This is a genomic window from Paenibacillus pectinilyticus, assembly GCF_001700435.1.
Taxonomy (GTDB): domain Bacteria; phylum Bacillota; class Bacilli; order Paenibacillales; family NBRC-103111; genus Paenibacillus_E; species Paenibacillus_E pectinilyticus.
This window is the reverse complement of the sequence record NZ_LYPC01000027.1, coordinates 789776-1251148: the sequence shown is the minus strand read 5'-3', so window position 1 is coordinate 1251148 and position 461373 is coordinate 789776. Positions and strand designations below refer to the sequence as shown.

At 45.0% G+C, this 461373-nt stretch carries 425 protein-coding genes, 1 tRNA gene, 7 pseudogenes, 1 riboswitch and 1 other annotated feature (2 of these 435 only partly in view); of the genes and pseudogenes, 75 read left to right on the top strand and 358 right to left on the bottom strand.

Features of this window, described 5'->3' with window-relative positions:
* The 20 genes from A8709_RS27210 to A8709_RS27115 form a co-directional block, all read right to left on the bottom strand.
* Positions 1–2142 carry the 5' portion of a GH116 family glycosyl-hydrolase gene (locus tag A8709_RS27210; protein WP_208607746.1) on the bottom strand. 483 nt of this gene lie to the left of the window's left edge, so 2142 of the gene's 2625 nt are visible here — the first part of the coding sequence; the start codon lies at positions 2140–2142; the stop codon falls past the left edge of the window.
* Between the two features lie 614 nt (positions 2143–2756).
* Positions 2757–5435 (bottom strand): DUF2961 domain-containing protein, encoded by a 2679-nt coding sequence (locus A8709_RS27205; protein ID WP_167357182.1) that lies wholly within the window; start codon positions 5433–5435, stop codon positions 2757–2759.
* A 15-nt stretch (positions 5436–5450) separates the two neighbouring features.
* The gene (locus tag A8709_RS27200) at positions 5451–7880 is read right to left on the bottom strand and encodes a DUF2961 domain-containing protein (RefSeq protein WP_065857031.1); all 2430 of its coding nucleotides are present in this window, start codon (positions 7878–7880) and stop codon (positions 5451–5453) included.
* Between the two features lie 32 nt (positions 7881–7912).
* The gene (locus A8709_RS27195; RefSeq protein WP_065857029.1) at positions 7913–8737 is read right to left on the bottom strand and encodes a carbohydrate ABC transporter permease; all 825 of its coding nucleotides are present in this window, start codon (positions 8735–8737) and stop codon (positions 7913–7915) included.
* A 17-nt stretch (positions 8738–8754) separates the two neighbouring features.
* Positions 8755–9663, bottom strand: a complete 909-nt coding sequence (locus A8709_RS27190) for a carbohydrate ABC transporter permease (protein ID WP_065857028.1) — start codon at positions 9661–9663, stop codon at positions 8755–8757.
* Positions 9664–9767: 104 nt separating this feature from the next.
* Entirely contained in the window at positions 9768–11165 is a 1398-nt protein-coding gene (locus tag A8709_RS27185) for an extracellular solute-binding protein (RefSeq protein ID WP_065857026.1), read from the bottom strand.
* Between the two features lie 53 nt (positions 11166–11218).
* The gene (locus A8709_RS27180; RefSeq protein WP_065857024.1) at positions 11219–12322 is read right to left on the bottom strand and encodes a glycoside hydrolase family 172 protein; all 1104 of its coding nucleotides are present in this window, start codon (positions 12320–12322) and stop codon (positions 11219–11221) included.
* Between the two features lie 260 nt (positions 12323–12582).
* The gene (locus A8709_RS27175) at positions 12583–13872 is read right to left on the bottom strand and encodes an ABC transporter substrate-binding protein (RefSeq protein ID WP_065857022.1); all 1290 of its coding nucleotides are present in this window, start codon (positions 13870–13872) and stop codon (positions 12583–12585) included.
* Between the two features lie 2 nt (positions 13873–13874).
* Entirely contained in the window at positions 13875–15491 is a 1617-nt protein-coding gene (locus A8709_RS27170) for a response regulator transcription factor (protein WP_065857020.1), read from the bottom strand.
* Positions 15488–17251, bottom strand: a complete 1764-nt coding sequence (locus A8709_RS27165; protein ID WP_084225486.1) for a sensor histidine kinase — start codon at positions 17249–17251, stop codon at positions 15488–15490. The genes A8709_RS27170 and A8709_RS27165 overlap by 4 nt, the downstream gene beginning before the upstream one ends.
* 119 nt (positions 17252–17370) lie before the next feature.
* Complete coding sequence (locus A8709_RS27160; RefSeq protein ID WP_065857016.1) at positions 17371–20766, bottom strand: RICIN domain-containing protein; 3396 nt, start codon at positions 20764–20766, stop codon at positions 17371–17373.
* Positions 20767–21019: 253 nt separating this feature from the next.
* Positions 21020–22432 carry a group II intron reverse transcriptase/maturase gene (ltrA, locus tag A8709_RS27155; RefSeq protein ID WP_065857014.1) on the bottom strand — a complete coding sequence of 471 codons (1413 nt, stop codon included), beginning with the start codon at positions 22430–22432 and terminating at the stop codon, positions 21020–21022.
* Between the two features lie 600 nt (positions 22433–23032).
* Positions 23033–24124: a glycoside hydrolase family 172 protein gene (locus A8709_RS27150; RefSeq protein ID WP_065857012.1), complete on the bottom strand. Its 1092-nt coding sequence runs from the start codon at positions 24122–24124 to the stop codon at positions 23033–23035.
* Positions 24125–24153: 29 nt separating this feature from the next.
* Positions 24154–24972, bottom strand: a complete 819-nt coding sequence (locus tag A8709_RS27145; RefSeq protein ID WP_065857417.1) for a carbohydrate ABC transporter permease — start codon at positions 24970–24972, stop codon at positions 24154–24156.
* A gap of 28 nt (positions 24973–25000) precedes the next feature.
* A complete protein-coding gene (locus tag A8709_RS27140; protein WP_084225482.1) occupies positions 25001–25888 on the bottom strand; it encodes a carbohydrate ABC transporter permease in 888 nt (295 codons plus the stop codon).
* A gap of 78 nt (positions 25889–25966) precedes the next feature.
* The gene (locus tag A8709_RS27135; protein WP_065857010.1) at positions 25967–27322 is read right to left on the bottom strand and encodes an ABC transporter substrate-binding protein; all 1356 of its coding nucleotides are present in this window, start codon (positions 27320–27322) and stop codon (positions 25967–25969) included.
* Between the two features lie 190 nt (positions 27323–27512).
* Positions 27513–29099: a response regulator transcription factor gene (locus A8709_RS27130; RefSeq protein ID WP_065857008.1), complete on the bottom strand. Its 1587-nt coding sequence runs from the start codon at positions 29097–29099 to the stop codon at positions 27513–27515.
* Positions 29077–30828 carry a sensor histidine kinase gene (locus A8709_RS27125; RefSeq protein ID WP_065857007.1) on the bottom strand — a complete coding sequence of 584 codons (1752 nt, stop codon included), beginning with the start codon at positions 30826–30828 and terminating at the stop codon, positions 29077–29079. The genes A8709_RS27130 and A8709_RS27125 overlap by 23 nt, the downstream gene beginning before the upstream one ends.
* A gap of 346 nt (positions 30829–31174) precedes the next feature.
* The gene (locus tag A8709_RS27120) at positions 31175–32677 is read right to left on the bottom strand and encodes a UxaA family hydrolase (protein WP_065857005.1); all 1503 of its coding nucleotides are present in this window, start codon (positions 32675–32677) and stop codon (positions 31175–31177) included.
* Positions 32674–34167, bottom strand: a complete 1494-nt coding sequence (locus A8709_RS27115) for a tagaturonate reductase (RefSeq protein ID WP_084225538.1) — start codon at positions 34165–34167, stop codon at positions 32674–32676. Before A8709_RS27115 ends, A8709_RS27120 begins: the two co-directional genes overlap by 4 nt.
* A gap of 167 nt (positions 34168–34334) precedes the next feature.
* Between A8709_RS27115 and A8709_RS27110 the strand changes: the two genes are divergently transcribed.
* Positions 34335–35195 carry an AraC family transcriptional regulator gene (locus A8709_RS27110; protein ID WP_065857001.1) on the top strand — a complete coding sequence of 287 codons (861 nt, stop codon included), beginning with the start codon at positions 34335–34337 and terminating at the stop codon, positions 35193–35195.
* A 121-nt stretch (positions 35196–35316) separates the two neighbouring features.
* Here A8709_RS27110 and A8709_RS35525 read toward each other — a convergent pair whose 3' ends face one another.
* From A8709_RS35525 to A8709_RS26950, 34 genes and pseudogenes are all read right to left on the bottom strand, one after another.
* A complete protein-coding gene (locus tag A8709_RS35525) occupies positions 35317–35445 on the bottom strand; it encodes a hypothetical protein (protein ID WP_279615898.1) in 129 nt (42 codons plus the stop codon).
* A gap of 73 nt (positions 35446–35518) precedes the next feature.
* A complete protein-coding gene (locus A8709_RS27105; protein WP_065856999.1) occupies positions 35519–36481 on the bottom strand; it encodes an aldo/keto reductase in 963 nt (320 codons plus the stop codon).
* 12 nt (positions 36482–36493) lie between these two features.
* Positions 36494–37384 (bottom strand): alpha/beta hydrolase, encoded by an 891-nt coding sequence (locus A8709_RS27100; RefSeq protein WP_065856997.1) that lies wholly within the window; start codon positions 37382–37384, stop codon positions 36494–36496.
* A gap of 1098 nt (positions 37385–38482) precedes the next feature.
* A pseudogene (locus A8709_RS33845) lies at positions 38483–38975 on the bottom strand (ABC transporter ATP-binding protein); the annotation flags it as partial.
* Positions 38976–39282: 307 nt separating this feature from the next.
* A pseudogene (locus tag A8709_RS35285) lies at positions 39283–39527 on the bottom strand (IS5/IS1182 family transposase); the annotation flags it as partial.
* A gap of 179 nt (positions 39528–39706) precedes the next feature.
* On the bottom strand, positions 39707–40003 hold the full coding sequence (locus A8709_RS27090) for a hypothetical protein (RefSeq protein WP_065856994.1): 297 nt from the start codon (positions 40001–40003) through the stop codon (positions 39707–39709).
* A gap of 370 nt (positions 40004–40373) precedes the next feature.
* Complete coding sequence (locus A8709_RS27085; protein ID WP_065856992.1) at positions 40374–40619, bottom strand: hypothetical protein; 246 nt, start codon at positions 40617–40619, stop codon at positions 40374–40376.
* A gap of 393 nt (positions 40620–41012) precedes the next feature.
* Entirely contained in the window at positions 41013–41954 is a 942-nt protein-coding gene (locus A8709_RS27075; RefSeq protein ID WP_065856988.1) for a hypothetical protein, read from the bottom strand.
* 127 nt (positions 41955–42081) lie between these two features.
* Entirely contained in the window at positions 42082–42525 is a 444-nt protein-coding gene (locus A8709_RS27070) for a TnsA endonuclease N-terminal domain-containing protein (RefSeq protein ID WP_167357181.1), read from the bottom strand.
* 370 nt (positions 42526–42895) lie between these two features.
* Positions 42896–43417, bottom strand: a pseudogene (gene sigK, locus A8709_RS27065) (RNA polymerase sporulation sigma factor SigK); the annotation flags it as partial.
* Positions 43418–43726: 309 nt separating this feature from the next.
* A pseudogene (locus A8709_RS35280) lies at positions 43727–43905 on the bottom strand (RNA polymerase subunit sigma-70); the annotation flags it as partial.
* Positions 43906–43929: 24 nt separating this feature from the next.
* A complete protein-coding gene (locus tag A8709_RS27060; protein ID WP_167357180.1) occupies positions 43930–47766 on the bottom strand; it encodes a galactose-binding domain-containing protein in 3837 nt (1278 codons plus the stop codon).
* Positions 47767–47905: 139 nt separating this feature from the next.
* The gene (locus A8709_RS27055) at positions 47906–49033 is read right to left on the bottom strand and encodes a sialidase family protein (RefSeq protein WP_065856981.1); all 1128 of its coding nucleotides are present in this window, start codon (positions 49031–49033) and stop codon (positions 47906–47908) included.
* Between the two features lie 109 nt (positions 49034–49142).
* Positions 49143–50072: a dihydrodipicolinate synthase family protein gene (locus A8709_RS27050; protein WP_065856979.1), complete on the bottom strand. Its 930-nt coding sequence runs from the start codon at positions 50070–50072 to the stop codon at positions 49143–49145.
* Positions 50069–50560 carry a NanQ anomerase/TabA/YiaL family protein gene (locus A8709_RS27045; protein WP_065856977.1) on the bottom strand — a complete coding sequence of 164 codons (492 nt, stop codon included), beginning with the start codon at positions 50558–50560 and terminating at the stop codon, positions 50069–50071. Before A8709_RS27045 ends, A8709_RS27050 begins: the two co-directional genes overlap by 4 nt.
* Before the next feature lie 20 nt (positions 50561–50580).
* Complete coding sequence (locus tag A8709_RS27040) at positions 50581–51531, bottom strand: D-2-hydroxyacid dehydrogenase (protein ID WP_065856975.1); 951 nt, start codon at positions 51529–51531, stop codon at positions 50581–50583.
* A 22-nt stretch (positions 51532–51553) separates the two neighbouring features.
* Complete coding sequence (locus A8709_RS27035) at positions 51554–52717, bottom strand: mandelate racemase/muconate lactonizing enzyme family protein (RefSeq protein ID WP_065856973.1); 1164 nt, start codon at positions 52715–52717, stop codon at positions 51554–51556.
* 3 nt (positions 52718–52720) lie between these two features.
* Positions 52721–53644: a dihydrodipicolinate synthase family protein gene (locus A8709_RS27030; RefSeq protein ID WP_065856971.1), complete on the bottom strand. Its 924-nt coding sequence runs from the start codon at positions 53642–53644 to the stop codon at positions 52721–52723.
* 97 nt (positions 53645–53741) lie between these two features.
* Positions 53742–54623 carry a carbohydrate ABC transporter permease gene (locus tag A8709_RS27025; RefSeq protein WP_065856969.1) on the bottom strand — a complete coding sequence of 294 codons (882 nt, stop codon included), beginning with the start codon at positions 54621–54623 and terminating at the stop codon, positions 53742–53744.
* Between the two features lie 12 nt (positions 54624–54635).
* Positions 54636–55598, bottom strand: coding sequence for an ABC transporter permease (locus tag A8709_RS27020; protein WP_065856967.1), 963 nt, complete (start codon positions 55596–55598; stop codon positions 54636–54638).
* 71 nt (positions 55599–55669) lie between these two features.
* Entirely contained in the window at positions 55670–57235 is a 1566-nt protein-coding gene (locus A8709_RS27015; protein WP_167357179.1) for a type 2 periplasmic-binding domain-containing protein, read from the bottom strand.
* A 213-nt stretch (positions 57236–57448) separates the two neighbouring features.
* Entirely contained in the window at positions 57449–59770 is a 2322-nt protein-coding gene (locus A8709_RS27010; RefSeq protein WP_065856965.1) for a helix-turn-helix domain-containing protein, read from the bottom strand.
* A gap of 133 nt (positions 59771–59903) precedes the next feature.
* Positions 59904–60408 (bottom strand): annotated as a pseudogene (gene sigK, locus A8709_RS27005) (RNA polymerase sporulation sigma factor SigK); the annotation flags it as partial.
* Between the two features lie 120 nt (positions 60409–60528).
* Positions 60529–61395, bottom strand: coding sequence for an MBL fold metallo-hydrolase (locus A8709_RS27000; RefSeq protein ID WP_065856962.1), 867 nt, complete (start codon positions 61393–61395; stop codon positions 60529–60531).
* A 26-nt stretch (positions 61396–61421) separates the two neighbouring features.
* Positions 61422–62633, bottom strand: a complete 1212-nt coding sequence (locus A8709_RS26995; RefSeq protein WP_065856960.1) for an MFS transporter — start codon at positions 62631–62633, stop codon at positions 61422–61424.
* Positions 62634–62820: 187 nt separating this feature from the next.
* A complete protein-coding gene (locus A8709_RS26990; RefSeq protein ID WP_065856958.1) occupies positions 62821–63459 on the bottom strand; it encodes a bifunctional 4-hydroxy-2-oxoglutarate aldolase/2-dehydro-3-deoxy-phosphogluconate aldolase in 639 nt (212 codons plus the stop codon).
* 4 nt (positions 63460–63463) lie between these two features.
* Entirely contained in the window at positions 63464–64612 is a 1149-nt protein-coding gene (dgoD, locus tag A8709_RS26985) for a galactonate dehydratase (RefSeq protein WP_065856956.1), read from the bottom strand.
* Between the two features lie 57 nt (positions 64613–64669).
* On the bottom strand, positions 64670–64969 hold the full coding sequence (locus A8709_RS26980; protein WP_065856955.1) for a hypothetical protein: 300 nt from the start codon (positions 64967–64969) through the stop codon (positions 64670–64672).
* A gap of 23 nt (positions 64970–64992) precedes the next feature.
* Positions 64993–68004 (bottom strand): glycoside hydrolase family 2 TIM barrel-domain containing protein, encoded by a 3012-nt coding sequence (locus A8709_RS26975; protein ID WP_065856952.1) that lies wholly within the window; start codon positions 68002–68004, stop codon positions 64993–64995.
* A gap of 26 nt (positions 68005–68030) precedes the next feature.
* A complete protein-coding gene (locus A8709_RS26970) occupies positions 68031–69656 on the bottom strand; it encodes a sulfatase family protein (protein ID WP_084225470.1) in 1626 nt (541 codons plus the stop codon).
* Between the two features lie 63 nt (positions 69657–69719).
* Positions 69720–71270, bottom strand: coding sequence for an ABC transporter substrate-binding protein (locus A8709_RS26965; protein WP_065856950.1), 1551 nt, complete (start codon positions 71268–71270; stop codon positions 69720–69722).
* Between the two features lie 19 nt (positions 71271–71289).
* Entirely contained in the window at positions 71290–72126 is an 837-nt protein-coding gene (locus tag A8709_RS26960) for a carbohydrate ABC transporter permease (protein WP_065856949.1), read from the bottom strand.
* Positions 72123–73076, bottom strand: coding sequence for a carbohydrate ABC transporter permease (locus A8709_RS26955; RefSeq protein WP_084225468.1), 954 nt, complete (start codon positions 73074–73076; stop codon positions 72123–72125). Before A8709_RS26955 ends, A8709_RS26960 begins: the two co-directional genes overlap by 4 nt.
* A 126-nt stretch (positions 73077–73202) precedes the next feature.
* Positions 73203–74237 carry a response regulator transcription factor gene (locus tag A8709_RS26950; protein ID WP_065856947.1) on the bottom strand — a complete coding sequence of 345 codons (1035 nt, stop codon included), beginning with the start codon at positions 74235–74237 and terminating at the stop codon, positions 73203–73205.
* Positions 74238–74287: 50 nt separating this feature from the next.
* Between A8709_RS26950 and A8709_RS26945 the strand changes: the two genes are divergently transcribed.
* From A8709_RS26945 to A8709_RS26935, 3 genes are all read left to right on the top strand, one after another.
* Positions 74288–76066: a cache domain-containing sensor histidine kinase gene (locus A8709_RS26945; protein WP_208607745.1), complete on the top strand. Its 1779-nt coding sequence runs from the start codon at positions 74288–74290 to the stop codon at positions 76064–76066.
* 245 nt (positions 76067–76311) lie between these two features.
* Positions 76312–77853 (top strand): IS21 family transposase, encoded by a 1542-nt coding sequence (istA, locus tag A8709_RS26940; RefSeq protein ID WP_065856943.1) that lies wholly within the window; start codon positions 76312–76314, stop codon positions 77851–77853.
* Positions 77854–77855: 2 nt separating this feature from the next.
* Entirely contained in the window at positions 77856–78335 is a 480-nt protein-coding gene (locus A8709_RS26935) for an ATP-binding protein (protein ID WP_065856942.1), read from the top strand.
* A gap of 291 nt (positions 78336–78626) precedes the next feature.
* Here A8709_RS26935 and A8709_RS34980 read toward each other — a convergent pair whose 3' ends face one another.
* From A8709_RS34980 to A8709_RS26915, 6 genes and pseudogenes are all read right to left on the bottom strand, one after another.
* The gene (locus tag A8709_RS34980; protein ID WP_065856940.1) at positions 78627–78830 is read right to left on the bottom strand and encodes a hypothetical protein; all 204 of its coding nucleotides are present in this window, start codon (positions 78828–78830) and stop codon (positions 78627–78629) included.
* The gene (locus A8709_RS34975) at positions 78817–78957 is read right to left on the bottom strand and encodes a hypothetical protein (protein WP_208607744.1); all 141 of its coding nucleotides are present in this window, start codon (positions 78955–78957) and stop codon (positions 78817–78819) included. The genes A8709_RS34980 and A8709_RS34975 overlap by 14 nt, the downstream gene beginning before the upstream one ends.
* Before the next feature lie 94 nt (positions 78958–79051).
* Positions 79052–79579, bottom strand: a pseudogene (gene sigK, locus A8709_RS26925) (RNA polymerase sporulation sigma factor SigK); the annotation flags it as partial.
* Positions 79575–80378, bottom strand: coding sequence for a hypothetical protein (locus A8709_RS34765; protein WP_167357150.1), 804 nt, complete (start codon positions 80376–80378; stop codon positions 79575–79577). The gene A8709_RS34765 and the pseudogene sigK (A8709_RS26925), both read right to left, overlap by 5 nt.
* Before the next feature lie 15 nt (positions 80379–80393).
* Positions 80394–82151: a TniQ family protein gene (locus tag A8709_RS26920; protein ID WP_065856937.1), complete on the bottom strand. Its 1758-nt coding sequence runs from the start codon at positions 82149–82151 to the stop codon at positions 80394–80396.
* Positions 82148–82474, bottom strand: a complete 327-nt coding sequence (locus A8709_RS26915; protein WP_065856935.1) for a hypothetical protein — start codon at positions 82472–82474, stop codon at positions 82148–82150. The genes A8709_RS26920 and A8709_RS26915 overlap by 4 nt, the downstream gene beginning before the upstream one ends.
* A 150-nt stretch (positions 82475–82624) precedes the next feature.
* Between A8709_RS26915 and A8709_RS26910 the strand changes: the two genes are divergently transcribed.
* Positions 82625–82960, top strand: coding sequence for a helix-turn-helix domain-containing protein (locus A8709_RS26910; RefSeq protein WP_065856933.1), 336 nt, complete (start codon positions 82625–82627; stop codon positions 82958–82960).
* A gap of 30 nt (positions 82961–82990) precedes the next feature.
* Here the strand turns inward: A8709_RS26910 and A8709_RS26905 are convergent, their stop codons facing one another.
* The 16 genes and pseudogenes from A8709_RS26905 to A8709_RS26855 form a co-directional block, all read right to left on the bottom strand.
* The gene (locus A8709_RS26905; protein WP_065856931.1) at positions 82991–84961 is read right to left on the bottom strand and encodes a TniQ family protein; all 1971 of its coding nucleotides are present in this window, start codon (positions 84959–84961) and stop codon (positions 82991–82993) included.
* 9 nt (positions 84962–84970) lie between these two features.
* The gene (locus tag A8709_RS26900; RefSeq protein ID WP_065856929.1) at positions 84971–85906 is read right to left on the bottom strand and encodes a TniB family NTP-binding protein; all 936 of its coding nucleotides are present in this window, start codon (positions 85904–85906) and stop codon (positions 84971–84973) included.
* A gap of 51 nt (positions 85907–85957) precedes the next feature.
* Positions 85958–87988 carry a Mu transposase C-terminal domain-containing protein gene (locus tag A8709_RS26895; RefSeq protein WP_167357177.1) on the bottom strand — a complete coding sequence of 677 codons (2031 nt, stop codon included), beginning with the start codon at positions 87986–87988 and terminating at the stop codon, positions 85958–85960.
* A 46-nt stretch (positions 87989–88034) separates the two neighbouring features.
* Positions 88035–88799 (bottom strand): PDDEXK family nuclease, encoded by a 765-nt coding sequence (locus A8709_RS26890; protein ID WP_065856924.1) that lies wholly within the window; start codon positions 88797–88799, stop codon positions 88035–88037.
* 224 nt (positions 88800–89023) lie between these two features.
* Positions 89024–89092: pseudogene (locus tag A8709_RS34230) on the bottom strand (single-stranded DNA-binding protein); the annotation flags it as partial.
* On the bottom strand, positions 89082–89732 hold the full coding sequence (locus A8709_RS26885) for a hypothetical protein (protein ID WP_065856922.1): 651 nt from the start codon (positions 89730–89732) through the stop codon (positions 89082–89084). The pseudogene A8709_RS34230 and the gene A8709_RS26885, both read right to left, overlap by 11 nt.
* Positions 89733–89735: 3 nt before the next feature.
* A complete protein-coding gene (locus tag A8709_RS26880; protein WP_065856920.1) occupies positions 89736–90308 on the bottom strand; it encodes a host-nuclease inhibitor Gam family protein in 573 nt (190 codons plus the stop codon).
* Positions 90308–90535 carry a hypothetical protein gene (locus A8709_RS26875; RefSeq protein ID WP_065856918.1) on the bottom strand — a complete coding sequence of 76 codons (228 nt, stop codon included), beginning with the start codon at positions 90533–90535 and terminating at the stop codon, positions 90308–90310. The genes A8709_RS26880 and A8709_RS26875 overlap by 1 nt, the downstream gene beginning before the upstream one ends.
* Before the next feature lie 48 nt (positions 90536–90583).
* Positions 90584–90751 (bottom strand): hypothetical protein, encoded by a 168-nt coding sequence (locus A8709_RS34760; protein ID WP_167357176.1) that lies wholly within the window; start codon positions 90749–90751, stop codon positions 90584–90586.
* A gap of 95 nt (positions 90752–90846) precedes the next feature.
* Positions 90847–90975: a hypothetical protein gene (locus A8709_RS35520; protein ID WP_279615897.1), complete on the bottom strand. Its 129-nt coding sequence runs from the start codon at positions 90973–90975 to the stop codon at positions 90847–90849.
* Positions 90976–91037: 62 nt separating this feature from the next.
* Positions 91038–91193, bottom strand: coding sequence for a hypothetical protein (locus A8709_RS34755; protein ID WP_167357175.1), 156 nt, complete (start codon positions 91191–91193; stop codon positions 91038–91040).
* A gap of 168 nt (positions 91194–91361) precedes the next feature.
* Positions 91362–91601, bottom strand: coding sequence for a hypothetical protein (locus A8709_RS26870; RefSeq protein WP_065856916.1), 240 nt, complete (start codon positions 91599–91601; stop codon positions 91362–91364).
* On the bottom strand, positions 91598–91807 hold the full coding sequence (locus tag A8709_RS26865) for a hypothetical protein (protein ID WP_065856914.1): 210 nt from the start codon (positions 91805–91807) through the stop codon (positions 91598–91600). Before A8709_RS26865 ends, A8709_RS26870 begins: the two co-directional genes overlap by 4 nt.
* Complete coding sequence (locus tag A8709_RS26860; RefSeq protein ID WP_065856912.1) at positions 91804–91995, bottom strand: hypothetical protein; 192 nt, start codon at positions 91993–91995, stop codon at positions 91804–91806. Before A8709_RS26860 ends, A8709_RS26865 begins: the two co-directional genes overlap by 4 nt.
* Positions 91996–92089: 94 nt before the next feature.
* Positions 92090–92212 (bottom strand): hypothetical protein, encoded by a 123-nt coding sequence (locus tag A8709_RS35515; RefSeq protein ID WP_279615896.1) that lies wholly within the window; start codon positions 92210–92212, stop codon positions 92090–92092.
* Positions 92213–92225: 13 nt separating this feature from the next.
* Positions 92226–92468 (bottom strand): helix-turn-helix transcriptional regulator, encoded by a 243-nt coding sequence (locus A8709_RS26855; protein WP_065856910.1) that lies wholly within the window; start codon positions 92466–92468, stop codon positions 92226–92228.
* 145 nt (positions 92469–92613) lie between these two features.
* On the opposite strand from A8709_RS26855, the gene A8709_RS26850 reads away from it, so the two are divergent.
* A complete protein-coding gene (locus A8709_RS26850; RefSeq protein ID WP_065856908.1) occupies positions 92614–93021 on the top strand; it encodes a helix-turn-helix domain-containing protein in 408 nt (135 codons plus the stop codon).
* Positions 93022–93385: 364 nt separating this feature from the next.
* Here A8709_RS26850 and A8709_RS26845 read toward each other — a convergent pair whose 3' ends face one another.
* The 4 genes from A8709_RS26845 to A8709_RS26830 all read right to left on the bottom strand — a co-directional run bounded on the left by A8709_RS26845 (position 93386) and on the right by A8709_RS26830 (position 95677).
* On the bottom strand, positions 93386–93700 hold the full coding sequence (locus A8709_RS26845; RefSeq protein WP_065856907.1) for a LytTR family transcriptional regulator DNA-binding domain-containing protein: 315 nt from the start codon (positions 93698–93700) through the stop codon (positions 93386–93388).
* Positions 93701–93829: 129 nt separating this feature from the next.
* Positions 93830–94450 carry a hypothetical protein gene (locus A8709_RS26840; RefSeq protein ID WP_065856905.1) on the bottom strand — a complete coding sequence of 207 codons (621 nt, stop codon included), beginning with the start codon at positions 94448–94450 and terminating at the stop codon, positions 93830–93832.
* 10 nt (positions 94451–94460) lie between these two features.
* A complete protein-coding gene (locus A8709_RS26835; RefSeq protein WP_065856903.1) occupies positions 94461–95258 on the bottom strand; it encodes an ORF6C domain-containing protein in 798 nt (265 codons plus the stop codon).
* Positions 95259–95407: 149 nt separating this feature from the next.
* A complete protein-coding gene (locus A8709_RS26830; protein WP_065856901.1) occupies positions 95408–95677 on the bottom strand; it encodes a helix-turn-helix domain-containing protein in 270 nt (89 codons plus the stop codon).
* A gap of 192 nt (positions 95678–95869) precedes the next feature.
* Between A8709_RS26830 and A8709_RS26825 the strand changes: the two genes are divergently transcribed.
* Together A8709_RS26825 and A8709_RS26820 are read left to right on the top strand one after the other, a co-directional pair.
* Positions 95870–96586, top strand: a complete 717-nt coding sequence (locus A8709_RS26825) for a helix-turn-helix domain-containing protein (protein WP_065856899.1) — start codon at positions 95870–95872, stop codon at positions 96584–96586.
* 39 nt (positions 96587–96625) lie between these two features.
* Positions 96626–98086 (top strand): recombinase family protein, encoded by a 1461-nt coding sequence (locus A8709_RS26820; protein WP_065856897.1) that lies wholly within the window; start codon positions 96626–96628, stop codon positions 98084–98086.
* 25 nt (positions 98087–98111) lie between these two features.
* On the opposite strand, the gene A8709_RS26815 is transcribed toward A8709_RS26820, so the two are convergent.
* The 25 genes from A8709_RS26815 to A8709_RS26700 form a co-directional block, all read right to left on the bottom strand.
* Positions 98112–98185: transfer RNA gene (locus tag A8709_RS26815), tRNA-Pro, on the bottom strand.
* A gap of 212 nt (positions 98186–98397) precedes the next feature.
* The gene (locus tag A8709_RS26810; protein ID WP_036741983.1) at positions 98398–98670 is read right to left on the bottom strand and encodes an HU family DNA-binding protein; all 273 of its coding nucleotides are present in this window, start codon (positions 98668–98670) and stop codon (positions 98398–98400) included.
* 247 nt (positions 98671–98917) lie between these two features.
* The gene (gene spoIVA / locus A8709_RS26805) at positions 98918–100396 is read right to left on the bottom strand and encodes a stage IV sporulation protein A (RefSeq protein WP_056614411.1); all 1479 of its coding nucleotides are present in this window, start codon (positions 100394–100396) and stop codon (positions 98918–98920) included.
* A gap of 245 nt (positions 100397–100641) precedes the next feature.
* The gene (locus A8709_RS26800) at positions 100642–101382 is read right to left on the bottom strand and encodes a hypothetical protein (RefSeq protein WP_065857407.1); all 741 of its coding nucleotides are present in this window, start codon (positions 101380–101382) and stop codon (positions 100642–100644) included.
* A gap of 30 nt (positions 101383–101412) precedes the next feature.
* Positions 101413–101760 (bottom strand): 2Fe-2S iron-sulfur cluster-binding protein, encoded by a 348-nt coding sequence (locus tag A8709_RS26795; RefSeq protein WP_065856895.1) that lies wholly within the window; start codon positions 101758–101760, stop codon positions 101413–101415.
* A gap of 33 nt (positions 101761–101793) precedes the next feature.
* The gene (locus A8709_RS26790) at positions 101794–102384 is read right to left on the bottom strand and encodes a nucleotidyltransferase domain-containing protein (RefSeq protein WP_425262355.1); all 591 of its coding nucleotides are present in this window, start codon (positions 102382–102384) and stop codon (positions 101794–101796) included.
* A gap of 25 nt (positions 102385–102409) precedes the next feature.
* On the bottom strand, positions 102410–102703 hold the full coding sequence (locus A8709_RS26785; protein WP_065856891.1) for a 2Fe-2S iron-sulfur cluster-binding protein: 294 nt from the start codon (positions 102701–102703) through the stop codon (positions 102410–102412).
* Positions 102704–102724: 21 nt separating this feature from the next.
* On the bottom strand, positions 102725–102886 hold the full coding sequence (locus tag A8709_RS33830; protein ID WP_279615901.1) for a DUF2768 family protein: 162 nt from the start codon (positions 102884–102886) through the stop codon (positions 102725–102727).
* Between the two features lie 120 nt (positions 102887–103006).
* Positions 103007–103273 (bottom strand): stage VI sporulation protein F, encoded by a 267-nt coding sequence (locus tag A8709_RS26780; protein WP_065857405.1) that lies wholly within the window; start codon positions 103271–103273, stop codon positions 103007–103009.
* A gap of 114 nt (positions 103274–103387) precedes the next feature.
* On the bottom strand, positions 103388–104413 hold the full coding sequence (locus A8709_RS26775) for an NAD(P)H-dependent glycerol-3-phosphate dehydrogenase (RefSeq protein WP_065856889.1): 1026 nt from the start codon (positions 104411–104413) through the stop codon (positions 103388–103390).
* A 41-nt stretch (positions 104414–104454) separates the two neighbouring features.
* A complete protein-coding gene (gene plsY, locus A8709_RS26770; protein ID WP_065856887.1) occupies positions 104455–105057 on the bottom strand; it encodes a glycerol-3-phosphate 1-O-acyltransferase PlsY in 603 nt (200 codons plus the stop codon).
* A 13-nt stretch (positions 105058–105070) separates the two neighbouring features.
* Positions 105071–106396, bottom strand: coding sequence for a ribosome biogenesis GTPase Der (gene der, locus A8709_RS26765; RefSeq protein ID WP_065856886.1), 1326 nt, complete (start codon positions 106394–106396; stop codon positions 105071–105073).
* 129 nt (positions 106397–106525) lie between these two features.
* Positions 106526–106705 carry a capping complex subunit for YIEGIA gene (locus A8709_RS26760; protein WP_065856884.1) on the bottom strand — a complete coding sequence of 60 codons (180 nt, stop codon included), beginning with the start codon at positions 106703–106705 and terminating at the stop codon, positions 106526–106528.
* A 19-nt stretch (positions 106706–106724) separates the two neighbouring features.
* Entirely contained in the window at positions 106725–107624 is a 900-nt protein-coding gene (locus tag A8709_RS26755) for a YIEGIA family protein (RefSeq protein ID WP_065856882.1), read from the bottom strand.
* 5 nt (positions 107625–107629) lie between these two features.
* A complete protein-coding gene (locus A8709_RS26750; protein WP_141692658.1) occupies positions 107630–108115 on the bottom strand; it encodes a YphA family membrane protein in 486 nt (161 codons plus the stop codon).
* Positions 108116–108377: 262 nt separating this feature from the next.
* Positions 108378–109436, bottom strand: a complete 1059-nt coding sequence (gene fni / locus A8709_RS26745) for a type 2 isopentenyl-diphosphate Delta-isomerase (RefSeq protein WP_065856877.1) — start codon at positions 109434–109436, stop codon at positions 108378–108380.
* A 32-nt stretch (positions 109437–109468) separates the two neighbouring features.
* On the bottom strand, positions 109469–110782 hold the full coding sequence (gene rpsA, locus A8709_RS26740; RefSeq protein WP_065856876.1) for a 30S ribosomal protein S1: 1314 nt from the start codon (positions 110780–110782) through the stop codon (positions 109469–109471).
* A gap of 152 nt (positions 110783–110934) precedes the next feature.
* Positions 110935–111516, bottom strand: coding sequence for a lysophospholipid acyltransferase family protein (locus tag A8709_RS26735; protein ID WP_065856874.1), 582 nt, complete (start codon positions 111514–111516; stop codon positions 110935–110937).
* A gap of 2 nt (positions 111517–111518) precedes the next feature.
* Positions 111519–112202, bottom strand: a complete 684-nt coding sequence (gene cmk, locus A8709_RS26730) for a (d)CMP kinase (protein WP_065856872.1) — start codon at positions 112200–112202, stop codon at positions 111519–111521.
* Between the two features lie 139 nt (positions 112203–112341).
* Entirely contained in the window at positions 112342–112599 is a 258-nt protein-coding gene (locus A8709_RS26725; protein ID WP_141692657.1) for a hypothetical protein, read from the bottom strand.
* 33 nt (positions 112600–112632) lie between these two features.
* Positions 112633–113295, bottom strand: a complete 663-nt coding sequence (locus tag A8709_RS26720) for a flagellar brake protein (RefSeq protein WP_341833443.1) — start codon at positions 113293–113295, stop codon at positions 112633–112635.
* 89 nt (positions 113296–113384) lie between these two features.
* On the bottom strand, positions 113385–114758 hold the full coding sequence (gene ypeB / locus A8709_RS26715; RefSeq protein WP_065856868.1) for a germination protein YpeB: 1374 nt from the start codon (positions 114756–114758) through the stop codon (positions 113385–113387).
* Between the two features lie 329 nt (positions 114759–115087).
* Positions 115088–115783 carry a glutamic-type intramembrane protease PrsW gene (gene prsW, locus A8709_RS26710; RefSeq protein WP_065856866.1) on the bottom strand — a complete coding sequence of 232 codons (696 nt, stop codon included), beginning with the start codon at positions 115781–115783 and terminating at the stop codon, positions 115088–115090.
* A gap of 182 nt (positions 115784–115965) precedes the next feature.
* Positions 115966–116571 carry a genetic competence negative regulator gene (locus tag A8709_RS26705; protein ID WP_065856864.1) on the bottom strand — a complete coding sequence of 202 codons (606 nt, stop codon included), beginning with the start codon at positions 116569–116571 and terminating at the stop codon, positions 115966–115968.
* A 250-nt stretch (positions 116572–116821) separates the two neighbouring features.
* Entirely contained in the window at positions 116822–117133 is a 312-nt protein-coding gene (locus A8709_RS26700) for a hypothetical protein (protein WP_065856863.1), read from the bottom strand.
* Positions 117134–117308: 175 nt separating this feature from the next.
* Here A8709_RS26700 and A8709_RS26695 point away from each other — a divergent pair, with 175 nt between their 5' ends.
* Positions 117309–118154, top strand: coding sequence for a polysaccharide deacetylase family protein (locus tag A8709_RS26695; protein WP_065856861.1), 846 nt, complete (start codon positions 117309–117311; stop codon positions 118152–118154).
* A 59-nt stretch (positions 118155–118213) separates the two neighbouring features.
* On the opposite strand, the gene A8709_RS26690 is transcribed toward A8709_RS26695, so the two are convergent.
* Positions 118214–118420 (bottom strand): YccF domain-containing protein, encoded by a 207-nt coding sequence (locus tag A8709_RS26690; protein WP_065856859.1) that lies wholly within the window; start codon positions 118418–118420, stop codon positions 118214–118216.
* Complete coding sequence (locus tag A8709_RS26685) at positions 118417–119025, bottom strand: CPBP family intramembrane glutamic endopeptidase (RefSeq protein WP_084225454.1); 609 nt, start codon at positions 119023–119025, stop codon at positions 118417–118419. Before A8709_RS26685 ends, A8709_RS26690 begins: the two co-directional genes overlap by 4 nt.
* Positions 119026–119116: 91 nt before the next feature.
* Between A8709_RS26685 and A8709_RS26680 the strand changes: the two genes are divergently transcribed.
* Positions 119117–120037 carry a hypothetical protein gene (locus tag A8709_RS26680; protein ID WP_065856855.1) on the top strand — a complete coding sequence of 307 codons (921 nt, stop codon included), beginning with the start codon at positions 119117–119119 and terminating at the stop codon, positions 120035–120037.
* Positions 120038–120092: 55 nt separating this feature from the next.
* On the opposite strand, the gene A8709_RS26675 is transcribed toward A8709_RS26680, so the two are convergent.
* Positions 120093–120416, bottom strand: coding sequence for a rhodanese-like domain-containing protein (locus A8709_RS26675; protein WP_065856853.1), 324 nt, complete (start codon positions 120414–120416; stop codon positions 120093–120095).
* A gap of 239 nt (positions 120417–120655) precedes the next feature.
* Positions 120656–120888: a binding site (T-box leader), on the top strand.
* A gap of 71 nt (positions 120889–120959) precedes the next feature.
* On the opposite strand from A8709_RS26675, the gene serA reads away from it, so the two are divergent.
* Entirely contained in the window at positions 120960–122540 is a 1581-nt protein-coding gene (serA, locus tag A8709_RS26670) for a phosphoglycerate dehydrogenase (RefSeq protein ID WP_065856851.1), read from the top strand.
* A gap of 123 nt (positions 122541–122663) precedes the next feature.
* Here serA and A8709_RS26665 read toward each other — a convergent pair whose 3' ends face one another.
* The 10 genes from A8709_RS26665 to A8709_RS26620 form a co-directional block, all read right to left on the bottom strand.
* The gene (locus A8709_RS26665; RefSeq protein ID WP_065856849.1) at positions 122664–124550 is read right to left on the bottom strand and encodes a HAMP domain-containing sensor histidine kinase; all 1887 of its coding nucleotides are present in this window, start codon (positions 124548–124550) and stop codon (positions 122664–122666) included.
* Positions 124551–125264 carry a response regulator transcription factor gene (locus A8709_RS26660; RefSeq protein ID WP_065856847.1) on the bottom strand — a complete coding sequence of 238 codons (714 nt, stop codon included), beginning with the start codon at positions 125262–125264 and terminating at the stop codon, positions 124551–124553. It lies immediately after the preceding gene.
* Between the two features lie 37 nt (positions 125265–125301).
* Positions 125302–126561: a cytochrome c biogenesis protein CcsA gene (gene ccsA, locus A8709_RS26655; RefSeq protein WP_065856845.1), complete on the bottom strand. Its 1260-nt coding sequence runs from the start codon at positions 126559–126561 to the stop codon at positions 125302–125304.
* Complete coding sequence (gene resB / locus A8709_RS26650) at positions 126558–128219, bottom strand: cytochrome c biogenesis protein ResB (protein WP_065856843.1); 1662 nt, start codon at positions 128217–128219, stop codon at positions 126558–126560. The genes ccsA and resB overlap by 4 nt, the downstream gene beginning before the upstream one ends.
* Positions 128220–128267: 48 nt before the next feature.
* The gene (locus tag A8709_RS26645) at positions 128268–128801 is read right to left on the bottom strand and encodes a redoxin domain-containing protein (protein ID WP_065856841.1); all 534 of its coding nucleotides are present in this window, start codon (positions 128799–128801) and stop codon (positions 128268–128270) included.
* Between the two features lie 83 nt (positions 128802–128884).
* Positions 128885–129631 carry a pseudouridine synthase gene (locus A8709_RS26640; protein ID WP_065856839.1) on the bottom strand — a complete coding sequence of 249 codons (747 nt, stop codon included), beginning with the start codon at positions 129629–129631 and terminating at the stop codon, positions 128885–128887.
* A 103-nt stretch (positions 129632–129734) separates the two neighbouring features.
* Complete coding sequence (locus tag A8709_RS26635) at positions 129735–130268, bottom strand: spore maturation protein (RefSeq protein WP_065856837.1); 534 nt, start codon at positions 130266–130268, stop codon at positions 129735–129737.
* A gap of 6 nt (positions 130269–130274) precedes the next feature.
* Positions 130275–130874: a nucleoside recognition domain-containing protein gene (locus A8709_RS26630; RefSeq protein ID WP_065856835.1), complete on the bottom strand. Its 600-nt coding sequence runs from the start codon at positions 130872–130874 to the stop codon at positions 130275–130277.
* Positions 130875–130914: 40 nt separating this feature from the next.
* Positions 130915–132108 (bottom strand): D-alanyl-D-alanine carboxypeptidase family protein, encoded by a 1194-nt coding sequence (locus A8709_RS26625; RefSeq protein WP_065856832.1) that lies wholly within the window; start codon positions 132106–132108, stop codon positions 130915–130917.
* A gap of 191 nt (positions 132109–132299) precedes the next feature.
* A complete protein-coding gene (locus A8709_RS26620) occupies positions 132300–133058 on the bottom strand; it encodes an SDR family oxidoreductase (RefSeq protein ID WP_065856830.1) in 759 nt (252 codons plus the stop codon).
* A 186-nt stretch (positions 133059–133244) separates the two neighbouring features.
* On the opposite strand from A8709_RS26620, the gene A8709_RS26615 reads away from it, so the two are divergent.
* Positions 133245–133856: a TetR/AcrR family transcriptional regulator gene (locus A8709_RS26615; RefSeq protein ID WP_065856828.1), complete on the top strand. Its 612-nt coding sequence runs from the start codon at positions 133245–133247 to the stop codon at positions 133854–133856.
* A gap of 58 nt (positions 133857–133914) precedes the next feature.
* Here the strand turns inward: A8709_RS26615 and ytfJ are convergent, their stop codons facing one another.
* From ytfJ to A8709_RS26545, 14 genes are all read right to left on the bottom strand, one after another.
* A complete protein-coding gene (gene ytfJ, locus A8709_RS26610; protein ID WP_065856826.1) occupies positions 133915–134406 on the bottom strand; it encodes a GerW family sporulation protein in 492 nt (163 codons plus the stop codon).
* 126 nt (positions 134407–134532) lie between these two features.
* Positions 134533–135237: a DUF2953 domain-containing protein gene (locus A8709_RS26605; RefSeq protein WP_065856824.1), complete on the bottom strand. Its 705-nt coding sequence runs from the start codon at positions 135235–135237 to the stop codon at positions 134533–134535.
* 120 nt (positions 135238–135357) lie between these two features.
* Positions 135358–135963 (bottom strand): SMC-Scp complex subunit ScpB, encoded by a 606-nt coding sequence (gene scpB / locus A8709_RS26600; protein WP_084225452.1) that lies wholly within the window; start codon positions 135961–135963, stop codon positions 135358–135360.
* Positions 135947–136738, bottom strand: a complete 792-nt coding sequence (locus A8709_RS26595; protein ID WP_065856820.1) for a segregation and condensation protein A — start codon at positions 136736–136738, stop codon at positions 135947–135949. The genes scpB and A8709_RS26595 overlap by 17 nt, the downstream gene beginning before the upstream one ends.
* A gap of 16 nt (positions 136739–136754) precedes the next feature.
* Entirely contained in the window at positions 136755–137399 is a 645-nt protein-coding gene (locus tag A8709_RS26590; RefSeq protein WP_065856818.1) for a site-2 protease family protein, read from the bottom strand.
* On the bottom strand, positions 137399–137869 hold the full coding sequence (ribH, locus tag A8709_RS26585) for a 6,7-dimethyl-8-ribityllumazine synthase (RefSeq protein WP_065856815.1): 471 nt from the start codon (positions 137867–137869) through the stop codon (positions 137399–137401). Before ribH ends, A8709_RS26590 begins: the two co-directional genes overlap by 1 nt.
* 76 nt (positions 137870–137945) lie before the next feature.
* Positions 137946–139175: a bifunctional 3,4-dihydroxy-2-butanone-4-phosphate synthase/GTP cyclohydrolase II gene (locus A8709_RS26580; RefSeq protein WP_065856813.1), complete on the bottom strand. Its 1230-nt coding sequence runs from the start codon at positions 139173–139175 to the stop codon at positions 137946–137948.
* A 19-nt stretch (positions 139176–139194) separates the two neighbouring features.
* A complete protein-coding gene (gene ribE, locus A8709_RS26575) occupies positions 139195–139866 on the bottom strand; it encodes a riboflavin synthase (protein WP_065856812.1) in 672 nt (223 codons plus the stop codon).
* 16 nt (positions 139867–139882) lie between these two features.
* Complete coding sequence (gene ribD / locus A8709_RS26570) at positions 139883–140989, bottom strand: bifunctional diaminohydroxyphosphoribosylaminopyrimidine deaminase/5-amino-6-(5-phosphoribosylamino)uracil reductase RibD (RefSeq protein ID WP_208607743.1); 1107 nt, start codon at positions 140987–140989, stop codon at positions 139883–139885.
* Between the two features lie 235 nt (positions 140990–141224).
* Positions 141225–141405: riboswitch (FMN riboswitch) on the bottom strand.
* 231 nt (positions 141406–141636) lie between these two features.
* Positions 141637–142068 carry a peptidylprolyl isomerase gene (locus tag A8709_RS26565; protein ID WP_065856810.1) on the bottom strand — a complete coding sequence of 144 codons (432 nt, stop codon included), beginning with the start codon at positions 142066–142068 and terminating at the stop codon, positions 141637–141639.
* 117 nt (positions 142069–142185) lie between these two features.
* Complete coding sequence (lysA, locus tag A8709_RS26560) at positions 142186–143517, bottom strand: diaminopimelate decarboxylase (RefSeq protein ID WP_065856809.1); 1332 nt, start codon at positions 143515–143517, stop codon at positions 142186–142188.
* Positions 143518–143677: 160 nt separating this feature from the next.
* Entirely contained in the window at positions 143678–145321 is a 1644-nt protein-coding gene (locus A8709_RS26555) for a spore germination protein (protein WP_065856807.1), read from the bottom strand.
* 24 nt (positions 145322–145345) lie between these two features.
* Entirely contained in the window at positions 145346–145756 is a 411-nt protein-coding gene (locus A8709_RS26550; RefSeq protein ID WP_065857400.1) for a stage V sporulation protein AB, read from the bottom strand.
* Positions 145757–145764: 8 nt separating this feature from the next.
* Positions 145765–146394, bottom strand: a complete 630-nt coding sequence (locus tag A8709_RS26545; protein ID WP_425262351.1) for a stage V sporulation protein AA — start codon at positions 146392–146394, stop codon at positions 145765–145767.
* Positions 146395–146589: 195 nt separating this feature from the next.
* Between A8709_RS26545 and A8709_RS26540 the strand changes: the two genes are divergently transcribed.
* Positions 146590–146802 (top strand): DUF378 domain-containing protein, encoded by a 213-nt coding sequence (locus tag A8709_RS26540; RefSeq protein ID WP_065856803.1) that lies wholly within the window; start codon positions 146590–146592, stop codon positions 146800–146802.
* A gap of 142 nt (positions 146803–146944) precedes the next feature.
* Here A8709_RS26540 and sigF read toward each other — a convergent pair whose 3' ends face one another.
* From sigF to A8709_RS26455, 17 genes are all read right to left on the bottom strand, one after another.
* Entirely contained in the window at positions 146945–147700 is a 756-nt protein-coding gene (gene sigF / locus A8709_RS26535) for an RNA polymerase sporulation sigma factor SigF (protein ID WP_028554229.1), read from the bottom strand.
* 11 nt (positions 147701–147711) lie between these two features.
* Positions 147712–148158 carry an anti-sigma F factor gene (gene spoIIAB / locus A8709_RS26530; protein ID WP_065856801.1) on the bottom strand — a complete coding sequence of 149 codons (447 nt, stop codon included), beginning with the start codon at positions 148156–148158 and terminating at the stop codon, positions 147712–147714.
* Positions 148155–148508, bottom strand: a complete 354-nt coding sequence (gene spoIIAA / locus A8709_RS26525) for an anti-sigma F factor antagonist (protein ID WP_065856799.1) — start codon at positions 148506–148508, stop codon at positions 148155–148157. Before spoIIAA ends, spoIIAB begins: the two co-directional genes overlap by 4 nt.
* 152 nt (positions 148509–148660) lie before the next feature.
* Entirely contained in the window at positions 148661–149836 is a 1176-nt protein-coding gene (locus tag A8709_RS26520) for a D-alanyl-D-alanine carboxypeptidase family protein (protein ID WP_065856797.1), read from the bottom strand.
* Between the two features lie 170 nt (positions 149837–150006).
* The gene (locus A8709_RS26515; protein WP_065856796.1) at positions 150007–151308 is read right to left on the bottom strand and encodes a pyrimidine-nucleoside phosphorylase; all 1302 of its coding nucleotides are present in this window, start codon (positions 151306–151308) and stop codon (positions 150007–150009) included.
* 89 nt (positions 151309–151397) lie between these two features.
* Complete coding sequence (locus A8709_RS26510; protein ID WP_065856794.1) at positions 151398–151781, bottom strand: cupredoxin domain-containing protein; 384 nt, start codon at positions 151779–151781, stop codon at positions 151398–151400.
* Positions 151782–151928: 147 nt separating this feature from the next.
* Positions 151929–152369, bottom strand: coding sequence for a hypothetical protein (locus A8709_RS26505; RefSeq protein ID WP_065856792.1), 441 nt, complete (start codon positions 152367–152369; stop codon positions 151929–151931).
* Positions 152370–152522: 153 nt separating this feature from the next.
* A complete protein-coding gene (locus A8709_RS26500) occupies positions 152523–153377 on the bottom strand; it encodes a purine-nucleoside phosphorylase (protein ID WP_065856790.1) in 855 nt (284 codons plus the stop codon).
* A 17-nt stretch (positions 153378–153394) separates the two neighbouring features.
* Positions 153395–154222: a purine-nucleoside phosphorylase gene (locus tag A8709_RS26495; protein WP_065856788.1), complete on the bottom strand. Its 828-nt coding sequence runs from the start codon at positions 154220–154222 to the stop codon at positions 153395–153397.
* Between the two features lie 34 nt (positions 154223–154256).
* A complete protein-coding gene (gene deoB / locus A8709_RS26490) occupies positions 154257–155432 on the bottom strand; it encodes a phosphopentomutase (protein ID WP_065856785.1) in 1176 nt (391 codons plus the stop codon).
* Between the two features lie 114 nt (positions 155433–155546).
* A complete protein-coding gene (gene xerD / locus A8709_RS26485; protein WP_065856783.1) occupies positions 155547–156443 on the bottom strand; it encodes a site-specific tyrosine recombinase XerD in 897 nt (298 codons plus the stop codon).
* Between the two features lie 86 nt (positions 156444–156529).
* A complete protein-coding gene (locus tag A8709_RS26480; RefSeq protein WP_065856781.1) occupies positions 156530–156766 on the bottom strand; it encodes a DUF4227 family protein in 237 nt (78 codons plus the stop codon).
* A 57-nt stretch (positions 156767–156823) separates the two neighbouring features.
* Positions 156824–157981 (bottom strand): alanine dehydrogenase, encoded by a 1158-nt coding sequence (ald, locus tag A8709_RS26475; RefSeq protein WP_065856779.1) that lies wholly within the window; start codon positions 157979–157981, stop codon positions 156824–156826.
* A gap of 155 nt (positions 157982–158136) precedes the next feature.
* Positions 158137–158607, bottom strand: coding sequence for a ferric iron uptake transcriptional regulator (gene fur / locus A8709_RS26470; protein ID WP_065856777.1), 471 nt, complete (start codon positions 158605–158607; stop codon positions 158137–158139).
* Between the two features lie 105 nt (positions 158608–158712).
* Positions 158713–159336 carry a stage II sporulation protein M gene (gene spoIIM / locus A8709_RS26465; RefSeq protein ID WP_065857398.1) on the bottom strand — a complete coding sequence of 208 codons (624 nt, stop codon included), beginning with the start codon at positions 159334–159336 and terminating at the stop codon, positions 158713–158715.
* An 84-nt stretch (positions 159337–159420) separates the two neighbouring features.
* Positions 159421–160602, bottom strand: coding sequence for an endonuclease Q family protein (locus A8709_RS26460; RefSeq protein ID WP_065856775.1), 1182 nt, complete (start codon positions 160600–160602; stop codon positions 159421–159423).
* The gene (locus A8709_RS26455) at positions 160603–161157 is read right to left on the bottom strand and encodes an NUDIX hydrolase (protein WP_065856773.1); all 555 of its coding nucleotides are present in this window, start codon (positions 161155–161157) and stop codon (positions 160603–160605) included.
* A gap of 94 nt (positions 161158–161251) precedes the next feature.
* On the opposite strand from A8709_RS26455, the gene mciZ reads away from it, so the two are divergent.
* The gene (gene mciZ / locus A8709_RS26450) at positions 161252–161494 is read left to right on the top strand and encodes a Z-ring formation inhibitor MciZ (protein ID WP_065856771.1); all 243 of its coding nucleotides are present in this window, start codon (positions 161252–161254) and stop codon (positions 161492–161494) included.
* Positions 161495–161541: 47 nt separating this feature from the next.
* Here mciZ and A8709_RS26445 read toward each other — a convergent pair whose 3' ends face one another.
* The gene (locus A8709_RS26445) at positions 161542–162672 is read right to left on the bottom strand and encodes a M20/M25/M40 family metallo-hydrolase (protein ID WP_065856769.1); all 1131 of its coding nucleotides are present in this window, start codon (positions 162670–162672) and stop codon (positions 161542–161544) included.
* Between A8709_RS26445 and prli42 the strand changes: the two genes are divergently transcribed.
* Positions 162638–162847 (top strand): stressosome-associated protein Prli42, encoded by a 210-nt coding sequence (gene prli42, locus A8709_RS35510; protein WP_341833442.1) that lies wholly within the window; start codon positions 162638–162640, stop codon positions 162845–162847. The two genes, A8709_RS26445 and prli42, sit on opposite strands and share 35 nt — an antisense overlap.
* Before the next feature lie 6 nt (positions 162848–162853).
* Here the strand turns inward: prli42 and A8709_RS26440 are convergent, their stop codons facing one another.
* The 4 genes from A8709_RS26440 to lpdA form a co-directional block, all read right to left on the bottom strand.
* Positions 162854–164191 (bottom strand): dihydrolipoamide acetyltransferase family protein, encoded by a 1338-nt coding sequence (locus A8709_RS26440; protein WP_065856767.1) that lies wholly within the window; start codon positions 164189–164191, stop codon positions 162854–162856.
* 53 nt (positions 164192–164244) lie between these two features.
* Positions 164245–165225, bottom strand: coding sequence for an alpha-ketoacid dehydrogenase subunit beta (locus A8709_RS26435; protein WP_065856766.1), 981 nt, complete (start codon positions 165223–165225; stop codon positions 164245–164247).
* A 2-nt stretch (positions 165226–165227) separates the two neighbouring features.
* Positions 165228–166238, bottom strand: coding sequence for a thiamine pyrophosphate-dependent dehydrogenase E1 component subunit alpha (locus tag A8709_RS26430; RefSeq protein WP_065856764.1), 1011 nt, complete (start codon positions 166236–166238; stop codon positions 165228–165230).
* A gap of 121 nt (positions 166239–166359) precedes the next feature.
* On the bottom strand, positions 166360–167784 hold the full coding sequence (gene lpdA / locus A8709_RS26425) for a dihydrolipoyl dehydrogenase (RefSeq protein WP_065856762.1): 1425 nt from the start codon (positions 167782–167784) through the stop codon (positions 166360–166362).
* 263 nt (positions 167785–168047) lie between these two features.
* Here lpdA and A8709_RS26420 point away from each other — a divergent pair, with 263 nt between their 5' ends.
* Complete coding sequence (locus tag A8709_RS26420; protein ID WP_065856760.1) at positions 168048–168311, top strand: DUF2627 domain-containing protein; 264 nt, start codon at positions 168048–168050, stop codon at positions 168309–168311.
* A gap of 42 nt (positions 168312–168353) precedes the next feature.
* On the opposite strand, the gene steA is transcribed toward A8709_RS26420, so the two are convergent.
* Positions 168354–169511 carry a putative cytokinetic ring protein SteA gene (gene steA, locus A8709_RS26415; RefSeq protein ID WP_065856758.1) on the bottom strand — a complete coding sequence of 386 codons (1158 nt, stop codon included), beginning with the start codon at positions 169509–169511 and terminating at the stop codon, positions 168354–168356.
* A 131-nt stretch (positions 169512–169642) separates the two neighbouring features.
* Between steA and A8709_RS26410 the strand changes: the two genes are divergently transcribed.
* Positions 169643–169828, top strand: coding sequence for a hypothetical protein (locus tag A8709_RS26410; protein WP_065856756.1), 186 nt, complete (start codon positions 169643–169645; stop codon positions 169826–169828).
* A 74-nt stretch (positions 169829–169902) separates the two neighbouring features.
* Here A8709_RS26410 and A8709_RS26405 read toward each other — a convergent pair whose 3' ends face one another.
* Complete coding sequence (locus A8709_RS26405; protein WP_065856754.1) at positions 169903–170082, bottom strand: hypothetical protein; 180 nt, start codon at positions 170080–170082, stop codon at positions 169903–169905.
* 308 nt (positions 170083–170390) lie between these two features.
* A complete protein-coding gene (locus A8709_RS26400) occupies positions 170391–170642 on the bottom strand; it encodes a hypothetical protein (protein ID WP_065856752.1) in 252 nt (83 codons plus the stop codon).
* 148 nt (positions 170643–170790) lie between these two features.
* Between A8709_RS26400 and A8709_RS26395 the strand changes: the two genes are divergently transcribed.
* A complete protein-coding gene (locus A8709_RS26395) occupies positions 170791–171057 on the top strand; it encodes a hypothetical protein (RefSeq protein ID WP_065856750.1) in 267 nt (88 codons plus the stop codon).
* 97 nt (positions 171058–171154) lie between these two features.
* Here the strand turns inward: A8709_RS26395 and A8709_RS26390 are convergent, their stop codons facing one another.
* The 3 genes from A8709_RS26390 to A8709_RS26380 all read right to left on the bottom strand — a co-directional run bounded on the left by A8709_RS26390 (position 171155) and on the right by A8709_RS26380 (position 172851).
* Complete coding sequence (locus A8709_RS26390) at positions 171155–171394, bottom strand: hypothetical protein (RefSeq protein WP_065856748.1); 240 nt, start codon at positions 171392–171394, stop codon at positions 171155–171157.
* Between the two features lie 9 nt (positions 171395–171403).
* Positions 171404–171817: a hypothetical protein gene (locus tag A8709_RS26385; protein ID WP_065856746.1), complete on the bottom strand. Its 414-nt coding sequence runs from the start codon at positions 171815–171817 to the stop codon at positions 171404–171406.
* A 95-nt stretch (positions 171818–171912) separates the two neighbouring features.
* Entirely contained in the window at positions 171913–172851 is a 939-nt protein-coding gene (locus A8709_RS26380; protein WP_425262354.1) for an MBL fold metallo-hydrolase, read from the bottom strand.
* A 414-nt stretch (positions 172852–173265) separates the two neighbouring features.
* Between A8709_RS26380 and A8709_RS34225 the strand changes: the two genes are divergently transcribed.
* Positions 173266–173361 (top strand): YjcZ family sporulation protein, encoded by a 96-nt coding sequence (locus tag A8709_RS34225; protein WP_141692656.1) that lies wholly within the window; start codon positions 173266–173268, stop codon positions 173359–173361.
* A 145-nt stretch (positions 173362–173506) separates the two neighbouring features.
* Here the strand turns inward: A8709_RS34225 and spo0A are convergent, their stop codons facing one another.
* From spo0A to A8709_RS26250, 26 genes are all read right to left on the bottom strand, one after another.
* On the bottom strand, positions 173507–174304 hold the full coding sequence (gene spo0A, locus A8709_RS26375; RefSeq protein WP_065856742.1) for a sporulation transcription factor Spo0A: 798 nt from the start codon (positions 174302–174304) through the stop codon (positions 173507–173509).
* A gap of 233 nt (positions 174305–174537) precedes the next feature.
* Positions 174538–175878: a SpoIVB peptidase gene (gene spoIVB, locus A8709_RS26370; protein WP_065856739.1), complete on the bottom strand. Its 1341-nt coding sequence runs from the start codon at positions 175876–175878 to the stop codon at positions 174538–174540.
* Positions 175879–175996: 118 nt separating this feature from the next.
* Positions 175997–177724 carry a DNA repair protein RecN gene (gene recN / locus A8709_RS26365; protein ID WP_065856737.1) on the bottom strand — a complete coding sequence of 576 codons (1728 nt, stop codon included), beginning with the start codon at positions 177722–177724 and terminating at the stop codon, positions 175997–175999.
* Between the two features lie 15 nt (positions 177725–177739).
* A complete protein-coding gene (gene ahrC, locus A8709_RS26360; protein ID WP_065856735.1) occupies positions 177740–178189 on the bottom strand; it encodes a transcriptional regulator AhrC/ArgR in 450 nt (149 codons plus the stop codon).
* 2 nt (positions 178190–178191) lie between these two features.
* A complete protein-coding gene (locus tag A8709_RS26355; RefSeq protein ID WP_065856733.1) occupies positions 178192–178644 on the bottom strand; it encodes a hypothetical protein in 453 nt (150 codons plus the stop codon).
* Positions 178645–178784: 140 nt separating this feature from the next.
* Complete coding sequence (locus A8709_RS26350; RefSeq protein WP_065856731.1) at positions 178785–179615, bottom strand: TlyA family RNA methyltransferase; 831 nt, start codon at positions 179613–179615, stop codon at positions 178785–178787.
* 38 nt (positions 179616–179653) lie between these two features.
* A complete protein-coding gene (gene dxs, locus A8709_RS26345) occupies positions 179654–181540 on the bottom strand; it encodes a 1-deoxy-D-xylulose-5-phosphate synthase (RefSeq protein WP_065856729.1) in 1887 nt (628 codons plus the stop codon).
* 120 nt (positions 181541–181660) lie between these two features.
* Positions 181661–182518: a polyprenyl synthetase family protein gene (locus tag A8709_RS26340; RefSeq protein ID WP_065857396.1), complete on the bottom strand. Its 858-nt coding sequence runs from the start codon at positions 182516–182518 to the stop codon at positions 181661–181663.
* Positions 182519–182570: 52 nt separating this feature from the next.
* Positions 182571–182822, bottom strand: coding sequence for an exodeoxyribonuclease VII small subunit (xseB, locus tag A8709_RS26335; protein ID WP_065856727.1), 252 nt, complete (start codon positions 182820–182822; stop codon positions 182571–182573).
* The gene (gene xseA, locus A8709_RS26330; RefSeq protein WP_065856725.1) at positions 182809–184179 is read right to left on the bottom strand and encodes an exodeoxyribonuclease VII large subunit; all 1371 of its coding nucleotides are present in this window, start codon (positions 184177–184179) and stop codon (positions 182809–182811) included. The genes xseB and xseA overlap by 14 nt, the downstream gene beginning before the upstream one ends.
* Positions 184180–184187: 8 nt before the next feature.
* Entirely contained in the window at positions 184188–185054 is an 867-nt protein-coding gene (folD, locus tag A8709_RS26325) for a bifunctional methylenetetrahydrofolate dehydrogenase/methenyltetrahydrofolate cyclohydrolase FolD (RefSeq protein WP_065856723.1), read from the bottom strand.
* A gap of 57 nt (positions 185055–185111) precedes the next feature.
* A complete protein-coding gene (gene nusB, locus A8709_RS26320) occupies positions 185112–185573 on the bottom strand; it encodes a transcription antitermination factor NusB (protein WP_065856721.1) in 462 nt (153 codons plus the stop codon).
* Between the two features lie 86 nt (positions 185574–185659).
* A complete protein-coding gene (locus A8709_RS26315) occupies positions 185660–185887 on the bottom strand; it encodes a DUF2273 domain-containing protein (RefSeq protein ID WP_065856719.1) in 228 nt (75 codons plus the stop codon).
* A gap of 14 nt (positions 185888–185901) precedes the next feature.
* The gene (gene amaP / locus A8709_RS26310; RefSeq protein ID WP_065856717.1) at positions 185902–186462 is read right to left on the bottom strand and encodes an alkaline shock response membrane anchor protein AmaP; all 561 of its coding nucleotides are present in this window, start codon (positions 186460–186462) and stop codon (positions 185902–185904) included.
* An 86-nt stretch (positions 186463–186548) separates the two neighbouring features.
* On the bottom strand, positions 186549–186962 hold the full coding sequence (locus A8709_RS26305; protein WP_065856715.1) for an Asp23/Gls24 family envelope stress response protein: 414 nt from the start codon (positions 186960–186962) through the stop codon (positions 186549–186551).
* Positions 186963–187155: 193 nt separating this feature from the next.
* Positions 187156–188514 (bottom strand): acetyl-CoA carboxylase biotin carboxylase subunit, encoded by a 1359-nt coding sequence (gene accC, locus A8709_RS26300; RefSeq protein ID WP_065856713.1) that lies wholly within the window; start codon positions 188512–188514, stop codon positions 187156–187158.
* A gap of 66 nt (positions 188515–188580) precedes the next feature.
* Entirely contained in the window at positions 188581–189072 is a 492-nt protein-coding gene (accB, locus tag A8709_RS26295; RefSeq protein WP_065856711.1) for an acetyl-CoA carboxylase biotin carboxyl carrier protein, read from the bottom strand.
* Positions 189073–189228: 156 nt separating this feature from the next.
* Positions 189229–189972, bottom strand: a complete 744-nt coding sequence (locus A8709_RS26290; RefSeq protein ID WP_065856710.1) for a SpoIIIAH-like family protein — start codon at positions 189970–189972, stop codon at positions 189229–189231.
* 40 nt (positions 189973–190012) lie between these two features.
* Entirely contained in the window at positions 190013–190651 is a 639-nt protein-coding gene (gene spoIIIAG / locus A8709_RS26285) for a stage III sporulation protein AG (RefSeq protein WP_065856708.1), read from the bottom strand.
* A gap of 16 nt (positions 190652–190667) precedes the next feature.
* Positions 190668–191399 (bottom strand): stage III sporulation protein AF, encoded by a 732-nt coding sequence (gene spoIIIAF, locus A8709_RS26280; protein ID WP_065856705.1) that lies wholly within the window; start codon positions 191397–191399, stop codon positions 190668–190670.
* A gap of 13 nt (positions 191400–191412) precedes the next feature.
* Positions 191413–192612, bottom strand: a complete 1200-nt coding sequence (gene spoIIIAE / locus A8709_RS26275; protein WP_065856703.1) for a stage III sporulation protein AE — start codon at positions 192610–192612, stop codon at positions 191413–191415.
* 25 nt (positions 192613–192637) lie between these two features.
* Complete coding sequence (spoIIIAD, locus tag A8709_RS26270) at positions 192638–193027, bottom strand: stage III sporulation protein AD (protein ID WP_065856701.1); 390 nt, start codon at positions 193025–193027, stop codon at positions 192638–192640.
* A 10-nt stretch (positions 193028–193037) separates the two neighbouring features.
* A complete protein-coding gene (spoIIIAC, locus tag A8709_RS26265; protein WP_056614718.1) occupies positions 193038–193241 on the bottom strand; it encodes a stage III sporulation protein AC in 204 nt (67 codons plus the stop codon).
* A 76-nt stretch (positions 193242–193317) separates the two neighbouring features.
* Positions 193318–193842 (bottom strand): stage III sporulation protein SpoIIIAB, encoded by a 525-nt coding sequence (spoIIIAB, locus tag A8709_RS26260; RefSeq protein WP_341833441.1) that lies wholly within the window; start codon positions 193840–193842, stop codon positions 193318–193320.
* A complete protein-coding gene (spoIIIAA, locus tag A8709_RS26255) occupies positions 193839–194825 on the bottom strand; it encodes a stage III sporulation protein AA (protein ID WP_065856697.1) in 987 nt (328 codons plus the stop codon). Before spoIIIAA ends, spoIIIAB begins: the two co-directional genes overlap by 4 nt.
* Before the next feature lie 72 nt (positions 194826–194897).
* Positions 194898–195161: a YqhV family protein gene (locus A8709_RS26250; RefSeq protein ID WP_065856695.1), complete on the bottom strand. Its 264-nt coding sequence runs from the start codon at positions 195159–195161 to the stop codon at positions 194898–194900.
* A gap of 342 nt (positions 195162–195503) precedes the next feature.
* Here A8709_RS26250 and comA point away from each other — a divergent pair, with 342 nt between their 5' ends.
* The 3 genes from comA to A8709_RS26235 all read left to right on the top strand — a co-directional run bounded on the left by comA (position 195504) and on the right by A8709_RS26235 (position 197574).
* Positions 195504–196307 (top strand): phosphosulfolactate synthase, encoded by an 804-nt coding sequence (gene comA / locus A8709_RS26245; RefSeq protein WP_065856693.1) that lies wholly within the window; start codon positions 195504–195506, stop codon positions 196305–196307.
* Between the two features lie 3 nt (positions 196308–196310).
* Positions 196311–197030, top strand: a complete 720-nt coding sequence (locus tag A8709_RS26240; RefSeq protein WP_065856691.1) for a 2-phosphosulfolactate phosphatase — start codon at positions 196311–196313, stop codon at positions 197028–197030.
* A gap of 76 nt (positions 197031–197106) precedes the next feature.
* A complete protein-coding gene (locus A8709_RS26235; protein ID WP_065856689.1) occupies positions 197107–197574 on the top strand; it encodes a DUF441 domain-containing protein in 468 nt (155 codons plus the stop codon).
* A 9-nt stretch (positions 197575–197583) separates the two neighbouring features.
* On the opposite strand, the gene A8709_RS26230 is transcribed toward A8709_RS26235, so the two are convergent.
* The 5 genes from A8709_RS26230 to A8709_RS26210 all read right to left on the bottom strand — a co-directional run bounded on the left by A8709_RS26230 (position 197584) and on the right by A8709_RS26210 (position 201740).
* Positions 197584–198840, bottom strand: coding sequence for an aspartate kinase (locus tag A8709_RS26230; RefSeq protein ID WP_065856687.1), 1257 nt, complete (start codon positions 198838–198840; stop codon positions 197584–197586).
* A 134-nt stretch (positions 198841–198974) separates the two neighbouring features.
* Positions 198975–199538, bottom strand: a complete 564-nt coding sequence (efp, locus tag A8709_RS26225; protein WP_065856685.1) for an elongation factor P — start codon at positions 199536–199538, stop codon at positions 198975–198977.
* 15 nt (positions 199539–199553) lie between these two features.
* Positions 199554–200627 (bottom strand): M24 family metallopeptidase, encoded by a 1074-nt coding sequence (locus A8709_RS26220; protein ID WP_065856683.1) that lies wholly within the window; start codon positions 200625–200627, stop codon positions 199554–199556.
* A gap of 60 nt (positions 200628–200687) precedes the next feature.
* Positions 200688–201119 carry a type II 3-dehydroquinate dehydratase gene (aroQ, locus tag A8709_RS26215; RefSeq protein ID WP_065856681.1) on the bottom strand — a complete coding sequence of 144 codons (432 nt, stop codon included), beginning with the start codon at positions 201117–201119 and terminating at the stop codon, positions 200688–200690.
* A gap of 78 nt (positions 201120–201197) precedes the next feature.
* The gene (locus A8709_RS26210; RefSeq protein WP_244163319.1) at positions 201198–201740 is read right to left on the bottom strand and encodes a YqhR family membrane protein; all 543 of its coding nucleotides are present in this window, start codon (positions 201738–201740) and stop codon (positions 201198–201200) included.
* A gap of 147 nt (positions 201741–201887) precedes the next feature.
* Here A8709_RS26210 and A8709_RS26205 point away from each other — a divergent pair, with 147 nt between their 5' ends.
* Both A8709_RS26205 and A8709_RS26200 read left to right on the top strand, forming a co-directional pair.
* Complete coding sequence (locus tag A8709_RS26205; RefSeq protein WP_065857394.1) at positions 201888–202778, top strand: DUF1385 domain-containing protein; 891 nt, start codon at positions 201888–201890, stop codon at positions 202776–202778.
* The gene (locus tag A8709_RS26200) at positions 202775–203035 is read left to right on the top strand and encodes a hypothetical protein (protein ID WP_065856677.1); all 261 of its coding nucleotides are present in this window, start codon (positions 202775–202777) and stop codon (positions 203033–203035) included. Before A8709_RS26205 ends, A8709_RS26200 begins: the two co-directional genes overlap by 4 nt.
* On the opposite strand, the gene A8709_RS26195 is transcribed toward A8709_RS26200, so the two are convergent.
* Together A8709_RS26195 and mntR are read right to left on the bottom strand one after the other, a co-directional pair.
* A complete protein-coding gene (locus A8709_RS26195; RefSeq protein WP_065856675.1) occupies positions 203032–204006 on the bottom strand; it encodes a patatin-like phospholipase family protein in 975 nt (324 codons plus the stop codon). The genes A8709_RS26200 and A8709_RS26195 overlap by 4 nt on opposite strands.
* 133 nt (positions 204007–204139) lie before the next feature.
* Positions 204140–204565 (bottom strand): transcriptional regulator MntR, encoded by a 426-nt coding sequence (gene mntR, locus A8709_RS26190; RefSeq protein ID WP_065856673.1) that lies wholly within the window; start codon positions 204563–204565, stop codon positions 204140–204142.
* 158 nt (positions 204566–204723) lie between these two features.
* Between mntR and splB the strand changes: the two genes are divergently transcribed.
* A complete protein-coding gene (gene splB, locus A8709_RS26185; protein ID WP_065856671.1) occupies positions 204724–205785 on the top strand; it encodes a spore photoproduct lyase in 1062 nt (353 codons plus the stop codon).
* On the opposite strand, the gene A8709_RS26180 is transcribed toward splB, so the two are convergent.
* The 8 genes from A8709_RS26180 to A8709_RS26150 form a co-directional block, all read right to left on the bottom strand.
* Entirely contained in the window at positions 205782–206495 is a 714-nt protein-coding gene (locus A8709_RS26180; RefSeq protein WP_065856670.1) for a cytochrome c biogenesis CcdA family protein, read from the bottom strand. The genes splB and A8709_RS26180 overlap by 4 nt on opposite strands.
* Positions 206496–206499: 4 nt before the next feature.
* Positions 206500–207300 carry a metal ABC transporter permease gene (locus A8709_RS26175; RefSeq protein WP_065856668.1) on the bottom strand — a complete coding sequence of 267 codons (801 nt, stop codon included), beginning with the start codon at positions 207298–207300 and terminating at the stop codon, positions 206500–206502.
* 12 nt (positions 207301–207312) lie between these two features.
* A complete protein-coding gene (locus A8709_RS26170) occupies positions 207313–208092 on the bottom strand; it encodes a metal ABC transporter ATP-binding protein (protein ID WP_065856666.1) in 780 nt (259 codons plus the stop codon).
* A gap of 37 nt (positions 208093–208129) precedes the next feature.
* Positions 208130–209044: a metal ABC transporter substrate-binding protein gene (locus A8709_RS26165; RefSeq protein ID WP_065856664.1), complete on the bottom strand. Its 915-nt coding sequence runs from the start codon at positions 209042–209044 to the stop codon at positions 208130–208132.
* Between the two features lie 146 nt (positions 209045–209190).
* Positions 209191–209598, bottom strand: a complete 408-nt coding sequence (locus tag A8709_RS26160; protein ID WP_065856662.1) for a hypothetical protein — start codon at positions 209596–209598, stop codon at positions 209191–209193.
* Positions 209599–209715: 117 nt separating this feature from the next.
* Complete coding sequence (gene metG, locus A8709_RS26155) at positions 209716–211719, bottom strand: methionine--tRNA ligase (protein WP_084225451.1); 2004 nt, start codon at positions 211717–211719, stop codon at positions 209716–209718.
* 395 nt (positions 211720–212114) lie between these two features.
* Entirely contained in the window at positions 212115–212339 is a 225-nt protein-coding gene (gene yidD, locus A8709_RS33825) for a membrane protein insertion efficiency factor YidD (RefSeq protein ID WP_084225450.1), read from the bottom strand.
* A gap of 104 nt (positions 212340–212443) precedes the next feature.
* Entirely contained in the window at positions 212444–213118 is a 675-nt protein-coding gene (locus A8709_RS26150) for a transposase (RefSeq protein ID WP_065856658.1), read from the bottom strand.
* Positions 213119–214313: 1195 nt separating this feature from the next.
* On the opposite strand from A8709_RS26150, the gene A8709_RS26145 reads away from it, so the two are divergent.
* The 3 genes from A8709_RS26145 to A8709_RS26135 all read left to right on the top strand — a co-directional run bounded on the left by A8709_RS26145 (position 214314) and on the right by A8709_RS26135 (position 217568).
* Positions 214314–214955 (top strand): DsbA family oxidoreductase, encoded by a 642-nt coding sequence (locus tag A8709_RS26145; protein ID WP_065856656.1) that lies wholly within the window; start codon positions 214314–214316, stop codon positions 214953–214955.
* 81 nt (positions 214956–215036) lie between these two features.
* Positions 215037–217130 carry an LTA synthase family protein gene (locus A8709_RS26140; protein ID WP_065856655.1) on the top strand — a complete coding sequence of 698 codons (2094 nt, stop codon included), beginning with the start codon at positions 215037–215039 and terminating at the stop codon, positions 217128–217130.
* Positions 217131–217187: 57 nt separating this feature from the next.
* A complete protein-coding gene (locus tag A8709_RS26135) occupies positions 217188–217568 on the top strand; it encodes a YmaF family protein (protein ID WP_167357172.1) in 381 nt (126 codons plus the stop codon).
* Between the two features lie 2 nt (positions 217569–217570).
* On the opposite strand, the gene A8709_RS26130 is transcribed toward A8709_RS26135, so the two are convergent.
* Together A8709_RS26130 and A8709_RS26125 are read right to left on the bottom strand one after the other, a co-directional pair.
* Positions 217571–218548, bottom strand: a complete 978-nt coding sequence (locus A8709_RS26130) for an aldose 1-epimerase (protein WP_065856651.1) — start codon at positions 218546–218548, stop codon at positions 217571–217573.
* Positions 218549–218565: 17 nt separating this feature from the next.
* On the bottom strand, positions 218566–219495 hold the full coding sequence (locus tag A8709_RS26125; protein WP_065856649.1) for a CPBP family intramembrane glutamic endopeptidase: 930 nt from the start codon (positions 219493–219495) through the stop codon (positions 218566–218568).
* 147 nt (positions 219496–219642) lie between these two features.
* Here A8709_RS26125 and A8709_RS26120 point away from each other — a divergent pair, with 147 nt between their 5' ends.
* Together A8709_RS26120 and A8709_RS26115 are read left to right on the top strand one after the other, a co-directional pair.
* A complete protein-coding gene (locus tag A8709_RS26120; RefSeq protein WP_065856647.1) occupies positions 219643–220998 on the top strand; it encodes a sensor histidine kinase in 1356 nt (451 codons plus the stop codon).
* 27 nt (positions 220999–221025) lie between these two features.
* Positions 221026–221784, top strand: coding sequence for a response regulator transcription factor (locus A8709_RS26115; protein WP_065856645.1), 759 nt, complete (start codon positions 221026–221028; stop codon positions 221782–221784).
* On the opposite strand, the gene A8709_RS26110 is transcribed toward A8709_RS26115, so the two are convergent.
* Positions 221781–222647: a YitT family protein gene (locus A8709_RS26110; protein WP_065857392.1), complete on the bottom strand. Its 867-nt coding sequence runs from the start codon at positions 222645–222647 to the stop codon at positions 221781–221783. The genes A8709_RS26115 and A8709_RS26110 overlap by 4 nt on opposite strands.
* A gap of 209 nt (positions 222648–222856) precedes the next feature.
* On the opposite strand from A8709_RS26110, the gene A8709_RS26105 reads away from it, so the two are divergent.
* A complete protein-coding gene (locus tag A8709_RS26105; protein WP_084225443.1) occupies positions 222857–224968 on the top strand; it encodes an LTA synthase family protein in 2112 nt (703 codons plus the stop codon).
* Positions 224969–225117: 149 nt separating this feature from the next.
* Here the strand turns inward: A8709_RS26105 and A8709_RS26100 are convergent, their stop codons facing one another.
* Together A8709_RS26100 and A8709_RS26095 are read right to left on the bottom strand one after the other, a co-directional pair.
* Positions 225118–226137, bottom strand: a complete 1020-nt coding sequence (locus A8709_RS26100; RefSeq protein ID WP_065856644.1) for a Gfo/Idh/MocA family protein — start codon at positions 226135–226137, stop codon at positions 225118–225120.
* A gap of 34 nt (positions 226138–226171) precedes the next feature.
* Complete coding sequence (locus tag A8709_RS26095; RefSeq protein WP_065856642.1) at positions 226172–226942, bottom strand: sugar phosphate isomerase/epimerase family protein; 771 nt, start codon at positions 226940–226942, stop codon at positions 226172–226174.
* Positions 226943–227111: 169 nt separating this feature from the next.
* On the opposite strand from A8709_RS26095, the gene A8709_RS26090 reads away from it, so the two are divergent.
* Both A8709_RS26090 and A8709_RS26085 read left to right on the top strand, forming a co-directional pair.
* A complete protein-coding gene (locus tag A8709_RS26090) occupies positions 227112–227873 on the top strand; it encodes an AraC family transcriptional regulator (RefSeq protein WP_341833440.1) in 762 nt (253 codons plus the stop codon).
* 195 nt (positions 227874–228068) lie between these two features.
* Positions 228069–228296, top strand: coding sequence for a hypothetical protein (locus A8709_RS26085; RefSeq protein WP_028554145.1), 228 nt, complete (start codon positions 228069–228071; stop codon positions 228294–228296).
* 44 nt (positions 228297–228340) lie between these two features.
* Here the strand turns inward: A8709_RS26085 and A8709_RS26080 are convergent, their stop codons facing one another.
* From A8709_RS26080 to A8709_RS25995, 18 genes are all read right to left on the bottom strand, one after another.
* The gene (locus A8709_RS26080; RefSeq protein WP_065856638.1) at positions 228341–228853 is read right to left on the bottom strand and encodes a DinB family protein; all 513 of its coding nucleotides are present in this window, start codon (positions 228851–228853) and stop codon (positions 228341–228343) included.
* Between the two features lie 353 nt (positions 228854–229206).
* Positions 229207–231402 carry an alpha-galactosidase gene (locus A8709_RS26075; protein WP_065856635.1) on the bottom strand — a complete coding sequence of 732 codons (2196 nt, stop codon included), beginning with the start codon at positions 231400–231402 and terminating at the stop codon, positions 229207–229209.
* Positions 231403–231559: 157 nt separating this feature from the next.
* Complete coding sequence (locus A8709_RS26070) at positions 231560–231847, bottom strand: ferredoxin family protein (RefSeq protein WP_028554142.1); 288 nt, start codon at positions 231845–231847, stop codon at positions 231560–231562.
* On the bottom strand, positions 231844–233154 hold the full coding sequence (locus tag A8709_RS26065) for an FAD-dependent oxidoreductase (RefSeq protein ID WP_065856634.1): 1311 nt from the start codon (positions 233152–233154) through the stop codon (positions 231844–231846). The genes A8709_RS26070 and A8709_RS26065 overlap by 4 nt, the downstream gene beginning before the upstream one ends.
* Positions 233151–234296: an electron transfer flavoprotein subunit alpha/FixB family protein gene (locus tag A8709_RS26060; RefSeq protein WP_065856632.1), complete on the bottom strand. Its 1146-nt coding sequence runs from the start codon at positions 234294–234296 to the stop codon at positions 233151–233153. The genes A8709_RS26065 and A8709_RS26060 overlap by 4 nt, the downstream gene beginning before the upstream one ends.
* 24 nt (positions 234297–234320) lie before the next feature.
* Positions 234321–235154 (bottom strand): electron transfer flavoprotein subunit beta/FixA family protein, encoded by an 834-nt coding sequence (locus tag A8709_RS26055; protein ID WP_065856629.1) that lies wholly within the window; start codon positions 235152–235154, stop codon positions 234321–234323.
* Positions 235155–236078: 924 nt separating this feature from the next.
* The gene (locus A8709_RS26050) at positions 236079–237401 is read right to left on the bottom strand and encodes an LLM class flavin-dependent oxidoreductase (protein ID WP_065856627.1); all 1323 of its coding nucleotides are present in this window, start codon (positions 237399–237401) and stop codon (positions 236079–236081) included.
* Positions 237402–237417: 16 nt separating this feature from the next.
* On the bottom strand, positions 237418–237948 hold the full coding sequence (locus A8709_RS26045) for a GNAT family N-acetyltransferase (protein WP_065856625.1): 531 nt from the start codon (positions 237946–237948) through the stop codon (positions 237418–237420).
* A 13-nt stretch (positions 237949–237961) separates the two neighbouring features.
* Positions 237962–238438 (bottom strand): DinB family protein, encoded by a 477-nt coding sequence (locus A8709_RS26040; RefSeq protein ID WP_065856623.1) that lies wholly within the window; start codon positions 238436–238438, stop codon positions 237962–237964.
* Positions 238435–239622, bottom strand: a complete 1188-nt coding sequence (locus A8709_RS26035; RefSeq protein WP_065856621.1) for a M20 peptidase aminoacylase family protein — start codon at positions 239620–239622, stop codon at positions 238435–238437. The genes A8709_RS26040 and A8709_RS26035 overlap by 4 nt, the downstream gene beginning before the upstream one ends.
* A gap of 18 nt (positions 239623–239640) precedes the next feature.
* Positions 239641–240651 (bottom strand): LLM class flavin-dependent oxidoreductase, encoded by a 1011-nt coding sequence (locus A8709_RS26030; RefSeq protein ID WP_065856619.1) that lies wholly within the window; start codon positions 240649–240651, stop codon positions 239641–239643.
* A 34-nt stretch (positions 240652–240685) separates the two neighbouring features.
* A complete protein-coding gene (locus A8709_RS26025) occupies positions 240686–241438 on the bottom strand; it encodes an amino acid ABC transporter ATP-binding protein (RefSeq protein ID WP_065856617.1) in 753 nt (250 codons plus the stop codon).
* Complete coding sequence (locus A8709_RS26020) at positions 241435–242145, bottom strand: amino acid ABC transporter permease (RefSeq protein ID WP_065856615.1); 711 nt, start codon at positions 242143–242145, stop codon at positions 241435–241437. The genes A8709_RS26025 and A8709_RS26020 overlap by 4 nt, the downstream gene beginning before the upstream one ends.
* Positions 242142–242918 (bottom strand): amino acid ABC transporter permease, encoded by a 777-nt coding sequence (locus A8709_RS26015; protein ID WP_065856613.1) that lies wholly within the window; start codon positions 242916–242918, stop codon positions 242142–242144. The genes A8709_RS26020 and A8709_RS26015 overlap by 4 nt, the downstream gene beginning before the upstream one ends.
* Before the next feature lie 39 nt (positions 242919–242957).
* Positions 242958–243839: a transporter substrate-binding domain-containing protein gene (locus A8709_RS26010; RefSeq protein ID WP_065856611.1), complete on the bottom strand. Its 882-nt coding sequence runs from the start codon at positions 243837–243839 to the stop codon at positions 242958–242960.
* Between the two features lie 137 nt (positions 243840–243976).
* The gene (locus A8709_RS26005) at positions 243977–244873 is read right to left on the bottom strand and encodes a LysR family transcriptional regulator (RefSeq protein ID WP_065856608.1); all 897 of its coding nucleotides are present in this window, start codon (positions 244871–244873) and stop codon (positions 243977–243979) included.
* Positions 244874–245071: 198 nt separating this feature from the next.
* Complete coding sequence (locus A8709_RS26000; protein WP_065856606.1) at positions 245072–246742, bottom strand: DUF4091 domain-containing protein; 1671 nt, start codon at positions 246740–246742, stop codon at positions 245072–245074.
* Between the two features lie 41 nt (positions 246743–246783).
* Positions 246784–247917: a Gfo/Idh/MocA family protein gene (locus A8709_RS25995; RefSeq protein WP_065856604.1), complete on the bottom strand. Its 1134-nt coding sequence runs from the start codon at positions 247915–247917 to the stop codon at positions 246784–246786.
* Positions 247918–248062: 145 nt separating this feature from the next.
* Here A8709_RS25995 and A8709_RS25990 point away from each other — a divergent pair, with 145 nt between their 5' ends.
* Positions 248063–248959 (top strand): AraC family transcriptional regulator, encoded by an 897-nt coding sequence (locus tag A8709_RS25990; protein WP_065856602.1) that lies wholly within the window; start codon positions 248063–248065, stop codon positions 248957–248959.
* Positions 248960–249343: 384 nt separating this feature from the next.
* On the opposite strand, the gene A8709_RS25985 is transcribed toward A8709_RS25990, so the two are convergent.
* From A8709_RS25985 to A8709_RS25945, 9 genes are all read right to left on the bottom strand, one after another.
* A complete protein-coding gene (locus A8709_RS25985) occupies positions 249344–249763 on the bottom strand; it encodes a GNAT family N-acetyltransferase (protein WP_341833439.1) in 420 nt (139 codons plus the stop codon).
* A 133-nt stretch (positions 249764–249896) separates the two neighbouring features.
* Positions 249897–251513 (bottom strand): beta-galactosidase, encoded by a 1617-nt coding sequence (locus A8709_RS25980; RefSeq protein WP_065856599.1) that lies wholly within the window; start codon positions 251511–251513, stop codon positions 249897–249899.
* 29 nt (positions 251514–251542) lie between these two features.
* Complete coding sequence (locus A8709_RS25975; protein WP_065856597.1) at positions 251543–253540, bottom strand: beta-galactosidase; 1998 nt, start codon at positions 253538–253540, stop codon at positions 251543–251545.
* Between the two features lie 50 nt (positions 253541–253590).
* On the bottom strand, positions 253591–255168 hold the full coding sequence (locus A8709_RS25970) for a response regulator (RefSeq protein ID WP_065856595.1): 1578 nt from the start codon (positions 255166–255168) through the stop codon (positions 253591–253593).
* Entirely contained in the window at positions 255161–256942 is a 1782-nt protein-coding gene (locus tag A8709_RS25965; protein ID WP_065856592.1) for a sensor histidine kinase, read from the bottom strand. Before A8709_RS25965 ends, A8709_RS25970 begins: the two co-directional genes overlap by 8 nt.
* A 149-nt stretch (positions 256943–257091) precedes the next feature.
* A complete protein-coding gene (locus tag A8709_RS25960; RefSeq protein ID WP_065856590.1) occupies positions 257092–258816 on the bottom strand; it encodes an extracellular solute-binding protein in 1725 nt (574 codons plus the stop codon).
* 82 nt (positions 258817–258898) lie between these two features.
* Positions 258899–259789: a carbohydrate ABC transporter permease gene (locus A8709_RS25955; RefSeq protein WP_065856588.1), complete on the bottom strand. Its 891-nt coding sequence runs from the start codon at positions 259787–259789 to the stop codon at positions 258899–258901.
* Between the two features lie 43 nt (positions 259790–259832).
* Positions 259833–260798 carry an ABC transporter permease gene (locus tag A8709_RS25950; protein WP_065856586.1) on the bottom strand — a complete coding sequence of 322 codons (966 nt, stop codon included), beginning with the start codon at positions 260796–260798 and terminating at the stop codon, positions 259833–259835.
* A 206-nt stretch (positions 260799–261004) separates the two neighbouring features.
* Positions 261005–262330: an MFS transporter gene (locus A8709_RS25945; protein WP_065856584.1), complete on the bottom strand. Its 1326-nt coding sequence runs from the start codon at positions 262328–262330 to the stop codon at positions 261005–261007.
* A gap of 189 nt (positions 262331–262519) precedes the next feature.
* Between A8709_RS25945 and A8709_RS25940 the strand changes: the two genes are divergently transcribed.
* From A8709_RS25940 to A8709_RS25925, 4 genes are all read left to right on the top strand, one after another.
* A complete protein-coding gene (locus A8709_RS25940) occupies positions 262520–263284 on the top strand; it encodes a sulfite exporter TauE/SafE family protein (protein ID WP_065856582.1) in 765 nt (254 codons plus the stop codon).
* Between the two features lie 231 nt (positions 263285–263515).
* Entirely contained in the window at positions 263516–263917 is a 402-nt protein-coding gene (panD, locus tag A8709_RS25935) for an aspartate 1-decarboxylase (protein WP_065856580.1), read from the top strand.
* Positions 263910–264659, top strand: coding sequence for a YheC/YheD family protein (locus A8709_RS25930; protein ID WP_065856578.1), 750 nt, complete (start codon positions 263910–263912; stop codon positions 264657–264659). The genes panD and A8709_RS25930 overlap by 8 nt, the downstream gene beginning before the upstream one ends.
* Positions 264660–264690: 31 nt before the next feature.
* Entirely contained in the window at positions 264691–265932 is a 1242-nt protein-coding gene (locus A8709_RS25925; RefSeq protein ID WP_065856576.1) for a threonine synthase, read from the top strand.
* 132 nt (positions 265933–266064) lie between these two features.
* Here the strand turns inward: A8709_RS25925 and A8709_RS25920 are convergent, their stop codons facing one another.
* From A8709_RS25920 to A8709_RS25900, 5 genes are all read right to left on the bottom strand, one after another.
* Positions 266065–266697 (bottom strand): hypothetical protein, encoded by a 633-nt coding sequence (locus A8709_RS25920; RefSeq protein WP_065856574.1) that lies wholly within the window; start codon positions 266695–266697, stop codon positions 266065–266067.
* Positions 266698–266807: 110 nt separating this feature from the next.
* The gene (locus A8709_RS25915; RefSeq protein WP_065856572.1) at positions 266808–267674 is read right to left on the bottom strand and encodes a DMT family transporter; all 867 of its coding nucleotides are present in this window, start codon (positions 267672–267674) and stop codon (positions 266808–266810) included.
* Positions 267675–267713: 39 nt separating this feature from the next.
* Positions 267714–269930, bottom strand: a complete 2217-nt coding sequence (locus A8709_RS25910; RefSeq protein ID WP_065856569.1) for a GDYXXLXY domain-containing protein — start codon at positions 269928–269930, stop codon at positions 267714–267716.
* A gap of 98 nt (positions 269931–270028) precedes the next feature.
* Positions 270029–271849: an ABC transporter ATP-binding protein gene (locus A8709_RS25905; protein WP_084225437.1), complete on the bottom strand. Its 1821-nt coding sequence runs from the start codon at positions 271847–271849 to the stop codon at positions 270029–270031.
* A complete protein-coding gene (locus A8709_RS25900) occupies positions 271833–273587 on the bottom strand; it encodes an ABC transporter ATP-binding protein (RefSeq protein WP_244163318.1) in 1755 nt (584 codons plus the stop codon). Before A8709_RS25900 ends, A8709_RS25905 begins: the two co-directional genes overlap by 17 nt.
* Before the next feature lie 139 nt (positions 273588–273726).
* Between A8709_RS25900 and A8709_RS25895 the strand changes: the two genes are divergently transcribed.
* Together A8709_RS25895 and A8709_RS25890 are read left to right on the top strand one after the other, a co-directional pair.
* Positions 273727–273933, top strand: coding sequence for a YrzA family protein (locus A8709_RS25895; RefSeq protein WP_065856566.1), 207 nt, complete (start codon positions 273727–273729; stop codon positions 273931–273933).
* Between the two features lies 1 nt (position 273934).
* Positions 273935–274852 carry an AraC family transcriptional regulator gene (locus A8709_RS25890; protein ID WP_065856565.1) on the top strand — a complete coding sequence of 306 codons (918 nt, stop codon included), beginning with the start codon at positions 273935–273937 and terminating at the stop codon, positions 274850–274852.
* Between the two features lie 17 nt (positions 274853–274869).
* Here A8709_RS25890 and A8709_RS25885 read toward each other — a convergent pair whose 3' ends face one another.
* The 15 genes from A8709_RS25885 to A8709_RS25815 all read right to left on the bottom strand — a co-directional run bounded on the left by A8709_RS25885 (position 274870) and on the right by A8709_RS25815 (position 292580).
* Positions 274870–275829, bottom strand: a complete 960-nt coding sequence (locus A8709_RS25885; RefSeq protein ID WP_065856563.1) for an acetylxylan esterase — start codon at positions 275827–275829, stop codon at positions 274870–274872.
* A 24-nt stretch (positions 275830–275853) separates the two neighbouring features.
* Positions 275854–277509 (bottom strand): hypothetical protein, encoded by a 1656-nt coding sequence (locus A8709_RS25880; protein WP_065856561.1) that lies wholly within the window; start codon positions 277507–277509, stop codon positions 275854–275856.
* Between the two features lie 1265 nt (positions 277510–278774).
* Positions 278775–279890 (bottom strand): alanine dehydrogenase, encoded by a 1116-nt coding sequence (gene ald, locus A8709_RS25875; protein ID WP_065856559.1) that lies wholly within the window; start codon positions 279888–279890, stop codon positions 278775–278777.
* 124 nt (positions 279891–280014) lie between these two features.
* Positions 280015–281640: a PucR family transcriptional regulator gene (locus A8709_RS25870; protein ID WP_065856557.1), complete on the bottom strand. Its 1626-nt coding sequence runs from the start codon at positions 281638–281640 to the stop codon at positions 280015–280017.
* Between the two features lie 241 nt (positions 281641–281881).
* On the bottom strand, positions 281882–283024 hold the full coding sequence (locus tag A8709_RS25865) for a DUF2264 domain-containing protein (RefSeq protein WP_065857386.1): 1143 nt from the start codon (positions 283022–283024) through the stop codon (positions 281882–281884).
* A 7-nt stretch (positions 283025–283031) separates the two neighbouring features.
* The gene (locus A8709_RS25860; RefSeq protein ID WP_065856555.1) at positions 283032–284153 is read right to left on the bottom strand and encodes a glycoside hydrolase family 88 protein; all 1122 of its coding nucleotides are present in this window, start codon (positions 284151–284153) and stop codon (positions 283032–283034) included.
* A gap of 475 nt (positions 284154–284628) precedes the next feature.
* Positions 284629–285411, bottom strand: coding sequence for an SDR family NAD(P)-dependent oxidoreductase (locus A8709_RS25855; protein WP_065856553.1), 783 nt, complete (start codon positions 285409–285411; stop codon positions 284629–284631).
* Positions 285412–285585: 174 nt separating this feature from the next.
* Positions 285586–286671, bottom strand: a complete 1086-nt coding sequence (locus tag A8709_RS25850) for a Gfo/Idh/MocA family protein (RefSeq protein WP_065856551.1) — start codon at positions 286669–286671, stop codon at positions 285586–285588.
* A gap of 177 nt (positions 286672–286848) precedes the next feature.
* Positions 286849–287514 carry a hypothetical protein gene (locus A8709_RS25845; RefSeq protein WP_065856549.1) on the bottom strand — a complete coding sequence of 222 codons (666 nt, stop codon included), beginning with the start codon at positions 287512–287514 and terminating at the stop codon, positions 286849–286851.
* Between the two features lie 96 nt (positions 287515–287610).
* Positions 287611–288576, bottom strand: a complete 966-nt coding sequence (gene glpX, locus A8709_RS25840) for a class II fructose-bisphosphatase (RefSeq protein WP_065856547.1) — start codon at positions 288574–288576, stop codon at positions 287611–287613.
* Between the two features lie 45 nt (positions 288577–288621).
* Entirely contained in the window at positions 288622–289425 is an 804-nt protein-coding gene (locus tag A8709_RS25835; protein WP_065856545.1) for a pyruvate, water dikinase regulatory protein, read from the bottom strand.
* A gap of 16 nt (positions 289426–289441) precedes the next feature.
* On the bottom strand, positions 289442–290077 hold the full coding sequence (locus tag A8709_RS25830; RefSeq protein ID WP_065856543.1) for a helix-turn-helix transcriptional regulator: 636 nt from the start codon (positions 290075–290077) through the stop codon (positions 289442–289444).
* A 221-nt stretch (positions 290078–290298) separates the two neighbouring features.
* Positions 290299–290841, bottom strand: coding sequence for a chromate transporter (locus A8709_RS25825; RefSeq protein WP_065856541.1), 543 nt, complete (start codon positions 290839–290841; stop codon positions 290299–290301).
* A 16-nt stretch (positions 290842–290857) separates the two neighbouring features.
* Positions 290858–291502 (bottom strand): chromate transporter, encoded by a 645-nt coding sequence (locus tag A8709_RS25820; protein WP_084225435.1) that lies wholly within the window; start codon positions 291500–291502, stop codon positions 290858–290860.
* Positions 291503–291656: 154 nt separating this feature from the next.
* Positions 291657–292580, bottom strand: a complete 924-nt coding sequence (locus A8709_RS25815; RefSeq protein WP_065856539.1) for a DMT family transporter — start codon at positions 292578–292580, stop codon at positions 291657–291659.
* Between the two features lie 140 nt (positions 292581–292720).
* On the opposite strand from A8709_RS25815, the gene A8709_RS25810 reads away from it, so the two are divergent.
* From A8709_RS25810 to A8709_RS25800, 3 genes are read left to right on the top strand one after another with little or no spacing between them, the layout of a single operon-like run.
* Complete coding sequence (locus tag A8709_RS25810; RefSeq protein ID WP_065856537.1) at positions 292721–294112, top strand: spore germination protein; 1392 nt, start codon at positions 292721–292723, stop codon at positions 294110–294112.
* Positions 294113–294125: 13 nt separating this feature from the next.
* On the top strand, positions 294126–295226 hold the full coding sequence (locus A8709_RS25805; protein WP_065856535.1) for a GerAB/ArcD/ProY family transporter: 1101 nt from the start codon (positions 294126–294128) through the stop codon (positions 295224–295226).
* Entirely contained in the window at positions 295219–296340 is a 1122-nt protein-coding gene (locus A8709_RS25800; RefSeq protein ID WP_065856533.1) for a Ger(x)C family spore germination protein, read from the top strand. Before A8709_RS25805 ends, A8709_RS25800 begins: the two co-directional genes overlap by 8 nt.
* Here the strand turns inward: A8709_RS25800 and A8709_RS25795 are convergent.
* From A8709_RS25795 to lacZ, 10 genes are all read right to left on the bottom strand, one after another.
* A complete protein-coding gene (locus A8709_RS25795) occupies positions 296337–296840 on the bottom strand; it encodes a hypothetical protein (protein ID WP_084225433.1) in 504 nt (167 codons plus the stop codon). The two genes, A8709_RS25800 and A8709_RS25795, sit on opposite strands and share 4 nt — an antisense overlap.
* Positions 296841–296943: 103 nt before the next feature.
* Positions 296944–298398 (bottom strand): catalase KatA, encoded by a 1455-nt coding sequence (katA, locus tag A8709_RS25790; RefSeq protein ID WP_065856531.1) that lies wholly within the window; start codon positions 298396–298398, stop codon positions 296944–296946.
* A gap of 133 nt (positions 298399–298531) precedes the next feature.
* Complete coding sequence (locus A8709_RS25785) at positions 298532–300082, bottom strand: DUF3502 domain-containing protein (RefSeq protein WP_084225431.1); 1551 nt, start codon at positions 300080–300082, stop codon at positions 298532–298534.
* Between the two features lie 118 nt (positions 300083–300200).
* On the bottom strand, positions 300201–301100 hold the full coding sequence (locus tag A8709_RS25780) for a carbohydrate ABC transporter permease (RefSeq protein WP_065856528.1): 900 nt from the start codon (positions 301098–301100) through the stop codon (positions 300201–300203).
* A gap of 21 nt (positions 301101–301121) precedes the next feature.
* Entirely contained in the window at positions 301122–302066 is a 945-nt protein-coding gene (locus A8709_RS25775) for an ABC transporter permease (RefSeq protein WP_065856526.1), read from the bottom strand.
* Positions 302067–302257: 191 nt separating this feature from the next.
* Positions 302258–304603 (bottom strand): AraC family transcriptional regulator, encoded by a 2346-nt coding sequence (locus tag A8709_RS25770; RefSeq protein WP_141692654.1) that lies wholly within the window; start codon positions 304601–304603, stop codon positions 302258–302260.
* A gap of 21 nt (positions 304604–304624) precedes the next feature.
* Positions 304625–306703: a right-handed parallel beta-helix repeat-containing protein gene (locus tag A8709_RS25765; RefSeq protein WP_065856521.1), complete on the bottom strand. Its 2079-nt coding sequence runs from the start codon at positions 306701–306703 to the stop codon at positions 304625–304627.
* A gap of 73 nt (positions 306704–306776) precedes the next feature.
* The gene (locus A8709_RS25760) at positions 306777–306995 is read right to left on the bottom strand and encodes a DNA-directed RNA polymerase subunit alpha C-terminal domain-containing protein (protein ID WP_065856519.1); all 219 of its coding nucleotides are present in this window, start codon (positions 306993–306995) and stop codon (positions 306777–306779) included.
* Between the two features lie 174 nt (positions 306996–307169).
* On the bottom strand, positions 307170–308051 hold the full coding sequence (locus tag A8709_RS25755) for an NAD(P)-dependent oxidoreductase (protein WP_065856517.1): 882 nt from the start codon (positions 308049–308051) through the stop codon (positions 307170–307172).
* 447 nt (positions 308052–308498) lie between these two features.
* The gene (gene lacZ / locus A8709_RS25750) at positions 308499–311645 is read right to left on the bottom strand and encodes a beta-galactosidase, LacZ type (protein ID WP_065856515.1); all 3147 of its coding nucleotides are present in this window, start codon (positions 311643–311645) and stop codon (positions 308499–308501) included.
* A gap of 134 nt (positions 311646–311779) precedes the next feature.
* Between lacZ and A8709_RS25745 the strand changes: the two genes are divergently transcribed.
* Entirely contained in the window at positions 311780–312616 is an 837-nt protein-coding gene (locus A8709_RS25745; RefSeq protein WP_065856513.1) for an AraC family transcriptional regulator, read from the top strand.
* 486 nt (positions 312617–313102) lie between these two features.
* Here A8709_RS25745 and A8709_RS25740 read toward each other — a convergent pair whose 3' ends face one another.
* From A8709_RS25740 to A8709_RS25715, 6 genes are all read right to left on the bottom strand, one after another.
* Positions 313103–313393, bottom strand: coding sequence for a hypothetical protein (locus A8709_RS25740; RefSeq protein ID WP_141692653.1), 291 nt, complete (start codon positions 313391–313393; stop codon positions 313103–313105).
* A 149-nt stretch (positions 313394–313542) separates the two neighbouring features.
* On the bottom strand, positions 313543–314415 hold the full coding sequence (locus A8709_RS25735; RefSeq protein WP_065856510.1) for a sugar phosphate isomerase/epimerase family protein: 873 nt from the start codon (positions 314413–314415) through the stop codon (positions 313543–313545).
* A gap of 31 nt (positions 314416–314446) precedes the next feature.
* Positions 314447–315307 carry a sugar phosphate isomerase/epimerase family protein gene (locus tag A8709_RS25730; RefSeq protein ID WP_065856508.1) on the bottom strand — a complete coding sequence of 287 codons (861 nt, stop codon included), beginning with the start codon at positions 315305–315307 and terminating at the stop codon, positions 314447–314449.
* A 33-nt stretch (positions 315308–315340) separates the two neighbouring features.
* On the bottom strand, positions 315341–316399 hold the full coding sequence (locus tag A8709_RS25725; protein WP_141692683.1) for a Gfo/Idh/MocA family protein: 1059 nt from the start codon (positions 316397–316399) through the stop codon (positions 315341–315343).
* A gap of 167 nt (positions 316400–316566) precedes the next feature.
* The gene (locus tag A8709_RS25720; RefSeq protein ID WP_065856504.1) at positions 316567–317541 is read right to left on the bottom strand and encodes a quinone oxidoreductase family protein; all 975 of its coding nucleotides are present in this window, start codon (positions 317539–317541) and stop codon (positions 316567–316569) included.
* A gap of 136 nt (positions 317542–317677) precedes the next feature.
* Complete coding sequence (locus A8709_RS25715) at positions 317678–319324, bottom strand: putative bifunctional diguanylate cyclase/phosphodiesterase (RefSeq protein WP_065856502.1); 1647 nt, start codon at positions 319322–319324, stop codon at positions 317678–317680.
* A gap of 237 nt (positions 319325–319561) precedes the next feature.
* Between A8709_RS25715 and A8709_RS25710 the strand changes: the two genes are divergently transcribed.
* From A8709_RS25710 to A8709_RS25695, 4 genes are all read left to right on the top strand, one after another.
* Positions 319562–320326: a phytanoyl-CoA dioxygenase family protein gene (locus A8709_RS25710; protein WP_065856500.1), complete on the top strand. Its 765-nt coding sequence runs from the start codon at positions 319562–319564 to the stop codon at positions 320324–320326.
* Between the two features lie 97 nt (positions 320327–320423).
* Entirely contained in the window at positions 320424–321254 is an 831-nt protein-coding gene (locus A8709_RS25705) for an AraC family transcriptional regulator (protein WP_065856498.1), read from the top strand.
* A gap of 159 nt (positions 321255–321413) precedes the next feature.
* Positions 321414–322097, top strand: a complete 684-nt coding sequence (locus A8709_RS25700; protein ID WP_065856497.1) for a PDDEXK family nuclease — start codon at positions 321414–321416, stop codon at positions 322095–322097.
* 217 nt (positions 322098–322314) lie between these two features.
* Positions 322315–322632 (top strand): hypothetical protein, encoded by a 318-nt coding sequence (locus A8709_RS25695; protein WP_141692652.1) that lies wholly within the window; start codon positions 322315–322317, stop codon positions 322630–322632.
* 14 nt (positions 322633–322646) lie between these two features.
* Here the strand turns inward: A8709_RS25695 and A8709_RS25690 are convergent, their stop codons facing one another.
* Complete coding sequence (locus A8709_RS25690) at positions 322647–324473, bottom strand: heparinase II/III domain-containing protein (RefSeq protein ID WP_065856492.1); 1827 nt, start codon at positions 324471–324473, stop codon at positions 322647–322649.
* A 191-nt stretch (positions 324474–324664) separates the two neighbouring features.
* On the bottom strand, positions 324665–325297 hold the full coding sequence (locus A8709_RS25685; protein WP_065856491.1) for an SGNH/GDSL hydrolase family protein: 633 nt from the start codon (positions 325295–325297) through the stop codon (positions 324665–324667).
* Between the two features lie 255 nt (positions 325298–325552).
* On the opposite strand from A8709_RS25685, the gene A8709_RS25680 reads away from it, so the two are divergent.
* From A8709_RS25680 to A8709_RS25660, 5 genes are read left to right on the top strand one after another with little or no spacing between them, the layout of a single operon-like run.
* Positions 325553–327082, top strand: a complete 1530-nt coding sequence (locus tag A8709_RS25680; protein ID WP_065856489.1) for a spore germination protein — start codon at positions 325553–325555, stop codon at positions 327080–327082.
* Positions 327066–328154: a GerAB/ArcD/ProY family transporter gene (locus A8709_RS25675; protein WP_167357170.1), complete on the top strand. Its 1089-nt coding sequence runs from the start codon at positions 327066–327068 to the stop codon at positions 328152–328154. The genes A8709_RS25680 and A8709_RS25675 overlap by 17 nt, the downstream gene beginning before the upstream one ends.
* Entirely contained in the window at positions 328151–329365 is a 1215-nt protein-coding gene (locus A8709_RS25670; RefSeq protein ID WP_065856486.1) for a Ger(x)C family spore germination protein, read from the top strand. Before A8709_RS25675 ends, A8709_RS25670 begins: the two co-directional genes overlap by 4 nt.
* Complete coding sequence (locus A8709_RS25665; RefSeq protein ID WP_065856484.1) at positions 329362–329589, top strand: hypothetical protein; 228 nt, start codon at positions 329362–329364, stop codon at positions 329587–329589. Before A8709_RS25670 ends, A8709_RS25665 begins: the two co-directional genes overlap by 4 nt.
* 12 nt (positions 329590–329601) lie before the next feature.
* The gene (locus A8709_RS25660) at positions 329602–330705 is read left to right on the top strand and encodes a GerAB/ArcD/ProY family transporter (protein ID WP_065856482.1); all 1104 of its coding nucleotides are present in this window, start codon (positions 329602–329604) and stop codon (positions 330703–330705) included.
* 20 nt (positions 330706–330725) lie between these two features.
* Here A8709_RS25660 and A8709_RS33820 read toward each other — a convergent pair whose 3' ends face one another.
* The 12 genes from A8709_RS33820 to A8709_RS25605 all read right to left on the bottom strand — a co-directional run bounded on the left by A8709_RS33820 (position 330726) and on the right by A8709_RS25605 (position 345209).
* Positions 330726–330893 (bottom strand): aspartyl-phosphate phosphatase Spo0E family protein, encoded by a 168-nt coding sequence (locus A8709_RS33820; protein ID WP_084225427.1) that lies wholly within the window; start codon positions 330891–330893, stop codon positions 330726–330728.
* Between the two features lie 127 nt (positions 330894–331020).
* On the bottom strand, positions 331021–331818 hold the full coding sequence (locus A8709_RS25655; protein ID WP_065856480.1) for a polysaccharide deacetylase family protein: 798 nt from the start codon (positions 331816–331818) through the stop codon (positions 331021–331023).
* Positions 331819–331893: 75 nt separating this feature from the next.
* Complete coding sequence (locus tag A8709_RS25650; protein WP_065856478.1) at positions 331894–332961, bottom strand: dihydrodipicolinate synthase family protein; 1068 nt, start codon at positions 332959–332961, stop codon at positions 331894–331896.
* Positions 332962–332963: 2 nt separating this feature from the next.
* Positions 332964–333980, bottom strand: coding sequence for an NAD-dependent epimerase/dehydratase family protein (locus A8709_RS25645; protein ID WP_065856476.1), 1017 nt, complete (start codon positions 333978–333980; stop codon positions 332964–332966).
* Positions 333981–334154: 174 nt separating this feature from the next.
* A complete protein-coding gene (locus tag A8709_RS25640; RefSeq protein ID WP_065856474.1) occupies positions 334155–335507 on the bottom strand; it encodes a GGDEF domain-containing protein in 1353 nt (450 codons plus the stop codon).
* 188 nt (positions 335508–335695) lie between these two features.
* Positions 335696–336244 carry a hypothetical protein gene (locus A8709_RS25635; RefSeq protein ID WP_065856472.1) on the bottom strand — a complete coding sequence of 183 codons (549 nt, stop codon included), beginning with the start codon at positions 336242–336244 and terminating at the stop codon, positions 335696–335698.
* A gap of 215 nt (positions 336245–336459) precedes the next feature.
* Complete coding sequence (locus A8709_RS25630) at positions 336460–337794, bottom strand: redoxin domain-containing protein (RefSeq protein ID WP_065856470.1); 1335 nt, start codon at positions 337792–337794, stop codon at positions 336460–336462.
* A gap of 197 nt (positions 337795–337991) precedes the next feature.
* Entirely contained in the window at positions 337992–340238 is a 2247-nt protein-coding gene (locus tag A8709_RS34970) for a YyaL domain-containing protein (protein ID WP_065856468.1), read from the bottom strand.
* A gap of 18 nt (positions 340239–340256) precedes the next feature.
* Entirely contained in the window at positions 340257–341165 is a 909-nt protein-coding gene (locus tag A8709_RS25620) for a fumarylacetoacetate hydrolase family protein (RefSeq protein ID WP_065856466.1), read from the bottom strand.
* 65 nt (positions 341166–341230) lie between these two features.
* Positions 341231–342004 (bottom strand): SDR family NAD(P)-dependent oxidoreductase, encoded by a 774-nt coding sequence (locus tag A8709_RS25615; RefSeq protein ID WP_065856464.1) that lies wholly within the window; start codon positions 342002–342004, stop codon positions 341231–341233.
* A 147-nt stretch (positions 342005–342151) separates the two neighbouring features.
* Positions 342152–342901: an IclR family transcriptional regulator gene (locus tag A8709_RS25610; protein ID WP_065856461.1), complete on the bottom strand. Its 750-nt coding sequence runs from the start codon at positions 342899–342901 to the stop codon at positions 342152–342154.
* 241 nt (positions 342902–343142) lie between these two features.
* On the bottom strand, positions 343143–345209 hold the full coding sequence (locus A8709_RS25605; RefSeq protein ID WP_244163317.1) for an acyltransferase family protein: 2067 nt from the start codon (positions 345207–345209) through the stop codon (positions 343143–343145).
* A gap of 213 nt (positions 345210–345422) precedes the next feature.
* Here A8709_RS25605 and A8709_RS25600 point away from each other — a divergent pair, with 213 nt between their 5' ends.
* Positions 345423–345725: a MazG-like family protein gene (locus A8709_RS25600; protein WP_065856459.1), complete on the top strand. Its 303-nt coding sequence runs from the start codon at positions 345423–345425 to the stop codon at positions 345723–345725.
* A 132-nt stretch (positions 345726–345857) separates the two neighbouring features.
* Positions 345858–346058: a PspC domain-containing protein gene (locus tag A8709_RS25595; RefSeq protein WP_065856457.1), complete on the top strand. Its 201-nt coding sequence runs from the start codon at positions 345858–345860 to the stop codon at positions 346056–346058.
* Positions 346059–346120: 62 nt separating this feature from the next.
* Here A8709_RS25595 and A8709_RS25590 read toward each other — a convergent pair whose 3' ends face one another.
* From A8709_RS25590 to A8709_RS25560, 7 genes are all read right to left on the bottom strand, one after another.
* Positions 346121–346477 carry a response regulator gene (locus tag A8709_RS25590; RefSeq protein WP_065856455.1) on the bottom strand — a complete coding sequence of 119 codons (357 nt, stop codon included), beginning with the start codon at positions 346475–346477 and terminating at the stop codon, positions 346121–346123.
* A gap of 161 nt (positions 346478–346638) precedes the next feature.
* The gene (locus tag A8709_RS25585) at positions 346639–348852 is read right to left on the bottom strand and encodes a hypothetical protein (protein ID WP_065856453.1); all 2214 of its coding nucleotides are present in this window, start codon (positions 348850–348852) and stop codon (positions 346639–346641) included.
* A 242-nt stretch (positions 348853–349094) separates the two neighbouring features.
* The gene (locus A8709_RS25580; RefSeq protein ID WP_244163315.1) at positions 349095–349934 is read right to left on the bottom strand and encodes a carbohydrate ABC transporter permease; all 840 of its coding nucleotides are present in this window, start codon (positions 349932–349934) and stop codon (positions 349095–349097) included.
* Between the two features lie 32 nt (positions 349935–349966).
* The gene (locus A8709_RS25575) at positions 349967–350926 is read right to left on the bottom strand and encodes a carbohydrate ABC transporter permease (protein ID WP_084225532.1); all 960 of its coding nucleotides are present in this window, start codon (positions 350924–350926) and stop codon (positions 349967–349969) included.
* A 104-nt stretch (positions 350927–351030) separates the two neighbouring features.
* Complete coding sequence (locus A8709_RS25570; RefSeq protein WP_065856449.1) at positions 351031–352377, bottom strand: ABC transporter substrate-binding protein; 1347 nt, start codon at positions 352375–352377, stop codon at positions 351031–351033.
* A 113-nt stretch (positions 352378–352490) separates the two neighbouring features.
* Complete coding sequence (locus tag A8709_RS25565) at positions 352491–354104, bottom strand: response regulator transcription factor (RefSeq protein ID WP_065856447.1); 1614 nt, start codon at positions 354102–354104, stop codon at positions 352491–352493.
* A gap of 2 nt (positions 354105–354106) precedes the next feature.
* On the bottom strand, positions 354107–355849 hold the full coding sequence (locus A8709_RS25560) for a cache domain-containing sensor histidine kinase (protein ID WP_167357169.1): 1743 nt from the start codon (positions 355847–355849) through the stop codon (positions 354107–354109).
* Between the two features lie 308 nt (positions 355850–356157).
* Here A8709_RS25560 and A8709_RS25555 point away from each other — a divergent pair, with 308 nt between their 5' ends.
* Positions 356158–358320, top strand: coding sequence for a carbohydrate-binding protein (locus tag A8709_RS25555; protein ID WP_065856444.1), 2163 nt, complete (start codon positions 356158–356160; stop codon positions 358318–358320).
* A 70-nt stretch (positions 358321–358390) separates the two neighbouring features.
* Here the strand turns inward: A8709_RS25555 and A8709_RS25550 are convergent, their stop codons facing one another.
* The 13 genes from A8709_RS25550 to A8709_RS25490 all read right to left on the bottom strand — a co-directional run bounded on the left by A8709_RS25550 (position 358391) and on the right by A8709_RS25490 (position 370496).
* Positions 358391–359638, bottom strand: coding sequence for a DUF4153 domain-containing protein (locus A8709_RS25550; protein WP_065856442.1), 1248 nt, complete (start codon positions 359636–359638; stop codon positions 358391–358393).
* A 12-nt stretch (positions 359639–359650) separates the two neighbouring features.
* Positions 359651–359860 carry a helix-turn-helix domain-containing protein gene (locus tag A8709_RS25545; protein WP_065856440.1) on the bottom strand — a complete coding sequence of 70 codons (210 nt, stop codon included), beginning with the start codon at positions 359858–359860 and terminating at the stop codon, positions 359651–359653.
* A 10-nt stretch (positions 359861–359870) separates the two neighbouring features.
* The gene (locus tag A8709_RS25540; RefSeq protein ID WP_065856438.1) at positions 359871–360353 is read right to left on the bottom strand and encodes a DUF2975 domain-containing protein; all 483 of its coding nucleotides are present in this window, start codon (positions 360351–360353) and stop codon (positions 359871–359873) included.
* 210 nt (positions 360354–360563) lie between these two features.
* Complete coding sequence (locus A8709_RS25535) at positions 360564–361112, bottom strand: GNAT family N-acetyltransferase (RefSeq protein ID WP_065856436.1); 549 nt, start codon at positions 361110–361112, stop codon at positions 360564–360566.
* Positions 361113–361166: 54 nt separating this feature from the next.
* Positions 361167–361703, bottom strand: a complete 537-nt coding sequence (locus A8709_RS25530) for a hypothetical protein (RefSeq protein WP_065856434.1) — start codon at positions 361701–361703, stop codon at positions 361167–361169.
* A gap of 21 nt (positions 361704–361724) precedes the next feature.
* A complete protein-coding gene (locus tag A8709_RS25525; RefSeq protein ID WP_065856432.1) occupies positions 361725–362948 on the bottom strand; it encodes a CapA family protein in 1224 nt (407 codons plus the stop codon).
* Between the two features lie 56 nt (positions 362949–363004).
* Entirely contained in the window at positions 363005–363799 is a 795-nt protein-coding gene (locus A8709_RS25520; protein ID WP_065856430.1) for a Nif3-like dinuclear metal center hexameric protein, read from the bottom strand.
* A 188-nt stretch (positions 363800–363987) separates the two neighbouring features.
* Positions 363988–365334: a polysaccharide deacetylase family protein gene (locus tag A8709_RS25515; protein WP_065856428.1), complete on the bottom strand. Its 1347-nt coding sequence runs from the start codon at positions 365332–365334 to the stop codon at positions 363988–363990.
* A 17-nt stretch (positions 365335–365351) separates the two neighbouring features.
* Positions 365352–366470: an MGDG synthase family glycosyltransferase gene (locus A8709_RS25510; protein ID WP_065856426.1), complete on the bottom strand. Its 1119-nt coding sequence runs from the start codon at positions 366468–366470 to the stop codon at positions 365352–365354.
* Between the two features lie 160 nt (positions 366471–366630).
* Positions 366631–368052, bottom strand: a complete 1422-nt coding sequence (locus A8709_RS25505) for a HAMP domain-containing sensor histidine kinase (RefSeq protein ID WP_065856424.1) — start codon at positions 368050–368052, stop codon at positions 366631–366633.
* Positions 368049–368723: a response regulator transcription factor gene (locus A8709_RS25500; RefSeq protein ID WP_065856422.1), complete on the bottom strand. Its 675-nt coding sequence runs from the start codon at positions 368721–368723 to the stop codon at positions 368049–368051. The genes A8709_RS25505 and A8709_RS25500 overlap by 4 nt, the downstream gene beginning before the upstream one ends.
* A gap of 271 nt (positions 368724–368994) precedes the next feature.
* Entirely contained in the window at positions 368995–369747 is a 753-nt protein-coding gene (locus A8709_RS25495; protein WP_065856420.1) for an ABC transporter permease, read from the bottom strand.
* The gene (locus tag A8709_RS25490) at positions 369744–370496 is read right to left on the bottom strand and encodes an ABC transporter ATP-binding protein (RefSeq protein ID WP_065856418.1); all 753 of its coding nucleotides are present in this window, start codon (positions 370494–370496) and stop codon (positions 369744–369746) included. Before A8709_RS25490 ends, A8709_RS25495 begins: the two co-directional genes overlap by 4 nt.
* A 91-nt stretch (positions 370497–370587) precedes the next feature.
* Here A8709_RS25490 and A8709_RS25485 point away from each other — a divergent pair, with 91 nt between their 5' ends.
* On the top strand, positions 370588–371247 hold the full coding sequence (locus A8709_RS25485; protein ID WP_065856416.1) for a phosphatase PAP2 family protein: 660 nt from the start codon (positions 370588–370590) through the stop codon (positions 371245–371247).
* 30 nt (positions 371248–371277) lie between these two features.
* On the opposite strand, the gene A8709_RS25480 is transcribed toward A8709_RS25485, so the two are convergent.
* The 3 genes from A8709_RS25480 to A8709_RS25470 are packed head-to-tail and all read right to left on the bottom strand — an operon-like array spanning position 371278 to position 373790.
* Positions 371278–371904: a DedA family protein gene (locus tag A8709_RS25480; protein ID WP_065856414.1), complete on the bottom strand. Its 627-nt coding sequence runs from the start codon at positions 371902–371904 to the stop codon at positions 371278–371280.
* 22 nt (positions 371905–371926) lie between these two features.
* Complete coding sequence (locus A8709_RS25475) at positions 371927–372874, bottom strand: ABC transporter permease (RefSeq protein ID WP_065856412.1); 948 nt, start codon at positions 372872–372874, stop codon at positions 371927–371929.
* On the bottom strand, positions 372867–373790 hold the full coding sequence (locus tag A8709_RS25470) for an ABC transporter ATP-binding protein (protein WP_425262350.1): 924 nt from the start codon (positions 373788–373790) through the stop codon (positions 372867–372869). Before A8709_RS25470 ends, A8709_RS25475 begins: the two co-directional genes overlap by 8 nt.
* A gap of 191 nt (positions 373791–373981) precedes the next feature.
* Between A8709_RS25470 and A8709_RS25465 the strand changes: the two genes are divergently transcribed.
* The 3 genes from A8709_RS25465 to A8709_RS25455 all read left to right on the top strand — a co-directional run bounded on the left by A8709_RS25465 (position 373982) and on the right by A8709_RS25455 (position 377228).
* Positions 373982–375088 (top strand): glycosyltransferase family 4 protein, encoded by a 1107-nt coding sequence (locus A8709_RS25465; RefSeq protein WP_065856408.1) that lies wholly within the window; start codon positions 373982–373984, stop codon positions 375086–375088.
* Positions 375089–375153: 65 nt separating this feature from the next.
* Positions 375154–375852 (top strand): response regulator transcription factor, encoded by a 699-nt coding sequence (locus A8709_RS25460; protein ID WP_065856406.1) that lies wholly within the window; start codon positions 375154–375156, stop codon positions 375850–375852.
* A gap of 5 nt (positions 375853–375857) precedes the next feature.
* Positions 375858–377228 (top strand): HAMP domain-containing sensor histidine kinase, encoded by a 1371-nt coding sequence (locus tag A8709_RS25455; protein WP_065856404.1) that lies wholly within the window; start codon positions 375858–375860, stop codon positions 377226–377228.
* 17 nt (positions 377229–377245) lie between these two features.
* Here the strand turns inward: A8709_RS25455 and A8709_RS25450 are convergent, their stop codons facing one another.
* The 3 genes from A8709_RS25450 to A8709_RS25440 all read right to left on the bottom strand — a co-directional run bounded on the left by A8709_RS25450 (position 377246) and on the right by A8709_RS25440 (position 380395).
* On the bottom strand, positions 377246–378325 hold the full coding sequence (locus A8709_RS25450) for a YheC/YheD family protein (protein ID WP_167357167.1): 1080 nt from the start codon (positions 378323–378325) through the stop codon (positions 377246–377248).
* A gap of 119 nt (positions 378326–378444) precedes the next feature.
* On the bottom strand, positions 378445–379416 hold the full coding sequence (locus A8709_RS25445; protein WP_244163313.1) for a glycosyltransferase family 4 protein: 972 nt from the start codon (positions 379414–379416) through the stop codon (positions 378445–378447).
* A 172-nt stretch (positions 379417–379588) separates the two neighbouring features.
* Positions 379589–380395, bottom strand: coding sequence for a COG4705 family protein (locus A8709_RS25440; protein WP_065856398.1), 807 nt, complete (start codon positions 380393–380395; stop codon positions 379589–379591).
* A gap of 259 nt (positions 380396–380654) precedes the next feature.
* Here A8709_RS25440 and A8709_RS25435 point away from each other — a divergent pair, with 259 nt between their 5' ends.
* The gene (locus A8709_RS25435) at positions 380655–381167 is read left to right on the top strand and encodes a C40 family peptidase (RefSeq protein WP_065857374.1); all 513 of its coding nucleotides are present in this window, start codon (positions 380655–380657) and stop codon (positions 381165–381167) included.
* A gap of 74 nt (positions 381168–381241) precedes the next feature.
* On the opposite strand, the gene A8709_RS34740 is transcribed toward A8709_RS25435, so the two are convergent.
* The 7 genes from A8709_RS34740 to A8709_RS25405 form a co-directional block, all read right to left on the bottom strand.
* Entirely contained in the window at positions 381242–381412 is a 171-nt protein-coding gene (locus A8709_RS34740) for a hypothetical protein (RefSeq protein ID WP_167357166.1), read from the bottom strand.
* Positions 381413–381456: 44 nt separating this feature from the next.
* A complete protein-coding gene (locus A8709_RS25430) occupies positions 381457–382143 on the bottom strand; it encodes a response regulator transcription factor (protein ID WP_065856396.1) in 687 nt (228 codons plus the stop codon).
* On the bottom strand, positions 382140–383618 hold the full coding sequence (locus A8709_RS25425; RefSeq protein WP_065856394.1) for a sensor histidine kinase: 1479 nt from the start codon (positions 383616–383618) through the stop codon (positions 382140–382142). Before A8709_RS25425 ends, A8709_RS25430 begins: the two co-directional genes overlap by 4 nt.
* Before the next feature lie 16 nt (positions 383619–383634).
* Positions 383635–384381 (bottom strand): ABC transporter permease subunit, encoded by a 747-nt coding sequence (locus A8709_RS25420; protein WP_065856392.1) that lies wholly within the window; start codon positions 384379–384381, stop codon positions 383635–383637.
* Complete coding sequence (locus tag A8709_RS25415; RefSeq protein WP_065856390.1) at positions 384374–385117, bottom strand: ABC transporter ATP-binding protein; 744 nt, start codon at positions 385115–385117, stop codon at positions 384374–384376. The genes A8709_RS25420 and A8709_RS25415 overlap by 8 nt, the downstream gene beginning before the upstream one ends.
* 78 nt (positions 385118–385195) lie before the next feature.
* The gene (locus A8709_RS25410) at positions 385196–386122 is read right to left on the bottom strand and encodes a hypothetical protein (RefSeq protein ID WP_065856388.1); all 927 of its coding nucleotides are present in this window, start codon (positions 386120–386122) and stop codon (positions 385196–385198) included.
* Positions 386123–386285: 163 nt separating this feature from the next.
* Positions 386286–386885, bottom strand: a complete 600-nt coding sequence (locus A8709_RS25405; RefSeq protein WP_244163312.1) for an undecaprenyl-diphosphatase — start codon at positions 386883–386885, stop codon at positions 386286–386288.
* Between the two features lie 245 nt (positions 386886–387130).
* Here A8709_RS25405 and A8709_RS25400 point away from each other — a divergent pair, with 245 nt between their 5' ends.
* Entirely contained in the window at positions 387131–387892 is a 762-nt protein-coding gene (locus tag A8709_RS25400) for a YheC/YheD family protein (RefSeq protein WP_065856386.1), read from the top strand.
* 317 nt (positions 387893–388209) lie between these two features.
* On the opposite strand, the gene A8709_RS25390 is transcribed toward A8709_RS25400, so the two are convergent.
* Positions 388210–389517, bottom strand: coding sequence for a bifunctional DedA family/phosphatase PAP2 family protein (locus tag A8709_RS25390; RefSeq protein WP_065856382.1), 1308 nt, complete (start codon positions 389515–389517; stop codon positions 388210–388212).
* A gap of 246 nt (positions 389518–389763) precedes the next feature.
* Between A8709_RS25390 and A8709_RS25385 the strand changes: the two genes are divergently transcribed.
* On the top strand, positions 389764–390495 hold the full coding sequence (locus A8709_RS25385) for a YheC/YheD family protein (protein ID WP_065857370.1): 732 nt from the start codon (positions 389764–389766) through the stop codon (positions 390493–390495).
* Positions 390496–390551: 56 nt separating this feature from the next.
* Here the strand turns inward: A8709_RS25385 and A8709_RS25380 are convergent, their stop codons facing one another.
* From A8709_RS25380 to A8709_RS25370, 3 genes are all read right to left on the bottom strand, one after another.
* Complete coding sequence (locus tag A8709_RS25380; RefSeq protein WP_065856380.1) at positions 390552–391757, bottom strand: EfeM/EfeO family lipoprotein; 1206 nt, start codon at positions 391755–391757, stop codon at positions 390552–390554.
* Between the two features lie 237 nt (positions 391758–391994).
* A complete protein-coding gene (locus tag A8709_RS25375) occupies positions 391995–392654 on the bottom strand; it encodes a TVP38/TMEM64 family protein (protein WP_065856378.1) in 660 nt (219 codons plus the stop codon).
* Between the two features lie 10 nt (positions 392655–392664).
* Positions 392665–393759, bottom strand: coding sequence for an MGDG synthase family glycosyltransferase (locus tag A8709_RS25370; RefSeq protein ID WP_065856377.1), 1095 nt, complete (start codon positions 393757–393759; stop codon positions 392665–392667).
* Between the two features lie 220 nt (positions 393760–393979).
* On the opposite strand from A8709_RS25370, the gene A8709_RS25365 reads away from it, so the two are divergent.
* Positions 393980–395188: a COG4705 family protein gene (locus A8709_RS25365; protein ID WP_065856375.1), complete on the top strand. Its 1209-nt coding sequence runs from the start codon at positions 393980–393982 to the stop codon at positions 395186–395188.
* Positions 395189–395284: 96 nt separating this feature from the next.
* On the opposite strand, the gene A8709_RS25360 is transcribed toward A8709_RS25365, so the two are convergent.
* From A8709_RS25360 to A8709_RS25345, 4 genes are all read right to left on the bottom strand, one after another.
* Positions 395285–395494: an alpha/beta-type small acid-soluble spore protein gene (locus A8709_RS25360; protein WP_065856373.1), complete on the bottom strand. Its 210-nt coding sequence runs from the start codon at positions 395492–395494 to the stop codon at positions 395285–395287.
* Between the two features lie 101 nt (positions 395495–395595).
* On the bottom strand, positions 395596–396354 hold the full coding sequence (locus tag A8709_RS25355) for a VOC family protein (RefSeq protein ID WP_065856371.1): 759 nt from the start codon (positions 396352–396354) through the stop codon (positions 395596–395598).
* Positions 396355–396437: 83 nt separating this feature from the next.
* Complete coding sequence (locus tag A8709_RS25350) at positions 396438–397460, bottom strand: Gfo/Idh/MocA family protein (protein WP_065856369.1); 1023 nt, start codon at positions 397458–397460, stop codon at positions 396438–396440.
* Positions 397461–397566: 106 nt separating this feature from the next.
* Positions 397567–398499 carry an AraC family transcriptional regulator gene (locus tag A8709_RS25345; RefSeq protein ID WP_141692651.1) on the bottom strand — a complete coding sequence of 311 codons (933 nt, stop codon included), beginning with the start codon at positions 398497–398499 and terminating at the stop codon, positions 397567–397569.
* 69 nt (positions 398500–398568) lie between these two features.
* Here A8709_RS25345 and A8709_RS25340 point away from each other — a divergent pair, with 69 nt between their 5' ends.
* Positions 398569–399351: a phytanoyl-CoA dioxygenase family protein gene (locus A8709_RS25340; protein ID WP_065856367.1), complete on the top strand. Its 783-nt coding sequence runs from the start codon at positions 398569–398571 to the stop codon at positions 399349–399351.
* 107 nt (positions 399352–399458) lie between these two features.
* On the opposite strand, the gene A8709_RS25335 is transcribed toward A8709_RS25340, so the two are convergent.
* From A8709_RS25335 to A8709_RS25260, 16 genes are all read right to left on the bottom strand, one after another.
* A complete protein-coding gene (locus A8709_RS25335; RefSeq protein WP_065856365.1) occupies positions 399459–400292 on the bottom strand; it encodes a PhnE/PtxC family ABC transporter permease in 834 nt (277 codons plus the stop codon).
* On the bottom strand, positions 400292–401077 hold the full coding sequence (locus A8709_RS25330; protein WP_065856363.1) for a PhnE/PtxC family ABC transporter permease: 786 nt from the start codon (positions 401075–401077) through the stop codon (positions 400292–400294). The genes A8709_RS25335 and A8709_RS25330 overlap by 1 nt, the downstream gene beginning before the upstream one ends.
* A complete protein-coding gene (phnC, locus tag A8709_RS25325) occupies positions 401067–401855 on the bottom strand; it encodes a phosphonate ABC transporter ATP-binding protein (protein WP_065856361.1) in 789 nt (262 codons plus the stop codon). Before phnC ends, A8709_RS25330 begins: the two co-directional genes overlap by 11 nt.
* A 66-nt stretch (positions 401856–401921) precedes the next feature.
* Positions 401922–402980 carry a phosphate/phosphite/phosphonate ABC transporter substrate-binding protein gene (locus A8709_RS25320; RefSeq protein WP_065856359.1) on the bottom strand — a complete coding sequence of 353 codons (1059 nt, stop codon included), beginning with the start codon at positions 402978–402980 and terminating at the stop codon, positions 401922–401924.
* A gap of 83 nt (positions 402981–403063) precedes the next feature.
* On the bottom strand, positions 403064–403792 hold the full coding sequence (locus A8709_RS25315) for a phosphonate C-P lyase system protein PhnL (RefSeq protein WP_065856357.1): 729 nt from the start codon (positions 403790–403792) through the stop codon (positions 403064–403066).
* Between the two features lie 13 nt (positions 403793–403805).
* Entirely contained in the window at positions 403806–404987 is a 1182-nt protein-coding gene (phnM, locus tag A8709_RS25310; protein WP_065856355.1) for a phosphonate metabolism protein PhnM, read from the bottom strand.
* Between the two features lie 27 nt (positions 404988–405014).
* On the bottom strand, positions 405015–405860 hold the full coding sequence (locus A8709_RS25305) for an ATP-binding cassette domain-containing protein (RefSeq protein ID WP_065856353.1): 846 nt from the start codon (positions 405858–405860) through the stop codon (positions 405015–405017).
* 14 nt (positions 405861–405874) lie between these two features.
* On the bottom strand, positions 405875–406717 hold the full coding sequence (locus A8709_RS25300; RefSeq protein ID WP_065856351.1) for an alpha-D-ribose 1-methylphosphonate 5-phosphate C-P-lyase PhnJ: 843 nt from the start codon (positions 406715–406717) through the stop codon (positions 405875–405877).
* A gap of 5 nt (positions 406718–406722) precedes the next feature.
* A complete protein-coding gene (locus tag A8709_RS25295) occupies positions 406723–407844 on the bottom strand; it encodes a carbon-phosphorus lyase complex subunit PhnI (RefSeq protein ID WP_065856349.1) in 1122 nt (373 codons plus the stop codon).
* Positions 407844–408440, bottom strand: a complete 597-nt coding sequence (gene phnH, locus A8709_RS25290; RefSeq protein ID WP_065856347.1) for a phosphonate C-P lyase system protein PhnH — start codon at positions 408438–408440, stop codon at positions 407844–407846. The genes A8709_RS25295 and phnH overlap by 1 nt, the downstream gene beginning before the upstream one ends.
* Before the next feature lie 15 nt (positions 408441–408455).
* The gene (phnG, locus tag A8709_RS25285; RefSeq protein ID WP_065856345.1) at positions 408456–408881 is read right to left on the bottom strand and encodes a phosphonate C-P lyase system protein PhnG; all 426 of its coding nucleotides are present in this window, start codon (positions 408879–408881) and stop codon (positions 408456–408458) included.
* A 91-nt stretch (positions 408882–408972) separates the two neighbouring features.
* Positions 408973–409674 carry a GntR family transcriptional regulator gene (locus A8709_RS25280; protein WP_065856344.1) on the bottom strand — a complete coding sequence of 234 codons (702 nt, stop codon included), beginning with the start codon at positions 409672–409674 and terminating at the stop codon, positions 408973–408975.
* A gap of 23 nt (positions 409675–409697) precedes the next feature.
* Complete coding sequence (locus A8709_RS25275) at positions 409698–410330, bottom strand: DapH/DapD/GlmU-related protein (protein ID WP_065856342.1); 633 nt, start codon at positions 410328–410330, stop codon at positions 409698–409700.
* Positions 410327–411208, bottom strand: a complete 882-nt coding sequence (locus A8709_RS25270; RefSeq protein ID WP_065856340.1) for a PHP domain-containing protein — start codon at positions 411206–411208, stop codon at positions 410327–410329. Before A8709_RS25270 ends, A8709_RS25275 begins: the two co-directional genes overlap by 4 nt.
* Positions 411209–411441: 233 nt before the next feature.
* Positions 411442–413487 carry a Tat pathway signal sequence domain protein gene (locus A8709_RS25265; RefSeq protein ID WP_208607742.1) on the bottom strand — a complete coding sequence of 682 codons (2046 nt, stop codon included), beginning with the start codon at positions 413485–413487 and terminating at the stop codon, positions 411442–411444.
* Positions 413488–413503: 16 nt separating this feature from the next.
* On the bottom strand, positions 413504–414961 hold the full coding sequence (locus A8709_RS25260) for an MFS transporter (protein ID WP_065856338.1): 1458 nt from the start codon (positions 414959–414961) through the stop codon (positions 413504–413506).
* A gap of 198 nt (positions 414962–415159) precedes the next feature.
* Between A8709_RS25260 and A8709_RS25255 the strand changes: the two genes are divergently transcribed.
* A complete protein-coding gene (locus A8709_RS25255) occupies positions 415160–416314 on the top strand; it encodes a helix-turn-helix domain-containing protein (RefSeq protein ID WP_167357164.1) in 1155 nt (384 codons plus the stop codon).
* A 70-nt stretch (positions 416315–416384) separates the two neighbouring features.
* On the opposite strand, the gene A8709_RS25250 is transcribed toward A8709_RS25255, so the two are convergent.
* The 3 genes from A8709_RS25250 to A8709_RS25240 are packed head-to-tail and all read right to left on the bottom strand — an operon-like array spanning position 416385 to position 420900.
* A complete protein-coding gene (locus A8709_RS25250; RefSeq protein WP_065857364.1) occupies positions 416385–418214 on the bottom strand; it encodes a cache domain-containing sensor histidine kinase in 1830 nt (609 codons plus the stop codon).
* A 39-nt stretch (positions 418215–418253) separates the two neighbouring features.
* Complete coding sequence (locus A8709_RS25245) at positions 418254–419759, bottom strand: extracellular solute-binding protein (RefSeq protein WP_065856334.1); 1506 nt, start codon at positions 419757–419759, stop codon at positions 418254–418256.
* Positions 419760–419796: 37 nt separating this feature from the next.
* Entirely contained in the window at positions 419797–420900 is a 1104-nt protein-coding gene (locus A8709_RS25240) for an SGNH/GDSL hydrolase family protein (RefSeq protein WP_065856333.1), read from the bottom strand.
* A 234-nt stretch (positions 420901–421134) separates the two neighbouring features.
* On the opposite strand from A8709_RS25240, the gene A8709_RS25235 reads away from it, so the two are divergent.
* From A8709_RS25235 to A8709_RS25225, 3 genes are all read left to right on the top strand, one after another.
* Entirely contained in the window at positions 421135–422733 is a 1599-nt protein-coding gene (locus A8709_RS25235; protein ID WP_244163311.1) for an FAD-dependent oxidoreductase, read from the top strand.
* Positions 422734–422765: 32 nt separating this feature from the next.
* Positions 422766–423824 (top strand): Gfo/Idh/MocA family protein, encoded by a 1059-nt coding sequence (locus tag A8709_RS25230; RefSeq protein WP_065856331.1) that lies wholly within the window; start codon positions 422766–422768, stop codon positions 423822–423824.
* A 96-nt stretch (positions 423825–423920) separates the two neighbouring features.
* Complete coding sequence (locus A8709_RS25225) at positions 423921–427079, top strand: Ig-like domain-containing protein (RefSeq protein ID WP_065856329.1); 3159 nt, start codon at positions 423921–423923, stop codon at positions 427077–427079.
* Positions 427080–427231: 152 nt separating this feature from the next.
* Here the strand turns inward: A8709_RS25225 and A8709_RS25220 are convergent, their stop codons facing one another.
* From A8709_RS25220 to A8709_RS25200, 5 genes are all read right to left on the bottom strand, one after another.
* On the bottom strand, positions 427232–428068 hold the full coding sequence (locus tag A8709_RS25220; protein WP_065856327.1) for a Gfo/Idh/MocA family oxidoreductase: 837 nt from the start codon (positions 428066–428068) through the stop codon (positions 427232–427234).
* Between the two features lie 64 nt (positions 428069–428132).
* Entirely contained in the window at positions 428133–429665 is a 1533-nt protein-coding gene (locus tag A8709_RS25215) for an extracellular solute-binding protein (protein ID WP_065856325.1), read from the bottom strand.
* A 110-nt stretch (positions 429666–429775) separates the two neighbouring features.
* Positions 429776–430696, bottom strand: coding sequence for a carbohydrate ABC transporter permease (locus A8709_RS25210; RefSeq protein WP_065856323.1), 921 nt, complete (start codon positions 430694–430696; stop codon positions 429776–429778).
* A gap of 24 nt (positions 430697–430720) precedes the next feature.
* The gene (locus A8709_RS25205) at positions 430721–431659 is read right to left on the bottom strand and encodes an ABC transporter permease (RefSeq protein WP_141692680.1); all 939 of its coding nucleotides are present in this window, start codon (positions 431657–431659) and stop codon (positions 430721–430723) included.
* A gap of 202 nt (positions 431660–431861) precedes the next feature.
* A complete protein-coding gene (locus A8709_RS25200) occupies positions 431862–433460 on the bottom strand; it encodes a response regulator transcription factor (RefSeq protein WP_065856321.1) in 1599 nt (532 codons plus the stop codon).
* A 238-nt stretch (positions 433461–433698) separates the two neighbouring features.
* On the opposite strand from A8709_RS25200, the gene A8709_RS25195 reads away from it, so the two are divergent.
* The gene (locus tag A8709_RS25195; RefSeq protein ID WP_065856319.1) at positions 433699–434745 is read left to right on the top strand and encodes an S-layer homology domain-containing protein; all 1047 of its coding nucleotides are present in this window, start codon (positions 433699–433701) and stop codon (positions 434743–434745) included.
* Positions 434746–434861: 116 nt separating this feature from the next.
* Here A8709_RS25195 and A8709_RS25190 read toward each other — a convergent pair whose 3' ends face one another.
* Positions 434862–435593 (bottom strand): glycerophosphodiester phosphodiesterase, encoded by a 732-nt coding sequence (locus tag A8709_RS25190; protein WP_065856317.1) that lies wholly within the window; start codon positions 435591–435593, stop codon positions 434862–434864.
* A gap of 310 nt (positions 435594–435903) precedes the next feature.
* Here A8709_RS25190 and A8709_RS25185 point away from each other — a divergent pair, with 310 nt between their 5' ends.
* The 4 genes from A8709_RS25185 (at position 435904) to A8709_RS25170 (ending at position 440617) form a co-directional block, all read left to right on the top strand.
* Positions 435904–436767: a carbohydrate ABC transporter permease gene (locus tag A8709_RS25185; RefSeq protein ID WP_065857358.1), complete on the top strand. Its 864-nt coding sequence runs from the start codon at positions 435904–435906 to the stop codon at positions 436765–436767.
* Positions 436764–437585, top strand: a complete 822-nt coding sequence (locus A8709_RS25180) for a carbohydrate ABC transporter permease (RefSeq protein ID WP_065856315.1) — start codon at positions 436764–436766, stop codon at positions 437583–437585. Before A8709_RS25185 ends, A8709_RS25180 begins: the two co-directional genes overlap by 4 nt.
* Positions 437586–437677: 92 nt before the next feature.
* Positions 437678–439069 carry an ABC transporter substrate-binding protein gene (locus tag A8709_RS25175; RefSeq protein WP_065856313.1) on the top strand — a complete coding sequence of 464 codons (1392 nt, stop codon included), beginning with the start codon at positions 437678–437680 and terminating at the stop codon, positions 439067–439069.
* Positions 439070–439294: 225 nt separating this feature from the next.
* Positions 439295–440617, top strand: a complete 1323-nt coding sequence (locus tag A8709_RS25170; protein ID WP_065856312.1) for a family 43 glycosylhydrolase — start codon at positions 439295–439297, stop codon at positions 440615–440617.
* Between the two features lie 101 nt (positions 440618–440718).
* Here A8709_RS25170 and A8709_RS25165 read toward each other — a convergent pair whose 3' ends face one another.
* The 8 genes from A8709_RS25165 to A8709_RS25130 form a co-directional block, all read right to left on the bottom strand.
* Positions 440719–441552, bottom strand: a complete 834-nt coding sequence (locus A8709_RS25165) for an NAD-dependent epimerase/dehydratase family protein (RefSeq protein ID WP_065856310.1) — start codon at positions 441550–441552, stop codon at positions 440719–440721.
* Between the two features lie 27 nt (positions 441553–441579).
* Positions 441580–442803, bottom strand: a complete 1224-nt coding sequence (locus A8709_RS25160) for an enolase C-terminal domain-like protein (protein WP_065856308.1) — start codon at positions 442801–442803, stop codon at positions 441580–441582.
* A 223-nt stretch (positions 442804–443026) separates the two neighbouring features.
* A complete protein-coding gene (locus tag A8709_RS35505; protein ID WP_065856306.1) occupies positions 443027–448927 on the bottom strand; it encodes an S-layer homology domain-containing protein in 5901 nt (1966 codons plus the stop codon).
* Between the two features lie 83 nt (positions 448928–449010).
* The gene (locus tag A8709_RS25150) at positions 449011–450582 is read right to left on the bottom strand and encodes an extracellular solute-binding protein (RefSeq protein WP_065856304.1); all 1572 of its coding nucleotides are present in this window, start codon (positions 450580–450582) and stop codon (positions 449011–449013) included.
* A gap of 79 nt (positions 450583–450661) precedes the next feature.
* Positions 450662–451546 carry a carbohydrate ABC transporter permease gene (locus A8709_RS25145; RefSeq protein ID WP_065856302.1) on the bottom strand — a complete coding sequence of 295 codons (885 nt, stop codon included), beginning with the start codon at positions 451544–451546 and terminating at the stop codon, positions 450662–450664.
* Positions 451547–451576: 30 nt separating this feature from the next.
* Positions 451577–452545: an ABC transporter permease gene (locus tag A8709_RS25140; protein ID WP_341833438.1), complete on the bottom strand. Its 969-nt coding sequence runs from the start codon at positions 452543–452545 to the stop codon at positions 451577–451579.
* Between the two features lie 214 nt (positions 452546–452759).
* Positions 452760–454538 carry a cache domain-containing sensor histidine kinase gene (locus A8709_RS25135; RefSeq protein ID WP_141692650.1) on the bottom strand — a complete coding sequence of 593 codons (1779 nt, stop codon included), beginning with the start codon at positions 454536–454538 and terminating at the stop codon, positions 452760–452762.
* The gene (locus tag A8709_RS25130) at positions 454531–456165 is read right to left on the bottom strand and encodes a response regulator (protein ID WP_065856298.1); all 1635 of its coding nucleotides are present in this window, start codon (positions 456163–456165) and stop codon (positions 454531–454533) included. Before A8709_RS25130 ends, A8709_RS25135 begins: the two co-directional genes overlap by 8 nt.
* A 251-nt stretch (positions 456166–456416) precedes the next feature.
* Here A8709_RS25130 and A8709_RS25125 point away from each other — a divergent pair, with 251 nt between their 5' ends.
* A complete protein-coding gene (locus A8709_RS25125) occupies positions 456417–459143 on the top strand; it encodes an alpha-mannosidase (protein ID WP_065857354.1) in 2727 nt (908 codons plus the stop codon).
* Between the two features lie 307 nt (positions 459144–459450).
* Here A8709_RS25125 and A8709_RS25120 read toward each other — a convergent pair whose 3' ends face one another.
* Positions 459451–461373, bottom strand: the 3' portion of a protein-coding gene (locus A8709_RS25120) for an exosporium glycoprotein BclB-related protein (protein ID WP_065857352.1). It continues 516 nt past the right edge of the window; only the last 1923 of its 2439 coding nucleotides appear in the window; the start codon falls outside the window, past its right edge — the gene reads right to left on this strand; its stop codon occupies positions 459451–459453.

Sequence of the window (461373 nt, the reverse complement as noted above, 5' to 3'; positions counted from 1 at the left end):
CTGATACTCGTAACCGTTCTGGGTTTCGTCCTGGTATGGAATCGGGATTTTCGGACTGTTATTCTTGGGCCAAGTGGCGATGACGAGTCCCTTATCGTCGTTCACCGCATAAATGCGGCATGCATTGACATAATTCCGAAAGCACTCTACGAAATTATTCTTAAACAAATTCGATAAAGCCGTCTTAACTTGATCCTTTTCGAATACATAACCTAGTCCTACAATGTGCGCAAACCACTGCCCGATGACCTGATCGATTTCGCAGCCTTCGGCAATTTGATATTTCATTTCCTGAGTTTCTTCATTCCAATAAGTTTGTTCAGCCTCAAATTTCTCAAGCAGCGTTCTATCTTTCAAATTCACGGATTGATGGTAATATTCGCCGTTAAATAAATGTTTGTTCGCCCAATCGGAACCGCTTTTGCACAGTTTCAGATACTCCTCCTGTTTATCCCGTTCGCCCAAATGCCCCGCCATCTCCGCCGCGGCTTTCAGGGCAGTCAGATAATAGCCAGTTAACCAGGAGTTCGGACCGAACAATTCCATGTCTAACGTATGGTGCTGCCGGCCTTCCATCACACCGTCTTTATCCAGATCCCACAAATCCTCATTCGTCGCATCCCAAGCATATTCCAAAGAACTTTTCACCTTCGGCCAAACCAATTTCAGCCATTCCGTATCTCCGGAAATTTTCCATTCCCGATATGTCTTAATAATGCCGCCCATTTGTCCGTCCGCAGCAGCCCTGTGGTGATTTTCCTTAATCGTCCTTTCTACAGGCAGAAATAATCGGAATGTCATTTTCCCGTTGCTGTGCAAGGCATATTTGAAATCCACTTCCCGCATACCTCTTGCGAGGGCCGGGAATAAAAAAGCCGTAGCCTGCTCATAGTTCCAAACGTGCGTACACGAACCTTCACAAGATCCCTCATGCGCGTGAACTCCTTCAAAACCGTAGAGAGTGCCGTCGGTCAGGCGTACGCAGGTAGCTGTTTTCAAAACGGAAATGGTGCTGGAGATCGCGTCGATGACTACATCGGGAAGCGTCGAACGGAATAACAATTCTTTAAATGCCATCGTATCCGAATAGAGCTGGTTATGGTTCTCCCATACATAACGTGCCGAAGCCGTCGAATCTTGGAACAAGGTGGCATAATAATTTTTCCATACTGGGTTAGGGTTGAGAGTCCCTTCCGGTGTAATCCCCGGATTCCAAAAATTTTCAAAATTAGGGTAACTCCAGGTGATCATAAAGCGAAAGACACCCGTCTCTCCCGGAGCAAGCTTTTGATGTGCGCTTAATAGACAAACGTCCTTCAAGTTGTTCGTGGAAGTATTGTCGCGCGTCGTTTCATAATAGCGCTCCTTGAACCTACCTGGTGCGGAAAACTCCTTCCAGAACACCGTCAGATTGTCAAACCAGCCTCCCCGATACCAATAGCTTTGATAGCTCACATCCGGGTTATCCGTACTGAGTGTCATGTCTCCGAATTCGGGAGCATCTTCCTTATAGGCTTTGGAATACAGATTCATCCCTTTAAAGGAACCGAAATCACGATATTCATTTATCGCACCTTTTGCAGCCGGATTGGTTAGATTGCCAACTACGCTGATATCCAGAGCTACATCGGATTGGTTGGTGACCTCATAGGCCAATATTGCTGCAGGAATCGAGGAATCTTTATCGTTTAACGGAATAAACGGATTATATGCAGTTAATTTCACATCCAACGGAACACTCTCGTCCTCGAACTGAATTTCGGCAAAAGGAAATTCCCCTTTGAAAGAGGTCGAAGTAAAATGGGTAAATCCGGCCATGCTTTCTCTCGCGACCCCGAAACCGAAGCCCTGAAAGTTTTCACTTCCTGAACCAGTGTAAGGAGGATGCAAATCCCCATTTAATATTTTCGACACTTTAACAGTACCGTTATGTTCTGCTTTGATCGCAAAGAACGAAAATCCGTTGTAGCTGTTTTTATTGGGTCTGTTAAAGATCTCCCAATCGAAGAGTCTGCCGTTTCCGGCAAGGCCAATGGAACCTGAACCGATTCCGCCGAGCGGAAATGAGATTTCGTTTGTATAGCTTCCCTTGCGGACGAAATCTTTGTTCATGCCGTATAATTGTTCTTTTGAATAACTCATATGTCTGTTCCTCCCAGTATACAGTTATGTTTACTCACATGTTCTTGCCCGATCTCCGTATTTCAACTTTGACAGATGGTGAGAGGCCGTAAGAAAATTACGGAGTAGACCATTGGCGTAAAAGGGTAGCGGGGACAGCGCCTGCAATCACTAGGTTTCCAGGCTATAAATGCTAAGGTATGATCGTACAGTAGATCTCCACGTCCGCTCTTAGGATTTCCCTCCCCTGTCACGCTGGGTCAATGTCTATACTCCTTCGTTCACCTCGTCGGAATATCCGGTTACATTTTATTGCCTCCGGCTGTTATGCCTTCCACGAGGTATTTTTGTCCGAAAATATACAATATAAGCGGTACCACCCATGTTGATGTGACCCCAGCCAAAATAGAGGATAAATTTCCTGAACCGAACACCCCGTTAAATACCGTCATGCCGATCGGCCGATCGGCAGTGTCATTTTTTCAAATGTATTAAGAAAAATCAGCGGGCGGAAGAAATCGTTCCAGGTTAGGAAATCTCATTGATAAAAGGCCGCTCCTTCACAAAACGTTTGTCTATTCGAAATAATTTTTCACGATCGTATGACACGTTCACTTAAGTCCTTATTTCAATCATCAATGATGGTCAATGATCTGAAACGACTCAAAGTCTGCTGCCATCTCCTTGCCGGCGTTCGTCCAAGCAAATACTCCAACCCGAGGAGCGTTCAAGCTTGCACTGAAGAACGTACCAGCCCTGGTAAAGTGGATTCCGTTGGTTGAATAATAAGCGGAATATTGATGTCCAAGTTTGGTTAACCGCAAATACAAGGTTTGACTGGCAACGTTGTCTGGAACGGACTGATCTTCAGTTGTCTTGCCAACCTCCTTGGTAAAGACAAAATGGCTGATTCCGTCACTGCTCATTCTGCCTATCTTGACGTAATTGTCATCATCCTGATAGATGATGACTCCCGCCTGCTGATAATTACTGTCTAGCGGACTTGGGAACGTCAATTTGCTGACGATAGAGAAATCCTGTTCCGGCGCATTGCGCAGGAGGATGTTCTTTGCATTATTCGAGTCGTAAAACAGCTCGCCTTGCTGCCCGATGATCCTGACAATTCCAGTGTCAGGAAATAATTTGTATTTGGAAGAATCTTCTCGGACCCACGACCAAAGTGGGGGTTTTACTTCATTGGCAAAATGCTTTGGCGCAGCAGCTTTGCTTGCCGGCCCTTGAGGATCCGCTTCTGGCGTATGCGCAGGATGCAAGCGGGCCAGTAAAGATTGCAGAATCCCTACCTTGGGAAGATCGAGCGAATAGGCTTTGTATCCATACTCGGACCAAGACGTATTCTTTGCCACATTGACGATCTTAACATGAAGTTCCTTCTTGTTCGCCGTATAGGCCATGGGAATCATGAAGTCATCGTCTCGCCACAGATGGTAAACATTGCTGCCTGCATGATACCATGTACCGACAGGAACGCCATCGATGGAAACGGTAGCTTCACTGTTTGGCATCGTTTGATCAAATGTCCTTCTAAGAATGACCCCATGGTTATGGGGGTCCACTTTGAGCGTGAGTTCGCTGCTCCCCGTGTAAGAACGGCCGGGTAGCGTTACGACCCTATCTTCCTCGCTGCCTTCATAGGTACCGCTTCGAGTATCTTGCGAAGTTTGATCTGTGAGTTGGTAGGCATGACTCTGTTCACTGCTCGAATTGCCAATGTCCAGACTATCGGTAAGCTTCGTTTCCATATTGGCATTGTAGTAGTACACAAGAGAAGAGACCTCAACATTCGCATCATTCGTAGTCGTCTCGGACGGATTGTTGCCATTCAGATCAGCACCATGCTCCAAACCGAATGTGATCCCGTTACGGAATGGTATGGGATCGTTGATAAAGAATCGGTAAGCCGCCGTAAGGTCTTGCTCCCCTTCTTTATGAGCACCATTGCCATGAAAGGGCAGCGTAAAAGTTCCGTTGATGAAATATCCGCCGCCATTATAAAGATCCTCCGTACCGGTCCCCATCCATACGGGAGAACGGCTCCCGTCGATATAGATTCTTTCGTCCCCTTCCAGGTATCTTCGATCTGTATCGCCAGCGAACGATTGAATGATACCCACCACATGACCAATGCCTTGAGAATCAAGAACGGTATAATCGCTTCCATCTCCGGATTTAGGGTGAAGATCGGTAAACGCAGCGTGCAAATAGCCAACTTTATCCATAGAATCCGTAAAAGGGGTGTACTCTGTTGTAAACTTAACTGCTTTCGTTTCCATTTCCCTGAAAGAGACCAGATCAATCTGAGCCGATCGCTTGAATGGGGCTGGAAGGTACAAGTACAAGTCTCCGTTCTCATTTATACCCGCGGGAAGGGATCGAACGTTTTGAATACCGAATTGCCCCATAGCGAATACAGAACCAAGCGGAGCATAAAAACTAGGATTCTTCTCCCCGTCATAACGAATTCGCAACCATAGTTTGTTTAAGACATCCGCGCTGGCTTTCCGCTCTTCAATCACCTCGGGGATGTTCAGCTTTATGGACTGGATCGTTGCTGGACCGCGAAGATCGGCTAATCGAATTGTGGCACCGCCAGAGAGGTTAACCGTTTTCTCAGCAACGTTTCCCTTGGATTCATACGGCGTGCTTCCGGTCTTCTTCACTAAGTCGTCATAACTTTGATTGATATCGTGTTCAGGCCACGAAGCAATAGACGTACCAGGACTGAATGTATCATATCCGACCTGGTAGAAGAAGTCTTTGCCCACTGGCGTTGCCGTAATCTTCAAGCCTTTGGCAAAGGGGATCGTTACATAACAGAAATTGCCTCCGCTGGATACAGAACCGTCTCCTGTCAAATGCTCAAGAAAAGGCGGCGTAGATCCATTAAACATATCTCTCATCTTGATCTTTAAGCGTGGAGATGATTCCCCGTCAAAGTAAAATTGAAAATAGGTTTGATCTATATCCCATGCGCCAGCGAACCATAATCGGTTTACTTTTCCCGGGCCCTTAACGTCTAGCATAACCTGATCATGATGGTCATCCGTATAAAGGAAGTTGCTTTGGTCCCATCCGTCATTGTTGCCCCCCGCACGGTCATAGCTTGACTGAAGGGCGGAGAATACGTTGGGCCGCAGGTAGGCTAGCTTATTATAATTCTCAGATGCATCAAAGGTATAAGACTCATTTGTTCCGATCGTTTCGTGTTGTTCTCTATGAAGCGCGGCCCAAGCGAAACTCGCGGCAAGCACTAGTAACATTAATACGGAAAACACTTTATAATATCTCTTCAACATGACTTCTCCTTGCTATCTCGGTTCATGGACGATGAGGCGCAATGAATCGAACTTGGCCTCCGCTTCCATCCGTTTATTCGGCCTGATAAATACCTCTGCTATCATTGCCTTAAAATCCGCTTGGACGAATGTACCAACCCGCGTAAATTTGTTTCCGTTCGTGGAATAGAAGGCAGTAAAATAATTGCCGATTCTTGTAAATCGAAGATAGAGCGCTGTCTCAGCAGCATTGTCTGGAAGCTTTTGCACCTCGCATTGACTGCCTAACCACTTGGACAGCTCAAACCGGCTATTACCCTGTTCATTGATTCGGCAGAGCTCGATGGAACCTCCATCATTATCCTCCCGAAGGACCACTCCTCCAGCCAGAACATCTGTGTCACACTGCGGCTCCGGCAGCACAAACTGGCAAATAAAGGTGAAATCTCCATCGGGCAACGTTGGTGTAAATGGAATCTCCTGTCCGAATGAAGCCGTCGATGAATCCATTGCAGTTAGTGGACGGTTTGCAGATACACGCTTCCCGATAGAATATGCTTCATAGGCAAATTCCGACCAATGATGGTCTTTGTCCATAAGCTCCAGCTTGATTCGAATCTCCTCCTTGCCCATTGTAAGCTCAGAGGAAATTAGGAAGTCATCATCTCTCCACACATGCCATGGATTGCTGCCAGCTCGATACCAGATTCCTGCTAAAACACCATCAACATAAACAGCCGCTCGACCATTTTGTTCAGCTTGGTCAAAGGTACGGCGCACCACAACCCCTTCATTGGCTGGACATAGACGTAAAACAAACTCACAGGATCCTGACCATTTGCAGCCCCAATCGGAGATGACGACATCTTCTTCGTTACCCTCATAGGTTCCGTTAAGCGACCCGCGCCACAACTCGCCACTGTTCTGATAAGAATGTGTCCGTTCGCTGTTAGGACTTCCAATCACCAATCTGTCAGATAAGTGCATGCAGGGCTCTGGTGTATGATAGTAAAATACAAGCGACTGCACGTCCACATTTGCATTGTTGGTTCCGGTTACCTCCGGTGCATCCCAGTTCAAGTCTGAACCGTGCTCAATCATGAAAAGAACCCGGCTGCGAAACGGTATGGGATCGTTGATGAAGAACCGATACGCCGTCGTCTTGTCCAGCTCATCTTCGATATGCACAGGATTTCCATGAAACGGCAGGGTGAAAGGACCATGAATGAAGTAGCCGCCTCCGCCGTATAGATCCTCTGTTCCCGTACCGATCCACACAGGTGTTCGGCTGTCATCGATATAGATCCTCTCGTCGCCTTCTAGGTATCTTCGCTCTTTGTCCCCCGCAAACGACTGAACAATGCCAACTACATGACCCATCCCTTGGACATCGAGCACCGTGTAATCACTGCCGTCTCCCGCTCGAGGCTCAAGATCGGAGTAGCAGGTACGCAAATAGCCTAATCCATCCAACGAGTCCTCAATTGGCTCGCAGGTAAGCACATAACGGATTTCGGGGATATCCTTCTCTCCTGCATTTACCAACTCCACCCGAGCCGATCGACGGAACGGTGCGGGCAGGTTTAAATACAAATCACCATTGTCATCTATGCCAGCCGTAGGGGTTTGTACAAGTCCCAACCCGAATTGCCCCATCCCGAATAACGAGCCAATCGGAGCATGAATGCTTGGGTCCTCTTCCTCATCCCAATAAATCTTCAGCCATACCCGGTTTAGCGTATCCATACCTCGGTCATCTTGAGAAACAAGCTCCGGAATTGACAGACGAATGGCATTCAAGCTAGCGGGACCTTCCAATTGGGCAACGATGGATGCCGTTTTTCCAGGCAAGCAGACACTTCCCGAAAGCAATGCGTTCGAGTTCGACTGTCCAGAGGATGAAAGTTCATTATTCTTTTGCAGCCAGCTTACCCAACTAGAGTTGACATCCTCATGCGGCCACGTGGTTACTGGTACCTCTGGAGCAAACAGCTCGTAACCGACATGATAAAAAAAGTCCTTGCCTACCGGGACGGCAGTTATTTTCAGCCCTTTGGAGAACGTCAGCGTGACATAGCAGAAGTTGCCCCCACTAGACACCTGTGCATCGCCAACTAGAGGTTTCAAGAAAGGCGGCGTGTTTCCACTGAACAACTCCCCGAACGGAACGCTGATTCTCGGTTCTGACTCGCCGTCAAAGTAAAAATGGATACGGCTTTGGGCATGATCCCACGCGCCTGCAAACCACAGACGGTTCAGCTTGCCAGCGCCCTTCACATCCAACATAACCTTTTCCCCGTTAGGATCTGTATAGAGAAATTGACCTTCACCCCAGCCGTCATTGTTTCCTCCCATCCGATCATGACTGGATTGTTGAGCAGCGAACGCATACGGTCGTAGGCGTGGCAAATTTTGATTAACCTCGTACGCGTCAAGAGGAGCAGTATACTTTTTTCCTTCCATGGCGATTACCTCTCTTTTCGTGAACCTTATCTTTATTTAAGACCTGAAATTTTGATTCCTTGTATGATATGACGTTGGAAAATAAAGAATAAAATGATCGGCGGCAGAGCCACGACCGTGGCGCCGGCCATCAACAATGACCACTCCGTTTTATGCAACGAACTGAAACTGGCGAGCAGCTGCTGTACCTGAAATAGCCGCTCGTCGGAAACGGTCATGACAGGCCAAATAAAATTGTTCCAGTAGCCCAGAAAAGCGGCGATTCCGACAATGGTGAAAGGTCCTTTCGAAAGAGGCAGAAACAGGTAGTAGTAGATTTGGTACCGGTTTGCACCGTCGATCAGAGCAGCCTCTTCCAATGCTTTTGGTGTATTGAGATAAAATTGACGAAGGAAAAAGATATGGATTGCCTGAGCGACACCAGGAATGATAAGTACCGTCAATGTGTTGAGAATACCGAGTTTACTGACTATTACAAATTGAGGCACCAGGACGGCGATAGCAGGAATAAACATCGTCACAATCATGTACGACCAGATCAGCTTCTTAAAGCGGAACTCTAGCCTCGCAAAAGCATAGGCTGCCGTGGAATTTACGCATAAACATAGAAAAGTGGAGATGATCGCACCTAGAAAGGTCATAAACAGGGAAATAGTAAAATGATTGTCAGTCAATATCGATTTATAATTTTCCAATAGCCAATGGGTTGGCAGCAGCTTGACCGGGGTTGACAGCACTTCGTCTTCCGATTTAAAGCCGGCGAGAAACATCCAGACCAAAGGAAATAAGGCAACGGCTCCAGCTAATAAACCAATTGCGGACATGAGCCATTGTGCAAAGCTTCGTTGATGTGCCATTCTCTTTCACCCCCGTCTTAATCTAATGATTGCTGAGAATTAATCAATTTAAAGATCACTATCGAGATAGTTCCAAGCAAAACAAACATAATTAAAGCGGCAGCAATCGCTTGCCCTAGGAAAGGATCATGTCGGAAATGGTTAAAAATATACAGGGGCGGGGTCGTGGTCAGACTTAACGGTCCCCCTTCAGTTACTAAAAATGGAATATTAAATTCTTGCATTGCGGTGTTAATCGACGTAATTAGCAGATATATAAACACATTCCTCATAGAAGGAATGGTGATATTCCACATTTTCACCCAAGCGTTGGCTCCATCCATATCTGCCGCCTCATAATATTCGAGCGGAATGTCATTCAAGCCTGCCAACATAATGAGTGTGGTTGTGCCAAGCCATAACCAGATCCCCGGGATCGCAATACTCCACATGGCTGTCTTCGTATCGTTGATCCATGCTACAGGATCCAGACCCACGATACCGATCAAATAATTGAGTACTCCGCCTTGATAGGAATAGATGAACATAAAGATTACAGATGCTATAATACCGGAAATAACAGTAGGCACATAAATAGCAGACTTTGCAAAGCTTGAGGATCTTTTCCCCATTTTCTTTACAATAATTGCCAATAAAAAAGCTAGTATAAACATAGCAGGCACAACATCAACGGCAAATTTCAATCCAGCGACCAACGATTGCGTAAAAAACGGATCCGTCAAAATGATATAGTAATTACGGAATCCTACATAGGCCGATTTCTTATACAGGTTTAAATCCTGAACACTGATGTTAGCAGCATATAAAATAGGAATAATGACAAACACCGTTAACAGGGCGAATGCGGGTAAAAGGAACACATAAGCTTCGTTGTTCATTTTAGGTGCCCTTGTACGGTTTCGTTGTTGTACCACCTCGACTGCCATCGAAATCCTCCCCTAATCAAATCTTAATGTCCAGGACATTTGGAAGAGATAAGGCTGAGGTCGCATGTCCCTCAACCTTATCTCTCAAAAATTCGAGTTTTTAGTTACTTAATGGCCTGCGCCGCCACATTATTCTTGGCAATAAAGTCGTTGATTTGTTTATCAGCTTGCTCGAACGACTGCTGTGGATCCATATTCTTCAACAGGACACGGTTAATTGCCTGACCGACTGCGAGTGAGGGATCCCATGGGAACAACGGCTCATTAACCGCGTATTGCACGATTTTCTCAGAGATCACTTTGCGGTATGGGTCGTTTGCGGCAGCCGGATCTTGATTGATCGCTTGATCTACCGATTTCCATGGCGAGAACTTTGTATAGCCTCCGCGTTTGAAGTAATCTGCCAATACGTTAGGATCGCGGGCAAACATCCATGTGAGGAAGTCCGCATCTTCTTTAGGATGCTTCGAGTTGGCATCAATGACGACGGACCATCCACCAAGCGATGCGGTTGGTTTCTTGTAATCGCCGTCTTCAGTTGGGAAGAAGGATACACCGATATTTTTCATTTGATCCGGGTAGTCATTCTTCAATTGTCCAATCGTCCAAGAACCGCCCATTGTCATGGCAACTTTGGCTTGTGCAAACGGTTTTTCCGCAGAATAGCCTTCAATGGTTTGCGCCGGTGCAATCTTGGCATCAAAGACGGATTTAAAGAAATTGGCCAGCTTGACATGACCTGCATCTGTAACGTTCGCCTTCGACCAATCATCGGAAATCGCCAGATGGCCGCTAAGCTGAGCCTGCATCCCCCAGGTTGTCCATGACAAGTCGCCTTCGTTCGTAGGCATATTAATGCCAAACACACCGCCCTTAGTTAGCTTCTTGCCATCTTCGATAAGTTGCGCCCACGTAGTAGGAGGAGATTCGGGATCTAAACCAGCTTGCTGGAATAGATCTTTCCTATACAGCAGCAGGGCAGAAGGCTCCACGAACTTCGGGAAGCCCCAATGCTTGCCATTCAGGAAGGCATATTGCTTACCATTAGGCGTCAAATCGTCCCAAACCTTCGGATCGACAAGATCGTCCAGCGGCTTAATGGTTCCCTTTAGCATATTCTGTGCAATACCGGATAGAGGCGTATTCCAAATTTCTGGTGCAGTTCCAGCAGCCTGTGCCGCTTTCAATTTTTGATCCCATGCATCGCCTGGTACAAAAGTAATATCAACTTCTACCTTGTCTTGGGATTTGTTGTATTCACCTATCCATTTCGTCCACCAATCCTGATCCCATTTTTCCTGTACAGTGTGCCAGAAAACCAGTTTCTGCTTCCCTGCTGCCGGAGCCGCACTTGGAGCAGCCGTATCGGCCGGCTTTGGAGTGGTAGAACTGGTTGCACTTGTTCCACTCGTGGAACTGCTACATCCGCTCAGAACAACGCCTGCGGACATAACGACAGCGAGCGATAGGTATAGCGGTTTTTTTAATTGTAAAACTTTCATCTCTTTTTCCTCCCTGATTTCGTTTTATAAAAAGGGGGTCCCTTCTTACCGAATTAGAAAATCTCAAGCTCCCTCGAGCTCTGAATAGGCGGCAGCGTTTGCTCGCCCAGCGTTTGATACCAAAATGCAACGGTAGCAATATCATCTTGCCTTACTGCATATTCCGAGCCGGTTACTCTCCAACCCAAATCCTGAATCGTCACCTTGAGATCTTGTTCGAAGCGGATTGGATCCGTTACGTGCCACCGGTACATGGCGAACCGTTGTTGATGCGCATACAATCCATCCGACTGATCGACATGATACATGCCCATGTAGGGAGTGGAGTACGTCATGTAACGGCCGTCGACTTCCCAATCGTAGGAGCCGCCAAAATAATCCTCGGTACCGGTACCGCAAATCGTCGGAAACGCTTCGTCCCCGTCGATAAAGAATTTGACTTCCCCCTCACCCCACCAATTGCCAGGGCCGTTCAAACCAATCGTCAAAGCCGTCCCTACATAGTGGCCTTTACCCGAAATTTTCGGCAGTATCACATGATCTTGCATATACGGTACAGGGTTGGTTCGGTAGAAATAAGCATGGAAATAAGCCGCATCGTCTGGAACATCCGTAAGAATATAGTTGATATGATAATAGCTAACCATGTCTTGCGAGTCCCTGTTTTCTAAGGTAATTCGGCAATGCTGACGAAACGGCATTTCCCAGAAGCAATTCATGCCCTTGTTTGGATTTACAACTACTGGCAAGGAATTAAGCGGAGCAAACGGCCCCTTGAACGGCTCACGAATATTTGACCAGCCGTAAGCAAAGAAATCAGACAGCGGGCATTCTACGGACGGATGCTCGCTATGGTCCCAATAAATACGTAAGATGGAACGCCGGCTGATCACTCCGCCGAACCACATGCTCTGAACCGCTCCGGGTCCGTCGATCGCTGCGAGTGTGAATTCTTCTCCTGAACGAATGACGACGCTTGGGGAAATTTTCCACCCCTGACCTAATTCGGTTGCACAGTGCGCCCCCGTTCCCTCGGTTGCCATTGCGCCTGCACCCTTCGCACCGGTGAAATTTTCCGGTGATATGCATCGACTCTTGGCATTGGATAGCCTCCACAAATTCCCCATATTCACGCCTAGACCATTAAAAGTGTTCATGTTTTTCTCTCCGTCTTATGATTTTTCTGTTTTACAATTATTATTGTATGCCCTTTCATAAAGATGAACCATGAACGATTCCTGTCGATTCATGCCATTTGCGTATTACATTTAACCCAGCCGATCGCCTGTCCCAGAGGTTGATGTCCTTTTTTACGTTTTTAATGCCATTTTTTTAGATTGTACATAAAGACCTCAACGCAAAAACCGCCGAGCAGACTTGAGCACGGCGGTTCAATTACTATTTTCAACTTTGTCGTTCACAGAGAACTAGGATAAGTGTTTATGTAGCTTTCCAGCTTCTGATTGGAAGTTTTTACAATTTGATCTATCGGCATTTCCGTTTTATAAAAAGCTTGTTGAATCATCTCCGCTACAATATTCGCCATTTGGGGGGTGATGCGCAGCTCCGGTCTTTCTGTGCCCAGCATACGTTCTACAAATTCTTTGCGAAGCCCCTTTTCAAAGATTGGCTTAGCCTTCTCTAGAACCGATCGTCGAACCGGAAAAGCAAACTTCACTTGAGTACCCCATTCCACACTGTGTTTGATGTCGTCATTAGCGAATGCCCAGACGGCAAATTTGGCCGCATCTTCGGCATAGGAACTATTGGCGTTCGCAACGATTTTCCACCCCCCCGCTACGGTTGTAGGTTTTCCGCCCGGAGGCAGAGGAATCGGTACAACACCGATGTTCTTATTCGGGAACTGTTCCTCGATCGTTCTAATTGCCCAGCTGCCGCAGATTTGCATCGCCGTTTCTTCTTTCCCCAAGATCGCGATCTCTCCGGAATCCAAACTCAGCTTTTGGTTAATGGCGCCGGATCGCATAAGACTTCTATAATATTCCAGTGCCTTACGGGTTCCATCGGAATCCAGCGCCGAATGCTTATGATTGCCGGTCATGACGTCACCCCCGGCTGACCAGAGGAAGGGGGAAAACATGAACACCTCGAACCCCGTGGCTCCGACATCGAACGTGAGGCCTGCCCGATGATCCGTTTTTGTCGCTACCGCATCGCTCAGGAGCTCGTCCCATGTTCGCGGGGGAGTCAGGCCCTTGGCGTCAAATACATCCTTATCGTAGAATAAGCCAAGCAGATCCTGTTCGTAAGGAATTCCATAGATTTTGTCATCGATGGTTGTTGCATCCAGCGAATGCGGTAGAAAGTCGCCCAGAACATCTTGTGACAAATAAGGTGTCAAGTCCTTTAGAATGTTGACTTTGGAATATTGAAGAATGTTGGATGGTGCCACCAGAAAAATATCCGGTCCCTCTCCCGCCGCGAACGCGGATATGAGCCCCGTTGTTCCGTAATCGCTCCAAGAAAGGGACTTCATCGTAATGTGTACCGTGTGGTCCACTTGGTCCGAATATTCCTGAGCGATTCTCGAAAAAAACTTCTGCTCTGGGGAGTCCGCATTATAGAACGTCCAGAATGTGAGTTCCTTTACTGGCACTTGGGACTGGATTACATTCGAATCCGATGTTTGCGGTTGGTCTTGACATCCTGTGAGCCCGCAAGCAAGGCAAACACTGACCAGCCACATGATTAACCTTCTTCCACGACGAATAGCGGCCCCCCCCTTAACGATAACTTGTAATCGGACAGCGTCATGCCCATAATTCGTTTGAATACCTTAATAAAATAATTAGGATTGGGGTAACCGACTGCGGCCGCGATCTCTTCGGTCCCAATCTCTGTAAACCGGATCAGCTCCAAAGCCTTGCTGATTCTCACCCTGGCGAGGTAATCGGTAAAATGGCAGCCTAGCTCTGCCTGAAATTTTTGACTGAAATATCCTTCGCTGAAATTGACCTGGCTCGCCACTTCCTCAAGCTTAAGCGGGTCACTGTAATGGGTGTCTATGTACGTCAATGCTTGTCGCACCCAGGGCATTTGAAGGAAGCGAACTGCTTCGTATCGATGCTTCACTATTTTCTGCGCAATATCGTGAAGCTCGACTATCGACTCTGGATCTTCCGACAATTCAAACTCCGGTGCTTGGACCTTAACCTGATCCTCCCGATGGTAAGCTCCCTCAAACTTGATCTGGATCTGTTCCAAAATTCGATTCACTGTACTTCGATAAAGTCTAACCACGTCACTAGGAAGAACCTTCGCGGAGAATGACTCATGACTTGATTTGAGCCAATGGAATACGCCTTCCAGGTCAAGTACCGCTAGAAATTGACGAACTGTTTTCTGGATTTGTACCCACTCCTGTTCCGTAAAGGCCTGCAACTCAGGCTCGATATCTGTTATATAAATGCCTGCTCCTCTATAGAAAGAATGCAGCAACGCCTGGATCGCACTTTTTCTAAAATCGGTAAGAGTGGTTGCGAACGACGAAATCGTGCTGATTCCGATGACCGCATCGATGTTAAGATTGTAGGCTAGCGCTTCTCGAAATTTGGAAGCCAGATGAAACAAGAATGGGGCCTGCTCCGATTGATCTTGCGTAGGCGTCAGAAGCACCAGTCCGTGAAGCTGGTCCCCGTCGACACCAATATAATCGAAGCCCTTTGACCTCTCCATGATGTCTTCGGCCAGTACGGTCAGAGCCCTCCACTCCGAAGGTTTGTACCCACCCTTTCGGGGGATCGGTTTGACAACAAACCAGGCTGCCCGCGTCCCCTGCTTCCCCCACTTTTCGTTCAGGATCGGATAGTTTCTGGCAAACATCGATTCCTTCCTTACCTGGATACCGCGAATAAACCTTGTACTCTCCAATAGCTCCTGTTTCTCATTCTGCTCTTTGTATGCTTTGGAAACATAGGGACTTTCGGATTCGTCATCCTGGTAGGTCAAATTATTCAAAATGCGGATCAATTCCATGGGTTCCAATTCATGCTTGGGAATGTAATCCTGCACGCCGAGTTGTATTGACTTCCGCAAATAGCTAAATTCCTCATAGCTGCTTAGGATCAGTATATTCATCGTTTTATTCACGCTTCGGACATGACGGATTAGTTCAAGACCGTCCATCTCCGGCATCCGAATATCTGTCAAGAGGATATCGGGCATATGGCGATTCATGGCTTCCCATGCTTCTACTCCGCTCTTATAGGCACCAATGAGCCGATAGCCTTGATCTTCCCAATTGATGATGGACTGTAATCCGACTCTGACCAGAGCTTCGTCATCCACAATGACCACAGTTTTCATAAGCGACTCTCCTCTCGTTCCCCTTCTGAAATGATCGGCAATACGACTGTCACACGGGTTCCCGCCTGAAGCTTGCTGTCCAGCAGGAGGCCGTAATCGTTTCCATAGAGCAATCGAATGCGGTCATGGATGTTTCGCAGCCCTATTTTCTCAGAGCTCTCGCTTCTTAGCTCCGCATTTAAGCTATCCAGATCGGTTTCGGACATGCCAATTCCATTATCCGCAATCTCGATATGAAGCTTTTGATTTTGCACAAAGGCATGCAATCCGATCTCTCCCATTTGCCCGGCGGACGATAATCCGTGAATCAGAGAGTTCTCTATGAGAGGCTGCACGATAAATTTCAACAGACGCAGCTTGTACAGCTCCGTCTCGACCTGGACCGAAAACGTAAAGTTCTGATAACGAACTTTCTGAATGGCTACATAATCTCTCAGAACGGCTAATTCTTCTCCCAACTCTACAAGCTGGTTCGTATTACGAAGCGAATAGGTGAGCAGCTTGATCAACGAATCGACCATTTCTTTAATATTGTCTTGCTGCTGAATCATCGCCATCCACCGAATGGAATTCAGCGTATTATAGAGAAAATGAGGCGATAGCTGGTTCTGAAGCAGCTTAATTTCCGCTTCCCTCTTCAGCGTCTGGTTCTTCACCACCTCATCAATGAGATGATGAATTTCAAACATCACGGAAATAAAGGTGTCGTTCAACTCCCGGATTTCCACGGCGCCTGGAAACTTTTGAAGCTCCTCGGGCTTAGTCCCTTTTATTCCTAGCCTCATGTTCACCAGCAGTTTGCGGACGGGAATAATGACATCGATGCCGAACCAGTAGGTGACGAATAATTCGATCGAGACGCATATCAGCGAAATCCAGATGGCCATGAGGCTCATCCGGCGAATGATGACATAGGTTTCTCTCAAAGGAAGTACGGCCGATATGGTCCATTTATTATGTTTCAGCAGGGTTGTAATTCGAAGCGGACGCTCCGAGTCACTGACAAGATGAATTCCATTATCCGATAATATCGCTTGATTCACTCCGATAAGCTGAATGGAGGCACCTTGCCCCAAGTTGGTGTCGTTGAACAAATCGCTTACCATTTGGGTATCGATCGCAATATAAAGCTTGGCAATTTCCTGCAAATCATAATTGCGAATGCTGCGCGCCAAAATAAAGACTGGGTTGTAAATGGGGAGAGCATCAGGTCCAAACCACACGTTCTTTCCCCCCGCGTCCGAGATCATTTTGAACAACGGCACATTCGATTCAGTTGAGCCAAGCGGATCCTCATTTCCGAATTTATAGCGGTTTTGAGGAGTGAGAATAACGCATGCGCGAACATATTGACGCTCTTCACCGGAGAAAAACAGATTCATGCGGTCCATGATTTGTTGGGTAAGGTTGACTTGTTCATATCGATCCTTTGGCTTCTCCATAAGAAGTCTTTGCAGCTCGGGATCGTTAAACATTTGTTTGCTTATTGTTTCATACTTGGAGAGTTCCAGGTCGATCTTCTCGCCGATGTATTGTAAAGCCTGCTGCGAATAATTGGAAACCGTTTCCCTGTTCGAACGGTTATAAGCGTCGGCAAAATAATAAAAGCCAATGACGACTGGCAGCACAATAAGCGGGGTGAACAACAGAATTAATTTCGAAGGGAGCCTCCACCGTCTCCATTGAAAGCGTTTGTAAGAAATCGGCCAGATATATATCTCTCCTTCTCTTGCATCGGTGTTTACAAGATGCGCTATCATGAATAAATTATAAACCGTTTAAGTTAGGCCTACAAGCTTCGTCTATTAGCAGTAAGGAAGAGACCGTCGAGGTTCCCCCTGACAGTCTCTTCCCTTGTTCTCAAGCAGTTTTGATTACGTTATACCTGAATAAGTTTCCACAATTGTGCCGAAGTGCCGTTGGAAGTGTACTGCTGCACAGTGCCGCCGTCTGCCGTAGACGCATTAGCGACATCCAACACCTTCCCGCTGTTCAAATTCACAACCCGGAAGTAGCCGTTCCCCGCATATTCTAACTTCCACTTCTGTGCTGCCGATCCGCTCCACGTATATTGTTGAATTCCCGCTCCGTCAGCCGTAGACCCGTTGACCACATCAAGCACAAGATTACTGCACTGTGCGGTCAAGCTAAAGGTACCGTTGCCTTGGTCATCGATTTTCCATCTTTGTGCAGCTCCACCATTATCCATATATTGCTGAACCTTTGTGCCTGGGGCCGTCGATGCCGTGTACACATCCAATGCTTTGCCGCTGTTGCCATTGATCAGTTTGTAGGTAAGCCCGGATTTAACGGTAGGGACAAGTCTCCACAATTGAGCTGGTGACCCATTACTCGAATATTGTTGCACGGTGCCCCCATCGGCCGTGGATCCGTTGGCAACATCGAGTGCCTTCCCGCTGTTCGTGTTGATAAGCTGGTAGTATCCATTACCAACGTTGATAATATTCCACTTCTGAGCTGCGCTTCCGTTCCATGTATATTGCTGCACACCTGCTCCATCGGATGTTGAACCATTGACCACATCAAGGACAAGATTACTGCACTCCGCAGTTAAGCTGTAAGCACCATTGCCTTGGTCGTCAATTTTCCAGCGTTGAGCTGAACCTCCGTTATCCATGTACTGTTGAACTTTAGTTCCTGGCGCAGTTGATGCTGTATAGACATCCAGCGCTTTGCCGCTATTCTCGTTGATCAGCTTGTAAGAAGCCCCGGATACGATCGGAGTAGAGAATTGGTCGCCAAATGTAAACAGCTGCGCGTCAGAGCCATTATAATCATATTGCTGAATGTTCGTTATCGTCGTAGATGCGTTCGGGATATCGATGACTTTGTTGCTAATTTTGGAGCGAATGCTGTAATAGTGGTTCCCTCGATCCTCCAGCTTCCATAATTGGGAATCCGCTCCGCTCCAGTTGTATTGCTGAATTTGGGCACCGTTTGCTGTAGATCCATTCACGACATCAAGAACGAGACCGCTGTTCGCGTTTACGATAGCATAGTACCCATTCTGGGCATCGACCAATCTCCAGATTTGCTCATTGTTTGCATTAACCGGATTTTGATTGACGAGCGCTCCGGCTCCTGTCGACGCACCGGTCACATTCAGTGCATATCTGCTATTTTTATTCGTAATCAAATACGGATCTCCGGATATGACAATCGGTTGGACAGCCGTTTGATCTACCATGGAGTAAGCTTCATATTTAAATTCATTCCAATCAACCTGGGAAGAAACGAATTGGACTTTCACCGTGATCTGGCTCTTGCCCGCTGTGGCAGAGGATGGAATGGCGAAATCGGTATCGGCGACTGTATAGGTTACATTCTTCTCTGGCGTATACCATCGACCTACATAGGTGTTATCTACATAAACGTCCGCCATTTGTTTACCGACATCCGCTCCGTACGTTTTTCGAAGCAGTACCCCCTGATTGGAGGAATTTATCGCCATTTGGAACTGACTATATCCTGTGAATGCGCGTACACTGCCAACATAGGGCACTTTATCCATATGTCCATAGAAGAACCGCCCTGTGGCACTGCCACTCCAGGTTTGAGAGTTAATGGTATAACTATGTCCCGATTCGCTTGTGGAATCACCGATGTTTAGCGTATCTGTCAGACTCAGCTTGCTTACCGGCTTATAATAATAGAATGCCAATATCTTATAATCTGCCGCTATCGGTCCGTAGTACCCGCTGGAATGCGCCCCGCCTCCATGTTCAATCGTAAAGCGAAGATGGCTACGGAAATTGATGGCTTCACCAAGAAACATTCTCCACATCGATACACTAACCGTTCCGGGGAGGTCCTCCCTCGATGCAAATCCGGCAAATGGGGAAGAATAGTAACCGTAACCGCCACAGCACCAGCTGGTTGGGGTTGCAACCCCAAAGTAACCGGCTCCATTAAAGAAGTCTTCTGTTCCGGTACCGATGATTTGCGGTCGTTTGCTGCCATCGATATAGATTCTTGGATCGCCTTCTTCTCCAGTCGGTTCCGTTCCCGGGTTCGTGATATTATGCTGAAGTCCAACTAACTTCCCAGAACCTTCTACATCCAAGACGGTGACGTCAAATGGGTCTGATAAGGAAACGTGAGGCGTACTGTATTTTGTTTTAAAATAACCTACGTTGGCAAATGAGTCGGTAAATGCTTTATGATCAATTTCGAACCCGATTCCATTCACAGGTGTGATACTCTTATTGTATAGTTCCACCTTAGCATGCGACTGGAAGGGCATAGGGTAATACATATAAAGTTTGTTTGTAGCATCTACTCCGTAAGCCAAACCTCGGATGGTATGCTGAACGCCCTTATCGCCGATTCCAAAGAACGATCCAATTGGAGCATCGACACTCGGCGTATTTTCGTTATCCCAATAAATCCTAATCCAAGTGTTATTTAGCACCATTTTGCCAAAGCTGTTGGAGCTGTCGCCGGGCACACCGGGAACCGTTAATTTAATAGCAGACAGGGAACGCGCTCCATTGATGTCAAGCAAAGTTTGGACAGCGCTTGCACCCAGATTGGCCGTTCCTGTAACAACCGTATTTCCTGAAGTGGACTTTGGATCGGTTCCCACGTTATTCAACATGTTCCTAACCGCTGAACTGTCTTCACTGCCAGTCCAGGTTGATACCGAAGTTCCGGGAGTGAACCTGTGATAATCGACATGCCAGAATAAGCCAGGTTGATTCGGATCTGTATTGGTCGAATTCCCGGTTATGGTCACTTTTATTGCCTGGCTGAACGGAATGGGCAAATACGAAACGAACCCGCCTGCATTATGGGTGTTATCCGTCGTAATAGGCGAAAGCAGCGCACCATAGGAGCCTGAAAAAAAATTTCTAAAGGTTGTATTAATGCTTGGAGTTGTTGAGTTATTCAAATAAACTTTAATGTAGTTCGTATCTTGATCAACGGAGCCCGTAAACCAGATTTTATTGAGTTCTCCCGGGCCTTTAATATCGGCCATGACATACTCGCCATTAGTATCTTGATACAGGAAGTTTTTGGAGTAAAAGCCATCATTATTATCCCCGTTGGTCGCGTATGATGAAACTTCACCGCTATAACTATCGGTATTCAAGTAAGGCAATCGATCGAATTGCGACATCTGTGACAAGCCGTAAGGTTCGCTCATGGCGGATGCAGTCCCCGGCACAAGTAGGTTTAGCATTGAACCTGCAATTAATGTAACTAATAACACCATCCTTACAAAATAGCTTTTCCTTTTCCATCTCAAACTCATTAATTTTTCCCTCCGCTTTCTAAATTAGAATTAGTAATGGGTTCCATTACTTCCCTTAATTATACCGGGAGTAAATCCCAATTATCCATGCACGATTTGCGGGACGTGATGCCAAATTTGTAGGTGAATCAACGGATCGCCGTTACCTGTGGAAACCTTCTAACACGCGATCGGGTAGGAGGCTACCCATTAATTGAGTAGCCGACCTCCCACACCACCGTACGTACCGTTCGGTATACGGCGGTTCCTTAGTTCACGCTGTGACTTGTCGATAATAGTCAGAAAAGAAAAGGAATCCTAGGCTTTTTATGGTATTGTTTCCGAGGGATTTATCGAGGATTGGGCTTTTGGATGTTCTCCAATAGCTCTTTCTTGTGTTTGCAAACTCCCATGCTTTCTGTAGCTGTACTCCGAGTGTTTGTAGCTTGTTAAACCTAGTTCTAACCCGTTTCCATTGCTTCCAGTAGATCATGCGAATCCGCCTTCTCATCCATTCATCCGTTATTTGGAGAAGTTTCTTCATGTCTGCTATTTTAAAGTAGTTTACCCATCCCATAATATAACGTTTCAGGGTTTCTGCTCGTGCCTCATTTCCCATTCCATTGCTTCTTGACGTAAGCGCCTTTATTTTCGCTTTCATCTTAGCTGTGGATTTCGGGTGTATTCTGACTCTTGCTTTCCCTCTGTTTCGGTAGAATGAAAACCCAAGAAATTTGATCCCTTTCGCCTCATCTACTGTTGTTTTCTCTCGATTCACTTTGAGAAATAGTTTCTTCGTGATAAAAGGTAGTATGTTCTCTAGTGCCCGCTCGGCACTTCTTCTACTTTTACAAAAGATGAGGAGATCGTCCGCGTAGCGTACGAATTTATGTCCTCTTTTCTCTAACTCTTTATCTAATTCATTCAGCATGATGTTGCTAAGAATTGGACTTAAGTTACCACCTTGCGGTACGCCGACTTCCGTTTCCTCAAAGCGTTGCTTCACAATAACTCCTGATTTCAGGTATTTATGTATGAGTGAAATGACTCGCCCATCCTCAATGGTTCTCGATAGTACCTCGACGAGCTTACTTTGATTCACCGTATCGAAGTATTTCTCTAAGTCCATATCCACTACATATTTGTATCCTTCATCTATATGGCTTTGGCTTTTCCTAATTGCATCGTGTGCACTTCTCTTGGGGCGAAAGCCATAGCTGTTTTCTGAGAACTGTTTCTCGTAGATTGGCGTGAGCACCTGAGCGATTGCTTGTTGAACAACTCGATCTACCACGTTTGGAATGCCAAGATTTCTTTTCTTTCCGTTCTCTTTCGGTATTTCTACCCTTCGAACGGGACTTGGACGGTATTTTCCATCCAGAATGGATTGTTTGAGCGCCTCTCCGTTTTCTTTAAGATATTGTAGAAGTTCCTCTACTTTCATCCCATCGATTCCATGAGATCCCTTGTTTGCTTTGACCTTTTTGAACGCTTGGTTCAAGTTTTCTCTGCTCACAATCTGCTCAAGTAATTCATCCTTCGACTCGTTTGCGTTGGTGTTGTTGTTTTCAGTTATCCATACAGAACTGTGCACTCCCGCATATCCTTCGTGTTCCGCACTATCTTTCTGCATGGAGCCTTCCCATGGAAGTTGGCTGCCCTTTTTTCCTGTTTTAGTAACTTTCATTAACTTAACACCTCCTAAGGTTCGGCCCTTCCCTTCTGTCGTCTATCTACGTCAGGTACTATGGCTTCTGCTGACTTCTCATGGCAAATCTTGTTTCAACCGTGATTCCAAATGATTTCCTCACGTCCATGAGATCTCCCACGGTAAGACGATTCACTTTCCTTCCATGTACCCGCATCATCTACATAGGTATGTCCGTGTAGTTTATTGGACTTCATTTTGTTTGGCAAATTCGTCCCATATCCTATGCCTTATGGTGTTCGTGTTCCTCGGGTCGGAATTTTGCCTCCAGCTTCCTTCAGATTCCACCTCGCGGTGGACACCCTTGCTCTTGGCTAGTGGTTGGCAACTACAAGCCCCCACAGCGGACTTTCACCGCCTAGTTAATCGCCATGCGTGGCGCACCACAAAGAGAGCCATCCGGCATCGGATGGCTCCTTTACTAATTAATCTGTCTATATTGTAACAGCACAATATGCCATTGCTCACTTCCAGAGCAACTCCATACCGAACCGGTCAGTTTTGGGACTGGATGGAATAGCCGTGGCTTGATTCACTGATGTGGACTGCTGCGCATATTCCGAACAGCCGTGCAATTAGTTATATAATCTCAAGCTCGTCCTTGGTTTGCAGCTTCGGAAGCGGCGTGGAAGACAGTTCTTGATACCAAAAAGCAACAGTAGCGATATCATCTTGACGAGGCAAATACTGCTTCCCGGTTACCCGCCATCCCAAATCCTGGATCGTTACCGACAGATCCTGTTCAAAACGGACAGGGTCAACAATATGCCAGCGGTACATTGCAAATTTCTGCTGGTGCGCGTACAGTTCATTTGATTGAACCACATGGTACATGCCCATATAAGGAGTTGAGTAGGTCACGTATTTGCCATCCACTTCCCAATCATACGAACCACCAAAATAATCCTCCGTACCCGTGCCGCATATTGTTGGGAACTTCTCATCACCATCGATGAAAAACTTCACTTCACCTTCTCCCCACCAATTTCCCGCTCCATTTAGCCCAGCAGTCATCGCCGTACCCACATAGTGTCCTTTTCCTGTCATCTTGGGTAAAATAACATGATCCTGCATATAAGGGACCGGATTTGTTCTATTGAAATACGCATGGAAGTAGGCGGCGTTATCAGGAATACTCATCAACGTATAATTCATGTGGTAGTAACAGACCATTTCCTTCGTATCCCTGTTTTCCAAGGTGGCACGGCAGTGCTTGCGAAACGGCATTTCCCAGAAACAATTCATTCCCCGATTCGGATTGACTACCACTGGCAGCGAGTTCAACTGTGCAAAAGGGCCTTTAAATGCATCTGATACATTCGACCAACCATAGGCAAAAAAATCGGACAACGGGCATTCCACGGAAGGATGCTCCTGATGATCCCAGTAAAATCTTAAGATATAATTTCTTGAAATAACGCCCCCGAACCACATACTTTGTATGGCTCCGGGTCCGTCTATACTGGCGAGTGTAAATTCTTGCCCTGGCTGAATAACGACACTGGGGGAAACTTTCCAACCTTGCCCAAATCCCTCTGCGGGAATAGCACCCGTTCCTTCGGTTGCCATACCTCCCTTGCCTTTTTCACCGCTGAAGTTTTCGGGAGAAATGCAACGGCTTTTTGCATCGGATAACAAGGATAATTGATTTAAACCTAAAAATGAATTCATTTGAAATGCCCCTTTTCATAGTCATTTTATTAGTCTTTGATACCAGTCATTTTAATACCTTCCACCAAATACCGTTGGAAGAAAATAAATAGCACAATCACTGGAAGTGATGCCACCACGGATGCGGCAAGAATTAAATTCCATTCTACAGCATGCTCACCTTTGAAATTGGCGATAGCCACCTGGATCACCCAAAACTTCCTGCCGGGAGTTACAATAAGGGGCCATAAATAATTGTTCCAGTTCCCTATAAAATACATGGCTGCCAGAGTCGATAAGATGGGTTTGGATAATGGCAGGGCAATCGATCTATAAATTCTAAACAGCGAAGCTCCGTCGACCTTTGCTGCTTCCTCAAGCTCAGTTGGAATGCCCAGTAAAAATTGGTTAAGCAAGAAGATACCAAACGCACTGGGAATCGATGGCAATATGACCCCAAGCAAGTTATTTGTTAATCCCAAGGAACGCACCGTTATAAACAGCGGAATCATAATGACGGAGAATGGGATCATCATCGTACTTAATATGAGTAAAAAAATAAATTTCCTCCCTGGAAACCGAAGTCTGGCAAGCGCAAAGGCAGACATGGAATGGATAAGTAAGGAAATGACGGTGACGGAAACCGAGATGATGGAAGAGTTCAGTACAAACACTTGAAACTTCTGTTTCGTGAATATATCCAAATAATTACTAAATGTAATCGTATCCGGAATCAACCTTAAATCGAATATTTGTGTAACGGGTTTCAATGACGAAATAATCATAATATATATCGGGAAAATAAACATAACTGCAAGCAGCGCACCCACACAAATCCATATATATTGACTTAGCTTATTGTTTCTCATCCGAACTTCACCATCCCAAATCATCTATCTATGAATCCTTATCAGCCGTTATTTTTAGCTGCACAAGCGTTAACCCCATAATAATGACAAATAACGCAAACGCCGCTGATGTGGCAAAGCCAAGCTGGTTAATTTGGAACGCATGCTGGTAAATGTAATATACCGTTACCATTGTAGAGTTGGCAGGTCCCCCACCGGTCATGACCTTAATTTGGTCGAACACTTGGAAAGAACCAATCATTGTAGATAAGATAATAAAGACATTCGTGTTTTTTAGTAATGGAAACGTGATCGAGAAAAATTTCCGGACGGAGCTCGCTCCATCTATTTCTGCCGCTTCATAATAACTGATTGGAATATCATTCAAGGACGCCAGGAAGATGATCATATTAAAACCAACTACCTGCCAGATCCCGACAACAGCAACCGAATAAATGGCTTGTGTAATGGAAACTAAAAACTTTTGATTCCCAATCCCAATTGCATGCAATATCCCATTTATGTACCCGTGCATAGGATCATACATAAACGACCAGACTAACGAACCAATAACGAGCGAAATCGCATAGGGAAGAAAGAAGGAGGTTCGAAATACTTTTTGTGTAAAACCGTGCAACGATTTTACCAGCACAGCAAGCAACAAAGCTATAATAAAAATTGCCGGAACGAAAAAGAGTGCATATTTAGCCGTAATCCATAGGGATTGCCAAAACTCGCTGTCCTTTACTAAATGAACATAATTATCAAAACCGTTAAACGTCATCTTGCTTAGTCCGTTCCACTCGTGCAAACTCACGTAGAAGGCATAGATCATAGGCCAAAAAATAAAAATGGCCATAATGACAAGATTTGGCAACAGCATGGTGTAAGCCGTTACGATCTCATTTTTACTTTGTTTACTTAACATGTTTTCCATTTCCCATCACCCGACCTTCTGTAAATTAGTAAGGCTTTTAATCTTTGCGATTAAAAGCCTTACTTTAATTACATACGATTACATAGTACCTTTAAAGTCTTTCAAGAAAGCTTCCAATTTCGTGTTTGCTTCTTTTACAATGTCCTCGACACTCATATCTGTCTTGTACATTGCTTTCTGAATCATATCAATCAAAATCTTGGATACCTCAGGTGTGATACGCATTTCTGCTTTTTCAGTACCTAAGATATTGTCAGTAAAGTCTTTTCTCAGCCCTTTATCAAAGACTGGTTTTGCTTGTGCCAAGACAGATTGTCTAACAGGGAAAGCGAATTTAACCTGAGAATCCCAAGCAACAGAACGAGCTGGATCACTGCTAGCAAATAACCAAGCAGCAAATTTCGCCGCATCCTCCGCATTTTTACTTTGAGCGCTTGCCACGACCTTCCAGCCTCCAGCTACCGTTGCCTTTTTACCACCGGCTGGAATAGGAATCGGAACGACGCCAATTTTCTTATCCGCATATTTGGATTCAAGGTTGCCCATAACCCAACTGCCGTCAACCTGCATAGCTGTTTCACCTTCAGCTATGATACCGATATCATCAGCACCTCTGCTCGGCTTCTGATTCACTAAACCGGATTGCATCAAATCTCTCCAGAACTTCAACGCTTTAATAACGCCTTCTGAATCAAGCGCGGAGTGTTTGCGATCCGCCGTGAAGACATCTGCTCCGGTCGTCCAAAGGAAAGGCGAGAACATAAACACTTCAAAGTCAGACGCTTTTACTTCAAACGTAATCCCGGCCTTTTTGTCGGTCTTTAATTTGGTGGCCGCAGCTTTGAGTTCATCCCAAGTTGTCGGAGGTTTTAGACCGTTTTTATCAAACAAATCTTTGTCGTAATACAGGCCAATCAAATCCGACTCGTAAGGAATTCCATAAATTTTGCTATCAACTGTGGTCACATCGAAGGCAGTTGGCGAGAAATCTTTTTTCGCTTCAGGAGATATGTAAGGCGTTAAGTCTTTCAGTATACCTGCATTATAGTACTTCATCATATTAGGCGGAGCTACTAGGAAATTGTCCGGGCCTTCTCCAGCAGCGAACGCAGAAATCAGTTTGGAACCAATGTAATCATCAAATGGTACGGACTCCACGGTAATTTTTACGCTCTTATCCACCGTATCCGTATATTGTTGTCCCATTTGTTGGAACCACTTTTGTTCCGGATCTGTGTCCTTATAATGCGTCCAAAATTTCAGTTCCTTTTGCTTGACGGGAGTAGCGGTTTTACCATTTTTGGTGTCAGTCGCACCTGGTGAAGCTGTTGCAGTGCCTTTAGTTGTACCTCCGGTTGAGTTCGAACAAGCGGACAGTGCTACAAGACTTGTAGCAAGTGTCAATACCGTCATAATCTGCATTTTTCTTCTCATTGCTGGTCGCCCCTTACCTTTAAGTTTTTTTTAGCGCTTTCAAAACCTTGATTCTTGTTGCTTCTTGGTTACAGTCTTATTGTATCGCCCAATGAGCTCCCGAACCATGAACGAATCTCGGTAGTTTGATGCTGTATTTCATGCGGTTAACAACTTCTCAGGCTTTTGATCTTGAATATGATGCCATTTTTTATCGTTTACGTTCCAAATATTCCGACAACGTTTTTCCCGTAACTTTCTTAAATACTTTCGTAAAATAATTCGCATTCGGATATCCCACTTGCGCTGCAATCTCCTCCGTTCCTAAATCCTTCTGCTTATACAATTCTATGGCTTTCCTAATTCGAATTTGTGCTAAGTAATCTGAGAAGTGCTGACCCGTTTCCTGATAAAATTTTTGGCTAAAATAGCTGCCGCTAAAATGAACTTTCTCTGCCATGTCATCGAGTCTGAGTGATTCGCCATAATGAATATTCATGTAATTAATTGTTTCCTCAACCCAAGGACTTCTGTCTTGTAGCTTATGTATGGCTGACAAGCACGCCATCATTAGCTTCTGTGTTACTGCAACAACGTCTTGCCAGCTTAATCGGAAATCCAATACTTCCATTTCAACCGTAAACGAGCTTAGCTGTTCTTCAGCCTTGTGATAATACTCGGGATATCTGAATTGCAGCTGCTCCACAATCGCATAATAAAAAATCCGGCATAGACGTATGGCGTCTTGAGGTAGGATTTGCATGATCTGTGAAGTTAAATGCTTGCCCATCCATTGGCACAGACCTTCTACATCAAGGTTAATGACAAAGGGCTGAACCGCTTTCCGGTAAAGCATCCACTCCTCTTCCGTTAGTTCTCGTAACTCATATGCCTTATCTTCCACATAGACGCCAGGCCCGTGATAAAAACCTTGCAATAGCATGAGTTCTGCTTCTTTTCTTAACTTAGATAAAGAAGTCGTAAGTAAAGAAATTTGACTTCCTCCGATTATAATCTCAATATTAAGATTGTGACGCACGGATTCTTTTAGTTCCGAAGTTAATTGACGATACTGTTGATCTCGCATGTCTTGACCCTCGGTAATGAAAACACCATGAAGCTCTAACCCATCTATGCCGATAAACTGTAAACCATTAAGACGTCCCATAATATCCGTTATTAGTACAGACAGCGCTTTCAACTCGGACTCCAAATAGGGCCTTTCCCTCTGCACAGGCATCATGACGATCCATGCCAGCCTGTCCCCGCTGCTTTTCCACTTTTCCGATAGGAGTAGATACCGTCCCAAATAGACCAAATCCTTGTTAACTTGGATGCCACTAATTTGCCGAGTACTTGCTAATAACTCTTGTTTCTCATTCATCTCGGATAGATGCTCTGATTCAAATCCTGAATTCCTTGGCTGCTTGGTATATGGAAGATTATCCAAAATGTTGAGCAGTTCATCCGGATCCATTCTGAGCTTTTGTATGTAATCCTGGACCCCCAGCTGAATAGACTTACGCAAGTATTCAAACTCCTCGTAGCTGCTCAGAATAAGGATATTCATTTCTATGTTGCTGCTTCGTATTTCACTGATCAGCTCTAATCCATCCATCTCCGGCATGCGGATATCGGTTAAAAGGATATCTGGTGCCTGAATCCTTATAGCTTCTAGAGCCTCCTGGCCATTCTTATAGGCACCCAACAACTGGTAACCCTTCGCGTTCCAATCAATTATGGATTGCAACCCTACACGAACTAGTGCCTCATCATCAACGATCATTACCGTTCTCATAGCTAAAATCACGCTCCTCTATTGTCGAAATTAAAGGTAGGTATAAATTCACAGATGTCCCCTTTTTATATTCGCTGCTGATTTTGATTCCAAATCTTTCTCCAAAGTGTAAGCGCACTCTCTCATGGATGTTGGTTAATCCAATGTGCTTGGATTCTCTCATCCCGCTTTTTTGCTTTAAGTTACTTTGGAGATTCTCTAATGTATCCTCATCCATTCCGATGCCGTTATCCATGACCTGAATGAGAAGAACGTCCGAGTCCCTCCTTACTTTTAAATGGATGATGCCTGTCCAATTAATTGAGGATAAGCCGTGCAAAAGCGCGTTCTCTATAAGCGGCTGTATAAGAAACTTTAATGTATATACGGATTCCAGCCCTTCCTCAATCTCTGTTGCAAATATAAAATCCTGATATCGAACCTTTTGAATTTTGGCATAGTCCTTCAACACATCGATTTCCTCTCCGATCGTGACCAATTCATCCGTGTTTCTAATGGAATACGATAGCAGCTTTGTTAGTGAATCCACCATTTCTTTGATATTATCTTGTTTCTGAATTAATGCCATCCATCGAATGGAATTCAATGTGTTGTATAGAAAGTGCGGGGAGATTTGATTTTGTAAGAGCTTGATTTCGGCTTCTCTTTTTTTTGCTTGGTTCTTTACTACTTCCCCGATGAGATTATATATTTCATACATTAAAGAAATGTAGGTATCGTTAAGCTCTATGATTTCCCTTGCCCCTCTAAATTTTATTAAAGAGGAAGGATTTCTGCCTTTAATCCCCAGTCTCATGTTTTGCATAAGTTTTTTAATCGGCAATATAACATCGATAACAATGAAATAAGTCGCCAATAGTGCCATGGCTATACAGATTAAGGTTATTAACACAGCCAGTTGGGTCATCTTGCTAATGGTTGTGTATAATTCATCCAAAGGAAGCGATGCAGCTAGCGACCATTCATTATGTATAAGAGCATTTTCTATGATTATAGGTTTTCTACCTTGACCAAATTCAGGCTTATTGTTACTTACAATGATTTGCTTATGGCTGTCATTTTCCGAAATAATTTGAATGGCTGCTTCTTTACTTAGTTTACTCTCATTAAAAATATCCTGGAGCAACTTCGCATCAATGACCATGTACATTTTCCCAATTTCTTTAAGGTCAAAATTACGGATACTGCGTGCTAAGCGGAATGCGGTGAAGGTCTTTGATATGCTTTGAAATTGTAAAGGGGGGAACCATTCAACACTCCCACCATTATTTGAAATCGTACTCAGAAATTCCGGCTGCTGATCCTTGTAATCTGCTTCCTCTCCATATACATAATGACCAATAGGCGTTAAAAAAACGATGGCTCGAATATATTTACGATCAGAAGTTGTAACTAAAATATCAAGCCGATTGTTGAGTTGATTTTTGTGATTCATGATTTCGTACTGCGTCTTAGGAGCCTGGGTTAATAGCTGTTGTAATTCGGGGTCATCAAATATTTGACGGCTGACTGTTTCATAGTGGGACAATTGCGAATCAATTTTTTCAGACATGTATTGAATAACAGATTGCGAGTAGGTTGTAGCGGTATTGCGATTTGATGTATTGTAGGCAGAAGTAAAAAAATAAAATCCTAACATGGTAGGGAATACGATAAGGGGAATGTACAAAAATATCAACTTGGTCTGAAGCCGCCATCTACGCCATGATAAAAGTTTTAGTCTTTTCATTTAGTTTGCTCCTTCATCGTTGAACATTGTCAATGCCGTACTGCAATATTACTCTACTAGGTAATATTTAGTCTATGAGAGGATACAATTAACGACGCTGCAGTCAAATATATCAAAGTAACTGAGCACACCATTTGTTTACTCACGTATTTAGATAAAAGTATTATAATTTGCACTAATATAAACTGATTATTCCTTTCCCTGAAAAGACAACGAGCCACCTTATGAGGCGGCTCGTTTGAAAATATCTTATTCAATAGGAGAAGCTTGATTTTATGGAGTAAAAGTCATAAGTGCAACTCGTCCTGCTTTTTCAAATGTCAGACTGTTTGCCTTTTAAGATACTTCATAAAGTCACTCCGTCCTTGAAAATAGCAATTTCCTTAAACCCATTTTTCTCATTATGCGTTCGCATCTCGCCAGAAGCGATTGCGATCATCGATTCCCACATTTCATCTACAAGTTGCTCCATGCTATGGCCTTCTAGAAGCCGGCCGGAATTAAAGTCGATCCAATTTCTTTTACGCTGAGCGAGCTCCGAGTTTGTTGAAATTTTAACGGTGGGCACAGGGCCTCCGAACGGCGTTCCTCTCCCCGTCGTGAAAAGTACGATGTGTGCACCTGCAGCAGTAAGAGCTGTAACAGAAACCAGATCATTCCCCGGTGCTTCAAGCAAATTCAACCCTGTCTTGACGACTCTTTCACCATATGGAACCACATCCGTGACAAGAGAATGGCCTCCCTTTTGGGTGCAGCCCAGCGACTTTTCCTCCAACGTGCTAATACCGCCGGATTTATTACCAGGCGATGGATTCTCATAGATGACTTGGTTGTGCCGTATGTAATATTGTTTAAAATCGTTGATTAAAGCGACAATCCTGCCGAATACATCTTCATCCGAGGCCCGTTTCATCAGTATCGTCTCCGCGCCAAACATTTCGGGCACTTCCGTGAGAATGGCGGTTCCTCCTGCCTCAATGAGTCGGTCTGAGACCCCTCCGACAAGCGGATTCGCCGTTATTCCGGAATAACCATCAGATCCCCCACATTTCAGACCAATCTTGATTTTCGATACGGGGAGCGGCTTTCTGGTGAATGTAGAGGCAAAGTTAACCAGCTCTCCGATCAGTTTTAAGCCTTCCTCTATTTCATCCTCCGCATCCTGCGACCTTAGAAATTTAACCCGTTTAGGGTCATAGACTCCGATTGCATCCTTGAACAAATCGATCTGATTGTTCTCGCACCCCAGCCCGACGACTAGCACACCAGCGGCATTCGGATGGCCAACGAGAGAGGCCAGCAGCTTTTGCGTAAATTTGAGGTCGTCACCGAGCTGCGAGCATCCAAACGGATGGGCGAAGTGATAAATCCCATCTATCCCGTGGTCCCCGAACCGTACGTTACCTTTTTGGGCCAAACGTTCACATGTCTTGTTAATGCAGCCGACGGTATTTATGATCCAAATTTCATTGCGTATACCGACATCTCCATTTGGTCGCTCATACCCCATAAACGTACGGATCGCATCTGCCGGATTGAGAGATGATTTTAAATCTTCCGTAGGCTCATAGCTGTAATTCATGATACCGTCCAATCCGGTTCTTAAATTATGCGTATGCACCCATGTACCCGGCGCGATATCGATAGAGGCTTTGCCAATAGAATAACCGAATTTTAGCACGTCCTGGCCTGCAGGGAAATAGTCTGTTGCAACTTTGTGACCTTGCGAGACATCCTCCTTGAGAATCAATGAAGAGCCATCCTCCAATGTCAATTTCTGTCCCACCGATAACGGAGCAAGCGCTATAATAACCTGATCGTTTGGCGATAATCGTACCCAAAATTTCACCCTTCATCTCCACCTTCCACTTTTATCCACCAATTCCATATCGAATCTGCAAAGCCGTTCCATTCTTCAAGGTTTATGCCCCATACCGTTTTTAGTGCCAATAGCTCTTTTATAGTAATTTGTAAATCCTCACGATTTCTTTTTGCATTCGTCCAGATTTCTGCGATCCGCATCAATGATTCCGTGTCGTCTCGAACGACGTATGTTCCTCCTTGAAAGTCTCGCCCTTCAAACTGACCATTCACCTGAGCGATATCATAATATCGTAGCAAGCCGGCCATCCCAGCGACGAGTTCTTCCGGAATCTGAAGTCCAAGATCAGCATAATGGCTGAGTGATGGAAGCAACCTGACTTTAAACTTAGATAAACTGTTCATGCCGATATCCGTAAGTCTGTGATGGATGAACGGATTGCTAAATCTTTCGAACACAGTGTCTGCATATGCATTCATTTCCTCTACTGAGTAGGGAAGGGTAGGTATGATTTCGAAGCGAACCATCGTCTTGACTGCCTGTCCTAAAACCTGATGCTCCATCATTTCCCGAACATGCTCAATACCATGAAGAATGCCGATTGGCGCCATCCACGTATGAGCAGCATTGAGGATACGCACTTTTCGTTGCTGATACGGTCGCAAATCGTTTGTCCAGTGCACGTTTAATCCGGCTTTTTGTAGCGGGAGCTGTTCATCTAATGACTCTTCCCCTTGGATGGCCCACAGATGATAGGGTTCCGCCGTCGTCAGCAGCCGATCCGTATACGACCATTCTGAAAACCATGCTTGTGCTTGCTCTTCCTCAGGGTAACCGGTTACAATCCGATCAACCAGCGTGTTCAAGAATCGGTTGTCCCGCGTCAGCCATGCCCGAAAATCTTCTGGAAATCCCCAATCCAAGCTGTATTGAATAACAATATCGCGAAGCGTTTGCCCATTATTTTCTAACAACTCGCATGGGAGGAAGATTAATCCTTTATCTGCAGCACCGCCAAACGAAAGATACCTACGATACAACAAGTAAGCCATTTTTCCCGGAAAGGATGCAATTGGGCTGTCTGTCAGCTGTTCCTGCTTGTATGTAATTCCAGCTTCCGTCGTATTGGAGATGACAAATCTTAAGCAGTCGCTTTCCGCCAAGGCGATAAACCGATTCCAATCTTCATAAGGATCGATTACCTGAGAAATAATAGATACTACGCTTTGGCGTTCTACTGGCATACCGTTCTCCAGTCCCCGAATGACAAGCGTATAGATCCCGTCTTGAGCAGCCAGCTCTTCTATTTTAGCCTTGCCGGTAGCTCTAGGCTGAGTTACAGCGACGCTTCCATGAAACATCCCTTGCTCTCGGCTTACATGAAGCATCCAGTCTGCAAAACCTCTCAAAAAATTTCCTTCTCCAATTTGAAGAACGGTGACCGGGCTTGCTACGACGTCGTCAAACCCGCGTTTCTGTTCCCCACATAATAAGTTAGCGTTTAATCGCTCTGCCATCATAGCTTGTAAAACTCACCTGCATTTTCTCCGAATATTTTCATTCTTTCTCGCATGATTTTATTTTACTCTAAAAAAAAGAAATTAAAATATCATTTCATTGCTTATTTATATCCGATTTTGATATATTTCAAGAAAGCACAACCAACTTACAGGAGGCCATATGCATGCTGCCGATTCGCAAGCCATTTTTTCTGGATCCAATCTTTCCGTTCGAAATGGTTTATAAAGGTCTTCGATATTCGGAAAGTGAGTTGCCAGACCATTTGCACGACTTATATGAAGTGGTGTACGTTCACAAGGGTAAAGGAATGTTTTTTATCGACGATGCCCTCTATGAAAAAAAACAGGGGGATTTATTCCTCATTCCTGGCAACACTGTTCACCGCGCATTTCCATCCGCCAATGATCCAATTGTTTCAACAGCCATATTTTTCGCACCAACGTTATTGCAAGCAGACTCACTTGGTGATGGATACGAATTATTTAGGTGCTTTGAGATTGCCCGGAAAAAGAAACATTATCAAATCAATCTTTCCAAGCAGGTCCGCCTTGCGATTGAAACTGCCATTAATGCGATGAAACGTGAAATAAATGCAAAAGATTACGGCTACCGTCATGCTCTGCGTCTACACTTGCAACACATGTTGCTTGTTTTAAGCAGACATCCTTTCCATATAGAAACATCGTCCAACCTAAAAGGGATCGGCCCTCAGTGGCTCCGAAATGCTTTACAAGACATTGATTGTGACCCAATTGGTTGCAGCGGACTCTCGGAATTGTCCGGAAAAGCATGTGTAAGCCCCAGCCACTTCGCCCGCGTCTTTAAGCAACTGACTGGCATGCATGTGACTGACTATGTGAATGCTAAACGACTTGCGCGCGCCAAAGATTTACTTCAATCGACCGATGACAACGTTGAAACCATAGCGCTGGCCTGCGGCTTCCAAGGAATGCGCCATTTTTATCAAATTTTTAAAAAGCTAACGGGTTTAACTCCGAGAGCTTACCGTCTTCAAATGAAATAGAAATGCAATAAAAACTGAGGCTACGTGCCCACTATGAACAAACGCTCGGCAACGAAGAAAAACCTGAGGCTTTGCCTCAGGTAGCTTTGTGTAACATTAACCACTTAAAATTCATCTACGGTTATTGTGGATTTTTCTTCCAATACTCGCCGTCATCTCCCCAGTCCGGCGTTTCAGCAACATATTCTTTCGTCTTATCCGATGTGCGATAAAAACCTACCCCCTGTACCCTTCCTACGTCAGCGAACAATTAACGAATGACGGGATATAGTGGCGCGTTTTTCTTTGGAAGATCATTTAGTTGACATTTCTATTAACATTCCTTATGTAAGTGACCTGACCACATGAGGATCTAGTACGAGCTGGCCAGCCTTTAGAACTTCTGAGAGTTGTGATAATTGACTGCTCCACACGATGGGAATCGTGACGAAATCAGGTTGTGATGTGAGCCATGAAAGGGAAAGAGTTGTTATACTATGTCCTGTTTCTTGTGATAATCGTTTTAATTTTTCAAAACGTGCTTGATTTGTATCATTCTCATACGCAGTATGCAAGGAAGAATGTAAGGCTTCGAGTCCAAACTGCTCCCATTTGCTAAAAAAACCCTTTGCCTGTGCTGTGTAAGGAATGACTGTCAATTTCGACTCACAATGGAAGCTGTACATGTCCTCATCCATGCTATAGGAAGTCGAATCCGGAATTCCTTCTGGATTAACTTTTGCAAAACTCCACATGGGTTGGTTCGCAATAAAACCTGTTAAATTGTTTTCCTTCGCATATGTTAGCGCTTCACGCATCCTCTTCGTACTCCAGTTGGAAAATCCGTAATATCGAATTTTATCGCTTAGACGGAGAAACTCCAACGTTTCAAAAATGTCGGATAACGGTCTAGATGGATCATCCCGATGGAGCCAGTAAATAGGGATAGTTCCCAGACCCAAAGCTAGAAGACTACGCTCACAATCTTGTGTAATTTCTTTACGAGACAATCGTGGGGTTTCTATGGCTGACCATGCTGGATGGGCTCCTTTAGTGGCTACAACGATGGTATCTCGATAACCTCGATCCGCCAGCCATTTCCCTATGATTTGCTCACTTACTCCTTCCCCTCCAGGTTCCCAAATTGCATAAGCCCTTGCTGTGTCAATAAAATTACCACCACTGTCCACAAACTGGTCCAAAATTCGAAAAGAATCCTTTTCACTCACAGCCGTTCCGATAAGTGCAGTCCCAAGGCAAAGGGCAGAAACTCTAAGTTCAGTCTTAGGTAGATTTCTGTAATGCATAACAACTATCCCTCACTTCAAATGTTTGTCTAAAAAATTCAAAACCTTTTCAATGTTTTCTGGTGTCTCAAACTGCGAATCGGCATGTCCCGCATTGTCCAATAGCTCTAGAAAGACCATCTCTGAACCTAGGACGGCTTCCAATTTGTTGGCGAACTCCACTGATTGTAATCTTGGAATTATGATATCATCCCAGCCATGCTGAATGAACACTGGAGGACAATTTGGAGTAATGTACGTCTCCGGATTATGCTTTGCAACTTGCTCTGGGATCAAAGTAATTTGCTGCCCCATCAATTCTGACTCATACGAATCGGCTGAGTTATGGTTTTCACCCATTATCCCAATGTCTAAAAACTGTTGGTCCATCGTTAGGAAGTTAATAGGTGCGTACCACACTATTGCAGCTTGAACCCGGTCTGACACACCAATGTGACTACTATTTGGATTTTTAAATTCAGCTGCATCACCAGAAGTAGCGCATAATGCAGACAATGACCCACCTGCTGATCCTCCCCAAGTTGCAATTTTGTCCGGATTTAGTGAAAATGCTGCGGCATTCGTCCGAACAAATCTAATCGCGGCTTTTACATCTTCAACATCGGCCGGGAAAATTGCTTCCCCACTAAGTCGATAGTTAACGGATACCACCGCGTAATCTCGCTCCAAACCATGAAGTGCAGATAAACAGTCAGTTCCTCGACTATCACCAAAGGCAAACGCCCCTCCATGAATAGATACTATGACCGGAAAAGGCCCCTCCCCGTCTGGGAGATAAATATCCAGTGTTTGTCTTGTAGAAACAGTTGCATAAGGAATATCTAAAAACTTCCTTTGAAAGTAGTTTAAGTTTACCTTGCGACCGTCTGACTCTGTTTCGATGTAACGCTTAATTTTACCCATTTCAATGGACTCCCTTGATATTTTATTTCCGTGAAGGTCAAAAAGATAATATGCTTGAGTCCTACATCAATCGCCCTTTAGGGGTCGTGGTTGGGTAATAAACCATGACTTGTCTATTGTGTAATGTGTTCACCTTCACCCGCTTCAACACTCATTGCAGTCAAGCATCCCCCGTACAGTCGTAAGTGATGTTTGGATGCTCGTCCAAAATAAGATTCCCTTTATCATTTGACTTTCAAAAACAGTTCCATGCTCCGGTCATATGACAGTCTCCAATAATATTCGCATTAAGAAAACCGGATATTCATGAATACAAGTGAAGCCAACGATATCATGGATTTAATACAATTACTGTCTTCGGGTGTGGGTTTGTCTAATTCACTTGGAAAAATTCGTTATTTGTTTAGCGGCGGATTTTAACAAGGGTTACAACTTTTCTTTTACTTTTACTTTTACTTTTACTTTTACTTTTATTTTTACTTTTACTTTTATTTTTCATTTCCTTTCCATTTTACATCAAAACCCAGCCCTTCGCGATACTTGCCATACGTTAGAATATCATTTCGATTTTATCAATTACTGCGACATCATAATCTTAATGCGAACACAGGATAAGTTAGAAATGGATCTTCGTTTTCGCTATCAATGTGGACTCCCTCTTGATCGTGGGGCTCCGTCGATTCTCCGTTAAGCCAGGTCTTTGCAAATACTCATGTAGCGTAACATAACCAAGAAGAATCTTCGAAAATTTGGTCCAGCGCGCTGCCCAGAGGGAAAGATTTTAGACGGCGGTCAGTTGCCAGCGATAGCACGGTCTTGCATGCCCTGTTCATTTCACGATACCTTATACTATTCCCCGTCGGGTAAACCGCAATTTCCTAACCTGCTTGTCCAACAAAGCTACCTTGATTAGTATCTACAAACTTTCGATATATGCAAACGAAGCAAAGCTTTCAAAACCACTCCAACATTTTGCGCACCATAAAAATAAACCAGTACAACCCATCTATTATGGTGTCCTGGATTTATTCTTCTAACACTCTACAGCAAACGTCCATCCCGGATCCTTACGACCTGCTTCGCCTGCTGGGCTACCTACCGATCATATGTAATCACAAAAATCGTCCTACCCTGATCATTCAATCTCGTAAAAATGTCCATAATTTCCATACCTTGCTTTGAATCCAGCGCCCCCGTCGGCTCATCCGCCAAGATAATCGTTGGATCTCCAGCCAAAGTTCTCGTTATCGCCACACGTTGCTGCTGCCCGCCGGATAATGTCAAAAGGCATATGCTTCACTCGGTCCATTAAATTCACTTCTTCCAACGCTTTCATTACCAAGGCTCTCGTTCCCTCTTCGTCATCCCCCGATAAATCAGTGTCAACTCCACATTTTCATAGGCACTTAACTTTGGAAGCAAATTGAAGCTCTGAAAGATGAACCGATTTTCTGATTTCGTGTCTTCATCAGCTGGGCGTCCTTCATGCAATGAATCTGCTTCCCTTCAAGGAATACTGACCCTGGACCTGTACGTCCAAACAGCCGATAATGTTTATTAGTGTTGACTTGCCAGATCCCGAAGGTCCCATGATGGCCACGTATTCGCCCTAAACTATGTTCAGTGAAATGTCATCAAGGGCGCGGATTGTCTCCCCGCCCATATAGTAAAACTTACTTAGGTGTTCTATTTGGATTAAGGCTGTGAAAGCGTATAAGACGCCAAATGCAGCTTGCGTCTTGAGTGAAATTCAAACAGCCCCCATCTAGAGATACAGATCAGAAAAAGGTATTCCAAAGAGCCCTCCGTTATATAAGGGAGGGCAGATAGTTCTTGTTATTTCGAGAAAATGTCTTCGATTCCTGAAATACCAATTACGAAATTGCGTCTCATTAGTAGAAGCTATCCCATTGCATAGATTCGATCCATGCATAGCCGCCAATAAGGCTAGCCGCGATCTTCCCGCCAAACTCCACACTGCCTCCGCTTTTCCGCGAACAATGGGGCGTACGTGCGGTTGCTCGATGCTTACGATGCGATCAGCGATCGCATGCTTCTTTTGATCTGCCATCTCGCCTTGCTGACGGTATAGCTCGGAGATGACCAGAATTTTATGGTATTGCCATTTGCTGAGTAATCTGAGTGGCGTATGCAGCTCGAGCTGTAAGCTGTGCCAGCTGCTGTCGCTGCAACCAGCCGACGCGATCATGCTAGATTGAACGTAGATGGAGACCGAACTCTTTTTCAGCCTCCAAACTTGTTAAGCTCGAAAAGAAGGGAATGCCAATTAAGTCTGGCATTCCCTTTCATCTACCTTCGATTTTATTGGGCAACGGCACGCAGGTTATCGAACTGTAGCGTTCCGTTAAAACCGAATATGCCGAACTGACCCGAATGATATGTGGAGTCACTTCCTGTGAACATCAAGACACCATCTAGGTAACAATTGAACGATCCACCAACAGCCTCAACCTTGAGATTATAGACCTTATCCAGACTCACGGTAACGGGGTCGGATTTGATTTCAGAATAAGGCCTTTTCGCCAGTTTCAGTACACCGCCACGATCAACCGAGTCCAAGATCAAATCGTACCCGGTTACTCCGCCTGTTGTATTCATCCGGAAGCTGATTCCCGCAGCTTAAGCCTCCAACCAGTTTGACATTGCCTGAATATACAAAATCGCTTCCTGACACATTTTTCAAATTATACGTATCACTGGCAGGAGCTACGTCCTGTGCAACTGTATCCGCATTGCTCCAATTTCCCCCGATTGGCGTCTGGCTATGTTCAACTTTAATGTTGATTTTTGATTAGAAGATAACCGCCTTCCTGAAAAGGTGGTTATCTAACAGCAATTTATTCTGTATTACCACCAGGTGAAAACAAAAAAATCCTCATCCTGAAAGAAGGGATGAGGATTTTGTGTAGTCTTTCGTTTCCCATTATTTAAGAAACGCCACCAAATAATATGATAAAAATGGCTGAGCTTAAATTTGGTTAATTTCATGAATTTGATAAAGTTTGGGTTTTTGTTCTCCTGGTATGTTCTTAAAAAATGCTTCTGCTTTCTCTTTTGTTTCCCAAACTGCTGTAATAACAGTTGTCCCATTTTCACCCTCAGAAATAATGTTCATTTTCATACCATCAGGTAATTTTCCTCCTGACGTTTTTTCCGCCATTTCCTTAAATTGCTGATAATTAAATGGTACAGTAGCTTGAGCAAAAAAAGCCATGATTATCGCCTCCGATATTTTTCATCCAAACTATTATATATTGATGCCACCACAAAATTCAAATCGCTGACTAAAATGTATTTTCCCAACAGATTTATAATGCTTCTTGTGTTATATGGGAGAATGTTATAGATGCGGTGCTATCCTGCCATTTCAATTAGAGAATGTCGAAAGCTGAAGTTTTTGGTTCGTCTCATTCACAGTAAAAAGGCAAGAAGTGACCAGCATATTCTTTTTATTAGATGCAGTATTCTCATGTTCCTTGTTGTCGATATATCGAAACCAAGCCCAATAATGTTGCAAATACTTGGTGGCAACGCCATTAAAGCGATCAATCCAACGTTTCAAACGACTATGGTAGCACCAACTAAATATCTGAAACAGCATTCATCTTTAAAATAAACAATCAGGGGTTGCGCCAACATTCCCGCGGCAAAACCGATAAAAATGGGTAAAAAATTTAATTCTCACCCATTCTAAAAAAGAAAGTCCATCCACGGTTATGTAGTGGATGGACCTATTGGAGATGGGGTCTGAGTCAGCTGCTCCATTATTCACGATATACCTAATATCATCTGCCTCCATTAAAGGATTTTCCTTATTTATCTTCGCAAGTTTAGGCAGGGCAATCGTATTTTCCTTTTTCTTTCTTGTGCTTGTTTGCTTTTGCTTCAAAATTAGATCTGCTAATTGTTCATACATGGAGCCAATTTCCCCCATGCCGTTACTAGCATTATACACAGTTTTAGAAAGGTGCTCAGCTTTCTCAATATCAACCATCTTACTTGCAAATTGTATGAGATCCGTCAGTATTTCATCCTTTCTATTCAATTGAATAGCACGTTCATGATCTTTTGCGAGTTCACCGTGCACATAAACTCTATGATTGACTTCTTTTAAATAATCGTTAAATTCCGTCCAATCATGTTTTACATCCTCATGCTCAATTAACGCGGCTGTGTCACCTCTTCTTATTCTTTCAAATAATGGTTGCAACAATCTCAAACTGCGATTCGCGACAGCATGAATTAAACCAAGGGTAATAACTTCCGATCCCCCTTGTAGAATGGCTTGGCATTGAACGTGCATGAATAATTTCACAGTAATATCAGGGATACCCATACTATGGTAATACATCGCTTTCTTTAATTCTTCGGTAAGCTCTGTCTTTGTGAGCGTGTACTGCAGATCCCATAGAGCCTTGATAAGTTGTTCCCACTCATCACTATCTTCTAACATCCGATCAGTAATGTTTTCAGTGAAAGAATCGGGAATTCCTCGTCTGGAATTAGCTAAAAATTTGTTGAATAAATAGAGCGACTTAAACGTACCCATAACGATAATTGGAACCCCGATTGTATTCGTAAGTTCTGTAATGATTCTTCACAAGATTCATAGGTAAATGTGAAGATAGAATAATTCCCCAATCGATGCCTTGCTCTTTAAAAAAGGTTTTCTCAATTTAAAAAAGTTCTAAGGTTCTTGGGGTTAATTTATCTGGAGGCTTAACTGTTCTTACAACATCTTTCAATCCCTTCTCTGTCTCAATTGTGATCATAACATCGGTCGTTGCATGAACTGGTTCACCATCGAGATGTGCATGCTTAATATTCAACTGCTCAGCAATTTCGATACTCCGTTCAATCGGTGTAAGTGGGTATTGTTCTCTTATATCGACGACAGTATCTGGCCAGGTTAATACCATGAGATAGCGACATTCTTCTTTAGAAAGAATGTGGTGAATTCTACCAGTTTTCCACCCCAATTCCCTAATAAGATATCCTTCAGAAGGTGCTTTATTGTCACTTGCTTGAATGAAGGGCTCATAATCTTTTCCGTACCCTTGACCTCTACCATCCTTAAGTCTATTCAACTGTGTTTTAAGTATCGCGCGGCCTCTGTTCATCATAATACCCCCTAAAATAAAATATGCGTTCACCCAATGGAGTGCAGCCGGGCCTTCAAACATAAAATGGCGGCCCCAGGATGAGCCTGAGAACGCCATTTTTCATTTAGAATCCGGTATATTGCTTTGCATTTTAGAAGGATATTATACCAGATGCTTAAGCAGCCCCGATGCAGCTCCTAAAGTATTCATTGTTTAAATACAGAATGTTATTCCAATGTCACTATAAGGCGATCATTTTCAGGAGATATGGCATGCTGTTTACTTCCAAGGCGGCCATTATCGATTTTGTAATGATTAAATTGCCGTAAGGGGCCGTGATCCTAACCTTCTTGGTTAGGTGACTATTAGAACATTGCCCTGATAGTACTCACCGCTTCGCCTTATAGAACTCATGATACAGTTTCATCAGCGCCCGCTTCTCAATCCGCGACACATAGCTCCGACTAATCCCCAGCTCCTTCGCAATCTCCCGCTGCGTCCGCTCCTCACCGCCGAGTTCTAGCCCAAACCGGCCGACGACAACCTCTTTTTCCCGGTCATCCAAAATATCCAAATTCTTATAGATCTTACTCTTCTCGATCTTCAGCTGCACCGCATCTACAACATCGTCTGCTTCGCTGCCGAGAATGTCGATCAGCGTGATCTCGTTCCCCTCTTTATCTGTTCCGATCGGGTCATGCAAGGAAACATCTTTACGCGTCTTTTTCAATGAGCGCAAATGCATCAAGATCTCATTCTCGATACAACGCGCGGCGAACGTCGCCAGTTTTGTCCCTTTGTTCGGAGAGAAAGATTCGATCGCTTTGATCAATCCGATCGTCCCGATCGAGATCAAATCTAATAAATCTTCTCCTGTATTGTCGAATTTTTTGAGGATGTGAACACGAAGCTAGGTAAATGATCAAAGTATAACGAGTTCACCAACTTCAACAGAGCTTCAATTCATTTAATTCTTCGTGGTACAACCACCATTGTTCGATTTCCAAACAGACCAAAGTTGGAGTGATAAAAGGATAACTGACAACTAAAAAACTTCGATTTTTGAACGAGTTTATTAAGAAGTCCCTATTTCTTATTCAGAGCTCCGTAATCCAGATAGCTGACGGAGCTCTGACGCATAGTCCGCCAATTACTGCCGCATCAGGTTGGAACAGATCCAGCGCAACCGCCTTCAGGTATGCCTATGCTTTTACTAAGATACATTCTTATAAATCTTTGATTTCTCAATCTTGAGCTGGACCGCGTCCACCACGTCATCTGCCTCGCTGCGGAGGATATCAATCAGCGTAAATTCATCCCCCTCTTATCCGTTCCTATCTGATCATGGAAGGATACATCTTTCCGCGATTTCTTCAGCGAGCGAAGCTGCGATACCACATTAAACAAGAAATCGCTACTGGTTTAGTACACTTCCAGTTCCCAGATCATGTAGCTATTGTTGTAGCTGTTCGGATTTTTGGCTGTCATGTTTACTCGAACATAACGAGCGTTGACCGAGGTGAACTTGCAATCGTTGTAATTATCTGCGGCACTCGAAATGGTATAAACGGGCGTCCAGTTGACATTATCTGTTGAAACTTCAATGGTTGCCGATTGTGCGCTATTCAAGTCCTTCCAATTAATGATAGCTCTGCTTATGGATTGCGTTGATCCTAGATCTACTTTTAACCAGTTTGTGTTGCTCGTGTCGCTCTTCCAGTAGAAGTCGCGGTGATTATAGCCATCGACAGCGGACGAGGCTGTCTTGGTTGTGTCAGGTGTGGAAGAAGCAGTAGCCGTCTTGTTATATGCTTTGTCGGAAGAACGTTGATTCATGGTAATAGCAGAACTCTCATATACCGTCAAGTAGTAAGGTGCGGAGGTGACATTTCCTGCCGAACCAATCACCTTGGCTGTTATTACATACGAGCTAGCATAAGTATCGCTGCTATTGACAGATGTCGTTAGGGAATAGTTGTAAGGGGCGGTCGTGTCTGAGCCAAGCAGGACGCCATCCTTGTAAAATTCGACTTGTGTAATGCTGCCAGAGTATCCCGAGACATCTGTTTTAAAGGTGACACTGCTGCCGCTATAGAAGAGATCCTCCATGGAGTTCGTTAACTTAATTGCGGTAATAGGAGCAGCGAAAGATAAATTACTTACATTGCTATTGGCCACAATACCCGCTTGTGAAGCATTAGTAATTAACGTGGAACCATTCGTGTAAGTCAGATTCTCGAATGTTATATTCTGCATGTTGTAGGTTGGACTATATCCCCGAATAACGCCTCCAGTAACATTGGCTATACTGTCATTGACCGCTACATTCTTGAAGTATATATTGTTGACTTTTGAAGATCTTGTTGGTATTCCCCAACCTGTACTAGGGTAATCCAGATTGTTATACATAATGAGTTGTTCGACGCCGTCCTCAAGACGTATGTTATCGTACATAATATTTTTTAACTGTCTGTCTTCCTCTCCACTAAACCAGAAGGCTCCCCTTTTTCCGTCAATTTTTCCAAGTCGTATGATATCGATATTTTGCAAAAGAACATCATAGGTATCCCAGAAGTATGATCGGGAAGCACCGGGTCCACCGCCCCAATTTCCATTCCACACGACGCTATTTTTAACGATAGCATGTCTGCTTTGGGAGAAGTTAACGAAATCATCGTTATTTCTTACAAAGCAATCATCGACAGTGATATTAAAAGCAGAGGCATTAATGAAATCTGTCTCTCCATGCCATGAGATGTCTTTAACATTCGTGACAGTTACATTCACGGCGCCGTAAAACTGTGCCATTTTATAAGGAGAATCGATTATTGTGATGCCTTCTAGTGTCATTCCATTGACGCCCGATGCAGCAATCATACCTTGTTTATTAGCGGGATCTAGATGACCGCCGTATAGAATTCCTCGGCCTTTGATTGCAATATTGCTTGCTGCTGTACCGGAATAAACGGTATTAGTGCTTCCTGCTGTGTCATGTGTATCTCCCGGGAAGAAGGTTCCTTTTACGATTGCTCCGCCGGCTATATACACAGTCTTATTCGATGGAATATCGACATCCGTTCCAATATCGTACACACCTGGTGCGTAATAAATGACATTCGGGTCTGATGGACTGGGCACATTCGTCTCACTGGCATCGGCAAAAAGAAAGAGTGGGTTAGCCCGACCGTTAATTTCAACCGACAGTTTCTTTGGCGATGACAGTGAGAAACTAATCTTATTGCCGCTAACCGTTGGTGTAATCGCGTCTGATTTCGGTCTTACCGTAACGCTATTGATTGTGCCATTATAAAAGATGTCTACGTTGATTGGACCGCTTGAGGCGAAATTGGCGAAGGAAGCGCTCTGGATATCGCTTTCGTACTCAGATGCTGTTGATGGTATGTCATTTTTTGTCATGTAAACGAAAGGTTTTTTGCCATTCACCACAACGGAATAATAATCAGAGGGGAATAAATTCTCGAATCCGACCAAGCTTGTGGGTGCACTATACGTAGTAACACTGCTGGAAGGAAATGAAATTTTGACATTATCGACATAGAACGTCCCTGTATTGACAACAAACGTGTTAATCACAATTCGGTCAATAAGAGAGACATTCGATATAGTTTGAAGGCCAGTTTTCACCAGCACATTGTTAATATACAAGTCAAATGTATCCGAATTCGCATCGGCTACAATTTTGAAAGCATAGAATGTGCCAGCTGTATAAGATTGAAGGTCCACAGTACCAGTAATATCTGTATAACGAATCTTGCCATTAGCGTCAAGTCGGATTTGAGCGGCGCTTGCGCCTGTACTGTCTTGAAGCGTAACTGCAATCCCCTGGTTAAGTTGCTCGGCACGCAAGCTGAATTCAGCTGTAATCATATTTTGTGCTGTAAAGGTTTTAGTCATTTTCACGGAGCTGGTCGTGCTTGTGTCTAGTAACTGTACACTTTTGTCCGTAGAGCTTGGGATGTTCTGAACAGTTATCGTACCGCCGGTTTGGTCTAACGTCCATCCTGACATCGTGCCGCTATTGAAATCATCGTTAGACAATTCAGTGGAACTGCTGCCATCGGTTGAAACTTTGACATTATCGACATAGAACGTTCCTGTATTACTAACAAACGTGTTAATCACAATTCGGTCAATGACAGCGACATTCGATATAGTCTGAAGGTCATTTTTCACGAGAACATTGTTAATATATACGTCGAAGCTATCCGAATTGACATCGGCTACAATTTTGAAATCATAGAATGTGCCAGTTGTATATGATTGAAGGTCCATTGTACCAGTAATATCCGTATAGCGAATCTTGCCATTCGCGTCAAGTCGGATTTGAGCGGCGCTTGCGCCAGTGCTGTCTTGGAGTGTAGCTGCAATCCCCTGGTTAAGTTGCTCGGCACGCAAGCTGAATTCAGCTGTAATCATGTTTTGTGCTGTAAAGGTTTTAGTCATTTTCACGGAGCTGGTCGTGCTTGTGTCTAGTAACTGTACACTTTTGTCCGTAGAGCTTGGGATGTTCTGAACAGTTATCGTACCGCCGGTTTGGTCTAACGTCCATCCTGGCATCGTGCCGCTATTGAAGTCATCATTAGACAATTCAGTGGAACTGCTGCCATCGGTTGAAACTTTGACATTATCGACATAGAACGTTCCTGTACCGCTAACAAACGTGTTAATCACAATTCGGTCAATGAGAGCGACATTCAATATAGTCTGACGGTCAGTTTTCACGAGTACATTGTTAATATACACGTCGAAGTTATCCGAATTCGCATCGGCAACAATTTTGAAATCATAGAATGTATCAGTTGTATAAGATTGAAGGTCCACAGTACCAGTAATATCCGTATAGCGAATCTTGCCATTAGCGTCAAGTCGGATTTGAGCGGCGCTTGCGCCTGTACTGTCTTGAAGTGTAGCTGCAATTCCCTGGTTAAGTTGCTCGGCGCGCAAGCTGAATTCAGCTGTAATCATGTAATTTTGTGCTGTAAAGATTTTAGTCATTGATACGGGGCTGGTTGCGCTTGTATCGATTAACCGTACACTTTTATCCGTAGAGCTTGGGATGTTCTGGACAGTTATCGTGCCACCGCTTTGATCTAACGTCCATCCTGGCATCGTGCCGCTATTGAAGTCATCATTAGTCAATACAGTCGAAGCGCTTACGGGGTGGGGCGAGGCGATTACGGCTGCTAGACTGAAACAGAAAATAAGCATTGCGAGTAACTGTAAATACTTTTTTGCCATCATTCTTATTCCTCCTTTTGTGTAACACTCTATAAACAAAGAGCGCCTCAATCTTCATCCAGTGATGAATTAACGTGAGACGCCCTGTTGTTTCGTTTGCGTAGCTATTTGCTAGTCATTATATTGGCTTTGTTGTCGTCTATGCCATCCTTCCATCAGTCAACCAAGCTAAATTAAAGGTTGCAACTGCCAAATACTTTGTAAAGGCATTTTCACCATCCACCCAGTCACGTTCGTATAAACAGAAGATGGTTTTACGATCCGGACTGATGGCTAGGTCTGAGTATCCTGAAAATTCTTCAAGCATTTTACTGTATGCCCAGGTTACACCTTCATCTAGACTTAATCGTACTGTCAAATATTTTCGAGACTGAGACCCCCAAAGAAATTTCTGCTCACTGCCATGCCAATCCCTCTCTATGATGTCGCCTTCTCCATCGAATGCACAATTACTGAATAAAATACCGCTGAACCCTTGAATTTCCGGAAATGCAATTCGAAGTAAATGACCCTCGCATATGGGATCTGGCAACTGTTCGTCGTATTTTACATCCCCCCATGTGGCGCCGCCATCATGGCTGATTACAACTCCACGTCTCCTATTGGGAGATTCATGCCGAAAGTTCATCATCACGCTTCCATCAGATAGTTCTACAACGGTTGCTTCACTTGGATTTACCAAACCATCCTCATTCCATATAATGGAGCCCCTTTGCCAGGTTAGACCGTTGTCATCACTGTAAATACTAGACAGTACGGAGGGACGGTGAATTTGGCCACCATTGGACATCCATATAGAAACAACTAGCCTCCCGCTGCGCAACTGGATACTATGCCCGCATCCGTTCCCGATGACGTTCCAATTATACTCCGTCCGGAATTTCTCAAATACCTCTGTAATTTCCGTAGGTTCCGTCCACGTTCCCCCTTCGTCCTCACTTCGAATCAAGAAGCATTGTGCATAGTTTCGGTGCCACATAAAGTAAATCGTGTCACTATGTTTTCCTACAATCATCGTAGCGTTGTGAAAGGTTTCAGTCGAGGTTCCCTCAACCAGTATGATTCGATCACTCCATGATTGACCATTGTCTGTACTGCGGCGTAAAATAATATCCTGCTTCGTCCAATCCCCTACGCCCATTCTCGCCTCATAATGAGCAAGTACCGTGCCGAGACGTGTTGCAACAATTCCAGGAATCCGATACATCTGATATCCTTCCGTACCGTATTGCTCCAGGTTTAACTTTGTTAAGAATGATTCCAACATATTTGACTAACCTCCTGCGTGCTTTTATTAATCATCCAGCCTATTCAATCAGCTAACTTTAACCTCTAATCGTGACGCTATATGCTTTAAAATCGAATTCTCAAGTTGATCAAATAAACATTTCAGGTATAAGCTCTCTGGCGATCGGTCTCAGCCGATCCGCTTCCGAAGCAGGAATCCACCTGTATGGCCAGCGCAACCTTGTACCTACTTCCGCCCAGCCGCCAATGGCAGATAGTAGCTTATCACAAGCCGCATTGCAGTAACCTTGAACAGTAATGTAGGGAGTTATGTTTTCAGTCATGAATTGAACGATCCGCTTTTCTTGTTCGAGTGCCCCCGGAAGATCCGTTTTCATGCGCTCATACCAGCGCTGAGCACCCAGTGGGCTAAGACAAGCCACATTAGAATATGCCCCATGCGCTCCCCGAGCATAACCCGAAGCTAGGAAATGCCCCGGTACGAAGATCGATATTCCCTTCGCGTGGGTATTCATGGCTTTATACCAATCGTCATTACCACCGGCAACCTTGATGCCTACGATATTCGGAATCTCTGCCCGAATTCGAGCGTAAAGTTCTGGCGGAACAATTCGCTTAGCATGAGGCGGATTGTAGAGCACGATCCCGACTGGAGCAGCCGCTTCGGCGAATCTCTTCAAACAGTCTATTACCTCTTCATCCTTCAATGGAAACCAATCGGACAAAATAATTTGGATGGCGCTCGGATGCCACTGCACAGCTTGTTTAATTCGGACGAGCGAAAGCTGTGGGCTCATTTGGCTTGCGCCTACTTGGAAGGGCATTCCTGCTTTTTCACAAGCTGCAGCCAGCATCTCATTCACACGAACAAACTCATCTTCAGACTGCGTATAAAACTCTCCAGCAGTCCCATTCGAATAGATCCCGTCTACACCTGCACCGATCAAATAATCAATCTCCTCTTGCAGCTTTCCAAAATGGATGGAATCATCCTCATTAATAGGTAGCAGCAATGTTGCATAATTACCAACGATCTCTTCAGAACTAAGTGATCTCATGCGTCCATTCCTTCAGAGGGAATAAACAGACTTTCATGAATTTTAACAACTAATTTAACATAATTCCCCTCTCCTGTATGGCTGCAGCCTGAGCGGTGTACTTCACCTGGCCAGAACACAGTAAACATACCAGATTCGAGAATGAAACGCTGTTCATTAGCTATTTCATCGAATAAAGCGTAGTCCTTTTCCACCAGCATGTCCTCAACTTGATGATGCTCTTCAGAGGCAGGTGCATACCCAAAACCTTCTGCACCCTCCAAAATAATATGAATATCGGCATGTTTAGCATGACATTCGCCAAGGCGATTTCCCCAAACTTCGGTCTTTCCCTCTGCTCGAAAAACGAACATCTTTTGATCTACAATGTCGATTCGGCCATCCATCCGATCCACATTCAAGCCTAACGTAAAATCAATGGCATTACGTATGACATCACCATATTGGTTTCTATTCGCATCCCAATGTTTTACTGAATCAAGTATCATAATCCTCTTTACTCCCCCGATTACAATCTAATTGGATTTACATACGGTTTGTCATCTCTGAAATTGTAAGCATTCGCGATAAAGAGGTCACACATGCGATCAAACTCCCGAACGGAGCGTCCTCCCGAATGCGGCATAATGATCACATTATGCAATGACCACAGAGGACTTTCTGCTGGCAGCGGCTCCACGGCAAACACGTCCAACCCCGCACCACTCAAATGGTTGGTGGCAAGTGCATTGTATAGTGCTGATTCATCTACGATGCTGCCACGCGCTAGATTATAGAAATAAGCTCCCGGTTTCATTGCAGCAAATATATCTGCATCAAATAGCTGATCGGTGCCGTTTCCACCTGGGAGAATTAACACAATATGATCGGCAAGACCTATCACTTTCTTCAAGTCATGAACGCCATATACTTCCTTAATAAATGAATGCTGCTCTTCCGTATTACGCCGAACCCCAATGACATTCATACCGAGTCCTAAGCAGCGCCTAGCGATTTCTGTACCAATATCCCCGATTCCGACGATAAGGGCTGTTGTTCCGTAAACTTCATCGTAGGTTTCCGCGCGCTGCCAAAGTCTCTCCCCCATATCCCTTACATGCTGGGGAATCCTCCTTGTTAACCCCATCATCATCGCCACGAATTGCTCTGCTACGGCAATCGACATGACACCTTTAGCGTTGCAGTAGGTAAATGTCGGCTTGCTGCTCCAGTTTCTGCCGAGATAGCCGTCATAACCCACGCTGCCACTCTGGAGCAACTTGAGGTTGCTGGCAAAGACATGATCTGCTTTGGGCCAGCCTACAGCGATGTCCGACCGAGACAAAGCCGGAACATAGATATCGTCCGAAGCAGCCTCATCGATGCGTTCCCACGTGGCCCAACCCGATAGCGCTTCTCCAATTCGTTTCATATGCAAATCCGAAAATGCGTTCACAGCTATTAATGCATGTGGCCTCATCTCAAGAGTCCTCCCTTCAAATTTAACCGAGCGGCACCCGATATACCGAACCAGGTATGTAAGGATATTTTTCTTCCAGATCTTCCGGCAAATGAACACCCAATCCCGGCAATGTTGGCGCTTGAATGCATCCATTTTCAAATTTCAATGGCTCAATCATCATTTCATTTCTAAGTGGATTCGGCACATTCGAGAGTTCAAGAATCGTGCAGTTCCGCGATGCGAATGCCGCATGAAAGTTGCCCATAATCCCAACTCCGCCGCACCACGCATGCACAGCAATGGGAATGAATTTACGCTCACACATTTGGGCGATCCTACGGAAAGAGGCTAAACCGCCAATGACTGCGGCATCTGGTTGGAAAAGGTCTAGCGCCTCCGCCTTCAGATAAGCTTCTGCTTCCACTAAACTAGTTACTGTCTCTCCTCCGGCGACTGGTACATTCGTTTGACGACGAATTTCTGCAAAGCCTTCGTAATTGGTTACTTCCGCCGGTTCTTCAATCCAGAGAAGATTGTAAGCCTCGAGCCTGCGTGAAACTTCAATTGCCGTTTTCACCGGCCATGGATATTTAGCAAGTCCTTGGCACGCATCAACAGCAAGCCCCACTTCTGCCCCTAACACACTGCGGCAAAAAGCCACCTTTTCCTCAATCGCATCCAGGTCTTTCAGCAAATTAATTCGAATTTTTACCGCACCATAACCTTGATTGACGTAACCAAGCATTTCTTCTTCTAGTTCTGAAAACGGCTTATTATTCCCACCACTGGCGTAAGCTTTGATCTGGTTATGCACTTTTCCGCCTAATAGCTCGTAAACGGGTACCCCAAGTGCTTTGCCTTTTAAATCCCATAAAGCCATTTCCATTCCACTAAGGAATGCCTGTGTAATGCCCATCCGTCCCATATAATAATTAGCAACACGTGCCCGATCAATCAGCTCAAGGATGGAGAATGGATTTTGCCCAATCCAATCATGGGCCATTTGCTCGATGTGTGCCTTTGCTGCCTCTGGCGCATAAACGCCCGCATAGGTCTCACCAAGCCCATACATTCCTTCATCCGTCTCCACTTTCACAAAGACAGCAGGACGATAGCCCGTTTGCAAGCACAATACACGCTCCGCATCATCTGGTGTCGCATAGGGAGCACTAACAAGAATTGGTTTGACTGCTGTTATTTTCATCGCTTAAGCCTCCTGTTTAACCCCTTCTTGAATGTCCAAGAACGCAAATTGCTCAGCGAATGTTCTTATACTTTGGCGCTGTTCAGCAGTGAGTTGCTGAATAGGTTTGCGCGGTGCTCCAACCTCAAAGCCCTGTAGACGAAGAATTTCCCGCTCAAATGCGATAAAATCATACTTTATTAGCTCTGCAATAACTTCATTCACTTCAAATTGAATAGCCCGCGAACTAGTCAAATCGCCCTGTTGAAATGCCTTGTACAGTTCAACGAATTTACCGGGCATAATATTGTACGTGCTGCCGATTGCTCCGCAACAACCCATAGCCAGCCCTGCCAATAGGGCTTCATCTGGACCGTTGAATACGAGGAAATCAGGACCGCATGCTGCCATCAGCTGTTGAAGCTCGAAAGTGTTCGTAGATGTGAACTTCACCCCAATAATGTTTGGTTCTTGGGCTAGTTCTGCATAGAAAGCAGCAGTAGCATTTACTCCCGTCATAGCTGGAAAATGATACATGATTAGTGGAATATCAGCTGCACGTGCGATATCCAGATAATGCTCCTTCACTTGCTCCAAACCATGCTTATAATAAAATGGTGCGACAGCTGATACAGCTGCAGCTCCTACATCAGCGGCATGCCGCGTCAATTCCACACAAGTTGCTGTATCCATGGCGCCGATATGTGTGATCACCGGCACTTCCCCTTTAACCTCATCAAGTGCAAGCTCAAGAAAAGCTTTTCGCTCTGAAATCGTTTGCAAAAAACCTTCACCTGTGGAGCCGCTCAAATAAAATCCACCTACTCCTTTCTTTAACAAATGTCTAACAAGTTGTCTGGTAACAGGCTCATTCAATTGTCCAGAAGCTGTGTAAGGCGTAATTAATGCAGGAATAATGCCTTGCATGAGATTGGTTTGGTTCGACATATGGTTCCCTCTTTCAACTATAATCTTATTAGTTATAACTTGATCTTCACTAACGCTATTCCCCTGAACACCACTAATAGTGCTGTTTATTTTGTTCTTACCCCTTCACTGCACCAATCATGGCGCCTTTAACAAAATACTTTTGAATAAATGGGTACACACACACAATTGGTAGCGTGGAAATTACTATCATGGCTGCTTTTAGCGTTTCCACGGGAGGAAGGCGACCGTTTGTGAATTTCTGAGGTTCATCATCGAGTGTGCTCGTAGACAATATATTGTTTAGGACGACTTGAATCGGGAACTTATGATTGTCCTTAATGTACAAGACAGCATCAAACCAAGAGTTCCAGTGAGCAACTGCGTAGAACAAACCGACGGTAACAATAGACGGCATGGAAAGCGGCACAATCAGCTTCCACAAGATTACGAAAGGCGAAGCGCCATCCATAAAGGCCGATTCTTCTAGCTCCTGCGGGATGGCAAGGAAGAACGTACGTATGATAAAGAAGTTAAAGGCGCTAATTAGTCCCGGAATAATCATAACCCAGAAGGAATTCCTTAACCCAATATTCGTAATAAGCAAATAGCTAGGAATTAACCCACCATGGAAAATCATTGTAAAAAAAACAAACATTGCTATCCCGTTACGAAAGGGCATGCCCCGCTTGGCCAGACCATAAGCAAGCAAAATAGTAAAAAACAGATTGCACGCTGTTCCAACAACAACTCGCAAGATCGTAACCATATACGCGCTGTAAACGTGGGAACCATGACGCAGCAGTATTTTATAAGCATACAGATCAAAGTGCTCAGGAATCAGAATGAACATACCTCTCCGAAATCGTTCCTCTTCACTAACGATCGATGTCGAAATCAAGTTAATAAACGGAGCGATGAAGCTTATACTGAGCAGAATAAGAATGGTATAGTTAACAATCGTGAACCAATCCACCCGACGGCGGCGAACGTGCGGCATCTATGCCACCTCCTAGAAAAGTGATTCCTGCTGCATTTTTTTCGCAGTAAAATTGGCGGCAAGTATGAGGATGAGTGAAATTATGTTTTTAAACAATCCAACCGCCGTTGCATAAGAATAATGTGTTGCTCCAATGCCTTCCCGATAAACATAGGTATCGATAATATCAGAAACCCTATACACTGGAGGAGAATACAAGAGGTAAATTTGCTCAAAACCTGCATTCAGCAACCCGCCAACATTGAAAATCAGCAGCAGTACCATAATTGGAACAATGCCTGGAAGGGTGACATGCCACATTTTTCGCCAGCGGCCAGCCCCATCCATCTCCGCTGCTTCGTATAACTGCGGGTCAATTCCTGCAATAGCCGCCAAGTAAAGGATGCTGCCCCAGCCGATACTTTGCCAAATATGGCTGCTTACCAGAACGGAGCGAAAATAATTTTCATTTCCCATGAAATAAATAGAATCAAAACCAAGTGATTTCAGAATGACGTTGATAAAACCAACCTCGGTTGACAGCAAGTTTACCAGAATACCTGCAACAATTACCATGGAAAGAAAATGTGGTAAATAAGATAACGTTTGGACTACACGCTTGAACAATCCATGACTAACTTCATTCAACATAAGCGCCAGAACTATCGATGCCGGGAAAGCCCACAAAAGCTTATATAAACTGATTAGAAGCGTGTTCTCCATGACATTCCAAAAGTAGACCGAATCCATGAACTGTTGAAAGAAACGAAATCCAACCCACGGACCATGAAGTAAATCACCGATAACGTTGTATGGGGAAACATCTTTAAACGCAATCGCAATTCCGAGCATGGGAACATAGTGAAAAATGAGAAAGTATAGAACGCCCGGAAGTACAAGCAAGTAGTAATGCCTATAAATGAGCATCGTCTTCCACAAACTGCGTGTCCGAGTACTTATTTCTGTCTGTTTGCGCTGCAGTACGATTTCACTCATGATTATCCCTCCTCCTATGGATCAAAGGGAAATGGGATTCAACTCTCCCCCATTCCCCCTTTCTTCTGATTTTATTTGCTTGCGTTGTACTGTTTTGTATACTCGTCAGTGAGCTTGTCGATGCCTGCTTTTTTCAGTTCATCCTGGAATTTATCCCAATCGGACAACGGTCTTGCGCCCATAATGAACTTAATCGGTTCTTCACCCGTTAGACGGTCAATGTCACCTTTGGTTGGTACAGCATCGCTTATAGCTTTGTTGTTGTAAATCATCGTTTTGTCAGGACGCTCCTTACCAAAATCCGCAACATTTACGTATACAAAATTTTTGAGATATTCGTTATGCTTTTTGGTGCTCGCATCCGTAGATACTGTTTTGTTTTCCCAGTTCGCGACAGCCGCCCAGCGGAGCTCACCGATATAACCTGCTGAAATGTCTTTCACAAGCACCGCATATGTACCCGCTTGCTCATCCACCCATTTCCAATCACGATCTTTGATTCCAAAGTAAGAAGTTAAATAGTTGTCTTGACTTTTAAACTCCCAATCAATAAAACGAATGACGGCTTCAACATTTTTGGATTGTTTCGGTACGACAAATGCTTGATCGGCATACGCAGTCACCGTGTCTAACTTACCTTTTGGTCCAGTCAACCAATATGGGGTATAATCGATACCCGCTTTAGGTCCTGCAATTAGAGTTGCTCGTGAGTACCATCCAGTCCATATGCCAAGACGATTTGTCTTAAATAAATCTTCAGGATTAAATGTGCCAAATGCTTCTTTGTAAATATAGCCTTTGTTGTACCAGTCAGCCATCTTGGCGATCAAATCTTTATATCCCGGATTAACCTCAATCGGTTTGATCTTTTTATCTACAGGGTCGAGCCAGTTATTGGCTCCTTGATCAACAAAACCGCCAGCGAATTCTTGTTTCAATTGACCCATACCACCATCCATGCCAAGAACGATGGTGTCGTCTTTGCCGTTGCCATCTGGATCTTTGTCCTTAAAGGCTTGCATAATTTTCTCAAGATCTTCAAGTGTCTTCGGTTCAGGCAGATTCAGCTTGGTCAGCCAATCCTTACGGATCCAAACCGGGTATAAGTTAGCTGGAGCAGTTTTCGGTATGCCCCAAATGTTCCCTTTACTATCGGTTACTTCCTTCCACATTTCGGCAGGAAGCGATTTCTTGATATTTTGACCGTATTTGTCAAGCGCTGCATTAATCGGCTGGATGGCTCCTTGCCCTGCAAGACTCGTCCATGATGCTGCGTTGAACAGATCAAAATTATCTTGAGACGCAAGCATCGCATTAAGCTTGTCAAGGCCTGGCTGTCCTTTTGGCGCCATGATGACATTAGGAGTTACTCCCGTTTCTTTCGCCACAAGACTTTGCATCTCTTTCAGTTTATCAGGGTTACTGCCTTGCGGGTATGTCTGCTCTAACCCGTTGTTCATATAGATGTTGATCGATGCAGCTTTCGGCGCCTCGGATGGTGAGGTTGTTGCCGTTGTTGCTGTTGCGGTTGTCGAAGCGGCAGGCGTCACCTCTACTTTATTGCTACTGCAGCCCGCGAAAATGCTTGCAACTAATACGAAAGAAAATGTGATCGATACGGATTTTTTCATGTTCATCCTGTCTTTATCCTCCCTTTTCTTCATGTTTATTTTTCCCTTACACCTTTACCATACAATCTTTGAAAGCGTTTCACTATCTGCTTTTTTTCGAAATCGATACATATCATTTTGACATTGCTGAGATATGTCAAATATTTATGTACTCTTATAATCGTTGTATTATATCAAAAAAGCGAGGACCGGAAGGAACGGCCATCGCTTGCAAGTTGGTTATGATGACGATTGTTTTATCAGTTTTTTGTACTCGCCCGGTGTCATTCCAACGCTTTCCTTAAATATGCGAATAAAGTAATACGAGTTGTTGTAGCCGATCTGCTCTGCGATTTGCTGAATTTGCAATTCGGTTTGCGCCAACATCTGCTTGCTTCGCTCGATCCGAAGCTCCTTGATGTATTCGCTGAAGTTCTGACCGGTTTCCTGTTTGAATAGCCGGCTTATGTAAGCTGAATTCAATCCAAGCTGAGTAGCGAGTACACTCAGCGAAACATCGCTAACAATTTGTTGATTGATAAGTTCCATTAACCGTGAGATATGACTATTATCATCATTGTTTAGCTGCCCAGCAACGGCTTGGCACTCGCTTGCCACAAATTCCAGCAGCCAGTTCTTCATATCAGGTATGGTACTGCGCTTCAGGAAAGCGGTGTACACATTGTTTTCCCCTTGATTGTGAACCACAGGATTAATCCCCATGCGAATTAATTCTTCCAGCAGACCTGACAGGAAGTGAACAAGCAAGGACTGATATTGTTCAAAAGGCAAATGGCGAACCTCAAGTTCCTTTATAAAATCATTTACTGATTTGGCAGCTCCATCCGAATCCGCCAACTTCACAAAGCGATAAACAAGATCCGCCTTTTCTTTTGGATAAGTAAAATGATTGGTTACGGGAAGTGCGACTTCATCAATGCAAATGAAAGAACCTCCACCAAGCATCCGCCGGTATTCCAAAGCTTCCTTCGCTTCTAAATAGGCTTGCGGAAGTTGTGCAATTGAATGGACGTATCGGCTGACGCCTATGCTGCATAATGTACCCGAAGATAACCATTTATTATGTAAATCACGAAAAAATGCAGTCATTTTCTCGCTGAATTCTTCTTCCAATTGAACAATGACTGCAAGCCGCAATGTGTTGACCTCAACGTATTCGTAAGACTTTTCCATGCAACCAGATGCTTCAATAGAAGATTTTAGTTCGAGCATTTTCACAGCTTCTTCAAAGGGATTTTCAATGACTATTGAAGCGCCATTGCCATGTTCGATAACTTGTTCCTGTTCAATGAGCAGAAGCAAGCATCCCCCAGTTGTCATCTTAATCCCGAGTGAATTAAGCCTCTCCTTAAGCTGTTCCAGCGTTTGGTTCTGACCACGAAGCAAAGAAAGTTTAAAATGCTCCCGATACATCGGCAAAGCATCATTAAGTTTGCTAATCAGCTCTTGCCTCTCAAGGATGGTGGAGTGCATAAGTCTGCCAATCCATTGAAGTTCATCACTCGTGCTCTGTGAAGCATTCACTTCTTGAAGTCCCGCACGTAATGTGCTGGACAGCTTCAATATCGGCTGATATAACTTAGATGTTGAGAAATAAACGATAATGAGCATAAGCATAATGAGTATCACTGCTGTCAATATAACCGTCCGCATAATAGCATTTGTTCCTCGTAACACTTGATTATAATCACTCGTATATACAAACGTCCATGGCAATTCGGATGAGTGAATGGATGTAACTACTTGCTTTGTACCATCTATATTCATGACAGAGGAGGAAATATTAACTTTGCTAGGTTTCGCTGGAGCAGACCAAATTTGAAAAAGTTTCTGCTGCTGGTCAGTCATTATAATTTGGTTATCCCCGTCAACCACGTAGTAATGATCGGCCGAATCGAGCTTCTTAAGTGCTTTGTTGAATAAGTAATCGGCATCGATATTTATAGCAAACGCATTGTGGGCGAACGACGTGCGAATAACGATGGTCATGATTTTCTTTTGCTGAAAGCCCTTCTGAAGCGTTCGAGTTCCCAATACCCGGACTGACATCGGACTTAGGGAATCAACCTCAGACTGCCACGCATTATCGGTAAACGCTTCCAAGTTTTTTTGTACAAGCGGACTGGATGCTTCGAAATCCAGCACTTGGTTCCGAACACTATCATAGAAGTAGACCGATTCAATAAAATCGTTGTTCACGCGAAACGACTCCATATAACGAAGCGATTCTTCCTTCATCCGCCAGTAATTGTAGTAATTCACCTGGTCGTGAGTGATATCTTGCTCCGTATACGCTTCGTATTTTTCACTATCCGTGTAGGATTGAAAGATCTGCATGGAGGGGCTGAACAACAGTTGCCTGCTCGTATTTTCCACTTGATGAAACATGAGCTCCACTGCACTAACCGTTTGAGCAAGCAGCTTCTCGTTGCCAGCCATAGTTTCGGTTTTGAATTTGGAAGTTACGGAATAGTAGGATACAACATTTGCTACTAATATGGGAAGTAACCCCACCATACCAATTACAATCAACAAACGCATAAAAAACTTTTTGGAGCGTATTGCTGTCCTCCATTTTGCTACCACCTGCTTACCCCCAATCACTCTCTTCAAAACAAGTATACCATGAGATGTAAGCGCTTTTCGACCAAAAATAATATATCAAAATAAACGGCTACGCCGTCCAGGTTTTGAGAATCTTATAAAACTCATGATACAGCTTCATCAGCGCCCGCTTCTCGATACGCGATACGTAGGAGCGGCTAATCCCCAGCTCCTTCGCGATCTCCCGCTGCGTCCGCTCCTCGCCACCAAGTTCCAACCCGAACCTTCCGACAACAACTTCTTTCTCTCGGTCGTCTAATATCTCCAGATTGCGATATATCTTGCTCTTCTCAATTTTCAATTGCACCGCATCCACGACATCGTCCGTTTCGTTGCCGAGGATATCGATCAACGTAATCTCGTTCCCCCTCTTTGTCCGTTCCGATCGGGTCGTGCAAGGATACATCCTTGCGTGTTTTCTTCAACGAACGCAGATGCATCAAGATCTCATTCTCAATACAACGTGCTGCAAAAGTCGCCAGCTTGGTCCCTTTGTTTGGGGAGAAGGATTCGATAGCTTTGATCAGGCCGATCGTCCCAATGGAGATCAAATCCTCCAAATCTTCCCCCGTATTGAAGGTAACTCAACTAATTTTATTCATTTTATGGGAATTAAATTCACTTAATTTATCTACGAAGGCAGCCATTCTTCATTTAGAATGAGCCTAAGACACCAAATTACATTGATTTTCTAATTATTTTAAATATATCAATCGCTCTCCAGCCGACATCATATGAAATTTCTGCCCGGGATAGTTGTGAAACAAATAGTCGACGAAGTACGAAGGGTTATCACGATTTTTAGAAAACATATCGAAATGAATGGGAACAAGAAGATCCGTACCGATCTCAACGCCGAAATCCGCTGCTTCACGGAAGTTCATGTTGCCTACAATCCCCCTTGAGGTTCTGGCATAATCCCCTCCGTTAATCGGTAGCAATGTTACGTGAGGTTGAAATTTTGTGGCCTGCTCGATCAGATCAGGTGTGACAACGGTATCTCCGGTATGGAAAATTCTTACCCCGTTAATATCAATAAAGAAACCCAAATAATACGCATGACCTTCCTGATCCATCTCATATTCGGTATGTGCTCCCGCTACAGGAGTAATAGTTACTCCATTGAACGAAATTACTTGCTGTTGCTTGGCAGGTATGATTCGCTTTACATCCAGTTCTATCTCATGCAGCATATGCACATGTGAGGCCGGAGCGACAAATTTCGTCTCTGGATGCGCCTGAGAAACACCTTTGATCGTCGTCAAATCCATGTGGTCGCCATGAAAATGCGTGATCAGTACCGTGTTTACATCCAGCTCCTGTGGAGAAAGTGGGGGCGGAATTTCTCGCTTAAATTCGGTATCTGGGTCTTCCAATTCAATAGAAAAGGTTAAATATGGATCTACACAAATAATTTCCTCAAAGATGCCTCCTTTTATCAGTACTCCAGCTTGACCCAAACTCCATACAGCTACTCCGCCTTCAGGAACTATTGTTCTTTGAATTTCTTTCAACAACGAATCTCCTGAGTTGTAAATAGGTCTTAAGCGTTCTTTCACCATTCGTTACACTCCCCTTTGCTTACAAGTCAAGATTGTATTCGTCTTCGGCACATGATCATGACCCCCATGCTCACGAGTAAACCAATCGCGATGAAGATGAAGGGAATTCCCGGGCCCATTTCGTAAAACCACCCCCCCAATAGACCTGCAGGGGAAGTAAACAGCATAACGCATAAGGAGAATAAAGCGTAAAATTTGGCTCTTTCGTTATCACTAACTATGTTTGATAGATAAGCTTCCAGAAAGGGAACGATTAGTAAAGTTCCAATTGCATTCAGCATGGCTAGTACTATCATCATGAATAAGTTTTGAGCCGGGGAAACAAGAAGAAGTACATAGGATAAAGCCGTGACGGCAAGACCGATTACAATGTAAACAAACATTTTTCTCTGATTCAACCGAGGGATGACCCAAATAAGCGCGGCTAGCATAGTAATCGAAGATATGGCTGGGAACCAAGCAATTGACGGGGTGCTAAATTTTAAAGTATCCAACATATAGAGAGATACAAAGGTATTTTTAATAATAATTTGAATATTAAACAGCACATACACGAACATGATTGGCAGAACTGATCGGTTACGAAATAATACCCCTGCCGCCGACAAATACTGCTTTGCGATCGTCCGCAGGTCTTCTTTGCTAGATTCATTCATCCTCGCAACACTTGTTTCTGTGTCATACAAAAAATAATGCCTTGCAATAATCATCGCAGTTGTACTTATAAAAAAAATTGCATACATAAGCCGAACCGAAGTAATTAGGTTGTAATGAGCAATCAATATGGCAGCTAGAGGAGCGAATACTCCTCCGGCTGCACCGGTAAATTGCAGAATGGAAAACACTTTGGACCGAACCGTTACAGGAGTATCTTCGATTAACAGGCAATAGAAGGCCGTGGACGGAATTTTGACTAAACTGTTAATGAGCGCCGCAATGGCAAAATACCAAAAATTATTGGACACAATCCAAATGAGCGCAGGAATGCTCCAACATAATAAATCAAACAATAACAAAGCTTTCTTTCTTCCCAAACGGTCTGTAAGGTAACCGCTGAGCAGCGATGTTAGCACTTGAAGAGTTGAGCTAAGTGTAGCAATCAGGCCGATTTGCGAATTGCTCAGACCAAATTCAAGCATATATACCGAAGCATAAGTGATGACCATATTATACGGAATGAGGAACATCGGCTCGAATAGTAAACAGAACCGAGCGTTTCCTTTGATCTGCCTAAACACATGAACACCTTCATTTCATCGGATACGGATACGGATACGGACTTAGGTTATTCCTGTCACAGCCATCCAAATCTATCACAGCATGCTCGACCAGTATCCCACAGATTAATAGCTACGCACGAGCGCTACGAATATCAAATATACTTTTTTGGTACGGGAGTAAGTTTGTTGACAGGTTCTAGAAAGATTAATCTTGAACCGCAGACACAAGGCGTTTCGCTTTTTCAGTAATTGCTTTGAAATCCCCTGCTGCAACAAAACTCTTGTCGATCAAACTACCTCCAACGCCAAGTCCTATCGCACCTGCCTCCAAATAGGCTCTGGCATTGGATTCATGAATACCACCGACAGCAATCATATTGATCTGATCCAGTGGAGCGCGAATTTCCTGTATATATTTAGGTCCAAATGACGATATAGGAAAAAGTTTCACGAATGGTGCACCAAGTCGTACGGCGATCATGATTTCTGATGGTGTTAATACGCCAGGAATAGACGGTATGCCAAGCTGAATGGCTGTGCGAATCATCTCTTCGTCGAGGTTAGGAGCGAGCAGGAAGCGACTTCCCGCCTCAACCGCTGCCCACGCCATTGCTCCATCCAGCACTGTACCTGCTCCAATCATCATTTTCGTTCCAAATTGATCATTCATCGCACGTATGCTCTGCAAAGCGTCCGGGGAATTCATCGTCACTTCGACAATACGAATGCCCCCTTCGTACAGCGCTTCGAAAAGTGGAGCCATCAACTGCTGCGGAATCCCTCGGATGATCGCAATCAGCTTTTCTTGCTGAATGTGATGCAAAAACTGTTGGTTAGATGTCATGTGTCTACCATTCCGCAACGGTACCATCCTCTTGGCGCCACACAGGATTTTTCCAATTATGACCAACTTTGGCGAGTTTTCTGACCTTCTCTTCATTAATTTCGATGCCCAGTCCGGGACCATTCAAGTTTTCCACAAAACCATTTTTGTAATCAAATACATTCGGATCGGTTAAATAGTCTAGAATATCATTTCCTTGATTATAGTGGATACCCAAGCTTTGCTCTTGGATAAAAGCGTTCGGCGAGCATATGTCTACATGCAAGCAGGATGCAAGAGCAATCGGCCCCAGTGGGCAATGCGGTGCCAACGCTACATCATAAGCTTCTGCCATCGCAGCGATTTTACGTGTCTCAAGAATACCCCCAGCATGTGAGACATCCGGTTGGATAATGTCAACGATCCCTTGGGCTAAAATCTCTTTAAACCCCCAGCGCGTGTACATTCTCTCCCCCGTAGCAATTGGCGTAGAAATATATTTAGCTATTTCTTTAAGAGCTTCATTATTTTCTGGCAAAACGGGCTCTTCAATGAACATTAAACGGTATTGTTCCAATTCTTTGGCCAGAACTTTGGCCATCGATTTGTGTACACGTCCGTGAAAGTCGACGCCGATGCCAAAATCTTTGCCGCATGCTTGGCGAACAGCGGCAACGCGTGCAGATGTTTCTTCAACCTTGGCGAATGAATCAATATAGTGCATCTCCTCGGTTCCATTCATCTTCACTGCTGTAAACCCTTGACCTTGCTTCTCTTTTGCAGCAGCGCCTACATCGTCGGGCCTGTCACCGCCAACCCATGCGTACACACGGGTCCGGTCTCGGCAAGCTCCTCCAAGCAAATCATAAATCGGAGCATTATAATATTTTCCTTTAATGTCCCAAAGCGCCTGTTCAATGCCAGAGATTGCACTTGTCAGAATAGGACCACCACGGTAAAATCCACCTCTATACATAACCTGCCACAAGTCTTCGATGCGCATCGGGTCTTGGCCGATTACATATTCTTTCAACTCTTCGACAGCAGCTTGAACAGTATCTGCCTTGCCTTCGACAATCGGTTCTCCCCAGCCGACTATCCCTTCATCCGTCTCTACTTTGAGGAACAGCCATCTTGGTGGCACTTTAAAACTTTCAAGACTACGAATCTTCATATCAAAATTGCACCTTCCAATTTCAATTAATTTACCCAATTTTTTTACGGTATTGACTTAGAAAATCGATACTGTTCTGTGAATAATGTTTTCTCGATTGCCATTAGGATCGATGGCTATAAGATCGACATCATAATCACCGGGTGGCGCTTCATAGGGGACAGGAAGCGTCAATTTAAATTCACCGTCGCTTGTTTTTCTAAACTTCTCGTATACGGCAAGGACCGGCACTGAAAGTATAACGGAATGTACTGTGCTGTTTGTACGCTTATCGGTTGCGATCAGTTCAACTATATCTCCGGCAGAATAACTGTTCTTCACACCTTCAACTGATATATAGCTAGTTAAGTTCTCCATGGGTTCCTCCTGCATTTCGCGTTCTACTCATCTTCTTTAAATATTGGGGTAATTTCAATCTCAAACTCCAACTCGGTTTCACTCAACCTATATTGTGGTAGCAGTTCCGGACCGCAGGAATTCGATCCGACACCACTCATTTTGTAATCCAGGTGGACGACCGTCTCCGGACGTTTAAGTCTAGGCAGTTCATAGTTATGGGTCGCCGCGGTTAAGTCCTCCGGTAGATAATGGAGCGCATTGAAGGAAAACGGGTTTGATGCTGTAAACTTCAATCCCATCCCGAGTTCATTAGAAACAATTGCCCATTCTGTGCCGTATCTTGATCCGGTTTCCTGTGGCATAATATAATTTTCAGGCATGTCGTCCACTTTCAATAAATACTTCCCTTTCTTCACGCTGAGACGCTTATCCACATAGCTTTCATGCGGACCATAGCCGAAATACTCGACTTCCTCTGTCCCTTTCGGCATGATCAGTTGCAGGCCGAAACGTGGTAAAAAGGGAAGCTTTTCTCTGACAGAAGCCCGGGTTTGCAACATAATCTTTCCGTCCCCATCTACCTGCCAAAGTGCCGTACCGCGGATAATTGGCCGCTTGATATAACCGCCGAGTGAATATTGAACTTCAATTGCTACCGAGCTTTCTGTCTGCTTGACGACCTTTGAACCGTAAATATGCATTTTGCATCGATCGTAACCCTCTTGCATCCACCTAATTTTGACATTCCTGTCATTATCGATTGGAGCTCGCCATATCGTAAAAATCGGTGAGGTTGTGATAAAGTTGACTCCTTGTTTCGATATTTGAACGAAACTTCCCTCATACATATCGAAAACGTGACGGAAGTTAAACCCATTAATAACAAGACATTCCCCTTGCTGCTCTACGCGGACAGGGAGCATTGACCTTAACGAAGAGCCCTCGTTCACTGCAGCCGGCAATTCAAACTGTTCGAATGTGATTTCGTGACCAGCCTCCGCCCAGCGAAAATCCCGATACGTCTGGCATGTTATCGTGACATAGTAACGCCCGCTCGTCTCCGGCCATGAGTAAGGCAAATGGATGCTTTCTGCTTGATGTGGAGCCGTAGTCAAGCGCAAATAATCCCCTTGTTCAACGGTGCATCCGTCCTTTTCCAGCTTCCAACTAATAACGACTCCGGAAAGATCGATGAAATCGTACAGATTGGTAATGCGGAAGGTTCCACTAGCCAAATCCTCAGCCTCGATTTTGATTGGAGCTATCGCCTTCTTCAGTTCCAGCAATCCCTTATGCGGCACCCGATCCGGACTAACCAGACCATCAATACAGAAATTCCCATCGTTCGGCTTGTCGCCAAAATCGCCTCCATACGCGAAATATTCCGTACCATCCGCAGTTTTAGTTCTGATGCCGTGGTCAGACCACTCCCAAACGCAGCCTCCCATAAGCTTAGGATATTTATAAATCACGTCCCAATAATCCTTCAGATCACCAGGCCCGTTCCCCATGGCATGGCTGTATTCGCAAAGAAACATCGGCTTGCTGGTGCTCGGGTCATTAGCGTACTCTTCGATGTATGAAGGAGAGGAATACATCCTCCCTTCCACGTCGATAAGTTCCGTATCCGAGCTGCCATGATATCTAGGATCGACACCTTCGTAATGAACTGGCCGAGATGCATCTCTGGCTTTCGTCCATCTGGCCATTGCCATATGGTTAACATCATAGCCGGATTCATTGCCCATCGACCACATCACGATCGAAGCATGATTTTTGTCCCGCTCCACCATTCGAATTGCCCGTTCAACGAATGCAGCTTCCCAAGCTGGATTTTTTGTGAGCATATGGTAATCACCTGCATGGTATACACCATGGCATTCCAGATCGGCCTCATCAATTACATAGAACCCGTACTCATCGCATAAATCGAGAAACCGAGGATCGTTAGGATAATGAGAGGTCCGAATCGTATTGACGTTATGCTGCTTCATCAAATTAAGATCAGTAATCATATGGTTTAATGGGATCGTCTGCCCAAGCAGCGGATGGGAGTCATGTCGGTTGACGCCTTTTAATTTAACAGGCTGCCCGTTTATGAGAAATACGCCTTCTTGAATCTCCACTTTTCGGAAGCCTACCTGAAACAGCAATACCTCATCGTCGTTGAGGAGATATAGACGATATAAATACGGATGTTCTGCATTCCAAAGTTGCGGTTTATTTATCTCTAGAGTTAAAGTTCCGTTTCCGTCAATCTCAGCATTACTCTCGCATACGATCTGATTTTGCCGGTCCCTTAATTCCGCTCTAACCAGAGATGCCCCCGTCATCTTCACCTCGCAGCGGACAACAGCTTTTCCGTAATCTCCTGCAAGTTCCTGACGGTTAAACACGTCCTGAATATGGACTGGGTTGCGCGCCAGCATATAAACGTCTCGGAATATGCCAGAGAATCTCCATAGATCCTGATCCTCGATATAAGTACCATCACACCACTTTAGAACCATGACGGCTATACGATTCTTGCCGTTGCGCACGAAAGAGGAAATATTGAATTCCGCCGGAACTCGGCTGCCCTGGCTATAACCTACGAATCCACCGTTGATCCACAAATAGAAGCAGGAGTTAACGCCTTCAAAAACGATGTACTTATCCTTATTGGTCCATTCTTCAGAAACGTTAAACTCTCTGACATACAGCCCTGCCGGATTTTCATTCGGCACAAAGGGAGGATCGCATGGGAACGGATAGTTAACATTCGTATAGTGACATTGATCATACCCGTTTACCTGCCAACAGGAAGGTACAATTAAGTTATCCCAATGATCGACGTCCGCTGCTTCCGAATAAAATCCGTCTTCAACCTGCTTAACGTTGGTATGATATTGGAATTTCCAGCTTCCGTTTAACGTTTGGTAGAATGGCGAATGTCCCCGTTTTCTACTTGATGCCGCTCCAGCATGTGCATAAGGAATATAATAAGTTCTCGGAGTCTCTCTGTTTACCTGAAGTATATTTAAATTTTCCCAATATTTAGCGACGTTAATCATCTTAAGCTCCCCTACCTGTTATGGATTTACGTACATGTGAACTTCACTTGGGCCTCTTTACTGCAGTGATAGCCTATTCTTACCGCTTTCGCTCTCACCAGAGTATGACTTTTGGGCAGAACGATCGGTGAAGTATACAGACACCAATGCGGATGTTCGTCACTGTCGAATGTATAAGCAATCGAGGCGCCTTGCGTTCCGCAGTATAACATGAGCACAGCAGGAGCTTTAAGTTCATAATCACCGCCCACTGGTACATCCTCCGTACCTGGCAATCCTTCAGCGATTGGAACGAACTGCACTTCTGCCGTAATTGGTTGAATGCCGCCTGGCCACATCCTATTCGCGATAATTGATTCCGGAATATCCCCCATATCCCCTACGCCTGATCGCCATGAATCCAAGTCATCGCTTAAACGGGCTAGTATAGTACTATAATTCGGATCTTGAGCCAAATTAGTAATTTCATGCGGATCATTCTCACAGTCATATAGTTCCTCAGGCGGCCTGCAGCCTTCAATTAGAGTCTTCTGAAGCGAGTTAAGCTCACCTAGAGCATAAAGACGCCATACCTCTTGCATCATTCCATGATGGTGTCCGTACGGGACCCAATCGAAATAAGGCTTCTCCATGTAATAATTACGAATGTACTTATAGCGTGAATCGCGGATTGAGCGAACCATATCATATCCTTCGTCGTGCCGGTCTCTTGCCGCAAACACGTACTTTCTCGGAGCCGCATGAACCGAATTTACTGACAGAAATGCTTGCCCCTGCATATGCTTAGGAACCGGCACACCTGCAAGTTGCAATACAGTCGGTCCCAGATCAATCATGCTCACTAATTGCTCATTCGTCGTTCCAGGCTCAATGCGACCAGGCCAGCGAACAATGAGCGGCACTCGAGTACCAGAATCATACAACCATCGTTTGTGGCGTGGAAGCCCTTCTCCGTGATCGCTCCATATAATTACAACGGTATTGTCCTTCAGTCCGTCTTCTTCCAACTCCCGCAGCAGTCTACCTACCCCTCTATCATTCAACTCCAAGTTGTCGTAATGCAGCGCAAGCACCTGACGGCTCTTCGCTGTATCAGGCAAATAGGGTGGCAGTGTCACGTCATCAGGGTTTGTTATCAATGTTTGAAATGGGCGCCACATGCCGCTTTCGTGTGTTGCCATTAAGTTGAATACGGCGAAGAAGGGTTGGTCTTTGCCCCGATTTCTCCAATGCGCCGTATGTCCGTTATCATCCCATGAGGTGAACGGCGCTTCGAATTGGTAATCGGTCTTGTAATTATTTGTGCAGTAATATCCATTCGCCCTTAAATACTCGGTAAAAGGCTTTACATACGGAGGAGGAACGACCTCATAGGGCGTAGGCGTATGTATCGTGTGTTCGGGAGCGGATGTACGGTGATGATGCGCACCGATAGATGTCGCGTACATGCCGGTAATAACGGCCGCCCGGCTCGGCGAACATACCCCTGCCGTTGAGAAGGCATTGGAGTACCGCATCCCTTCTGCCGCCAAACGGTCAAGGTTTGGTGTGCGGGCCACTTTGTCTCCATAACATCCGAATCTCGGACTTGTATCCTCAAGAGAAATCCAGAGTATATTCGGTTGGCTTCGTTGATTTAATGGCAGTCCCATTTTGTCCCTCCTTCATTGTGGAAGAAAAAAGGGAAACCCTCTTGCGGTTTCCCTTTTTCCCGCTTAGTTCTTTTTCAACCCTGCATATAGCGTACTATCATAGGGTTTAAGCGGCGTCCAGTTTTCAAAAGAGTAATCGCTCGGAACAATCTTCTTGCCGGACGAATTTACCTTGGTAATAACATCGCCTAATGCCTTGTTATATTGTCCAGCCAAAGTATCAAGGCCAGACTGCAGATCTTTAATTTGTCCAGCTAGATAGCCAGTTACAACATCCGAAAGCACAGTTTTTGGTAATTGTCCGTTTAGCTCTGTCTGTACGTCAATTGCGGACGCATTACGTGAGAACGGCTGAGGAACAAGAACGAACATATCGTTTTGAAGCTTCTCCACATTGTCGAACAGAGGATTGTTTTCAGCCTTGTACTTTTGGTTAATATCTGGAATTGGTGAATACTCAATACCTTTCTGAATCAGCTTCGGATAGAAATTGTCTGTCATAAATTCCAAGAATGCCTTTACTTCCGCTGGATGCTTCGTACTGTTGCTAACATAGAGAGTCGCTGGCAAATTGCCGTTGTAATCCCTGTACTGCTGCTTTCCGTCTTTGGTCGGAATAGGAGCCGAGTCGAAATCCGTAAACTTCTGAGTGTTTACAAAGTTGTTAACTTGCCAACTTCCGTTGAGGAAGAATGCAGCCTTGCCGCTGGCAAATAAGCTTGCAGCTTGGAATTCGTCACTTAACAGGCTGTTCGGATGCAGCAGCTTATCGTTATTGAGCTTTTGGAAGAATTGAACGGTTTCCACGATACCATTCGAATTCTGCTCATATTTTCCTGTCTTATAATTAAATTGATTGGAAGGCGCAACATCCGGAGAAATGGCTGTTGCGATTTGACCGGTTACTCCCGTAGTCACATAGGCGGATTTAAACCCGACGACAAGTCCGTAAGCTTGACCTTGTGTCGCCTGCTTAACCTTCTGACTAACGGTTACCAATTCGTCCCATGTTTTAGGAACGTCTTTAACGGTTAGTCCTGCTTGCTGCAAAACGCTTTTATTATAGTACATGACATACCCAGGACGGCGAGGGGTGTACAGCGGATACGTATAAATATGGTTATTCATGGTGCTAGTGCCTTCAGCCCAAGTGCCGGGATCAAATCTTTTTTTCACATCAGCGTTGATGACATCATCTAATTGACGTATCAGCCCCATACTAACTAATTGAGGGAACGTGCTATAATTTCCATTAGGGAAAATGTCGGGCAATTGCGCTCCTGCAATGGCTGTCTGCATTTGAGCAGTCATTTCTGCCGGAGGAACATCTACGAGATTAACGGTAATACTCGGATTTTTCGAATGAAACGCTGTTGCTGTCTCTGTGAACGAATCTTTTAATTCTGGCCAACGGTTCCACATCGTAATCGTAACCGGAGCAGAGCTCGTTGGTGCAGCTGTAACCGCTCCGCCGCTTGGTTTCGGGCTTCCTGTCGACGCTATTTCACTGCTTCCACTCGTTCCGGAACACCCTGTAAGCCATCCAACCATCATAATCATCGCTGTCAGTGCAGCTGTCTTTTTAACGTTAGTACCATTAATCTGCATTTTCATCCAATACCGCCTCCTCAAATTATCCCTTGATCGATCCCGAAATCCCTTCGATAAAAAAACGCTGGAACATAATAAACACAAGCATAATTGGAATGATGGAAATCGTCGCCGCTGCAGTCATGCCTGTCCAGTCCACCGAATTCTCGGCAACAAACGAGGTCATACCGACGGCCAACGTGCGCAATTCCGGTTTACTTAGGGTGAATACAAGCGGAACAAAGTAAGAATTCCACGTCCATATAAATTGCATGATGGCTGTTGTAGCAATAATTGGCTTGGATAGCGGAAGCATCACCTGCACGAAGGTTCGGATAAAGCCCCCCCCATCAATTTGCACAGATTCTTCCATATCTTTCGGCAAACTACTGAAATAAGAAGCAAACAATAAAATGAATACGACGTGAGCACCCGACGCCTCAGCTAAGATGACGCCGTATCTTGAATTAAGAAGGCCCAAACCTTTAATAATATAAAAGATGGGCAGAATCGTATATCCTTTCGGAATAAACATCGTCGCCGTAATGACCCCCAGCAACAGTTTTCTTCCTGGAAATGCTACTCTCCCGATCGCATAGCCCATTAAAGAGCACAGCACAACCACAATAACAACTGTAGACACGGTAACAATGACCGAGTTTAAGAAATATTGCGAGAAGTGAACTTGGTTCCAAGCCCGCGAATAGTTTTCCCACTGTACTTTATCGGGCAGAAGCTTCAATCCTGCGTTTCCGAATTCAAGGTTGGTTTTAAGTGAAGAGAATACCATCCAGATGAAGGGATATACCCATACAGCTCCAAAACCGAGAAGCAGCACATGGAATAGCAACGAGGTGTACCGATTACCAACTGACTTCATCCCCTCAACCCTCCATCTATTTGTCTCGTTGCGGAGGATTTTGTGAAATTCGAACGTGCTAGGCGGACTAGTAATCCCAATATCAACGATATTAGAAATACAGCAATGCCGAACAGTACGCCGGCCGCCGAGGCATAGCCGATCCGTGGTATTCCTCCGGAAGCAAACGCATAGTTGTAAATATACAAATCAACCATCTCCGTTTTAAAGTACGGCCCTCCACCGGTAAGTGTTTTTACTAGATCGAACACGTGCAGGCTGTTGACTACGGAGAGCAGCAAAATGACTGTACCGATCGGAACTAATAGTGGCAACACGATATACCGAAGTGTCGTCATAAATCCAGCACCATCCACTTTAGCCGCATCGTACAGTTCCGGCTGAATCGTCTGCAAACCAGCGAGCCAGTACACCATCATCATGCCGAAAAACTTCCACGCCCCTACCAGAATGAGTACTAGCATTGCCGTACCAGGCTGGAGCAGCCAAGGAATCGGCTCCTTCACAAGATGAAGCGCTAGCAGAACATCATTAACAAGTGCGTTCTCATTTCCAAAAATATTTTGCATGACGATACCGATAACAGCTGTAGTAGCTACCACCGGCAAAAAATACAAAGTACGGTAAAATACTCTCCCCCGCAAAAATGTCTGATTTAACAAAATAGCCATCAGCAATGTAAGCGGCATCAAAATAATGATGACCCCTGCCATATACTCAAACGAATTTCGAAAAGCCTGCCAAAACTGTTTTTCGAGAAGCAAACTGTGAAAATTGCTGAACCCTACATATTTTTTTAAAGGGCCAATTCCACTCCAATCGTAAAATGAATACACATAGCTCATGACGATCGGGTAAAGAGTAAACAAAGCAATAAACAGAGTCTGCGGGAAAATAAACACATAAGCCCATCTTATTCTGCTACTTTCCTGCCGTGATCGTTTGTTCAATGGGACACTCTCCTTGCCAATCCTTCTAGAAGTTAACGTGTTTACGGTGGCCACCGCTCACTTATATTGTAATTTGTAACCGCTATCTTTTTAAAGTGGAGTTATTTAGTGACGACCATGATTAATTTAGTTTCCATCGTTTTTACTGCGGTGACGCTTACGAAATTCGTTAGGTGTCACGCCGTATTTCTTCTTAAACTGCTTTGTAAAAAATTGCTCATCGCCATAACCGGACTCTTTGCATATCTCCTGTACCTTCAACTCTGTTTCCAAGAGCCTCTGGCAGGCCGTCTTGAGTTTACGAACAATAAGCGCGTCGACGAAGGAAATGCCCTGATGTATCTTATAATATTTGCTTAACGTAATGGGATGAATCTCTAAGCGCTCAGCAACCCAACCTAAGCTAAGATGGGTAAGCGATTCGGTTTCCAACAATCTATGCGCATCGGCTATCGTTGCCGCAATTCCTCTTCCGGACAGTTTGTAGGAACCCTCTTCAAACCAGTGGTTTCGTACGCTTAAATAAAATTCACAGAATTGTTCTCTGGAATTAAAACTAGGAGATGGATCTTCTTCTGAACAGTCGACGATCGACACTCCGCCGACTACATCATCGTCGAAAGAAAGAATCTCCTTCGCTGCTTTACCTGTATCTTTCATGTTGCGCAGAACGACCGTTTTCGATACACTCGAGTTACACCAAAGAGCAGGAGAGTGGAAATGAATATTTCTTAGATCCACGAAAGAACGCTTCAACTCCGAAATGATTTCATTCCAGTCGTTCGTCATTTGTCCATAAAGTCTTTGTTCGGCTTTTTGAATCACAGCGAACAATTCGTCCTCGTCCACAGGTTTTAGTAAATAGTCGGATATTTCCAGACGAATCGCTTGGCGTGCATACTCAAAATCATTGTAACCGGATACAAAGACAGATTGCGTCATGGGCAGATCTCGTTTCAAACATTGCACGAGCTCTAGGCCGCTCATGGTAGGCATATGTATATCCAGAAGCACCAAATCTGGACGCTGTTGCAGCACAAATTCCAAGGCCTGTTTGCCGAATCCAGCATCCAGAACTTCCAGATCCATGTCTAGCCCCTTGCATTTTCGAATGATACTTTCTCTAACTTCCTGTTCGTCATCGACAACACAAATTTTCATTGTGATACACCTCTTAGCCGCAGATGGGGGACTTTTCAAATATGAGACAGATGAAACTAAAAACTAAAATTTTTCTTGTTCTAATTGCTTTCTCAATCCTGCCCGTTTTACTGACGAGCACTGGACTGCTCTCCATCATGTTCCGAGCTAGTACGGGCTATTCGGGCCTTATTACCGACTACCTCAGTCAATTTGTCGCAAGTGATATCGAGCGCTTTACTGATCAGATTAACCAGTCCCTTGAAAAAATTAGCGTAGACTATAGTCTTCAACAGTATATCGATGTGCCTCTAGAAAACACAACCGACCAAGCCTATTATTTACTGGCGATTCGACCGCTCACCGAGTATTTTTTACGGACTAATCCCGATGTTGCAAGCGTTCTCTATTTAGATCAGCTAGGCAAAATGGATGAAGAATCGTTGAGCCGCTCAGGTTATTGGGGCATCGACTTTAAATCTGACAGTGTGTATAAGCAGGTTTTTCTACAGAACGAAAAGCTTATGATTCCTCCTCATTTAACTCAATATAACTTATCAGGAAGAGATGATGTTTTTTCATATGTTTTTCCGGTTGCAAATATGAAATCCCGGCAAAATCAGGCATGGCTAGTAGCAGAAATCCAAACGAGCCGATTTATGCAAATTCTACATCAATATTCGACCGGCGACAAAGGCATTTTTTTCTTGTATGACCCGAAATCAAAGACTGTTTTTCCTAATGACAAGTACCCATTGCCCCAACGGCAGTTTGAAGAGTTTATTCAAGCCAACGTTTCTACTGCAGGACTCGAAGAGCGGACCTCAGCTCAAGTCGTAAAGATTGGCCAATCGTCCTTTGAATTCACACTGACCTCATTACCAACAATGGGCTGGAAACTCGTTTGTCTCGCACCAATGGAAGAAATATCCCATGGGTTACAATACAGTAGGATACTAATTTGGCTAATTTCGTTCATAAGCCTGCTAATTGCTTGGACAATGGCCTATCCTTTCATGAGCAGATTACTGCGGCCACTGACTCTTTTGCGCAGAGCCATGATTCGCACTCGTCCTGGTTCCTATCAGAAGGTAACGTTGTCGACAGGCAGAGATGAAATCAGCTACGTATTGGAAACTTACAATCATATGATTGATGATTTAAAGCTGAAGGAAGAAGAAATTACCGAGAGCCGGATGCGGGAAAAAGAAAAGGAAGTTCTTCAACTTCAGGCTCAGGTGAATCCGCATTTCTTCTTTAACGTACTGGAGACGATGTCCTCTTTCGCTGCTAAAAATCAAGGCGATGCCGTTGCGGCGATGATTAAATCGATCGGCCGCATGATGCGGTATAATATCCGTCAGGACGGAGGATGGGCCGCTCTGCATGAAGAGATCAAATATATTGGGGAGTTTTTGGATATTCATTCATACCGAATGGGCAAAAAAGTCCCTACCACCATCGTAGTGGACAAAGCTGTTGAGAATGTCCCTATTTTAAAATTGAGTATCCAACCTTTTGTCGAGAATGCGTTGAAATATGCTTGGCACCCCGAGGACGAACAGTTCCGTTTGAAAATCCAATGTAAATTGCAGGATTCCCAACTTCACGTTCTCATTGTCAACAACGGGATGCCGATGCCTGAGGAAGTACTACGAATCTTAAGGGAAACGATATCCGGACAAGCTACTGACAATCCTGACTTTTTCCGGGGGCATATTGGAATCATCAACGTGTACCGTCGTCTTTCACTAGCCTACGGGCAAGCATTCCAACTTACGATTAGCGCCCCACCAGAAGGCGGAACTGAAGTTAACATACGAATTGACTTCACAAATAATGTTGGGTAACAATTAAGTTTTGAAGTGCAAAAGGCCAGCAAATTTAAGGGTTTGCTGGCCTTCCTTATTGAATTCGATATAAATATGAATACTCCGGAGCAAATTGAGCCATCGTTCCGGTGAGTGAGATCCACCTCTCCGGCATTTTTGAGCCACCCTTCCGGCGGTGAGAGCCACCACTTCAACCTCCTGTTAGAATGATCTCTATGCGTTGTCGAAAGACTAGCGCAAATCATTCGTGAGGAGGTCATACAATGACCCAATATCGTGAAATCCTGCGGCTTCATAGTCAAGGGATCAGTCAGCGTAACATCGCTGTCAGTTGCGCCTGCTCGCGCAACACTGTTTCCAAAATCATTCAACGAGCAGAAGAACTTGGAATAGCGTGGCCGTTAGAGAAAGATCTATCGGATGGCGAACTTCGTCAGCGCCTATTTGCAGAAGTAGAAAAGCAACCCAATCGTAAGCATCCGGACTACGAATACGTTCATAGGGAGATGGCCAAGAGCGGCGTAACGCTTAGCTTGCTTTGGAATGAGTATTGCGAGAACTGCCGGTCGAGCCATGAGATCCCGCTTATGTATTCGCAGTTTTGCCACCACTATCAGCAGTACACCTTGAAGTCAAACGCAACTATGCGTATTCAGCGAAAGCCTGGCGAACAACTTGAAGTGGATTGGGCCGGGCAAACCGCGTCCATCATTGACCGCGAGACTGGCGAGATTGTTACAATGTATGTCTTTGTAGGAGTCCTCGCCTACAGTCAGTACGCTTATGTGGAAGCATTTGCTTCTCAAGATCAGGAGAGCTGGATTACCGCCCATATCCATATGTATCAATTCTTCGGCGGGTCCACCCGTGTACTCATACCGGACAACCTGAAGACCGGCGTGGACAAGGCATTGGGGCATTCTCCCGTGATCAACAAGATCTATCACGAGATGGCCGAGCATTACAACACCGCCGTAATACCCGCACGTGTCCGTAAACCCAAGGACAAGCCTAATGTTGAGGGAGCCGTCGGCGTGGTCTCCACATGGATTCTAGCCGCACTGCGTAAACAACAGTGTTTTAGTGCTGCCGAATTAAATCAGGCCATTCGGGAGAAGCTTGACGTCCTAAATGCAAAGCCATTTCAGAAAAAAGAAGGGAGCAGGCGCAGTGAGTTTATTACGGAAGAAAAACCGTTTCTACTCTCCTTGCCTGCTACCCCATATGAGCTGGCGACTTGGAAGACCGCCACTGTCCAATTCAATTATCATATAAGCGTAGAGAAAATGCACTACTCAATCCCCTATGAATATATAAAGCATCAGGTAGATATCCGAATGACTCGGGGCGTAATTGAGGTTTTCTACAACAATAACCGAGTATGCTCCCACCCGAGGCTCCATGGAAAACCAGGGCAGTACAGCACCATAGAAGATCACATGCCGGAAAACCATAAGAAGTTCATCCAATGGAACGCGAATCGCTTTATCTCTTGGGCGCAAAGTGTTGGTACGCATACCGCCGTTGCAGTCCAAGCGATCCTCGCTTCCCACAAGGTAGAGCAGCAGGGCTATAGAAGCTGTATGGCACTCCTGAAACTTGCCGACAAGTACGGTGTTGTTCGTCTCGAAGCAGCTTGCGCAAAAGCGTTATCCTACACACCAAGGCCGAACTTCCAGAGCATCAAAACGATATTGACTACTGGTCAGGATCGGCTAGAAACTCCCCAGGAAACGAGCGAACCATCACCCTCTTCTGAAAACCACGGATTCATACGTGGTGCAGATTATTACGGGAGGGGTTAACCATGGCGCACGAACCTACCTTACGCAAACTACATGAAATGCGCCTCGCGGCAATGGCGGATTCCTACCAGAATCAATTGTTAGATCCAAACTTCCAAGCCCTGTCGTTTGAAGAACGCTTTGGACTACTCGTGGATATGGAGTGGTCCCGACGTAAGAACAACCGGCTTTCCTCGTTGATCCGAAAGGCAGATTTCCAGCAAAGGAAAACCTACAAGAAGATTCCCTTATTGATCTTAGACGAATGGCTGCTTGTCTCGTTAAAAGAGAGCGAAGCCCGGGATCTGCTAGAGATCGTGGAGGCCCGCCATCAAAAAGGCTCTACCATATTCTGCTCTCAGTTCGCTCCTGCCGGATGGCATGGAAAGATCGGTGAAAGTACATTAGCAGATGCTATTCTTGATCGAATCGTGCATTCATCCTACACAATCACGATCGAAGGCATGGACTCCATGCGTAAACGCAAAGGACTTATAAACTAACCATTCATATTTTTAAACGGGGGCTGCCGTATACTGGTGGCTCCTTCTTCCGGAAGGGTGGCTCATTTTCCCCAGAGGACTGGCTCACTTATCACCGGAATGGTGGCTCTATTACATCGAAATATTCAAAATATAAGTTTTGTTTTTCTTGACCATTAAAAGTCATCATTCCTCCTCACTACTAGGGTAGAATAGTCCTCCCTTACTGATTGGAGAAAGAAGAATGCCCATGAACACAAAAAGAGAACCCCCACCTATATCCCACGGAGTCCGGGCCTTCACTATCTTAATCTAAACACTCTCCAACAACCGCCCATCCCGCCCGCGCGCAATCGCAACCCGCTGCTGTTGCCCGCGGACAATTCCGAAGGCAGATGCATCCTGCGATCCACCAAATACACGGTTTTTCCAAAGCTTTAAAACAAGCGGATCACGTTCTTTCCCCGTCATCCGCCGATAAATCAAAGGCAATTCCACATTCTCATATGCACTCAATCGGGGAAGCCATGATCGCGACAAATTCCCCTTGTTCAATTTCCAAAGATACATCATCCAAAGCGCGAATCGTTTCCCCGCCCATCACATACTGCTTACGGACATGATCATTTTGAATTAAGCTCATTCTGTTCGCCTCCATTTTGCGATCCCAAGATCCCTAACAATGAAGAATGCGACTATACGAAACGTGTTGAAAAAGGCAGCTAAACCCGACTCTCCTACCGCTTCGCCTTATAAAACTCATGATACAGCTTCATCAACGCCCTTTTCTCAATCCGCGACACATAGCTGCGGCTAATCCCCAACTCCTTCGCAATCTCCCGCTGCGTCCGCTCCTCGCCACCGAGCTCGAGCCCGAACCGGCCGACAACGACCTCCTTCTCGCGGTCATCCAAAATATCCAAGTTCTTGTAGATCTTACTCTTCTCGATCTTCAACTGCACCGCATCCACCACATCGTCTGCTTCGCTGCCGAGGATGTCAATCAGCGTGATCTCGTTCCCCTCTTTGTCCGTTCCGATGGGGTCATGAAGGGACACATCTTTCCGTGTCTTCTTCAGCGAACGTAGATGCATCAAGATCTCGTTCTCGATACACCGCGCCGCGAACGTCGCCAGCTTCGTCCCTTTGTTCGGGGAGAAGGATTCGATCGCTTTGATCAATCCGATGGTGCCAATCGAGATCAAATCTTCCAAATCTTCTCCTGTATTGTCGAATTTTTTGAGGTTGTGAGCAACTTTACTAAGTTAATTTTGACAACCCTTCTAACCTAGAGTGCCAATACAATCTTTTTCTTTGTTCTTTTTCTAAAGTTATCAAAAAGTACTTTCTTTGGATATCAGTAATCTTCCTGGTTTTATTCAGCTCCGATATCTTTAAGATACCTCTTGCAGTAAACTCGACTATTCTCTGTAGATCCACAACAGCACACTTTAGAAGTGTCTCCTTACTTAATAGTTCAACCGCATCTTTAGCCATGTAACAAGCTGGAGTTTCTAATAATGAAAGGGTTCCCATCTCAAAAGCTATTGGAGAAAACCACCCACATGATTTAACTGCCAAGTTTCTTCTATTATCCCAAGCCGTCCTTAGCAACTCTGCTTCTTTAAAAGTTTTTTTCCATAGTCCTACTTTTTTAGATAAAGGTAATTCAATAATATATTCCGAGAAAGCATTTTGTTTAAAACCATTTATCTTACCATATTTATTTGGTGAATATCGTATGTACTTCACTACACTAACTTGAATTGGTTTTAGGATTTGAAGCTCCTCGGCGGATAATAAGTTACTATCTAATTGGGAAATGAACGGCAGGATTCCTAAATCATAAAGAAGCTCATTCAACTCCAAATGATCGTACTCATAGACTTTATTCGAAATAAATTCCCCAATAACACCATGCTCTCTCCAGAACATCCGCTTATTGTTTAGTAAATCCTGCTCATTACGAATAAAGCTTTTTAACAACTTGAGCTTCTCCTCTTCAAGCTTAAGTTTCGCATATGAACCCTCAATAATGAACTTTTTCATCTCTTCTAAACTCAAGTTTTTCTGATCCCTTCAAATATCATTCGAAGCTATATTCTCAGTTGACTTGTTTATGTATAATCTAATCCTTTGAACCGTCGCTTCTTTGAAGTAATATCTTTTCCTCCCATCCTTCATATGTAAAATATAATCAGCTGGAATGCTTTGCTCCTTCAGAATCTTCCATAACCTTTTCTCTCCTATTTTCAAAATCTTCATAACATCATTAAAGAATAATCCTTTTTCGTTCTGCCGTTTCTTTTTCATCGTATCCAAACAACATTTAAGTTCACTTAAATCATAATAATTATCTGCTAAAGTTCCTTCTTGATTTAACCGATAAGCTGTAAGTTGCCCCGAGAGTGTGAAATCGATAATATGAACAATCGTTAAGGAATTTACGGAATACTTTATTAGCACATCATGAAATTTAATTAATGTTGGCTTTAATTCCGATGCAATTTCCCCGCAACAATTGAGAAGCAGCTGCTGAACTTCTTGAACTCTGTACACAATCATTGGAGATTTCCCAACTTGAATCGGAGTTAAATAACCGGCATCAACAATTTTTTGTACTGAATCTGGAGTTACTCCTAAGATTAGTCCAACTTCTTTTTTTGATATTAGAGATTGTCTGTTACTCAGATAGCCTTCGAGAGTAGAATTCTCAACTAAATATCTTTGCTGCCCATTTGTCATCTCTATCTCAATGTTTATTTCATTAAAATCATTTAACTCATGTAGCTTTTCATAAGCAATACCAGTGCTTTGCCTTACCTCTTCTCTACGAACTTTTTTTCTTTTTGCTAATAGCAATGGATTTTTCTTAAATACTGAAAAATCTTTTCTTACACGGCCTTTATCAATTTGATCAATAAAATATGAGTTATAGGCCTCCTGAACCCAAATAAAATTAATATCATTAAAAATATTCTCAAAAGCTCTTAGACGATCATATCGTTTAGTCCCTTTATTGCTAGATGTAAATTCATCAAGCACGATATAAAAATGCTTGGGAAAATCTGCGTACATCCAATAGACATTAGCTAATGCATTAGCTAATTGTTCCCCTCGTTTCTCACCATTTGCGCGGTTATGATAAAAAGATAGCTTATTAGATGTCATCAAGACATAATCTCTTGCATCTATAAGTAAATGGAAACTATGGAAAGCTAATTGGAAAAACTGATTTAAATTATTATTGCTTACTACTGGATATTCCTTATCCCAAAAACCATTTATTATTTGATTCTGAGACTCAACAAATATAAAATTCTTCACTACATTAGATTCGGTTTTTTTAAATTCAAATGAACATGACTGACACCTTCGATCCATAAAAGCAGCCATACTAATAAAGTTGTAACAACGAGTACATTGATCTACCAACATCACTTGATGTTCATGACATAAATGAAAGGTTGTAAAACTCCAAATAGTTCGGTGGTAATAGTTTTCATTAATACAAACTGGGCAAAACTTTATTTTATTTCTCATGATGATTTTGGAATATAATTCCAATCCTAAATGTTCTTTTAAACAATATCCATTAGAAAATCCGAAATAATCTACTTCTTTGTTAATAAGGTAACAGAGTCTACTTACACACTCTGTATTGAAGTCGTTATTTTGTGATTGATAAATGGATAAATCAAGAAACTTGTTAAACCAAGAGATTGTTGAGAAATGATTTTTTTTAGACAATCGATAAAGAAAACCTGAGATGCTTTCTTTGTCTAAAATCGCTGGTCGAACGGGTAATTTGAAATCTCGACTTCTATCTTTTCTCATTTTCTTCTCTTTTTTCTTGTCTTCAATTGTTGTTTGAGTGATCTAATAGTTTCCTGATAACTTTTTATGCTCTGTTCATACATCATTGTATTTTCATTAATTTTGTAGGCAATGGTTAAGCCACCATCTCTTAATAAAACTAAAATGTAGTCAGAGTCATATCTATCTACAAAAATTGGAATCTTCCTTAATGTTCCTGCTGTTCTTAAATACCACTGCTCTCTAATTGCGATACTACAAGAGTAAATAATCCCATGAAACATAATCCCATTTTCAGTTACATCTGCTTGTTCAAGTGGAAATAAATCGTACAATTCTTCCACAGTAAAGCACCTCCTAGTAATCTATTAGTACTATTATTACCGAATACTAGAGTTATAATACGTATACATATTATAATAATTATAATACTATTTTCAGTCACATGTTTGACTTAGATTCAGTTGTCTACACTTCAGATAGAGGTGTGGCTGATGTCTGAAACAACTTTAAAATTAATTGGTGACCGAATCCGTGACTTAAGGAAGCAAAGAGGTCTTTCACAAGAACAATTGGCTGAATTAGCTAATTTTCACTACACTTATATTGGTGGGGTAGAACGTGCTGAAAAAAACATCACGATTCTTAATCTCATCAAAATAGCGAATGCATTAAATGTGGGACTTTATGATTTATTTGAATATACGAAACTAAAAAAACGTGCTAAAAGTAAATCCGATGATTTGGAACAGATTGTAAACCTTCTTCTATCATTGAATACTGGTGATGTTAAAAAGGTAAAAAACATACTGATAGAAATGTTTGATTAACATTAAAGGCGACCAGTGAATGGTCGCCCTTTATGTTATCTTCCACTTTAAAACAAAGCTTTCCCACTGTTCAATTTTTGGTTTTACATTTAATAATTCTTCTACTTCTTTTATTGATATACTGCCACTTAATAAAGCGTCTTTAATTTGGTTTACGATTGACATTAATCCATTAATTCTCATATATTTCTTTCGAATACCACATTTCTCTGATATTGATTCAAGTGAGATTCTTATACCAGATTTATATAATTCACAAAGTGTTGAGAGATATCTATTAAGTCGATCACATTTACGGTGCTTTTGGTTATTGTTTATTAATTCTTCTTTCATTTTGAAGTACCAATCCATTAGATTCGGCACATTACTTATCAACCATTTTTTCCCTTTTCCGACAAACTGAAAAAAAGATAAATCAGCAGCATCTTGATGGAATTTACTCCTTTCTTCAAAATAAGCTTTTGCTAATTTCCATATTTCTGCTTTTTGTATTCTTTCGACTTCTGTTTCGGCTTTATGTACTTTTTTCCTTTTTTTTATTTCCCTTAATCCTTCAACTTTAACTTCACGATTCTGTGTAAAATATGCTTCATGCAAAAATAATTGCACACTTGAGTGAAAATAGTAAAAGTAATACTCTACTTGATTCCAGCCAAAGTTTTTTCTTGCATACACGATTTTCGAACCATTAATTTTTGATAAAATTTCAAAAAATTTAACTGGTTCTTTCTCAATTTGAAATGTTGCATATTTCAACTTAATTTTTCCAACTAATAATTCATGGTAAAGCAAGTATCCGACAATTCTATACACCATAAACCTGTCTGTTTTTAGTGTTTCCGCGACTTTACTAATTCCCGCACCTGAATTTAACATTGGTAAGGATATGTCAAATGCAGTATGTATAAACCTTTCAATTTCTACCCAATCATTAGATTGATTGTAGCCATATTTTAGTGAGCAGTACATACAAATATGTGGAAGCTTAAATTTTTCATTCTGAAATTTAATACTACCACTGTTATAATTTAAAGGTAATAATCCTATTTTCTGCTCGAATGAAGGACACCAAGGAACCAAACATGTCCCTATCTGTACTTGCTCCTTACCTTCCTTAAAAATGCTTCTAACATACGATTCTGGTACCTCAATTTCATAAAGAGTTTCAATATCAATATCTCTACTTCTAACGATTCTCAATATCCTAGGTAAAGTTACCATATATTTTTTGGATCGTTTATTATCATCTTTGATGTATGCAATTAATCCCGAGATCTCATCAGAAGTCAAATTCATTCTGCCGCGATGTATGGTCGATTCTTTATTTTGAGCTAGAAATAATAATTTTGTTGCAATATAACGTCCTTTACCCATAATTTCACTATACTCGGAATGGATGAAGGGAGTATTCAACATGTATTTCCATTGGCGATGTATGACCTCTTGAGCTTGAATTTCGTTATTATTAGTACATAACTCAGGCTGTACACATAAAGAGTTCATGCAATTTGTGCATTTGCCAAATGAAAGTAAGTCATTTACATAAGGAAGAGCATGATTACATGTCAGACAAGAATCTTGTAAATATACTTGATGCTTCTCACATATGTGAATTTCTTTCACTTGCCAGATCAGATCATACCTATTGTTCATAGCAACGCATTTCGGACAATATCTGCGCTTCTTATACTCCAGGCTATTACCCAGAAACCACCACTCGGATTGTTCACTTCTCTCTTGTATTGATTCTAATAATGTAAAAAAGGATGCTGAGCGTATTTGCTCGGCATCTATATTTAAGAGAGCACATATTTTTTCAATATCAAAATATGATGACAAGTAAAAATCAATCCTGCATAAATTTCTGATATTACCGTCACCAAACCACTTCCATACTTCTTTTACTGTAGTTCTATACGACTTAGCAACTCGCAGCAGGAATGAGGTTAAGGTTTCACCAGGAAACAATTTTGGCCTAATACTTAATTTTCGATAAGTCATTTGATCAACTCAACCTTCTAGTATTTTCTTAATATCTTCATCTGCGAATTCTCCAATTACATTTTTTTGTGCCTGGTCTAGAATATCCCCATCAATTAATTGAAGTTTAGAGAAATCTGAAAAACCATCCTCCATTGCTCCTATTAATTCAAATGCTTCAATAATTATGGGCTTTATCCATCCAACCAATCCCCTTGTTAATTCAAAAAGAAAAGGGGCAAATGCTCCTTCTGGGTTTGACCAATTTAATGCAAACTCAGATGGTAACTCTAACTGCTGCTCTAATTCGCCTAAAAACGAAAGAAAAGATGAGTTACACGAAGTAAAGGGACTAAGGACCGTTTTGGGATATCTTCGAAGATGCTGTGTATTCAAGGTCCGCAACTGTTCGATTTCAAATGTTCCAATACAAACTAAACATACACCGGCTGAATTTGCTATATCTTTAATATTCTCCATTACCGCTCTTCGTTGAACGAATGTAGATGCTAATAAATAATCCATTTCATCAATACCTAACATTTCTACACCCAAAGCTTTCATTAGACTAAAAGCTTGGTTTTTTACCGTATCTACATCCTGTTGTGATACTGGGAAGTCAGGATCAATACTTTTTAATATATTGTTATAAAATCCTTTATATGTAAAAGGTACGGGTAACTTCATGTATAGCACAGGCCGCGTATCGATTTCTGTTCCTACTTCATCTATTTTTGTAACAATCGGATTTCGACGTAAATATTTTAGCATTAGCTGCGTTTTTCCAGCACCAGGCTTACCTTCAATAAAAAGATGAATAGGTGAATCGTCGCTTTCCGATCCCATTCGTTTAAGCCATCTATTTCTATCCAATCGTTTCCAAATACGAACTACTTCCGGATGCTCAACATACATGTTCAAAACGCGTTCTTGAAAACTTTTTAAGCCACTCTCATTCTCTTCCATTAGTAAACGCTCCTTCTCATTTTTTAACTTCGTTGACATTTCAAAATTCTACTATCCATTCTTTTTCTTTTCGTTATTCAGATTAGCAAGTAACTGTTGCCTTCTACTTAATGGTAGCTCTGGGGTATCAATACGTGACGATGGTAAATTTACAGTAAGATTTAACCCAGCATTTAATGCCAATCTTCTTATCGGCATATTAGTCTTAACCATGGCTTCATATTTTGCTGCCAACAGCTCTTTGCCTTTAACAATATTGGCCGATCCCGGGATTTGCTGTTTGGTTATTTCACCTTTTTCAATAAGAAGTTTCCTTATGATCTGGAATAGTTTCCTACTCATTCCGGAAATCTCATCTGCAGGTGGATATATTGATGGTACTTCAATATAAGACTTTGATTCTGGATCTAATAAATAAATCCTAGATATATCCTCAATATCAAATTTAATCTTGCAATTATTTTTTCTCTTATTACTTATAAATCTAGCTGTTTCAGGTGAAGCATATTTCACATTTTCTTCCCGTATTCCATCGTTTCTATAAGACTTCATAGTTGAAGGAAGCAATTGTATTTTATAGTATGGCTCATCCTCTTCTTTAATAAATGGAGGATAACCCATAATTTCTATCGCCTGATAATATCTTGCACACGGTGTATTACATTCCAACGGAAGTCCTTTATGAACATCATGGTGGTAGATATCAGTAATATAGTGTACAAGTAGTTCACGGAGATTGTTTAAGGTCAAAATTGCGTCTTCTGCCGCTGCTTTACGATCATTGTTATCATCATTTCTCTTATAACGAAAACCAAGTAAATCCTCCAAGAACTCTTGATTTATTGTTCTAAAGTATCTCTCGATGATTCCGCCATATCGAGGTGTAGCGATCGGCCGATAACGAACTTCTGAATGTAGCACATCTTCAATCATGCTCTTAACATAATTACTAGTAAAATCAGAACCGTTATCCATGAGAAAAACTGTCGGTATACCATGAAAATCCCAATCATTTATAGTTCCATACTTCTCCTTTGTCCTTTTCATACAGATCCCATTAAAAATACAATTCATTACTTTATGCCCTGATGGATCATGCAAAGATAAATCCATTCCCCAAATCTTTCTGGTATAGACGTCAACTGCAAGAGTAAGCCATGGCTCCCCGACATCATATCCAGTATTTTCATCAATAACAGTAATAGGTAATTTTACATGGTCAATCTCTATTACTTGTAGGGGGGCTTTTGCAAAGCTTTGATTTGCATTAGAGTTCACAATTTTGGGATCTGTATTCCCATCGCCATGTGCTAATTTCTCAAGAACATATGGATTGATACGGTTAACTATCTTGTAAACTGTATCGTAATCTAAAGATTCTATCTTTGCATTAATGCACATTATTTCTATATTCACATGAAGTTTTGCTACATTTTTTCTTCTTTTACCTAAATAGTAGTTCTCAATAGCTACCTTAAGAATCGGTATGTACTCTTCACCCAAACGAACATAAATAGTGTCTAGCACTAACTCTTTTTTCTTTGGATGGCAGAGTTCAAGTGGTAAATCATCAATTCTTACATGAGTGTTCATATGAGCTTTAGATACTAAGCCTTCAATCCCATGATTTTCTCTTTGACTTTCGCTCTTTAAATAGTCAGCTAAATATCTTTCTAGTTGCCGAGTAGATTTACCACAATCCTTATTTTCTGATATCCGCTCAATCAATGTTTTTTTATTTATTGATTGAACAGTCTCACCATCTTTAAGATACTTTTTATAATTCTCACTGAAAGCAATTGCTGCATACATATCACCGCTCTTCGCATTTTCCCAAGTTAGAATTGGTTTTATCCAACTTAATTTTTTAAATGCTAATTCTCTTCTCTTATCTGGTAACGCATCTACGAGAGACCTTTGATTGGACTCTGCTTTAGAGATCTGTTTATCGATCCGTTTATGACTATCGGAGATTAGTTCAAAGCTATCATCATTAATTAAGGAGTAATAATTTACTTTGCTTATTTTTCTCTCCCCATCTTCTTTGAATATAAGAATATTGGGAGGTTCGATGTTATGCACGATAAATTTTGATCCACACCACATGAAGGTATCATCAATTCTAAGACTACATAGACGCAACAAATGTATCACCTTCCAAATGAAAATAAGTAATTAAATCTTTAGATAGATCTCCAAGCTCCAGAACACTACAAATATTTACAGGAATAAAAATATCAGTGCGTAAGTCTCCTCTAAATATGAGGTGATAAATAATTGGTAGGATATCTCGATGATCTATTTTTGCACTAAAACTTTTTGCTAAATGCTCAACAGTTGGATTTTTTAGATATAACATTTTATTCAAAATTTCTGGAATCCAAGCATCGTAATATTCTCGCGGCTTCATATAGTTCATTAAGAGAATAAGATTCGATTGAACTTTTGAAGGTATGAGTTTAGGATGTACAACTGAGTAACACCATCCATGCTCTTGTGCGTATTTAGAGGAGGCTTGAAACAAGTGGGGTTTTTGCTCAATAAAATTATTTCCTCCTTTGACTTGAAACAGGTGAGGACGGTAGGTTTGACGGAACACCAAAGTATCAGGAACATGTTTTTTCTCTACAAGTGCATATTGAGCATTCAATTCCGTATAAGTTACTTCTACTGGTTGCGCATAGTACCTAACTGTAAGCGGATCAATCTCAAGTAAGTAATAAAACAAGCACTCTCCCCAAAACGACTCATATCCAATACTTCGATTCATCTTTCGACTAGGAATCGAACCAATTATGTGTTCATGATTCCTGCTTCCTTTGTTATTTACTTTTCGTTTAGGAAAGTACAATGCATCTTCTTGAGCCCAACACTTCTTACTTTTCCAATCCAATTAATTTCCTCCTTGAAAGCGACATTTTATCGTCAAGTTTGAATTTCAACCACTACCCTCAGTTATTCCACTAAATGAAAAAGTTTAAACCTAAGATAAATCAATCATAATAAGCAAAAAAGCCTGAACCACGTGGGTTTAGGCTTTTAAAAGCACGACATTTCATGTTACAAGTGCACGACAATTGATCATCCAACTACCGACATTTCTATTTACAGTTAACAGCCTGCCGGAGTGTAACGAAGCTCACCATCTTTCGTTAGTCTCCCAATCAAAATTGATCTATTTAGCATTAGCTTTTTGCTCCTCTACGCGTTTATTTAGTGCTGTCGCAAGAATTTCTTCCATGTGCTTGAAGTTGTGTCCCTTACCTTGCTGTCCCTTAATCCACTCTTCAATTCCTTCTAAGCTGCCTTTGTATGTCTGATACTTATTTTTAAGCGTCTGCGGAGGTATGTCCGTCTTGACCTCTTTCGACTTATCCGTTTTATCCTCTTGTGCAGAGTATTTAGTTCGATCGTTCGCATAATACACATCAGCTGCAAATCCGAGAGATTTACACGCCACGCTGATTGCATCTGTGTACGCCATTTTGAAGCACTCATCGCTTGTGAATAGTCCACTACTCTCTTTTGCGATGAACGAGCTACCACCCATACCCTGTATGGCTGCAGACCATTCGCCATCTACCTTGATGTACAGGTTGATATCTACGAAACATACAATTTGATCATGAGATCCTTGTTCCAACCGCTTATCTACAATCTCGATTTTCCAGCCGATACCACATATTCCGAACATTTCAGTGAGCTTTTTAAGACGCCACATTGGGTTGATATCCGACATTCCTTTTAAGCGTCCGCCTTTGATTTCTTTCAAAGCGTCTTGCGGCACAGCTCGAACTTGCTCATAAATCTTCATGTTCTCATTCACGGGTTATACCTCCGAAAGTTTTATATCAAGCGTCTCGGGCACGTATTCAACTATAATTCCATCAACAGCTTGTCCGTTTTCATCGAACACACGGCCATCATCGTGTGCTTTGAACAACTTCTTGATCTCTGTTTTAACCGGTTCTTCCTTAGTCCGGACAAGATCAACCAAGCCAGCCGTTTTCAGGTAATTAATCAATGTGGCATCGTTGTAATTCCATTTAGGTTGCTGTTTTCGGTAACCGATCGTACCGTATGGCGTTTTCAAACTCTTGAAGTCTGGATCTGCATCACGTTTATTCAGGGCATACTCGCTAATTAGGCTGCGGAAAAAGTCCTCTGAATCCTGAAGTTTGCCAACTTCCTGCTTGCGAAACCCTTCTAAACGCTGTATTTCGTTGTCAATTGAATCGTTTAACTCACGCTTTTTAACGTCGATAGCAATCATTTTGCGAAGAGCCCAGTTAAGTGAGTTAAGATCCACGATGCGGAATCTCTCTCTAACCGATTCGTCCATCTGGTGAAGATCTTCCATCATTTCAAGTTCATTCGCATATAAAGGATTAAGGATGGCCATTATTGCTCACGCTCCATTTCGTCGATTATCTCTTGCGCTTCTTCCAGTTCGTCTTCTAGTTCTTGAATCCGATCTAATGCTTGATCAATAACACTGATCGCATCGTCAAGACCGCTTTCAACGAAATCTCCAATGATGTCGAATTTATTTGACCAACTAGTGTACCGATTTTGTAGATCTTGCTTCATAGCCTCTAACTCGTTAAACAACGTTCTCAACTTATCCATGCATATATCCCCCGATAATGTGATATAATAAGAACCAACTTGATATTACTAATTTCCCTGAACGGCCACTGTTACAGCAGTGGTCATTCTCCGTTTAAGCGCTTCTAATTCCCGGCATATAGCTGTCCAGGTTACTCTTTCCTCGCTACCAAGCGGTGACTCCATCGCTCTTAATTGGTACCAACGTAACTTTGCAAACACGTCTGCTTCACTCATTTTCCTCACCTCCCTCTATAGAAGGTGAGGTTATATCGTCATATCCTCTGCGCCGCTTACGTGGCAGTTCATGCTCGTGTAGGAACTCCTCTTGCTCATCGTTCACTCGCAATCACCGCCGCAACCCGGCACTCCGCAGATTTCACATGCGTGTACCTCATCGCATTCCAATCCACATGAATCGCAATATCTGATATTCTGGTGTACCGCATATCTGTTGTCATAAGGGAATGCGATTTTCAATCCATCCTGTACAGTCATATTGCAGCAAGTACTGACAATATTATTAGGCAACTTCCTCAGCCTCCTTCCTGCGTTCCAGTTCACGATCGATCATCTTGAGCTCCATCTTGGAAGCATCTAAGATAATTTCCTGACGCCGATCCTTTAACGCTTCGTTACTCCAACCTTTGAAGTGGTTTTCTAGCCAGTGGTCGTTCATGCTACTCCTCCTTTATTTTTTCGTGATTCGCTCCACAGTTTAAGCAGTTGTAAGGCTTTCCGCCAATGTGTGAAAATTCGCATACGCCACAGGTGAACAATGCTCCTGATTTTGTAAATAGGTAGTCATTACTTGCATCTGAGTAATGTCTCTGGAATGACAATGTATTCATGCGCTCACCCTCTCTACCGCAGTATGTAACTCCGCATTCAACTTCAATTGCTCATGAATCACGACAACTTCCGCTTGATAAGCTGGGCCGTATAGTTCTAGATGCCATTGTTCCATCGTGATCACGCGAATCACCTGTAGCCCTGCATACTTGGCGCGCCTCCATACGCTTGCTTCTTCATCATCAATGTAGGAGATGTTGCGATTGTCAGCTGTTTGAGCGATAAAGTCGGTCATCCAGCAATCCTCCTCTTAATCGTGATCGGCTGCGGCTTGGCTTTAAGTGCTTTGTTCTCTTTCACCAGTGCTTTGAGTACGTACAAGAGATCCTTAGACGTGTATTTAGGGAAGTCGTGCATATAGTCATCCATGTCACTTTCATCGCGTATGGCGTACTCTAAGGCTTCTATTTCCTGATCAGCTAGTTCAAGTAGCGTTTTCATTTCTTCCTCATCCCCTCCAATGTAATCTGATCAATATGGTTCAGTAGCTTCTTCATCCCGATCGCTACCAGCACCGCTGTTTCATTGCCTGACTTCAGCATTTCCAACGTGGCTTTCCGTATTTCTGTTAATTCTTCACCAGTTAACCGCTGCGGTTCGTGTTGGTTGAGGTAGCTCTGTAGGTTCATGGTGCCTCCAAGTTAACAGTAGTAAACATTTCTGATTACTATAATGTGGCTGTGTGGTATATTACTTTACGTGATTAATATTTATTGGAAAATTTTAGGCACCTTGTTTCGGTAAATCAGCAGCCTTAGCTTCTTCTTTAGCTTTTTTTACATTGGAGAGTATTTGCGATAGGTGGATGTGATTTTTTTTGAGCGTTTCTGTAAGTACGATTGTCATAGTAGTCATCTCCTTAGGCAGTTTTATTTTGATAACTTTTGCAAGCGTTATTGATAAAAAAAATATCATCAAACTCTACATTAAGTGCTTCTGCAATGTCTTTCGCAATCTTGGGACCAGGATTTCTTTTTCCGTTTAAAACTTGGTGCGCATAAACTTCTGAGATATTGATCTCTCTACCTAAACCGCGCTGAGTAAAACCTTTTTTTAGAAGCAACTCATTTAGTAATGCAATATCCTTTACTGAAATCTTCATATCTTCACATCCTTTCTGCTTGCAAGTGTTATCTTGCTGTTGTTATCAATATATACCACAAAGATAGCAATTGCAAGCACTATTTTAAAATTAATATAGTTACTTGCTTACATTTGTATATAATTACTAGTAGAGGTGATTGCAATTGGAATCAAAGGATTTTGGAGAATACATTAGAAAATTAAGAAATGATAGAAAGCTCACAATACGACAATTAGAATTATACTCACAGGTGTCCAACGCTTATATTTCGCAATTAGAAAGCGGTAAACGCGGAGTTCCTTCTCCAGAAATACTCAAGAAACTTGCTAAACCTTTGGGAGTCGAGCATGAAGAACTTATGATTGCAGCTGGGCACATACATAAAAATGAAAAAGGCCTGAGTGTCGCGGAGGAACCATCGACATACCAGACCTTTATTACTACCAACTATGATGAATTATTAAATAAGATTTCAAAAGAATTTGGATTAGATCTAAAACAAGAGGAAGACCAAAATAAGTTGCTGGATGCACTACATATTGTAATTAAGATTCACGGGGCGCTGAAGTAAGCACTCCTATAACTCTTTTGTAAAAATCTCTTGGATCAGTGTCTTCTAGACCTTTGATTCCAGAGATTTTTTCCTTCAATTCTATAAACAATTGGTCAACTTCCTCATTTTTGTCGTCCATAGTATCCCCCGCTCGCTTCGATGTTTTGAACAAAACATTGTGTTTTGAATTACAAAACAACTCTTTGACACAACTATAACAGAACTTATGTTCGCATTCAAGGCGTCGATCGGCCAACTTCCGGCTACGGTAAGCCCTGAAATTTATCAATTCTGATTTGTTAGACAAATGGTAACATGACATGGAATGAAATGTTGTCGTATTTTGTCGACATGCTATATACCGTTGATGTAACGTGATCGGTCATTTCGGACTGTTATCCAACAAATACTTACGGATTTCTTTTACTCGCCTGCGAGATATTGGATATTTCACGCCGGCATAGTGAACTTCACCGTCAGCATACTTCTCGATGATCTTGAGATTCGTTATTTTGTTCTTGTCGATCTGCATGAAGCCGAGTGGGCCGTAGATCATGACATGTTCCTTCACTGTCCTGGGACGCCTGAATTCACCGTGCAGCGTTCGGTAAATGACTGTCGGTCTGTGAACCTCGATGCAGATGATATCTGTTTCCTCAATATCGTAAACTTGATTGTCGTGTCCTATTACGTACATGTTCCCCTCCTCAGAGGGGCATAGCGTCCTGATGCATTATGGTATATAATGGGAGCAGGGCTACGCCCTGAATGGTTGTCCACCTTCTACGCTCGCCAAAGGTTAGGAAGGTGGACAGATTTAAATTATTTATTCCTCTTCATCCTCGTTAATTTGAATGAAAGTAATATTTGGAAATAACTCCGTAGTTTTTTCTCTCATTTTTATTATTGCCTCTGGATCACTCATAACCTTTTCAATAATAGCTTCTGTAAGATGCCAACTTAATGGTTCATTTCCTACTTTAGAAATAAACATCGTCATTAGAGTCTTGTTTCGATCAGCCCACATTTTCCAAGATTCAAAGTCAATAGAAAATGCACTTCTAAGTTCGTGTTCTTCAAAGTACATTCCAGTATCGTCAATTAGACTAGCTAGTTCTAGGACAATGTTTGCATTATTTTTAATGCGATCCTCATATTCTAATAAATATGAGCTCAGCTCAATATAATCATCCTGCTCATAGTACGGATCATTTATTTCTTTTCTTGTTTTCTCTATTCGCTTCATGATGCGCCTGTTTTCATCGGATATTTCATCAAGGATTCGTGATTGCAATTTAATTGTAACCATGTATTGTAACCAAGAGGATTTCATTATTTCTTTGGAAGCTTCACACTCTTTGGCATCGATAAATTTTCGCAGAATACTTTTACTGATTTTCTGCAACACATTATGCTTGTTCGTGATTTTTTGGTAGTATCCAGTCATATAGTTCCTCCTAGTTAGTTCCCTCTTTTAGTTTTGGAAACCATCCAGAAACAAATTCCATCGCACGATCGAAATCTACTCTTTTTATTTTGTCGTATTTAGGTACATTAAAGTGGACTTTTAATGCACGGAATAAGGATTGAAAGTGAGTTTCATATCCCATTGATTTAAGTTTCCCAATGCGACTAAACACTGCATTCTGAATATCTGCCTTTTGATGATCGTCAACAAAAACTTCATTTACTACAACCAGTGTCAAGTGATTCACAGATTGCTGCAACTCATTGTTTTTATGAATAATTTCAGTGTTTTGGTTTTCCAATATTCTGTTTTGTGCCTCCAGAGCATTCTGCCTTTGTTCAACTTGAATCATGAATTGAAGCTGTGGACTTAAAGATTCGAATTCAGCTTGTGTCTTCTTTTCTTGTTTATCGAGTAGCATGTCTCTCAGGACAACTGCAACGGAGCTATCTTCTAACAGCATTCCGACTCGTAATACGCTTCTTCGTGTAAATAAAGTAAGGCGCCCCGCATTCCTTTTTATCTGACAAAAAGACTTCATGTCCTTTAGTTCTTTTCCAACAATCGTTTTCATTCCATCAGATTCTAATTCTTCTTTTCTTCTTACCGATACTTTTCTGATAACATCAACGCTAACTTCATAAAAATTTGAAACCATTTCAATGGTTAGGTGAATATCGTCTTCCAACATCTCTAGACGCTTAATTTTATCGAGTATCTCTACACGCTCAATTAATGATTCTCTCAAGGATTTGCTCTCCATCAACACATTGCTGTTATTTAACATTTAAATTCCTCCTAATATTGGTCATCCTAATTTTGGAGGCAATTTCCCATTTACAGGTGTAAGTTATGTATGTGATAATCTATGAAGAAATGGGCTATTGCCTTTACTGCAAACCACTTTGACTTCTTGGCGGGAGAGAAAGTGGTTTTTTACTGTGCAATTGCAATGCCTTCTAACAAGTCATTAGGAATCTTTTCAATGTAAGCAGCCCTCCTAAACTCAATAGAATCAATTTCTAAAATTTTTGCGATTGCTTCATTTAAGTCATCTGTAGCAGGTGGTTTGCTTCCGCTTCTTAGCTTTGAAATATAAGTAGATGTAATATGCATTCCAAACCTTTCGTAAACCAGTTGAGCAGCTTTGTTTAATGTATATCCCTTTTTTTCGAGACCGTCCTTCAACATGATTTGGTATCTCATTCAATCACCTCCTGTAATTCGTGAATCCATGGTCACTACCAGTGACATTTAAGTCACTACTTGGACGTGACCTAAATTTACCACGGTGTGACCATATAGTCAATACTTTTTTGTGACTTTTTGGTCTCTTCGTTGAATTTATAGTCAACAATAGTTATGATGTTGACTATAAGCCATATCGGAGTTGATAAAATGGGTTACGCGGAATTATTATCAGATTATATTGAAAAAAGTGGACTTAGTTTAGGTGAAATAGCTATTCGGTTAAAAGGCAAAGAGATAAAAATTGATAGATCTTATATAAGTAAGTTGAAAAATGGCACTAAGCCACCTGCGTCGGAGGATGTTTCTAGAGCCATTGCTGAAGTCACTGGTGGTGATCCGGATGAATTAATATTGACTGGATATTTAGAGAAGGCACCTGAAGAAGTTAAAAAAATCGTACAGGATAACGAGACTTTCAAAATTTTTCTCGATGAACTATTAGAGAGATACATGGCAGTCCCAGTACCTGTTGAAATTGCCCTTAAGTTGAAAGAGGGTATTGGCGACTACATGTTCAATATTGATGAAAACGGCGAGTATTATCATTCTAAGGAATATATTGAAGAAGCTCTTGAATCCTCAACTATAGAGCTAAAACTCAACTTATATAAAGACCTAACTGACAATGGGAAACGACTATACAAAAGACGTGTTTTCCATGAGGGGGCATTTATAGAGGGGATAAATATTGAGTTTGATGATACTAAATTACAAAAATTAAATATTGGTAGAGATTCGCAGGTTTTAATACGTAATGGCGAACCGGATATTCTTACCGATGAAGAATCTGAGTTTTTGAAAGATAGCCTCGACTCATTCAGAAGACAAAAAGAAAAATGGGAAACCAAGCATGAAATAAAGTAAAATAAGCCCATAAGGGCTTTTTTTATTAGGAGGAGCATCATGGTAAGAGAACTTCCCACAATGAAACTACGCGCTGCCATATACTGCCGCGTATCGACAGACGAACAAGCGAGACATGGATTCTCTTTAGAAGCTCAACAAGAGTCCTGTATGCGGTATATTAAAGACTTCGGCCACGATCTATTCAAAATATACGTAGATGATGGGTACTCAGCCAAGAACATGAACCGTCCTGCGCTTCAGGAGATGCTTGAGGACATTCGCAATAAGCGAATCGACATAATCATCATATGGCGGCTGGACAGGCTCACACGGCGGGCCCTAGACGGTCTGCGCATGGTTGATGAGCTGTTCACTAAGTTTGGCGTATCATTTGCCACGATTACCGAACGTCATGACCTTACAACCGCACAAGGACGTTGGATGTTCACTGTAAGCCTTGCAAACGCCCAAAATGAGCGTGAATTAATCGGTGAGCGTGTTAGCTTCGGACAAGCTAAAAAGGCCTCTACAGGGCGCAGAGTGTCCCTAGGACCTATATACGGGTATGACAATGTTACCGGGAAACTTGTGGTTAATGAAAATGAGGCGAAGATTGTCCAACAAATATTCAATTGGTACGTTTACAAGGGATGGGGATATGGAAGGATCGCTTCCCAGCTTAATTCCGATGAAGTACCTGCTAAAAAAACACAGTGGGTCGATAGCACGATCAAAGGTATCCTTGGCAACATCACTTACATAGGTAAGAATGCTTGGACTCCTAAGAATTCCGAAACAATAATTACTGAAGGCGAGCATGTCCCAATACTTGAAGAAGACATTTTCACACTCGCACAAGAGCGTTTAAAACGCCGTGGGGCGATGGAAATGTCACGAAGCAGCTACCACTTCCCTTTTAGCTCAATTGTTAAATGCGGGGTTTGTGGTGCGTCATATCACGCCAATAAGACAAAGAAGGACAAAGACAATTTTTCATATGCAAATTATAGGTGCGCCAATCGAAAGCCTGGTAAATGTAAACAACCGGACATTTCCGAAATTAAGTTGTCAAAATTATTCTTTGACTACTTCAATAACCTTACTATCGAAGCTGAAGAATACACGCCACCATTAACTGAAGACGATATTAAAAAAGTGAAAAAAGAAACTACCCGCATTGAAAGAGAAATTAAGAAGCTTGAGAATCGAAAAAACAATTTGCTCGATGACTTAGGGGATAAAATTATTACGCGAGAAGAGTATCGAGGTAAGGTCGAAGATATTAACAGTAAGTTAGCTAAGCTTCAGGAGGAAATGAATATTATCGAACCTCCAGAAGCAGCGGCAGCTAGTCAATCTCCTGAAGAAATAATTGGGTTTGTTAAAAACCTTGAAGCAGACTGGAAGTTCATGAAAAACGAAGATCGAAAATTTCTTGTCCAAATGATCTTTAAGCGAATTGTCATAACAAATGAATCTGACTGGAAAATAAAAGAAGTGGTCCCAGCTGCTGAATAGCTGAGCCACTTCTTTTTTGTATAGATCGGATATGCCGGATTTGAACCGACGACCTCCATCACCCCAAGATGGCGCGCTACCAAGCTGCGCTAATACCCGACAAACCCCTTAGTTTAGTACGTCACATCAGGCTGCGCCATACCCCGCCATTCCCCGTTTATAGCCAAAATTTACTGATTCACTTTTGTAATTATAGTAGGAGATTTTTAAATTGTAAAGGCATTTTCCAACCAAACAAATAAAGCCGTACCTACATGAAGAGGTAACGGCTTTATAATTATGTAACGTTCAATCCTATGTATAAATACAAATTATTGAATGCCATCTTTCAGTGCTTTACCAGGTTTGAAAGCTGGGATTTTGCTTGCTGCGATATCGATTTCTTCACCTGTCTGCGGATTACGTCCTTTACGAGCAGAACGTTCACGAACTTCGAAGTTACCAAATCCAACGAGTTGCACTTTATCTCCACCTTGCAAAGCTTCAGAAATTGCATCAAAAACTGCATCTACTGCTTTTGTTGCGTCTTTCTTGGAAAGCTCAGAAGTTTCAGCAACCTTATTGATCAATTCAGATTTATTCATGCCATTCACCTCCCCCCAAGATTTCTCACTTCCGTTACTTCCTGTTTTCACCGTTTTTCCAGAATTTATACATGAACACCAGAAAAATCGTTGATTTTCTAAGCAAAATGAACTTTTGAAAGCAGACGAATAAATTCATAGTAATACACTCAGGGTGCAATTTCAAGTATCTATTTCCATTTTATGTGGGACTTTCTCCTATGAAACGACAAAAAACACTCCTAAGAGTGTTTTTGCCCGCAATTTCTTACAATATGATGGCGATTAAGCCGCCAGAGCCTTCGTTAATAATCCGGCCGAGCGTTTCTTGCAGCTTGTATCTCGCATTATCCGGCATCTGTGCAAGCTTGCCTTGAATACCTTCTCGCACAATGGAGTGCAGCGATCTTCCGAAAATATCAGACTCCCAGATTTTGAGCGGGTTATCCTCAAAATCTTGCATCAAATAGCGCACGAGCTCTTCACTTTGCTTCTCGGTACCGATAATCGGTGAGAATTCCGATTCAACGTCTACTCGAATCATATGAATAGAAGGTGCTGTAGCCCTCAAACGAACACCGAATCTAGAGCCCTGACGAATCAGCTCAGGCTCATCAAGCGCCATCTCCGCTAGCGTTGGAGGCGCTATCCCGTAGCCCGTCGTTTTGACCATTTCCAGCGCTTCCGCAAATTGATCATACTCCCGCTTCGCATGTGTGAAATCCTGCATCAGTTGGAGCAAATGATCCTTCCCGCGAATTTCTACACCAACGACTTCAACGAGAATGCGATCGTAAAGTTCATCAGGGGCGAACAGATCAATCTCTGCCACACCTTGCCCCATATTCAGTCCTGCCAACGCAGCTTTGTCGATAAACTCATATTCAGCAAATTGACTAACAACACGATCGACATCACGTAAGCGCCTGATATCTTGAACCGTATCGCGAACGGATGCTTCGAACTGTGTGCGCAGCCAATGATTTTCATCCAAAACCATAACCCAGCTAGGCAAGTTCACATTGACTTCATGTACAGGGAACTCATACAACACTTCACGCAGCACAGAGACCATTTCTTCTTCCCCGGCGCTTGCTACGCTCATCGTCACGACAGGCACATCGTAACGGCTTTGCAGCTCGCTGCGCAGCTCGAGGGCCGGCTCACTGTTAGGCTTTTGCGAGTTAATGATCACAATGAACGGTTTCCCGACTTCTTTGAGCTCATTGATTACTCTTTCCTCAGCAAGCACATAGGACGAGCGCGGGATATCGGAAATCGTGCCATCCGTCGTCACAACGACACCTAACGTGGAATGTTCCTGAATGACTTTCCGTGTTCCGATTTCAGCCGCTTCTTGGAAAGGAATCGGCTCATCAAACCAAGGTGTATTAATCATCCGAGGTCCGTTCTCGTCTTCATAGCCTTTGGCGCCATCGACTGCATACCCGACACAATCAACAAGGCGAACATTTACGTTCAGCCCTTCGGCCACAGAAATTTGAACCGCCGTATTCGGTACGAATTTCGGCTCCGTTGTCATAATCGTGCGGCCAGCAGCGCTCTGCGGGAGTTCATCGGTAGCCCGGATCCTATCCGCTTCGCTTTGAATGTTCGGCAGCACTACAGATTCCACAAAACGCTTTATAAAGGTCGATTTCCCTGTGCGGACTGCTCCGACAACCCCCAGGTAAATGTCCCCTCCCGTTCGTTCTGCAATGTCCTTAAAGATATCCACTTTCTCCAAGAGAATCCCTCCTACAGTTTGGTCGTCAACTGACGCTAGTGACGGTAACAATTGACTACTCGTACATTCATTTGGACTAGTAAAAATATATGTACTTTCGATAGAAATATGATAGATGCGTTTCAACTTTTTTTCGCTCATATTTTATGAAGCACATACCGCTTTCGAAAGAATATATGATCTACGGAGAGCGCTTATTCTATAAAAACAAAAAAAACCTCTTACAGAATTGTAAGAGGTTACGTTTATGGCTGATTTTGCGGCATCGGCTGGTTGTTCAGCCATTTATATGAAACGCTGCGGATCGGTACGAAATAGGATTTCTCTACGAGAATCTGCCGTAAATCTTGCTCTGGCTTTAGCGAGTTTCCTAAGGCATTATTCTGAATAAACGTGTTGATGTCCATGGCGTAGTCAATGGCCACCTCACCTGTTTGCTTATTCAGAATGTACCTGATCACATTTTTCCGATCATACACAGACTTAATATTAGGCTCTTTCAGATCTAGCGGTTTGAAATCCACATATGCGAAATCATCATTAATGGAGACACCTTGCGGCACATTGCCACCATGTTTAGCGATATAATCATTCACTTTCTTTTGCACATCATCTACGCTTTGATAGGCGGATAAATCCATTAATTTAACGGTTGGTTTCGTTTCCGCATCAACAAGTACATAGATAAAGATGCCTCCACTCTCAAACGCGTTAGCTGGAACGGAGCTAAGTAGATTCGTCTTTTTTAATTTAGCAAAATCAATGACATATTTCTCATAGAGTGGTGTTGTCATCTCGCTATTTTTGATCGGAAGCACGCCTGTTTTCTCATGGTAGGTATCAATAGCTTGTTGAACAACGGTGATAAACTCAGCCGGGTTGATTTGATTCTCTTTCCGCAGCTCTTGCGGGTAAGCACATCCTGTTAGCAAAATAACCAAGACGAGAGCCAGTAGCGCGCTTCTACCTTGGATCAGACTTCGCATTATTTTCACAATCCAACCATCCTATCATCACTAAATAAAATCATCGTCCTCCGCCTGTCTTGCAAGCTGAGCACGTATTGCTGCCTTTAAAGGATCTTCGGGTATCGTCACTTCAACTGTACCCATGACTCGCGCTTGACAGGCTAGGCGAATGCCTTCATCCGCTTGAGAACCCAGTTTCAAACGTTCATTCGTATTCAAGGGCGCAAGACCGCTTTGATCTGTCACCTTAACTTTGCACATCAAACAAGCCGCTTTCGCACCGCAACGTGTACGGATATGAACCTTCGCTTTGTTTCCAGCATCCAGCAAGGTTGTACCTGGTCTTACTTTAATTTTCTTATTATCCGGCCAAAAATGTACGTCAAATACACTCATTATCGTCACCTTTTCATTGGACAAGGGTATCGTTTACCGCTGCCAATCTAGCAATTCCTTTAACTTCTCCTGAAAATCAAGTCCCCACTGATTCCGAATCAGCAGATCCTCTAAGGCAGGCATATGAACGTCAGGTTGACCTTGCATCGTACGGAGAATCGGTTCGTACCGATCAGGACGATTACGAAGGACATTAAAGAGAAACTCATGTGCAAGCGGCATCAGATGAACCATACGATCCTCGACAATCGCAGTGTTTGGGTGATGATCCCATAAGTATTCAATCTCTATTTGGTACAAAGAAGCATGTGCGCTGACTTTAAAATCACCAACAATCTCAACAGTATGACCGTCGATATGATAATGACTCAAAATCGAAGCGTAAATGGGTGTTTCGCTATAGGTAGGCGAGTCAATTGCGTAAGGCTGTAACAGCGCATGGACGGCATGAACGTCCTTCTGATCGATATAAATATCCAAATCTCTTGGATTTCTTCCAATATCAACGTTGTGCAGCAGCAGACCACAGCTTCCACCAATCAGCCAGCGTACCTCATGTGCTTGCTGTAACCGCGAATGTATAGTCGAAATCGACGGGAGTAGAGGCTCCAGCAGTTTCATCATGCCCACACCTTTCCCACCGAAAATTTTAGAAATAAGGCTTGTGTGTAACTGAAATGGGTCCGACATGCTTCACGATGCACTGGCAAGCTAAGCGATATCCTTGTTCGAGCTCTTCAGGCTCCAAACGATCTTCTTCCGCTTCAGATGGCTCTGACAACAGCTCACGACCTACAGCGACATAACAGCGGCATCTTGCGCAAGTTCCCCGCGTACAAGAAAATCCCCAATCTACATCAGCTTTGAGAGCATGATCTAGCAGGGTTAAGCCTGTTTCCGGAACAAGTTGTTTCTGGGTTTTGCGTGTTTTCAGTTCTAACATGGTGTATGCCCCTCCAATCCGTTAAAACAAAGAAGATAACATAAATAGTAAAATGGGAATAAACATTAAAAAAGCAATGAACGATAATACGCCCCGCAGCCATCCATTTGATCTTGATCGTGCATACGAGATTAGAAATGATGCGGCAACCATCAGTCCCATGGCTACAAATGAGGCCCACATTTTGTCTAAAGGTGACATTGGATAAACTCCTTATGTAAAAATCGTTAAAATGAAACACATGTAAGTATAGCACAAAACAAAAAAAAAGCATAAAGGGGATGCGAATCCCCTTCATACTTTCTATTTTTTACCCATCATCATGCTCATTAATTGCTGCATGTTATTGGTATCTAGTTTGCTGCTTTTAACCGCTTGAACGATATCGTTAATCGTTTCTTCGGATACTTTCACGTTAACTAAACCCGAAACCTGTTTAATGAGCGCTCGTAATTGTACTTCGCTCTGCATAGTAGAAGGTTTCACACCACTTGCTATCTTCTCAATATCTTTAGCTGTTACGGATTTACCTGTCTTCTTCTTGACTGCATTCAATACGTCCTTCGACATATCTTTATTCGCCAATTGTGCCGCCTCCCTATACCTATGCTGATGACTAGTGCTGATAAGGTATAGTATGAAAACGGGGAAGATCTGGTGTAGGCTATTTCTGTACAAATGTTATTAGTGCGTCAATGGAAGCTCTTCCATCTCATGCGTTCGAACACGTCCCATTAGATCTCTAGCAGCCAGCTGTGGTGACTTGCTTTCAAACAGGACATTATGTAACTCATTCGTAATTGGCATCATAACATCGAAACGTCGAGCAAGGTCATAAGCGGCCTTCGTTGTCTTCACGCCTTCTACAACCATCCCCATCTCTTTGAGAACATCATCCAAGAGCATCCCTTTGGCTAACATATTCCCAGCTCGCCAGTTTCGACTATGTTTACTCGTACAAGTGGCGATCAAGTCACCAATTCCGGCTAAGCCGGCAAATGTTAAAGGGTTCGCCCCCATCGCTGTACCTAAACGAGTAATTTCTGCGAGTCCTCGCGTAACCAATGCTGCTTTGGCATTATCGCCAAAATCCAAGCCATCCGTAAGACCTGCGCCAAGACCAATGATATTCTTGAGCGCGCCTCCTACTTCAACACCTGTCACATCCGGATTCGTATACACACGGAAATAGCTAGTAATAAGCAGATCCTGTGCAGCCTCTGCGGCTTGGATGTCCTGGGCAGCTACAACGACAGTTGTCGGCATCTGACAAATAACTTCTTCCGCATGACTTGGACCAGATAGAACGACAAATCGGCTCGCATCCATCTCCGGCAGTTCATCAGCTAGAACTTCTGTCATTCGCTTCAATGTCCCCGTTTCAAAGCCCTTGGTTGCATGTATGATCAGCGCATCCTTTTTCAGAAAAGGGCGCATACGAGAAGCGACTTCTCGCATGCCTGAAGAAGGAACCACCATAATTATGGCATCCGCATCCTGTACCGCATCTTGCAACGAATTGGTTGCGATGATGGACGGTGACAGAGAAACATCTTTGAGAAAGCGGCTATTCGTGTGTTTATCATTGATTTCTAGCACTTGTTCTTCGTTGCGCGACCATAGAAGGACATCCTTCCCATTATCCGCTAATACGGAAGCAAGTGCCGTCCCCCAACTTCCAGCTACAAGGACCGATACTTTTTGTTTCACGGTTTCCCCTCCTAAGTGTAGTTGTTATTCGAAACCATTCACTAGGCTCTTTTTTGTCCCAGCTTATTTTCTTTGCCTTGAATGAGCTTAACAATGTTCGTACGATGACGTATAAAAGCAAACGCACAAAGCAAGATTGAGATCCACAGAATTGGTACAGGTCGGTCCATCCCCCAGATGAGAAAAGGTAAGAGAGCAGTAAGAATGAGGGAACCGAGCGATACGAATCGAGTAACCGCGATGATAACAATAGCCGTTAAGCCAGCGATCAATGTTGGTAAGAAGCAAAGTGTAGCCATTACACCAATCGTTGTGGCAATTCCTTTACCCCCACGGAAGCCAAAGAACACCGGCCAGTTATGCCCTACAATGGCAGCTAAGCCACACAGCACACGAATCCACATGTGGTCAGGCCCTGACGCCGCCCACGTCCCTAGCAGCACCGCTGCGACGCCTTTGAAGCCATCCAGCAATAGGACAAGGATGGCTGGCCCTTTCCCAAGAACGCGGAGCGTATTCGTCGCTCCAGCGTTCCCACTGCCATGCTTCCGAATATCGATTCCCTTGAACCATTTTCCGAATAAATAACTAAAGCTTATAGATCCTAGTAAATAGCTCACTACAATGGTTACTATCGAAAGCAATGTGCAACATCTCCTATTCTTTGTCCGAAGTTTTTCTGCGGCTCAAGATGCGAATGGGCGTTCCTTCAAAGCCGAAGGCAGCACGGATCTTATTATCCAAATAACGCTCGTACGAGAAATGCATGAGCTCAGGCTCATTCACGAACAGTACGAATACTGGCGGCTTAACGGCCACTTGTGTGACATAGTTAATCCGCAGACGTTTCCCTTTATCCGTTGGTGGCGGGTTATACGCTACTGCATCGGACACAACATCATTCAGTAGATTTGTTTGAACACGAAGCGCATGATTCTCAGCCACTTGAACGATTACCGGCAGTAATTTGTGCAGACGCTGCGTCGTTTTGGCAGATACGAATACAATCGGAGCATAGCTCAAGAACAAGAAATGATCACGGATCGTCGTTGTGAAATGCTGCATCGTTTTATCATCTTTCTCGACGATATCCCATTTGTTAACGACAATAACGATCGCTTTACCTGCTTCATGCGCGTATCCTGCAATGTGCTTATCTTGCTCAATAATACCTTCTTGACCGTCAATGACAACCAATACGACATCTGCACGTTCGATCGCTTTCATCGCACGCATAACACTGTATTTTTCCGTGTTCTCATAAACCTTGCCACGCTTACGCATACCAGCAGTATCGATAATGACAAACTTCTGACCATCACGTTCAAAAGGCGTATCGATCGCATCGCGTGTTGTACCAGCCACATCGCTTACGATAACTCGCTCTTCACCCAGAATCGCGTTCGTCATGGAGGATTTGCCTACGTTTGGACGTCCGATAAGCGCAAATTTAACAACTTCATCGCCGTATTCGTCATCTGTTTTATCCGGGAATAAATTACAAACAACTTCAAGCAAATCGCCAATCCCAATACCGTGTGAGCCGGAAATTCCTACAGGGTCCCCGAAGCCAAGGGAATAGAATTCATAAATATCATCTTGACGAGCTAAATTATCCACTTTATTAACTGCAAGTACGATCGGTTTCTTCGAACGGAATAATAGCTGTGCCACTTCTTCATCGGAAGGGGTAACACCCGCTTTGGCATCTACCATGAAAACGATAACATCGGCTTCTTCGATCGCAAGCTCCGCTTGTACACGAACCGATTTCAAAATCACGTCTTCGCCGTCAATTTCTATACCGCCTGTATCAATGACGCTGAATGATGTATTCAACCATTCACCTACACCATATAGACGATCCCGTGTTACACCTGGTCTATCTTCTACAATCGCCATGCGATCGCCTACGATTCGATTGAAAATGGTGGACTTACCGACATTTGGTCGGCCTACAATTGCAAGGACAGGTCTAGCCAATTTACACTCACTCCTTCGGATTCCATGTACATACATGGAAAATTACGCAACTTACATCATAACAAAAAAGACAAGGCTTGGCTAATCTCTTTTGCAAATCCAGTCAAAACAAGCTCTTTGTACACAAATTTAGGTATGTTTCACCAAAATCATCGTACCATTTTTCAAATCATGTGCATTTGCATCTAAAATTTTTTCTAGCGTGAATGCCGTCTGCTGCAGCTCCGTTTCCTTCTCAACAACAAAGATCGGAGCACCGCCAGCAATACGATCCTTCGTTAAGGTAACAATCGCAAGGATTTGTGACATAAATGGTGTTCTCCTCCTTCTATTTATTCACACCAGCCTCAGATGGCATACGTACCGCACTTTCAAGAACAGGCACGCGATGAAGCGCTGTGAGCGTTTTCTCTCTATCATCTTCTTGTAAAAGGAGGAGAAGTCCGATCGTGCCTGAATCCATGTCCAGCTTTGCCATAGGCCGCAAGGAAGGCTCTCCCTCATCCCGATAAACACCGAATAAGGTTGACATGTCATACATAATTGCTTGTCGCTGGCCAACATGGGAAATCGTTACGCGCGCGTTGCGATTTTTGGGCTTAATGAGAAAGCCTTGACCATATTTCATTATTTTATCGCGACTATCAACTAATCCAACATTCATAATATAAATGGAGTCAACCGATACATCAGGCCCGTCCATTCGAATTTCTGCGGGTACAATATCTGCAATGTCCCCTAATTTATTGCCTGATTTGAAAAAGTTAGCGATCCAAATCGATAGCAAACCAGCCAAAACACCCCAATACCAAGCAAATAGAATGCTAAATAAGGAGGCCATAAACGCCGTCAAGATAACAAGATAGTTGCGTCCCTCGAATACCATGGCAATACCTTCAATGTATGCCGCGCCTCTGGGTACTAATTCTAATTCATCTACTTTCGTTAAGCTTTGTCTTTCCATATTACGTACATCTCGGAATTGTTGCGCAGCAAGTGATAGGAATGTGACAGCCGTATAATTTTTCTCCAACAACGCTGGAACAGCTACGGCCCCAAGCCCGGCAGCGATTACGCCAAGCGATACATGAATAATTTTACCATGCGGATAGGTCGGATATTGTCTATAATCCGTTCGCAACATGTTGAGCCGCGAGACAATTCCGAAAATGACGCCTACTACAATGCCAATCGTATATCGATGCGTATGTAACCAAGTTATATCCATTACCCTCATCTGTCCCCCTTACGATCGATCCAATATCTCAAGACGTTGCGACAGCTGCTATACACAGCCTGCAAGATGATGGTCACAGTTCTTGCAGTAAAGATCGATAACCACCATTGATCTTGAAAATCAGCGAACCCTAGCTCATGGTACCCATTTATTTCATGGATGCCTGCTTGATACATATCGCCAAGCAGATATCCGATCGATATTGCTGCGATCTGTTCCCACGCATTGCGCTGAAGCACAACGGCCACTACGGCAAGCAGGAGTGCCGACTGCCACTGCGCATTTCGTACGATGAGGATAGGATCCATCTCCAGCAATTGTTGAAATAAGAAGTGGAGCGACCCCATCAGAAGACCTATAGAGAGCAGATGAATCTTATGTATAAAACCTTGAGTGACAAACAAAATACTGAATGCAATTGTAAGAACAACCAGGTATACAAGTTGGATACGGACGTCCTGAATCGTTATAACTATTCTCATTCCAACCAGCCATGAGACAAAAAAAAGAAGCATTGCCTTGTGCGATATACTTCTGACGTACAGCTCCTTCCATCCACTAGCCAGTAAGATAAGCGTGATGCAAAGGAGAATAAGCGACAAATAACCGGGATTCATAATCTAACCACCTAGCTTGCGCTGCAAGTGATGACATAATCTCATCGACAAGCCTGCGGATCTTCAGGCCCCTCTTCTATGTGGAAGAAGAGAGAACTGCCTGATCCTTAGTATGGCAATATTTTGATTATTTACTCCGATTCATTCGTGCTGCATATGAAGTTATGTCAATGCCTCTTGTCTGACACCATTCAGCGGTTTCTCCCATGATGACAACAGGGCATTGCGTTAAAGCTTGAACCGATGGTGCACCTAGTGCAGTCATAATGAGAATAAGTCCTTGATGCAGCTCATCTGCAAAAGAATGTAGGGCATCTACGCCATCTGTACGCAGTACTCTGAGAAACGAGCCAGCCATACCGACAGCCGAAGCACCTAATGTTAAGGCTTTTGCAGCCTCTAAAGCGTTCGTAATACCGCCAGACGCAATCACAGAGCCCCATGGGTAAACGGATAGGGCTTCAAGTAAGGTAATACTTGTTGGTGTACCCCAATCGTTCAACCAAGCTAATGATGACGGTCGTCTTGCATTCTCAATCGCAGCAAAATTCGTGCCGCCTGAGCCCCCGACATCGAGAACTTGCACACCGACTTCCTGCAATTGTTTCGCATTATCACGTGAAATGCCGAAGCCTACTTCCTTTACGATAACTGGCACTGGGGATTGACGAACAATCGATTCAATCCGTCCTAACATACCAATGAAGCTGCGATCGCCTTCCGGCATGATCAACTCTTGCATCACATTCAAATGAATTTGAAGCGCATTCGCTTCTATCATATCAATGGCACGAAGCGCTTGCTCTGTGGAGGCTTCACTTCCCAAATTAGCGAAGATAACCCCATTCGGATTCTCGCGTCGTACGATTTGATAACTGGGTGCCACTTCGCTATTCTTAATAGCCGACATCTGGGAGCCGACTGCCATGGGCATACCTTTCTCCCTGGCGAGTATCGCCAATTCGCGATTTATGCTTTCTGTTTCCTGAGCGCCGCCTGTCATTGCATTAATTAAAATCGGCGAACTCATAATGAGATCGCCGATTGTCGTTGTTAAAGCAATATGATCCGTCGAAGTCTCAGGCAGACAGTTATGCACAAGCTTGATATCCGACAGCCCTTGCTGACGGGATTGACCAAGCTCCAGCGCGTAATGGACATGCTCCATTTTGCGTGAGATGCGCATTTCCTTTGCCCTCCTAGAAATTGGACTTCTTCTTATTTTTTGAATTTCGCTAGTTTATCTCCAAAACGCTCGCCAAGTGTCATAGACAAACCTTGGTTGCTTAGGGAAACATTTTCGTTACCAGCAATTTCTTTTTGGTGGCTAGCAGCGTTACCACGGTCACGATCACCGCGTGGTTGTCTTTCTCTGTCCGGTTTGCCTGCAGATGACGGAGCAGCTGCACCTGCTGGAGCTTCAGGAGCATCTTCTGTGTCCTTGATGCTCAAGCTAACGCGTTTCTCAGCCAAGTTGATTTCCAAGATTTTCACTTGTACTTCTTGACCTTCTTTCAGTACTTCGTGAGGTGTACCGATGTGACGGTGTGCGATTTGAGAAATATGCACAAGACCTTCTACACCAGGAGCTACTTCAACGAATGCGCCGAATGCTGCAAGACGTTTAACCGTACCCGTTACGATATCGCCAGCTTTGAAATCACGCTCAACATTTGACCAAGGGCCATCTTGTGTAGCTTTGATGCTCAAGCTGATTTTATCATTGGACGGATCCAATTTTAGGATTTGAACTTTAACTTTGTCGCCTTCTTTAACAACATCAGATGCTTGTTCTACATGGTGCCAAGCAAGCTCGGAGATGTGAACAAGTCCATCAATACCACCGATATCGATAAACGCACCGAATTGTGTCAAACGTTGAACAGTACCGTCAAGTACTTGACCAACTTGAAGACCTTCGATGATTTTCTTTTTGTTAACTTCAAATTCTTCATCCAAAATATCTTTTTGGGAAAGAATGACTTTGTTTTTCTCGCGATCGATTTCTTTTACACGAAGACGCAAAGTGCGGCCTTTGTAAGCGGAGAAATCTTCAACGAATTGACGCTCAACCATGGATGCTGGTACGAATCCACGTACGCCGATATCAACAACAAGTCCACCTTTAACAACTTCAGCTACAGTAGCTTCAATGATTTCTTTGCTCTCTAGCTGACCTTGCAATGTTTCCCAAGCTTTCTCATTGTCAACAACACGTTTGGACAATACCAATGTTTCTTTCGCATCGTTAATAGAAACGATTTTCAATTCTACTTCTTGACCAAGCTCAACAGCCCCAGCAGCATCGCTTAAGCTAACAGATGAAAGCTCACGAACTGGAATGACACCATCGTATTTGTAACCGATATCTACGAAAGCTTGATCAGCGTCTACTTTAACGATTTTGCCTTTAACTGTAGCGCCTTTCTTTAGCACAGCAACATTGTTAAGTGCGTGCTCTGCTTCTGCTTGTGATACGGCTGTTTCTTGAGCTTCTTGTGATTGATCTTGAACTTTTACTTCATCTGACATGGGATTATCCTCCTCTATTTACAACCAACAAAAAAATAATTTATAAGTCACAAAGCAGCAGGCTAGCTCCTACTCTGTTTCAAACACAACAATAAGTTCCAAATGCATTAAGGTTAGTATAATTCCAAGCTTTCATTTCCATACATACTTGATTAAGCTTTGCTTGTAACCATATGTAATCGGCGAATTTCTTTCATAATCGCTTCTGTAGCCTGCTCCAGATCTTCTGAACTTCCTCCTGCAAAAGCGCTCATATCCATCGGTGCCCCATAGACAATCGTCATACGGCGAAATAGTGAATAGGTACCCACAATAGCGACTGGCACTACCGTAGCTCCTGATTTCAATGCAAGACTGGCTGCACCCTTCTTGCCCATTCCTCCTGCATTACTTCGAGATCCTTCTGGGAAAACACCAAGCATATTACCATCGCGAAGTAATTGAACAGCTAGTCGAATAGACTCTCTGCTGACTCCTCCCCTTTTAACAGGAAAAGCGCCTACTTTCGAAATGATGGAACCGAGAACTGGGATATCAAACAGCTCAGCCTTGGCCATAAAATGAACTTTCCTCCGAAGAGGTGTTCCCAAGAATGGCGGATCCAAGAGACTTGTATGATTACCGCACAGAACAACTGCTCCCTGTGAAGGAACATTCTCCATTCCTATTGCCCGCATTCGGAAAAATACTGTAAACATAAATCGAAATAAGGCTCTTCCGATGCGATACAGCATCTTTATTTGCCACCTCCGACTTTGTCCTTGCAAAGTCCAAGGATTTCGTCCACCACTTCATCAATCGTCATCGACGTGCTGTCCATTAGCACAGCATCGTGCGCCCTGCGCAGCGGCGAAATCTCCCTCGCCTCATCGAACTGATCACGTCTAGCGATATCCTGCTCCAATTCATCCAGTGTCAGCGTATTCGAACCGCTGTCTTGTAATTCCTTGAACCTTCGATCTGCACGTTCTTTCACGCTTGCCGTTAGGAAAACTTTGATTTCTGCATCCGGCATAACATGTGTGCCGATGTCACGGCCATCCATGACTACGCCTTTGGAAACGGTCATTTGCTTCTGCATCGCAACTAACAAATGACGAACAGCACCGTAGCTGGCAATTTGCGATACATGTGTCGTAACGTCCGATGAACGAATCGCTTTCGTCACATCAACACCATCCACGATAACCTGTTGTCCTTCCGCTCCAGGAATGAGCTCAATCTGCATGCGATTGGCTAACGCAGCCACTTCTGTTTCTTGCTCAGGCAGCAGCCCTTCTTGCTGTACTTTCCACGTTACTGCTCGATACATGGCTCCTGTATCCACATAAATAAACCCAAGCGCACCGGCGACTAACCGTGCAATGGTGCTTTTACCGGCTCCAGCAGGACCATCTATGGCAATATTGAACTTATCCAAGCTGCTGTTCCTCCTAACAATACTTCACTGTACCTTACGTACAAAAAAGCAGGCACTTGCCTGCTAATTACTAGAAATTATACCACACAACATGGTCATATGCAAAACTTGGGTTCGTATTTACCGATCTTTCACGTACTTATGATCGTTCTCTATCGGAATGTTGAGGCACCATATACGGTTGTCCTTCAAGGGGTTCAACACGGGTAAAATGCTTGCGGATATAAGCGTTTTGAAGCAAAGCTTGTACACAAACAAGCAAAATAATTACGACTAAAATAGCTCGAATGATCACTTTCTCAACCTTTGTTGAAAATCGAATAAATAATTGCTCATACGCTTCACTCTTCGGATCTTTCGACATCCGATCACACTCCTGCCAGCATGCAATATGCATAGCAGTATACCCCTAGTGCTGCCTTCTCAATCCTTACCTTTTGCGAAAATCCATCTGTCTCTCAAAACAAAACCGGATTAGCTTCTGCCGTTCACGGTCCGCGATATCAGCGAATCGAATCATCACAAGTTGTTTGCCTGTTTCCATTGCTTTGACACGAACCACTTCACCTGTGAATGGAATATGCTCGATTACGCCATTCTTAAATGGTGCAAGGACCCAACACGAAACTATCGCGTTCAAACTAACTGGGATGTGTCCATCGCAAATAAAAGAAATACCGCCGCCGCCAACATCCTCTGTTACGCCAATAAATTGAATTTGATCATTCAGTTTCACTGCGATTTCAAGTTCTGCCAAAACTCGCAGGAAGTTTCTACGTTGAACCTGAGTAATTGCACTCAGTTCAGGTAAGCGCAATTCAACCAGGCGAATTACATCTTCATTAAAAGCCGTCACTTCCGTTGTGAAATAGTGCTTCACACCGCCCTGTCCTAAGAAATGCGCACTAATTTCATCGCCTTGATACAGCTTCTTCAGACGGCCTGTCTTCTCATTAAGCGGGATTTCAATGATGATTGCTTTCTCGGTTACATCCGCAATCCTCGATTTGTACTCAATTTTGGATTCTTCATCATCAATACTATTCATCTGCATATGTAATATCTGGTTGACCTTAGGAAGCAATTTCCGCACCTCCGCGAAGTATTATGCATTAATTATACCATGCCTGCACCATTAAGATAGAAAAAAAAGAAGCAGGATAAATTCCTGCTTCTTTCTGACTATGTTTTGCTTTTCGCAGCTGCTTCAAGCTGGTCCTGACGAATCGTCTCGATCTTCTCTTCCGTGCCTACATCGGCATTCACATAGATCCGGTAGATATTATTATTCAGCGTGCCGATAAATTCATGGCAGAGCACTTCCTCATCCAGATCATTCTTAATGACGGCGAGGGATTCACTCGTCACTTTCATCTTGGAATTTAGCTGTTTACGTGCGTCTGCCACTGTGATTTTCGGTTGTCCGATTTCACGCTTTTTCTGTGAATAAATATAATCTGTGGCCTGAAGGCCAGTCACTTCCAGCGTATCTAGAGCAACCTTAACGGTCACTTGCACCGGATAGATGGTGACATTCTTTTCTTTTTTAGCAAAATGGATGGTCGCCATGTTCTGATATTGATCATAGCTTATCGCGCTCAAATCCTTATATTCATGCGCGTCCAGAAATTCATTCGCAATATCGCGCGCTTGACGCAGATTGAATTTGGCCGACGGCACATCGCGGGTTTTCATAAAGTAAATGAGATGACCGCCCTTTTTCGTATAGTCCAATTGGGTATCGTTCTTCGTGGAATCCGCGCTTGGAACGACCACACTAAAGCTTTGAAATTCAGGAGCTTTGCCGCCATTCTCAACAACTTTGACTCCGTTTGAATCTTTGACACCCAAGAATTCCAAGGCTTTCTTTTTAATTTGATCTGCGGTCATATCATTACCGGATAGCATTTTTACATCATTTTTAGAGAAAACATTTAAACTCCCTGTTCCCCAATTCAATTCTTCATACGCGCCAACCTTTTTGTCTACAATCGAGAACCCATCAATAATGGAATTATCATGCATTTCGTTCTCGGAAATTAAAGCTGATTCAACATCCATCCAGCGCAAGTTATTCGCAATAACTTTATCCTGCACCCCGCGTATTTCTTTGGTAATGTCAGCAGAATGCGTATACAGCGTATTTAGAGTCTTCATTTCAGCTTCTGTCAAAGGCTGTTTCGTCATGTCACGAACGGACATACGGTAAGAGAAATTAGCCATATTGGCCAAGAAATCCTCCGTTTTATTAAAAGGCAATAACATCAGGGGCAATTGCGTGATATCGCTTTGTGCTTGACTTGTTAGGCGCCAAACATTCACCAAGCCTTTCCGATAGGATGGCTCCGACGTTTCATTTACTGCAAGCGTGTTTCCCAGCTCGGTATGTAGCTTATCCATGTGAAAGGATAGATCATGAAACGCGCGTTGATACTGATTTTCAGCTTTAATCAGAATCGTGTTCTTCTCTTGATGTTCCAAATACCCCCACACCGAAGAGCCAATTAACGCTAGCAATAGAAATGGAAACATGACAATACTTAATCTTTTGTACACACAATTGCTCCTTTCATACCCAATCTTGCGATTAGTTTTTACGCGAGGAGACAGGTTTATACAATAACAACAAAAAGAGGCCTATTCGAAAGAATGGCCTCTTGCTAACTCTCAGTCTCTATTTCAAAATCATGCTCATTGCTGCATATACATTGGCGGAATCCTGTTTCAATTTTGTCCTTTTCCTTCTTACCTCTGAGAACAAATTTCTCTCCGCATATCCGACATCGGATCTTCACTTTCACTCGCATTGTTGCTGACATGTATACCCTCCCGGTCACTCAATACCTTCTATTGAGTTCGCATATATACAGTCATTATGACCCAATCTATCCCATTTTAATCTTCTCATCCACAGTAACAACACGTAAAGGAGAATGCGCATTAGCCCGATCTACCCGCCATATGGAGCGAATCCACAAAAACGTCATAAGCGGAATCATAATCCAAATCCAACCCGTTTTGAAAATGAGCAGGATATAATCAAATGCGCCGTGCCACACGATCGGCAGCAGCAACGACATCCATAAGTATCTGTTTTGCTTCTGAGGGACGAATTTGGCCTTACCCATGTAATATCCCATCATGACCCCAAACAAAGCATGCCCGGAAACAGGCAACAACGCTCGAAGCATCAATGCTGAAAAGGAAGAAGCGTGTAAGAAGGCGTAAATAATGTTCTCCAACGTTGCAAAACCAAGACTGACAGCTACCGCATATACGATACCATCGTAAGGTTCATCGAAAGCCTCGTGTCTGAAAATCAAGTGATACAGCACCAGCCATTTCAGAAACTCTTCGATGCCGCCAGAGAGAAAAAAGGAGGTCATGAAGGTACTCTCACCAAATTGCTGGATAAAAGCATTCTGAAGCACCATGGTCGGATACACGAGCAATACACCGAAAACGAACATACGAATAACTAAATGAATCGGTTCCGTTTCGTAGCGATCCTTCAAGTAAAAATACGCGAGCAATGAGAGTCCTGGGGCTACAGCTGCCAACAAGATCGGCACAATATGCAATTTCCAGTTCCCCCTTTTCATTCATTTACGTAACTCTAGTATAAACGTTATTCACTTACATTTCTATGTGTAACATTGGATACTTGGTTACCGAAAGAAGAAAAGCAAAACAAGCACCTCAAAAACGATTGTTTTTGGAGATGCTTGTTTCATTCAATGACAGAAGGACATGCGTCCTTTGTTTATTTGAAATGGCGGCAGAGTACTTTCACAGCATCGTCAGCAATAATCGTCTTGCCGTATTCTTCAAGAACAGCTTGGGTTACGGAAGCCGCTTCGCCGAACTCAGATAATACCGCGATTAACGCTTGATACTTCGTTTCCTCGAGTTCAACAGGCTCCAGCTGTAAAATATATTTCCCTTTATACGAATAAAGGGTACCGCCTTCCATTAGAAGGGGATTAATTACTTTGGACACACGCACCAGGTCTTCAAAATCTCGGAATGCATAAGAGATTAAATCGCTTTGTTCAAGCGTTACTTCCATTTCGTACACTTCTTCAGCCTCATGATCATCATATGCATCCGAATTTGCATACAAATCAAGCTTACCTCTGGTTACAATAACAACCATTCCTTGTGCTGGCAGCGCGAATACCTCAACAGCAAGTGGGCCGGATGGGTCGAATCCGAGCTCAGAATATGCTTGATCCATCATTTCACTGAATAATTCGTGTACTTTGGGAATTTCTCTCCACATATCGTCTTTTTGAATTCCGCGTTCAGTTAAGTCATCGAAGGTTAGGAAAATCCGTATCTTATCCTGACTTAAGCGTTCTATTTTCATGATAGGATCCTCCTTTGAGCTCTCCGTAAGGAAAGCTTGCATCGAAAGCATGGTCACCTTATTTCATTCAGAATATGTTAGAAAAATAAAAAGGTGAACCATTTGACAAAGAAATGGACATGCATCCATCTATTGTTTTCACCTATCATGTTAACATTAAATCTTTGCAATTGCACGCTATAGTTATGTATAAAAAGAAAAAGCACAGCCGGCCCCGTGGGTATGCCAGACTGCGCAGAGAGATACTTGATTATTGAATTGTTGAGGCCGTAGCTTTATTATCCTGCAAAATTTCATTCACAGTAGCCTTTAAATGCGGGTCTTCTTTCACAATTTTCTCTACTTGATTCAAGCCAGTTGAACTCGTTGACGAGAAATTTCTACTCATCGAATCGCCAAAAGATTTGTTACTGAACGAGTCTTTGGCTTTGTCTACAACCTTCCCCATCGACTCACTTGATGAGCTAAATGCGGAGAATAACATGGATTTACTTTTACGATTGAGATAAATAACAGCCGCCGCCCCCGCAATACCACCGAGCATAAATGTACCTAATTTCATTGGATCTCCCTCCATGATAAGTAGTATGAATCCTTCCTAGGTTGTGCGAGTTTAGAAGTCGACATACGTGAAGATGGAAGGAAAACATAGGAGAATTGGCATCTGCGAAATGTATGAGATAATGTGGTACTATAAGTGATGACCATAAAGCAAGGATCTGAGGAGAAGACGAATCATGAATAAGAAAGCAAGCACACTCATCGTGACAGTTATGCTTCTATTAGCTGCCTGTTCGGCCAATCAAACAGAAACGAGTCCAGCTTCTACAACAACATCAACACCCGCAGTTCAAGCAACTACAAGCCCGAGTCCAACGGCTTCACCAACAATGGCGCCAACACCAACACCGACTCCTACTGCTCCCGTGCAGGAGATTGTTGCGAAGACTTATCACTTGAATAAGAATTACGATATCGTTCCCAATGATCCCAATGGCAACAAAAAAGTTGTCCTTCTCACCTTCGATGACGGCCCCAAAGATCAGACGATGAATCAATCCCTTATCGATACCCTGAAAAAGCACAAGGCCAAAGCGATCTTCTTCATGAACGGCTACCGGATCAAGCAAAAGCCTGAGCTCGTTAAACTCGTATTTGATAGCGGCAATCCCATCGGCAATCATGCTTGGGACCATGATAATTTAAAAGATATGACCAATGAAAAAATTGATCAACAAGTCGATGATAACCAAAAAATAATCAAAGAATTAACCGGTCAGGCTCCGCAGTTTTTCCGTCCTCCGTTCGGTTCCGGCAATGATTATTTAAAAACGAAAATTAAAAATAATAAAATGCTGTATATGACTTGGTCCAATGGTTCTTTGGATTGGGAAATGACGAATGCAAAAAATGATCCAAATAAAGTCGTTGAGAATGTCTTGCAGCAACTGCACTTCGGCAGCAATATTCTGATGCATGAGCTTCCGTGGACGGTGAGCATCCTAGATACCCTCCTGACGAAGCTTGAGGAAAAAGGCTATACTTTTGTTGACCCGAATGCCATTGAGCTTGAGATGAGATGAAATAAGAGCCATAGGTCTCCACACAAAATTGTGGTTACCTATGGCTCATTTTTATTATCCTATAGCTTGGAATATTTAATTCCCCAAATTGTTAGACTCACCACTAGCGCAATAAACAACCAAAGTAACGTCATATAGAAAAGGTTCGTCCACCGTCCTTGCTCAGATGGATGAACCGCTCTACGCGGCGGCAAATAGGTCTCATCCTCCTGCTTCTCTTCCAAAACTGGATTCGACCGAGAGGCTGCTCTTTCTCCTACACTCATGAAACTTGATCTTCCTCCTTGCTGAATCTAAGTATGCACCCCATCACCATATCAATCATAAAGTGGGCAATTATCGGTGTCCATAGGCTTCCCGTATGAAGGTAAATCCAACCTAAGCCATAGCTAATACTGAAAACCATACCGGTCATGAGCCAATGCTGAAGGTAGCGTACATGAATCGCTGCAAACAAAATGCTTGTCCAGTAAGGCCCCCAGGCATGTTGAATCGCTCCGCGGAATAGAACTTCTTCACATATTGCCACGATAAAAGAAAGCAGCGCAATATGCCAAAGGGCCCTATTTCCAAAAATCATTTGATTGATACCGCCGTCATCGGCGACTTCCTTAGGTACCCATCTTGAAATAAGTAAGTCTACTCCTAGAACACCGATTGCAAATAGACAACCCCAAATGGGTACTTGCCAACCCCCTTGAAACTTGAACAAGGAAATAAAATTTGAATTGCTCTGAAAAAACAAGATGATAATTCCGATAATAAGCGTAAGCAGTTGAGTCATGTAAAGATTTAGTAATAAAGTCCTGTCATTTAATTGATTGATATCGACTTTCCCAATACGAAGGTTCTTAAAATCGAATTTTTTCAAAGAAAGCCGCCTCATTTCCTCAAATTATTCCTTTTTAGAGCTGTTTCACCTATACTAGAACAAATAAAAGAGACAACAAGGAGCTAGATTTATGGAGAAGCGTCTTACCCGCACGGATTATTTATTTGCCCTCATGTTCATCTTTATGCTGGTCTGTATCCTTGGAGCTTTTTTCTATGGCTTGCGACTAGGTCAAACGAAATCAGATCAGAAATATGATAAAATTCTACATGCTGATCAGGCTGTTACACCTGCGATTGGCGCTTATGATCAACAAGTATTGGTGTCATATTACCATACCATCTTTTTACCCTTTAGGGAATTTCAGAATAAATGGTTTGAATTGATGAGTCAAATTGAGATGGGTAATGCCACTGTGGACGCCTCCGCGGTGTTGAAAGAGCTTTACAAAATCGCAGATGAGAAATATGGCATACTAAAAAGTAAAAATATGCCCGACACATCACCCTTATTGGTACAGTCGCACCAAGGTTATCTCAAAAGCCTGAAGCTGTTCGCTGATTCATTAAACAGCTATCAAGCCAAAGCCAATGGTCAAAGTCATGCACAACTGATTGACGCCATTCAAAAAGATCCTTACTTTCTTGAGGCCAAGACACAAGCATTAACCGCGCAAAAAAATTATTTCGATTCCATTCTAGCTTGGGATGGTACGCTTGATCCCGATATCGAGTATTTCGATCCGAATAATAATGCCAACCTTGATCAATGGCGAGCTATGAATTTAAACGTAAAAAATGTATACATAACCGCTAAATTATTGAAGAACAAAGCATTTTCACCGTTTTACCCGCAGGATTTAACAATTCGGATCGATGAATTCATTGCTTCTGGACAAGCCAAGAAATTAAACGTGAACGACGTGAATCAAACCATGGAATTATTACTAAGCACAAATGCTGTTCGAACAGGTGATTTCGTTAAAGGGAAGTCCAAATGGTATACCAATGAAAACCTTCCACAACTTCCATTCTTCTCTGATGTGAATTAAGCAAAAAAAGCTGAAGGCCGGGTCATTCAATGACCTTGTCCTCAGCTTTTTGCGTTTAGTCGTATTGCACGCCGCGGAACATCGCAATAGCAGCCATTCCACCGTCCACATTAATGACACGGTCAAATCCATTTTCTTTTAAAAATTCAGCAACCCGAAGACTGCGTACCCCATGGGCACAAACAAGATAAATATCAGCATCCTCTGGCAGTTCACCCATCCGATGAGGAATTTGTCCCATAGGTATTAATTTGGCTTCTTCCATATGATAATAATCCCATTCGTGCTGTTCTCTTACATCAATGATAACGCTATTTCCTAGCGTTTGCTGATCCACGCCTTGAAGAAAAATTTGCGGATAAATGTGATTAATTTCCATTATTGTACACGCTCCTACATCCTTTAGTTAAGAACTATACTTTCACTGTACCATACACGAAAAAGAGGCTCAAATATTAACAATATGTGATTGCTTTCTTAACATTCTTGCTTTAAAATAAACGAAAAGCTTCTGAATGATTGTCAATCCGAACATTCATGACGGTAAAGTGAAAAATCGTTCGACAAGTATTGACACGATTTCGAACGCATGGTAATCTATTAAAAATTCTATATCACAGTACAGCGTTGACGGAGCCAAGCAAGTAAAGTAGCTTTCAGAGAGCCGATGGCAGGTGCGAATCGGTAGCGAACATATTGCGGAGCACTCCAGAGTTATTGCATTGAAGCTTAGTAGATGCAATCGGATTAGGAACACGTTACAGTTCCAGGTCGCAAGACCAAATGAGGCTATCCATGCGAATGGGCAGCGAACTAGGGTGGTACCACGAAAGCAATCTCTCGTCCCTTTGGCTACAGGCTAACTGTCTGTGTCCGAGGGTTGGGAGTTTTTTTATGTTCAAATCTAAGGAGGAAACGAATTATGTACAAAGTTCTAGTATCCGATCCAATTAGTGACATGGGAATTCAAATGCTTTATGATGCAGCTGATGTTGAAGTGGTTAAGCAATCTGGTCTATCCGAAGACGAACTTATCGCGATCATTGGTGAGTACGATGCCCTACTAGTTCGTAGCCAAACAAAGGTAACTGAGAAAATCATGAATGCCGGCACAAAGTTGAAAGTTATTGGCCGCGCCGGTGTTGGTGTCGACAATATTGATTTGGAAGCAGCAACAAAACGCGGAATCATCGTCATCAACGCACCTGATGGTAATACCATCGCAACTTGCGAGCTTACCTTCGCAATGATGATGGCAACTGCACGTATGATTCCTCAAGCCTACAAGAAAACAGTTGGCGGAGAATGGGATCGTAAATTCATCGGTGTTGAGCTTCGTAACAAAACACTCGGTATCCTCGGAATGGGACGTATCGGAAGTGAAGTTGCGAAACGTGCGAAAGTATTCGGTATGGAAGTTATCGGGTATGACCCGTTCCTAACGGAAGAGCGCGCTGAGAAAATGGGAGTTAAGCTTGGTACAGTTAACGAAATTGCAGCACAAGCGGACTTCATTACCGTTCATACGCCACTTACGCCCGAAACACGTCACCTGATTTCCAAAACACAATTCGAATTAATGAAGCCAGGCATTCGCCTTATCAACTGTGCACGCGGCGGCATTATCGACGAACTTGCTTTAGTTGAAGCTATTGATCAAGGTATCGTAGCTGGAGCTGCATTCGACGTATTCGAAGTGGAACCGCCAGCGAAAGATCATCCTTTCTTAACGAATCCTAAAGTGATCGTAACGCCTCACCTTGGCGCATCAACGATTGAAGCACAAGAAAACGTAGCGATCGACGTATCCGAGGAAGTGCTTCATATTCTTCGTAACGAACCGTTCAAAAACGCGGTCAACATGCCTCCAGTTCCTGCAGATGTATTGAACAAACTACAACCATACTTCGGTCTTGGTGAAAAAATCGGATCTGTACTTGGTCAAATCGCCCAAGGTGCCGTATCTGAAATCGTAGTCAACTATGCAGGTGACCTCATGGATGTTGATACGAGCCCATTAACACGTTATATTGTCAAAGGGATTTTCCAAAATCAACTTGAATCCATCAATATCATCAATGCGATGCACCTTGCTAAATCACGCGGTGTAAACATCGTGGTACAGAGTTCAAACGCATCAAATAGCTTCACAAACTTAGTAACCGTTACGGTTAAAACGAAGCAAGAAGAAAAAACACTTGCTGGTACGTTGCTTGCTGGCTTCGGCGAACGTATCGTTCGTATTGATCAATACCCGGTTGACTTCGCTGCTGAAGGTAACTTATTGTTGATTTCCCACAACGATAAACCAGGTATCATCGGACGCGTTGGAACACTGCTAGGCAGCAATCAAGTCAATATCGCGACGATGCAGGTTGGTCGTAAAGTGATCGGCGGTTCTGCAATCATGGTACTGACGATTGATAAACCAGCGCCTGCTGAAGTATTGGCTGAACTTACAAAACAAGATGAAATCGTGAATGTTCGTGCCCTTACGCTCTAATAAGCACAAAATGTTTCACGAACAACAAGATTTTATCTGAATATTCTACAATAAAAAGGCGAAATCAGAGTGTCAACTCAGATTTCGCCTTTTTTATGTGTCGAAATTCGCACAATTTTCTGTTTATTTGTGTTCGCACGGCAACCAAATCGTAAATGCACTTCCTTGGCCCCATGTACTTACGACAGATACCGTACCATGGTGGGAATCTATAATATTTTTGACAATGGCAAGTCCAAGCCCCGTCCCACCAGAGGATCCGCGTGTACGGGCTTTGTCTGCCTTGTAGAAGCGTTCAAAGATGAAAGGCAGGTCTTCGGCAGGAATCCCCTGCCCTTCATCCACAATCTCAATGCGGACCGCTGGCCGGTCCTTATAGCGGCCCAGCTCAGCCTTCAAGGCTATACTCGCCCCCGCGGGCGTATGCCTGAAGGCATTGTCGAGCAGGTTCGTCAGCACCTGCTCCAACCGATCCTCATCCGCCCGAAGCAGGATGAGGGGCTCTTCAGGCAGCATCACGCTTAGCGCGATGCCGCGCTCTTTGGCCAGCACCGCGAATTTGCGGTGCATACGTCTCACCAGGGAGTCGAGCTCGACTTCCCTGAAGCTTAGCTCGAGATGGCCGGCTTCCATCCGCGCCAGATCGAGCAGGTCACGGACGAGGCGCCCCATGCGGAGCGACTCGTCGTGGATGACCTGCACGAGCTCCACGCGCTCCTCCGGCGTGGAGGGAATATCATCGAGCAGGGCTTCACTATAGCCCTGCAGCATCGAGATCGGCGTCCGCAGCTCATGCGAGACGTTCGCCACGAAATCTTTGCGCAGCTTATCTAGACGTTCCTCCTCCGTGACATCACGGAGAACGGCCACAGCGCCGCGCACTTGATCGCGTGAGTACAGCGGCGTCATCGCCACGGACCACACGCCATTTTGCACATGAAGCTTGGTAGCGGCTTCTGATGACTCATCGACGACCGCTTCGAAGAGGGGAATCAAGGGCACTGGAATCGGGCTCGAGTACGGGTTACTAAAGCTTGTAAGCCCCCAATCACCTAGTGACGTATCCGGCTTAGGATAGCGCCTAGGCTCCCCATCGTCATCCGACCACTCGATAGTGCTCCACTCTTTCACAATTTTCTCCCCTTGCGGGTTGCTAAGCATGACAGACCCATTCACATCAAGCGTGATGACCGCATCCGTCATACTGCGCAGAATGCTCGATAAGTGCTCCTTCTCTTGACTAAGGGCATTGATGCTTTCCTGCATTTTATCTCCCATATGATTAAACGTCTTGGCGAGTTCACCAATCTCATCCTTGGAAAGGATCGGCACACGCTTACCATACTCACCCATCGTGATGAAATCCGCCGCTTTCTTCAGCTGCTGCAGCGGTCTTGTAATCCGTGAGAATAGGAAGAAGGCGAAAAAGGTTGTCATGAGGAAGCCAACAATCGATACGTAGATGAATAACCTAAGCATATAAGATTGTGTCGCTTCTAACGATTGCAAAGATTGGTATAACAATGTTGCACCAACGATGCCACCTTCCAAATTGTAAAGTGGAACGGCTACAACAAGATATTCTGTCCCCGTATCGAATCGACCGGTGCCTGTTTTATTCACTTGCTTATCTAAGCGTTGACCTTGGAATACAGGCTTTAATTCATCTGCTGTGTAGAAATCCGACACGTGGAAGTTAGGCAGATCACTCCCCTTCGTCGTGGGTATTGCCATTTCTTTCATATCTGTAGAAATCACTAACATTCTTGAATCCTGAAAACTAAGCAGCTCATTGCTTAATTGGTAGAACTGCTCGTTGTACATATGCTCCGTGGCTTCCTCTGAGAATTTGGCCGCCATTAATTTCATGTTATCTGTCTGCGATGTTGCCTGCGAGAAATAATTTTCCATATAATTGACAAGAAAAAAACCTAGTATGAGCAAAACAACCCCAACTAGGCCAATAATCGTCAACCAAAGCTTACCGACGACACTTCTGAAAATAAACACTTATTTAGGCACCTCTAGCTTGTAGCCTACACCCCATACCGTCGTAATCATCGCAGCAGCATCCGGGGATACTTTGTTTAATTTTTCACGAAGACGTTTCACATGTGTATCAACCGTACGTAAATCACCGAAAAACTCATAGTTCCATACATCCTTCAGCAGTTCCTCGCGTGAGAAAACCTTATCCGGCGAAACAGCCAAGTAATGCAGCAATTCATATTCCTTCGGCGTTAAGGCCACTTCTTGACCACCGGCTGTAACGCGATGTGCGTCATGCTCAATGATCAAGTTCGGGAACACAATGTTGTTGCTGGAGCTGGCATCTTTGGATAAATATGCTGTTGCCGAAGAACGACGAAGAATTGCTTTCACGCGATAAATAACTTCACGAGGCGAGAACGGCTTCACCACATAATCATCCGCCCCCACTTCAAATCCGCTGACACGATTCGTTTCTTCGCCTTTCGCAGTCAACATGATGACCGGTGTGGACTTCACTTGACGAAGCCGCGCACATACTTCAATGCCATCAATGCCTGGCAACATGACGTCAAGCAAGACGAGATCGAAGTCAGTTTCAGTCGCCATACGCAGCGCAGATTCCCCATCTTCAGCTTCTTCTATCAAATAGCCCTCTTTCTCCAAATACATTCGGAGCAAGCGGCGAATACGTTCTTCATCATCGACAACAAGAATACTTGGCTTCAATTCCATAAAGCGTCACATTCCTCTCTACAGTTCGAATTTGATATTAAACTCCGGCATAGGAGTGAAGTCCAGCAATAACTAAGTTTACACCGACTAACGTAAACATAACCACGATAAAGCCGATTACTGTTAACCAAGCGGATTTCTTACCTTGCCAACCTTTGGATAGACGAAGATGCAGGAACACGGCGTAGAACAACCATGTGATCAAAGCCCATACTTCTTTCGGATCCCATCCCCAGAATCGGCCCCAAGCCTCTTGCGCCCAAATCATGGCAAATATCAGTGCACCTAAGGTGAAAATTGGATACCCGATCGCAATGGCACGGTAACTGATCTCATCCAGATCCTCCGGATCCATTCCTTTGACAATTGGTCCAATTGCCGCCCCGATTGGCTTACGGGCAACAAGGCGTGCAAGTCCGTACAAGATAAGACCGCCTAGAATGGACCAAATGACTGTATTCAACTTCCGTCCAGCACTTGCACCTTCCATCCATGATGGAGCTGAGAATAGCGGCTCTGACATGCCTAGGAAAGGTTTCATACTATCAACCTTCATGCCGTGCGGACCAACAAATGGCGGCAAGACATACGTTTCAGTCGTATGGTTCGTTTCCTGAACCCCTTGTGTATTCGTCACGATGGCATCTTTGGAAAACACGGCTTTATATCCAGATCCATTGAATGTGAAAATCGATGCGATAAAGGCGACTAGCATGAAAATGAAGAACAGTGTTAGTTCGACACCTCTTTGTTCACGTTTATCAACCTTCGTCTTGCCTTTGTAATCTACTGCGCGAAGTAAGTACATTAACCCGCCGGCAAAACCAACACCGAAGAATGCTTCTCCAGTTGCGGCTGTCGTGACGTGAATTTTAAGCCAATAGCTTTGCAACGCAGGAATTAACGGCTGTACTTCACTTGGAAAAACAGAGGCATAAGCAATAATGATAAAGCCGATCGGTAAAGCGAAAACACCTAGAACTGGTGTACGATAAATGAGATATACGACCAAGAACGCACACATGATCATCATCCCTAAAAAGGTCATGAATTCATACATATTGGAAGTAGGAATATGACCTCCTTCTGTCCATCTTGTGAAGAAGAATGTCACATGGCATGCAAAGCCGGCGACTGAGGTCAGGAACGCTACAAAGCCCCATTGCTTCGTATGCTGCTCTGGATCTCGATTGCTCCATCTTTTACCTGTAATCGAGAGGACGAACAGAAAGAATGCGAGCAAATATACGAAAAATGCAATAAGTAAAAAGGTACTGCTGACAGAGTTTACATTCACCCCTGGTTGCCTCCATTTGCTAATATTTTCGGTGAAACGTCGAAGCCATTCTTATTTAATGCTGCAGCCACTTCATTACGAAGGCCAAAGTAGTTCTTGTTGGTATGCCCGCCAAGCGTTAGCTTGCCAGCATCAATGCGAATCCATATCCGGCGGTGCTGCCAATAGAAGCCCATAATGACACCGATCATAAAGATCGCGGCGCCAACCCAGATATACGGCATTGCCTTATCCACACGAATGTTCAGATACGTCGTATAGTTCGCGAATTGAACGCCTTCCATCGAGCCTACAGCAATCTTCAACTTCTGGCTGATTGCACCGTTGATCGTATCCTGCGAGAAAGTTTCTTTATCAATTTGCCGTGGGAAATACAGATACGGTTCACCTTTGTCTGCAAGTCCTGGGCCTGTAATACTAAAAATAAAAGCAGGTGCTTTTGGATCATTCGATTTCGAGATCGGTTGACCATTCTCTAACCCGAACTCCGGGAAAAATCCTTTCAACGTAAGCTTATAAGGCCCAACTTGGTAGGAATCCTTCGGATTATTCATCGGTAAATCAAAACTGCCGTAGCTCTCACCTGTAACCGGATTACTCAGCGTTGGTTTAACTGAAATCAGAAGCGGTGTCGCTTTGTAATCAAACTGGTAGGCTTGAAGTCCTTTATAATCCAACGGATGATTCACTGTAATATCGGATTTATCCACTTCTTCCAATACAGGCGCACCAGACGTGTCATCGCAATTCGCCGTGCAATGATATAAGACCGCTTGTGTCTCATACGTCTTGGGAACGATTTGCCCTTTTGCCTTAATGCTTTCAGGAAGATCCTTATCATCATAAAGGGTCAAGGTAAATTTCTCGTTTTTAATAAAATAGGACGTATGTGGAATTGGCTTGGTTTCACCTTCCAGGATGCCCATGTACTGATCCATGTGCCAACCAGGAATGCTGCGCATCAGCACGCCGATCAAGAAAATAATGAGTCCAATGTGATTAATATAGGGACCCCAGCGGCTAAAGCGATATTTCTCAGCAAGCAACGCTGAACCATCTGTATGTACGCGATAATTTTTTTTGCGCAGAAGTGCGCCTAACTGATTCGTCCAGGCAACCTCATCGGTATTTGCTGGCAGATCAGCGACAAGTGTCACATTTTGCCTCACGAGAAAATTAAGATGCTTGCGAATTTGTTGCTTGCTTAATGCCCGATAAAGCGGTAACACACGGTCTAAGCTGCAAATAACGAGCGAAGTCCCGATCATGAATAATAACGTAATGAACCACCAGGAGCTAAAGGTGTGTGATAAGCCAAGCGTGTAATAAATTTTTCCCAATGTACCGTAATTATCGGCATAATATTGGGAAGGTTCCATATCCAGAAAGGTATTCTCTTGTGGAAAAATCGTTCCTACAGCGGAAGCAAGCAGTGTGATAAAAATAATCCATACCGCTATTTTGACCGAGGAGAAGAAGTTCCAGACTTTATCAAGCAGAGATGGATTCGTTTTCTGGGAGCGCCGAGCCATCCCGTCATAGCGCATCTCCAAAATATCTCTGCCATCAGCATCAATTAGCGGATTGCCACATGATTCACACAGGGTAGTGCCTGTGGGGTTCTGATGCCCGCAATCGCATTTGGTATTGTAGAACATGATGACCTCCTAAAAAACGTTGCGCACGCAGGCAAGTACGATTGTCGATTACGATTTGGTAACCAAGTTAGCTAATGTTGTATCAATGAAAGATTCTTCCATCTGACCAATCTTCTTCACAGCAATCTTGCCATCTGCGCCAATAAAGAATGTGGTCGGGTAATCCATCACCCCATACGTTTTGCGCACCACTTCGTTCGCATCTAGCAGAACTGGCATATTGAGCTTGTATTGGTCCATGAAGCCTTGCACCGTTACTTTATTCTTATCCACATTGACTTCTAAGAAGACAACGCCCTGAGCCTTATACTTATCATACATTTTCTGCAGATCAGGCATTTCTTCTTTACAGGGTGGACAAAACGTACCCCAGAAATTCACTAGAACCGGTTTCCCTTTGTACTCAGATAGTTCATGTGTCTTACCATCTAGACCGATCAAAGAGAAGTTCGTCGCTTTGTCACCTTCTTGTGGATATTTCTTGCTGGCTGATGCTGACAAATTGGTAATAATCGTAAACACGCCAATAATAAGCACGATTGTAAATATCCCAATCTGTACCCACTTCTTATTACGACCCATTGTTAATCACCTTCGCTTTTTCGACAATGTTAGTATTTTCATATCGAATTATACCCTTATTATAACGAAAAGAAGGCCAATTCTTATTGGCCTTTTTGAACGTTATGTGTCCTTAGAGCTTCGTTCCTAAGCTCTTCAACCTCTTTCGGCGTCAAGTGACGATACTTTGCTCTTGGCAGACCCGTTAAGAAGATTGGACCGAATTTAATCCGCTTTAATTTGATAACAGGAAATGAAATCGCCTCAAACATCCGTCTGACTTGGCGGTTCCTTCCTTCATAGATCGTGATCTGAATGATGGACTCATTCTTCTCCATGTTCACGTCCGCATACTCAACCTCAGCAGGAGCTGTCATCCCGTCTTCTAATTGTATGCCCATTTTTAGCTTGTCTAATAACGTGCCGTGCGGAACCCCTTTAACTGTCGCTTGATACGTCTTAGGAACATGGTGCTTCGGATGCGTGAGCAGATGTGCAAATTCACCATCATTCGTAAGCAGAAGCAGGCCTTCTGTATCATAATCCAAACGACCCACAGGGTAAACTCTTTCACGAATGCCCGGTAGGAAGTCTGTAACAACTTTACGCCCCTCTGGATCTGTTGCACTTGTGATGACACCTTTGGGCTTATTTAAAATGACATAGATCTTCTTCTGCTGACCTATCGCACGTCCATCTACCCTAATTTCATCTTCTTCTGTATTCACTTTCACACCCAGCGTTGTGACGACTTCACCGTTCACTTGCACGCGTCCCGCTGTGATGATTTCTTCACATTTCCGGCGGGATGCGATACCCGCTTCGGCCAATACTTTTTGCAGTCTTTCCATTATCCGCTTTCACCTCACGTTAATGATAACGGAGTTAGGTGTAAATCTCAAGCGGCAACCCAGATTAGCTGACAGAAGGTGACAAATTAATGACGATTTCACATTAAGAGAATACCAAATAGCAAATAACGAGCGAAGCAATGAATCCAACTGCATCCGAAATGAGACCGACCTTGAGCGCATAACCTGCTTTTCGAATACCGATAGCGCCAAAATAAACAGTTATCACATACAGGGTCGTATCTGTACTCCCTTGTACGGTTGATGCGATACGTCCGATCATGGAATCAGGTCCGAATTGCTCAATGAGATCAGTTGTAAAAGCCAATGAACCCGCACCCGTTATCGGGCGCAATATGGCCAAAGGCAGCACTTCTGTCGGCACGCCGATACTTTCAAAGAAAGGCCGCATCCAGCCGATTAGCATGTCCATCGCACCTGAGGCTCGAAACACCGAGATCGCAACCATCATGCCGACGAGATGCGGAATAATTTTGATCGCTGTATCAAAGCCTTCCTTCGCTCCCTCTACAAAGGATTCATAGACGGGAACTTTCCGATAGGCCGCGTATAAAGGGATGAAAACAATCATTATTGGAATTGCCCAGGCCGAAATGAGGGAAACGAGTGCGTACATGCAGGATCATCCTTTCAGCGGCGGAATGGGTGACCGCGACCTTCGATACCATCGATCCACGAAAATAGCAGCGGTCGTGGAAATCATCGTTGCGATGAGTGTTGTTCCTACAATTTCAGCCGGATTCATGGAATTAAAATTCATCCGTATTGCAATAAGAGTAGTCGGAATGAGCGTGATACTCGAGGTATTGAGCGCTAGGAGCGTGCACATGGCGGTACTCGCCTCATCTTTATTGGCGTTCAATTTCTGCAGTTCTTGCATGGCTTTAATCCCCATCGGGGTTGCAGCGTTCCCTAAACCTAGAATATTGGCACTCATATTCGACATGATATAGCCAAGCGCAGGATGATTCTTCGGGATACTTGGAAAAAGAAATCTGACCGCTGGCTGCAGGAGTTTGGCAAGCTTGGCTAAAATACCCGCATCTTCAGCAATTCGCATCATTCCCATCCAGAACACCAACACACTGATTAGGCCAAAACAAACCGTAACCCCATTCTTCGCGCCATCAAACGCCGCTTTCGTAACTGATTCCACATCACCATTGATCGCTGCAACGACAAAACCAATGACGATAAAAAATAACCATATCCAATTTACCATAGGTTAGCTCTCCTTCATTAGACCGCATACAACTCCTTGCTTAATCCGCCCACATGGAACCTGAAATGCTAAATAACCCCTGAACAAGCATTCTGCATATGTACCCATACCTTGTTAATAAGGTTTCCTTATATGGCGCACTTGGCTGAAAAGAAAACGTCGCTTGCGTAGGTGCCTGTAAAAGTGGATTCGTTTTATCGTAGATGGGAATTGTTTGGATCGCCTTGTTTTGCAAAAATATTTGTAACGACCCACGCTCAGCCAATCGATACGCCGTCGAAGTTGGGTCTACTAGGTTGACTTTATGTGTCAAGCCCGCCGCTTCCCCCTCGGCAAGTGGGTAACTGAATGTACGACTGGCTACCCATGGCGTCCCCTCAATGAGATCGCCTTTTTTCACCAGCGTCTGCAATGGGAAATTCTTAAAGCCATACTGCAGCATCCTGGCATGGTCCGCCCAGTCATCGCCATCATTCAACGTAACCGCGACAAGCTGCTGACCGTCACGCGTTGCGGAAGATACTAAGCAGCGTTTAGCCAACTTCGTATAACCCGTTTTCACGCCATCTGCGCCATCGAACATGGAGAGCATCTTGTTTTTATTCAACCAGGAGTAATCCCATGGCTCATTCGGATTCGGAACTTTCTTCAGCTTCGTAGATACAATATCGGCGAACACACTATTTTTCAAAGCATATGCCGTTAGCTTGGCCATGTCATTGGGACTAGAGCGATGTCCTTCCCCTTCATCCAGCCCAGAAGGATTCGTAAAATGGGAGTGGTCCATGCCTAGACTCTTCGCTTTCTCATTCATCAAGTAGACGAAACCTTCGACGCTGCCTCCAATATGCTCAGCGATGGCGGTAGCTGCATCATTACCAGAACGCATCATGAGGCCATAGAGCATGTCTTGAAGCCTCATCTCTTCCCCCAATTTCAAATAAATCGAGGAGCCTTCTTTACCAAAAGCATTCTTGCTCACTTTGACCATGCTATTCAAGTCACCTTGCTCAATCGCAATAATGGCTGTCATGATCTTTGTTAAACTGGCTATACGCATAGGCGTGTCCCCTTTTTCACTATAAAGGATACGCCCTGACTCCACATCAACAAGGGAAGCGCCCACGGCATTCGTATGAATCCCAGGCGGTGCAGCCTCTACCTGGGTCCAAGGTGCAACTAGAATTCCAAGTAAGGCACAGCATAATAGGACGAACTGGGCTTTGGTTTTCATCGGTTTCGTTATCCCCCTACATATACGAACTTGTACACTTCCGAGCTCTTCCAACTGACAAAACTTTGTACAAGTATATGCATGTGGACGAGGGATATGTCCGGGAAGAAGCACAAAAAAAGGCTATCTCTTAGGTCATAAAACCTTTGAGATAGCCCCATCACATTTAATTGTCCAATCTAGGCGAAATCTTAGTATGCTGTCCAGCCAGCATCTGCTGTTACAACTGTACCATTTACGAAACTTGAATCATCCGAAGCCAAGAACAACGCAACTTTCGCGATTTCTTCCGGCTCACCTGCACGTGGATTCAACCCCATACCTACCATCGCTCTTTCCATACCAAATGGATTCGGAGCTGTGATGGTTGTTCCTATGTTCGTGCTCACACCACCAGGTGCGATGGCATTACAGCGAATTCCCAGATTCGCATATTGGAACCCAACATTCTTTGTAAATCCAACAACAGCATGTTTGGAAGCCGTATAAGCTGCACCCGCTCTGGAACCATTCAAGCCGCCTGCGGAAGCAATGTTAACGATGACTCCGCTTTTTCGCTCAGTGAAGATCGGAAGAACTTTACGTGTTGTGCGCATTACTCCTGTTGTGTTAATAGCGAAAACGCGATCCCACAGCTCATCTGTCAAATCGCCAGCTGGAACAAAGTTATCCATAATCCCTGCATTATTTATTAAAATATCCACCGTGCCGAATTCTGACACGGCCGTATCAATCAGTTGTTGAACATCTTCTTCTTTGGCAACGTTCGCCGCAATCGCGATGGCTTTCCCACCCTTGGATTCAATACCTGCTACAACCGTTTGAGCTCCTTCAACACGAAGATCAGAAACGACAACCTGTGCACCTTCAGCAGCGAACAACTCTGCGATTGCTTTTCCCATACCTGACGCAGCGCCAGTAACAATTGCAACTTTTCCAGATAGTTTCATGTATAAAGCCTCCAGTAGTGAATTATTTAAGTACGTGTCCATCCTTGCAAATTGCCTATAGAACTTCTTTCACTTGAAGTATAATAAAGTAGCAAACGTGTTACAATCAGTAAAAAGCTGTCGTTTGTTAGCTAACGAACAATATGCTCGGTTTTGTACACTATCGTCAAAAAGGAATGGATCGGTATGCCCGAAATTGAAAAGAAAATAGATCGTCGAATCGTGAGAAGCAAAATAGCCCTAAGCGAAGCGCTGCTTGCACTTATGGCCCAGAAGTCTTTTACAGCTATTTCGATCACCGAAATCGTCGAATATGCGAATTATAATCGAGGAACTTTCTATGCCAATTATGAAAGTAAAGAAGATTTACTAAATGAAATTATTACCAATTTGACTCAGAAGTTCATACAGTCCTTTCGGGCTCCTTATGAAAAAGTTGAAGTGTTTCGCATTAATGAACTGCCAGCGAATGCAGTCATGATTTTTGAACATTTTTTCCAGAATTCTTCCATGTATGCCGTGCTTTCGCAAAGTGATGTGCTTCCCAAATTAAAAGAGAGCATGTTTACTGCATTAAAAAAAATCACACAAGAAGAATTAATCTATTCAGAAAAAGATCATGAGATAGATCAAGAACTACTTGCTATCTATTCCATTCATGCTTTGCTCGGTCTTATTTTCCATTGGATTGAAAGTGAATTCAAATATTCGCCTTCCTATATGCAAGAGCAATTGATTAAAATCATCAATTGGCATCCTACTGTTGCTAAAACCGCGTTGAGAAGCTCCGGTAAGTGATCGAGACCATCGCATAGAAAAAGCTGTCCTCAAAGGACAGCTCATAATGACCAAATGACTACACGATAAAATTCTGATTCTCAACGTTGGTAACATTCGTTCCCACACTAGTTGTAGCCGCAGGAGCCTTCGCTGACATCCCTTTGATCATACTTTGGATCTTGTCTACGACCTGCGGTGCAGAATCGATTAGACGCTCCAAGATATGCGTTTGGTTGTCTAACGGAACGACCTTGACGCCATTTTTACCGACGACGAGGAAGGCAATTGGTGTAATAGATACCCCACCGCCGCTACCACCACCGAAGGGAAGGGCAACTTTGGCATTAATCGCATCTCCGCGGTTAACTCCGCCTTCGATTTCGATTTCCGAGTCTGTCACAAACTCACTGCCGCCTGCGGCGAAACCAAAGCCGACTTTGGAAATCGGCATGATGACACTGCCGTCTGGCGTTTCGACCGGGTCACCGACAATCGTGTTTACGTCGACCATTTCTTTTATATTTTCCATGGCGACTTTCATGAGGCCTTGAATCGGGTGTTCGGACATCTTCATATTCCTCCTTAGCGTTTTTCGCCCTGCGAACTGCATCGAAAGCTCAAGCACTCTAACATAAAAAAGAACTATCATGGTTCACTTCTAGAGTGCCCTTAGAGGCATGGGGTTATGTACTACTCAAGAGGCGGGTTTAAATCTGGCTCTTGCTTTCATCGCAAATTGAATCCATGTGCGAATACCGCCTTTTACTTTGGCTGCTCGGAGCAGAAGTCGAACACCAGCAACAACGGCATACCAAACACGGATGCGTCCTGCAAAGCGGAACTCGGTTGCAAATTGCTTCTCATTATATTGCGGAATCACATCAATCCGCGGCTTCGCGATGAGTTTGACGTATCGGATTGAGAATCCTAAGAGTGATGACTTAATTCCCCAAACAGCCCCTGTCGTAATCGCCGTTTCAGGTGCATCCCCTACGCCCACGCGTGTAATCCATTTCAGTTCTGTACACTCCACTTTGGCAAGGGATTGTTTCATCCAACCATATAAATTCAAGGTATGTACAAGTACATCTTTGGCTTGTTTATAAAAGGAGATAACCTTATCTTTGGTAATATGGTCTCGGGATACATCCTTCAATTCAGAGCTGAACTTGCCTACCGTTTCTGATTTAATCATAATCCCCTGGGCAAAACCTTTAAACTGAATTATCGGGATAACATAGCGATAGCGCACCAGCCCAAATAGGGCACGCAGTTCTACCGAAAGTGTATCGTTATCCTTCACACGAGAAAAGTAAAACTCACCTCGCATATAGCTATACAGGACAACGACAACAGCGATAATGACGATCATTACGGCCAATCCAACCCACAACAACATCCACGCCTCCTCAGCCAAAAAAAACTCCACCTGCAAGAGTAATTCTTCTCGCAGGTGGAGTTAGTATGACCTTTAAAAGGAAATCAAATGCATGTTTGGATAGAGATCGAACACGTGAATTTACTCGCCATGTTCATCGCTGACATCTTCCAATGTTAATTGCTTCTGATCTCCGCCAAGGCGATCGAATAACATTCGCGTTTCTTCTTCCAAATCGAAATTACCTTGAAAGTTTGCAGAATCTGGCAGCTCTTGAATCGAACTAAGCCCGAAATACTCTAGGAATTGCTTGGAAGTTCCATAAAGGATCGGTCTGCCTACCGCATCGGCACGTCCAACCTCGGTAATGAGATCTTTGCTTGTTAAAGTAGCAAGAGCGCGATCGCATTTGACGCCGCGGATCTCCTCGATCTCTACACGTGTGATTGGCTGCTTATATGCCACAATAGATAATGTCTCTAATGCTGCTTGCGAAAGTGATGAGCGTGAAGGCGAATAGGCAAGACGCTCAAAATAAGGCGCATGCTCCGCTAAAGTCGTAAGTTGATACGAGCCGGCTACCTCCACGATTTGAACACCGCGTCCCTTACGCTTGAAATCTGTTCTCATATCCTTCAACAAATCTTTGATCACATAGGCATCAAGCTCCATCACTTCTGCAATCTGTTTGATATCCAGTCCTTCGTCGCCAGAGGCAAAGAGAAGTCCTTCAATAATTGATTTCATCTGTTGGAAGTTGAGTGTCAAAGTCAGTTCCCTCCTCTTTGGCTTGAATGACGATATCATCAAACAGCTGATTCTGATAGCATACGATTTTTTTCATTTTCATTAATTCCAAAATGGCTAGAAACGTCACGACAATCTCTTCTCTTGTCATTTCGTAGTCAAATAACCGTGAAAATAACAGCTTGCCGCCTCTTATTTTAAGCAAATCAACAACTTCGCGAATCCGCTCCTTCACAGATATTTCATCGCGGCGGATCCGGGCAACAACATTGCGATTCGCTAACTTACGCAGGGTGCGTTGAAAAGCAAAAAGTAAATCAGCTACATCCAGACCTTCTACGGGGTTCTCTTGAACCACATGCAGATAAGGTGTCAAATCTTCCGGTTCACGTGTATAAACGAGGCTGCGCTCCACTTCTTTATCACGAAGCATGTCAGCGATTGACTTATACTTCCGGTACTCAATCAGCTTCGCAACAAGCTCAGCACGCGGGTCTAGCGAGTCATCCATATCATCAAAATATTCGTCAAATTCAATCACAGGCGGCTTGGGTAAGAGCATCTTGCTTTTGATTGATAGCAAAGTTGCGGCCATGACTAGAAATTCACTCGTAATATCGAGTTCCAGCTCTTGCATAGCTTGTACGTACTCAAGGTATTGATCTGTAATTTCTTTGATCGGAATATTGTAAATGTCGAGTTCATTCTTATCAATTAGATGGAGCAATAGATCAAGGGGGCCTTCAAACGCTTCTAATTTATACGTAACCTTCATGTCGTTCTTCCCCTTGTCATAGTGAATAAATATGCATAATTACTTGTACAGCGTAAGGATAAATATGACTTAATGCCCTTTGCCCAATGGGCGTAACCAATAAAACGATTACAAGAATGAGTGCTTTTTTCTCCTGTTGTTTAAACCATGCTTGCTTGGCTGGAGAGACTAGACCTTTCCAAATAAACCATCCATCAAGCGGGTATAGCGGTAATAAGTGAATGAAGCCAATCATGACGTTAACGATGACACAATACTGCAAATAGACACGCCATTCTGCAATGGCGATGGATTCCGATCCCGTACCCAGTATACTAGGCAAGAAGAAATAGAGCCACCAGAAAAATAAAGCAAGTACCATATTCGTTAAGGGACCCGCCAAATAAACGAGCGTCTGCGAAAGTTTTCTTTTATGTGCTGGAAAACGATCGGGATTCACCGGCATGTTCTTCGACCAGCCATATGGCCCAAAAATAATCATCGCCAACCCCAAGGCATCTATATGTGCCAAGGGGTTCAGCGATAATCGTTTGCCATCGCGGGCTGTACGATCTCCAAGCAGCCAAGCGACTCCTGCATGTGCTGTATCATGCAGAGTCATAGCGATTAGAAATGCGAACAGCCGCGGCAGCAGTGATTCCAAATGATAATAAGACAGCATTAAGAAGTGAATTGCTTCGTCAAATTCGCCATCTCAATCGCAGTTACGGCAGCTTCCCATCCTTTGTTGCCTGCTTTCGTTCCTGCGCGTTCAACCGCTTGTTCAATGGAGTCCGTCGTCAATACACCAAAAATCGTAGGTACGCCTGTTTTCAAGTTAATCGCAGAAACGCCCTTCGCTACTTCACTGCACACATAATCAAAATGCGGCGTTGAACCACGAATAACAGCACCAAGGGTGATAACCGCATCGTATTTACCGCTCTCTGCCATTTTTTGCGCGATTAGTGGTAGTTCGAAAGCGCCTGGAACCCATGCGATGTCAATTTCATTTTCGAGGACACCGTGACGTTTAAGAGCGTCTTGTGCACCGCCAAGTAGTTTGGATGTAATGAACTCATTGAAACGTCCAACGACGATCCCATATTTCAAGTTTTGTGAAATTAAATGTCCTTCGTAAATCGTTGCCATGGTAAGAATCTCCCTTTCTGATGAAGCCTATTGGTTTGGATGTTGATGGTAATTCGAAGTTCAAGTTCTACTATTGTTAAATGCCTTTGCCTACATCGATAAAATTCAGCATATGGCCGAGCTTCTGTTGCTTGGTTTGTAAATAGCTAAGGTTATCTTTCTTGCTATCCATTTGAATCGGAACGCGTTCATCCACCTCAAGTCCATAACCTTCAAGACCTTTGATTTTACGTGGATTATTCGTCAGAAGGCGGAGCTTCGTGATGCCAAGGTCTTTCAGAATTTGAGCACCGATGCCGTAATCCCGAAGATCTGGAGCAAATCCAAGCTTAATATTCGCTTCTACCGTGTCAAATCCCTGCTCTTGAAGGACATAGGCCTTCAATTTGTTGATTAAACCGATACCGCGACCTTCCTGTCGCATATATAATAATACACCATTGCCCTCTTCATCAATCTGTTTTAATGCCGCATCCAGCTGAGGACCGCAATCGCAGCGATGAGAATGGAACACATCCCCAGTTAAACACTCGGAATGCACACGTACTAAGGTTGGTTTGGAAGGATCGATGGTTCCCTTAACTAAAGCAACATGTTCTTTATCATCAAGCTGATTCGTGTAGGCAATCGCTTTGAAGGTGCCGAAATCCGTTGGCAAATCCACTTCCACTTCGCGCTTCACTAGATTCTCTTGTTGGTTTCTAAACTGTATCAAATCCTGAATCGTAATGATGCGCAGATCATGCTTAGCGGCGATTTCCATGAGATCAGGAACACGAGCCATTGTACCATCTTCTTTGATAACCTCACAAATCACACCCGCTGGATAGGAATCACACAACAGTGCCAAATCAATGGCAGCCTCGGTATGTCCAGCTCTGCGGAGCACGCCGCCTTTCTTCGCGATCAACGGGAACACATGACCGGGTCTACGGAAATCCTGAGGTTTCGTCGTTGGATCAATCAAGCCTTGAATCGTTCTAGAGCGCTCATAGGCGGAAATCCCAGTACTTGTGTCTGTATGATCGACGGATACCGTGAAAGCTGTGCCATGAAAATCCGTATTCCGCGCTACCATTGGAGGTAAATCAAGTTCTTTCGCTCTGTCCTCCGTGATCGGTGTGCAGACAAGCCCGCGTCCTTCTTTAATCATGAAGTTGATGACTTCGGGCGTTGTTTTATCAGCAAGGGCGATAAAATCCCCCTCATTTTCACGATCCTCATCGTCCACGACAATAATCACTTTACCTAATTTCAGATCCGTAAGGGCCTCTTCAATCGTATTGAATCGAATAGGTTGTGTCATATTCACCTCTCCTAACTACTTACATAAAGCCATTATCCGCTAAAAAGCTAGCCGTTAACGTGCTTTTCTTAGGCTCCCCGCGGTGGGAAGTCTCGGATGGTCCAAATTTAAGCAATCGTTCCATATATTTTCCCAAAACATCGCATTCGATGTTGACCGTGTCTCCAGCTTTTTTATCATAAAGAACAGTCTGTGCCAGGGTGTGCGGGATGATGGAAACCGATACATCCTGATCTGTAACATCGACAACCGTCAGGCTTATTCCATCGATCGTAATCGAACCACCTGCAATAATATAGCGGAATATATGCGGATTCTCCGGTGCGAACCTGTACACAACAGCGTTCTCTTCCGGAATGCGAGAAAGGATCACTGCTGTTGCATCCACATGCCCTTGCACGATATGGCCGCCGAAGCGACCATTCGCTGCCATAGCCCGCTCCAAGTTCACACGTGTGCCGGATTGCAGCTTGCGAAGATTGGTCTTACGGTACGTTTCGGGCATCACATCAACAGAGAAGGAATCACTATCATAAGCAATGACCGTGAGACACACCCCATTCACCGAGATACTGTCCCCTAGATGGACATCTTCGAGTATTTTTCTGGCGCCAATGGTAAGAACCATGGCTTGCCCTCCACTATGAATGCGGCGCATGTGGCCGATTTCTTCAACAATGCCGGTAAACATGCCACTCCTCCATTCTCTAGCTCTTATACATCGGATAGCCGGTTATGCACACATCCGGTCCGAATTGCTCGACGCTCATTCTGTCGAGCGTAATGGCATCATCCATCTTCGCGAAGCCGTCGAAGTGGATGTTCACTGGTGCTGCTGCACCGCCGATAATTTTCGGCGCGAACATCAGCACCAGCTTATCAATCAGGCGCCGCTCCAGCATGGCGCCGTTCAACCGGCCTCCACCCTCGAGGAGGATGGAGCCGATCTCGCGCTCGCCCAGCTGCTGCATGGCGAGCGTCAGGTCCACCTGCGGGCCGTCCCCGCAGGTGAGGACCGTGATGCCGCGCGCTTCCAGCGCGGCACGCCGCTCTGCGGGCGCCTGTGTGCTCGCGAGCAGGATCGTCGGCTGACAATCCTGCTCGGTGAGCACGCGGGCGCCTAGCGGGACTCGCAGAAGCGAGTCCGCGATGATGCGCACCGGCTGCACAGCCGGCAGGTCGCCTCGCGTGCTCAAAAGCGGATCGTCGGCGATGACGGTCTGTACGCCGACGAGGATACCCTGGTGCTGGTGACGCAGGGTATGTACGTAGCCACGCGAGTCTGGGGATGTAATCCACTTGCTGTCGCCGGTTTTGGATGCGATGCGGCCATCCAGCGTGCTCGCGGTCTTCATCGTCACGAACGGCATCCGCGTGACGATGAATTTGTTGAAGGCTTCGTTCAGCTTCGTGGATTCCTCACCGAGCACACCAACACTGACGTCCAATCCATGCGCACGCAGCTTGGCAATTCCAGTCCCTGCCACTAACGGATTCGGATCCGTTGTAGCTACAACGACACGTTGTACTCCCGCTTCGATGAGCCGATCGCTGCATGGCGGCGTTTTGCCATAATGACTGCATGGCTCCAAGGTCACATAAGCGGTGCTTCCCTTGGCCTCCTCGCCTGCCATTTGCAAAGCAAGAACCTCTGCATGCCCATGACCACGTTTCAAGTGGGCACCCATACCAACAATACGGCCCTCTTTCACGAGGACACATCCTACAACAGGATTAATGCCGGTTTGACCTAGCGCACTCTCTGCCATTTGGAGCGCAAGCTTCATATAAGCCTCGTCGTTCAATAACAGCATGGATGTTCACCGCCTTCTGAATCCAGTCCTTGATATTTCATGCAAAAAAGCCCCTTCCGTGTTCGGATGGGGGCCAGAGATTGTTTAGATAACACGAATAAGCTTCAGCTACGCTGCCTGTTGCATTTTTGATCAAATCAAACAACACCGACGTGGTTGCCTTTAGGAAGACAGACCTGCCGAATTTTTGTAAGTGTGAAAAAATGAACAAGCATGCCAGCGAATTGGCATTCGCATTTTCCTTCTCCCATCCAGACTATACTGTCGGTCCCGGAGTTACACCAGGTCAACCGTAGCGAAGCTGTTGTCAGGTACCGCTAGCTTCACAACGGGTCACGGACTGATCGCACCCATGTACACGTACATGCGTACGAATCACCGCCGGTGTGGAATTTCACCACGCCCCGAAGGTTTTGCATACTAGTAAAGAGTGACATAACTATTTCGTAGTTACTCATTTCTTTATTACACAAAAATTTATCATTCACGCCATGAAAATGCAAGGCCTTTTTTCATTTTTATATGGAAATTCTGATCGGAAAGGTTGGATATTGAGCATTCATGGGCAATTAGCGTTGAATTTTAACACATAGGTACAACGACAAAAACTGCTCAGACCGAAGTCCGAGCAGTTCTATAAGTTGAAATTATACTTCTACAACTTCTACTTTTTCCATTTTGTCTTTGCCTTTGAAAGCATCAACAAGCTCCATACCTTTGGATACTTTACCGAACACCGTGTGTCCGCCATCCAAATGCGGTTGTGGTTGGTAAGCGATATAGAATTGGCTTCCACCTGTGTTACGGCCCGCATGCGCCATAGCTAGGGATCCACGCTCATGTTTGTTCGGGTTGATTTCACAGTTGATTTGGTAGCCAGGGCCGCCAGTTCCTGTTCCAGTTGGGCAACCACCTTGTGCTACGAATCCTGGAATAACGCGGTGAAAAACAAGACCGTTGTAGAAACCGGAGTTTGCTAGTTTTTCAAAGTTAGCGACAGTATTCGGTGCATCGTTCTCAAATAGATCGATAAGAACCTCTCCGCCACCTGCTAGTGTAATTTTTGCTTGTTTTGCCATGTGTGGTTCACTCCTTTAGGAAATAATATCTTATTCTACTATGAATGACGTCATTACACAAACGGAAGAAGGACCCGAGTGAGCTAGGGCCCTCCTTCCGTATCATATTCAACGAATTTATACCGTTTTGCTAACTTGTTTCATTCTAGCTGGGATGACATCATTCCCAACGATTTGTTCAAATGATTCACGATTTACAACAAGGTCGCTATGTCCGTCTTGGACGAAAACAACACCAGGTCTGCGAATACGGTTGTAGTTACTCGCCATCGAGTAGTTATAAGCGCCTGTACTCGATACGGCTAGAATATCACCCGATGCCACTTTTGGCAGGTTCACATCAAAGATTAGCATATCGCCGCTTTCGCAGCATTTGCCCGCGATGGAGACAATCTCCTCAGGCTGTTCTGTCGCCCGATTAGCAAGACCTGCCTCGTACACTGCTTGATACAACGCTGGACGCGGATTGTCAGTCATCCCGCCATCTACTGCGACATATTTACGCACGCCCGGTATTTCCTTCGTTGTACCGACCGTGTAAAGCGTCGTGCCCGCATCGCCTACGATGCTGCGTCCAGGTTCAACCCAAATTTCAGGAAGCGGATATCCGTTGCTGCCGAAATTCGTTTTGATGGCATCCGTAATCGCCTTAACGTACACAGCAACTGGAAGTGGTGTATCTTCACTCACATAGCGAATACCGAAGCCGCCGCCAAGGTTAATCACCTTGAAAGTGACACCTAATTCCGTACGCACTTGGATCGCGAATCCCGCCATTTTCTCCGCTGCCATACGGAAACCTTCTACTTCGAAAATTTGAGATCCGATATGCGAATGAATCCCTAATAACTCAACGTGTGAAAGCTCCGAAGCCTCTTGAATCGCACGGAAAGCGGAGCCATTCCCTAAATCGAAGCCGAATTTGGAATCCGTTTGCCCTGTGGAAATATACTCATGCGTATGCGCCTCAACACCTGGCGTAATGCGAAGTAAAATTTTCACTTTTTGCCGTTTATCCGCGGCAATCGCGTTAAGCATTTGAAGTTCAATAAAGTTATCCACAACGAAACAGCCGATCTTAGCGTCAATTGCCATTTCAATCTCTGAAATCGTTTTGTTGTTACCATGGAAATGTATACGTTCTGCTGGGAAGCCAGCTTGAAGTGCCGTATATAACTCACCATCAGACACGACGTCTAAGGACATTCCTTCTTCTTCTACAATTCGGCACATCGCCATCACACAAAATGCTTTACTTGCATATGCGACTTGAAATTTCAAGCCGGATGCTGTAAAAGCTTCCACAAACTCACGGCAGCGTTGACGCACAAGAGCCTCATCAAAGACGTATAAAGGTGTGCCATATTCGGCAACTAATTTCGTAGTATCAACACCGCCAATTTCGAGGTGGCCTTGGTCATTTATTTTACTGGTACCATGTAAGTACATAGCTATAGTTTCCCCTCTCTACTTGAACCTTCCCTTTGCCAATTTCCGCTAAAGAGGTTGCGCACATTACTAATAAAAGTACCATAGAGCACGCGTATTTGACAATACATGCGCCTAGAACAACCAAAAAAGGGCAGGAGTAATCCAGCCCTTTAATGATCTATGTTTTGGGTTGTCGTGTACCATCGATCGGTTTTGTAATACTAAGCCTTGTCTTGTTCGATAGAACGGGTCTGCGAAGGATGATAGAGAAAAAGCTTTTGGCATTAAATGGTATAAATGGCCACATATAGGGAGCGGTGTACGATTTGCGTGTGGTCAGGAAGATGAGCCATAATGTCGAACCGACCACGAAGCCCGTCACGCCGAAGATGGACGTCACGATGAGCAGTGCAAGCCTTGTTATTCGATTCGCTAAGCCTAATTCATAGCTCGGTGTTGCAAACATCCCAATGGAGGCGAGTGCCAAATACAAAATAACCTCATTGATGAACAGCCCGGTCTTAACCGCGATATCCCCAACTAGGATTGCAGCCACCAAGCCCATCGCAGTCGCAAGCGGTGTGGGGGTATGAACAGCAGCCATACGCATGAGATCAATCCCGATATCAGCGATCAGGAATTGAATCAGCAGCGGTAAATGACCTTCCTTCTGTGGTCCGAGAAATTCTAGTCCCGCCGGCTTTAGCGAAGGCTCCATCACCATCAGATACCAAAGCGGCAATAGAAATATAGACATCAGAATTCCCACAAAGCGGACCCATCTGAGATAGGTACCGATAAAAGGGGTATTCCGGTACTCCTCCGCATGCTGCACATGGTGGAAGAACGTCGTTGGCAAGATCATGACACTAGGCGACGTATCTACAAACACACAGACATGTCCTTCTAACAAATGGGCAGATACAACGTCAGGTCGTTCGGAATATCTCACCATCGGATATGGATTCCAGCCTTTATTAACCATGACTTCCTCCAACTGCTTTTCACCTAATGGGAGGCCGTCAATTTCAACTTCCTTTATCTTATCTTTAATGTCTTGAACAAGGGCTGCGTCCGCAATATCGTTAATATACCCCACGCACACATCAGTCTTTGTTCGTTTACCGATTTGCATAATTTCAAGTTTAAACCGCTCATCGCGAATTCGGCGTCTAACAAGGGTGACATTCATTAAGAGTGTCTCTACAAAACCATCGCGAGAGCCCCTAACGACACGTTCCAAATCAGGCTCTGCAATCGATCGTGCTGGAAAAGTTTTCGCATCAACAGCGATAGCCGTTGTCTCACCTTCAATGAAGAACGCTGTCCCGCCCATTAAAACTTGTCCCACAATCTCGGACATTTTTTTATAATGTTTCACTTGAATATGCGGAATGAGCTTCTCAATGAAAGTTTCCAACGTATGGTGTGAGACCGCTTCTTTATCGGCATAGGAAAGCCGCGTAATGATATCCGTTAGAACGGTATCCTTAGCGAAACCATTGCAGTAGAAGATGCCAACTCGCTTAGAGCCGAATACCATCTCCCTAAGTATAAGATCAAAACTACGGTTTAAGCCTACCCGTTCTTCCAAAACACGTTGAATTTCACGCAGACTCTTCGGTATATCCTCCTGAACCTTCAGTTTTTTCTCTTCAGCGGTCATGTTGGTAATGGGATTATAGGGGGAGAGATTACCTTCCGCATCTATGGCGAGTTTCTCATCTTGACCGTCTTTCGCTGCCTGCTTGCCTTGTTCATCCTCAGTTGCCGTAGAGTCGTTATCATCACCACGATGTCCATTTCTAACAATAAATTTCACTGGTGCGCCTCCTTCTTCCACCCGTTAATAAAATAACCATTCAAATAACGAGCCAAATACTTTCCCGAAAATCATGGCCATTAACAAAACAACCCTATAGGAATCCATTCCTATTCGTTTGGCCAAAATGGGCAGTACATTGACGATTTCTGTTAGTGCCGCTGCAAGCATGCCTACAAAGCAACCAGCGAACAAGCCAAAGAGAGCCGCTCCTGTGGGAAATAGATGCATATGCATATCACTGAAATCCACCCACGTGAAAACTAAAGAACCAAGTACAACCGCAGCCTCATAGGCATGGATTTTGGAGAAAGAGCGTGTGATCTGGGCTAATCTAGGTATGATATCGAGCACTACGAGAAAGGCAACCATGCCACTGCCAACTGTAATGCCGCCAGCTAAGCCGATAAACGCAGCTAAGAACGATTCCCCCATGAATGTAATCACTTCGCGTCGCCTTCTTCGTGAATTTTGGCGTACTCTTCCGTGATTACAAAATGATTAACATTTTCTTGATACATAAACATCTCAACTTCTAAAGGGCTTGGTTCTTCATTGAATTTCTTTTTGAACAAGTGATTAAAGAACAAGACCATCCCTACACCAATTCCAATTGAATATGGGATTTGCAATATGAGCGGATGCTCCACCCGCTTTCCTGTCATCAATTCATAAATACGTTGATGCACAGCGAGCATCGAAACATCTGCATGAAAGTTCATAATCGCCAGTCCCGAACCAATGAAGAGAAGTAACCACACAATCCCGATCAAGAGTGGGCTCGCTTTGCGATTATCTGTGTATATTTCAAGTAAGACATGCGGTTCGCCAAAATGTTCAACCTGAAGCTCTGGAAACAGCCCTTTCACTTTTCGGATGATCAGCAGCATATCAATGAGCACGCGATTTCCATCAGCTTGTTGAGGTTGATGAATGATCAATTCGTTCAAAGCTGGTTCATATTCATCATCTACAAATAATTTGGCAATATCGCGCAATCTCACAATGTGCCCTTTACGCACACGAGCTTTGCGACGTAGTCGTATGTACAACAGCTTGTTCACGGCCTCCACCATGGCTCACTCCTTTCAGAGCTTTACGCTATCAATCCTTCAAGAAATCATCCATGTATAGGAGTAGTATGCAAAATCTTTCCTTCGCATAATCAAGTCATCCATTGGTAAATTCTCCATGCATAAATGTGGAATTGGCATGGCATGTTAAGTAAGGAATACAGATTACTTATTCCATAAAAAGAAGGTGATAACATGGCAAAATTCGCGCTAACACTGGTCATCATCGGTGCGTTGAATTGGCTTCTAGTTGGGCTTTTCGAATGGGATTTAGTTTCAGCAATACTGGGCGGAGATTCACACCGTGAATCCTCAGCCATAAGCCGCGTCGTTTATACCCTCGTTGGTTTATGCGGGATTATCTGCGTGAGATTCTATTCCGTCAGCAATCGGTATACCGCACGCTAACCTAAGCTCAGTTCACAAGAAGAAAGCCGCTCATCGCCCATTCTGCCATGGGGTATTAGCGGCTCTATATGTGTACACGCAAACAAACCGTACTCCTGATAGAGCACGGCTTGTTCGGGTTAAGCACAATCGCTTTATGCTTTTATTGGGCAATCTGATCTTTAATGGACTGCAATATTTTCTTTTCTAACCTCGAAACCTGCACTTGAGATATCCCTAACCGGCTTGCGACTTCAGACTGGGTCTGGTCTCGGAAGTAGCGAAGATAGACAATGAGACGTTCACGCTCAGAGAGCGTTCCTATGGCCTCATTCAGGGCCAGTTTCTCAAACCATTTTTCCCCGGATTCATCCGAAATTTGGTCCATCAATGTAATTGGATCCCCATCGTTCTCGAACACGGTCTCATGAATGGACGAAAGCGGTTTATTCGCTTCTTGGGCGAAAACTACCTCCTCCGGCGTAATCATGAGTTCTTCAGCCACTTCTTTGATCGTAGGAAGTCTGCCCAAACGCTTAGACAGTTCATCCTTCGTTTTGCGAATCTTATTCGCCAGCTCCTTCAATGAACGGCTTACTTTGAGCGTACCGTCATCACGCAGGAAGCGTTGGATTTCTCCAATAATCATAGGTACTGCATAGGTTGAGAACTTTACATCATACGAGAGATCGAATTTATCAACGGACTTCAGCAGTCCGATGCATCCGATCTGGAACAGATCTTCGGCTTCGTATCCTCGGTTCAAAAAGCGCTGAACCACTGACCACACCAAACGGATATTGCAGCTGACAAGTGTTTCTCTGGCTAGTCCATCTCCGGATTGGCTGAGGGCGATTAACCGTTTGACTTCCGAATCGTCTAAATAACTATGAGAAGCATGCTTCAGATCAACATCCATAGATCCTACCCCTAATTGTATAAAGCTTTTTTAGATTCAATTCGCTTCAACATGTTTATTTTCGTTCCGATTCCGACGGCTGTCACAACTTCCACTTCGTCCATGAAATTTTCCATAATTGTAAAGCCCATTCCTGAACGCTCTAGCTCTGGCTTGGATGTGTAGAGAGGCTCTTTCGCTTGCTCTAAATCCGCAATCCCTTCGCCTTTATCTTCAATCGTTAAACGAATCGTGTCATCATCGATTTCAGCTGAAATGGTGATGACACCATCCGTTTGATTGTTATATCCATGTATAATCGAATTCGTTACGGCTTCCGATACCACCGTTTTGATATCCGTTAATTCATCTAACGTAGGGTCAAGCTGTGATACGAATGCGGCAACAGCTACACGTGCAAATCCTTCATTTTCAGAACGGCTAGCGAATTGAAGTGTCATAAAGTTACGTTCACTCATAAGGCAACCTCCAGACTGGACATTGCATTACGTTCGTTATCCTGAATCGATACGATCTTGAACATACCTGAGAGCTCAAATAGTCGATAGACGGCTGGTGACACATCACAAACAACCATTTTGCCGCCCTTGCTCGTAATTTGCTTATAGCGACCGAGAATAACACCGAGACCTGAGCTGTCCATAAAGGAGAGATCCTTTAAACTAAGAATCAGGTGGTGCGTTTGCTCTTTCGCAATCGCATCCTCCATCCTCGCCTTCACGCTATCCGCTGCATGATGATCCAACTCACCTTTTAGTCTAACAATTAGCGCTTTTCTGCCTTGCTCAAACTCAATTTGCAGGCTCACTAGGTTCACTCCTTCCCTGTCATGAACACTAGTTTCTACACCTGAGTTGGGATTTCCTGCCCCCCGACAAAACTAGAAGAAAACCGCTAAAAGTAGGCAAAATAATCGATTTCACCGTTCCTAAAGGCACTACGAGCAAGCGCTTTTCGTCATTAATCTGTGTGGAACAGACTCGACGTTGTCCGCTTAAACAGCTTCCACCAAGAAGCTTTATCAACAGCAACTGGCGACTCTAACGGGTACTCCGCAAGGACATTGTCACCGTTATACACCGTGATTTTACCTATCGATTGACCTTGGGCAACAGGTGCTCTCAGGTTCGGTTCGAGCTGCAGTTCATGTCGGATATTTGCCGTATCCGTGCCTTTTTTCATTAAAATGCTGTAGTTTTGTTTGGCAACTAAAGGTACAGTCGATACTTGACCTTTATTTATCGTGAAATTCCCTAAGCTGTCCCCTGTTTTGAACAATGGATAATTCGTGTATTGTGCAAAAGCATAATCAAACAACTTGGTTACTTCTGCATTCCGTGTTTTCGTATTCGGTTCTCCTAAAACGACGGCCACAACTCGTAAATTATCCCGTTTCGCTGTCGCAGATAAGCAGAATTTCGCTTCGCTTGTGTAACCCGTTTTCAAGCCATCTGCCCCGCTATAGAAACGGACAAGCTTGTTCGTATTGACGAGCCAGAAAGGCTTCGGAGAATCTTTACGCAAATAATCCTGATACGCGCCGGTAAAATTCGTAATCCCTTCGTGCTTCAGCAGCTCTCGAGACATAATCGCGATATCATTCGCTGTTGTATAGTGATTGGCAACGGGCAGTCCGTTACAGTTGGAGAAATGGGTGTTTTTCATCCCTAGTTGCCCTGCGCGTTCATTCATCATAGCAACAAAATTTTCTTCTGATCCGGCAATTTTCTCAGCCATTGCCACAGAAGCATCGTTCCCAGAGGCCATCGCGATCCCTTTGAGCATTTCTTGGACGGTCATTTGCTCGCCAGGCTCAAGGAAAATTTGCGAGCCTCCCATCGAAGCCGCGTACTCGCTGACGCCTACTTTTTCATCCATTTTGAGGCTGCCTTTGTCGATCGCTTCCATGATGAGTAGCATGGTCATGATTTTCGTAATACTCGCGGGTGGAAGTTTAACATCTTTATTCTTTTCCGCGATCACCGTACCCGTATCCGCATCCATAAGAACAGCTGATTGTGCATTAGGTGTTAAATCCACCGGTTGCGACTTCGTTTCCGCCGCATATATCGATGGCAGAACAAGCATCACACCTAGTTGTAAACAAATGAAACTGATTAGCCCTTTTTTTCGCATAGCAATTGTACCCCTCCTGTGATGTATGAAGTGAAAGTTTTGGCATCTTTGCAGCATGAATGACTGCTAATCAGTGTTGACAATTCTCCTCTAAATTATTCCAACTTGATGAAAATAAGCAAAACGAAAAAAAGCACCTTCCCTAAGGAAAGTGCTCTCCACTCGTTCTTTTATACGATGACATCATAAATGAGTTTTTTCGGTGCTGGTTGTGTGTCTGTGATTTGGTAAGCATCTCGGATCATCGCTTCAACCTCAGCTACATCCACCCGATTCGCATGAATCGTACAGATTGAATCCCCAACCTCTACGGCATCCCCGATTTTCTTATTTAACGTCAATCCGACAGCATAGTCGATATGATCTTCTTTCTTCGCCCGTCCCGCTCCTAAAAGCATAGCTGCAAAACCGATATTTTCCGCTTGGATCTCATTGATGAATCCGGCATGTGTCGCATTCACTTCCATATGATAAGCAGCTGTCGGCAGAAGCTCTTGTTGATCCACTACACGCTCGTCTCCACCTTGGCTGGCGATAAAACGTTTCAAGGTATCTAACGCCTTCCCCTTCGTAATAATGTCACGAACAGCCTCCTGCGCCTCCTCAAAGGTGCTGTACACCTGACCTAGCATAGCCATGTAGGCCGCCACTGAAATGGCGACTTCGGTCAAATCTTTGTCACCTACACCCCGTAATACCTCAATCGATTCACGAATTTCATTCGCATTCCCGATTTCGCGGCCAAGCGGCTGATCCATATCGGTTATCATGGCAATGGTTTTACGATTCAAACGCGTACCGATATCGACCATCGTACGAGCAAGAACTCTAGCATCTTCTACTGTTTTCATGAAGGCTCCTGAGCCAATTTTCACATCGAGGACGATCGCTTCTGCTCCTGAGGCAATTTTCTTGCTCATGATGGAGCTAGCAATCAATGGAATCGAATCCACGGTTGCTGTTACATCGCGTAGAGCATACATTTTCTTATCCGCAGGAGCCAAGTTCCCGCTTTGGCCCACAATCGCAATTTTATTCGTATTCACCGCATTAATGAAAGCTTCCTTCGATAATTCGATTTGAAATCCAGGAATTGACTCCAGTTTATCTAACGTGCCACCTGTATGTCCAAGTCCTCTTCCAGACATTTTGGCCACTGGAATCCCAAGGGAAGCTACAACAGGCCCTACGATGAGGCTAACCTTATCTCCAACGCCGCCTGTTGAGTGTTTATCTACCTTAACTCCTGCAATAGCTGATAAATCAATCATTTCTCCTGAGCCCGCCATGGCTAATGTAAGAAACGAGGTTTCTTCATCTGTCATGCCATTGAGGAAAGTCGCCATCAAAAATGCTGACATTTGATAATCAGGCACGTTGCCAGCCGTATATTCTGTGATGATAAAAGAGATCTCTTGCTCTGTAAGGGCATCTCCGACGCGCTTCTTATGAATCAAATCCACCATTCTCATGCGAATACCTCCTATGTTCCTATATGAATTATGTCTAGATGTAAATTGAAAAAAGGGAGCTAGGCAGCCCCCTCTTTGATTGCTTATTGTTATTCTACTACTAATTTCGTTTTCATTGTAGCATGTCCTTCTCCGCAAGGAAGGATGCAATGAATTTCATATGTACCCGGTTTGTCGAAAGTGACTTCTTTGGAAGGATTATCTTTATCAAGTTTAATATCCAACCCAACGATTTCAATCTCGTGGACGCCTTCTTTCAATTGCAAGGATACTTTCGTTGATTGTCCGCTTTTCACTTTGTACTCCGTTTGATCAAATTGCCAGTTCGATGCAACTACTTTCAACTGTGGCAGTTTACTCGCGGCAGCCGCTGCTGCTTGTGCATCTTGGCGATCAGAAATATCTTGAAAGAGGACTCCCAGTCCCAATGCGCCCGCAAGTATAAATAGTACAAAGAAAATCCACTTTTGCATGCAATATCCCCCTCATCGTGTGTTCACTTCATCTATTCTACCTAACAACAGAGAATAATCCCATATCTAGTACGTGGCAAAACTTTGACTATTTCGTGACAGAATTGTGAACTGACCTCCATCTTATATTACCCATTCACAAATAAATTACACCCGTGTCCATCGATCCCCTATTTGGAAGCCGCGTGAAGTTCCCTGTGGCCTCGCTTCAAATTGTGGAGCAGGAAGAACGGTTGCTTTCTCATTCAATTGTTTGATATCTCGGCTAATTCGCGTGGAGCAAGCGGCACATAATTTATGTTCTCGAATTGGCTCCGAACACGAAGCGCAAGGATAATTCAAATTTGGATAATCAGAAAGGAGCAGCTTACCTGCCTTCACCCAACCATGTAATTGTATCGGTGAAATACCTGTTGCCTCACAGAGCTGCTCGTTCGTTGAACGATAGTTCCTGCGAAGAAAATCCAGGCTATGTTTGAATTGGTCATCCAGGCTTGTACTGCACTTGGAGCATTGATTACGTAAATTTCTTTGAAACACTTTCCCGCAGCGCGGGCAATTGGCTACCATAAGTTGAGGAACTGCCATGTTTCCAACACATCCTTGTTTGGATAGGTCATTTGCCGTGCAAATCACCTTCGAATATAGTCTTTATGAACTATATTCTAACATGTGCCCCTCATCATGAATAGGTCTTAAGTCTCTCAAATACATTAAAATTCAATCAAATTCCATGCCAATTTATCCCAATCGCACTTCACGAACAAAAGCTTTCACGAGTGCAATGAATTTAGGCTTCGTCCGATTAGCAACTGCGACAACCTGTTCATGCGTTAATGGTTCTAGTTCTTCCCCGATTGCCATGTCAGTGATACAGGAAATTCCGAGTACTTTAAGGCCAGCATGACGCGCCGCGATAACCTCTCCCACCGTCGACATGCCAATGGCGTCCCCGCCGATACGTGCAAGCATCGTTAGTTCAGCAGGTGTACAGTACGTAGGGCCTGTAATCCCAGCGTAGACGCCTTCCTGCAGCTTCAGTGGAACACCGTCTTCACCTATGACTGTAGAAGCTAATTCACGCGCAAGTGCACGATATTCGCGGTTATAGGCTTCCGACATATCTGGGAACCGAACACCGAGCTCCGCATGATTAGGTCCGATTAGCGGATTATCCCCCGTCATATTCAAATGATCACTAATTAACATCAGATCTCCTGCCTGAAACTCGCGATTCATCCCGCCGCATGCGTTTGTCATGACAACAGCTTCTACACCGATCGCTTTCATCACGTAGACGGGGAATACAACTTTTTTCATATCATAGCCTTCATAGTAATGAAAGCGGCCCTGCATGACGATGACTTGCTTACCTTCCAACGTCCCTGCAACAAAGCGGCCTTCATGCCCCGCTACCGTTGATACCGGAAAGTGAGGTACCTCACTATAATCGATAGCAATCGGCTGTTCAACTTGATTCGCCATATCGCCTAGACCTGAACCCAAGACGAGTCCAATGGATGGTGAAACGCCACCTAAACGTGATTGGATGAAGCTCGCTGCTTCATTGATTTTTTGTATGTAAGTTAATTCCATGATGATCTCCTTTTCGCTTATAGCGCTTCAATAATGCCAAGAACAAGCTTCAAAAACTTCGGTTTTACTTTTTCCGTCGTTTCCATCACTTCTGCGTGAGATAGCGGTTGATCGAGAATCCCTGATGCCATATTGGAGATGCAAGAGAATCCTAGCACTTCAATCCCAGCGTGACGGGCAACGATAACTTCAGGAACGGTCGACATCCCAACTGAATCACCGCCAAGTGTGCGGAACATGCGAATTTCAGCAGGCGTTTCATAATTTGGTCCCAGAAGACCTACATACACACCTTCTTGTAGTTTAAAATCTTGCGTAGCCGCGACATCGTGAGCCAATTTACGCAGACGTTTGCTATAAGCTTCCGACATATCGGGGAATCGTACACCAAGAGCAGCGTCATTCGGCCCGATCAATGGATTGCGGAATGTCATGTTCAGATGATCGCTGATAACCATGAGATCGCCAACCTGGAAATTCTCATTGATTCCGCCAGCAGCATTTGTAACGATCAGGGTTTCGACCCCAAGCTCTTTCATCACACGTACGGGGAATGAAACGGTTTCGGCACCATAGCCCTCATAGGCATGGAAACGCCCTTTCATCACGAGCACTTGTTTGCCTTTAATTGTCCCTACAACAAGTTCTCCTGCATGTCCCTCTACCGTTGATACCGGAAAATGAGGAATACGCGAATAATCAATCACGATCGGTTGTTCGATCAAATCCGCTAGAACCCCTAGACCTGAACCCAGAATAAGGCCGATTTGCGGTGTCATGTTGGTTTCTTTTTTGATAAAAGCTGCTGCTGCTTGAATGTCTTGCATCAACGATGTACTTGACATGGGTAATGCCCCCTTAACTAATTATAGGATGGATTTATTTCAAAAGATGGAGAAAACTTTCGCCATTCTTAGTTGGCTCCAGGCCGAAGTTATCCGCAATGGTTGCACCCAAATCGGCAAAGGTTCCCCGGATTCCCACGGATTCCGTGTTCTCGAAGCTCGGGCTGTAGAGCAAGACAGGCACGTATTCACGTGTATGGTCCGTCCCAGCATGAACAGGATCATTCCCGTGATCCGCTGTAAGAATGAGCAGATCCTTCGGACCTAAACCAGCTTTGAGCTGTGGCAGATAAGCATCAAATTCCTCCAGTGCACGTCCGTAGCCCTCTGGATCACGTCGATGCCCATATAAGGAATCGAAATCAACAAGGTTCGTGAAAGCTAGGCCCTTAAACGAAGTTCCCAGCACTTCAATCGTCTTCTGGATGCCATCTAGATTGCTTTTCGTTGATGTTGCTTGCGTAACACCTTCGCCGTCAAAGATATCATTGATTTTACCGATTGCAATGACATCCCAGCCTGCGTCCTTCAAATGATTCATCACCGTTGGCTCTGGCGGCTTTACCGCATAATCATGACGGTTCGGCGTCCGTTTGAAAGCGCCAGGCGTGCCTAGGTAAGGCCTAGCAATAACACGGCCCACAGCAAATTCATCCTGCATGGTTAATCGTCTAGCAATTTCGCAAGCTCGGTATAGTTCTTCTAATGGAATAATTTCTTCATGTGCTGCGAGTTGAAACACGCTGTCCGCAGAGGTATAGACGATCCAAGCCCCTGTTTTCATTTGTTCTTCGCCTAGCTCATCTAATATTTCGGTGCCTGAGGCCGGTTTATTCCCAATGACCTTACGGCCCGTCTCCTGCTCAAATTGTGAAATTAGTGCTTCTGGAAATCCATCTGGAAATACCTTGAAAGGTGTTGAAATACGAAGTCCCATCAATTCCCAATGTCCTGTCATGGTATCCTTGCCCACAGAAACCTCAGCCATTTTGCCATAGTAACCTTCGGGTGTATCCACTGCTGGAACCCCTTGGATATCCGCAATATTACCTAATCCCATTTGTTGCAAATGGGGTAGTGCGAAGCCGCTCACTTTTTCCGCAATATGACCTAGTGTATGAGCCCCTAAGTCGCCAAATTGTTCGGCATCCGGCAATTCACCGATACCTACACTATCCAATACGATTAAACTAATTCGTTCAAAACGCACTGATATCCCTCCAAATCAATCCCTATTGTTTATGATATCCACCCTTTATTATCCCACTTCCACCTCGTGAATGCAAAACAGCAGCCATTCCAGATGGAATTGCTGCCGTTATTCTTACAAATGAGCTCTAGGATGAGCAAGTTGATAGACATCCTTCATCTTAAGCTTCGTCACCTGGACGTAAAGCTGCGTTGAAGAAATATCGGAGTGCCCGAGCATTTCCTGCACGGATCGTAAATCAGCACCATTCTCAATTAAATGAGCAGCAAAGGAATGCCTAAGCGTATGCGGTGTAATCTCGTTCGTGATTTCCGTTTCTGCCGCATATCGCTTCATAATTTTCCAGAAGCCTTGCCTCGTCATCCTCGTCCCCAAATGTCCGATGAAGAGTGCATCCTCATCGATGGATCGTTTCAAAAGTTTCGCCCGATAAGTCTGCACATAGGCAGCTAAGATTCGGATAGCGATTCCGCTTATCGGTATCATTCGCTCCTTCTCTGCCTTGCCAACACAACGGATAAACCCCATCTCAAGGTTAACATCCGAGATGTTCAAAGAAACAAGCTCTGACACCCGAATACCCGTTGCATAGAGCAGCTCCAGCATGGCTTTATCACGGGCGCCATTCACTTGTTCTGACTGCGGGGCTTCCAGCAGCTTCTCGACTTCCAGTACACTGAGTACTTTGGGTACTCGTTTTTCCAATTTCGGTACTTCAATGAATACAGAGGGGTCCGAATCTAACTGTCTTTCTTTCACCATATATTGATAAAAAGAGCGTAAGGAAACGCGAATGCGTGATAGTGTTGCTGAAGCTCGTCCTAGTGCTTTGAGCTGAGAGAGATAGCCTGTTAAATGTGTTCTCCCTGAGTCACGCCAGCTCGTAATTCCTTCCGACTCGAGAAAGGCAACAAATTGAAGGAGATCTCGTTCGTAGGATTCGAGTGTATTCCGTGAAAGTCCCCGTTCAGTCGTCAGAAATCGGATGAAGGATTGTATCTCACTCGTCATTATGTCAGTCTCTCCCTCGTCAATCTGCTAATAGGTTCAACATATAGCATTCCACGATGGCCTGACATACTCCTTTATTTTTCGCTTTATTCACCATACCAATAAAACAAGCGCAATCGCTCACTGATGGAATTCGAGTCAAACGAGACATGCTCTGTTTGTCCGAAAACCTTAACAGAATGACCAGTTGGCGCTTTGTATTTGTTCACAGGCTGAATCCAGTCCGACACAACCATCATGACTTGATATAAAATAATGGTCAAAGCCATAAATACGAACACGTATTGTAAGCGTACAATTAGCTTGCGATATGAGAATATCATAGCCCGTCCTCATTTCTATTCCATTCTTAGGAAAAGAATATGAGGCTCGGCCTATGGTTATGACAGATCCGTTAATTTCGTATAGGGAAGTCCTAACGCTTCTGCAACGGCTGGATGGGTCACACTGCCCTTATACGTGTTCACACCTAGTTGCAAGGTATAATTGTCAGTCATCGCTTGTGTGAATCCTTTATTAGCGAGCTCTAGCGCAAAAGGTAATGTGACATTCGTTAATGCTAGCGTTGACGTGCGAGGTACAGCACCTGGCATATTGGCTACCGCATAATGCAAGACACCGAATTTCTCATAGGTTGGATCACTATGTGTCGTAACGCGATCAATCGTTTCGATCGATCCCCCTTGATCGACCGCGACATCCACTATGACGGCTCCAGGCTTCATGCTCTGAACCATCGCAGCTGTCACCAAGCGTGGAGCTCGCGCCCCAGGGATCAGCACAGCGCCAATGAGCAGATCAGCTTTCTGCACCGCACTGGCAATGTTATACGGGTTCGACATCAGCGTTCGCAAGTGTCCGCCAAAAATATCATCCAAGGCGCGCATCCGATCGGCGCTGCGTTCAATGATGACCACATTGGCACCGAGGCCAAGTGCCATTTTGGCAGCATTGGTTCCCACGATACCCCCGCCAAGAATAATGACATCCGCTGGTGGCACGCCAGGAACACCTCCGAGCAGAATTCCCCGTCCCCCATAAAACTTTTCTAAATAATGAGCACCAATTTGCACAGACATCCGCCCTGCCACTTCACTCATTGGGGTCAATAGCGGAAGTGATCCATTGGGGAGTTGGATTGTTTCATAAGCAATCCCTGTAACTTTCTTCTCAAGCAGATGTGCCGCCAAGTCTCCAGCTGCTGCTAAATGTAAATAAGTGAATAGAATTTGTCCCTCTTTGAAGTAGGCATACTCCTCAGGCAAAGGTTCTTTCACCTTCATGATCATATCACTTTGCGCCCATACATCAGCCGCACTTCCAACGATGGTTGCACCTTCTTGTTTATAATCCTCATCGAAGAAACCGCTGCCCGTACCCGCTCCAGCTTCAACAAGCACACGATGATCATTCAATAGCAGCATGCCTGCACCGCCAGGGGTTAAGGCTACACGATTCTCATTGTTTTTGATTTCTTTCGGAACACCAACGATTAGGGATTGTTTCGTCACGATCGCCACCTTCTTCCTTTGGTTCATTCGTCTATAATGTACCCAAGCTCCCCTGCCAAATATGTGAGTTCACATAAAGCTCTATCTATGGTTAGTGTATGAGGCAAACACAAAAATGCCTGTATGCACGTGGTGTGCAAACAGGCATTTTCATCATATGAACAGCTTCCTTAGGAATGCTGTTAGTGGGATTTGTCCAATGAGGCCGGTTTCCCTCGTTCGGTACAGCGATAGCATATACCTTGAAAATCAAGTCGATGATCGAGTACTTGAAAATTAAATTCTGTCTCTAACCGTTCTTCGAAAGGTCCAAGCCAATCCTCCATGATTTCATCTACGGCTCCGCATTGCACGCAGATCAAATGATGGTGATGGTGACGTGAATTGTCGTCACGCAAGTCGTAACGGGCAACGCCGTCGCCGAAATTCATTTTTTCTAAGACGTGCAGCTCACTCAGAAGCTCTAAAGTACGGTAAACCGTAGCTAAACCGATTTCGGGCGCTTTATCCTTCACAAGCATAAACACATCTTCGGCACTGAGATGATCTTGTTCATTTTCTAAAAGTACGCGCACTGTTGCTTCCCGTTGAGGTGTAAGCTTGTACCCTTGGGATTGCAGTTGCTGTTTAATTTTCTCAATCCTTGTTTCCATATGCCTCCCCCTCAGAAAGGTGGGCATCCTAGCCCATTTTTAGCCACTCTTTTCATTATAGGGGGAGCGAACTTACAAAGTCAAACAGAAACATTATTCACACAATTACCCATAAACCCCCACCAGCATTGGCGTTACCCATTTCATCATGTATTGGGAGAAGTAACCTTCTAATAAAGCCGCTGCTAATAGAAATCCGCCCATGGCTAAGGTGATCGTTGTATATCTCATGAAAGGCTGGTACATATTACCATTCCGACTCATAATTCGATGTTTAATCATATACAACGAGAATGACATGGCAGCCACACTGCAGAAAAGAATAGCCGGAATGACAATTAAATTCTGAGGAACAACGGCAACGAGAGCGAACAGCATCCCCTTCCACGACATTTGGCCCACTAGATAGCCGACCGTGAAACCAATAAGCACACCTTTGAGGAAATCCAACACTAAGATTAAAGGAAGACCAATGATAGACAATCCAAACAACCAGATCAACAAGATCCACTTCATATGCATGCCAAAAGCTTGTGTAAACGATTGCTGACTATCCATCACGACACCATCGTTAATTTCATGAAAAAAGCTGCCTAAATGACGGCTCATCTCCGTCCTTTGTTCCAACGACAGGGCATTCACCATCACAGCACCGAAAACGACACCAATAACAAAGAGCACAGAGACGAATATAAATAACGGCAAATTATCCTTCATATATTGTTTCATCGTTAAGTTTCGATTCACACTCGCCGCTCCCTTCTCATGTAGTACAACCTCTACAAAGACAAGCTTATGAGCGAGCGCTTCAAACTATGAATGATTTTTCACTTTACCGTACTTTCCGCCGCCGCCAACCTCCAGAGTTAATGCGCCTTCTCGTGCTTTCACAAGGTATGACGTGATCTCTTCCCCAATGACCGCTGTGAGCGCCTCAGGTGTTGCGCGATGCAAGACATTCATCTCCGTTCCGAAATGGCTTAGAAGCAGCTCCAGCTTCTTAGGACCTAATCCAGGGATATATTCGAGCGGTATCTGAAAATGATAAGGCGGGCGATGAGCTGGCTGATACGATTGCTCACGGTCTGCGATTGCCATAATCCGATCCATGACTCCTCGAACAATTTTGGGACTGCCACAATTCACACAGCGCTCTACACCTGTTTCTTCCTCATCCAGCACCGCTTCACAGATGCTGCAATAGGTCCGATGATATTTCCCTAACCGTGAGTTCAGACCATAGTTCGCCGTAACCCCGCGTCCTTCTTGACGCTGCAGCGCAAGAACCAACTCACTGAAGGTCGGCGCAGCCATCCGTATTTGATTATATTCACGGCCGATCTTGGCCAGCGAATGCGCATCAGAGTTCGTCACGTAAGTAAACTCATCTAATTCCGATATGTAGCCCGCCATCTCTGAATCTGCGCTTAGACCAAGCTCTACAGCTGGGATCTGTGCTGCATCCAACAGATCGTTCATATGCCTTGTTGCGCTCCCGTACACGCTCTTGTGCGGAGTGAAAATATGGGCAGGGATCAGAATCCCTCCCCTGCCCAGCACCTCATCTTGCAGCGTACGTGCAGGCACATAAATGCGCTGCGAGCTCAGCTCCACATTTTTCATATGACGGCTCATCCAGGTTGTAAAGTCACGCATGACCTGTAAATTCGGCATATAGGCCAATAGATGAGCAGGCCCCATTCCGGGGTCTCTGACCTCAATTTCGCTGCCCAGAATAATGGATGTATCCCCATAGCGAATGCCGCCGCCGTCAAGCTCCACCATGTCGCCACGATCCAAATACGTCATGATCTCATCCTGCACAGAGGGGGAATGGGTATCGATGATGGAGATCATCTCCATCCCTTTGCGATTCGCCGCCTCGTGCGCAATATTGAAAAATGTGAGGTTGTTAGCAGCGCTGATTTTGACCGCTTGCCCCTTCTCCGTTCGACCAATGTGAATATGGAGATCCACATAATAATCCTTCAGCATCTAAATTTGCCCAGTTAGTAGATACAATCGCCACGCATAGATGGCCATGATGGTCTTCGCATCGCTAATACGCCCATCGTTCATGTATTGCTGCGCTTGCTCCAGCGTAATCGCTTCGCAATCGAGGAACTCGTCCTCATCCGGATTCGCCGTCCCCTTCACCAGATCCTCGGCGATATACATGTGGATAATCTCATTCGCAAACCCTGGCGAAGTATAAAAGGAACTCACCAACCGGATGTTATCCGTCCGATACCCTGTCTCTTCCTCCAATTCGCGTAACGCGGCTTTCAAGGGCTCTTCCCCACTATCAAGCTTACCTGCTGGAATTTCGACCTGACTCTTCTCCAGCGGCTTACGGTACTGCTCAACAACGATCATTCTATCTCCCAGCAGCGGGATTACAGCGACAGCACCAGGATGCTTCACGATCTCACGGGATGCTGTGCCACCATTAGGTAACGTAACCTGATCGACCTGTAAGGAAATCATTTTACCCTTGAAAATCATTTCACTGCTTGTTGTAATTTCTTCGAATTTCTTATGATCTGTCATTCTAGCACCTCATCCTATTCATTTGGTCTAACTTGTCCACTTCTTGCATATCGTTCATTATATCAAATATTTTCCTGAAAAGAGGGACTCGATTATGAAGAGCTATGTGAGCGAAAAGCAAATTCGACTAGTGGGAAAAGCATGGGAAATCAAACATCTCCTTAGTCAAATGCTTCAACAGGCTGGTCCCCATGTGACGGTAGCCGATTATCTTTCAGGTCCCCACGCGCCTAGCAGATTAAACGTCAACTCTGTTACAGGCCGTATTATCCCGTTTCCCGTCTATAAGCCTACGTTTTTTATTCGGATGGCTCTCTATAAAATGAAAACCGATTAGCCGCGCCATCAGGCGGACGAATCGGTTTTTCTTCATGTTCCGTGGTTTTACACCTTCGCTGCTTCCTTCACGAGCGCAACGACGAGCTCAGCAGTTTTGACAAGATCGCTAATTGCGATGCGTTCTTTGACCGTATGTATGTCTAAATAACCAACGGCCAAATTCACAGTAGGAATGCCCATACCGTTGAAAATATTAGCGTCACTACCTCCACCAGAATGGAAGGTTTTCGCTGTTAAACCAATCGTGCTCATTGCCCGAGATGTCAATTGCACAATTGGCGCTGAATCATCGTGCATATAGGACGCGTAAACGATATCAGCGTTGAATTCACACGTGGTGCCTGCTTCTGCTGCCGCTGATTCACAAGCTTTTTGCATCGCTTCAATCTGCGCTTCCAGCTTATGCTGAACAATACTGCGCGCTTCTGCTTCCATCTTCACTTTGTCGCATACCACATTAAGCGGGCCAACGCCAGAAAAGCTGCCAATATTCGCAGTCGTCTCATTATCAATTCTGCCCAAAGACATCCGTGAAACGGCTTTGCTAGCCACTTGGATGGCTGAGATGCCATCTTCCGGATTCACACCCGCATGTGCTGTTTTGCCATGGAAAATGATTTCAATTTCCGCACGTCCTGGTGCTGCTGTTGCAATGGCACCAAGATTACCGTTGGAATCTAGCGCGAAGCCATATTCTGCTTCCATACTGCTGCGCTCCATCGCACGTGCGCCCTTCAAGCCGCTTTCTTCCCCAGCGGTAATGACGAACTGGATGCGACCATGCGGAATGTTCTGCTCCTTCAAGACTTGAATACCTTCAAGCATCGCGGCAATCCCAGCTTTATCATCGCTTCCAAGAATTGTCGTGCCATCGCTTCGAATGTAACCATCTTCACCGATTTGCGGCTTGATGCCATTGCCAGGCGCTACTGTGTCCATGTGGCAAGTGAAGAAAATGGTAGGAATCGCAGGATTTGCATCTGTCGCTTCCAAGGTGCAGATTAAGTTTCCTGCGCCGTGACCGCTTTTGGCCATCGAATCGTCTTCGACAACTTTCAAGCCCAGGCTGCTAAATTTTTCTTTGAGTACAACACAAATCTCTTGTTCAAATCTAGTCTCACTATCCACTTGCACGAGCGAAATGAACTCTTTGACTAAACGTTCTTGTTCAATCATGTACTTTCCTCCGATACACACTTTGAGTTACAATAAAGCAGTACAAGCTTTCGAAAAAGGAGTGAATCACGTGCTACAGAATAAGAAAATTTTCAAAGTTGTTATCTACATTATGCTCATCGTGATGTTGTTATCCAGCCTATTGTTTACAGCCGGTTTATTTTTTAGCTCTTAAGCGCATTTAGTAAATTTTAGTATCCGCGTTGTAGCTTTCTAAATTTTCTTTTACTCTTTGCAAAAACCTGCCACAGATGACACCATCGAGAATCCGATGATCGAGTGATAAACAAAGGTTAACCATGGAACGCACCGCTATCATATCTTGAATCACAACAGGCCTCTTCACGATCGATTCAAACGACACAATCGCCGCTTGCGGGTAGTTAATGATTGGGTTGGAGAGAATCGAACCGAAGGAGCCTGTATTATTTACGGTAAACGTACCACCAACCATATCGTTTAGCGATAGTTTCCCCGCACGTGTCTTCTTCGATAACTCATCGATTTCCCTAGCTAAACCTGCGATATTTTTTTGATCAGCCTTTTTGATTACGGGTGTCATGACGGAATCTTCCGTCCCGACGGACAAGGAAATATTAATATCGCGCTTCACGATAATTTTATCAACAGCCCAAACTGAGTTAATAATTGGATAGTCTTTGATTGCGTTGACGACAGCCTTCAGCATAAACGCCAAATATGTTAAGTTAATGCCCTCACGGCGCATGAACTCGTCCTTCACCTTGTTACGTAAAACAACGAGATTCGTCACGTCTACTTCGATCATCGTCCATGCATGCGGGATTTCCGTCACGCTTTGGCGCATCTTCGTGGCAATCGCATTGCGCATTGGCGTTACATCAATGAAATGTTCATTCTGCGCATCATAATTGTGACCTTCCGCTTCGCTCAGCGGTGTTTGTGGACTTGATGACAAATGAATGCCCGAGCTGCGAACAAGCTGGCTTGCCGTCTCTTCAACCGCTGGTGTGACTGCTTGTGCAGCTACAGCTGGTGCTGCCGCTTGGACAGCCGCTGGAGTCGCGTTAGCGCCGCCAGAAGCGATGAAGGTCTCGACATCCTTGCGGGTAATACGACCGCCAAGTCCTGTTCCTGCCACGCGCGCCAAATCTACACGGTTATCTTGTGCAAGCCGATGTACCGCTGGTGAGAAGCGTCCGCGCATGCTTTGATCGGACTCTTCCGATGGTGCAGCACTTGCAAGCTGCGTATCTGCCGCGGAAGCTGTGTTCACCGAAGAGCCTGCAGGCTCTTCAATGACACAGATCGCTTCGCCAACAGCAGCGGTTTCGCCGTCGCCAACAATAATTTTGATCAGCTTACCCTCAATCGGGCTCGGCATTTCTGTATTTACTTTCTCCGTGAACATCTCACAGAGAACGTCATATTGTTCAATATAATCGCCTGGCTTCTTGAGCCATTTGCCGATTGTAGCCGAAACGAGACTCTCCGCCAAATGCGGAACCGTTACCTCGGTAAGGCGGCCGGTTTGGTTCATAGGTGGTACCTCCTAATGTCGGGAAAGATCATGGATAATGACGAACATACGGACTAGAATAGCGCAAGTTGACGCATAGCATCCTTCAGCTTATCTGCATTCAGAAGGAAGAACTTCTCCATCGGTGGATTGCTTCCTACCGCAGGAACGTCAGGTCCGCACAATCTTGCGATTGGCGCATCCAATTCAAATAACAATTCTTCCGCGATAATGGCCGATACTTCCGCACCGACACCGCCAGTTTTGTTATCTTCATGCGTGATCAGCACCTTGCCTGTTTTTCTCGCAGCTTCTAGAATCGCATCGCGATCAAGCGGCTGTAAGGTACGCAGATCAAGCACGTGAGCGGAAATACCTTCTTTGGCCAATTCCTCAGCAGCTTGCAGCACGTAATTCACAACCATCCCATAAGCAATGACCGTAATGTCTGTCCCTTGTCGTTTCACATCCGCTTTACCGATCGGAACGATATAATCCTCATCTGGAACATCGGCAGACAGGGCTAAGTAGCATTTCTTATGTTCAAAATAAAGGACAGGGTCAGCGTCACGGATCGCCGCTTTCAACAAGCCCTTCGCATCATACGGATTGGATGGGGCTACGATCTTCAGACCAGGCGTGCCGAAAAACACGGACTCCGGGCACTGCGAGTGATACAAAGCTCCTGCGCCAGTTGCACCATACGGTGCACGGATGACGATCGGGCAGCTCCAGTCATTATTCGAGCGATAGCGAATCTTCGCTGCTTCGCTTAGAATTTGATTCGTGGCCGGGAAGATGAAATCGGCAAATTGGATCTCTGCGATCGGCTTCATGCCATACATCGCCGCGCCGATGGCTACACCGACGATTGCCGACTCTGCCAGAGGCGTGTCCAACACGCGCTCTTCGCCAAACACATCGCGAAGCCCTTTGGTCGTGTTAAGAACGCCGCCTTTCCCTACGTCCTCACCAAGGACGAATACGTTCTCGTCGAGCTGCATTTCCTCCTGCATCGCAGAGCGGATTGCTTCCAAATACGTAATAACAGCCATCTTTATTTGCCATCTCCTTCCGCATAGACATGAAGAAGCGTATCTTCCGGCTTCGGATAAGGGGCAAGATCTGCATACTTCGTCGCTTCATTGATTTCTTGCTTCTGACGCTCTTGCAGCGCTGCGTCTTGCTCTTCGCTCCAGAGTTCACAAGCGATAAGGTACTCTTTGAATTTTAAAATGCCGTCTTTCTGGCGATTTTCTTCGACTTCTTCTTTCGTCCGGTACAACATGTCATCATCCGATGTGGAATGTGGCATAAGGCGGTAAGACATCATCTCGATCAATGTTGGACCTTCACCGCGGACTGCTCTTTCTCTCGCTTCTTTGGTTACACGGTACATTTCAAGGACATCGCTGCCGTCGACTTGCACGCCTGGGAAACCGTAACCGATCGCACGATCAGCGATTTTGCCCGACACTTGCTTATGTAGGGGAACCGAAATTGCGTACTGATTATTTTCACATACGAAAATAACTGGCAGCTTATGAACACCTGCGAAATTACAGCCTTCGTGGAAATCTCCCTGATTACTGGAGCCTTCGCCGAAAGAAACGAACGTAACGAAATCTTGTTTTTTCATTTTGGCAGCAAGCGCAAATCCTGTTGCGTGCGGCACTTGCGTAGTAACTGGAGAAGATCCCGTTACGATATGATTTTTCTTATCACCGAAATGACCCGCCATTTGTCGGCCACCGCTGTTCACATCTTCAGCTTTACAGAAAACAGCCAGCATAAGGTCTTTAACGGTCATTCCGACGGATAGCACGAATGCATAATCTCGATAGTAGGGTAAGAAATAATCCTTATGTGCTTGCATAGCGAAAGCCATACCAACTTGCCCCGCATATTGCCCCATTCCCGATACATGGAAAGGAATTTTACCTGCGCGTTGTAACATGAAAGCACGCTCATCATATTTAGCAGTAAGACTCATAACCGTATACATACGTACGGCCTCATCATCCGATAATCCTAAACTTCTATGCTTATATAGCTGACCAATGGACATGGAGTTTGCCTCCTTAGTGGGATTAGTTGACCGAATAAACTTAATACCTGGTCCTAGTACTTGACTCTATAAGCTTATTATAAACCCAAACGTTTATGATTACAATTTTTATCGGGTAAATTTATCCGTTAATTGCAATTCCATCAACAGCCAGCATCGCTTCACCCAAAGCTTCTGAAAGCGTCGGATGCGGGTGGATTGTTTGTCCCACTTCCCACGGTGTCGCATTGAGAAGCTGAGCTAGCGCAGCCTCTGTAATACTGTTCGTTACTTGCGGACCAATCATGTGAACCCCAAGAATATCATTGGTGTCTTTATCGGCAATGACTTTAACAAAACCATCGGAGTCCCCATAGACCAGTGCTTTCCCGATGCCTTTGAAACTAAATTTACCAACTTTCACTTGGTGACCTTGATCCATTGCCTGCTGCTGGGTCCAACCGACACTAGCTATCTCAGGTCTTGTATACGTGCACTTGGATACGAGATGCGTCTTAAGCTCGTCAGGTTGATGGCCAGCAATATGCTCGGCCGCAACAATGCCTTCATGGCCTGCCATATGCGCCAGCATTAATCCTCCAATGACATCACCAACCGCGTAAATGTGCGATTCCGTTGTTTGCATGAAGCGATTAACGCGAATAACACCCTTATCGATTTTGATATCCGTGTTCTCAAGCCCCATACCTTCAACATTGGCTACCCGGCCAACAGAGACAAGAACCCGCTCCGCAGAAAGCTCCTGCAACTCGCCACCCTTGTCCACCTGCAGTGTAACCCCACCATCTGTCACCTTCACAGATTCAGCTAGCACCTTCGCACCTGTTTCTAATTTAATGCCGCGTTTCTTAAATAGACGCTCCAGCTCTTTCGAGACATCCGCATCTTCTAAATTAACTAGACGTTTATCGACTTCAACGATGGTCACATTGACTCCAAAATCGCTCAGCATCGAAGCCCACTCTACGCCGATCACACCACCGCCAACGATAATAATCGACTTAGGCAGCGTCTCCATGCGCAGGGCATCTTCGCTAGTTAGAATCGATTTCCCATCGATTTCTAGTCCTGGCAAGCTGCGGGGCCTGGATCCCGTCGCAATGATCAGATTACTCGAAAGCAATGTTTCAATATCACCGTCTTCTTTCTCAACAGAAACAGCACCACTTCGCGGCGAGAAGATCGAAGGTCCGATAATTCGTCCATTTCCGTGGTGTATCGTTATCTTATTTTTTTTCATTAAAAACTGAAGACCTTGATGTAATTGCTCTACAATTTGATCTTTACGCCCCAAAACTCGTTCGAAGTTCAACGTAACCGATTCCGCTGAAATGCCATAATCATCGCTATGCTTCATAGAAGCATACACTTCTGCGCTGCGCAGCAAAGCCTTACTTGGGATACAGCCTTGGTGCAAGCAGGTGCCCCCCATCTTGTCTCTCTCGACGATAGCGACAGACTTGCCAAGCTGTGCAGCTTTAATTGCAGCGGTATATCCGCCAATTCCTCCACCTAGTACAACGACATCATATCTATGTTCACTCATGAATGTTTTCCTCCCTATGAAACCTTTTACTCGTCATATGTATACGCATATCTCTATTATATTACCCTTTTTTGGGATGGAAGTCATAGTCTTATTTGTGAATTAGACACACTCGCAGATTCAGAGTATGATGTAGAATAAACGGCTGCATCGCCATTAGGGGCTCTTACGTTTACCCAAACACATAGCCGTATTATCATTGTGAAACATATCCATTCTTATATTTATAGAAAAAGATGTTTCACGTCACATAAGGAGTCGTTATGAAAGCACCCTTCTATCGTTTCGTTGCTATTCTCATTCTTGTTATTCCTGGTTTAACCGCTACGTATGGATTTCTCGCGATGAAGGACGCATTTTTCGCTCAATTCAATACGGATACGAATACCGGCATGCTGTGGGGAAAATTTTTCTTAGGTCTGATTTTATTCGTACTGGGCGTAGCCTTTATTGGCGGATGGACCTTCTTCCGCGATCGTAAGCGCAATTACCTTGCGCCAAGATTCAAACCTAAACGCACCAAATAGACCGGACGCTGCGTCCGGTCCTTTTATTTTAAGATACATCATTCACTCCACACCAACGAGTTTCCAGACCACGTGAGCTGCTCTTTTCAATACCCAATGCAACTGAAACATACTCAGCGCTACGAATATACAAGATAAAACGATGGTTGAAATCCCCTCGCGCGCCCACAGACTTGGCTTTACATCCAGGGCACATAAGCTTTTGATATCTACGAGACGTGCTCCAATTTTCATGCGCACTAGCAGCGCACTCCCCATGTCCTTACTTCCTTTCGCCAGAAAATCACGCAGATGCGCATCCACACCAACCGTAATAAGCCATTCTCCGCCTTTCTCATAAGCAAGTAACAAGGCTGCATCTTCACTATTCCCGAAGCAAGGCAACATATGATAGGCATAGGCGTCCAAAGATGGATTCATGTTGCCACCCGGTTCAGAGGGTATCGTGTGGATAATGATTTCCGCTCCGCATGTCAAAAAACGACTCGACACGTAATCCACATCACTCACCACGATGATATCTGGCGTATAGCCGTTGGCTAATAGGGTATCTGCACCTTGACCAACTCCAATCAGAATTGGATTAAAGGTACTAATCACCTTCTTAGCACCTAGTAAGTCCTTCTTATGCCCTGTTCCGCTCGCAACGATAACCACATGTCTGCCTTCAAATGATGTACGCAGGACGATGTCAGGCATCGGCGCCATGACGGCCTGTTTTTCACGCATGGCGAAAGTTAACGTGTCTTCCACAAACGGTTCCCATCTCTTAGATGCATGCTCATTCGCAGTCTGCTGAGCCACTAACCAATCTTCTCGCGTGAACAATCGACAAGCCACAGACTGCCCTGACACTTGTATGTACGATGAATAAATAGCGACTTCTTGATCTTGCAAGCTGACCGGCATGTGAAGCGCGTCATCCAACTCCCAGATCGGAATATGCTGCTGCAGAAGCAATAACGGACCCTGAGTTGGATAAACACCACTCATCGCACGAGTGCAATGAAGGACACCCTTTACCTTACGATTCAAGAGTTCTTGCGCTTGTTCCTCATCAAGATCTCCGTAGGGCAATACGACGATGCGGTTTGGAGGAAGATGTTGAAACGATTCCTGCTCACTTGCAGCGATATAGATTTTCCCTTTGCAGACCGGATTCCCCTTTGTGGTAAATAAGGATAGGGATGACCAATTCATCGATAGACACCTGACTTTCTTAACGTCATCTCATGGTCTACCTAATTTGCCCGATCCCACAAAATTCTATGTATATTTTAACCCTTGGATGGCAAGTATTGGTTTATATTCGAAGAAAGGAGAAATCATCCATGGAGCTAAACATGAGCGCTGATGAAGTGTTAGGCCACATTGTGCAGCTTCACAGCACAGGAGAATCACTAGCTAAAAAGAATGTGAAGAAGCTGCATCCTGAACTAATGAAGAATGCCTTGTATTACTACCCAAGTTGGGAACACGCGTTACAAAAGACAGGAGTAAGCCCCATTGTTCACTAAACATACATAGGTTTTGCGCTGCTGCTCCTCAGGCTGATATCTGGGGAGCTGTTTTTATAATTCACCGCATTTCGCTACTCCTCAATAACTTCCCACTCCACCTGTACCATCCGGTCAACCCACGTTCTGATTTTTACTTCAATCGCTTGCTCAATTTCTTCGTCCGTCATCTCTCCAAGCTTATGCTCAGCAATTTCTAGCACTTCCTTCTTTAGCATTTCGCCGCCAATTCCGAGCTGAATTTGTATCCGCAAATGAACCACCCTTTATTTGTTATAAATAAACTTTCCATTGTATATAACCCTCAAACTCGTCTAAAATAAAGAAGAAAATAACCTATGAAATGAGGATGCAGCATGGCACGATCCCAAGCACAAAAGATGCGTCAGCGATGCTTACGCGAAGGAAAACTCGACCCGACCATGAATCGCTTAAACTGGCACGGCGTTAGACCGATCACCAAAAAGACACCTACTCTGGCCGAGCAGCAAATCAAACAACTTCATAAGCACAAATCAAGGAATTTGACCCACTCACATGGCGATGATTCCTTTTGTTTTGCTTATTCATCCCCTTCACGAATGGTAATCCCCTGCTGGGCTGCATAATGCATCATTTCCGCCTTCTCCGACGGCCGGAAATTGTACTTACAATCGAACCCATTAAAGAACAACTGCCAACTCGCAACAACGCCATCCTCATCTATTTCCAACTCCGCTACATACAAGGAATCAGGCTCATCCTCAAATTGAAGACCGATGTGAAGAAGCGTCTTTTCCTCGGTTATTTCCTGTTCACAATAGTCCATGATCACGTCTGAAAGTCCTCCTATTGAATTAAATCTTTTTTATTTATATAATATACTAATGCAACCGAGCTAACAAAGATAAGAGCATGCTAATTTATGATTTTGTGAAGTAGAAGGTAGCTTTTACGGAGCAAACTCTCAGGAGGAAATAAATATGGCCTACGATCCGCAGGTAGTTGATGCAACAATAGTAAGTGATAATAAAAAGAATGGTCTTTTCGAAGTCGTTGTTTCGTTGAAAGACCGTAACAAATGTCGTCTTTTCTTCGAAAGAGACGCTGAAACAGGAATCGGTCGCGTAACGGATTTGAACCGTCTGATGAAAGAACCTTGCCCGATCTGCCGTAAAGATTATCTTTGCAATTGCCTTGATCGTTACAAATTCTCTATTGCTGATCAAGCGATGACGTTCATTAAATAAACGTAACTAACATGACGAACCCCCTTAGCCAGCCGGCTAAGGGGGTTCATTGTTGTATGATGTACAAAGGAGCATTCCACCTGAATGTCCTTAACCTTTATTCATAGATAGCTCGGTAGAGCCCTTGCAGCAAGCTTTGGTAGTTCTTCGGATCATAGGTGATCTCTGCAAAAGAAACATGAATCACTTTATTACTGGTTCTAACAATAAAGAAACTCGCTTCTGTCTGCTCGGGATCAATATACGTATAACATTCCAACTGTGTGCTTCCCGTTTGATTGCGAAGAAAAGCTGTCGCTTCCTCACTGATGTTTGCGAATTTAGGCAGATCGCCCACCCCTTATCATCACGTTGTCTTCTTTCTTTTCAAGGCAAGATATCCCCCGATGAGAGCTACAGGCACGATCGCTACAAAGCCAATCCACTCATACCACAAGGGCACACCATCGTTGGTGAGTATCGAATCAAAGCCAATACCAGCCCCAATAACCCCGATAATCGCTGCATTGAATAGTTCCCCGCGTTTAGCAACCTTCGCCGTTAGAAAGCCTCCTAGGAATGTCCAGAACAAGCCGAGCACTAATAAGAAAATCATAAGAGCTGCGTTAGAATATATGGCACTAACGTCCTGTTCCGTAGAGTTTGCAAAAAATAAACTGCCAATCAACCCTGATGATAACAACGTTCCGATATTATCAACGGCAAGTCCTAGCACAACGGCTATGAAATGAAATTTACGTACACTTTTTTGTTCGGACATCAACTTATCTACACTCCTGATCACTTCTGTCTATTAACCTCATTTATAATACCATGTGAAGAGCCATGTAGCCAGTTCAACTCCTCCTTATCCTTTCATCCTTGTACCCACCACTTTGCTTTCGGGTAGCTCATCACATCTGCCCCCTTCAAGGTGATGGTTTGTCCAATTGGCGGTGTCACCATCGTGACGCCGTTCGCCTCAGCAACCTTCGCGGCGCGTGCAACGGGCTCAAACCAATCATGCATGGCTAACGTGAAAGCCCCCCAATGGATAGGGAACATGACTTTCCCTCTAACATCCATGTGTGCTTGTACCGATTCTTCTGGCATCAAATGAATATCAGCCCAGCGTTGATCGTACTGCCCGCATTCGATGAGCGTGAGATCGAAAGGTCCATATTTCTCGCCAATTTGCTTAAAATGAGGTGTATACCCGCTGTCACCGCTGAAGAAGACGCTGGACTGCTTTCCTTTGATCACCCACGAGCACCAAAGGGTCGCCCCGCGATCGTTTATGCTGCGTCCCGAGAAATGGTTCGCCGGGGTACAGGCAAGCTCCAGCCCTTCAAAAGTGAGCTCCTCCCACCAATCATGCTCTTCAATTTGGCCGGCAGGAATACCCCAGCGAATCAAATGGGAGCCCACACCGAGCGGCACAATGAACCTATTCACTTTGTGTTTGATTTTCATAATGGAGCCATAGTCCAGATGATCATAATGATCATGGGATAATATCACCGCATCAATGTGCGGAAGCTGTTCCAACTCGAATGGCAATCCGCCGCTGTATCTGTTTTTGCCCATCCAAGGAAACGGCGAAGGTGCTCGGCCGAACATTGGATCAAGCAGCAACGTCTTCCCGTCCATCGTAAGCAGGCTAGCTGAGTGTCCAAACCATGTCACCGTTGTGTCCGAGCTCTTCACGAATTGCGGCACTTCCATCGGCAGTGGCTTAGCTGGACGCCGATGCGGGCTTCCTTTGAGCATATCACGCAAAATACCGAGCGTGGTGGCAAAGCCCATATTCATCATCGCTGGAAATGGATTATCAAACTTACCGATCGCATATTGCGGAGATTTAGCATAAGCACGAGCTACTTCCTTGGAAGGTTTCCGCCCAAATACAGGATACACCTTCATAAAAATGAGAACCACAACGATGACAACCACAATAATCCCAAGCGTCAGTAACATCTTAATTGCCTCCATGCTGTCTATAATTCATTTGCTCTAACGGGTCAATTCATTTATTTAATGAGTAGACTACGTGTAATAACGTAATAACCTCCCGCAAGGTTCCAACAATTCTTGCGACCTTTTCGAATTCAACATTAATTTCTGCGAAGGGGGACACTAGCACAATCAGCCAATTTGCCCAAACATTCCGCGGAAAAAGTCATAAGCTATCTCGAAACACAAACCAAATCCCCTTGGAGGTTGATACTCATGAGTTGTGGAACTGGCGTAGGGTATAATTCTTCAGCAGCTATCTTGGTACTTTTCATTTTGTTGGTAATTATCACTAGTGCTTTTGTTTGGTAATTAAGTAAATAAACGGATACAGAGAGGCTGCCTAGTCCTTCTAGGTAGTCTCTCTGCTTTTTCATGCTCACATACCGCTGAAGCAAAAAAAAGAACGCTCAGCCAGAGCGTTCTTGGTCAACCATGTATAAAGAGACTAACTGTCTCAAGAAACCTTATGTTCGATACGTAATTTGTCAGCAACCATCGCGATGAACTCGGAGTTCGTCGGTTTGGATTTGGAGATATTGATTGTGTATCCAAAAATAAAGGAGATGCTGTCGATGTTACCGCGCGTCCAAGCGACTTCAATCGCGTGACGGATGGCACGTTCAACGCGGCTCGGCGTTGTTTTGTATTTCTCAGCGATAGCCGGATACAAGGTTTTCGTAATTGCACCCAGAATCTCAATATTGTTGTACACCATCGTAATGGCTTCCCGTAAGTATTGATATCCTTTAATATGCGCAGGTACGCCAATTTCATGGATGATACTCGTGATATTCGCATCCAAGTTTTTACCTTTGGGCATATGAACAACATTGGCACGCGGCGATGAGGATGTCGTCGTTACCGTCGAAGCATTGCCAGCAAGCTGACGGATACGATTCGTAAGTGTTTCCATATCAAAAGGCTTCAGTATGTAATAGGAGGCTCCAAGCTGCACGGCTTTTTGTGTAATATTTTCTTGACCGAAGGCAGTAAGCATAATAATCTTCGGCTGGGAAGGCAGATTCATTTCACGCATTTTCTCCAAAACGCCAAGGCCATCAAGATGAGGCATGATAATATCTAAAATAAGAACATCGGGTAGCTCACGTTGCTGTTCCAGAAAACGAAGGACTTCGTTACCATTGTACGCAACGCCCACAATTTCCATATCCTCTTGCTCACCAATGAACTCTGATAATAAATGGGTAAATTCGCGATTATCGTCTGCAAGTAACACCTGAATTTTTTGCAACTGAATATCCTCCTTTAGCTACTGTAACAAGTTAGTGTTTTCTCTCTTAAGTAAACTATTCGACAGCTCTATTTAAAATCCTTCTGTCGAATATTATTTTTCTTTTCATTTCTTTAACTTTCTTATATAATATAATATTTATCTTCTGTTTCCAACATTTTTCGACATGAAGACAGGTAAGTCGCTATTCCCGTGTAGAATGAGGCAAAAATGAAACAAAGAACTAAAGGCTTCTAGCTAGCCTTTAGTTCTTTGCCAGTGTCTCCCGTTGTGGGACGAAGGATAATACCGGAATCCTGCAGCATCCATTCGATAAAACAGCCATAGCCGCTTGTCGGATCATTCACGAAGACGTGAGTAACCGCACCGATCAATTTGCCGTTTTGAATAATGGGACTGCCGCTCATACCTTGTACGATACCACCTGTTTTATCTAATAAACGCGGGTCCGTGATTTTGATAACCATACCTTTGGTAGCGGGAACATCTTGTCTTGATACATGGACAACCTCGATATCGAACTTTTCCACCTTTTGCCCTTCGAGCACCGTATAGATTTGGGCCGGACCTTCCTTCACTTCTTCTGCGAAGGCGACAGGGATAGCCTCTTTATCTAAACTATGATCGGGTGCGCCATACATTTTGCCGAATATACCAAATGCTGTGTTTCGTTCAATATTGCCAATCACTTTGCTGTCTTTGTATAGCGTAGCGTGCTTCTCACCTGGATCTCCTCCACGACTCTTGGAAATCGAAGTTACATTCGAATACACAATGTCGCCATCGCCAACAATAATAGGTGTCTGTGTGTCCATATCCGTGATGACATGCCCGAGAGCCCCGTAGACGCCTTGATCCGGTGCGTAGAAGGTCAATGTGCCAACCCCTGCAGCAGAATCCCTAATATAGAGCCCTAAGCGGTAAGACTTATCTACAACGTCATACACAGGCTGCAGCTTGACTACGATTTCTTGATTATTCCGCAGAATTTGCAGGACCAGAGGATTTTTGCTCTCACCAGATTTGGCTACAAGCTCCGCTACCTTGCTCACATCCTTGGAATCCTTGCCATTGATTTTGGTAATTAAATCTCCGACTTGAATTTTGGCCTCTTCCCCAGGTGAAACTTTTTGCTCTGAGGCAACAGTAACCAAGTGATGGCCTACGACCAAGATACCGGCTGATTTAATTTTCACACCAATGGTCTGGCCTCCTGGGATTACTTTGAGATCAGGTACGACATTCACTTTAACAGTCTTGATGGGAATGGCTCCGAACAGCTTCAGCTTCATTTCCGTTTGTCCTGAATGATCGGATTGAAGAGAAATAGGTTCGTTCAAATTAACTTGAAATGAGTGCTTGGCGTTGCCGTTTACCTTCACAATATCCGTATCTTTGACCGTTACCTGGGCACTGACCGGCATCGTTAACTGAAGCTGCTTCCCTTGTCCGCTGAATAAGCGGAGTTCTTGTGGAAAGGAGGCAAAGCTCTGAAAAGGCTGGGAACTACTTACCAAGCATACGAAGAAGACGAGCAAGAGTCCGAACAATCTTTTTCTTTTGTTGGATTGCACTATCAACACGCTCCTTCACAATTCCTTGAGCCCTGACGAATAAACTCGTCAATTGCGTACCTATAAGTTAACCCCAGTCCCCTTCTTTTATAACTGTAAATGATGACTATCTATACTTTCATACCCTTGCTTTCTTATTTTTTGCCATGGTAAGCATTTCTCCTGCGTGATGCAGCGTGGTCTCTGTTACTTCTACGCCGCCAAGCATCCGTGCGAGCTCCTCAATTCGGCCAGCATCTGGCATATCCTGAACCCGAGTATAGGTACGTTCCTGATCCACTTCTTTTCGAATAAAGAAATGAACATCAGCGAAGCTGGCAACCTGCGGTAAATGAGTAATCGAGAACACTTGACAGCTTTGTGAGAGGACGGACATTTTCTCCGCAATTGCTTGCGCCGCGCGGCCGCTTACCCCCGTATCAACCTCATCGAAGACTAAGACCGGGATTTGATCAATCCGTGCAAAAATGGCTTTCATGGCGAGCATGATCCGAGAAAGCTCTCCGCCTGAAGCGATTTTGCTTAACCCGCGCAGCGGTTCACCTGGATTCGGAGCCATTAGGAACTCCACTTGATCGATGCCCTGCCGGGAAAAGCGAACCTTATTCCCATCCACTTCGATACCGCGATCGTCGATAATATGAGCAATCTGAACGCGAAATTGCGTCCGTTCCATCTGCAAATCACGCAATTCATGCTCGATCTGTGCGGATAGATCACTCGCAATTCCCTTTCGCAGGTTAGACAAATCCAACGCCTGAATGCCCATCTGTTTCTCAGCAAGAATAAGCTTGTCCTCTAATTTACGAATAATTTCATCTTTATTTTCAATCGTATCGACTTCATTCTTGATCTTCTCCAGATAGCTCAGTATCTCTTTTATATTCTCTCCATATTTTCGGCGAAGAGACGTGATCGCGTCTAATCTTTGTTCAATGAAGTCCAGCCGAGAGGAATTAAACTCAATCCCATCGCGATAATCCCTGATCTGATACGCCGCATCCTCCAACTGATAAAACGCAGATTGTGCCTGCTCTAGAAGCGGCCCCAAATTCGTAGGATCTAACTGCACAATATCCTGAAGGCGCGATACCGCTTTACCTGTCGCATCTAGTCCTCGATTCGTAGCATACAGGAAGTCATAAGCCTCCGAGGAGCTTTGATACAGTTTCTCGGCATTCGCCAGCTTCCGCTTCTCTTCTGCCAGCGTCTCATCTTCACCGATTTTCAGCTTAGCCGACGATATTTCATCAATTTGAAAACGATACAAATCTAACATTTGCAGCGCTTGCTTACTCGTCTCTTGAAGGTCATTCAATTCCTTCTGCAGCTTCATGTAGTGATCATAACTTGTCTGATAGGCAGCTTTGGCCGACTCAATCTCCGCAGCTCCGAATAAATCAAGGGAATGGATGTGTTCTTCCACACGAAGCAGCGATTGATGTTCATGCTGACCATGAATATTGACGAGCCATTCACCAGTTTGGCGCAGCATCGTCATATTGACCAGCTGACCGTTGATCCGGCTTGAGCTTTTTCCCGTTGCAGTGATTTCTCGTCGAATGATTAAATGCTCACTAGGATCTGCCGTAATGCCTAGCTCTGTAAGCGTATGCCAAACTGGGTGTGCCGGGGGCAACTCGAACATCGCTTCAATTTCCGCTTTATCTGCGCCATAACGCACTAACTCCGAAGAACCTCTCCCGCCAACAATCAGTGTTAAAGCATCTATGATGATCGATTTTCCTGCGCCCGTTTCCCCTGTCAATACATGAAAACCGGACTTAAACCGAATATGAACATGTTCAATAACAGCTAAATTTCGAATTGAAAGCTCTGTAAGCATGAATGCCTCCTGAAATTATGATAATAAGGACATGACTTCATTCACAAAAGTTAAGCTATTCTCTTTCCCGCGGCAAATAACAAGGATGGTATCATCCCCGCAAATCGTACCCATCACACCGTTCCACTCCAAATTATCAATCAATGCGCAAATCGTGTTCGCAGTGCCAGGTAAACATTTCATAACAACCAAATTATCCGTATAATCGATACTCACAAAATGGTCACTTAACGCCCTGCGCAGCCGCTGCATCGGATTGAACCGCTGATCCGCCGGCATTGAGTATTTATATCGACCATCATCTAAAGGAACCTTGATCAGGTGCAATTCTTTGATATCTCTGGAAACGGTCGCTTGAGTGACATGAAACCCAGCCGCACGAAGCGCTTCAACCAGTTCATCCTGTGTTTCAATCTCATGATTCGTAATGATTTCTCTGATTTTTACATGCCGTTGACCCTTCATCCTTACACCTCTATGTGAAAAATGATTTTTTTGATTTTGTTCGCTGCGATATCGACATAAAGGATGCCCTGCGCCTCCGGATACATGAGGGTGTAGGGCAGCAGCATATCCCGTACAGCGCTCCCTGTCATCTCCAGCGGCTTGCGATCTCTAGCCACTTTAACAAGATACACATCGTCTTCTTTTTGCACAAAATAATCAATAAATAAACGACTCTCCAGCTGTTCTCTTTCGTTAATGGTCATGGTGATGGGGATCTTGGTCTTCCCCGCAAGAACATCGAAGCCTTCGGCTTCTAGAAGCTCTACAACGTCATCCTCGGGGATATCTATCTGCCTTGGAAATGTACTATGGCGGCGTGCAGAACCACCTGACCACCTCTGGAATCGCCAAATAATGATGACAATGATACCGATTAGGATTAACAAAATGACTTTCACATCGCCTTGTTCCATGTCCCTCACCTCGCCATAGTATTCGCGAAATCGGCTGGAAAATCCTTTATTCCTGTGCAAGGATAACGACAAAGCTGTCCATAGCCCTAATTTGAAAAAACCCATCTCAGGGCCGCAAAAGGCGTTCTCAAAGATGAGTTTTATTTTCCATGTAATTTCTGTGAATCCTTGACTGTTGCTGCTATAAGGTCTTTCATGGTAGATGGTGCGGCAATCGAATCCTCTGCATCATTGCTCGACCAATAGGCCAGAAATTCAATATTGCCCTCGCCGCCAGTGATAGGTGAAAAAGTTAGTCCTTTCAAACGGAAACCGAGTTCTTCAGCAAAGCTCAGCACGGTTGTCAGAACATCGATATGTACATCGGTATCCCGAACAACACCAGATTTACCAACTTTCTCTCTGCCCGCTTCGAATTGCGGCTTAATAAGCGCCACAACATGACCTTGATGGTCTAAGATCTCCTTCAACGGCGGCAAAATAATCCGAAGTGAAATGAAAGAAACATCAATACTGGCAAATGTGGGTCTTGGGCCATTCAAATCCTCTAATTTCGTGTAGCGGAAATTCGTTCTTTCCATGACATGAACACGTTCATCATTGCGCAATGACCAGTCCAATTGGTTATAGCCGACATCAACGGCATAGACAGATGCAGCGCCATTTTGGAGCGCACAATCCGTAAAACCACCAGTTGAAGCTCCGATATCCAGCATCACAGCACCTTGAAGATCAATTTCAAATAGCTTTAATGCCTTCTCTAGCTTAAGCCCGCCACGGCTGACGTAAGGATGTAAGGCACCTTTCACTTTCAGCACGGCTTTCCGGCTAATTTTCATACCTGCTTTATCAACAGGCTCTTCATCTGCAAAAACAAGGCCTGCCATAATGGCGGCCTTTGCTTTTTCTCTGCTTTCGAAATACCCCTGCTCTAGCAACAGTAAGTCTAATCGTTCTTTATCCGATGACATATATGGTGTGTTACTCCTATTCAAATCATTTACTAGACCTAAGCGCGTTGGGCTTTCCGTGGCACTAGCTTCTTCACTTCTGCAACTAGGTTAAGAGCGGTTAGCCCAACCTCTTCCCGCTGCTGCGGCACACTGCCATGCTCAACGAAGTAATCCTGAATCCCCATTGGCTGTACATGCAAGCCGTACACTCGCTTCTCTGCGTAGAATTCCAGCACCGCACTTCCGAATCCACCTTGGATTGAACCTTCTTCCATCGTGAAGATCGGAATTGATTCGGTCGCCAGTTGAAGCAGGTAAGCTTCGTCCATTGGCTTCACGAATCGTGCATTCACAACACGCAGCTTGATGCCTTCTTGAGCCAACTGTGAGGCAGCCTCTTCAGCAATCTGGACCATAGGTCCAACAGCTAGGACAGCGGCATAATCACCGTCACACACGGTTTCCCAGGTACCGATTGGTATCGCTTTGGGAACGTCAGTCGTACTGGCTCCAGTTCCATTAATTCGCGGATAGCGGTAAGCAATCGGGCCGTCGTTGTATTCCAGCGCCGTTTGCATCATATCGCGCAATTCTTTCTCATCCTTAGGCATCATCAACACCATGTTCGGGATGGAACGAAGGAACGATATATCATACACCCCTTGATGTGTTTCGCCATCTGGACCAACGAAACCAGCACGGTCGATTGCAAAAGTGACATTTAATTTAGGGCGGCAAATATCATGAACCACTTGATCATAGGCTCGCTGCAAGAACGTGGAGTAGACGGCAAATACCGGTTTCAGACCTTCACTTGCCATACCTGCACACAACGTAGCCGCATGCTGCTCTGCAATACCAACATCGATCATCCGATCTGGGAACTGCTGAGCAAATTTCATTAAACCAGATCCGCCTGGCATCGCAGGAGTAATAGCTACGACTCGAGGATCCTTCTCGGCAAGCTCAATAAGGGTATCCCCAAATACTTGTGTATACATCGGCGGCCCTGACGATTTGAGAACCTGACCTGACTCCATCTTATAGGGTCCAAGACCATGCCAAGTATGCGAGTCATTCTCTGCTGGCTTATACCCTTTACCTTTGGTCGTGACGACATGCACAAGAACAGGACCTGCTACTTTCTCAGCCTGTTTCAGCGTTTCCATGAGAACTTGTAGATTATGGCCGTCAACAGGTCCGATATATGTAAACCCAAGCTCTTCAAACCATACACCGTTCAGTACAAAATATTTAAGACTATCCTTCAGCTTCTCCGCGGTTTTGGCCAGCGTTCCGCCGATGGCAGGAATTTTCTTCAGGAAATGTTCAACTTCTTCTTTGGCTTTCAGATAATGACGATCGGAACGAATTTTGCTTAAATAATTATGAAGAGCACCTACGTTAGGCGCGATAGACATTTCGTTGTCATTCAGAATGACGGTAATATTCTTCTTCTCGTGTCCAATATGATTCATGGCTTCCAGCGCCATGCCGCCTGTAAGTGCACCATCTCCAATGATGGCAATAACTTTATTATGTTCACCCTTGAGATCACGTGCCATCGCCATACCCATAGCAGCAGACAGAGAGGTACTGCTGTGTCCAGCTTCCCATACGTCATGCTCGCTTTCGGAGCGCTTAATGAATCCGCAGAGACCCTTGTATTTACGTAATGTATCAAACTGGTCTTTGCGACCCGTTAGAATTTTGTGCACATACGCTTGATGACCCACATCAAAAATCAGTTTATCATACGGGCTGTGAAACAGGGTGTGTAAAGCAATTGTGAGTTCAACCACGCCTAAATTCGGGGCCAGATGTCCACCCGTAACAGAAAGCTTTTCAATTAGAAATTGTCGGATTTCTCCAGCCAACTCCTCAAGCTCCGTCAAGGATAACCGCTTCAAATCCGCAGGCCGATTGATTTGTTCGAGCAGCACGCTTGTTTCCTCACTTTCAATGTGAAAATACTGAGATACGATTTCACAATTATATCATAGTTTTATGTTTTACGTGTAATCCTGCGTTCCGACTCGGCAGATATTCATCACGCAGGGGGACTAATGATCCCTTTTCAACAAATAATCTGCAATCTGAAGCAAACGCTCTGGGTTCGGAATGCTGGATCTGAGCAGTGCTTCTTTCGCTTGATTGGTCAGTTCTAGAACCTTCTGTTCGGAGGCTTCCATACCGATGAAATAAGGGAATGTCACCTTCTGCTGTTTCACATCGCTATTCACTGGCTTACCCAGCTTCGTCTCATCACCAATCAGATCCAAAATATCATCTTGAATCTGAAAAGCTAGGCCCAACGCATGCCCATATTCACTTAGCGCTTCTAACTGCGCTTCTGTTGCCCCAGCAATATGTCCGCCTGCTCGCAAAGAGAAGACAATGAGATCACTTGTTTTGTGCGTATGAATGTAAGTGAGCTCCTCTAATTTCGTGAGACCTTGCTCACCCAGCATATCTGCAGCTTGACCGCCGACCATCCCGCGTGCGCCTGCAAGAACAGAAAGCTCTTCCGTAATCGCTAGCACACGCTCTGCTGGAACTCCGAACTTCTTGTGGGCCTGGGCAACACTAAAGAAGGCATGGGTAAGCAGCGCGTCGCCAGCTAGTATCGCCATCGCCTCGCCATATACTTTATGGTTCGTTAATTTCCCTCTGCGGTAATCGTCGTTATCCATCGCTGGCAGATCATCATGAACCAACGAGTAGGTGTGGACCATTTCAATGGCCATCGCGACGGGCATCGTTGCTTCCAGCGATCCACCCAGCACTTCAGCTGCTGCAATCACCATAATGGGACGTAGACGTTTGCCCCCTGCCATCAGGGAATAATCCATGGACTCACGAAGGGACGCAGGAACGTCCCAATTCGCAGGCAGTGACTGGCGCAAAGCGTCTTCAATCATTTGGGCATGAGAAGCGATATATGTATGAATGTCAGATGTTGTGTTATTCAAACTAATTCCCCTTATCTTCCAAGACAGGCTGGAAAGGCTTCCTTGTTACTCCAGCTTCCCCTTCAACCAGCATCTCAATTTTCTTCTCCACTTGCTCTAGCTTTACGCCGCATAGGTGGGAGAGTCTTACGCCTTCTTGATATAGTTCAATGGCTTTCTCCAATGGTACATCGCCGCTTTCCAGCTGACTTACGATCCGTTCTAGCTGTTCAATCGCCGTTTCAAAGCTAACTTCTGTTTCACTTGTTGACATCAATGTTCGCCTCCATCCCCGAAACTTGACATTGTATTTGGCCATCCTTTAAGCGAATCTTTAAGCGATCCCCGATCTTAACTTGGGAGACCGAACGGATGAGTTGCTTCTCGTCTTCCTCATAAGCAAGGCTGTAGCCCCGCTGCATCACCTTCAGCGGGCTGAGGGCGTCCAGATGACGGACGCCGGACTGCCACTCCTGCTTCTTCGTACGCAGAAGGGTCTGCATGGCCGTGAGCATCTGGCGTTTGGAAGTGTCCAAACGCTGCCTTGCCATCACGGCCTGCTCGGTCGGATTGAAGCTGGATAAGCGCCGCTCCAGCTTCAATCTCCGCTGTGCGAGCTCCGTTAGGCGCTGACGCATGCGGTAACCGAGCTGCTCCGCCAGCCGGTCGAGACGCTCCGCAGGCTGCATCAGCAGCTGCCTGCGAGGGTTCGTCAGGAACGGCGAGCGCTTCGCGCGCTCGAGCCGTTCCTGCTTGCGGCGCAGCTGCTGTAGCAGCCCGTAATGCAGGCGCTGTGCCTGCTGCGAAAGCTGCTGCTTCAGCTCGAGGTGATGCGGCACCGCGAGCTCGGCCGCCGCCGTAGGCGTCGGCGCTCTCAGATCGGCGACGAAGTCGGCGATCGTGAAATCCGTCTCATGGCCGACGGCCGAGATGATCGGGATCACGGAGGCTGCGATAGCCCGTGCAACGATTTCCTCGTTGAAGGCCCACAGCTCTTCCAGTGAGCCGCCGCCGCGGCCCACAATGAGCACGTCGGCTTCCCCGAGCCGGTTCATCGCTTCGATCGCTTTAACGATCGAAGGCGCCGCCTGTGTACCCTGTACGAGCACAGGGTACAGGTAGATCGGGATCGACGGGAAGCGCCGCTGCAGCGTGATGATGACATCTCGAATGGCAGCACCCGTCGGGGACGTGATTACGCCGATGGCCCGAGGAAACTTCGGAATCGGTTTCTTGCGCTCTGGCACGAATAAACCTTCACCTTCAAGCTTCTTCTTCAGCTGTTCGAACGCCAGATACAAGCTGCCAATCCCATCAGGCTGCATCGCCGTTACGTAGAATTGATAAGCGCCGTCTCTTTCATAAACAGAAATATTCCCGCGAGCAATTACTTTCGTGCCCTCTTTCGGGATGAAACCCAGCTTCTGATTATGGGAAGCAAACATAATGCTTTTCAGTCGTCCGTCTGCATCCTTTAACGTAAAATACATATGGCCGCTAGAATGATGTGTGAAGTTCGAGATCTCGCCTCGCACCCACACATCCTGAAGACGATTGTCTCCTTCCAGTAATAGCTTAATGTAACGATTTAAATCTTTAACCGATAAAATCTTCGTTTCATTTCTCGCCATAAGAGGGTCTATACGCTAACATTCGCACGTGCTGCGCGGCTTGCCGCATCCACGGTATTGCGAAGTAGCATTGTAATTGTCATAGGACCTACACAGCCAGGAACAGGCGTAATCGCACTTGCCACTTCTTTCACCGCTTCAAAATCAACATCACCCGTTAATTTGCCATCTGCAGGGCGATTCATCCCAACATCAATCACAACTGCGCCTGGTTTAACATGATTCGCCTTGATTAAGTGAGCTTTACCAACAGCAACAACGAGAATGTCGGCTTGTTTCGTGATTTCTTCCATATTCGGTGTGCGGGAATGAACGACAGATACTGTAGCATGTTCACGCAACAATAACATGGCCATTGGTTTACCAACGATATTACTTCTGCCAACAACAACGGCGTGCTTACCTGCAATCTCAACGCCAGTCCGCTTCAGAATTTCAATAACACCATGTGGTGTACAAGGCTTCATTCCATCTTTCCCAATCATGAGATTACCCACATTGATCGGGTGGAAACAATCCACATCTTTGGCAGGATCAATTTCATCAACAACGGCTTCTTCATTGATATGTTTTGGCAGTGGTGATTGAACCAGAATGCCATTGATACGACTATTGGAATTGAATCCATGAATGAGTGCGATTAATTCTTCTTGCGTTGTCTGTTCGGGCAGCGTGTGCACCTCTGAGTAGATGCCAACGTCATCACAGGCTTTCGCTTTATTTCTTACATATACTTGCGAAGCAGCATCGTCTCCCACAATAACTACAACAAGACCAGGTTGGTTGCCTTGCGCTGTAAGCGTCGCAACGTCCAATTTGATTTCCTCACGAATAGAGCTTACGAGTTCTTTCCCATTAATAACTTGTGCTGACATGTTATTTCCCCCTTAGCCTTTTAAGCAAAACATGATATGGAATGGCATCACTATCTATTATTGTGTGCGTAGCACTTTTTCTTTGAGTTCATCGATTTCCTTGATCATCTTCCCAAGTACACCATTTACGAATTTGCCTGACTCCTCGGTGCCATAATGCTTGGCCAAATCAATTGCTTCATTCACCACGACCTTAGGCGGAACATCGTCCCGATACAGCATCTCATAAGCGCCTAGGCGCAGCACTTCCCGATCAATACGAGATAGTCTGTCCATAGCCCAGCCTTTCAGGTACTCTTCCAACAAATCATCGATGTTTACTTTGTTCTTGTACGTACCTTCAACCAGCTCAATAATGTATACCGGATCTATCTTATCCCCCGAAAAATCCAATTGGGCTTCATTATCATGCTCAGCTTCATGAATCGCGATCTGGACAGCTTCCTGAGGCGTTGCCTCATTCATCTGGATTTGGTATAAGCTTTGTACAGCAATTTCACGTGCAATTCTGCGTTTCATTCTGTTCCTCCTAAAAACTCTTTCTCCTAGTATACGTCAAATTGAAGCCAATCCAAACAAAAAAATCCATGGTTGCACCAGGGATTTTAGCGAAACATTCTCCATTTTTGTGTGAGATAGCGCCAAATGTCTTCCAGCATCACGAAACGTTCCTTGCGATCAAGCTTATTCCCCACATAAAAACCTACAAATACGATAAATGCAAATATGAGCATGTCCCAGAAACCAAAAAATAAATAAATGAAACCGAAGAAAATACCGGCTGCGACTCCGATCACTTTGCCCCTATGGAACTCCCATAGTTCATTCCACATTTGTGGATTCACCTCTATTCGACTCGGCTTTTAAACGTTGGGGCGGATTGCACTATGTTCGCTACGAATACGGTTACGGAAGCTACAGGAATACCGGTAATATCTTCTATGTAACTTTTCACTGTACCTTGCATGTCTTCAGTTAACTCTGGAATCGAGCTTTCCCCATCTACAATCGTACGAATTGTGATTTCAAGTCCGGCTTGATTCACTCTCACTCGAGCTCGCAGATCCTTAGCGCCTTTGGTGCGGCCCGCAGCTTTCAGAGATAGATTCTCAACGGTCTCCATCGAAATTCGAATATCACCGAAATCGGTGCGTTGGTCAATCGAAGGTGCCTGTGAACGACCACGGCGAAGCGTTACGATCAGAAAACGCACGGAAATCAGCGCCATAATCAAACTGATGATGATCGCTGTATAGGCGTAACTTTTCTCGTAATAGAAATGACTAAGCGTTTGACTGGCTTGATCGAGAGGGATCCAGCTGGAAGCTGTGAACAATACAACGATCGATGCAACGAAAATAATCAGGCTATAGAAAAGCAGCAAGAGCCTGTCCACAATTTTACCCACTACGCTTGTCCCCTTCCTCAGTTAAAGGAAACCCCCTGCAAACCTGTAGGGGGTTTCAATTGATCCATATAGCTCAGCTATACCGCCTATTTCACACGATTGGCAGTCGCTGGTTCTTCGTCAACCGGTTTATCCGCCTGTTTAAAATGAACATCATGAATATGGACGTTGACTTCAACGACATGTAAACCTGTCATCGATTCAATGGCCGTCTTCACATTGTTCTGAATATCACTGGCAACTTCGGGAATCCGATTTCCATATTCAATAATGATGGAGACGTCAATGGCAGCTTCACGTTGTCCGACCTCTACCTTTACGCCTTTGGACAAATTCTTGCGTCCAAGCAATTCAGCAATGCCGCCAGCTAATCCGCCACTCATCCCCGCTACACCTTGCACTTCCACCGTTGCCAAACCGGCAATGATTTCGATAACCTCGGGGGCAATCTGGATGCTGCCCATGTCTGTCTTGACGTAATCCGGAGCGATTGTGCTCATTGTGGCACCTCCTAAAAATTTTGCGCCAGCAAAACTGGCTTTGAAGCATAAACTTGAATGTGTGGAGCAACATTGCTTTATAAAATTAAGCTAATAAAGTTTTGCGCCAGCAAAAACTGGCTTCGATATGAATGGGATAAGCCATCTTAATTTATTAGTATAACATTTTGCCAAAAATATGACAAATGATTGTCTACGAATCGGAATCGTTCACATCATGTTCTTCCAAGAATTTAATATCGTGGTCACCCTTGATAAATTTCTTGTGTTCCAGAAGCTTCAAATGGAAAGGAATCGTCGTGTTCACTCCGTCTACCGCAAACTCGTTAAGAGCACGTTTCATACGGTTAATAGCTTCTTCACGTGTGCTTCCCCAAACGATCAGCTTCGCGATCATAGAATCATAGTGAGGCGGAATGGTATATCCAGGATATACCGCACTGTCTACACGCACACCAAATCCACCTGGCGGCAAGTAGAATTTCACTTGACCTGCGGATGGCATGAAGTTCCGATTCGGATCTTCCGCATTCACACGGCATTCAATCGCCCAACCATTGATTCGGACATCTTCTTGACGGAAAGATAACGGATTGCCTTCAGCAACACGAATCATTTCTTGAATGATGTCGATGCCCGTAATCATTTCGGTTACCGGATGTTCAACCTGGATGCGCGTGTTCATTTCCATAAAGTAAAAATTACCGTCTGGCCCCAACAAGAATTCAAGCGTACCCGCTCCGGAGTAATTCACGGCTTTCGCTGCACGAACGGCCGCTTGCCCCATCGCAGTACGTGTTTCTTCCGTTAGAATCGGACAAGGCGCTTCTTCAACCAGCTTCTGTCTGCGACGCTGTACGGAACAATCACGTTCACCTAAATGAACAACGTTACCGTGCTTGTCAGCAAGAATTTGGATCTCAACATGCTTCATGCCAGTTAAATATTTCTCCAAGTAAATACCTGCGTTACCGAAGGCATTCTGAGCTTCTTGCTGTGCAGCCGTGATTTGTTGAACGAGCGTTTCTTCGTTCTCAGCAATCCGGATGCCCTTACCGCCCCCGCCTGCTGTCGCTTTGATAATGATCGGATAGCCGATATCACGCGCAATGACAACCGCATCATCAATATCCTCCACGAGTCCATCTGAACCTGGGATAATCGGAACTCTGGCTTCTTTCATTGTTTGCTTCGCAACCGCTTTATCCCCCATACGGGAGATCGCGTCCGGTGAAGGTCCAATGAACGTAATATTGCAGCTTTCGCAAATTTCAGCGAAATCCGCATTCTCAGCCAAGAATCCATATCCTGGATGAATGGCGTCACATTCTGTCAGCGTAGCAACGCTCATTAAGTTCGTGAAGTTCAAATAGCTATCTTTGGAAGCTGTGGGTCCGATACAATAGGCTTCATCAGCAAGTCGAACGTGCAAAGCCTCACGATCTGCTTCTGAATAAACAGCAACCGTATAGATACCAAGCTCGCGGCATGCTCGAATAATACGAACAGCGATTTCGCCACGGTTTGCAATTAATATTTTTTGAAATTTCATGATTTGCCCTCCTAAGAGCTGTTCGTGAGAAAAGCTTGTGCTGTCAGCACAAGCTTGCAGACACAATTACTCCGGTCTAACTAAAAATAATGGTTGTCCGTACTCAACAAGCTGTCCGTTCTCAACGAGAATCTCTACGATTTCGCCTTTCACTTCAGCTTCGATTTCGTTCATCAATTTCATCGCTTCAACAATACAAACAACAGTCTTATCCGTTACCTTGGATCCCACGCTCACGAATGGAGCTGAGCCAGGGGAAGCTGACTGATAGAAAGTGCCTACCATCGGTGATACGATCTTATGTAAAGACGAGTCCTCTTGCTTAGCTTGTCCATTAGCATTTACTGGGGCTTCGAGCGCAGCAGGTGCCGTGTTGGCGTAGCTCGCTTGAGCAATTGGAGCATATGAGTGTTGTACTGGAGCAGATACATAAACAGGCTCCGTTTTATTCGGTTTACGAATGGAAAGGCGTGCACCTTCATTTTCAATTTCAAGCTCTTGTAAAGAGGATTGATCGACGAGTTTAATTAACTCTTTGATTTCACTCAATTTAAACATTCAAGTCACTCCTTTAGACGTTGGTGAACCAAGAAAAATGCGTTTTCATACCCGCAACGTATGTATTATACCCATAAATGCACGAAATGGAAAGAGTCCAGTTTATCCGGACCCTTCCCACCACCATTTTGAGCAGCGATTCCTTACCTGTTTTCCTTATGGACGTACGTATTGGATCTTGATGTTTTCTGGCGCTGCTCCAAGCTCTTTCACGACCATATCCACAATGGAAACACCTTGGCTTTTTTCTAATTTATCGCTTTGAACCGTAACTTTCCACTTGTTACCATCTTGGTTGATGATCGCTTGCGGGAAATCTTGAACGAGCATATCTTGTAGATTTTCGATTTTATCTTGAAGATCCGTCAACGCATTCAAATCATTCGTTGCTTTAGCAATCGCTTCTGGTGTTTTCTTGTTATCCAAAATAATCGTCATGAGATCTGTGGAAGCTTTGCTGAAATAATCATTTTGTTTGACTTGTTCATTCGTGAAATAGTCGCTTGCTGAAGTTGTTTTGGATTGCTCTTCCACTTGTTTTAGAACTTGGTCATCTGTTTTGGCCGGCGTTGTTTTGGATGTATCTTTTGTCGTCGTTTTGGAGCTGTCTTGTGTCGTTGTCGCTTTTGTATCTGTTTTTGTAGAAGTTTGCGGCGTAGTTGCTTTCGTGTCGGTTTTTGCGCCTGTGTTTGTGCCCGTTGTCGCTTTCACATCTGTAGTATTTCCAGTCGCTGGATCCACTTGACTCATATCAATTTTCACTTCCTGCGATTGTGAAGCCGTAGTTGTTGTAGCCAGATCCAGTTTGTTGACATCCTCTGTGAATAGATAGTATGCCGAGAGCACCACCATTAAGCTAAGCATCGATACGAGCCAAATTGTTTGTCTTTTTGCGTTCATTGTTTATTCCTCCTTATAATGGTTGGATAATTTCTTAGTATTATTCCCCTGTCTTACGCGGCAAAATAGAAATTTTACTCGCTTGAACATCCATTCCTCGCTCAACGGCTTCCATAATCATTTTCTTCACCGTGAGATTCTCCGCGCCTTTTGCAACAACGATGACACCTCTAATTTTGGGTTTAATGTATTTGAGCACAAGCGGTTTCTGGTCGCCAGAAACTTGATAGATGACGACTTCACCGCTCCGCGTTACCTGGGATATATTGCGTGTTGCTCCACCATTGTCGCGTTCTGTCGTCATGTTTTGAGTATCGTTGTAGTTTTTGTCGACGGTCATTTCCTCCGTAGATTCAATGGTAACGAGAACTTCCACCTCGCCGACACCAACAATTTTCTGCAAGATACTCTTCAATTGGTCTCCGTAGGCTTGTTCATAGTCATGAAAACTTGAGTTTTCTTTGGATGAACTGCCTGCAAAGGTTTCATTTGCCGCTGGGGGAGATGCTCTGCCTGTACCAATGGGATCCAGATCTTTTACATTTATAAATGCGTTTATGATCATTAGCGCAACTCCTAAGAGTCCAACCATGATGATCCAAAGCAACGTATTTTTACGTTTTGGCCCACCCGGTCCGCCGCCGAATTTTTGCTCCATCCATTGCAGCAGTGTTCCCATCGATTCACCTCGCTATCTATCCTTTGCGTCCATTTACTCCAATCTCAATTTGTGCAGGATCTACCAGCCAATTCCGTACGATAGTTTGTTTGATTCGATCCAGTTCTTGTCCGGTTGGCATTGATTCACTAGGCGTTTGAGCTCCGCCCTGCGCGATTACCTCGTGAGCTTGCCCGTTCGAAGCAGCACCAATTTTGATTGGTTCCACGGGTTTTACAGGCTCCATCACTGCGATACTTTTGGTCGATGGTGCTGGTTGTTGCTTGGCTTCTATATCATCAAGGGAGACCTTCACATGCGTGATAGTGGGTTTCCCGTTATTGTCCAGTTGCACTTGAACGAATACCTCTTTGATTGGCCATTCGGTTTGCTTCTGCATGTCTTCTTTGATGAGACCAGCCAATTGCGTTTGAACTAATTGCTGCGTCTTCTTGGTATCGGCATCTTGTATCTTCTGGGCATCCCTCTTAATGGCATCTAAAGACTTCATTTGCGATGAGCTTCCTATACTGCTAGCTAGCATCGATTTCTCATTTTGCGACTTTTCCGCTTGTGTAAGCAGCTGATCCATGTTCCAGTTCTTTTGGAACAGCTGAAGTACAGGCGTAAGCAGTGTCAGTAAGATAAAAAGACTCAAAACCGTCTTCACATACCGCTGCATCGTATTACTTGGGAGAAGAAGATCAACAAACGTCGCGAGCATAATGACCATAATGACGGTTTTCAGCCATCCTGCTAACCAATCCATCGCTGGGCTCCTTTCACCTCATCATGACGGAGACATTACTCATGGTGATCATGATCGTTAGGGCGAGAAAAAACATTAAACTCACGGCTGCTAAGGCAGCGAATACATAGATGAGGCTTTTACCAATGGTCTGCAGGCAAGCAATGATAGGACTATCGCCTAGGGGCTGCATCAACGCCGCCGAAAGGTTATAAATGAATGCTAGCGTCAAAATCTTAATCGCAGGAAAGGCGCACAACATGACGAGAATCACAACACCGACAAGGCCTATGGCATTTTTAACAAGTAAGGATGCCCCAATCACGGTTTCTGTCGCGTCCGAGAACAATCGCCCAACAACGGGTACGAAATTCCCGGTTATGTACTTAGCGGTACGAATTGCAACCCCATCTCTTACCGCGCCTGCGCTTCCTTGAATGGAAATGACACCAAGAAAGACGGTTACGAATACGCCTAGCATGCTTAAACTCACTGTTCTAAGGAGATTAGCTAATTGTGTGACTTTGAATTTATCGCTAAGTGAGCTAACGATGTGCAGAACAGCCGAGAAAAACAAGAGCGGGAAGACGAACACATAAATGGCTGTTCCTACCGAGTGAATCATGAACACGATCAACGGATGCAGGATAGCCACCGAGGTGACATTGCCCATGGAAGCAAGCAACGTAAGCAATAATGGCATGATGGCGATCATGAATTGGATCATGGAGGATATCGCTGTTTTGGCATACCCAATGGCGACACTAAAACTATTGATCGCAATGATGATGAGCACCATATAGGTGATCGTATAGCCAAGTTTGCTTACCGTGTTACGCTCAAATGAGCTCTGCAGCGTCTCCAGAATCATGCTAAATACCGTCAGAATGACAATGGAAGCTAGCAATTTGCCATTGATGATGATTTCGTGAAAGACATAACTCAGTAGACCTTTGAAAATGCTTTTCATGCTAATGCCCTTTGTACCTAGGAGAAGTTCCATGAAGGACGGCGGCTTACTTTCTGGAAAATATCCCCCATAATCCTTCATTAGCTTATCCCAATATTGTTCGACCGGCTCTGTATTCAAATGGCTTGCCTGTTCTTTGATAATGGTGTCTGTAGGCGATTCTGCTGTTAAGGAGCCCGATAAGCCGAGCCATAAGCCCATCGTAAGAACGAATAATAAGATCCACCGGTTGTTCAGCTTCTGGTGCGAATAGAGTAGATGCATGCTTGTCACTCCTTAGGTGAATCTGCTACGCAGGGAGTAGTTTAACTACGGTTTCTATGATGACGGTAATGATCGGAATGGCCATCACCATGATAAGTACTTTTCCTGAAAGCTCGATTTTGGAGGCGATTGAATCTTGGCCTGCATCCCGCACAATCTGTGCGCCAAACTCGGCGATGTAAGCCACGCCTATGATTTTCAGGATCGTTTTGAGAAAAACGATGTTCACGTTCGACTTTACCGCTAAATCCTCGATGACTTGGATGACCGATGAAATTTTGCCTATTAGGAATAGAAAGATCACGATCCCGGTAAAAGCGGCTAACAGAAATGCGAACATTGGCTTTTGTTCCTTGATGATCAGCGACAGTATCGTTACGATGAGCCCTAGTCCTACGATCTGGATGATTTCCATCAGGACCACCTCATTGGAATAGGAAAATAGTTTTAATTTCTTTAAACAAATTATCCAGCATACTGACGACCATAAAGAGCACGACCACGAATCCGATGACCGTGACCCAGTGTGCCATATCCTCTTTTCCCATCTGCTTCAGGACCGAATGTATCATGGCGATAATGATTCCGATGCCGGCAATTTGGAAAATGGCATTCACATCTACGTTCATTCTTGGCACCTCACTCTGCCCACAAAATAAACAGCTACGCCGTCCTCTGAGGACGAGTGCGTTTATCCAAAAAATACTAATAAATTAAAATCACGAGTAAAGCACCAATGAGAACACCAAGGCTTTTCCACATTTTCTCGTAGCGCAGCTGCTCGTCTCTCGCGTCTTTCTCTTCCGATTGAAGCTGCGAGCTCGCAAGACGCAAGTGTTTAATTTGATCACTTTGATCCGAAAGCCCCAGAATAGGACCCAATTGCAGGATCACCTCTTGCTCAGACTGCCGCATGGATGTTCGGCCCCACACTTCTTTGACGGTCATCTGCCAAAGATCTCTGGTCGATTCACCATGACTGCTCAGCAGTCGTTCTGACATCAAACGGAATAAAGAAGACAGTGGGTCCGCAACTTGCTTACTTAGGGAAGCGAACGCTTCAGGCAGAGGCGTTAGCGCGTAAGCAATTTCAGTCTCCATTCGTCCCAGTGCATTGATGAGTCCGCGAATTTGCTTAGGACGCCTAACGTAGTGAGCTGCCTGAAGGAAACCGTACATCGAAGCTGCACCAAAAATCAGAACTCCTCCAACAAATTTCAGCATGATCATCGTCCTTTGCGTTCGTCATACAATGCCATGTTCTTTCCCTCATGATCTAAGATGCGAAAGGAAGCATGAGCCCCTTTTCTTCGCTGCAAGACGACATATTTCATGAATACCCCATCTTCCATCAACTGCTTGAGAACCGGCCTTCTTCGTACATCTTCGTAATTCATGCCATGGGCCGTCGCAAGCACCCGAATCCCCGTGTGTACAGCCTCGTGAATCGCGTCTGCATCTTCTTCTCGGCCGATCTCGTCAACGACGAGAACCTCTGGAGAAAGAGAACGGATCATCATCATCATGCCTTCCGCTTTTGGACATCCATCAAGCACATCTGTCCGCGGCCCTAAGTCAAATCGCGGGACACCTTTCACAGAGGCAGCTAACTCGGATCGTTCATCCACGATCCCGACCTTCTTTCCTGACAGTGAACCATGGCCATGCCCCCATTCCCCTCGGCTGATGAGTCTAGCCAAATCGCGAACGAGCGTAGTCTTTCCCTGCTGAGGCGGGGAAATAATAAGCGTATGATGAATATTTCCCAGGAGTGGATCCACTAAATACGGCAGAATATCCTGTCCGACGCCTTGCATTTCGCGCGCGATCCGAATGTTAAAGGAACTTACGTCACGAATTTGCTTCACATGTCCTTGATCAAGGATGGTGCGACCAGCCAGTCCCACACGATGACCGCCAGATACGGTGATATACCCTCTTCGAAGTTCTTCCTCGTACGTATACAGGGAATGATTCGTGAGAATTTCGAGCAGTATTGAACAATCTTGACGAGTGGGCTTGTAAGCCAAGGTTTCTTCGGTGATCATTTGCCCGCGTTCACTAATGAAGGCATAGCGGTCTGCCCAGCTGATTTCAAGGGGGCGTGACTCTCTCACCCTAATCTCTTCCACTAGTGCTTGTACGTTTGGCGGAAGCTCGCTAAGCATCAATCGGATGTTCTGAGGCAACAGGTGCGTTATACTCGCTAGCATGGGGAGACAGCCCTCCAAGTTGTCCAGTCTTCTATATTCATTTCTATGCTTACTAGAAAGAAATATGACCGATTACTTTTTAATAATCCCAATAAACAGACAACTAACCCCTGCAATGATCCACAGCATCTTGCCATATGATAGTTTCTCCGCTATGCCTACTAAACCAATAGTAGTGGTAGTTAATAGTACTAGAGGGCCTACTAGCGCAAGTGCCGAATTGACTAGCAGCGCTTTCTCAACGGTCGCCAATCGCAGCATAATAATGGCAGCAATAATCTCGAGACTCCCAGACATCATTCGCAGCGAAGCCATCGTAAGTACGATTTTGTTCATTCTTTCTATTACCTCCCTTCAAAAAGTAATTGCTCTTTTGAACAATTTCCAAGTTACCTTGCGTAGCAATGCTATAAGAACTGGAAGAGCGACTTTTGTAAAACTGATCCAACTGATGACTCTTGCAAGGAAAGTAACAGTTTTACAATGGAGTCCTGGAAGTCTTATAACATTGCGGAGCACTCGAATGTAACTTAGGAGTAGTTCAACGGCAGCACACTCTTTTTTACACTACCTTATGCAAGCTCGTCTCATTTTAGGCATACTGGGCACCACCATTTGCGGTTATGCATATGCTGTTCTCATAATTGATCCTTCGAAGGACAGTGAGGAGAAATACCGATGGAAGTAACCTCTCAATTAAAATGGAACCCCGTTCTAGCCGACCCTACAGGCACGCGGCAAATGAAACCGAGAACATTGGGTAAAACGATGGTGATGGATAAAGGACTCGGCATGCTTGCCTTCCACGATTTACTCCACACCTCAAGCAGCCATGTCGATATGATCAAGCTTGGTTTTGGTACATCACCGCTCTATCCCCAAGATGTGTTGCGAAATAAAATAAGCCTGGCCAAAGAGAATGACATTCTCATTTATCCAGGCGGAACATTTCTAGAAGTGGCTGTGCGCCAACAAGCCATCGATTCTTTTTTTGACATGATAATTGCGCTAGGATTTAACGGTGTAGAAATTTCTGACGGTACCATTCAAATGGATCGCCGGCTGCGGAATGAGCTGATCTCCAGAGGGCTGGATGAAGGATTAGAAGTTGTAACCGAGTATGGTAAAAAGGGTTGGGGATCTTCGATTGAATTAGCCGAATTAATAGAAACCGTGTTGATTGATTCCGAATTAGGTGCATCACTCGTCACCATAGAGGCTCGCGAGTCAGGGATGGGTGTTGGAATTTTCGATGGAAATGGGAAATGCAAAGATGATGAACTGCAAAGTGTCCTCGCAGCCATCCGCGGCGATCAATTGTTGTGGGAGGCCCCTTTGAAAAGTCAGCAGGTTCATTTAATAACCACGCTGGGGCCTGATATTCATTTGGGCAATATTTCACCAGATGAAATAATCGCATTAGAAGCATTGCGGAGAGGACTTCGTTCTGACACGTTGGTCTTAGGTTCGAGAAAGGATTAGCACATGCATATCGAAGTGATCGCCAACATCGGCGAAGCTAGGAGTGACGAGTTTCTTCATAAAACCGTCATCGTCGTTGATGTTTTACGTGCGACAAGCACAATCATTACAGCACTGATGAACGGCAGCAAGGGCGTCGTCCCTGTTGATACAGTAAACAAAGCGAAGGAATTAGCTCGTGAAGGCGATTTGCTCGGGGGAGAACGCTTTTGCAAGAAAATACCTGGCTTTGATTTTGGCAATTCACCACTTGAGTATACAAGTGCAGCGCTGCAAGGAAAACGTATCATTCTCACGACCACAAATGGGACTAGAGGGATTCAAAAAGCGATCAAAGCAGACTCCGTGCTTGCTGGAGCCCTTATGAACGGCCGAGCCGCAGCTGCGGCTGCCATCGACCTTAAACGAGACACAGTGATTCTATGCGCGGGTACACAGGATGTCTTCTCGTTGGAGGACGGCCTCTGCGCCGGCCTCATTCTCGAGGAAATCGCCATTCAACTTGGCGAGAGCCAAATGATGACGAATGACTTCGGGTTAGCTATGCGCGGCTGTTATCTAGACGCCAAGGATCACTTATTTGAAACCATTCTAGCTTGCAGTAATGGTAAAAAAATGAAAAAATCCGGCTTCCTCGCGGACGTCGAACTTTGTTCACAAATCAATATCTCTCATTGTGTTCCGGTGTTGGAAGTCGATCAAATGGTGCCATTTCAACGCTAGCTCCTTCGTTCCGTTCTAAATACAAGCCCTTCTCATAAACTTAGATGGACGACGCTGAGGACGAGGGGTTATGAAAATGAATGGGGATATGCTCTTAGTAATTCTTATCATTATTGGACTTGTAGGCCGTTCTCCAATTATTACGACGGCGGCTTGTCTGTTACTTGCCATTAAACTAATCGGTCTAGATCGCTATTTCCCTACGTTGGAGCGAAGAGGACTGGAGTTAGGCTTGCTCTTCCTTACAATTGGTGTATTGATTCCTTTTGCCAGTGATCGTATCACCATGAAAGACATTCTCTCTGTCTTTACGACTTGGCCTGGCATCATCGCATTACTAGGCGGAGCCATTGCTACCTATATGAACGGAAAAGGTTTGGAGTTACTAAAAGTAGACCCACAATTAATTGTGGGTCTTGTCATTGGTTCTATATTTGGTATTTTGTTTATGCGCGGTATCCCTGTTGGGCCTTTAATGGCCGCCGGCATTACCGCTTTTTTATTAAAGCTGGCCTACTTCATTGCGGACAAAATCCACCATTAAGCAGGTTGCTTATCTGCGATCTTCTGGGCCGCCAACAAAAACTTGATCGGCTGTGTCCAAGCCGTATGCTGTGTGTAAAGCACGGATTACGTCAGTCAGGTTCGTATTGTCAATGACACAGGACATTTTGATTTCGGATGTGCTTACCAAGGAGATTGTGATGCCAAGATCCGAAATGACTTTGAACATGGTCGCTGCAACACCTGGTGAGCTAACCATGCCCGCGCCTACGATGGATACTTTCACAAGATTCACTTCGGAAGTCACTTCACGGAAGCCAACTTCGCCACGAATTTGTTCAATCACATCGAGTGCTTTCTCACGATCCGCTAACGTTGTCGTGAAAGAGAAATCAGCAGATCCATTGATGACACCGCTTTGCACGATAATATCAACGTCGATTTGCACTTCAGCCAGTGCGAGGAATACCTTCGCTAGTTGACCTGGCTTCTCAGGAACACCCAGAATACTAATTCTTGCCACATTTTTGTCATAAGCGATGCCACGAACGACGATTCCTTGCTCCATCACTGCTTCCTCCTTCACGTTGGTGCCTTCATTATAATTAAAGCTTGAACGGACCACTAAGGTCACATTGTAGTTTTTGGCGTACTCAACCGCTCTTGGATGAAGTACAGCTGCTCCAAGATTCGCAAGCTCAAGCATTTCATCATAGGAAATCTCAGCAAGCTTTCTTGCTACTTTCACAATACGTGGGTCGGTGGAATAAATGCCATCGACATCGGTATAAATTTCACAGAGATCCGCTTTAATCGCTGCTGCAAGCGCAACAGCTGTTGTATCGGATCCACCGCGGCCTAATGTCGTAATCTCACCAGCTTCCGTCATACCTTGGAAACCAGCAACGATCACTACATTCCCTTGCTCAATTGCATGCAATACGCGGTGAGGCTGAATATCAGTAATTCTAGCTTTACCATGTACAGGCTCTGTAAAAATGCCACTCTGCCATCCGGTGTACGAAACCGCTTGTTCACCTAGATTATGTATGGCCATCGATAAAAGGGCAACGGAAACTTGCTCACCCGTCGTTAACAACATATCCATTTCACGAGCCGGTGGGGCTCCATCGTAAATTTGTTTGGACAAGTCGATTAAATCATCCGTTGTATCACCCATCGCAGACACGACAACAACACAGCTGTGTCCAGCCTGTTTACGCTCTACGATTCTTTTTGCAACTCGCTTCATTCGCTCCGCATCACCGACAGAGCTACCGCCAAATTTCATCACTATAAGAGACAAAGCTGACCCACTCCTAACGCATACTAGTGCATAACAATTCAATATTATAGCATATAAACCGCGTGCTGTGGTAAGAAATCCGTATAAAACGAAAAAAGCCTTTCCGACCCAAGGAGTCAGAAAGGCTTAACTGTTTAGTTGCTCGCGCGTGAAAGGTATTTACCATCATCTGAATCAATGGAAAGAATATCGCCTTCGTTGATGAAAAGCGGCACCATCACATTAAGTCCTGTTTCCACTTTCGCATTTTTCAAAGCGCCTTGTGATGTGTTGCCCTTAACGCTTGGCTCTGTTTCGACAACTTTCAACTCAACGCTCTTCGGAAGGTTAATCCCAAGAATTTCACCTTGATAGCTCATGATCTTGATGTTCATGTTTTCTTTCAGGAAGTTCAATTCCCATTTCAATTGTTCGTGGGAAAGAGAGATCTGATCGAAAGTCTCTGTATCCATGAACGTGTACTCGTCACCAGCAGCATACAGGTATTGCATTTCGCGGTTTTCGATGTGAGCACGTCCTACGTTCTCACCAGCGCGGAATGTACGCTCAACGGTATTACCGTTGCGCAGGTTCTTCAGCTTGGAGCGCACGAATGCAGCACCTTTACCTGGTTTAACGTGTTGGAAATCTAGAACTGTGAAAATATCATGCTCAACTTCAATCGTAAGACCTGTTTTAAAATCGTTAACTGATATCACTTGTGAATCCCTCCGCTAGTCAATAATAAGAAAATCTTTGGTAGAATGTGTAAGTATTTTAATGCCGGTCTCAGTAATTACTACGTCATCCTCAATTCGAACTCCGCCAAAATCAGGGAGATAAATACCAGGCTCAACGGTAACAACCATACCAGGAGTTAAAATCATATCTTCGGTTTTGGACAAGCGTGGAGATTCGTGAACTTCCATCCCTAACCCATGTCCGGTACCGTGACCGAAATAATCGCCATAGCCATACTTCACGATAATATCTCGCGTGAATGCATCGCCTTCTCTGCCCGTAATCCCAGGCTTGAGGTTAGCCAAACAGTTCAACTGTGCTTCCAAGACAATATCATAAATTTCGCGATGCTTGTCTGTTGGCTTACCTAGCATAACCGTTCTGGTGATATCTGAGCAATAACCATTATAATACGCTCCGAAATCCAATTTGACAAATTCGTTTAATTGGAGAACACGGTCACTGGCTTTACCGTGAGGTAAAGCGGAACGTTCACCGGAAGCAACAATCGTTTCGAATGAAGTCGAAGTACCGCCATTCTTGCGAATGAACACCTCGATTTCAAGTGCGATGTCCTTTTCTTTGACACCAGGCTTGATGAAATTAAGAATATGCGAGAAAGTTTGATCAGCCAAATCAGCCGCTTCCTGCATAACTTGTAATTCCGCCTCATCCTTCACCATACGAATCAATTCAACAACTCGTGAGGTTGGCACGAATTCGATGCCAGGCAGACCTTGTTGATAGCTCAAGAAGTCACCATAGGAGACGTCGCTTTGTTCGAATCCAAGCTTCGTAATACCCTGCGCCTGCAATAGCTCGCTTACGGTTTCAATCGCCTTCGCTTTATGCTCAACCACTTCAAATAACTTAGCTTGCTGCGGCGCTTGCGTCATATAACGGAAGTCCGTTAATAAAATGGCACGATCTAGCGTAATTAGCACATAGCCAGAAGAACCAGTAAACCCAGATACATATGTACGGTTATATGCGTTCGTGATGAGTAGTGCCGGTAAATTCTGCTGTTGCATAGCCACGCGAAGACGTTCAATACGTTTCTCCTGCATCCAAATCACCATTCCTTCTTAAAGTTATGCTTTAGCAAAACGATCTTCGTAAGTATTTGCTTACAGATGGGGTAGTAAAGCTCGTAAACCAAGCGCATAGCCATCCGCGCCAAATCCACAAATTTGACCAATTACGACAGGCGCGATGACCGAATGATGACGAAATTCCTCACGTTTATGAATATTCGAAATATGAACCTCTACCGTTGGTAATTGAACCGTGGATAGCGCATCGCGAATGGCATAGCTGTAATGGGTAAAAGCGCCGGGATTAATAAGAATGCCGTCCTTTGTCCCATAGGCTTCGTGAATTTTATCAATAATCTCGCCTTCGTGGTTCGATTGGAAGCTTTCCAGCTCGATCGATAATTCCGCTCCAAGCTCTTGTAAACCCTCAAGAATAGTAGAGAGTGTCACTGTTCCATACACACCAGGTTCACGCACGCCGAGCATATTCAAATTCGGACCATTCAAAACCAGAACCCTTTTCAATTGGACATCCTCCCGAAACAACGATCATTGGCCATAGCTGATTATAGCTAATTAACCTCTGATATTTTACCATAACTTTCATGACTTGGGTATAGCCTGAATCGTTCTTACATTGGTATATTCGATAGCTATGGAATACCCCACGAACATTCCCCATACGAGAAATAAACAAAAATCACTTATAATGGTGTTGAGCTCCAGCTGATTGATCCAATAAAACATACCTGTCATAGGCCCGACAAGTAAATACAGAATTGCCCACCAGAACGCGCCGTATCCTAAGCCCCACATAGGACTTCTTAGCTTCCACATGGTAAACATGTAAAGGCATGACGCGAATATGGAGAAGATGGTAAAGCAAGCCCACCCCGTAAATAACCCTAGCCATGTATTAAAGAAGTCATGCTTGAAAAATGGCTCTGCCATAAACCCGATCCCGATTGTGGTGAACTTAAAATAATTTTCAATAATTTTGATGGCCCCCCAGATCAAGCCAGCAAAAAATCCGATATATAGCACAAAAACCCAGCGATTAGTCACTTTTTTCTCCGCGGTATGCGCACTTGTCATCCGATCTCTTCCTTTCTCTACCGTAAAGCTTGTCTTTTCATTGGCAATCATAGTATGTTCTGTCGCAATCGGTAGCATTCAACCCTTGAATCCGTTACAATAAGAAAGTAAATAACCGAATTCGAGAAAGATGAGAAGGTGAATCTTGTGGCAGAACAAAACAGTATATACGGAGGACAAGCCGTCATTGAAGGCGTCATGTTCGCAGGAAGAAATGTGCATGTAACCGCTGTGCGTAAAAAAGATGGTTCCCTTGATTTTTTAGAAGTACCAAAGAAAGTGATTCCTTGGGTTCAGGCACTTAAGAAAATCCCTTTCATTCGCGGGATTGTAGGTATTATTGAGTCTAGTGCCAAAGGTGCTCAGCACCTTAATTTCTCGGCTGAGTCGTTTGCAGAGCAAGAAGGCGAAGACGACACAACCAAGAAAGAAGAAAAACAAGGTATTTTCTCCAACATATCAATGGTTCTCGGCGTCGCAGTCGTCGGTGTCATTTCATTTCTGTTCGGGAAATTTATTTTCACCTTAGTTCCTGCTATTATTGAACAGTTTTTGTTTCAAAATGTATTTAGCAATCAAATTCTTCATAATCTTATAGAAGGTGTCATCAAAATCATTTTGCTGGTGGGCTATATTTATTTCATTTCACTCACGCCCATGATTCGCAGATTGTTTCAATACCATGGGGCAGAGCATAAAGTCATCAGCGCCTATGAAGCGGGTATGGACTTAACGGTAAGTAATGTACAGAAATTCAATACGCTTCATTATCGTTGCGGCAGTAGTTTTATCGTGTTTACGGTGTTAGTCGGGATCGTGATGTATTCGTTCCTTCACTATGACGGGTACGTCGAGCGTATTGTTCAACGTTTAATTTTATTACCTCTAGTCATCGGCGTTTCTTATGAAGTTTTGCGTTTCACCAATTCACTTCGTGAAGTACCTGTTCTTCGTTATTTAGGCTATCCAGGACTGTGGTTACAATTGCTAACGACCAAAGAACCGGAAGACAGACAAGTCGAGGTGTCCATCGCATCCTTTAACCGCATGCTTGAAGCGGAAAAACGAATTATGGAGGGACGGGAATGAGAAGAAGGTTTTCTCCGATTGAGATTGCCATAGGAATATTAATTGCCATAGGCTTGATCGTTAGTTTACGAGCATTATTCATTCCTATTCTTGTGCTGGGGACCATTTTTCTACTTTACAAATACCCCCCTTCCCGTTGGAAAAAGCCTTCAAATGGCCGGGGATCTGTAAGAGGTAAGACCACCAAAAATGCTAAGTTTCGTGTCATTAATGGAACCAAAGACGCGGATAAAGATGATTTTCCAAAATACCATTAAGTAACCTTCGCCGGTGGTCGCATGACGAATTTCTCATAATTTTCTTCATAGACACTGGCTGACCAGCTCTTGAAGTAAGCTTTGGAAGCCAGGAAGCCTGATTCATACAGCGACATGCTTAATTCTTTGGAAATATTAAATTGCGTATTGCCAACGCCTAACGTTGGGATTTTGACCGTTCGGAATCGATTCTTCTGCTCGATGTATCTCTCATCATGCGCACTTAGCATCGTACTAAAGAGAGCTTCAAGCATCGTAATCGGGCCTCGAATCGTATGAGTTGGTGTATCGCTTTTACCGACGAGTTGAAAGCCAATGACGGGAATAAGCTTCTCTCTCGGCATCTCCTTATCAAACACCCAAAGTGGAAAGTTGCTTAGCAACCCGCCATCAACGATATAATTAAACTGCTCTGAGAATGGCTTAGCCTTCTCGGAGCTTTTTATATTACGCCGAATTCGAACCGGATCGAAGAAATAGGGTATGCTTGTGCTCATTCGCACAGCTTTGGCAATTGACAATTTGCTCGGATCCATCCCGTACTGGGCAATATCGTTGGGCAATACCAGCAGTTTGCCTTGGGTGATATCCGAAGCAATAATTCGTAAATGATTCGGTTGCAAATCACCAAACGTGCGGATCCCTTTGGCCGCTAGTTGTTGATTGACCCAATGCTCCAGAGCTTCGCCAGAATAAAGACCTTTCTTAATCAGTAAACGCGCCGCGGGTCCAATGATCTTCATGTTATAGATTGGAGAACGTTGCATAAACGATTTGAAAGGCGCTCTGAGAATTAGTTCTCGCATTTCATGCCCGGTATATCCCGCGGCCAAAAAAGCCGCTACAATCGAACCAGAGCTTGTACCCGCGACCTCGTGAAAGGTGTATCCCTCATCTTGGGCTGCGCTAACCCCTCCAGCCAATGCAATCCCTTTTACCCCGCCGCCTTCAAACACACCATTTATTTTCATAAACTGCCCCCCTTCCTGCACGTACGCCACTTCGCAGGGCTTCATAGGTATGTATGCTGGGGGAGTTTGTTTCTATTCCTATGGTCTTACTGAGCAAAAAAAAAAGACAGAGCACCGAAAATCGGTCTCTGCCCTAGCTCTCTGATTCTAACTCTTTACGTACATTCATAAGTTCGTCTGCGCGACTCGGGTCTCTGCGGAAATATTCCAATAAAGTTTCAATACAGGTAATGGAGTCCCAGCTCAAATGGTGTTCTATGCCTTCGACATCCTTATATATATTGTCCTCATGGACACCAATCGTCGTCAGAAAGTTTTCAAGCAGCTCATGCCGATCCATTAACCGCTTGCCCATCTTCTTGCCCTTGGGCGTTAGGATTAAACCGCGATATTTTTCATAGATTAAATAGTTGTCTTTATCTAATTTTTGAATCATTTTAGTCACGGAAGAGGGATGCACTTCAAGCCCTTCAGCAATGTCGGAAACACGAGCGTAGCCTTTCTCATCAATAAGCTTGTATATTCTCTCCAAATAATCTTCCATACTTGGCGTAGCCATTGCTTTATTTCCCCCTGCTGTACGAATTTCTTGCTTTTACTGCTTTCCTATCATAATCCATCAACCCAGATGCGGTCAAATCTCCCATGATTCCTTAAGCCCTCACTTTGGCACAATAAAATAATAGATTATCATCACGTAATGTTAAGGAGGCTCTTATGTCAACTGAATTACTTTCAAGGCCTGTACCCAGCACGACAGTCTTCGTGCCTGAGCTCGTATATTTTGAACCAGATTCATTGAATTATCCCAAAGGCCAGCAAATTTATAAGTGGGCGCAGCAAGAAGGCTTTGAGATTCATATGACAACCTCTCACAATCAAATCCGTGATTTACCTGGTGAAACAGAGTTGGATAAATATCGGATTGCCAAAAGAACCCTCGTTGTCGGAATCCGAAAAACGTTGAAATTCGAAACGTCCAAGCCTTCCGCCGAATATGCGATCCCGATTGCTACGGGCTGTATGGGGCATTGCCATTACTGTTATTTACAAACCACAATGGGAGCCAAGCCTTACATTCGTGTCTATGTGAACATCGACGATATTCTAGGCGCTGCCCAGCGTTACATTGCCGAACGTGAACCCGAGATTACACGCTTCGAAGCGGCTTGTACTTCTGATCCGGTCGGACTGGAACATATCTCCGGTTCGCTGAAACAATTAATCGAGTTCATGGGTGAGCAAGAGCATGGCCGTTTGCGGTTTGTAACGAAGTACCATCACGTGGAACCCTTATTGGATGCCAAACATAACAAACATACCCGCTTCCGTTTCAGTGTAAATGCGGATTATGTGATCAAAAATTTCGAACCCGGCACCTCACGATTTCACGAGAGGATCGAAGCGGCAGGCAAAGTAGCCAAGGCGGGATATCCGCTTGGCTTTATCATTGCTCCAATCATTTGGCATGAGGGTTGGGAAGACGGTTATGCTACGTTGCTGGAGAAGCTCCACAATGCGCTTCCACCTGAAGCAACGCAAGATTTAACATTCGAAATGATTCAGCATCGTTTCACGAAAACGGCTAAAAACATCATTGAAAAGCGTTATCCCAAAACGAAGCTCGAAATGGATGAAGAAAAACGCAAATACAAATGGGGCAAGTATGGGAAAGGTAAGTATGTCTATAAAGATGACCAAGCGACCGCGTTGAGGGAATTCATTACGGAACGTATTTTCGAGAAATTCCCTCAAGCCAAAATCGAATATTTCACTTAAAATTTCAAGAAATCCGGCGTTATCGTGTTCAGCCAAAGCGTGATCTGAGTCATTTTACCCGTGTAGAGTAAAATCGCAATCACAATCATCAATCCTCCGCCAATTTTCATGATGGAGCTTGAATACCGTAGGATCCATTTGGTTGAACCGATAAAAAAGGAAAGAACGAAGAAGGGAATCGCAAAGCCTAACGAGTAAGAAGTCGTAAGTTTGAACCAAGTCCCAGGTTCTGTGGCTGCTAATGCAAGGATTGCTGACAAGATAGGTCCCACACATGGGGACCAGCCTGCCGCGAAGCCCATGCCGACAAAAATAGAGCCCACATAGCCTGCTGGGCGAAATTTAATGTTCAATTTACGCTCTTTCATGAGCCATTGCGGCTGGAAGATGCCGAGTAAGAATAATCCCATTACAAAAATTAAAAGTGCGGCGATTTGTCTGAGCAAGTCGCGGTAGTCAATAAAGAAATTACCTAAGAAGCCAGCCGTTAATCCTAAAGCATAAAAAATGATGGAAAAACCAACGATGAAGCTTAACGTATGCAGCATGGTTTGACGTCGAACTTGCGCTGATGTTCTTCCCGATTTCAGTTCACTTACCGAAATCCCTGTTATGTAGGATAGAAATGATGGGTATAAAGGCAAACAGCAAGGTGAAATGAATGAAGCGATTCCCGCCCAGAGGGCGATCCATAAATTGACAGAATCCATGATTTTATATCCTCAATCCTCTTTTTAAAATAATCCCGATCAAGATAGCGATAAGGCTAAGCACAACTGTTCCACCCGGTGCCAAATCCCAGATCCCCGCAACCACTAAGCCGACAATAACCGCAATTTCCGAGAACAGAATCGCCAAGAAGACCGAATGTTTAAAGCTGCGAGCAATTAACAAGCTGCATGCGACTGGAATTGTTAACAGAGATGATACTAACAAGGCACCAACAATTTTGATAGCAACAGAAATCACTAACGCAGTCAGCATCGTAATCATCATATTATAAAACTTCAAAGGAAGTCCACTTACACTCGCTGCGTCCTCATCAAAAAACATAAGAAAAAATTCTTTGAAATGAAATGCGATGACGCCAATGACAAGTACACAAACGATTAGAACCACCCATAAGTCTGTGGAATCCAATGTATAAATACTTCCGAATAGATAACTCATGACGTTCATATTGAACCCTTTGCCCAATGTGAAAAGCAGCGTAGCGAGAGCAACTCCCCCAGACATAATAATAGCTATGGAGAGCTCTGCATAGGTCTTATAGGCCTTACGCAAACGTTCTATGGCAAAAGAAGCGAGCAAGGCAAATACGAGCCCTACGCCGAGCGGATATACGTTAATCAAGAATCCAAGCGCGACACCTGCAATCGACACATGTGCGAGCGTATCCCCAATCATCGATAACCGACGCAAAACAAGAAAAACGCCCATCAATGGCGCTGTTAGCCCGATCAATATCCCACCAATTAATGCACGCTGAAAAAAGTACTCTGTAAAAATGTCCAAAATCCCCGCTCCTTACTGAACTCCGATCATCTCTCGAATTTGGCCTAGCGAGTGTGTTAAATTCGTCTCACGGCAATCTTCGGGATCATGGGTATGTTTGACATAAAACTTAATGCCGCCGCTAACCTGCTGTGGCTCTGTTCCTAGATAGGACTGAATCATATCCATATCATGTGAAACCATAATAAAAGTCATATGATGATGTTGGTGCATATGTTTGATCATTCGGAAGAAACCGATCTGCGTTTCGGCATCGATGCCGACTGTTGGCTCATCTAAAATGAGCAACTCCGGGTTGTTGACGATCGCGCGCGCTAAGAACGCGCGTTGCTGTTGTCCCCCCGAAAGCTGGCCAATACGGCGATCAGCAAGATCCTCGATGCGCATCGCTAGCATCGCGTCTTCTGCTTTTTGCAGTTCGGCTTTGGACAACCGGCGATACACCTTCTTTTTGGTGTACATGCCTGAGAGCACGATTTCCCTAACCGTAGCAGGGAACAAAGGATTGAAGGCATTTTTTTGCGGGACGTAGCCAATACGCTCCCAGTCTTTGAATTGACTCAACGGCCGATCAAACAATCGGATCTCACCGCTAGTAGGCTTCAGTAAGCCTACTAGCATTTTGAGCAGCGTCGTTTTGCCCGCACCGTTCGAACCAATGACTCCAACAAAATCACGTTCGAGTATATCAAATTGGAGGTTATGAATGACCGCTTTATTCTCATACGAAAATGAAATATCATCGATCGATATGATCTTCTGATGGCACAATATGTTATTAATAGTCTCCATCCTCTTACCCCTGACTTTCAGAAATGGTCTTTCACTTCTATTGTAACGCGAGAACCAGATTTTTTAAATTTTTGTCCATAATCGTAATATAGTTTTCACCGGCATCTTCTTGAGCCTTAGACAATCCCTCAAGCGGATTCAATACTAACGTGTCTACTTTAGCATCTTTGGCTAAGGTCTTAGCCAATTTATCCGATACCAATTCTTCAAAGAAAATATACTTTAACTGATGGTCTTTAATGAATGTATTTATTTTCTTTAAGTCCTGCGCCGTTGGCTCTGCATCGGGAGATAGCCCCATAATCGACATCTGAGTCAAGCCATAGTCTCTACATAGATATGCAAAAGCATGGTGAGATACTGCAATTTCTTTTTTGCTCGTCTGAGAAAGTTCTTTTTTGTAACGGGCATCCAAATCCGCTAATTGAGAAGCATAGTTCTGATAGTTTTGCTCGAAAGCATCTTTATGGGCGGGATCAGCTGCAATTAAGGCCGTTTTAATATTATTAGCCATTTTCTCTGCATTTAACGGGCTAAGCCACGCATGAGGGTCAAATTCTTCTTTATTATCATCTGTGGTAATTAAATCTGCCCCTTGACTAGCTTCAACAACACGTAGGGTTGATTTGCTAGATAGACTTCCTAAAAAATCTTTAACCCAACCTTCAAAGCCAGCACCTTGATAGACAAATACTTCCGCTCCCGACATGTTCTTAATATCTCTACTTTTCGGTGACCAGTCGTGTGGTTCAACCCCAGCTGGTACGAGATTAATCACATTTACATAGTCGCCACCAATTTGCTTTGTAAAATCATATAAGGGATAAAAGCTAGTAACCACATTCACTTTGCCATCTACGAGTCCCGGCTTCGAACTTGCACAGCCACTGAGAAATAGAGCAGCAATCATCATTAAACCTATGTACATAAAACGCTTAGCATGTCTATTCATCGATCACACACCAACTTTAATCGTAATTTTTTTTATTAACGTTTTTGATTATACGAGTAGACCAATTCGAAGTCAATATATCTATGGATAAAATCCAAAAAAGCCAGCTGCAAATTTCACAGCTTGGCCATTTGTTTTTGGAACTTCTATTCACTGGAGTCATCTGATTTTCCTTCACTAGAACCACCAGAATCTTCAGACCCAGAAGAATCTTTAGATCCTTCTTTACTTTTGCTGCCTTTGGAATCTTGCGTGTCTTTCTTTTCTTCATCCGCCTTCGTTTCTTTATCGTTTTCTTCTTTTAGCTTTTTGTAGCGTTCTTCCGACTCTTTGAAAAGCTTAACTTCCTGTTCTTGCTGGTATTTGAGAACTTCATTGTACATCTGATATTGTTTTTTTAATTCTTGATCAATCACACTTTCTTTATCTTTGGACTCTGCTTCTTTCTTAGCCTCTTCCTTTTTCTTCGCTCCCCCACCGAACAACGAACAAGCCGTCAAAGTGAGGATCAATATCGAAATGGCTATTACTTTTACTAATCGCTGTAGAAACATCGCACTCACTCCGTGGTTAGTTTCCTTTATCTTGCCCCATGTTAGCGAAAATACCCCCCAACGTCAAAACCCCATCCCTGGAAAAATTCCGGAATGGGGTCTGTTGATTTGACGTTATTATTTCACGATTGCACCGTTCGGCATGGAATCCGGAACCGTTGCAAGTGTCAACTGATCGCCATGTGAAGCGGCGAGAATCATACCTTGCGACAGCTCGCCGCGCAGCTTGGCAGGCTTCAAATTCGTGACGCAAATCACTTTGCGTCCTACTAAGTCGGCTGGCGTATAAAACTTCGCTATGCCCGAAACGACCTGACGCTGCTCGTAGCCAAGATCCAGCTGCAGCTTAAGAAGTTTATCGGCACCTTTGACTGGCTCAGCCGATATGACTTGCGCGACGCGGAGCTCCACTTTGCCGAAATCGTCGATACCGATTTCTTCTTTGGGCTCCGGCACGGGCACTGCTTCAGCAGCGACCTTCGCAGGTGTCGCTGCCCCTTGTGGCTCGTCGGCGCTAGTTGCCGCGCCACCGCTCATCGCCTCGACGATGTAGGCGACTTCTGCAGCCACGTCGAGCCTCGGGAACATTGGCTCGCCCTTTTGCACCTTTGTGCCCGAAGGGAGGTGCCCGAAGGATTGTACGCTTTCCCATGCAGTCAAGCGAGGCAGGTCTTCAGCAGCTAAGCCTAGCTGTGTCCAGATCAGTTCCGGCGTCTTCGTCAAGAATGGACGAAGCAGAACGGATGAAATGCGCTGGGACTCTGCCAGCACGTACATCACAGAGCCTAACGTCTCGCGTTTGGCTTCATCTTTTACCATCGACCATGGTTGTGTTTCATCGATGTATTTATTCGTACGGCTAATCAGTTGCCATACCGCGGAAAGTGCAATGGAAAACTCCATTTTCTCCATCGCTTCTTCATATTTCGCAACAGTTGTACTCACCGTCTCCAAGAGACTCTCGTCAAACTCGGTAGCGCCAGGAATATATGAAGGAATGGCTCCTGCGAAATATTTATCAATCATCACAATGGTACGGTTCAATAGATTGCCCAAATCATTTGCAAGGTCATGGTTCACACGCTCAACGAAGCTCTCAGGCGTAAAGGTGCCATCTGCTCCAAAAGGAACTTCACGCATGAGGTAATAACGCAAAGCATCAAGGCCATATCTGTCAATGAGTGTAACCGGATCAACTACATTCCCTTTAGATTTGGACATTTTGCCGTCTTTCATGAGCAGCCAACCGTGTGCAAATACTTTACGAGGCAATGGTAAATCTAGCGCCATCAACATAATTGGCCAATAAATTGTATGGAAACGTACAATTTCTTTGCTCATTAAATGAACATCCGCTGGCCAATACTTTTTGAAAATCGTTTCATCGTCGGATCCATACCCAAGAGCCGTAATGTAATTCGAAAGTGCATCAATCCACACATAAATGACATGCTTAGGATCTCCTGGAACCTTAATTCCCCAATCAAATGTTGTTCTGGACACGGCCAAATCTTCAAGCCCCGGTTTAATAAAGTTATTCAACATTTCATTTTTACGAGATTCTGGTTGGATAAACTCAGGGTTTTCCTCGTAATATTGCACAAGACGATCCGCATACTTGCTCATCTTGAAGAAGTAAGTTTGTTCCTTCATTTTCTCAACAGGACGCCCGCAATCTGGACATTTCCCATCTACTAACTTACTCTCAAGGAAAAAAGATTCATCCGGAATACAATACCATCCTTCATATTCACCTAAGTAAATATCTCCTTGATCTAGCAGACGTTGAAAAATCTTAGAAACTGCATCCTTATGACGCTCTTCCGTCGTCCGAATAAAATCATCATAAGAAATATCCAACTTCGCCCATAGTTCTTTGATGCCTGAAACAATCGTGTCTACGAATTCCTGTGGTGTCGTTCCTTTTTCTTGGGCTTTGCGCTCGATCTTTTGCCCATGTTCATCTGTACCTGTTAAATATCTAACATCAAAGCCCTGCAGCCTTTTGTAGCGCGCCATCGCGTCTCCAGCCACAGTAGAGTAAGCGTGCCCAATATGCAGCTTATCACTAGGATAATAAATCGGAGTTGTAATATAAAACGTCTTTGATTGTTCGGACATCATTCGTTCCTCCAATAGGGAATAGTAGAAAACACAAAAAACCCTCATCCATCTTGGGACGAGAGCTGAACTCACGCGGTACCACCCAGGTTCCCCCGCCTTTCACAAGCTCGGGGCTCAGTAAGTCTATAACGACTTGCCCATTAACGCTGGGACACGAGACCAGCTTACTCTTCGCCATGTTTGCACCTGCGCACAAACAAAGTGAAAAGCTTGAAGGTCTATTCTCCGGGACCATATTCCAAACATTCTCCTATACCGGCTTTCACCTGTCCCGGCTCTCTGTTCATAGGCATCCGATTGTACTTATCCGTTCATCGAAATCAACAATATCATCTTTAAGCACAATATATCGAAAAAAATAGTCGCATGTCAAGCAGACGGATCGTTATCAACTAATTTATCCGCTTTGCCGGTACATGATCCACGCCACCGGGATGAAAAGGATGACATTTACAAATTCGTTTCACAGAAAGCCATGAGCCTTTCATTGGCCCGTGTACTTCTAAAGCCTCTAACGCATATTGCGAACACGTAGGATAGAAACGGCAAGTTGGTGGCTTCAGTGGCGAAATAAACCTCCGATAAAAATGGATAGGTGCTTGAAGAGCCCTTTTCATCAGCAACCTCCCTTGTACAATTCATCAATAGTAACGTAAAACTCTTACTATCCATCTTGCCTGAAAATGAACATCAGGTCAAATAGTACAAGTGAAGTCCTTATTCACAGTTGGAAGCACTTCAAAAACTTCCTGTATAAATGTATAGATACAAAATATCTCAAAGGACTGCGCAAGCAAAATAACCTATCAAAACCCGCGAAAGTCTCAGAAAATAGATTACTTAAATACGTCCGGCATTCTTTCGAGGACATATCCTTGATCCCGCTGCTAGTATCTAGCATATCAATTTCTGCATTCAAAGGTGTTCTTCTAAACTCCCTTTTAACTGTTGATTTAACGGGACCTTCTTTCTGTTTCCGCGCTTCAGCGTAGGATTTTTTCAATTTCTTAAAAGCTTTCAGCCTACTTTCTTCGACTTTAAAGACTAAACAAATTTTCTGAAGCATAAGCTTTGCACTTCTATAATTAATATGTAATAGTTCCGATAACCCGTAAGCTGTAATTTCTGATCCACGCTCAAATAACATCGTTAATGCCCGAAACCAAGTTAATAAAGGAAGTTTAGAGTTATGAATAATCGTGCCCGCTGTAAGGGAAACTTGCATCCTGCATTCTTTGCATTCCAGCAATCTACGTGTACGAATTCGGAAAGCTTCATGATGATCACAGCGAGGACAATGAAAACCTTGAGCCCAGCGCAAATTCATCAAAAAATCTTCACAAGCCTCTTCTGTTAGACATTTAGACGCATCGATAGCGATGGATTCAAATTTCATTTCCTCTCTCCTCAACCAGAACTTATGTTCTATTCAATTATACCAAACAAGTGTTCCTTTGTATACAAAAATTTAAAATTTACCATTTTCCTCCTATCCTCTGAGAGCCATCTATTTAAAAGGAGAAATTCTGTTGTATCTACAAGGAGTTGTTTAGGTGTTATCTGGGGTGCCTGGGGGTCTAGGTTGTTTGGGTTGTTTGGGTTAACTGGGTTGTCTCTGTTGTCTGGATTCTCTGAGTTCTCCGGGTTGCCTGCGTTGTCTGCGTTGTCTGGGTTCTCTGGGTTCTGTTCTCTGGGTTCTGTTCTCTGGGTTCTGTTCTCTGGGTTCTGTTCTCTGGGTTCTGTTCTCTGGGTTCTCTGGGTTCTCTGGGTTCTCTCGGTTCTCTGTTCTCTGGGTTCTCTGGGTTCTCTGGTTGTCTGGGTTGTTTGTATGTTATTTATTAGAATTCATATCATCTTCATACATGAGAACTATACTTGTTTGTAGTTGAGTCAGATGACTATTCTTGCATATAGCTCAGAAAATAATAATAAATAAACCATCTAGCTACCATGAGGCAAAGGGCAATTTGTGAACTTTACCAGTGTAGTACAAGCAAGATACCTTCTATAAAAGGAAGTCGAACTCATTTCAATCAATTATTGAAATATTTCGCATTCTATTATTGTATATACCTCAGAATTAAGAGCTTATCCAAGGGCCCCTTGCTATTGTGTGAAGTGAAGGGAATACACATATGAGTAGCAGAGGTTAATAGATGAAGTGATGCATGACTCGAGTTTGGGTACCGTTGTGAGAAATTAGGCGCTTATAACGCTCGAGGTAAAGTGATAAAGGGTGCTTGGATGGAATCCGGAGTTGGGTTAAGTATTGTTGCATACTACAAGTTGTACATGGTTGACCTACCGGAAACTCAAGTCCTTAGTTGAAGTCTTGAATTGATATAGACTGAGAGGTACAGTTTTTTTGTATAATTTCTACGGATCGTGAGTTACGATCCAAGCGTACTGGGAAGTAATGAAGGCTAGTTCTGTAGGCTCAAGTACGTGTTCGAGTTTACGTAATAAAAGCCGCACTACTTTTTAGTGACAACGCGCAGGTTTGCGATATAATGTTGGATGGAGAGCATTTATAGATTTTATTAATTGGGAAGTAGCAAGGGTTACTATATATTAAAAGGGGTTCCTTCGTGATGATAATTGAGATATTTCAAGATCTAGTATGTCCGTGGTGTCGCATCGGCAAGAAGAATTTGATGGATGCCTTGAATGATTTTACAACAGAGCCTGTAGAGGTCCACTATCGCGCTTATCAGCTTGATCCTTCGACACCTGTGGAAGGTGAGCCTTTTGAAGCGCTGATGCGAAATAAGTTTCGTGCGGATGAAAGCAAGCTACAAGGCATGCTGCAGCAAGTTACGCAGGCTGGACAGGCCTCGGGATTGCATTTTGATTTTGCTCGAGTTGAGCGAATGCCGAATACGTTAAAGGCTCACCAGCTCATTGCCATTGCACCGGAAACAATCAAAAAACAGCTAGTTGATAGCTTATTTAAAGGCTATTTTGAAGACGGGAAAGATATTGGTAATGTCGGGGTTTTACTTGATTTTGCGGAAGAGCTCGGAATGGATCGTGATCAAACACAGAATCTTCTAGACACAAAGCAAGGCTTAGAGCAGGTCGAGGATGATCTGTCTTTTGCTAGTCAGGCTGGCGTTACTGGTGTTCCTTTTTTCGTCATTAACCGGAAATATGCGTTAACAGGCGCTCAACCGGCAGCTACGTTTCTGCAAGCACTTCAGCAAATTAGTGCGGAAGGTCATGACGAAGCTTGAACGAACTTGAATTGAAGCCCGGCACTTCTTCATAAGGGAGAATGTCGGGTTTTAATAAGATGATAAATAGGAGTTTGACGAATGACTACTTTACTCAAAGCTTTAAAGCACCTACCCACCCGTGTGATGATTGTAATTCTTCCGTTTGTTTTGATGTGCATGGTGGAATATTTGGATCGAGGCTCTTACAAAGAGTTTCACCATTGGTTTGCCGATCACCCGTTAGCCATGTTGCTCGCTTACTTCGTTGTTGGAACTTTGTACTTGTTTCTCATTGCCGTCACAGGTCGAAGCCGCATTTCCTTCTGGATCCTCTGCGTCATTCTACTGCCACTCGGTGCAATTAGCGGTAGTAAATTGAAGGCGATCGGTTCGCCATATTATCCATGGGATCTCTATTTTAACAATCAACTTATGGAATACAAGAAATTTCTCCGCGGTTATTTGAACAGCAGCATAATCGTTTATACCGCACTTTTTCTAATTATAGTTGCTTGTCTGTTTCACCTTATCTTAAGGAAGCGGAAGCTACGATTTAACTGGATTGAGCGTAGTGTCTATGGGGTCATTGCTATTGTAATGGCAACTAGCTTGTATCTGGATAAGCCCATTTCATTCACAAATTTATATGGGATGTACACGGTTCCTTGGGACCAAACAATCACCTATGATGATAATGGGTACTTGTACTCCTCAGTTCAGATGCTTAATTATCTTAACGTCGCTAAGCCAGATGGATACAGTAAAAAAGCAATTACCACCCTTTTGAATCAGATTCCTGATAAGCCTGCAGCTAGTAATAAAAAGCCGAATATTATCGTGATGCTAGGCGAATCTTTTTTTGATGCAACTGAGATGAAAAATGTTACTTTCAGCCGCGATCCTATCCCTCATTTGCATGAATTGCAGAAGAAATTTACGAGTGGCAAGATGTTATCTCCGCAATTTGGTGGGAGTACTGCCAACGTTGAATTTGAGGTTCTGTCGGGGAATTCGATGCGCTTTTTCGGGAAATCGCCTGACAAAATTATCCCGTACATCGAATATATGAATCATGGTGTAGATTCTTTAGCAAGTATTACGACCCGCCAAGGGTATACGGCTACGGCAATTAATCCTTTTTTCAGCTACTTCTTCGATAGCAGGAAGGTGTACAAGCATTTCGGATTTTCACATTTTATCTCAAGTGAATATTTCCCAAATGATTTCTCTGGTCCGAACTATGCCGACCATGCGGTCGTGAACAAGATTATCGAGGAAACTGAGAAAAGTCCTGGCCCTGACTTTGTTTTTGCCAATACGATGGAAAATCATCACCCTTATGGTCCTAATAAGTTCAGTAAAAATACGATTGAAGTCACTGGGGATATTTCTGCTGAGTCTAAAAGTATTCTGGAAACTTACGCCCAGGGAATCACGGCTACGGATCAAGCACTTCAGTCTCTTGTGGATTATTACACAAAAAAAGCGGAACCTACGATTATCTTATTTTTCGGTGATCATTTCCCTTTCTTTGAAGATGATTATAAAGTGTATCGCGATGCCAAGTATGTGCTTCCCAATGATCCTGATTTGTATGTGAAGACACATTCTACGCCATTTTTGATCTGGAACAACTTCTTACCAGCCGATCAAGAGCAGTTGAATCTGACATCGAGTCCTTCTTTCTTAGGCCCTTTGTTACTTCATGAGGCTGGTGTAAAGGGCAGTTATTACACGGACTATTTGTATGAGTTGTCCAAAAAAATACCGGTTATTCCTCCTCAAGATATGTGGTCGAAGTACAATATTAAGGAAAGCGATCTGACTGGCTATGAGAAGATGCAGTATGACAACCTTTTTGGCGGACGCTATGGCTATGAGGCAAAAGGGTACAAAGATACCATCGTTCAACCTTCCTATTTACTCGGATATGGTGATCCGGTGATCTCTAAGGTTGCACTTGCTGACAATAAGATTTTGGTCACAGGCACTCCGTTCTTCTCCTCTTGTAATGTGTACATTGATGGGAATGAATTCAAATCGAATTTCGATGGCAAGGATACGCTTTATGTTGATCTAGCTGCAAATCCAAAGCTTGAACCAGGAAAAACGCATCAGATCGAAGTGCGTGTATATGATGATAAAAAGATGAAAATCGGGCAATCCAACCTTTATCCGATGCCTTCGTCATGACAAAAGCCCCCTATGAATAGGATGAAACATATCCTACACTTAGGGGGCTTTTGTGTGGTGAATTTCGTTCCACCAGCTCATGTTCATTTCTTCACAACGACTACCTCGGAAGAATTAGGTCATCATCATTTATTACGACTTTACACCTTCAGTGCAAATGGAACCTCTTATGATGCGCATGTGCATCATTACCAAGGAATTACCGGCATTAAATACGGGCATTATCACGCTTATTACGGAATTACTGGACCGCCTATTTCCCTTGCCAATGGCTCACATATCCATTTACTCACTGGTATCGTCGATCTCAATCTCTATAATACAAGCCGAAGCGGTGCTCTAGTTAAATCCGCTAATACGGAAGGTCTTATCGTCGAGCTGCACCAGCATACGTACCAAGGATACTCAACCACAGGCTTCGGCTATGAGCCTTGGTAACTCTATAGATTCTCAATGTGAATTGACCAATTGAATGTAAACGTAGCCCCTGATTCTAATCCTTGGGCTCCTGAGATTTCAGGTTTGAATGGCTCATTAAATACATTCATGATACTGGTGTATGGCTCCAATGAAACGGCTTGGGTCCATGGCGCTGTAAAAAGCACATGAATAGGGAATTTATCCCCCATATCGTAAATTAGCTTCGTGCCGCGTGCTTCATAATGGATCTCGCACGTTTGCGGCCCTGGCTCGATGCTCAGCATTTGCGAGCCGCCAGGATACCCAGGCAGCGCGGTGACTCGCGTGCCTTCTTGTAAGGCCGCTGTGAGCGCCGAAGGGGCAGGAACATCCGCCGCATACCCTGCCGCGGTGAGCGGCCATTCTGCCGCCGCGGGAATCTTCACGCTCACGCGGTCTGCTTCGCCTTCCGCGAACGCGAAGTACGGGTGAAATCCAAGCGACAGCGGCATCGTATCGCCGCCACGGTTGGCAATTTCACCGCTGAGCGACAACGTACCGTCTTTCAGACGGTACGTGAAGCGGAAGCAAGCGGCGTGTGGGAAATACGCCAGCATGTCCGGTGTCTCCGCGATGTCAAACTCCGCGGAGACATAAGCCCCGCCTGCCGCATCTGCGCCGCTGGCGACGACCTTCCACGGCCGCTCGCGCAGCTGGCCGTGGGCATGGTCAGGCTCCCGATTCGCCGGGAGCCGGTATTCGCGGCCATCGAAGGTGAAGGCCGCATTACGAACGCGCCCCGGCGAGAACAGAATGGGCACGCCGTAACGCGAAGAATTGACGCGAAGCTCAGCCAATTCGGCTGGCTTCGCGATGTAGCTGTGGTTCCGCACATCGAAGCGGAACAGGTGCAAGCCGACGGCCGGAATAATTTCGGCCACGGCTTGAGCTTGATGGTCGACGAGTCTCAGCGTGGACTCGCCCTCCCATTCACTATGTACAATCTCATATTGACTCAACTGTGATGCCTCCTTCGTTAGTAGATCTCTCTGTTGAATTTGCCTTGTGCTGGGCTAACTCTTTCAAATCTAATTCGTGTTTGATAATAGTTATAAATCATTATGATACCAAGTACAAGCACAAAGCTGGTTACCAGACTTCCCTCCGCCCCGAATGCGCCACCTGACACAACAGTTGTCCCCTGTGTTTCCGTTGTCATAACTGACGCCATAGGGATACCTGAAACGTCAAAGCCAAGTACACACCCTTGCAGGAAGTTCCATGACAAATGGAGACCAATTGGCATCCATAGGCTTCCCGAAGCTTCACGGCATATACCAAACAAGAGGCCTGCTAACAGCAAATTTATTAACGGCAGCGGTGAATTCCACATGCCAGGATTGAAGCTATGCAGCAGAGCAAAAACTAGCGTAGAAATACCAATCGCTGCTTTGGCACCGAATTGATGCTTCGCAAGTCCTTGCAAATAACCCCGCGCAAAGAGTTCTTCATTCAGCGCCACACCAATGAAAAGCAGAAAGCTCCCTCCGATTTGGTACCCTTTATCCACACTCCATTGCACATTCACAATATGTATGCCGCCTAGCAGCCATATACACGCGCTGCTCAATAGGATCAATACAGCGCCTAGTCCCAAGCCAATTACGAGCTGACGGCCAATAGGGCCGCTATGAAGGCCAAGTGACCATCCTTTCCTTCGTTCAAATATATAAAAAGCCAGATACACTCCACTTATAAACCCAAGGATTTGGGCCCACAATGCCGCTTTAATAAAAAAGGGATCTTTGGCAACAGCATCCATACTTACGATCAATTCAGGATGAAGCTTCAACGCCATAACCGCAGCTGCAATTGATAGAATTACCGTTATCACAATGATGAAAATGATGGCCACCAGCACTTTACCAATTAGCTTGAAGATCGGGATTGTCTTCCTATCGCTCATTTCGATACTTCTTCACTCCTCTCTTAAACAACGTATTCGAGAAATTACACCTAAATCCTGCCAGTTACGTATGACAATCCTCTTGTGCAAACGATCATGCCATGCCACAATAAGACTATCAAAAGGACCGTTCTATCGGAGGAAAGCATGCTTTTTGTCCTAATTGCTCTATGGATCATCGCCCTAGGTCTACTCATTGTCGACCCTGGCTCGCGTACGATGCGCTGGATGAGCGCAATTGCTTTTACAGGCGGGGCCGGAGCCTTAGCAGCCGTCATATCGGCAGACATTATCCCCTATTTTGATCATTCGGCAGCTTCAACGTCTCTTCACAACCTAGCTTTCCGTGTCATGAGTATCTGTTCATTACTCTCTTACTATGGATTACCTTATTCATTCGCGATGCTCGCATTAGCTTACCAAACATCGTGGCAACAACGGTTCATACGAACATGGCTACCATTTGCAATGCTATTGCCTCTACTTATAAGTTTCTTAATTTCTCCTCCTTACACGGAGGATATGCCGATCGATTTCCCTGTTGTCGCTTCATGGGCTTTCCCTTATATTTTCATTGGAGCTCTTCTGATTATATTTAAAAAAGAACATTTACCCGCGATGAAACGCACCCATTTCTTCACGTGTCTCGCACTACTTCCGCCAATTCTAAGTGTAGGCGTTCTCAATTATGTCATGCCTAGCTTTGGGTTTTATCGTTTATGGATTTATCATGTTTGGATTCTCGCTTTTGTGGTGCCTTTTTTTATATTTACTTTTTTCAAATATGGTTTTATGGGGATCCGGCTGCTCATCGAGCGACGCAAGCTAGATTCAACGCTACGTGCGATTACGTCTGGTACAGCGATCCTCAACCACGCTATCAAAAATGATGTAGGGAAAATGCGCTTATTTTTAGAAAAAATGAAGCAGCATGCTATAGACACTCAGCAAATGGAGCTCATTCAAGACATTCATGTCGTGATGAACGCCTCCTCACACATTCGTGACATGATTAGCCGTGTACACGAGCAAACACAGGAGCTTCCGCTTCGTCTTTCTGAGGTGTATGTCCAACAACTTATTGCGGATGTCTTAGAACCACTCGAAGTATCCTTACAGTCCATTCATGTAAGTCAACAGCTTCCGGACAATCTCACACTCTCGCTTGATCACTTGCAGGTCACAGAAACCTTAACGAACATCGTGATGAATGCCATTGAAGCGATGCCGGGTGGCGGAGAGCTGACCATCAAAGCTTTTACAAGCAAGAAAAATATCGTGCTTGAAATCAAGGATACCGGTATGGGTATGGAGAAATCCGTCCTACGGCAAGCTATGGAACCCTTTTACACAACCAAAAGCGGCAAAACCAACAACTTTGGTCTCGGTCTTGCTTATTGTTATAGTGTGATGAAAAAACACGGGGGCAGCTTGGAAATGAGTAGTGAACCAGGCATTGGAACGCGTGTTTACCTTACATTTCCGGGACCACGGAAAAACTAGAGATAGAGATTGAGGGGAATATACGTGATGGAATCTATTCGCATATGCATTGTAGAAGACGATCTCGATTGGCTGCGCGGCCTCACCGATTATCTGAACCGTCAAGTCGATCTGACTGTCGTGGATAGCCGTTCAACGGCTATAGAGGCGCGTGAATTGTTTATGACGACAGCGCCTGCTGCAGATGTAGTGTTGATGGATATCATGCTGCAAGATGAACCAGCCGGTATTGGACTCGTGGAGCAAGCCTTCCTATCGTGGGGCGCTAAAGTGATCATGCTTACCTCCATGGAGGAGAAAGACTTTATATTCCGCTCCTTTCAGGCAGGGGCAATCGACTATCAGATCAAATCGCGATTCGAAGAACTGCCTGCTATCATTCGCGCGGTACATGCGCGCCAATCCTCGATCAACGCCGCGGTCGCTGAACAAATGCGCGAGGAATTCCGCAGACTCAAGCGGCTGGAGCAGCAATTCAAGATGAAAGAGGTGCGTGATCTCATCACACCGACTGAGCTTCAAGTCCTAGATATGATTGATCAAGGACATACGCAAACGGAGATTGCGAATCGTTTCTTTATCTCATTGCGCACGGTCAAAATACATGTGGGCCACATTTTGAAAAAACTCGGAAGTCCAAGCAGCAAAGACGCTGCTCAACAGTTAAGAAACCTCGGATTTTTTGAACGAGGCTCAGGGTCAGGTTTGGGAGCTAATCTTTTAAACACGGACAAAGAAAAAAGAAACGATAGTGATAACGATAAAAAAAGTGAGAAATCCAATTAATGGATATCTCGCTTTTTAAATCTTCCACCCTTGACATCATGGATATTACCCACCGCAAGAAAGGCTTTAGGGTCCAGCTCATCCACGATGGATTTGAGCTTCGCTTCTTCGAGCCTCGTAATGACGCAGAAGATCACTTTTTTATTATCCCCAGAGAAGCCGCCTTCGCCCTCTAGATACGTTACGCCACGCCCTAAGCGATCTAGGATAGCTTCCCCAATCTGTCTGAAGCTGTCACTAATAATCCATACGGATTTCGATTCGTCGAAGCCTTCAATCGTGACATCAATCATTTTATAAGCAATGAAATAGGCAATTAACGAATACATTGCACGATCCCATGTGTAGACAAAACCTGCACTTCCAAGAATAAATAAGTTGAAAAACATCACGATTTCGCCGACGGAAAATGGAATTTTTTTGGAAACGAGTATCGCAATAATCTCCGTTCCGTCCAAAGAACCTCCAAACCGGATGACCATCCCAACACCAATCCCAAGGATTATGCCTCCGAATACCGCAGCTAGCAAGGGATCATTGGTCAGCTCCTTCACAGGGTGCAACAACGCAGTTCCAGCAGACATGACTAAAATAGCGAATAGCGTAGATAAGGCGAACGTTTTACCAATCAATTTATATCCGATAAATAAGAACGGAATATTTAATAAGGTCAAGAATACCCCAATTTGCACATGTGACAAATAGGATAAAATAATCGAAATTCCTGTTATGCCCCCGTCAATAATGCGATTTGGGACCAAGAAGATTTCTAACCCAACTGACATCAGTACGGCTCCAATGAATAAGAACAATCCTCGTCGAAAGAAAGCACTTTTGGTCATTTTCCGATGTTGAAGATGCATTGCTGCTTCTCTTTTTAGTTGCATTTGTTCCTTAGCCATATGAGAGTCCCCCCTACCATTTCTTCTCTTTATAAATATTCTTGATATATCCACCTTTTTCCTGCCTGCGATCTATTTTTTCATAGAGATACCATCGAATAATGTCGAAAGGCATGATATAATATCTGATGATCCAGGTCTTTTACAATATCTTTATACAGGAGTAATTTATGAAACAACACATTGAGCGATTGTTAGTATTAATCCGGCGTAGACTGCCTATCCTGCTACTTGCTATCATCCCTGTACTTATCATGGAAATTCTAAGCCGCGGGAACTATTTGGACCCGTTGACATGGAGTTATAAGCATGTACTTGAATTGCTTTTCAACGAATGGATCGTCGTAAGTCTTCTGTTATTTTTCATCGCTATTATCGGGCGAACAAGAATTGCCTACTGGGTAATCTCTGCATTTCTCATCATTCTTGCCCTTATTAGCGGCGTCAAGCTCAAAATTTTAGGCGTACCTTTAACACCCTGGGACCTTGTTGTAGCGGGTGAAGCGTCTGATATGGTCAAATATGTGACCAACATCCTGACATTCAATGTGCTTTCCGTTATTATTTTATTCCTTGCGGGGAGTTACCTCCTACTGTACCGTACAACCATGTTTATTAAAAAAGTGAACTTAAAAGAACGAGGAATTCTTGCTGGAATCGCAATTGTCATGTTTTTGGCTGTTTACACCGATCTACCGCTGCCTGTTCAGAAATGGTTCGGTATTGAAGCCGCTGTATGGAATCAAGCTCAAAACACAAACACAAATGGCTACGCGCTTGCCACCGTTCTAAATACGAGAGCTATGTTTTCGGACAAACGCGATGGCTATGATGATAAAGCCGTTGAGGCTATTGTGAATTCGTCTCCGAAACCACCGGTTAAAGCTGGCGATACGACACCGATTAAACCGAATGTTATTGTCATTTTAAGCGAAGCTTTCTGGGATCCGACCGTTATTCCAGGTGCGAAGTTCAGTAAAGATCCGATCCCTTTCTTCCATCAACTTCAGAAGTCTGGAACCAGTGGAACGATGTTGTCCCCGCAATACGGCGGCGGTACAGCTAATGTGGAATTCGAAGTACTTACAGGTAATTCGATGCGCTTCTTACCGCAAGGGTCTGTAGCTTATAATCAGTATATTTCAAATGAAGTTGATTCCTTAGCCAGTATTTATGCGCGTCAGGGCTATACTTCTACGGCGATTAGTCCGTTTTATAACTGGTATTTCAACAGTAACAAAATTTATCAGGATTTCGGTTTCTCGAAATACATTCCAATTGAATATTTTAAACCTAATTACTCCGGTCCCTATATTGCAGACAGCGAAGTTGCTGCTAACATTATTCGTACAACGGAGCAAAGCCCAGGCTCTGATTTCGTGTTCGCGAATACTATGGAAAATCATTTCCATTACTATCCAGGCAAGTTCCCGAAGAACACGTTTGATGTAACAGGCGACTTCTCCCCTTCCTCTGTTGGGATGCTAGAAACGCTTGCGCAAGGAATCAACGGTTCAGATCGCATGCTGCAAGAATTAGTTGAATACTACCAGAAAAAAGGCGAGCCTACGATTATTGCCTTCTGGGGAGATCATTTACCTGCTCTTGGTGATGATTATGCTACATATATTGATACCAAATATATTAGCGGCAAAGATGATCCTGATTTCTTGAAAAAAATGTACAGCGTACCGCTCGTCGTGTGGAACAATTTCGACACCACACATAAAGATAATTTGAATATTAGCCCTTCTTTCCTAGGACCTTATTTAATTGAATTATCGAAGCAACAAGGAAATTACTATACGAACTTCTTAAGCGCATTAGCCAAAAAGTATCCGATCATTCCTCCTAAAGATCATTTCCAAGAAATGAACATTAAAGAGGAGGATCTGAAGGATTACGAAACATTACAATATGATATTCTTTTCGGAGATCGTCACGCGTATAAGAATTATTTAACTCCTATCATCGATCCTAAATATAGGCTAGGCTATGGTCCGATTACCTTGGATAGCGTCAAGTCAGATTCGCAAGATATTTCTGGACGCACCAGCTTGACTCTAACTGTGCATGGCACCAATCTTCCACCTTTAGGTTATGTCACTTTAAATGGTAAAGCCGTTCCTACGACGTGGATAGATGATCATACCGCTACAGCTTTGGTTGAAGGTAATCTGCTCAAAACAGGACTTTGGGACATTCAATTCACTGTAAAAGACTCCAAAGAAACGATTCTAGGCAAATCCAACTCGGTTTCCATTGATATTGGCGGCCGTTAATAGGTAAATCAATAGCCCCTTATTCTCTCCATAGGATAAGGGGTTATTTGTTGTCATGCTTACTTACAGTTTCTAATACGTAGCCACTCGGTCACACGCAAAAACAGCTCATCCCTCAGGGATGAGCTGTTTCTATAATATCTTAAACCTTACAGGTTAATGATTTTACCAGTTGCTTCGGATTCGAATGCAGCAAGAATGACTTTCAATGCGTTGTAACCTTCTTCACCAGAAATACGAGGAGGTTGATTATTCACAAGGCAAGAAATGAATTCGTCAATAACACCACTAGATGTTTGTTTTTCATTCGTTGCTACTTGACCCACTTTATAACGTTCTACCGTACCGTCACGAAGCTCCACGATAACTTGATCGTTTGGATCCGTATCGATTTTCATAACGCCATTCTCGCACCATAGAACTGTGGAGTTGTCTTGGCCTTTGTAATATGTCCAGCTCGCCACTAGTGAACCTGTAGCACCGCTTTTCATGCGAAGCAAGCAAGTTGCGTTATCGTCAATATCTGTTCCTTCTTTGTGAAGCGTCCCTACGAATGCTGCTACTTGAGCAACTTCGTCAGCCAGCAACCAACGGATCAAGTCAGACTTGTGTACGCCAAGATCGCCCATTGCGCCCATAAGAGCTTCTTCTTTACGGAAGAACCAGCTCTCACGACCGTCTACGCTCCAACCTTCTGGACCTGGATGACCAAAAGATGTGCGGAACGTAAGGACTTTCCCAAGTTTTCCTGTTTCCAAGATTTCTTTCGCTTTTACGTGAGGAGGCATCAAACGTTGGTTGTGACCTACCATTAAGAAAACGCCATTTTTCTTAGCAGCTTCAATCATCGCCTCGGACTCAGCAGCTGTCGTAGCCATAGGCTTCTCAACTAGCACATGAGCGCCAGCGTTTGCCGCGGCAATAGAAATTTCAGCGTGCAGATAGTTCGGTGTACATACGCTAACAGCATCAACTTTCTCAGCTTTCAACATATCAACGTAGTTGCTGTAAGCTTTACCGCCATGAAGCTGTGCGTAGTGCTCCGCTCTTTCGATGATCGGATCTACGAATGCAACAAGTTCTACATTTGAATTTGTTGCGTATTCCGGGATATGTCTATGTTTCGAAATGGAACCACAGCCAATGACGGCTACTTTAATTTTACTCATGTGATAAATGCTCCTTCAATTATAAAATAATAAATTAATTATGAACGTTTAGGTAATGCTCTTTCACCCAGTTGAAGCTGTTTTCAATGCTTGTTAAAGGCGGTTTCTGGCAGTTATCTTGTTCAACAACAAGCCATTCAACACCAGCTTGCTCAGCTGCAACAATCACTTTATCTAAAGGAACATCGCCAAGACCCAATTCCAACGTAACTAGCTTGCCCTCAGCATCCTTAGTGAAATCTTTGAAATGAAGTAATGGAAGACGACCTGCGTATTTCGCAATGTAAGCAAGCGGATCTTGCCCTGCATATTGAACCCAACAAACGTCCATTTCAACTTTGATAGCATCATTGTTTGCATACATCGCATCGAATACAAACTCGTCTTCCACTTTGTAATGGAATTCGAAATCGTGGTTGTGATAAAGGAATTGAAGTCCTTGTTTTTGCGTCTCTTCTGCAAGTTTCTGACATTCTGCAATAAGAGCTTTCCATTGGTCAACGGATTCACGCTCTTCTGCACCTACATAAGGGCAAATGGCGTATGTAGCGCCGATTGTTTTCAAGTAGTCGATTTCACCTTGAAAATTATCACGGAAATTTTGCAAACTAACGTGACTTCCGAATGCTTTCAAGCCAAGCTCGTCTAAAAGTCCTTTAAGCTGTTCAGCAGGCATACCAAAATAGCCAGCGAACTCTACGCCTTCATATCCTAACTTCGCCACATGACGAAGCGTACCTTCCATATCACGTGCCATATCATCTCTTAATGTGTACAATTGAAGACCAATTCCTAAACGTCCCATTTGTTCTCCTCTTTTCTCATAGTGAAATCGAAAATGTATTTATGGCATTAGTATAAACGAGCATAGCCTATTATGACCATTCACGATATAATTAAAACATATCTTATTTGGCTACGAAAGGCGAAACTTCATGGATGCAGAGCTAATAACTTGTGGGTATTCTTTTCATATGGATCCGTTTTATGTCAGCACAAAATCGGGACTCCCGTCTTATCTTTTTCGATTACAAACGGAGGGAACCTGTGAGGCCCTCGTAGACGGCCGTATGATCCCGATTGAAGCCGGACACTTACTCTTATTCAAAGCCGGCGATCCTTACGAGCTGCGCATTGAAAGAGAGGACACAGCAGCGGATCAGAAAATTGCTAGCGGTGATTATTACTTATTTTGTAAAGGAGCTTGGATCGACGCCTGGTGGAAACGCAGTACCAAACCAACTTGTATGCGCATTGATCTCGATCCTCGATTAATCTCCTTATGGCGCCAGTTAACACTAGAGAAGCGCCGCATGGAGGAGGAGAATGTTGAGCTGAGCGGCTACCTCCTTCAAGCATTATGCCTCTCCCTAGAACGCGCCGCGACGGAAACCGTCTCCTTACAAGGGCGACCGTTCACAGGAACTAGGATGAAACGATTTATAGAAGCCCATGCAACCGCAGCGTTCAAAATTGAAGATGTCGCGGATCATGTTGGACTTAGTATCTCCCGCGCTGTGCATCTCTTCAAAGAATATTTTGGTAAAACGATGATTCAATATGCGACAGAGGTACGTCTATCCAGCGCTGTTGAGCGTATGCACGATAGTTCTATGTCTTTGGAACAAATTGCCCTAAGCTGCGGATTTGGTTCCTATCCTTACTTTCATCGCGCATTTAAACAACGCTTTGGCACAACACCCAAGACGTATCGCCAAAACATGCAAGACGCTTAATTGCAGGGATTTCACACAATATTCAATTTTTCTGCCAAGAGTATGAAACATTTTCTCTACCTAAATCGTATTATCTATATATGAACATACATAGCAATCTCGTATTTGTCTTAAAATTGTAAAACTATTTTAAGGTTCTATTAATAATATTCCGATATGCTATTACTATATCCAATTCTTAGGATGGTGGAACTGATGAAAATGTTTATTACGATTCATAACAAACCCGTACCGGTCTACTCCGATGAGAAAAATAAAAAAAAGTTCAACTTACTCAAATCTGCGCTTGAAGCGAAAGTAACAAAGGGCAGAGCAACACTTAAGAAATGTTTAGATTCGATCATCTCCATCGAGATCGTAGGCTGTGAAGCGATTCTTCATTCTTTGAATGAACGGGACTCGCTAGCTCTATCACTCTATTAAAAAAGGCGTGAAATCCTTTTGGGATTTCACGCCTTTTTTCTCATTTATAAGTATTTCTGTTCCACAATGTTTAAGTGATGCTGAGCATGTCCTGCTATCACATAAGCAATCGCGCGGGCAGAAATGGCATATGTATTCGCCGTCCCTTTCCGTGTCCATGCCTCCGTTGAAATGGTAGGTAAAAGTGCGAGAGTAGCCTTGCGGACAGCTTGGAAATCTTGAAGCAGAGCCTCCATAGCAACTTCGTCGAAGGTGGTATTCGCGATGAACAGGTCCTGATCGAAGCCTGGTAAGTCCGTGGTATCGCCACGGGCAATGCGAAGCAATCTGTAACTCATAATCCGCTCTGTATCAGTGATATGAGCCAATACTTCTTTCAGACTCCACTTTCGAGGAGCATAACGAGAGAGCGCTTGTTCTTCACTCAATTGTGAAAATACAGCCACTATGGCTTTTTCTTGACTGTTCAAAAAAGCGACATAATCCCCATCGGGAACCAACCCGATATACCCCGTATAATAGGACGAAAATTCTTCATTGCCTGGACGCTGTAACATGTTCGACAAGTCTCCCTTCCTCTAAAACGAAAATGGTTTGAATTTCTCTATCATATCGTAAAAAAAGCCAAAAATGAACCATTGTTTAATAAAAAGTACCTATCGCTCGCAAGAAGCAATCTTCTGTGGTATCTACAAGAGTTGTGTGAGAGAGTTGGATATAGTATGAGGCTAGACAATAAAAAATAGCAGCTTGTCAGGTGTAGATTTATTTTGAATTGTTGTAGATGTTGTAGATACAACAGAATTGATGTTCCTCCAATGGAGCGAGCCTTAACTTGGCGGGAGTGCTGGGTTGAACAGTAACAAAAAGCCCAACTTTTCTGCAAAAGAAAAGTTGGGCTTTTTGACGTTTATTGTGGCTTGGCCTCAAGCAGCCAAATTTTGCTTTCGAAGTCGCTATGCAGACCAGCGACGGATAAACCGGCGTACAACAGGTGGTCGCCGGCGAACGTGCCTTCGGACCCTTCGATTTGATAATCGAAGTCAGGGTTGAGTCCTTTGAGCCGCAGTGTCTTAAGCGGCGCATATGGCTGAGCAAGGACGCGGATGAAGACGACCATCGCTTGCGTCTTGTCTTCGGAGACGATCATCCAAGCCGTATCATTCCCTTCGAACGGGCTCAACAGGCGATACATATCGCCGAACTGAACTAACGGTCGAATTTTCTTATAATCGGCAACCTGCGCTTTGACGATTTCTTTTTCTTCATCGGTGAACTTCGTGAGATCCAGCTCATAGCCGAAGTTGCCAGACATCGCAACATGACCGCGCGTTTCGAGCGATGTTGTACGATGAACTTGGTGGTTAGGCACCGCAGATACATGGGAGCCCATAGAGCTAACAGGGTACACGATGCTAGTACCGTATTGGATTTTCAGACGGCAGACGGCATCGGTGTTGTCACTTGTCCACGTTTGCGGCATGTAGTGCAACATACCTGGATCAAACCGTCCACCGCCGCCGGAACAGCTTTCGAACAAAATATGCGGATATTCGGACGTGATCTTCTCCAAAACGTCATACAACCCAAGGATATAGCGATGTGCCGTTTCTCTTTGGCGCTCAGACGGTAATGAAGCAGATCCAATCTCTGTCATGTTCCGATTCATATCCCATTTCACATAGGTAATCGGAGCACTGCTTAGTATGTTTCGCAGCATGCCCATTACGCCTTCACGCACATCTTCACGGGAGAAATCTAAAATGAGCTGTCCACGACCTTCTGTGCGACGACGATCCGGTACATGCAGGCACCAATCCGGGTGATTGCGATACAGGTCGCTCTCGGGCGACACCATCTCTGGTTCAAACCACAGACCAAATTCAAGTCCTAGGTTATTCACTCGCTCTACCAAATCTTCAATGCCGCCAGGCAGTTTTACCTTATCGACAACCCAGTCACCTAGAGACGTTGTGTCATCATTTCTTTTGCCAAACCATCCATCATCCAGTACGAATAGTTCAATGCCAAGCTCTTTGCCGGCACGAGCAATGCTTTCGATTTTATCCGCGTTAAAATTGAAATACGTCGCTTCCCAGTTGTTGACCAACACAGGACGCACTTGATCACGATACTCACCACGGCAAAGTCTCGTACGGTACAGACGATGGTAGGCTCTGGACATCTCGCCAAGCCCATTGCTGGAGTAAACCATCACGACTTCTGGCGTTTGGAATTGCTGACCTGGCTCTAACAGCCAGCTGAAATCAAAGGGATTAATCCCCATATAAACACGAGCCGTTGCAAAAGGATCCACTTCCGCGTGAGCCGCGAAATTCCCACTGTACACGAGGTTGAATCCGTACACATCACCATGATCCTCGTTAGCCTCTTTGGACAACAGGGCAACGAATGGGTTATGGGAATGGCTGCTTGAACCGCGGCGGCTTTCTACCGTCAATTTGCCTGGGGCCAATGCTCTTCTTTCGATGTGTCGCTCACGCGCCCAACTGCCGGATAGTTGTAAAAGGTCCCAATCCGCATGGGCATAGTCGAGGCTCATACTTAAAGCACGAAGAAGTTTCAGATCTGCTGAACCTTCATTGATAAAGCGAACGGAACGGGTAATTGCCGCGTGATTGGCGAAAATCGTATAAGAAAGTATGGCACGCAAGCCAGCTAGCTTGTCCACGAGTTCAATTTCCAGGGTTTCCGCTTCGTGATCGGCTTCTACATACGTAGATGGTAAGCCTTCAAGCCCTGGCTTTCCTTGCACGATGCGGTGCTTGTCATAGACAAGTTCTGTAATCGTCGAACCATTCGGAAGTGCCACTTGGTAAGCTGGCTCGCGGAAATCACTTGTCCCATAAGCAGGAAATTCCTGAGGTAGGGTATCCAGTGAAAACACACGGTTTTTCGTATCCGGATTCGGTGAAAAAGACGCTCTTTCGGTATATTGAATAATCGAACCAAGTTGACCAGATCTTATTGGACGGCCCCAATATGCGTGGGCAAGATACGTAGAGTGCACGATCTGGAGCACATAGCTCATATGCTTGTTTTGTAAATGAAAAATACCTTGTGTTGGTTCAAATGAAATCGACATTTAAAATCCCTCCTATCGTCTATTATCTTATCCCAAGAGACAAGAAACTATGGAGATTATGCACCTACATATGGAGGAATGTCGTTTTTTAAGCAAAAAATAGAGCCTAGCCTTTATATTGAAGGCCTCGGCTCTATTCATTTATTAGCGGATTCATTTAGCCGTACTTGTATGTCATGCCATGGCCGCCCTTCGGGTACACCCAATCGATGTTATAGGAAGGACACGCAATCCGGCAAGTGCCGCATTCAATACAATTTTCAAACGCGACTGTCGTAATTTTGAGCTTCTTTTCCCACTCGTAAACATCCGAAGGACAGAAATAATTGCAGTCTTTCGTCACACAATTTAAACAAGTTTGTTTATCTTTGATCACGAGGTGGGATTTATCATCGCATTTATAACGAATGGTAAATAATTTATCTGAAATATCACTTTGGCTCATCCGTTCATCGCCCTCCATCCCTTATAGCCTAGCTTCATCAGGTTAACCGTACCGCCTGCGGCGTTTTTGATTAGCTTCATGGCCATTTTTTGTTTTTCGGCTTTCGTAATTCCATCAACGAGGAACATGTTGTACGCTGCTTCATTCACAGCCCGCGGCAGCCGATCGAATAAGAGACCTGGATCCTGTTCCTTCAGGAATTGGTGCATACCTTTGTATTTCTGTAAGTCTTTGTGCACAAAGGAATCACGAATTTTATTATCGTAGCTATGCATCGTCGGAGCTGAGAAATCCCCGCGTGCTTTCGCTTCGATAATCGCTTCCCCGGCCAAGCGGCCTGAGGTCATCGCCAGATTCGTCCCCTCCCTGTGGACAAAATTAACTAATTGCGCCGCATCGCCGCAGACGCACCAGCCATCGCCAGATAAGGTAGGCATCGAATGAAAACCGCCCTCTGGAATCAGATGGCCAGAGTACTCCTTGGTTTCTCCGCCTTGAATCAGTTTACGAATCATCGGATGCTGCTTAACGGCATCGAGTACAGCATAAGGCTTCACCTTTTTATCTCGCAAATGGTTCACCATAACGCCGACGCCTAAAGAGATCGTTTCTTTGTTCGTGTAGAGGAAGCCCATGCCTGCCATCCCGAGCGAAGTTTCGCCCATAAATTCAATGGTGACCCCTTCGTCACCCTCGAGCCCGAAGCGGTCCTCGATTTTTTCACGGGGCAGCGCTATTACTTCTTTTACTGCCAAAGATACCTCATCCGGCATCCATTCCTTATGAATCCCCATCGCTTTACCGAGCAATGAGTTCACGCCATCAGCAATGACGACAACATCCGCATACAAATCGCCGTCATCGCGGTCAGTACGTACGCCCACAACCTTGTTCCCTTCGCGTATTACATCCAGTGCAACCGTCTCGTAAATCGGAATCGCGCCAGCTGCGACGGCTTTTTCGGCAAACCATTGATCGAATTTGACACGTAATCCTGTGAAGCAATTGTAGGGCTCTTTGTACGCCTCATTACGATGACCGAAGGTGACCATTGATTCCTTGCCCATCATCCATATTCGTTGTTCAACTATATAGCGCTCCATCGGGAAATTCTTTTCTTTCCAAAATTCAGGAACAAGTTCCTCGATTTGCTTGCGATAGAGGACGCCTCCGAAAATATTTTTCGCACCTGGAAACTCTCCTCTTTCAAGCAGAACGACAGATAACCCTGCTCTCGCCATGGTGAGTGCCGCTGCTGCCCCAGCAGGTCCTCCGCCAACGACGATAGCGTCGAATTTTTCGTTCATTTTGCTTCACTCCTCTCTCGTGCTTCGATTGCCTCTGTTGCCGTTGGCTGGGTAGATGAAGAGGCATCAGCCACTGATGACGGATGAATGCCAAAAAGCGTGCGGCGCTTCCTAAATTCTTCTGTGATGGCAGGGACGATTTTGAATAGATCCCCCACCAGTCCATAGTGGGCAAATTGAAAAATAGGCGCCTTCTCATCCTTGTTGATGGCGACGACAACATCGGCATGACTCATACCGACGGTATGTTGCACCGCGCCAGAGATGCCGATGGCGAAGTAAAGCTTCGGCCGCACCGTGGCGCCCGTCTGACCCACCTGATGCTCGTGGCTGATCCAGCCGGCATCCACGGCAGCGCGGGACGCGCCAACGACACCGCCGAGCGCATCCGCTAGCTCAGCTAGCAGCTTGAAAGCATCGGGCCCGCCTAGTCCGCGGCCCCCAGCTACAATAATCTCGCATTCTTCGAGATTAAGCTTGCCGGTTTCGCGCAGGAAGTCAAGCACCTGCGCGTCAATCTCTTCCTCCCGCATCGTCGCGGTCATGGGGATGATCTCGCCTTGGCGCGCCGTGTCCTTTGGCAGCGCCTGAAACACGCCGGCACGCGCTGTTGCCATCTGCGGCCGGTATTGTTTACAGAGGATGGTGGCCATCATCTTCTCGGAAAAAGCCGGCCGGCTGGCCAGCAGCAGCCGCGAAGGCGGCGGCTCCACGTCGAGCTGCGTCGTGTCGGCCGTCAGCCCTGTTGGCAGGTGCGTCGCGATCGCGCCTGCCAGATCGCGGCCCGTCGCAGTCGCGCCGAACAACACAATCTCAGGCTTCGCATCCTCGATAAGCTTCAAGCAGACCCGGCTGTACGGCCGGGTTCTGTAATCGCGAAGCTCGGGGGCTTCGCAGAGATACACCCGGTCCGCGCCGTACTGCACGGCTTCATCGGCGAGATGTGCGACATTCTCGCCGATAACGAGCGCCATGAGCGGCGCTTCCAGCTTGGCAGCTAATTTTTTGCCTTCGCCAAGCAGCTGCCAGGATACCTTTTTCGCAATACCTTCACGCTGCTCAACAACGATCAAAACCCCGCGATACGCCGACCAATCCGGCATGGACGCTTCTGTTTGTTCCGTCGATTCCTCTTTTGCCATCGTGTCATCCTCCGTTCCTCTCTATCAAGCCCAATCCAATACCGTTTGCATGTCCTTCGTCAATAGCTGGTCAGCTAGCTGCGCAGCCCCTGCTTCTGGACTATCACATGTAATCATTTGTGTCTTCACCGCTTTGATTTCGGGTACCCATGTTTTGGCCACAATCGTTGGCGAGCCCTTAAGGCCAATCTTCGCCCGCTCCAGATCCGGAAAATCAGCCGTCGTCCATACCGTAGGCTTATATCGGGCTGCTCGAATCATTCCGGGAAGTGAGGCACGTCTTACTTTATTCAACTCTTTAAGTGCAGTTATCAGTACCGGCATGCTTGTCTCAACAACTTCAATGCCATCCTCTAGCAACCTATGAACTCGCACTTTGCGGTTTTCTTCATCCACTTTCACAACTTGATTCACATACGTAAGCTGTTCTAAATCCAATCGGCAAGCCACACCTGGACCAACTTGTCCCGTGTCACCATCTAGCGTCTGTTTTCCGCAAAATACGATATCCACAGGCCCCCATGTTTCCGCAATTTTGCGAATCGTTCGCGCGACAACATAAGACGTTGCTAATGTGTCGGCACCAGCAAAACCACGATCTGTCACCAATACCGCATCATCAGCGCCTAGGGAAATACATTCCTTGAGCCCTTTTTCAGCGGGAGGCGGCCCCATCGTAACAACCGTGATGCGCGCACCTTGCTCATCCTTAATGCGAAGCGCCTCTTCCAAGCCATGCATATCATAGAAATTCACAATACTGGGGACACCTTGACGAATGAGCGTATTATTCTTGGGATCAATGCGAATTTCTCTAGAGTCCGGTACTTGTTTGATACAAACAACGATATGCAGCATCTCTGCACCCTCCTATTCTTGCGGGGAACTAGCTTGCATCATCTAACCTTAAAACGTTGCAACCTTCTTGGCATCGCGCAGTTGTGACTTGTGATGTGTCTGTTATTTGTTGTCACCTTTCAGCAATCTCTGTCTGATAGCCTGTCATCATTGTGAAATTTGTCACGTAAATGTCGATACGAAATCGCTTTCAGAGCTTTTAATGAAATGTCGTCGAACAAGTAGAAAGAAAAGAATCTAACACAGTATATGCAACAGGTTGCGGAACTTGACTAAACCTGTGAAATTTGAAGTGTCACTGGCCGTGTATGCCGAAATTCAGATTGACGTGCGAACCAACTTTTACTTCGATCATAGTAAGCTCGATTTGTGCCCCTACTCCTACTCCACCTTATTTATGCTCCGTTTCCGGGTCTAGCTTTTTCCGACTGACTGTCTCGTAAGAACACATTTTCTGTTATATCTACAAGTATTGAAAAAAGAGTTGTGAAAAGCACTGCGTACACCTGCATTCGAATAGCTATTAATTACTATTGTAGATACAACAGAATTTTGTTTTTCAAGGTGGGAAGGCGGTTGGAGTTGGGGTTTGGGTTGGGGTTGGGGTTGGCTTTGCTCTTGGCTTTGGTCTTGGCTTTGGTCTTGGCTTTGGTCTTGGCTTTGATCTTAGCGTTGGTCTTGGCGTTGCCGTTGGGCTTGATCTTGGGCTTGCGGTTGCGGTTGCGGGTGGGTTCGGCTTGTTCTTGATCTTGGGGCTGAGGTTCGGGTTCAGGTCGGAACCCCTAACAAAAATAAAAACTGTCCGAGGCGACTTAAGCACCTCTAGACAGTTAAATGCAATCAATATAATTTACCATAGGTTAACACCACGGTAATGCCGTGATTATCTTGTGTTGCCTGGTCTAACAACAAGTACTCCTCAGCCTATACATTTACCTTTGTATATCGATTCGCTGGAATCGGTATCCCCAAATTCCCACGAAGTGTATCCGCTTCGTACTCCGTCCGATACAGCCCACGCTCTTGCAGAATCGGCACAACGAGGTCAACGAAGTCATCTAATCCTTTAGGCAGGGCAGCTGCGATGATAAAGCCGTCTGCGGCATTTTCTTCGAACCAAGCTTGCACGCGATCCGCGACATATTCTGGGGTACCCGTGAATTCATTGCGCGGTGTAGCGACATTCAAAGCGACTTGGCGCAGCGTTAGGTTTTTTTCCTTGGCGGTTTGCTTAATTCTGTCCGTACCACTGCGGAAGCTGTTGCTGCCGAAATCGCCTAAATCCGGGAACGGCTCATCCAGCGGGTATTGGGAGAAGTCGTGGTGCTCGAAGAAACGGCCAAGATACTCCAGTGCCTTGTCAATCGTCACCAATGCAGCGACTTCTTGATATTTACGCTCTGCTTCTTCTTCGGTCACACCGATAATCGGGGCGATGCCCGGTAATATGACAACTTCGTCCGGATTGCGGCCTTCGGAGGCGGCTCTCTTTTTAAGATCAGCATAATAGACTTTCGCTTCTTCGATCGACTCATGTCCTGCAAAAATCGCATCCGCCACTTTCGCTGCAAACGCCCGGCCATCCTCAGATGCGCCTGCCTGGAAAATCACGGGTTGACCCTGTCTCGAACGCGCAATGTTCAACGGACCTTGAACAGAGAAATATTCACCTTTGTGGTTCAAGGTATGCAGCTTGCTTGGGTCAAAGAAGACGCCGCTCTCTTTATCCCGAACAAACGCATCATCTTCCCAAGAATCCCACAGCCCGCGTGTCACTTCCAAATACTCATTCGCGATGCGATAACGCTCAGGGTGTGTAGGATGTTCCGCTTTGCTATAGTTTTTCGCTGAGCCTTCCAGCGGGGACGTCACAACGTTCCAACCGGAACGCCCGTCACTGATCTTATCGATAGAGGCAAATTGCCGAGCCACTGTGAAAGGTTCACTGTACGAAGTCGATAATGTGCCTACAAGACCAATATGGGAAGTGACCGAAGCCAACGCGGAAAGGATGGTAATCGGCTCAAAACGATTCAAGAAATGCGGAATCGATTTCTCTGTAATATAAAGTCCGTCTGCGATAAATACCAAATCGAATTTACCTGATTCTGCTTTCTGTGCCTGCTGTTTATAAAAGCCAAAATTCACACTGGCATCCGTAATTGCCTCTGGGTGTCTCCAACCCGATACATTACCACCAACACCATGAATAATGGCGCCTAATTTTATTTGTTTTTGCTTAGCCATAGTTATCTCCGTCCTTTCACAATATCGCAGCGGTTTGTAATTGCAATTTATAGCTTTTCACGAGGATCTCGCCTTTTTGAATGTCTTTGTCAAACGCACGTTCAAAGCCGAGTCGTTCATAGAGTTTGACCGCCGACTCCATCATATCTGATGTATGCAAATGCAACGTGGTCGCTCCAAGTTCAATAGCACGCTTGATGTTTTCTTTAATAAGCAATGTAGCAATCCCACGTCCTCTAGCGCTCGGTGATACAGCTAACAGGCGGAGAATGGGAGAATGTATACCGAGTTCCGGCGCACCATAGGCGGTTTCAGAAGATTGAAACAAGAGTGAGCTTCCGATGATTTCACCATCAATTTCGGCAATAATCCGAGCAATTGGTGTGTCACTATCAACAGATGCGACTATATTTTCCTTATATTGATCCCAGCCCTCTGGAGGCAGCACAGCACGATATTGACCATAGGCGTCTTCCAGAACTTTGCGAATCGCATCGCGATCTCCATCATTCGCTTCTCGAATAAGAACAACTTTATCATCCGACATACGAAATTCCTCCCTATACTCGCGCTTCTAAAGCTTGCTTAATCCTTGCAATTTGCCCCAAATGGTTCTGAACATGTGCGACAAAAGACTGAACAACATCCCTTAGGGTGAGTGTTTGGCCTTTGAAATTCACACCTGTTTTGTCCCAATCTTCCGCTGACAATCGCTCAAACAAGGCATGGTTATATACTAATAATGAATGAAAAAGAACTAAGATATCGGAAGCTAAGCCCTCGTTGGCTTTGGCGCTGCTAACCCATGGATCTTGATCGAACGCTGGTAATTGAGCCGATGCCCCAGAAATAATAGCGCGAATTCGGAATGAGACGACGATATTATGATCGGCTAGATGAGATAAAACCTCGGTTACACTCCATTTATCTGATGCAGGTTTCCAACTCAATTGACCATCGTTCAGTCCTTGAATTGCTTCCTGCAGTTGTTGATGCGTATACAAATAGGCGGATAAATCAGGAATCGTTGAACTCATGTCGATACCTCCAGTGGGTGGTTGGATGATAGCTCTTGTAAGGCTTTTTCGGCTAAAACGGCAAAATAGTGCGCACTGACCGGTAACGCTCGTTCATCAATATCAAAAGCGGGATGATGCCATTCTTGCGGGCCTGATGTGCCCATGAATACGAAAACACCAGGTATTTTCTTTTGATAATAAGCGAAATCCTCTCCTGCTGGAGATGGCACGGGTGTTATCACTTGCAGACCTGCTTGCTCAGCAGCCTCAACAGCCAATTGCGCTAGTGCCTCATCATTGAACACGGATGGCGGCCCTTTAATCCATCGAAGTGAAGCTTTTGTCGCATAGGCAGCGGCTACACCGTGCACCACTTGCTCAAATCTTTTGATAATAAGCGTTCTAACACTTTCATCGAAAGTCCGCACGGTACCATCCAAGATGGCTTTATCCGGAATAACATTCCAAGCTGTACCACTGTGAATCCTTGTCACACTTATGACCGCGCTCTGCAAGGAGCTGATGTTGCGACTCACGATCGACTGAAGTGCGGTCACGATGTGTGCCCCTGTTACAATCGGGTCAATTCCCGCTTCTGGAACGGCTGCATGTGTACCCAGTCCTTCAACCTCGATCACAAAGCCGTCCGCAGCTGCCATCAAAGGACCGGCTTTGATGCCTATTGTCCCCACTGGGAGATCAGGTTTGTTGTGCATGCCATAAATCGCGCGCACCCCTTCAAGTGCGCCGCTTTGAATGACTTGCTCCGCGCCCTGCGCTTTCTCCTCAGCCGGTTGAAAAATGAATCGAACCGTTCCCTTCAGCTCTTTTTCCTGCTGCTTGAGCAGGATGGCTGCCCCGAGGACGGCGGCTGTATGGAAATCATGCCCGCAAGCATGCATCTTGCCTGCAACCTGCGACGCATAGGGAAGACCCGTCTCTTCTTGAATCGGCAGTGCATCGATATCTGCACGAATCGCAATGATTGGCCCCCCCTGTAAGCCGCCTACTTCGGCAATAAGGCCTGTTTTCAGCTGAAAATCAGCGATACGAATACCCGCTTCTGTCAGCCAACCACGAATAGCAGCAGTCGTTTGAATCTCCTCATGCGATAATTCAGGATGCTGATGCAACTGACGCCGGATGTGCACTAGCTTCTGAGCTAACTCCGGCAGCGTCCCTTCCAATGGTGTTGTACTCATCCTTACTCCTCCTTGCCTCTATACCAATGATTCTGCGAATGCTTCACTTAACAGCTCAAAGGAGCGCAGACGTTTGCTAAAATCTTTCACAGATGTTGTTACGATAAATTCATCAATGCTATATTTTTGCTGGAGTTCAAGCAGTTTCTGACGTACTGTTTCTTTGGTCCCGCGTGTAATTTCAGCTTGCTTCTCTTCAACCGTAAACTTAGCCTGCGTTTGGCGGCCGTACTCTTCGGCTTGTTCCAGCGTGCCTACAGTTAACGTCTTACCATTTTCCAAATGGATTTTGACATTCTTATATTCGCCTGCAAGCTCGTTTGCCTCTTCCTCTGAATCCGCAACGATTAAGGAAAGTGCGAGAAGCAACTGAGGTCGAGTCCCTTTATCCGAATTAAAATGTGCGTGATACGCTTCGAAAGCCGCTTCAGCAATTGATTGATCGCCATTAATGAATTGGGCAAATACGTAAGGCAAACCGGATTCCGCTGCCGATTGCGCACTCGCGCTGCTTGCTCCGAGGACATAAATGTCTACAGGTGTTGGCGGAATAGGTGAAACGCGCAGGCCTTTCAATGGATGCTCGGCATGCAGGTCATTTCGTACAAATTGCTGCAGATCATTTAATTTTTCTGCCAATGTGGCAGCTTCTGTTATACCTTGCTGTAAAGCTTTGGTTGAGCGTGGAAGTCCACCAGGCGCACGGCCTATACCCAGATCAACTCTGCCTGGCGCCAGTGTAGCAAGTACATTAAAGTTCTCCGCCACCTTATAGGGGCTGTAATGTTGGAGCATAATACCGCCAGAGCCAATGCGTATGCGCTCGGTTTTAGCTAGTAGATGTGAGATTAAAACCTCTGGCGAAGATCCCGCTACCTGCTCGGAATCATGATGCTCTGACACCCAGAATCGGTGATAATCCAATGATTCGGCTTTCTGCACAAGTTCAACTGTATGCTGAAATGCATCGTAAGCTGTCTCTCCTGGAAAAACGACACTTTGATCCAAAATACTCAGTTTTATCCCCATGTCCCTACACTCCATTTCGTTTCATGACTTCCTGCTATATGTTGTAACTCCACTCGGGCGTAATACGCTTGAGAAATTGCTTTGTCCGTTCTTCTTTGGCATTGCCGAAAATCTCCCTCGGATTGCCTTCTTCGACGATCACACCTTCATCCATAAACACCACATGATTAGCGACTTCACGGGCAAAACCCATTTCATGGGTAACAATTATCATCGTGATGCCTTCTTTGGCAATCTTCTGAATCACATCCAGGACTTCACCAACAAGTTCAGGATCTAAAGCTGAAGTCGGTTCATCGAATAAGATGACTTCTGGATTCAAGGCTAGTGCTCGTGCAATACCCACACGCTGCTGTTGTCCGCCGGAGAGTTGACTCGGATAAGCATCCAGCTTACTCGCTAAACCAACTTTTTCAAGCACCTTGACACTAATGTCTCTCGCTTTCTCTTTGGACTGCTTCTGAACAATGACGAGTCCTTCCATGACATTTTCCAGTACGGTTTTATGTTTGAAAAGATTGTAATGCTGAAACACCATCGCTGTTTTCTGACGTAGCGTATGGATCTCATCTTTGGTAGGACGCTTATAATTCACCGTGAATTTGCCTATCGTCACCTCGCCGTTATTTGGCTTCTCCAAATAATTCATGCAGCGCAGGAGGGTTGTTTTCCCGGAACCGCTGGGGCCAAGAATACAAACGACTTCCCCTTTTTGCACTGTCAGGTTAATCCCCTTCAGTACCTCGTTCTTTCCGAACGATTTCGTGATATTCGTCATTTGAATCATGATACGCCACCTCGGTTATACAGATTGATTCGTTTCTCTAGTAAGCCTGTTGCTCGTTCGATCAGGAAGGTAATTCCCCAGAAAAGCAGCGCGGCCGCGATATAAGCTTCGAAAAATTTCCAGTTCGTTGTAGCAACAATTTGTGCCTTTGCATTAATTTCGACAACCGATACGGTGAAAGCCAGTGTCGACCCATGCAGCATGCCGATTAGGGTATTGGATAAGTTCGGTAAACTCACGGCGAGTGCTTGTGGCAAAATGATGCGGCGCAGCGCTTGTGGCGTGGTCATTCCGATGGAGTAAGCCGCTTCAATCTGACCGCGATTAATGGCGACAATCCCCGATCGCACAACCTCTGACAGGTACGCACCTGCTGTGATTGAGAAAGAAAGAAAGGCAAAACCAATCATCGGAATCGAGACAGCGCGGAAGCTCCAGCCCATCGCAACGGAAATGCCATCAATGATCATCGGCAAACCGAAATAAATGAGCAACAGATGCATGAGCATCGGTGTACCTCGAACAAAAGTCACGTAAGCCGTCGCGAGATAATGAATGTAAGGCACTCGATATAGTCGGATTAAAGCTACGGATGCCCCTATCAAGAATCCGAAAAAGACGGAAACAACGGTAATCAACAGTGTGTTAGGCAGTGCGGACAGCAATTGCACAAAGGCCGTCCATATGAAACCAGGATCGATACTCATGCTTGAAAGCCCCCTTTATCCGGCTGGGTGGACCATATTCCTTTGAACCAGCGGCGTGAGAGTGGTTGACGTTCTTCGGTCACAAGCGGTTGCTCGTGCTGAAGCAGTCGTTTCTCCACATACATAAAGAGCTTCTCTAGTCCAAAACAGATGATGAAGTAAATGATTGAAAGCGAAATATAGGTTTCCATAAAATGCTGGGTTGCCGCGCCAAGCGTCTGTGCTTTCCCCATCAACTCCATCGCTCCTAGAGAGAAGGCGAGTGATGTATCTTTCAAATTCGCTATGAGCAAGTTTGTAAAATTCGGAAGTGAAATGGCTAATGCTTGCGGCATAATGATTCGTGTAAAAGCTTGATAACCTGTCATGCCAACGGAATACGCAGCCTCCACCTGACCTTTATCGACTGCTTTAACTGCTGCACGAATGACTTCCGAGATGTAAGCACCCGAATGGAGTGCAAAGGTAAGAATAACAAAGGTTAATACAGGTGCTTTTGACACATCCACATGTATCGTCTTCAATATTTCAGGAAGCCCGTAATAGATGAGGAACAGCTGGATCAGGATCGGTGTTCCACGAAAAAAGGAGACATAGATTTGTGATAACCTTTGCACCACCGGTATTTGGTAGAGCCGGGGGAGCGCGATGAGAAATCCAAAGACGATCCCCAGCAACATCGAACAAGCAACAATGAATAGCGAGATATGAATGTAACTCAGTAATTTTGGTAAGAAATCAAATACATAGGTGATATCGAATTGGTTGGCCATGATGGCGATCTCACCTCTCTTAGAGTCATAGAATAGAAACTATTTCGCGTCGTCTTTTTTCGTGAAGTCTCCGCCCAACCACTGTGTGCTTAACTTCGAAAGTGTTCCATCGGCTTTGATAGCCTTCAACGCCACGTCGATTTTATCGGCCAGCTCTTGCCCGTCTTTATCGTTTTTGCGGAATAAGAAGCGTACTTCTGCCTCATCAATAATCGGCCCAACTGCTGTTAATTTGCTTTGTGGATCAAGCAACGGAAGTAAGAAATCTGCGCCAAGCGCCCCATCCGCACGCCCGGTTGTCAGCTGATTCACTAGATCGTTCGCAGCGCCGCTTTGATAAACAATTTTGATCGCATTGTCGTGCGTTTTATTGTAGTTCTCCAACAATGTCGCTTCTGCGCTCGTTGCCGTTGTTAAAGCCTTTTTACCTTTTAGATCATCGATCGATTTCACGGTTGTGTTATCTTTGGCAACAATGACCTTCGTTTTCCAATACGCATAAGGCTCGTTGTTGAACAGGTATTTCTCTTCACGCTCTTTGTTCTTCTCAATTTCATGAGCAACGAAGTCGATCTTGTTTGTTTCTAAGCTAAGAAGCAGGTTAGCGAAATCCATTGTTTTAAACTCAAATTCATATTCAGGCAATCGTTTATCTAGCTCTTTCACCAATTCAATGTCATACCCGGTTAATTTACCGTCTTTGTCAAGGAAAGCCACGTTCGGAAACTGTGTGCCTGTGCCTACGACAATTTTTTTAACTTTCACGGGTGCTGTTGTTGCCGCTGCACTTGCGACTGGTGCTTTCGTGCTATCTGCAGCAGCCTTAGGGGATGCATTCGTTGTCTCGCTTTTGGAACCGCATCCTGCTACTACCAAAGCTAAAGCTACTGTTGTTACTGCAAGTGTTGTGAATTGTTTCATTGTGAACCCCTCCATTGTTTTGTATGTTTTAATCCTTATAATTCCTACTTGTTTTGTATGAATTATAGCTATGCATTTAATTTATCATCCTAATCCGAAACTGGATAATAGAGTTTTTCTATATAGATATCAAGAAATCAAATTTGATCTTGAATCGATTGGGCGATCCCTTTACATAAATCTAAAGCATGATTGAACCATAAGCCGTTCTCTCCGTTCAGGGCAATCATGTTTGTTTGTAGTGAAATGCCGGAAACTTCTTGAAAATGGATAGGAAACAACTTCTTTTCTTTAACTTCTTGTTCGACACACAGACTGGGCAGAAAAGCAATGCCAACTCGGCTCAACACTAATTTCTTCGCTGTTTCGAGCGTGTCGGTCTGAAATTCAATATTCGGCGGCTGGCTCATGCTGGCAAATAAGCGATGAATTCGCATCCAGTCGAGGGATCCGCATTCGAAGAAAACGAGTGGATACTCACCAATCTCATCAATAGACAGCGAGTCTTTTCCAATAAAGGGATGCCCCTCGTATACATAGAGTCGAATAGGATCTTCATACGCCTTGGCCGAGAGCAAATTCGGATGACTGATATTGCGAACAAAGCCTACATCTAACTCGCGGCTCAATACTTTGTTAATAATTTCTTCTGAGGGAGCTGTTGTCAGCTTATACTTCACATCTGGATACTTCTGTTTAAGCTTTGGAATGATGGTAGGCATGATGTAGTTGGAAACTGATACCGTACACCCCACACGCAACTCGTTCGGCAGAGTTCGTTTTTGCTTCAATTCAATTTTACTTTTCTGAAAAGTTTGCAGCAGTTGCTGGGCATAAGGGAGAAACTTCTTCCCCTCATCTGTCAGTGAAATCTGTTTCCCGACCCGCTCGAACAAACGGCTGTCCAGCTCCCTTTCAAGGGATTGTATGCGTGCTGTAACGGAAGGTTGAGATAAAAAGAGGATTTCTGCTGCTTTGTTAAAGCTGCCATAATGAATCACATAAACGAATGCTTCGATATTCTCAATGTTCACAAGATCACCCCATTTAAAGACCATATAATTAAAACTTATAATTCCGATAAACTAACTTGGTTTAAGGTTGTTATAACTATAAATCAACTCCCAGTAAGTGTCAACAACAAAAAATAAGCCGTCTCCCTTTAGATAGGCGACAGCTTATTTCGGGGTATTTACTCGTTTCCAAGTTCGTTGGAAGGTGCTTATTACTAATCAACTACAGGCTGCAATCGCCTCATTAATTCGCTCTCTCACATCCAGCATCCACGCGGTACTATGCGGATAGACCGAGAATGTTAACGGTTCTGCTAAGCCTTCTTCTATCAAGGCAACTGTTCTTTCCTTGCCGATGAACGACTCCAACAGTTGCAGGGCACGCATGTCCTGCAGCGCTTCATAGAATACTTCGAGACGAATCGATTCGATGGGCCCCTCTTCGCCTGGATAAACCAGAAAGCTATCGCCAGAAGGGAACGCGTGTAAGGCATCTGTCACTTTGAACGGATCAAGCTGTTTCACCGCATACTGGGCGTAATAAAAGTTATAACCCCAATGAAGGAAGCCTTGGATACCAAACTTATACAGCTGAAGACCGATCACACGATTTCGGGCTGAAGGCATGTTGAAGAAACGATTGGATACATCCTTGTACTGAGCACAACAATAGTACGTCCATAGATCAGGTATTCCCGCTTCTAAGAAAGGACCGATATGATCATTAGACGGAATCGGTTTTTGAACAATCCCCTGTTCATAGTACGAAATCTCTGTCAACGCATCGATGATCGGATAGTCAGGAGGAAGCAGTTTCTTAACTAGATCGCTCGCGTTCTTGTACGTCTCCAAATGCTCCTGTAAGGGCTCATCTGACACATGGAAATAGGTGCAGGAGGCGATGCCCAGTTTACGAAGAACGCGATCAAGATCAGGGAGAAGTTGTCCAAGGAAATTCGCATACGCTTCACCCGAAGCATCGGTATCCCAGCCAAATATTCGCTGCTCTTCACCTTGATAAGTAGCCATAATCTTGGGCGTATGTTTGGCTCCCCATTGGGTAAATAAATGGGAGATTTCGAAGTATTCGACTCCCTTGCTTTGGCAAAGCGCAACCCATCTCTCCAGCTTCCTATAGTCAAAATGATATACCCTATCCCCCTCGATGCTGCCATCTTCAATTTCAACACCGATTAGTTGCACGGTTGGCCGCTCTCCACCAATGGCCGTATCAAGCGGCGGTGTGAAAATCGGAGTTAGTATCATATTGATGCCATGTTTGACTGCTGTCTCGATAAACGCTCCGATTAGCCGCCAATGTTCTTCACTAAACACATCCACCTGGTAATACGTCGCGATGCAATCCGTGTGAAACCATTCCGTATGGAGCAGTTTCTGCTTCGGAAGCGCTGCTGCAAGCACCGTAAGCTCTAGCACTTCTTCGCCTAGCGGCTCCCCTTCATCAGAGGTCAGCATCACCTTCAGCGCATAGGACCCAGCGGGAACTCTAGCATTCAGTTCTACGTTGATCCATAAGGAACGCCATTGACCTGGTAGCGCTGTTACCCCCATCTCATCAAGAGGATACAAGGGATCTGGGTACAAGCCCGGCCCTGTGCGAAGTACCTGCGCATCATGATCTGCATAGCATGGCATTTCGGAAGGCACCAGACCAACGGTTCGGATTGTAAAAGGAAGTCCAAGCGTCGACACGACATCTACCGCTATGTTTTTCAACAACTTGTTGGACGTATAAGCAACTTGAAAAGCAAATTGCTCTCCTCTTAAAGCTGTTGCATGTGTGTAAGGCGCTTCAAGCGGAGCCTCATCTGCAAAAACTTTGGATAAGGAGCTTAAACATCGGGTTTGAAATATAAGTTGAGAACTCATTCATCGCATCTCCTTTCTGTGTCGTCTTGTAGTTATTTTCTCTATGTCCAGACCAAATCTTGAAACGTACCCGTTTGTGCGGACTCCTGTGCTTTCATACACATCAAAGCGCTCAACAATCCATCATCAAGCGTAGAAATGGAACTCGCTTTCCCCTTCATGATCTCGATGAAATTACGCGCCAGTTTCTCGTCGCCGCCAAAATGATTACTTCCAGCTGCAAGGTCATACGTTTCGACACGAGCGGTATGGTGCATATATACTTTCACTTGTCCGCTATAGAAATCAAATTCAACTGTCCCTTTATACCCCATGAAACGCGCACCACGAGCAGCGGCGCCCTTGCGGATAAAGAAATTCTGAGAGTATGACATGTGCATACCGCTTTTATATCGGAAAAGAGCGCTTCCAGAATCCTCATTCCCTGTATCCTCCGCATAGCAGCAATATTGCCAGCTCGGGTCAGTATCATCTGTAAACGTAACGGTACTCTCTAAGCACGTTCGATTATCTTCACAATCCACACATTTGAGCCCAGCAGATTTATTGCCCTTGAATATTTGCTTAGAGGTCATCGCAGCTACATTGATCGGATTCTGTCCCAGCACAAATTGGATATAGTCAAAATCATGCGTTGCCTTTTGCAGGAAAAGCCCGCCAGTGACTTCCTCATCACGATACCAATCTTGAAAATAAACACGGCCGTATGGCACATTATTAATCGCTTGCACGTGCTCAACCGTACCTATTTTACCAGACTGAATGATTTCCTTGACCAGCTCCACAATGGACGTCGCCCTTAACGGGAAGGAAACCACAACAGGAGACGCTGCTGCTTCATAGCCCTGTTTTAAACGAAGCAGATCTTCATAATTGGTGGCTACCGGCTTTTCCAGATAGAGCGGAAGATGATGCTTAAATACCTTCAATCCCATTGTCGTATGTAGATTACAGCGCGTGCCGATCATGGCACCATCTAATTGCTCAGATGCTAGCATCTGTTCTGGCGTTTCATAATAGGTGATATCCTTCCAGCCTCGCTCATCCAACTGAGCTTTAATCTCATCCTTACGTACATCTACAATCGCTGTTATCCGGCAGTCCGCATCTGCCTTCAGTACTTCACTAATGACGTTCCCAATCCTCTTGCCATAGCCAATCACACCTATTTTCATGCTTGCTCCCCCTCAACTTAATGCTACCTTGATTATAAAAGATGGCCCTCCCCTTTTCTTTGTCATGAAAGACGATTTTTTTGTAATTTATGGTGTGATATGATAGTCCATATGGCTAGCATCGAACTAAGCAGGAGTGACTCCTATGGGAATTAACACATCAAGCGCTACCGAATATAAGCGGACACATTTGATGATGAGTCTGGTTATCAATACTGTCATTACCATGCACTACTTCGAGTTTGGGAAGGACTATGCGTTCAACGGTGAGAAGCATGACTTCTGGGAATTTCTCTACGTGGATCGTGGCGAGGTCGAGGTTCAGGCCGATGATAATCGCTATCTGCTCAAGCAGGGATCGATTATTTTCCATAAACCCAATGAATTTCATAGCTTCTATGCGACCAAAGGGAAAGCTCCCAATTTAATTGTCATGACATTTGACTGTCATTCGAAAGCGATGCAGTTTTTTGAAAATAAGCTTCTCTATCTGGAGGATGAAGAACGCAATCTGCTTGCGCAGATCGTAAGGGAAGGTCAGCAGGCTTTTGAATTCCCTTTCGGTCACCCGCTTGTGAGGCGCCCTGATGCGCCTGTGGGGAGTGAGCAAATGCTGCAAAGCTATTTAGAAATCCTCTTGCTTCGCTTGCTCCGCAAATCTTCGTCAGGTGAGGCGGATACATCCTTATCTACAGGGGCAAAAGAAAAATCAGTTCACGATTTGACGACCAAAGTCATTGCTTATATGGTGGAAAATATCGATGCACAACTCACTTTGAACGATATTAGTCAATTATTCTGTGTGGGTAAATCGCAGCTCAAGGATCTCTTCAAAAAGCATACTCGCTATACGGTGATGGAGTATTTCGCGAAATTAAAAATTGATCAGGCCAAGGTCCTAATTCGAGAAGAAGATTACAATTTCACAGAGATCTCAAGGCGGCTCGGTTTCAGTTCGGTTCACTATTTCTCCAAAGCTTTTAAGAAAGCCACGCTGATGAGTCCTTCGGAGTATGCACGCACGGTGAAGTCACGTATGTAGAAGCAGTGCTGACAGCTCTCTCTATCCGCAGATAGGTGGTTTTACCCATAAGTAAGCTAATCTTGCTTATTTCTCCCCAATCTCAGGATTCTCATCTGATAGGACCACAGAAAGTGCTTATTCATCGCTACTTACAGTATTTTCCGGTCCTTCAAAGCCAATAAGCACTTCTACCTTGCTTAAGCCTGTTCTCGCCTAGGATTTCAGACATATAAGCACTTCTCGTTGCCTTATTGCCTGAGCTATCACCTAAGATGCAGCTAATCCTACGCGAGATGATGGTCGCTCGCTTGGCGAATAATCCTCACCCGCAGATTCGAAACAACAAAATCCCGCACGCTGCTGATTGGCAGACATGCGGGATTTTCTACTAGCAGAAGCGAATTAATCTTCGTCTTCCTCAACCTCATAGGTACACTGGAATCGTTCCACGCCAGGGTACTTCTCACCCAGGCTGCGAATCACGAAACCTACATTGCGGTAAAATTGCACCGCATCCTCATCCGTTTCAACCGTGATGCGAGTCGGCTGCATATCTTCGATGATTTCCAGCAGCATGCCGCGACCGAAACCTACGCCTCTGCTCTCTGGGTCAACCGCCAGATGATTCAGTGTCATCTCCTGCTTCTCATTCATCACAAAGCCGATAATTCCGACAAGGATACCTTCTGACTCATAGGCGAACAACCATGCGTCTTCATCCTCTTCATACTTGCTTAGTGCATATTGTAAGCTATCCTCGTCAGGAAAAACGCTATAGCTAAGTAATTCCTGAATTTCGCCTTCGTTAAGACGGGACTTCACGTTCAGTAACACGTCGTTTCACTTCTTTCTTTAATCGGTTATCTCCCCATAATCTACTAATCGGAGCACGCTGTCAACTTGCTTATCCAGAATGAAAAAACCTGCAGCACAATGCCGCAGGTCTTGCCACGTGCTATTCCTCACAAACTCGCTCAAGGACTTCTCGCCATTGCTCTAGCGTGCTGTCTCTGCTGATGAGCCATGCTTTCCCCTTACCCGCTGCTTGCGCAAGCACGATTGGTTGCGATATGTCTAAAGCGTCTGTGACAAAGTTATTATGCTGCCAGTCAAATAAAGCGCTGAACAGCTTTGGCACTGCAGTTAGAAACACATTCGCATCGTTCTTGCGGAATATATCGGTCGTGACGATAAGCTTGCCGCCACCGCGTACATAAGAAATCAGCATCTCTTCCAGCAACTCATCGTATAGGATGTGAAGAGGGACAATCAGCAGTTCATAGTCTTTGATCTGTTGGGGCGTGTAGACAACATCGACCTGTTTGCCAAGCTCGAACAACGGTCGGTAAACCGTATCCACGACATAGGTGGCATAAGGCAGTCGATCGCTAACCGAAATCTGATAGCTCCATGAGCTGTCAAAATGATAGTACAACCCGACTGTTGCATCAGCAACCGGCGGCTTCACGGTTTTCCGCTCGGCAACCCCCTGCGTATAGCGCTGAACGACGCCGTAATTGAACGAGGGTTCACCCGTCAGGGTGAGCAATTCTTTGCTGCCCTTCCCCTGTTCTTGGCCCCAGGGGAACGGCTTCATTTTGAACAAGAAAAACTTCTCACAGCCCCGCTCCTCGATGATTCGCATATCCCGCTCCAGCTGCCCTGCACCTGAACCGTACTCCATCATCCAGAATGGCTTGGAGAGGACACTGCGGCTGGCATCCGAATAGAAAGCAATCTCATGCGGCTTATCGCTGTAGATGTCCATCCCGACCACATCTAAAGTCGCAAACATGTCGACCCAATTGATGTTATCGCCCCAACAGAACATGAACCCATTCGTTGTAATCGGACGCTCTCCGATCCAATGGCGAAGCGCGCGTTCCTGCATACGCGCAAACTGGACGAGACCCTGCGAAGAGAATCTAGCAAACTCTAGCTCCAGACTAGGATGCGGCCACATCATCACATCACTCTGAATGGGAGCTGGCAGTGGTATTTGTGCCCAGTTCTGATAATGCTGAGACCAGAACACCGTACCCCATGTGTCATTCAAATGTGCGATTGTCTCATATTTATCAGCCAAATAGTGATGGAAAGCTTTCTTCGCGCAATCCCCATAATCATATTTGGTCTCACCGCCAAATTCATTATCCAATTGCCAAGCGACAACATTCGGATGCTGACCATAACGCTCTGCCATCAAGCCAACAATCCGTATCGCATATGTTATATAGTTAGGCGAATAATATGACCGATGCTGGCGCGCGCCGAAGCCTACGGTTTTGCCACTTTTATGTACGGGCAGCACATCGGGATACTGCTCAACCAACCAGATCGGCGGACAGGCTGTCGGCGTGCACAGCACGACACCGATCCCATAATCAGCCGCCAACGCTATCGCCTGGTCTAACCACGCCCAGTTATATACACCATCTGCTGGCTCCATGGTCGACCAAGCGAATTCAGCAATTCGGATATAGGGAATTCCTGCTTGTTGCAGCTTTTTATAGTCAATCGGCCATTGCTCAGATGTCTCATGTTCGGGGTAATAGGCTACGCCTATCTCCATATTCCTTCCCTCCAATGCGGGCTTGCCCACTACTTGTTCTGACTCAAAATCATGACGCCATTTCCCTCAAGTTTAGTCTCTTCGTGAAGCTCTTGCTCTGATAACAGATCGAAGAAACGGGAATGTAACTGAACTTGCGCAGCTTCGATCCGATGATTAATAACGAACATGTAGGCTTGATCCCCTTGCTTCCGTGTAACAATTTCAACCCCTTCCGGGACCTCAACGTCTAGCGTCTGCACCAATCCAGCATCCCGACAGATGAGATGGAGAACCTCTTCTCGCAGCTCCTTATCCATCTCGGTTCCTATATAATAAGCCTTGCCTAGACCATATACATGACTTGTCACAGCAGGGCAGCCCGCAAAATAGTCGTCTGTAAAGGTAGCTACAGCTTCGGCACCGCGCATCTCTATCACATCGAACCACGTTCCTCCTCGATAGATAGTCTCGCTTCCATCCATGCGAATCGCGCGATACTCTTCCTTACCCAGGACACCATATTCCTCTACGGTGATCCCCAAAAGCTCTGCGAATTTCCCTGGTAGTGTTAGCGCTTCCATTCGATTATGCCAGTCCTTTGCTCCCGCGCGATAATCCAAAACAAGCGTGCCCCCATCATGTACAAATTTGTACACTTTGGCTACAATTTCTTCGTTCGTCATGATGAAATTTGGCATAATCAGCATCCGATACTTCGAGAAATCAGCATCAGGTGAAATCACATCCGTGCCCAATTGCTGCTCAAATAAATAATGATAGTAGTTCGTAAAATGCCCCATATACGTATAGTCCATAATGTGAGGCTGAATTTCGAATACCCATTCATTGTCATAAGAGCGAATCATCGCAACCTGATCTTCGTTCTTCGTGCCTTCTAATAGCGGCCAAATTCTAGCAAGTTCAGTTCCAACCTGCTGCACCTCTCTGTACTTTCTGCCAGCTTTCCCATCATGTGCCAAAATCCCATGCCAGTATTGTTCGGCTCCGAACAAGCAGCCTCGCCAGCGGAAATACAAAATTCCATCTGCTCCATGTGCGATCGACTGGTAGGTCCATCTGCGCAGCTCCTGCGGCTTCGGCGTCGGAAACATAATGTTTCCGCCAGGCTGGCCACTCTGATGCTCCATCACCCAGAAGTTCTGCCCCTTCAATCCTCGCGTCATATCATGCTGCATGGCTGCAAGCGCGGGATCCACTTCTTTGGTAAACATCAGATTCGGATAATTATCCCATGATACGATATCCAACTCCGCGGATAAATCGAATGCATCGATTTCATTAAATGCGCCCATCATATTGTGCGTAATGGTTGAATGAGGTGCATACTTTCTGATCAAATCGGTCTGGAACTTCTGGAACTTACACACAGCATCCGAAGCAAACCTTCTATAATCCAGCACCAGCCCTGGGTTATGAAGCGGGAACACGGTATAGGCTGGGACGATGATCTGCTCCCATTCATTGTAGATTTGGCTCCAGAAAACGGTCCCCCAGCAAGCATTCAGATGGTCAATATCTTGATATTTATCTTTCAGCCATAGCTGAAATTGAGTTCTGCACTGATCACAATAGCAACGTGTCGTATCATTACAGCCGAATTCATTATCAATTTGCCAAGCGACCACACGCGGGTCGTTGCCGTATCGCTCAGCCATTTTTCCAACGATGGTTGAAATGTAAGGCAAGTAGGCTTCATTGTTGTAACAGTAATGTCGGCGGTTCCCATACCCCCGGACATCACCGTACATGTCTCGCATATAAAGATCAGGATGCTGATCCATTAACCATTTCGGCGGCGTAGCTGTTGGGGTACCCAGGATGACCTGAATGCCTTCCTTTGCCAGAATGCCGATAATACGATCTAACCATGAGAAATCGAAGCTTCCCTCATAACGTTCCATACGCGACCAAGCGAACTCCCCGATCCGAACGATGTTAATGCCGGCTTCCCTCATCATCCAAGCGTCGGTTTCCCACCGCTCCTCCGGCCAATGTTCTGGATAATAACAAACACCAAAATACATGTTACGCCTCCTGTCTGCTAATCCCATCTGAGCCTATTCGGATCCATCTATTAAACCGAAGCCCTAAATTCACCAGCACTGACACCGGTGTACGTTTTGAATCTTTTATAAAACCAATCCAGCTCACCAAAGCCAACCTCTTGCGCGATTTCGTACACCTTCTTATCCGTAAACAGTAACAATTCTTTGGCCCGTTCCATCCGTAACTGCAGAATGTACTCATTGAAAGACACGTTCGCATTAGCTTTAAACAGCTTCCCTAGGTAGTGGGGATTCATATAGACCTGTTGCGCGACGCTGCGCAAGCTAATCGGTGTGTGATACTGTTCATGCACGAGTTTCTTCACGGTATCGAATACTTTATTGGGCTGTTGATCCTTCATCCGAAGCAATAGTTCTACAACAGCTAAGCACTTGTCTGCTGTAAATTGATAAAGATCATCACTTGTTTTACTGCGCATAACGAGTTCGTAATCGCCTAGTTTATTATCAAATAAGAGGGTATGACTTCCCCCTGCCTCTTTCACTAATTGAAATAATTGAAGAAGTATTTCTAGTACGTAGACCTTCATCTCACTAGCTTGCAAATGCCCTGACTTGAAACCATCTCTTACTTGCTGCAGCGCATGGCGAACTTGTTCGGGCTGCAACGTTTTGATTGCATCGATGATGTTCACTTCCAACGATCGACGAAGATCAGCTTGTGTCACATCTTCATTTCGGCTTGCAGGGTTAGACAGTATCGTGTTACTTCCTCGCAAAAACTTCCCATCCAGCGCTTCTTCAGCAGCAGCAAACGATTCTGGTACGTCTTCCTGAGCCGTTACGAGATGTCCGACGCCAATGCTGACGGTTTCTTTGGCAAATTGACGGATCGATGCGGCTAGCTTTTCCGCCATCGAGGTAAAGTACGCCTCGCCGCTGAGGTCATCTACAGATTGAGTAAGCAGTACAGTAAATCGTTCCTCCGACTCTTCAAACACATAGCCGGAAGTTCCGCAGATTTCCTCCATGATGTTACGAATTGCAAATCGTTTCAGCGCCATCTCCTGATCGGTCCAATGCGTATGGAGCGAATGGATGAAATCCATTTCAACCAGTAAGCAGCAGCATGCCTGCCACTGAACAGAGACGCCCAGGAGCTTTGTCTGCTCCTCAAATTCCTGTTTTTTCACCTGTCCATGCACCCAACGTTTAAGAAATTGATCCTTGAGTGCAGATACGCCTAGATTCAGCTGTTTATTCGTCTTATATTGCAGATCTAAGTTCTCACGAACCTTTAGCAATACCGCGACCAAATCTTCCTCATCGACAGGCTTTAACAGATAGTCCTGAACCCCTAGCTTCAGCCCTTGTCTGGCATATTCGAAGTCATCATAGCCGGTTAGAATGACAACTGCAGCATCCGAGAACTTCCTCAGCTCGCTTATGAACGTCAAACCGCCCATAATGGGCATACGAATATCCGTGATGACGAGTGAATAGTAGTGATTTCGCATCATATCTAGCGCTTGCTGGCCATCCTCGGCTTCCCCTTTGATCTCAAAACCATAACGCTGCCAATCCAGTAAATAGGTTAAGGATGCTCGTGCGATCGGCTCATCTTCTACAATTAATACGTCATACATCGCTATCACCTCTTGGGAATGGCTGCTCGGGAATGATCATGGTGACCTTGGTTCCCAGACCTTCTTCACTTTCAACGATTAAACCATACGCCTCACCATATAAATCACGCAGTCGCCGATGTACATTCTGCAAGCCGATATGTGCATCGCGCGATAAGGCGCTATCTTCTTGCATCCATCGATGGATTTCAGCCAAACGTTCCTCTTGTATGCCAAGTCCATCATCCTGAACCGTAAGATGAATACTTCCGTCGATCATTTCGCCTCTAATCTGAATCTGCGATCTAGCCTTTTTGAGCTCAATCCCATGTGTAATCGCATTCTCAACCAGGGGCTGCAAGCATAGTTTCGGAATCGTCATGCCTTTCATTTCTTCAGGAATTTGAATATCATACTCGAATTTATCCACATATCGGTACGTTTGCAGCTGCAAATAAATTTCAATAAACTCGATTTCTTCCGTTAAACGGATGAACTGTCCGCCACTTTTCAGCATCATCCGAAACGATTTTGCCAGCAGTCCCACCACGTGAGCATTCTCCCGATCACCAGCAATTAACAATTTGCCACGAATCGTATTCAAAATATTAAATAAGAAATGTGGCTTTATCTGAGCCTGAAGCGCGTAAAGTTCCACCTCTTTCGTACGAAACGCCTGCTCCTGCCGATCAATCTCCGATTGATAGCGTTCGTTAACGAGCTGCCCAAGCCTTTTAACCATCACATTAAAAATCTGTCCTAGCTGTGCGACTTCATCTTTGCCTTTGACATCAATAAAACTCTGGAAATTGTCCTTATGTACACGTCTCATCTTGGTCGACAGCTCCGTAAATCGGCGCGTCAGTCCCATGGAGAAAGCAAAGATCAGCGCAGCCGAAATCACACAAGCTCCGATGAACAAAACGAACGATAAGGACTTGAGCTGGTTGATCTTGGGCATAAGCTCAGTAACAGGAATGAGTGTAATGACCTTCATCCCTTTGACTACATTTCGGGAATTAAGCGTTTGGTAGAGAACCTCATAGGTCTCCTTGCCCACTTTATATTGGAGCTTTCCTTCATCTGACGATTGAATTTGTTGAGAGAACGGAAGTTCATCCAACCGCTTAACCGGGTTCGCATCTGAGCTATCTACAAGAACAACGCCGTCAGGCATCGTAAATATGAAGCGCTTTCCTTTGCTTTCCTCATGGATCAAATCATTCAGCACACTGACGTTTACCTCAATAGAGACGACAATGGGCGAATTCGGATCTTCTTTATTCAATCTTTTGCGTAAACTAAACACCCGTTCCACCGGGAATTCATTTAGATAGGAGGCGGTCCAGTAAGCCCCGAAAGGACTTTTAATAACAGCCTGATACCAATCGCTCGTCTTTACTTCACTATCAAGTAAATGAAAGTTGGCAAAAACAAACGAAGGATTATCTGTGTAGATGATGAGGTGAGACACATTTTGAGTAATTTTCATCGCAGAGTCTAAGGGCTCATAATTCGCAAAATATTCATCGTACGCATCACGCAAATCCGGGAAATGCTTCATAAGCATATTTTGGAGCGACGTGTTCAAATATAAGGTATTGGCAATATCCTCATAAGAGCTCAGTTTATGATCCAAATTCACACGAACCTGAGCAAGCGAAAGATTGGCATTTTCAATAATACTGTCAAAAACGAGATCACTGCTCCGTTTCACCAAGACGTAGGTGAGAGATCCGAGTAAAACCAACATTATGAGTAAATGCGTAACGATGAGCTTCGTGCGGATTTTCATGTTCATGGTCCCCTGCCGTGTCTCGATTAGGTCTGGTCTTCTCACCTACTAGAATAATTCTCTATCGTACTGTTTTCCCCTTTATACCAAAGGAAACTCCTTATCTCAGGGGCAAGATAAGGAGTTTCCTGCAGATTGACACACCTTACTTATTTCCCAAGCTGCTTATGGTAGCTCGTATTAAAATCAGCCCATAGTTTCGTAAAGTCAGCTTCGTATGCGGCCAAACCATCTTTTGAAATCGTATCCGTCATCAGCTTCCAGTTATTTTCAAACTCAGCTGAATCTTTGGACATCACCACTTTAGGAACCAGCTTACGCCAATCTCCACTAATTTTCTGTTGTGGTACTTTCGTGCTGTCTGGCGGGGTCAACTGCCATAAATAGCCAGGTACCTTCTCGACTGGAGGTAGGAAGTCAGCCCATACTTTCTTGCCGTACTTCGCCAATACGTCCTTCGTCATGTCATCATAGTTCGCTACAACCGAATCAACCGTCACTGGATTGGCATAATCGCCATCCCCTAGCTTCGTACCATTACCAAGCGAGAACCAGTCGCCTGCTGTACCGCTGCTCACGCTCTTCAGACCTGATTTGTACGCATAGTCTGGATCGGACGCAACCTTGCTGATTTTTTCTTTCGTTTCTTGACGTTTGCCATTCACAACGGCGTAATCGGAGCCTTCAATGCCCCAGTGTGTCAAAATCTGCCCTTCATCCGAGAATAAATAGTCGATGAATTGAATGATGCGCTCTGGGTTCTTCGCGTTTTTCGTAATCACCCACTGACCTGTACCTGCACCCGTTGGTGTGATGGTGTTATTGTGATCTACGGTACCGTCTTTGAAATAGATCGGAATATGAGCGTAAGCGCGTTCAGGTTTGCCTGCAGCACGTAAAGATTTCTCGGTGTCGCCAACTACCCATGCTGGTGCGAACGCAGCCAGTACACGACCTTGCGCCATTTTGGCTCTCATTCCATCCAAATTCAAGGAGAAGGTTTCTTTATCCAGCAAGTTATTCGTGTAAAGCTTATTCAAAAATGCGTCGTAGGTTTTCGCATCATCCGTGAGCGGATTGTATGTCACTTTGCCATCGCTGCCAATACGGAAGTTACCGTGATCCGGCAAGCCTGCTGCGAACGTAATCGGGTTATTGAATTGCGCATCCATAATCCAATCCGCCATGGCTGCTGAATAACCAATGGTTTCTTTTCCATCAATTTTCGGATGATTTTTTACATAATTACTGATGATATCGAATAACTGATCTAACGTTTTAATTTGCGGATAGCCCGCTTCCTTCAACACATCATACTGAACAATAAAGTTCGGTGAAGCATCAGGCGAAGCCTCTTTGTTCAAAAGAACACTGGAAATCGAATCAATTTTCCCATCTTCGGATTTCAAGAGATTGTAATACTCACCATACTTTTCTTTGATATGCGGTCCGTATTTATCAATCAAATCATTCAATGGAATAATCGCGCCAGCATCCTTATACTTCTTGATATGTACAGGATCTAATGGAATAATATCTGGATAATCGCCGCCTGCCAGCCAAATATCCCATTTCTGCTTCTCATCGCCAACGATTAAGTCGTATTTCAGAGAGACGCCTGTTTTCTCGGTTAGCTTCTTACTGACGGGGTTATCCCATGTGATCTTGTTATCTGCTGTACTCATAGAGAAGGTAATAGGGGTAACATTTGGTTTTTCTGAAGCGGCAGCCGTTGCTGTGCTTTCAGCCGATGTTGCTTTCGGCGATGCGGATTCCGACGTCGTCGTGGAAGACGTGCATCCGGAGAATGTGATTGCGGCCATGCAGCTTACAGAAAGCAGCATGAACTGACGGGCCCTTTTCTTTTGTAACATATGACACCCTCTCACTTTAACATAGTTATATATCCGCGGAATTTAGATTCCGTCTGATATTATGGTTAGGCAATACGTCCTCTTACTCTTTCATCGCCGCGATCGTCATTCCTTTAACGAAGTATTTCTGAAGGAACGGATAGACGAAAAGTATCGGCAGCGTGACAACGATAGTTAATGCTGCACGAATCGATTGCGGGCTTAGCTTCGCTACGTTATTAGCCCCGATCTGTGCGGTTGTCGTTGCTGATTGTGAAACCGATTGCAGTAATACCTTCATTAGCTCATACTGCATCAGGCTGAGTCCCTGATCTCTACTTGTGTACAAGTAGTTATCGAACCATGAGTTCCAATGCTGCACCCCGACAAACAACGTAATCGTCGCAATGACAGGTAAACTAATCGGAATAATGACGAGGAACAAGGTTTGAAATTCATTAGCGCCATCGATTCGGGTTGATTCCACAACCCCCTCAGGCAGTTGCTCGAAATAGCTGCGCATGATGATGACATTATAGACACTAACAAGAACAGGCAGAATGTACACCCAGAAGTGATTCATTAAACCTAGATTCTTAATCAGCAGATACGTTGGAATCAAGCCGCCATTCACATACAGCGTGAGGACGAAGAACACATTGAATGATTTGCGGAAAATGAACTCCTTGCGGCTTAGCGCAAATGCAATCATTGCGGTACAGACAACGCCAAGCAGCGTGCCTACGACCGTTCTCGTAATGGAAATGACGACGGCCATATAGAGATTTTTATTACTGAAGACATACTCATAATTGAAGGTGGAAAATTTCCGCGGAAACCAGGTGACGCCTCCCTTGATCAAATCCAATGGTTCATTAAATGAAATCGCCAGCAGATGGATGAACGGGAAAATCGTGCAAAATCCTAGAACCGCCAAGAAGACATAATTGAAAATGGAAAAGAGGTAATCACTGAATGTGCGGTGCCGAAGCATGGACAACCCTCCAACAGATGAACGACTTGCGCGCCATCTTTTTCTAGAACAATCGGCTACCTTCACTTTTTCTGGCTAAAAAGTTTACAGATAAGACCAGTACAATCGATACCACCGATTTGAACATACTAATGGCGACACCGTAAGAGAAATCACCAATTTCCGTCGAATAACGCAGCGCATATAAATCAAGGACTTCCGAATGGCCGATGACAACAGGATTCCCGAGCAAATATTGAGATTCGAATCCGCCCTGAATCGTCCATCCCAATGAGATGATAAGCAATAGGAAAGCTGTAGGCAAAATACCTGGCAGTGATACATAACGCATCTTCTGAAAGCGGCTTGCCCCGTCTACATCAGCAGCCTCATAATGTTCGGGGTTTAAGCTCGCGAGTACAGCTAAGTAGATGATGGTGCTCCATCCTAATTCTTTCCATAAATTCGCTGCTGTCTGAATGTACCAGAACATCCCCTCGTTTGCCATGAAATAAATGGGAGAATCAATGATTCCCAGCTTCATCAAGAAGGCATTCACCACACCGCTGTCAGGTGACAAGAACGTGATGATAATGTTGGCGATAACGACCCAAGATACAAAATGCGGAATGTACGTAATCGTTTGAATTGTTCTTTTGAATGCGGTTACACGAACCTCATTTAGCAACAACGCCAGTATAATCGCACCTACGAATCCTGTAAGCAGATTCAAGATGGCCATAACCAAGGTGTTGCGAAGAACAAAGTAGAAATCTTTGTCTTGAAAAAGCTGATGAAAATTGTCTAATCCAACAAAAGGACTGTGCCACACGCCAAGACCCAACTTATACTTCTGAAACGCCATGATCCAACCCCAGAGCGGACCATAAGCAAAGATCAAGGACCAGATAATAAAGGGGACCGTCATGATTAATAAATATCTTTGCAAATACAGTGTGCGCCCTAACGATCGGCGCCGAACTTGGGAACCACCTATCGCCGACTGCGGCTTTGTCATTATTTTTCCCATTGCGACCTCCTTCCTTACCTCTTTATTATGCGGCGGAAGGGCAGCGTGAACAACCTGAGAAACCTCAGTTGACGACCTTAGAAACGAGAGTAGTTACAGGAGACCTCCTCATCGTGGGGTTCCGTGGAATAGAAAAAGCTGCCCGATATCATCGGACAGCTTGCGTTTCCAGTAAGGCTATTTTGCAAAGTTAGGTACCTGAACTCTTATTCCGACAATTGCTCTTTCTTCCCAGCACGAATGGCGAAAGGTACCGCAAAAGCAATAATACTGGCCAACAGCCCATACACAAACATCTTGTGGATTCCCTCGTAGAAGATGTCACTCTGCGTGACGATCGCTCCCATGACAGTGACGCTAACCGCGGTACCAATATTCCTTGCAAAGAGCTGCAAAGAGGTTGAAATGCCTTTTTGATGCGCCTCCACCAGTTGTTGAGCTCCAATCGTTGATACCGTAAATAAAAGTCCGAATGAGAGCCCCAGCATGGTTAAGGCCCCGAATATGTAGCCAAACGACGTGCCTTCACGGATAAAGAAGAGCAGCACTGCGGTAACCACGAGTAACGAATGACCTGCTATCAGGAGTGGCTTATAGCCAAATCGCAACACCCACTTCCCGCTTGGGACGGCAACAACCATCCACCCGATGGAGGTGCTGAGTAACGCAATGCCGCTGACGAACAGCGAATGGCCTTGATTTTGCAGGAAGAGCGGAATAAAGCTTGACGTGCCGAAGAGCGCTGCGCAGCTGAGAAAGGATCCACCGATCATTAACGCCACTGGCCGATTTCGCATCAAGTTTAGAGGCACAATCGGGGCAGCATGCCCTTTTTCATAGAGGAAGAAAATGATAAGGAGAATCACGCCAATAGCCTCGTAAATAAACGTATAAGAATGAACTACGGTTGTCAGCAGGAGTGACGAAATCCCACAGGCGAACAAGAGCGCCCCCCAGTAATCAATCACGGCTTTTTTCGGTTGATACACTTCTTTATACGGTAATAAGGCAAGAAGTGAGATGAGGCAGATGGGAATGTTCACGAAGAAAATCCACCGCCAGCTCAAGTACGTCACGAAAAATGTGCCTAATGTCGGTGCCAAGATGGCAGATAATCCCCACATCCCTGTAAAAAACGCTTGCACCTTTCCACGCTGTTCCACCGGATAAATATCTCCGGCAATAATGGATGGGAATGGCATCATCACCCCTGCGCCAATTCCCTGAATCGCACGAAAAATAATTAATTGCAGCATGCTATGGGATAAGCCGCAAAGGACAGAGCCGCCTAGAAACAGTACAATGCCCGTGGCAAATATGCGCTTACGGCCAAATAGATCCGAAATTCGTCCAGCGAGTGGGGCAAGTACGGTAGAAAGCACCATATACGAGGTGAAAACCCAGGCGTATAAACTGTTTCCACCAATGTCATCCACTATGATCGGCATCGTCGTATTGGCTATTGTCGTATCCATAGACGCCACTAACATAGCCAGCACAATGCTGACCATAACGGTCGTACGATTACGCATGATTGATCCTCCCAGAGATGACTTTAACACATCTTTTTATTGTACCTGTTTACGCCTTTCTTGAAAACCAACTACACAGATCAGTGATATCGGACTTGCCATGAAAAATTCTCTTTACAATCCCCTTTCACGCGACTACAATTAATCCCATGAGTTTAGTGGGTATAAGCGAAAAGAGGACATGACAACATGACTTTAAGTATTATTTTAATGGGCGTTATCGTAGGTTTTTTGGTTGGAATGACAGGCGTCGGGGGAGCATCCTTGCTAACTCCCATCTTAATTCTAATTGGTATTCATCCATCCATTGCTGTAGGAACAGACCTTCTTTATAACTCCATTACGAAGCTCTTTGGTACCATTCAGCACTGGCGGCAGAAAACAATTGACTTTAAGCTTGTCAAAATGCTTGCTCTCGGCAGTCTTCCAGGCGTCATCGTCGCTGTCGTGTTATTGAAAGTATTTAACTCCTTTTATAGTAACCAAGAAGTCATCATCAAGCATGCGTTAGGCTACGTATTGATACTGGTCGCGTTTGCTACGATGTTTAAGGTTTTCTTCGGACACCGAATGAAAGAGAACCGTTGGCAGCTGAAGTCTTTAGAGGAAAAGCGTTGGTTAACGATTACCATCGGTGCCGTACTTGGCTTTATCGTTGGACTTACCTCCATTGGTTCCGGTTCGCTGTATGCGATTGCCATGCTCTACTTCTTCCGCATGATGCCCGCCACACTCGTTGGAACCGATATCGCACATGCCTTTCTACTCGCTTCAACCGCAGGTATCCTTCATGCCAGCATGGGGAACGTCAATTATACACTCGTCGTTAATTTGCTCATCGGATCGATACCCGGTGTACTCATCGGGAGCATGCTCGCTACGAAAGCACCTACGAATGTACTTCGAACCATCATTGCTAGTTTAGTATTAATTAGCGGCCTTAAATTAATTTAATGATCATGCAGGGCCCTGGGCTCTGCTTTTTTTGTTTCGTGGACAAGTTCCAATTAGGTCCAATGGACCATTGATTTCGGAAGCCATCGTTTCCCGGGAAATAATGAAAGATTTTTCATGGTAAACAATGCCCGTTTTTCTCCAGAAATGGGCCACTGCCTACACCCCGATCAGCCTTTCTCTCATACGCTGTGAAGAACACCATGTGATGATAAAGGAGCGCTACTGCACATGCAGCGACTAATGTGTAAAGGAAAGATTCATCGTGCGACTGTAACGGAAGCCGATTTGGATTATGTAGGCAGCATTACCATTGATGGATTACTGATGCGCAAAGCGAATATTTTCCCCTATGAAATGGTCCAAGTAACAAGTCTGCGCAATGCAACTCGTTGGAAAACATATGCTATACCTGCACCTGAAGGTTGTGGGAAAATTGGACTAAACGGCCCTCCAGCCCATCTGTTCTCACCCGGTGACCTTGTCATCATACTCAGTATGGGGCTTATGAACGAAGATGAAATTGCCCAACTTAAACCGCAAGTCGTCTTCGTGGATGAACATAACCAACTACTCCAAGTTGAAGAACATGACCTCGTGATCCAAAAGCAAGAAGAGAAAGCGTATGAGTAGTCTTTCCACAAGTAAATGGACCAAACATAAAATACTGCATAGATCTGAGAAACTGCGGGCCCATTTGCCCGAAACAGACTGGTTAAGCGTAAATTCCTTCTGGCGTATGCTGAACAAGCACGGGCAAGTCATCATTAAACCCACTGGCAGTTATGGGGGCAATGGTGTCATCCGGATTAAAACGGTGGATAGCTCCACCTACGAAATTCAGGATGGTGCCCGTATTCGTTCCTATTCAGGGCAAGCCGAAGTTACGGCTTTTATCAAAAAGAAAATCAGTAAAAATTATATTGTGCAACAACGAATCTCCCTTGCCGCGATGAATGGACGCCCCTTTGACCTGCGTGTAATGGTTCAGCGCCATCCTTCTTCCAACTGGCAAGTAACAGGCAAGCTCGCCAAAGTGGCCGGCAGGGGCTTTATTGTAACGAACATCCGCCGCAGCCGAGGGAAAGTCGTCCCTGTTGAGAAGGCCATTCTACACTCCGAATTGCAGCATCTTTCCACCTCAGAACTCCTGACGAGACTGAATACCGTCGCATTGCGAACGGCCGCTAAGTTAGGGCCTAGCTATCGTTGGGTGAAGACGATGGGCATTGATATGGCTTTTGATAAACAAGGGCATATTTGGATCATTGAAGTAAATTTCGCACCCATGCTTGAGTTATTCTTACGTTTACCGAATAAAACCGCTTTTCATACGATGAAAACATTTCATGCACGCAGGAAATCCCCCAAGTGATGCCTGCTGCACATGCTGAGGAGGCCCAAAAATGAAACAATGGGGGCTATATTGCTCACGATGTTCTGCAAGGCTGCCCTTCCGCTATCAAGACATGAAATGCGAATGCGGCGGCACGTTATTGGTTGAGTATGATCTCGAGCTCGTTGCCCGAACACTAACGAAGGAATCTTTGAAGCAGCGCTATTCCTCCATGTGGCGCTATAGGGAATTACTTCCAGTTGAAGATTCCGCCAGTATCGTCTCATTGGGAGAAGGTTGGACACCACTGCTTCGCATGCCGAAATGGGAGAATAAACTCTCTCTGAAGCGGCTTTGGATCAAAAGAGAGGAACAGAATCCAACCGGCAGCTTTAAATCCAGAGGATTTTCCGTCGCGGTTTCGTTATTGAAAGAGGCTGGCGTTACGAAGGCTGCTGTGCCATCTAACGGCAATGCGGCAGGCGCTTTAGCTGCCTATGCAGGCAGAGCAGGCATTCAGGCTTTCGTCTTTATCCCGATGGACTGCCCCTCCCTCATCGTGGATGAGTGTCCATTATATGGCGCTACGACCATTCTCGTCGACGGCTTTATTCATGACGCAGCGGCGATCATCGAAGCTGGGCGTGATGAGCAAGGCTGGGTAAATGTCGGTACCTTGAAAGAACCGGGGCGCGTCGAAGGTAAAAAAACGATGGGACTCGAGCTCGCCGAGCAGCTAGGTTGGACTTTTCCTGACGTGATCATTTATCCAACAGGCGGCGGTTCCGGCATTATTGGCATGTGGAAAGCGTTCATGGAGTTGAAAAGCATGGGCTTCATCCAAGGGGATATGCCACGATTTGTTTGTGTGCAAGAGGAAGGATGTCAGCCCATCGTGGATGGCGTTCACCCGGTTTCTACAGCGACTAGTGATGATTCCGGAGATGACCTGCCACTCCTTGATGGTAAAATCATCCCCAATCCAACGGGCATGCGGGTGCCGAATCCGCCGGATTTGCCGTTGCTGCTTTCGATCGTGCAGCAAAGCGGCGGAACCGCGATCGCCGTTTCCAAAAAGCAAATCGCGGACGCGATCCTCAGCTTAGGCGCTGATGGCATCTCCTCGTCGCCAGAAGGCGCTGCAACATGGGCAGCTATGCTTGTCCTCAGTGACACTGGCTGGCTGCGCGCTAGCGACTCTGTCGTGCTCTTCAACACGTCCCATGCGATGAAATACGCGAAGCTCGGGACAAGTGCGGCCATTCCTATCATACGGACCTATGATGATTATATGATTTATCGGAGCTTGTGAGGTATCTCGAGCCTAGCGCTCGGCGAATGCAAAAAAGGAGCTAACCACGTTTACGTGGCTTTGCTCCTTTTTCCATTCAAACTGACCATCGTTGCGTTCAAGACAGCCACTTAGATCTATTTATCCAACTAATTATTGTTGACCTAAATTATTTTCCTCATATAAGCGATACATCGCTTGGATTAACGGTTCCGCAGGATCGCGATTTAATAAGTATAACGTCATTAAATATTGCAATGGCAGTGCACAGGTGTTGTTTCCATCTTCAACAGCTACGAAGCCCGCTTCGAGAACAGGACCATGTTCCTCATGCAATTCAAGATCTACATAGATCTTCTGATCCGGGAACTCTTCACGAACCGTTGCCGCACAATAAGGCACAATGTGCTTGTCTAATAAAGCTTTAGCTTCATCTTCGGATTGCGGCGGATTCGGAAGAAGATGACTCTCTTCACTTCTCAGCAAATCAACGAAGAACGAGGACAACCAAAGTCCTGCATTTGGATTCGTTTGGAAGTTACGCATAATTTCATTCAAGAAAAATCCGCATGCTGTGGACTTCTCATCTTTTTTAAGTGTAAAAGCAAACATCGGGCCATACGTTGGATTGTTACCAATTTGACCATCGACTTCATATTCAGGGAATTGTTCTTTCACTACTTCTTGTACATGCTGAAACCATGTAATGATGATTTGGGCCTGCTCACGCTCTTGATCTTGCTCGGTCTCTTGCGATGTTTGTGTTTCGATATCTTTGTCTGTCATTGTCGTTAAAGCCTCCTGAATCATTCATAATGGCACGAATAATCTTATTGTAACGCATTTACGCCAGATCAGAAAGTAGTTGATGTAATTTTACAAGACAAAGTCTAAATTTAGGATGCTACGAGCTTCATCATCAAGATGCCCATCATCGCAATCGCAAGACCGGATTGTTCCATTTTGGAGAATTTATCCTTCAAAACAAAGCGCGTATAGAGCAACACGATCAAAACATTAAGCGCCACTACCGCTGACACAAGACCCGTTTTTCCTGCTGCGAACCCATGAATAATAAGTACCATACCAACTACGTTCGTGATGCCAATGACCATGCCGAAGAGGAATGTCTTCCGTTCGGTCCAGGAATTACCCGCCGCGCGTTGCGGAGATCCCTTTTTCTTATCTCTCCACCACCATAAGGCAAAACACACCGTACCGGTCGTAAACATGAAAAACAACGTAGGGAACAGACTCGCATGAACAAGGGTTGTCCATTTGCTAGATAAGTCGTTGCCTGCAAATAAGAAGAGTGCGATTACGCCCCAACCCGCCCCTTGCAAATTACCCCAAGTAATATCATTCGAGTAGCGAACGAACAAAATCCCGATCACAATGACAACAAAGGCAAACAGTTGAAACAAGTTCAACCGCTCACCCCAGAGGATATACGCAAATAACACGACAACAACAGATGGTAATCCTGTCAAAATAGCAACCAACGAGGCTTTGCCAACTGCGAAACCCTTGAACATGCTAGCGTTCGCCCCGAAAGAAAATAATCCCATTTGAACGCCGATTAAAGCAGATACTTTCCATTCTGGCTGTGAAATTAATGCACAGGCTAAGCTGACTAGCGCCCCCATCGCGAACGTACCGCAAAGCAGTACATTGCGATTTAAGGCTTGCTGACTAGTCCAATGATAGAGAATACCCCGCAAGCCAAAACTCACTGCTGCGAGGACCGAAAATAAAAGCCACATGATGTTACATACCTCATTCTTTCTCTTAAGATGCTGATGTTATTGATCGGTTAAACGAACTAAGATGGCATCACCGCTGGCGGATACTTTCACTTCTGCAAACTTCGCATTATGTTCGTAGTCTCTTCCTGTCCCTTCGGGGACGAAAAACGTTTCGATGCCATAGTCAATACCTTCATAGCCTGCTTTATTGCCATTCAAGCGTACCTCATCCGTTGCAAGCGACTCTCCCTCGTGATACTCACGAAGAAACTCATAGACACCCGTCGTGCCTTTCGGTGCAAGAACGACGGCTATCTTCCCTTTCGCTGTGCGCTCATCCAAGTTATCATGAAAGATTGGCGGCTCTGAAATTGTGTAACGCAAACGCACATAGTCACCTTGAATAAGCGATCGAGGATCTAGCGGCTGCAGCTGCAGCTTAATCAGCTTACCATGACTGAGTAGATACTCGCTTTTGCCAATTTGAAGAAGCATGGCGCCTACTTGCAATAGGACTAAAAGGGCGATAATCCAACGATTCCGACCATATCCCAATGGCTGGACCGATGCGTCCGGCTGGAGTCCCTTCTTTTTTTCAAACCAAATCGTAAACCCAAGTATCAATAGTCCGATGATTGCGAAGCTAATGGATTTATGCAGAAGCTTCCAAGCTACATCATAATATTTGTATACGAGGAAAGCGATCCAGAAACTCATCGACCATGCGTACATCCAACGTATCTGGAGATGCCTGCTCAGTAGAATACCTGCAAATACCAAGAGGAAAAAAAGGACATTCGTGACATAGTACCAGCCTGATTCTATGATAAAAGTTAAAGAGAATAGGGTCAACAGGAATGACGGATAGCTGCTGTACAAGATGGGCTCTCGAAAGTCTTGCTGCCGAATCAGTCTTCCACCTGCGAACAAGAGGAAGAGCAAGCCAGATAGGATGCTAAGTACAGTGACACCACTATTCACCCAATCGAATAAGACGAACGCAACAAGGATGACCGAGGCTAGGTAAAATAAGATCCGTGTAACCAAGCCTTTCAAATATACGAAGGCTGCGACGGTTAAAACCAGGAAGAGGAGCAGCATCGACGATTTACCTGTTCCCACTGATGCGCCTGTCCCCAGCATCAGACCACTGATGAGGATCGTAAACCTTGCTAAACTATTCAATCTTTTTGCAATGAGCATGCCGATGACGGAAAGCAAGCCATACCCAATGAAAATATTGGGATCATCGAACCCAAATACGAGCGTAAATAAACCAATTAATGTGACACTGCCAAGTAAAGAACCAATAATAATAACGGATATCGACAGCACACGAACGATCCATTTGGAGAAATCGCCATGCTTAGGTGCCGCATCTGAAGTCGTAGGTTCCACGTCAGTGCTACGATCTTCTAGCTCCAATTTCGGTTGCCAAGCGCGAACATAGTTCATGAACATCACATTGGCTCCGATGAACACGATAATGAACAACAAGCTAACGATAAAAAATAATTCGTTATGATACGAAATGATCACTTCAATGTACTTCACGATTATCGCCGCCGATACCCATAGACCTGCAAACAACAGATACATTTTATTCTGCGTTCTATGTGCATACAGGATGGCTAAGGCAAGAACAGCAATGAGAGGCAGATTCATCCACAACCCGAATTTCTCAAAAGTATGCGAAAACGATACGATGAGGAAAATACCTATTGTGACTTGAAATGACACCCATTTGAGAAATGGCGAATAGATACGGCCTTTCTCGAAGAGTACGAACAACGTGGTATTCACGATGGCTAAACCTAGCCATATAGCGATCGTAGCGCCTTCGGATTCCGAATAATCTCCCCATTTTGGGAAGAAAAATAGTCCGTACGTGAGATGTCCCAGCAGATAACTTAGCACATAATAGGGCTGCCACTTGGTTAAGATCGCATACAGAATTGCTGGCAGGAACCATACCAGAAACAGGCTGTAGCTGTCTGCATGGGAGTTGTACGTTTGACCGATTAGGCCAATACCAAACCCAAAGGATATACAGCTTGCAAACAAGCTTAATTTACTCAGAAAGTCTCTTCCCACTTGACGTGAAAGCCAAACAGATAGACCATAGAACCCTAGGATGAGCACAAATATCGGAATAAACTTCTCTAACCGGTTCAACTTCTCCCAATTGGAAGCAAAGAAGTAACCGATCGCAGTTAAAAGAGCACTAGCCCCCAATACATACCCCAATTGGATCATGACTTGGTTGGATTTCATGCTGTTCTCCCCCTCTCGACTTACTTCTTATTGTACAGGAGATCACGCTTTTGAGAAGTACTATCTATTCCTAGTACCTGATCATTAGCCTACGGAAATCAACCTATGGAAGACATTGTACTCCCATCCACCGCGTCATGCGCCATACTTCCTTGGGAATGATGATATAGCTGCTCATAAAAGCCCTGTAAGGCAAGTAATTCTGCATGTGTACCCTCTTCGACGATTTCACCTTGACTCATCACGATAATCCGATCGGCGTGCATGATTGTGGAGATCCGGTGTGCAATCACGATGGTCGTTCGGCCTTCGGCCACCACGCTGAGCGCTGTCTGAATCAATTGCTCGGTCTGTGAATCTAGATTAGCAGTCGCTTCGTCAAGAATGAGAACCTTAGGCTGAAATACAATGATCCGCGCAAAAGAAATCAATTGCCGCTCGCCCGCAGACAACCCGCTCCCTCTCTCCGAGATGCGTGTGTCATAGCCATCCTTCATCCTCGCGATGAGCGCATCTGCACCCACCAAGCGGCATGCATCGATGACAGCCTCACGAGAAATGGCTGGGTCGAACATCCGAACATTTTCAAAAATGCTGCCCGCATATAAATATGGTTCTTGTTGAACCAAGCCAACAGCACGGTGAAGATCGACCTGTGAAATGTCTCGAATATCAACGCCATCAATCTGAATGCTGCCCTCCAGGACATCATAGAAGCGGCACAGCAAGCTAATCAAAGAACTTTTTCCGGCCCCCGTGGTACCCACGATGCCAATCATTTCGCCAGGCGCAATATGCAGCTCCAGATCATCGATGACAGGCGTATCCTTCTGATAACCAAAATGAACATGATTGAAATGAATGTCCCCTTTAACGTCTTTCAACGGAATCAGCTGCGAAGCTTCTTTATCCATAACCTCCGGTTTCACTGAAAAAACATTCCAAATCCGACTCATCGATACCGTTGTCGATTGCAGCGTATTCCATTGTTGGGTAATATTATTGATCGGCTGAAAAAACTGTCTAATGTACGTAATGAAGGCATAGAGCACACCAAACTCAATCGCCTTATCGAAGACGGCAATACCGCCGATCCAGGTTATGAACGCAACCGATAAGTTGCCTAAGATGTCAAAAGAACGGTTAAATAACACATTCGTCCGAATTTCTCTCAAATTCGCTTTGAAATACCCTGTATTCTTATCCGCGAAGCGATTCATTTGCTCTTTCTCTTGGTGGAACGCTTGAATGAGATGCATACCCGATAAATTTTCGGCTGTGAATGCCACCATTTGAGAAAGCATCGAACGTGAGAGTTGGTAGGTTTTGCGCATATAACGACGGAAACTCACCGCAATCAGTACAATGATGGGAATAACAATCATACTGTACATCGTTAAGGTAGGGTCCAAGTGATACATTAACACAATAATGAAAATCAAGGTCATACTATCTCGAACTAAACTGAGCAGCACTTGCGTAAAAAATTGGTTTAGTGTCTCCGTATCGCTGGATACATGGGTAATCAGACTGCCGCTCGGCGTTTTGTCATAGTAGGACATCGACTGTCTAAAAATATGTTGGAATAGATCCTTGCGAATTTTGGCCACGATGCTCTGACCTGCGAATTGCAGCAGATTATTTTGTAAATAGCTAAAAAACATACTGCTAATGGACAATAAGCCATAGAGCAGGCAGATCATGATCAGGGCATGAAAGTCATTTTTCCCGATCATCAAATTATCATCAATAGCGATTTTCACTAAATAGGGCTGAAACAAATCCGCCGCGATGCCGAGCAAAGCACAGACGACAACAGCCAAGAAGGTCCATCTGTGCGGCTTCGCGTAGGCGGCCAATGATCGAAATGATTCCTGCGTCTTCTTGCGATCTAGCGGTGTTTTATTCGGCTTGGACATCGTCGCCGCCTCCTTCCTGTATCGCATAAAGCTCGGCATATAAGCCTTCTTGGGTGAGCAGTTGCTCATGCGTGCCCCGCTGAACAATGCGCCCTTCATGCAGCACGATTATTTCATCGGTATGCTTCAAGGCCGAGATGCGATGAGCAATCCAGATTGTCGTCTTATTCGATCGCTCTTCACGAATCGCATCGATAATGTGCTTCTCTGTCACAGAATCGACGGCACTGACACTGTCATCGAGGATCATCAAAGGGGAATCCTTAATGATTCCCCTTGCCAAGCTCGTACGTTGGCGCTGCCCTCCCGATAAAGTGACGCCACGTTCACCGAGCTTCGTCTCAAACTTTTCTGGGAACGAGATGATGCTATTCAAAATTTGAGCTTTGTTCGCAGCGTGCTCTACTTTCTCTAGGGAAGATTCTCTTTGGAAGAAGGCAATATTATCGCGAATTGACGTCGAGAACAGGAACCCTTCCTGCGGCACGTAGGCGATTTGATTCCGCAAGCTTTCTAGCGTCACGTCACGGATATCACTATCGCCGATCCAAACCGTGCCCTCCGGGGGATCATAGATCCGCAGCATGATTTTCATCAGTGTAGATTTACCGCTTCCTGTTTTGCCAATAATCCCAATGGATTTTCCCGGCTCAATGGTCAGTGAAATATCATGAAGCACTTCATCTTCATCATCCGGATAGGAGAACGACAGATGCTCAATGCGAATCTCCTCTTGATCCAGATGTGTAGGCTGAGCAAGCTCATGCTGCTTAATTTCCGATTCCAGCGTCAACAGCTCGTTGATTCGATCTAAGGACGCGCGCGAACGCTGCATCGTATTAATCACACGACCAATTTGCTGCAACGGGTTCACCATCATCCGAATGTAGAGCGTCAATTCAACGAAATTCCCAATGGTAATCTGTCCATGAATCGTCAAATAGCCTCCAAACGCAATCGCAATAATGAGCGATAACGCACCCAGAAACGGAATTAACGCTTCAAATAGCGAGGATAGCCGAACAAGTTTCAGCTGATTATCACGTATGTTATCAACCGTTTCACTGAATCTGCTCATCATGATCGGTTCTACGGCGAATTTCTTGGCAACGCGAATCCCGCCGAATTGCTCCTCAGCCGACTCTGTCATCTTTCCTAACGCTTCTTGGACCTTCAAGGATCGATTCTTGATGACAGGCTGAAACTTAACCGAAAACACCGGAATCAATAGCAACGGAATGACACTGATAAAAATAACGTATAACGGTATGGCACTTAGCAGCATCGTGACGATTACGGCGCCAATAAGGATTACCGAGTTAACGATCTGGTTAATGCCCATCGAGATGGATTCACGAACGACAGTGACATCATTCATCACATAACTCAGCAGTTTTCCAACACCATTTTTCGAATAAAACGTAGCTCCTAGATGGGTAAAATGGTCAAACAACCGGTTTCTCGTTTCAAACTCGAACCGTCGGCCGTTTCGCATGATCATATATTGACCAATTGCGACTAATACGCCGTATGTAACGCCGATCAGCAATAGCTGTACACTGTATTCAACAATTAAGCTTTTGCTCAGGCCACCCAATTTCAATTGGTCCGTAAATTTCCCAAGCAGCTTCGGGTAATACGATTGAACAATATTCCCTACCGAAATAGACAGTGCGGCGATCACATACAACGGCCATTTCTTCAATAAGAAATCAACTAGTAACCGTGTAGGCTTCAAAACAACATCACTTCCCATTCAAGTTTGATTTGCATTTCCCAGTATACGCCTATTCAGGTATACTTCCTATATCAGATATTGACGTTATACTTAGATAAACCGTCAACAATTTACATCAATTTTCAGGAGGCGAATCCGCATGGACTTTCTATTAGATCGGATTGAGAATAAAATCGAGTTTTTTCAAGCTTACGATATGAAAACGCTTGAAGTGAAAATTAACGACCAAATTGATAATAATAAAGCGCTCATGCTAGATGTTTATGCGATTCAGCATCATATCGTTTTTGATCCGAATGCGGGTAAAATGCTATATAGTGCTGTTGTTCATTTCAAAGTAAAATAGGATGACCATCAAACGCAGCATTATGGAATCGGGCGGCCATCTGTATTTCGTTCCTGAGTTGCCCCTCTATGTAAATCGAGTACATGAATCTTTCGATATGCAGCAGCATACCCATGATTTCATTGAAATCAGCTATGTCGCTGAGGGAAGCGGCTCCCATTATATCGAGAACTCTTCGATGAAAGTAGCCAAAGGTGATCTCTTTTTTCTACCAGTAGGCGTCTCGCATGTATTCCGCCCTTCCACTACGAATCAGAAGAACCCTTTGATCGTCTATAATTGTATTTTTACCCACGCATGGATGGAAGACCTGTTAAAGCATTCTTATTTGATGGGCGAGCGTGAGCTTTCGCAGCTATTCGCACCAACTGCTGAACGGGCTGAAAGCACAGCATGGCTTTCCTTTCAAGAGAAGAACGGCGAATTCCAGCCGCTTTTTGAACGCTTACATTTTGAATATAAGGCGCGTCGTGTTGGCTTTATTACCGTCATGCAAGCCTGTGTCGCACAGTTACTCGTCTATATGCACCGCGCACATATTGAATCTCACGTCGAAGTAACGGATACGAGTCTGCAAGGATTAGAAAGTTTGCTCACGTATATCCGGATGAATTGCAGCAGTTCCATCACATTGAAAGAAGCAGCCGTCAAACTCTCATTAAGCGAACGACAGCTTCAACGACAAATGACCAAGCTAACGGGCATGAGTTTTACAGCTTTTGTACAGCATGCTCGGTTGGACGTTTGTTGTCATTATTTACGAGAAACGACAGAAAAAATTAGCAGTATTGCTGCGCTTATCGGGTACCACGATGTGAAATTCTTCAATGAGCTGTTCAAAAAAATGATCGGTGTCACCCCAAGACAATATCGGGCGCAGCACGCAGAGCGGAAAAAACCACTTTCATCGCAAGGATGAGAGTGGTTTTTCGTATGTTAGAGATCAAGCATAAATTGAAGCGTCAAATCACCGAAGCCAGGTAACCCTTCATGACCGTAATCAGGGAAAATTTCTAGCTTTTTGTTCGCTTTGATTTTGTTATATGCGGCAAATTGGGTGGATGGCGGACAAACCGTATCCATGAGCCCAACCCCCATCATCACTTCGCCTTGGATGCGATCAGCCAAGTATTGGATATCAATATAGCCCAATTTTGTGAAATATTCATCCTCGCGTTTGTGCTGTGGATCGTGGCGACGGAAGAAATCTTTCAGCTCTTGATACGCATCTTTGGCCAAATCCATATCCCAAACACGTCTGTAATCACTTAGGAATGGATAGACGGGTGCTAACTTCTTAATACGTGGCTCTAACGCTGCACAGGCAATCGTCAAAGCACCGCCTTGGGAGCCGCCCATTGCACCAACACGTGCAGGGTCAACTTCGGGCATATTCATGGCAATACCTGCTAATTGTGCAGTATCCAAGAAAATATCGCGGAATAACAGCTGATCTGGGTGATCGTCCAAACCGCGAACGATATGACCTCGTAGTGTCGTCCCTTTGACACCGCCAACATCTTCTGACAATCCGCCTTGACCGCGGCAATCCATGGAGAAGAAGGAATAGCCAAGCGCAACATAAGGAAGCTTATCCTGCCAATCCCCTGAACTTCCTGAATAGCCGTGGAATTGAACGATCGCAGGATGTGACTCAGTCGCATGCTTTGGACGCAAATATTTGGCGTACACACGCGCACCTTTTACACCTGTGAAGTACAGATCGAAACACTCGGCATAAGGCACTTGAAATTCACTCGGACGAAGCTCAATTTGTGGATCTACGGCTTTCATTTCAGCAATTGCGCGGTCCCAATACGCCGTAAAGTCTTCGGGACGTGGATTAATGCCGTCGTACGTAAGAAGCTTTTCTAATGGATAATCAATAGCTGGCATAGGTGCATCCTCTTTTCTAAAGTGTTAAGCGACCGTATACGAAGACCAATCAATCGGAATCTCATTGATAAGTCTACTAATTTCTTGATTAGGGCCACTTGCTAGCAACAACGTTTGCTGACTCAAGGATGTATAGGAAATTTCGTTGTTTGGTACATATTGGGGTTGCTTGCTCTTCATTCGGTCTGCAAAATGGTGAACGTCGCTGATGCCATATGAGGCTGCCATAACTTGATCGACGCACTCAACGACAACGGCATTCGCTCTGCCTCGGCTAGTGACAAAAATACGGTCGTCCAGCACCTCTCTGTCATACGCCTGTTGTATGTAGACTGCCATGTATACTTCGCCAACTCGTCCAAACAATCCATGAGGCTCTTCTACCCACTCGCCTAGAGGTAAACATCCCTTGATGTAGGCAGGTTGATCATCCGGAATCGCATAGGAAGCCATAATCACATTCTCATGAAAAAGCACTTCTGTGTATTCGCTTTGATGACGTAAATCTCCTTCTGGCTGCTCTACATCCGGATGAAAAAAATAAGCATGATTCACGCCCTCTTGGGTCGTATCTAACGGGAATGCAACATCCCAGCGATGTTGTTCATTATCAAACTCTCGGATTCGCTCCCACATGCCACCCATTGCGAAGCTTTCCGTGAGGTAGACATAGCTATGTAGAAAGTCTTTCTCATGCACAGCTGTTCCAATTTGTTTCGGAATCTGCCGTTTGATTTCGACCGGCTCTGCACGGTGTAACGCCTTTTGTCTACTTGCAAGCGGTGCTTCATACACAAGAAAGCCGGCATATTCCGTTCTAGGCATGTGATCCGGCAACTGGAAGTCTCCGAATTGTACATAGTCATGCAGCACGTTGGTATCCTTAGGCATATCATGTGGCCAAATGCGGGCATGCGGGCCTACCCATGCACCTCCCAGATAGAACGTTGCCCGTTCGTTCCACAGATAATCCAACATGCGGGATAGCTCGTGACGGATTTCTCCATCTTCAATAAGCTGCCACGCGCAGGTAAAAGCCTGTACCCAATGCCAGAACCACGGCAATCCGCCGTATTCCGTCATCCCATGCTCCTTGATCCGAGCGAGTGTAAGACGCAGGCTTTCGTACCCATCAGCAACCAAAGCCTCGTCCCCGTATCGTTGCCCGAAAATTAGCTTGGCTGCGGTATATTTGGCTTCATGATGACCAAAATAGGTGACTGGCTTCCTGTAAAAGTTGCTGTTGTAAATATGGCGAATGCTCGTCTCGAATGCCTCGCGAAGGGCATCACTTAACTGCTCCTGATATCGCTGAGCAAAGTACACCATCAAGCTCCCCATTAGCTCAACAGGGAGTGTATTCTTAGACGCCTCTTGCGGCGTTGGTCTTAAATTAAGCGGCCAGTGACCATAGGTCTCACTCGCTGGGTTCTGGTCCTGAATCTCCAGCAAATGATGGAAAATGCGCTCTGCTTTATCTTTTGCAGCTGTGCGGTCGCCTTCAAAAGTGATGGCTGAATCAACAGAAGCGGCGAATAAATACGATGCATAGTAGAAATTATCACGAACATCGCCTTCAAACAGAAAGCCATTACTCATAATGGGTTGCGCATAAGCCGCTGTGGCAATTCGTGTTATGATCTCATCTTGTCGTTGTTGAATGGAAGTCAAAATTGTCATCTCCTATTGGAAAGCTTGATCTAGCGTTATTGTCGTGCTTGGAAAGCGGGTGGATAGGATGGATAAGCGGGATGAATAAAATGGTAAAGTGAATAGTTTAAGTCGAAATAATAAGGGTCATTACTTGTAATGATAAAAAGACATACCGTGTATGCTAGAGGACATTAGTTGAAACGTTTCACTTTTACAATTTTATATGCTATTAAATGAAGCGTCAATGCGAAGTTACGGCTGCTAGTTATGCGATAAATAAGTGGCTGTTACAGCTGCAATAATTGTTGCAAGGCACGTCAATTTCAAAAAGAAGAGGATGTGTGGTTCGCGTAGACCTTGGTTCTCACTTGTATGTCGATTTTTTCGACTTATTCCCTTGCGCAGGCCTCAGGTCTATCCTGTATGTCGATTTTTTCTGCTTATTCGCTTGCGCAGACCCAGTTCCGCCATCTCACTGCTGCGGAGTCAAGTTTTACTCGAGTTAATCGGGTTTCCCGGCTATCTCACCTCCGCAGGACACTATTCTACTCAAGTTACCCGGGTTTCCCGACTATCTCACCTCCGCGAGCCCCGATTCTTCTCGAGTTAATCGGGTTTCCCGGCTATCTCACCTCCGCAGGACACTATTCTACTCAAGTTACCCGGGTTTCCCGACTATCTCACCTCCGCGGGCCCCGATTCTACTCAAGTTAATCGGGTTTCCCGGCTATCTCACCTCCGCGAGCCTAGATTCTACTCGAGTTATTCGGGTTTCCCGGCTATCTCAGCACTGCGGGACCCTATTCCACTCAAGTTACCCGGGTTACCCGACTATCTCTCTGCCGCGGGCCCCGATTCTTCTCAAGTTACCCGGATTTTCCCTCTATCTCACCGCCGCTTGCCCCGTTTCTACTCGTGTTATCAGCTTTCCCGACTATCTCTCTGCCGCGGGCTCCGATTCTACACAAGTTACCCGGGTTTCCCGACTATCTCACCTCCGCGAGCCTCGATTCTACTCGAGTTATTCGGGTTTTCCGGCTATCTCACTGCTACGGGCCCCGATTCTACTCGAATTAATCGGGTTTTCCGGCTATCTCTCTGCCGCTGGCCCCTATTCTACACGAGTTAATCGGGTTTCCCGGCTATCTCACCTCCGCGAGCCCCGATTCTACTCGTGTTAGCCGGATTTTCCCTCTATCTCCCCCCATTTCCTTCATCCACCATTAACCCCATAAAAAAAGACCATCCCACAGGTAATATTACCTGTGAAACAGCCTAATCTTAGCAGTCTCCTATTGGATCAATGAATAAATATCCGTATGCGTATATCCATTTGCTTCGGCAACTGCTTGATAGGTCACATGACCTGCAGCCACATTGATGCCTTTGGCAATGGCTTTGTTCTCAAGGGCTGCGCGAGCGAAGCCTTTACTTGCAATTTGAAGACCGTAGGTAGTTGTTACATTCGTCAACGCCAATGTGGAAGTGCGTGCCACTGCGCCCGGCATATTAGCCACTGCATAGTGGATAACGCCATGTTTCACGTAGGTCGGCTGATCATGCGTTGTGATGCGGTCGATCGTCTCGATGGATCCGCCTTGATCAATGGCAACGTCAATGATCACACTGCCTGGACTCATCGTCATCACCATGTCCTCCGTCACGAGACGAGGTGCACGTGCACCAGGGATGAGCACAGCGCCGATAACCAAATCCGCGTTACGCACAACTTCCGCGATGTTATAAGGGGTGGACATGATCGTTTTCACACGTCCCTGAAATTGATCATCCAGTTGACGAAGTCGATCTGCGTTCAAGTCAACGATGGTCACGTCCGCACCGAGGCCAACGGCCATTTTCGCTGCGTTGGCCCCGACGATGCCGCCGCCGATTACAGCAACTTTACCTGGCTCAACGCCAGGCACGCCGCCAAGAAGGATACCTTTGCCCCCATGAGCTTTCTCCAAGAAATGCGCACCGATCTGGACAGACATGCGGCCCGCCACTTCACTCATCGGCGTTAATAACGGAAGTCTTCCATTGTCGAGTTGAATCGTTTCATAAGCGATGGCGGTTACCTTTTGACTGACCAAAGCATGTGTCAATTCAGCCTCTGGTGCAAGGTGTAAATACGTGTACAAAATCAAGCCTTCATGAAAATAACCATATTCCTCTGGAAGTGGTTCTTTGACTTTGACTACCATATCAGCGGACCATACTTCAGCTGCGGTGGCAACAATTGTCGCACCTGCGGCCTCATAGTCCTCATCCCTAAACCCAATGCTATAGCCTGCTAATGTTTCAATTCGCACGTCATGCCCAGCTTTTTTGTATGAAAGCACTGAGCTCGGTGTCATGCCTACGCGAAACTCATTATTTTTAATTTCCTTCGGAACCCCAATAATCATGCGGCATCAACCTCTCTCTGGAGGACCCCATCCTTACAAGATCACTCTCTACTTGACTCCAAGTATAAGAGAGATTCATGCGCGTTCCATTAGACATTTTGTCAAAAAATGACCCCAATTCTTCTCACAATTTCTTCTCCGGATACAACAATTGGTAAGCCCGAATTCCGACTTGCAACGCCAATCGCTTCTCCGGTTGCATATAATCAGCACCTAGCAGCTCTTCAATTTTATCCAAACGATAGTAAAGGGATTGCCGCACGATAAAAAGCTGCCCTGCAGCCATTTGCTTCGAACCGTCATGATCGAGGAATACTTTGAGTGTACGCAGGAGCTCGCTTCCTTTGGACTCATCGTGGTCAATAATGGGACCCAGATACGTTCGAATGAACGATTGCAGAATCTTTTTATCCGAAATATGAAAAAGGAGCTCAAACACACCCAACTCATCATAGAACATGACTTTCTTGTGAGGCAGTGTAGCCGTCAATGACAGCGCTTGAAGCGCTTCTTGATAGCTGCGATGGGCTTGCATGAAGCTTTGGTTAGGCTGTCCAACGCCGATTTTTAAGCGGATATTCTCGTCTGCTTTCATGTCCTGAAGGGACCCGAACACGTGCTGCAAACGCTCCTTCGCCGATTTCTTTGGCGCTTTATCGAACGCAACGACAACAAGTCGGTTATGCTTTAACGTAATTAAAGGGTGAAACAGCTGCCCCTCAAAAATCGCCCTAACCGCAAGCGATAGATGCAAGCCTACCGACTCAATTCCCTCCTCTTCCGTGGAAGGTTCCCCCTCTTGTTCCTCTTCAAATTCAATCAAGATGACTTGATACGGGAGTGCGTTCAGCCGCTTAAATTCAGCTCCAATCAGCACTTTTATCTGCTCTTCATCATGAATGCGCATATGAAGCAGATCATCAACCCAGAGCGTCTGCGAATACAATTTGCGCTCTTCCATATATCGTTTGCGCAGCAAATCCTGTGCGATGGAGAGCGAGGCTGAGTCCAAAATCAAATACTCGTATTCCAGCGGCTTCCGATCCAGCACGAGTAAGAGGTGGGCCCAGGTTTTGCCCATAGCTCCCACGGGTTGAACGATAACGGTTTGACTCCCCACCTCTTCCACATAAGGTACTGTTCCTTGTCGTAGTACGGACAGCCACTGCGCCGACTCCTTCTTACCGATGGCAGGTATGAATTTGGGCTGTGCATCCCCAGGCACATAGATAACTTGTGCTTTGGTACTGCTGTGCAAGAGCGCAAGCACATGCGAGACACCTTGCGAAGATAAGGTCATGCGGTGAAATTCACGCGATATTTTCTCCAAATCCTGAAGAACTTGATGGTGCTGATTAATGATATACGAATGAATATCCTGCGTAATCTCAATAAATCTCACGGCTTCTGGGAAAATAATGAGCGGCAAATCATGGGCTTCAGCCGCATCCATCCACGTTTGCGGGACTGAGCTTAAATAATGTCCCATCTCGATGCAGAGACAGGATACCTGTCTAAGAATTAACTGGTCCAGGTAGGTTAAGAACAATTGCGTATCATTTTTGAAAGCAGCACCCGTGGTTAGGATCATTTCTCCGCCTTGCAAAAGCTGTTCAAACTGGCTCACTTCGATAATATGAACCCAGCGTACCAGCCGACCAAGTCCGAGTTTACCAGCCGCGATATAGGCGTGTTGAAAGGAGGGGCGTTTCAAAACCTCTTCAACGGTTAGTTGATAGTGTTGGTTCACGGACAGTCACTTCTCTCTATTTGCTTGGATCTCGTGTTCCCTTTAATAGTTATCCACAATTTATAGTTGAGAGTATTTGTGGATAGTTACTCAATCAGAGGGAACTGCACCTAATGGCTGAAAACGAGTTATTTACCCCTAAGTTTACACGAAAGTTGGGGTGCTGCAAAAGCAAAAAGGCCTTAGTCCAATGAAATTCAGGACCAAGGCCGTTAAATCAATTTATTGTAGTAATAATCAACTAATACAGCGCCGAGTCGATGGCAACTTTCTGGCCTGACCACACCTGCTGTGTGGTCCACGGTGCATCGGCATCTTGCCAGAACGCATCGTCTGCCGCCAAGCCCAGTGGAAGAAAGACAGCTGAACATAAATATAAGCTGCCTGTCGAGATATAAGGCTCCCCAAGCTCTGGTTGGTGCCCACAGAGCCCAATTCTCAGCCAGCCACCTTCATCGAAGGTGCCGGGAGCTTCAATCAACCTGCGGATTACGGCCGTTAGTGCACCGCGTACCTGCGCTGGCGTAACGCCCGTTGGCAGCTCACGTCGCAAAGCCGTTTGAGCCAGCGATTGAAACGCGCCGAAGCGGTACGCGAGGGAACGGCCTATCGCCGGGAACGTTCCTTCTGGCGAGATCGAGCGCTCTTGAACAGTTGCGTAACGCTGAGCACGTTTTAGGATGTTGGAGCGCATTTTACCCCAATCCTCGTAATGCTCCTGAACATGCTCAATGATGTCGACCAACATCGGCTGAATGACAAAGCTGTTGTAATAATCAGCATGGTATTCAACGCCGTCGCCGTACATCCCATCGCCAAGATACCACTGTTCATGCTGCTTCAAAGCAAAGTCAACACGCATATGATCCCAGTCCTCGCCCATCACACCGAGCGCTGTTTCTGTCATCGCCGCGAAGAGAAGCCAGTTATTGAAGCCAGGTTTGCGGGTACGTGAAGTTTTCATTGCAGTTGCAAGATTCACTTGGACCTTAGCATCCAGGTTATGCCACAACGTGTTTGGTGCACGCAAAATCGCGTGTGCCAAGAATGCCGTATCTACAATCGGCTGCATTCCTTCCGCGAAATTCAAGAAATCCGGCGAATCTGGGTCTGTAGCCGCATCCATCGCCTCACGGACTAACTTACCGTACGCAACGCGAAGCTTCTCTTCTTCGGCGTCCTGTGCAGGCTGCTCCAGCCACGGCGCAATCCCTACAAGCGTACGCGCGAAGGCTTCAAGATGCGTGAATTGACGCTGCTCTTCTTTTTTACATTCGACAGGCATTGTCGCACGTAATTTTCTTGCTGCTAGTGCTCGGAGCACAGGCTCTGCTATACGAAGCATGGTCTGCACCCAGTAGGCACGATCATTTTCAGTTGCCATTTGCGAGTTATTCATACCAATATCCCTTGAACCCTTTCTCTAAACGTAATAGTGCTTCTAAGTAGTAATAGTCGCCCCAAATCACATAATCATCCGGCGCCGCACCGCCGCGAACACTATAGGATCCACGCTCTAAGAAACCTTGAGCATCCGGTTTACCGATCGTCGCATAAGATTTCACCAATCCTGCCATCGAGCGTTGAACACCATTTTCTAGGTAGGCACGATCTGGATCATCTGCAGCCAAATGCTCCAATATTTCCAAAGCCCCTGCAGATGCAATCGCTGATGCTGAGCTGTCTCGTTTCGTCTCCGCGTTGACAGGCGCATCGAAATCCCAATAGACCACATCATCTTGTGGTAACCGATCAAAGAAATAACGTGCTAAGCGTTTGGCCGTTTCTAAGTAAAGTGGATTTTTCGTATAGTGATACGAAAGCGCAAAGCCATAAATTCCCCATGCTTGTCCACGTGTCCACGTCGAACCATCTTGATATCCTTGATGCGTGCCGCCATGTAACGGCTCACCTGTTTCTTGATCGAAATAGAACGTATGGTAAGAGGAATCATCCCCACGTACCAAATAGCGTCGCGATAAATCCGCATGAATAACGGCAACCTCTTTATATTTAGTATCCCCTGTTTGCTCGTATGCCCAATACAATAATGGAAGATTTAACAAACAATCGATAATAATGCGTCCACCATTGTGCTCATCGCCTTCTGGTCCCCAAGCTTGAATATATTGCCCCTTCGGTCTCCAACGCTTCATCAACACATCTGCAGCTTGCAGTGTTAGTTGCTTTGCGTTTTCATCTTTTTCAAGAATCCACTGTGCCTTGGACGACAACGAATATAAGAACCCTATATCATGATGATCTAAAGATACGTGGTTTTCAAGTCTTTGCTTAAAACTTGCCACCGTTTTCTGAGCCGCTTCTTGGAACACTTTGTCCCCGCTATATTGATAGCTGAGCCACAGAATACCTGACCAGAAACCGTCTGTCCAATCTGTATTCGGATTCAAATGATAAATATCGTTTTCACTGACATGAGGGAACAGATCCCCAAAACGCTCAATATTGACTTTCGTTTTCTCTAAAGCATCCTCAATCGCTTGTTTCCACATGTGAGCATCTCCCCGTATCATCCAATTTAATAGGAAATCCTTCGACCTAGTTAAACGTTTAACATTCTACTTCAGATTAAATTGAAACGTTTAACCTGTCAAGTAAAATTAACGATCGGGCACTCATCCAAAGTAGGAAACGTGTATGTAGAAAATAAATTTTATATTTTAAAAAAAAGACTCATCTTTTCAAAAAAAAATAAAACCATCCTCGACTTTCTTACGTAATACTATCCATGCATGACATTCTTTCAGGGTTAGGGAGGTTTCTTGCTTATGACAATGACATTTGCTTTTCACCAAAACACTTCAATTCGGGACGCTATCTCTATGGTAGTCTGGTATCTGAGAAAGAAGCGTAGAGCGTAAGACGGACCGTTTCCCTATGAATCATAGTTAAATGAACAAAGCCCATGGCTTTCCAACTGCGGAGAGTCATGGGCTTTGTTCTGTTTTTCTAAAAATACACTGCTTCTTACAGCGCGGCGCTTTTGCCGCCATCAATATTCACGGAAGTACCTGTCACATAGGAGGCAGCATCTGATGATAAAAAGGTAATGACATTCGCCGCTTCCTCTGCATTGCCGATCCGGCCAAGCGGAATATCATGCTTCGGATCATGGGCGAATTCTTCCCACGTCAGCTCTGGTGCAACCCTTTTCCAAACCTTCTCAATCTGGTCACTGCGAAGCGTTCCGATACACACCGTATTCACGCGGATACCCGCTGAACCCAGATCCTTGCTCATGGCATTGGTCAAAGCCAGTCCAGCTGCTCGGCTGACCGAGGTTGGGAGGGATGATGCGGGTGGTGTTTTGGCCGCGGAAGTCGTAATATTCACAATCGAGCCGCCGCCTGCTTCGCGCATATGAGGAATGGCAAAACGTGAGCAATGAATCGCCCCGAACAATTTCAACTCCAAATCATTGCGCCATACATCAGTCCCTACTTGCTCAAACGGCGCAGCAGCAGAAGTACCCGCATTATTCACAAGAATATGCAAGCCGCCGAAATGACTCACTGTTTCTTCAATCGCACGTTGACAATCGGCTTCTGACGTAACATCCGCTTGAATCATCAGGACGTCACCTTCTGTCAAATCCTCGATCTGGAAAACGGCTTCTTGCAGCTGCTCAGCATTGCGCGCGAGAATCGCCACTTTTGCCCCCTCACGGGACATCGCGATGGCCGTTGCAAGCCCGATACCTTTACTGCCTCCTGTGATTAACGCAACTTTATTCTGTAAACCAAGTTCCATGATGATCGCTTCCTTCCTAGCTAATGGCATAAGTCCAACCTACCTTCAAGCATACGCCATTTCCCCTGTTTGTTTCAAATTTCATTGCGAACTAGGCGAACATAAAAAAACCATCAGATCAACTGATCCTGACGGTCATTTTCATTATCTTTTGATTCTGCGGGCACTTGCTGTCTACTCGCTCAAATAAACAGCCTTCCCGGTACGCGCAGACTCGTAAATGGCTTCAAGAATTTGCGACAATACATATGCTTGTTCAGGTGTCACGACTGGCTCTAAGTCTTGATCAATCGCATTGATCCACGTACGCATTTCCAGATCTGCATCACTTTCTTTGGCCCCATCATAGAAGGCTACGCCCCCCGCTTTCAAATCCACCTCTGTTGTGAATAAGCGGCTATGTTTCTCGCCATTGATGCGCAATCCGCCTTTCATGTCGGCTCCACCTTCTGTACCGCTTAGGGAGCATTTCGCTTCGTCGACTTCGAGCGTATTTAAAGCCCAGCTGGATTCGAGCATAATGGTCGCACCATTTTCCATCACGATCATCCCGAATGCTGAGTCTTCCACTGTGAATTTAGAAGGATCCCATGGACCCCAAGCGTTGGCAGCGTTTTCCTTTTGGGACAATTCGTGATAAGAAGTTCCCAAAACAACCTTTGGTTTGTAATTATCCATCATCCAAAGCGTAAGATCGAGTGCGTGAGTACCAATATCAATCAACGGGCCTCCACCTTGCTTCTCTTCATCGAGGAAAACGCCCCAAGTCGGAACAGCACGACGGCGAATCGCATGTGCTTTCGCAAAATAAATATGACCAAGCTCACCCTCTGCACATACACGTTTCAAATGTTGGCTGTCCGCGCGGAAACGGTTGTTGTAGCCGATTGTCAGCTTTTTGCCTGTGCGCTTCGCTGTTTCCATCATGCGTTTGGCATCTTCAGCTGTTTTGGCCATCGGCTTCTCGCACATGACATGCTTGCCTGCTTCAAGCGCAGCAATCGAAATTTCAGCGTGTGAAATATTCGGTGTTAATACATGAACGATATCGATCGTTGCATCTTGCAGAACTTCTTTATAATCCTCGCAAACAAGTGCGCCTTCACTACCATATTTCACTGCAGCTGCTTCTGCTTTCTCTAGAACGATATCACAGAAAGCGACGATTTCCACATTCGCAAGCTTACTTAAACTCGGCAAATGTTTCCCGTTCGCGATTCCACCACAACCTATAATTCCAATTCGATAAATACGTGACATGTGAAGACCTCCAGTGGGTTTATAACTTCCATTTGCGTATCTGATATACTGAAAACTGTCCTAAATGTAGCATAGGAAAACGCTTATTTTAAGTCTAACTTTCGGACAATCATACTCAGAAATTACGACATGAGAAAAACCAGGAGCAATTCGCCCCTGGCTCCAATCCTGCCATCTTTAGCTGCCGCCGGCTCGCCTTTGAGCATCCTCCAAATAACTTCGATAGAGGGGCTCATTCGGTTGATCACGTGTCAGATCTTCATAATAACGTGCGACTTTTTGAAAATAGTACGCGTGCACATCTGTGGTAGGCACCAGTCTGTGAGGCTCCCAACGATACGTTTCGACCCGGAACGCCTGACCTTGCTCTTGGACCCAAAGTGCAATCTCACATAGTCCATCTTGCCCATTTCGTGTCGGCATATCTTCAATCTCGAGATGACTGTACGTTGTCCCTGGCGGAATCACACGCTGGAATCCGTTCTGTGTCCATTGAATAATATCCAATTCAGCTGCGGGTTCGTCTGTCTTTTGCCATCCGATAAGTACGTCCCAACCTTCCTTGCGTGACACCGGCGCTGCTGCAAAATCCCTCACGGCCAGTTGCTTACCTGTTGAAGCAGATCCGATCGGAAACCAATTACCGGAGTACTCCTTCAACGAAAATAAATATTGATTCCCCAAATATCTATACAAGGCTGTTATTTCAGGGAATCCATCCCCATCCACATCGGCATACAGAATCGCCGCGGGATCTCCTTGCTGCTGCAATACGACGATCTCAGCCTCCTGAGGTATGCAGCTGCGGACGACGGAAAGGAAATCAATCGATGACAAGCTCATGGTTATCCCTCTTTTCACATCTTCTCAATGAAGTATATGCAAAGGGGGACTTGGCACATGTATAGCTTTCTGATGGATGAAAAGGTGGCGAACAACTTATGCGCTGCCGCGCCTTTCCTCGTGTAACTGATGAACACATTGGATGAAACGTACCGTTTGGGTCTGGGCTCTCATGACGACGGAATGTGTTTGAGCACGACCGCCCCAGTCATATTTGACACCACTTAAGAAATCCCCAGAGGTCACGCCCGTTGCCGCGAAAATAATGTCAGCATCGCCTACAAGCTCCCGCATGCCTAGTACTTTACTGGGATCCATGATACCCATTTCCTGACAGCGCTGATGCTCCTCCTCATTCTCCGGAAGGAGTCTGCCTTGCAGCTCGCCACCCATACACCGGAGGGCTGCCGCCGCTAATACGCCTTCAGGCGCTCCGCCTGAGCCCACGTGCAGATCGATCCCCGTCTCGGGGAAAGCAACCGCCATCGCACCTGCGACATCTCCGTCGCTGAGCAGATAGATTTTGACACCTAATGCACGCAGCAGCATGATTTGGTCCGCGTGCCGATTACGGTCGAGAATCGAGACAGTGAGCTCAGAGATTTTCTTTTGCAGCAAAGAAGCCGCTTTACGAATGGTAACCTCGAGTGAATCATCCAGACTGAGCTTACCTGCCAAACGCGGACCTACCGCCAACTTCGCCATATACATATCTGGTGCATGAAGAAGATTCCCCTTCTCGGCAATCGCCACGACGGAGAGCGCGTTATTCCTGCCACTCGCCACGATATCCGTTCCTTCAAGCGGGTCAACAGCCACATCGAATTCAGGACCTGTACCGCTTCCTACTTCTTCCCCGATGTACAGCATGGGCGCTTCATCCATCTCGCCTTCACCAATCACCACCGTACCGCGAAAGGGAACCGTGCTAAACACCTCACGCATGGCCGAAGTCGCTGCACCATCTGCGCTATTCTTATTCCCTTTCCCTGTCCAGCTTGCTGATGCTATGGCAGCGGCTTCAGTTACCCGCACGATCTCCAATGACAAATCTCTGATCATGAGTGATTCACCCTTTCGATTTAGGTCTGATGCATTATTGATGCGTTAAGCTCTTTCCGCCAAAATGATACCCGCTGTTTCCTCAATGGCCTTCTCACTCACATCAATGACCGAACAACCCAGTTCCTTGTACAGCCGCTTGGCAAAAGCTAATTCTTCCTCTACGCGCTCATGTGTTGCATATTTTGCTCCAAAAGGAAGCCCCACGGCTTTCAGCCGTTCCGTACGAATACCAATAAGCTTATCTGCGCTCATCGTGAGTCCAACCAGCTTTTTAGGATCAAGCTCATAGAGAATGGCAGGTGGTTTAACCTCAGGAACAAGCGGATAGTTCGATACTTTATAGCCTTTATGGGCTAAGTAGATACTAAGAGGTGTTTTGGACGTACGCGATGGTCCGATCAGGACAATGTGTGCTTGCTTCATGGTACTTGGATCCTTGCCGTCATCACTTTTAACAGTGAATTCCACCGCTTCAACTCGTTGATAGTATTGCTCATCCAATTGATAGAGCAGTCCGACTTTTCTTTTGGGCGAATCCTTAAAGGTATCAATGAACGCTTGCATCATCGGCCCCATAATGTCAATCGCATTTACATTGTTTCGTATTGCTTCCTGACGCATCATTTCCCTGAGCTCAGGCAATACAAGGGTGTAGGCAATAAAACCTTTCACACGGGAAGCTTCTTCTACAATGGCGCGCACTTCATCTTCTGTTCGGATGGAACCATAACGTTTCACTTGAACTTGACTAGCGTTAAATTGCCTTATTGTGGCTTGAACTACTGTATTTGCCGTTTCTCCTACCGAATCCGAACACACGAAAATGGTATGCAGCTTATCTCCCATGCAAACTCCCCCTGATTTACGTTCCCAGCGCTACATCCAGCAGCAATTTGGTCATTGTTGTTTTCGTAATTCGGCCGACCACTTCAAGGCCTTCCTTGCCTTCGATCGACTTAATGACAGGTAAACTGTCGACTTCGTGATGAATCATTTTGCGTGCTGCGTCCAGCACACTATCTTCTGGCTGAACGGTAATGATGTTCGGTTGCCTCGTCATGACAAGCGAAACCGGCATTGCCGTCGCTGTTGCATGTCCAAGCGTCACCTTCAGTAAGTCCTTACGTGAGACGACCCCAGCAAGCGTACCTTCCATATTGACGATCATCAGACTGCCCACATTTTCGAGAAAAAGAGTAACGACGGCGTCGCTCACTGTAACGGTTTCCCTTAGTACGACAGGGATGCTCATGACATCCTTCACTTTCCTTGTTTCGATCCCCTTGAAAGGAGTGTGTGTGTCGAGAGCGGCCGTACCTAGGAAATAACCGACCTTGGGCTTGGCATCAATGTGTCCTAGCATAACTAAAACAGCCAAATCCGACCGTATTGTCGGTCGACTAATCCCCAATAGTTCAGCGATTCGTTCGCCCGCAATTGGCGCATGTTTACCGACGAGATCAATAATTTCTAACTGGCGGGCTGTTAGCTCGATGATGTTTCCCTCCTAAAGCAGTTAATTACGACTATATAGTGTGTTCTATTAGTTATATATTGTATATTATATATCAATTTCAAGAAATATAAAGTTGTTTATTGCCTATAAAAGAAAAATTTATCACCTATTAGGTGGAGAATTTGTAAAAACCCCGTTCTCTTGTGGAGAGAATGGGGTTTGGTGTAATCATGAGATTGCTCACTGGAACTGCTGTAACCTTGTTATAGAAAAAAAACAATCCCCACCATTCCCGCAAATACGATAATGAGAAAAGGGTGCAGCTTGTATTTCACGATTCCTAGAAAAGCACCTATGGTGATCAGTAACGTTGCAACTTGCCTCCAAGTGATACCCCTCTGTACGTTCTCAAAAGAAGATAAGCCAAAATGAAGTGCAGCATAGATGATAAATCCCGTTACAACGGGCTTTAGGCCATAGAAAGACGATTGGAACCATGTTTTGGAATGCCACCGAAATAAAAAAGCTGCTAAAGTGATGATTAAAATTAATGAGGGTAAAACCATGCCTAATGTGGCCATGATGGCACCTGGAATCCCCGCTGATTCATAACCAATGAGTGTGGCACAATTCGTAGCAATCGGTCCTGGGCTCGTGCCAGCAAGTGAAATCACATGATTAAATTCATCTGATGTCAGCCACTGAGGCTTCTCTACCTGCCGTTGAATGACGGGAATCATGGCGTAACCGCCGCCGAAAGAAACAAGACCGATTTTTAAAAAAGTTAGAAATAACGAGATTAGCATCCGAGCACCTCATTCCTCATATCCCATCCGCCATATAATACTCAGCGGTCTTGTTGTCCGAGCTCTCGGAAATTGCTTTTTCTTTATGTGAAAGGGGATTTTTCCAGCCCCATTTTTGCTTGAAATAGACGACAATGACGCCCGTTACTAAGCCTAGAGCAATCAACAAGACAGGTGATACGGTGATATACATCATTACCGCGACAGTTCCGACAGCTGTAAGGAAGGTCATGCCATCGAAGATTGACGTCTTTGCCATTTTATACGCTGCAGCCGCTATCAGTCCTACAATCGCTGCATGGATGCCATCCATGAACGCTTCCATTTTGGGATAATGCTCCAGCCACGAATAGGTCAAGCTCAGCAGAAGCACGATCAGAAAGGTAGGCAATGTAATCCCGATAACAGCTGCGACGGCTCCTGGAATTCCAGCAAGTTGATATCCAACTAGCGCAGACAGATTCACGCCGACGCCGCCTGGCGCCGCACCTGAAACAGCAACCACCTCTGCCATTTCCTCGTCAGTGATCCAGTGTTTCGCCACAACAACCTCACGTTGAATAGCAGGCAGCATCGCATACCCTCCGCCGAATGTGAGCGGACTGATGCGAAGAAAAGTCCCGAAAATGCGAAACAGTTTACGAATGGTATCCATGCTCATGATGATCGACCTCCTCTGAACTTAATTCTATTTTGAACTAAAGTTAGAGAGGTGTCCAATCAATTATACTAATATGTTCGCGAAAAACCGCTTATAATCTGGGTGATATGCCTTGAGGCACGCTCTTCCATCTAATAACAACACGCCATTTAATTTATTTTGAAATAAAGATAGGCATTTGTTTCACTTGTTTCTTCATCGCCATGTTCGTCAAGTACACACCTAACACAATGGAAGCTGCCCCAAGCAAATGATACAACTGTAAGGATTCGCCTGTAAACGTCGTAGCAAAGATCGCACTGAACAATGGGATAAAGTTAAGAAAACCTGCACAGCGCTGAGGTCCAGCGAGTTCAATCGCTTTATTCCAACTCAGAAAGGCTACAATCGATGCAAAAATACCAACATACAGAAGCCCGCTTACTAACGCCCCGCTCCATACCACCTGAGGTGCCTTGACCCACCACTCGATCAATGAACTAGGAATCAACACGACAAGCGCAACCGTTACTTGCACTAGCAAAAAGGGACTGGCGGGAAAACGGCCTGCCATCTTTTTCATCCCAACGGAATATAACGCCCAACACAGAATAGCGATCAACATGAAGAGATCACCCTTATTTACAGATAACCGAAGCAGTGCTTGTAGATTTCCCTGGCTAATAATCCAACATACGCCTAGCATCGAGACTGCAATACCAGGCAGGGCCCACCAAGCAAGCCTCTCCTTTAACACAAACCAGGTGATCAACACAACAAAAATAGGTGTCGCTGCATTCATTAAGGCAGCATTAATGGAACCGGTGAATTGAACAGCAACATACGTTAACGAGTTAAATCCCGCAACGCCGGTAAGAGAAAGAAATACGACCATTTTCCAGTGCGCGAGGAATTCATGACGGAGTTTCCAGGCAACCTTACCGAATAGGGGGACCAAACATAGGAATGCAATACCCCAGCGGCAAGTAGCCAATGTAATAGGCGGAATATGCAGCACAAGCGCTTTACCTGCCACGAAATTACCACCCCAAATGCAAGTGGCAAGAATTAATAATAAGTAAGGTGATTTTTTTAACATATCTGAGCTCCTTATGCCTGCAAAATGACTTCAACGTGGACAATGTTTGGGTTCGAATAGCCGTTTGGAAAAAGATGCATACTAAGGCTTGGAAAAAATCTGCAAATTAGCATGCGTTTAGACAGAAAGGATTCGGAGAAATGACAACAAATCAAGGGATACTTGTATCTACCTTGGAGATGCTTAAAGGTTGCGCGGATCTCACGCATCAACATTTCCCTCTCCAGCAGTTTGATCTTGTTTATTTTGACTATTTCGTTGGTACCGATATCCTTGATCGAGAAATTATTGCGCCTCTAACTGCTAAAGAGCCGAATCATGTTGCACTCTTAAGTCGGTCATTCTTTAAGCCTAAGTTAGATGTTAGCGAAATTGTTGACGGTATTTTGAGTGGAAAAATTGCTGTTTTTTATAACAACCGTGCCTATTTGTACGATGCTTATGCGCCTGAAATCCGCTCTATTCAAAATTCGGAAACAGAGAGTGTCATAAATGGGCCCATGGACTCGTTTAATGAGTCACTTGCTACGAATTTATCTCTCATTCGCAGACGAATCAAGAATCCCAGTCTGAAGGTCGTCAACTTTACGATTGGCACTAAGACGAAGACCCCATTTGCCTTGCTCTATATGGAAGGTATTGCTGACGCATCGCAACTACAACAATTAAGCGACATGATTGATAATTTGGATATCCCAGCTGTCTACGATACGAATACGCTAGTCCAATATTTAGGCATCAACAAGTTTACCATCTTTCCCCAGATCTTAACAACCGTCCGTCCTGACTTGATTTCTGATAAGCTCATCAACGGCAAGTTGGTGGGGCTGCTCGATGGAAGTCCAGTAGCTTTCAGCGCACCTACAGGCTTCATAGAGTTTTTCTCTTCACCCGATGATTATTATTTATCATGGGCTACTGCTTCTTTAATACGATTATTGCGGCTACTCGCTTTATTCATCACTTTGTGCTTCACAGCTTTCTATGTTTCGCTTGTTACTTATCACTACGAAATGATTCCAGCGACACTTATTCTTAATTTAATGGAGTCTCGGGATAAAGTACCCTTTTCACCTTTGTTTGAGGCTCTTCTCATGGAATTGACCATTGAATTCCTGCGAGAAGCAGGCGCTAGATTACCATCCAAAATAGGATCAACGATTGGTACTGTTGGCGGGATTGTGATCGGGCAAGCCGCTGTTCAAGCAGGCGTTACGAGTAATATTCTCATTATCTCTGTCGCGATTTCAGCAATCGCTTCGTTTGTCATACCGAGCTATATCATGAGTTCGTCCATCCGGTTTATGCGCTTCAGCATTATCATCATGGCTGGTCTCTTAGGGAATTTCGGGATCATGATTGCCATTGGTTTTATCTGTATTCAACTATCCGGCTATCAAACGCTCGGGCACCCTTTCCTACTTCCTTTCTCGCCTACGAAGCCCTATCGGATGCTGGATCAGGTTATCCGGATCCCTGTCTATCTTTTGCAGCGGCTAAATAAGAAAAAACCTTCCAATTCCAACGAATAAAGGAGAACCGTTCATGCAAAAAAAGCTCCCTTTCTTTCAGACGACTTTTTTGGCTGTCTACGCACAATCTGGCGTAACTGCGTTTACACTACCGCGAATTTTGGCTGAACGCATGGGAACCAATGGCTGGGCAGCTCTACTGATTTGTTGCCTAGTCGCCTCCGCCAATCTCCTTCTCATTTCGCTTGTTTACCGCTCCAGCAAAGGGAAATCTATCTTCGAAATTGCAGGAGCTTCTATACCTCGGATCATTCTGATTCCCTTTTTCACCCTTGTAGTTTTACTTTGGGCTATTTTGGGCAGCTTGGTTGGAAAAGAATATATCCTGATCGTCTCTACGATCTCACTCCAATCGGTCCCCCCATTTGTGTTATATCTCTTATTTGAAATCCTCATTTTTCTACTTATTTCCAAAGGAATCCTAAGTATCTCCTACTCCGCCACACTCGTATTTTTCTTACTTCTATGGAGTTATTTCCTATTGTTTTATACATTCGATGAATTCAGCCTAGCTCGTATGACGACCTTTTTATTTAAAGAAGTCGATCATTCTGTTTACGGCTGGATTGAGATCTATATTGCCTTTCTTGGCTATGAGCTAGTCTTACTGTTATTTCCGCATGTTAATGAAAAAACGCATGTGATGCGAGCCTTTCAGATTGCAAATCTCATCACAACGTTAACTTACCTCGCGATTTCATTCATCGCCTTCGGGTTCTTTAGCCTTCATCAGCTTCAGCATTTGAAATATCCTATGCTTAATATGTTGTCCTATCTAAATTTGCCTTTTGTAAGAAGAATCGATGATTTCTTATTTAATCTCATTCTATTTCGTGTGCTCCTCACCAATGCATTCTATGGATGGGCAGCATTCCAAACACTGAAATGGCTGTTACCCAAATCCAAAAGAACGCCTTTACAAATTACTCTTCCTTATTTCATCTTAGCCATACTAGCTGCTGTAGCCCTATTTGCATTCCCAATCACTTTAGAAGGCAATGAGACGTGGCTTAATCGATTAGGTTATGGAGAAATGGCCGTAGCTTTCTTTTTGCCCATACTATTATTAATTTGTTTAAAATTGAATAAAAATAGAGGTGAAAACTATGCGTAAAAGCACTTTTCTCATTCTACTGTGCCTGTTGACCGGTTGTTCTGTTCAACAGCAAATTGATAAAGTGGGAATGACCGACACTGTCGCTATCGATGCAGCTTATGATAGTAAAGGCAACCCTTCCGAAACCGAAATGTCTGTAGCCGCTTCAATCCCCAAGGCAGGCGGACTACAAGGACGTACAGTCGAAATTGTGCAAACTACAGCTTCCTCCCCCAAAGAAGCTCGTGCTATTTTCACTCGTAAAAGTGACAAAGCTCTGGTGATCGGACAACTGAGATGCCTGTTAATTGGGAAAGAATTAGCGAAGCAAGGTATTTTTAGGCTCCTTGACTCCTATAGACGAGATTCAGCGGTTGGCGAGCGCCTCAAAATCGTCATCGTGAGTGGTAATTCCGTAGACCTTCTAACCAAAAAATATCCACAACATGGCTTGATCGGAACTAAAATCAATCTTATGCTGGAACAACAATTTAAAACGCATGAGGCACCCAACATCACCTTGTATAGCTTTGTTCGTGACTATTATGATGATAGTGTTGATCCCGTTGTCCCTTTGATTATGATTAAAAAGGATGATGTAGAGATGGATGGAATTGCCCTAATGAAAAAGGATCGTTACGTTGGTAAAATTCCTTCCGATCAAGCCGTATTTTTCGAAATGCTTCACAAAAATGCCGATAACGGGACAATTCACATCGATTTCATTGAGCATTCCACTGGAAAGAAGGAATCTGCTTTAATTAGCGCGATAGATAGTAAACGAATGGTACAAGTTCTCTCAGCTAATGAGGATGATGAGCATCTTAAAATCAACATTCTTGTCAAACTCGACGGCATTATTCTAGAGTATTCGGGTATGAAGACCTTCTCAGAGAAGGAAGAGCGCCTTGCTCTAAATGAAGATTTGTCGAAAGCGATCCAAACACAATTAGAAGCTATTATTCGACTTGTACAGCGAACTGGGGCAGATAACCTAGGAATAGGTACCTATGTCCAAAATCAAGTAAGCTATGGTAAATGGAAATCATTACATTGGGACGATATTTATCCTCATGCAAATATTCAAGTGAATGTCGAAACGCAAATACGTGATTATGGAATGATTCGTTAAAGATCGTCCTCTAGAAACTGAACCTCACAGAAGCAGCCGAGAGGAATCATTTCGCGCAAATAGCGCATCATCTTTCCTTTCTCCTGCTCATCCATCCGTTCTAGGGCATCAAAATCAAAATGAATGATACTATTGATGACGTCATAGTGCTTAAAATGTAACCGTCCGTAAGGAAATTGCCGATTGATCGCGGCAAGAATGCCATATTGATTTAAATTTGAACGCAGAGCCGTTTGAACAATATCAGCAGGTACCTCCTGTAGTAAGGGGACTTTATCTGCACGGACTGCGTTATAAGCCTTTACGTTGAAAGCGACATAAGGGTACAAGTAAGCGTTTGCATACTTCTCGACCTGCTGCTGATCTTGCTTGGATAACTGCAAATCCCCCGTCCATGCATAGATCGTCGCCCGATATTTCACTGATGTGTGTATCCGGATGTACCTTAAATGGGGAAAGCGAGCTTTCACTAGCTGTTCCGATAATAGCCTTGTTCCCACCAAGATCACCTCTTTCGATAAGGCCAATGTGCTACTAGTATATGCGGGAAAACAAAAACAGCCATCCTTTTGCTTCGAAAAGGTAGCTGTTTTTGTCCTTCATTTATTCAGGAATAGATAGCCCCAGTCCTGCCGCAACACGTGTGCCATATTCAGGATCAGCCTTATAGAAGTGTCCGATCTGTCTGAGCTTGATGGCATCCTGTTCAACAGGCTTCATGGCCCCAACGATCGTTTGAACTAAACGCTCGCGCTCGTCTTCGCTGAGCAGGCGATAAAGATCACCTGGCTGCGTGTAATGATCATGATGATCATAGACTACACTGTCTGCGGAGCCTGATACTTCGAACGCTGCCGGTTTATACGCAGGTGTCTCTGAAGGTCCGCCCGCGCTGTTCGGCTCATAATACACAGAACCGCCGCCATTATCATCCGCACGCATCTGGCCATCGCGCTGATACGTGTTGACTTCACTTCGCGGCCGATTGATCGGCAACGCTTGATGGTTCGCTCCCACGCGGTAGCGGTGCGCATCGCCGTAGGCGAATAGGCGGCCTTGCAGCATTTTATCCGGCGACGCTTCGATCCCAGGCACGAATGTCCCCGGTGAGAAGGTCGCCTGCTCAACCTCCGCAAAATAATTCTCCGGGTTGCGATTCAGCACCATGCGTCCAAGCTCAATTAACGGGTAGTCCTTCTGCGACCAGACCTTCGTCACATCGAACGGATCGAATCGATATGTATTCGCGTCTTCCAGCGGCATGATCTGCACACACAGTTTCCAAGCGGGGAAGTCCCCCTTCTTGATCGCCTCGAACAGATCCTCCGTATGATAGTCCGGGTTATCTGCGGCCAGTTGTGCTGCGACAGACGGAGCCAAATTCTGAACGCCTTGCTCTGTTTTGAAATGATACTTCACCCAGGACGCTTGACCTTCTGCGTTCACCCATTTGAACGTATGCGAGCCAAACCCATGCATATGCCGCAGGGTTGCAGGAATCCCGCGGTCCGACATCAGGATCGTAACTTGATGCAACGACTCCGGAGATAGAGACCAGAAATCCCAGACCGCATTTGGATTTTTCAAATGTGTTTGCGGATGCCGCTTTTGCGTGTGAATGAAGTCCGGGAATTTAATCGCATCGCGTATGAAAAAGACTGGCGTATTGTTGCCTACGAGGTCATAGTTACCTTCATCGGTATAAAATTTCACCGCAAAGCCGCGCGGATCGCGAACTGTATCTGACGAGCCGTTCTCACCGGCTACCGTCGAAAACCTTACGAATAGCGGCGTTTGTTTGCCCACCTCCGACAGGAAGCTTGCCTTCGTAAACGCTGTCAAATCTTGCGTCACTTCGAAATAACCATGTGCGCCAGCGCCCTTGGCATGCACAACACGCTCAGGCACCCTTTCGCGGTTGAAATGTGCTAATTTTTCCAACAAATGTACATCTTGGATCAAAGTTGGCCCACGCGCACCCGCAGTTTGGGAATTTTGGTTATCCCCAACAGGTGCTCCCCAGCTTGTCGTTAGCTTGCTTTTATCATCCGTACTCATCGTGATTCACCCACCTCATTTCATCTTACCCTCATTCCACTATATTCAGGGACTTGGCCTGATATGATTGGAACGCATGAAGGCTGCCCCATAAGGTCAACGACCTCACGGGACAGCCTCGATGTTCCTATGCTTACAAGCCCTTTGCCTTCAAAAACGCCTGCCACTGTTTCGTTGTTTCCGCATCAATCTTGTCTTGACCCGCTGCTTTCAGCTTGTCGATGTACTTCTGCAATTGATCCGCAGGATCGACCGCACCCGTTTCCAGTGCTACTTGGAACTCGTTATCGACGGCGGTTACGTTAGCTACCTCAGATTTGATGGAGTCTCTATTCACATCAAAGCCGTAAGAAACTGGAACCATTGCGCTTTCGTTCAGCTTAATCGTTTTATCCCATACATCAGCTGTTTGAGCACCTTTCAAATACGCGTTGAATTGGTTACCGAAAACCCAGTCCACATTCGGTGCATAGCCAGAATCTTTGATCGGTTCAATATATTTGTCATCTTTCTTCGTATAATGTTTGCCTTCAATCCCATTGGAAATCAGATTGTATAACACTTTATCTGTGTTAAGCAGGTTGATAAACATAAGGGCGCGTTCTGGATTTTTGGAGGTTTTGCTAATCACCTGCATCGCACTCGCAACCCCAGTGAAATATGAATCAGATATCGGCACGTAAATAACAGCATTGTTCCCGTTATTAGCCATTTCATCTACTTCGCCGCCTGGTTTGGTTGTAAACTCAAGGCTGACAGCCACTTTCCCCTTTTTCTTAAGGTCAGTAATATTTTTCAAAAGAGGAGCATCCTCGTTGATATAGCCCGCTTTGGACCAGTTGTGCATCGTCGTGAAGAAGTCCTTTTTATTCTGAAGCTGTTGAATTTTCGTGATGGACGTGTACGTTTTATCATCTTTTTTGTAGGCGACAGCAAGGCCATCCGCAGCGACCAGATTCGGATCTGTGTAGAGGCCCCATGAGTTCTGAGCCATTCCGAAAGGAATAACATCCTTTTCATTATCTTTGATCGATTTCAAGAAAGGCTCAAGGTCTTTGTACGTTTTAATCGAATTAACATCTAGTTTGTATTTATCTGCGTACTGCTTTTGGATCACAAGGCTTTTTGTTTTGGCAGCAATTTGGTATACAGGGAAGCCGTATACTTTCCCATCGGTCGCTTTCATATCCGGCCAGAATTTATCAGGGATATTCTTACGCGCTTCAGAGGCATATTTGTTAATCATCGTGTCGGTTAATTCTAGCAGCGCACCTTTATCAATGTTCGGTTGATAGCTAAGCAGCCAATATTTCGAACCCCAGGCCACATCGAAGGCTTCGCCTGATGCCATGATTGTATTCAATTTCGGATCATATTCATCAAATGAAAGCGGCTTCAAATCGACCGTAGCATTGATTTTACTTTTCACATATTTATTGATTTCATCATTGACGAGAGCTTGATCTTTCCCAGGCGGATTACTTGGGTAATAAAATGTCAATTTGACTTCAGGTAATGTACTAGGTGCAGGCGTAGCTGGCGTTGCCGACGTTGATGCTGCAGGTGTCGTTGCCGCCGGTGATGTTGTTTCACTTGCCTTATCCGACGTACAACCTGCTAATACGGTAAGACTCGTAATCATAATGGCTACACTGCTCAGGTACGATTTTTTAATTTTTTTCAACCTTCACACCTCCATAATATTTACCCCTATTACTATCAGAACATGACTTGATTATGAACTAACGTAGAAACAATCAGGGCAATGCACACCTCACCTCCTCTCATCATACGTTCTTGACTTAACTCTTTAAAGAGCCAACCGTAATGCCTTTGACAAAGTATTTTTGGAAAAATGGAAATAACACCATCATCGGCCCCCCTGCAATCATGGCCATCGCCATCCGTACAGATAAGGTCGGGAAGTTCGCAAATTGTAATTTGCTTGCCGCCTCGGCCAAAGGGGAATTCGCTAGAAACTCAATTTGCGAAAGAATACGCACAAGCAGCAGCTGCAAAGGCACATATTTATCATTATCAATAAACAGCAGTGCATTAAACCAATCATTCCAGTAAGCAAATGAGATGAAAAGTCCAAGTGTCGCAAGCGCTGGTGTAGAAAGCGGCATGACAATGCGTAAGAATATGCGAAACTCACTAGAACCGTCAATTTTGGCAGATTCAATGATTTCCATCGAGATTTTATCAAAAAAACTTTTCATAATGATGATATTGAATGGATTCATCAACAACGGAATGATCAGTGCGAGCGCTGAATTTTTCAAATGGAGATATTGGGTCATAAGAATGTAAAACGGAATTGTGCCCCCATTGAACAACAAAGTGAAAGCAATATAAAACGTAATAGGACGATGATAGCGGAAATCTCGACGTGACATGGGATATGCCGTCATAGCAGTTAAGAGCAGTGAAAGCACCGTTCCTATTACCGTAATACAGATCGTAACCACATAGGATCTTAGCCAGATGTCTGGCGATTTTAACACGATCCGGTACGCTTCCAGGCTAATTTCCTTCGGTATAAAGCGATACCCATATTCAATTAAGCTATGTTCGGACGTCAGAGAGACCGCAATAACAAGGATAAAAGGAATGATCATGAATACACATACAATCGTAAAAAACACATGAATCAACCAATTTGAGTCTGGCTTTACTGGTTTGGCTAAGGCAAGTTCCATAGGGCTCCTCCCACTTCCCATTTAAAATAACGCATTCTCTTTATCAATTCGCCGTACGGCAAAGTTGGCTGTCACTATCGTAATTAACCCTACAACCGATTGCAGAAAGCCTACAGCTGCTCCGGAATTAATGTCCCCAAGCTTCGCAAGTGCGCGATACACATACGTATCAATAACATCCGTGGTAGCTTGATTAGCTCCCACATTATTCGGTACGAAGTAATGGAGTCCGAAATCGCCCCTGAAAATATTTCCCAAACCTAGAATGAACACAATAATAATTAAAGGTTTCATGAGAGGCAGTGTAATACGGAAGATCATTTGCAGACGAGAAGCTCCGTCTAATTTGGCAGCTTCATAATAATCACTATTGATCCCAACCATGCCCGCATAATAAATTAATGTGGAGAATCCAACGCCTTTCCATACGGCAACGATGGGCAGAATGAAGATCCAAGGTGTCGTTTCTAAGTACCATTTATGTGGTGATAGCCCGATGGTTTGGAGGAAGCTATTGAGATACCCACTTTTGTGCTCTAAGAAGGCATACGTAATGTATCCAACAAGAACAAGTGAGATGAAATAGGGAAGAAATAATGTCGTTTGATAAATCTTCACCATCCGCCCGCTAACCTCGTTCAATAGAAGCGCTAGAATGAGAGCAGTCAGCGTCCCAAGGAAGATATAGGACATGTTGTACAATAACGTGTTGCGAATAATCCGAAACGCATCTTGCGATTTAAATAGAAATTCGAAATTTTTGAAACCAACCCACTTGCTCCCCAGAATCCCTTGATCATATCGGAAATACTTAAAGGCTAAGATTAGACCGATCATCGGTAAGTACTTAATGACCAGTTCAAACAATACCCCAGGGGCTGCCAGCAGCAGCAATTCCCGATTCTTTCGTAAGTGTTTGAACTCCTGCATGAGACCTCGTTTTTTAATAGGTTTTGATTTCGTCATTGCGCTCCTCCTCCATAACCGTATCTTGCCATAAGTCACTGCGTCTACATAGCGTAAGATGTGCGAAATCATGTACAATCCACGTGTACAATGTTAGAATTACTCTCTTTTTACCTCTAAAAGACAGAAAAACCGCCCTCCTTTCACCAAATGGTGGTCGAAGTGGCGGCTTGGCATACAAATGTCACAGCTTATGAAATTGATTTTTTCATGCGATATTCCTTCGGCGTGCTTCCGAACTTGGCCTTGAACAACCTGAAAAAATAGCTTGGATTGGCATATCCGCATTTCTCCATAATATCCAGCACCGTGTGATCCCCGTTCTCCAGTAACAGCTGCGCCTGCTTTAAGCGGATTTCGTTGATATATTCCGTGAGGGTCAATTGGTAGCTATCCTTAAAAAGCTTCCCTAAGTAAGCGGACGACAGCTTCACTGTTGAGGCAATGCTTTGTTGACTAAGGTTGATATCCGCGTATTTCTGACCTATCAATTCTTTGACCGTCTCCAAGATCATGTCATTCCGTTCCACATTGGATGGCTTCTGCCCTTCACAAATCTGAGCACACAAGGCCAACAGAGACAAGTACATCTCCTCTAAAGTCTCCTTCTCCTGGGGAATATGATGGATATAGTCGACATTGAAGCTCATCTTGGTCACACGATTTTCCATAATTTCAACGACCGTATACTTGATAACCCAAGTCAAATTAGTCACAGCGCGATGGATATCATGATAATGGAAGGTGGCAAAAAGGGAAAAAGCTTTCTCCAGTTCAATCCCCGCCTCCGTCATTAAACCTTTCTTCAAGCTCTCTGACAGTTTACGCTCGATCACTTCTGGAATGGACACTCGTTTATTCGCCGAATTTTCTTGGATCATTTCACTAGTTATGATCGACTTGTAGCCGTAAATAAGCTTGTATAAACTGATCTGCAGCGCTTCTGAGTAAGCCGAAGACAGGTGTGTCACCTGAGAAATACGGTCACTGATCCCGCAGGAAAGACTCAGTCCATAGAAATCTTGCATGGTGTTTTGAATGTCACTGATAATGGCAGGAATATCCGCACCCTGTGCGTTTGCAGCATCGTCTGGCAAGGATACGATTAGTACCACATGGTCGCCCCAAACCTCAACGGCTTCACATGGATACCTCTTCGACATCATTTCCTGCGCAATATTCGTGATCGCGAAGCTGTGCATTTTTTTCAAAGACACTTCGGTCTGTCTGCTATACGCCTCGAAATGATCTAAGCGTAGTACACAAACTAGAAGCTCGGAAGGATACGCAATGTTTAACTCATGTTTCTTAATTAGCGCGATCATATCCTGATGCGAAAAAAGTTGACCGTCTGTTATAAACTTTCGAATATAATATTTATTTACGATGTGCTCCGAACTGATTTCCTGCAACGTATCGGATAATTTCAAATAGTTCTCACTCATCGCATGAAGCTCATCACCTTCCGTAGCTCTGGAAGGCCGCTCGCGCGGGTGTTGGAACCGGATACGATGAAGCATATCTTCAATAGGGTGATACAATTTGTAGGATAACCAGACCGATATCCCAATCGCGATGAGCAGCATGATGCCAGAGACCACAAGAGATTTCACACGTGTTTGGGTGACATCTTGCATTAACTTGTCATAGGACTGCAGGTAGAGAATCGTCCAATTCGGAATTGGATTGGCCAAATAGGTGATCATGCTCTTCTTGCCTTCCACATCACCAATGACGAAGCCGGAAGGCTCACTCGTTTCACGCTTATGCGCAGTGATATAGTTGTGGATAGCAGCCTGCGTCTGCTCATTCGCATATGTCGGGTTGAGCAAAGAGGAATATAAGTGCCCCTTCGGATCAGCCATAAGAATATCGCCTTGAGACGGACTTCCTGTATCATTCATCTTCTTCAGGCTATCGAAAACCCAGTCGGACTTGATATAGAAAATAATGGCCGATTCTCCAGCCGAAAATGGCTTTAAGGAGTCGGTCACCACGAAAGCGAACGTATCAATTTGACCGTCATCACGTTCAAGACTAACAGGAATTAATCTTGAAGTTTCGTGCTTTTGTGAAGGATCCAACAGCCAATTTTGAATTTTCTTCTTCGTCACACCGCCATCTAGAAGGAAGTTACTCGTTGTTCCGTAAATCTCACCTTGTGAATGATTATACACGACCATCGAGTGTAAAAAGGAAGAACTTTCCATAATACTCGACATACGCTGATACCCGCGAATGAGATCCATTTTCGGTAAATTTTCATCAAACATCAGCGGAATTAATAAATTATCCTTCATGACAAAATTAGATAAGTGCGTAATTATCTCATTCATATACGAAAAATTGTACTGCATCTGCGTGAGCACCTTGAGGTTGGATTCCTCTTGAATCCGCTTCACCGATTTCTCCAAGAGGTACGTATTGGCAAACGAAGAAGCCAACAGAACAATCACCATCGACAGCATAATGGAGCTCAGTACGCGCTGCAAATATTTCTTGGATTTATAAAAGCCAAATCCTTTCAAATGAACCAAGCCCCCCTTGATTCCGACGCTTTACTGTGGTCCTGCCAGACGGTCTTCTATATCCACCCAACCTAGTGTATAGGCCGGCGAATCCGGTTGAAGACGATACCGCCCATCCGCCATACGAACCAATTGGGGATCCGCGACGAGGGTATGTTCATCAAACTTCCCTCCCAATAAGGAGCGCCAAGCCTGCCAATCATACACATGCCGATCTAAACAATCTGGCTCAGTTGACGCGAGAGGCAGCTCCCCTGCAACCTCACACAATCGGCCTTCGCGCCAATACAAATTGTAATTCGCCTCGGAGAACTTATCATCCCGCCAATTAACGAAATAGTACATATAACCGGAATTAGAAATGACATTCCCGATGACACGAACATCCTTATTCTCTTCACCAGCCATTTCTTGCGTGCCGATCGCAGCTATCGCATCCGGATTATCAACGATTAAATTTCCTTGAATCAGATTTCCAATCCCTTTGGAGAAAATAAGCATCCAGAGCTTGCCTTCCCCCGTGCTATATAAATGAGTTAACACATTCTGTGTGATTGTAAAATAGTCCGAGGCATCGTCTAAATAAATACCGAAGCCAAAGGAGAAATGAATACCGCTGTCATGTAAGCGGTTACCATGAATGGTGTTTAAGGTCCCCACACCCCATGACTCAATCATACCGCCATCCTGACTATCGATCATCACGTTCGAAATATCGTTATAGGCAATGCGATTTCCCCTCGTATGAAGGAACTCCCAGTGGTTATCCCACGTAACCGTGATTCCATACAACGTATCTGGCATAACCTTGTGTCTCAGCCCTTTGAGTGATATCCCATAGCGCGGCATATACGAAATCTGATTATGAGCAATCTCGTTATGTCCGCTTTGATACAGTAAAATCCCGCAGCCATGTCCAATCAACTCGCCACCATGCGCAATGACATTATTCGTGATCTTGTGCTCTTTGTTCGTATAGGAAGCGCTCGCCGAAGTGAATGAGCCTTGAAGGGGGGAGTAGCCGGAAGCACATATCCCCATATATCCCATATGTAGGATCTGATTGCTATGTATCCAGATACGCTGGGTATGCTGGTCTAAAAAGATGCCGCAGCTGCCTGAATTCAAGATGGCACAATGCGAAATCGTGATATCCGCAGCATGTTGGAGATACACCAAGCCTTCACGATGCTCATCGCGTTCCACATTGCTCAAGCCGTCATCTTCCTGAATCATCCGATATTCCGCCCAGAAGTCCGTGCAGGACAACTGGAATCCATGTAGGTTGAGATGCTGAATAGGCTTATCGTGATCGTTTCCTCTCAGTTCAATAAGCCTCGTCATCATGGGTATAATTATCTCTTGTTGGTTAGGCATTCTGTTCTTGGGCCAATAATAAAGCCAACCTTCCTGCTGGTCCAAGTGAAACTGGCCTGGTGCTTGTAGAAAGTCGAGGGAACCTTGGAAGAAATAGCGTGAGCCGGCACCAATATCCCATATGGACGGTTGACGGAATTTCACATATCTAGCTTCTACATCATGCGACGCTATGGCTTGCACTTCCGAGAACCAGTTCCATTCCCCGCGGCCAGGCCAAATGTAAACTTGAGCCTCGGAGAGATCACTTCCCTCAGGGATGTCATCTTCACGATACGAAATGCCTTCCTTGAATGATGCTTCTTCCGACTCTCCATCAACTTGATAATAGCCTGTTGCTGGTAATCTAGCTTTAGCTACACGTTGACCATCTGCATACAACGTATGGAACACACTTCCCGTTCCTATGTAAGCTCGCCAAATCTCGCCTTGATAAGGCTCCCAGTCCGTAACAGGTTTACCACCAACAATATGCACGACTTCGTCTGGGACGTTCCGATACGTAACTTGAAACCCATCCCGGCCCGAATCGCGCTCATCGAGTTGCCAAGTGACGTCAGTATAATAGGTACCGCCATACACATTCACATAAATATCTTGCTTCATCCCTTGTTGGATGCATGCACGTACCATCATCTGAGCTTTTGTTATCGTTAAAAAAGGTGCTTCCTTGCTGCCATCGTGAGCATCATTCCCTGTTGTCGCTACATAGAATTGGGTCGCAACTAGCATGAGCCTACTCCTTTATTCATAATGATAACCTTATTTATGACTGAGGTCATTCATTTAGACCACAATCCGTGGATCATGAATTCGTTGCGAAGGACAATCCTTTCGCTTCCAGTTCATGGCGAATCATTTCAATGGCTTTGGGCCCCATACCATGCAATTTCTTGAGCTCAGGCTCCGTGATCTTGGTCAAATCATGGAGGCATGCAATCCCTGCTCCTGATAGAGCTCGCTTTGCTGGATTTGACAATTTAGGAAGATCTGATTGCTGCTCCTCTAGCTTATTCGTTGACATGATCCCATCCTCCTTCTCTGTTTTATCATCTGTCTGCTAAAAAAATTCACAACATCTGGCTGCGCATACAACTTCGGCGAATGGCTCATCGCCTCCAGCATCGGCGCATGTGCGCCTTGCTGCCTTGCGGACCCACGAACGGATTCGTGAGGTCCGAGGCAACCATAAACACATCTACTTATTGATTAATTTATACAATGCTTGGGTACCACTTTCCTCTTCGCCCATCGCAGCTAATTGTTCGTATAGGGATTTGGCTAAGGTTAGTCCTGGCAGCTCCACACCCATTTCATCTGCGGACTGAAGGGCAATCTTCATATCTTTGATGAAATGCTTCACATAAAAGCCAGGTGCAAAATTATCCGCGATCATCCGAGGACCAAGATTGCTTAAGGACCAGCTTCCGGCTGCGCCCGTTTCAATACTTTTTAGCACTGTAGTTGGGTCAAGTCCTGCTTTCTTCGCGTACACGAGCGCTTCCACCACGCCCATCATGTTGCTGGCTATAGCGATTTGGTTGCACATCTTGGTGTGCTGACCTGCACCTGCCTCGCCTTGATGCACAATATTTGTACCCATGTATTGGAAAAGGGGCAGCATCCGCTCAAACACTTCACTTGAGCCGCCAACCATGATGGATAAGCGCGCCTCGCGCGCGCCAATATCACCGCCTGATACAGGAGCATCGAGCGCGAATAATTGACGCGTAAGCCCCTCTTCATAGATGCGCTTCGCTAAGGATGGACTCGACGTAGTCAAATCGATTAAATAACTGCCAGGTTGAGCCATCGCCAGAATCCCATTTTCGCCAAAATAAATCTCCTCAACATCGCTTGGGAAACCAACCATGGTCATAATCACTTGGCACTGTTGCGCTAAAGCCCCAGGGGATTCCTGCCACTTCGCACCGGTGTCTAATAAGTCCTGCGCTTTTTCTTTGGTTCGTGTATATACGTGAACTTCATACCCCGCTTTTAGGTAATGGCCTGCCATGCTTTTGCCCATTACACCAGTTCCTATGAGTCCAATAATTGGTTTTACCGTATTCTCTGTCATGTAAATATCCACCTTTCATCCAAATCCAGGATGCCTTTTCTTGTTGTTTTTAATCTTCTTTAAACTTATCACCCCCGCTTCATCTGGTCAAACCGAGTTGAGTGATTGTGCTAACCCATATCGCAGGGATAGGCACGTTTACCTTGCTTATTTAGTCACAAGGTGGGGTAACTGAGGCGATAAGACCACAGCATGTGCTTATTTGCTGACAAACTGGTTATTCCTCTGGATTTATGGACAATAAGCACACTCGCCTTGTTTAATGACATTCTCACAGGGGCAATTGGGTAAATAAGAAACCGGTGTGGGCTTATCCTTATCATGAACGTGTAGAAACGGGTTCGGCTGGAACGAGGTAAGTCATGTCATGTGAATTTTCGGAACGTAAATTCATTCCCAAAAGGCTGTGCCCACTGGGCACAGCCTCTCTTACTTACAATTCTTTACTTACAAACCTTTAAACGTGAATCCATACGCATACGTACGATTCGCAAACAGTGTAAACTCCGGATGCGTTCTTGCACCCCAGCTATCGTCACCGCCAACGCCCATCTGCTTGTAGTTTACGCGCAGCACTACTTTGTCACTGACTGGCAGCTTGTAGGGATGATCGTGCGCTTCTAATTCCGAAGGGGAATACGGCAGCGCATTGAGTTCGACCGTTGGCAAGCCGGCAATGCGAAGTCCGCGTCCCGCGGCATTCGTAAGCGATGCCCAGCGAACATCCGTTTTGTTCCCACATTCCTGCGGACGCAGGTACGGTACGAACTGTTCCTCGACCGTGCCGCTATGCAGTGCTAGTTTAGCGCCAGTATTGCGATCCCAGTGGTTTTCGTGCGGCCCGCGGCCATACCACGTTAAGTTCGCGAAGGAAGCGTCCAGTTCGAACATCACGCCAACCTCAGGAATTTCAGGCAGTTTCTCCCCTGGCGTCAGCTGCATGCCGACTTCCACTTCTCCACAAGTGGACACGGTATACACCAGTTGAACCTCAGATGCAGGCTGTGTCGCAAGTACATAACGAACACGAACCTCTGCGCGTCCAGCATCCAGTGTTTTGGTGCTCAGTGAAAGCAACTTGCGTCCGCGACCTGCCTCTTGCCAAGGCGCACAACGAATAGGATGCTGATTCCCGCGATCATTATCCGTATACGCGCGCCAGAAATTCGGCACGGGTCCCGTTTGGAACAATTCTACGCCTTCATACTGATAAGAGATCAAATCGCCTGTCGACGCATCGAATCCAAGTGCAAAATGTTCCCCTTGCAGCGTGAGCGAATCTTCACCATGAACAACTAGCACAGCCGCTTCCGTTGAAAGGGCTGCAGCTGATTCTTTCTCAGCTTCCCAATTTCGTGTTGTCAGTGCTAATTCATAGCTTACAGGAAGGATAAATTGCTCCCATGCAATTTCATGTCCTTTCGCTCCCCAAATCGTGTCTTCCTGCAGTACCAAACTGAGTGTCAACACGAATTCATCGGTCGGGAATTGGCTTTCCGCTGAAGGAAGTGTCAACTCAACGGTTGTTGTTTCACCTGGCGCAACCGCAAAGGAACTCACGCCACTCTCGACTTGGACACCATTCTTGGCAATCGTCCATGACCAATCGTAGGCATTCAAATTCGTGAATAAGAACTGATTCGTCACACTGATTTGGCCTTTGGCTGCATCAACCGCTTCAAACTTTACGTTCTGATAGCACTTCTTCACTTCATGCAGCTTAGGCGAAACGGAACGGTCCGCGAAAATCAAACCATTACCGCAAAAGTTGCCATCATTCGGCGTGTCGCCAAAATCACCGCCATAGGCGTGATACGAGATGCCATCAGGCGTCGTTGTGCGAATCGATTGGTCGATCCAATCCCAAATGAATCCCCCCTGGAGAACTGGGTATTGATCAAAAAGTTCCCAATATTTAAAGAGGTTGCCGCAGGAATTCCCCATTGCATGGCTATATTCACACAGGATAAACGGCTTCTTCGGCTTATTTTTCGCGTATTCTTCGATTTTTTCAATTTTGGAATACATATGACTTTCGATATCTGATGCTCTATCCGATTCACGCCAGTGGAATATACCTTCATAATGAACCACACGAGATGGATCAGCCTCACGCAAAAAGTCATGCATCAGCAGGAAATTGTCTCCGCCGAATGACTCATTGCCAAGTGACCAGATCACGATTGCAGGATGATTCTTATCTCTTTGCAGCATGGAGTTCGCACGATCCAGCACCGCTCCTGTCCATTCAGGTCGGCTTCCTGGTACCGTTTCGCCAAGCTCTTCTTGCATATAGCTCCAAGCACCATGCGTTTCCAGATTCGTTTCATCAATCACATATAATCCATACTCATCACAAAGCTCATACCACTTTGGATGATTCGGATAATGGGAGGTCCGAACAGCGTTAATATTATATTGTTTCATAAGCAAAATATCAGCAATCATACTTCCCGCATCAACCGAACGACCGCGGTCCCGATCAAACTCATGACGATTCACACCTTTGAACACGATGACTTCGCCATTGATTTTCATCAAACCATCTTCGATCTCAAATTTGCGGAAGCCCACTTTACAGCTTTCTGTCTCCAGAAGCGTGCCTTCCTCATTTAACAAACGAAGTACGAGTATATACAGATTCGGACTTTCCGCACTCCATTTAGTAGGTTGATCGATGTGAGCAGACAGCACCACTTCTTGCTTCTCCACACCATTTGTTTGGACACCAATACGAAGCGGCTCTGCCCAAAGGGCTTGCTGCTCGCCATCGTACAACATCGCTTCCACTTGATGAACGCCTTGACTTTGCCCATCATAATTCGTAATGGTTGCTTGAATGGAGAGCTCCGCATCTTGGCATGCGCTATCTAGATTCGTGTTTACCTTAAAATCAGCGATATGCGCCACTGGCGTCGTGTATAGATATACATCGCGGAAAATCCCGCTCAACCGCCAGAAATCCTGGTCTTCCAACCAGCTGGCATCGCTCCAGCGATATACTTCTACCGCAAGTTTGTTCTCACCCTCGATCAAATAAGGCGTAATATCAAAATCCGCAGGCGTAAACGAATCCTGGCTAAATCCGACCAGATCGCCATTCACCCACACATAGAAGGCAGATTCCACACCTTGAAAGCTGATATACACGGGCTGCCCATTCCAACCTTCCGGTACTGAAAAGCTGCGAACATAGGAACCGACTGGGTTATAGGTAACAGGTGCAAAAGGAGGTTTAAGGTCCTCGTGACCAACCCACGGATAAATAATATTCGTATACTGCGGGAAATCGAAACCTTGGAGCTGCCAATGCGAAGGAACAGCCATATCCGCCCAAGCGCTGCAATCGTAACCATTTGTATAGAAATCAACAGGGCGTGTATTCGCATTTTCCGCAAAATGAAACTTCCATGTACCATTTAAATTTTGATAAAATGCTGAGGCTTCCCGGACACCCGCGAGCGCTTCTGCTTCCGTATGGTATGGCATCAGGGTCGCATGCGCTGCTACGCGATTCAGTTGGAAAATTTCCGGGTTATTATTCCACTCTGGGTAACCGTTTGCAGGAGCTGTGTATACAAATTTGTTCGCCATGTATGTTATTCCTCACTTTGTGTTTATAGGATATGAATCACCATGCTTTCCTTATTGTACAAGACAAATTTTTCTTTTAAAATATAAAATACACCGCTTCCTATATTAAAAAATGAAAGAGATGATCGATTTCCATGGCAACGGATTATAGAAAGTTTTTCGTGATCACAGAAGCCGATCGGAAGCTCCCCCTCATTTTAGAGACGATTGGTTATGAGGTTCAACAGCAACATTATATCCGTGAAGAAGGATATCCTTGCTTTCATTGGCTGCAAACCATTGCCGGTAGCGGCGAAATCATTCTCGATAGCGGGCCGGTTAAGCTAGGAGAACGACAAGGAATGCTGCTAGCAGCAGGTGTGCCTCATTCCTATTCTGTACCTGAGCCTCTGTGGTCCACATGGTATTTAACCTTTGATGGCGCGCTTGCCGCTTCCATTGTTCACGCTTTGGACATCCCCCTCTCGACGCCAATGAGTTGGGGCTCTGAAACACCACTGGCTGATATTCATGATTACTATTATGACAAATATCGCGATAGTCACGATTTCACAGGCACGAATGGTTCCTTAGAAATCTATCAATTCCTAACTCTGCTGAAAAAACATGGCATCGTGAACAAAAGTGCCTCCTTCTCGCAAAGTCATGAACGACTCTTACCGTTGCTGCTCGAGCTCGAACACTGCTATGGCGATGCGCATGTTGGCCTTGCTTGGATGGCCGTGCAGCTTGGTGTCTCCGCGCAGCATGTGAACACCTTGTTCCGGCGAGCTTTCGGCCTCTCTCCGTATCAATACCTGCTCCAGCTGCGCTTGCAGAAGTCCAAAGAAATCCTAATCGCGCAGCCTGATCTAACGGTTAAACATATCGCGGAGACAACGGGCTTTCTCGATGCGTCGCATTTTATCTCTACCTTCCGTAAAGCCGTCGGTCAAACTCCGGATGTGTTCAGACAACCTTATTTGAAGTGACTGTGCAGGTTTCGGTTCTTTCAGGTACCGGTGTTGTTCACGAGATAGTCGGGGAATCCGGTTATCTCGACTCCCATTTCCACTATTGATCACAAATTAATCGGGTTTTCCGTCTAACTGGAGTCCCATTGCTACTTTTGATCACGAGTTGATCGGGTTTTCCGTCTAACTGGAGTCCCATTGCTACTTTTGATCACGAGTTGATCGGGTTTCCCGTCTAACTGGAGTCACTTTACCACTTTTGGTCACGAGTTGATCGGGTATCCCGTCTAACTGGAGTCACATTGCCACTGTTGATCACTAACTAGTCGATTCTATCGACTTACACTCTCCGACTGGCCCCGCTTCTCTCCTACATGTCGATTCTATTGACTTATCACGTTCTATGAACAACTCACTGAGCCACAAATCCACAGCAAGCACAAAAAAACCGCCAAAGGCGGTTAAAGGTTAAACGTTAAAGGTAATCCCCATTTTCATAGGAGATTAATGATTAGGAACAAATTCCCTATGCACTTCCAACAACTTTTGCACGAAAATCTCAAAGTCTCGCAAACTCGACGAAAATTTGAAATCGGTTACACCAGTATGAAAATCAATAACCGTTAGGGCAATACGATTTAAAGGATATTCTGGGATGGGCTCAGAGGCAAGAGTTATATTCTTGAAAGGATAAATGGATGTTTCACCGTAGAAACGAAGCACTGTTAAATGATCATCTCTTAACTCCAACGAAATCTGTTGTTCCGAATCCGTGAAACTCTTCAGTGTACTCATCATAGCTCAATCCTCCTCTTGTCCTCTATTTTACTCCCTTTCCGGGAGATTAAGAAGCCCAATTTACAAAGATTGTTAATAGCCTATGCTGCTAATTACGCAAAAAAAACCTCGCCAAAGCGAGGTTTCCACATTAATTTCTTCCACATTTATTTAAACGTGTTGATAAAAGCAATCGCACTAGCAATGTCTGCCTCCGGCTGCTCCCCAACTTCGCGTTCAATCGTCAGATAGCCTTTGTACCCAATATCCTGCAACGCTTGGAAATAACGCCCGAAATCCACGTGACCTTCGCCAAGTGCAAGCTCACGATACGAACTCCCTGAAGTCGCCGCCTCAGCAATATCCTCATGTGACATCGGCTTAAAGCCAAGCGAACCGTATACTTCACGCGGGTCTACTTGACGAAGTCGAATGCCGTCCTTCACATGCGTGTGCACGATGTAATCTTTCAGCGTATAGACACCCTGAACAGGATCATCGCCTGTCACCATGACCATATTCGCTGGGTCGAAGTTCACCGAGACACCTTTGGTGGATAGGTTATCAAGGAAGCTTTTCAAGTGAGCCGACGTCTCCGGCCCTGTTTCTACCGCGAAATAAGCGCCTAAGCTGCTCGCATATACACCTAGTTCCTCACACGCTTGCAGCATCGTTTCGTAAATCGCGCTGCCGCGATCCTCAGGCACGACGCCAATGTGCGTCGTTACCACATTGGATCCCAGTTCAACAGCAAGATCAAGAATACGCTTGGATTTTTCAATTTTCTCCGCATTCACAGTCTGATCTTGAAAGCCATGTCCACCCAAATCACCGCACAGCGCTGAAATTTGCAGATCCAACGAAGCGATGTAAGCACGAAGTTCTTTACGCGCTTGCGGCGTTAGATTAGCGGGATCCATCTCACCGGAAACCGCATATATTTGCACACCATCTGCGCCAAGTTCCTTTGATTTCTTAAGGCCGTCACGCAGTCCAAGACGTAAGCTATCTACCATAATGCCGATTGGATTGATGATCATTCTTTGAACACTCCTTATCGTAAATGAACACTTAGTTAATTTCGTTCCAAAGTCTTCTAATATTTTGCAAACCAATTAAAGTGCCCGTCTTGCACTCTTCCATACCTTCAAATTCCAAGGAAATGTAACCGTCATAGCCAGAGCTTTTGATCACACGCAAAACTTCACGAACATCCACATCGCCATGACCTACAATCGATCCGCGCAAATAGGTCCCATGCGAAGAACGAAACCAGCCTTCACCTGGATTTTGATACGATGGGCGAATATAGAAATCCTTCACATGGACAATAGAAGCAAAAGGAAGGTTATTCGTGACTGCACTGGCGGAATCCTCGTCAACACACACGAAATTCCCGATATCCAGCGTTGTGCGGAAATTAGCACGATCAACAGCATGAATTAAAGCTTGTACGCGATCGCTATGCTGAATGAAGAAGCCATGATTCTCGACACTGGTCACAATGCCATATTGACTCGCATAATCAGCAATTTGGCGGCAAGCTTCAGCTAGGCGTTCCAGGTTCGCGTTGAAGTTACGAATCGAGAGATCATCACTGCGAGCTACGTCATGACGCATGAGTTTTACACCTAACCTAGCAGCTAGGTCTACTTCTCCTTTGACTCGCTCAATCTCCTTGAGATAATCTTCTTCGGATTCGGTTAAGAAATTGGCTCCGATCGCATAATTAGAAATATCAATACCTCGAGCCTCCGCTTTCTCACGAATCTCATCCGCAAGCGCCAAGTTACCCGGTAAATCATACCCCAATGGCACAATCTCCACATGTTCTCCACCTTGATCTGCAATCCAATCAATGACGTCCATGATCGACATTTCTCCAGACTTCAACGCCTGGTACAAGCTATATGTGCTAACGCCTAGCTTCATATTCGTTCCTCCTCATCTTCGGGTACATGCGAACTATAATCTAATTTCTTGTCCTTTAGCTGCTGATTCATAGATCCCACAAAGGATTTTCATCATTTCAAGACCGTCTTCCACCGGACTAATCGGGGTTTGGCCTGTTTGACAGCAGGACACGAAATGGTTGATTTCATTTTGAAAAGCGCTATTAATCTCGATGGACTTGTTATTAATTTGAGGTGTCACATTCGTGATGGTGTCCAGAACTTCCGTTACGAATACAATTTCAGGCTCCAGCTCAACGCCGCCTTTATCCCCATAAAGCTTGACAGCGATTTCATCCTTCTTAGCATGGAGTGTGAAACTAACGTCCACCATGAGCGAAGCACCATTCTCAAACCGGATCAGCACATTCGCCAAATCCTCAACCGTATTGCGTTCCGCATCATAATCGGCGGCTTGATAGAAGGATAAGTTTTTCACATTTTTCCGATTACCCAGTTTATTATATGTGTGTCCGCTCACCGCAACCGGTTTCGGTTTACCCATCAAATACCAACAGACATCAATGACATGGACACCAATATCAATCAAAGGTCCACCGCCAGAGCGCTCCACATCAGAGAACCAACCACCCGGATTGCCTAAACGACGGAGACAGGACGCCTTCGCATAATAGATCTCACCCAATTGACCATTATCGATAAAATGCTTCACCAACTGTGCATTCGTATCATATCTACGCACAAATCCAACCTGTAGAATTTTCCCGGTCTCACGAACCGCATCTTGGATGCGCTGAGCCTCTTCTACGGTTTTGCACAACGGCTTCTCTACCAAAACATGCTTGCCAGCAAACAATGCAGCTATTGCGATCTCCGCATGCGTATTGTTCCACGTACAAATGCTAACGGCATCAATGTCCGAATTGGCTAGCAGCTCTTTGTAATCCGTATAAATGTGAGCTATATCATATTTCTCGGCTTTCGCCGCTGCACGTTCACGATTAAGGTCACAGACAGCAACAATGACGGCTTCTTCTGATTTGGTATAGGACGCAAAGTGCAAATCTGAGATGGAACCTGCCCCGATTACACCAATTCTTACTTTGTTTATGCTCATTGCGATTCACGCCTCCTTCTAATATCTACCTATTAAAGTTATCACGCTTTGGGCATGGGGTGAATACATAGAATAAGCATATCCATGGACTATATGTTCAAAATGACACGCAGAAAGAAAGCGGCTACCCTTGCTTCAATCTAGGGTAAGCCGCTTTCTGCTTAAGGAATTAATAAAATTTTACCCATACTTCGTCTACTTTCTAATAATCGGTGAGCTTCCGCGCCGTCCTTCAATGAGAATGTCGTCATCCCATCCAATTTCAGGCTTCCGTTTCGAAGGGCTTCAAACAAATCATTAGCACGCTGAATCCGATTCTCCAAGCTGGTTACATGATTCCATAGATCGCCGCCTGTTAATGTTTTGGAGCTATCCATCAGCATTCTTGGATCCACGGGAGCTGGATCTCCCCCTGCCATGCCGTAGAAAACGACCGTTCCTTTCGTGCGGATGGCTGCAAAACTGTCCATGAGCGTTGCACCTACCGAATCGTAGGCGACCTGAGCACCTTCTTTATCTTGTGACCAATGTTTCACGCTATACACCCAATCCGAGGAATAGAGGATGACTTCATCTGCGCCAGCCTGCAGTGCGACTTGCTTTTTTGACTCGGATGAGGTCAAACCGATCACCCTAGCTCCTTTACTTTTGCAAAGTTGGATCAAAAGTTGCCCCACACCGCCTGCCGCGGCATGGATTAGGACGTCATCTCCAGCCTGAACACGATAGCTGTCGTTCACCAAATAATGCGCCGTCATGCCTTGCAATAAAAGGCCTGCCGCATGCTCGAAAGAGAGGTCCGCCGGCAGCGGAATCGCCCTGTCCACAGGAACAGCGACTAGCTCTGCGTTTGCATATGGCACATCCGCAAAGGCGATCCGATCCCCTATTTGAATATGCTGGATATGAGCTGGTACCCACTCGACGATGCCCGCGCCTTCGTAGCCAAGAATAAACGGCGGTTTCCCCGCCAAATGATAGTTGCCTTTGCGGCGATACACGTCTGCGAAATTCAGACCGATCGCTTTCGTCCTAATAAGCAGCTGATTCCCATCTACTTCTACGACGGGGTCAGGAATTTCCTTATATGTGAGAACTTCGGGACCCCCGAATTGTTCAAAAGTTAAAGCTTTCATTTGCTACCTCCTGCGAGTAATTGACCAGTGTAATTTTATCATATTCGCTTTAAGAAACAAAAAAAGTGCCGCCATTACGCCAAAAAGCGTACAGCGACACAAGATCTTCTAGACTGTTCATTGATAAGAAAAGCAGCTAAGCATCTGCCCATTCAATCGACGAGGGTAATTCCATGAGCGGAACGGGCTTATTAATGTAATACCCTTGAATCCCCCAACATTGCATCTCCGCTAAAAGATGAAAGTGTTCCTTGGTTTCAATACCTTCAGCGACCACTTGCAAATGAAGTGCTTGCGCCATAGCAAGGATAGCTGCAATCAAAGGCACATTGCCGTCTCGAATGAAATTGCGATCCATTTTCAACTTATCGAGCGGCAGCAGTGTTAACATACTTAAGGAGGAATAGCCGGTTCCAAAATCATCCAATGCGATGGTAAACCCGGCTTCTCGCAGCTTGCGAAGAATAAGCTGTACCTCTTGCAAAGAGTGCAGCGTCGTGCTTTCCGTTATTTCTAATTCCATCGCAGACGGATGTACATCCTCTTCCTTCAAGATTTGCAGCACCTCAGCAACGAATCGGTCGTCATGCAGCTGAATGCGTGAAATGTTTACGGATATTTTGAAAAGAGGACCGTACCTCGTCTTTAGTTGATGCCAATCTTTGCAAGCCTGACGAATTACCCAATAGCCAATCGGCACAATAAGCCCAGTCTCTTCAGCAACTGGAATAAAATCATTCGGCTGCATTATCCCGCCATGGGTCCAAAACCATCGCAGAAGTGCTTCGGCACCTACAGCCTTCCCGGAAGCTGGATGGTATATAAGCTGATAGTGTAACCGTAACTCATCTTTCTCAATCGCTTTCGAAAGGGCAAGTTCATGAATGAAGTTCTCCACGTGATCGTAGCGGGACGTCGCTTCGAATAAGTGATAACGCTTACGACCAGCTCCTTTGGCTGTGTAAAGTGCAATGTCCGCATGTTTCAAAAGAAGTTGAATTGTCTCATTATGTTTTCGCTCTGCAATCCCGATGCTCACGTTCACACTCACAGCATGTTCATCCACCTGAAAAGGCTCATGGAACAGCTGGCTAAGCTTCTCCGCTGTCTCTTCCACACGATCATCAGATCTCGTATCCACCACGACAAATTCATCACCGCCCAGGCGAATCAGTGAGTAGCGACTTTCCCCAAAAACTTCAATCAGGCGGCACGCCACTTCAACGAGCACCGAATCTCCAGCCTGATGGCCGAAGGTATCGTTAATTTTTTTGAAATAATCCAAATCCAATAAATAAATCGTCGAAGGCTCTACCACATGTTCTAATAAATATCTGCGATTAAAAAGGTTGCAAAGATCATCTTGGTACGCGTAATGATATAAGGTATTCTCATGCTTTTTCCGCTCTGTAATATCCCGTGTGACGGAAAAAATAAAGCTGACATTACCGCAATCGTCCAAAATTGGTGTGAGAATACTTTCCCCGCTTGACGTTCCATTGGGTAAAATAAAGCCATCCTCATAACGAATCGTCCTTCGTTCATGTACGACTCTCGCATATTTCTTATATAAATAATCTGCCATCTGGCTGGAGTTCGCTTGAAAAAAGGTTAGCCCCACCTGCTCCATTGAAATACCACTAAATTGGGTCGCCGCACGGTTCACATAATAATACGTAATTTCGGTTCCCGTCACGCTCATGATGTAGATGGAATCTTCAATATCATCCAGCATTTTCTGTAATAATGTCATATCTAGTCTTGGATTTGCAGGAATTGTCATACGTTATGACTCCTTTATTCGATTCACCTAACGTTCATGCCCCAAAGGGCCGTCATACTGGTTCGACACGCTCCATCATTTCCCCTTCATTTTTCGTGATAGGGCCTTTCGAATGTATGATGCAAATGAGCGTTTTGTGCTAATCATAATCGATTTCGTTCCTTATGAGGCGTGGTTGTAACCTTTACAATAAGAGTATGCAAAGATAAAAGTTAGCTATTCAGGGAGGTTACACACATGATAACCAAAGGAAGCCCATTCTCGCTCAAGCAATATGTTAACGAAGGGTATAGTGGTCCGATGCAAGGGCTCTCACTCGAAGAATCTGAGATGTATTTCAATCGCTTCTTCGATGTGATCGGTCAGAATAAATTTAATCCTGGTCCTACTAAAATGAACTTATCCGCTTGGCATCAGAATCATCTATGGGCCTATACGCTTGCTACGCACCCTAGCATTGTAACTGCCATGAAGCAAGTTCTAGGTGAGAACTTGGTGTTATGGGCTATGCATTTCTGGTACAAAGAGCCTAACAATGACAAATTCATTCCTTGGCATCAGGATATTAACTATTGGCCGATGGAGCCTGCCATCAACGCGACTGCATGGGTGAGCTTAGGCTGGTCCATTCGTGAGAATGGTTGCCTGCGCGTCATCCCTGGCACGCACCAATCCATCGTTGCACATGTCGCAACGGAGACTGATAAGAGTGCCTTCGATAAAGGACTCCCTGCCGAGTCGATCGACGAAGCCTTAGCCATCGACTTGGAAATGTCGCCAGGCCAGATCGCTTTTTTTAACGAAGCCACTTTCCATGGCTCTGAAAATAATAAATCGAACATCCCTCGCGTCGCCTTCTCGGTTCGGTATACAACGCCTGAGGTCAAATTCTTGATTGACGAATGGGGCGGCGATACAACGCGAATTCGCACTTTCCTCGTGCAGGGTGAGGATGCGTTTAATCGCAACGAAGAGATTAAGGGGGTCGTGCCTAAGGGGTAAAGATGCGTAGGTCCCCTCCTGATCATCTCTCGTTTTTGCCAACAAGAACATGGTAGAATAAGAGACATACAACGCGTCGCAGGGGGAGGGCTGCTCATTGAACTCTTTGCAATTGATGATTGAAGCTTTAGAGGTTCGGTTTCTGCATGTTACACAGTATGGACTAGACTTTAGATGGCAGGAAAAAGCGCGAACCCTGCGACACTGCGTATTATGGTACGTGCACAAAGGCAGCTTCCACCTTGATATTGACCAATCCAGCTATCACTGTAAGGAAGGTCATCTTGTTATCCTGCCTGCACAAAGTGTGATTAGCTTTCGCGCTATCTCAACGGAACTACAGCTTACGAGTATTAATTTCGATGCCAAAATTCCTCTGGTTAGCAATCGGAGCTGGGTACAGTTATTACATGTCCCGCTCCTGCATGAGGGCAGAGAGATAGCTGTCGAACCGTTGATTCAAGAAATGCTTCAGCTTGAACGTGAGGCGCTGCCATTGATTCATCTCTTACAGCAATCTACGTTGCTTCGCATTCTCTATGCCTTGCTGCACAAATATAATTCAGAGGATCCCAGCTCCAGCTATTCACACTTGGACAACCGGATCCACACCATCATCCACTTTCTTCACGCGCATCCGCAGCATATGCCTGAAATCAAGGAACTCGCTGAGCTCGTCCAACTCAGTGATTCCCATTTGCGCAAGTTATTCATCAAACAAACGGGGCAAGCTCCACTCCATTTCGTCCATAGCATCAAAATCGAACAAGCCAAAAAACTCCTCACCACCAGCGAGAAGCCTATTTCTCAGATTGCTTACGAGCTTGGCGTCGAGAATCCGAACTATTTCTCTCGGTTGTTTAAGAGCAAGACAGGACTGACCCCACTGTTATATCGACAGCAGTTTGGGTTGTGGTTGAATGAGTAGGATGTGGGGTTCCCCCGATAAATTAAATTGTAAAACATAAGCTAACTATGATATTATTCCCATAAATAAATCGGTAGTGAAGCACACACCGCTTTCTCAAGTCAGCAATTGCTGAAACTGGGAGGCGGTTAATTTATTTTATAGGAGGTATCGTAGTTAGTGGATGAATTTCAACTCGCGCATTATGCTTTTATAGCTAAGCATTTAGCTAAAAGAGAAGGCCAACGTTTGAAAAGGTTAAAAGAGGGCCATGGGTATGCTGAAACGAGTTTTCTTCGCTATATTTGGTGGAAAGCCTTCGGAAATTTCGATGACTTACATCCTGAGTATGAAATCAAAGATTTTCGTGATGGTACAAGGTTTTTAGACTTTGCTTATATTCGTCACTCCCTTAAAATTGCTATTGAAATTGATGGATTTGGTCCTCACTATACCGAAATCACGCGAGCACAGTTCTCAGATCAACTGATTCGTCAAAATCATCTTGTACTAGATGGTTGGAAAGTTTTTAGATTTTCATTGGATGATGTGAAAAATCGCCCTCGCATGTGTGAACAAATCCTCCAGCAGTGTATTGGGAAATATTTTGGCGATTTTTTTAGCCAAGATCATTCTATGTCGTACATAGAGAGAGAGATTATTCGTTTAGCTAACTCTATCGAAAAACCAATTAGACCAGTGGACATCCAGAAATCGTTCCAATTTGGACAAGGTAAATCTCAACGCATTTTAAAAGCGATGTGCGCAAAAGCATTCTTGAAGCCTGCTGGGCAAGGAACATCGCGTATTCGCAGCTATTCCGTTAATCAAACCCTTGTTTTAGCTAGCTGGGAAAAATCCTAATTAACGAATTTAGAAACAGGAAGTCCCCTAATTCAAAAATTAGGGGACAAGCTTAGGCTCGGATTCCGAGCCTTTCCGCTGGCGGCGACTGGCTTTGGATCGGGTTCCGAGCCTATACGCTGCCGGGGACTGGCTTTGGATCGGATTCCGAGCCTATCCGCTGGCAGCGACTTGCTTTGGCTCGGGTTCCGAGCCTACCCACTGGCGGCGACTGGCTTTGGCTCGGATTCCGAGCCTTTACGCTGGCGGCGACTTCCTTGGGCTCGGGTTCCGAGCCTATCCACCGGCGGCGACTGGCTTTGGGTCGGATTCCGAGCCTATCAGCTGGCAGCGACTGGCTTGGGCTCGGGTTCCGAGCCTATCCACCGGCGGCGACTGGCTTTGGCTCGGGTTCCGAGCCTATCCACCGGCAGCGACTGGCTTGGGCTCGGGTTCCGAGCCTATCCACTGGCTGCGACTGGCTTTAGCTCGGATTCCGAGCCTTTCCGCTGGCAGCGACTGGCTTTGGATCGGATTCCGAGCCTTTCCACCATAATGAATCGTCCCCGCTCAGCCCAACTCCAAAGTAACTACAATCCTCGCCTGCGCTCCGACCTCTGCCGCAGTTAGATCAATCAAGTAGACAGTCTCCGTGCCGCCCTCGTGATTCTCATGCTGGGCCGTTTGGATGGAAGCTGTCAGCTGATTGGCATCATAACGAAGCAATTGGCTGCGACGTTCATCTTCTCTACTCACAAGCCTAATCTCACCATCTCGCGAGATAACCGGTTGATGCAATGTGACGAAATGCTCCGTCACAGCTGCTCCAGACTCGCGGAACTCGAAATTGTCCGTGATGGTCAGCTGACCCCGCTGCTTATCGAGATCAAACTCCCGCTCCAGCTTCACAAGTGATGGCACCGCGTATGCTTGAGTTAAATCTAGCTTGAACAAGTCCTGCTCATCTGTGCTGTCAGCAGCCAGTACCTGAGCGTGGTGCGTAATGCCTTCAGCCTGGTGACTGCCGTTAATGATCGGCACACTGTGGCCCCCTGAGCTATTGCATAGAATGCTGTATCGCTCTTCTCCAAAGTACTGTTTGGTGTAGAGTCCCGCTCCCAAATCTTCGAACCATCTCACATCATCAACGATCCAGATGAAATGACCAAGATCGTTATGATTATGAGGCTCGTCGTTATGTCCGCCTTTGGCTGCGAAGCTCACAAGCTTGTCGCCTACCCTCGCACGGCTAATCAACCACTGGGCATCCGGGAGATAATTCGTCTGCATCGTCATACCCTCACGCGCGCGAAGCAAATCTTCGTTCAGCCACACGACATTACGAATTGCGCTTGCAAAGCGGCCGCAATGATCAACAGTTGGCGGAATATGGGCGAGAGTCGGGATCCGAATCTCCTCGAATTGCTCGCACAATCGGCTGAAAATCCCGATTTGAATCCCATTTTGACGGGAACAGTCTGAGAAATTCGCGATCTGATTCCCTTGCAAGAAGCAGCTTTGTGGGAATTGTGCCACTTTGCGTGCTTTGTCATCCGTCAAAAGAATATCGACTTTTCCACCAGTACGCTGCTTCAGTAATTCCGAGAAATACACATAATACCCGAAGCCATAGTACCAATACCCCAAGCCCTCCAAGCAAGCGCCTTCTTCTGAAAAACCTTCAAGAAAGCATTCCATAGATGCAAGCACACGCTGAATGACAGGCATCAGCTTTTTGGAGTCCTTCAGCAAATAAATCGCGCTCATCCCAATGCTACCCGCACAAACGGCGGACCAGTTAATGTCGCAGCTTTCCCACCAATAGGCTCTTTTGAGGCTCATATAAGGCTCAAGCACGCGCTCCATTATCTCACGTTGCACTCTACGAATCACAAGACCGTTAAGCCGATCTCGGAAAATATGGCAGGTCTCGCTCAACGCATGCGCGGTTTCTGAAGCAAATAAATCGATATGCTTGTACTCTTCACCTTCCGCAGCCTCATCATGATTCATCAAATGTGCAGGCAAGCACCATGTATATTCATCGCAAATGGCCCAAATCGTATTCTCCAAATCAGAGATATACGAGTCACTTCCATCTTTCAAGGCAGCCACAACTAAAGCCGCCAACCGGCGACGACGATCAAAATAGAGCGCTTCAAATTCCATACGCGTACCCTTAGAACGGTAGAAATCCCACTCTTTAAAAGGTAACGCCGCGATTGGTTTCGTTGCAAATTCTTGTACAAGCGGTGTTACTTCGTTATATACAACAGCTAATAACGAATCCGCTGAAGGTTTTTCCAAAGAATTTGCGATTTGTAATGCTTCCTGAAACAGGTTAGCATGCTCCGATTCGGCTGCGAGTAAAGCATTCAGTAACACTCTTGTATTCATAGGATATTCCTCTCTTTTCGTTCATCAATATCTTTAACTATAGACCTATCGATATGAGGAAACTAGGTACTATTTTTACCTCTTTACCTCGATTATTGACTACTTGCCCTAAAGAAAAAGAAAAGCCTCTCGCAACAGCGGAAGCCCTTTATGATCACACTATTCGTTTTTCAAATGATACCCACTATTCTCTATTCAGCTGCCCCGACAACTTTCAGCCATTCATTAGCAATTAGTGCATGCCCTGCAGGAGATGGGTGAACACCGTCAGGTGCCCAGAAAGCGCTCTCAGCTCGGGTGGAGGCTTGTGCAAATAATCCGTCTAAACAAAGTAATCGTGCACCAAATTCTCTCGCTAATTCACGTACGACTGTAATTTTCGGATCCAAATCTTCTCTCCACAGCTTACGATCTTCAGGCACTGGCAGCACAAATGGCTCGATAAGCAATAACTTCGCTCCCGTACTCGCTGTCTGATCTAGTAACTGACGGTAACCATCTCTAAACTTCTCCGTCGAGGTCCCATCATTTCGATCATATCTGCGCCATGTATCATTAATTCCAATATAAATGGAAACGAGATTCGGTTTCAAATCTAAGCAATCTTCCTGCCACCGGCCTTGTAAGTCAGGAACGCGATTGCCTGATATCCCACGATTAAAGAAAGTGACTTGCTTCTCCGGATATTTTGCTGAAAACAATGCAGCTGCCAGTAACGCGTAGCCTTTCCCTAAATCATTCGCATTCTCACGAATACGCCCAGCATCCGTAATACTATCTCCTTGAAATAGAACAATATCTCCTTGCTCTAACCATGTTGCCATTGTAACTTACGCCTCCTTTGATTGCCTAGCTCTATCCTAATGATAGGAATAAATTTCCTCAAAATTATAACATGTACGAATGCACTCGTGAACACACTATTTTTGCAAAAATCCAAGAGGCTACTCGCCAGCCCAATGACCTAACAATTTAGGTCTGAGGGTTTAACTTACGACAAAAATGGACAAAAAGATACGTATTACCAAAATAACCGACTATGCCATTCCATACCTACATTTTAACAAGGAGTCTTGCTCATGGATGCCATATCTACGGTCTCACCCACACTAATCTCTGATCAACTCCAAGATAATTACCAAGAGCTTAGCGCCATTTATAATAAATGTCATGATGTTCATTTCCATACTTTCACCATCGGTCAAACCACAAAAGCTTTCATCGTCTATGTTGAAGGTTTAGTCGACATCGATCTATTAAATAAAGATGTTCTCGATCGATTACTTCAAGAAACGAAAGACGAATGGAATTATTCTGTGAAAGATTTATCAACCTTGATTTCAATTTCCAACATCACCGAAATCATTCGTATGGATGATCTTGTTTCATGTCTGTCCTTGGGATCTGTTGGCCTATTCGTACAAGGTGTTCCCTCGTGCTTCGCACTTGGCATTCCTAGGTGGGAGAAGCGCGGGATTGACGAGCCAAGTGCTGAATCTGTCGTCAGAGGATCTCGTGAGGGATTTACTGAGACCATACAAATTAATACCTCCATGTTGCGCAGGAAAATCAAGAGTCCAGCCATGAAAATGATCCCTTATACGATTGGTTTGCATACACAAACTTCGATTTTTGTTGTCTATATGGAAGGTATCGCCAGAGAATCACTTATCGAAGAGATTCATCAGCGGATCAGCGATATTCAGATTGACGGCATTCTAGAAAGTGGATACATTGAGGGTCTCATTGAGGACAGTCCTTTCTCGCCGTTCCCACAGATTCAAGTGACAGAGCGGCCCGATGTCGTTTGCGCGGCCCTTCTGGAAGGGAAGGTATCCGTCCTTGTGGACGGTACTCCTTTTGCCTTAATTGCACCGGCAACCCTCTTCTCGATGCTGCAGTCACCTGAAGATTATTACCAGCGTTTCTTGATTGGAACCTTGATTCGCTGGATGCGCTATGTTTTTTTCTTGACGACTCTTTTGCTGCCATCCCTTTATATTGCAATTCTCACTTACCATCAAGAAATGGTGCCAACTTCGTTATTGCTTAGCGTTGCAAAGTCCCGAGAGGATATTCCTTTCCCAGCATTGGTAGAAGCTTTACTGATGGAAATCTCATTTGAAGCCTTGCGCGAAGCCGGGGTCCGACTTCCTAAGCAGGTCGGCGCCGCCGTCAGTATCGTTGGAGCACTCGTCATTGGACAAGCCGCTACTTCAGCTGGCTTAGTTTCGGCCCCCATGGTTATGGTGGTTGCGATTACGGGCGTTGCCTCTTTCATGATGCCGCAATATACCACTGGGATCGCATTGCGTATGCTGCGTTTTCCGATTATGTTCTTATCCGGCATGCTCGGCTTGTTAGGGTTGATGCTTGGATTTATCGTTATTGTGATTCATTTGTGTTCACTTCGCTCTTTAGGAGTCCCGTATTTGCAGCCACTTGCGCCAATGAAAAAAAATGAGATGAAGGATGTACTTATCCGAGCACCCATTTGGTCGATGAGACGCAGACCTTTATACGCCAATAAGACAAATATGTATCGTCAGCCGCCAGGACAGAAACCAGAACACAACCAAGGGAATGATACACATGATCGAGAAAGGTAAAATCTCCCCTTTTCAGATGGCACTAATTATGCATCCAACGATTATGGCTACTGCTACGCTCTCTGTACCCGCCATTACGATGAGACTGGCGGGCCGGGATATGTGGATGGCACCAATTATCTCTTCACTCGTTGGTTTTTTAACCATCTATATCATCTATCATTTACACACAAAATTTCCAAATGACACGTTTATTCAATATGTTCCACGGATTCTAGGGCGATATGTTGGCCCCCTACTTACGCTAATCTACATCTTAGCCATTCTCTATTCCACTTGTGTGACGATTAGAGAATACGGCGAATTGATTACAGGTAATTTTCTCAACGACACGCCGATGATCATTATCGTGGTTCCGATTGTTGCTGTTTGTGCCTATGCGTTATATCAGGGCTTAGAAGTTATTGCCAGGTCTGCACAGCTTTTGATACCAGCCGCCATCTTCATTATATGCGCAATGGTTATTATGTTAATTCCTGACTTTCAACTCAAACAAATGAGACCTTTTCTAGGAGATGGCCTACTCCCACCTTTGTTAGGATCCATCGTACCAGCCTCATGGTTTTCACAATTTTTTCTTCTCTCGTTTCTATTTCCTTATTTAACAAATAAGAAAATAGCGATGAAATGGGGTATTATCAGCGTTTTGAGTGTGATGATTACGATGCTTACCGTTAATCTCCCTATTTTATTAACGTTTGGTTCACTGACCACGGCGATGCATTATCCTTTCTTGGTGGCTGTACGCTACATTGCTCTCTCCGATTTTATAGAGCACATCGAATCTCTCCTGATGGCCATTTGGCTCATTGGCATCTACGTCAAGATAGCGATTATCTATTATTTGGTCACACTAGGAACCGCACAATTGTTTAAATTATCTGATTACCGTCCCTTAATCCTGCCAATGGGCTTCCTCATCATGCTTGGCAGCATTTGGGTCGCACCCAATTTCCAAGAAATGAATCATGCAGTAAGCACAAGCATCCCTTTCTTTTCCCTGCTCTTGCAAGTTGTGATCCCAGGCTTGCTGCTTATCACGGTAGTCATAAAAGGGAGACTTCACCGATGAGGACATTTACGGTCTGCCGAGGACTCCTATTACTCGTTGGGCTTAGTCTTCTTCTCCTACTCACGGGTTGCTGGGATCGAACGGAGATTAATGATGTCGCATTGATCACAGGTGCGGCTATTGATAAAGTCGATGACTCTCATATTCTGTTATCCGTTCAAATTTTCGTCCCTCGCAGTACACCAGGCAGCGGCGGCGGCAGTGGCATGAGTGGGCAATCGTCGAATGTCGGTAATCAAGCAACCATCGTTACCTCCGCAAAGGGAGAAAACATTGCAGATGCGCTATCTCATATTCAAGAAAGGCTGCCGCGGACGCTGTTTTGGGGACATGCGGAGGTTTTTATATTCAGTGAAGCGGTTGCCAAAGATGGCATTCGTGATGAAATTGACTACTTAATGCGCGCACCGCAGCCAAGGGAACGGGCTTTTATGTTTGTTGCCAAAGACAACGCTCGCAAGATATTGGAGAATCAAACCTTTTTAGAACGAAATTCATCAGAAGCTATGCGTGAAGTCGCGAAAGAGAAACTATCTTTAAGTGTGACTTTAGCCGACCTCGCACAAATGCTTGTCGATGAGCCTGGTGCCGCGGCACTTCCCTGTATTGAAATGCTTCCTGCCTCTTCAGAAAAAAATTACGACAGAGTACCAACCCCTATAAACGGAACTGCGATTTTTCGAAATGGTAAGATGGTTGGGGCTATTGATGAATTTACGACCAGAGGTGTCCTTTGGATCCGAGACGAAATCAAGCAAGCGGTTATTACCGTTAATCCGCCTGAGGGTAATGGAACTGTTTCACTTAGACTCATTACGAGTCATACCAAGCTGAAGCCGATGATTCGTAACGGCAAATGGTCCATCGACATCCAAATACGCACAGAAAACAACGCCCTGCAAAATTCAACAAAGTATAAAATCAGTTCCGACCCCCAAGCACTCAAAACCATTCAAATGGCTATGAATGATGATATTGAAGAGCGCGTAGTTCTAGCTCTCAACCAAATTCAGAAGGGAATGGGGGCAGACATCTTCGATTTCGCAGGAACATTTCATCGGGCTTATCCCAAACAATGGCAGCAAAACAAAGCCAATTGGGATGAAATTTATCCGAATGTAGAGGTTACGATACACCCTAACGCTACGATTCAGCGCCCAGGACTTACGAGTATCAAAGAAGTTGAAGAGAAGGAGCGATCAGGCCAATGACATCCAAGGTGATACCAGGGCTTATGCTGCTATGTTTGGCTCTTAGCGCTTGGCAATGGTATCGCATCCGGCGTATTCCACGAGCTGAGCGAATTGTATACCTATCCATCCTGGGGATGTGTTGGATTCTTGCTTTGATTCTCTACCTCTATCCCAATTTACCAAGTCCTACTACGATGCTTGATACCCTGTTTCACCCTTTAGGCAAGCTGATTGATAAGTAAAGGAGACTGCACATGCGCATGCGAATTAGCGGAAAACAATTGTTCTGGATGATCTCTTCCATGCAGGTCAGCATGACGATGCTGCTCACCATTCATCCAGCCCTCCTTACGGCCAAACAAGATTCATGGCTCTCTATCTTGATAGCGACACTACTCGGGATGTTCATCGCTTTTATCTGCACGCGGCTCAATCGTAAGTACCCTGGTCAAACCCTAGTTACCTTTCTACCGTTGCTAGTTGGAAAATGGATTGGCGGTTTTCTGTTAGTCCTCTATGGTGCCTTCTGGTATGTCGTACTTGCCATGGTGTTACGGCAATATGCTGAGTTCATACTTGCGACAATTCTTCCACATACACCGTATGTTGTGCCCATGCTTGCTATGCTGCTGATTGCTGTCTACGTCACGAAGTCAGGTATTGAAAGCATTGCGAGATGCAGCGAAATCTTAGGCCCTTTCCTGCTCATTATTATTGCAGCTACCTTGCTGCTTAGTATCCAAGATGTGAATCTACAGGAGGTATTACCTTTTTATGTCGATACGGGTTGGAAAGTTATTCTTCAAGGTGCGCTCCCTTCGACAACCTTTCTAGGGGATTGTGTCATGCTTGTTTTCCTGCTTGCGTTTCTTGCCAATCCCAATCAAGGAACGAAGCCTGCCATATTCGGGGTTGCTGCCGCTGGACTCCTTACTTGTGCCACAACATTCGTCATTGTAACGCTATTTGGCGAGCAAATGGCCGCTGGACAAACTTACCCGTATCTGAATCTAGTTCGCTATCTCTCCATTTCTAATTTTTTTCAAAATTTAGACGCCCTTATGATCCCCATATGGATTATTGGGGTTTTCATGAAAGTATCTCTGTACCTTTTTATATGCACTTTCGGCACGGCGCAAGTATGTAAAGTGAACAGATGGCCACGCATGCTTTGGCTTGTTGCTCCAATCATTTTGCTCATCGCCATGGTCCCACGAAATTTTTATGATAGTTCGGTTTTCTTTCCAGAAAAAATCGCCGTTCCGTACATACTGCCCATTCACATGGTTGGGATTCCACTTCTCTTATGGGCACTAATTGCGCTGAAAAACAAAAAAAACCGAGCATCACACACATAGGTGTGAACTCGGTTTACTTATTAGGCAATGCGTATAAAGGTTAACTGATAATACGTATTCAGCAGTTCATCCAGTGCGATAGAAAGTTTCAATACCGTTTCAGACAATAGGCCATATGCTTGACTAGCAAGATTCAGCTCATTTCTAAGTGCTTCAATCTTCTGTTCCAACTCATATCGTTGCCCCATATTGATCCCTCCGATTTTGAAATTCCTCTTGTGGATAACTCACACGTTTTGTTACCTTTATCTTATAGGAAGATTGTTAAGAAAATATTAGCAAACGATCAATTTTAGAAAATTTTACAATAAAATGTTAAATTCGGACGATTTGCCCCGCTGGAATCTCAATAACTTCTCCTTCCGCGCTTAGCCAGACCGAAATGGCCGAAGGGTTCTCGATGATACGGCAGTTTGCAGAGAGCCGAAGTTGATCAAGCGCTTTCATGTACGCTACAATTTCAGCATTCGTTGCAAACCAAATGTCGGTTCTGCCCTTCACCTTTTCGCCAAATTGTTCAATCAATTCCCAATTTTGATCATTCTCAAATTCATAGCTATGACCCCAAACATACAATAATGCCATGCGTGAAAACCTCTGTTCGAGCTGCACGAAGGCATCCACTTGCTCAACCATGCTCTTATGATGACAAGTTGGATGCCAGCGCAGGAAATCACTCGGCATTTGATAACCGCCATGACTAGCAACAGTTCGCGCATACTCAATCCCTAGGCCAGGGAGTAAGTCTACCACCTGATCGGAATGCGTCCCGAATGGATAGCTCATGCCCCGAACGGGGTAACCTACCAACTCCTCTAACGCTTCGCGGTCCTGCAAGATTTCGCGCACGACATGATCTTTCGGCGATATTTCCAGAAATGGATGATCTACCGTGTGCGCTGAAACCTCATGTCCTTGGAAGAGTGAGGCTACCTCGGAAGCCGTTATGTAGCCTTCATTCCCTAGGAACCCACTATTTAGATGGAATGTCCCTTTGAGCCCATACTCATTCAACATTCGTACTAGTCTGCGATCATGGTCTCGCCCATCATCAAAACTAAGTGTTAACGCTTTCGTTACCCCTTGCGGAAATCGATCCAAACGAATACGCATATAAATACCCCCCAAGATTATCTGACACTTTCTTACAATGTAACAGAAACTTCCTTGGAGGGCTATATCAAATCTTTATGATAACCAGTTTGCTAGATTTGCTTTCACGAACGCATCATCATTCAAATGAGGATAGTCTCGGTACATGCGATCAATTTCTTCAAATTGACCCGGAGACAATTCTTCGTGGGGATTCAAACACCACGTTCCTTTTAACAAGCCTTGACGGCGAAGCACCTCATGAATGCCTGGAATACAGCCAGCAAAGCCATGTGCCGGATCAAAGAATGCCGCATTCGTTTCCGTAATTTCCACATTACGCGTCAACCATTCTGCAGCAAGTATTGGGTTCGTTCGAACACGTTTCACTTCATCTAAGAGTTCAACGGCTTTCTGCGTCCATACCGCCCAATGGCCAAGTAAGCCGCCAACAATTCTCTTCTCTATTTGTTTACCCGCAACTTGGAATTTATAAACAGTGAGCAAGTCGTTTACGATATTATCATCATTGCCTGTATAGAGAGCAATCTCATCTCGACGGTCTGAGTAGCAGACCGCGCGTACGACATCGATGGTTTGATAGCGATTGAAGGGTGCCATTTTGATCGCAACAATTCCCGGAATATTGGCGAATTTCTCCCAAAAATCGAAGCTATACACCTTACCGCCAACCGATGGCTGTAAATAGAAGCCGATGACTGGCATTTTCTCAGCAATACGTGCTGTGCGATCTAGAATTTGAGCTTCCGACCACCCCGTCAAACCACCCATGGAGAGCAGCGCGGCATCATATCCAAGTGAAATGGCAATGTCCGTTTCTTGAATGGCTTGTTCCGTTGGCCCACAAATTCCTGCTACTTTGATGAAAGGTCTTGTCAATGCAGCACGATCCACCTCTTCGGAAGCCAAGCGCAGCACTTTTTCAAACAAATTATACTTCGCATCTCGAATCTCGAATTGGGTTGAGTGAACCCCCACAGCAATACCGCCTGACCCTGCTCCGATATAATATCGCGTCAAAGCCCGTTGGCTTTGCTCATCTAACACACGATCAGCCGTTAAGGCCAGCGGATGGGCTGGAATGACAAGTCCTTCATGCAGCGCAATACGCTGCTCCTTCGTTAGATCCCGACGTTGTAACATGATTAGAATTTCCCCTCTCGTTCTTGGAAATGAGTAGGCTTATTGATCATGCTTCCACCCTGTTCGATCCATTCCGCAACCCAATCAAACATCTGCAGCAAGGAAACACGCGGATAGCCAAACAGCTGCATGCTCTTGGATGCGTTACTCAATAACGCTGTCTCTGACTCTTGACCTTTGAACGTTGGCTCAATGCCGAGACGCTGTCCTAATTGCTGCGCGGCGTATTTCACCGACACCGTTTCAGGCCCTGTTACGTTGAGGAAATTGGCTGGACTTTGTGTCACTAGTAAGGAACGAATCGCGATTTCATTCGCGTCTCCCTGCCAAATACAATTGAAATGACCCATGGATAAATCAATCGCCCGACCTTCTTTGAGCGATTTCGCAATTTCTAAAAGCACGCCATAGCGCAAGTCAATCGCGTAATTCAAGCGATAGATTAATACCGGTGTCCCATTTTTATGACTATAGTGTTCAAACATCCGCTCTCGACCGAGACAAGATTGCCCATATTCCCCAATCGGTGCCGGGCTAATGGCCTCATGTGCCCCGCCATACGTAACTGGTGTGAACGGATAGACATTGCCTGTTGAAAAGACAACAATGCGGGAGTTGCTGTATTTCTCTGCTACTCGGCCTGGTAGATACGCGTTCATGACCCACGTGAAATGTTCTTTACCTGTCGTCCCAAACTTGGTGCCTGCCATATAAATGACATTCTTAACATCTGGTAAAGCTTGCAGCGCTGCATCGTTCAAGAGGTCACAAGCGATCGTTTCTACACCGTACGATTGCAGTTCATCCTGTAAACCAGATTCGGAGAAACGGGAGACGCCGTACACTTTTTTATCTACACCCGCTGCTTGAATCGCGTTCATCGCGAGCTTCGCCAAGCTAGGTCCCATTTTACCGCCGACGCCAAGCAACATGATATCCCCATCTAATTCTTGCATAAATTGGATCAGTGCAGGGGATGGGTTCGACATAACCTTATCCAAATCTTCTAGTGTTTTCATTAATGGCAAGCTCCTCACGTCATGATCTTTAAATAAACTTCCTGACTGTAGTATACGGAGTCACCAACATAAAAGACAAATCTTTATATTGTCTTTTAATGAATAAAGAAAACCGCTCATTCATGGACGAAGTCACAGCTTGAGCGGTGTGTTAATGAGAAAAATGGGCATAGCTTAATTTAACGGGGCCGACTCCGCAAATTTCTCCAAAAAATGAAGGCGGAACGTTTGCTTTGGTCTCCCCTTCGGCACTTTGACATATCCCGTAATTGAGATCAGTCCATGATCCATCCATTGCAGGAGCAGCCTGTGTGTGCTTCGCACTGTAACGCCTAGAATATTCGCAAGCTCATGCACTTCGTAGTCTAGTTTATTGCTCCGTGCAACCGTCGCTAACAGCCGGCTTAAATAAGCGGATGTCATACCTGCATCTTCCGCATTTTTGAGGAGTATGGGATCTGTCACGGACATATCCCTACTTAGTGGATCCGCCATTTCCAGCGGTCCTATGAGCGTTTTATCTTCTCTGACGATGAAGCAGGTATTTCCTCCTGCCTCCTTACATCTGCGCAATGCGAGGCGTGCGTGCGTACCTGCTTCATTCGCGCTCCGCCCGAAGCCAATGCCCATACTTAAAGACAGGCCCAGGGATTTCCACACTTCGCGGGCAAGAGGGACTGACTTATAACCAACCGTCTCACGTTCAAAGATCCCCCGCGTCGTGAAGAACAAATACTCATCGGCTCCGAGATGCGTTAGATAGCCGTCTAATGATTCAACGTAATCGATCAGCCGCCGATGTATTTCAAGCTTAAACCGCTGAATGTCATGTTCAGAGCTTTGTTGCTGCAGTTTTTTACCAAAATCATCCACATTAATCATGCCGACAAGAATTTGTGCTTCCTTGCTGCGTCTCGTTTCCGTTGAAAGGAGGGCACGCTCGAGCGCCACTGTAATATTCTGGTCCGTTGGTGTAATCCACTCGCATGGAATGCCCAACTCATTAAGCTTATCTGCGACCTCACTCTCCGTTGTCATTGCTGCATGTGTTGCCCCCCTGTGGAAGGCGTCTGCATGAAATTGAGTTATTTCTTGAACATGCGGGTAAGGAACGCCATCATATATAAGAAAATGGCTGGCTGTTTCCCCAATTTCTTTGACATGTTTGCTAAGAGCTGAAGAGCTGAACGAATCAATACTAAACACAGTCTGTGATGGATTAAGTTCTGGTTTGCTCCGCATACGGTATAAAGCGCTGAATAGCCCAGTGTCTGTTAATGGGATCATGTGCACAGGTAGATGGGTAACGACCTTCTCCTTCACTCTCCGGTACAGCGTCGGTCCCGTAATAAGCAGCACCTCAACTTCCGCAAGCAGCTCCTCCGCTGCACGTGGTGCCTCTTCAACTGAGCATGCTCGAAAGAGCGGTTGAAAGGATGGGAAGGATGTCGCGATGACGCTTAACACTTTATTGACCAGACCCTCGGGCCCTAATATACCGATAGCAATACGATTGGGAATATCCATGACTTGCGCCCCCTTTCCTTGTGTTGTTTGCACACTTCATGGTTACCTCGTCAAAACTCGTTTCCCTCAGTATATCCTCCCCTCATATTAAAAGACAATTCTTTTTAGTGTCTTTTAATTATACTACCTAGGCCTTTGTTCTGATTAAGTGATATTGCAGGGTCCCCCCCCTTTAGCTGAACCTCTATCTACAAAAAAGCATGAATCAAAAATAAAACGGCGAACGCAAGTCCACTTCGAATATGCCACTTGCGATCCAGCCTGCGATAGCGAAATAAACCAGAAATCGGTACCGGTAAAAGGACGATGAGAGCAAGCAGCCCGCTTATATTGTTAAAATCCCATTTGAAACCATACATAAAGACGGCAACCGCATGGAGTACAATCAGTGTAATTGCCAAAATGGCTAAAGGTGTATGACATCTTTTGACAACACGAAGTAAAAGAACTAGCCCTTTTTTTAGAAAGTCTAACTGCCCCCAGATTCGTTGTTTGATAAGAAAGACCAGAACATAATTCGCCAAAACGACGAATAAGGCTAATCGTGCATTGGAGCCATAGCTTTTGAACGTTTGCTCAAAATGCCGATTATGAAGAGTTGCTGACGGCGTGTGGATGAGGCTCCATAATTGCCAAATGAGAAGGATCATGGAGATCACCGCTGCGCCGATGACCCATTTGCGTTCTTTCTTTGGAATCCAAGATGAACGTTCGATTTTATTTGGTTGGTTGCTCATTGTAATTGTTTCCTCCACTTTCTTATGATAGGTGTAATATACCCCATTATTCTGAAATTGGGATGAGAGAACTTAAAATGATTGCTGCAGCTGAAACTTGAATCCGCGCAGATATGGCTCGAAACGACAAATAAGGCGATCAATGAGATCGCCGCTGCGCTGCATTTTATGATGAATGCCATTAATCCAGATTGTTTATAATCGCACCCATTTATTTAGCTTCTTTTACTTCTCTCATCAAGTACGTTCAGTTGTTCTACATGTCCATTCATATCCTGTACAATTTCATTCACTTCTTGATTAATTGTCATTTCAATCTGTTGAATGTGACTCAAATCAATCTGAGCTTGCAGCTGACTCTCCTTGATCTGAGATAATTCATTCCCTAACTGCAGTGTGCCTATCGCAATTTGCTTTACACCACCTGAAATACTGCTAATTTGGGAAGAGTTCACCGTTAAGCGGTCACTAGCCACATCCATCGTCTTTTCAAACGTGATGAAGGACGAGAAACTTTCACTAATCTTATCATCAATGGCTTGCAGCTGTGCCGTAATATTCCCTGCTGATTCCTCTGTTTCATGTGCTAATTTGCTAACTTCTTTGGCTACGACAGCAAATCCTTTTCCATGCTCACCGGCACGAGCCGCTTCGATGGAAGCGTTAAGAGCAAGAATCTTGGTCTGCTTTGAAATTTTCGTGATCACCGAGCTCATCTCATTTACCACGAGCGTCATGCCAATTAATTCATCCATCAAGCCACGTGTCGTTTGAATGTTATGACTCATCTGTTGATTTAAGTTCTGAATGTTGGCGAATTCCTGAGAGGACATATCTAATTGTTGACTAAATGCATGAAGCTCCTCGTATTTGCCCTGGTAGTCCTTCACAAACGCTTCAAGCTGCTCCGAATTATGAAGAGACGTTTGTTTAAGACCTTCAATTTGATGCAAATTATTCCCGACACTGGAGGTTACATAGCCTGCCGAGTCACTCACATGCTGAAGCGTTGATTTCATATTCGAAATGAAAATAGGGAGTTCATCCCGGAGCGCGTTGGTCTGGTTATCTTCGACAATCGAAAGGGTATCCATAACTTCCAGAATCTCTTTCGCTGATGGACGATCCCCTTGATTCTCACCAATATAGGAATATCGAATGACTTGATTCTCATCAATAATATAAGTGCTGGGAATGGCGATACGGAAGGAATCCCATTTAATCGGTGTAAAGACTTCATAGGCTTTAATAATTTCTCTAGTTTCATCAGATAGAATAGGAAATTTAATACCATTTGCTTTCACATAATCTTGAATGTTCATCAGTTTCTGACCAGCAATGGCGATGAGGTTAACCCCTTTTTCCAAAAACTTTTCATAGAAAGCATTCAATTCTGGTATTTGTTTCTGACAATTATGACACCAGGTTCCACGTAAAAATATGATGACGAGCGGCTTCCCCTTAAAGTCTTCCAAGCCTTTCATCCCTTGTGTAGAATCCAAACGAAAAGGCACTGCTTTTTTACCAATTGTTAACCCTTTCTTCGCCATGTTGGCACCCCTGTTTCAAATGTTGTATCTACAGTCTAGCTGAAAATGAGGAGATTAGCTATCTAGCATTTTCAGCTATTTTGTAAAACGAAATGAGCCCTATTTCCGTCTATTGAAACGCTAGTGGAAATCTAATGCAACGCCAAAAAGCCGAGCAAAATCGCTCGGCTTTACGAAGACTATTAAGATCGTATCTTTCAGTTCACTAGCTGGAAGGATTCCGTCACGCAGCGGATCGTTCTGGATTCGCCAGGTGCTAGCTCAAGCAGCTTTCCGCCACTACGAAGATCATGACATAGCTGACCACGCATCTCGGATTCATTTTCGATAAACAGAAGCACTTGGGCTGCGAATCGCGTGGGATTCGTCACTGTGATCACGATGGCCTCTTCGGTATGTGCATCCACCTGTGCCTCGATGTGATCGAGTACGCATAAGAAACCTGTATCTGGCTGTACATAGAGGCCGGGAATCTCCAAGCTGGTCAGCATAAGTGCCACCTCACTCCAGCAAGATCCTGCGAAGACACCTCCAACACACGCTGAACCTTCCCAGTCACTTAGATTAACACGTTCGTTTACCCAGCCAGGGGATAAATCAATCCCGTCCCAACTTCGAATGATGCGATCTTCGCGTGACATATAGGGCATGAGGCTATGGGAAATATCCTGGATAAGCGAAAGATATCGTTTATTGCCTGTGGCTCTGTACAATTTAAACAAGGAATCTCCAGATAAGGTGCATATCCCTGGGGCGCTATGCTTGTTCTGCGTATTGGCAAAGACCGTTCCCGTCGAACGCATTCCCAATCGGTGGAACTCCGAGCCCTCCGGCCATTCAAAATCATAGGAAACGACCCAGCTCATGCATTGTTTGGCCATCTCCTCGCTTCTAGCGAGCCACTTCGCATCCTGGGTATACTCGTATAGCACTTGGAAGGATTCCAATAACGAAAAAGCCGATTCACTATCTGGACATTGCAAAATCTCACCAGGTCCACCGGTTGTTACACCAAGCCGCGTATGATAAACATAGTAATGCTCAGCGCTCTCCTCGGCAATGCGAAGATACGTCTGGTCGCCGAAATAATCATAAGCCAATACTAATCCAGCAGGAGCAATGGCTGCACTGGTTGACCCTCCGACGATGATGTCTCCGCTCGTGATATCCACAAATTGGCCGAACTGGCCATACCGCGTCCACAACTGAACAAATGCATCAGCTAGCCGCTGAGTGCCAGCAATCCATCCTAGGGGAGTAAGCCAATCAGCGTGCGCTTTCTCCAAATAACGAATTTGTTTCAGCACAAAATACAACACATCACTGCTTTTACGCAGGAGATGCCAGCGTTCCGAATCTTCCCGATCGAAACCATCGCCGTAAAAACGTCCCTGGGTATACATGCCCTGAAAGAATCCGCTCTCCGCCTGCGTTGAGAAAAGAAAATGTAAGGTTTGGACGGCGCGATCTCGAGACAGTTCACCGCCTAGTCGCAATAACGGATACGTCGACATACCGCCGCCGACCCAGCCGCATTGCCAATCCTGATACTGATTCTCGCGCATTCCAACCGCATAATACGTGGTATCGTTGTGCCAGTTCATTTCGTTATATTTGCGCTCGATTGTTGCAAAAGCTTCTGAGAAGGGAAGTTGATGCTGCATGGCTTTCGGCTGCTGCACATCTTTGCGTATGTCAGCAAATCGATCAAATAAGTGCTGTATGCAGGAAGCCTCGGTAATGTACAAACGAACGCTTAAGGTGATGCAATCACCCGCTCGAAAGGTCGCACCGTGATCTCCCTTGCTTACATCACTTCGCATGCTAGGAGCACTAAGTGTAATTACTGCTTCCGAATAACCATGCTGCTCCTCCATTACGATGCCAGTGGTTCCCGCTTCCGTATGCGTCGTTGTTAACAACCAAAAGGCTTTCTGCAGCGCAGGCGAAAAAACACCAATCGCCGGCGTTGCTGCATCTTGTGTCGTAACTTCCAATAAGGAATTTCCAGAAGTGAGGGTAAGCCTAGGGATGTCCGTGATTAACGTCGTCATATCCGGAATGAGATCTTCCTCGTCCTTATAAATAGGCGGGTAAGGCACAGGCTTGGAACGAAACCGATTGCCGTTATATACGGCAGCAGGGATCAAGACATAATTGTCCTGTGACCACTTGGCAAAATCAAATCGAACTCTAATGGCTGCTTGAAATAACTCGCCCTCATTTAAACGGAAGGTGAAGACGCCATCCCTCGCATCAGGCCGATCCGCCACCGCGGTCCATGCACTGTGCACAGACCACCGCGTTTGTTGAAAATGCCATTCACCATCTTCATCCGCTTCTTGCCAAAGCTGCTGATCGCTCATCTGTGGATTCTCACTTCGTTGCAGAAAACCAAGCTGTACGCTGCCTTCCATACGTTGAAGCCACTCCCTGAACACCATAGCCTTCCCTCTTTCTGCTTATTCCTGTTCTGCCACCATCCGATTCGTCAAAGCCCCGAGCTTCTCGATTTCAATCGTGACGATGTCGCCATCCTTCAAGTAAACACGCTGATCTACTGGTTTACCCAATACGACACCTTCTGGCGTTCCTGTCAAAATAATATCTCCGGGTGACAGCGTCATATGCTGAGAAATGTAGCTCACAATTTCATCGCAGTGAAATATCATATCCGATGTGTTTGAGTTCTGTCTTACTTCACCATTTACGGTACAAGAAATCGTTAATTGGTTCGGATTTCCAACTTCCTCAGCCGTGACCAAGTAAGGACCTAACGGACTGAACTTATCGCAGGATTTGCCTAACAGCCATTGTTGAGTACGCATTTGTAAATCACGCGCTGACAAATCATTCACATTGCAATAGCCGAACACATGGCTAAGTGCTTGCTCTTTGGATACATATTTCGCGGTCTTGCCCACGACAATCACAAGCTCAGCTTCATAATCGACTTGACTTGTTACGCGAATTGGAAGTGGAATATCGTCACCTTGCGCCGCCAACGTATTATTGAATTTGTTAAAAAGGATCGGATACTGTGGAATCGGCGCATTCGTCTCCTCCGCATGCTTGCGATAGTTCAAGCCAACGCAAATGATTTTGCCGGGATGTGTGACACATGGACCGTACTTCACTTGATTTTCAGCTAAAAGGTAGGGACTACCCTCAACTGCGTTTTCCATGACGCGTGCCACATAACGTTCGATTTGCGGCAGAGCTGACTCGCCATTTCCAATGACAGACATAATGTCCGTCGGAATTCCATCCTCAGGAAACGCTTTCAACGCCTCCGTAATATCGAATACACTCTCGTCTAACTTTACCCCAAGATGATATGTACCTGCATGATCAATCGTAACCAGTTTCATAAGATAACTTCCTCTCCATCATATGTTTGATTTGAAATGATATGTTTGAATGATAAGTGCAAAGCCTATGCGTTCTTACCGAAAACTGCGCCGCCATCGATGTACAATGGAGATCCCATCATGAATTTAGAATCATCCGAAGCAAGGAATAACGCGGCTGCCGCGACATCTTCAGGCGTGCCGAGGTCTTGGCTGAGTTGTCTGCTTTTCAGAGAAGCAATAGCGGCTTCAGGATCATCATAGGATGTTTTCAAATAATTCTCAACAAAAGGTGTTAAAATAGTTCCCGGAAGAAGGGCATTCACCCGAATCTGATAGGAGGCATAGTCAACTTGCATCGACTTGGTCAGCGCAAGCACTGCCCCTTTAGTCGCAGAGTAGGAAGCACGTCTGGCTAACCCAATTTCAGCAACACAGGAGGACATATTAATAATAGAACCACTGCGTTGCTCCATCATATGAGGGAGTACATATTTGGACGGGAGGAATACGCCACGAATATTCACACGAATCACGCGATCCCACTGTTCCGGCTCCAACTCATGCAGAGCTCCTACACCGCTAATTCCTGCGTTATTAAAAAGCACATCAATGCGCCCACATGTTTCGATTGCCGTATCAACCATCTGCTTCACAGACTCAGGATCAGTAACGTCCGCCTGTAAGAATAACGCTTTACCGCCGTTAGCGATGATTTCTGCTGCTGTTTCAGCGCCTTTCGTCGCATCCAAATCATTCACGATCACATAGGCCCCTTCTCGACCAAAAAGCAGCGCACTGCTCTTTCCAATTCCTGATCCTGCACCTGTAATCAACGTTACTTTATTCTCTAATCTCATGTGATGGCCTCCAGTTAGTTTATTATAATAAACTAGGTTTATAATATTAATTATATTACTAGTTTATCACCAGCTTTCTGCACCGTCAATGCACAAAAAAACATCTGATTCCCGCTTGAACGGAGCATCAGATGTTCATTATTCGTCTTATAGTATCTTGGATAAAGAATGCGCTAACTGCTGAATTTCTTCCTTGGCCATCTCTTGCTTCAAAGACCACTGTTGAACCGACATGGAGCTGCTAACGGCAGCAATCCAGGTCCCATTACGATCTAGAACCGGCATCGCCACACAGCAGAACCCAGGAACAATTTCTTCCATATCAAGTGCGTAACCATTTGTTCTAACACGACCCAGTTGTCCGAGGAGTTCTTCTCCTGTCTGAATCGTATTCGGAGTAAATGCTTGATAGCTTCCCTCTTCATATAAAGAGAGCACCTGCTCGTCCTTTAACGTTGAAAGCAGCAGCTTCCCCATTGCCGTGGCGTAAGCCGGCAACCGCATCCCAGGTTCGGAGATAATGCGGACATGGGCTGAGGCCTCCTTCTTGGCCAGATACACAATCTCACCTTTCTCTAGGCGAGCTAAATGGATCGTCTCACCGACTATCGCCATCGTCGCTTTGACGTTTTCTTCAAAGAGCTTGACCAAGGTCATACCCGCGAAATAGGCGTTGCCAATAACACCGAAAAAGGAACCAAGAGCATACGTATCCCCTTTTTCTTTGATCACCCAGTCCAACGTCTCCATCGTATGTAAAAGTGAAAACATCGTGCTTTTATTGATTCCTGTTGCCCCGCTCAAATCCATCAATTTAAGCTTGGAGGGCTGTGCCGCTACTAACTGAAGCACATCTTGCGCTCTCTCCAGTGCAGGAACCCAATACTTTCTTTCCATGTATATACCTCACCTATCATCTCAGATGCACTCATTTTACCACTTCATACTGCCGTCTGCTATTGATTAATTGCAAAGTATAAAGCTTGGAGCTTTGATGATATCCAAAGTAACAACAGCACGCATCCAATGTGCTTCCACCAAAAAAGGCCGCATCACCATGTTTAGTCATGGATACGGCCATGTAGTGGAAGCCTATCATTCCCGCGATTGCATGAAATGCCTGACGGAGGAGCGTGCTTTACCGCCCGCCTTTTTGAACGGCATCGCTCAGAAGGGATGCGTAATAACTTGCACCTTCCGTTTTCAAATGAACACCGTCTTGGACGAAGTACATTTCCTTCCCTTGGCTTGCCTTATGCCAATCTACGACGGTTGCTTGCGGAAATTCAGCAGCCACCTTGGACAACGTTGCATTGACATTATCTTGCCAGGCGCGAGGCACACGCGTGTTCACTAGTATGATTTGTTTCACATCACCAAGTGTTGTCAGAACGCCACGTAATTGATCCGGATTGAACGAACCATTCGTTCCGAGTTCAATAATAACTCTTCTCCCCAGTTGATTCTTGGATTTCAGATCATCAATCACCGCTGCCAATTGGGACATTTGTCTGCCCACTTTCCCATCAACCACGATGCCTGGCAATAGTTTCTCTAGGAACGGAGCCGCGTCCAAAATAACGGAATCCCCAATTGCCGTAATGCTTTGTTCGGCGTCAACTTTTGGATCGGGGGAAACCTTACCCGTTTCTTGACTTACATCCGAGACAGGCAGGGAAATTTGTGAATTGGGCGGCTCCTTGGTCGCAGGCGTAGGCAACGGCGTAATCGTGGCCGTTGGTGACGACGATGGAGACGGCGACGGTACAATTGTTGGAGACGGTGTTGGTGTTAGTGATACTTTGGGTACCGACGATACGGATGGTGAAGGTACTATTGTTTGTGATGATGTTGCTGCTGGTGATGGTGAAGGAACTAGCTTTGGCCCTACAGATGGTACGAACAATGAATCTGTTGGGACTAAGCTGACGTTCGTTGCCTCTTGATGAATCATTGCTGCGTTAGCAGATAATTTCTCAGCAAATGAGTTATTGGAAAACGACATGACGAATAGCTGAATCGGTAAAATACCAATCATTAACATATATCGTACTCGCAATGGCGACCGTAAGCTTAGGATCCACTGTTTGGGTTGAAAGACACCACGTCGGAATGGTTCCTCGATACAGGAATAAGAGAAAGCAGCTAATAGCAAGCTTAGTAGGATCTGTACGGTGACCGTACTCAGGTCAGTTCCCCCGGTGTTCATAGATGAGCTAGTCAGAATGATAACAGGAAAATGCCAAATATAGAGACTGTAGGAACGTTTACCTAGCCATCGTAATGGCTTACTCCCCATGACTTTCCCGAGTAAGCTGGCAGGATGAGCGATTGCAGCGATGACGATCGCAGTTATGATAGAGAAGAGTCCTAATCCACCCACATAGAGGGAAGCCTTATACGCATTTGTAGTCCACATCATCAGAAGGATAACGACTAACCCGGCCCCGCCCATCATATCCAGCATCTTGCTTGAATGGCCAGTCATCTTCTCGGATAGTTTCCTACTCGGCCAAACAATGGCAAGTGCTCCACCGATAAGCAGCGCAAAAGCTCGTGTATCTGTGCCATAATAAACCCGACTCGGATCCAAATCTGGTTGATAAACGAATGCCATAACGAGCATAGAAACGAGTGCCCCAGCTAACGTGAGCACGAAAAGCGTTCCTCGACGATGAACATAACGTAAGACAAGTGCCAATACTAATGGCCAGATAAAGTAAAACTGCTCTTCAATTGCTAATGACCATAAGTGACCAATCGGTGAAGGCGGACCAAAACTCTCAAAGTAAGAGACCTTATGGAAAATAAGCCACCAATTATTGAAATAAAGTAGGACAGATACAAAGTCCCCTTGTAACTGCATCAACCGTGACCGATCGAAGATGAGCAACCATAAACAGACAATGGCAAGCATGAACAACATGGCGGGCATGAGTCTTCGCACCCTTTTTAACCAAAAATCCTTCAGATCGATTCGCCTCGTCGTTTGCCACTGGACAAGCAGCTGATCGGTTATTAAATACCCCGACAACGTGAAGAAAACCCCAACTCCCAGCAGCCCTCCGGGCAACCAAGAACTGTTCAAATGATACACAATGACGGCCAGAACTGACAGCGCACGCAGCCCATCTAATCCCGACATATACCTCCCTTTACTACGACTGTTTCCTGCCGTTAATTTACTTTCCTCTTTCATTCCCATTAGCTGCTTCCTCCTGCTGTTCACATAACTCACCTTTTTCAGATACGAATTAGACGGAGGGATGGCGAAGAAAGTTGGCGTGTTTGGAAGGAAAATTAAAATAACAATTGCTGCCTCATTTTCGCTGCTCACTTTGAAAAATCAACCGATAGTCCCTATACTGAAAGAGCAGGATTTACAAACTCTACGTGTATAAAAGGGGAAAACATAACTATGCATATTTCTGACATGCAAAAGCATATTCAACAATTCAGTATCGAAAAAGGCTTCGACACCTCTACGATTGAACAAAGAGCACTCTATTTGACCACTGAAGTCGGTGAAATGGTTAAAGAGTTACTGCATCTTTCCTATCACCCCGATCACGAAAAGAAGGAAGAAATCAAAAAGAATCTCGGATTTGAGATGTACGATATCGTGTGGAACATCTGCGATCTTGCCAATAAATTGGAAATTGATCTAGCACAAGCCTTTGCTGCAAAGATGGAAATTAATAAAACTAGAACTTGGTCATAGATACTCCCTCGACTTAAGTATAGGATCCATGACCGCCAATGGTCCGTTTTCGTAGTCGCTTGAAGCAGCTACAATAAAGACATAAGAACAAGCGCTAACGAAAATGCTTAAATGCGAGAGGAGATTTCAATCATGAACAAATTATTCAGATCACTAACAGATCGTAAATTAACAGGGCTTTGCGGAGGAATCGCAGAATGGTCCGGGGTCAACTCAACCGTCATTCGACTACTAGTCGTTGCGGCGGGGCTGTGCAGCTTCGGAACCGTCGCGCTGCTTTACTTTATCAGCAGTATCTTAGTCCCGAAGATGTCTTATAACCGTTATTTATAAAAAAACAAAAAACGCCCATTCCTTTGCATTAAAAGCAAGGTGATGAGCGTTTTTGCTATGTATTATATGGCTTTGCGAATGGCATCCAATACGCGATCGCCTTGGAAGGGCTTCACAATGAAATCCTTGGCTCCCGCCTGAATGGCTTGCACGACCATGCCTTGCTGCCCCATGGCAGAGCACATCACAATTCGAGCATTGGCATCCTTTTTCCTAATTTCCCTCACAGCTTCAACGCCTTCCATCTCCGGCATCGTAATATCCATCGTCACAACATCCGGCTTGAGCTCTTGGTACTTCTGAATGGCTATTCGTCCATTCTCCGCTTCGCCAACGACGGTATGGCCGCCTTTCGTCAATATATCCTTCAACATCATCCGCATGAAAGCGGCATCATCTACGATTAAAATTTTCGCCATCGCCTATCACTCCTCTTCCCAATGCACGTCTAGTAAGGATACATTCACTTTACGCTATAAATATTAGGGAACTACCTCGCTAAGTGTTAGGAATGTTTGTGATAGGGCTGATTAGGATAGAAAAATAGAGCCCGCAAACATGCGCGCTCCGTTTGGATCTCTTATTTTTTAGATGGAATCTCTGTCTTGAGAACATCTTTTAATTCGTCCCTACCGATTCTAATGGTTGTTGCATTTCCAGGGTGCGGTTTAATATGCGCTTTGGAACCATAAGGATGTTGCGCGTTCACTACGGCACCAGGATGATAATGGACTACGAAATCGTTAAGGAATGCCCCTGTATTATCGAAGATGTTGCACGTGCGTTCATAGGTATTATTACCGGAAAGTTGATAGGAATTTCCGACATCCACGGTATAATTTTCATCTTCCATGAGTACACAAAGCGTATTTATCCACTTTTTGAATTCTGTGTCACGGTCGAATATCGTCAGCTGCTGATTGTACATATGGGTGGTCAGCTGTAAGGCCGTTTGTCCTGGCGGCCGTCCGCCAATTTGAGTGGTGAGGATACCTTGATCCCAGCGCATTTTCTTAGCTAACCGCAGGCATGCTAGCAGATCCGCCGCGGATGCAGCCTTTGGCCGAAGCGTACGGAGGAAGCGAATCTCCGTTTGTCCGCCATCAGGCGTCTCTTTCACCAAATTGCTAATTTGGTCTGGTGTATAGTGAACCAAGAGCAGTGAATAATCTGCTGCAAAGGCAGGCTTAGCATACACCAACAGATCAGCGTGATGAACCAGCTGTTTCATGTGCGGAACGGGTACATTATCCGTATGGAGCATACCCAGTAGTTGCAAACAAGGCTCACTAACGGCAAAGCCCAACAGCTCCGAACAGTCGATGAGTCCCAGAATCGCATGAAGGGTAGCCGGTGGGAGCACTTGAAGGCAGCGATTATACATTTGTAATGTGGTATCTTCATGCTCGATAAACATGAGTAAATTAGGGGCGACTTGTACGTGTTGGATGATTTGCTCAGCTATCTTGAAATTTTGACCGCAGATCGTCAGGGCCGGAATGGTCGCCGGGTGATACTGAACCTTCTGGAAAAATGCCAAGTATTCATTTCTCCGCTTCGCGTAGGCTTCAGGACCGACAATGAGTTTGACATCTCGTTCTGCATCTAGTGCCTTCTCATCAATCGCGTCCATTTTGCCTTGTGAAAGTTGCCGCTGTTTGTTTTCTACTCTCTTTTTTAATTCTGCTTGCTTGGATGCTATATTGATCTCTTTTTTCTCGTTTCTCGTTAGGACTTTGAACGCCTCTTCGTAATGACTATCCCAGACATCTTGCTTTTTCTTGTCTCGCGTTTCACGGATTTGTTGGATGTTCGTATCCCTTACTCGATCCGCGTGCTCACTTGAACCAGCCACTGCCTCCAAGGCAAAAGAAATGTCATAATTGAATTCTTTCACGGCTTCTATATGCCCACGGGCTTCTTCCGTCGTCGGTGAACCTTGAACGATATCCACGACGCGTCGCAACGCGGGCATATTCGTCAATAAATCACCTTGGTACGTGGTAATCAGCTTGAATTGATCGATAGTGAGCGCAGGTATCGGCAATTGCAAGAGCACCTGCAGCCAATTCAAGCCTTCCATCGTGTCTCCACCAAAGATCACAAGTTTCTTCAAATCTTGCGCAGGGATGGGCGAAACAGGTGTCCACCTCTTCAGAAACTCACGTTGCATCGGCAGCAGGCCGTCTGATGGCATCAATGGCTCGTCTCTCGTATCTTCTGATTTGCGCACGTACTTGATGACGAGATTCTCCAAATCATCCCAGCCTTTGTCTTGGGCCATCTCCAAGAGCTTTAGTGCCGCAGGCAACTTATCGCTATTGGATAAGTCCCAGCTCTGAAACTTTTCAATAGCGACGATTTCACTTTGACTTTGCGCGTATTCAATTCGCTCCTGCAGATCTTCCCACCCCATCTTCTTGGCTACCTGCAGCAATTGCTTCACCTCGCGGGCATGCTCTGTAAATAAGGTATCTTCTTCCCACTCTTCAAAATAAATGATCGCGTCATCTTCACTTTTAAAGCTCGGCAATCTCTGTACAAAGAGGCCCCCTTGAGCTTGAGCGCCCGTTTGTTGCAGCTGCCGAATACCTTGTGGCGAGCTGCCTCTAGTTTGTTCTCTCATCAACTGAGCCACAGCACGATTGCCAATCGTTGCTTGCAAGCCCATGATCCCTTGAATACCTCCGCGCATAATCGGAAGTTGTCCGAGTTCTTGGTTGGTATCATGACTGGCTGTTGTTTCCTTGCGTGACCCTCGCGATTCGGTGGCTTTCACCATGGATCGTGTCATCATGATCCCCCTTTACCAAGTTTTACCTCATACATCATTCGGTCCCTTGGTATGGAAATCCTTGTGGGATTCATGGAAACAAAAAAGTTGGTTCTAAACTCCTAGGAGCTTAGAACCAACTAGATGCTTCATCTGAAGGATAGGCATCGTTGTCTGCTGTTGTATCTTTCGGAAGGGTAACTTGCCATAGTAAACGCCTAGTTCTTGCCTTCGATAATCTCAGGTACTTCACGTTACCTGTCTTATCCCTTCACTGCTCCAGCCGTCATGCCGTCAATCAGGAACTTCTGCATGAAAATAAACAAAATGACAACAGGAACGACAGACAATACCGAAGCCGCCATGATGCTGCCCCAATCAGTCGTGTACAGCCCTTTGAAAAGCGTTATCCCAGGTGTAAGTGTCCGATGAGCTTCATCATTAATGAAGACAAATCCAAACATAAACTCATTCCACGCATTCACGAAAGCGAATAGTGCCGTAGCAATAAGGCTGGGAATAGATACAGGGAGGATAATTCGGAAAATGATACCCACCCGCGAACAGCCATCGATTTCAGCCGATTCTTCCATCTCATAAGGAATCGAGTCGAAGTACCCTTTTAACATAAACGTACACAGTGGAACCATAAAAGTCGTATACGCCAAGATCATGGAGTAGTAAGTATCTAGTAAATGGTAATTTTTCATTAGTAAGTAGAGAGGGACTAGTAAGAGAACGCCTGGTACCATTTGAGACAGCAGCAGCGTCACACTGACCACTTTGACCCCACGGTATGCACGGAATCGGCTTAAGGCATAACCCGCGAAGATTGAGATGATCAGAGACAAAATCGTCGTTGCCAATGCTACGTACATACTGTTACCAAAGAAGCGGATGAACTTGGATTGCCATAGCACCCGAGAGAAATTGCTGAATGTGAGATGGTTTATCCAAAACGTTGGATGACTCGTTCTCACTTCATTCATGGGCTTTAAAGCCGTATCGGCCATCCAAAGGAATGGAAATAAGCAGTAGATGGCAATAATAATCAAGACCGCATAGGTCAAGACATGCAGCCATAGCCTTTGCCTTTTGCTCATGAGCATACGAAGCATGACTCCAATCTGCCGAATTAGGCTTTATTTTTATTAGCTGAACGGATGTAAACCAAGAGGAAACCAACCATCATAAAGCCTAGCATCATGGAAGCCAGCGCTGATGCCGCACCCACATCATATTCTTTCATTGCATAGCGGTAGATCATAATTGGTAAGGTTTCCGTTGTATTGAATGGACCGCCTTCGGTCATGACCCAGATGAAGTCGAAATTGATTGCCGTCCAGATAATGTGGACAAAAATGAGAACCACCGAGACATTTTTCAGCTGAGGAAGTACAATTTTAAAAAAACGTACCGTAACCCCTGCGCCATCGATGGCCGCTGCTTCAATCATTTCCTTCGAAACGCCTTGCAAGCCAGCGAGCAAACTTATTGTATAGAAAGGAAAACTTCTCCAAATATTCACGAATGTGACCGTCAACAGCGCCGTTTGGACTTCACCAAGCCAGTAGTAAGGCTTATCAATGAGACCTAGTTTAACTAGCCAAATGTTGATTATGCCGAAGTCAGGTGCCAGCATCCATTGCCAAGTTAACCCCGCAACAACGATCGGTACGACCCAAGGAATGATGATGATGCCTCTGAAAATCGCCCTGCCTTTGAGTGGCTGGTTGAGTGCAACAGCCGAAATGATGCCTAAAAAGAACTCACCCGCTACACTTAATACCGTCCATATCGCTGTATGCCGCAGGGAGCTCCAAAAATTCTCATTATGGATGACTTCTTTGTAGTTATCCAAACCGGCAAATGAATGAAGTGCTTTATTGACTAAATTTTTAAAATGAAAACTGTCCCACACCACGGTTAATAAAGGGTAGGCAATTAAGAGGACGAAGAAAAACAAAGCTGGCAAAACGAAGAGATTCGCTTGTAACCGCGTTTTTCGTTCACGTCCATAATAAGGTCTTTTGGTCTCAGATACGTTCGAAGTTGCGGGCTCAGTAACTGGCTTCTCAGGGATTCTTGTTTCCATTTTCTCCATCGCTATCACCATTTTTAGGAAAATTAAAGCAGGCATACAGGATATGCCTGCTTGGTCCATCCTTTTCTCTCATTTAATTTAGATGCGCAATCTCATTATTTCGAGCTCAATTCGCCTGATTTCTTCAAATCCGTATTAATTGCATCGGACAACCATTTCGCTACATCCTCTGGTGAATCGTTCTTAATAAGCGCTCGCGCAATGGAATCTTCCATATCTTTGGTAATGCCGCCTAGTGAAACACTTGGGAACACGACACCAGTCGAAGCTAAGTCCGTAAAACCTTTCCCCCATGGGCTATCACTAACAACGTCAGAACGCGGGGAGTTTGTTGGACGAATATCCGTCTGCCAGTCTTTGCCCAAGATGTACGTTGCGAATTCGAACGCTTCCTTCGGATGTTTGGCACTTTTATACAGGTAGAGCGGGCTCACTTCAAGAAATGTCGCTGATTTCTTTTTGGATGGCGGCGCTGCGATTTTAACATCCTTCATCTCCTCTGGATTTTCTTTGTTACGCCCTTCGATCCAAGGACCATTGACAACCATCGCATATTGACCTTGAGCGAAATTCGTATCTTCTTCCTGCCAGCCCCACGTCTTCGCTTCCGGTTTAACCGCACCTTTCCCCAGTAAATCTTTATAGAACTGATATACTTCACCAGCACGTTTCAATTCATCCGCATTATCTTTCCAAGTGTTCTTAAATTTACCATCATCCATTTGCTTAGCAATCACTAGATCATTCTGTGCGAACAAGGATAGCAATTCTTGCGGGGAGCGAACGCCCGCTGCAGCGATACCGAAGGCTTCTTTGCCATTTGCTTGCTTCACTTTGCTCGACATGGCAAGCAAGTCGTCCCATGTTTTGGGCGGTGCATCAAAGCCCGCTTTCTTCAGCATGTTCTCATGGTAAAGTAACGCACGAATACCGAGGTATTGTGGAAGTGCCAGCACTTTCCCATTCGTTGTCAAAGATGCCATGACGTTCGGATAGACTTTGTCTTTATCGCTCCAGGCATTGAACGATGCCGTCAAATCCTGTAAAGCATCCATCTTCGTAAATTCGCCGAACCATTCGCTCAATCCCCAGCTGAGATCCGGTGTATTCCCAGCATTAATCGCGGCAATTAGCTTGTCATGAAGGACATCAAACGTAATCAGCTGTACATTAATTTTGATCGCAGGATGTGAGTCTTCAAATTTCTTGATTTGCGCTTTGGTCTTCGTCTCTTCATCCGAATTTGGTGTCCATGCGGCCCAATAATCCAATGTGACGGGTGTTTGCTTCGCAGTAGGTGTAGCTGTTGCTTCTTGTTTCTTCGGAGCATCGGTTGCACTAGCGGTGCTCGATGCGGTCGTGTCCGACTTTGCACATCCAGCCAAAACGGAGAGTGCCACCACACCTGATAAGACTGCGGGAATCATCTTTTTATTTGTCATTCGCCCTGGTCCCTTCCTTTATCACCTGTTTGTTGTTTTGCTTTACCTCTTAATTGTACGAAGGAACTCAAGCCCGCAACATGTGACAATACTCAGCACAAAGTGGAAAATATTCAGTTGCGAGTTTGCTGCTGAGCTCGGTACTGCTTGGGAAGCTGACCTGTCGCCTTACGAAATACCTTGCTAAAGTAGCGTTGGTCCTGATAACCAACCAATTCCGCAATTTCGTAAGCGGTTAATCCACTGCCCACCAGTAGTCGCTTGGCCTGCTCCATCCGCACTTTCGTCAAGTATTCGGAGAAGTTTTCGCCGGTTAAGCTTTTGAACAGGGAACAGAAGTAGTTTTTATTCAGGTAAAACCGCTGAGCAACACCTTCCAAATTCACCGTTTGATAATGGATCTCGACGTACTGTTTGATGCTATAGATCAACTGCTTCCCACTCTTGGCTTTATGATTATTGGTGACGTTCTTCAATAACTGATCCATGATGTTACGAAGAAGTCGCTGAACTTGCTTGAGCTCGAACTCGTGCACGCCAACCCGTGTTTCTTGGAGCCACAGCGGCATTTGTTCGGAGCGATGAGCCGAAGCGTTCTCGATTTTGTCTAGGATCAGGGTCACCGCATGCTTAAAATTCTGCAAGCTCATGTTCGCAATCGATTGCTGGTGCAGCGCCTCTTCCAGCTTACGTAACAAGGTCGTCTCGCTATCAAGCGTCCCTGTATCTAACAAGCATTCAAGTAAGCCTTGTAGCTCTTTCCACTCTTTCTGATCCGATGCCTTCTCATCTTGGATGGGGTCGTCGCCGTATCGGATAATGGTCTCCAAAGCGCCGATACGAATCGTTTCCATGACTTGTGCGCCTTCTATATAAGCCGAAGCAAGTGAATCGATTCGCTGCTTCGGAGAGCTGATGCCAATCAGCGCTCGCACACGCAAACAAGTCGTCAACGACAAGTGGATACTTCTGCCCATTTTCATCACATCGAAGAACAATCCCTTGGCTTCACAAATAACAACGAATTCATTCGACTTATGGAGATTACGAAACACAGCCCCTGTTTGCTGCTGCAAGCATTCTTCAAGAATATTTCGCGCAGCAAAGTAAAAGATGGACCGATCCCCCCTATATCGATCCTGGATATGCTCATCGAGGTCAATTAAGTGAATCACGATCGTGTAAAATTTGCTTTCAGGCAGTGCTAGAAGCAGTTGCTCCGCTCGCACCAAAATATCAAACTCTTCCTTGATTCGCCCTGCTACAATTTGGCTCAATAGCTCATCGCGCATCAGGACAATTCCTTGATTGAGCACGGCTTTCTCATTAATTTGCTCGATTTTCCTATTGGAAACGAGAGCCAATTCTTCAACGGCCTTCGTCAACGTTCGCACCAGTTCCACTTCTTGTAAGGGTTTTAATAGATAGTCAAAGGCGTCCAAAAGAAATGCCGGACGAGAATATTGAAAATCCCCATAGCCGCTAAGCACAATGACTTTGCCTGTAAACGCACGTTTCTTCATCCACTCCATGAAGCTTAGACCATCCAGTAGCGGCATTTTGATATCTGTAATGACGATATCGGGTTGATGCTCCTCCACCAGTCGGCAAGCCTCTTCACCGTGATAAGCTTCCCCTACGATTTCCCAGCCTAATGCCTCCGTGGGTATACAAGCTTTCAGTTGCTCATGAATCGCTTCTTCATCATCCACAATGAGAATTTTCATTTTTAGCTAATTCCCCTTTCCTCTATCGTGTCCGTATGGAGCGGGAGTTCGATCACGACCACGGTGCCACTGTCCTTCCTACTAACGAATCTTACGCCGTATGCTTTCCCGCACAGGAGTTGGATCCGTGATTGCACATTGTGCAGCCCAATGGAATGGCTTGTTTCTTGAAGATGCCGCTCTAGCCTCGTATCATGACCCTCAAATTGGGCCTTCACACTTGCCTGCCTTGTTTCCGTTATGCCAACACCGTTATCTACCACATATATGCGCAACACCTGATCGCAAATATCTTGTTTCACGTAAACTTTGAGCAGTTTTTTTGATCTGCGGGAAGGGATAAGTCCATGATCAATGGCATTTTCGATGATCGGTTGAAGAATGAGCTTAGGCACTTTGAGTTGCTGCAGCTCGATATCCACACGAAGATGAATGGTTAGAATCTCAGGGTAACGTTTGTTAATAATGTACAAATAATTGCGAATGTGGCGGATTTCATCTTTTAGCTGCACCCACTCTTCCTCAATATTCATGTTGTATCGGTACATATTACTGAGCGATTTGCAGATAATCTTGACCTCTGGCGCATTCTGAATGACCGCGATATTGGACATCGTTTGAAGTGTATTATGTAGAAAATGGGGCGAAATCTGCGCCTGAAGCGCCTGAATCTGAACTTCTTTATTCACGAGTTGAAGCTTGAGATCATGATCGATCAAATATTCAATTTGCTCTGCCATTTGGTTGAATTGATTTCCTAGAAAGCCAATCTCGTCTTGGGAGTGTACATCCGTTCTCGCTGTGTAATCGCCTAGTTGAATTCTGCCCATGTTACGATGCAGGAGAACAATGGGCTTCGTAATCCCAAAGCTTAGAGATAACGAGAACGCAACCATCAGGATAATTGCAATAATAATGACGGCAATCGCCACATTCCGGAATAAGATCAAACTTGGGTTTACTGTGTATACATAGAGCAGCTTCCAATCATGCTTCGTCAGATTCACCGACACGAGCATCCGGTGAGCCGCTACCTTGTCCTCTTCCAGCTTCGTTGAAATCTGATTGACATCGGTATGATACACGATCCGTTCGGCAGCATCAGCAATGATTACTTGGCCTTTGTAGTACGTATTATATTTCTCAATCAGCTGCTGAAAGGAATCACCTTGTACATCAATTACAAGCAGTCCCACATGCTCACCTCGGTATTGGAGCGGGACAATATACTGATAAATGGGTTGATCATAGAAACTTTGCTCCCGGTATTGCAGTTGAGGAGCTTCCCAATTGCTCTGGACTGCAGTATCCAGCAGGCTGTGCAGATAGCCAGGATCTAAGCCTGAGTAGGTTACAGGGATGTACGAAAAAAAGCTGCCAGCGGATTCTCCTTTAGAATTGATTAAATAAATGCCTAATATATTTTTGAGTTTGGAATTGTAGTACATCCCCCAGAACAAGTCGCGCGTATCTCGAAACGCATCATAGTTTCGACTGTTATCAGGCTGATAATCTTCATTGCGCCGCAAGCTTTCGAGCAGATCAAAATTATAATACACTCGGTAAGCGGTTTCATAGAGGTCTTGATCGTAATCCTCGATACGGCTTTTCATATCTTGGGCAATGCGTGATTGTGCTTGATCGGCATCTTTACTAATCGTTTGGGCCACTTGATATAAAATGATGCCAGCCAAAATCGCGATTGGGATGCCTGTCGTTACCAACATCGCCATGACAATCTTCATTCGTATCCGTTTGAACTTCATCCCATTCATACCTTCTTCGCGATAGGTTATTCGTGCTTGAGGAGTATTCCTCGTTCCGAGGATGAAGTCCTCTTTTGCATGTAAAAAATTCTGAAGCACGATTTAATCCTAATATTTTACACATGATTCTGAATTTAAACCCACTACGACGAGTTACATAGATCGATATAATTAGAGTTGGTAACGCTCTCATCTTAAAGGAAAGGAGTAGTTTTCATAACGGCTTCAGCGAAACTTGTTCCTAGCATGCTAGGCTTCACAATGTGAACCAATAGGAGGCAGTGTTAATGTTCAAACATAAATTGAAAACGCTCGTGCTGTGTGGGTTTGTGTTATCTGGGCTTCTGCCAGCTTCGGTAAGCTTCGCAGCTAATCCGCAATTGGTTGTGGATTTGTCAACGAATACAGGCCCTTTAAAGTACGGGGCTACCGGTTTCCTTTACGGTTTGGGAGATGAGGGCATTCCAAGTGATAACATGCTTGCCGCTTTAAAACCACAAGTGACTGCGCAAAAAGCGCCAAATGGTCTCCAGCATCCCAACGGTGACGCGCTGAAAGTAGCGCCCGAGTTTATCCGCGATGGCGGCAAGCAGATTCAAATCTATATGCAAGATATTTACCAGAATTGGCCCTATGATAATTTGGGACTCACGGATTATTTAGCCAAAGTCGATACGATGACGCATTTGGTCGTCAATGATCCCAATCGCAGCAACTATGTTTACGTCCCTTTCAATGAACCTGATCAACAGTGGTATGCAGGGAATCTAACAGGTCTGCTGAACGATTGGAAAACCGTCTATCAGAAGATACGCTCAATTGATTCTACAGCCAAAATTGCCGGCATTAACTTTTCTGCTTATAACAGTTCCGCCTATAATCAGTTCCTTACATTTGCAAAAGCCAACAATGTATTACCCGATGTGGTGACATGGCATGAGCTGCAAAACAGTTTTTTCACCAATTGGTACAGTAATATGAGCAACTATCGGAGTATCGAATCCAGCCTTGGCATTTCGCCGATCCCTGTCTCCATAAATGAATATGGGCGGTCTTCAGGTGACTTAGGTGTGCCAGGGAATTTAGTACAATGGATGACTCGATTTGAGAATAGTAAGGTTGACGCCAGTCTTGCTTATTGGACGACAGCTGGTTCTCTGAATGATTTAGTTATGGAGAATAATAAGGCAACCGGTGGTTGGTGGTTATATAAATGGTACGGCGAAATGACTGGCAATACTGTCACAGTTACGCCACCTACGCAGAACGGATCGTTGCAAGGGTTGGCATCGTTAGATAGCGACAAGAAACAAGCACGTGTTGTGTTCGGGGGTTCACTCAATGCAACGGATGTCTTCTCGACAGATGTCGTGGTAAAGGGCTTTGGCTCCGCTACTTACTTTGGAAACGCTGTTCATGCCACGGTTTGGGCGGATGACAATACAGGGCTTAACGCTTCCAATGGCCCCGCATTTGTGCAAGAAGGCGACTACACGATTGCTGGTGGGCAAATCACGGTCACCGTGCCTTCTATGAAAGCACTCTCTGCTTACCATATGATCATCACACCTAAAACATCGTTATCCTCAGCCAACACAACGACCCGCTACGAGGCAGAATATGCGAACCTTGGTGGTTCCGCCAAAGTCACGTATGGAAGCAATACAGGATACTCGGGCACCTATTTCGCAGAAGGCTATGGCGCAAGCAGTAACGCTAGTACCAATTTCGTCGTAACGGCTCCAAACAACGGATATTATAATGTGACACTCCGCTATTCCGCAGGTCCTTACACAGGTGCACCAACGAACAGAACGACTCGTATGATGCTGAATGGCTCACAACTGAAAGATATTTCCTTGCCTGGCACAGCGGACTGGAAGACGTGGGCCAGCTCGACTGTCAAAGTTTTCTTAACCGCAGGTATTAATCGTATTGGAATCAATGCTTATACAGCGGACGATAGTGATGCCATCAATGTCGACTACATCGACGTCGTATCAACTACGGGTACAATGACCAGCTATGAAGCTGAAAGTACAACAAACACTCTCGGCGGCGCTGCTGTTGTAGCTACCAATACCGCAGCATCTGGCGGCAAATATGTAGGCTATATAGGTGCTGGCGCTGCTAACACACTGCAATTCAATAACATCAATGTGCCAACGTCCGGCTTGTACCGCATGGTTGTCACCTATGCCAATGGCGAACTAGGTGCTGGAGCATCCAACTATAATACGAATATCGTGGATCGCTATGCAGATCTCAGTGTCAATGGCGGTGCCGCGACCAAAGTGTTCTATCGAAATACACTCGGTTGGAACAATTTCCGAACGCGGGAGGTTGATGTCATGCTCACAGCAGGCAACAACACGATCAAATTCTCTAACAGTTCGGCTGGTTATGCGCCGAACATCGACCTGATTCAGATTGCGGCGCCGACAAACTGATTACTCCTTGATGAAGAAAAAAAAGCGTAGGTTTGGACTTTATTTTCTAGTCCATACCTGCGCTTTTCAGCTACTTAAAAATAAATGGAAACGTAAATGTAACAAAAGCCGCCCATACTCCGTAAATCGGTAAATACGTCGTAACGGCATTTTGAATAGTTACGGATGACGTTTTATTGCGAAGAAAACGAATATAGGCAACCATAATCCAGATGAGATTGGCCCAGATCAGAATGTTCACGCCCAAAACAGCAAGTCGATTAGGCGTTATCCCATAGGAGGAAAGTCGGAACACGATCGCAGATAAAGCCACACTATCAAAGATCAAAGCAAGTACAAGCAGGGCACAATTGATATAATCAGACATGTTCTTCTTCTCTTCGGACCCGCTCTCGGTAATTGAGAATATAGTAACTGCCAATACACAAAGAAGTATGCCATTGAAGGATAGGAGAAAATCACGGTCCAAGAATGGATTCTTGCCTACCCCGATAATCGTTATCAAGTAGACTAACAATGTGACCAGCACAAGCGGACTGAAAATCCGAGCTAGATAGGGAGCGATATGTTTAGCCAGTTTCAGATTTCTTGATACTAGGTATGTGGCTACAATAGCGAGCGCAGCAGCACCAAATACAACGACATTTTTAAAATAAAATTGAGATATATCCATGCCGACAAATCTAAATAATTGCATGGTTACTGCGGTTAAAAGCATACCACTAATTGCCATACTGGCGTAGAGAATGCCCAATTCCCCATTGAATTTAAGATAGGCTAATCTGATACTGCCCTTGCGGTACTCATTTCCTGTGAATGCAAGCCCTACCACAACCCATAAGAAAATGGGCAGATGTATATACACGAGGAGAATACTGTCGCTTTGCTCGAGTGGCAGTCTATTCAGATATAGTACGGCGATGAGAAATGACGCTGCTAGGGTATTGATAACTTTGTTCTTCGGAAAATGATTGACTACAAAATAGATAGCGATAAAGGGAAATATACCGAATACAAGGTTAATAGGCGCAATAGCTTGCTGTTCAACATATTGAAAAATAATCCTTGTCATCAGCCCGGCCAGAATGGCTAAAATGCCCATGGTGATGAAATCTTTTCGAAATAAGGAAGCTTTCTCTGTATGTACCTTCTCCTTGTAATGCAATCTGGCATACCACGCGGCAAGAATTTGCGATTCCGGATATTGTTCCCATGCGTAGGAGAATGACTTCTTAAATGCTTCAGGTTCTTGTCTAAACATTCGCTCTAACTCATACGGTTCAGCCATATTCGCAATAATGACATTATTACTATCCATTGATGGACCTCCCTACATGTCAATTTGATATTCTAAAATATCGCCAGGCTGACAGTCTAAAGCTTTACAAATCGCCTCTAAGGTAGAGAATCGAATCGCTTTGGCCTTCCCATTTTTCAGGACTGAAAGGTTCGCCATTGTGATTCCAACCCGTTCCGAAAGCTCGGTAACGCTCATTTTTCTTTTCGCCAGCATCACATCAATATGGATGATTATCGCCATGTTAGTCACCTCAGACCGTCAAATCATTTTCCGATTTAATATCAATAGCTTCTTGTAAAAGCTTTTGGAGAACAGCTGCAAAAACGGTAATCACCAAGGCGGCAATCATCATCATCAAACCGACAATAATGACTCCCGGGGCATCGTCTCGCTCTGCAATGAGATAAAAGATTGGCATTCCTAACACGTACAAGCCGCTGATTGTAAGGGCACACTGTTTAATTTTCTTTAATGCGGCTACAGAAAATTCTGAGAAAGCAACCTGCTTGTCGATATACCTTAACAGTTTGAACGTTTGATACAGCACAAAGTAAAAAGGAATTGCCGTTGCATAGAAAAAGATAAAGACGAGATATTTCAAATACGTATGATCTGGATACAATTCAGCCATATAACTCGCGATTTCGGGCACCCGAAATAGGCACAACGCAAGGACTGGGATTCCCATCAGAATGACAGTTGTTTTTAAAAAGAGTGTTGACCCTCGTTTCACTAAAAGCACCTCACTTCGTTATTTTCAATTTGAATTTATCATAGTTTTTATCGTTAATCAATATATAGTTATTGATTATGAGTATTTTATTGTTGTTTCCCAAAGGTTCAACTTTTCATTTAGAGCAAAATAAAAAGCATTTCATAAGAAATGCTCGCTACTTTATCACTATCCATTATCCAGTTGTTTGAGGATCATTCATCGAACTTTTCATATTTTCATATCTTCAGCCAACATCGCGAATATCACGTGATCTTCACGTGTGCCGTTGATTTCGAGCAACTTCCGCGCAAGTCCTTCTCTCTGAAAACCCGCCTTCTCCAGAACACGAATCGAGCCTATATTTCTCGGCATAACGCCAGCCTCGACACGTTGCAGCTTCGCTTCCTCGAAAGCAAATGTCAACAGCAGCTGAATCGCCTCTGTCATGTAGCCTTTGCCATTATGTTCCTGATCCAGTCCATAACCAAGCGTGCAATTTTGCACTGGACCGCGTTTGATATCAAAAATGGAAATATCGCCAATTAATTGATCTGATTCCTTTAGAAAGATACCAAAAACATATCGTTTGTCTTCTTCTCTTTGCTTGATCCAGCCTTCAATCATTTTTTCATGAAAATCTTGCGAATAATAAGACTCATCACGCTTAGGGGAGACTTGCTCGAAGTGTGTACGGTTGCGTTGCGTTAATGCCAATAAATCTTCTGTGTCATCTTTTCCGATGAATCGGATGTAGATGTTTTCTCCGTTGTATGTCATTTCAGAACCTCATCTTCAATGGAATATACTTGTTAGCCTTCAGAAGGGTAAGAACTATGAAAGTAAGCCTCTTAATGCCTCTACACTTCGATTGGCTCTCAAATTAAGTGATTTTTTATCCCGCAAGTTGAACGCGGCCAGTTCATGTCCAGGATCTAAGATTAACGGCTTGGACATAATATCATCCAGTATTCGTTTTGTAATTTGTAAGCTTTCATATAATATGTCTTGGGTGATGGCGGTTTTCAAACAAGTTAGCATCTCAATCATGCTCTCGGCCACCATGAGCTTTACCAAACTATCGGAGCTCATGATATGTTTGGATACGAAGCTGACGACATTCGTAAGAATCCGAATATCCTTGAAATCTCGAGCCAGTGAGGCTAATCGGCTAAAGGCTTCCCAATCACGAATAGATAGTTCGCTTATGTATCGATCTATCAACTCTTTAGCCCATTGATGTTCCGTCTCTTTGGAAATTTCAAAAGCCTTATAGGTCTCGAGCAAACCAGCCCGATGCATCTGAATCGTGTTGCCCTGATACTGGGTAAATATGTCTTTCGCTCTAGCGAGCTCGAGCTCTGTAGTCATCTTCCCCCGCCCTTCCGTCGTTCACTCTTTGATGATTAATTCGGGCATGTCTTTCTTCATCCTGCGCTTAATCGGGTCCCATTCAGCTTGGACTACATGCTTATCTATGTCTGCCAAGGCATGAAATGGGAGCACTTCAAAATGGCTGTAATTTTCGTTTTTATTATACGTGGGAATAAAGGCAGGTTCAACTAGTTCAATCGAAGTTTGATTTAAATAAAGGGTCTTTACTACGGTAATTTGTCCGATCCCGCCGATTAATTCGATTAATTGATCTTGCGCGGATAAAAAATTACCTAGCGAGTACATGACGAGCGATCGTTTGCCGTCAGCACGTAAGAGCCAGCTCATGGGCTGCAGGACGTGAGGATGGGTACCGATAATGATATCTGCCCCCCAATCCGCCATTTTTTGCGACAGAGCTTTCTGAGTATCCGTTGGTGTCGTTTGATTTTCAATGCCCCAGTGAGGAGAGACGACGACAACATCTGAGATTCCCTTCGCTTTCTCAATATCACGTTTCATCAAGTCCTCATCCAACAAATTGACTAAAAAGGACTTTCCATCAGGTATGGGAATTCCGTTCGTTCCATACGAATAGGCGAGAAAAGAGAACGTGATACCGTTCTTCGTGATGGTTCTAATTCGGTCCCGATCCTCCTGGGAGGTAAAGGCGCCTGTGTACGGCATGCCAATATGATCCCAATACTTGGCTGCGCTAACGATCCCCTTTTCACCCATATCCATGGCATGGTTATTCGCCGTAGTCACGATAGAAATACCGGAATCCTGAAGAGCATCCCCTACTTCATGCGGACTATTAAACATTGGATAGGAGGACAAGCCTAGCTCCTTACCTCCGATAATCGATTCTTGATTAGCTACGGCTAGATCTGCACTTCGAATAAGCTCCCGAACGTCTTTAAACATACCCTTAAAATTATAAGTTCCATCTAATTGCGCGGCTTCCTGATACACGGTATTATGAATCAAAATATCGCCAATCGCGACTAATTCTACTTTCGTAACGACTGGTGCAGGAGCAGGTGTAGGAGTTGGAGTAGATGAAGGGGGAGGTGTCACTGTAGCAAACGACGTTTCCTGTGGTTTCGGTGATTGCCCTCCAATCTCCGTCACATTCGGAGGCTTGACCTCGTCAGGTTTGGCCGCGACATCGCATCCCATCAAAACAAAACCAATAACGAGCTGACTTACTACGATCCCCACGAGTCGTCTAGTTTGCACCCATTCCCACCCCCGCTTTACCATGTTTAAGCAAAGAGGCACTTCTTGATTGTCCGTCAAATCCGCTGTACCGCGAGTGCACTCTCGATAAATACCACTTCCAGGTCTGGAAATCCTTCGCGCAATTGCTCCACGACGGTGAACATCCCAGCTTCCTCGCTTTTCTGATGCCCTGTAATGATCAGTGCCTTGCTCAGTCCCATATCGGCAGCATCCCTTACATATTCGTTGGTCTCCCACTCACTGGTTTCACCTACGATGAGCAAATCAATATCGTGATTGTTTAGGAAATCGATATGTGACCTACCACCGGATGCACCAAGGAGTAGCCCGAAATTACGCACAGGAAGTTCTGGATTTCCCGCGACCAGCATGCTTTCAATGCCGAGCTTGCTCTTTAAATAGGAAGCGATCGTACGCACCGTATGTTGTTCGGCCTGCGGTAATGTCAGCAAGCGCATTTCCTCTGGATTTGCATAAGATTCCCACGCCAATTTTCTCAACATCCCCATGAGGATACCATCTGGCTGATAGGAATGAATGTAATCATGCAAGCGGAAGATCGCGATGCCCGACTCCTCAATGAGCGTACGCTTATTCTCATAAACAGGGTTACCACGAAGCCACTCACTTTCATCCATATGGTTATAATAGGTTGGTTCATGCGTAATGATCAGATCAACTCCAGTTGCTACAGCTTGTTGGATAACCGCAAACGTCGCCATGAAGACAACAGCAACTTTTTTCACTTCAGCGTCAAGACGTCCACTCTTCAACGTATCAACCGTAGATTCCAGTTGGCCCACAGGCCTAATCATGTTTTCTAGTACCATTTCTACCGTTATTGTCATTAGGTTGACCTCCTAGTCATGTGTTATGTATCGTGAAAACAGTTCCTGCCCCCACATTGATTGTAAATATTTTCCTTTAACTCCTTCCACTACTTCGACATAAATGATGGATCTCCTTTTTGCTCACACAACGCCAAAAAAGGCTGCCGAGCGCTTCGGCAACCTTTCATTCTATTCTTCTCCTGATTTCAACTCACCGATTTCGTGATGGGATCAATGGCGCCCGGCTCCTCGGTCGGATATCTTTTCCCTAGTTCCTTCGCAGAGATAGCCACCAAACGAGGAGCGAGACGATTGCCGCGCTTGGTTCTCTGTAGTCCTTGCGGGTGAAACACGAGCATTAAGAGTCGCAGATAGGCATTACACAATGTAAGAAAAATGCCTTTGGGAAGTTCATTTACAGTAAAACCCAATTGCTTGGAGCCTCGATGAATCATGGTGATGCCATAGATGCCTTTAATGTCTGGATGATCTTTCATATATACAGATAATGATGGAAGAAAAAGAAGCATAGCACGACGCACGTGCACCGCAAATTGAATCATCGAGCTGGCTTGGAGGAACATTTGGAATAGATGCTTATTATTAAAATGAAGTTCGACGACCTGATCGCCAGCCAAAAGCTCTTCGCCGCATTCAAGTCGCATCGGCTTTCCGCTGTAACGGCGAATTCGACTATACAGGATTGGATTGTCCGGATCAATCGGATGAACCTTGAATAACCAATGAAAGACATACTCCCATTTGAGCCAGACATAAATCAGTACCCGCTTCGTTAATCGCAAAGACTCGAAATTAGATTGATCATCTACTTGAATCCTTTTATCAATTCGCATAAAGGGAACACCTCGTCTCAGGCATTCTTCCAAAAAGTCTTTCAACGCTTCGATCATATGCATCGGCGCCTGTTGATCCGCACCCAACGTCTGCCCACTATCGTGAAGCACAATAATATCATTATGTTTCAGCCTCGATAACAGCCTCCGTTTGATCCTTTCCTTCCCCCCGCTGCAGCTCCAATCTCCGACCATTAACGACCATAAAACTAACCGAAATCGCTTCATTAATAAAAAATCAAACACATTAATAATCCCCCATGGCGGGCGATAATGAATGGGCTTAACACCAAGGATGTTCTCGATTACGCTCACGGTGTCTTGTAATTGCTTTCTCACCTTCTTCGGTGTCAACAGGGCGTTGGCCCAATGCACATAATTATGAATACCAATGAGATGACCTTCACGATGCATGCGTTGGATGAGCTCCGGGTATCGCTCGGCTTTGGATCCAAGAACAAAAAAAGTGGCAGGAATCTGATGGGCTTGCAGAAGATCTAATAGCTGCGGTGTATAAGCAGGATCAGGTCCGTCATCAAACGTGAGTGCGACACCCGTTGACCTCTTCCCTTTAATGTATGCACCAAATCCACCTAATCGAACTATGATCGTGGGCACAATCGTATAGACAGATACTCCAAGGAGAATCGTCCAGAACAAAAAGCTTCCAAGATGGATATCTTCCATTCTCTGCTGCATCTGATGCCCTCCCACTTCTAAATCGATAGCGATATCGGCTGCTTCGCCCATCTAAGCGTAATATCATTCACGATATGAGCCGCCGCTTGGCTTCGTTGCAAACCCTCCATACGTTGTCTTATATCTTCATATATGCTGGGATGCTCGATGAAATGATGCATGTTCGCCAGAAATTCTTCCATATTATTGGAAATCGAAGCAACTCCGCGGCTTGACAAATATAATGCATTCTCTTTCTCTTGCCCGGCATGTGGCTTATAGATGAAAATAGGCAATTGGAGAGCCATCGATTCTGTTAAAGTAAGACCACCGGCTTTCGTAATAATGCAAGTTGCCTGCGACATCCATTCATGCACATTGTTCACGAATCCTAGAATGTTGTACCTCTCATTAGAGGCAAACTGTTCTAACAACTTAACTCTAAGCTTCTCATTATGACCACAAATTACAACGAAACGACATTGTGTAAATGCTGCCAACGAATGAAGCATTTCCTCCATATAACTGTTCACACCGCTGTCTGCTGCCATGATAAGAATGAGTCTCTTTTTCTGCTGCTGAGCCATTGAACTTTCGTAGGCAAATTCTTCACGGATTGGAATACCACTTACCTCAACCCGATCCTTGTTAACCCCTTTAAACACGATTTGCTGCTTTAATTCTTCTGTTGCTACATAGTATTTATCGACATTCGTGTGCAGCCAGCTTGCGTGCAAGGCGTAATCCGTCAAGACGGTGAAGTTCGGAATGCCCATAGAACTGCATACTTCTGGCGCTGCGCCAAAGGGGAACGTGTTGACAACCACATCGGGATGCTCCTGCCCAATAAGCTCTCGTAATTTCTTCTGACCTAAGTAGGTCATCGATCTCTGAAAAAGAGCCGTTTGTTTCTTTTCACGTGTTAAATAATAGCACCAACCATAATAATCGAGGCCGAAGCGTGAACTTTTGGCACTGGTATTAATCAAGGAAGTCGTAATCAAATTAATAAACGGATGTCCCTCTTTCATTAAATTGACGATTTTCACATCTGTGGTACCTTGTCTCACAAATTGCTGATACAAGGCTTTGGAAGCCTGGAGATGTCCATTCCCGTAGCTAGCCGTTAGAATTAGTACACGAGGATTCGCATTCATGCTAGTGGAAACCACCTTTCTTCACAAACCTATCAGAGAACTAGCCCTCTATTAAAACACAGATACTTGCGCGACTTCCTCATTCTCTGTGGATACAGCTTGCCCTAGCCGCGTCTATACAGGTACTTTACAGGAGAAAAATGAGAAGAAGATGAGAAGCCTACATATCCATGATGTGGTGAATAGGGAAGATCAGCTCTACCCGTGTACCTTCACCTTCTACGCTAGAAATGCTCAATCTTCCCTGGTAATTCTGGACGAGCTGCTTGGCTATCGCTAGTCCAAGTCCTGTGCCTGCTATCTCACGGTTCCGAGCTTTATCGACGCGGTAGAACCGGTCAAACACGTGAGGTACATCCGCTTCAGGAATACCGATGCCATGGTCTTGCACCACAATGTGTACCTCATTACGTTGACGAATGCCTTCAATGATAATCCGTTTATTCAAGGTTGTATATTTGACAGCGTTATCCAACACAATCATTAGGATTTGTTCAAAATGCAAAGGGCTCATCTGGAGAACAACGTCTTTAATCGTTTCCGTTTGCTCTACAAAAGCGAACTCTGGGTTCAGCACTTCGAATCGTTTGATCGTTTCATAGATAAGCGGTTCCAGTTTGAGCTGTTTACCGCTTTCATTTAATAAGTTGGCTTCTACTTTAGTTAAGGACAGGAGCTCTTGAACGAGTCTTTTCAGCCGCCTTACTTCTTGGAGAGACGCTTGGAGAGACTCATCCAGAACGGCTGGATCCGATTTTCCCCATCGATTGAGTAAAGATAGATGGCCTTCTAAGATGGTGATTGGCGTCCTTAGCTCATGCGACGCATCTTCAACGAACTGCTTTTGCTGCCGAAAAGAAATTTCCAATTGATTCATCAAATCATTGAATAGCGTGGCGAGGCTGGATAATTCATCCCCATTTGGAATATTATCCACGCGTTCCGTCAGACCTTTCTCCTTCACACTGCGTATGGTGACTGCCAAAGCCCGAATCGGCCGCATAAATTGTCTCGCAATCGCTAGACCGCTTATCCCGCTTATGAATGTAGCGAGTATTCCGCCGATCAGCATGACCCACAATAAGGTATCGCTGAAATGATCAAAGGTCTCCAGGTTACTCGCCAGCTCAATGGTTCCAACGAAATTGGCTGATACGAGAGGACTCCGATGAATGAGGATATGAAAGTCTCTCACATTGGTATCGTATATATCTGACGTGTCCACGGTTTGAGGAACAACCCATTTGGGGTCAAAATGATTGGCAATCGTTAATAGTGGCTTGCCATCTTTATCGAGTATGCGTATGAATTGATTTTTGCCCATTAATTTTTCGATATAGGGCTGGCTATCGACGATTGGCGTATTGCTGTTGTTTTTAAATTTCTCTTGAAAATAGTCTTGCAGCTGCATCATATTGACTTGGATCTTGTCCCTTTCCTGGTTCATCATCCACTGCTTCAGTACCAGATACTGGGCAAAATTATAGGAAGCAAAGAGGAGAAAGATGAGCAAAGTAGCTCCTAACATGAGCTTCCATTTGATGGGGAGACTACGTATCCTGCGCATTATACGAGCTTTCATCTCATCACATATCCTATTCCCCGTACGGTTTGAATACAACTATTTTCCCCAGACTGATCCAATTTGTTTCGTAAATATCTGACATACACATCAACCACATTCGTTTCCACGAGGGAGTCAAATCCCCATACCTGATCGAGGAGCATATCCCGGGTAAGCACCAGATGATGATTTTTCATGAACATCACGAGTAAATCAAATTCCCGCTTCGTGAGTTCAACGGGCTGTTTATCCTTATACACCAGTCTTGCATCCAAATCGACGGTTATATGTTGAAAAGAAAGCAGCGCATGCTGCGCGTTTCCTTCTAACTCCATGCGGCGAAACACAGCCCGAATACGGGCCAATAATTCTTCGATGGCAAATGGTTTTGGAATATAATCGTCTGCTCCGCTATCCAACCCGGAAACCCGATCTTCTACACTATCCCTTGCTGTCAGCATAAGGATTGGTGTCTTCTTGGCCGTCCGAATCCGACGACACACTTCGATGCCATTCATGACAGGCAGCATGATATCCAGCAGGATCAAGTCCCAATCCTCTTGGAGGGCGAGTTCTAGGCCCGTTTTCCCATCATACGCAGCCTGCACAGCGAACGCTTCGTGTTCAAGTTCCAACTGGATAAACCGAACGAGATTTTTCTCATCCTCAATAAGCAGTATGCGCTTCATCGGTGTCTCCTTTCGAGTCCTTTTCTCTTACTATAAGCGATCTAAATGAGAAAACAATGAAATTGTGAGAAAACCTTCTATCGAAGTCCTTCGAAGATGAGCGGCCGCGTTTTAAAGGTTGTTTTTATCGCCAATAAGAATTTGTTCTTCCGTGAGACGGAAACTTATAAATTCTTATGTGGTAGCAAAAAACCTGCCTTCTTAGGCAGGTCATTCATCAATTGACCAAGCACTATGCCATGTAGACTTAGCTTTCCCTACTTTTGGTCCCCTATAGAAAAGTTTTGAGTTGCAGATCCTTGGTGAAGAGTAATCTGTAACTCAGCATACTCAATAGGATGCTCGTGATCGCCGCGGAGCCTGTAAACGAGAAAACGATAAGAATTTGGTAACGAACAGCTTCCACCGGATCCGCTCCAGCAACAATCATCCCTGTCATCATCCCGGGAAGTTGGACGAGACCAACTGTCTTCATCCCATCGATGGTTGGAATCATACTGAATTTAACTGCTCGCTTCTGGACAGCTTGCAGTGCCTGCTTCGCTGTTGCTCCGAGTGCCAAGAGTACCTCTATTTCCCCGCGAGAAGTCTCGACTTCCCTTTTCAGTTGATTAACAAACAACCCCGCGACGATCATGGCATTCCCAATCGTCATCCCGCTAAGTGGAATGATATACTGCGGTGTTGGCTGGATGATGTGCAAAGAGAGCAATAACACCATCATCAACACTTCCATCGTTGTAATGGACAGGGCTATTCGCCAAATCAATCCTTTCATACCCCCACCGCGTTTATTCGCGTTCCATGAAGCAACGATAATCATAATGGCCACAATAAGGAATAAATAAATGACACGCTCCGTTCGAAAAATATATTGGAGCACATAACCCACAGCAAGCAGTTGAATAGCGGCACGTATCGTACCGATGGCTATCTCTTTTTCTAAACCAAGTTTCTGCCAATACGAAATCAGCATCGTAGCGATGATGAACAGCATGGTGAAACTTAAAGCTAACAGCGTCACGAGGTCTCTCCTTCTTCCCTAAATTGAATAAAATGACGGGCTGCGTCTGTCACTGGCTGTTGGAAGAACTCGGATGTATGCCGATCTTCCGCTAATGTGCCACTTGCCATAAACCAGACGCGATCACTCACACGTGTGGCTTGCTTCAAATCATGCGTAATCCATATCATCGTCGTGCCTTCGGCTTCCTGCCATTGCAGGAGTAATTCCTCGATAGCCATGGTGCTAATTGTGTCGAGTGAAGAGGTAACCTCGTCCAGAAGCAGCACAGCAGGTCTCATTAACAAGGAGCGGATAAGCGCAACTCGCTGCTTCTCCCCACCTGACAGATCGTTGGCAGGATGGGTTGCTGCCTTCTCACCTAAGGCAGCTGCTGCTAATAATCTCTTAGCTAGCTGCAGATCATATGGCTCACCATGAAGCCGACTTCCTGTTCGTAGATTATCTTCAATGCTTCCAGGAAGCATCACGGGCTGCTGAGCAACATAACTAATTTGTTTGCGCCATAATCGCGGATCCATCTTGCGGAAGGAGTTCTGATGGAACAACATGTCTCCTTCGTCTGGTGTATGTAAGACGGCCATGGTGCGCAGCAACGTGCTTTTGCCTTGACCAGAAGCGCCTATAAGCGCTATTCGCTCTGATGGCATGATTTTTGCAGAAACCTCTGAAAAAAGGTAAGATGAAAGCGATTTACCATGTCCACCAAATCCCTTGGCCAAACCCTGAATTTCTAACAAGGCAGTCATATGACAAGCTTCTTCCTTTCCTTGCTTTGACTATCAGCATCAAATTATTATAGCATAGACAGACATTCTATTAATTGGAGACTACGATTTTATGAATAAAACGAAGTTAAAAGTCACTTTATTTCTCATCTTAAGCATCGTTTCTCTCGTTTGCTTCGCAGTCATTGCAGCACTTCTCAAAGGGCAGCAGATTGCACGTTTTGACCGCAGCGTGATCGCTTCGGTGCAAGGTATGGAACGTCCTTGGTTAACTACCGTTATGAAAATATTTACGTTCATCGGGTCAACACAAGTTGTGATTGTTATCACACTTATCTGCTTATTTCTTTTTTATCGCTATCTGCATCACCGGATGGAATTAATCCTTTTTATCATCCTGGTTGCCGGAACAGGTATCTTGAATCAAGTGCTTAAGCTTATCTTCCAACGAGAGCGTCCTTCTTTGCATCGACTTATCGAGCAGGCAGGTTACAGCTTTCCTAGTGGTCACTCCATGGAGGCTTTTGCGATGTATGCGGCTCTGACCTTTCTACTTTGGCGGCATATTTCAACCCAAAAAGGCAGAACAGCGGTCATCATCGGCAGTATCCTTATGATTCTCTGCATTGGCATCAGCCGCATCTATTTGGGTGTTCATTATCCGAGCGATGTCGTTGCCGCGTATTTTGCAAGTGGATTTTGGTTCACAATCTGTGTGTGGTGGTTTCAATGGTATATGGAACAGCGATACAACAAAAGGAAGGGCATGTAGCCCTTCCTTTCTTCTTGCTCGTATGGTAGCCTATGTGCGACTTGATTTGAAGGTAAGTCTGTAGATGTGCCTACCAATGAAAATTACGATCACAGCGAGCATCAAGTAGCTAATAGGCCGAACATAAGGTTCAACTTCCTGCCAATTCTCACCTAGCTTAAATCCAAGATAAGTCATGGCCATATTCCAAGGTAAGCAGCCCAGAAAAGTAAAGAGCAGGAACCGTGGAAAATTCATTCGGGCGATACCGGCAGGCAAGGAGATGAAGGTTCGTATGAGCGGCAAATTGCGACCGAAGAAAGCGGCCCATTCGCCATAGCGACGAAACCACTGCTCCGCCTTGTCCATATGTTCAGTTTTGATCCACACATATTTCCCATACTTCACTAATAGTGTTCTTGCACCCGTCGCGCCAATCCAATAAATAAGGACGGATCCAATCAGGTTGCCCAAGACGCCTGCGCTAACTACCTCGAAATAACTGAACGACCCCTTTTGAACAAAAAAACCTCCAAATAACATAATGACTTCACTCGGAATTGGAATACATGCACTTTCTAACACCATGCCAATGAAAATACCAAGTACGCCGTACGTTGCAATTAAGGAAGTTGCACTTGATGAAATCCAATCGATAAGTTGATGCAAAACAGCCACCTCTTTGCTGACACTGTAACGACTATGCCGTCACGTCTTTTTTCCTAAAAACAAGCCAAGACAGGAGATTGAAAATAACAAAATAACTAATGATTACGATGATAGAGAAGGATAATGTCATCCCTGCAATATTCGGAGAACCTGTGAGATATTGCGTCAGATCTGTATTTTCGAATAAGTAATATTTGGCCCAGTTGTACTGGGACAAGAAACCGACAATGCTTGAACCTGCAAACATGATCCCGACCGAAAGCGCAATGGCGATGGAACTGCTTCTAGAAACCGTTGAAATCATGAAGGCCAAGGTGACTGTCATTACCATTTGAATACATTGGTATAAATACGTACTGATCGCATGCTTCACAATGCTAGTTTCATGGGCAATCGTATCGCTGGATGCATAAACGTACGGGGCATTCACGTTCGTAAACCCATGTAAGATCCCGGAAACTACGAATGCGGTAATAAATAAGATGATAAATAACAAAATGGAAAACGTAAACGTTGCAATGTATTTGGATAACAGTATTTTGGACCGCGATGAAGGTCGTATGAGCAGCAATTTCACTGTGCCATCTGTAAATTCACCAGCGACACTATCCGCGGCTATGATGACAGTCATGACCGAGACAACAATCATCAGATTCGCCGCATTCAGCATGTTCCCCCAGAGCGTTTCCTCTGTTGGAGGAATTTGATGATCAAGATGATATTGATTCGTATTTATACGCGAAGTTACATGCGTTTTCCAATCTGCCCCTCTGTTCATATTCGCCAGTTGTGTCTTATCGTTCTGGATCTGCTGCTGCATGTTGGTTTGCCAGTCCGCATTGGCGATCTGCGTAGGCTTCACGCTGTATTGCTGTGCGATAAGAAAAGCGACTGTCGTAAGCACGAGGCCGATAATTAACAACCAAGTCCGCAAACGTTGATAGATTTTCATATTTTCATTTAAAAGCAAATTAACCAATTTTCTCACCTCCTGTGATTTTCAAAAATTTATCTTCAAGTGTCGGGGCATTTTTACGAATCCCATAGATTTTAATGCCCTTTTTAATCAAATCTTCCGTCACCTCTGCGATTTGCTCACGCTCTAACCAGCAGTCTAATTCACCCTCTGCTTCCTTCGCTTGCACCGTGGGATGTTCGGAAAGAATTCGCAGCGCATCAACCAAGTTGTCCACTTCGAAACGAACCGAACTTTGGAGTTCCTCACTCATCAAATCTTTAATCGATTGTACCTCAACAACTTTGCCCGCCTGAATAATCGCTACTCGATCACACATGAGCTCCATTTCCGAGAGTAAGTGGCTAGAGACCAGAACCGATATTCCCTCTTTTCGCGTCAACGTATATAAATAATCCCGTAACTCCCGAATTCCCGCGGGATCAAGTCCATTCGTTGGTTCGTCTAGAATCAGCAAAGAAGGTCTATGCAATAAAGCTTGTGCAACACCTAACCGTTGTCGCATCCCTAAAGAATAGGTTCTAACCTTATCTTGAATCCGATTTTCTAAGCCGACCAACTGAATCACTTCTTGGATTCGTTCTTCCGTCACGCCAGGAACCATTCGTGCAAAATGAATCAAATTCTTGTACCCGCTTAAATACTTGTACATTTCAGGGTTCTCGACGATTGCCCCCACTTTAATTATGGCTTTGTTAAAATTCCGAGTAATACTTTCACCATCAATGAGAATGTCGCCTTCCGTAATACTCATCAAACCAACCATCATACGGATTGTCGTAGTTTTTCCAGCTCCATTAGGCCCTAGAAATCCGAAAATCTCTCCTTTTGGCACCTCTAAATTCAATTGATCAATAATCACTTTACTGCCAATGCGCTTGGTCACATTTATGATTTGTAAAATCGGTTTTGTCAACATAAGCCCCCCTTTTTCCATTTTCCTCTGCTCTACTACTATAAAGAGGTTTGATGAGAGGCTGATGAGAAAAGGCGGCTAATCCATTAGAAAACATTAATTAACCTTTATGTCCCTATTTCAAGTCGCACCCTGTTCACCTTGAATATGATAAGTCGAAACTTCAATTTATGTTGAAAGGTGAATGTATACTCATGCACTTGCTAATTATTGCCCCTGAACAAATTCCTGTTCCCCCGCCTGTTGGCGGTTCTGTGGAGCATTGTATCTATCAAATCGCCAAACAAATATCGCCGAATCATAAAGTAACCATCGTAAGCCGATGGCGTGCCAATTACCCTAAGAAGAGTGTTCATGGACATGTGACTATTATTCGCGTTGGTGGTCAGAATCGAAAAAAGTATCTTTCCAATGTCTTAAAGACAATCAAAGGGAAACATTATGATCGCATTCAAATTGATAATCGTCCTACCTTCGTCCATGCGGTTAGAGCGTCCTTTCCCCATACTCCGATATCTGTATTCCTACACTCCACCACATTTATATCGCCACCCATGACAACTAGAAAACAAGCTGCTCGGGATCTCGCTCGGGCTAATCTAATCATTGGAAACAGCCTTTCCTTGCAAAAACATCTTAAACGAACTTTTCCGAATATCAAACATAAGGTGCGTTTTGTACACCTCGGGGTAAATCTCCATCAATTCCGACCAAAAACGAAGAGTCGTAGTCACAGCTCCAGCCGTTTTGTTATTCTCTTTGCCGGAAGACTTATTCCTCGTAAAGGCATTCCAGTTCTTATGAAGGCTACGCGTATCGTAAGAAGATCAGTACCTTCTGCTAGGCTGTACATCGCTGGCGGAACTGGCAAACAGGGCTACAAAAGCTATTTGAAAAAATTAGCTCGTTCCCTGCGAATTCCGGTGACATTCAGGGGGTATGTTTCACGCAGTCAAATGCCGAAGTTCTACCGTTCTGGGGATTGCTTTGTTTGTCCCTCTCAGGGGCACGAAGCTTTTGGGCTCGTCAATGTAGAAGCTATGGCATCCGGCGTGCCCACCGTTGCTTCCAGAAACGGCGGAATTCCTGAGATTATTAAACATCAGCACAATGGACTTTTGGTAACGAATTACCGCAGTCCCAAAGCTTTTGCGGAACAAATCATTCGAATCGCTAAGCAACCCGTCTTGGCAGCTCAATTGTCCAAACAAGCTAGGCTAGATGTACAAAGCAAATTCAGTTGGCGGGCGACAGCCAGCAAGCTAGAAAGCCTATATGGTGCAGAACATACCAACCATTAGAAGCATAAACTGCCTATACAGCCATGAAGGTAAGACATGATTTTAAAAGGAGACGTGTGGTCGGCATGTCCAATAAAATACTCGTCATTGAAGATGAAGAGAGAATCGCCAGGCTTCTTCAATTAGAGCTCCTTCATGCGGGATATGCGGTCGAGTTAGCTTTAGATGGCGCTGAAGGACTGAAGAAAGCATTGAATTCCGAATGGAATCTCATTCTGCTCGACATTTTGCTGCCACAAATGAATGGATTTGATCTGCTTACGTCTTTCCGTAAAGTAAATACGGTGACCCCGGTTATCGTATTAACCGCCTGCGGCACGTCCACAGATATTGTGAATGGGCTTGACCTTGGCGGGCAGGATTATGTGACAAAGCCTTTTCAAATGGATGAACTGTTAGCTCGTATCCGCGCCTGCCTTCGCGATCACAGTAGACTTAGAGAGACAACAAGCGAATCTGTACAACTCGAACCCATAACTTTTTCCTTGAAAGGAACTGTCGTCAATCTTAGAACGAGGGAGATCTCTCAGAACGGCAATAAAGTTGATTTTACGCCAAAAGAGTTTGAACTCTTTCTATATTTGATGGAGCATCCGAATGAAATACTCAGCCGAGAGCAGATCATGAGTGAAGTATGGGGTTATGATTTTCTGGGGAATTCGAATCTCGTAGATGTCTATATCCGATATGTACGCAAAAAACTCCCTTCCTCTTATCCGATGATTCGATCTATTCGAGGCGTTGGTTACTGCTTGGAGGTCTAGTTAGGATGAAAATTAAAACGAAAGCCTCCCTGCTATCCTTCTCTTGGCTTATCGCGATTCTAATACCGCTTATTTTCGTTATCTATTTTTTCTACGCGAAATTTGAAAAAGAAGAAGCGATGGAAGCCCTCCAAGATACGGCAAATGAGATTACTGAACAACTATCTCCTTCTGTACTGATGCAAGCAAATAATAACCGCGTTTTAAATAAATATCTTCCGCAGCACGCAACGATTCGTATCATAGATAAGAGCTCTACAGTGAGGAGTCAGGTTTCTAACAATGCCGATTTATTGGCAATTCCGCCACAATACTCAGAAATCGATCATTCCTATACCGATACCTTTCAGGATCAAACCATTCTGATTGTTCAGTCCCCCCTTCGACAGGGAACCGAGATTATAGGCACCTTGGAGATCATCTCTAAGCCGGTTGAGTTAGAACAACAACTAAATAACTTAATTATCATTATATGCTTTGTTGCTATTGGGGCCATTATGATCTCGCTTACTGGCAGTTTACTAATGTCTCGTCTCCTATTCCTCCCCCTTTCTCGTATGACAAAAATAATGAAAGAAATTGAAACGAGTCTGGCAATCAAAAAGCTTCCGATGGATCGAAAGTCTAAGGATGAGCTGTATCAGTTATCTGAAACATTTAATCATATGATGGAGCGGATCGAGATAAGCATGCTCAAACAACAGCAGTTTATCTCCGATGCTTCCCATGAATTTAAAACTTCTATTACGATCATTGAAGGTTACACTTCCCTTATCCGAAGATGGGGCTTCGAGAATCTGGAACTCCATATGGAAGCTATAGAAGCTGTTCATGCAGAAAGCCAACGTATGAAGCATGTTACGAATCAGTTACTTGAGCTAGCTGAATTAGAACAAGAAACGCGGCTAACCTATAGCCAATTTGATCTAGTAACCCTTTGTAAGGAAACCATTCAGCTGCTTCAGCCTCTCTCCACGAAAGAGATCCACCTTATCACTTCTGAGAATAAACTGCTCTTGGAAGCGGATCGCTTGCAAATGAAGCAGGTCCTCCTAATAACCCTGGATAACGCTTTGAAATATGTGAAGCAACGTATCGTTATGTACGTAGACCATCAGGAATCATTACTATGTATCCGCATTGTGGATGATGGGATTGGGATTCCTGCTGAAGAATTGCCATTCATCTTTGATCGATTTTACCGTGTAGACCGCTCCAGAAGCCGCCAAACCGGCGGATCTGGTTTAGGTTTGGCCATTGCTAAAGCTATCGTCCATCTTCACCAGGGAACGATCCAAATCAATAGTGAACGGGATAGAGGAACAGAGGTAATGATAGTAATCCCAACTAGAAAACCCTTCAACACTCTCATGTAAGAGTTGAAGGGTTTCCATTATCTTTTCCTCGTCATTATCGTGGTGCTTTTTTGGGTTAATAGATATTTAGCATATTGCAGTGGCGTCTCATATGTTCGATAAAAGGTTGCATGCATCTTTGCCTTTTTGAATGTATACCGCTGATCTCGCCCATTCATCTCGATGAGTTTAATATGGCCCTGCGTATCTATACCGAGATCAAGTCCAACGTCCGCTACATGTAGAAGCTTTCCGCTCAAATCATTCATTATTTTCAAAGCTACGGCGCGAATAGCAGTTTTCATCGCTTCAGGCTCGAATTCGCTCGTCCGAAATAACGTCTCGACTTTCTTCGGCTTTCCGCCCTTCGCGACGTTCGTCACGTGTCTCCCTTTCGCAGCGACCCTGCCAATCATCCCAGTTACCTGCCAACTTCCTGTTGCTCCACGCTGTACAGATACACGCAAATCATACGGTCTGCCATGATAGGTTGCCAAAGGGATGGCTTCCTGAATCATATAATGCTGTCTGCCCACGTATTTATTGACCCTGTTAACCACTTGCTGACTTGATAAAGATTTGGGACTCCCTTTTTTCCAATAGAATAGCCAATTCCCGCTTTGCTGCTTCTTCAATTTGATAATGCCATCGCCGACACTGTTGTTCGTTGGTTTAATGAATAAGGAAGAATACGTATTCATAGCATCCTTAAGCCGCGCTTGTGAGTATCTCATCGAGACGGGTAAATATTCTCGTAATTCTGGATTCTGATAGATCAACTTGTAGATCTTAAACTTATCATAACGATTTTGGCGATTGAATATCAGGCTAGATTTAGATAAGAGCTTAAGTTTAGCCTTTAGGGAGGGAGATAACGCGATTTGACGATTATGTGTGACTTTAGGAATGGATTGTCTTTCAAGCCGATACTTCGCTTTATTATACGTATATCCGAGTGCCGAATTTGTCCCAACTTGTTCTAGCGACATATAAAACAACTTCAAATCAAGTTCTTTCGCCGCTTTATTATAAAGAGCTAGTCGTTCATTACCTGTTCGTCGGCTGGGAATTCTTCGAAATGTCTCGCGATCCAAAAGGATACCTACGCTTTGATGCATGGATACACCACCATTCCGTTCACTATGGTATAGCATATTAGTCATAACCCGTGCCATACACGGTAATTGCCCATTTTGCTGGATTAGATTGTTATCATAAAAACTTTCTTGCAATCCGCCTATTTCCTCCGCACAAGTTTGCGATATAAGTGTACATAACGAGTAACCATTCTGTCTCTGCTAAATCTACGTTTCACGTAGTTACGAAGGAGATAAGGGGAGGGGTAATATCCCTTGTTAACCTTTTCAATCATTTCAGATACTGTATGACAGATCAATTGTGGGAAACCTGCTAACACCTCAGAAACTGCTCCGCGCTTTAAAGCAATAACAGGGGTCCCGCAAGCCATAGCTTCGATCATGACTAGACCAAATGGTTCTTCCCAAGTTGAAGGAAACAATAAACAGCTTGCATGTTTAAGCAGATTTTGCTTCCTTTTACCTCCAACTGCACCTACATAATGAATGCGAGGATTACGTAGAATACGGGGAAGAATCTTTTTTCGAAATAAAGCCTTGTCTTTGATTGGGCCGGCAATGATTAATTGTTTCCTTGTTTTCTCTGCGATCTCAATCGCATGCAAAATACCTTTCTCCTTGATGATTCTCCCCATAAATAAGAGATAATCTTTTTTTATAGAACTGAACTCATATTCTTTGGGATTAATACCGTTGTAAACATAATAACCTCTGTTTTTCCCCATGACCGCTCTCGCTCTTTTACTTACATAAACAGGAAACCTCACTCTATTCCTCGAAGGCATGTGTAACGTACAAATCGTTGGGACTTTGATTCTTGCTTTTCCAATAGCCGAGTTAAAGGTATGATCGTGAATAATATCAACCTTAGGCGGCATCTTTTTAAGCACGAACTGTCTGATTCCCTTTTTCTTGAGATGTTGCGGATAGGTGATCAATCTAGCGCTAGTCCTACTCCCTTTTGCCGCGAAAACATAAACATGATGCCCACGCTTAACCAAACTCTCCGTAAGTTCATAAACAATTTTCTCCGTCCCTCCTTCCTTTCGAGAAGGAATCGGTCTGGCGTTAGGGACATTTGATATCACTTGAACTATCTTAAGACGCCTCATTTCTGTTATTCCCTCATCTCCGATGTACATAAGATACGTATTAATTATATGCACGTTCCTATATATGTCGTGGACAAATAGGTAGGATAGAAGATTAAAATGTATTCATATTATGCAAAAAAGATGACTTTGAAGATTCTCAAAGTCATCTTTATCTATGGAATCGATTCGATTACACCGCTTCTACCAAATCTTCTTCACCCTTTGTTCCCTTAGCCGCTGTACCTCCGCGGAAAACGACGAAAATAATAATGAAGATCGTTAACACGAGGCTGACCGGCCCACTGCCATATCCCATACCGCCATTGGCATGAGTAGCCGATAACCAATCTGAGAAAGAGGCGCCGACTGGACGCGTTAAGATGTAGGCGAACCAGAAAGCGATAATTTCTTTCAGACCAAACAACCAAAAACCGATAGCAGGAATGGCTAACAAGCAAGTAAATACGATGCCAGATGCGAAATAACCTAAATGCATATTCGTCGCAGTCAAGTCGCCTGCTGATGTGCCAAGTGCGAACGTAGTAAGTACTGTAAGCCAGTAGAAGACCTCGCGGCGGCGAGTGAATATACTATGGACCGACAGTGTCTTCTCTTTGGCATACCAAGTAAATAGAATAGCTGCTAAGGCTACAATAAAGAATATCGTCGAAACGACATAGGGAATTCCGAGTCCCACACGAACGACATCTGCGGCCATTGTCCCGAAGATACTAACCATCACGACGACTAACCAATACACGCCAGGTATATATCGACGAACCTTAAATTGTAAGATCATCGCAATAATAAAAATAACGACGCTTAAAGGAGCGGAAATCAACGGGTTTAAATGCTCAAATAAATAATCTGAGGCTACCTCACCCATGCCTGTTGTTAAAAGCTTCGTAATCCAAAAGTATAGGGTTATTTCTGGAACTTTAGCCGCTAAGCCTTTCATTTGATTCATTGCATTCGATAATGATGGGTTCTTATTCATCTGTAAGACCTTCTTCCTTTCTCTATTTCAAATCAACTATCGCTATTGTACAAGCTCTTTATTAAAATCTCATGTGAAGATGTCAATAGATATTTGCTCAGTGAACTCTCATCGTTTTCTAATAAACGGCGTTCCTATCGTATGTTTACTCGCCAAATGAATGACTTGGTAATCCTTAGGATGTTTCATATGTGTTAAGGTTATCTCAGGTGAAAGCCTAATACACGATCCTTAAGGAGGATATCTACTCATGAAAACGATGAAGACGAATCGCCTGAAAAAGTCGCTATTAGGAATTACACTTAGTGTTTCCTTATTTGTTTCCATTTCCATCATGGGTGCACCGCAAGCGGCACATGCCGCTACTGCTAACACAACAACAACAGCCGCGTCGACTTCCGTTTCTGGCAAGGCTGGGAGCATCATTGCACTAGGTAAGAACTATCTTGGTGTTCGTTACAACTTCGGAGCCCAGAAAGGCGTGACAAGCTCATTTGACTGTTCATCTTTTACACAATATGTGTATGGGAAGAATGGGATTAGCTTGCCGCGTTCCTCACAGGCACAGTCTCAAGTCGGGTCCTATGTACCTAGAAATCAGCTTCAACCAGGGGATCTTGTGTTCTTCTACTCCCCCATCCATCACGTCGGTATTTATATCGGGAATGGGAAGATCATGCATACCTACGGAAGCCCTGGTGTAACCATTTCGGATATGAATTCGGGTTGGTGGAGCACGCATTACAAGACAGCTCGTCGTGTAATTAAATAAGAGATGACATAGCGAAAGACCTCCTTCACACAGTAGTGAGGGAGGTCTTTTCCCCATAATCATACCAGCATATGTTACTCATGTTCGCTGCATTTCCCGGGAATGATAAGAATATGTTCCAGTATGAACGCTTTTTCGGTTTCCGTTAAATTGGAACGATGAATGAGCGTCGTGATTTTCCCTTCAAGATCATGAATGGTATGCAAAAACACATCGATTTCATCCAAAGGATTTAGATTTTTCATCGGAACCATCCTTCCTAAAGTTATTTTCAAAGGGCTTCTAACCACTAGATGCGAAAGCGATAGCCAGCTCCCCATACGGTTTCAATATATTGCGCGTTAGACGGCTCGATTTCAATTTTCTCTCTTATTTTACGAATATGAACCGTCACGGTTTGTGAATCTCCCACAGCATCCATGCCCCATATCCGCTCAAAAAGGTGATCCTTACTAAAGACCCGATTCGGATTCATAGCAAGGAAATACAGGAGATCAAATTCCTTTGTCGTTAAATTGATTTCTTGCTCATGAATAAACACACGTCTTGAACCATAATCGATGAGCAGTCCGTGAATTCGGATCTCTTCTTTCATCTCTTTCGTCCCAATTAATCGTTCATAGCGAGATAAATGTGCCTTGACTCTAGCGACAAGCTCAACAGGCTTGAACGGTTTGGTGATATAATCATCCGCACCCAGTCCGAGTCCGCGAATCACATCGATATCTTCCTTTTTCGCTGTAACCATCAAGATCGGTATCTGGTGTTTCTCGCGAATCTGTCTACAAACCTCTAAACCATTGATCAGCGGCAGCATGACATCTAGAATAATGAGATCATAGTCCCCGCTTAATCCAAGCTCCAGGCCCTTCTCACCATCCATAGCTAGGTCCACTTTAAAGCCGCTCACTTCTAAATAATCCTTTTCGAGTTCAGCAATCAGCTCTTCATCTTCAACAATTAGTATGTTTTTCATGCCTTCTCACCATCTTTAAGCCCTTTAAGCGGCAATTTTATCGTGATACACGTGCCTTCATCCTTGACGCTGTGGGCTTCAATCGTACCGCCATGGCCTTCGATCATTTGTTTAGAAATCGCAAGTCCAAGACCGCTTCCCCCTTGTTGACTGTTACGTGAGGGATCTGCCCGGTAAAACCGATCAAAAATATGAGGAAGTGCATCGGCATCAACGCCACTCCCATTATCTGTGATTTCAATCATGACGTATTCTCCGATTAACTTCGCGTGCAGCGTAATACATTTGTCTGTTTTATTCAAATATTTCAAGGAATTATCTAAAATATTCGAGAAGACACGTTTCAATTTATCCCGATCGATCGAGACCAGAACCTGTTCCTCTAAGATGATATCTGACTTATAATAAACGCCTTTTTTACCAAGCTCGAAATCCAACTCATCTGACCAGTCTAATAAAAAAGAGGCGAAATCTACGATTTCAAAATGAAAAGGTACTCGCTTCAGATCCAATTTGGAGTATAGAAATAATTCATCAATTAAGTGATCCATCTCTTCGGCTTTGGACGAAATAATGTCAATGTATTTCTGTTTTTTATCCGGTGTATCAGCAATGCCATCTCCTAAACCATCCACATACCCCCTGATTGCGGTAAGCGGTGTACGGATATCGTGAGAGATATTCGAAATCAGCTCTTTGCGGTTATCTTCATATTGAATTTGTGTTTGAATCGATTCCTTTAATTGTTTACGCATTTGTTCAAAAGCGATACTCAGCTGTCCGATTTCATCTTTATTCGTAATCTGGACTTGGAAATCCAGGTCTCCCGCTTGAATCCGTTTCATGGCATTCTTGAGCTTACGAAGCGGCTGAACGATACTTCTAGAGACATAAATCGTGAGAAGCGTATGTGTGAGTATCAGAATAATAAGCAGCGTGAGAAAAAGTATAGGAAAAAACTTTTGGGCAAAGTTAACGAGAGGGTTAACGGTTGTTACAATAAAAATACTTCCCGGCTGTTGTCCGCTAAAATAAAAATCAATGGAGTTCACTTCCAATAAATCTTTACCATAATGCTTGGCATCTTCCATCTCCGGATGTCCAGGATGCTTAAAGCTAGGTAAATTCTTGAGAACTTCGGATGTCTGAAGCGAAGGAGAAACATATACAAACGTATTCTCTCTCCGAACGATCAATTTCGCGTTGTTCGTTGTAAGATCTTGATCGACATCCGCTAGATAGCTCACATCGGATAGTATAGCGGGATTTTTCTCGGATGTTCGTTTCAAATCTCTCATTGTATGTTCCACATTCTGATTATCAAATAACCCAACGCCTGTTTGTAATTGATCGCGAATACCTTGGAAATCGCCGCGAAAAACAAGAACGAGCAACGCTGCGGTGATAATCATCATAACAAGTGGCACGACCAACATGGCCGCATAGGAAATTAATAATTTTACACGAATGGACATAAATAAATTCCCCGCATTAAACTTCTTTTTTATCAAATTTATAGTAACCAATGGCCAAAAATAATAACCAACTGGAAATAAGGAACATCGATGAAGTGACTAATCGGCTAGTTGGAACGGTTTGGCTCAGCCATAACATGTGCCAGTCGGTATACGTAAATGGTGAGAACGCCGATATGGAACGCAATAGGAAAGGCGCTATTTTGGCAGCTACATATAGAACGATGGAGAAGACCATGAAGCTGCTTGCACTTTTGAAGAATTGCGCTACGAAAATGAATACGGCCGACAAAGCAAACATCGATACAAATGCAGCGATATAAGCAAGGATCATGTGAAACGTATCAGACACATTTGCGGCTGTTCCTGTAAATAAGTTGCAAATAAACGTGACAAGGCCAAGGATTAGTAGGATACCTGCAATACCAGTACCTAACGCGGCGACTTTCGTACCATAGACTTGGTAGCGGGAATTCGGACGAAGTAACGCTAGCTTTAACGTTTTCGCTGCTATTTCATTAGGGAAGAGATCACCTGTCATGGTGAAAATAAAGAGTGGGATCCATAGACCTGTGTAAATGGTAAGCATTTGAATCGGAAAAGACTGACTTACCGCAATCAGCCCCAGGATCGGCTGTAACGCATGGAGTGATAGAACCAGTAAGATCGGCAGTAAAGCTGATAGAACGACGAACATGACAATCTTCTTTCGATAAAACATTAAGTAAAGCTCATTCAAATAACCAGCACGCCAACTATGCACTTTCCAATCCCTCCTTTTCCTTGGTAAGCTGCAACTCATCAATATAGAATTGTTCAAGCGATTGATTATTTTGTAGGAGGTCGGATACATACCCTTCTTTTCTTAAACGTCCATCTACTACAATTCCTACGCGATTACAAAGTTGTTCCAATTCATGAATCATATGACTCGATATTAAAAAGGACGTGCCTTTCTCTTCCGACAAATGTTTGATTAACTTGCGGAACATCACTGTGCCTTCGATATCCAAGCCATTGGTAGGCTCATCCAGGATGACAAATTTCGGTTCAGGCAGGATCGCTGCCGCGAGTGCCAGCTTCTGCTTCATACCTGTTGAGAAGCCTTTGATTTTCTCTTTCCGAACTTTGCGTAAGCCAACTAGTTCCAAGACCTCTTCCATTCGCTTCGTTGTCACACTCGGATAGAAACGAGCGACAAGCTCAAGATACTGCCACGCACTAATAAAATCATGAAAATCAGCAGATTCAATCATGCTGCCGACCTGCACCATCCCTTGTGCGAAGTGTTCGGCTAAATCCTTTTGAAATAGTGAAATCGTGCCCTGATCCGGTCGAATCAAGCCTGTAATGAGCTTAAGAAACGTCGTTTTACCCGCTCCATTGGGGCCAAGTAAACCATACACATCTCCTTCGTGTAACTGGAGTGTCATATCACGAATTCCCCGATCATTCCTATACACTCTACTGAGCGCGGTTGTTTCTAAAATCGTCGTCATTCGGTTTCCCCTTTCTTCGTGAGATGAGCAGATAGGTTAGGAACGTAACCTATCTGCCCCCTGATCACTTATTTTCTATTATTCGTTTGCGTCATGACCATGTTTATCATGTTTCACGTTTTGAACGGTTTTCCCAGTCAGATCAATCGTATCTGGTGTTGTATTGTTGTAATCCGATAGATCAGCTTGCAAATGAAGTGTAACTTGATGGGCAACGCCGCTGTCATCTTTCCCTGAAACAGTAAGATCCGCTTCTTGATGGGAGATATAATTCGAAGCATTGACAGTCGCCTTAATCGATACATTTTCAATCTTAATATCTTGTGTCAATTGCGGCGCAGCAGTTTTCAAGAAATCTTCATTGAAAGGAAGCTTGTTCGCATTGGCGCCATTCGCAGCTTTCTCACCATCGTGCTCATCCTTCGTCGCTTCTTTCAAAGCGATTGGTGCTAGCGCGTTAACAACCGTAGGAATTTGAGCATTATTCAGTTGAACGGAAATATCTTTGGAGCCGTCGGCTTTCGTATCAACGGCTACGAAATCTTTCATATTCCCGACTAGCGCATCAATAACTGTTTCCACTTGTTGCGGAATTTCAGTTTCATTTGCTGTTTTATCGGCTTTATCGTTCTTATGTCGCTTCTCTAGCTCTTGGCTTACGAAGTACACATCGCTTGTATCGGACTTAAGTACGGTTTGATTCGCTTGCTTATAGAAGCTAAGTGACTGATCTGTGCCATTCGCTGTTACTTTCGCAGTCCCGCTTGCTGCTTCCGAACTTAAGCTCAATTTAAAATTGCCACTTGCATTGGCTAGCTCTTTGCCATTGTCTTGCAGGGATGCTGCCGCTTGAACCGCAACGTTTTGAATCGTTTTGGTATTCTTAAGCGCAGACTTATATGCGTCATAGCCTGATGTACTTGCTAATGCGCTAAACCCTGTTGTTACCATGACAATGGAACTAATTCCTACGGCGCTGCCTAACATGATCCACTTCTTTTTCATCTTTTCCTCCTAGAATAATGTGATGTGGGCTTACAACTACATGGTAGACAAGAGAAATGAAGTGCTTATGAACCAATTCTTAAATCTTTCTTAACTGAGTGAGTGCGGAAAAAAGCAAAAATCCGTTCCTTCATGAACGGATTCCTCTCTACAACAACGTCAATTATGCACCTTGATTTTTGCGCCAAACTTTCGTTTCCACAACTTCGTATCCATGGATGATCGATTTTAATAATTTCAATGCACCTGAAGAACGTTGAAATAACTGATGAACAACGACCGCAATCAATCCACCAAGTAAAGCACCGCTAATAACATCAGACGGATAATGGACGCCAGTCCATACACGGGAGAATGCAATACAAGCCGCTAAAATCAGCCATACACGACCAGCCTTCCTATGGAACAACCAGATGGATGTCGCAATGACAAATGCTGCTGTCGCATGATCACTTGGGAAAGAGGCATTCGCTGGATGTGGAATTAACTGCAAGACAGAATGCGTTACAAAGGGGCGATCGCGATAGAAGAAATGGCCCAAAATCCCACTGCATGCTAATGCGATGGACGCAGCTAATAAGGACTGCGCGACCATGCGGCGATGCGTTTCATGCCGCGTAAACCAGTACACGACGATGCCAAGATAGAACACATACTCTGCTTTCGAAGCTAGGAAGCGCATAATGGGATTGAAGAAGGAAAGGTCGTTTCCTAATTGATTAATCAGTTGAAATACGTGATAGTCGACATCTGTGAAGCTCATCATCATCATCCTTTACCTATTTTCCATGCAGCATCTCGTGCATTTACAAGAAGTTTACAAGGTGAAGATGAGAAAAAAATGAGAATACGAATTTCCGTTCAATTAGATGCAATGAAAATGAAAGCTTCAAAATTTAATTATCCAACTAGACTCTACTCCAAGTCCCTTACCGTCATTTGAATATGATAACTGGAAGCTCAACATAAAAATATTGAAAATCCCCAAGTAAAGGTGCTGTTACAACCATGAATCGAGCACGTACAATAAGCAGTAAATGGATTAAAACAAAGGTCCTTCTATTAAATAGAGACCTCCGTAAATTTGTTCCGGAAACAAGGATCTACAGTCAAGCAAACCTGCTTCAAATGTTAATTAAACATAAGATGGTTTATGTAAAGCCCAGTACTGGTACTGCCGGAAATGGTGTTATTCGAGTGATGAAAGATAATAAATATCGCTTTCAAGCGGGAAAAGTGGTTAAGTCATTTGGATCATTTCAAGGTTTATTCACTGCTCTGAACAAAGCCAAGCTAGACAGAACTTATCTGGTTCAACAAGGTATTCATCTTATAACCCATCAAAAGCGAATATTTGACACACGAATAATGGTGCAAAAAAGTCCGTTGAAAATTTGGGAGACTACGGGGTATGTCGGTCGAGTCGCACACCCCAAAAAAATAGTAACAAACTTTCATAACAGTGGAAAAGTGCTCCCTTTAGAATTGTTACTCGGTTCTTATGTACAGGGTCAGAAGAAAAAGAAATATATTCATAGTCTGCAGAATCTAGGGTATCGCATTGCAACGCACTACCAGAAGAGTTATCCAAGATTCAAAGAAATTGGCATTGACATCGGTATCGATAAACAATTAAAACCATGGGTACTAGAAGTAAACACATCGCCAGATCCCTTTATTTTCAACCAATTAAAAGATAAAAAAATGTTCTTCAAAGTTCTGCGTTACGCGAAAGCAAACGGTCGATTCTTACGTATCAAACGTAAGTAATTAAAAACTCCAATCCCTCATAGACAAGGATTGGAGTTTTTTAACTAGATTAGAACAAATCTAAGAATACGCGCAAGAAATAGATCTCTAAAAACGATAAAACCGTTAACATTCATGAATTTAATTCTGATTCTATTTAATCCTCTAGCTACGACGCGTGCATTAAAAACCGTTGTTGTTCCATTAGCGTTTCTGTAGACGATGCCATAAAAGCGGTTGACTAATAACATGATATATCAACTCCCTTCAAATGAGTTAATATATCATATTCGTATGGATTCCTAGTTGCGAGGGCTAGCTTTATAGATTAGACTTTTTTAATCTCCATTCACTACTTCTTGAATCTCATTTCGACTCAGCATGCGAAGAATCTCGAGTAACATGACATTCAAGCTCAACCAAGTTCCCCCGAATAAGTAACCGGCAAGGACATCACTTGGATTTTGCACATAGAAATATACGCGGCTGATCCCAACGAGCAAACACAGGAGTACCACAAATAAGGTTGCGGCGAGACGTACTTTCACATTGCCTTTATGTCTAACTAGCAAATAGGCAGCAAAGCCGCATACAGTCAAGGATAGTAAGGTTTGTTCACTTGGGAATGAATAAGGGAAATCAACAATCACAGCTGCTGGACCCACACGTTGAAACAGCGAACGCAACCCTTCATCCAGCGCTTCTCCCCCGACGATGACGAAGGCAAAGCACATCAACTCCAACAAGCGTTCTTTACCTTTCCAGATAATGAATATACTGGTTACGGCAATGAATGGAATAAATACATAATAAGATCCTAATAAGGCGAATCGGTTCATCCAAGCCCCCCAACTCGGATCAAACATTTCATGAAGGATAAAACTAACCACCTCATCAAACGTCGTGAATTCATTCTCTAGAATCTCCTGAATCATGCCAATGATCAGGGATAGACAGGCAGCGAAAACCGTAAAAGCAGCAAGCACAACAAATTTCACTTTCCCCATGGAATGGAAATGAAACATGACCTTTTGGAGGCTGCTTGTCAACAGACGGGTCGCTTTCATTTTGTTTTTCCGATACAGATAGACCATAACAACTACGAAAACCGCGATAATCCCCGCGTAGATCAAATATCGGTTCATCGTATGATGATATTTCTCCCACTTTGGCCCTAAGACCTTGCCAAGCGAGATAAACACGCTCACCCAAATGAAAGCACCTATATAGGAGTAACTTGCATAGGTACGAAATGAAATACGTGTAACCCCAGCAAAATACCCGGTAAAATGTCGAACACCCGGAATAAAACAAGCAACGAGTAACAATTTATTGCCATACTTCTGAAACCAGAATGAAATTCTTTGAAGCCGTTCAGGGCCCATATGAATACGAGTACCATGCTTTTCGAAGAAAGGAGTCCCTAAGCGAAGCCCAATCCAATAGGATAGGGTCATGCCGATGCTTACACCCGTCCATGCTGTTGCGATCGCAGTGATCCAATTTAGTTTCCCCTGAAAGATTAGTAAGCCTGAATAGCTCATCAGTACTTCCCCAGGGAACGGCAAAGCAAGCATTTCTAGGAAAAGTGATCCGAAAAGAACCCAATACCCATAATGTTCAAGCCATGTTGTTAAAAACCCCACCAAGATTCCCCCTCTCTCCTGTATTCTGAACGTATTGAAGGAAACATAAACCTTTCCAAGATTAAACACGTACTTATCCTTTACCCATTATTCGTCAAAATAGGTTCTTACCCGCTACGTTCAGCGCTTGCTTATCATAAACTGAGAAGAATACCCAGCTTGAGCGTAAAGGAGCAATTTCATATGCAGCGATCCCTCCGACTTTCGAAATTGAACATTGTTACTAAGAAGCGAATCCCCCGTAGCATGGGCACTAGTAAGTGGAGTAAACACAGATTGCTCAGTCAATCTACTCTCCTCAGACCTCATTTACCCGAAACCAAATGGTTAAGCAGCAGCAGCTTTTGGCAGATGATGAACAAATATGGCGAAGTCATTATTAAACCAACTGGAAGTTCCGGCGGGCATGGGGTCATACGCATTAAACATCTTGGGAAGTCGAAGTATACCATCCATGATGGTGCAAAAAAATCTACATTATCGAAGTCGCAAACGAACCAATTTATTGTGAAAAAACATAGTCGCAGCCATCTTGTTCAGCGGCGTATTTCTCTTGCTACTGTAAATGGCCAACCTTTTGACCTTCGCGTCATGGTACAACGACGCCCGCATTCGCCATGGCAGGTGACAGGGAAATTAGCGAAAGTGGCTGGGAAAGGCTTCGTTGTCACGAATATCGGGAAAAGCCATGGCTACGTTGTTACGGCCAACCGCGCGATTGAGCTATCTAAGCTTCCTACCTCGAAATCATCTGCACTCTTAGGGAAGTTAAATCAGGTTGCGTTAACAGCGGCAGCGAAACTCGGTCCCTCCTATCGTTGGGTCCATACCATGGGCTTTGACATGGCGCTAGATTCGACTGGGCGTGTTTGGATCATTGAAGTGAACTTTGCCCCTATGTTAGGGCTTTTCTTAAAGCTTAAAGATAAGTCTGCATTCCATAAGATCAACGCCATTCATAAGAGTAATCGTAAGTAAAACTACTCCTTCTAAATGAATAAAAACGATAGACAGCTGTCTATCGTTGCTTGTATTTACTGACCTAACGTCCCGGGCATTTTCACAAGCGGTTCAGCCAGTGTTTCCAGTTTATTTTTGAGATCGATACGCTTCGCTTGTTCCAGTTTACCAAAATCCTGCCATGTTGGCCCAACAGGAGACAGCGTATTCATCGTTTCAATGACAGCAGCCAAACTTTTGTTTATTGCCTCGTCAAGCGAAGCATCTTTCTTCTTTAATTCAGCTTGGACAAGCATGTAAATTTGTTGAGCACCCTCTACATTTGCTCTAAGTACAGGGATTGTAGCTCCACTCCAACGTTCTTCTTCACCGGTAATCTTCTTGGATTGTGCCTCCTCCATCAATTCGCCTACGCCAGTCACGAAATCCGTAGCTTCGATTTTGGTAGCAGCAATACTTTGCTGCATCTTCTTCCCGTCTTCCAGTAATCGGGCCGCAAATGGTTCAGCATCCTTCACCGTTTTTTGCACAAATAATATGTTCTCAATCCGGTGATATCCTGTAAAATTAGGATCCTTATCATCCTTGAAGTCATTGATACGCGCATCCATGACACCATCAAGCTCTTTGAATCGTTCAATCACAGGTTCGATTCGTTCATAGGGGATCCGAGAAGCTACATAAGCCTCTTGTGCTTTTTTCAAATCGCCACTTTCCACTGCTGCATTCAGCTCTTCTAACCGTGTAACCATTTGATTACCTTGATCTTGCACGTATTTATTGTAAGCAACTGTTGCTTCTTGCAGCGCTTCGGAACCTGTAATCGTGGCGTCGTTTACTGCACCTTTATTCTCATTTAGGGATGTACTTAACTCTGTAAGTGCACCAATGACGCCATCATTGAGTTGCCCCATTAATCCATAATCCAGCTTATCTTGTGATAAGCCCGCTTCTAACGGGGATAAATACTTTTCGACTTTTACATACAATTCCGGGTATTTCAGTTTAACCTCGTCTTCGAAGCTGGCCCATTGCCCCACTAAGGAGGAAGCGATCTTTTGGGGAGTATTCACTTTCTTCTGATCAAGCTGCCCCTTCAAACTCACTATTGTGTGAAGAAAAGCTGCCGCGCCATCTTTGGCAGGAACTTTCGTGACATTGGGTGTAGGACTTGCAACCGGAGCTGTGGCCGTACTTGCAGTAGGTGTTGTTTTGCTGCAACCTGTTGCAACGAGTGCAATAGCTGCGGCTAAGATAATGAATTGTTTACGTTTGTTCATTTGATTAAATCCCCCAGTCCTATAGTTTGTATGTAACAACAATTAATATGTTCTTCATTTGCAGAGATATTGATTATCATTCTCGATAGCAACTGGCACAAACTATACCTGATGAAAATGAAATTTTGATGAGAATGAAGAAGACTCTCTCCATGTATATAAAAAGAAGGCTGAACGCTCAGAAAATTGAGTCATTCGCCTTCTTTTTTCACAAATCTTTATTTAAGTTTCCTATCATTACATCTGACTTGAGATCCGTCTCTGTCTTCCTTTTAACAACCAACTTATGCCTAGCAATACGATAAATACAACGATACCCATGGCTCCCCACAGGAATGAACCATTGCGAACTCCCGCGTAAAGACCACTCATGGCGATCGTATAGGGAAGTATTCCCAACCCCGTAGTCCAAATAAATGTCCATACGTTTATTTTCAGAAAACCCATCGTATAATTCACAAAATGGTACGGAACCAACGGCAGGAATCGAATGAATAATAAGCCAAACGTTTCATGTTTTTTGGTGAACTCTTCTACTTTTTGAAGAAAGGGCTGCGCTAGTTTTCCGAAGAACGGCTTTGCTATCCACTTGGTTAAATAGAGCGCACAGAGCGCGCCGGTTACACCGCCAATCCACGAATAAACGCCACCCCATATAGGTCCATAAATCTCCATAAGTGCAATCGAAACAAATTCCCCAGGTACAGGAATGATATTCACAATCGATTGAACAACGATACCAATTACAATACCCATTTGCCCAAAATCCTGAATACGATGAATGAGCCTTTCTGCTTCTCCTGTATGAACAAGATAGAGATAATAGCCGATGATGCCTGCAATAATAAGTATACTGATCGTGCTTAGAAGCTTCGTATTGGGCTGATTAGGTTTCATTTGATCCATCCTAACTAATTGTTCTCAGAACGTCCGTAACGATGTGTTCCGCTGCTTGTCTATGATGTAAGACATCCATTTTGGACTTTACTAGAGAACCGCAAGTATCATTATCGACATAGTGACGAATTTGGTTTACTAGATCATTCATACGATAACTGATAAAGGCAATTCCTTTTTCAGAAAAATAAGTGGCATTATCCTTTTCTTGACCCGCAAACGGCCGATAGATGAAAACGGGTTTCTTTAACGCAAGGGATTCAGCTAACGTTAATCCACCTGCTTTACTAATGATACATGTGGCTGTAGCCATGAGTTCATTCATCTGGTCAACAAAACCAAGAATTGTAACACTGCTATAAACTTGAAATTGTTGAATAAGTCGTTGTTGTAGTTTGGTGTTGCGACCACAGACCACAGTAATTTGACAATCCCGTAGAACTTCAAGACTCTTGATCATTTTAACCGTTGTGTCGTATTGACTATATGAACCTACGATAATAAGAATCTTTTTATGGGTACTCTTCTCATCAGGTTGGATATTTCTTTCAAACGCATCTCGGATCGGAATTCCGGTAACTTCGACGAGCTCTTCACGAATCCCCTTCGCGACCATATCACACTTCAAATCTTCACTAGCTACATAGTATTTGTTAATGGTAGGGTGAAGCCATCTAGCATGTATCGCATAGTCAGTCATTACGGTGAACGATGGAATACCCAAATGCTTGCTCAAAAAAGGAGAAGCTCCATAAGGAAATGTATTGATAATGCCGTCTGGCTTCTCTTTCTGAATGATTTCAAGTAATTGTTTGGTACCTAATCGATTTAATCCCGCAAGTACAGGACTATACGTCTTATTTCTTTGAGTTAAATAATAGCTCCAGCCATAATAATGAATACCAAATCTAGCAGCACGAAAACTGCCCATATATACAGAAGTTGATATTTTATTCAGTATCGGATGCGCTTCTTTCATCAAATCAATGATTTGAACATTGGCAAGGCTGTTTCGCTGACAATACTCATTAATCGCGAGTGCGGCAAGTTGATGACCCGCTCCATAACTCGCTGTAAGCACTAGAATTCGAGGTAATTCTGCCAATTGGTATCCCTCCAAACTGAGCTTCTGCCTCTATCGTTGGCTATATCTTATGCGCCTATGTTTGTTCTCATCTTAATGAATAATATTTAAGTTATTATGTTCAAATTCTTAAACTTTTCTTAATTTAGAAAAGAACGAATTCTCATCATCTTCTCATTTAATACAAGTACACTGACCAAGTCTAGGAAACCAAAGGGTATGATGAAAAGGGGGTTGCAACATGGATTCGATTCCATCCAATGCAATGAAACGAATGTTAAGTAAGGTGCCAGAGGTTACGATCTATTTTTGGATCATCAAAATCTTATGCACGACGGTCGGGGAAACTGCCGCTGACTTCCTTAATGTAAATCTTAATTTCGGACTGACGGGTACCTCGATTGTGACAGGTGTTTTGTTGCTCATCGCGATCTACTTTCAGTTTACAGCAAAAAAGTATATTCCGAGTTTGTACTGGTTGACGGTGTTCTTGATCAGTATCTTTGGGACACTTGTTACGGATAATATGACAGATAACTTAGGTATTCCACTTGAGCTGAGCACGATCGTTTTCAGTGTCCTCTTAGTATTGACCTTGATCTTATGGTATGCCAGCGAGAAAACACTCTCTATCCACTCCATATTTACGAGACGAAGAGAAGCGTTTTATTGGTTAACCATCCTGTTCACATTTGCACTGGGTACGGCAGCTGGAGATCTAATGGCGGAAAGCCTAGGACTAGGTTACGTCGTAACAGGTACCATCGTTGGTGCGATTATTGCCATCATGACGGTCTCATGGCGATTGGGGCTTGATGCGGTGCTGGCATTCTGGATTGCCTATATCATGACACGTCCATTAGGTGCTTCAATCGGTGATTTCCTTTCACAAACGCAAGATAATGGTGGGTTAGGTTTAGGTACAACAATGACAAGCGTTATATTTATTGCAGCGATTCTGCTATTGGTCATATTCCTTACCGTCACCAAACGAGATCTGATACCAACATCAGCTAAAAACGTTAAAGCTAGCAAACGCCGCTCTGTCATTTGGCAAGTTGCAGTGGTAGTTGCTGTGTTAGTAATCGCGGCGGGAACAGGCTATTATACACGTCATCAAAGTCTACAAGATGCTTTACCGCAGGGATCTGCTTCGAGCACTGCTGCACAATCTTTCCCACAAGAAGATCTAGCTAATTTCAAAAAAATTAGTGAAGATACACTTGCTTTTGTTCAAGCAGGAAATGCTTCTGCTGCAAAGACACGCGTTAGTGACTTGGAGACGGGTTGGGACAAAGCTGAGGCACGGCTTAAGCCTATGAACAAAACGAAGTGGAATTCCGTTGACAGTGCCATAGATAAAGTATTGAGGCAAGTGCGTGCGGTACATCAAGATGCCAATGCGTGTAAAGAAGCGCTGGATGCTTTGATATCTGAGCTGAACAAGTAACTTTCGCAATCATGGCTATAAAAAAAGAAAAAGACTGCATTCACTCAGGAGGAAGAGTGATTGTAGTCTTTTTGTTTTAGCTGTGATAGTTAACGATTAGCGTCTGAAGCCTTGCAATTGCCCTTCAGCAATTTGCACCAATCTTTTCGTGATGGTACCACCAATCGAACCGGCATCGCGTGTAGTCAGGTCACCATTATAACCATTAGGTTGCAGTGGAATACCTAACTCTTGTGCAACTTCGTATTTCAATTGATTTAGAGCGGCTTTCGCTTGCGGTACTACTAAAGTGTTATTGTTAGCCATGAACTTAATCACTCCTTCTCGTGGTGTACACTTATAATGTGGAGTGTAAGGAAATCTTATACATGCGACTTCAAAAATATTTTTATTACTAGCAGGCAAACTTAGCTGCTAATACCGCTAACCATATATCCATTGCCATCTGGATCATAGAACATGAAAAACTGAGCGCCAAGTCTCGATTCGATACCTTTGTCAGCAACGGCCCCTTTGGAACGCACGTAGTCTAAGGCAGCAGGTAGATCAGGCGATTCAATGACAGCTATGGGATTAATGCGATGCTCTTGCTGCAGTTGTTCCATAAGTACCCGCGAAGTCGCGCTTAGTCGATTGTCATCAAATAGCAGATGAGGGCCTTGATCCATCTGAATGCTGGGAAGCCCCCCAAACTGGGGATCCGCTGTAACACGTTTTGCTAGCAAAGTCTCATACCAATGAACCGTTGTCTCCAGATTATCCGTGTGGACGAAGATCCGGCTTATTTGACCGAGCAACCCATTCATCTTATACTGCGGAATACCCAAATCTCGATTGGCATGGCAAATCATGACGGAATCGATTGTAAAAACCGACACGTATTCATCGGTGTAAACATCAGCAATATGGGTATGAGGAAGTTTCTCACAAATCCCATGCGCCGCGTTGATATCATTGGTATCGAACATAATTCTAGGCAGTGTTCCCCAGGCATTGCCATCGAGGATGAGGTTCGCTTCCCCCATAGCGAAGATATAAATACCATCACCATCCTCTGTTGGTGCAATCACGCGACCAAGCAGCTCTGAGTACCACTCTGTGGCACTTTTTAAATCTCGAACCGGTACGAAAACCGCCGGTATAAAGGGAACAATGGGGTGTGTCATTCCAGTCATTCCTCCTTCATTGGATACTCCTACTATAGACACAGCATAGCCTTAAAGTCTATCAGGTATCCCATGAATGAATATTATGGCTTCACTTTCACCCAGGCTCCATTCCGATCTGCGGATTCGATTTCCGCTTCAATCAACGCCATACTGCCCATGGTGCTCGTCGGCAAAGCTGTTGTTAACGGACGATCATGAATCAGTGCTTCAGTAAAATACTTAAGCTGACAGTAGTATCCGAGCTCCGGGGAAAGCTCCGCATAGAAACCAGAAGCCCCATTCGGATTGACCTTCAGCGTATCTCCGTTAAAGAGGAGGTTACCCCCTTCAAAATTGACTCGAAAACCCATTTCAAACCCAAAATCCCCTTGCATCGTCCAATCCGCTTGGGCGTTGATCACTTTACCATCTTCATACCTATAGTTCGTCGATACGATATCATAGCCGCTGCCCGGAATTACAACTCTTGCATTCGCGGAGACTTCCTGCGGTTTGCCGAATAACCAGTTGATCATGTCTGTATCGTGAATATGCATATCCAGCATAGCCCCGCCGCTCTTCTCTTTCTGAGTCAGCCAAGCTCCCCAAGTAGGTGCGCTGCTGAAGCGGTAGAAATAGCCGCTAATCGCACTACCATACTTACGGCTATCTACGATCTCCTTCAAATATTCATAAGCTGGCCAGAATCTCAAGCACTGCCCAATCATCAATTGCTTCTCATTCTTGTTCGCTGCTTGAATCATGGCTGAACTTTCTTCAGAGCTCAGTGCCATCGGCTTCTCACATAAAACATGCACACCACTGTTCAAACATTGAATCGCAATGTCTTTATGCAGAAAGGTCGGTAACGAGATGTCGACCATGTCCAACTGTTCCTTTTCCAGCATCTCTTGAACACTTGTATATTTGGCAAAACGGTCGAAATCAATGGCCGACGTCCCCGTTTCCATATTACCTCCAAGCGCTTGCCCGGCAAGCTTCGCCGCATCGAAATCGCATAGTGCTGTGACGCGAATCGGAACGCCTTCCTGCTCTAAGCGCATGTAATTCTCCAAATGCATTCTTCCCATAAAACCTAATCCAATTAACCCTATTTTGATCATTCGCAATCCGTCCTTTTCCAAATAGCATCGTGATAGGTTGATTATAAATCAAACTTTCGGATCCGTATTTATCAATAAGGCCGCTAGCTTTGCACTTTTATTCGTTCTACCGCTTCTCTTTTTGCCGGAATCGACCTGGTGGAACTTTTTTTTCCTTCAGGAATGTACGTGTAAAATAATGAACCGAAGAAAATCCCGTCATTTCAGCAATTTCTTTGATCGCCAAATCGCTGTTTAGTAAAAGATGAGCCGCCTGCCCAATACGTTCACCACGGATAAAATTAGTAAAGCTTTCATAGACTCCCTCCGAGAATAATCGTGAGAGATGACGCTCGGATACGCTCAAGTACGTCGCTACATCTTTAAGCAGAAGGGCTTGCGAAAGGTTGTCCCGAATATAAAGCTTCGCACGTCGCATTAAGACTTGCGTCGTGGAGTGACGAATCACTGGTGCCTTCGTCAGTGTTCCGAACGCAGCTAGAAATGAAATAAGTAAAGCATAAGCCACGGGATGAACAGCCGCAGAAGGGAGACTCCCTTGCCCTTCTCTGATCAATAGCGATCGCCATAACTGGACCGTAGGCAGGTTTTCTGCCTCATATCGCACAGTATCTCCCTGTAGGGCTAATTCATTGAAAGCCTCACGCATCCCCTCTTCACTTGCATTCTCATCGATTTCAAAGGCCACATATACAATGTTTAGTCCTTGATCCGTACGAATTTGATGTACAATTCCAGGCCTCGAGCAAAAAAGTGTCCCTGCTCGCAATGGATAGACAATAGCGTCCTCCGAATACTGCCCCTCCCCGTCCAATACATAACAGATTTCGAAAAATGAATGCTTATGGGGCTGATTATCGTACAAACATGGTTCAGCACCCCAGTAATGTACCTTGAAGACGGCCTCTTCGCCTCGAACAACCGTTAACGCTTCATTCCACAATGCAAGCGTTTCCTTAAATAAATACAAGAGCATCACCTTCATAACCATTTTGGCCTTATTGTGCAAAACAATGTCCTTTGTTGAAAAAGATTTCATTCGCGCAACCTCCTATAATTATAGATAGAAAAAGGTTAAATACACAATAACTAATGGGAGGCAGAATCTATGATACTCAATTCGGATGTTGATTTTTACAAAGAAAATGGCTATTTACTCGTAAAGGGTGTCTTCAATGAGGCAGAGGTTGCGGAGATGCGAGCAGCTGTTGAGAACATTATTGTTCGGGCAGCACACGCGAAAGTCGATAGAAATGATGCTTGGCAAGGTGATTTTTTACCTGCTGAAGAGTTAAAGAAACTTGTTCTCAAAGGCTTTCATGATGTCCATTATCATGATTCAGCTTTCATGAGAGCCGTTATTCATCCGAACATGGTCGCAGTGTTACAACAAATCATTGGACCTAATGTTCAGTTGCACCATTCGAAAATGTTGGTTAAGCCTCCTGAGAATGGCGCAGCCTTCCCGATGCATCAGGATTATCCATATTTCCCGCATGAGAAGCATACGATGCTCGCGGCGAGTGTTCATTTGGATCGTGCCGATGAGGAAAACGGCTGTTTGCGTGTTATCCCTGGCTCACACCGCGCGGGCAGCTTACCGCATGTTGGCACCCATTACCTGAATCATAAGGAGTATCCGATCCATGTGGGGACCCCTTGTGAAGCTGAGGCCGGCGATGTATTATTTTTCAACTATTTAACCATTCATGGCTCTGCCTCGAATAAAAGTACGAGAACGCGTAGAAATGTCCTCTTCCAGTACCGAGAGGCGAGTGATTTCCCAACCACACAAGAGCATTTTGACTGGGGAATGGGACTCATGGTCAGCGGAGAGAACCCGAATTTCACGAAAGTGAAGCCAAATTTCCAGATTATTAAGGAAGCTTAGTGATTGTTAATTGTTCTTCCGTGTATGGGAAACTTATAAATTCTTATGTGGTAAAAAAGGAGCTAAGCAGATACTACCTGCTTAACTCCTTTGAACTTCCAACCATCTTAAACCTTCGCTCTAAGCTTCTTCTTAATCCTTGTCGCCAATACTTCAAGCAGAATCGCGAAGAAAAGGATGAAATACGTAATAATTCCGATTTCTCTAATGTCATAATAGAACCCAGTAGCCATAAACATATCGAACCCGATACCACCCGCACCGGCAGCGGCTCCCATAGCGACGGCCACGGCGAAGTTAATCTCGAAGCGCATAAACGTCCATGAGATCAAATACGTCATCGAGGAAGGGATGACCGCCTGAAACACGATCTGCCACCAGTTCGCTCCACTCGCTTTCAACGCCTCAATCACGCCCTTATCCAACTCTTCGAATGACTCCGAATAGGCTTTAACTAAGTAGCTCACCGAATGAAACGTCATCCCGATGACCGCTGCAACACTGCCCAATCCGGCTGCCACAGCGAATATGAGCACCCAAAGCACAGTAGGAACAGATCGGATGAAAGTTACTGCCCCTTTAATTACTGTGGATATGATCCCCGTAGATAGATTTCTCGCCGCAAATAAAGCCAGAAATAACGCAATAATAGCTCCAAATAAGGTGGTAAGAAAGGCCAGCCCCAACGTGATTACGATCTGAATAAGGGCTTCTCCAAATGTAAAATGCTTAAAATGAGGATCGAAGAACATCGTTCGAATCGTAACCGCGGTTGCACGGATACCTTCGAAAAACGAAATATCCTTATACTCAAAAGTAGCAAAACCGTAAATGGTTAGCGACACTAGTACAGCAAAAGTAAGCTGTATAACAAGCGTTTCCTTATTAAATGGCTTTGACTTCATACGTGGAGGAGTTCTGTCAAGCTTTTGGAATTCCATTACAGAATCACCCTCCTTACGTAATTGGAGATCACTTCGATCAACATGATCGCCACGACAATCACGCATACAACCAAGGAAGCGGCACTGTAATTCAGACCTTTGTAATACAAGCTAAACAGAAATCCAATGCCCGTTCCTGTCAAAATCCCAATCAATGTCGCTTGGCGAATGTTCGTTTCCACCATAAACAAGATCCAACTAAGCAGTTGTGGCAGACTTGACGGAATGACAGATTGAAAAATGATGGAGAAATAAGAGGCGCCAGTCGCTCTTAATGCCTCAACGGAACTGTTGCTTACTTCGTCGATGGATTCGATAAATGCGCGGGTCAGAAATCCGAAAGAGCCGAAGAAGAGGGCAAAATATCCCGTCATCACGCTTTGTCCGAAAGAAAACAGCAGAATCATCGACCATGCTGCAACATCAATGTTTCGGAATATGGTTGCAATGAAACGACTAATCATACTAATCACGCCGCCTACACCCGTTGTATGAGAGCCCAGAATGGCAAACAAGAGAGCGAAGACAGAAGCAACGGTTGTCGCTGCAATAGAAACAAGCACTGTTTCAATCAGTGAGTCAATAATTGTCGGAAGCTTCTTCATCGCTTTCTCCGTGGGGTAGAAATTCTGAATCGTCCATTCGACTGCTTTTGGAATCGAAGTAAACCCTTTGATCACATCATACTCCGTAATGATGATAGCTACTACAGTTATTAGCATGAGCAAGGCGCCGTACAGCAAGGCATTCATTCGTTTTTTGGCGAAATAATTAGCCTGCATACCGATCTCCCTCACCCGCCATGACCTCATGTAGCTCAGAGCCATAGACCATGCTAAGTTGCTCCGTTTTCACGCCTGCTGGATGACCATCATAGACGATCGTACCGTTATTCACACCAATGATGCGGTCAGAATATGTAAGCGCCACATCCACTTGATGCAAATTGACAATAACAGTAATCCCCATCTTGGTACAAATACTGCGCAAATGCTCCATAATAATTTTGGAAGCATTCGGATCCAAAGAAGCAATGGGTTCATCGCAAAGCAGCATTTTGGGATTCTGAATCAGCGCTCTAGCGATCCCTACTCGCTGCTTCTGCCCCCCGCTTAACTGATCACAGCGTTTGTAAATCTGCTCTTCCATACCTAACATCTGCAGGATCGTGTAGGCCTGTCTCTTTTCCTCTTCGGAATACAAGCCAAACACACCAGCCAGCGTAGACTTATAACCGAGCCGTCCATGTAAAACATTTTCGATAACGCTCAGACGGTTAACCAAATTATAATGCTGAAAAATCATACCAATCCGCGTTCTCAGCTGCTTTAGCTCGCTTTTTTTTAACCCCATGACTTCGGCTCCATCAAAAAAAATCTCTCCGCTGCTTGCTTCAATCATCCGGTTAATACAGCGAAGCAGCGTAGATTTCCCCGCTCCTGAAGGCCCGATGATCGAAACGAACTCTCCTTCTTTCACAGCGAAGTTAACATGGGTTAACGCTCTTGTATCCGCGCCATACTGCTTCGATACCTGCTTGAATTCCAATAACGTTGTCATCGTTAACTCCCTTTGTTAATTAGGTAGATTTGTTGGTTCGTTGGGTAAATGAATAGACGAGCACTATTACTTGGATAGCTCTCTGACCGGGTTGAACCAGGCATCATCGACGGTTAGGAATTTCTCTTTACCTGTTTTTTGCTTGAACAAGCCTGTATCTTTAGAATCCTTAGGCAGAATAATCTTCGGATTGTTCGTCACAGCATCGGATGTGAAAACATCTTTCAATTTTTTCACGTCATCTGCACTAACTGTGTTTGTGTTGATTGCAAAGGGTGAGTTCAGAACCGGGGTAACCGAAATCAGTGAGAATTCTTTACCGATAAGTGTATTGAAGGGCTCAGCCGCACCTTGTTTTACCTTATAAACCGCTCCAGGCTTATTCGCTGTTCCTGAGGATAGCTCGACATAGTTGGATACACAGGTATCACAGAATGCTGCAACATCTGCTTTGCCAGTCAACAGGTTGACTGCCGCGCCCTGATGTGATCCGCCAAACAACACCTCATTGAAAAACTTGTCCTTGCCGCCTTGAACAAGGTCATCCACCGTCAGATTCTTGTATTTGTCCTTTTTGCTGAAATAGCTGACGATCCCTGTGGAAGGCACTTTGAATCCAGATGTCGAAGAATTGGACACGAAGGAGAATTTCTTGCCCACGATATTGTCGATCGAGAAGCTGCCTCCGCTCTTGTAAGCCTCTTCTTCGCCCTTTCTTACGTTAAGCCAACTGTAATAAACGGCATCATCCAGTGTTCCTGACTCACCGCTTGGTACCACTAACGGCTGTACCTTTTTATTCTTGGCATTCGCTTCAATGTAGCCTTGAGGTCCCATGTAAGCGATATCTGCACTACCGCTCGCTATCGCTTCAATCGCGATAATATAGTCTGTCGTTGTTTTATGCTCTACTTTTTTACCAGTTGCCTTTTCAATCACTTTGCCGAGCTCGTCACGGGCATCTTTCAAGTCTGCTCCGGATTCGTTCGGGTACCAGGCGATCGTGATCGTATCCTTGGTTTTGACGGGTGCAGCTGCCTGTTCAGCATCTCCAGCTTTCGATGCACATCCAGCGATTACAGCAGTAAGAGTTAATGAAATAACAAGTGCCAACACTTTCTTCATTTGACAATTCCCTCCCGATTTTCAAAGCGATTTTGGTGACAATCTTCGTAAAGCTTTTATATCAACGGACTGTAAGGACAGATTTAAATGGTTGTCAGGTTGGATTGCTTCTCTGCGACATGAAATCTGCCGTCCCTTATTTGATACTCCCGTGTGCACAAATTCTCCATGAATGCCAGATCATGAAAAATGCCTAACATCGTCGTGCCTTCTTTCATCAGCTGTTCGATGAGCACTTTCACTTTCAGTTTGGAGCCGTGATCTAGACTTGCTGTCGGCTCATCCAAAAGCAGCAATCTTGGCCGCTTGACCATCGCTCTTGCGATGTTTAGACGGAGCTTTTCGCCGCCTGAGAACGTGCCCGGATAGCTGTCCCACAGGCTTCGGTCCAATTCAAAATGCTCCAGCATGTTGACGGTTTCCTTCTCCGCATAGGCGACATCGTGGCCCATCTCGACAATGGCATGACGAACCAGTTCTCTGGCCGTCGTTCTCGGCATCACATTTAGGAATTGAGAAACATACCCGATTTCAAACTTTCGCAATTCGATGATCGTACGTTCCGGAGCTGTTACCAGATCGATACGTCCAAAGCGCTGCGACTGATACCAAATGCTTCCTGATTGAGGTAAATACGTCCGATAAATGCATCTCAATACCGTCGATTTACCGCTGCCGCTTTTCCCAGTAATACCTACAAACTCGCCTTCTTTCAGATGAAGGCTTACATCTTCAACCGCACTAATATGCTTATTCAAGTTGTGCAGTGTGAACGATTTGGACAACTGTTCGATTGACAAGAGGCTATCCATGCCATCACCTCCATTAGGTTCTATAATTCGTTTTCTGAATCAGCTTACCATCGACCATCACCGCTGTAATGACAGGGAAATCGTCCGGCTCAAGCCGTTCGATAATGAGAAGATCAGCCTTTTTGCCTTCCCTTATTGAGCCTAAATTATCATCCATATTGACAGCTTTCGCTGGATTTAACGTGACGAGCTTAAACATATCAACCAAGCTTTTATTGTACTGGCTGGCTAACTGAAAGACGGCATGAAGCATCGCAGCCGGATAGTAGTCGCTGCATAGAATATCGATGGAACCGTCTTGAACAGCTTCCGATGCGGACAGGTTTCCACTATGGGAGCCTCCCAATATAACGTTCGGCGCGCCTGCAATCGTGTAGAGGCCTTTCTCCTTCGCTTTGCGGGCAATCTCGAGTGTAATAGGGAATTCACTGATGGTTGTGCCGAAGCTTTTAACCAAATCCAGCTTCTCAACCGAATCGTCATCATGCGAAGCCACGGCAATGTTTCTGGCTTTGGCCATCTCTGCGATTTCACGCACAGCATCGATGGTCATTTTCGGTTTTGACTGGTGATTCGCGATGATGATCTCTACGTTCTCGTCCGTAACATCCTCATACCCGCGAATTGTCTTCTTGTACATTTCCAAATCCCTGTATTGCCCTTGACCTGGTGTATGGTCCATAAAGGAAAGAAGGTGAACCTTATCCTCATTGATGTATTGTTTCAAGCTTTCGATTTCGTCTAGATTATCAATCTCGAATCGGGCATGAAACCTATGACGAACCAAATGCATACTTGTGTGCGTTTGATCGATGAGATCCACTAGCTTGCGCACATTCTCAGGCTCACGAATCGGACGATATTTATAATCGACGGATTTGAAAATGGATAAGGAGTGGAACATGGTTGTAATCCCATGCCCGATCAATTCCTTCTCTGTTTCACGCAAGCTTAGACGGAAATCAATGAGCGAAGTCGGCCTTGGCGCTGTCATATGCTCAATATAATCGGAATGGATATCAATGAGTCCTGGGGTGACATATCCACCATTGGCATCCAAAATTTCAGTATTTGCCTCTGGGATAAACGATCCTTTTGGAACAATCTTGCTAATGCGATCCTGCTCAACAATAAGGTCGAAGCCCTCTAATAATGCTTCTTCCGTAATAATAATGCCGTTCGTTATTATATACATGAATGGATTCCTCCTGTTATTTCGCTGCTAAAGCATCGAATGTACGAGTTGTTGCGTATAAGCGTGCTGTGGGTCTTCGAGAATTTGATCCGTCAAGCCCTGTTCGACAATCTGACCATCAAGCATCACCATCGTACGGTCTGCGAGCATGCGGATGACGCCAAGATCATGAGACACCAGCACGATGCTAATATTCAGCTCCCTTTGCAGATGCTTAATCAAATCTAGAACATTCGCTTGCACAGATAAATCAAGTCCGGTTGTGACTTCATCTAACAACAGAATTGGTGGATTGTTCGACATCGCTTTTGCGATTTGTACACGCTGCTGCATGCCGCCTGAGAAGTTTTTCGGAGCTTCCTTCATTCGATGAAGCGGAATATGAACCTTTTCCAGCAGCTCGCTGCCACGTGATTCCATCGCCGCCACATGCCTGTTTCCAGCAGCAATCATCTTCTCCGCAATATTACCGATGGAGGAAAAGTCCATCCGAAGCCCCATTACTGGATTTTGGTACACTTTGCCCATAAGATGGTTACGGATATAGCGTTGCTGTTGCGACGATTCTTCAAATAAGTTGCTGCTCCCATCCTTATACGGGGTAAGAAATGCCTCGCCATTCGTTACTTCTTGATCAAAATAAAGACATCTCATCAGCGTTGACTTACCGCTTCCGCTTTCACCTACAATACCCAGGACTTCACCTGGATATAAGTCAAATGAAATCTGCTGGCAGGCATGCACCGTACCGCATGCTGTGCAATAATTTTTATCCAATTGGCGGGATCCCACTTCATTACATTGACGGCAGCCTGTGCCAAATTGCTTGTTTAATTGGTTCACACGTAAGATCGGGGCCGTTGATTCTCCCATTTCACTTCACCTCATTAAGAAGACTGCTGATTCATTCTGCTTAAACAATAGCTTGTATCGTTGCACTGATAGTAAATAACGTCTTCTTCCGTATCGTAGAGCTCATCCATAAACACATGTTGAGCACCGCACAGCTTGCAGCTTGTATCCGCGAAGGATTCCGGTTCAAACGGAACATCATCGAAAGCCAAGGAAATGACTTGGGTATATGGCGGAACGGCGTAAATCTTTTTTTCACGTCCCGCTCCAAGTAAAATTAAGGCTTCAGAGCTGTTCAATTTCGGATTGTCGAATTTCGGGATGGGACTAGGTGCCATGACATAGCGATCATGTACCATCACCGGATGGTCTGCGCCTGTGGAAACACTGCGGTATTTCATAATCTGTTCAAATAGCATCAGCCACGCTCCGCTATATTCCTTTTCGCCATGCAGTCGTTTCGTTTCCCGCTCACTGGATTCATACATGCGAAGCGGCTCGGGCATTGGAACCTGAAGAACGATTATTTGACCTGCGTTCAGAGGGATTTCGGGTACACGGTGGCGGGACTGAATTAGCGTCGCTTCCTCCGTATGATCCACTGTGACGACGCCGGTCGTCTTCGTAATCAGCTTCTTCATGCTGACTGCGTTCACGGATTCGTCGGAGCCTTGGTCAATCACCTTGAGCCGATCTAATTTCCCAATCAGGGATAGCGTTAATTGCAGTCCACCCGTTCCCCAACCGCGCCCAATGGGCATCTCACGGGAAGCGAATGGCACTTGATAACCTGGAATGGCAATAGCTTTCAGCGTTGCCCGTCTGATTTCTCGTTTGGAGCCTTCATCTAAAAAAGCGAAATTATATTGCATTTGCATAGGCGCTACTCCTTCTCAGCTTGCGCTGAATGGTTCTGCCTTGTTTTGCGTACATCGTTCAGCTTGGATTGGAACGTGACGTAGTGTGGCATTTTCAAGTGTGAGATAAATCCAGTGGCTTCCACCGAATCAATATGATACAGAACGAATTCTTCATTCTGCGTAGGTATGCTTTTATTTCCGCCTTCAAGGCTTTTATCCAAAATGCTCATGGCAATCGCCTTCGTTTCATTCTGCCCGAAACAAAGTCCGTAGCCGAATGCTAATTGAAGTTCTTTATGACCATTCTCCTTCTCCACAGTTGCTGGTACGAGCATTTCAACCTCGGAGACCTTGATTTCACCAATAAAGTACGCATCTTCTTCGTCTTGCGATGGTTGTAGCGGACTGTCTACATAGACGGGAATATGCCCTACGCGCAGTTCGCCAACCGTCGGGTGAACCATGCCGTAACCCCTGATGACAGCATAGGCTAGGGAAGTGACGGCTCCCGTTTGACCTCTGGTCAATATTTGCAATTTCTCACTACGACTGGCTGGGAACGTCAGACTTGTTCGTGTGACATCGTCAGGTTCAGTCGAATTGATGGGACACTCCGGAATTAATCCCTCTCTGCGAAGATAATCCAGTACTTTAGGCATGCGTTCTTCTGTCACCTGAATGTCATCCGTCTCGTGCTCGGTATTAAACGCCTGTAACCAGCTACTTACATGATCTTCCTTCTCATCCATGAGCTCGAAGTCTAACATGCGATGAGAGTAATCTGCAGAAGCCCCTAGAATCTGCCCGCCGGGAATATCCTTGAAGGAAGCCGAAATCCTTCTTTCGCAGCGCATCTTCTCCGGACGGACGGTTAAGGAGTAGTGCTTCCTTGGAAGCGTTGAGCGATAAGCCCGTAACAGAAACACAGCTTCTTCTGGGTTGCCTTCCGCCTGTTTAATAGCTAGCGCCGCTAACTGCTCGTTGTAAAAGCTGCTTTCCGACATAACTTGATCAATAAGCCCTCTCATTCCGGCTTCGATGGTATCCACGTCGAGAAATTTGCCGCTCTTAACTCTTTCGAACTGCATGCGCTTCAACGATTCTTCTATGGCATGTGTGCCACCCTTGACTGCTACATAACCCATTAGCTAACCTCCTCAACCAGAACCTGTGTGGTTCTCGGCAAAGCCAGAAGACGATGTGCTGCATCTACGAAAATGATGTCCAACCCTAGCGGATATTCACAATTCCGAGCTGCCCGAATATCCAGCCAAGCATCGTTGATAGTCACTTTGGCGTTAGATGAGGACTGAATGCCAGGTCCAGATAACCGCAGCTTCGTTCCGTTACTTAAACTCTCTGTCTCTATAATCAGCGTTGCGGAGAAATGTGGATCTTGCAGATCTCCGATTTTTGCAATTTCTAGCGCACGCGTCAGATCTTCTGATGGGGCATCGCCTAGCACAAAAATAAAATCAGCTTCGCTCGCATCCACTTCTCTGGCATAACTCATTTGCTTAAACACATGTGTCACTTGCGCTTTGCGTTCTGAGAATACTGTGAAAGATACTTCCGGATCTAGCAGCATCGCGGCCAAAACCTGCGTTGAAGGCAAGCAGCCTTGATCCATTCCTAACTTCCCCGCTTCTGCTGAGAGATCCGATACGGTTCCTGGTCTCGAGAGCGAATCGATCAATTTTCTATATGCACTTTGTATATCGTGAATGAGATCTAAACTCATGATGTGTCTCTCCTTTCAATCCGTGTCCATCGTTTCGAAATCGACTTTGGTCTGCAAGACTTTCGCATGATAAGCCGCACGTTCAGCAGCGATCTGATCACTTTCCCTTAGAAGGATGACCGTCCATTCTTTCGTCTCATTCAGATCAGCTGCATAGGCTGCATCGATGACAGCCAAGTCGTAGGCTTTATCCGGATCATCGCCTTTGACTATGCCGACACCAATGGCTCCTTCAATCTGAAGCTTGCATTCCGTCACAAGCACTTCGCCCAAATAAAACAGACTTTTCTGAGCTGTCTCTCTCACTTTGACCATGACCAATCCGTGATTCGGCTCTTCGATCACCGCAACGGGATACCGGCTCGTTATTTCACGTGATAAAGAACTGGCGATATCTGGCGAGCCATTTATGAGGATCTCTGTTCTTTGCTTACGTTTCATGCATGAACCTCCTTACTCTAGATGGTGTTGTTTCTCTTCGAAGTTCACTCTATCTTGTTGCCAGGCTAGCGGCTGTTAAGATTACGTAAATTTATATTTCATAGGAGAAGCAATCTCCACGATACATGATTTTACTGCATTCCAACGTATGTCCCGTTTTTCCGTCCATACATCCAGATTCGAGCACCAAGAGAGGAATGAGGCTGGAGCAAGCCAATAGATTTCTCTCGAACTTAGATGGGAACGTTACGCTTAAAATGGTCTGCTTAGACTGAAAGTCGCGATATCCCTTGCTTTTATAATAATGAAACATGGACGTCACATCTTTTCCCTCATACCGTATATCCGGGAACATAGCTGCCCTCACATAGGAGATGTGAATCGCAATCGGCTGTCCATTTACGATCCGCAGTCTCCCAATTTGATAGACGATGTCATGTTCGTCCGCTTGTAAGGTTTCGTAAATTTTATTATTAAACAGAATAGGTTCACAAAATATATTCTTAGATTGATAGCTATACCCCAAATCAACCATTTTTTGGCTAAAACTAACATTACCGGATAGCACGAGAGGAATACGCAGATTGCGATCCCGCACGAAGCTCCCTTTACCTTGCTGAGAATAGATATAACCTAGCTCCTGCAAGCGCTCGTAGGCTTTGCGTGCAGTGATTCTAGGGACTTTGAAGCGGTCGGCAAGCTCATTCTCAGAAGGCAATTTATCGTCAGACTCATACTTGCCCGATTGAATCGCAGTTGTAAGAAAGTCGATGATATCCATTTCTTCTGTCATGTCTATTACCTCCGAGGCTGCATTCAGCCGTATTTTTTGACGAAAGCATTCACATCGTTCAGTTCATGAAATCTTTCCTCTAACCATTCACGCGGCCAATCCCACCAAGCAATCTGCAGCAATGCCTCACAGATCTCTTTGGGAAAGCGGGCTTTGATCGGCCTCGCCGCCACACCAACCACGATTGTGTAGGGCTCTACATCTTTCGTGACAACAGCACCTGAGCCTACAACAGCGCCGGTTCCGATTTGGACACCTTTCATGACAATGGCTCCGTGCCCAATCCAAACATCATGGCCTATAGTCACACGGTTACCTCTGCGCCAGTCAAAAAATTCTGCATCATCTGTATCTGCGAAGCCGTATTCCGAGATGCGGTATGTCATATGATGCTGGGACACTCGGTCCATAGGATGATCAACCGGATTGATGCAAACATGAGAGGCAATCGACGTGAATTTGCCTATCTCTGCATAATTGATCGTCACATCGTCCATCGTATAACTGTAATCTCCTATGCTGGATTCAAGCATTCTATTGGTCGGTCCAATGGAGGTCCACTCCCCCGCAAAGCTGTTAAAAATCAAACTGCTTTCATGAATGCGCGGCTCGGCCGATAACGGTAAATGAGGATGTGTTTGATGAATGGATTTCATAGGGAGTAAGGCTCCTTTGGGCTGCGCTGTAACCCTTGTTTACGTGCCTGAATGAGCTGCACCGTGTCTAAACCTGGGCTTTTGCTGCCAAGGGCAACTACTTTTTCTCCATAAAAGCCATGAAAATCGGACCCGCCTGTCATCACCAACTTGTACATGTCGGCAAAATCTCGCGCTTTTACTTCATCTTCTGGCCCGTGCAGCGGATGCCACACTTCGATGCCTTGCAGACCCGCGTCAACCAGCTCTGGCACAGCCTCGAAACTCCGATACTGTCCCGGATGAGCGAGCACCGGCACGCCGCCTGCTTCTAGAATGGCACGAATCGCATCTCCTGCATCGACATATCTTGTGGGAATGTAAGCTATACCCTGTTGCTCGCCATTTTGACCGCGTGAGAACAATTCTTTATATAGATCTCCATAGATAGAGCTTGTATATCCCTCATCGATTAACGCATGCATAATGTGTTGTTTGTACACGCCGGTACCGCCTTCTGCATACTTCAGCACTTGCTCCCATGTGATCGCGTAGCCTGCTTCAATAAGTCGATCAACGGCAGTGCGGCACCCTTCATGACGCATCTCCAGCAGCGGACTGCATAACCTTTCCAGCGAAGCATGTCCAGGCTCTATATAATATCCAAGAATATGAATTCGTCGGTTCCGTCTAAAATCATAGGCAGAAATTTCAATGCCCGGAATGATGTCAATGCCTCGTTCTAACCCTTTGATAACCATCGAACTGAGATCTTGTGTCGTATCATGGTTCGTGATTGCCAGATGACTGACCTGTTCCTGAACAGCCAGATCCAGCACTTCTTCAAATGTATAAGAACCATCGGACAATCTTGTATGACAGTGTAATTCTACTTTCATAATTACCTCCAAAATGAATGGAATAGATTCAGTGCGGTAGAACACTATGGACTTAGTCTAACTTGATGCCAAGTTGCAAGGGTCAATGGAGTGTAATGATTACGTTAAGAGAATGTAAATTCTATGATTTGTCATTCAATGAGTCGTGTTGATATTTGAATCTACCTTGACTGCTACTACAACAAAGAAGAGGAGCAGCTGCAATCGCAACTGCTCCTCTTCCTTAAACATACTTATTTGACCACAACACGTACTCGGCCTATATTCAACACTTGCGTATATAAGTTATCGCTGTTTCCTTCTCGATTTGACGCCGCACGCAATACGGGAAAGTAGGTACCAGGTTTCGTAAACACATAGGTCGCTTCTATAATTGCTTCCGAACCCTCTTCGTTGACGTAACTGATGACCGCCTCGACAGGAAACGTAGCTTCCCCTTCGAAATCCCAATGTGCAGCTACGATCTTCCCCGTACTTGGCGGAGCTTCTACCTCAGCTTTGAATGAAACTGCTTGGCCTATGGAAATTTCAGCGCGTTCACTGCCGCCGACCTTCAAGGAAATGATGGGCTGAATGCCCTTGCGTTCAGCAGCACTGCTCGGTACCACAACCTGACCATCCACAACTTCGTAACTAGTGCTGGCTGGTGGGGTTATCCCTCTTTCTACCCACGCGCTCAGATCGCGAAGCGCCTGATGGAGAGCCGGGATATAGCTTACGATATGAAGTCCATCCAGCGAATTGTTTGAACTGTTATCCACGTGCAAGGCATGATCCACGAACCAAAGTCTAAACTGGTCATCTAATGCATCACCAAGCGCCTCTTTCACTTTGGTACGATACCAGTCGGCTTGCCAAGGGAATGCGCTCTCGTCCATCAACGTCTGAACAACAATCATCTTCCCTTCATAACGCCCGCTTTGAATCGAGCCTGCTCCTCCGTTAGCAATGATAGGGCCAACTAAGAAAGCCCGTTGCGGATACAATGGCTCGCCGTTGTCATCCCGAAACTGATCCCATACCTGATAATCACGGGTCGGAACCTGATGCCGATGATAGGTTTGGATAGCAAGATAATCCGAGTTATCCAGTAGGATTTCATCACCTGGCTTAATTTTACCCAAACTTTGAGCAGATGGGAAAAAACCAAAGGCAGATCCAATCGTAACGATGTCCCCGTTTAGTTGACCTAAAGGAATTTTCTCACCTGCGGCCTCACCACTCATAACGTGGATAAAAGCACCATCCACATATACTTCACCTGTTGGTACGCTATCTAAGCGGAAGGAAGGTACATTCCCTTCAGTTTCCGTCAGCATTTTCCAAGCTTCGTCTACGCCCATATTCACCGATTTATCATGTGCAGCTCCTTGTTTCTGCGGTCGTATAACCTCCGTGATCACGCTCTTGAATCTAAGTCGCGCTCGCGCTGCTGAACTTTCCGGGTCGGTACCAAGATAGCCAGGAAGCTTCCAAAAATCCTCGAAAAAGGTCGTATCCATCTGCATGACAGCAGGTGCGAGTACGGTTAGCGCGCCATCGCCGATTTCTTTGTAAGCAAACCACGCCTTCGGCGGGAATCCTAGTCTGGTCACTTCTTCAAGCGCATTCCGCTCTTCCTCATTCAATCCAGCATACATGTCCCCGCTTCCACCGGGCTCCAGCGCGTCAATGATCGCAGGAAACTTATCCTTGAGAATCCGCATAGCGTGTACGCGAGCCGTAAATACATTAGGAATAGCCATAGGCGTTCCAATCACAAAGGGTACCGCGCCGTCCCATACGCCTGTCGTGTTCTCCATGAAGCTTATTGTCTTATATCCACCGCCGCTCCCACCGTAGATATAACCGTAAGGGCGATGCGGACCGTATAACTCCGCTGCCTTTACCCGCGAATATTGGGCTACAGCAGCACTAGCGCGATAAACGAGCGTAGCGTCAGGGGACATTCCGCCCATATTCGTTTCTACCAAATAGGCGCCGTTAGAAATGGCAAAGCCAATTTTGTTATCCACGCCCTCGGTCTGGCTTTGAGCAGCATTTTCACTTCCTTGTACAGGGTAGACAGGTTGAAAAAAGCGTCCCTCATATCCCTCTTTAGATGGGAAATAAAACGAAAATTTCGTGTCGTTCCCTTCGAAACCACCGTGAATATACCGATGGCGCTCAGGCTCATTTCGCCACTCATCAACGTCCACATATGGTTGTTGGAACTGAGCGTCATGTAACCCATTACAGCGGGCTTGTGCATTTTCATTATTAGTTTCTTGCATGGACATAGATGTTCCTCCAGATTCAAATTGTGACCTTCTTATCGTGCATCTCTTCTATCCAAAGAATGGGATCGTCAACATTGGCTTCCTTCCTTCTAGCTTCCAGGTCCCTTGCGATTTGGACTTGTTTTTCTTCGGTCAGATCGAACCAAATCACCGATATGCAAAGCGCTCCAAATAGTGCAGGGAGGACACCGATAATTAACCTTAGTCCGAATAACGTTGAACTGCTTTGCTCTATGCCAGGCACATATCCGATTAAGCTTAGTGCACCAGCGGCAATCGCACCTGAAAGTGCCGTGGCAAGCGTTTGGACAAACCCATTAAAGGAGCTCATAAATCCATTCAGCTTTAGTCCCGTCTTCCATTCGGTATAATCGATTGCAGCCGGCATCATAGCCCCTTGTGCAGGGCTACCAAATCCGCCAACGACACAAGTAATTACCGTTATAACGATATGAATGATGAGCCCTGTCTGATTGGCTGGAATGAATAACATAATGGGACATGTAACCAAATTAACGAATACACCGGCCAAAACGGTTGTTTTTAACCCAAAACGCTTAATAATCGGTTGACTGAAGGCTACACCAATCAGCGTTGGAATCAACGAAACGATTCCCATAATGGCCATTAAACTTTCATTTCCGAAAAAGTATTTATAAAAGTGGATTTGGACACCCGCCCGAATTCCTGCAGATAAGGCATTTCCGAACAAAAACACATAGACAATGACAGCCGCTTTATTGGTAAAGGTAGCTCCTATCATTTGTTTGACGGAAGGTTTCTTCTCTTCATTCTTAGTTTCTACTACGTATCTTTCCTTCACTTTCATCCATTGAAAAATGGCGACTACGATCGTAATGACAGCTGCCACTGCCATAAACAAAGAGAAACCTTTCGCATCATTTCCTCCGCCTAAAGCTTTGTAGATAGGAACTGTACCAACTTGGACGATTACTGCTCCAACAAGTATAAAAAGAAAGCTTAATTGACCAATTGATATTCTTTCGTCAACTCTTTTCGTAACAGTCGGTATGGCTGCATTGCCTGGTATCGTGATAATCGAGGAGAAAATACTGTAAATCGTATAGGTGACAACGGCATAGACTAGCTTCCCTGTTGAACTTAAATCAGGCACGGTGAATGTTAACCATCCGAAAATACCAAAAGGGACGCCTAAAATAATAAACCAGGGGGTGTATTTCCCCCACGGGGTAGTGATCTTATCCATCATCGCTCCAAAAAATGGCGCAGCTACAGCATCAACGATACGAACAACTAGAAATAATCCGGCAATGAACGCTGGATTAATTTTCATAAAGTCCGTGTAGAAAAATAACAAATAAACCTGAATAATTTGGTAATGAATCGTATTCGGAGCGTTCCCGATAACCAGGGCAAATTTCTCACTTAATTTGAGTTTTGAATCTTCATTCTCATTGGCGGCCAGTTGCGATACCCCCTCCATAGATGTCATGCTATCCCCCCAGTGAATTCTACGTGTAAGCACTTACAACTGCATTATGCCATACATCCTCATCAAAATATGGTATGATATGTAGAAAATTTGTACAGAATTGAGACGACTATGATGTCCACTATGAGTGATTTCCCCCATTTGTCTTATTTATGTAAGTTGGTTCATGAAAGTATACAACTTCCGGTTTTCTGCAGGATGGATTCGGACTTACAAGAGGAATCGATCTGGATGACCGGGATGGCCAATCATCCGATCTATTCGGATCCATACGAGCTCTTTCGTTCTGTGGTCAGACAAGAAAAGGACCAGCAGGGTCCGGTTCTTCATGAAACCAACTTCATGGAGCAGTTCATCCTTGTGCCAGTAAACCGTAACGGTCATCGTCAGGCCGTCATCATGATCGGACCAACCACGCATCAAAAACTAAATGATCCGCTGTGTACCACACTTTTAAACGATTATGGCATTCCAAACGAAGAGCGTTCAAAATGGCTGGTATATTGGCGCAACCTTCCTTTTATGAATCGTCTCCAATTCCTTCACATCTGTGTGTCAACAAACTGGATGATCAATCAGGAAGTTCTGGAAATTACGGACGTTTTCCAATCTAGCTTGAAATATGGGGTGGCTCATCAACAGAAAGAGAACGAGCTTGCGCTTGCAGAACGCCGAGAGTTCTCTATCTTTCATGAGGGCATGGAGGATGCTAATCACATGATGGCTCTAATCAGTAATGGGGATAAAACCGAATTAATGCGCATGTTAGCCAATGTTACGAACGACACCAGCCACACAGAGGGGCAGTCCAAAAGAAGCTACATTCGAAGCATCAAAAATCTAGCGATTGGTGGAATTGCACTAAGCAGTCATGCTGCCGTAGAAGGAGGATTGAATGAGGAATTAGCCTCTACACTCAGCGAATTGCACATTCAGCACATCGAAGAATTAAATGAATTAGCGTTGATCCAAGCAGCCGCGTTCGGAGCCATTGTAGATTTCGTAGATCGCGTTGACCAGGTACGTAAAAATAGATCTTCCAAACCGGTACAAATCTGCAAAGAATATATCTATCTTCATCTGTTCGAAGAAATACCGCTACAGCAGCTTGCTGTATTGTCAGGACTCAACGCAAGTTATTTATCCCAATTGTTCAAAAAAGAAACCGGATTGTCCTTAACGAATTACATCCAGAAAGAAAGAATCGAAGAGTCAAAGAAGTTGCTCGACCATACGAATGACTCGATTTCAACCATTTGTGCAAGACTAACTTTCTATGATCAAGCCCATTTCGTGAAGGTATTCAAGAAACATGCGGGGGTAACTCCAAAACAATATAGAAACCGTAGTTGATGAGTTGGTGATATCAGAAAGGGAGTAAATAGAACAGACCCATGCACACTGCATGGGCCTCAAACCTACGTTACTTCCCCTTCTCCGCAAGTGCTGCTTCACACATCTCAATCGGCAAACGGAGCGTGATCCGAGTCCCCATGTGATAACCACTCTCGAAAAGAAATTGTGCATCCTGTCCATAGTACATTTTCATACGCATAACAACATTACGCAGGCCGAACAGATCCTTCTCTTTTTTAAAATCCGTAGAAAACCCTTCATTCGCTAGCAGCGAAGCTTCTTCCAACTTACTGCAAATGTAATGGAGCTTCTCGTCACTTACACCTACCCCATTATCAGACACTTCAATGACAAGCTGCGGTCCATCTAGATACGTAGTAATGGCGAGTTCCCCGCCTGTACTCTGTTTCTCCAAGCCGTGCAGCACCGCATTTTCCACCAATGGCTGCAGCAGAAGCTTCAGCACATGGTAGTGTGCGCTTTCCTCAGCAATGTCGTAGCGTACCGTAAAATGATCCAAAAATCGCAGCTGCTGCACCTTGATATAATATTTCAGATGCTCGATCGTCTCTTTTACCGAGAACGTTTCATTTCCTTTGTTCAGGCTCAGCCTAAAAAATTTCGACAGATTCAACACCATTTCACTGATTTCATCGGCTTCATAGTTTTTAGCTGTCCAGTAGATGGAATCCAATGTATTGTAAAGGAAATGCGGATTAATTTGAGATTGCAAAAATTTCAATTCCATTTTGGATAACAGGAGCTGTTTCTCGTAGTGATCGCGTATCAATGTTTTCTGGTTTTCAGCCATTCGATTGAAGGATTCGATCACATAGCCAAGTTCATCCACGCGCGTATCTTCCAGTTGTATCGTGAAATTACCTGTACGAAGCTGCTTCATACCATAGGCCAGTTTCCGCAGCGGGGCAGATATGCCTCGATAAATGATCCAGGATGTCCAAATCGCGAGTAGAATGCTAACAACCAAGATCCCATAGGAAAATATTTTCAACGAGTCTGTATGTTGTCGTATTTCCCACAAAGGCTGCTCCATCATCAGCGACCAACCGGATAATTTCGACTTTACGCTGATGTTCACCATCTCCGTACCTGTCTGCGGGGACATCCTTATCGTCCTTACCTTTTCCGCGTTGCCCCAATCTTGGGACTTCACACTGCCGCCTGTGCCGGCAATCGATCTCCCATCATTATCAAACAAATAGATGTTGGCATTAGGTGAGGGTAAGAGTGGCTTAGCCAACTCGATTAGCGCACTCTTTTTAACGGAAAGTACGAGTAAATTAGGATTAATCAGCGTACGGTTGTAAGGGTCCATCGTTCGTATCAGATGAACACTGTCCGCATCGAAGTACGATTCACCATCCTGCGGTGTAAAAAAAATCGTCCCCCCGTTAGCCTCCATTAAACGTTGATACCATTCCTGCTTCTCAGCTCCCTCGGGCAGCTTGCCTCCGCCGAACTTCGTAGAAATGACTGTACGCGAAGGCATATGAATGATTGAAATTTGATCCACGATCAAATTAACGGTCGTCATGCTTGTGATCTGATCCATCACTTGAGCAAAGTGAACGAACGACTGCTTTTCCGGCTCCTGTCCGACAGATTGCAGCGTTGTATTCATGTTCGAATCAAACGCAATCAAGGAGGAAAGCTGTTCAATGTTTTGCAGGGTTAGATCAAGATAGTCAGTCATTGTATGCAAAGCACCCTGAGTTCGTTCTCCCGTTTGCACTTCCAGTATGGATTGCGATTTGGCAATGGCAAACAGACTAAAGCCAGCCAGCGGAAGTAAAATGATTAAGAAATACCAGGTTAGCCGGACTTGAATGTAGCCAGCCAGCAATTTGCGAATTTTGGGTAGGGTCCTTTTGAGCATGCCGGTATTCCCTCCATCTGATTTCCAGCCAAACTCCACTTATTTTTTGCTATCTCGCCACCACTCATTTACTTCTCCAGAGATTTCATCACCGCCGGATTCCTTCCACTTTTTCACAAATGTATCGAACTCTTCAATCGGGCTCAATCCCGTTATAATACGCGTAAACGTATCTTCTTGCAGCTTTGATAGTTTGATTTGATGCTTACCCATCGCGGGTGTTGGCGGTCCATTGAACTGATCAATCATCAGATTATTTTCGATTTGCTGCAAGTTGTCATAGAGATGAAACTGCTCGCCAAGTGCTTGCAGTCGATCCTGGGTTACGTTTCGATCGGCCATATCCGCCAACGCACCATAAATACCGCGATAGCCTTGCTTCGTATGCTGATCAAAACGAATGGACAGCTTTCCGTTCTCCCGTGTCCAGACTTCATTTTCAAAACCGAGCTTTAGGCTGATTTGACCTGGCCCAGCAATAAAGTCCAAAAACTTGACGACTTCCTCGGCTTTCTGGCTCTTAACAGGTACGACATTATAGGAGCGAACGATAGACGTGCTATAAACGCCATGCTTACCGCCAGGTCCGGTCGGAAAATCAAGTGGAATCCAGACTGCGTTAGGGTCCTTTTTAATATTTTCTGCGATGTGCGAGCGTGTATCGGACCATGCTGCTGAGAACAGCCCTACCTGTCCGTTAACAATTTTTTGACCTAGCACATCGATTTTATTCAATGGAAATTCCGGGTCTAAAAGGTCTTCATCATACAAATTTCGAAAAAATAAAAGTGCTTCTTTCATTTCAGGCAAAATCCCCGAATACACCAGCTTGCCATCCCGTTCATACCATGCATTCATTTGTACGCCGAAGGCACCTAGAAATGGCGAAGTCCTTCGCAGCCTCTCCAAAATGGAGAGACCATAAGTATCCTTTTTCCCATTACCATCCGGGTCTCTCTCCGTAAAAGCCTTGATCACTTCTTTGTACTCATCGATGGTTTTGGGAGGCTTCAGTCCTAGCTTATCCAGCCAATCTTTACGGGCATAGACGATTTCAGTTCCCTTCACTTCATTTAAACTAGGAATTGCGTAAATTTTACCATTTACTGTAACGTTATCCCAAGCTTCCTTGGGAATTTTGCTTTTCAAGTTGGCGCCATATTTCTCGATATCGTCATTTAAGGGTGTAAGCGCCTTCTGATTTACAAAATTAATAAACCAAGATGGATCACTTGTACTCAGCAAATCGGGAGGCTCGCCAGATGCCATAATGACATTTAACTTTTCATCATAGCCATTTAATGGCGGGAGTGTCACATTCACCTGCACGCCGATCTTCTTCTCCATATAATCAAGGTAGGGATTGTGATTCTCATCCATCCCATCCGGAAAATTCATGCCAAGGCTGTTCGCGACAATTCGAATGCTTGGTTTAGCAGCTGCAACGGACTGCGCGTCCTTGGTATTGGCCAAATTGGGGACGCTGCAGCCAGTCGTCGAACAGCTTACGAGTAGAAGTATGACTGCCATTTTCTTGCTTTTCATTCATCCACCGCCTCTTTCAGCCTCACCATGTCGCTACTCATTCGGGCAAAATTTTCTTCAGCACGGGGGTTAACCCATCTGCCATCCGCATAAAACCAAGATCAGTTGGATGTACACCATCCACGGTGCATTCGTGCGCATTCTCACCTAGTAAATCAGAACCATCATGGAAATAAATATTTACGTCGCCTAATTCCCGCAGCTGATTAACGGTTTGCATTTGAAATTGTTTGCGATCCATTTTGTCCTGCATCAGTTGCGCCTCAAACTTGTCCTTCGCATACGTAATGCGCGAAATCACTAAAATGGGTATCTCTGCATGTTTTTCGCGGAAGATTCGAATAAATTCCGGTAGTGTCTTTTGCAATTGTTCTGTGGAAACACAGTTGGCCTCATAATCCAAGACAAGGCACGCTGGATCTGGAATTTCGGATAGTATGTGCGCAAGCTCAGGCTCTCCTTTGCCATTGCCGGAGAAACCTAAGTTAAGGAACTCTTGATGTATTCGCCGAGATAGGATATTCGGATAGGCCATGCCTGGACGGGTTGCACAGCCGCCCTGCGTAATAGAAGTACCATAAATAAGCACCTTTCGGTTACTAGTATAAGTTGCTGGTGCAGCGATGTGCCCTATTGGATCTATTCCAACCCATACTTCCTCAACACCTTGGTAAAGCGGGAAATTCAAAGTAATAACTCGGCTCTCTCGCTCCATATTCTGATAAAACACACTTTCATACTCGGTTTGAGTATGATCATACCGGGATGTTCCAACATAGTGCTGCTCCCCTGGCTCTCCAATATAACAGTCAAACCCACACTGACCCGTGGCTGGCATATGATACATATTCGCAGTTCCTGACAACTTCACTTTAACCGCCAAGGAAGCCGCATTCGTTGTAAAACGGATTTGACCGCCTGCTGTGCAATTCGCCAAGTTATTGACCGCCTCAGGCAGCTGCCATTCTGGTTTGGCAGGCAATCGGCGGTACAGTTGCTCGTCTTGCAGCCAGCCAAAACCTGCAATATGAAATGGCTGCTCCAGAGGTGAATACCAACGAAAGGCAGGGTCGTCGATCTTCTGAATCTGCATGTTCGTGTCCAACTCCAAGGCATTAACGGATTGTTTGCGTTTGGTCATTTGATTATCCCCTTTATGATCAACTTTATATTGAACTGCCTATTTGCCACGTGATCTTGCATCTTTATCCTTCTTCGCTTTCGATGAAGCAATCCCTCTTTTCCACGCCTAATGGGTTATTAAAGTACCAAAAGAAGTCATGGTCCTCCGCTGTGACTCCGATCCCGCTGTAATACAATTAGGTTAACCTGTGAAGGCATACAGGCGAATTGTGTATAGGAGGGGATATTTTCATTGGTAGCTATAAACAGTAATCACACTACGCACGAATACCATGCGGATATCGTCGTGATCGGCGGTGGAACCGGCGGTTGTGCAGCCGCGTTAGCCGCTGCTATGTCGGGAAAAAAAGTGATCATGACGGAGGAAACCGACTGGATCGGAGGTCAATTAACGAGCCAAGCTGTCCCGCCAGATGAACATCCGTGGATAGAACAATTCGGCTGCACACGCACATACCGTCAGTTTCGCGATGGCGTGCGTGATTATTATCGCCGTCATTTTCCGCTAACTGCGGAAGCGCGTGCCAATCCATTGCTCAACCCAGGTAACGGCGGTGTATCACGGTTATGCCATGAACCTCGCGTTGCATTGGCCGTTCTACAGGAAATGTTGGCCCCCTATGTCAATAGCGGGAGACTGCAAATTCTAACACGGCATCGGATAGCATCCGCCAATGTGGACGGCAATGATGTCCATTCAGTTAAGGTTCGTAACTTATTGAACGGTAGTGAGATTACCTTAACTGCCGCCTACTTCCTTGACGCGACGGAATGTGGTGATGTTCTGCCACTCGCAGGTGCAGAATATGTAACCGGGGCGGAGTCGATCTCCGAAACGGGAGAGCCGCATGCTGTTGAAGGTGAATCCCTGCCTCAGGATATGCAAGGCTTTACGTACTGCTTTGCGATGGATTATATCGAAGGCGAAGACCACACAATTGAGCGTCCAGAGCGCTATGATTTCTGGCGGGCCTATCAAGCCGATTTCTGGCCTGATCGCCTGCTGAGCTGGACCAGTGTTCGACCACATAATCTGGAGACCGTGAGCTATGAGCTTTTTGAAGGCACCGATAAGTATTCGTTATTCTTCTATCGACGTATGATTGACAGCTCGAATTTCGAGGCAGGCTTCTATCCCGGAAACATTACACTGGTCAACTGGCCGCAGAATGACTATTGGCTCGGTTCCGTCATTGATGTCAGTGAAGCAGACAAAGAGCGGCATTTGTGGGATGCGAAGCAGCTCAGCCTTTCCCTGCTCTATTGGATGCAAACGGAGGCTCCACGGCCTGATGGAGGCCAAGGCTACCCTGGGCTTCGTCTACGCAAAGATATCGTAGGGACAGAGGACGGACTGGCTATGTACCCGTACATACGGGAGTCGCGCAGAATCAAAGCTGAATTCACTGTGCTGGAGCAGCATGTGAGTACAGCCTGCCGACCTGACGGTAAAGCCGAACAATTCCCTGATTCCGTTGGCATCGGCTGTTACCGCATTGACCTGCACCCGAGTACGGGCAATCGTCATTATTTGGATGTGTCTTCCTTGCCGTTCCAAATTCCGCTGGGCAGCTTGATCCCGATACGGATGAACAATTTACTTCCAGCTTGTAAAAATCTTGGCGTTACACACATCACAAACGGTTGTTACCGGCTTCATCCGGTTGAATGGAATATTGGTGAAGCTGCTGGGCTGCTCGCAAGTCGCTGCATCGACACCGGTATCCTGCCTCGTGAGGTTCGCAACACGGCATCTGAGCTTCGTGATTTTCAAACCATGTTGGTCAGCTACGGTATCGAACTGGCTTGGCCAACATTACGCCCCGTATAACCCTACATATTCTAATAAAGAGGTGCATGTTAATGAGTAAAGTACGTATTGGTGTTATTGGCGCAGGCTCCATCTCAGAAATGCATTTGAAATCGTATCATACGAACCCGGATGCCGAGCTTTATGCCATCTGCGACTTGAACGAGGAACGCGCAAAAGCAAAAGCTGAAAAGTATGGCATCACACGCATCTATACGGATTACAAAGAGCTGCTAGCGGATGAAAACATTGACGCAGTTAGTATTTGCACATGGAATAATAGTCACGCACCTATTTCCATCGCCGCCTTGGAGGCTGGTAAAAACGTGCTCACTGAAAAGCCGCTGTGTAAAACAGTGAAGGAAGCACTGGCCGTGGAAGAAGCCGTTCGGCATTCCGGTAAAACGCTTCAAGTCGGTTTCGTGCGTCGATACGCTTCAAATACTCGAATCATCAAGTCTTTTCTCGATCATAACGAGCTCGGTGAAATCTACTATGCGAAAGCTTCCTGTATTCGTCGACTTGGCAATCCGGGCGGCTGGTTCTCGGATGTGGAGCGCTCCGGTGGCGGACCGCTGATCGATGTAGGTGTGCACGTCATTGATCTTTGCTGGTATTTGATGGGCCGTCCAAAAGTAAAATCCATTTCTGGTAACACCTATAACAAGCTTGGAAACCGTGCCAATGTGAAAAATCTTGCTTTTTATAAAGCGGCTGATTATGACGCCACTCACAATACGGTCGAAGATATGGCCAATGCGCTGATTCGGTTTGAAAATGGGGCTTCTATTCTCGTAGACGTCAGTTTTACGCTGCATGCTAAGGAAGACGAGCTGACTGTGAAGCTGTTTGGTGAGAAGGGCGGTGCGGAACTGGAGCCTGAACTATCCATCATTACGGAGAAATATGATACCATCTTGAACCTTACGCCGCAGATAAATAACTTATCCTTCGAATTTGTCGCTGGGTTCCAGGATGAAATCAATTATTTCATTGAAGTGTGCCAAGGCACAAAAGAAACCATTTCACCTGTTCAGGATGGCGTTGAAATGATGAAAATTCTTTGCGGTATCTATGAATCCAGCATCAAAGGCGAAGAAATACGCTTTTAGTATGTTCGACTAAGCTTCCACTCGCATCCTACGACAACTTCAAAGAATCGGCAGATAACTTCCCCTATCAACGAATTGAAAGGAAAGTGAATCCCGTTGAAAAAGTCGAAATGGTTAATTACAACCGTACTGCTGTCCCTACTCGCTTCTACTTGGTCCGTAACCGCATCTGCGGCTGCGCCTGTCCCAACCGATTACATTGAAATAGAAGCTGCTCCGGTAGATATTACGATTAATATTGAAGGTCCTCGGAAACAGATCAATTCGGTTGACAAGGATGTCACCGGCATAACCGATTATATCGCTTTATTTACGCCTGAATTTGCCACACAAGTTACCGTTGGCACAACGTCCGTCGGTGTTGTCGTAGATGCAACGAATCATGTGACTCGCGTTGTGAACCCTTCTGTCAATGGTGGTGTGCCGGTTTGGACTGGTCCTACTCTCCTAGACATGCCCCAAGGCGGATTCATCCTTGTTGCAAATGATGATAGTTGGGCTAATAAGACGTTCAAGCAGTACCTGGCGAAAAATTTCAAGGTCGGAGACCCCATTAAGCTGCGCAAAAACGGTGAAGTTGTTCCCGTCACCGATTTAATGACCGGCTTAGGTCTCAAAGCCCGGCTCAAGTTGAACAACGACGATTGGTTCACAGCAACCGAGCCGGTCACATCGGTTTCCGGTAAGCTGGAAAACATGGAATCTGGTGGCTCTTACACACTTCGAGTCAACCAGACGCCTCTCCCTTTACAAGCGGACGGTACCTTCCAGGGCACGATTCCCCTTACAGAAGGCGTCAATTATTTGGATGTGGTCGCCTCCAAAAACGGGACCGAAAACGATCGTAAGTCGTTAGTCGTCTTTTATAAGAAACAGACCAGTGCAGCGAAAGAAGTTGTCCTCTGGGTGGATCAGGGAACGAACATTTTCAAACTTCAAACGCCTCAAAATATTCTGGATATGCTGACCAAAGCCAAGAATGCCGGCGTTACGGCCGTTGCGCTTGATGTCAAAGGTGTAGAAGGCTTCGCCAATTATAAGAAAAATGATTTAACGGGAAGACCGCACATTTCGAAAATGACAGCACCGACACGTGCGGGTGCAAATCCGGATCTGGATATGCTCGAATCGTTTATTACGTATGGTCATCAGCTTGGGATCAAAATTCATGCAGCGTTCAATGTTTTTGCAGAGGGATCACCTGCGCATAACGAGTATGGACTGCTGAATCAGCATCTAGATTGGGAAGAGCAAGTGTATCGTCCTGAAGATAATGGTCAAATTTTACGGCTGCGTGAAAGTAATTACTTCTTATCGGGCAAAGCGCTTGTTGACTTCGTGAACCCTTCCAATGATGAAGTTAGAGCGTTCGAATTGAAAAACTTGGAAGAAGTGATTAAGAATTACGATGTCGATGGTATTGTGCTGGATCGCACCCGTTATGACAACGAAACGGCTGATTTCAGTCCATTGACACGCGCGAAATTCGAAGCCTTTCTCGCGACCAAAGGTAAACACTTAACGAATTGGCCAGCCGATGTGTTCACCTACGTGAACAATGTTCGTCAAGCAGGTCCGCTCATCAACGATTGGTGGGAGTTCCGCTCCCAGACGATCAAAACGTTTACGGATGATGTACGTCTGCTTACCGACCGTTATTCAGCGCTGAAAGGTCATAAAATCTATTCATCCGCCTATGTGGGCTCTTGGTTTGAGTCCTACTACTTAAATGGGGTGCATTGGGGCAGCCCGAACTTCCAATACGACAGCCGGTTGCATTTACCCGATGACAGTCTTTACACGGATGCCTATGCACAAACAGGTTACTCGGGTAACCTTGATTTCCTTATGATTGGCACGTATCAAACAACGCAAAAAGAAATTGAACATTACATTACACTGGGCAATATTGTAACCAATGGTGAAGTGCCGATGTACGCAAGTATTGCCTTAGCGAATATCCAAGATCCGCCGCTTCAGCGTACCGTGTTCCAAACGGGCTTGACGCATTCGAATGGCCTTATGCTCTTCGATCTATCACAAGTCAACTGGTCGGTTGTGAGTGCGTCTCTCCATGACGTACCTTACGTCAAGGATTATCAAATTGGCTCCAGTGTGCCAGGTAATCCGGAATCGTTCCTCGAAGGCGATCTCTACAATGTGAGCCGTAACGAGAATAATCTCAATGTGTACACAGATGCCTTCGGTCAATCTACAGCTACCAACACCTTCGGAGTGGAGGCTGTTGTCGACAGCTCAGGCAAGGTCACCAAAGTCGTGAACCAGCAGCAAGCATTAAACTGGAACTGGACGAATATGTCGCCAAACAATAGTGTTATTCCGCCAGGCGGCTTCGTTATTTCTGCGCTAGATGCCTCCGGCGTGCGCACGAGACGGCAATTGGTTGCACGCACTTACAAAGTTGGAGATGACGTCCGATCAGCCGTGCTGCGAGGGCACCTCGCTTACGACAAGACGAGCACGCCGCTGGCAAGCCTTGAGATCAACGGCAATGTTGAAGTACTTGGGCCAGGAACGCCAACTGTTCGTTTGAACGGGATACCTGCCCAGGTATCCCGCAATGGGGATTTCAAAGGCACTGTCCCGTTGGAAGTTGGGGGCAATGCTGTACAAATGACTGTTTACGTAGATGGCCGTAAAACAAACGAAAAAACCGTATCCATCACTCGTACGGCCCCAGTCTTAACAGGCATCGAACTGGATGCAACCGCCTACCGACTTGTTGTAGGCGACAAGCATGCCTCCGTGACGACGGCCGTTTATTCGGATCAATCTAAAGCACTTGTAACAGAAGCAACGTACAGTTCTAGCAATCCATCCGTAGCATCGGTTGCCGCAGATGGAACAGTTACCGCTTTGAAAGCTGGCACAGCGGAAATTACGGCTTTGTATAACGGGAAAACAGCTAAATCAGTGGTTACTGTCCTGAATGTAACAAGCCTCTCTTTTGAAGAGCAGAAACACGATTTAGTCAAAGGTGAAACCTACCAGGCGCCGCTTAAAGCAACGTATTCCGATGGCACATTCGCCTTCATTACCCAAGACGTGATATACATCTCGTCACTCGACAAAGTGGCATCGATCGCTGCTGGCGGCACCATTACAGCGATAAAGCCAGGTTCTGCCACCATTACCGCCACATATCGTGGCAAGAAGGCAGACATCAAGATTAAAGTGTTCAATAGTCATAAAGAGAAAAACGGAAATAGTGTAATGGATGACGTTGAAGAATAATTCGTTAGAGAAGGTAACTAATTAAAGAAAAGGAGCTAAGCGGTTGTTGCGCTTAGCTCCTTCTTTGTCATCTACTGCTGCTTTGTTGATCTGGGTCTAGAACTAGAACATCTACTTGTGGGACACCTTTTTCGCTTACAACCAACAATGTCTTACGGTAGCTGCAGCCACTGATAAGGCGTCTTCGCTGCTATCATGCCCATTTCTAAAACCGTCGCAATTGCAATCGTTTCCACATGAGAGACAGGCGGTTGACCTGAATCGAAAAATTGAATCATATTCGCAATAAATGCTCCAAAGAAATCTGACTCGATCTTGAGAAACTTAGAATTCCCTGCATCGTAATGAAGCGCCATCGTAAAGGGGCATTCCCAGCCATAGAGGTTTATCGTCGCTTGTCGACCATCCGAATACCCAATAATCAGAGATGGTGTTTTGTCGGTTCCCGTCCACATTACGCGTTTGACGTCCGTCCCCATGACCGAAATAATCGGTTCCACTTGATGAATCGCATAATTCTCAAACAGCCCCGGTCCCAAACTGCAGATGGATGCGATTCCCTGCTTTTCTAAATCTGCATACTCAGCAGCAAACCTCAAAGCTGAAGTTGAATACATCGGTGTCCTATGTTTGTCAGCATGTTCAATCATACGCAGGGCAGACGCTCGATCGGGAGCAAACGTTTTGTCAATATACGTGGGCTTTCCCGATTGCAGAGGCAGCCAAGAAAGCTCCTCGTGATAGATCGCATGATCCGGCGATAGAACCACCAAATAATCGCTCTTTTCCACCACTTCTTCAATCGAATGAAGCAGCTGAATTCCCTTCTTCTCGCTCCACTCCGCATTGCTTAACTTGCCATCTACATTAGCTTTGCCATACGCATAAGCGACCTCCATACGTTCGTTTGACGCCTTACTAAGCCATCCAGGATATTTCTCCGCGTGCCATTCATCCAAAAAATAATCAATAAATCCGATCTTTTTCATCCTGATCTCCACTCCCTTTATGCATTTAAAACCCCTACGGCATGAACCGCAGGGGAACTGGTCATTACTTCTTGTTCGATGCGTACCATTCGTTGGCCGCTTTCGTCATTTCGTCTCCGCCTTCTGATTTCCACTGAGCTAAAAACTTATCGAAGTTTTCAAGCGGTTCTGCGCCAGTAATAAATTTCAAGAACGAGTCTTCCATCATCTTTTGAAGCTTCAGATTGTATTTACCAATCGCTTCTAGTGGCGGTGCGAACGCAAGTGGGTCTAGCACAATGTTGCCTTTAGCGGCCTCTTGCATTTTCGTGAAGGCATCCGTTAAGATCGGATCTTTACGTACACGAGCTTGCCAGTATATCGGATAATTCTTCTCATCCACACCTGTCAAGAACGTGGAAGCATTGTTGTATTCGTCGTTGAACTTAGGCAAAATCGGGAAATAATTGCCGTTTTCCACTTTATAGTGAACGCCTTCTTTACCAATCGCTGCTTCTTTGAAAATATCTTTATCCAGCTTAAGATCTAAGTATTTAATAATGTCTTCTTTGTTATCTGCCCATTTCGGAATACCTACATAGAAGCTGATTCCAGCAGTACCCATAACTTGGACTTTGCCATCATCCCCTTTTAGATACGGGAAACTTCCAATCTTGGCATTTGGCGTGTTTTTCAAAAGGGCATTTTGAACCGTCGGTGCGTTAAAATAAGCATTCGAAATGATCGCCGCTTTGCCGCTTGTGAAATTCTCGATAACTTTGTTCGCTTGATTCAGTGACCATTCCTGATCGATCAACTTCTCTGTATACAGCTTCTTCATGAATTCCAAATATTTCTTCATATTCGGATTCTCAATCGCATTTACTAATTTGCCATTCACATCCTGCCAGCCCGTTGTTGCTGTAGATTGAACCATGGGCAGGCCAAATGTCGGGAGAACCTCAGGGAGAAGCGGACTCTTACCACCGGATAACCCAATCACATTTTTCTTTTCTTTCAGCGTTTTCAAGACTGTATACAATTCATCGCGTGTCGTCGGTGCCTTTAATCCGAGTTCATCCATCCAATCCTGACGCACAATGAGCGACGAATTGACGACTGTCCCTGATCCGGTTTGTGGAATCCCGAAAATTTTACCGTTCAGCTTCGCCCCATTCCAAGACGTCTGTGAGATCACACTCTTCATATTCGATCCGTATTTATTGACTAGCTCATCAATAGGCTCCAAAGCCCCAGAGGCAGCCAGCTTAGAATATTGGGGGCCACTAAGCAGCATAAACGAATACTTTTCTTTGTTCGCCATGAGTAAATTTAGCTTGTCATCTGGATTTTCAACGGGCAGCATGTCATAGGTCACTTTGTAGCCTGTTTTTTCATTTAAGAACTTCGCTACAACCTCGGTATTCGGGTCAAAACGAGCATACTGCAATAACGCCTTGAATTCTGGCTTTGGCTTGTTCGCATCAGCAGTTGCTGTTGGCGCTGAAGATACAGCCGGCGTGATCGAACTGCTTGCCGTCTGGTTCGAACTACCACAAGCAGCGATTGCCGCTGCCATTGTGGAAATGGACATGAGAACTAAAATTCTTTTTACCATGAAAGAGCCTCCCTTTTTTTCATCCTTTGCGTATGGCTAGCCTGTCTTACCGAATTTCATGGAACCCTATTTTAGTGCCTGCCCACCACCACCTTTCATATTTTGGAGGTTTAACCTTTTACAGAGCCGACCAAGACACCCTTCACAAAATATTTTTGCAGAAAAGGATAGACTGCAATAATCGGAAGTGTAGCTAAAATAATCGAAGCCGCTTGAATCGACTGTGGAGAAACGTTGAGTGATGCATCGACATTCGTCCTCATGAACGTATCTGTGGAAGAGACGAACAACTCCTTTAAATACAGCTGAAGAGGCTTCAAATTGGCTGAGTTAATATAAATCAACGACGTGAAATAATCGTTCCAGAACGTTACGGCATAGAACAAACCAATCGTCGCAAGAACGGGCATGGATAAGGGCAAAATGATACGCGTCAGAATCGTGATGTTGCTGGCTCCGTCCATTTTCGCCGATTCTTCCAGACTGTCTGGCAGACTTTCGAAATAGCTTTTAATAATCAGCATATTGTAGACATTGATCAAGAATGGCAGGATAAGAACCGGCAGTGTATCAATAAGATGAAGCTTGTGCATAAGTAGATAAGTTGGGATTAGTCCACCGCTGAACAGCATTGTAAACAAATACATGAGGATGAAAAACTTGCGTCCCCGCAGCCTTGGCTTGGAAAGTGGATAGGCAGCAAGTGTTGTCATGCAAAGCGCGATCAACGATCCAACTAACGTTACCGTGATGGATATCATAAACGCACTCAGGAATAGGGAATTGCTTGCCACATATTTATAAGTACCTAGCTGAAAATCAATCGGATATATACTAACCATCCCTGCCACAACCGCCGCTTCGCTGCTAAACGATTTCGCGATTAGATTGATAAACGGAAAGATGGTAGATAAGCCAAGTAGGATAAAGAAACTATGATTGATCACCGTAAATATTTTCTCTCCAGTAGATGTTGGAATAGATCCAGATTTCCTGGCGATCGGTGATTGTACTGATCTTTGGGTATTCATCGCTGTGCCTCCTCTATTCACCGTCTACCAAATACCTCGTCCAAAAAACTTACGAGCCAGACCATTTCCTGTCAGAATCAATATAAATGCGACTACAGATTCGAACACCCCAACAGCCGTTGAGAAACTATAATCTTGTTCCCCAAGACCAATGCGATACACATAAGTACCGATAACATCAGCAACGTTATACACACTCGGGTTGTACATGACGAGAATCTGTTCCGTACCCGCTTCCAATACATAACCGAGTCGAAGAATAAACATAAGTAAAATGATTGGAATTAAGCCTGGCAAGGTGATATGTACGATTTGTTTCCATTTATTCGCGCCATCTATTTTAGCTGCTTCATATAAGCCAGGATCAATGCCGGCTAAAGCCGCCAGATAAATGATCGTGTTCCATCCCGTTTCTTTCCAGCCTGCCGTCCCAATGAGCACAGTTCGGAAAATGTGGCTATCTAGAAAAAAACGAATCGGTTCACCGCCCATCGCGATGATGATTTTATTAACAATACCGCCATTTGTGGAAAGCAGATCGATGAACAAGCCGCTGACAATGACCCAAGACAAGAAGTGAGGCAGGTAAACAACGGTTTGTATGCTTCGCTTAAACACCATGTTTCTCAACTCATTCATTAAAATGGCGATGATGATCGGCAGCGGAAATAGGAAAAGAATTTTATAAATCGAAATGACCAATGTGTTCTGGAACACCTGTAAAAAACTCGCTGACGAAATTAATTTATCGAAATGCTTCATCCCGACCCATGGGCTTGCGGCCATACCATCAAAAATATTAAAATCCTTGAACGCAATAATAATCCCATACATCGGTGTGTACTTGAAAAGCAGTAGAAATGCGATACCAGGAAGAAGTGCGACATACAGATCCCAATCCTTCCTGACATCGATCCACAATTGTCGTATATATCTCTTTTTAACATTTCTTTTCGCGGTTATGGCTGTTTCCTTGCTTGTGATCGTCTCCCTCAAGGTGTCTCCCCCTTCGAACTATCTTTCTAATAGTAGTGTATCACCCGCCGATTTTTTGCGAATTAGAGGAATTTTACTTGTTTTGGTACTTTCATAGCTTCTCGCTGAAAAAACAAAAAAAACCTTCCCAGGTATAACCCGAGAAGGCTGCCGAATGGCGAAATGGTAATCAACTGCGTACTTCCCCAGGCGTGATACCCCAATATTTACGGAATACGCGTGTAAAATAACTGACATCTCGATACCCCACGCTAGAAGCAGCGTCGTATACCCGAGATCCTTCCTGCAGGATCATCTTCGCCTTCTCCATTTTCCGTTCTAGTACGTACGTGGAAAAGGCTTTGCCTGTTTCTTGTTTGAAAAGGCGGCTTAAATACGAGGAGTTGACATATAACCTGTCTGCAACGGCATGCAGCGTCATTTCTTGATCAATTTCATTTTCAACGAGGCTTAATATAGTTTTAATCATGCCATGGCTCGTGGATTTCCGTCGATGACCAGCGTAAACGAAATAGGCCCTTATCATCCGCTGCAGCCAGGAAAGAATTTGCTCTTTCGAAGCCAGCTCCATATGATTGTGGAAATAGACATAATCGTCTCCGGCTACTTCCCGCACGGGCCAGCCTTGCTTTTGAATCAGACTGATAAATAAGCTTGTAAAATACAAGATATGCTCACGCATGTCTTCCACGGTTTCTGCTTTCGCCATCCCACCGTTCCATAGTGCGGTTAACGTTTCAAGTGCCTTATCGCCGTCCCCCGTTTCAAGGGCGATTTCCAGTGCTTTTTCGAGGTTGGGCTGAAGGGTTAGCTCCGGCTCTCTTCCCTGTTCTTCTCGGTAGGGAATCGCCAGATCATGGCCAAACACAATTCGGTTCTGCAGCGCACGCATGGCTTGTACATACAACTTATTCATATCCGCTAGGCTGCCAATCATACCGCTAATCCCTGCACTGGCACTTAGTTTGAGGCAGCTTTTTACCGTAAACAGCAGTTTCTCCGTCATGGCGTTGATTTTCTGAAGGGCAACTTTTGGCTCTTCCTGGTCAGCAAGCTGAAAAATAATGACACTGCAGCCTGCTGAATTGGTAGACACCCAGCAGGGACTGGACACCAGTGCTTCCGTCAGGATCCGACCGAGTGAAAACTGGAGCAGTGACATATCATTTCGGCTGAATCGGGTTTCGTCCTCTGATAAAGGATCCATATCGACAACAGCAACACCGAATACCGTGTCGCTGGGTAACTCCAGCTGTAAATCCTTGCTTTTCTGTTCAATCTCCCACGGTTCGAATTTCCCATTCAACCATCCCTGGAAAAATTCATTGATCAAATAAGGAAGATGAAGCTTCCATTTTTGCCTTAATTCATCTTCGTTATGGCGCTGCTCCAGCTCGCTTTTCAACCTTTCAGCCGCTTCGAGCACAGTCTCCAGAATCTCCGCGTCACCCGCTGGTTTCAACAAGTATTTCATAACGCCGAGATCCAGCGCCTCTTGCGCAAAGGTGAAATCATCATGACCGCTGAGCACAATGATTTTCAACAGTGGATCGGATTCCCGAAGGCGTCTAGCTAACGTCAACCCATCCATTTCTGGCATCTGCAGATCCAGCAGGATAATATCAGGCTTTTTGATATCCATTATCCGAAGAGCTTCCAGTCCGTTCCCAGCTTGCCCGACAACTTCAATGCCATGCTTGTCCCACTGAATATTGTTGGCGAGCGCGTTTCTCAGGCGTATTTCATCTTCCACTATCAATAGATTCATCATGTAAACCCCCGGTTTCCAGCTCCGCCATAGGCAAGCTCTCCTTTGCGTACGTATCTAATTGAAAATAACATACCCATGGCGATGTTCATAGAGGACTGTTATGACTATCTTCGGTAAATTGATGCTGGAAACATAGCCACATTTACAAATCATTAATAAATCAACCTGCAACATTATCTGTGCTTATCCACGTCTATGTTGGCGAATCACAAAAAAAACGTCGAGGTGAACCATAATGAAAAAAATGTTTAAAATGATGACTCTCTCTGCATCTGTTTTATTGTCTCTTACGATTGCTAGCCAAAGCTTTGCTGCTACGACAGCTTCTTCTTTTACTGATTTAGATACTGTTGCTGCAAAAGATAAAATCATTTCTTTACAACAAAGCGGTGTAATTTCCGGTATCACGCCAGAACTGTTTGCTCCGCAAGCTGCGATTTCAGAGGCTCAAAGCGTTCAGCTTATGGTTAATGCATTTGGACTCAATCTGGATCTGGTTAGATTTTTTAAAGAACCAAAGGCTACTGACTATTTCAAGAACGCCAATAATGAGGCTTGGTATGCCAACGCACTTATTACCGCTGCTGTTAACAACTTGGAGCTGCCAGCTGATCTGGTCCCCGATAAGAAATTAACTCGTGAAGAGTTTACAAATCAACTTATTCACGCAATTGAGGTCACTTATAAACTGCCAATGATTAAGCCTGTTGTAACTGAAATCAAGGACGAAGCCCAACTTAATCCCGAATATTCGGGATCCATTCAGCGTGCAATTCAATATGGGGTGATCAAGCTGACTGCAGAAGGTACCTTTAATCCGAAAAAAGAAATCACACGTGCGGAGGCAGCTGAAGAAATATTCAATGCCCTAGCGTATCTAAAGGCTCACACAGCACCTGCCGCAAGTACAGAAGCTTTGACAGCTGCTCAAGGGATCAAGTTGATCACGGATGGTTTTGAAGACATCGGTACCAAAATCAATATTAAGATTGATCCGGATGCCAAGCTAACTCGTGAATCGTTCACTTATCTGTTAGTACATACGCTGCAAACTAGTGGAAAACTACCTATGCTGAATGTTGTACCTGCCCAAATCAAAGATAATGATCAAATTGACATTTCAAATTCTGGCGCAATTCAAACTGCGCTTGCCCTAGGTTTGGTTACATTAAATCAAGATGGCAACTTCAATCCAAAAGGTGAAATTAGCCTATCAGATGCCACTGACTATGTCGATAAGGCTGTAAAGAAAGTAAATGGATTTACGGCTCCGCAGAACTAATATAACTGATCCTCCACTCAATTCTTGATGGTAAAAAAAGGAGCCTAATTGGCTCCTTTTTGTTTGATTCAATACGCTACGCTTAGAATGGCGTACACCGTTAGAATAAGTACCTTTTATTGTGCTAGAAATTCCCGCAACCGTGCCGGATAATCAGTAATAATCCCCGTAACGTCAGCAGCAATCATTCTTTTGTAATCGGCCGTATGATTTACCGTATACGGATAAACAGCAAGCCCCGCAGATGCTGCAGCTCTCACATCCTCTTGTTCTATACATTGGTGATAGGGATGCAACGAAAACACATCTACGCCCAATTGCCTAGCATATGCCGCATGATCAATTAGATTGGCAGCGTACAGTACCCCCACTTTTGCGTTAGGTTGAGCTTGTTTGATTCTATGGATCACCTTGTGGTCAAAGGATGAGATGACGATGTCTTCCCATCTATCGATTTCGCGCAGCAAAGCCAATAGTGCCTTCTCCATTTTACCTTCATAAGCATGTTTGACTTCCACATTGATCAGGAATCCGCGAGGGAGAAGATCAAATACCTGACGAAGAAGAGGGATTCGCTCTCCCGTAAACGCTTCAGAAAACCAGGAGCCCGCATCTAGGTGTTTCAAATCCTCCCAAAGTTTCTCCCCGATATATCCGGAACCATTCGTCGTTCGATCCAGTGTAAGATCATGGCAGACGACAATTTCGCCGTCTTTAGTTAGTTGGACATCCAGTTCTATCCCATCTGCCCCTTGTTCTACAGCCAGTGCGAAAGACGCTAATGTATTCTCTGGCGCTTCGCCAGCTGATCCTCGATGTCCAATCACGATCGGTTTCTGTCTATTCATTGGGTCACTCTCCTAATCTCAAAATAAGCTAGTATGCACAAATTATAGAGGAATGGACCCGTTTTTGCCCAGTATGCAAGTTTATCTATTTTGTAAAGAACTAGGATAATATCCCTGAAAATATACAAAACATTCATTTTAATTTGACATAGGTCAAATAAACGACTGGTAATCTACTAAAGATAACAATTGCCGAATAATGTGCGTGGAGGCGTCCGGAATGAATGCAATAGAAAGAGAATTACTGCAAGTGACCCAAACGAAAGTGAAAGTACAACATCCCCGCAAAGTATTGGTCAGTCATACATGGATGGAAACGATTCTGGGATATATCTTTTTAGCCCCTTCGCTTCTGCTGTTTGCTACCTTTTTATTTTATCCCTTATTTCAAACTTTTTATCTTAGCATGCACGAAACCGATCCACGAGGCAGAGTTGCCTCTTTCGTTGGATTCGATAACTTCACTGCTATTTTTACCTCAGAACGATTCTATCAAAGTTTAGGTGTAACTGGCCTATTTACAGTTTTAACCGTCCCAACCGTTATCGCGATCGCACTAATGCTCGCCGCTTTTACACACAATCAGCTCAAAGGTATGCGCATTTTTCAATTCATTTTCTCACTTCCAGTCGTTCTATCCGTGGGAACTTCCGCTGTCATCTGGATGATGCTGTTCCACCCAAGTGTGGGGATGCTGAATTACCTGCTGCACCTAGTCGGCTTAGAACCCGTAGCATGGCTGACAGACCCTAGATGGGCCCTGCTTTCTGTTTCAATGATGACAATCTGGATGAATCTCGGCTTTACCTACATTGTCCTGCTTAGCGGTTTACAAGGAATTCCGGATGAGATTTATGATAGTGCCAAAATCGACGGGTCTGGTCCCATTCGTACCTTTGTTCAAATCGTCATGCCCTTACTTTCACCAACTGTGTTCTTTGTCACGATCGTTTCTATCATCGGTGCGTTTCAGTCTTTTGGACAAATTCACATTCTGACCCGAGGCGGTCCAGTCAATTCAACGGATGTTCTCGTATATTCCCTCTATCAGGATGCGTTTATCAACTTCAGATTCGGAACGGGAAGTGCTCAAGCACTCGTCCTCTTTGCGATTATCCTGATTTTCACCGTCATCCAATTTAAAGTTTTTGAAAGGAAGGTGCATTATCAATGACCTCTCGATTGCAACATACATGCGTCTACATCCTGTTGATCATTTGCGCCGCTTTCGTACTTTATCCCATCTTCTATACGTTCTCATCCGCATTCATGACACCCGAGGAGGCTTCGGCCTATCCGCCTCACTTACTCCCTAGCAGCTTCTACATGGGAAGTATAATCGCCGTTTTCAAGCTTGTGCCTATTGCAAAGTTCGTGACCAATAGTCTGATTGTCTCGATTATCATCATGGTCGGTCAGCTCGTTACCTCGAGCATGGCTGCTTATGCCTTCACGAATATTCGTTTTAAAGGTAAAGCCTTCATATTCGCGCTTTTCATGTCTACGATGATGATTCCATGGGAGGTCACCATCATTCCCAACTATTTGACGGTCAAAAAGTGGGACTGGCTCGATAGCATGCAAGGGCTAACGGTTCCATTCCTGGCAACCGCCTTCGGAACCTTCCTCCTTCGCCAATTTTTCTTACAGCTCCCCAAAGAGCTGTTTGAGGCGGCACGCATCGATGGATGCGGACACTTTCGCATGTTTCTGCGCATTGTGCTTCCGCTTGGACGCCCAGCGTTGGCGACACTTGCCGTGTATGCGTTCTTAAACGCGTGGAACATGTATCTTTGGCCACTGCTCATAACAAACAGCGAAGCCAAGCGAACCGTACAAATAGGCATCGCGATGCTTCAATTCGAAGAGTTAACCGTTTGGAATTTGGTGCTGGCAGGAGTAACGATTATCTTACTTCCTTCCCTTTTACTTCTTGTCCTTGGTTTAAAACAGCTTGTTCGCGGACTTACTGCCGGTGCTGTGAAAGGATAGCCTTACTCTAATGGCTGCTCTATTCAGCTTTATAGCTGAACAGATTTCCATATATTTTAAAAATAGATACAGATAAGGGAGAGAAACGAAGAATGAAAAACTTGAAAATGAGAAGCTCCGTCCTTGCTATGACAGCAATCATGGTGCTATTAACTAGCGCATGTGGTAAATCAGAAACAACGACTTCAGGCAGCACAACAGATAGCAAACCTACAGCAAGCACAGCTGCTGCTGATGTTAAGAAACCGACTGAACCCGTTAAAGTGATCTGGTGGCACTCGATGAGTGGAGAGCTTGGCAAAGCCGTCGATAAGCTAGTCGCCGATTTCAATGCTTCTCAGAAAGATGTCCAGGTTGAAGCTGTTTTCCAAGGAACGTATGATGAAAGCATCAACAAGATGAAAGCATCGATGGATACCAAAAGCGGGCCTTCTCTCATCCAAGTTTACGAAATCGGATCTCGTTTCATGATCGATTCTAAAGCGATTACGCCGGTCCAAAAGTTTGTTGACGCCGATAAATTCGATCTTTCCCAGCTCGAAGAGAATATTTTGAACTATTATAAAGTCGATGGCAAACTGAATTCTATGCCATTCAACACGTCTAATCCAATCCTTTATTACAACAAAGATATGTTCAAAGCCGCAGGTCTTGATCCAGAGAAGCCGCCGACGACCTATGAAGAAATTACGAAAGCTACGCAAGCCCTAAGCAAAGATGGGAAATCAGGTTCTTCCTTTGCCATTTACGGCTGGTTTATGGAGCAATTCTTTGCGAACCAAGGTGTTGAATACCTCAATAACGGGAATGGTCGCACTGCCGCTGCTACAGAATCCATGGTTAACAATGAAGCTGGTGTAAAAACACTGACATGGTGGAAAGAAATGGTCGATAACAAAACGTCTGCCAACCTTGGCCGCAAAACGGACGATACGAAAAAAGCGTTCTTAGCTGGTCAAGTCGCGATGACCTTGGATTCCACAGCTTCGCTTCGGGGTATTGTAACCGGCGCTGAAGGTAAATTCCAAGTAGGTACAGGCCCGCTTCCGAAGCCGGCAGATGCCAAAGAAGGCGGCGTTGTCGTTGGCGGCGCAAGTCTTTATATCTTGAATAATAAGTCAGAAGCCGAGCAAAAAGGTGCATGGGAATTCATTAAATTCCTAACAAATCCTCAAACTCAAGCATGGTGGAACGTGAACACGGGCTACTTCCCGATTACCAAAAAAGCGTATGATGAGCCCGTATTGAAAGATAACCTAGCGAAATACCCGCAATTCCAAACAGCTATTGATCAATTGCACAAAACAAAAGCCAACACAGCAACGCAAGGTGCAGTTATGGGCGTATTCCCAGAAGCACGTCAAATCGTGGAAACAGCCATTGAAGAAGCGTTGACTGGCAAAAAAGCTCCAAAAGAAGCCCTAGATGGCGCTGCGAAAAGCATCACGGAGAAGCTTAGCGCTTATAACAAAACAGTCAAGTAAATAGTGAGAAGGCCCATGCGTAATTTGCATGGGCTTTTATTATAGTTGTGTCATAAGCTTTGTCCAACAACCACCGCTTTCACAGTAGTTCCAGACATTGTGTATGTAATCCACCTATAAAATTTAAAAACGTCTCATGGCGGTCCCCCTGTTTTTCGAGTTATGCTGAATCCTGTAAACAATCATGAAATGACAATGAACATGGATTACTGGAGGAGCATAATGATGAGAAATATAGGCATGCCAACCGATTTTCTTAAGAAAACATCTCAGAACCCCGTTCTTACGACGATTTTCACCGCGGATCCTTCTGCCCACGTCTGGGAGGACGGTAGAATTTACATCTATGCTTCTCATGATATGGATCCGGCTAGAGGCTGCGATCTGATGGACAGATATCATGTTTTCTCATCGGAGGATATGGTGAATTGGGTCGATGAGGGAGAAATCCTCCGCTCCGATGACGTCTCATGGGGTAGACCAGAAGGCGGATTTATGTGGGCACCCGACTGCGCGTTTAGAAATGGGACCTATTATTTCTATTACCCGCATCCCAGCGGTTCGAATTGGAACGACACTTGGAAAATGGGCGTAGCAACAAGCCAACATCCTGCTAGCGGCTTTACCGATCAGGGATATATTGAAGGACTTGGCGGGTTCGCCATGATCGATCCGTGTGTACTTGTGGATGACGACGGACGAGCTTATATGTATTACGGCGGCGGGAGCAGGTGTGCAGGCGGTGAATTGAATGACGATATGGTGTCCCTCAAGGGAGAAATGCGTGATATGGAAGGACTGGAGGATTTCCATGAAGCAGCTTGGGTGTTCAAGCGAAACGTTCTCTACTACTTGACCTATTCAGACAATCTCGACAACCTGAACCGTATGAGATACGCTACCAGCACGAACCCTCTTGGTCCGTGGACATATCGCGGTATTTTTCTTGAGCCGACTGGCTGTTCCACTTCCCACGGCTCCGTGGCACAATTCCAAGGGCAATGGTATATGTTCTATCATAACCAAGCTATATCGGATCAAGGCAACTTAAGAAGCGTCTGCATTGATCAATTATTTTTCAACGAAGACGGCACGATTCAAACCGTTATTCAAACCAAGGAGGGTATCCATCCCGTAGCTCCTGCCCCTGGTTCTGCTTCAAACGCAATAACCTATTCCGCGGAAAATGGAACTTTAGGAGGAAATGCACTATTCGTAACGAAAGAGCGGAGCAATAGCATCGTCAGCCATTTGCAAACCTCAGGCTCCTATTGCCAGTTCGACCACGTTGACGGAGCTGAAGGCGGCAGAGCGGCGATTTACATTCGTTACGCGACGACAGAACGTCTCTCCAAATTGCATTTGACAGTTAATGGAGATGATCTCTACTTACTCAACGTGCTATCGGCTGGCAGTCTTGAAGACGCTGTCGGCCGAGCCAGTATAACGGTACCGTTGAAGCCTAGACATAATAATTGCATTCGATTTACAGCCGTCTCTGGCGATATTTATCTTGAAAGCATTACGGTCGTCCCATTCACTGACTAAATATCCCCTTCATTCAAAAACCTGAAGAAAATGCTAAAACCTCCAACTCACATGAAGGCATGTGGGATTGGAGGTTTTGACGTATGAATAGCCTGAGCGAACTAAGACATCCAAGAATATCGTGGTTGCCAATTTAACATCTCTTGCGCTAAGCGATTGCATACTAGTGCTTCACGACCCGTGAACGGTGCTCTGAGATCGGTCACATCGGCATAGTAATGGTTCAGTAAGCGCTGGGTGTCCCAACTAGACAACGTATCACTGCTCGTAATGTTAAGGGACACTGCCTTACCATGTTCGCATGTCAATGCGGCGATGCAAGCGTTGACTGCATCCCGGATATCGATATAGCTCCATAAGATATGCTTATAAGCATCTGGATGATTATCATCGACCGTTGCATAATCTTCAGCCGTCGTAATCATCGAAAACCGCAGCGATGTGACACTCATACCCGACTTGCGATTAAACATAGCCCCCGTCAGCTCATTAACAATCTTGGATAAACCATAGCACTCCTGAGGCAGCTGAGGATGGTTCTCGTCGACTGGCACATATTGCGGTGAGAAAGGTTTAGGTGCCCATGCGAATCCGTACGACGACTCGCTTGATCCTATCACCACATTCGTAATGCCTAGCTGATCGGCTGCTTCCAGTATGTGATAAGTAGATGCTGCATTGTTGGCGAAAATGTAACTATTCGTATAGCTACGAGGGGCGGGAATTGCTGCCAGATGAATGATCGCATCCACGCCCTGCAAAGCCCCAATCACCTGCCCGAAATCGTTCAAATCTACTTTGATTTGATAGGCAGGGACATCACTGGATAATCGATTATCCAGTGAGATTACGTTATAGCCATGCTTCTGCAGCTCCGGTATCAACCGAAGCCCCAGTTTACCGCTGCCTCCCGTTACTGCAACTGTTTTTATCATCTCAATCTCTCCTATCTTACGAAATATCTAAGGACGTATGAGCGTTCCATCGGCTTTGCGGTCCAGCGGATACGGACGATGGTAAGCCTCCCGTTTCCAACTATTGCCGAGCAGCGCTTGCGCTTTCAGTTCATCCAGCTCAATTCCCAGTCCTGGCTTGGAAGATGTGTACAGGTAGCCGCCCTTACGTTCAATATGTCCTGGGAAGGCTTCATACTCCTCCGCTCGAAAATGATTGATCTCCTGGATGCCGAAGTTCCATACAGCCATGTCCAAATGCACAGAAGCGGCCTGATTCACAGGGTCATTCTCTCCGCCCTCCTGCCAGGCTGTGCGAACTCCGAACGCTTCACAAAGTGCAGCGATTTTCCGACATGCACTGATGCCTCCGACCTTGGAGACACGTACCCGGATGAAATCGATCAGCCGTTCCTTGATCAACTCCGTCCACTCCTGTGGATTCACGAATAGCTCACCGATTGCCTGCGGTGCAGCGCTCTGCTGCCGAAGCTGCCTATACCAGCCGACCTGCTCAGGAGGCAGCGAGTCCTCCATAAAAAACAGTCCATACGGCTCCAATCGCTTCGCAAGCTGAATAGCCGTGATCGGATGCACATGCTCATGAACATCATGTGTAAACTGCACGTTGCTTCCGAATTCAACTCGCAGCCCCTCAAACATATGCGGAATCGCGTTCAAATAGGCATGCTCATCAAATAATCGTTCCGTCTGCCAAGCGTTGTCTGGCAGCTTCGCTTGAGCACCTTGTACGAATCCGCCGCCACCGTATCCGCCAAGCTGGCATCTTATCGTCGTGTACCCTTCCTGTAAATACCGATGGACTTCTTCCTTCAGCTCTGCCATATCCACACCGCTCGCATGACCATAGCAAGCAACCGCCGAGCGGCTTGCCCCGCCGAGCAACTGATAGATGGGCAGCCCGGCCTCCTTACCCTTGATATCCCACAACGCAACATCGATAGCACCTATTGCCGTCATTAATATAGCGCCATTGCGCCAATAGCTGGATGTATACATGGTCTGCCACAAATCCTCAATACGAGAGGCATCCTTGCCGATCAGCAGTGGTGCCAGCAAATGCTCGATCACCTGCACAACAGCTTCAGGATTGTATAAATCGGAGGCTGAACCCAATCCGTACAATCCATCCTGATCCGTCATTACCTTCACAATCGTCCAGCTGCCGTCATGTCTAGTTCTTATACATGCTATTTCTTTTATTTTCGCCATATACACACGTCCATTTCTGTTATGGGAATTTGATCGTAGTTCTATTCCCATTCTAAAATGGGAGCGAGCACCTTCCAATGAGGCATTTCTAAATTAAAGTCGTAATTTATATCCTCTTTCCTTTCTGAACGAAAGAGCTTGATCAAACAGCAGAAAGGCCGTCTCTCCGCAGCGATTGCTGCAGAAAGGCGGCCTTGATTACGCTAGTGACACAGCAATATCATTAAGGCTGACGTTGGTAGACACGATACGCAATCACTGCAGATTCAGCGCGCGTCAAGCGGTCTAACGGATGTAATCGGCTGCCATCGCCTTCAAGTAGACCAGCTTCTATCATAGCCGTAAGGCTGAATTTGGCGTATGGTGCAACATCTGCGACATCTTGGAAAGCTTGCAGTGATTCCTTGCTTGAGGAACCATAAGAAGTGTCAAGCAAGCGAAGCGCCCGATCGATGAACACAGCAGCATCTTGACGGCTAATCGATTGCTCCGGATTGAATAGATTGTCTCCAGAGCCCTCGGCAATACCCAAGGACCGGCTGAGGCCTATGGCTTCTTCATAGTAGGAGCCTGGCTGCACATCGCGGAAATTCGCAGAATAGCTTCCTGTCAATCCCATCGTATGAACAAGCATCATCAGAAAGTCGCCCCGTTTAATTGGAGCATTCGGCGTGTATTCGTCCTCCGATGTCCCTTGAACAATACCTTTGGCAGCCAACACTTCGACTGCATGCCCGGCCCATGGAACGTTAACAAGATCGGCAAAAGCTATTGGAGTATACGCCACCGCATATTGGCTGAAATGATTGGTCTGAAACACCATTTCTCCAGTTGCAACCTTATATTTACCATTGCTAATAATTGTCGTATGCCCTTGATCGTCCACATATTGGATCGACAAACGTTCATTATCCAGTTTCTCGGCATCCGTCGGCGTATAAGGCAGAGACACCGTTACAGGTGACTGGCTGTTACGCCATCTGAGCGGACTGCCATCCGATTTCACTGTAATATCCACGGCTGGTCGCGCACCGACCCCCTCCTGCAAAGCTGCTGACCAACCGCTTCGGTCCGCATCGCGGATGACCAAGCGAATACGCTCGCCTAAACTTGTCGATTGTCCACCGTCAAACATGGCACCAGTAACCGTCATGCTGCCTTGCGGTGTAATAAACGTAATGGACAGCTTTGGATCATTGTTTTTGAACAGACTGGCAGGCAGCTCGATTGCATAGCCTTTAGTCTGCTCCACCTCCGAAAGGCGGATCGCTAAGCGACGGAAACCGTCCTGCCCAGCTTGCGCTTGCGCCAGCGCTCTATCGAGAACAGTCTGAGTCAAAGACAGACTTGCCGTTTGTGAAGCTGAATCAAGACTTGGTTGACCCGTTATTGAGACCGATCCGTCATCTTCTACTTTGAGAACTGGTTCGGTTACCGTTGGTAACGATGCTGCTCCAGAAGACGGCTGCGGTTGGTACGCCAGCCTCGCCAACAGATCTTCTTTCACACTGCCCTTAGGCAGTAGTGTCACGAAGTTCCAAGCCCCATCCAACTGTGCGAAGTCTTTCGTTTCCAGTGCCAGCTGAACAGCACGCTCTGCGGAAGCTCCCAGCAGATCGGTATAATTGCCTTGAAGCAGGCGAAGGTCGCCATACAACGTCGCATCTTTGCTAGTGCCGATGCCTTGATTGTATTCCATAAATCCGGCACGTCCAGCGCCGTCATTCTCATTGAGCAGCCATGTAAACCCAATCGGATTTGCAGGATCGAACGTACTGTCTGTGCCAAGTAATTCAGAGAATGGTATCGCGATTTGATATGTCGTCCGTTTCGTCACTTCGTCCCGGGTGATATCTGCCTGCACACCAGTCAAAGCGCCATTCGCCTTTCCATCCGGCGATCTCCATCTCCACTTCGTCACTTGTCCTTGATTGTTCAAAGCAAAGCCAAGTTCGCTCACACTCTTGCTTGCAGCACCATCCTTGCGGGATAGATCAAAGCCAAGCTGAAGGCTATCCCCCTGCCAAATATCTACGCCTGACCAACTTTGTACATGATGGTCGTCGCTGGCAATTACGGTTACATACACATTGTGGTCATCCCACTGCACATCAGACTTAGCACTCAGATCGTCTATCCCTTTCCACATCCCGCCCACGCTGAAATATTGATCAAAGCCAGACAATTCCATGGAAGGAACAGCCGGATCCGCATCGATACGACCTGCGAAAGATTGCCCCAGCTTCAATGAAGCCGTGTAGACAAAACCTGTATCAAGAGTAACTTTATATTTTAGCGAGTCGCCGACATAGTAAGGAATCTCTACGTTCAGTGAAGCGCCTAATGCGATATTGCCAAAGTGAATCGGCTTTACCGTGCTTCCGTAGGAAGCTGGCTGAAGAAGTTCAATTTGTCCACGGATTGGCTCAGTCGACGTTCGATTGGTAAGTGTTAATACCGTCTTCGTCTGTTCAGGATGAGTCGCATCGAAAGCACCTCTGCTCAGCTCCAGCGAGACAGGCACAAGGTTTGTTCCCGTCACTTTAGAGCCAGCGTTGTTTTGCATCTGCATACCGCCCTTGAAGAGGTTATTGGAAATATCCATGTGATTTATCTCAGGTCCAGTGTAAACATGCATGGTGTGAGGCTGTTGGAAGTAAGAGTTGTACAAGTGGATATTACCGCCCATCGCTTGAACGCCACGCTCTCCAGACACAGTCAAATTACTTTGCTGGATATGAACGTCGCCCGCATCGATATCGAAGGAACGTGTCGTGTCACCCCACATCGAGGAATTGAACATCGACAGCTTGGATGTGAATTCCGGACCTACCGTTACATACACTTTATCCGAGGTGCTTAGCGAGACCAGTTCGGTATTCATCATGGACAAGCCCATGGGACCGGCTTGTTCGATGAAGGCCCCCTTTTTGCTGCCATCTGTACCATGCCCAATAATGATGGCTTCAGCGCCGCTGCCATTCTGACCGACGAAGTGAATCCCGTATTGCGAGCCATAGACGAACGTATTAAAAATAGTTTCACCCGTCGCATGACCGATGCGGAAAGCATCGAGATGCTCCTTCTGGTAGTTCCACACGACGTCCCCATTGTTACCCTCAGGGTGATTCGGATAGTTATTCCTTCCATAGTAGTGGGGATTAAACTGAACATTGCGAACCCATCCGCTGCTCGAGCCGCCGCCGACATAAATACCTTCTTTTAACGGCGAGCCTGCCACGTAGTCGATATAATGGCCGCTTGTGTCGTAGCTGCCAAAATCAATGCCCTGATAAGGATTGATCAACGTTGTGTTAATCGCGTATACATCGTGGCCTTTGCCCTGAACCGTCCAGGCATATGGCTTCACATCAATATAGTTTTGTTGGTCGTAATAAACCGATAGACCTTTGATCCCTGCCGAAGCTTCCAACGTAATGAAAGCATCACCATTCGACTGATTTAGCCCATAGTTGGTAAATAATACTGTTCCGCCGCCAATCGTATGATGCGGCACATCCCAGGAACCCCGCAGCTCAACGCCACTTGGCACAGTCAAGCGACTATCCGCTCGATAGATTCCCGCTGGCAAGTAAACCGTTCCGCCGCCTGCTTCTCCAGCATCTGTCAATGCCTGCTGAATCACAGCGGAGACATCCGTACGACCGCTAGCATCTGCCGCATATGGCGCAGCAGTAACATCGAACAATTGCGCTGTTGCAGGTTTAGGCAGCACTGCACGATCCAAGCTCGCCACCTCCGGCAAGGTCTCCAACACGTAGCTCTCGTCCTTACGGACATTCAACTCAGCAAGGGCGCTTTGGTTTTCGACTTTAAGCTCGCCTTGATAGCCTGAATTTACAGCGTTCAAAGCCTGAACATTTTCCTTCATCAGAACATGATGGTCCGGCTTCTGGAATATTACTTGGCCCAAAATAATAGACCCGCTGTCAACCGCAAGCGCAAAACCACCAGCCTGATTACCCCAGTTCTCGAACGAGCTGTTCTCAAAGGACAACACACCGCTGCCCTCACTCACGACGGCACTTGCCGCTTCGCTCGCCAGTGTGACCTTATTGAACTGCACGATGGAATGAAAGCCTTGCGTCGCATAAACTGCCTTCGCATCTGCGCCTACATTCGCCTTGAAGGTACTATCTGTTACAAGAAGGCCATAATCGTTAACGCCTTCAATTTTAAGTGCAACATTGCAATCCGTAATATTGATTTTATACAACTGCGCATTGGCTGTTTCCAATGAACCTGTACGGGTCGTGATCCGCATACCTGTCTTGAACCCCGAGATTCCGATATCCGACATATACTCCCAATCGGAGCGCCCCATCACAATTCCTTCCGTATGCGTCGTCATATAACCAAACAACGCCGGTTGGGCAGGCGCTCCAGGCAACCCCGATTGCGCCCAATAGGAAGGAGACAGACGAACATGTTCAATTCTTCCAATATCCGTCGTAAAATCGAGGAAAACACCTGTTTTCAGCACCGTACCGAACAGATCATGTACGTAATGCAGTTCATTCCAAACAGGACCGATCTTGACACCGTTATAACTATTAACCAGCGTCACGCTGCTTACGGTCGCATTATCGCCTGTCAGCTGTTCAATCGTCCATGGGTACGCAGTAAGCTGCTCCAACGACTGTTCCGGGTACCAGATTGATAAATGGGTAATACCGCTTGATTGCTGGAGCTGAATCAAGCTCGTTCCGTTCTCGTCTCCACGCCCTGCATAAGCATCGAGGACAGTCCCGTTCACCTTGCCGTTAACGCTATCTGGGCTCTCCCAATCGCCTCGCAGCGTAACGCCGGTCGGTACGAGCAGTGTACCAGTTAACTTGTAGTGACCCACGGGTGCGAAGACAACGCCACCGCCATGACTCCCTGCGGCATCCAATGCATCCTGAATGGCACGGGTATCATCCTTGATTCCATCTCCCACAGCTCCGAAATCAGCCACATTGAAATCAGCAATAACGACATCCGGCGTCGCATACGCCGTATTGATTACTTTGGCCTGCGATGGCGCGCTTATCGGTTTAGGGACTTTGAGAACGCTTACAGAGGCAACATACAAATCAGCGTTATCAGCCTTTGCTCCACCTCCGCTGACACCTATGCGAAAATCCCCGCCATTGGCTCGATTGGCAAACTTAGCGTCGGTTAATTTAAAGGTGCGTGTCTTCCACTGCTTCGTATTCTGATAAGAGAAAAGTGGTGCACTCTTGAACGAATCCGATAACGCATCATACTGCAGTACGAGGTCACCGTTATCACTATCATAATATTCCACGGTTACATAAACATCCTGATCCGAATTATCATACAGATATGCATCCTGAACATTCATGTAAAGGTACAGGGTACGATCACCAGGCGCAGCGCTGTTCGTGCGCCAATAGCCCTTGCCATCTAGCTCTCCCGTGAGCAGGCCAGATTCGTTATCTCCGGCACGCGCAGTGATGCCTCGCTCTACGGGCGTAGCGCCCAGCGTGATGGCAACATCATCAGCAGCATGAACCTTTGGTGTCTTCGTTACCGTGATGCTAGCCAGCTTCAACGGAGCATTCGTCGCACCGCTGGCACCGGCCCCCTCCACACCTATTCGGAAATCCGCACCATTCGTCCGATTCCCCATGAAAGCATCACTCAGCTGGAATGTTTGCGTTTTCCAAGTTTTCGTATCCGTATACGTAAAGAGAGGCGCATCATTAAATGAGGCGGTCGCCGCATCGTATTGCAGTACAATGTGCCCGTTGCCTTCGTCGTAATATTGCACCGTCATCTGAACGTTATTATCCGTATTGTTGTGTAAATAGCTGTCATCCACATCCATGTAGAAATAGTAAGTTTCCGATCCGTTAGCTGCCTTGCCTGTCTGCCAGTACGTGTTGCCCGCGACCGTACCCGTTTGCAAGCCTTCCGCACTATCTCCCGCTCGTGGAATTATGCCATTGTTTACAGGTTCTGGACCAAGAACAACATTCACATTGTCCGTATTCGCCTTCGCTACCAGTGCACCTGCAGGCAGCGCCGAAAATAGTAAAAGAGCAACTAGAACACGCGTTAACAGATGACGAAAGGTTCCAAATCTAATGATATGCAAATTCACTTCCTCCTTTGATTTTGCTTGCATTGACAACAAAAAGAGAAGCCAATCTTGCTGTAAGACTGGCTTCTCTCTGCTAGTTATTTTTTCTGTGTTGCCAGATAGGCGTCGATTTGTTTTTGCGTTTCTTGAATGATTTTATCCAGACCGTTATTTTTTTGTGCCTGAATGTAATCAGCCACAGCTTTGTCTACATCTTTAACGACACCGTATTCGATCGGTTTGCTGCTTTCATCCGATACTTGATCGCGCTTAGCGAGCTCGCTCTTCATCGAATCTTCCGCAATGAACAGTCCATCAATCGGAGAGTTCACATTGTTAGGCTGGCTGGCAAATTCAGCTTCTTTCACCCAGAAGTCTTTACTATAGGTCTGCGTCGGACGCATGAATTGCGGCTTCCAGAACGCCCATTGGCCGCCCCATTCCATGTAGTTACTCGTCGAAGACTGCATACCTTGCGGATATTCGGCCGTTTCGCCATTCAAGACATACGTCTTGCCTTCGATTCCGTACTGAAGCAAGTCATACAGTGTTTTATCCTTCTCAAACATTTCCAGCAAACGAAGCACGCGATCCGGATGCTTAGAATTACGGTTGATTGCGACAACGTTAGCTAAAGCTGTCCGGTTTACGAATTTTTTATCAGGATACGCCTCCGACATATCCTGCTTATATGACGGATCTGTAAATCCTGGGTCAGCGTTCGCCCATTCGTGAGATGTAATTGTGAATAATAGCTTACCGTTGCGCCACTGAGCTTCAGCACCCTCTTTGTCGATCATCGCATCGCGATTGATCAGCTTATCGTCATACCACTTTTTGGCCAGAATCGCCGATTCTTTGAAGAATGGCTGTGTCTCCACAGGCATCACGGTAAGTTTTGGATCCTTCAAATAAAAGCCCAGCCCGTGAAAGTTCAGATCGACCCACTCATCGCGAATCATCTCGAGGGACAGCGGCGTTGTGCGAGACAGCTTCTCATTCGGATACGCTTGTTTCAGCTTACGCAGCAAGCCGTCGATGTCTTCAATCGTTTTAATCGAATCCGGGGCGATATCAATGCCAGCTTTCTTGGTAAGGTCAGAACGCCAGCCAATGAATTTGCGCTCGTTCATACGCATCGTCCAAGGGAGACCGACAATGTTGCCGTTTACTGTCGCTGCAGACAACGTTCCTTGATCTTGATATTTCTTGTAAAGCGTCGGTGCATACTTCGGAAGCAAATCATTCAGCGTCATGTATGAGCCTTTAGCCGCCATCTGCTTGTAAGATAACCAATCGCCGTCAAAGTTCATATCCCAGCTGTCGCCTGACGCAGCCATAACTAGCATTTTTTCCTTGAAGTCACCAAATGGTATGAAATTCACATTAAATTTGACATTTAGACCTTTTGACTTTACATATTCACTGATTTTGCTCCATACCTCGTCCGTAGCTGCTTTCTTATCGCCACCGAAGTACAGCTTCAGCGTTACTTCTTCTTCCTTGCTCTCCGTCGCCGAAGGCGTTGCTGTCCCCTTTTCGGTCCCCGTAGAAGTCGCCTTGCTGCTTGGCTGCTCCGCTTCTTTATCCCCGCTGCATCCTGCCAACGCAGAACCAACTAGCATCGTAAGCGCAACCGTCATCATCAGCTTTCTTTTTCCTCGTTGCATTCGGACATCTCCCCTGAATCAATTTGATTTGATTATATACTACACAGCCAGAGCTGTTATAGCCATACAAGAACTCGTTTCAACCCTTTACAGCACCAACCATCAAGCCTTTGACGAAGTAACGCTGTAAGAAAGGGTACAAGAATACGATGGGACCGATCGTCACGATCGTTAGAGCCATTTTGATCGACTCCGACGGAATTTGTGCGGAAATTCGCTGCATCGCCGCAGCGTTGCTGGAACTTTTGAGAAAATCCACATTAGAAATGAGTGTTCGCAATAGGAGTTGCAGGGGTTGAAGCTCCTGCTTATCAACAAACATCAGCCCAAGAAACCAATCATTCCAATAACCTAGTGCTACGAACAATCCTATGGTTGCCAGTACCGGCGTTGAGAGCGGTATAATCAGTTGAGAAAATATCCGGAACTCGCCTGCGCCGTCCATCTTAGCGGATTCATGTAAATCCTCCGGAATTGATAACATAAAATTGCGCATTAGGAACAAATTAAACGCATTGGCAAGCGGTGGCAGGATGAGCGCCCATAGGGTATCCTTTAGGTCCAGATATCTCACACAAATGATGTACCACGGAACTAGCCCACCGTTAAACAACATCGTAATAATGACATAGACCGATAGAATGTTACGGTATTTGAACGATCTTCTTGCCATGACATAGGCTCCCATACTCGTGACAAGCAAGGATAGGACTGTGCCGACCACTGTAACCAGAATGCTAATGCCGTAAGCGTTCACAATTCGATTTGAGCCGAGAAATAGAATACGATAGGAATCCAAAGTCACATGTTTGGGGATTAGCCGATATCCGAATTGCACAATATCACGTTCCGTACTCAATGAGCCTGAAATGACCATGATGAAAGGGAATAAGCATGATAAACTAAACAGAGCAATCCCTACGATAATCAGACTTTGCTGGAATGAAAATTTTCTCACCTGCATACCACTTTCTACCTCCTTGCTCGCTAGCTTTTAGAATATAGCCGAGTCCTTATCTACCTTGCGCGCTGCATAGTTGCTGCTCAATACGAGTACGAATGCGACGACCGATTGTAGGAAGCCCGCAGCTGATGCCATGCCGATATCGCCTGATTTGCGAAGGCTTCGGTACACCAAGGTATCGATAACATCCGTTGTCGGATAGAGCAGTGAAGCGTCTCCCACCATCGCGTAGAACATACCGAAATCGGCGTTCATGATTCTACCAACGGCTAGCAGCGTGAGAATCAGGATGGTTGGTTTTAGCATCGGAATGCTGATATAACGAATTTGCTGCCAACGCGATGCGCCGTCAATCGCTGCTGCCTCATAATAAGAGTTGTCAATCGATGTCAGTGCTGCCAAATAAATAATCGTACCGTAACCAGTTACTTTCCAACGAATGACGATTGTAAGGATGATTGGCCATAAAGCCGGTGCGCTATAGAAGTTGATTGGGTCAAAGCCCATCGCCTCCAGAACCCGGTTAACAGCTCCGCTCTCGAAATTCAGCAGATTGTACGTGAACACGCCGACGACAATCCATGAGATAAAAAATGGCAGAAACGTAAGGGACTGCGCAATGCTTTTGAAATATTTACTCCTCAGCTCGTTGAGCATCAGCGCAAGCCCCACTTCGAAAATTAGACCGACAGCAATGAACAACAGATTGAGCAGGATCGTGTTGCGGACAGCCCGGAAGGCCAAGGACGAAGACAACAAGTAGTTGAAGTTTTCATACCAAGGATGCATCCAATCGCTTCCGAAAATACCTTTCGAGAAATCAAAATTTTTGAAGGCGATGACCAGCCCGGCCAATGGCAAGTAATTAAACAGTAGAAGCAGCGTTGCCACAGGAAGGAACATGAGCAGCAGCGTACGGTGACGAATCAGCTCCCTCAGTACGCCATTTTTTCTCAGGACAACAGAGCGGGCAGGCTTCGTGACAGTCATAGTTTTCATAGCCGTTTACCTCTCTTCATTTGGTATACATGTATCATAAATCTATACGCCTGAAGCCGCCATGAGCCAAACATAAACTTTACAGTGCAAATTTAGCCTGTTCCACTAACTGCTTCACATCGCTTATTCAGCACAAAAAAACCCATAACTTCCTTGCGCAGTGGCTTCATGTCGGGCATGAATGCGCACTGCGCAAGGTTGTAATGGGCCTCAGCTAAGCTTCCTTCAGTATAGGGTGCTTGATGGTAATCTTCGTTCCGATATCCTTCCCACTTTCAATCGTTAGCTTGTAATTATCGCCAAAATATAATCGGAGACGGTCATTTACATTCCGCAAGCCTACACCCTTGTGTGACTGGGCATACATGACGTTTCCATCGGTATCTTCATGTAATTTCCTTAACGTTTCCTCGGGAATACCTTCTCCATTATCAGCGATTTCTATGATGATATCGTCCTCTTCTCTGCGGCCGGATAGTAAGATTTTCCTTTTCTCGAAATTGTCGCGGATGCTATGCTGAATAGCATTTTCGATCAGAGGCTGCAGCAGCAGCCGCAAGAACGGAAGTTCCAGTGTTTCATCATCGAAGGCATACAAGATGCGCACATTCTTCCCCATCCGAGCCTGTTCGATCCAGACATACGCTTTGACTTGCTCTATCTCCCTGCCCAGCGTCGTAATCTCTTTCCCTTGATTCAAGCTAAGTCGCAGTAAATTGCCCAAAGCCGACACCATCTCGCTAATCTCACTGCGTCCATGAATCTCAGCCTTCCAGCGGATCGACTCTAACGTGTTGTAGAGAAAGTGCGGATTAATTTGATGACTCAATACCTGAAACTCCAGCTCCTTCTTCTTTCGTTCCGAAAGAGAGGCTGCTTCCACCAAACCTTCAATCTTGTGGATCAAACTGTCAAATTCCCGATACAACCAGCCAACTTCGTCCTTACGAGATGAGGAGAGATGCAGGTGCTGCAGATCCTCCTTATCAACCTTGCGCATATGCCGAACAAGCTGCGCAATGGGTTGCGTGAAATAAATCGTCAAGTACACCACGACGAACATACAGCCGATCAAATAAACAACTAGGAAGATAATGAACAACCTGTTAATTTCTCGAATCGTCCCAGTTAACTCCGCAAGCGGCGTTAGGCTTACAATCGTCCATGGTTCATTATCCATGCGCAAATACGTCGGCAAATAGGCGGTGCCTTGAATATCAATGGATCCAGTAGCTCTCGAACCTGACTTCATCAGCTCATAGAAGGACTCCACTGGCACACGTTCTCCGGTCCATTTATTATCAACGGAATCAAAAACAACGATGCCCTGTTCGTTCAGTAGAAGCAGTTTTTGTCCCACCATTTGTTCCGCAGGAGTAAAAAATCGCTTCAACTGATCCTCTGATAAATCAGTGGATACAATGCCACGGGGAATCTGATCATATAAGCCTGAGAACCGCTTGATATACGTAATCAATGGTTTGGCATATTTCCCTTTCTGCGGCATAAACAGGTTCCAGGTCGGCGATACCGACGCCTTGGAACGTTGAAACCATGCCTCATTCTCAAGCTCCGCCGATTCACCGATTGTAGACATATAAGTGGGATACAAGGACGGCCGAATGGGGTATACATGAACTCGGAAAGCATCAATTGAGGGAATCGTTTGATACAGGCTGGTTAACATGTTGACCGTAAAGCTTTCTTCCTCCTGTGACGTTTGCGGCGGCTTCTCCAGATATTCCTGAATCTGTTTGTTGCCGATCAATTCGTTAATTTGATCATTTAGCTTGGTCAGGTACAATTCGAAGTTTTTCTTGGTTTGCAGTAAATAGCTTAGTGAAATACCCGTATTCGCATTGGATATGCCTTCAATCGATTTAATATGCGTGTAATAAGCAAACAAAAGAAAAGGCACGATTATGATCATGAAAAATATTAGAATGACACGGTTACGAAAGGAGTTCAGCCTCCGAAAGGATGCTTTATTCATCATCAATCCCCTGAAGCCTGCGATATTCCTTCGGCGTCAAACCTATCTCTCGCTTAAACAGCTTGGCAAAGTGGACCGGGTCCTTGTAGCCAACGATGGTGGCAATTTGATAAATTTTATACTGCACATCACCGAGCAATTTCTTGGCTCGCTCCATTCGCACATCGGTAACGTACTCCAAGAACGTCATCTGCTTTTCTTTTTTAAATAGCTTGCTCAGCCATACAGGAGTCACATAAATCGCGGCGGCCACGCTTTGCAGCGTAAGGCCATCGCCATATGACGCTTGAATGTATTTCTCCGCTTCCTGAATAAGTCGGCTTGGCGAAGAGGTTTGCTTTCTGAAGTCATCCGCAATCGCAAGCAAAAACGCTTGGACCTGAACACGCAACGAATCCAGCGTATCGTACTGTTCCAGTTGATCCCAAATCGCTATGGGATTTCTCTCCCAACTTCTATCGGACCAGCCCAACGAGACAGCCTTCTTAAATATTGAAAGAAGCCACTCAAAAATATTCTGCTGCACATCTTTGATATGCGAGCTGGATGATGGATTAAATAGATCAGCGAACCTGTCCATAGCCATGACGATATCCATGTCCGATCCATATCGAACCAAGTCCATCACCTCATCGGATGTACGGATAGAGGGGTCACTCGGCTCCATTTTCTCTTCCCATTCATGGCTAGTCCACAACCGGTTCCCTCCGTAAAGCGCTTTTTGCTCCAGAATTTCACCTGTCTCCACGTATCCAGCGTGAAGCTGCTTCAAGCTGACGAGCGTCGGACATAGCCCAATACTTACCTTTACTTTGACATAAGTCTCGATTCTTTCCATACAGATCATCGCTAATGACTTACCCTTCTCCCATTGCGAAACATCTTGACATTGCAGCAAAACGACCCACCTATGCTTGACATCTTCATAAGAAACGAATGCTTGACTATATTCTTCATCCACCGTTTGTTTGACAACGTTACCAATTCCGAACAGAATCAGCTCTTTCTCGTTGCGATAACCTTTCTTGTTATCTAATGCCTTTAAATCATCCACTTCTATGATCATCACCGTTATGCGGTCGCGAGCAATCCATTCCAGATGCAGTGTCTGCAAGCGGTGAATAATTCTCGATTCCCGATAAACATCGTACTCTTGTTCTACGATTTCCTTCAGCAGCTCTTCACTCATCTTGTGCAGCGCATTTTCTACATGACTGTTGAGCAGTATTTGATTATGCCTGTCTATACGTTCCCTCTCAAGTTGAGAAATGGCTCTCTCTATCACTTGGCCGAGTTCCGACGTATTAATCGGCTTCAGCAAATAGTCGAAGGCACCGAGCTTCATGGCTTGGCGGACGATTTCGAAATCGTCATACCCGCTGACAACAACAGCCTTCCAGGAGAAATCCGCCTCCTTTAGTAGTGCGTCGAGCAACTGGAGCCCTGACATCCTTTTCATTTTCATATCCGTTATGATTAATTCAGGTTTATGTTCAAGTGCCAAGGCTAACGCCGTATCCCCGTCTTCCGCCATCCATACTTCTGTAATGCCGTAAGTCGTCCATGGAAAAAAACTATGCAAGCCTTCCCGGATTCCCATTTCATCATCCACAATCAGAACACGCATCGGGCACCGCCTTTCTCCAAGCTGACTTGGTTGGAAACATAGATGGTTCCATCATAGAACGACTGAACCATACAAAGCAATGTGACATTATTAAACTTATATAGGTGAAAATTGTCCTCGAAACTCCCCCCTTGCAAAATAGCTAAGAATCACCTTAAAAAGTTAATTTTCGCTCATTGTTTGTAGTCTGTCAGAATCTTTAGAATGAGAGCGTAACTACATTATGACTTGGAAAAGAGGAATCACCAATGATGTCATCCAACAAAGTTGTTCATGTCATTTCCCATACGCATTGGGACCGGGAATGGTATATGCCCTACGAAGCCCATCATGTTAAACTGATTGAAAATATGGATACACTACTTCATACCTTTGCGAACGATCCCGAATACCGAAGCTTCTATCTCGATGGACAGACCATTATATTGGAAGATTACTTACAGGTATATCCAGAAAAAAGGGAACTCCTGTGTCAGCTTAGCCGGGATGGGAAGCTTTCTGTCGGCCCGTGGTATGTGTTGCAGGATGAATTCCTGACCAGCAGTGAAGCCAACGTCCGCAATTTGCAAATCGGACACAAGGATGCGGCTGCTTTCGGCTCGCTCTCAAAGCTTGGCTATTTTCCCGATTCGTTCGGTAATATGGGACAGGCTGCGCAGCTGTTGGCACAGGCAGGTATTTCGTCTGCTGTATTTGGCCGTGGCGTTAAGGCGACAGGCTTCAACAACAAGGTCGAAGAAAGCTCAGGTCTCGAATCCCCCTTCTCGGAGTTGCACTGGGAGGCTCCAGACGGTTCCCGAGTGCTTGGCATCTTGTTTGCGAATTGGTATAACAACGGTATGGAAATTCCAGTAGACCCGCTTCTCGCCAAACCCTATTGGGAGCATCGACTTGCGATGGCAGAGCGATACGCTTCAACGCCTCACCTGCTGCTCATGAACGGTTGCGACCACCAACCCGTGCAAACCGATCTGACCGCAGCGCTCCAGGTCGCCAGAGAGTTATTTCCAGAATATACCTTCATTCACAGCAGCTTTGATGCCTATATCAAACAGTTGCAGCAAGATGTCCCGCCCGACCTGAGCGTGACGCGCGGCGAACTTCGCGGGCAGCGGACGGACGGCTGGTTCACGCTTGTCAATACCGCTTCGGCGCGCATTCCTATCAAACAACTCAACCAGCAGAATCAGACACTGCTGGAAAAAGTGGCAGAACCTATTGCTGCCTTTGCTCATCAGCTAGGCCAGCCCTATCCACATGCGTTGCTGCAATACGCATGGAAAACGTTGATGCAGAACCATCCTCACGACAGCATCTGCGGATGTAGTGTTGATGAGGTATATCCGGAGATGAAGACCCGCTTTGCTAAAAGCATGGAAGTCGCACGCTCCCTCGTAAAGGAACGTGTGGCCTCCATTGCTAAGCAGGTGGACACCACTGACTTCACTGGGTTAGGGGAATCGGCAGCCCCGTTCCTCTTGTTCAATACAAGTGGATATGCCGGGGCTGGCGTCGTAACCATCGAAGTGGAGTTGGCCCAGCGCTTCTTTGATCAGAGCGAGGACCCTGTTGCCATAGCGCGACATGTGTGTGAAAACTCACATGCCGAAGGATACCTGATCGATGCCAATGGTCAGCCCGTCGCGCATACCATGGAGGACTTGGGCGTTCGCTTCGGCTATCAGCTTCCGAACGATCGTTTCCGTCAGCCTTACATGGCTCGCACGTTGCGATTAACCTTCGAAGCACGCGAGCTTCCGACAATGGGTTACGCGACATTCGCTTGGATTTCCGATCGAACGGTTTCAACAGCAGCTAGAGGTGCTCAAATGACCTCCTTGGTAACAAGCCCCTCGACACTGGAAAATGACCTGCTACAAGTGTCCATAGAAGCCGACGGCAGCTACACAGTGTTGGATAAAAGAAGCGGCCAATTGTTCGAACGGATCGGTATATACGAAAATACAGGCGACATCGGCAATGAATATATCTTTAAGCAGCCAAACGGTGATTTGCCGATCACAACCCGCGGCCTGCAAGCCGACATTCGTATCGTCGAGGATACACCTTATCGAGCAGCTATTCAGATCACGCATCGGTTGGATATTCCGAAACAGGCTGATGAGCGACTTGCTAAGGAGATCGCTACGATGGTATCATTTCGCGAACGTCAAGCGCAGCGCAGCAAGGAGCTCGCCACACTTGTCATCCAGACGACTATTAGTCTGGATCGTTCGGGACAAGGCGTGCGTGTCCGTGCAGTCATAGACAATCCAGCGTCCGATCATCGTCTGCGTGTGCTGTTCCCTTCCGGTGTACAGGCAGCCATTCATTATGCGGACTCCATCTTCGAAGTGGCTGAACGACAGACGGTTCCTGCTCCCGAGTGGGAAAATCCGAGTCACTGCCAGCACATGCAGACGTTTGTCGATGTCCAGGAAGAAAACCGAGGATTAGTCATTGCAGGCAAAGGCTTGAATGAATACGAAGTGCTGCAGGACGATCTCGGTACGATTGCCGTGACGATTCTGCGTGCGGTCGGGGAGCTTGGAGATTGGGGTGTCTTCTTGACACCAGATGCTCAATGTCTTGGCCGTAATGAGGCCGAATGGATGATCATTCCGCATACTGGCGGGGCTGACAGGTTCGAAGCGTATCGGCATGCCTATCAATTCCCTGTTCCACATACTATCTGCCAGACAGATGTTCAGGAAGGCTCACTCCCCCCTATTCATTCCTTTTTGGCTTGGGAAGGAACTGGCCTAGCCTTCTCAAATTTGAAAATAAGCGAAGAACGCGGCGATTTCATAGCCAGGTGGTATAATCTCTCTCGCAACTCAACGGAGCTTCGAATTCTTCGTGATTCCCCTTGTCCTATGTATCATAGTGACATATTAGAAAAACATCGCACAGAAGTTTCAGGGGAGATTATCCAGGTGGGTGGTTATAAGATTACAACAATTGGAATATTAGCGTAACTGAAGGATTGACAAAAGCGAGGGGTACAGCGGTCATTACAATACGAGGTCAGACGATAATCATCGGCTGACCTTGTATTATTTTCAAGCAATTGTGAAGGTCTTATTTCATTTCGGGCAAAAACCCTTTGGAACTCCCCTCATTCTCTTTCATACCAGTACACCGGCACCCCTCGAACAAACCTCATTCAAGTTTCCATGTAGAAGTAATCACCCCAGATGTCATGAAAAAAAAAGATGACCCCTGTGTAAAAACAGGAATCATCTACTGTTCGCTTACCAGTTAAACTAAGTTTCCGAAATGTTCTTATACGATTTCAAGACCTGCACTTGCATAGCCAACAACTGTGTTGAGGAGACTCAAGCCAGCGGCTGTACAAGAGAAAACCATGAGAAGTCGTGTTTGGGCAGTAACTGGAATTGAAAGTCCAGTCGTAAGACCATTTGAGACGGCTCCGATCGCGACAACACCAGTAAGGCTTGGCGCGAGTGTGACTATTGCTCCTGGTACTGGTGTGAATAAGTTATCTGGTGTGGTTGACTCATATAGTTGTGCTGTTACAGTTACGGTAGAGCCAACAAGTGAAAGGGCAGCTGTTATACTCAAATAAGCAGCCATCGAGGAAATAACACCAGCACGCGGCACAGAGAAGGCCATGTTGGTCAAAGCCACGGCATCAATGGTACCGCCAATTAATGAGACGCCTGCAGTACTACTACCAAATGCAACCACACTTGTCGTTCCAACTAATCCACCTGCAATCGTCGTTAACGTAACTGGTAATCCCGATGAAAATGGAATAATAGCTCCTGTTCCATTTGCGCCTGTTACACCTGTAGCTCCTGTTGCTCCAGTTAGACCTGTTGCTCCTGTTGCACCAGTTAAACCTGTTGCTCCTGTTGCTCCTGTCGGACCTGTTACACCGGTTGCTCCTGTTCCACCAGTTAAACCTGTTGCTCCTGTAGGACCTGTTGCGCCTGTCGCTCCTGTAGGGCCTGTAACTCCTGTTGCGCCAGTTACTCCGGTTGCTCCTGTAGGACCTGTTGCTCCTGTTAAACCTGTTGCTCCTGTCGGACCTGTTACTCCGGTTGCTCCTGTTGCACCAGTTAAACCTGTTGCTCCTGTAGGACCTGTTACACCGGTTGCTCCTGTCGGACCTGTTACTCCGGTTGCTCCTGTTGCACCAGTTAAACCTGTTGCTCCTGTCGGGCCTGTCCCTCCTGTTGCACCAGTTAATCCAGTTGCTCCTGTAGGACCTGTTGCACCTGTCGCTCCTGCTAAACCTGGATCACCAGTTGCCCCTGTAGCTCCTGTAGGACCTGTCCCTCCTGTTGCACCAGTTAATCCAGTTGCTCCTGTCGGACCTGTTGCACCTGTAGCTCCTGCTAAACCTGGATCACCAGTTGCCCCTGTTGCTCCTGTCGGGCCTGTCCCTCCTGTTGCACCAGTTACTCCAGTTGCTCCTGTAGGACCTGTTGCGCCTGTCGCTCCTGCTAAACCTGGATCACCAGTTGCCCCTGTTGCTCCTGTCGGGCCTGTCACTCCTGTTGCACCAGTTACTCCATTTGCTCCTGTTGGACCTGTTGCGCCTGTCGCTCCTGTAGGACCAGTTGCACCTGTGTCCCCTGTTGCTCCCCCAGTAGGTCCCGTTGCTCCAGTTACTCCTGTTGCCCCTGTTAATCCGGTTGGACCTGTTACACCAGTAGCTCCTGTTGGACCTGTAACCCCTGTCGCACCTGTCACTCCTGTTGCACCTGTTGCACCTGTCACCCCTGTCGCACCTGTCACTCCAGTCGCACCTGTCACTCCTGTTACTCCAGTCGCACCTGTCACTCCAGTCGCACCTGTTGCACCTGTTGCACCTGTCACTCCAGTCGCACCTGTCACTCCTGTTACTCCAGTCGCACCTGTCACTCCAGTCGCACCTGTTGCACCTGTTGCACCTGTCACTCCAGTCGCACCTGTCACTCCTGTTACTCCAGTCGCACCTGTCACTCCAGTCGCACCTGTTGCACCTGTTGCACCTGTCACTCCAGTCGCACCTGTCACTCCTGTTACTCCAGTCGCACCTGTCACTCCAGTCGCACCTGTTGCACCTGTTGCACCTGTCACTCCAGTCGCACCTGTCACTCCTGTTACTCCAGTCGCACCTGTCACTCCAGTCGCACCTGTTGCACCTGTTGCACCTGTCACTCCAGTCGCACCTGTCACTCCTGTTACTCCAGTCGC

Bases quoted from the DNA above. Each gene is read 5' to 3' on its own strand.
- A8709_RS27200 (WP_065857031.1), bottom strand. From the start codon at position 7,880: ATGGAAGGAAAAAAGTATACTGCTCCTCTTGACGCGTACGAGGTTAAT.
- A8709_RS27195 (WP_065857029.1), bottom strand. From the start codon at position 8,737: ATGGCACATCAACGAAGCTTTGCACAATGGCTCATGTCCGCAATTGGT.
- A8709_RS27190 (WP_065857028.1), bottom strand. From the start codon at position 9,663: ATGGCAGTCGAGGTGGTACAACAACGAAACCGTACAAGGGCACCTAAA.
- A8709_RS27185 (WP_065857026.1), bottom strand. From the start codon at position 11,165: ATGAAAGTTTTACAATTAAAAAAACCGCTATACCTATCGCTCGCTGTC.
- A8709_RS27180 (WP_065857024.1), bottom strand. From the start codon at position 12,322: ATGAACACTTTTAATGGTCTAGGCGTGAATATGGGGAATTTGTGGAGG.
- A8709_RS27175 (WP_065857022.1), bottom strand. From the start codon at position 13,872: ATGTGGCTGGTCAGTGTTTGCCTTGCTTGCGGGCTCACAGGATGTCAA.
- A8709_RS27170 (WP_065857020.1), bottom strand. From the start codon at position 15,491: ATGAAAACTGTGGTCATTGTGGATGACGAAGCTCTGGTCAGAGTCGGA.
- A8709_RS27165 (WP_084225486.1), bottom strand. From the start codon at position 17,251: ATGATAGCGCATCTTGTAAACACCGATGCAAGAGAAGGAGAGATATAT.
- A8709_RS27160 (WP_065857016.1), bottom strand. From the start codon at position 20,766: ATGAGTTTGAGATGGAAAAGGAAAAGCTATTTTGTAAGGATGGTGTTA.
- ltrA (WP_065857014.1), bottom strand. From the start codon at position 22,432: ATGAAAGTTACTAAAACAGGAAAAAAGGGCAGCCAACTTCCATGGGAA.
- A8709_RS27150 (WP_065857012.1), bottom strand. From the start codon at position 24,124: ATGAATTCATTTTTAGGTTTAAATCAATTATCCTTGTTATCCGATGCA.
- A8709_RS27145 (WP_065857417.1), bottom strand. From the start codon at position 24,972: ATGAGAAACAATAAGCTAAGTCAATATATATGGATTTGTGTGGGTGCG.
- A8709_RS27140 (WP_084225482.1), bottom strand. From the start codon at position 25,888: ATGGAAAACATGTTAAGTAAACAAAGTAAAAATGAGATCGTAACGGCT.
- A8709_RS27135 (WP_065857010.1), bottom strand. From the start codon at position 27,322: ATGAGAAGAAAAATGCAGATTATGACGGTATTGACACTTGCTACAAGT.
- A8709_RS27130 (WP_065857008.1), bottom strand. From the start codon at position 29,099: ATGAGAACGGTAATGATCGTTGATGATGAGGCACTAGTTCGTGTAGGG.
- A8709_RS27125 (WP_065857007.1), bottom strand. From the start codon at position 30,828: ATGAAAAGACTAAAACTTTTATCATGGCGTAGATGGCGGCTTCAGACC.
- A8709_RS27115 (WP_084225538.1), bottom strand. From the start codon at position 34,167: ATGGCAGAGCGATTAAACGCTAACTTATTATGTGGGGAACAGAAACGC.
- A8709_RS27110 (WP_065857001.1), top strand. From the start codon at position 34,335: ATGCTGCCGATTCGCAAGCCATTTTTTCTGGATCCAATCTTTCCGTTC.
- A8709_RS27105 (WP_065856999.1), bottom strand. From the start codon at position 36,481: ATGCATTACAGAAATCTACCTAAGACTGAACTTAGAGTTTCTGCCCTT.
- A8709_RS27100 (WP_065856997.1), bottom strand. From the start codon at position 37,384: ATGGGTAAAATTAAGCGTTACATCGAAACAGAGTCAGACGGTCGCAAG.
- A8709_RS27090 (WP_065856994.1), bottom strand. From the start codon at position 40,003: ATGAATACAACAGGCGGAGTAACCGGGTACGATTTGATCTTGGACTCG.
- A8709_RS27085 (WP_065856992.1), bottom strand. From the start codon at position 40,619: ATGGCTTTTTTTGCTCAAGCTACTGTACCATTTAATTATCAGCAATTT.
- A8709_RS27075 (WP_065856988.1), bottom strand. From the start codon at position 41,954: ATGGGTACGTTTAAGTCGCTCTATTTATTCAACAAATTTTTAGCTAAT.
- A8709_RS27070 (WP_167357181.1), bottom strand. From the start codon at position 42,525: ATGAACAGAGGCCGCGCGATACTTAAAACACAGTTGAATAGACTTAAG.
- A8709_RS27060 (WP_167357180.1), bottom strand. From the start codon at position 47,766: ATGGCAAAAAAGTATTTACAGTTACTCGCAATGCTTATTTTCTGTTTC.
- A8709_RS27055 (WP_065856981.1), bottom strand. From the start codon at position 49,033: ATGTTGGAATCATTCTTAACAAAGTTAAACCTGGAGCAATACGGTACG.
- A8709_RS27050 (WP_065856979.1), bottom strand. From the start codon at position 50,072: ATGAGATCACTTAGTTCTGAAGAGATCGTTGGTAATTATGCAACATTG.
- A8709_RS27045 (WP_065856977.1), bottom strand. From the start codon at position 50,560: ATGATACTTGATTCAGTAAAACATTGGGATGCGAATAGAAACCAATAT.
- A8709_RS27040 (WP_065856975.1), bottom strand. From the start codon at position 51,531: ATGAGGCCACATGCATTAATAGCTGTGAACGCATTTTCGGATTTGCAT.
- A8709_RS27035 (WP_065856973.1), bottom strand. From the start codon at position 52,717: ATGAAAATAACAGCAGTCAAACCAATTCTTGTTAGTGCTCCCTATGCG.
- A8709_RS27030 (WP_065856971.1), bottom strand. From the start codon at position 53,644: ATGTCGAACCAAACCAATCTCATGCAAGGCATTATTCCTGCATTAATT.
- A8709_RS27025 (WP_065856969.1), bottom strand. From the start codon at position 54,623: ATGCCGCACGTTCGCCGCCGTCGGGTGGATTGGTTCACGATTGTTAAC.
- A8709_RS27020 (WP_065856967.1), bottom strand. From the start codon at position 55,598: ATGAGTGAAATCGTACTGCAGCGCAAACAGACAGAAATAAGTACTCGG.
- A8709_RS27015 (WP_167357179.1), bottom strand. From the start codon at position 57,235: ATGAACATGAAAAAATCCGTATCGATCACATTTTCTTTCGTATTAGTT.
- A8709_RS27010 (WP_065856965.1), bottom strand. From the start codon at position 59,770: ATGCGTTTGTTGATTGTAATTGGTATGGTGGGGTTACTTCCCATATTA.
- A8709_RS27000 (WP_065856962.1), bottom strand. From the start codon at position 61,395: ATGGTGAAAGAACGCTTAAGACCTATTTACAACTCAGGAGATTCGTTG.
- A8709_RS26990 (WP_065856958.1), bottom strand. From the start codon at position 63,459: ATGACATCTAACCAACAGTTTTTGCATCACATTCAGCAAGAAAAGCTG.
- dgoD (WP_065856956.1), bottom strand. From the start codon at position 64,612: ATGAAGATTCGTAGTCTTGAAAGTTTTAAAGTGCCACCAAGATGGCTG.
- A8709_RS26980 (WP_065856955.1), bottom strand. From the start codon at position 64,969: ATGGAGAACTTAACTAGCTATATATCAGTTGAAGGTGTGAAGAACAGT.
- A8709_RS26975 (WP_065856952.1), bottom strand. From the start codon at position 68,004: ATGATTAACGTCGCTAAATATTGGGAAAATTTAAATATACTTCAGGTA.
- A8709_RS26970 (WP_084225470.1), bottom strand. From the start codon at position 69,656: ATGGGACTGCCATTAAATCAACGAAGCCAACCGAATATACTCTGGATT.
- A8709_RS26965 (WP_065856950.1), bottom strand. From the start codon at position 71,270: ATGAAAATGCAGATTAATGGTACTAACGTTAAAAAGACAGCTGCACTG.
- A8709_RS26960 (WP_065856949.1), bottom strand. From the start codon at position 72,126: ATGAAGTCAGTTGGTAATCGGTACACCTCGTTGCTATTCCATGTGCTG.
- A8709_RS26950 (WP_065856947.1), bottom strand. From the start codon at position 74,237: ATGAAAATTTGTGTTGTCGATGACGAACAGGAAGTTAGAGAAAGTATC.
- A8709_RS26945 (WP_208607745.1), top strand. From the start codon at position 74,288: ATGAAACTAAAAACTAAAATTTTTCTTGTTCTAATTGCTTTCTCAATC.
- istA (WP_065856943.1), top strand. From the start codon at position 76,312: ATGACCCAATATCGTGAAATCCTGCGGCTTCATAGTCAAGGGATCAGT.
- A8709_RS26935 (WP_065856942.1), top strand. From the start codon at position 77,856: ATGGCGCACGAACCTACCTTACGCAAACTACATGAAATGCGCCTCGCG.
- A8709_RS34975 (WP_208607744.1), bottom strand. From the start codon at position 78,957: ATGAGCTTAATTCAAAATGATCATGTCCGTAAGCAGTATGTGATGGGC.
- A8709_RS26920 (WP_065856937.1), bottom strand. From the start codon at position 82,151: ATGAGAAAAGATAGAAGTCGAGATTTCAAATTACCCGTTCGACCAGCG.
- A8709_RS26910 (WP_065856933.1), top strand. From the start codon at position 82,625: ATGTCTGAAACAACTTTAAAATTAATTGGTGACCGAATCCGTGACTTA.
- A8709_RS26905 (WP_065856931.1), bottom strand. From the start codon at position 84,961: ATGACTTATCGAAAATTAAGTATTAGGCCAAAATTGTTTCCTGGTGAA.
- A8709_RS26900 (WP_065856929.1), bottom strand. From the start codon at position 85,906: ATGGAAGAGAATGAGAGTGGCTTAAAAAGTTTTCAAGAACGCGTTTTG.
- A8709_RS26880 (WP_065856920.1), bottom strand. From the start codon at position 90,308: ATGGCCATCCTTAATCCTTTATATGCGAATGAACTTGAAATGATGGAA.
- A8709_RS26875 (WP_065856918.1), bottom strand. From the start codon at position 90,535: ATGGATAAGTTGAGAACGTTGTTTAACGAGTTAGAGGCTATGAAGCAA.
- A8709_RS34760 (WP_167357176.1), bottom strand. From the start codon at position 90,751: ATGAGTGAAGCAGACGTGTTTGCAAAGTTACGTTGGTACCAATTAAGA.
- A8709_RS35520 (WP_279615897.1), bottom strand. From the start codon at position 90,975: ATGACAACAGATATGCGGTACACCAGAATATCAGATATTGCGATTCAT.
- A8709_RS34755 (WP_167357175.1), bottom strand. From the start codon at position 91,193: ATGAACGACCACTGGCTAGAAAACCACTTCAAAGGTTGGAGTAACGAA.
- A8709_RS26870 (WP_065856916.1), bottom strand. From the start codon at position 91,601: ATGACCGACTTTATCGCTCAAACAGCTGACAATCGCAACATCTCCTAC.
- A8709_RS26865 (WP_065856914.1), bottom strand. From the start codon at position 91,807: ATGAAAACGCTACTTGAACTAGCTGATCAGGAAATAGAAGCCTTAGAG.
- A8709_RS26860 (WP_065856912.1), bottom strand. From the start codon at position 91,995: ATGAACCTACAGAGCTACCTCAACCAACACGAACCGCAGCGGTTAACT.
- A8709_RS35515 (WP_279615896.1), bottom strand. From the start codon at position 92,212: ATGACAATCGTACTTACAGAAACGCTCAAAAAAAATCACATCCACCTA.
- A8709_RS26855 (WP_065856910.1), bottom strand. From the start codon at position 92,468: ATGAAGATTTCAGTAAAGGATATTGCATTACTAAATGAGTTGCTTCTA.
- A8709_RS26845 (WP_065856907.1), bottom strand. From the start codon at position 93,700: ATGTACGTAATAGGACACGACAATCAAGTTTACGATATTGAGGAAACA.
- A8709_RS26840 (WP_065856905.1), bottom strand. From the start codon at position 94,450: ATGACTGGATACTACCAAAAAATCACGAACAAGCATAATGTGTTGCAG.
- A8709_RS26835 (WP_065856903.1), bottom strand. From the start codon at position 95,258: ATGTTAAATAACAGCAATGTGTTGATGGAGAGCAAATCCTTGAGAGAA.
- A8709_RS26830 (WP_065856901.1), bottom strand. From the start codon at position 95,677: ATGAGATACCAAATCATGTTGAAGGACGGTCTCGAAAAAAAGGGATAT.
- A8709_RS26825 (WP_065856899.1), top strand. From the start codon at position 95,870: ATGGGTTACGCGGAATTATTATCAGATTATATTGAAAAAAGTGGACTT.
- A8709_RS26820 (WP_065856897.1), top strand. From the start codon at position 96,626: ATGGTAAGAGAACTTCCCACAATGAAACTACGCGCTGCCATATACTGC.
- A8709_RS26810 (WP_036741983.1), bottom strand. From the start codon at position 98,670: ATGAATAAATCTGAATTGATCAATAAGGTTGCTGAAACTTCTGAGCTT.
- A8709_RS26800 (WP_065857407.1), bottom strand. From the start codon at position 101,382: ATGCGAAGTCTGATCCAAGGTAGAAGCGCGCTACTGGCTCTCGTCTTG.
- A8709_RS26795 (WP_065856895.1), bottom strand. From the start codon at position 101,760: ATGAGTGTATTTGACGTACATTTTTGGCCGGATAATAAGAAAATTAAA.
- A8709_RS26790 (WP_425262355.1), bottom strand. From the start codon at position 102,384: ATGATGAAACTGCTGGAGCCTCTACTCCCGTCGATTTCGACTATACAT.
- A8709_RS26785 (WP_065856891.1), bottom strand. From the start codon at position 102,703: ATGTTAGAACTGAAAACACGCAAAACCCAGAAACAACTTGTTCCGGAA.
- A8709_RS33830 (WP_279615901.1), bottom strand. From the start codon at position 102,886: ATGTGGGCCTCATTTGTAGCCATGGGACTGATGGTTGCCGCATCATTT.
- A8709_RS26780 (WP_065857405.1), bottom strand. From the start codon at position 103,273: ATGTCGAAGGACGTATTGAATGCAGTCAAGAAGAAGACAGGTAAATCC.
- A8709_RS26760 (WP_065856884.1), bottom strand. From the start codon at position 106,705: ATGTCACAAATCCTTGCGATTGTTACCTTAACGAAGGATCGTATTGCT.
- A8709_RS26755 (WP_065856882.1), bottom strand. From the start codon at position 107,624: ATGGATATAACTTGGTTACATACGCATCGATATACGATTGGCATTGTA.
- A8709_RS26750 (WP_141692658.1), bottom strand. From the start codon at position 108,115: ATGAGAATAGTTATAACGATTCAGGACGTCCGTATCCAACTTGTATAC.
- fni (WP_065856877.1), bottom strand. From the start codon at position 109,436: ATGCGCATCTCACGCAAAATGGAGCATGTCCATTACGCGCTGGAGCTT.
- rpsA (WP_065856876.1), bottom strand. From the start codon at position 110,782: ATGTCAGATGAAGTAAAAGTTCAAGATCAATCACAAGAAGCTCAAGAA.
- A8709_RS26735 (WP_065856874.1), bottom strand. From the start codon at position 111,516: ATGCTGTATCGCATCGGAAGAGCCTTATTTCGATTTATGTTTACAGTA.
- A8709_RS26725 (WP_141692657.1), bottom strand. From the start codon at position 112,599: ATGCATATTGCATGCTGGCAGGAGTGTGATCGGATGTCGAAAGATCCG.
- A8709_RS26705 (WP_065856864.1), bottom strand. From the start codon at position 116,571: ATGAAAATAGAACGCTTAAGTCAGGATAAGATACGGATTTTCCTAACC.
- A8709_RS26700 (WP_065856863.1), bottom strand. From the start codon at position 117,133: ATGAAATTAGGTACATTTATGCTCGGTGGTATTGCGGGGGCGGCGGCT.
- A8709_RS26695 (WP_065856861.1), top strand. From the start codon at position 117,309: ATGAATAAGAAAGCAAGCACACTCATCGTGACAGTTATGCTTCTATTA.
- A8709_RS26690 (WP_065856859.1), bottom strand. From the start codon at position 118,420: ATGAGTGTAGGAGAAAGAGCAGCCTCTCGGTCGAATCCAGTTTTGGAA.
- A8709_RS26680 (WP_065856855.1), top strand. From the start codon at position 119,117: ATGGAGAAGCGTCTTACCCGCACGGATTATTTATTTGCCCTCATGTTC.
- A8709_RS26675 (WP_065856853.1), bottom strand. From the start codon at position 120,416: ATGGAAATTAATCACATTTATCCGCAAATTTTTCTTCAAGGCGTGGAT.
- serA (WP_065856851.1), top strand. From the start codon at position 120,960: ATGTACAAAGTTCTAGTATCCGATCCAATTAGTGACATGGGAATTCAA.
- A8709_RS26660 (WP_065856847.1), bottom strand. From the start codon at position 125,264: ATGGAATTGAAGCCAAGTATTCTTGTTGTCGATGATGAAGAACGTATT.
- resB (WP_065856843.1), bottom strand. From the start codon at position 128,219: ATGTTCTACAATACCAAATGCGATTGCGGGCATCAGAACCCCACAGGC.
- A8709_RS26645 (WP_065856841.1), bottom strand. From the start codon at position 128,801: ATGGGTCGTAATAAGAAGTGGGTACAGATTGGGATATTTACAATCGTG.
- A8709_RS26640 (WP_065856839.1), bottom strand. From the start codon at position 129,631: ATGGAAAGACTGCAAAAAGTATTGGCCGAAGCGGGTATCGCATCCCGC.
- A8709_RS26635 (WP_065856837.1), bottom strand. From the start codon at position 130,268: ATGTACGCACTCGTTTCCCTCATTTCGGCCTGGGCAATTCCAATAATG.
- A8709_RS26630 (WP_065856835.1), bottom strand. From the start codon at position 130,874: ATGGTAAATTGGATATGGTTATTTTTTATCGTCATTGGTTTTGTCGTT.
- A8709_RS26625 (WP_065856832.1), bottom strand. From the start codon at position 132,108: ATGAAAACCAAAGCCCAGTTCGTCCTATTATGCTGTGCCTTACTTGGA.
- A8709_RS26620 (WP_065856830.1), bottom strand. From the start codon at position 133,058: ATGAAACTATCTGGAAAAGTTGCAATTGTTACTGGCGCTGCGTCAGGT.
- A8709_RS26615 (WP_065856828.1), top strand. From the start codon at position 133,245: ATGCCCGAAATTGAAAAGAAAATAGATCGTCGAATCGTGAGAAGCAAA.
- ytfJ (WP_065856826.1), bottom strand. From the start codon at position 134,406: ATGTCCGAACACCCGATTCAAGGCCTCATGAAAGTCGCCATGGAAAAT.
- A8709_RS26605 (WP_065856824.1), bottom strand. From the start codon at position 135,237: ATGTTGTTGTGGGTTGGATTGGCCGTAATGATCGTCATTATCGCTGTT.
- scpB (WP_084225452.1), bottom strand. From the start codon at position 135,963: ATGAAATCAATTATTGAAGGACTTCTCTTTGCCTCTGGCGACGAAGGA.
- A8709_RS26595 (WP_065856820.1), bottom strand. From the start codon at position 136,738: ATGAAGGTTACGTATAAATTAGAAGCGTTTGAAGGCCCCCTTGATCTA.
- A8709_RS26590 (WP_065856818.1), bottom strand. From the start codon at position 137,399: ATGCTGTCTTATTATCATTTGGAATCACTGCTGCCGCGGCTGTTCGCA.
- ribH (WP_065856815.1), bottom strand. From the start codon at position 137,869: ATGGCAACGATTTACGAAGGACATTTAATTTCACAAAACTTGAAATAT.
- A8709_RS26580 (WP_065856813.1), bottom strand. From the start codon at position 139,175: ATGACACAACCTATTCGATTCAATACGATTGAAGAGGCCCTTACGGAT.
- ribE (WP_065856812.1), bottom strand. From the start codon at position 139,866: ATGTTTACCGGCATTGTTGAAGAAATCGGCCACATGCGCCGCATTCAT.
- ribD (WP_208607743.1), bottom strand. From the start codon at position 140,989: ATGCTGTTATTGAACGACGAGGCTTATATGAAGCTTGCGCTCCAAATG.
- A8709_RS26565 (WP_065856810.1), bottom strand. From the start codon at position 142,068: ATGGCAAAACAAGCAAAAATTACACTAGCAGGTGGCGGAGAGGTTCTT.
- lysA (WP_065856809.1), bottom strand. From the start codon at position 143,517: ATGTACTTACATGGTACCAGTAAAATAAATGACCAAGGCCACCTCGAA.
- A8709_RS26550 (WP_065857400.1), bottom strand. From the start codon at position 145,756: ATGGGGGAATCGTTCTTAGCTGCGTTTATCGGCTTAGCTGGCGGCATT.
- A8709_RS26540 (WP_065856803.1), top strand. From the start codon at position 146,590: ATGGCAAAATTCGCGCTAACACTGGTCATCATCGGTGCGTTGAATTGG.
- sigF (WP_028554229.1), bottom strand. From the start codon at position 147,700: ATGGATGTTGATCTGAAGCATGCTTCTCATAGTTATTTAGACGATTCG.
- spoIIAB (WP_065856801.1), bottom strand. From the start codon at position 148,158: ATGAGTGAACGTAACTTTATGACACTTCAATTCGCTAGCCGTTCTGAA.
- A8709_RS26520 (WP_065856797.1), bottom strand. From the start codon at position 149,836: ATGCGAAAAAAAGGGCTAATCAGTTTCATTTGTTTACAACTAGGTGTG.
- A8709_RS26515 (WP_065856796.1), bottom strand. From the start codon at position 151,308: ATGAGAATGGTGGATTTGATTCATAAGAAGCGCGTCGGAGATGCCCTT.
- A8709_RS26510 (WP_065856794.1), bottom strand. From the start codon at position 151,781: ATGCAAAAGTGGATTTTCTTTGTACTATTTATACTTGCGGGCGCATTG.
- A8709_RS26505 (WP_065856792.1), bottom strand. From the start codon at position 152,369: ATGGCAGTTCCTCAACTTATGGTAGCCAATTGCCCGCGCTGCGGGAAA.
- A8709_RS26500 (WP_065856790.1), bottom strand. From the start codon at position 153,377: ATGGAATTAACTTACATACAAAAAATCAATGAAGCAGCGAGCTTCATC.
- A8709_RS26495 (WP_065856788.1), bottom strand. From the start codon at position 154,222: ATGTCAAGTACATCGTTGATGCAAGACATTCAAGCAGCAGCAGCTTTT.
- xerD (WP_065856783.1), bottom strand. From the start codon at position 156,443: ATGACGAGTGAGATACAATCCTTCATCCGATTTCTGACGACTGAACGG.
- A8709_RS26480 (WP_065856781.1), bottom strand. From the start codon at position 156,766: ATGATATTCTCATATCGCAAGCTAATTGTACGCTTACAATACGTGTTC.
- ald (WP_065856779.1), bottom strand. From the start codon at position 157,981: ATGAACCAAAGGAAGAAGGTGGCGATCGTGACGAAACAATCCCTAATC.
- fur (WP_065856777.1), bottom strand. From the start codon at position 158,607: ATGGAAACAAGGATTGAGAAAATTAAACAGCAACTGCAATCCCAAGGG.
- spoIIM (WP_065857398.1), bottom strand. From the start codon at position 159,336: ATGAAACAATATATGAAGGATAATTTGCCGTTATTTATATTCGTCTCT.
- A8709_RS26460 (WP_065856775.1), bottom strand. From the start codon at position 160,602: ATGCTGAAGGATTATTATGTGGATCTCCATATTCACATTGGTCGAACG.
- A8709_RS26455 (WP_065856773.1), bottom strand. From the start codon at position 161,157: ATGACAGATCATAAGAAATTCGAAGAAATTACAACAAGCAGTGAAATG.
- mciZ (WP_065856771.1), top strand. From the start codon at position 161,252: ATGAAGAGCTATGTGAGCGAAAAGCAAATTCGACTAGTGGGAAAAGCA.
- prli42 (WP_341833442.1), top strand. From the start codon at position 162,638: ATGAACTCTTTGACTAAACGTTCTTGTTCAATCATGTACTTTCCTCCG.
- A8709_RS26445 (WP_065856769.1), bottom strand. From the start codon at position 162,672: ATGATTGAACAAGAACGTTTAGTCAAAGAGTTCATTTCGCTCGTGCAA.
- A8709_RS26440 (WP_065856767.1), bottom strand. From the start codon at position 164,191: ATGAACCAAACCGGCCGCCTTACCGAGGTAACGGTTCCGCATTTGGCG.
- A8709_RS26435 (WP_065856766.1), bottom strand. From the start codon at position 165,225: ATGGCTGTTATTACGTATTTGGAAGCAATCCGCTCTGCGATGCAGGAG.
- A8709_RS26430 (WP_065856764.1), bottom strand. From the start codon at position 166,238: ATGTCCATTGGTCAGCTATATAAGCATAGAAGTTTAGGATTATCGGAT.
- lpdA (WP_065856762.1), bottom strand. From the start codon at position 167,784: ATGAGTGAACATAGATATGATGTCGTTGTACTAGGTGGAGGAATTGGC.
- A8709_RS26420 (WP_065856760.1), top strand. From the start codon at position 168,048: ATGAAAGCACCCTTCTATCGTTTCGTTGCTATTCTCATTCTTGTTATT.
- steA (WP_065856758.1), bottom strand. From the start codon at position 169,511: ATGAATTGGTCATCCCTATCCTTATTTACCACAAAGGGGAATCCGGTC.
- A8709_RS26410 (WP_065856756.1), top strand. From the start codon at position 169,643: ATGGAGCTAAACATGAGCGCTGATGAAGTGTTAGGCCACATTGTGCAG.
- A8709_RS26395 (WP_065856750.1), top strand. From the start codon at position 170,791: ATGGCCTACGATCCGCAGGTAGTTGATGCAACAATAGTAAGTGATAAT.
- A8709_RS26385 (WP_065856746.1), bottom strand. From the start codon at position 171,817: ATGTCCGAACAAAAAAGTGTACGTAAATTTCATTTCATAGCCGTTGTG.
- A8709_RS26380 (WP_425262354.1), bottom strand. From the start codon at position 172,851: ATGATGAATATGGGCTTTGCCACCACGCTCGGTATTTTGCGTGATATG.
- A8709_RS34225 (WP_141692656.1), top strand. From the start codon at position 173,266: ATGAGTTGTGGAACTGGCGTAGGGTATAATTCTTCAGCAGCTATCTTG.
- recN (WP_065856737.1), bottom strand. From the start codon at position 177,724: ATGCTTACAGAGCTTTCAATTCGAAATTTAGCTGTTATTGAACATGTT.
- ahrC (WP_065856735.1), bottom strand. From the start codon at position 178,189: ATGAAGGGTCAACGGCATGTAAAAATCAGAGAAATCATTACGAATCAT.
- A8709_RS26355 (WP_065856733.1), bottom strand. From the start codon at position 178,644: ATGGAACAAGGCGATGTGAAAGTCATTTTGTTAATCCTAATCGGTATC.
- A8709_RS26350 (WP_065856731.1), bottom strand. From the start codon at position 179,615: ATGTCATCGGATAAAGAACGATTAGACTTACTGTTGCTAGAGCAGGGG.
- A8709_RS26340 (WP_065857396.1), bottom strand. From the start codon at position 182,518: ATGATTGAAGACGCTTTGCGCCAGTCACTGCCTGCGAATTGGGACGTT.
- xseB (WP_065856727.1), bottom strand. From the start codon at position 182,822: ATGTCAACAAGTGAAACAGAAGTTAGCTTTGAAACGGCGATTGAACAG.
- xseA (WP_065856725.1), bottom strand. From the start codon at position 184,179: ATGGCGAGAAATGAAACGAAGATTTTATCGGTTAAAGATTTAAATCGT.
- folD (WP_065856723.1), bottom strand. From the start codon at position 185,054: ATGTCAGCACAAGTTATTAATGGGAAAGAACTCGTAAGCTCTATTCGT.
- nusB (WP_065856721.1), bottom strand. From the start codon at position 185,573: ATGAAACGCAGAATTGCACGTGAAATTGCTGTACAAAGCTTATACCAA.
- A8709_RS26315 (WP_065856719.1), bottom strand. From the start codon at position 185,887: ATGTGGAATGAACTATGGGAGTTCCATAGGGGCAAAGTGATCGGAGTC.
- A8709_RS26305 (WP_065856715.1), bottom strand. From the start codon at position 186,962: ATGAGCACAATCGCTCCGGATTACGTCAAGACAGACATGGGCAGCATC.
- accC (WP_065856713.1), bottom strand. From the start codon at position 188,514: ATGAAATTTCAAAAAATATTAATTGCAAACCGTGGCGAAATCGCTGTT.
- accB (WP_065856711.1), bottom strand. From the start codon at position 189,072: ATGTTTAAATTGAGTGAAATCAAAGAGTTAATTAAACTCGTCGATCAA.
- A8709_RS26290 (WP_065856710.1), bottom strand. From the start codon at position 189,972: ATGAACGCAAAAAGACAAACAATTTGGCTCGTATCGATGCTTAGCTTA.
- spoIIIAG (WP_065856708.1), bottom strand. From the start codon at position 190,651: ATGGGAACACTGCTGCAATGGATGGAGCAAAAATTCGGCGGCGGACCG.
- spoIIIAF (WP_065856705.1), bottom strand. From the start codon at position 191,399: ATGGATTGGTTAGCAGGATGGCTGAAAACCGTCATTATGGTCATTATG.
- spoIIIAE (WP_065856703.1), bottom strand. From the start codon at position 192,612: ATGCATCTACTCTATTCGCACCAGAAGCTGAACAACCGGTGGATCTTA.
- spoIIIAD (WP_065856701.1), bottom strand. From the start codon at position 193,027: ATGGAAATCATCCAGATCGTAGGACTAGGGCTCATCGTAACGATACTG.
- spoIIIAC (WP_056614718.1), bottom strand. From the start codon at position 193,241: ATGAACGTAGATGTGAATGCCATTTTCCAAATTGCCGGCATCGGAATC.
- spoIIIAB (WP_341833441.1), bottom strand. From the start codon at position 193,842: ATGATCATGCTGAAATTTGTTGGAGGAGTTCTGATTTTTGGTGCAGCT.
- spoIIIAA (WP_065856697.1), bottom strand. From the start codon at position 194,825: ATGCTAGCGAGTATAACGCACCTGTTGCCTCAGAACATCCGATTGATG.
- A8709_RS26250 (WP_065856695.1), bottom strand. From the start codon at position 195,161: ATGAACAAAATCGTACTTACGATGGCTTCGCTGCGAATGATGTCTGGG.
- comA (WP_065856693.1), top strand. From the start codon at position 195,504: ATGGAAGTAACCTCTCAATTAAAATGGAACCCCGTTCTAGCCGACCCT.
- A8709_RS26240 (WP_065856691.1), top strand. From the start codon at position 196,311: ATGCATATCGAAGTGATCGCCAACATCGGCGAAGCTAGGAGTGACGAG.
- A8709_RS26235 (WP_065856689.1), top strand. From the start codon at position 197,107: ATGAATGGGGATATGCTCTTAGTAATTCTTATCATTATTGGACTTGTA.
- A8709_RS26220 (WP_065856683.1), bottom strand. From the start codon at position 200,627: ATGCAGGAGAAACGTATTGAACGTCTTCGCGTGGCTATGCAACAGCAG.
- A8709_RS26210 (WP_244163319.1), bottom strand. From the start codon at position 201,740: ATGATTGCCAATGAAAAGACAAGCTTTACGGTAGAGAAAGGAAGAGAT.
- A8709_RS26205 (WP_065857394.1), top strand. From the start codon at position 201,888: ATGTTCGCAGGAAGAAATGTGCATGTAACCGCTGTGCGTAAAAAAGAT.
- A8709_RS26200 (WP_065856677.1), top strand. From the start codon at position 202,775: ATGAGAAGAAGGTTTTCTCCGATTGAGATTGCCATAGGAATATTAATT.
- A8709_RS26195 (WP_065856675.1), bottom strand. From the start codon at position 204,006: ATGAAAATAAATGGTGTGTTTGAAGGCGGCGGGGTAAAAGGGATTGCA.
- mntR (WP_065856673.1), bottom strand. From the start codon at position 204,565: ATGGCTACGCCAAGTATGGAAGATTATTTGGAGAGAATATACAAGCTT.
- splB (WP_065856671.1), top strand. From the start codon at position 204,724: ATGTCAACTGAATTACTTTCAAGGCCTGTACCCAGCACGACAGTCTTC.
- A8709_RS26180 (WP_065856670.1), bottom strand. From the start codon at position 206,495: ATGGATTCTGTCAATTTATGGATCGCCCTCTGGGCGGGAATCGCTTCA.
- A8709_RS26170 (WP_065856666.1), bottom strand. From the start codon at position 208,092: ATGGAGACTATTAATAACATATTGTGCCATCAGAAGATCATATCGATC.
- A8709_RS26165 (WP_065856664.1), bottom strand. From the start codon at position 209,044: ATGAATAGACATGCTAAGCGTTTTATGTACATAGGTTTAATGATGATT.
- A8709_RS26160 (WP_065856662.1), bottom strand. From the start codon at position 209,598: ATGTTTCTACAGCGATTAGTAAAAGTAATAGCCATTTCGATATTGATC.
- metG (WP_084225451.1), bottom strand. From the start codon at position 211,719: ATGTCCGAACAATCAAAGACGTTTTATATTACAACTCCGATTTATTAT.
- yidD (WP_084225450.1), bottom strand. From the start codon at position 212,339: ATGAAAAGGGCTCTTCAAGCACCTATCCATTTTTATCGGAGGTTTATT.
- A8709_RS26150 (WP_065856658.1), bottom strand. From the start codon at position 213,118: ATGAAATTTGAATCCATCGCTATCGATGCGTCTAAATGTCTAACAGAA.
- A8709_RS26145 (WP_065856656.1), top strand. From the start codon at position 214,314: ATGATAATTGAGATATTTCAAGATCTAGTATGTCCGTGGTGTCGCATC.
- A8709_RS26140 (WP_065856655.1), top strand. From the start codon at position 215,037: ATGACTACTTTACTCAAAGCTTTAAAGCACCTACCCACCCGTGTGATG.
- A8709_RS26125 (WP_065856649.1), bottom strand. From the start codon at position 219,495: ATGAGCGATAGGAAGACAATCCCGATCTTCAAGCTAATTGGTAAAGTG.
- A8709_RS26120 (WP_065856647.1), top strand. From the start codon at position 219,643: ATGCTTTTTGTCCTAATTGCTCTATGGATCATCGCCCTAGGTCTACTC.
- A8709_RS26115 (WP_065856645.1), top strand. From the start codon at position 221,026: ATGGAATCTATTCGCATATGCATTGTAGAAGACGATCTCGATTGGCTG.
- A8709_RS26110 (WP_065857392.1), bottom strand. From the start codon at position 222,647: ATGCATCTTCAACATCGGAAAATGACCAAAAGTGCTTTCTTTCGACGA.
- A8709_RS26105 (WP_084225443.1), top strand. From the start codon at position 222,857: ATGAAACAACACATTGAGCGATTGTTAGTATTAATCCGGCGTAGACTG.
- A8709_RS26100 (WP_065856644.1), bottom strand. From the start codon at position 226,137: ATGAGTAAAATTAAAGTAGCCGTCATTGGCTGTGGTTCCATTTCGAAA.
- A8709_RS26095 (WP_065856642.1), bottom strand. From the start codon at position 226,942: ATGGGACGTTTAGGAATTGGTCTTCAATTGTACACATTAAGAGATGAT.
- A8709_RS26090 (WP_341833440.1), top strand. From the start codon at position 227,112: ATGGATCCGTTTTATGTCAGCACAAAATCGGGACTCCCGTCTTATCTT.
- A8709_RS26085 (WP_028554145.1), top strand. From the start codon at position 228,069: ATGAAAATGTTTATTACGATTCATAACAAACCCGTACCGGTCTACTCC.
- A8709_RS26080 (WP_065856638.1), bottom strand. From the start codon at position 228,853: ATGTTACAGCGTCCAGGCAATGAAGAATTTTCGTCCTATTATACGGGG.
- A8709_RS26075 (WP_065856635.1), bottom strand. From the start codon at position 231,402: ATGTCGATTTCATTTGAACCAACACAAGGTATTTTTCATTTACAAAAC.
- A8709_RS26070 (WP_028554142.1), bottom strand. From the start codon at position 231,847: ATGAGCCAAAGTGATATTTCAGATAAATTATTTACCATTCGTTATAAA.
- A8709_RS26065 (WP_065856634.1), bottom strand. From the start codon at position 233,154: ATGAACGAAAAATTCGACGCTATCGTCGTTGGCGGAGGACCTGCTGGG.
- A8709_RS26060 (WP_065856632.1), bottom strand. From the start codon at position 234,296: ATGGCAAAAGAGGAATCGACGGAACAAACAGAAGCGTCCATGCCGGAT.
- A8709_RS26055 (WP_065856629.1), bottom strand. From the start codon at position 235,154: ATGCTGCATATCGTTGTTTGTATCAAACAAGTACCGGACTCTAGAGAA.
- A8709_RS26050 (WP_065856627.1), bottom strand. From the start codon at position 237,401: ATGGCTAAGCAAAAACAAATAAAATTAGGCGCCATTATTCATGGTGTT.
- A8709_RS26045 (WP_065856625.1), bottom strand. From the start codon at position 237,948: ATGTCGGATGATAAAGTTGTTCTTATTCGAGAAGCGAATGATGGAGAT.
- A8709_RS26040 (WP_065856623.1), bottom strand. From the start codon at position 238,438: ATGAGTTCAACGATTCCTGATTTATCCGCCTATTTGTATACGCATCAA.
- A8709_RS26035 (WP_065856621.1), bottom strand. From the start codon at position 239,622: ATGAGTACAACACCATTGGAAGGGACGCTGCCGGAGTTAGCTCAGAAG.
- A8709_RS26030 (WP_065856619.1), bottom strand. From the start codon at position 240,651: ATGGGGATAAAACTGAGTATTTTGGATCAAAGTGTCGTTTTTCCAGGA.
- A8709_RS26025 (WP_065856617.1), bottom strand. From the start codon at position 241,438: ATGATTCAAATGACGAATATCACGAAATCGTTCGGAAAGAACGAGGTA.
- A8709_RS26020 (WP_065856615.1), bottom strand. From the start codon at position 242,145: ATGAGTATCGATCCTGGTTTCATATGGACGGCCTTTGTGCAATTGCTG.
- A8709_RS26015 (WP_065856613.1), bottom strand. From the start codon at position 242,918: ATGGCCAACCAATTCGATATCACCTATGTATTTGATTTCTTACCAAAA.
- A8709_RS26010 (WP_065856611.1), bottom strand. From the start codon at position 243,839: ATGAAACAATTCACAACACTTGCAGTAACAACAGTAGCTTTAGCTTTG.
- A8709_RS26000 (WP_065856606.1), bottom strand. From the start codon at position 246,742: ATGAGTTCTCAACTTATATTTCAAACCCGATGTTTAAGCTCCTTATCC.
- A8709_RS25995 (WP_065856604.1), bottom strand. From the start codon at position 247,917: ATGAAAATAGGTGTGATTGGCTATGGCAAGAGGATTGGGAACGTCATT.
- A8709_RS25990 (WP_065856602.1), top strand. From the start codon at position 248,063: ATGGGAATTAACACATCAAGCGCTACCGAATATAAGCGGACACATTTG.
- A8709_RS25980 (WP_065856599.1), bottom strand. From the start codon at position 251,513: ATGGAGATAGGCGTAGCCTATTACCCCGAACATGAGACATCTGAGCAA.
- A8709_RS25975 (WP_065856597.1), bottom strand. From the start codon at position 253,540: ATGTATTTTGGTGTTTGTTATTATCCAGAACATTGGCCGGAGGAGCGG.
- A8709_RS25970 (WP_065856595.1), bottom strand. From the start codon at position 255,168: ATGTATGACGTATTAATTGTAGAAGATGAGCCGATCGCACGAGCATCC.
- A8709_RS25965 (WP_065856592.1), bottom strand. From the start codon at position 256,942: ATGAAAATCCGCACGAAGCTCATCGTTACGCATTTACTCATAATGTTG.
- A8709_RS25960 (WP_065856590.1), bottom strand. From the start codon at position 258,816: ATGTTACAAAAGAAAAGGGCCCGTCAGTTCATGCTGCTTTCTGTAAGC.
- A8709_RS25955 (WP_065856588.1), bottom strand. From the start codon at position 259,789: ATGCTTCGGCACCGCACATTCAGTGATTACCTCTTTTCCATTTTCAAT.
- A8709_RS25950 (WP_065856586.1), bottom strand. From the start codon at position 260,798: ATGGGAAAAATAATGACAAAGCCGCAGTCGGCGATAGGTGGTTCCCAA.
- A8709_RS25945 (WP_065856584.1), bottom strand. From the start codon at position 262,330: ATGCGTAATCGTACGACCGTTATGGTCAGCATTGTGCTGGCTATGTTA.
- A8709_RS25940 (WP_065856582.1), top strand. From the start codon at position 262,520: ATGACTTTAAGTATTATTTTAATGGGCGTTATCGTAGGTTTTTTGGTT.
- panD (WP_065856580.1), top strand. From the start codon at position 263,516: ATGCAGCGACTAATGTGTAAAGGAAAGATTCATCGTGCGACTGTAACG.
- A8709_RS25930 (WP_065856578.1), top strand. From the start codon at position 263,910: ATGAGTAGTCTTTCCACAAGTAAATGGACCAAACATAAAATACTGCAT.
- A8709_RS25925 (WP_065856576.1), top strand. From the start codon at position 264,691: ATGAAACAATGGGGGCTATATTGCTCACGATGTTCTGCAAGGCTGCCC.
- A8709_RS25920 (WP_065856574.1), bottom strand. From the start codon at position 266,697: ATGACAGACAAAGATATCGAAACACAAACATCGCAAGAGACCGAGCAA.
- A8709_RS25915 (WP_065856572.1), bottom strand. From the start codon at position 267,674: ATGTGGCTTTTATTTTCGGTCCTCGCAGCAGTGAGTTTTGGCTTGCGG.
- A8709_RS25910 (WP_065856569.1), bottom strand. From the start codon at position 269,930: ATGAAATCCAACCAAGTCATGATCCAATTGGGGTATGTATTGGGGGCT.
- A8709_RS25905 (WP_084225437.1), bottom strand. From the start codon at position 271,849: ATGTCCAAGCCGAATAAAACACCGCTAGATCGCAAGAAGACGCAGGAA.
- A8709_RS25895 (WP_065856566.1), top strand. From the start codon at position 273,727: ATGGACTTTCTATTAGATCGGATTGAGAATAAAATCGAGTTTTTTCAA.
- A8709_RS25890 (WP_065856565.1), top strand. From the start codon at position 273,935: ATGACCATCAAACGCAGCATTATGGAATCGGGCGGCCATCTGTATTTC.
- A8709_RS25885 (WP_065856563.1), bottom strand. From the start codon at position 275,829: ATGCCAGCTATTGATTATCCATTAGAAAAGCTTCTTACGTACGACGGC.
- A8709_RS25880 (WP_065856561.1), bottom strand. From the start codon at position 277,509: ATGACAATTTTGACTTCCATTCAACAACGACAAGATGAGATCATAACA.
- ald (WP_065856559.1), bottom strand. From the start codon at position 279,890: ATGATTATTGGGGTTCCGAAGGAAATTAAAAATAATGAGTTTCGCGTA.
- A8709_RS25865 (WP_065857386.1), bottom strand. From the start codon at position 283,024: ATGGCAACTGAAAATGATCGTGCCTACTGGGTGCAGACCATGCTTCGT.
- A8709_RS25860 (WP_065856555.1), bottom strand. From the start codon at position 284,153: ATGTGGAAACAAGCGATTGAGGATGCTTTAGAGAAAACGAAAGTCAAT.
- A8709_RS25855 (WP_065856553.1), bottom strand. From the start codon at position 285,411: ATGGAACTTGGTTTACAGAATAAAGTTGCGTTAATCACAGGAGGCAGT.
- A8709_RS25850 (WP_065856551.1), bottom strand. From the start codon at position 286,671: ATGTCACGTATTTATCGAATTGGAATTATAGGTTGTGGTGGAATCGCG.
- A8709_RS25845 (WP_065856549.1), bottom strand. From the start codon at position 287,514: ATGAGCTTGTCATCGATTGATTTCCTTTCCGTCGTCCGCAGCTGCATA.
- glpX (WP_065856547.1), bottom strand. From the start codon at position 288,576: ATGATCAGAGATTTGTCATTGGAGATCGTGCGGGTAACTGAAGCCGCT.
- A8709_RS25835 (WP_065856545.1), bottom strand. From the start codon at position 289,425: ATGGGAGATAAGCTGCATACCATTTTCGTGTGTTCGGATTCGGTAGGA.
- A8709_RS25825 (WP_065856541.1), bottom strand. From the start codon at position 290,841: ATGCTAATCTCGTTATTTCTAACTTTTTTAAAAATCGGTCTTGTTTCT.
- A8709_RS25820 (WP_084225435.1), bottom strand. From the start codon at position 291,502: ATGAGCATGGATACCATTCGTAAACTGTTTCGCATTTTCGGGACTTTT.
- A8709_RS25815 (WP_065856539.1), bottom strand. From the start codon at position 292,580: ATGTTAAAAAAATCACCTTACTTATTATTAATTCTTGCCACTTGCATT.
- A8709_RS25810 (WP_065856537.1), top strand. From the start codon at position 292,721: ATGACAACAAATCAAGGGATACTTGTATCTACCTTGGAGATGCTTAAA.
- A8709_RS25805 (WP_065856535.1), top strand. From the start codon at position 294,126: ATGCAAAAAAAGCTCCCTTTCTTTCAGACGACTTTTTTGGCTGTCTAC.
- A8709_RS25800 (WP_065856533.1), top strand. From the start codon at position 295,219: ATGCGTAAAAGCACTTTTCTCATTCTACTGTGCCTGTTGACCGGTTGT.
- katA (WP_065856531.1), bottom strand. From the start codon at position 298,398: ATGAGTACGGATGATAAAAGCAAGCTAACGACAAGCTGGGGAGCACCT.
- A8709_RS25780 (WP_065856528.1), bottom strand. From the start codon at position 301,100: ATGGAACTTGCCTTAGCCAAACCAGTAAAGCCAGACTCAAATTGGTTG.
- A8709_RS25775 (WP_065856526.1), bottom strand. From the start codon at position 302,066: ATGACGAAATCAAAACCTATTAAAAAACGAGGTCTCATGCAGGAGTTC.
- A8709_RS25765 (WP_065856521.1), bottom strand. From the start codon at position 306,703: ATGCTAGTTGCGACCCAATTCTATGTAGCGACAACAGGGAATGATGCT.
- A8709_RS25760 (WP_065856519.1), bottom strand. From the start codon at position 306,995: ATGTCAACGAATAAGCTAGAGGAGCAGCAATCAGATCTTCCTAAATTG.
- A8709_RS25755 (WP_065856517.1), bottom strand. From the start codon at position 308,051: ATGACAGAGAATACGGTAAAACCAATTATTGGACTCATAGGAACTGGT.
- lacZ (WP_065856515.1), bottom strand. From the start codon at position 311,645: ATGGCGAACAAATTTGTATACACAGCTCCTGCAAACGGTTACCCAGAG.
- A8709_RS25745 (WP_065856513.1), top strand. From the start codon at position 311,780: ATGGCAACGGATTATAGAAAGTTTTTCGTGATCACAGAAGCCGATCGG.
- A8709_RS25740 (WP_141692653.1), bottom strand. From the start codon at position 313,393: ATGAGTACACTGAAGAGTTTCACGGATTCGGAACAACAGATTTCGTTG.
- A8709_RS25735 (WP_065856510.1), bottom strand. From the start codon at position 314,415: ATGATCATCAATCCAATCGGCATTATGGTAGATAGCTTACGTCTTGGA.
- A8709_RS25730 (WP_065856508.1), bottom strand. From the start codon at position 315,307: ATGAAGCTAGGCGTTAGCACATATAGCTTGTACCAGGCGTTGAAGTCT.
- A8709_RS25720 (WP_065856504.1), bottom strand. From the start codon at position 317,541: ATGAAAGCTTTAACTTTTGAACAATTCGGGGGTCCCGAAGTTCTCACA.
- A8709_RS25715 (WP_065856502.1), bottom strand. From the start codon at position 319,324: ATGACAATTCCTGCAAATCCAAGACTAGATATGACATTATTACAGAAA.
- A8709_RS25710 (WP_065856500.1), top strand. From the start codon at position 319,562: ATGATAACCAAAGGAAGCCCATTCTCGCTCAAGCAATATGTTAACGAA.
- A8709_RS25690 (WP_065856492.1), bottom strand. From the start codon at position 324,473: ATGAATACAAGAGTGTTACTGAATGCTTTACTCGCAGCCGAATCGGAG.
- A8709_RS25685 (WP_065856491.1), bottom strand. From the start codon at position 325,297: ATGGCAACATGGTTAGAGCAAGGAGATATTGTTCTATTTCAAGGAGAT.
- A8709_RS25680 (WP_065856489.1), top strand. From the start codon at position 325,553: ATGGATGCCATATCTACGGTCTCACCCACACTAATCTCTGATCAACTC.
- A8709_RS25675 (WP_167357170.1), top strand. From the start codon at position 327,066: ATGATCGAGAAAGGTAAAATCTCCCCTTTTCAGATGGCACTAATTATG.
- A8709_RS25670 (WP_065856486.1), top strand. From the start codon at position 328,151: ATGAGGACATTTACGGTCTGCCGAGGACTCCTATTACTCGTTGGGCTT.
- A8709_RS25665 (WP_065856484.1), top strand. From the start codon at position 329,362: ATGACATCCAAGGTGATACCAGGGCTTATGCTGCTATGTTTGGCTCTT.
- A8709_RS25660 (WP_065856482.1), top strand. From the start codon at position 329,602: ATGCGCATGCGAATTAGCGGAAAACAATTGTTCTGGATGATCTCTTCC.
- A8709_RS33820 (WP_084225427.1), bottom strand. From the start codon at position 330,893: ATGGGGCAACGATATGAGTTGGAACAGAAGATTGAAGCACTTAGAAAT.
- A8709_RS25655 (WP_065856480.1), bottom strand. From the start codon at position 331,818: ATGCGTATTCGTTTGGATCGATTTCCGCAAGGGGTAACGAAAGCGTTA.
- A8709_RS25650 (WP_065856478.1), bottom strand. From the start codon at position 332,961: ATGTTACAACGTCGGGATCTAACGAAGGAGCAGCGTATTGCGCTGCAT.
- A8709_RS25645 (WP_065856476.1), bottom strand. From the start codon at position 333,980: ATGAAAACACTAGAAGATTTGGATAAGGTTATGTCGAACCCATCCCCT.
- A8709_RS25640 (WP_065856474.1), bottom strand. From the start codon at position 335,507: ATGGATATTCCCAATCGTATTGCTATCGGTATATTAGGGCCCGAGGGT.
- A8709_RS25635 (WP_065856472.1), bottom strand. From the start codon at position 336,244: ATGAGCAACCAACCAAATAAAATCGAACGTTCATCTTGGATTCCAAAG.
- A8709_RS25630 (WP_065856470.1), bottom strand. From the start codon at position 337,794: ATGGCGAAGAAAGGGTTAACAATTGGTAAAAAAGCAGTGCCTTTTCGT.
- A8709_RS34970 (WP_065856468.1), bottom strand. From the start codon at position 340,238: ATGGTGTTCAGGGAGTGGCTTCAACGTATGGAAGGCAGCGTACAGCTT.
- A8709_RS25620 (WP_065856466.1), bottom strand. From the start codon at position 341,165: ATGAAACTGGTTACGATTGATCATGCAGGTACATATCATCTTGGGGTA.
- A8709_RS25615 (WP_065856464.1), bottom strand. From the start codon at position 342,004: ATGAGATTAGAGAATAAAGTAACGTTGATTACAGGTGCAGGATCAGGA.
- A8709_RS25610 (WP_065856461.1), bottom strand. From the start codon at position 342,901: ATGGAAAGAAAGTATTGGGTTCCTGCACTGGAGAGAGCGCAAGATGTG.
- A8709_RS25605 (WP_244163317.1), bottom strand. From the start codon at position 345,209: ATGGGAATGAAAGAGGAAAGTAAATTAACGGCAGGAAACAGTCGTAGT.
- A8709_RS25600 (WP_065856459.1), top strand. From the start codon at position 345,423: ATGCATATTTCTGACATGCAAAAGCATATTCAACAATTCAGTATCGAA.
- A8709_RS25595 (WP_065856457.1), top strand. From the start codon at position 345,858: ATGAACAAATTATTCAGATCACTAACAGATCGTAAATTAACAGGGCTT.
- A8709_RS25590 (WP_065856455.1), bottom strand. From the start codon at position 346,477: ATGGCGAAAATTTTAATCGTAGATGATGCCGCTTTCATGCGGATGATG.
- A8709_RS25585 (WP_065856453.1), bottom strand. From the start codon at position 348,852: ATGACACGATCCATGGTGAAAGCCACCGAATCGCGAGGGTCACGCAAG.
- A8709_RS25580 (WP_244163315.1), bottom strand. From the start codon at position 349,934: ATGAGCAAAAGGCAAAGGCTATGGCTGCATGTCTTGACCTATGCGGTC.
- A8709_RS25575 (WP_084225532.1), bottom strand. From the start codon at position 350,926: ATGGAAACAAGAATCCCTGAGAAGCCAGTTACTGAGCCCGCAACTTCG.
- A8709_RS25570 (WP_065856449.1), bottom strand. From the start codon at position 352,377: ATGACAAATAAAAAGATGATTCCCGCAGTCTTATCAGGTGTGGTGGCA.
- A8709_RS25565 (WP_065856447.1), bottom strand. From the start codon at position 354,104: ATGAAAATTCTCATTGTGGATGATGAAGAAGCGATTCATGAGCAACTG.
- A8709_RS25560 (WP_167357169.1), bottom strand. From the start codon at position 355,849: ATGAAGATTGTCATGGCGATGTTGGTAACGACAGGCATCCCAATCGCG.
- A8709_RS25555 (WP_065856444.1), top strand. From the start codon at position 356,158: ATGTTCAAACATAAATTGAAAACGCTCGTGCTGTGTGGGTTTGTGTTA.
- A8709_RS25550 (WP_065856442.1), bottom strand. From the start codon at position 359,638: ATGGATAGTAATAATGTCATTATTGCGAATATGGCTGAACCGTATGAG.
- A8709_RS25545 (WP_065856440.1), bottom strand. From the start codon at position 359,860: ATGGCGATAATCATCCATATTGATGTGATGCTGGCGAAAAGAAAAATG.
- A8709_RS25535 (WP_065856436.1), bottom strand. From the start codon at position 361,112: ATGACATACAACGGAGAAAACATCTACATCCGATTCATCGGAAAAGAT.
- A8709_RS25530 (WP_065856434.1), bottom strand. From the start codon at position 361,703: ATGACTACAGAGCTCGAGCTCGCTAGAGCGAAAGACATATTTACCCAG.
- A8709_RS25520 (WP_065856430.1), bottom strand. From the start codon at position 363,799: ATGACAATAACGGTAGAAATGGTACTAGAAAACATGATTAGGCCTGTG.
- A8709_RS25515 (WP_065856428.1), bottom strand. From the start codon at position 365,334: ATGCAGCAGAGAATGGAAGATATCCATCTTGGAAGCTTTTTGTTCTGG.
- A8709_RS25510 (WP_065856426.1), bottom strand. From the start codon at position 366,470: ATGAATGCGAATCCTCGTGTACTAATTCTAACGGCTAGCTACGGGAAT.
- A8709_RS25505 (WP_065856424.1), bottom strand. From the start codon at position 368,052: ATGAAAGCTCGTATAATGCGCAGGATACGTAGTCTCCCCATCAAATGG.
- A8709_RS25500 (WP_065856422.1), bottom strand. From the start codon at position 368,723: ATGAAGCGCATACTGCTTATTGAGGATGAGAAAAATCTCGTTCGGTTT.
- A8709_RS25490 (WP_065856418.1), bottom strand. From the start codon at position 370,496: ATGACTGCCTTGTTAGAAATTCAGGGTTTGGCCAAGGGATTTGGTGGA.
- A8709_RS25485 (WP_065856416.1), top strand. From the start codon at position 370,588: ATGAATAAAACGAAGTTAAAAGTCACTTTATTTCTCATCTTAAGCATC.
- A8709_RS25470 (WP_425262350.1), bottom strand. From the start codon at position 373,790: ATGTTGACAAAACCGATTTTACAAATCATAAATGTGACCAAGCGCATT.
- A8709_RS25465 (WP_065856408.1), top strand. From the start codon at position 373,982: ATGCACTTGCTAATTATTGCCCCTGAACAAATTCCTGTTCCCCCGCCT.
- A8709_RS25460 (WP_065856406.1), top strand. From the start codon at position 375,154: ATGTCCAATAAAATACTCGTCATTGAAGATGAAGAGAGAATCGCCAGG.
- A8709_RS25455 (WP_065856404.1), top strand. From the start codon at position 375,858: ATGAAAATTAAAACGAAAGCCTCCCTGCTATCCTTCTCTTGGCTTATC.
- A8709_RS25450 (WP_167357167.1), bottom strand. From the start codon at position 378,325: ATGCATCAAAGCGTAGGTATCCTTTTGGATCGCGAGACATTTCGAAGA.
- A8709_RS25445 (WP_244163313.1), bottom strand. From the start codon at position 379,416: ATGAGGCGTCTTAAGATAGTTCAAGTGATATCAAATGTCCCTAACGCC.
- A8709_RS25440 (WP_065856398.1), bottom strand. From the start codon at position 380,395: ATGAATAAGAACCCATCATTATCGAATGCAATGAATCAAATGAAAGGC.
- A8709_RS25435 (WP_065857374.1), top strand. From the start codon at position 380,655: ATGAAGACGAATCGCCTGAAAAAGTCGCTATTAGGAATTACACTTAGT.
- A8709_RS34740 (WP_167357166.1), bottom strand. From the start codon at position 381,412: ATGAAAAATCTAAATCCTTTGGATGAAATCGATGTGTTTTTGCATACC.
- A8709_RS25430 (WP_065856396.1), bottom strand. From the start codon at position 382,143: ATGAAAAACATACTAATTGTTGAAGATGAAGAGCTGATTGCTGAACTC.
- A8709_RS25425 (WP_065856394.1), bottom strand. From the start codon at position 383,618: ATGTCCATTCGTGTAAAATTATTAATTTCCTATGCGGCCATGTTGGTC.
- A8709_RS25415 (WP_065856390.1), bottom strand. From the start codon at position 385,117: ATGACGACGATTTTAGAAACAACCGCGCTCAGTAGAGTGTATAGGAAT.
- A8709_RS25410 (WP_065856388.1), bottom strand. From the start codon at position 386,122: ATGAAAAAGAAGTGGATCATGTTAGGCAGCGCCGTAGGAATTAGTTCC.
- A8709_RS25405 (WP_244163312.1), bottom strand. From the start codon at position 386,885: ATGAGCTTCACAGATGTCGACTATCACGTATTTCAACTGATTAATCAA.
- A8709_RS25400 (WP_065856386.1), top strand. From the start codon at position 387,131: ATGAATCGAGCACGTACAATAAGCAGTAAATGGATTAAAACAAAGGTC.
- A8709_RS25385 (WP_065857370.1), top strand. From the start codon at position 389,764: ATGGGCACTAGTAAGTGGAGTAAACACAGATTGCTCAGTCAATCTACT.
- A8709_RS25380 (WP_065856380.1), bottom strand. From the start codon at position 391,757: ATGAACAAACGTAAACAATTCATTATCTTAGCCGCAGCTATTGCACTC.
- A8709_RS25375 (WP_065856378.1), bottom strand. From the start codon at position 392,654: ATGAAACCTAATCAGCCCAATACGAAGCTTCTAAGCACGATCAGTATA.
- A8709_RS25365 (WP_065856375.1), top strand. From the start codon at position 393,980: ATGGATTCGATTCCATCCAATGCAATGAAACGAATGTTAAGTAAGGTG.
- A8709_RS25360 (WP_065856373.1), bottom strand. From the start codon at position 395,494: ATGGCTAACAATAACACTTTAGTAGTACCGCAAGCGAAAGCCGCTCTA.
- A8709_RS25355 (WP_065856371.1), bottom strand. From the start codon at position 396,354: ATGACACACCCCATTGTTCCCTTTATACCGGCGGTTTTCGTACCGGTT.
- A8709_RS25350 (WP_065856369.1), bottom strand. From the start codon at position 397,460: ATGATCAAAATAGGGTTAATTGGATTAGGTTTTATGGGAAGAATGCAT.
- A8709_RS25345 (WP_141692651.1), bottom strand. From the start codon at position 398,499: ATGAAATCTTTTTCAACAAAGGACATTGTTTTGCACAATAAGGCCAAA.
- A8709_RS25340 (WP_065856367.1), top strand. From the start codon at position 398,569: ATGATACTCAATTCGGATGTTGATTTTTACAAAGAAAATGGCTATTTA.
- A8709_RS25335 (WP_065856365.1), bottom strand. From the start codon at position 400,292: ATGGAATTCCAAAAGCTTGACAGAACTCCTCCACGTATGAAGTCAAAG.
- A8709_RS25330 (WP_065856363.1), bottom strand. From the start codon at position 401,077: ATGCAGGCTAATTATTTCGCCAAAAAACGAATGAATGCCTTGCTGTAC.
- phnC (WP_065856361.1), bottom strand. From the start codon at position 401,855: ATGACAACGTTATTGGAATTCAAGCAGGTATCGAAGCAGTATGGCGCG.
- A8709_RS25320 (WP_065856359.1), bottom strand. From the start codon at position 402,980: ATGAAGAAAGTGTTGGCACTTGTTATTTCATTAACTCTTACTGCTGTA.
- A8709_RS25315 (WP_065856357.1), bottom strand. From the start codon at position 403,792: ATGGATAGCCTCTTGTCAATCGAACAGTTGTCCAAATCGTTCACACTG.
- phnM (WP_065856355.1), bottom strand. From the start codon at position 404,987: ATGTATATAATAACGAACGGCATTATTATTACGGAAGAAGCATTATTA.
- A8709_RS25305 (WP_065856353.1), bottom strand. From the start codon at position 405,860: ATGGGAGAATCAACGGCCCCGATCTTACGTGTGAACCAATTAAACAAG.
- A8709_RS25300 (WP_065856351.1), bottom strand. From the start codon at position 406,717: ATGCAAATGCAATATAATTTCGCTTTTTTAGATGAAGGCTCCAAACGA.
- A8709_RS25295 (WP_065856349.1), bottom strand. From the start codon at position 407,844: ATGGGTTATGTAGCAGTCAAGGGTGGCACACATGCCATAGAAGAATCG.
- phnH (WP_065856347.1), bottom strand. From the start codon at position 408,440: ATGAGTTTAGATCTCATTCACGATATACAAAGTGCATATAGAAAATTG.
- phnG (WP_065856345.1), bottom strand. From the start codon at position 408,881: ATGAAACGTAAGCAAAGAACAGAGATCCTCATAAATGGCTCGCCAGAT.
- A8709_RS25280 (WP_065856344.1), bottom strand. From the start codon at position 409,674: ATGACAGAAGAAATGGATATCATCGACTTTCTTACAACTGCGATTCAA.
- A8709_RS25275 (WP_065856342.1), bottom strand. From the start codon at position 410,330: ATGAAATCCATTCATCAAACACATCCTCATTTACCGTTATCGGCCGAG.
- A8709_RS25270 (WP_065856340.1), bottom strand. From the start codon at position 411,208: ATGAAAGTAGAATTACACTGTCATACAAGATTGTCCGATGGTTCTTAT.
- A8709_RS25265 (WP_208607742.1), bottom strand. From the start codon at position 413,487: ATGTCCATGCAAGAAACTAATAATGAAAATGCACAAGCCCGCTGTAAT.
- A8709_RS25260 (WP_065856338.1), bottom strand. From the start codon at position 414,961: ATGACATCTATGGAGGGGGTATCGCAACTGGCCGCCAATGAGAATGAA.
- A8709_RS25255 (WP_167357164.1), top strand. From the start codon at position 415,160: ATGGATTCGGACTTACAAGAGGAATCGATCTGGATGACCGGGATGGCC.
- A8709_RS25250 (WP_065857364.1), bottom strand. From the start codon at position 418,214: ATGCTCAAAAGGACCCTACCCAAAATTCGCAAATTGCTGGCTGGCTAC.
- A8709_RS25245 (WP_065856334.1), bottom strand. From the start codon at position 419,759: ATGAAAAGCAAGAAAATGGCAGTCATACTTCTACTCGTAAGCTGTTCG.
- A8709_RS25240 (WP_065856333.1), bottom strand. From the start codon at position 420,900: ATGACCAAACGCAAACAATCCGTTAATGCCTTGGAGTTGGACACGAAC.
- A8709_RS25230 (WP_065856331.1), top strand. From the start codon at position 422,766: ATGAGTAAAGTACGTATTGGTGTTATTGGCGCAGGCTCCATCTCAGAA.
- A8709_RS25220 (WP_065856327.1), bottom strand. From the start codon at position 428,068: ATGAAAAAGATCGGATTTATTGATTATTTTTTGGATGAATGGCACGCG.
- A8709_RS25215 (WP_065856325.1), bottom strand. From the start codon at position 429,665: ATGGTAAAAAGAATTTTAGTTCTCATGTCCATTTCCACAATGGCAGCG.
- A8709_RS25210 (WP_065856323.1), bottom strand. From the start codon at position 430,696: ATGAATACCCAAAGATCAGTACAATCACCGATCGCCAGGAAATCTGGA.
- A8709_RS25200 (WP_065856321.1), bottom strand. From the start codon at position 433,460: ATGAATCTATTGATAGTGGAAGATGAAATACGCCTGAGAAACGCGCTC.
- A8709_RS25195 (WP_065856319.1), top strand. From the start codon at position 433,699: ATGAAAAAAATGTTTAAAATGATGACTCTCTCTGCATCTGTTTTATTG.
- A8709_RS25190 (WP_065856317.1), bottom strand. From the start codon at position 435,593: ATGAATAGACAGAAACCGATCGTGATTGGACATCGAGGATCAGCTGGC.
- A8709_RS25185 (WP_065857358.1), top strand. From the start codon at position 435,904: ATGGAAACGATTCTGGGATATATCTTTTTAGCCCCTTCGCTTCTGCTG.
- A8709_RS25180 (WP_065856315.1), top strand. From the start codon at position 436,764: ATGACCTCTCGATTGCAACATACATGCGTCTACATCCTGTTGATCATT.
- A8709_RS25175 (WP_065856313.1), top strand. From the start codon at position 437,678: ATGAAAAACTTGAAAATGAGAAGCTCCGTCCTTGCTATGACAGCAATC.
- A8709_RS25170 (WP_065856312.1), top strand. From the start codon at position 439,295: ATGAGAAATATAGGCATGCCAACCGATTTTCTTAAGAAAACATCTCAG.
- A8709_RS25165 (WP_065856310.1), bottom strand. From the start codon at position 441,552: ATGATAAAAACAGTTGCAGTAACGGGAGGCAGCGGTAAACTGGGGCTT.
- A8709_RS25160 (WP_065856308.1), bottom strand. From the start codon at position 442,803: ATGGCGAAAATAAAAGAAATAGCATGTATAAGAACTAGACATGACGGC.
- A8709_RS25150 (WP_065856304.1), bottom strand. From the start codon at position 450,582: ATGCAACGAGGAAAAAGAAAGCTGATGATGACGGTTGCGCTTACGATG.
- A8709_RS25145 (WP_065856302.1), bottom strand. From the start codon at position 451,546: ATGCAGGTGAGAAAATTTTCATTCCAGCAAAGTCTGATTATCGTAGGG.
- A8709_RS25140 (WP_341833438.1), bottom strand. From the start codon at position 452,545: ATGAAAACTATGACTGTCACGAAGCCTGCCCGCTCTGTTGTCCTGAGA.
- A8709_RS25135 (WP_141692650.1), bottom strand. From the start codon at position 454,538: ATGAATAAAGCATCCTTTCGGAGGCTGAACTCCTTTCGTAACCGTGTC.
- A8709_RS25130 (WP_065856298.1), bottom strand. From the start codon at position 456,165: ATGCGTGTTCTGATTGTGGATGATGAAATGGGAATCCGGGAAGGCTTG.
- A8709_RS25125 (WP_065857354.1), top strand. From the start codon at position 456,417: ATGTCATCCAACAAAGTTGTTCATGTCATTTCCCATACGCATTGGGAC.